Here is a 454,609-nt window from a genome sequence, read left to right as displayed (position 1 = left end):
GGAATCCGGACTGGATTTTCCCAACGCCAATACCCTCATCGTGGACCAAGCGCACATGTTCGGTCTGGGGCAGCTCTATCAGTTGCGCGGCCGGGTGGGGCGCAGCGAGCGCCAAGCCTACGCCTATTTCGTGGTGCCCAACGTTGAAGCGGTCAACGAGACCGCCCGCAGACGGCTGCGTGTCATCCTGGACATGGACTATCTCGGAGCGGGATTCAAGGTGGCCATGGAGGACCTGCGGCTCCGCGGCGCGGGCAACATCCTGGGCGAGGCGCAATCCGGACAAATCGCCAAGGTTGGCCTGGACCTTTTTCTGGAGATGCTTGACGAGGAAGTCCGCCGCCTGCGCGGCGAGGGCGGCCCCTCCGAAGCCCCGGAGCCGGAGATCAATTTCGTGTTCGAGGCCAGCCTGCCCGAGGACTACATTGACGACCCCAGGGAGCGTCTGCGCTATTACAAAGCCTTCTCCTCGGCCCGGGATGATCAGGAGGAAGCGGACTTGGCCATGGAGGTCAAGGATCGCTTCGGCAAGATGCCCGAAGCGGCGCGCAACTTCCTGGCCATGCTCCAGGTCAAGCGTGAACTCCGGAGGCTGCGCGCGGTCAAGGCGGACCTGTACGTCAACCGGGCGGTCATCCACTGGAGCGAAGACGTTGGCGGCCCAGATCCGGATGAGCTGGTATCCTGGTTGCAAAGCAGGCAAGGATGGGCCAAACTCCTGCCTCCCGGACGCCTGGAGGTGCGCATGGAGCACGATGAAGCGTCCGAAAACATGGCTTTTCTGCGAACCGAACTGGCCTCTCTGGCCGCTGGCCAAGGGAAGGAGGGCGAGTGAGCATCCGTTCCGCTGTTGTGTTGCCGCTGCTGCTGTTCCTCGCTTTGTCGGTCGGATGCGGCCCTGAAGAAGAGGAGCCGGGCGTGGTGGCCCGGGTTAACGGCGACCCAATCTATCTTTCCCGACTCGAGTTCAAGAACGACCTGCTCCATTTCTATCGCCAGAGCGAATACAACCCTTCTGTGGAACAACTCCGCTCGGAATACGGCCAAGCCCTGGCCGACCTCATCGTCCAGAAGCTCATTGAACAGGATTTGCAAAGCCGAGGTCTGGAGGTGACCGACCAAGAGTTGCGGGAAGCGGAGCAAGAAGTCCGGGACGACTACCCGGAAGGCGCTTTCGAAGAAGTGCTGGTCGAGGAGTACATCGATCTTGGGGCGTGGCGGCAGCAGCTTCGGGCCCGGCTGGCCATGGAAAAGCTGAACAACCTGGTGCTGCGGCCGCAGGTCAAGCTGGACTACGTGGAAGCGGAGCAATACTACCGCGAGAATATCCAGGACTTCTATCTCCCGCCACGAGTCGTCGTCGTGCTGGTCGAGGGCCCCAGCCGGGAGTTGGTGAAAAAGGCGGGAGACTACCACGACGAAGGAGAGTCCCCGGATTCCATCGAGGCCAAGCTCAAGCAGACCCGGCTACGGCGGATCAAACTCCGCGAGGACCGACTTTCCGCCGGCTGGGGCGACGCTTTGGAAGGGGTCGAGCCGGGAGGTAAAAGCTCCGTCTGGGAAGAGAACGACACCTTCAACCAACTCTTGCTGCTGGAACGCATTCCCGGCAAGGTTCTCGACCCGTCCCAGGCCTATCCTCTTGTCGAAAAGGTGCTTCTAGAGCGCAAGTTGTGGAAGGCTTTTGACGAATGGCTGGCCAACGCTCTCGGCCAGGCGGAGATAAAAGTCAGCAAGCGGCTCCTTGAAGAGCGGGCAACGCCGGATACGAACGAGAACGAACACGGCTCCAGCGAAGGCTGAAGCCGCATTGCAACCGGCTTGAAAAGCGACTACAACCAAAACCCAATCCAGGTACTCTTGATGGCATATTCCCGTACCGCACTCTCTCGCCCCGGCATGCGGGGCGCTCTCGTCCTGATCGTCCTGGCGCTTCTGCTTCCGGCCCGTCCCGCCAAGGCGGAGGTGTTGGACCGCATAGTGGCCGTGGTCAATGGAGAGATCATTACGCTGCACGAGCTTGACAAACGCTTCAAGCCGATCATGCTCCGCTTCAAGGGCCAGGAGCTTTCCCAGGAGGAACGGAAGCGCCTGCGCCGGATGAAGCGCGACCTGCTGGACCGCATGGTCAATGAAATGCTGCTTGTTCAGGAAGGTGAGCGTCTGGGTATCACCGTCTCGGACAGTGAAGTGGACTCGCACCTGGAGCGGCTCAAGCAGCAGAAGGACCTTGACCAGGAGGAGCTGAAAAAGCAACTGGCCGAAGAAGGCCTGACCTTGCCGAAGTTTCGCGAGAAGCTGCGTGAGGACATCATCACGAACCGCCTGGTTGGAAGCATGGTCCGCCGCAAGGTGGCCGTGACCACCCAGGAAATCGAAGCGTTTTACGAGGAGCACAAGGAGCGGTACACCAAGCAGCGTTCCGTCGGCCTGCGAATCATCCTTTTGCCGGATGACGAACAGGCCGAAACCCTGCGCGAGCGCATCGTCTCCGGCGACATGACCTTTGCGGAAGCCGCCGAGGCCCAATCCATCGGTCCTGCGGCCGAATCCGGGGGAGACATCGGGGTGCTGCAGTGGTCGGAACTCGCTCCGGAATGGAAGGACGCCCTGGCGGGCAAGAGCGAGGGAGACGTCAGCCGTCCCTTCGCCATTAGCGGCAAGGGCGCCCTGCTTAAGGTGACTTCCGACAGCGCCGGCCAAGTCCGGCCACTGGAGGAGGTCCGGGAGGAAATACGCGATGAGTTGGCCGAGCCGCGGTTCGACGAACTGTACCAGGAATATCTGCAGCGGCTTCGGAAGAAAGCCATTTTGGACATCAGACTCTAGCCCGGGAGAAAGGGCATGAGCTTGCGGGAATTGGGTGAACGGCTGCGCCACGAGCGCATGAACAAGGGCCTCAGTCTCGATGAGGTCGTTGAGCGGACCAAGATCAGCCGCCGCAACATTACGGCCATCGAGGAAGGCCGCGAGGACGATCTGCCCCACGCCGTTTACAGCCGTGGCTTTATACGCAATTACGCCGAGCTGCTTGGCGTTGACCTCGCTGAATACGATGAAGTGCTCAACGAGGCCCTGCCAATTGAGGACGATTTCAGCGAGGAGGCGGCCCGCGAACTGAAAAAGGACCTCAAGCTTCACTCCGGCTCGCGCGCCGGGGCCAAGGTGGTCCGGACAATCGTTTTGCTGGTTGTGCTGGCGGCGGCCGTGGGCGTGGGCGTCTGGATGCTGCCGAAGTCGGTCTCGCCTCCGGACGAATCAGGAACGACGCCCGCTGTGACGCCGGATCAGGCTCCCGTGGAGGAGCCTGTGGCGTCTCCCGAGCCTTCTCCAGTTACCCCGGCGGAACCCGAGTCGCCCAGAGTGGACGGTGCCATGGATGAGGAGCCCGCCGCGGATGAACTGGATGCCTTGGAGCGGCGGGAGCCCGATGGTCCGGAGGCCGCTGAGGAGTCGCCCCCTGCGGCCGACGATGCCGCCGAAGGGGGCGTGGAAAGCGGCCCGGCCGCTCCGGAATCCTCACCCGAGGCCCTTGAGGGGCCAACCGCGGAGGAAGTGCCCGCCCCCGCTCCGGAGGAGGGGGCCGAGACCGTCGGCGAGCAAGCCGAAACACGGACCATGTCGGCTGGCGAGGCCGTGGGCGGACGCGAGCACCTTGTGGTCGTTTCCGCCACCGAGGCCTGCTGGATGGAGACCAATACGGACGGCGGCTCGGTGCGGGAATATTACCTGCGCCCGGGGGAGAAACTGCGCCTTCCTTTCGACGAGTCCCTGCGCCTTCGGCTCGGCAACGCGGGTGGGGTTGACGTTGTCTACGACGGGCAGACGGTTCCCCTCGGCGCGGAATCCGGACAGGTCCGCACCCTGGATTTCCCTCCCCAGTAGGAGGGTACATGGAGTTCACCGACAAGGCCCTGGTGGCCGGGACTGGCCGCTTTCGCGAGGCTGATCTGTGGGTGCGCTTATTGACCCCCTCCCGTGGCCTGCTGACGGTGTTCGCCTTTGGCGGGGCCAAGAGTCGACGCCGCTTTCCCGGCTGCCTTGATTCATTCAACATCCTTCTAGCCAGCGTGTCTTCGGACCGCGCCGGGCGGTACCTGCACCTCACCGAGGCCGGACTCTCCCGATCTTTCCCAAGACTGCGTTCGGACCTGGACAGGCTGGGCATGGCCGCCAACTGCCTTAAGTTCGTGGAGGCCGTGCAGGACGGGGAGGAGAGCGCCGAATATCTTTTTCACACCATGGCGGATACGCTGCGTGTTCTGGATGAGGCCGACCAAGTTTCCCCTTCGTTGCCCATGTATTTCCGAGCCGGGGCGCTCTTCGCTCTCGGTTTCGGACCGCAGCTCGAATGCTGCCCGGAATGCGGCCTGAAGGTCGAGGGCATGGAGCACGCCTACTTCGCCGTTGACCGGGGGCGGCTTCTTTGCGAAAAGTGCGGGTCCCGTTCGGGGGGCGGCCTGCGCCTCAGTCGAGGCGCCGTGGCCACGCTGCGCTTTTTGGCCGACAGCACGCCCGGACAGTGGAGCCGGTTGGACATGCCCGCGGGGGTCCGCGAGGAATGCTTCAGCCTCGTGGACGGGTTTATCCAATATCATCTCGGCCTGGCCTGGCGGAAAGGTCGCTTTCGCCGGGCCTAGATCGTTTTTCGAGGAGCGCCATGACGTTTCAAGACGTGATTCTGACCCTGCAACAATACTGGGCCGAGCGGGGATGCCTGGTCGGCCAGCCCGTTGACGTGGAGGTCGGCGCGGGGACGTTCAATCCCCACACCTTTCTTCGGGTCATTGGGCCGGAACCGTGGAACGTCGCCTATGTAGAGCCCTCCCGCAGGCCCACGGACGGACGTTACGGGGAAAACCCCAACCGGTTGCAGCACTATTACCAATTCCAGGTCATCCTGAAGCCTTCGCCGGACGATGTGCAGGACCTCTACCTGCAAAGCTTGGCCGCCCTGGGCGTGAATCCGGCCCGTCACGACATCCGCTTCGTTGAGGACGACTGGGAGTCCCCGACCCTGGGCGCCTGGGGCCTGGGCTGGGAAGTCTGGCTAGACGGCATGGAGGTTACCCAGTTCACGTACTTTCAGCAGGTGGGCGGCATCGACCTTCACCCCGTCAGCGTGGAGCTGACCTACGGCCTGGAGCGCATCTGCATGTATCTTCAGGGCAAGGAATCCGTGTACGACCTGGACTGGAACGAGCACGTCACCTACGGGCAGGTTCACCACCAGAACGAGGTGGAACAGTCCCGCTACAATTTCGAACTGGCCGACACCTCCATGCTTTTCACCAATTTTGACATGTTCGAGGCCGAGTGCTCAGGTATGTGCGAACAGGGGCTTCCCTGGCCCGCCTACGACTACTGTCTCAAGTGCTCCCACACCTTCAACCTGTTGGACGCGCGTGGAGCCATCTCCATCACCGAGCGGACCGGGTACATCCACCGGGTGCGCGCACTGGCCTCCAAGGTGGCCAGGCTGTACGCCGCCCAGCGCAAGGAATTGGGCCATCCCATGCTGGCCCGGGAGGAGGGGTAGCACAATGGCCGAACTGCTGCTGGAAATCGGCGTCGAGGAGATGCCCGCCCGCTTCGTGCCCTCCCTGGCGGAGGAGTTGAAGCGATTGACGGCCGAGGAGCTTCTTGAACAGCGTCTGGACTGCGGCCGCCTTTTCGGCCATGCCACTCCAAGGCGGCTAGTGCTGCATGTCACCGGCTTGGCCACGGAGCAACGCCGGGAGGAGGAAGTCGTCACCGGTCCGCCCGCCCGCATCGCCTTTGATGAGTCCGGCGAGTTGACCAAGGCCGGGCTGGGCTTCGCCTCCAGCCAGGGGGTGGAACCGTCCGATTTGCGCACCATCAAGACGGACAAGGGCGAGTACCTGAGCGTGACCAAGGCCGTGGGCGGAGCCTCTGCCCTGGATATGCTGCCGGGAATCCTGGAGCGGGTAGTTCGTCGCCTTTCCTTCCCCAAGCGCATGCGATGGGGCTCGCGCGACCTGGCCTTCGGTCGCCCCATACGCTGGCTGCTGGCTCTTCTGGACAACGACGTGGTGGAATTCGCCCTGGAGGACATCCGGACTGGACGGACGACCTGGGGACACCGCGTGATGGGGCCCGGGCCGTTCGAAGTGGCCGATCCGGCCGAGTATTTTTTGACCATGCGCGAGCGGGGGGCCGTCGTTTTGGACCCCGAGGAACGCAAGCGGCTTATACGCGACAAGGGCGATCGCCTGGCCGAAGCCGAAGGACTGTCCATCGTCTGGGACGACGATCTCTTGGACGAGACGGCCAACCTGGTGGAATACCCCAGGCCCATGCTCGGCTCCTTCGACGAGCTTTATCTGGAACTTCCTCGCGAAGTGCTGCTGACCAGCATGCAGAAACACCAGAAGAGCCTGGGCGTGCAGGACGCCGAGGGCGGCTTGGCGAACAAGTTCCTTACTGTCCTCAATTTGGAGCCGGATGATCCCGGTCTGGTCTGTTCCGGCTGGGAACGTGTGCTCAAGGCCCGCTTGGAGGACGCCCGCTTTTTCTGGGAGGCGGACAAGTCGCAAAGCTTCGATGTCTGGTTCGGTAAATTGGACTCCGTGACCTTCCTCCAGCCCTTGGGCAGCATGGGGGAGAAGGCTAGGCGTCTTGAGCGGCTGGGAGGCAAGTTGGCCGAACAGGTCAAGCCGGAATTGCTGCTCGACATGGGTGAATCGGGCAGGTTGGCCAAGTGCGACTTGGTCTCCGAGATGGTCTGCGAATTCGATAATCTCCAGGGGATTATGGGCGGCATTTACGCCGGGCTTAAAGGGTACTCCGCCAACATCGCCCAGGCCCTTTCCGAACAGTACCTGCCCGCCGGACCGGACAGTTCCGTGCCTTCCAGCCTCCCCGGTGCGCTCTTGTCCATCGCGGACAAGGCGGACACTCTGGCCGGGTGCTTTGGACTGAATATGATTCCCACCGGCGGCGCGGATCAGTACGCCCTGCGCCGTCAGGCCCTGGGCATATGCCGCATTGTTTTGGAGCACCGCCTGAAACTGGACCTGCGCCATCTCATCAAAACCGCGTTCAACGGGTACTCCGACGTGGAATGGAAGCTGAGCCCGGACGAGGCCCAGGAGCGCCTTGTGGAGTTTTTCGGGCAGCGACTCAAGGCTCACTACACGGCCCGAGGGTTCGAGACCCTGGTTGTGGAGGCCTGTCTCGGGGCTGGATTCGACGATATCCACGCATTCGGCCGCCGACTGCGCGCCCTGGACGAGTTCAGCCGCTCTCCAGGTTTTCAGGAGGCGGTCTTGACCTTCAAGCGGGCGGCCAACATCATCCGCAAGCAGGGCGATGAAGCCGGAGTGGCGCTGATTGGCTCCTACGACCCGGCTTTGTTCGAGGAAGAAGCCGAACGCGAGTTGGCCGCCGCCCTCGAGGCCGTCACACCCCGTTTCGAGGAGCACTGGGAGAAGGGAGACTTCAGGAACCTGTTCGCCCTGCTGGGCGAATTACGACCCAAAGTTGACGCTTTCTTCGACAACGTCATGGTTATGTGCCCAGAGGACGACTTGCGCCGCAACCGCCTCGGCCTGCTGCAGTCCCTGGTTTCCTTGCTGGCCAGGCTGGCGGACTTCAACGCCCTGCAGGTGTGAGAAAAGAGGGTCGAGGCACTTGACAGAATGCCTGGAGAATGTGTAAAGACCCCATTTCCGAAACGAGAACGAGCTAGGAACGAATAAAACCCGTCATCGGGATACAGGAGCACGCCGTGGCCAACCACAAGTCCGCCATCAAGCGCCACAAGCAGAGCCTCAAGCGCCGCGCCCGCAACCGGGCCATGAAGACCCGTATTAAGAACGCCGTGAAGCAGGTGGAAACCGCCGTGCAGCAGGGCGACAAGGATCAGGCCTCCCAGGCTCTTGTGCAGGCCAGTTCCGTGCTGGACCGGGCCGGCCGCCGGAACATCATCCACTGGCGCACCGCGGGGCGCAAGGTGTCCCGTCTGACCCGCAAGGTCAACGCGATCTAGTTCTCTTTACACGGCTCGCATCCATTCTTCCCCGCCCACGGCTCAAGCGCTGTGGGCGGGTTTTCATTTTGGGCTGCTTGCCGTTTGCCTTGCCCCGGGATTTTGGCTAGACCTTCCGGGCACTGACATCGCCATCCGGCGAAAAGGGAGGGATGCGTGCGCATCATCATTGTCGGCGCCGGCGAGGTGGGCTTCCACATCGCGCAGAGGCTCTCCAGCGAGAACAAGGAAGTCCTGGTCATCGACCGCGACGCGTCAGCCCTCAAACGCGTTAGCGAACAGCTGGACGTACAGTTCATCCAGGGCTCCGGCTCCAGCCCCAAGGTCCTGGAGGAGGCCGGCATCAAGGGAGCGGACATCCTCCTGGCCGTGACCGACTCCGATGAAACCAATCTTATCGCCTGCTTCTTTGCCAATTCCCTGGCCCCCCACCTGACCAAGGTGGCCCGCATACGCAACGAGGAATACACCGACTACCAGAAGGCCCTGGCCAGGGATATTCTCAACATCAACATGGTTATCAACCCCGAGGTGGAGACAGTCAGGAGCGTCATGCACCTGATCAACACCCCCGGGGTGCGCGAAGTGAACGAATTCGCCGAGGGGCGCATTCAGCTTCTCGGGATTCAACTTGACGAGAAATCCCCCCTGGCGGGCACCGGTCTGACCGATCTCCGCGACTTCTTCGGCAAGGTCAACGTCATCATCGGGGCCATCGTCCGCGACGACCGGCTCATCATCCCCTCGGGCGCGGACACCCTCAAGGGCGGTGACCTGCTCTATTTCGTCTGTGACAAGAACCACCGCAACGAGGTGTTGCGGCGTTTCGGCTTTCCCGCAAAGCCCCTGCGCGCCATCCTTATCATCGGGGGGGGCAACATCGGACTGCGGCTGGCCCAGGCCCTGGACAGCAAGCAGTACAACGTCAAGCTCGTAGAGTCCGACCCCCTGCGCAGCCAGTACCTCTCCGCCAAGCTGGACCGGCCGGTGGTGCTCCTGGGCGACGGAACCGACCAGGAGCTGCTGGAAGAGGAAAACATCAAGTCCATGGATCTGGTCATAGCCCTTACCGGTGACGACGAGACCAACGTACTGTCCTGCCTGCTCTCCCGCTCCTTGGGGACCCGCAAGACCATCGCCCGGGTAAACAAATTCCCCTACATGCCCCTGGTGCAGGCCATAGGCGTGGAGCATATTGTTTCCACCCGGCTGTCGGCCATCAACTCCATCCTGCACTCCATTCGCCGGGGCAAGGTGCTCTCAACCGTGTCCATTAAGGGCGAAGAGGCAGAGGTCATGGAGGCTGTGGCCTTGGACAAGTCGAACATTGTGGACCGTCCCATCAAAGACATCGACTTCCCAAGCGGCGCGCTGATCCTGGCCGTACTTCGTGGCGAGGAAGTCATTATTCCCACGGGCGACTTCGTCATCCACCCCGAGGACCGCATCATCATCATCTCCACGCGCAAAAACGTCACCCACGTTGAGCGGCAGCTCATGGTCAAGCTGGAGTACATCTAGGTGCGCTGGAAATTCATCCTGCACCTCATCGGGGTGCTGGTTATCAGCATCGGCCTATGCATGGTCTTTCCGGTGCTGTTTTCCCTGTATTACGGGCAGGGAGACCTGGACCCCCTGCTACAGAGCATGGCGATCACCGTTGGGAGCGGGCTGCTGCTCTTCCTTGGCACCAGAGGGGCCAACAAACAGGCCGCCATGAGCCACCGCGAAGGAATGATCATCACCGGGCTGGGGTGGTTCGCCGCCGGGGCATTCGGCTCCTTGCCGTTTCTTTTTTCCGGCGAGTTCGCCAGTCTAACCGACGCGGTATTCGAATCATTCTCCGGTTTCACCACCACCGGAGCTTCCATCCTTACGGATATCGAGGCGTTGCCCAGGGGGCTGCTCTTTTGGCGCAGTTTCACCCATTGGCTGGGAGGCATGGGGATCATCGTGCTGTCCCTGGCCATTCTTCCTTTTCTCGGCGTGGGCGGCATGCAGCTTTACAGAGCCGAGGTTCCGGGGCCGGTCCCTGACAAGCTCAAACCGCGTATCAAGGACACGGCGCTGACCCTGTGGAAGGTCTATCTGTTTTTTTCCGCCCTGGAAGCCGCACTACTTCTGCTCGGCGGCATGAGCCTTTTCGACGCCCTTTGCCACACCTTCGGCACCATGGCCACGGGCGGCTTCTCCACCCGCAACGCATCCATCGCGGCGTTCGACAGCGCCTACATCCAGTACGTCATCACCCTGTTCATGCTGCTCGCGGGCATTAATTTCTCGTTGCATTACCGCTTGCTGCGGGGCAAACCGCTGGCTTTATGGCGCGACCCGGAATGTCGCACGTTCCTGGGCCTCTTCGCGGCCTGCCTGGTCATCATGGTGAGCTGCACCTACGGGGACACATATGATTCGTTCTGGGATTCCCTGCGCTTCGGCTCCTTCCAGGTGGCCTCCATCCTGACCACCACAGGATACGCCACGGCCGACTACGAGCTGTGGCTGCCGCTGTGTCAGATCATCCTGCTTTTCCTCATGTTTGTGGGCGGGTCGGCCGGCTCCACCGGTGGCGGCATGAAGGTCATGCGGCTCATGCTGCTGGTCAAGTCGTCCTACAAGGAACTCATGCGTCTCATACATCCCCGGGCCGTTCTGCACGTCAAGTTCGGGCGAAAGGTGGTCTCCGACGATGTGACGCGGGGCATCTGGGGATTCTTCATCCTCTGGCTGCTGCTCTTTGCCCTGGGGGCGTTGACGGTGGCCGCCACCGGAGTGGACGTCATGTCCTCCTTCGCGGCTTCTTTGGCCTGCATCGGCAACATCGGACCCGGCGTGGGCCTTGTGGGACCCACGGATAATTACGCATTCATGTCGGATTTCGCCAAATGGGTGCTGATTCTACTGATGGTGCTGGGAAGGCTGGAAATCTACACCATCATCATCCTCTTCATCCCCGAGTTCTGGCGCAAGTAAGTCCAGACCGGGCGCGGTCTCTCCGCGGCGTATCGAAATCGTGAGAGAGAGGTTGTCCTAAAATACCACGGTCTTGTTGCCGTGCCGGATGATGCGGTCTTCCAGGTGCCAGCGCACGGAGCGGGCGAGCACCTGTCGTTCCAGGTCCCTGCCCACGTCCTTGAGGTCCTCCACCGAGTGGCGATGCGTCACCTGGGCCGTATCCTGGTGGATGATTGGTCCGGCATCCAGCTCCTCGGTGACGTAGTGGGCGGTTGCGCCTATGATCTTCACCCCGCGCTCGAAAGCCTGCCTGTACGGATCGGCTCCCGCGAAGGCGGGTAGGAAGGAGTGGTGGATGTTGATGATGGGCGCGCCCAGCCGCTCTATGAAGCTCCGGCCGAGTATGCGCATGTAGCGGGCCAGCACCAGCATGTCGCAGCCCGCGGCATGCTCGAGCAGACGTTCTTCCGCCTCGGGCATACCGCCATCGCCCACCGGTACATAATGGTAAGGCACGCCGAAGCGCTCCACGGGCTCGCGCAGGGTGGGGTGGTTGGAGCAGACGCCGGTCACTTCGCATGGCAACTCGCCGCTGGCCCAGCGCCAAAGCAGTTCCAGCAGGCAGTGGTCATGGCCGGAGGCGAACAACATGACCCGACGGCGCCAGGCGGCCTGGTTTATTCGCCAGCGCATCTCGAAGCGCTCTCCGACTTCCCGCTGGAAAGCTTCACGCAGGCTGGCCAGTTCCATGTCCAGTTTCGGAGTTTGGAACTCCAGACGCATGAGGAACTCACCACCTTCCGGATCGGTGGAATGTTGGTCCAGCTGGGTGATGTTGGCCCCGTGGCTGAAAAGAAAACCTGTGACGGCGGCCACGATGCCTGGGCGGTCGGGGCAGGTGATGCAGAGTCTGGCGGTAGTATCCTGGCTCATTGGGATAAAAAAAGGGGAGGCCGGAGCCTCCCCTTGAGATTGCTTGGTTGGGGGAGTCCTAGTCCAACTGGGCGAGCAGCTGGTCCTTGATCTCGTCGATGGGCCTGTCGCCTTCCAACTCAATGTAGGTGCAGTTGCCCTGGGCGCAGATATCCTTGAAGAAGTAGGCGCCAGCCAGGGTACCGGTTTTGTCGTCGTAGTAGATGTCGTGGCGCTTGTCGATTGCGCACTCGTCCTGGTCGTCGGAGCGGGCGGTCAGTTCGCCGCCGCATACCCGGCACACGTCGCCGTCCGGCTTGATGGGCGGAATATAGACGTTGTTGGGGTGGTTGGGGTCGTTGGCGCAGAGGCGGCGGCCCATAATGCGGTTCTTGGCGGTCTGGCGGGGCAGGAGGATCTCGATGACGAAGTCAAGCTTCTCGCCCTTTTCCTGCAGGGCCTCCCAGAGCTTCTTGGCCTGCTCGATGGAGCGGGGGAAGCCGTCCAGGAGCCAGCCGTTGGGGCTGGCGTTCTGCAGCACGTCGAGCACCATGGGGATGGTGATCTCATCGGGCACCAGTTCACCCTTGTCGATGTACTCCTTGGCCTGCTTGCCGAGTTCGGTGCCGCCTCCGATGTGCTTGCGGAAGATGGCGCCGGACTCGATGTGGTCCAGATCGTATTTCTGCTTGACCAGGGAGCCCTGGGTGCCTTTGCCGCTGCCGTTGGGTCCGAAGATGAGTATGTTCATCGTCTCCTCCTGTGGAAATTTTCACAAGCCCGTTCTCTCTACCCCTCAGCCCGCAACCTGTCAACGAGCCCGGGGAGGTGTGAGGCGTTTCAGTCATTGTACGTAGCGGAATCCGGCGTTCGGCTGAAGCAGACGACATGCCGTTTGACTTCGGCGATCTTACCGCCGGGAAACTGGATGGTGGAGCCGGTGCGACGCTCCAGAAAAGCCTGGTCGAGATTGAGGAGGTTGCGCATCAGGGGCTGCCCGGGTCCCAGAGCCTCCAGCGCCGCCTTGAACCGCCGCAGCCGCAAGGCGCGCGGCGCGGCCGCCAACTCCTCTGCGGCAAGTAGGATTGAGCCGTCACGGTTGTTAGCGGGAACAGCCGACTCACCCATTTCCCGCCAGAAGTCCTCGTCCCATCTCGCCAAGCTCCACAGCCTGTGCACGGCTTCGGAAAGGTTGGGATTTTCCTTCTCAAGGAGTGGGACTACCTGATGGCGAAACCGGTTGCGACGATGTTCGAGACTAACGTTCGAGGTGTCCTCAAGCCAATTCGCATCGATTTGTTCAAGAAAGACTTGAAGGTCGCGCCTGGGGGAAGCCAGAAGAGGGCGAAGCAAGCGCCGCTTCTCGTCGCGGCCGGGCATGCCGCCTAACTCGGGCCATCCCGTGCCGCGCACCAGGCGCAGCAACACGTCCTCAACCAGGTCGTCGGCCTGGTGGGCGGTGAGAATCCAGGAGGCCCCGGTTTCTTCCCGGACTTTCTCGAGAAAGGTGTACCGCGCTGAACGAGCGCGTTCCTCGAGGCCCTTCGAGGTCGGATCGAGTTCCAGGCGGTGTCTGTACAGCGAAACGCTGTGCTTCTCGCAGAAAGCGGCGCAGGCTTCCGCTTGGGCCGCTGACTCCGACCGCAAGCCGTGGTCCAGATGGGCCGCCCGTAAATCAAGGTCTAGCCTGCCGGCCAGATAACGCATGGACAGGAGCAGGGCGGTTGAATCCAGGCCGCCGGAGAAGGCGACCAGGACGCGAGCCCCGGAGAGGTCGGCTCGCAATTCGTCCCTGATGAAGCGCTCCACGCCCAGGCAGTAATGCGCCGCCTTGGGCGGCAGGTCCTGGAGGGAGCGCGGGGGGGGCATCAGACCGAGATGTCCTGTTCCCTGATGAAGCGGTCCAGGTAATCCATGGCCCATTGCCGCTGCTCGGGGGAGGCGTAGCGGACACAGGAGCAGCGCATGCGTCCGCGACCGCGCACCATCAGCTCAAGGCGCAGTTCGCCTTCCTCCACTTCCAGCACCATGACATGCGGCCCGCAGCCCTGGTGCTCGGTCTGTTCCTCGTCCAGGAGTTCGGCAGGTGGATGCAGATAGTAGATGTCGGCGATAGCCCCTTGCATGTCGCGCTTGTCCATGGCCTTGCAGACCTTGGCGACGTCTTCCTGGGCCAACTCATCGATAACGTAATAGCGCATGGTTTACTCGCAATTGCCTGATTTTGTGTGGCCGGTGTCCTGTCCATGCCGCTTGCGGTCGGCGTGGGCGTCCTCGGGCGGTTCCTCGTCGTCGAGGTTGAACATCCGCCTGGCCAGGTCGATGAAGCGCTCGGCCGCGCCTTCCTCCATGGCCCGGCGTTTCAAAAACCGCACCGGCTCGTGGTAGAGCTTGCGGGCCACCGAGAGAACCAGGGTCTCCAGGGCCTCGCGTTCCTCCTCGCTCTTGGGCCCAAGGCGGCGCAGCGTTTTGCTCAACTCGCGCAGGGCCAGATCCTCGCCGGATTCCATGAGGTCGCGGATGGTGGGATGCAAATCCAGCGAGCGAAGCCAGTCCGCGAAGATCGTAGTCTCCTGCTCGATGATTTCGCGCGCCCGGTCCGCCTCCTCGCGCCGCGAGGCCATGTTCTCCTCGACCACCTCCTTGAGGTCGTCGATGTCGTAGAGATAGACGTTGTCTAGCATGTTCACGTCCGGATCCACGTCGCGGGGCACTGCAATGTCGATGAAAAACATGGGGCTGTTGCGCCGTTTCTTGAGTACCGGGCGCATTTCCTTGGCTGTGACTACGGCCGTTGGGCTGCCGGTGGATGTGACCACGATGTCCGCCTGGGGCAGCATGTCGTAGAGGTCCTCGATGGGCGCGGGCGCGCCCTGGAAGCGGGCGGCCAGTTCCTCGGCCCGGGCCAGGGTGCGGTTGACCACGGTGATGTGTTCCACACCGGAGCGCAGCATGTGCTGGGCGGCCAACTCGGCCATTTCACCCGCCCCGATGAGCATGGCCCGCTTGCCCTTCAGTTCGCCGAAGATTTTCTTGGCCAGTTCCACCGCGGCGTAGCTGATGGACACGGCCGAGGAGGCGACCTGGGTCTCGTTGCGGACCCGCTTGGCGGCGAAGAATGATTTGTGCAAAAGCCGGTTGATGACCACCCGCGCCGAGCCGGTTTCCACGGCGGCGCGGTAGGAATCTTTGAGTTGCCCCAGGATTTGGGGTTCGCCCACCACCATGGAGTCGAGGCTGGCAGCCACGGAAAATACGTGGGAAACGGCCTCGAGATCGCGGTGAATGTAAACATGGGACCGGAGATCATCGGGGGAGGCGTCACAGGTCTCGGCCCATGTCGCCAGAGCCTTTTCCTCGGCGTCGGGTTCACCGACAACCAGGATTTCCACCCGGTTGCATGTGGACAGCACCAAGGCTTCGCGCACGGGTCCGCCCACAAGCCGCCGTTCAATCTCTTGAACACCGCTCAGGGCGAAGCGCTCCCGTACCTCCACCTCCGCGGTCTTGTGGTTGAGGCCGATGAGAACGATATCCTGCTTCACGATTGAGTCTGTACGAGGCTGTGGTGGGTGGGCCACAACAGGTTGATGGCCAGCATGGAGGCCATGGTGAAAATGAAGAGCCAAATGGCCAGGCGAGCCGGGCGGCGGCCTTGCAGCCCTTGGGCCAGACGCTGATGGAAGAAAAAGGCGAAGAAGAGCCAGGAGAGCAGGGCTGCCACTTCGCGCGGATGTCCCGTGAAGACCATGCCGCGTGTCAGGCCGGACCAGACGAACCCGCTGAACAAGCCTAGCGTGTACAGGGGAAAGCCGATCATGGCCGTGGCTCTGTTCACGGCGTCGAACGTGCTCAAGGACGGCATTTCCTTGCGGATGCCGTTCATTTTTTGCTTCCGCTTGATGGAGGAATCCATGTAGATGAAGGCCAGCCCGGCGCCAAAGGCCATGGCCAGTAAACCCATGGAAATATACAGAGAACCGATGTGCAGGCCCCAGAACGCCGTGGCGTATTCCTTGGGTACTTCGACCTTGAGATTGGTGAAGGCGAAGGAGGCCGTGTAAATCAGAAGGGCCAGCGGAGTGGCCGCCATCCCCAGGAAGCCGATTCGCAGCTTCCTCCAAAGCAGGGCGAAAACCAGCAGCAGCGACCAGGAAAAGAGGCTAAAGAAGAAGGGGGCGTTGATGGCCTTCCCCACGACGACCAGCAATACCAAGTGCAGAGCATGCAGAACAAAGCCGCCGGCAGTCAGCCAGGCTCCGAGGCTCTTGATGCTGGATCGGCCGTGCAGGGTGCCCGCCAGGATGCAGACCGTGGCCGCGGCGTACAGCCCAAGGACGAGCCAGTGAATGAAGCTAGAAAAGTCCATGGGTCAACTCAGCGGTTTCCTCGGCCAGTTCCTCGGGGAGGTTTTCGGCCAGGATGACCCTGGCGCGCTCCTCGTCACGGGCGGCAACCGCTTCCATGAGGTCGGACGCGACGAGCCGCTTGAAAACTGCCGTGTTGTGCTCCGTGCCTTTGTCCAGCCCGATGACCAGTGGACGGAGCCGGGCCATGAGCATGAGGAAGGAGCCGTAGTGGGGGCCGATGTACTCCTCAAGCTCCCGTTTGAGTTTTTTGGCCAGCGCCGGGCTCGCTCCACCTGTGGACACGGCCAGTGTCAGGTCGCCCTGGCGGATGATGGCCGGAACGATGAAGCTGCACTTTTCCGGCTGGTCCACGATGTTGCAGAGGATGCCGCGCTCCCGGCAGATGTCGGAAATGCGCCAGTTCAGTTCCTCGTTGTCCGTGGAAGCGATGACCAGAAAGCGGCCCTCGAGGTCCTCGTCCCGGAAGGGGCGTTTTTCAAAGCGGACTTCCGGCCGCGAGAGCAGTTCGTCCATGTCCCCGCCGGGGCCGGCGGGATCGACCACCAGCACCTCGGTCGGCTCGCGGTCGACAAGACCGGCGATTTTGCGCCGTCCCACGCTGCCCGCGCCGACCACGAGGCATGTCCTGCCAGTCAAGTCCAAGAAAACAGGGTAGTATCCCATAAGGCGAAGCATCCTAGCAAAAGGCGTGGAAAGCGTAAATCACCGGAGTTCCTTGCCGCTTGTCCTCGATTCACGTAGTCTGGGGGAAAACGTCAACATCGAATCCCCCGTCCGTGCAGCGCGTTCTCATCATCCAGCTCGCCCGCTTCGGCGACCTCGTCCAGTGCAAGAGGCTGTACCTCACCCTGGCCGCCCGCGCGGAGGTCCACATTCTGGTGGACCGATCGCTGGCGGAACTGGCACGGCTCATCTATCCCAAAGCTTGTATCCAGGCAATACGCGCCCACGGCACGAACGCCGGAGGAGGCGGCCCGGGCTTCACAGCCATGGAAAATCTGCCCGTTTTGCGCGAGTTGTCCCAACTGGATTTCAGCGAGGTTTACAACCTCAATTATTCCGGGCTCAATTTCTCCCTGGCCAGGATGTTCCCCGAAAAGAGGGTGCGCGGGTACCGCAACCGTTCCGGACAGCGCGACAAGGACCGGCTGTTGGAATTGGCATTTCGCTGGACCCGCCGCCGGGGACCTTCGGCGGTCAATCTCATCGATCTCTGGGCGCATCTGGCCAAGGAGCCGGTCGCGCCCGAATCGGTCAACCCGCGCGCGGAACCCGGTGGCGGCGGCGTTGGGGTGGTGTTGGCCGGGCGCAACCAACGGCGCTCCCTCCCACCGGAAATTCTGGCCCGATCCTCGGCGGCGTTGTGGCAGGCCAGAGGCAGGGGGGAACTCTTCCTGTTGGGAACGGCCTCCGAAGCGCGCGCCGGGACTGAATTGCGATCCCTTTTGCCACCGAACGTCAGGGAAAAATGCCATAACATGGCCGGACGGACCGACTGGGCCGGGCTTTTTGACATCCTGAGCGGGCTGGACGCCTTGCTCACCCCGGACACAGGGACCATGCACCTGGCCGCGCATCTCGGCGTGCCTGTTGAGGCCGTTTTCCTGTCATCGGCCTGGGCATGGGAAACCGGTCCGTACGGAACTGGACACCGGGTCTGGCAGGCTGGGACCGAATGCGCTCCATGCCTTGAAAACGCCCCTTGTCACGAAGGGGTGCGTTGTCTTGAACCCTTCGCTTCCCATGACTTCCTCAAGGCGCTCAGCGGGCGTTCCCAGGAGGTGCGGGGGGTGTCGATTCTGGCCAGCAGCCTGGACCGGTTGGGCGCGGACTACGAGCCCATGGCCGGTGAAGCCCTTTGGGCCAAGGAACGTGCCGCTTTCCGGAGATTTCTTTCTTTTCACCTGGGAGTGGCCCCGACTCCGGCTCCGGAGGTGGCTCAGCGGTTCTACATGGAACGGGACTGGATGGCTCTGCCGCCCCAATTCAGCGAGGAGCGCCTGTGAGACGGTTGCGTATTTTACTTATCCTGCCCCTGTACGGCGGCTCCCTGCCTGTGGGCCGATTCTGCCGCGATGCCCTGTCGCGCATTGGGCATGTGGTGGAAACCTTCGAGGGGCCGGATTTCCACCCAACCTACGAGGCCCTGCGCAACCTCAAGGTGGGCGAACAGCGAGCGGAGCACTTGCAGAACTCCTACCTGCAACAGGTCGTTTCCCAGGCCGTGCTGGCCAAAGTGGAGTCCTTCGCTCCCGACCTGGTGCTGGCCATGGCCCAGGCCCCGCTTTCCCGCCAAGCCCTCAAGCGGCTGCGCCGCGACCGTGTGGCCACGGCCATGTGGTTCGTGGAGGATTTCCGCCTTTTCACCTACTGGCAGGCTTACGCCCCGTTTTACGACGTATTCGCGGTCATCCAGAAGGAACCGTTTTTCTCGGAGCTTCGCAAAGTCGGCCAGGAAAACGTGGTCTACCTGCCTCTGGCCGCCGATCCCGAATTCCATTGTCCCATGGAGTTGTCGCCGCCCGAGCGCCGTAAATGGGGCGGTGATGTGACGTTCATGGGAGCGGGATACCCTAATCGCAGAGCCGCCTTTCGCCGTCTTCTGGGGCACGATCTGCGCATTTTCGGAACCGAGTGGGATGGGGATCCGGTTCTGGAGAAGGCGGTGCAGCTCGGGGGCAGACGCGTATCCTCCGAAGAATGCGTGAAGATTTTCAACGCCTCGGCCATCAACCTCAATCTCCATTCATCCATCAAGGCGGACCGCTTGGTTTCCGGCGGGGATTTCGTCAATCCGCGCACATTTGAGCTGGCTTCCTGCGGGGCTTTTCAGCTTGTGGACCAGAGAAGCCTCCTGGATGAAGCCTTCGCTGCTGACGAAGTGGCGAGGTTCGGTGATTTCGACGAGCTTCGGAAAAAAATCGATTATTACCTGCGTCATGAGGACGAACGCCGGGCAATGGCCCAACGCGCCCGGGAACGGGTACTGACCGAACACTCCTACGAACACCGCATGGCCGACTTGCTGTCGTTCTGCGAGCGTGTTCTGCCCGGCTGGCCGGCTCTATCCACTGACCACGCCGCCCGGGACGAACTGCCGGATGAACTGGCCGGGGAGCTTGCCGGTCTGCTGGACAGCCTTGGCCTTTCCCGGAGTGTCTCCTTCGCCGACTTGGTCTGGGCCGTGCGTAATCGCCAGGGCGAATTATCCCCCCTGGACACGGCCATCCTCTTTTTGGACGAATGGCGGAAGCAGTACGGCCTGGATTGACTCGCGGAGATGGACCATGCGGCTGCTCACCCGTTCCGACTTCGACGGACTGGTCTGCGCGGTTTTGCTCAAGGAAGCGGGGATCATGGACGAGTGGCGTTTCGTCCATCCCAAGGACGTGCAGGACGGAAGCGTTGAGGTCACGGCCAACGATATCCTGGCCAACGTGCCCTACGCGCCGGGGTGCGGCATGTGGTTCGACCACCACTCCAGCGAACGGGAGCGATTGCGCCGCGATCTCCAATTCGTCGGAGCCAGCCGCGACGAGCCGAGCTGCGCCCGGGTCATCTGGGATTACTACGGCGGTCATGAGACGTTCCCCCACCGTTTCGAGGATATGATGTATTGGGTGGATCGCTGCGATTCGGGCGATCTCGCCCGGGAGCACATCGCATCGCCCACCGGCTGGGTGCTGCTCAACTTCATCACCGACCCGCGCACCGGACTGGGTCGTTTTCACGACTACCGCGTCTCCAACTACGATCTCATGATGTCCCTGGTGGACTGGTGCCGGTCTATGGATATCGGGGAAATCCTGGCCCAGCCCGACGTGGCAGAGAGGACGAAACGCTACTTCAGCCAGGAGAAGCGCCACCAGGCAATGCTGCTCGAGAACAGCCGCCGCGAAGGCAACCTCGTCATCACGGACCTGCGGGACGTGGAGACCATCTATTCCGGCAATCGCTTCGCTGTCTACGCCTTGTTCCCCGAGTGCACGGTGTCCATGCAGGCCATGTGGGGCAGGGGGAGGCAAAATGTCGTTTTCACCGCCGGGCACAGCATAATCGCTCCGGGGTGCGGAGCGGACATCGGGCGGATAATGCAGGGCTTCGGAGGGGGAGGACACCGGCAGGTGGGAACCTGCCAGGTGGCGGCGGAAGAGGCTGAACGGGTGAAAGGAGAGTTGATCAGAGAACTGAGCGGCTGCGCCTGATCCAGCGAATCAGGACTTGCGATCCTTGTCTTTTGCGGGACGTTCCCCACCACGACGTTCGCGTTTTTTGCGAATGGCGTTGTACCAGGCGTTGATTTTTGGCTCCAAGCCTTGTTCCTTGGGCTGGTAGAAAGTCCTGCCGGTCAGTTCCTGGGGCAAGTACTCCTGGTCCACCCATCCTTCGGGATAGGCGTGGGGATACTTGTAGCCCCGGCCGTATCCCCAGTCCTTCTGCAGCTTGGTGGACGCGTTGCGCAAATGCAGTGGGACCGGTCTGGGGCCTTCCGAGCGAATCTGCTGCTGCACCAGCCTGTAGGCGGCATACGTCGAATTGCTCTTGGGCGCTAGGGCGAGGTAGACCACTGTCTCGGCCAAGGGGATGAACCCTTCGGGCATGCCCACGAATTCCACGGCTTGCTGGCAGCTGACCGCCATGGGTAATGCGTTGGGGTCGGCCAGTCCCACGTCCTCCGAGGCGGAAAGAATAAGGCGGCGGGTGATGAAGCGGGGATCTTCGCCCGATTCCAGCATACAGCCCAGGTAGTAGAGGGCGGCGTCCGGATCGGAGCCGCGGATGGATTTGATCATGGCCGAGGCCAGTTCGTAATGGCTGTCGCCGCCACGATCCCCGCGTACCACCATCTCCGGCAGGGTGGTTTCCAGAGCCTTGGCTCCGCGCTTTTCCTCCGGCAACCGGGCCACGTACTCCACCAGGTTGAGAAGTGTCCGGGCGTCTCCGCCGGACATGGCCGCCAAGTAGGCGAGCGAGTCGCCGGGAAGCTCCATCCCCAACTCGTCCGCGCCCCGGGCGGCGACTTCCCGTAGTTCATCCTGATCCAGCGCGCGGAGTTTGAGCACGTGCAACCGGGACAGCAACTGCCGGGTCACGGAAAACGAAGGGTTTTCCGTGGTTGTGGCAATCAGCGTCAGTTCCCCGGTTTCAAGCAAGGGAAGGAAGAAGTCCTGCTGCGCTTTGGAATAACGGTGCAATTCGTCCAGGATGAGCACCCCGACGCCTTTGATCTCCTTGCGCAGGGCGGACAGTCCGGTCTCGGGCGCTGAAAGGCGCTTGAACGGCTTGCCGGTCTTGCGGGCCAGAAGTAGTGCCAGGGTGGACTTTCCAGACCCCGGCGGGCCGAAGAAGAGCAGGGATGGAAGGTCTTTGGCCGTGGAAAGGGCCTGGATGCGGTCGCGCAAATGACGCTGCCCGATGAACTCTTCGAGGCTGGCCGGGCGAATGCGTTCGGGAAGAGGCGCGTTGCGTTCCAGTTCGATTTTCATCCCTGGTCCTTTTGCAGCTCTCGGGTGTCCGCCGCAGGGGCGGCGGTCATGGTCGTTTCCAGCTTGGCGCAGGCCATGTGCCCCATTCCCAGAGCCAGGATCGCGGCAGTCTCGAAACGCAGGACGCTCGGTCCAAGGCTGACGGGCAGTAGCCCAGAGTCCATGAAGGTCTGCGCCTCCTCTTGATCCAGTCCGCCCTCGGGACCCACCACCAGAAGAAGGCTTCCGGGCTGGGGAAGGGGATCAAACAGGTCTTTTTGTTTGGCTTCTTCCCACAACACAAAGCTCTGATCGGCTTCGCCAGCCAATCCAGCGGCCTCGGCGGAGCCTCCGGAGAGTGTCTCGATTCGGGGGAGCCACGGATTGCCGCATTGTTTGGCCGCAGCCACGGCCTTGTCCAGCCACGTGGCCTTGGGACCGGGAGGAACTGGTCCCTGGCTGCGCCGTCCCTGCCAGAAAACCACCCGGTCCGCGCGTAATTCCACCGCCTTTTCCAGCAGCCATCCGCGGCGCGAGGATTTGGTCCAGCCGCAGGCCAGGGTGGTGCGCAGCGGCGGCCGGGGGACGGTCTCCACTCCGATGAGGTCGAGGGAAACCTCGTTTTTACTCACCTTGGAAACTGAAAAACGGCCTTGGCGGCCATGGCCGTCGAACAGTTCGACCACGTCGCCCGGCCCGAGGCGCAGCGCCTTGGTCAGGTGCCGCGCCTCGGAATCCGGCAGGACATATGGATCCCGCCAGTGCTCGGGCGGAAGATGGAAACGCGGCGGCATTACCCCGTCTTGGTTCTGGCCGTGCCCTCCTTGTAGAAGGGCAGTTCGGTGCGCTTGGCGTCAAGTTCTGTGCGGGCCGTGGCCACCGCGAAGGCGGCGTTGTCAGCCTGGGAGGCCTCCACGTAGGCCAGGGCGATGGCGTGGCCCAGGCTGGGGGAAAACGCGCCGGAAGTGACGTGCCCCACAGGCGCTCCGCTGGCTTTACGGACCTCATCACCGGTCCTGGCGCTGCGCCGCCCCTCGATAGTCAGAGGGACCAGTTTTTCCTTGACCGTATCCAACCCCTTCTTGCCAATGAAGTCGGCCTCCTTGTTCATGAGGAATCCGAACCCGGCCTCGATGGGTGTGTGCTCTTCGTCAATGTCCTGGCCGTACAGGGGATATCCCAACTCCAGGCGGAGTGTGTCCCGAGCTCCGAGCCCGGCCGGCTTAACAAAATCCACAGCGGCCAACCGCTCCCAAAGTGCCGGGGCCAGATTCCAGGGGAGGTACAACTCGTAGCCCAGTTCCCCTGTATAGCCGGTGCGGGAGACAAGCATGGAAGATCCCTCGAACTCCGCCTTGGTGAAGTTGAAATACTTCAGGAATCCCCAGGAACCACCCAGGCCGGCCTCAAGGGCTTCAAGTGCGCGGGGGCCCTGCAAGTCGATCTTGGCGGTTTCGCCGGAAACGTTCTTTAACTGCACCCCTTCGGGCAGGTGTCTGGAAATCCAGGTGTAATCGATGTCTTCCCGGGCCCCGTTGACCACCAGCATAAACTCCTGGTCCTCCAGGCGGTAGAGGATGAGGTCGTCGATGACGCCGCCTCGTTCGTTGAGCATGAAGCCGTATCGGCACTTGCCCACGCCCAGGGTGGAGAGATTCTGGGTGACGACGTTGTCCAGGGCGTCCAGGCTACCGGAACCGGAAACCAGGAACTCACCCATATGGCTGATGTCGAACAGGGAGGCCTGGGAGCGGGTATGGTTGTGCTCCTTGATTATGCCTTCATACTGCACGGGCATTTCCCAGCCCGCGAAATCGACCATCCTGGCACCGTTTTCAGTGTGCCAGGTGGCCAGCGGAGTGCGTTTCAAGGCGGCCATTCGTGCTCCTTTGGTTAACAGGCAAGTGGGAAGTATGGGCCAAATGCTGCCCGGGGGCAATGGAACTCAGAGGGGGGCTGAAATCGGCAACACGCCACTACGTTCCTGGCGCGTTTTGCGGATTGAGGAGAACTCGTCCAGAAGCGCCACCAGTCGGCCATATTGTCTACGGACCTTGCGGCCGTAATCGCTGAGATCGTCAACAGGGGGCTTGACGTAGCGGCGGATGACGTAGCTGTCCGCCAAAGCCTGTTCTCCGATGTCCAGGACATTCTTCACCAATTCATCGAAGTAGTTGACGATCTCGAATTTCAGGTCGCCCAGAATCTCGTTCATTAGGGAGAATTGGTCAAGGTACCCGATTTTCCGTCCTTTGTAGCGCCGCTCAAGGAGGTCCTCCAGAACCTTCACCTTGCGGGCCTGCTGGATGTAGCTGTAGCGCCGCCAGACATCCTGGTAGAGGTCGCGCAGGGTGTTGAAGGATTCGAAATTCTCCGGGGAGAGGAGATAGGAATCCAAAACCTTAATAACCTTGGCGTAGAACTCGTCCGAATACCCGATAATGCGGCGCTGGTGCTTGGAAAGCCACGTATAGAGGAACTTCAGCCTTTTTTCCGCGGTTTCCGTGTTGTGCACCACCTCCTGCCGCTTGAACGTCACCGAGCCGGAGTACTCCCCGCGCACAATGTCCGTAAGTCGCAGGATCATGTTGTAGGTGTCCTTGAGAATGTTGATGTCCTGACGCACCTCGCCCGTGACCGGATGAATGATCTCCTGCCGCAACACGGAGAGGGCGCGGTCCTGGCGTACGTTCTTGGGGTTGAATTTGTGCTGCCGGTAGACCGCCCGCAGAAGGACGGCCCGGTTTTTTTCGTCAACAAAGAAGCCGCCTTCGGAGAGCTGCTCAATGGCTTCTTTTTGGTCTTCTTCAACGCGCACCAGGGCGATCTTCTCCGCCCGGGGGTAGCTCTTGGCGTCCGGGTGGGAATAGAGCGTGGTGATGGTCCGATCCGACTGGCCCTGCACCCGCACGAGAAAACGTTCTCCCATGCGGAACAGGCGGCGGGAGAACAGGGCGGCCGCGGTGCGCCGTTCGGAAACGATGGAGAAGCCGTACAACTCCATGAGGAATTGGTAGACAAACAACCGGTTGCGCTCGTACCGGCAGTTGTCGCCCGGGGAAAATTTGCCCAAACGCAGGCCGAAGCGCTTGATTTCGGCGTCCAGGTCGGCTGGCAGCGACCCGTAGATGCCTGAGAGGTAGAATTCCCCGTTGGGATCGGTGGAAAGCACGTGGGCGCGGTCCATCTCCAGAAGAAAGTCCAGCATGGCTGGATAATTTTCCAAGTAGGAGATGTCGCGGCCGCTGAAGCGCTCCAGAAAGGGCTCCTGCAGTTTTTTGGGCAGGCGGGAACGTATGGTGGCCAGGTTGTGATCGGCCACGGTGTTTTCCAGCGGGCAACTGTCGCTGGCTCCGCCCTGGGTGTCGTCCATGATGTTGTGGAGACGGTCGAACTGGAAGATCTCCTCGAAGGAATTTATGGGGCGTTCGAAGGCCACCAGCAGGTAGCCCGGAAGCTCCTTGTACTCGAATAGCTCTGGCTCGAAGGAAGGCAGGAGCGACCTGGGATCGACCAGTGGGTAGTCTTCGGTCTCGAAATACGGCTTGAGCAGGCAGTGCCTGATGTGGATACGATCGAGAAATGTTTTTAGGCGGCCAATGGTGGTGATATTGCGGACGGTGGAGAGTTCTGTGGGCGACGTCCACTTGAGGCCGGGTATTTCCGTGAATGCGTTTTCCCAGGAAAAGGGCATGTCCACTCTGCGCAAATTAGGATAAAGTACATTTTTTTACATCGAACGGTGCGGAATGTCAAAGACGTTGGCCGCAAAACCCCCGTGAGAGCCGACTTTTCCGGGGATTCGTTGACACCTCCTTCGCCTTTTTTCTATCCATGTGATACGTTGCTTCGGCGCGACGGCGGCATAGCCGCGCGGACCGAGCGACACCATGGACGCGAACCCGCCGCCCCTGGGACGGCCTCAAGATATCATGCCTGTTCAGGATACCTGCCAGCACCTGCTTGGCATCATTTGCAATGTTTTCGACGCCCACTCGGCGGTCCTCTTTCTCCCGGAGGGAAAAGAGGAGTTCGGACTGCAGGCCTTCTTCAGCCTTTCCGACCGCGTGCGCTGCGGCGCCCGCATTGCCCCGGGGCAGGGATTGGCCGGCTGGATTATTCGCAATCGAAAACCGCTTCTCATCAACAACTTCGATCAGAAACGCGGCGTGCTCGGCTATTACGAGCCTGGCGAAGAAGCCAGCATCAGGGCCTTCATGGGTTGCCCGCTGGATAACGGGGAGGGCGCCTTGTGCCTGGACAGCAAGCGCACCTATTCCTTCAGCGACAAGGACCAGAAGATCCTCCACCAGTTCGCCCAGCTCATCTCCGGCTTCAACCGCGACATCTGCCGCATGCAATCGGATTTTGAGCAGCACAGGTACTACCGGGCCCTGGAAACCATTTTCGCCCTTCGCGAGAAGCATCTTCGCTGGTCCTCCTTCCTGGAGTCCCTGCTAGGTATTCTCGCGGAGACAACAGGCATGGGGTGCTGCTTTCTGGCGGTTCGAGACGATACGGGCAGCGGCTACTTCCTGGAGGGGGCCACCTGCGACCCGTTCCAGGGCAACGTGGAGCGCAACGCCTTTTCCATGAATTCTGGAACAATCGGCTGGGTATTCAAGCACAATTCCCCTGTATTCGCAGGCGGCAGGGAAAAAGCGTCCAAGACCGCGTTATTCGGTAAGGAGGTCGCCACCGCGCCGTTTAACAGTCTCACCTGCCTGCCTCTGCTGGTGCACAAAAAAACCCGCGGGGTGCTGGTGCTGGCGGACGAGCGGCCGCGCTGCGTTGACGACGGCCTGAGGACCTTTTTGGAAATGGCGGCTTCGAATGTTTCGCTTTTCCTTGAAAACCTGTATCTTAAAAATCGTTTGACCTCCGGTTGAGCTTGGGCATACTACCTAATCCCAATATGAGCGTTTTCCGTTCACCCTTTTCCCTCCACCCCTCCTGAGCAAGCGAGCGAATCTGCATGTTCAACCGTCTGTTCGGCTTTCTCGGCAAGAATCTGGCCATGGACCTCGGCACGGCCAACACCCTGCTGTTCACCGGCAAGGACGGTATCGTGCTCAACGAGCCCAGCGTAGTGGCCCTGGACAACCGCGAGGGCAAGATTATCGCCGTGGGCAAGGAAGCCAAGGAGTATATGGGCCGCACTCCCGAGCGCATCCGCGCCGTGCGTCCCCTCAAGGACGGCGTCATCGCCGACTTCGAGGTGACGAAGGCCATGATCTCCTTCTTCATTCGCAAGGTCATCCACGGGCTGAACATCATAAAGCCCAAGATCGTGATTTGCGTGCCCACTGGAATCACCCAGGTGGAGAAGCGGGCGGTCATCGAGTCCGCCCAACAGGCGGGCGCGCGCGAGGTGAAACTGGTGGAGGAGCCGATGGCCGCGGCCATCGGCGCGGGACTGCCCATCGAGGAGCCCATCGGCAACATGGTGGTGGACATAGGCGGCGGCACAACCGAGGTGGCGGTCATCTCGCTCTCGGCCATCGCCTATGCCGAGTCCGTCCGTGTAGCGGGCGACGAGCTCAACGAATCCATCCAGCGCTATCTCCAGGACCAGTTTCAACTTCTCATCGGCGAAAACATGGCCGAAAAAATCAAGATGGCCATAGGCTCCGCTTATCCCTTGGACGAGCAACTGACCATGGAGGTTCCGGGCAAGAACGTGGTCAACGGTACGCCCACATCAGTGACCATCAAAGACGGGCAGATCCGCGAGGCCATCCACGAGCCAGTGACCACCATCGTCCGGGCTACCCGGACCGCCTTGGAGAAAACCCCGGCCGAACTGGTGGGCGACATTGCCCGCAACGGCCTGTTGCTTGCTGGCGGCGGGGCGCTGCTCAAGGGACTGGACAAGCTCATCGCCAAAGAGACCCAGTTGCACGTGGTCATCGACGAGGACCCCTTGACCACCGTCGTGCGCGGAACGGGGCGCACCATGTCCAGCGAGGATAAGTTCAAGGGCGTCTTCATCAACTAGTTTCCTATGGTCGATTCCGCCGCCATTCTCCTTGGCATGATCGACCTGGCCGAAGGGGCCGGGGAGATCATACGCCACGACTGGGACCGGACCAAAGACGTGCGCCACAAGGGCCGCATCGATTTGGTTACGGAAACCGACGTGCGGGTGGAGGAGTATCTCAAGAAAGGGTTGGCCGGGCTGCTGCCAGAGGCTGACTTTCTTGCCGAGGAGACCGCCCCGGATGCCGACGCCTCGAAGCTGACCTGGGTTATCGACCCGGTGGATGGCACGACCAACTTCGCCCACGGCTTTCCGTTCGTGGCCACCTCCATCGCCCTGTGGCGAGAGGGGAGGGTGGAGCTCGGCGTTATCCACGCACCCATGCTTGGCGAGATATTCTCCGCGTCCCGAGGTGGTGGGGCGTTCCTCAACGGCCGCCCCATCGGCGTTACGGATAATCAGACTCTGCAGGAGAGCGTGGTGGCCACCGGTTTTCCTTATGCGATCGAAGAATACGTGGACCAAATCACGGCTCATCTCCGGCGGCTGCTCGTCATCGTCCAGGGAGTGCGTCGTCCCGGCTCCGCGGCCATAGACTTGGCCTATCTCGCGGCCGGAAGGTACGACGGCTTCTACGAATACGCCCTCAACCCATGGGATACGGCCGCTGGATGGCTGCTGGTGGAAGAGGCAGGCGGGCGCGTTTCAACTTTCCGGGAGGAGACACCGTACGCTTTCGGCAGTAAGGAAATCCTGGCCACCAACGGGCGAATACACAGGGAATTGAGCGAATTGCTCCTCCTGGACGCCTAAGCCTCGGCGGCCTTCCCGAAAATGAGCCCCTTTTCCCAGAAATGGACCAACCCAGGTGTGAGCAACTCCCTGAATTGCTCCACCAGGCAGCTTAATTCGCTGTCGTCGAAGAAGTAGCCGTCCAGGACTTCATCGGGATTTGGCGTAAGAACGGTGGAGACCACGCCGGCGGAGAACAGGGTCACGAATTCGTAACCCGTTTCCGGTCCGGCCTCGACCTCGCCCACTCGCCTGAGGGAGGAAACGCTGATGCCGAGTTCTTCGTACAATTCACGCACGGCGGCGTCGTGCAGCGACTCCTCGGAGCGCACATGTCCGGTGGCGGAAATGTCCCATCTGCCCGGGTAGCGATCCTTGCCCAGGGAACGTTTCTGCAGGAATACCTTGCCCCGTGAATTGTAGACAAGGACGAGCACCGAACGGTGGTAAAGCGTCTGCCGGTGCGCCTCGCGCAGGGACAGAACAGCCAGGGGGGCGTTGTTCTCGTCCACAACGTCGATGAATTCATCGTCAGGGGATAGTGGCCCGGAGGCGGCGTCTGGAGGTTCGTCTCGCATGCGAATGGACCTGACGAATGCAGTGAAGATATACCAGATTAGCCCATGAACACGGACAAGACAAGACGTCGGGACTATCGAATCGAGCGCATGCGGGAAGAAGACGCCCCGCGTCTGGCCGAACTCGAACGCGGCTGCTTCAGCCATCCCTGGACCGAGGAACAGCTCGCCCTGGGGTTGCGGGAGGGGGTGCTGCACGTCTACGGTCTGTTGGACCGCTTGGAAAATCTAGTGGGATATGCTTCGTTTTATGCCGTAGCGGGAGAAGGGGAGTTGATCAACATCGCCGTGCGCGAAGAGCACAGGGGCGGTGGCCTGGGCCGCCATCTGCTGGGTGGGATGTTGCAAACGGCGAAGGAAATGGGCATACAATCAATGTTGCTGGAGGTTCGGGAGAGCAACGCGCCAGCGGTGGGGCTGTACAGTTCCTTCGGATTCTCCCGGGTGGGGCGGAGAAAGGGATATTACCCCGACACGGGGGAAGACGCGTTGCTCATGCGGCTTACCATCAATTCTTAAACCGAGCGAGGCTCCCTTTCATGCTCTTCATCGACGAAATGGACATCGCGGGCAAGAAGCTGCTCATACGGGTGGATTACAACGTTCCCATCAAGGGCGGCGTCATTCAGGACGACAACCGGATTGTGCAAAGCCTTGACACCCTCCGACACGCCCTGAAGCAGGGTGCCGCCCTGATTCTTTGTTCCCATATGGGCAAGCCCAAGGGAAAGGCGGTGCCGGAGCTTTCCCTCAAACCAGTGGCCGGACATCTCGGCGACCTGTTGAACACGGAAGTGCTCATGGCCCCCGACTGCGTGGGGGACGAAGTGGCCGACATGGCGTCCAAACTGCAGCCCGGCCGTATCCTTTTGTTGGAGAATTTGCGTTTCCATGAGGGCGAAACGGCCAATGCCCCCGGATTTTCCAAAGCCCTCGCCTCCCTTGCCGAGGTTTATGTGGACGACGCGTTTGGAACGGCCCACAGGGCCCACGCCTCCAACGTGGGCGTGACCCAGTTCATGGACCGATGCTGCGGAGGGTTGCTGCTGAAGAAGGAGTGGCAATACCTGGGAGAAGCCCTGCAGAACCCCGAGCATCCGTATGTAGCCGTGTCCGGCGGAGCCAAGGTTTCCACTAAGCTGGAGGTGCTGCAAAACCTTCTGGACACGGTGGATGAACTGATCATCGGCGGAGCCATGTCCAATACTTTCTTCTTGGCTCAGGGATATGAAACCGGTTCCTCTCTGGTGGAGCGTGACTTGGTGGACGCGGCCAAAGGCATTCTGGAGCGGGCCGAGGCCAAGGGCGTGAAGGTCCATCTGCCCGTGGACGTTGTTCTGGGCGAATCGGTCGAGGACGAGAATCCCGGCGAAGCTGTGGATGCTTCTGCCATTCCGGACGGCAAAATGGCCCTGGACATAGGTCCGAAAACCATTGAAAAGTTCCAGTCCGTGCTCGGCAAAGCAAAGACTGTCATGTGGAACGGCCCCATGGGCGTTTTCGAAAACCCCGCCTTCGCCAAGGGCTCCCTGGCTCTGGCCGAGGCAATGGCCAAGCTGGAGGGCGCCACCACCGTGGTGGGCGGAGGCGATACCGACGTGGTGGTGCACAAGGCCGGATTGGCGGACAGGTTCAGCTTCATCTCCACAGGGGGAGGCTCCTTTCTTGAATTTCTCGAAGGCAAGGAACTGCCCGCCTTCAAAGCGCTACGGGAGTGTTCCCAATGAAAAAGCTGATGGCCGCCAACTGGAAGATGCACAAGACGGCCACCGAGGCCGAGGAAACGGCCAGGGAGGTTGTGCGGTTGCTGGACGGCAAGCTGGCCGGGGATCGTTCGGTGCTCATCTTCCCCCCCTTCACCGCGATCCAGGCCGTGGCGGCGGTCCTTTCCGGGCGGCCCGGCTACTATTGGGGGGGGCAGAATTTCCACCCCAAGGACGAAGGCGCATTTACCGGTGAAGTTTCCCCGGAAATGCTGCTGGATCTTGGTTGCTCCTACGCTCTGGCCGGACACTCCGAGCGCCGTTGGGTATTTGGCGAATCGGACGAGCTGGTGGGGGAAAAAGTCGCCTTTGGACTGCAAAAGGGCTTACGCATGGTGCTCTGCATCGGCGAAAAGCTGGAGGAACGCAAGGCCGACAAGGTCGAGGAAGTCATCTCCCGGCAGCTCGAGGCCGGACTCGCCGGAGTGAACGAAGACGTGGCTCCGGAAAGCCTTGCTGTGGCCTACGAACCCGTCTGGGCCATCGGCACGGGCGAAGTGGCCGGACCGGAGGAGATTTCCGAAGCCCACACGCAGACTCGCGTCAAGCTAAGGGAATTACTGGGCAATACCGCCGACCAGATACCTATTCTCTATGGTGGAAGCGTCAAGCCAGCCAATGCCGAACAGATAATGGAGCTTGACAATGTTGACGGAGTCTTGGTAGGAGGCGCCTCTTTGGCAGCGGACAGTTTCAGCGGCATTGTGCCGGCCTGATGACATCATCCGCAAAAGCGCACAGGATTTTTTCGTGAGCGGACTCGTTCTGACCATACACATCATCATCTGCCTCTTCCTCGTCGCCGTGGTGCTGCTGCAAACCGGCAAGGAAGGAATGGGCGTCATCTTCGGCGGCGGCAGTGAGTCCGCCTTCGGGGGTGGCGGCGCCGGAGGACTGCTGGTGAAGATCACCGCGTTTCTGGCGGTGGCCTTTCTCCTCACCTCCCTTGCTTACAACAAGCTCACCGGTGTGCAGGCCCTGTCCAACGACTCCATCATGATGCGCAGCATGCCCGCCTCCCAAGAGGAAGTGAAAGAAGACGAGGACCAGCCCAAGCCCGAGGTTCTCTTCGAGGACTCCGAAACCGATGGCGGTGAGCAGACTTCTCAGTAAGATGGACCGCGGAAGTGGTGGAACAGGTAGACACGCTATCTTGAGGGGGTAGTGGCCACAAGCCGTGGGGGTTCGAGTCCCCCCTTCCGCACCATATATTCCCTAAAAGGACCCGGATAACTCCGGGTCCTTTTTTTCTTTCGTGGTATTTTGTCGTTTCCCTGGAAAATCCCCGGCGCGCGTGTGTTCCAAGGCATTGCTCCCAATTCGCATGCCTTTTCGCGATGGCGATTCAGCCTAAAGATGCCGACCCCGTATCCCGATAGGTAATGACAAGGGATACAAGCATGGAAGACTGGCATCCTGGGCAAGACGCGCATGCCGCGATACCTCGTGGACTGGAAAGCGAGGAGGAGCGGGGCGAACGCATAGCCCGCCTCAAGAGCCAGGTTCAGGAGGGCAAGTACAAACCTCTGCTGAACATCGTGGCTGACGAACTCCTCTCCGAGGGGCTGCTCAACGTCGTGGACGAGCTGTCCGGAGAAGGGGAGGAGGATGACTAGCCCGCTTTGTCCTTGAGAGACTCATCCCCTGGAGAGGTGAAAGGCCCCGGTTCCAAGCTTGGAGCCGGGGCCTTGCGCGTACTCTTTCGAAGCCTCGTTACAAGTTGGTTTCGGGCGCAATGAGGTCCTGGTAGGTTTCTCGGCGGCGGATGAGGCGCGAGGAGTCACCATCCACCAGAACCTCGGCCGGCCTTGGCCGTGAGTTGTACTGCGAGGCCATGGTAAAGCCGTACGCCCCTGCGGAAAAGGCTGCCAGGTATTCGCCTTGTTCAGCCCAAGGAAGGTCGCGGTCACTGGCCAGGAAGTCTGTGGTTTCGCAGATGCCGCCGACCACGTCTACGGTCTCCATCGGTCTCCCTTTGGGTTCCACTTCGGCGATGCGATGGTAGGAGCCGTACAGGGAAGGACGGACAAGATCGTTCATTGCCGCGTCCACAATGAGGAACTTCTTGATCTCGGATTCCTTGGTGTAGATAACCTGGAATGCCAGAATACCGGCGTTACCCGCGATGACACGCCCGGGCTCGAGGATGATCTTCAACCCCACACCCTTGAGCCGTTCGCTCAACGCCTGGCCGAACTCTTTGGGATGCGGTGGCTCTTCCTCGTCGTAGGTGATCCCCAGGCCGCCGCCGAGGTCCATGTAGCTCAATTCAAGCCCCATCTCCTTGAGCCGCTCCACAAAGGCAAGCACCTTGTCCAGGGCTTCCAGGAAGGGGGCGATGGAGGTGAGCTGCGAGCCGATGTGACAATCAATGCCGATGGGGTTCAGCCCCTCGGCGTCCTTGGCCAGGCGGTACCCTTCAAGAGCGGTCTCCATGTCCAGGCCGAACTTGTTCTTTTTCATGCCTGTGGAGATGTAGGGGTGGGTCTGCGGATCCACGTCGGGATTGATCCGCAGGGCGACCGGAGCCACTTTACCCATGTCGCGGGCCACGGAATCGATGAGGCGCAGTTCGTCCAGGGATTCCGCGTTGAACATGAGAATGCCCGCACTCAGCGCCTGTCTAATCTCAAGGGCGGTCTTGGCCACGCCGGAGTAAACGATCTTTTCTGGCTTGATACCCGCGGCCATGGCCCGGTGCAATTCCCCGCCGGAGACGATGTCCGTGCCCGCGCCCATCTCACCGAGCATCTTCAGAATATGGACGTTGGAGTTAGCCTTGACCGAATAACAGGTCAGGTGGTCGAGCCCCTCGAAGGCCGAATCGAACGCCTTGAAATGGCGGCGGAATGTGGCAGAACTATAAATGTACAGGGGGGAACCATACTCCTCCAGAAGGGTGCGCACCGGCACCTCTTCCGCGTGCAGGACTCCGTCGCGGTATTGGAAATGATTCATCCGAAATTGCTCCTCAAGGTGTTTTTTCGTCAGCGGTGCCGGGCGCCATAACCTGGGAAATACCCGGAGTGACACCTCGCAGTTCATTCACTCCCTCAAGCTGGAAGCGGTATTCCCTGCCACCTTCCAGCCCGCAGTAACTCAGTTCGAGGCGACCATTCGCCAAGTTCAGGCGCGGGTCGTCCAGTTCGTACACGTATCGCTCGCGCGGCTGGAACGGGCAGGTGGGACAGCTCAGGGTCATGTCCTCAACTCGCAGGGCCACGGAATCCAGCCGTTCCACAGCCCCCTCCAGGCGGGCTGTCAGAAGGGCGCATGGCCCTTGGCGCACCGCTGTAGCTCCTTGAATCGTGAAGATGTCCTCACCGGTTGCCACACGTGGCGGCTTCTTGGCCCCGCAGCCCAGGAGGGCCACGACAAAAAGAAGGAGCAGGGCGAAGCGAAACATTCTCATTGGGTGTCCAGCCTGTCTTTCCATTGATAGATGAGTTGCAGCGCTGCCATGGGCGAGATACCGTCAACCGAGAGACCCCGTAATTCCGACAGGACGGGGTGTTCCTCGTCGCCGGTACCATCCCCGGACGGCTCCACAGGGGGCGCCAGACCGGGAAGAAGAGCTTGGCGGGCAAAAGCCGCGCGGGATGCGGTTGAATCCTCGCCACGCGACCGCTCGAGCTCCCCCAGAATGGTCTTGGCGCGCTGCACCACGTTGTGCGGCACTCCGGCGAGTTTGGCAACCTCCACCCCGTAGCTTTTGTCGGACGGGCCGGGGACCAGTCGGCGCAGGAAGATCATCTCGCCTTTGTATTCCTTGACCGCGATGTTGTAGTTGCGCACCCCTTCCACATGCCCTTCGAGCACTGTCAATTCATGGTAATGGGTGGCGAAAAGGGTTCGGATGGAGCCGCTTCCCCGCCTGGATAGCTCCTCAACAACGGACCAGGCGAGGGCCATGCCGTCGAACGTTCCGGTTCCCCGGCCAATCTCGTCCAGGATAACCAGGCTGCGTTTGGTGGCCTGCCGCAGGATGCGGGCCGTTTCGGTCATTTCCACCATGAAGGTGGACTGTCCTTGGGCCAGGTTGTCAGAGGCGCCCACACGGGAGAAAATGCGGTCCACCAGTCCCACGGTAGCTTCTGAGGCTGGCACATAGGAGCCTACCTGGGCGAGCAGGGCGATGAGGGCAGCCTGCCGTAATACAGTAGATTTGCCCGCCATGTTGGGCCCTGTGATGATAAGAAGGCGCGAGTCGGGCTCCATGGACAGGTCGTTGGGCACGAATCCGGCCCGGCCTTGCACCGCCTCCACCACGGGATGCCGGCCGGAGCGCACGCGGAGTTCCTGCTCCGGGGTGAGTGCTGGGCGGGTCCAGTCCTGGCAGTGCGCCACTTCGGCCAGTCCCTGCCAGAGATCCAGTTCTGCCACGGCCCGGGCCACGGCCAGAAATCGCGGTCGAACGCGGGCCAGCTTTTCCCGAAGCTCGATGAACAGGGAGTATTCCAGGTCGCGCCGCTGGTCCGAGGCGCTGAGCAGCTTTTCCTCAAGCTCCTTGAGTTCGTCGGTGATGAATCGTTCCGCGTTAACCAGCGTCTGCCGTCGGTTGAACCGCCCGGGCAGTTCGCCAGCCTGGCTGCGGGAAAGCTCGAAGTAGTAGCCGAATACCTTGTTGAAGCCGAGCTTCAGCTTGGGCTGGCCTGTATGTTCCCGCTCTCGCCTTAACAGTTCGGAGACAAGCCCCTCGCCTTCGTCGGTGAGGCGGATCAGCTCATCCAGCTCCTCGCTATGCCCCTTTCGAAAGAGCCCCCCCTCAGTAATGACCGGCGGGGGGGAGTCCACCAGTGCGGATTCCAGCAGCTCGCGGATGTCGGCCATGTCGTCCCAGTCCCGATCCATCTTGGCCATGGCCTCGGGCAGGGGAGATTCGTCCGCCTCGCGCCGGAGGGTTTCGGCCAGACCGGGAAGCAGGCTCAGGCTGTGGCGCAGGGCCGCCAAGTCCTTGGGGGTGGCCCGCCCCAGAAAAACGCGCGTGGAGAGTCGCTCAAGGTCGAAGACTTCACCAAGTCGTGAGCGAAGTTCCGCCCGCGGGTCCGGCCGATCCACCAAGCGCTGCACCGCGTCCAAACTCCGCCGTATAGGCGCGGGGTCCCGCCAGGGACGCTTCAGCCGCTCCTCCAGCAGTCTGCCGCCCATGGGCGTGAGGGTTTGGTCCACGGCGTGACGCAGGGTTCCCTTACCTATTCGTCCATCCAGGGTGCGGAAGATTTCCAGGTTGCGCTCGGTGATCTCGTCAATGATGCAGAACTTGCCCAGGTTCAGGGGCTGGAACGTGCCCAGGTGGTTGGGGTCCTGCATCTGCGTCTGCCGGAGATAGGTAAGCAGGCCGCCCAGAACACGCACCAGCTGGGGCTTGTCGGCCAGGTCCAGCACGGACAGATCCGTCACCCCCTGGGCCTCCATGAGTTTGCGCTCCGCCCCCTTGCGGTCGAAGAAGGCCCCGGGGGGCACGTGGGTTGCCCCGCGCACGGAAGCGGCGAACTGGGTTGGCGGCTCGGTGCCGGCCGCAAGCAAAACCTCGGAGGGGTCCATTTTCTGCAGCCACTGCCATAGGACGGGTTCGCTGCGGGACTCGAACCCGCTCCATTGGCCGGTGGAGAAGTCGATCCAGGCAACCGCTCCGGTGCCGGAGCCCGCGTCAAAAAGCAGGGCGGCCAAGTAGTTGTGGTCTTTGGCGTCGAGATTGGATTCCTCGGTCACTGTACCCGGGGTCATCACCCGGGTCACGGCCCGTTTGACCAGTCCCTTGGCTTCCTTGGGGTCCTCCACCTGGTCGCAGACCGCCACCTTGTATCCTTTGCCCAGGAGTTGGCTGATATAATTGTCAGCGGAGTGATGGGGCACCCCGCACATGGGCACCCTGGTCTCCTGATTGGGGTTGCGGGAAGTCAGGGCGATCTGCAGTTCCCTGGCAGCGGTTTCCGCATCCTCGAAAAAAAGTTCGTAGAAGTCGCCCATGCGGAAAAAGAGCAGAGAATCCGGGTGTTCCTCCTTCATGCGGAGGTACTGCTCGAACATGGGGGTGAGCTTGGTCTTTGACGTCATCACTCGCTCAAACGCATTCGAAAGCCGATGGAATGCCAGCTTTGGCAGCGGGGGCAGACATAGAACACACCGGGATTGCGCAGGCCGCAAACACGGCAAACGTATCTTTTGACAGCCCTTGCCGTGGACAAGAAGAAGTCCAACTGCTCACGCAATACGGGACCAACTCCCTGCTCAGGCAGGGTCAGGGAGAGCAGTTCCAATCTCGCGGGCCAGAAATCCGGTTGCAAAACCACGGCCCGCTCAAGCCTGTCCAGCCCTTCGTCGCGGATGCCGCAGCGCAGGGATATCAGCCCGGAATAGTACTCCATGAGGGCTGCTGGTTCCCGTTCGCGGAGCACGTCAAGAAGATGCTCCGCGGCCCGCTGATCCAGAGGCGCACCCACCCCGTCGTCCAGAAAGCGAAGCAGCATTTCCAGGAGGACAAAACGAAGGTCGACGGAAACTTCCCCAAGCGCCGCGCGGAGCCTCTCCGCGATGTCCTCGCCAGAGGCTGTCTGCAAGTCGAGCAGCAGCAACTCGGTCCAGGCTTCCACCGCGCCCGGGTAGACCTCCAGCGCCTTGTCTAACAACTCCCGTCCGCCTTGCTCGTCCTCGCGCGAGAAGCGTTCTCCTGCCAAGCGAACGAGGTAGTGAGCCTGTGCCAGGGAGTGCCCGAGTTCGCCGTACAAATCCGCGGCTCGCCGCATTTCTCCGGTTTCCGCATACAGCCGAGCCAGCTCGAAGCGGATGATCGGATCCGTGTCGGCCAGTTTCTCGGCCTTTCCCAACGCCTCAAGGGCGCGATCCATGAAGCCGGCGCGTTTGTAGTCGCGCCCGAGTTCATAAAAAGCCCGGGCCTTGAGATGGTTCTCAAGGCCCGGCTTGGATATGAGGTTGCCGCGGAGATGGACCGCCCGCTCAAGCTCTCCTTGGGAGCGGAACAGGTTTCCCAGGGCGAGATAGATTTCAAAGGCGTCCGGGTTGCTCTCCACCGCCCGGCTCAATTCACCTATGGCCGCCAGAGTGTCCCGGGAAGGATCGGGATATCCCTCGCTGGTGGGCAGGAGGCCAAGCCCCTCGTGCTCCGCCCCCTCCCCGAAGATGTCCCGAAAACAAGACCACGGCGCCATGCCGTCTCCGGTCCGTTAGGCCCCGGATTGTTCCTCGTCCTCACCAGAGGAATCCGAGGAACCGGCGGCGGGGGTGGCGGAAGAGCCGAAGCTCGGCCTGGAGGAAGAGAAGGAGGAAGCGGTCTCCTGCTTTTTCTTCAGTTCGGCCACTTCGCCTTCAAGCCGCTTGGCCTTGGACTGGGCGGCTTTCAACTCCGAGCCGGAGCGAATCTTGTCCACAAGGAAGTAGAGCGTGGACAGCACGGCGCCCACCAAAAAGGCGATGAGAACAAACAGGTAGATAGGCATGGGCACGGAAACCCACTTCCACTGCAGGACTTCCAGCTTGAGCTGAATATCCTGAGAGAGAACCGGCGTGTTCTGTATGAAGAAAATCATGGCCACGACGAAGAGCAGGGCGAGCAGCAGGACCTTGATGTAACGCATGGTTCTCTCCTTGGCTTGAAAGGCTTAAAAAAACGGCTTGAGCTTGTTGTACGTGGCGAGCAGATGTTCGGGGATGACGCGTGTTTCAGCGAATACAGCCATAAACGAGGCGTCGCCGTTCCACCTGGGGACTATCTGGAAATGCAGGTGGGCGGCGATGCCGGCTCCGGCGGCATCACCGAGGTTTAGCCCCGCGTTGACGCCTTCCGGGGAAAAGGCCCTGTTCAGGGCGTCGACGCTGCGTGTGACAAGTTCCATGACTTCGTTGGCTTCCTCGCGGCTGAGTTCCGTCAGACAACTCGCGTGCCTGAAGGGAGCGACCATGAGATGGCCGTTGTTGTATGGATACTTGTTCATGATGACGTAGGCAAGCTCGCCCCGGTGGAGCACAAGCCTTTCCTCGTCTTCTTCGGTGGTTTCCGGCAGGCAGAAGACGCATTCGTCCGGTTTGGGGCCGAGAATGTAGTCCATGCGCCAGGGCGCCCAAAGCACCTCCATTAATATTCCTCCGCGAAACACTTTTTGGCGAGGTCGACCGCCATGGCCGGATCGTCAGCGGGGAGAACCCCATCGATTGAACTCCAGCGGCCGATGGCGATGACCGTCTTGCCGATCTTCTTGGCCAGGGCCAGCTCGGAGAGCGTCCCCCAGCCTCCTTCGACCGCGATGACCAGATCGGCATTGGCCACCACAAGGAAATTGCGCATATGGCCGAGTCCCGTGACCACGGGGACCTCGATGAATTCGTTGGCGTCCTCGCGGTCCAGCCCGGGCAAAAGGCCAACGGTGTGCCCGCCCCGTTCACGGGCCCCCTCGCTGGCCGCGCTCATGACGCCCTTGAGGCCTCCGGAAACGAGGGTGAATCCCGCATCCGCCAGCATTTGGCCGAGCTTCTTGGCGGTTTGCTCAGCGTGAGGTGCGTGGCTGCCGTCGCCGATGACCGCTATGTATCTTTCCTGATTCATTTCTTCTCTCCGCATGGCGCGAAAAGGGATTCAATACACGCGCCAGCCCCGAAGGGCAAGGGCGGCGGGCTCAACCGGCCTCCACTCCCGAGACCAGACGCCTGGCCAGGGAAAGCTGTTCTTCGCGGCAATCCGCCCGGCCGTCCACCTTGGCCGCCTGCACGAGCCGCAGAATCTCACCCAGCCGGGGGCCGGGAGGGACGCCGAGCTGTTTGAGGTCCTCGCCGTCAATGTCCAGTCCCTCTTCCCGGAGTCTGGAAAGATACAGGGAAATACCCTTGCGTATTTCCTCCCGTGTGGAGCGGGCCATGAGGTAGAGAACCCCTTCCTCGGGAACTTTTTCAAGCAGGAAATACAATTCGGAGAGGGGGCCTTCCTTGCCGATCCAGCGGGATATGGCATGAAAGGCTTCATTGACCGCGGCGCGAAGGTCGGAAAACTCCTTGCGATCACGCTTGGAAAAGCTGAGACGCTCCACCAGGGCATCCACACCATCCGCGTCCAGGTCGCGCACTAGGCACAACAGCCATGCCTTCCAGGGTTCCGGCTCGGGCTCGGCAAGGTAAAGCAACCGACGCCAGTCAAGCACCTCTTCCAAGCTGTCGAGCATTTCCCGCATTTTCGGGGTGACGCGCAAATCAGGATGCAATTGCCCCCACAGCCCCAGTTCCTCCATGCGCAGGATGCTCGCCTTGGCTCGCCGCTCCTTGAAGATCAGCTTGAGTTCGTTGAAAATACGCGAACCAGAAAGCTTCTGGAAGAATTGCATATTGACGGCGCTTTTGATGAGGCGCTCCGTCTGCCCGCCCATGGTGAACCCGAAGCGCTGCTCGAAGCGGACGGCCCGGAGTATGCGCGTGGGGTCCTCCACAAAGGAGAGGGAGTGGAGCACCCGTATCACCTTGTCCTTGAGGTCGCGTTGCGCGCCAAAGAAGTCCACCAGCTTGCCGTAGGACTCCGGATTGATCCGTACAGCAAGGGCGTTGACGGTGAAGTCGCGGCGGTACAAATCCATTTTGATGGATGAAAGCTGCACAGTGGGCAGCGCGGCCGGGTATTCGTAGTATTCCAACCGGGCTGTTGCCACGTCCACGTGCCGGCCGTCGGGCAGGATGACCACGGCCGTTTTGAACTTTTGGTGCGCCTTGACCCGGCCGCCAAGTTCCGCGGCCAGGCGTCGGGCGAAAATAATGCCGTCTCCTTCGACCACCAGGTCCACGTCGAAGTTAGGCTTGCCCAGCAGCAGATCGCGCACAAAGCCTCCGACCACGTAGGTCTGGTAGCCCATTCCCTCGCCCATTTCACCGGCCAATCGAAGCAGTTGCTGCACCTCCTCTGGCAGTCTGTCGCGAAGCACCCCGTTGATGCTTCTCTCCCGCTTGCGCTCGGGAATAAGTTTTTCCGGAATGCGGGCGGGCTCCTCAACGAGGATGTTGATGAGGTCCGTGCGTGTAACCACACCGACGAGAGAGCCATCGTCCACAACCGGCACCAGCCGCTGGCGCTGGGCGAGAATGAGCTCCATGGCCCTGTATAGATCGGTTTCGGGTGGCAGCATGATCAGGTCACGGCCCATGTATTCCCGCACCTGGACTTCTCCCAAGTGGTGGGAAAGGGCTTTGTCCGCCACTTCGTGTTCGATGAGGCCGACAACCTCTCCGTCCTCCCTGTCCAGCACTGGAAGCGCCTTGAGGCCGTAACGCACCATGATTTCGGAAGCCTCGGCGATGGTTGAGGTGCGGAGTATGGTCACGGGGGGAGAGGACATGATGGCGGCCAGCCGCACTTCCGGATTGATCTCGGAGTAGAGGAGGGCGAACAGTTCTTCCCGCACCTCGTGCAGAGTCTTGTTTTTGATGGAGGCGGACGCGGCGTAGGGATGCCCTCCGCCGCCAAGGGACTCGCAAATCCTGCCCACGTCCACGTCCGCGGAGCGGGAACGGGCCACCACTGTGATCCGGTCTTTCATGCGGCCCATGGCGAAAAGTACGCGGATGTGCTCCATCTCCATCATTTTGTGGGCCAGCAGGGCGAAATCGCCTACGTATTCCGCGGAATCCGCCTCCGCAAGCACCACCTCCATGCCGTTGATGTCGTGGGTTTGGGCGTTGTCCAGAAGCATATTGAGCAAACGCACTTGCTCAGCGGTCAGGTCGCGGGACAACAGATCGGAGATGACGCCCAGATCCATGCCCTTGGAGCGAAGCCATGCCGCGGCCAGGAGGTCGTTTTCCGTGGTGGAGTTGAAGGTCAGGGTGCCGGTGTCCTCGTACAGTCCAAGGCCGATGACAGTGGCCTCCTCCGGAGTCAGGTCGCCGCCGGTTTCCTTGATGCGAAGAGTAATGATTGCCGCGGACGACCCCCAGCTCTCGACCACTTCAAGTGATCCTTTAAGGTCTTCGTCGGAGTCAGGGTGATGGTCGTACAAGTGGATGTCGAGGTCGGGTTTGTTCAGGACCTCCGAGATGTGTGGCAGGCGGGACCGCTGCCGCGTGTCAACCGCGACAAGGCGTTTCACGGAGTCCGGGTCAATGTCCTTGGCCGGAACGAAATTGAACATGTAGAAGGCGCTTTGCAGGTAGAAATTGCGCAGCGTCTTTTCCTGCGAGCCGGGAAACACCAGCACCGCGCCCGGGTAGAGCCGACCAGCGGCCACGATGCCGGCGAGGCAGTCGAAGTCCGCGTTGGTGTGTCCGGTAATGATGGTTTCGGCCTGGATGCGCCGGGAATGTCTGCGGCCGCGTTGTTTGCCCATCCTAGCGAGTCTACTTTCTTTTTTCTTATTTTCCTAGGAAGCCGGGTACCATCACCCTGAGCGTGGATGAAACCTGTGATGAATGGCCGCCAGCCTGACGGACTGCACATGGGTGTATATTTCCGTGGCAGCCACATCCGCGTGACCAAGCAGAACCTGCACCGTACGCAGGTCGGCGCCGCCGTCCAGCAGGTGGGTCGCGAAACTGTGACGCAGGGTATGGGGGGATATCTCTCGCTTTATGCCCGCCTGTGCGGCATACCGTTTGACCAGCTTCCAGACACCCTGGCGGCTGAGCTTGCGGCCGGAGCGGTTGAGGAAAATCTCTTGATCCTTGGGCCCGAAAAGACCCCGCCAAGACGCGAGATAGGTACCCAGCACGTCCTGTGCCTCCTGGTAGAGCGGTACCAGCCGCTCCTTGGCTCCTTTGCCGAATATCCGCAGCAAGCCGGCCTGGGCGTCAAAATCAATGGGCTTCAGGGATATGAGTTCGGATACCCGCAGCCCTGCGGCGTAGAGCAGTTCCAGCATCGCCCTGTCCCGAAGTCCCAGTTTTTGAGTCTGGTCGGGCTGGGCGAGCAGGGCGTCCATTTCCTCAACGGTGAGAAATTCCGGCAAGCTGTGAGGGAGCTTGGGATTTGAGAGCAGTTCCGCCGGGTCGCTGTGCAGCCACCCCTCATCAGCGGCAAACGAGAAAAAGCCGCGAAGGGAGGAAAGGTGGCGGGCGATGGAGCGACTGCCCAACTCCCTGGCGCGGAGTTCCCCCAGATAGAGAAGGAGCGTCTGGCCGTTGACCGACTCAAGAGAGCCGCCGCGCTTGGTGAGAAAGGAATACAGCGAGTAAATATCCCTGGTGTATGCCTGAAGGCTATGCTCCGCCAGACCCTTTTCCACCACGAGATATTCGAGATAGCGGTCGATCCAGGGGTGGTTTCCGACGGCGGAGGTTTCGGCTTCTGTCATGGACCCGGTCTACCTCCAAGGCGCAGGGGCGCGCAAGCGTGTTTGACAGGGGGATGGAGGGCAATTACACCTCTCGTTCCACAATCCCGATTCGCTCCAAGATGCAAGGAGAACAGAATGCCAGAATTTCCTTTTGCCGATAGGCTTACCAAGCTGCCACCCTATCTTTTCGCGGCCATCGACGAGGCCAAGGCGGAAGTGCAGGCCAGGGGAGTAGACATCATTTCCCTGGGGATCGGCGACCCGGACATGCCCACTCCGGATTTCATCATCGAGGCTTTGTACAAAGCCGCCAAAAAGCCCGCCAACCACCAGTATCCCTCCTACATCGGCCTGCCCGTTTTCCGGCAGGCCGTGGCGGAGTGGTACAAGGGACGATTTGACGTTGACCTGGACTGGGAAAGCGAGGTCGTGAGCCTGATCGGGTCCAAGGAAGGGATCGCCCACTTCCCGCTGGCGTTCCTCAATCCCGGCGACCTGGCTCTGGTCTGCACGCCCAACTACCCCGTATACCCCACCGCAGTCGATTTCGCCGGCGGGGAAGTGCAGTTCGTTCCCCTGCTTAAGGAAAACGACTACCTTCCCGATCTCGAAGCCATCGGCGACGACACTTGGCGCCGGGCCAAAATGATCTTCATCAACTATCCCAACAACCCCACCGCCGCCGTGGCCACCGAGGACTTCTACGCCCGGCTGGTGGAAAAGGCGCGGGAGTTCGAGACCATCATTGCTTCCGACGCGGCCTACACCGAGTTGTACTTCGATGAGAAGGACAAGCCGCTGTCCATTCTCCAGACGCCCGGCGCCAAGGAAGTGGCCATCGAGTTCCACTCCCTTTCCAAGACCTACAACATGACCGGGTGGCGAATCGGCATGGCCGTGGGCAACGCAAAGCTGGTTGAGGGACTGGGCAAGATTAAAACCAATGTGGACTCCGGCATCTTCCAGGCCGTGCAGGAAGCGGGGGTGGAGGCGCTGAAGAAGGGCGACCACTATGCCGAACAGTTCCGCAAGGTCTACAAGGACCGCCGCGACACCGTTGTCGCCGGCCTGCGCAAGGCGGGCATTGAGTGCGAGGAGCCCAAGGCCAGCTTTTACGTATGGGCCAAGGTTCCCGGTGGCGCCCCTTCCACCGAGTTCTGCAAGGAAATTCTGCAGCGCACTGGTGTTGTGGTCACGCCGGGCGTGGGATTCGGCCAGCCGGGCGAGGGGTACTTCCGCATCGCCTTGACAGTGGGCGGCCAGCGGCTCGACGAAGCCGTTTCCCGCCTGGTGGAAAACCTCTAGGCGCACCACTGTGGAGTCCGTAACCGCCTACCTCGGACTGGGCTCCAACATCGGCGATCCTGAAGCCAATCTGCACCGGGCGCGGGAGCTGCTTGCTTCCGCGCCCGGTGTTGTTTTGGTCAACGCCTCATCAATTTACCGCACCCAACCGCAGCTTGTCCGCGACCAACCCTGGTTCGCCAACCAGGTCTTGCGGGTCGAAACGAAACTCTCGTCGCTCGACCTCCTCACCCTGGCCAAATCCGTCGAGCGGGTCATGGGAAGAGAGGAAGGGAGGCGGTTCGGCCCTCGTCTCATCGACGTGGACCTGCTACTCTACAGGCAGGACGTCATAGCTACTCCCGAGCTAGAAGTTCCCCATCCCCGCTTGCATGAGCGGGCCTTTGTTCTCATTCCCCTGGTGGAAATAGCACCGGACATTCTTCTTCCTGACGGTGAAAGCGCTGCCGCATTGCTGGCCAGGCTTGACTTTCAACGGCAAGGACGGCGAATCTACCAAACCTGATCGTAAACCCGGTCCACAGGAGATCCCATGCTGAAGTTTCTCATATTTATCGCTGCCGCCTTCGTCCTGTACCGCCTCTTTACCGGCGACAAAAAGAAGAAGGAGGAGAAGAAGGAGAAGGAAACCCGCCAGATGGCCTCTTCCGGGGAAATGGTGAAAGACCCCGTTTGCGGCACCTATGTGCCCGTCGACTCTGACATCCGCGTCCGTCAGGGGGAGAAAGTGCATACATTTTGTAGTTTTGAATGTCGTGACCGTTTTCTCGAGCAGATTGAGGCCAGTTCCACCGGGAATAAGAAGGTCGGGGAATAATGCGCTTCTTCATTGATACGGCGAACCTGGAGGAGATCAGGCAGGCCAAGGAATATGGCCTTATCGATGGCGTGACCACGAACCCCACCCTTTTATCTCGGGAAGGCGGGGATTGGCGCGACCAGATGCGGGCCATCTGCGAGGAAGTTGACGGGCCGGTCAGCCTTGAGGTGGTCTCCAGCAACGCCGGGGGCATGGTTGAGGAAGCCAAGGAACTGGTCAAATACGGCTCCAACGTGGTCATCAAGATTCCAATGCTCATGGAGGGAATGAAGGCTGTCCGGCAGTTGAGCGAAATGGGCGTCAAAACCAATGTTACCGTGGCTTTTTCCCCGGCTCAGGCCCTTTTGGCCGCGAAGGCCGGAGCAACCTACATCAGTCTGTTCATCGGCCGCCTGGATGGGCTGTCGCAGCGTGGTATGGACGTGGTGGAGCAGATCGTGACCATCTACGACAACTACGGCTTCGAAACGGAAGTACTAGTGGCTTCCGTGCGCCATCCCATGCATATCATCGAGGCGGCTTTGGCCGGAGCGGACGTGGCCACCATCCCGTACAGGGTGTTGTTCCAATTAGCGGAGCACCCCATGACTGATCTCGGTATTAAACAGTTTGACGAAGATTGGGAGAAAGCTTTCGGCGAGAGAGGCTGACTGAGTGACCGGAAAAGAGCGAAAGCTTTCCAACGGAAGAACCGGGGCTTTTATTCCCCGGTTTTTTTGCACGGTGAATGTAATACAAATTAATGTCAAATCAAACTTCATATTGATCATCAAATCAATCAAGGTAGACATTTATTTTGTCAACACTCTGTTTTTAAATATTATTTAGGACTGGACAGCCCCGGTTGTCACATGGCTTTTCGTAAGTCTCATAATGTAAATTATGTAAACTTTAAGAGTGGAGAGCTTCCTTCATAAACGCCCTTGACTCCGGATGGCTGGCTGCCAGTGGCGTCCATCGCATTCGCTCTCCCGGCAACTTCCTTCCCTCAATTCCGTTGGCACCAACCTTCTTGCCTTGCTGAATACGAGACTGCTATTGAATTCTCTTGCCAAGAAAGGAGGAACATATCGTGCCCCGACTTCTCGCCGCGTGCGGCATCGTCCTGTTGCTGGCCCAGGTCACGGCGGCTCAGGACAAGGATTTCGCCGCTTGGCTCGAAACATACAAAGCCTACGACGTCATGGCCCGTGAACTCGGTCAACGGGAACAGACTCCGGAAGTCATCCTTCGCCGTGCTCGTGCTCAACTCAACTCGGGTCGGGCTGAAGAAGCCCACTCTCTGCTTCGTGGAAACGCGACATTTCGGGATGAGCAACTTGAGAAAACACGGCTTTGGCTCATCGGCCAAGCCGCCCGCAAGTCAGGCAGACTCGACAACGCCGTATTCGCCTTCTCCCGGGCTCTGGGCCCCATGCCTTCCGAAGACGACTTGAAGAAACTGCGCCAAGAGAACGTCCAAGACGTTTGGAAGGACGTCTGGCGTGTGTGGTTCTGGCGCATGAGTGTCTCTGGAGATCAGGACGTCGCCCGCTCTCAGCGTTCCCTTCTTGGTGTGACCATGGCCCAGGGACGGCGCATTTGGCCACAGTCCGATTTCTGGACCCCCGCGGAAGATGCTCTCAAGGCGTCCGGTTCCTCGGTGCCTATAGACGCTTCAACCGAATTCGTGTCCGAATCGGATCGGAGGACCCTCGTACGCTGTCTGGCTGCGGTCGCCTTGGGCAACTGGCAATCAGCCGACAGCCTTTTGACCAAGCTTTCAAACTCCCATGTTTCCCGCTTCTGGGAGGCGTTCATAACCCTGTTGCACACAGGGCAAACACCGGGTGACGGACTCGCCTTCCGCCAACAAGGCCTCCTCAAGCCCGCCTCGTTCTGGGAAGGTTATTTCAGCGAGCTTGGCCCCTATGATCCTGCCGACTGGGTGGTTGAGGCTCCGCAGTCCTCATCCTGGTCAGGCTTCATGTCCCGTATAGCCGACTTGGAACCCGACACTGCCAGGGAACTTGTGGGGAAGGAACTCGAATCCACTCTTCTTTCCGAAGTCATGGCTGAGAAGCTTCGCCACGTCGATCTTGCCCTGGCCTTCCAGCTTGGCAATGTCCGCCTGCCCGATCTTGACTCCTACGAATTGGAAAAGCTTCCCCGCTCCCTCAAAGTAGCCGCCGTGATTGGACTGGGCATGCATCCCGAGCGCTTCTTCACCGGCACGGAGGATGAACGGACGACAGGTGCCAGATTAACCGCCATACTGGCTGAATCCGCCGGCATGCGAGTATTTCCCAAAGCCAATGTCCCCTTTTGGAGCGTGCTTTCCAACGAGGATCTGCAATCCCGCTCCGCATCCCACCCTCTCGATCAGCTCCTGCTCATTGCGAGTCTCCGCGCGGCCTGGGCTGACAACAACTCCATCGAACTAGCCAAGCGAATCGGCTACCTCTTCCCCACTTCCCGTCTCGGCTCGGAAGCCCTCCTCCACCTGGCCGAAGAAGCTGGTAACGCGGGGGCCTTTCAGGTTTCCGGCTTTTATCTCTCCCGAGTGGATGAAGCCAAGCTCTCCGGTGAAGCCAGGACCGACTATTTGCAGGCCAAGGCCGCGCTCCAGGTCCAATTGGGCAGAAATAAGGAGGGGCTGGAAACCTACATGCGGCTTATGGAAATGGACTCCGGCCGTTTGGAACCGGTGAAGCGGCTCAAGCTGGCCCTGTTGGCCCAGCGTCAGGGACGTTACGAGTGGGCGCAGAGCGTCCTGGATGATTTGTGGGCCGAACGAGAAAGGCTGAATGATGCGGAACAGGCAGAAACCTTGTTCTGGATGGCAGAGGGCGCTGAAGCGCAGGGAAGGCGTCAATCCGCCCTGGAGCGGTACCTGCGTGTGGGCTGGAAGTATCCCGGACAGAACATCTGGGCCGTGACAGCCCTCTACCGGGCGGCTCTCATCATGGAGACGGAGGGGGAATACGAGACAGCCAAGCGATTGCTGGGCACGGTTATCAAAGCGGCGGACCGCGAATCACAGAAAGAGGCCGCGCAGCAACGGCTGGAGCAGGTCGAGGCGAGACGCAAATCGGAGGATGGCCAGGTCTGGGCCTACCCTTTCTGACCCTCTTCCGGAGGACGGGTTTTCCAGCGCCGGTGCATCCAGAACCACTGCCGCGGGTACTGGCGCACCAAGCTTTCCACCGCCCGGGTGTAGAAAGAGGCGGTCTGACTTATCCGCTCTTGTCGGTCTCCTTGGAGTTCCCGCGTGTCCAGCGGTTCCAGGAAGCGCTGGACGTAGCCATCCCCTTCCCGAACCAGGGCGCTGGGCATGACCAGCGCGTCACCGCGTACAGCCAGCAGGGCCGGACCGAAGTTGACCGCGGCCGACATGCCCAGAAACGGCAGGAACAAGGCCTCGTCGCGGGTGCAGTTGTGGTCAACCAACATGGCGCACATGCCGCCTTTGCGGAAGGAACGAAGCACAGGACGCACGGCGTTGCGGTGCGGCAACACCGAGAGGCCGGGACGGCTCCGAAGCCGGTGCATGGCCATGTTCATGGCTTGGTCCTTGGACCGCCGAACCACAACATTATGCTCTTTGCCCTGAAAATGGTTGAAGATGGAGCTTTGCAATTCCCACGCGCCAAGATGTCCGGTGGCGAACAACACCGGCCTGTCAGTGGTCTTGGCCAAACGTAGCAGCTCGGGCTCCGCCACCCGTACCCGTTCGCTCAAAAAACGCCAATCCGCCGTGCCAGCGGCCATGATCTCGCAAAAGGAGCGCGCGGCATGGCCGAAGCTGGCCCTGGCCACCTTTTCGGCTTCTTGCTTGGGCAGGCTCAAATGCAGGGTGGCGGATCGGGTTGCCAATTTCCGTCGCGTGGGGAGCCCAAACCACATGACTCGGCCCAGCACGTCGCCAAGGCTGTGCAGCCGCTCAAGGGACTGGCGGCGTCCGGCAAAGGCCAGAAGTTCGTACGCCAAATCCTTCACGCTCATCTCCCGGCCAATCCGCGCCACCAGGGTGTATCGACCTCGCGCTTGAACCACTGCAGACCCTTGCGGCGCTTCACTTCTCGCCGTGGCAATGAATGGGGGGCGTCACTTCGGCGGCAGGAACCGCGACGCAGAGTGAAACCAAGTTCGTAGCCGGATTTGGCAACCAGTTCCGCGCCTTCCTCAGGTTCCTCCCCCCACGGCCAGGCAAACGAGGAGACAGTGTGCCCGGAGACTTCAGACAATATTTCGCGGCTCTTCCGCAGGTTTTCTTCAACCCGCGCTTTAAATTCATTTTCCTGCTCCAGGCGACCCAAGGAGGCGAGGTGAACCGGTCCGGCCAACTCTGGTCGCAGATCCGGGGCGCGACCGAAAGCCCTAAAGGGGTGGTAACTCCAATGGCGCAAGTCCGTCACATCGTGTTCAGCTGATACAGGGGCCTTGGCATGGGAGAGGGAGTGGGAGCCGACCTCGATGAGGCCTTCGCCCGCCAATGCGCGCAGTTCCCTGGCGGAGAGCCAAGCCGAACGGTCGCCGTTTTCCATGAAAGCCTCGAAAGCCCGGTTGGAGTCGATTTCCCCGGCGGTTCCCTCCTCCCCTTCCGCGCGCAGAAGGTTCGGGGCGGCGAAAACCAGGGCCTTGAATCCGTACTTCCTAAGAATGGGGGCGACAATAGTCAGCAGGTCACGAAAACCGTCATCAAAGGTTAGCATTACTGCCGGAGAATTAATTTTCCTGCCCTTCCAAACGACCTGCTGCAAGTCCCGGCATCCCAGAGTACGTGTCCCGCGTTTGGCAAGCCAAGTCATCTGCGCTTGAAATAGTTCGATCGGCACGCCGTTGCCGCCGACGGTGTGGTAGCAAAGCACCGGCACCTGGGGCGATGCGTCAGGCCAGAGCGGCAAGGTTCTCCTCCAGTCGGCTGGTTTCCCGCTTGAGCGTCGAAGCGTCGAGCCTGTCCATCTCCACGGCGTAGGGAAGGCCGAAGCGGAAATCCACCCTGCTGCCGGGCCAAGGAAGCTGAAAACGATCCCATGCCTTGTGGAAGATGTATCTTCGGGAGAAACGTACCCGCAACGGGGTTATGCGCGCGCCGGCCCGGTGGGCTAGGTAGACCGCTCCTTCCTTGGCTTGGTGACGAGGCCCTTTGGGTCCATCCACCGTGATGGTGGCGTGGCGTCCCTGGTCCATGAGCCTGGCCGCTTCACGCAGGGCGGCCAAGCCGCCTCGGTGGCTCGACCCCCGAGCCGTTTCAACCCCCAGACGATGGAGCACCTGGCTCAGAAATTCACCGTCTTGACTCCGCGAGACAACAGCGACGCATGGCAGGTCAAGCTGTAATCCATAATAGGGGATGGGAAACAATTCATCGTGCCAGAAAGCGAATACCGTTTTACCGCCTGATTCAATGAACTCGCGAGTGGGTTGAAAGCCTTCCTCCCGAAAACGCAGGCTGGCGCACCAAGCTCGATAAGCCAAATGGAGTGGTCCGCCAATCAGGCGTGGGTCGAGACGCACCCCCTACTCTCCCGCTTTCTTGTCCTCTTCCGCCGCGAGTTCCCATTCGCCGGATTCGGAGAACTGCATGTGGTAGAGCTTGGCGTAGAGGGGGCAGGTGGAAAGCAGGTCGCCGTGCGTTCCTTCCGCCAAAACCCGTCCCCGCTGCATGACCACGATGCGGTCCGCGCCCAGCACCGTGGAAAGGCGGTGGGCGATGACGATGGAGGTGCGGTCTTGCATGAGGTTTTCCAGAGCCTTCTGCACGATGCGCTCCGATTCCGTGTCCAGGGCGCTGGTGGCCTCGTCCAGAATGAGGAGCGGCGGGTTCTTGAGCAAGGCCCGGGCTATTGTCAGCCGTTGTTTCTGGCCGCCGGAGAGTTTCACCCCCCGCTCACCGATAACCGTGTTGTATCCCTGCGGCAAGTTGGTGATAAACTCATGGGCGAAGGCCATGCGGGCGGCTTCCTCGATCTTGCCCTGATCCACCCCTTCCAGGCCGTAGCCGATGTTGTCGGCAATGGAGATATTAAAGAGGAAAGGATCCTGAGAAACCATCCCGATGTTCAGACGCAGGGATTTGAGGGTGTAGTCGTCCAGTTCGCGGCCATTGAGCAGGATGTGGCCGGAGTCGGGCAGGAAGAAACGCGGTATGAGGTTGACCAGCGTGGTTTTGCCGGAACCCGAGGGGCCGACGATGGCGATGCGCTCTCCGGACTTGACCCGCAGGTCCACTTGATCCAGGGCCGGAGCTTCGGAATCGGGGTAGGAAAAGGTGACGCTGTCGAAGGTGAGGTCTTCAAGCGGTCCTTGAAATTCAGCCTCTCCTTCCCGCTCTTCTTGGATTTCCTCGGCGTCCAGAATCTCGAACACCCGCTCCCCTCCAGCCAGGGCCTTCTGGATGTTCTTGTTGGCGTCGTTCATCTTCTTGATGGGATCGTAGAGCATGAGCAGGCCGGCACAGAAAGAGAAGAAGGTGCCGGGGGTGGACTCGCCCTCGATGACCTGGAAGCCGCCGTAGAAGATAACCAGGCCGATGCCCAACGCGCCGACCAGCTCCATGACCGGCGAGGAAAGCTCTGAGTACACGAGTTCGCGGGTGTAGATGTCCACGAGCCTGTTGTTCTCTTTGCCGAATCGCTTTTCCTCCTCGGACTCGTTGGCAAAAGCTTTGATGACGCGAACGCCGCTGAACGATTCCTGCAGGAAGGTGGAGATGTCGGCAAGCTTGACTTGGTTTCTGCGCCCCAGCTTGCGCAACTTTTTGCCGAAGAAGATGAAGGGGTACAGGGCGAGCGGCAGGACAAGCACCGCCCAGAAAGCCAGATAGGCGTTCTGGTAAAACACCACTCCAATGAGAAAAAGCATGGTCAGCAACTGGCGCACCAGCATGACGATGGAAGGCATGGAGTTGCGGATGGCCATCACGTCGTAGATGATCCGCGACATGAGCATGCCCACCTGGTTGTCGTCGAAAAAGCGGATGGGCAGCCGGACCATCTTTGAGAAGAGTTGGTTGCGCAACCTCTCCAGCACGACCAGGCCGCAGGACTGCATGAGGTAGTTCTGGAAGAACCGCCCCAGCCCTTTGAGGGCAATGACCAGCACGAACAGCGGAGGCAGAACGTAGAGGGCCTCGGTGTTCTTGTTGATGAAGATGTCGTCCAGGGCGGGTTTGACCAGATAGGCCGACGCGCCGGTGCTGGCCGCCACCACGCCCATGGCGATAAGGGCCAGGCCGATGCGCCACTTGTAGGGCTTGAAGTAGCCGAGGCAGCGCTTGAGTAGGTAGATGTTCTGGAGGTAGTTCTTGTCGCTCACGTTGTATCCTTATGGGCGGTGGGAGGAATAAACCTCCCGGCTCTCCTTGGCAAGTGGAGCCATCGGCCCGCGCGATGGATTATCCGGCAAAACCGTGAAAAAAGGCATTTGACCGGACTCGCGAGATGTGGTGCCTATCACTGCAAAGGAGAGCTAGAAAGTATGCCTGAAATCGTTCTGGACTGCCAGGGGCTATCCTGCCCCCAACCCGTTTTGCGCTGCAAGGAACGTCTGGATACCGACGCTCCCATGGAACTGCAGGTTGTTGTGGACAACGCCGCGGCCAGGGACAACGTGTCCCGGTTTCTCGCCTCCAGGGGATATGTTGCCGAGGTCACGGAAAACGCCGACGGCTCCTTCCACATTACCGCCCGCTCCGGGCAGGCCGCGGCGGAGTGCGAGGAATGCCGTGTGATGGGTGACGAGGAAATCACCCAGCTTGACAAGCGGGTCGCAGTTTTCATCACCGCTGAAACCATTGGTCGCGGCGACGACGCGCTCGGCGCCAGGCTGATGGCCAATTTTTTGGCCACGCTGCCGGAGATGGGCGGCGAACTGTGGCGCGTCATCCTGGTCAACGGTGCTGTTCGACTGGCCTGCTCGGGGCACGAATGCCTGGATAAGCTCAAAATTCTGGCTGATTCCGGCGTAAAGACCCTGGTATGCGGCACCTGCCTGGAGCATTTCGGACTGCTGGACTCCAAAGAAGTGGGCGAGACCACAAACATGCTGGACGTTGTCACCGGCCTGCAGAACGCGACCTCGGTCATCAAAGTATAAATGGCTGCAACCCGACTCAACAAAGCCATCGCCCAGTCCGGAGTATGCTCTCGCCGCAAGGCGGATGAACTGGTCTTCGCCGGACGCGTGTACGTGGACGGCGAAAAGGTTACAGAACCCGGACGCCGCGTCGATCCCGCCCGCAGCCGCATCGAGGTGGACGGCGCCCTCCTGCCCTCTCCGGCGGAGGAACATGCCTACCTCATGTTGCATAAGCCCGTGCGTACCGTGACCACGGCCAAGGACCCGCAAGGCAGGACCACGGTCCTGGACCTGCTGCCGGAAAAATGGAACGGCCGACGGCTTGTACCAGTGGGCCGCCTGGACTTCTTCTCCGAAGGGTTGCTGTTGCTCACGGATGACGGCGAGTTGACCAACCGCATGACCCACCCCCGGTACCACCTGCCCAAAGTCTACCAATTGCGGGTCCTAGGCAATGTGGACAAGCACGGAGTGCAGACCATCCGGCAGGGCATGCGCCTTTCCGATGGAACGGACCTGTCTCCTGTCGAGGCGGAAATCGTCAAACGCGACAGGGACGAAACGGAATTGCGCTTGGTGCTTCGCCAGGGCGTCAACCGGCAGATTCGCCGCATGTGCGATGATCTCGGCTGGGCCGTTTTGCGCCTGCGACGCGTTGCTCAGGGGCCCCTGGAACTCGGCAAGCTGCCGCCGGGCGAGATTCGTTCGCTTGATGGCGGCGAGGTGGCCGCGCTCAAGAAGTCGGTTGGCCTGGGCTGACGGTGTTGTCCTCGACTTCCACCCCTTCCGGCGGCGTGAAAGAAAACAGGTCGCTGGGCAATTTCGGATCCAAAACCAGGTTGTCCAGCCCCAGCTTGTTGGCGTTGCCGTAGAAATCAATGAGCAGGATGCTGCGCAGCAAATATGTTTCCGGGTCAACCCAGACAGTGGCCCGCACCAGGCTCGGTTCCGGATTCTTTGGCGTCAGCCCAAGCTTGATAAGGCCAGCTTCCCTGCCCTCGTCCTCAATCCAGAAATCCTCGTCAAGTCGCGCTTTGCCGGATAGGAAGCGCAGCATGGTCTTGGAACCGAGAACCTGTTCCACCGGGCTCTTGATGGCCAATTCATCCTTGGGGAAATAGTTCCAGACCGCCTCTTGGCCGACAACGAGAACCTCCGGTTCGGGGCGAACCGTTTCCCAGCGGATGAGCCCGGGTTTTTCATAGGCGATGGAGCCTTCGCGCTCCTCGATTTCACCGGAAGCTGCGTTCTTCAACTGCTGCTTGAAGTCCGCCCGGAAACTCTCCAGAGACTCGTACTTTTGCTGAATGGCCTTGGCCACTTCCGCCCCCGCCACTGGCGCGGCCCAGCTCACGGTAAACAGAACCAGGAGCGCTATGGGGACTATGCTTCGGAAGCGCATGGGGTCTCCTTTTCCTCTTTCGGATGACGCCCCGGAAAGGCATGGTGTCGCTCAACCGGGGAGTGAACGATATGGATGATATGCCGCAAATCGTCAGACGCAAGGTCCAGGCGGAGACATTCGCCAGAATGTTCGAGATTTTCCGGGCGGAGCACGGCCGTCAGGCCGCCTTGGACCTCATCGGTCGAATGACCAGGGAGGAAGCGGAAGAGGCGGGGCGCTCCTTTGCCGAAACCGCGCCTGATGGCCCGAATCTGCACCACTTTTCCGGCGTGGTGGACATTTGGCGGGCCGGAGATGCCTTGGATATTGCTCGAGTACAACTTGAAGAAAACCGCTTGGAGATAGAAGTGTCAGGATGCGGCTACGTTGAGGCCTACAAGGCCATGGGCTTGGCGGACGACCTCATCTTTCAGCTTTCCTGCGTCCGTGACGGGGCGTTCGCCCAAGGATACTCGAGCAGCCTGCGGCTGGAAAGACCGGAAACCATCAGTTGCGGCAACGTCAGATGCCTGTTCCGCTACACCTGGGATTGAAGCGCCCTACTCCCGCCCCTTGATGACCGGCCTGGGTTTGCTTCCCTCCTGGGGGCCGAGCATGCCGTCCATCTCCATTTGTTCGATGAACCGGGCGGCACGGTTGAAGCCGATGCGGAATCGCCGCTGGATGAGGGATATGGATGCCTTGCCCTGCTGGCTGACGAAGTCCACAGCCTCCTGGTAAAGGGGATCGCTGTCCAGCGCACCGGGTTCGCCTTCCGCCGCCTCGTCCGAATTCTCCTTGGCCCATTCCTCGAAATCCACAGCGAATTCCTGCGGCTGTCTGGCCTTCCAGAAGGAAACCACTTTCTCGATCTCGTCTTCATCCACAAAGGCCCCGTGGACGCGGCGCACCTTCCCTCCGCTGGGCTTGAACAGGGAGTCGCCGCGTCCCAGCAGCCGTTCGGCCCCGGGCATGTCCAGAATGGTGCGAGAATCGTGCTTGCTGGTCACCTGAAAGGAGAGGCGCGAGGGAAAGTTGGCCTTGATAAGGCCCGTGACCACATCCACGCTGGGGCGCTGGGTGGCCAGGATGAGGTGGATGCCCGCGGCTCTCGCCAACTGGGCCAGGCGGACGATGTGCATCTCCGCCTCCTTGCCCGCGGTCATCATGAGGTCGGCGAGTTCGTCGATGACGATGACCAGGAACGGCATGCGCTCCAGTCCGGCGGCCTCGGGCTTCTGCTCCAGGTCGACTTTTGGAAGTTTTTCGTTGTATCCTTCAATGTTGCGGACACCCAAGGTTGCCATGGCTTGATAGCGCCGGTCCATCTCGGCAACCGCCCATTCCAGGGCGCTTTTGGCCATGCCCATCTCCGTGACCACAGGATGCACCAGGTGCGGCAGGTCGGCGTATACGGCCAACTCAATGCGCTTGGGATCCACCAGCAAAAGCTTCACTTCTTCCGGCGAGGCCTTGTAGAGGAAGCTCATGAGTATGGTGTTGATGCATACGCTTTTGCCCGCGCCTGTCGCGCCCGCAACCAGCAGGTGTGGCATCTTGGCCAGGTCCGCGGTGAAGGGGGTGCCCTGGATGTCCTCACCCAGGGCCATGGTCAATTTGGACTTGGCCTTGCCGAATGAGTCGGCGGCGAACACGTCCTTGAGAAAAACGGTTTGCCGCTCTTCGTTGGGGATCTCCACCCCAACTGCGTCGGAGCCGGGAATGGCGTCAATGCGCACGGCCAGGGCCTTCATGGCCAGGGCAAGGTCGTCGGCCAGATTGGAGATGCGGCTGATCTTGGTGCCCGGAGCTGGTTTCACCTCGAACATGGTTACAACCGGCCCGGGCTTGATGTCCGTGACCTCGCCCTTGATGCCGAAATCAGCCAGGCAGGCGATAAGGTTGTCCGCCATGGTCTGCAGTTGATCACGGCTGACGCCGGACTGCTGGGAATCATGGGAGGTCAATAGGTTGAGCGGGGGAAGCCCTCCCGGGGCCGCCTTGATTTTCTTGGGATTGGCTGGAGCGGGTTTGTTCTTGGACTCTTCCCCCTCAAAGGAGAATTCCCCTTCATCCTGGCCGCTCGCCTGCTCCTTGAAGGCGGCCAGGTTCACGTCAAGATCAAAATCATCTTCCTCATGGCCTGGATTGGCTGCAGACTCCACGCCTTTCCGCGAGGACTTTTCGGCCTCCCGGTGCTCTCTGGCGGCCTCCTTCTCGGCGCTCTTGGCGGCTCTGGCTTCCTCTTTGCGCCGCTTCTTCTCAGCCTTTTTCTCGGCTTTTTGATCGCGCAGCTTGGTGTGCCGCTCAGTGCGCTCCCGGCCTTTGCGCCAGAAGTCCAGCCCTTTTCCGCGCAGCCGTTTGAGAAGCGAGGACCAGACAACGCCACCCGCGAGTTGCACGCCGACCAGAAAGAGGAAAATCCAGAACAGGGCCGCGCCCACGCCACGCAACAGCAGACGGGAAAGCTGGAAAAGCTGTCCTCCCAACAGACCGCCGCCGCCGATTTCACCGTAGGACAAAGCCGATCCGAGCGCTTCACTCTCCGCTCCGGTCATAAGGCACAGGCCGAGCAGGATCAGCCCCGCCCAGCGCCACCAGGCGATGGACAGGCGGGGCGCGAAGCACAGCACGGAGAGATAGAGAAAGAGGATCGGGGCCAGGGCTGCCCCGATCCCGAAAAGATCAACCAACAGCCCGGCGGTGTAGGAACCCACCGGGCCGGCCAGATTGTGCACCTCCGCACCAGGACTCACCGCCCTGTTCAGGCTGGGGTCCAAGGGCGAATAGGTGTGCAGGCTGACAGCCAGGAATACGGCCCAGAACAACAGGGCCAGTCCGACCATCTCGCGGAAGAGGATTCGACCCCGCAGGGTTCTGCCCTCCTATCGGGCCTTGCGGATGCGCACCATAGGCAGCAGCCGCGGAGGGCCCGTTTCGATTTGCTAGGCTCGGCCTATGTACTCGCCGGAGCGCGTATCAACCTTGATGATCTCGCCTGTTTCGATAAACAGCGGAACCTGCACCGTAACTCCGGTCACAAGGGTGGCGGGCTTTGTGGCGCCGGAGACGCGGTCGCCCTGGATGCCGGGCTCTGTTTCGGCAACCTCGAACTCCAGCGAAGCGGGAAGATTCACGTCGATGAGCTGGCCGTTGTAAAGCAGGGCCTGAACCTGCATGCCGTCGTTGAGAAAACCGGCCTTGTCGCCCAGCACTTTCTGGTCGACATGCATCTGCTCGTAATCGGTCATGTCCATGAAGACCAGGTCCTCGCCGTCGCGGTAGAGGAACTGCATGTCCTGGGTCTGCATGTCCGGCTTGCCCACCTTCTCGCCGGAGCGGAAGGTCTGCTGGATGACCTGGCCCGTGAGCACGTTCTTGAGCTTGGTGCGCATGACCGCGCCACCCTTGCCGGGCTTGTGGTGCTGAAATTCGACGATCTCGAAGGGCGTGCCGTCCAGTTCGATCTTCAAACCGCGGCGAAAATCCGAGGTGGGAATCATCCTTCCTCCGTAAAAATCATTGTTGTTCCATGTGTCGAAGCAGCGCGGCCACGGCCAGGGCGTAGGAATCCAGGCCGAATCCGGCCACGACTCCGAGGCAGTGCTTGCCCGTGAGGGTAATCTGCCGCAGGGGCTCCTCGGTACGCGCCAGCACGTTGGAGAGATGGACTTCCACACAGGGCAGGCCGATCCAGGCCAGGCAGTCGGCCAGGGCCAACGAAGTATGCGTGTACGCCCCGGCGTTGAGGACCAATCCATCGATGCCCTCTTCTCTGGCGCGTTCAAGCCGATCGATGATCTCCCCTTCCCCGTTGGCCTGGAAGATCTCAATCTTCACCGTTTCGGCCCGTTCGCCCAGCAGGCCTCGAAGGATGCCGGGCAGGTCGTCCATGGACCGGGTGCCGTAGATGTCGGGCTGGCGGACGCCCAAATGTCCCAGATTGGGTCCGTTGACCACGAGGAAACGATGCATAGCGGGAATCCCTTGACTGGTGCGCCCCGATCGGGAGAGATTGCCGGGGCCGCGCGCAAGCCGCCATGTAACAACCTCCACCCAGTAAAGCAAGCATGCGCCGACTCGAACTGCTGGAAACAGCCTATACGCTGCCCCAACTCAAGGAGAAGCTTCCCGCCGGACCGCAAGTCGCCCTGGCGGGCCGCTCCAACGTGGGCAAATCCTCGCTGATCAACCGGCTCGGCGGCTCCAAGAAGCTCGCCCGCATCAGCTCCTCACCAGGCAAGACCCGTAGCCTCAATTTCTACCGCGTGGACCCCGTCGGGTATTTCCTGGCCGATCTTCCCGGCTACGGCTACGCCAAGGCCTCCAAGACCGACCGCAACGCCTGGGCCAAGCTCATTGAAACCTACCTTGAGACCACCTCCAACCTGCGCGGCGTGGCTGTCCTGCTGGACTGTCGGCTGGATCCACAGAAGCTTGACATGGAAATGACTTCCTACGTCCTGAACCTGGGCCTGCCCCTGCTGCCGGTGCTGACCAAGGCGGACAAATGCAAGCAAAAGGAGCGCTCCAAGCGGCAATCCCAGTGGCGTGACATTCTCCAGGCCGAGGCTCCCCCTCTGCTCTTTTCCTCGGCCACAGGCATGGGGGTGGAAACGCTTTGGAACGTGCTGGACGAACTGGCGCAGGAAGAATTCGAGGCCTAATCACCCTCTCTTTCGGCAGTCCGTTGGCTGGATGCTTCAGTGCTTGGAGCCCACCCAAATGAGGCGGGACGTCGAAGCCAGCACCACAACCATGTTGCCCATCCAGGCCCCCACCTCTGGCGGCAGCAACCCTTTCTTGCCCATGGTCGAGCCGACTACGATGAGCCCGTAGAATACGAACGTCACCAACAGCGAGACGGTAATGTTCAAGTAAATGTTGAAGCGGAAGGTGGACACCGCCAAGGCCAAAAAGGCCATGGTCAGAATGGAAAAGGCGTAGGCCACCTTGGCGTGCAGCTCGGTGCGTAACGCCTCCACATTGGAGCCGGACATCTCCAGGGTCTCGATGGCTCGGGCCAATTCCCACGCCGGCGTCTGGGCCGGCCCCTCGCCTTTTTCCACCGCGGTGAAGGCTCGCAGGCTCTGGGAAAGACTGAGATTAAGGCTGGGAACGTGACGGGTGGTATACTTGTCGGGGTTGGTCACATCGGCGTCGAGCAGGGTCCAGCCGCCCCGCCCCGCCTCGAACCTCCTGGCGCGGACCATCCAAATAAGCGACTGGCTGTTTTCGGAGATCTGGTACACGGTGATGCCACGCCCGGTTCCCTCGCCCACGTTGGCTTCCTGGAAATGCACCACGAAACTGTCGTCGCGGAACCAGACATTGTTGACCTTCTCCGATTCAATTTGCCGCTCGCGAACATCCTCGGCCCAGATTCGCGACGTTTCCCGCAACCCTTGCACGCCGAAATACTCGGTGAAGCCGAACTGCACCACGGACCAGACCAGGGCGTAGCAGACGAAGAACATGGCCAGCTTGCCGTAGGATACCCCGCCGGTCCTCAGGGCCATCATCTCGCGATTTCGCTCCATGAGGGACAGCTGGACAACCAGCGCGATGAGGAACACCGCTGGCATGATCTGTGAAAGGATGAGTGGTATTTTGTTGCCGAAGTAGGCCAGCACCATACCCAGGCCCAACCCGGCCTCGAGGAAGTCGTCCAGGCGGTCGAACACGTCGGCGAGCAGATAGACCACAACCCCCACCCCAAGGCAGATGAGCATAAGAAAGAGGTTGGTTTTCAGGAGGTGGCGGTGCAGCGTCTTCACTGCTCCTCCTCCTTGCTTGTTTTCCTGATGGAAATATGTCGCAATCGGTCGAAAATTCGGGGAAACCGCTCCTTTTGAGCCATGCGAATGCCCCATATGGCCAGTAGCAGAAAGAGGCCGTTGGGAACCCACAAGCCAACACGTGGGTCGAGTGTGCCGGTTTCGCCCAGGCTCAACCCCACCGAGAGCATGGTGTAGTACACCATGAAGAACCCCAGGGAGAGAACCAGTCCCAGATACTGTCGCAAGCCTTTGAAGGAAAAGGCGAACGGCAACGCAAACAGGCCCAGTACGAAACAGGCCGTGGGCAGAGCCAGCCTCTTCTGGATTTCCACTTTTATCTTACGAAAATAATTGCCTTCGTCCACGTCGCGGACGTCCGGGTCGTCAACAAGTCTTTGCAACCTGTTCCAGGACATTTCCTTTGGCTTGTCGTCGTCGAAGCGGAATCCCCGGAACAGCTTTTCCAGGTCAAGCCGCACGGCGTAGGTTGAAAAGCCCAGCACGTCGAAGGTGTTGCCCTGGCGGCGATAGATGTGTCCGTCCTCCAGCAGGAAAACGATCTGTCCGCGTTCCTCGTCGGTCCCCACCGTGCCTTTGGGCGCCACGATTGTCGCGGCCGCGTTCCGGCGGGTTTCGTCCCTGACGAAAACGTCTTCCAGCCCCGCACCGGACGGGGTGACGTTGCGGGCGTACAGCGTCAACCCGGGGAACTCCTTGTTGAAAACACCCGGTTGAAGAATGAGTTGCGACTTGGTGCGGGCATGCTCCAGCACCGTGGACTTGAAGTTCTCCATCCCCCAGGAAACGCCCCAGAACGACACACCGAAGTCCATCGCCGTGATCAGCAGGCAGAACAGGAGCGGAGCCACGAGCATCTGGCCCAGGCTGACTCCGCCCGCCCGCAGGGCCAGCAGTTCGTTGTCCGTACTCATGCGCAAAAAGGTCAGGAAAACCGAGAGCATGGTGGATATGGGCAGGAGCAGGAGCAGAAAGAACGGCGCGAGATACAGGAAAAGCTCGCCCATCTGCAGAAGGGAGATGGACTGCGAGAGAAAGACGTCCTTGAGCTTCAGCATCCGGCCGATGAGGATGAGGGCCAGCAGAGCCCCCATGACTAGGCCGAACGTCGTGCTCAGCTCTTTGAAGATTTCGCGGTGAATTCGCTTCACGAGGGGAATCAATCGGCCGGCTTGGCACCCTCGCCGTTTTCCTTGTAGAACCGCTTCAGGAACTCGACGTCTTTTGGGCTGAGGTTGAAGCGCATGGCGGCTTCCTCAATGAGGGGAGGCAACTCCTTGCCTTCTTTAACCCCCTCGGATATCCAATGCATCGCCTTGCGGGCCATTTCGCCCGGGGGAACAATCGTCGCCATCCAGCGCCTCCTCCAGTTGAATTGGGCCTGAGGTACACCAGGAGGGGGCGCAATGCAACGCCGGGAACCACCGGACGTACTGGAACGCTCATGCCCACACCGCTCGACGCCGTCATCCTGGGAATCGTGGAGGGAACAACAGAATTCCTGCCCGTTTCCAGCACCGGCCACCTTATTCTTACCTCATCCGTGCTGGACCTGTCCGGCGACCGCATCGACGCCTTCAACGTCATCATCCAGTTGGGAGCCATCCTGGCTGTGGCCGTACTCTACCGCGAGCGCTTCCTTGGGCTGTTGCGGCGTGATTCCGAGCGCCGCTTTTCCGGCTCCAGGGGCATCTGGTTCCTGGTCTTGACCTCCCTGCCCGCTTCGGTGGTGGGCCTGCTCCTCTCGGACGTCATCGAGGACAAGCTGTTCCATCCCCAGCCAGTGGCCTGGTCGCTGGGAATCGGGGCCCTGCTCATTCTTCTGGTGGAACGGACACGCCCAAAACCGCGCTTCGCGGGACTGGATCAGATGACCTGGAGCCTGGCTCTCGGCATCGGCTTTTTCCAGTGCCTCGCCCTTTGGCCCGGCTTCTCGCGCTCCGCGGCCACCATCATGGGCGGCATGATCCTTGGCGCGGATAGAAGGCTGGCGGCGGAATACTCATTCATCGCCGCAGTGCCCATCATGGTGGCGGCCACCGGCTACAAGCTGCTCTCCACATGGCACCTGTACACCACCTCGGACGTGCTTTTCCTGGCTGTGGGTTTCGTCACATCGTTCGCTGCGGCCTGGGTGGCGGTGAAGGGATTTATCGCCCTGCTCACCCGGTGGACCCTGCGGCCTTTCGCCTGGTACAGATTGGTACTGGCCCCGATGGTGCTCCTGTTCTGGCCGAGCCGTTGAAAATTTTTCCCGCGCGGCCCTTGCCAAAGCCGGCGATTATGGATAGAGACTTTTCCCCGCGCGTGGCGAGGTAGCTCAGTCGGTCAGAGCATGCGGCTCATATCCGCAGTGTCGGGGGTTCAATTCCCTCCCTCGCTACCAATTTTTCCAGGGCGGATCGGATAATCCGGTCCGCCCTTCTCTTTTAAAATCTCCAACTCACCCCAACGAATCCACCGAAAGCGTCCCCCAGATCCTCGGAGGTCTCCAGCGATCCCGTGTCCTTGTATGTGGAGTAGCTGCGCAGGAAAGAGTATTCCGGGCCAAGGCTGACAGTGAGGTTCTCGGTGACTTTGTAGTCCATGTAAGCCCCGGCCGTGAGACTCCGGATGCCTGCGTAACCGCTGCCGAATACTGGGCTGTCCGAGGCGAGACGGTACGTACGGGATCTTGTGGAAAGCCCGGCACGGAAGCCGATGCGCGTTTCTTCGCCCTCCTCCCCTTTCAGCCCCAGTTCACGCAGGGCCAAATCCAGATGCTCTGGGGAAACGTGCAGGGCGAGGTCCGCGTCCAGCCTGCCGAAAAGGTCCTGGTTCAGGGGGCTGAGAACCACGGTGGAGAGCATCAAACCCAGTTTCCACCCCTTCCAAACGTCAAAGGCCAACTCACCGCTCGCGCCAACGCCCACCGCTCCGGGAAACTCGCGCTCGAAGGAGGATGTGGCTTCCGCGTTGATCCACCATGACCAGCGATTCCAATCTCCCCGCTCCAGCAGGGCGCTCAGGGAGATGTCGTGCAGCCCCTCCCAAGGAGCCTCACCCTCCGCGTCCAGCGGCAGGGCCTCCAGATCGTTCCACACGAAATCCGAGTACTCGTAGCGAAGGTGAAAGATGGAATAGGCGGCGGACAGGACCGTGCGATAGAGTTCCACCCCCCCGTCGGACGAGCCGAAGGAAGCCTCGCCCATGTAGCCCGCTCCCAGGGAGGTGGTCAGCCGCCGGGATTCGCTTGGTGTGGGATCGGAGAATACCACCGTGGCCCCGCTGGTTGTCTCGGGCAGTTCCTGGCCGTTGGCGGCGAGCGCTCCGCCCAACAGCATGACGCAAACCAGGCCCACAATGGTTTTTTTCATCCGGGCACAATGTATCGGGCCACCCTCCGGGTCAAGCCCCCTTGCCAAATGACGGCAAAGGCTTATATTGCCCTTTCAGGTTCATTGACAGCCGCGTCGCGGCGTCCGTTCATGGGGGCGCACTGGTTTCGACGTGGACGAGAGAAACCCGGGTTGCAGGCCGAGGCGCCGCTGGCCTCGTAAAAAGCGGCACAAAAAGTTAGTCGCCAACGATCACGACTACGCCCTGGCTGCTTAAGTGAAGCCACGTCCCGCGCGTGGATGCCTGATAAACGCGTGGGGCGACGATGCATCAGGCTGGCTCGGCCGGTCGGTCCGTCGCTCGCCGAGTGAGAACTTAGATGGACTTGGTCCTGGGGCAGCCCTGAACGGGGGCGATTCCCAGGTCGACAATACAAACCCGTTCTAAGCCTGTAGACGCCTGGGTGGACCGTTCGCGGACGGGGGTTCGATTCCCCCCGCCTCCACCATTTGAAAAAAGACAACCCGTCTCTCCGGAACCACTCTCGGAGGCGACGGGTTTTCTTTTTCCCCTTGTTTCTAAAGGGTTTGCGCCCGTTTCACATCTTTCCAAAGCACCTCTTAGCACCATCGATTCTCCCCATCTTCCAGCCTTTCTTTCTCTGTTTGGCCCCTGATTCTCTGTTTTCTCCGGACCAAGTCCGAAGCGCGTCCGGGAAGCTACATCCTTGATTGATATGGGTTTGCGGCTTGTTGCCGTTTTTGGCGGTTGTCTTAGGTCATCGTTCGATGCCGCAACCGGACGTTTTTTTCGAAATCGCCCGCCACGGCCATAAAAAGAAGCGCAGTCAACTCCGCTTTCCTACCCCCAATAGTAGAAAAGCCGACGCTGATGGTCGGCTCTCTGGGGTAGTCTCCGGTCCGGTCGTCAGTCGGTGGCGAAGCCGAACTGGCGGCGCTGCTCGGTCCAGTCCTCGGGAAAGGTCTGGGTCAGCTTGGCCAGCGAGAGCCCGTTGGGTTCCTCGCCATTGATCAGGGCTTCGATGATGTCGGGGGCCAGGGTCGTCAGCTTGAGGATGCGGGCCACATACGAGCCATCGACGTCAAGGGTACGGGCAAGCTCGCTGATGGACTTGATCTGGCCGGATTCGAGGATGTCGGCCCAGGAAAAGGCCCTTCCCAGTGCCTGGAGGATGGCGGACTGCACCGGTTCCTGTGCTCCGGTGATTTCTCCATCCAGGGCCTGGGGAGCGATGACCGTCTTGCGGCCACGCATGCGCCGGATCAGCATCGGGATGTGAATCTGCAGGTTGCCGTTGTCAGCTACGGTAATGGTCGGCTTCATTTTCATCGGCTTGCCCTCCGTTCAGTGACTTCGCATGCCAGACCAGCCAGCTCGGCGATGAGCGTTGTCAGCCCGTTGGTTCGCAGCTCCATGTCGATTCCGGTCTCACGGACCTCCACCTTATCCACCAGGAGGCGGATGAGCCGGTTTCGCTCCACCGGGAAAAGGTCATCCCAGAAGCCCTCGACATTCTGGAAGGCCTCCGACACATCCTGCTCCGTGATGCTGTTCCCCTGGTAAGCTTTGCAGCGCTCGCTCACATGGGTCAGTTGTTTCGAGAGCTCGACCGCCTGGCGATTGACGGCCGTCAGCATCTCGGTCTTGCCCGGCTGATCGCTGCCGGGTTTCATCAGTTCGAGTGCCTGCTCCCGTGCCTGCGACAGCTCCATCTCGAGTTGGGCTTTCTGCTTGAACAGCCGCTCCCGCTCCGCCTGCTCGATGTCCCGGGCCGCGAAGTAGGTTTTGGCCACCAGCGTCGGTGTCCGGAACACCGCGCTCAACTGCTCGATTACCGCCTGCTCGATGTCCCCGGCGGGAATCCGTTTGAGCGGGCACCGGCTCACGGTCCGCTTGCTGTCTTTCTGGCAGATGTAATAGGTGTAGTGGCGGCCGTTCTTGCGGGCGTAGGTCGGTCCCATCGCGCATCCGCAGTGGCCGCAACGGATGACGCCTTTCAACGGGGCGACCATTTTGGTTCTGGCCATGGAAACCTTGACCGGTTTGTTGTCCTCCAGGATGGCCTGCACCTTGTCCCAGGTCGCCCGGTCGATGATCCCTTCGTGCTCTCCGGGGTAGCTGCGGTCCTTGTGGGCGATCTCGCCGATATAGATCCGGTTATTGAGCAGCCGGTAGATGTGGGCGGTGTTCCATTCGGAGCCCTCGCGCACTTTGCCTTTCTTGGTGGTCCAGGCCTTGGTGCGGTAACCCTGTTCGTTCAATTCCTGGCCCAGCTTCTTGGCCGAGCCGATCTGGATGAACCGGCGGAAGATGTACTGCACCGTCATGGCTTCATCGGGGTTGACCAGCAGCTTCTTGTTGTCCCTGTCGACGTCGTATCCGAGGATGGGTACGCCGCCGCAGTATTTCCCCCGGCGCTTGGCTGCCGCCACCTTGTCCCGGATACGCTCGGCTATGACCTCCCGCTCGTACTGAGCGAAGGTGATCAGGATGCCGAGAAACATCCGGCCGGTGGGGTCGGTGGTGCTGAAGTGCTGGGTGACCGAGACGAAGCTGACACCCTTCTCGTTGAAGAGGTCGATCATCTTCATGAAGTCCAGCAGCGAGCGGGACAGCCGGTCGACCTTGTAGACGACGATCACATCGATCTTCCCGGCGTCGATGTCCGCCAGCAGTCGGCGCAGCCCCGGGCGCTCCATGTTCCCACCCGAGAATCCACCATCGTCGTAGCGATCCGGCAGAGCCGTCCAGCCACGCATCCTCTGGGCTTCGATATAGTGTTCCGCAGATTCCCGTTGTGCATCCAACGAGTTGAACTCCTGTTCGAGCCCTTCCTCGTGGCTCTTGCGGGTGTAGATGGCACAGCGCAGGGTCTTGTTCTTGCCCGGCGCGACATTGCTGTTATCAAGCATCCGAACCTCCCTCGGCTTTTCTGCCGTAAACCTTCTTCAACCCGAAAAAGACCTTGCCGTTCCACCTGGTCCCGGTGATCTCCCTGGCCACCGCGCTGAGCGACCGGAAGGTGCGGCCTTCAAACTCGTAGCCATCGGCAAGGACGATCACCTCATAACGCCGGTCGTTCCAGACCCGCACCAGTCTGGTTCCAGGCAGGATCGCCTCGTTCGATTTCCGCTCTTCTGGGATGCGTCGATTGACAGTGGCTACCGGGTCCTCCTTGGCGGCCTGCTGGAGATGGACCTTGGCCTGCTCGGACAGCCCGCCGTAGAAAAGCTCCTGGATGCGATAGGCCAGCCGTTTGATGAGGAATTGCTTCTTGTACTGGGGAGGCTCTTCGCCGTAGAGGTCGAGCCATTTTTCCCGGAGCTGCTCCAGGGACATGGATTGCAGCAGGGCCATCTGCCGAAGGACCGAGTTTCGGGTTCGGTCCTGATTCTTGCCGCCCGTGGCGGCGTTCTGTAACTCAATCATTTTCAACTCCTTATTTTGGTTTCCGGACGAGTTGTCATGAATGAATGCTCTGTTCCGGCAATGAATCAAGTCCTTCTCCGAGCACAGGGGAAGAATCTTCGAAAAACTCTAACTCACTGCCTACACATGCTTTTTTGGCCTTTCGGCGCAGGACCGCCGTAGCCAGAATGGAGGCGGCTGACTGGAGCCTCGCCTCACCCGACAGGCGGCTGGGATTGCCGTTTTCGCCGAGATCTTCCGTCCCCGGCACATCATTCATTTTCTGTACATCCAACATCGAACACCTCCGGTGGGACCGGGGGACTGGATGGTGTGGATGCCAGAAAACGGGGGCGGTCGGGATGCGCGTTCGATGGCACCCACAACCGCCTCAGCTCCGCCTCTGGTCGGTTATCTGGTTGTGCCCGGCTTGAACCGGACTTGCGTTCGTTACCTACCGGAGGGACGTGCAAGATGACGGAATCAGACGAGAAGTCCTGTCTTTTTGATTGACCTGATGTTCATCAGGTCGTATATTCATTGGTCATAAATTGGGCTTAATCCGCTCAGTGGCTACGACACGGAGCAATCGCCATGGGAAAGAAAAAGGTATCGGAAATAACCGACCCACAAGCCAACACGCTGAGGGTCATTTGCCAAATCATCGATGAAAAGGGGTTACCGCCAACGGTGAAAGAATTGTCGGAAGTCCTTGGTATCAGCCACGCGAGCGCCCACGAGCAGATCGCTCAACTGGTACGGAAAGGCTATCTGAAGAAAGAAGCTCGTAAGGCCCGGAGCATCGTCGTCATCAGGAGGCCCGAATAACGATGCCGGGTCGCGACAAATAAGGAGATCGACATGGGGCACGTCAGACTTGGAAGCCTTCCAAGGTCGAGGGCATGGAAAGAGGTGGTCGGCCTGATCACGGCCGGTGCCGACGTGTCCCAAATCGCAAATGCCACAATCCGGGCGGCCGACAAAGCCTTCACCTCCGTGCTCAACGATGAGGGGTTCACCGAGGCGGTCTGGTTGATGACCCAGCTCGCCATTGCCGCAAAAAAAGAGAACTTCGGCGAGCATCTCCAATCCCTCGGTGTCAACCTGCCGCAGGATACATCCCTTCCCGATCTTGCCGCCGCAATCTCCGAGGCCTTGGATAATAAATTGGAGTCCAACGGTGGCCGATCCGACCTCGGTGAAATGTCTCAGCGGGCATTGGTTGGAGCCCTGGTGGAGCACATCTCACCAAAGCTGCCGTCTCTGTTCGCCCCCGGACCAGATGATGTTCGGGCCGCACTGGCTGCGCTCGGAAAAAAGCGGGAGTTCGGAGAACTGTCGCGGACTTTCTTCGCCAAGCTGACCAACGAGAGCATGAACTATTTCCTGTCAAAAACGCTGGCCACCCATCTTGGCGAGGGCCAGCGCTTTGCCACCATGAATGAAATGGGACAATTCGAGAAGGCCCTGAACATGCACTGCAAAGAGGATTCCCTGATCGTCGAACAGTTTTCAGCAGACTGGTTTTCAAAGCACAGATACGAAGAAGGTGGTGACATCTCCAGGGAATCTTCCAATGGCTTCGCCTCCTATGCGCTGAAAAAGATGAAGGACGAGCTAAAAGAAGGAGCGCGAGCCGATGCAAGATAAGCGTTACATCATATGCGGAAACGCACCGACCGATGGGATTAAGGAAACCCCTGGCCGGGATCTGCGTCTGCGCCTTTGGGGCAAAGACGGGCCGGACAAGATCACCCTGCGCATCGAAGACATTCATACAAAAATTGTCAGAAATGTGCCGGATGTCTTCCAGGATCTGCTTGAGATCGCCACCTATGTTTACTGCGCCGACCAGGCCATTCCACGGGGAGCCGATGACGTCGATTCCTTCGGGCACGGCTGGCGCAGAGATCTGCACTTCATCATCCCGGTAAGGACCCCGGATTTCTGGAACGGGCAAGAGATTCTGCAGGCGCTGTGCTCGACGCTTGGCTTCCTGTCCGACGACAACTACCACTTCGAGTTCACCAAACTGAAAGAGGCACATGCTTTTCAAGGCTACCTGGACTTCAACGATGACGGACGTCTTCACGGTTATCCGGAACAGGTGGTGATGTTTTCGGGCGGCCTGGACTCGCTGGCGGGAACCATTGACGAGGTACTGAACGAGAAACGACGGGTGGTTCTGGTAACCCACAAGCCGACCCAGAAGCTCAACAAGCGCCACCGTCGGCTGGAAAAGATGATTGCCGACAAGGCTGGCGAAAACGATCCCCTCCACATCGGCGTTCGCGTCAACAAGAACAAGAAACTCAACAAAGAGTACACCCAACGGAGCCGCTCCTTTCTCTATGTATCTATCGGAGCGACCATTGCGCGGATGCTGAACCTGAAGAGCGTCCGGTTCTACGAAAACGGCGTCATCAGTCTAAATTTGCCGGTCTGCGCCCAGGTAGTCGGCGGACGGGCAACTCGCACCACCCATCCAAGGGTGATTCGAGGGTTTCAGGAAATCATCAGCTTGGTGGCTGGCGAGCCGTTCACGATTGAGAATCCCTACATCTGGAAAACCAAGGCCGATGTCATCCAGGTGATCACCAAGGCAGGATGCCAGGATATGATCGCGGCATCGACTACCTGCACACACACCTGGGAGATGACCAATCATCATACCCACTGCGGAACGTGTTCGCAGTGCATCGACAGGCGTTTTGCCATGCTTGCGGCAAAGGCCGATCAGTACGACCCGGTTGAAGCCTATAAGGCCGACATCTTCACCCAAAGCAGAAGCAAGGATGAAGACAAGATCATGACGGCCGCGTACCTGGAGCGTGCCAATCAGGTACGCGAGCAGGACGACATCACCCAGTTTATCGCCCGATTCAGCGAGGTCAGTCGGGTCTTCCGCTACCTTAATGGGAACTCCGGCAAAGTGGCACAAAAGGTTTATGACCTCTACAAGCAGCATGCCAAGGAAGTCTGCGATGCAATGGACACCATGGTTGGCCGCAACATCACCGCCATCCGCCAACGCACCTTGCCGGGAGACTGCCTACTCAGGACGGTCTATGAATCGGGATCGGTAATCTCCGTCCCCGCCATTCCGGTCGATCAGAAGCAGCCGGACAACTATTTCAGGAAGCGCGGGGGTGTCTGGGCCGCACGCTTTAACGGCAATGCCGAGGTGCTCGTGACGGGTGTCGACAAAGGAGCCGAGTACATCAACTTCCTCCTGGCAAGGCCCAACAAGGAAACCTCGGTCTACGAGATCGTCTGCGGGTTTGCCATCGATAGCTGCAACGCGGTCCTGAACTCCAATGAAACCGACGAAGGTTTTCAGGTCACCCAGGGGGTTCCGTTGGGTGATACCGGCTTCGTTGCCGACCGCAAGGCCGTCGAGCAATACCGGGAGACGGCTCACGAGCTTTTCCGAGAGATTGAAGAAGCCCGGGCAGAAAACAACGATGCCGAAATCCAGCGGCTTGAGGACGAAATGACTCAGATCACCGCCGCAATCAACGAGGCGGTTGGTCTGGGTGGCAAACTCCGGAAATCCAACGACAAACGCAAGAACATTCGTGACGCCTTCCGGAGTGCCGTGAACCGGGCCATTAAGTATCTGGAGAAGTACGATAAGCCGCTGGCTGCCCACTTGAAGGAGTCCATCAAGTGCGGCAACGCACCGGTCTACCGGACCGAAGAGGAGATCGTTTGGGAGGTCCGCCCGATAGTCAACGAATGACCCGGGACCACCCAGGAAGAAAAAACTAAAAAAAATTTCCGCTACGCCAAATGTAGCCATTGCGACGCCGGATGTAGCGCCTTCCCCAATGAAGGCGCGATCCGGCGTTTTTTATTGGTCAGCACAGGGTTGGCCACCGGGCGTGCCAGAACTTCCGAACAAGGAGACTGGCAGTGGCACAAATCAACAAAGCACACCTCACCCCACCGAAGCGGCGACTCATCGAGTTGATGCAGGACATCAACTTCGGCCGCATCACCAACATTCCGGTCCGCGACGGCGAGCCGGAACTCACCCCTGACACGGTCATCGAGCGTGAGATCAAGCTGGGCGGACAGAGCGGTCCCCGGCCCGAGCGCGACCAGGATGACTTCATCCTCAAGCAAGAGGTCGTGGCGCTGCTGGAGCACCTTGCGCAGATGGGCAGCGGAAAAGTCTGCCTGCTCGAAATCAAGCACGGTCTCCCGTTCCTGATGCGCATCGAGGAACGGGCAGCCTGAACACGTAACGACCTGAACCCATAGACACTGGACAACAAGCTGGACGCATGGCGGAGGCTGTTGTGGGTGTCGCCGAGCCGAATACGGCAATTGGCGGCGTACCTGCGACCCCTTCGCCCACGCGACAGCTTTGTCCTGTGATCTGGCCCGTGCCGACACCCACGCGGACCTCCTCCTCGCTCCGAGGAGGCCCCGATGGTTTCACAGAATTCTTACGATGGCATCGACAAGTATGCCGCCGACCTCATTCGGCACAAAGCACGTCAACTCGTAGGCAAAGCCGGATTCACCGAGGACGACAGACCCGACCTCGAACAGGAACTGATGATCGATCTGCTGCAGCGGATGCGGCATTTCAATCCCGCCAAGGCCAAGAAGACCACCTTCATGGCCCGGATCGTCGAACGTCACATCTCCACCATTCTGGAGGCCCGGTTCGCCCAATGCCGGGACTGGCGGCTCTGCCAAACATCACTCAACGAACCCCTCGACAACGGCGAAGGCGACACCACCGAGCGGATCGACTTCCTGGATAGCGAAGGCTCTCTGGGAAGCGGCACCCGCGAGACAAGGGAGCGCCTCGCCCATGAGATCCGCATGGACCTCGACCGGGCCATCGCCTCGTTGCCGGAAGAGCTCCGGGATCTGTGCGTGCGCCTGCACGACAGCACCATGGCCGAAATCGCCCGGGAGATGGGCATTCCCAGAACCACCCTCTACGACCGGCTGAGCAAGCTGCGGGAGGCTTTCAGCGAGGCTGGCCTGACCGACTACCTGTGATCTCCGACGCATCAGCCCCGGCTCCGGTAAGTAAGCACCGTGCCGCATGGTGCGGCTATCCGGGGCCTCGGAAATCAGAACCTGAACAAAAGAGGAGTTCAACCATGACTCACGACACCTACAAGTACCGTTTTGACGAGTCGGTCCCGGCCCAGGAACTGGAAGACACTTTCATGTTGGCGATGCTGGCCGTCGAAAGCCTGCATGGCCGTTCCCGTGTGCGGATGGAGAGCCGGTTCAATCTGGACAAGGCCCGACGCACTTGCGTGATCGACGCCTCCACCGATGTCGGCAGCGACCTCGCCCGCATTTTCACCGGCTTCGCCACCAAGGAATACGGCGAACGCTCGGTCCTGATCGAACGATCCCAGCCGTCGGGTTGCGCCTGTGCCTCCAAGCATCGCGCAGCGCCCGCCGCTGCTACAGCGGGGGTGGCGGTATGAGCGAGCTGATGACCACCACCTATTCCATGTGGCGGCTGTTCCGCAACTGCCGCATGGCCTGCAAGTGGCGCTACATCGACGAGCTGGTGCCGCTCGAGCGCGACCCCAATCTGGCCTTCGGCTCGGTCATTCACGACTGCCTGGAGTGCTGGCACGGCGAGCGAGATCTGGCCAAGGTCCTCGACCACATCGACCGGACCTATCCGAACCGGGCGCAGGACGATTATCAACAGGCCGACTGGCATCTCGCCCGAGCCATGATGAGCGCCTACGCGGAACACTACCCGGCCGAAGCGTTCGATGTCGTCGCGCTCGAAAAGACCTTCGAAGGTCCCATCGTCAACCCGGCGACCGGGGCGACCTCGCGCAGTTTTATTCTCGCCGGGAAGGTGGACGGCATCGTCCGTCAGGATGGCCAGTATTTCCTGCTGGAACACAAAACCGCCTCGCAGATCGACGCCAGCTACCTGGAGCGGCTGTGGACCGATTTCCAGATCATCCTCTACGCCTGGTACCTGGAGCAGACCCTCGGCATCACGGTCAGCGGCATCATCTATAACGTCCTGGTCAAGGCCAAGTTGCGCCAGGGCAAGGGTGAGACCGAAGCCGAATTCGAGGCCCGCCGGGCGGAGCTGATCGCCAAGTCGAAAACCGGCAAGAGCAGCGCCAAGCGCAAGCTGCCCGAGGACGACGAAACCTTTCAGCAGCGGCTTCAGGAGAAGTACCTCGAGCCGGGCATGTTCCACCGCGAGGTGCTCTACATCTCCCGCGACCAGTTCGAGGAACTGCGGGCCGAGCTGTGGGAACTCTCCAAGGCCATGCTCGACGCCCGTCGGCGCGACACCTTCTACCGCAACACCAGCTACTGCTTCCAGTACGGACGGCCCTGCGCCTACTTCCAGCTCTGCCGCTCGGGCGGCAACCCCAACGTCATCGAAAACCATTTCCAACGGATCGCCCCGCACGAAGAGCTGCGGGACGGAGCCGGTGAAGACGCCGCTCCGGTGTTTTGAAATCCCAACCATAAGGAGACGAAGCCATGCTTCCCAAGACCAAAAGCAAACCCAAACACACGCTCTCGGACCTCACCGCCCTGGTGTACGGCCCGAGCAAGATCGGCAAGAGCACCTGGTGCTCCAAGGCCGATGACGCACTGTTCCTGGCGACCGAGCCGGGCCTGAACGCCCTGGAGGTGTTCCAGACCCCGATCACCTGCTGGGACGATCTTCTGCAGGCCTGCGCAGAAATCGCCGAGGGCAAGCACGAGTTCAAGACCATCGTCGTCGACACGGTGGATAACGCCTACAAGATGTGCTCGGACTACGTCTGCAAGAAATTCAAGATCGAGCACGAATCCGACCTGGGCTACGGCAAGGGCTACGCGCTGATCAACAACGAGTTCCAGCGCGTCATCAACAAGCTCGCCTTTCTGCCCTATGGGCTGATCCTGATCTCTCACTCCCAGGAGCGGGACATCGAGACCCGGACCGGCAAACACACCCGCATCGTGCCGACCTTGCCGGAGAAGGCGCGGAAACTGGTCACCGGCCTGGTGGACCTGATCTTGTTCTGCGACCTGGACATGAAAACCGGCGAGGACGGCAAGCCGGTCTGGCAGCGCGTGATGCGCACCAAGCCCAGTCCCAACTACGACGCCGGTGACCGCACCGGCCGACTCCCCGAAGTCATCCCCCTCGATTTTCCGAGCTTCATGAAAGCGTTCAACAACACGGCAGCCGGAGCTGCGGCGAGTGCCGCCCGGACGAAGCCGGAGCCGACCGCGAGTGCGGCGGCGAAACCCCAACAGTAAGGAGATCCGACCATGGAACACTACGAAAACCAATCCAACAGCAACCTCGACCTGGCGCAGTTTGATGACGCCTTCGAAACCGCCGAAGTCGAGGAGCGTGAGTTCGAGGCCGTCCCCGACGGCAAATACCAGGTTAACGTCGACCGGGTCGAACTGACCCGCGCCCAGACCTCGGGCAATCCCATGCTCAAGTGGACCCTGCGCATCCTCGCGCCGACCCACAAGGGGCGTCTGCTCTGGCGCAACAACGTCATGGCCAGCAACGAGAACATCAAGTGGCTCAAGCAGGACCTCTACACCTGCGGGCTGCAGCTTCAGAAACTCTCCGACCTGCCGGGCCACCTCGAGCAGCTTCTCAACATCAAGCTGGAGGTGACCAAACGCACTCGCGGTGAAAACGAGAACATCTACTTCAACCGTCGCATTGTCATGGCCGACGATGCCGGGGCTCCCGGCGCGGCGATGGACGACATGATCCCGTTCTGATGATGGACCGGATCACCGTTGTCGTCGACACCCGCGAACAGGAGCCCTACAGCTTCGATAGCGACAAGGTTTCGGCAGTTCGCAAGGCGCTGCCCGCCGGTGATTACTCGCTGGTCGGCCTCGAGGAACGGGTGGCGGTGGAGCGCAAATCCCTGACGGATTTCGTCTCCACCGTCATCCGGGGGCGAAAACGGTTCCATCGCGAACTGGAAAAGCTCTCCGCCTACGATTCCGCCTGCGTGGTTGTCGAGTGCAACTTTCGCGATCTGGTCGATGGCCGCTACCGCAGCGATGCCCACCCGCACGCGCTGATTGGAACGGTCGCCTCCATCGTCGTCGACTTCGGTGTCCCCGTCTACTTCTGCTCGGACCGGCAGGCCGCCTGCCGTTTTGTCGAGGAGTACCTGACACGTTTTCACCGGAGGATCGCGAGATGCCAAAAAGAAATGAGAGTAACCCGGCGCGGCTCCGGGGAAGAATAGAGCGCGTTTACTATGCCGGACCCAAGTTCTCCGCAGGCCGACTGCTCACCCCGACCGGTGAGGAAGTCCAATTCGCGGGCAATTTGTTCGCCCGGGAAAATCAGCCTGTGGTCCTGCTCGGGTCGTGGTCCACCCATCCCAAATACGGCCGTCAGTTCAAGGTCGACGGGATGGAGCACGACCTCGAACTCGACCCGGAGGGGCTGATCCACTATCTGGCCAACCATCCGGAGATCAAGGGCATTGGTCCGGCCAAGGCCAGATTGATCGTCGAGAGTTTCGGCGACGCCTTTGAAGAAACCCTTCTGAATGACCCCGAACGCATCGCGCTCAAGGCTCGACTGCCTCTGGACGCGGCCCGGAGGCTGCGTGACGAATGGTTGAAGAACCGCAGCGTCAACACCGTCATGGCCTGGCTGTCGGCATTCGGTCTGACCCATCATCAGGTCACCACCCTGGTCGAAAGACTCGGCGGCAACTGCCTCGATATCCTGAAGGAAGACCCGTACATCCTCATTCGGGAGATCCGGGGATTCGGCTTCAAGAAGGTCGACAAAATCGCCCGCAAGCTGGGCACCCCCAAGGACCACACCCCTCGTATCCGGGCCGGGTTAAATTTCTGCGTCCGTGAAGCCCTGGACAATGGCCACTGCTGGATCGAATACGAGGATCTGGTGGATCAGGCCAATCTGCTGCTGGTCATGGATGCCCTGGACAGCCGGGTTCGTATCGAGAGCGCCCTCGACGCGCTCATCGAAGAACAGGCGCTTGCCTGCGATTCCCACGGCGGACGTTTCGTGGTCGCCTTGCCGGAGATCGTTCGCATGGAGCGGGAGCTGGCATCGCTGTTCGGCCAGGCCGAAACACCCAATCCTCATTTCCAGTCCGTCAAGAAACTCGACGCCCTGATTCGGCGCTGCGCGTCGACGCTGAACGAGAAGCAGCTCGACGCGGTGCGCTCGGCCCTCCAGCACAGCATCAGCCTGATTTCGGGTGGAGCCGGTTCGGGCAAGAGCTACACCATTTCGGTCATCAACACGATATGCGAGGAGAGCGATCTGGAGGTCGTGCTCGCCGCGCCTACCGGCAAGGCAGCAAAGCGCCTGGAAGAAGTCAGCGGTCGCAGCGGCACCACTATCCACCGTCTGCTCGGCTATGACGGCAAGGGTTTCTCGCGCAGCAAGGAGAATCCCATCGATGCCGACGTCCTGGTGGTCGACGAGTTTTCGATGGTGGACGTGCCGTTGGCCTGGCACCTGTTCGAGGCGGTTGACCTGTCGCGGACCACGGTGCTGCTGGTCGGTGACCACAACCAACTTCCGCCGGTGGGGCCAGGAAACATCTTGCGTGATCTGATCCAAACACGCGCCATCCCCACGGTCATCCTCGACAAGGTCGTGCGTCAGGCTGGCGTCCTCAAGGAGAACTGCACCGCCGTTCTCAAGGGCGAGGTGCGCAAGACCAGCGAGGCGTCGGTGGGCGGATGCCGGGATTGGTATCTGGTGGATCAGTTTACCGATCCGATGGCTGCACGCTCGTTCCTGCTGGAGCTGTTTCAGGAGCGGCTCGATGCCCTGGGTTTCGACATCATCAAGGACGTGCAGGTGCTGACGCCGACCCACAAGGGTCCGCTCGGCACCAAGGAACTGAACGAGGAACTGCAGCGGCTCATCCAGCGCAAGCTCTGGAACACCGAGGTGCCGCCGGTCGCCATGGGCCGCCGCGCTCCGTTTCTCAAGCACGACAAGGTGATCCAGACCCGGAACAACTACGACCTGAACGTGATGAACGGTGCCATCGGCTATGTGGTCGATGTCCTCGCGAACGGCACTCTGGTCATCGACTTCGACGGCATGCCGGTGGAGCTGGAGAAGGGTTCGCCCGACCTGCAGGATCTGCAGCTCGCCTACGCGCTCACCATTCACAAAACCCAGGGTTCCGAGTTCCCCTGTGCCGTGGTGGTGGTTCACAAGGCGCATTCCTTCATGCACCACCGCAATCTGCTCTACACCGGGGTGACCCGCGCCCGGCGCACCGCCATTGTCCTGGGCGACCATTGGGGCATCCAGAACTGCGCCAAGCGATGCCAGGTGGATGACCGCCGGACCTTCCTGCCCCTGTTTCTGGACGCCGCCCAGCACGCGGATGCCGATTTCGCCCGTGTCGCGGAGGCCGAATGAGCATGGGCGGAACGGATAACGTCAGGGAGTATTACCGGCTCGTCACCGAGATGGACATCGGTGAGGTGGCCCGGGAACTCCTGCCGGGACGGATCACCCAGGAGACGGGCCAGCGCTTGATGTGCGACTGCCCCAACCATCAGAGCCAGTCGCGCCTGTCGCTGCACGTGATGCTCGACAAACAAGGCTGGTACTGCTTCGGCTGCGGGATCGGCGGCGATGTGCTGCAGCTCGTTGAGTTCATTCAGACGGGCTCGGTCACCGCTGGGCAATTCGGTCCGATGCCGGACAGCCACCGCCAGGCCAGGGACTATCTCGCCAAGAAGGCGGGCTTGCCGCCGCTGTCGCGCTATGGCCTCAGCCAGGAGCGTCTGGCCCAGACAGAGGCCGACCGCGCCTTCGAACTGCGGGTCAAGGACGCGCTGACCGCGCTGGCCAGGCTTTACCACGCCAGACTCAAGGAGTCGCCGGAGGTCCTCGACTGGCTGAAATCCAAATACGCCCTGAGCGATGAAACCATCGACGATCTCCTGATCGGCTACGCGGACAACGCCTCCGGCGCGGTCGCCCAACTGACCGGGGGTGAAGACGGTTTCTCCAAGCGGGAGCTCGCCGCCACCGGCGCTTTCCGCCCCACCAGCCAGGACGGCCTGACGCCATTTTTCGAGCGCCGCATCGTCTTTCCCTACTGGAGCCGTGGCCGGGTGGTGTTCATGATCGGCCGCAAGACGCCGTGGACCCCGGACGTGGGCTGGGAGCAAGGGAAATACAAGAAGCTGCCCGTTCACGACGAGCACCAGCGGCCCTACGTCACCGACTTCATCAACAACGCGCTGCTGTTCAACGAGGACTGCCTGCTGGCCAGGCCCGGCAAGGTGATCATCACCGAGGGGGTGACCGATTGCCTGGCGCTGATGCAACTGGGCCTGCCCACCGTATCGCCGGTCACCGTCCGCATCCGGGCCGCAGATTGGGAGCGCCTGATCCCCAAGTTGCGCGGGGTCGAAACCGTATACATCTGCCAGGACAACGAACTCTCCCAGGCCGGTCTCAAAGGGGCGCTGCAAACCGCCCGCACCCTGGCCGAACACAAGATCGACACCCGTCTGGTAACGCTGCCCTTGTCGGAGACACAGATCTCGGCCCGGCAGGAGCTGACCGAACGGTTCAGCCTGACGGCGAGCGTGGGGCCGAAGGAGCTGGCCAAGCTGCTGACAGGACGGCCCGCCGAGGAAATTCAGGCGGCCGAGGCGCTTCTCGCCACCGCCAAGATCGACGTCAACGATTACATTGCCGCCGGGCATACCCGGGAGGATTTCGAACGTCTGCTCGCCGAAGCCAGCACGCCCATCGAGTTCGGCGTGCGCTCGCTGCCCGAGGGCGCTGAAGAGGAGGAACGCAACCGCCTGCTCGAACCGATTCTGGGGGAGATTTCCGAGCAGTCGCCGCTGGAACAGGCCCGCCTGCTGAAGCTGGTGCAGGAGAGCATCGGCGGTGGCGTCTCCATGGCCACCCTGAAAGAGCAGGTCCGCGCCATCCAGAAGGACCGCAAGGTCGAGTTCCGTAACGAAAAGAAGAAGGCCAAGCGGATGTCCGGCGCGATGCCCGGATCATGCCGCGCCCGGGTCGACGAGGTGCTGATCGACACGGAACTGGAGAACGGCGCTCCCGATTACACCCTGGCCGCCGAGGCCGCCTACGACTGGTTCACCGCCAACGGTGCCCAGTTCTTTCACACCCTGCAGGGCGAGCCGTTCATGTATTTCGACAACGCCATCTACTGGATGGATTCGCCGGATCGGGGTCGCAAGCGCCATTATGCGGCCATGCTCTACAAGCACACGGGCATGGTGCCGACCTCCAACGGCGGAAGGACATTTTTTGAGGTACTGCCCAGCCTGGCGATGATCCGTGGCCAGGTGCGCGACCATTTTTCCTGGCTGCACACCGATGTGGCTTCCTACACCGTCTATTTCAACCTGAACAATCCGGAGCACGAGATCGCCAAGATCACCCCGGACGAGATTCAGATCATGAAGAACGGCGGCAACGAGGACGGCATCATCCTGGACGGCTCGCGGAAGATGAAGCCGCTGAAATTCCTGCCCGACGCTGATCTCGAAGAGGCGGACAGGCTCCTGGTCGATCTGCTGGTGGGCAACATGACCTGTCCACAGGGGGATCGCTTTCTCATCCTTTCCTGGCTCTCCTGTTTCCTGTTGATCGACTTCGCCGGGACGCGGCCCATGACCCGTTTTGAGGGCTCGGCCGGATCGGGCAAGACCACCGCCAGCAAGATTACGTCGACGCTGCTTTTCGGCGAGCCCCAGCACAAGAAGGCCACCGACGCGGCGAACTACACCGATGGCTCGCAGAACCCACTCATCGTCCTCGACAACATCGAGGTCAAGCAGATGACCGAGGATCTGACCACCTTCATGCTGACCAGCATCACCGGCATCGCCAAGGAGAAACGCAAGAGCGGCACCGACAGCGAGACCATCACCGAGCGGACCAAATGCCTGCTGAACACCACCGGCATCGAGCCGCTGTGCGGGGAGCTTTCGGAGATCCTGTCGAGGTCCTTCGTCATCAACTTCGACCTCGCCAACCAGGCCAGCGACTGCTTTCTGGAATCGGAGGTCATCTCCGCCATCCAGCAGAATCGGGATCTGATCATTTCGGCCATCATGAAACGGACCAGCCATGTGCTGGCGATGATCCGGGACGGAGCCCAGAAACAGGTCATGCGCCTGCTGCACCGAACCATGCCGACTCATGGCAAGCGCCGCTGCAACGACTATCTGAGCCTGATGTATCTGATGATGCTGGCCGGGTCCGAGGAACACGAGGTGACCACCGGACTCGAGGATCTGAGCCCGCTGTTCATCGAGCAAATCCATTCCATCAACGACACCAGCCAGGAGATGGCGCGGGAGTCGAACCCCATCGCAACGGCGCTGGCGTCACTCTTTCACGCTTATCGGAACGCGGTGGATCTGGACGAGAAGGCCCGTTACGGCGAGGACGACCGGGCAAACCACGTCGTCGGGTTCATTGAACGCTACCAGGTGAGGTTCGAGAACGAGAACACCATGGAACCGGTATCGGCGGGACGGCTGCTCGCGGCGCTACGCAGGGTCGGCAGGGAATTCAACCTCGAGTTCGAATACAAGAAGCCCGCCCAACTCGGTCGGCGCATCAGCAACGACCTGGACGTCATACGGGACGCCGGGTTTGACATCGTCCGGCAGCGCAACGCCCACACCAAGAACTTCGAGTATTGGATTAGCGCGAACGGGGGGAAATGAAGGAGAACTGGAGAGTTATGCCTGTAATAGACGACGTTGCAGCAAGGTCTGCATATCGCGGCGGCCGTCGGCAATCACCATGACATAAACATTTTCGGCCATGACTCGATAGATGATACGGTAGGGTTTGAAAAAAATCTCACGGTACTCGCGAAGCCCGATGGCCAGCAGTTCTTTTGGATAGGCTCCTCGCTCCGGGATCTCGGAGAGGCTCGAAAAGGCCTTCTCTATTTGATCGAGAACGTAATCCGCTTTTCCCGGCGCGTCGTGGGATGCAATGTAGTCGTACAACTCCTCCAAATCCCGTGACGCATCGTCGGTCAGAAATATCTGGAAGGTCATCAGCGACTCTTGCTCCGGTCGCGAAGCCGCTGGATGACATCACCGGCGGGCTGGACTTTGCCTTCCTCGATCTGACGCGAGCCGAGCGCGAGGATCTTCAGAAGGGCCATGGTCTCCTGGGTTTGCTCATAGCTTTCGATGTCCTGCATCACGACCTTGGCTTCGCCATTCTGGGTGATAACCAGGGGTTCACCTTGCCCGGACATGTTGCGCACGATTTCTGCGGCATGGGCTTTCAGGTAACTGATCGGTTTGATTTGGCTCGATAGCTTCATATCCATCCTCCTTTGCATGACCAAATATAGTCCGAAAACGGGTCAACTGTCAATCTGAAACGCTCCGAGTCGCCATCGTGGTGGCTTGAAAAATCATCCAGGACGCTCTCGGGCGTCCTTTTCTTTTGCGGTGGTGCGGTGAACACCGCTGTCTCTTGCGGTCGATGACCACCGCACGCCAAACCCTTGCCAGACAAGGCGTTCATGGCCTTTGCGGTGGATGCGGTGGCAAATCCAGAGGTCTCACCCCCTATGGGCTGAAATATTTTTTCGACCCACCGATCCGGCATTCCTCGCCAGGGAAATTCCAGCCAAGCGTGAGAGACATTCCCCAAATACCACCGCAACCACCGCACTCTCTCTTCTCTTTCTTCATAACTATCGAAAAACAATAAACAAACAACGCACCACCCTCTGCGGTGGGACGAGAAAATCTTCCACCGCACGACCACCGCAGCCACCGCACATATCCACCGCAGAACCTGCCGGTTTCTCGAAAAACGTTTAGAGACCTCAAAAAACAGTTACAAAACGGCCTCTCGCTCAAAAAACGATTACAAGCGAAGGCAGCGGTCCGCCGTCATCTGGCTTTGGGCTCCGGTAAGTAACGGGAAAAGCGATTAACCCGTATTTCTGGAGCCCGAAGCCATGAGCCTTCTAAAAACCATGATCAAGCACACCACCGGAGGGCAGGAAGCCTCGGCAGGATGTGAAACCCCATCATTACCACCGCAACCACCGCAGCTTGCCATCTATGTCTCCACCGGGCTCGACGTCCACGAGATCGAGGACGCCCGCGACTGGCCTGAAGACCGGGAGATCGACGGCACGCTGTGTCGCCGTCTGTCGCCTGAATACTTTGCCTGGCTACGTTCCCTCATGCTCACGGCCCAAGCCGCGCACAAGGCCGGAAAGCTCCCCGAGGATGCCTGGAATACGCTGCGGCAGCGATTCAACGCCCTGCAGGAGCTGGTCATCCGGGAGTTCGGCAAGGAAAGCCTGCAGAAGGTCCTGCAGTCCTTTTCCTCAAAGAACTATCGGCCACCCGCGCTTCGTCCCGAGCCCCAGGAGAAACCCGTCGAAGCTCCCAGAAAGGACTGGATTTATCCCGGGAACCAAGCTTGGAAATGTAAGCAGCCGGTGACTTCCCAGGCTGTCGCCAAGGTCGACGCCATCCGTGAGGAGGCCATGGCCAAGGGCTGGTCCGAGGCACGCCTCTATCAAAACCAGGGCCGATTCCGGTTTCCCTGCGGCGAGGACTACGGCCTGGTCTGTTTCGTCGATGGCGATCAGGAGATTGGCGAGGTCACCGAGCGTTCTATCGAAATTATCCATGGGCCGAAGTCCGGGCGTCCCAGCACGCTGCGGTTCTACTACCCGGACGTGCCGCAGCCGTGGATGAAGAAAGTGGAGGATTGAACCGTGAAGAAAAAGAAACGCTACGCCAACGCCAAGGATGTCCTACCCGAGGAACTCTTCGAGCAGATCCAGAAGCACTACACCGGAATTCTCTGGGTTCCGGCACCGAGCCGGTTTTACCAAGAGCGCCGCGACCTGGTGCTTGCCCTTCATCTGCAGGGGATCAGCAGCCAGGAGATCTCCAACCTCGCCGGAGTGACCACCCGCCGGGTCAATCAGATCATCGCCGCTGAACGAAAACAGGATCGGGACCGACAGTTGGCCGTCGTTTCCGGTAAGTAACCCCTGAACCGGCGGGAGCGCGTTTGGAGGCTAAATCGGCCTCCCGCCCCGCATCCCGGCTTGGGAAAACAATATTCGGCAGGATTTCCACGTGGCACTGAACAAACCGGACAAAGAAACGCTGGACCGCTGGCACCGCAACGAGGGCAAGACCGAACCGCCCCGGCGCGGGCCTGGTGCGCCCGAGGGCAACCAGAACCGGCTGCGTCACGGCATCTTCGCCGACCGCTGCCTGACACCGGAAGAGAAGGCCATGTTCGACGCGATCATCGAGCGCCTCAACCAGGACTTCGAGTTCAACAAGTCCAGCGACTTCCTGCAGGTGGAGCTGGTGGGCGTCTACTCGGTGAAGCTGGTCCGCGCCCAGATCGAGGGGAACACCGACGCCGCCGAGAAGCTCGACCGGATGATCCGCTGCCACATGAAGGATCTCAAGACCACCAAGATCGCCCGCGAGGGTGAGGAGCCGAAAGGCCCGCAGACCTCTCCGGCGGAATGGGCGGCGGCGCTTCTCGAGAAGGTGGCCGAGGCCGCCAACGCCTCGGGCACGAAACCCTCCGGCCGCAAGAAACGCGGAAAGAATTGCGGATAACACCATGGAGGGCTTTTCCGATGACCCCGGCACACGGCGACTTGCTACAGACAGCTTCACCCGGAATTGCGGATAAGACGTGTTCCTTGCACTTTCGGAATGGGCATTCTCCGGCTGCCGATCATCATTTCCTCTCCTCGATTTCTTCCTGCAGCTCTCGATATCCGCTTGGCATGTGTGCGCATAAGCCGAGCCGCATAACCCAAGTAGATATTGGCATGTTCACGCCGGAGCCCTCTCACACAACCCAAGTAAATATGGGCATGTCGAGCCCCAGGCAGAACCGGCCAAGCCCGGCAAACAGCCATTCCTTCGCCAGCGGCCATCGCATAAGCCAAGCAGATATTGCCATGTGTGTTCCGCGCCCGGAGCGCATAAGCCAAGCAGTTATAGCCATGTGCGGCGGACAGACAGAGAAGGAGAAATTCCGGTCAATCGATATTTCCCGCTCCGCCCGGGAGGCTGAGACCTATCGTCATGATCATTCATCATCGGCGGATGTGTTCTTCTGCGGGCACTGTCATTCACTGTCTTCGACACTGTCTCGCCCAACGAAAACAGGAGCAGCCGAGGCCGCTCCCATCGTCGGGTCAGGAAGGATCAGAGGCGTTCGAGGGCTTCCTCGAGCTGGCCGTCCACGAGGTGGGTGTAGATCTGGGTGGTGGACACGTCACGGTGCCCCAAGGCCCGCTGCACCACGAGCAGGTCGTTGGTCGCGCCGTAGAGGTGGGTGGCGAAGGTGTGCCGCAGCCCATGCGGCGTCAGTTCCTTTTCGATCCCGGCCTTCCGCAGCCAGTGGGCGAGCCGGTTGGCAATCTGCCGCTGGCAGAGTCTGCCGTCCCGGTTCGACAGGAACAAGGCTTCCATTTCCGGGCGGCCATGTCGACGGCGCTCGGCCAGGTAACGGCGCAGCAATGTGCGGAGGTCGGTCTTGATGAACTTGACCTGCGGCACATTCCCCTTGGCCCGCACCCGCAAATGTTTGGCGTCGAGGTCGATGTCATCCATGTCGAGCGCGGCCAGCTCGCCAAGCCTGATCCCGGTGCCCAGCAGCACCTCGATCATGGCGCGGTCGCGCAGCGCGGAGAAGTCGGTCCGTCCCTTGAGTTCCTTGAGCAGACGTTTTTTTTCGGCAGCGGTCAGGAACACCGGCAGTTTTCTCGGCAGCCGATGCATGCGGATGGACCGGGCCGGATTGTCATCGACCACGCCTGCCTCGACGGCCCAGGCGAAAAAGGCCCGCACCGCCGCCTTCATCCGATGGAGCGAGGCCGCCGAGCGTGGGCCGCGCCCGCTCTCGGTGACCGCCCCGGCGGAAAACACCTGGTCGAGGAGCCCGGCCGTGACCGCCCGGCAGACGATACCCGGGGCCAGCTCCCCGGCCACGCGGGCCACCAGGGCGAGGTCCCGGCGGTATGCGGCTATGGTCGCCGGGGAGCGTCCTTCGGCCGACAGGCGGGCACAGAACGCCTCTATCGCGCCCGTCAGGTCGAGGTCAGCCGTTCGGTTGCTCATCGCTGGACTCCTTCACCCGGCTGTGGCCCATGGGTGTGCTCTTGGGCAGCGGCAGCTCCTCGATGCGCCCCGACTCCCTGGCCCAGACCATCATCATGCGGAACACCCGGACGGTCTTGGCGACGGTGCGTTCGGCTCGCTCCTTGCCATCGGGGAGTTTGAGCAGCAGGTCGGACTTGTAGAACTTGCCGACCTGGGGGAGCCGGATCTCGGCGAGCTGGCGATCCGCGCCGAAGAAGGACTCAACCACGTCGAGATCCTTCCGGTAGGTGTAGAGGGTCCGCTCTTTCTTTCCGGATTCCCGCAGGTAGCCGATGAAAGCCTCGGCGGCTTGATGCACGGTGCATTCGGTCATGTCGATGTCTCCTTTGTCGGTGGCCCGGTGTGTTCAGGACAGGAACTCGTCCAGCTCCCGCAGCAGTTCCTCGACGTGGCCGAGGGAGCCGACGCTCGCCCAGGTGATGTCCGGCTGCTTCGCGTCCGCTTCGAGCTTGCCGCGAATGCCCTCTATCAGCCGGGCGATGTTCTCCTGCTTTTCTCGGTACGCCTTGAGTGCCTGCTGGCGGTTTCTGTCGTAGGTCATGGCCTGCCTCCGGTTCCGGTTTTCGTGGATGCGGGACCATCCCGCGTCACATCCAATGACGCTTCTATTTCGTTGGAAATCAAGTGTTTGCAGAGATCTTTCTGCATGTTCCCCAAACCCATAACCCAAAGGAGATCAACATGTTGAAGAAGACCCTCGAATGGACCATCCCGCTGGTCCTGGCCGGGATCATGACCGGCTGCGCCACCTACCGGCCTCCGGCCCAGATCCAGTCGGCGGTGGCCACCGTCAACCGCCACACGCCCGAGTACGTGGCCGAGGCCAACAAGGCGCTGCGCGAGGTCGGCCACCCGGACGCCGAGCGCCTGACCGGAGTCGGTCTGCGTCTGCAGACCGCCGTGGACGCCCTTGACCAGTGGGCCAACGGCGCGAACCAGGAGGCAGGCCAATGAAAGAGATCCTTCAGGGAAACAGCGATGCCGTTCGCCAGGCCGGTGAGGCCCTGGTTGAAATCGGCACCGAGCTGGCGGCGGGACGGATCGAGAACGCCCTCGGTCGTCTGGAAGCGGCCCAGCAGCAGTACCGGGCCTGGGCGGAGTTGGACCAGGCCATCATCGACATTCAGGAGGCTGTCCACGACCGGAAGAACACCCTGGCCGTGCAGCAGATCCTGACGGAACTGGTGGGCACCATCCTCGGCAGCGCCTTGAGGGCGGGAATGCACTGATGGCGGTAACCGACAAGGAGCGCAAACTTGCGGCGACCCTGAGCGATCCCGTGTTGTGGGGACAAGCCTACCTCTACAACCGGGATGGCTCAGTCCGCGACTACTGGCCGCACCAGGAGGAGGACCTGCGCTGCCCGGCCAAGAACATCATCCACCTCGACGGCCGGGACGTGGGTAAGTCCATCGTGCTCTCGACCGACGCGCTCCATTACGCCTTCACCACCCGGGGCGGCCAGGGCCTCATCGCGGCTCCGCACCAGGGGCACCTCGACACCATCATCGAGGAGATCGAGTTCCAGCTCGACAGCAACCCGGATCTGATGAACAGCATCGCTCTGACCAAGTACGGCAAGCCCAAGATCCACCGCAAACCCTATTTCCGGCTGGAGTTCACCAACGGTTCGGTGCTCTATTTCCGCCCCGCCGGGGCCTATGGCGACGCCTTCCGGTCCCTGCATGTCGGCCGCGTCTGGGTCGATGAAGGAGCCTGGCTGACCGAACGGGCCTGGAAGGCGCTGCGCCAGTGCCTCAAGGCCGGGGGGATGCTACGCATCTACTCCACGCCCAACGGCCTGCGCGACACCACCTATTACCGGCTCACTTCATCGGAGCAGTTCCATGTGTTCCGCTGGCCGTCCTGGCTAAACCCTTTGTGGACCGAGGATCGCGAGGCCGAACTGCTGGAGTTCTACGGCGGCCGCGACAGTTCCGGTTGGCAGCACGAGGTGGCCGGTGAACACGGCAAGCCCTCCTATGGGGCCTTCAATGTCGAGCAGTTCAACCTCTGTCGGCAGGATCTGCTGGAGTACCAGAAGATCGTCATTACCGATTCCGAGCTGCGCGATTGCGACACCGAGGAAGCGGCCCATGACCGTCTTGAGATGCTGCTCAACCTCACGCCCCGCAGCGGTCAGTTCTGGGTCGGCGGCGACCTGGGCTACACCAACGACCCCACCGAGATTGTCGTATTCCAGGAGATGGAGATCGGCGAGCGGACGTTGCTGAAGATGATTCTGCGCGTGCATCTTGAACACGTTTCCTATCCGCACATCGCCCAGATCATCGCGCTGCTGGAGCGTTACTACACCCCGGCGGGCATCGGCGTGGACAACGGCGGCAACGGCCTGGCCGTGGTTCAGGAGCTGCTCACCCTGGACAAGTACAAGGGGCTGGAGCTGGAAGGCAGGCTCAAGGGATACGACTTCGGCGGCATGACCCGGCTGGCGGTCCGCGACGGCAAGGAAGTCAAGAAGCGGACCAAGGAGCTGATGACCAGCCTCATCAACGGGGCACTGCAGCGCAAGCAGCTCATTTTCCCCTCGGACGACTTGGAGGTGGAAGACCAGTTCACCACCCACACCTACACCCTGCGGGACGGCAAGATCATCTATTCCAAGGGCAACGACCACATCATCGACGCAGTGCGCTGCGCCATGCTGATCCGGGAGGAAGGCAACCTCGACCCGGTCGGCGAAGAGGTGGTCTCGCTTAAGCCCGTGCTCACCAATCCGGTCTTCATTTGAGCCAGACAAACCGTTACCAGTTTTTCGGAAGTGGCAACACTTTGTCTGGAGGCATCCTCCGACGCTTTCCACCCCGCTCCGGTAAGTAATCGGCATCGAGCCGGGTTCGGCCCACACGGGCCGGATGTGCGGCTGTCATGGCCGAAACTACCGAGAGGATCACGTGGAAAGCACCGCTCATCAGGACGAACAACCCGAAAGCCTGGACACCACCGGCTTTATCATCGCGCCGCTGGCCGCAGCGGCCGCGCTCGACTCGGCCGCCTTCGCCAAGGTGAACGCCGCCGAAGCGATTCCGGCCACCTGGGAAGAACGCGCCCGCAAGGCCTGGGAATACTACGTCGAGGAGCCGCTGGTGAAGAACTGCGTCAACTCCTGGCGCACCTTCGCCGTGGGCGACGAGATCAAGATCACCAGCGATGACGAGACCCTCAAGGAGCAGGCCCTGGAGGCCGCCTGGCGACTGAACGTCTCGCAATTCATCAAGGACATGGTTCTTCAGCTCCTGGTGAAAGGTGATGCCATCGGCTTCAAACGCTTCACCAAGTCCGGCCAGGACATCGAGGAACTGGTCTGCGTCAACCCGGTTTCGGTCAAGGTCAAATACGCCCAGGGCGAACTGATCGAGGCCCGGCAATTTCCCGAGGACACCCCCGGCGGCGGGGAATCCATCCCGCTGCCCGTCGAACAGGTGGTCCACCTCAAATGGGATGCTCCGGCCTTCTCGCCCCGGGGCAACTCCCTCGTGCTTCCCGCCTTTCAAGCCATCGAACTGCTGCGCGACTACCGCCGGGCCGAACAGGCCATCGCCAAGCGCTGGGCCACGCCGTTACGCCTGCTCAAGGTGGGCGGCGCGTTCGGCCAGAAGATGGTGATGCCGGACCAGCGAATGCTCGAACAGGTCCGCGACATGGTCAACAAGATGGACATGAAAAGCGGCCTGGTGGTCCCGTTCTACGTCAATGTCGAAACCCACGGCACCGATGGCCAGGTCCTCAACGTCGAGGACAAGGTCAAGGAGGTGAAGGAAGACATCGTGGTGGCCCTGGGTCTGTCACGCTCGCTGGTGACCGGCGACGGCCCGAATTTCGCCACCGCCTCGGTGAGCATGCAGAAGATGATGGTCATGATCCGCGAGATCAAACAGGCCGCACGCAAGCTCCTCGACTGGGTTTTCGACGACTGGATGGAGCTGAACGGCCATGACGACAAGAGCATCCAGTTCATCTTCAACGACCTCGACCCCAGCGACGCGGTCGATTTCAAGAAGCTCCTCATCGAACTCTACGACCGCAAGCTCATCAGCCGCTCCAGCCTTCAGCTCAAGATGGACCTGGACCCGGACATCGAGGCCGCCAACCGGGAGACCGAACGCAAGCAGATCGACCTGATGGACGAGAAGCAGGTGAAGCCGGTGGTGGATATGGTCGTCTCCGGCATCCTCAGCGTGCCTCGCGCCCGGAAGATGCTCGGGATTCCTGCCGAGGACGATGAACCAACGGCGGAGGCGGCATTGGTCTGGTCGGGCGACCTGGAGTCCACCGGCATTGCTGCCGTGTGCGACGAGTGCAGTCACTTCATTGCTGACACCAACCACTGCCGGGTCCACAACAGCGAGCGTACTTTCGACGCCCCGGCCTGTCGTTTCATCGACCGCCGGGAGTCCCGCTGATGCCGTCGGACCTCAAGCAGCGTATCCAGGCGGCTACCCTAAAGAGCCTTACGGCCCGCAACCGCTACAACGACCAGGTCACGGCCCAGCTTACCCAGGCGCTGAAACAGGCCGAAGACGAGGTCGCCCGCGCCATCCTCCAGTACCGCTCCCTCGGTTCCCTGCCGGACAACAAGCTCGCCGCCCTCAAGGGGCTGGAAAAGCTCCAGCTCGAACTCGACGACACCATGAAGCGGCTCAAGCGGGAGCAGACCCTGGTTTTTCGCAAGACGACCAAGGACTCCTTCAAACTCGGCATCCAGCAGGGAATCGGAGAGCTCGCCGACGCGGCGCTGCCGTTCTACGCCGACCTCAAGCCCGAAGGCATCGATAAGCTGGCCACCAAGGTGTTCACCATCGTCGACACCAATGCCCTCGACTTCATGGCGCAGTACAACCTTACCCTTGCCGGAGACGTCCACCGCGAGCTCGCAGACGGCATCAAGCGGGTCATCATGCAGGCCATCGTCGAGGGAAAAGGAACCGACGACATCGTCCGGGATCTTGGGAAGGTGGTGATATACAAGGATTCGTTCAAACAGGCAGGGGCAAAAGTGTTCAGTAAGGCCCAGTATCGCATGGAGATGATCGCCCGGACTGAGATACTCCGGGCGCACAACAGGGGTCGGCTAAAATTTCATCAGCACGTAGGGATCAAACAGCTTGAATGGATGACTATGGGCGACGAGCGAACCTGTCCGGTTTGTGGACCCCTTGATGGAATAACTTTTCCTGCGGGTAAATTTCCGCCGCAACCAGCGCACCCATTCTGTAGATGCACAAACCTTCCTGTTCTGAAAAACATAAACTTGAAAAAATATGAAGCGCCTTTCTGACACCCTTTAAGGTGACCAGGTAAATAATCGCTGAAATCTCCCAACCACCTGGGTGTGAGCGGGACAAAAAAACAATGGAGGTAAATCTATCAACGGTATACGGGAAACGCCTGCGTCAACTTTGCTACTCGCTCCCGCACTTGAGCGATACAATCGGAATCATTCGGATTATCCAATACATCCGCAATGCAGTGGCCGACAAGACGAGCCTCTTCTTCCCTGAATCCTCGTGTAGTTATCGCTGGTGTGCCGAGACGAATACCGGAGGTGATAAAGGGTCTTTCCGGGTCGTTGGGGATGGCATTTTTGTTCACAGTAATATGGGCCTCGCCAAGCACGCGTTCGGCGTCCTTACCAGTGATCCTCTTTCCGCGAAGGTCAACGAGCATGAGGTGGCTCTCTGTGCGGCCGGAGACAATGCGCAAGCCACGATCGCCCAATGTATCGGCCAGTACGGCGGCGTTTTTCATAACTTGCTGCTGATAGTCTCTGAATTCCGGAGCCAGAGCTTCTTTGAAGGCGACGGCCTTACCGGCAATAACGTGCATTAACGGACCGCCTTGAATACCGGGAAATATTGCGGAATTAATGCTCTTCTCGTGTTCGGAACGCATGAGAATGACTCCGCCGCGCGGACCGCGCAGACTCTTGTGCGTCGTTGTGGTCACAAAGTCAGCGTAAGGCACGGGGTTCGGATATACGCCTGCGGCGATCAGCCCCGCGTAATGGGCCATATCCACCATGAAATAGGCACCAACTGTCCTCGCCACGTGCGCAATGCGCTCGAAGTCGATACGCAACGAAAAGGCCGATGCCCCTGCAACAATCAGCTTGGGTTTGGTTTCGCGGGCCTTGACGTCCAAAGATTCATAGTCAATGTCCTCCTTGGCGTTCAGGCCGTAACTGACCGCATTGAACCACTTCCCACTCATGTTCAGCTTCATGCCATGGGTAAGATGGCCGCCTTCGGCGAGGCTCATGCCCATGATGGTGTCGCCTGGATTAAGCACGGCGAAGAAGACACCCTGGTTTGCTTGTGAGCCCGAATTGGGCTGCACATTTGCGGCTTCGGCTCCGAAGAGCTGCTTTACCCGGTCTATGGCTAACTGCTCCACAACATCGACGTTCCCGCATCCACCGTAATAACGCTTCCCGGGATAGCCTTCGGCGTACTTATTGGTGAGCTGCGAACCTTGGGCAGCCATCACAGCCGGAGATGCATAGTTTTCCGAAAGCGATCAGCTCAATATGCTCCTCCTGTCGCTGATTTTCCTGCTCCATCGCGGCGAACAATTCCGGATCGATCCGGTCGATACTGTATTTTATCCGTTCAAACATGGTCATTCCTCGATAAGTGCAGCTCGGCACGCAATCTCTTCGCGGCGGCAACCATATTGGTCAGGGCCGGAATCACCTCTTTCCACTGCCGGGTCTTCAGGCCGCAGTCGGGATTGACCCACAACCGTTCGACCGGGATACGTTCGGCGGCTTTTTTCATCAGTGCGACAATGTGCTCTTCGCTGGGAATGTTGGGCGAGTGTATATCGTACACCCCCGGACCGATCTCGTTCGGATACTTGAAGACGTCGAAAACATCGAGAAGCTCCATATCGGAACGCGAAGTTTCAATGGTGATGACGTCAGCATCCATATCAGCTATGGCCGAAATTATGTCATTGAACTCGGAGTAGCACATATGTGTATGGATCTGGGTTTCGTCGCTTACTCCGTTGGCGGTGATGCGGAAAGATTCCACGGCCCAGTCAAGGTACTCCTTCCACTGAGACTTGCGAAGGGGCAATCCTTCGCGAAGGGCGGCCTCGTCGATCTGGATCACGCGCACCCCAGCCTTCTCCAGATCCAGCACCTCCTCGCGGATGGCCAGCGCCAGCTGCTTGCAGGACACTGAGCGCGGCTGGTCGTCTCGGACGAAGGACCAGTTAAGGATGGTCACTGGACCGGTTAGCATGCCTTTCACAGGCTTGTCGGTCAGGGATTGAGCGTAGCTGATCCAGTCCACCGTCATGACTTTCGGACGTCGGATGTCTCCGAAGAGGATAGGCGGCTTGACGCAGCGCGAACCATAAGACTGCACCCACCCGAACTGGCTGAAGGCATAGCCTTCGAGCTGTTCGCCGAAATATTCAACCATGTCGTTACGCTCGGCCTCCCCATGCACGAACACATCCAGGTTCAGGGATTCCTGTTCACGCACACAGCGGGCGATCTCACCTTGAATGGCTTGCCTGTACTCGACCTGATCGATTTTCCCGGACTTGAACTGACTGCGTACCTGACGGATCTCCGCCGTCTGTGGGAAGGAGCCGATGGTGGTCGTCGGGAATTTTGGCAGATTCAAAAGCGGTGCTTGCTTGGCTGCACGCACATCATAGGGGTTTTTACGGCATCCCAATTCTGGAGTAATTCCGGTCAGAGCGGCCCTAACCGCCGGATTGGTGACACGCGGCGAATTGCGGCGGGTTTCAATTGCTCTGCGGTTAACGTCCAGCTCGACCTTAACCGCAGCGCGGCCCCGGTTTAGCGCGGTGGCGAGCACAACTATTTCGCCTAGTTTCTGTTTGGCGAAGGCCATCCAGGATTTGATCTCGTTATCGAGCCGCTGTTCGCTGTCAAGATCGACCGGCACATGAAGCAGCGAACACGACGGAGCAATCCACAGGCGATCTCCCAGGCGGGCGTGCAGCGGTTCCAGCCAGTCGAGCACGGCATTAAGGTCGGTCTTCCAGATGTTGCGGCCGTTGATCACCCCAAGCGACAGAATTTTGTGCGAGGGCAATATGTTCAGCAGCGGCAGTACACCGTCGCGGTCGTTGAGCGCGTCGAGGTGCAGGCCCGCGACCGGGAGATTGGCCGCGAGATAGGCGTTCTCCTGCAACTGGCCGAAGTAGGTCGCGACCAGCAGATTGACTTTAGTGCTCTTGAGCTGGTGGTAAGCGGTGTTGAAGGCATGCTGCCATTCGGCATCGAGCTCGGTGACGAGGACGGGTTCATCAATCTGCACCCATTCCACGCCCTGAGAAGCCAGGTTATCCAGCAGTTCGCCATAGACCGGCAGCAGGCGCTCCAAGAGAGCCAGCTTGTTCGAGTCGTCCTTGGCCTTGCCGATGGCGAGATAGGTGAGTGGACCGATAATCACCGGCTTGGCCTTCACGCCCTGAGACTTGGCTTCATCCAGTTGCGCCAACAGCTGCGTGGCATCGAGATTGAACGTGGTCTTCGCGTTGAATTCTGGGACAATGTAATGGTAGTTGGTATCGAACCACTTGGTCATCTCGCCAGCCGCAACCCCGTCGCAGCACTGCGCATGATTTTCAGTCGATTGTGCTGACCGACCTCGTGCGACACGAAAGTAATTGTCCAGCTGGTCACCTTGAAAGCCCTGGACGCGCTCAGGCAGGTTACCTAGAGCAAAGCTCATGTCCAGCACTTGATCATAAAAGGAGAAATCGCCGACGGGCACAAGATCAAGTCCGGCCTGATCCTCCCAGTGGCGTTTACGTAAAACGGCCCCCAACTCTTTTAGTTCGTCACGGGATGATTCTCTCTTCCAGTAGGCTTCGAGGGCGAATTTCAGCTCGCGTTTGGCTCCGATGCGCGGGAAACCAAGATTATGCGTTTTTGCCATTGCAGATCCTTTCTTTTGATTTTGAACAGATGCGCTAAATATACAGTTTGCATGTATGAAGTAAAATGATATATTTTCAGAGAACGATGAAATTTGCTCATAGTGAAAGGTGCCCCAATGGCCATTCTTGAACGTATCCACCTGGAAATTATCCGTGCCGTCGACCAAAATGGCTCACTCACGGCCGCCGCAGAAAAACTACACCTCACCCAGTCCGCACTCAGCCATAGCATTCGCAAGCTGGAGGATCAGTTGGGTGCTGCGATATGGCGTCGTGAGGGACGTAGTTTGTGCCCAACCCAGACAGGGGAATACCTGTTGGGTTTGGCCAATCGTCTAGTGCCACAATTTGTCCACGCTGAGGAACGCATTGAGCAGTTTGCGCGAGGTGAGCGCGGTACGTTGCGCATTGGCATGGAATGCCATCCTTGCTATCAGTGGCTGCTGAAGATCGCATCGCATTTTCTGGCTGCATGGCCCTCGGTCGATTTAGATGTTAAGCAAAAATTTCAATTCGGGGGCGTCGGTGCACTGTTTAGCTACGATATTGATTTGTTGGTAACACCTGATCCTTTTCACAAGAAAGGTCTACTTTTTGAGTCAGTTTTTGATTATGAACAGGTGTTGGTCGTCGGCCCGCAACATCCATTGCGTCAAGCAAGCCATGTGAGCCCGGAGCAATTATCCAAAGAAATCCTGATCACCTATCCGATCACCATTGACCGGCTCGACATTTATACACGGTTCCTCACGCCTGCGGGCATCAGCCCGAAACGACACAAACTGATCGAGACAACTGACATCATGCTGCAAATGATAGCCAGCGGCCGAGGCGTTGGAGCTTTGCCACGCTGGATCGTCGAAGAATACGCAGACCGGTTTGATGTCTTCCCGGTGCGGCTGGGAAAATCAGGTGTGGACAAGCAGTTATTCCTCGGTATTCGTGAGGCAGACGATAGCATCGACTATGTACGTGGATTTTTGGCTTTGGCGCGTGCTCAAAGGGATTCTACAGAAGCACCTCGTAGTGCATAGCGTGCTGCGGCAGGAGAAATAGACCCTTTCGATTGTCTAATGGAACTCTATTCCAAATTACGGAATAAGGTTACACATTCCAAATGAAGTAAATTAAATCAGCATCAGGTGCCCGAACCCGTCCTCATCGTCCTGTGCCACCTCGCTTCCGGCGGATTTTCTCGAATACCACCGGCTGTCCCGCTCACCTTATGACGGGGTCTTTTCCGAGATCACCGAGAGCGACGAATACCCCTCCCTCGACGCCTGCGGCAAGGCCGTTCTGGCGCGGCTGAACCCCGCCCGCTGAAATTCGCAGTCACCCTCCGACACATCGCCGACGCTTCCGGTAAGTAATCGCTGAACGCTCCCCGCAGGTCGCGGAGAGCACAGCAAACTGACCGGAGACGTTGATGGAACTGTTCGCCACAGACCTGGAAAGGCTGGCGTTTCTACTGGAGGCCGATGCGGCGCTGACTCTCGATCCCGACACGCTCGGGTCCGAGGCCGCCGAACAGTCCGCTCCTGAAGAGCTCCCTCCCGAGAAGCGCCCCAAGTACATCACCAACTACATCGGCAGTAAGCAGAAGCTCGTCGACTGGATCTGGAAGCATACCCCGGAAGGCACTGGCACGGTGCTGGATGCCTTTTCGGGGTCTGCGGTCGTGGCCTACATGTACAAGACCAAGGGCCTCCAGGTCATCGCCAACGACCGGCTCCGCTACTGCCACCATGCCGCCAGGGCGATCATCGAGAACAACTCGGTTCGCCTGAGCGAGGAAGAGATCGAGGCACTCCTGGCCGACAACGCCAAGGCGGGCTGCTTCGTTCAGGACAACTTCAAGGGCATCTTCTTCGCCAAGGGCGTCCATGCGCTGATCGACACCATCCGCGCCAACTGCGACAAGCTCTCCGGCTTCAAGAAAGACATCGCCCTGTTCGGCCTCGGCAAAACCTGCATGAGCGGCAAGGGTGGCTTCGGCCACTTCTCGTCGTCCACCGATTATGGCCGCCGCCAGGACACTCCCGACGAGTTCAAGGATCGCCTGCGCAAGAACCTGCAGCGCATCAACGCCCTGGTCTTCGACAACGACAAGGAGAACAAGGCATACCGTCAGGACATCAATGATCTGCTGCCGAAAGCCAAGGCGGATCTGGCCTACTTCGATCCGCCCTACGCCACCGAGTTTTCGACCACCAACTACGAGCGGGCCTACCACTTCGTGGAGGGGCTCATGACCTATTGGGAAGGGCTCGAAATCAAGGCCGACACCAAGGTCAAGTATTACGAGACTGACCACAAGACCGTCACCAAGGCCAACGCCAGCGAGTTCTTCCAGACTTTTCTCGGCAACGCCAAGCACATCCCGCACTGGCTGATCTCCTACCGCGATCACGCCTATCCCAACGAGCAGGAGATGAAGCGGATCATCGGCTCCTTCGGAAAGCAGAGCCGGATGAAATCCAAGGATCACCACTACGCCATCACCGCCAAGCACGGCGAGGCTTCCAACGCCAAGGAGCGTCTGTTCGTCTGCGCTCCCGGGGCCAAGGCCAGCGCCGAGCGGGAGGAGAAACCCGCTCCGATGGCCGCCGCCGCGAACTTCCACACCAGTATCCCCGTGGACATCCGGCTGGGCGATGGTGAACGCCTCGCGACCGAGGCCATGGATGTCGGCTCGGCGGGCGACCCCCAATTCAGCTTCGTGCTCTGTCGCACCGGCACCAACAAGAACGGCGATCACTTCACTGCCGAGGAGTTGTCCGGTCGGCACATGACGGCCGTGAACAAGAAGATCGATCTGCAGCATTCGCAGGAGTTCAACGACATCGTGGGTGGTGTTGTCGCCGCCGACTACCTGGAGGACGACAACGGCGGCCGCGTGGAATGTGTCGGCGAGCTGTACGTCCACGACACCCCGGCCGCCCGGCTGGCCTACAAGCTGATGAAGCGCGGGATCATCTCCCAGGTCTCCATGGAGTGCGACTACCAGGAGGGCGAATGCTCGGTCTGCCACAAGCGCTTCCAAAACAAGGCCGACTACTGCACCCACCTGCGCAAATTCAAGGGCCGTGATTTCAACGGCCAACCCGTTTTCGAAATTCTGCACGGCGTCACTTTCACCGGACTGGGACTGCTCGACCGCAAAGGCGCGGACGAGAACGCCAGGATTCTGCAGGTGGCGTCCCTTCAGAGCCAGCCCGACCAATCCCAACCCGAAGGAGATTCCACGATGGAAGACAAAACCAAACCCACCGATGACCCGGCCGCCAAGACTGAATCTGACGCGGCCAAGAAGAAACCGGCCCAGCAGGAAGGCGATCCCGCTCGCGTTACCGACCTGGAAAAGGAAAACCGGCAGCTCAAGGCCCAGATCGCCGAGCTGCAGAAACGCGTCCAGGAACTGGAAGCCGAACAAAAAGCGGCCGCCTGCCGCTCCCGCGCCAAGAAGCTGCTCACCCGGCTGGAAAAGCAGGGGCTCTCCTTTGCGTCCGAGGAGGACCGGGAAGCCGAGCTGAAACGCCTGGCCGAATTGTCCGACGAAGCCTTCGCCGCCACCGAGGCCGCTTACGAGCGCCTGCCCAAGTCGACCAAAGCGGACAAGGACAAGGAAGAGAAACCCGCCGACAGCGACCAGGGCGGCAAGCCCGCCGCCAAGGCATCGACGGAGACGCCGCTACGCAGCGACGCCGGTGTCCGGCCTCTCGATGTGGACGACCGCAAGGTGTCGCTCGAGGACCGTCTGCGCGACGGGTTCATGGCCGCTTACCGCAACCGTGTCGGCGAGGAATCTCCCGAACATTCGCAAATCAACGCATAAGGAGGAAACACCATGTCATTCATCAATCCGTGTCACCGGGGCCTCGCCTATGGCGACGGCCACATCCAGGGCGACGGCCAGCTCGGCCAGGTAGTCCGCGTGGTCGGCGATGACCTGTTCGCCGTCAACACCGATCCAGAACTTCGCTCGTTCGGCATTCTGATCAAGGACTACGCCGAAGGTGAAATGCCGGGCATTTACTGCGGCGGCGGGATCTACGAAACGGATGTTTTCGAGGGAACGATCAACCCCGGAGACAACCTCAAGGTCTCTGCCACCGGAAAGCTCGAAGGCGGCAACATCGCCAACAGGCAGCTTGTTATCGCCCAGGCAATTTCCGTACAGAGCGGCGTCCTCAAATTCCGCCTGCTTGTCTAACCCAAGGAGCCAACGCACATGAAAACCAATCAGTTGAAGATCCATTCCCAGGAGTACATGGAAACCATGGCGCGGCTCATGAGCGAGGCTCTCGAGTCGCCGGAAGGCATGCAGGCGCTTGCTGCCGCCATCGCCGCGCCCATTGAACAGGAGATCAAGCGCAAGGAGATCTCCTCGCTGCTGCTCACCAAGCACACGCTGCCCAAGGGCGAACGCCCGGTCTATCAGAAGAAGCCTACGGTCAAGGCCCACTGGATCAGCAAAGAAGGTGAGGCTCAGGAACAGGAGGTGGGCAAGGACGAGGTCGAGTTCCCCACCAACCGCATCCACTCCAACCCGATGGTGGACGTTTCCGTCCTCAAGAACGGCAATATCGGCACGCTGATGGACATCCAGACCAGCGCCGCCGACGCCATCCGCAAGGAGATGGACCGCCGCACCATTTCGGTGCTCTCCTCGGCCATCCCGGCGGCCAACACCATCGAGGTCACCGGCGACCTGCTCACCGAAGAGGCGCTGAACGAGGCCATCTCGATCATCGAGGACCTGGAGCTGTCGGTGAAGTACATCGTCATGCGTGGCCGCCGGTTCAACGACATGCGCGGCTGGAACCTCGATCCCCAGACCAAGCTCGAGCTGCGCCAGAAGGGTGTCATCAAGAACTACGGCACCGGCGGCATTCTGCTGACCGCCTCCATGCCGCTGGACGAGATCATCATCGTCCCGGATGAAGAGGTCGGAAAGATGCCGGTGCGCGAAAACCTGAAGACGGAGTCCATCGATCAAAAGACCCGCTTCAAGACCGGCTGGCTGGTGTGGTCCGAAATCGGTCAGGGCATTACCCGCCCCGACATCATGGCCAAGGTCAAACTGGTTCCGTAATCTTAGGAGGTGACGTGAGATGAATCGAACCAAGAACATCCGTCCCGGCGTTCTGGTGATCCCCGACGCCGGGCTGAAACTCAAGCCCGGCCAGGTGGTCGAGGTGGAACGCCTCACCAAGCAGATCCAGGCGGCGCTCAAGAATGGCCGCCTGGCCATGGCCGACAAGCCGAAGCAGGAACCGCTCGCCCCTCCAGAGCCCGACCATGACGCGGAACCGGTGGACCTGAGCAAACTCTCCGCCACCGACGCCATCTCCAGGGTCAACGAGGAAGCCAATCCGGAGACCCTCAAAGGCTACATGGACACCGAGAAACGCCGCACGGTGATCGACGCGCTCAAGAGCCGCCTGGAGGGCCTGCAAGGTGTTGCTGAGTGACCTGATCGCCGACCTGCGGCTCGACCTATCCGACCCGGGCGCATCTCTCTTCGAGGACCAGACTCTGGAGAGGTGCGTCCGGAAGGCCGTTTTCCGGGTTGGCCGCGATCTCGACCAATCGCTGACGGTCACGGCCGGAGAGATCACCCCCGATCCCACCGGCGAGGTCCGTGAGCTTCTGGTGATCATGGCGCAGATCCACGCCTGCCAGGTCATGCGTTCGGCCACCGCCAACGCCTTCTCCTTTTCCAGTGGCGACAAGCGGGTGGATAAAACCGGCCAGCCCGGCCATTGGGCCAAGCTCGAGGCCGATCTGCTCGCCGACTACCGGCAGCGTCTCACCGAGCTGCGTCCGGCCACCCAGCTCGATCAGGAAGCCTACATCCTGACCCCGAGCGGACTCACTCCGGTCATCTACGAACAAGGGATCGATCTCGATGTTGTTGAATGACCGGGAACGCGCCGAAGCCATGGCCGACGTCGCCCGGCTGATCCTCTCCTCGGGCCAGACCGCACGGGTTCTGCGCGTGGTTCCCGGCGAGCGGCTTTACGGCACCGACGATGCCGAATATTCAGAAGTTTCTGTCATCCCCCTCGAACTGAACGAAACCCCGCCGGAGGAGTTGAGCGGCAAGATTGACGCGCTCGCCTGCGTCCTTCCGGATGCCGACGTCCGGGGTGAAGACCGCCTGGACGCAGACCGGGAAACCTATCGCATACAGAGTGTGGAAGAAGAACACTTCTTCGGCACCGTCACTCACAAGAACCTGCAACTGGTGAAGCTCAATGGGCGTTAGGCGGACCGGTGACTGGGACAAGGCCCGCGCCAAGCTGACCACCGGCATGGGGCCGCGCCTGGCCACCGCCCTGCGTCAGGCCACGATCCGCAACGCCCTTTTTCTGGTGCGCGAGATCCAGCGGGGGATTCGCTCCCAGGCCCCGGGCGGACAGGCCTTTGTGAAACTCGCCGCAAGCACAATCGAGCGCAAAGGTTCCAGCAAGGCGCTCATCGACACCGGCTTTCTCGTCAACGCCATCACCCAGAAGATCATGGCTGACAAGGTGTTCGTCGGCCTGCTGCGCGGCACCGTAAACAAGGACGGGGAAGAAATGGTGAACATCGGTGCCGTCATGGAGTACGGAGCCACCATCAAACATCCGAACGGCGCGACCATCATCATCCCCGCCAGACCCTTTCTGCATCCGGTGATGGAGAAGTACCGCGAACAGATCCTCCAGAACTATCGCGAGGCGATCCGCTCCGCGCTTTGAGCCTCCGACACATCGCCAGCGCTTCCGGTAAGTAACCAGGCAGAAAACGGAGGCGTCCCTTGAGCACGATACAGACCGTCACAGAAACACTGATCCGCCTGGCCAAGCAGGCCATCCACCCGGACACCGTGCTGGTGTTCCCGGATGACCTGTTCGAGGTCCAGCGTACCCCCAGCGTCATCCTCCAGGGGCCGAAGCTGGCGGAAGACCGTTTCCGCCGCAGCCAGAGCCGCCTGTTCGAGAAGAATGTCGCGGAGCTGAGTTTCGAGGAGTGCCGGTTTCCCCGTCTCTATCACCTCGATTTCGACCTGGTGGTGACCGTGGACCGGGAGGCCGAACTGCTTAGGTTTAGCGAATCGATTTCGCGGTTCCTCCAGCTTTACCCGGAGATCGCCATCGCCGACCAGGGCAGCCTGAACCTTACCGAACTGGTTCCTCTGGGCGGCCTGGCCCGGGTGAACCTCTCCAACCTCCGGCAAAGCTCCGGACGCATCCGCATCGAATCCTGCCCGGTGTACGACGGCGACCTGCGCGACGGTCGGCTGATCCGGGACCGGACCTTCCAGTTTCACGGCGACGTGACAGAGCAACGAACCATTCAACCGTAAAGGAGAACAACCGTGATCGAGATCAGAAACCTGCAGTTCCAACCCCTGACGTTCAACCTCTCCGGCCAGGGAACCCTTCACCTCGGGCCGCGAGAACGCAAGAGCATCGCCCGCAAGGACCTCTCCGCCGAGATCAAGACCGCCGGAAAACGCGGCCTGGTGCGCATCACCGACCTTACCGGCGGCGCGGAACCGGAGCCGGAAAAGCCCACGGCAACCGATGACGCCGCAGCCGATGAGGCCAAGACCACCAGCAAGCGGAGGAAATAACCATGCCGACCTATCTATCGCCCGGGATTTACACCCGGGAAACGGACTTCAGTTTCTATGTGAAGCAGATCTCGACCTCGTCGGCCGCCATGGTCGGAGTGGCCGAGAAAGGCCCGATCAACAAGCCCGTGCTGGTGACGAGCTGGGAACAGTTCATCAACCGTTTCGGCTCCTATATCAACGAGAGCTATCTGGCCTACGCCGCACGGGCGTTTTTCGACAACGGCGGCTCGGTCCTCTACGTCACCCGCATCGCCCATCTCACCGACTCCACCGACCGGGACACCCTGACGGCGCTCAAATCTTCCATCGTGCTGCAGAACCGTGAGGCGACGCCCGCCGACGCCCTGCGGATCGAGGCCGTGAACGAAGGTGTCTGGGGGGACCGGCTCTCCGTCTCCATCGAGGACGGCTCCCTCGACCCGGCCAACCATTTCAACCTGGTGGTCCGGCATAAAGGCGATGTGGTCGAGGTGTTCAAGGATCTGAGCATGGACGAGACGCTGCCGAACCATGTGGAGCTGGCGATCAACGACCGTTCGGATTTCATCCTGGTCCAGGATCTGGCAGCCGCGTCGGGAACGCCCTGCGACCGTCCGACATTGGGCGTGTTCACGCTCGGCGGCGGCGACAACGGACTGACCGATCTGGCCGATGCCGATTTCATCGGCGATCCCTCGCAGCATACCGGCCTCTATGGCTTTGATGAGATCGACGCCCTGAACCTGCTGATGGTTCCCGGCGTCACCACGGTGCCGGTGATCAACGCCGGAATCGCCTATGCCGAGGGGCGCAAGGATCTGCTGTTCATCGCCGACACGCCCATACATCTGGAGCCGCTCGAAGCAGTCGACTTCCGCAAGGGACAAGGGATGTACAGCCACGCGGCCTTCAACTCCTCCTACGCGGCGCTCTACTACCCCTGGCTGGAGATCAGCGATCCGGTCAACTCGCGCAAGAAGCTGGTGCCGCCCTGCGGCGCGGTGGCGGGCTGCATCGCCCGCAGCGACCAGAAGACCAACGTCTGGAACGCGCCCGCCGGTATCGACCGGGGCCGCATCTTCAACACGCTCTCCCTGGCCTACAAAACCAGCCGTGGCGAGCGCGATGTGCTCTATCCGGAAGGGGTCAACGTCATCGCCGTGTTCCCCGACACCGGCATCAACATCTGGGGGCAGAAGACACTGCAGAGCCAGCCATCGGCCGTGGACCGCATCAACGTCCGCCGCCTGATGATGTACATGGAGGAAGCCATCTCGGAATCCTCCCGCTTCGTGGTGTTCGAACCGAACCATCCCCAGACCTGGCGTGCCCTCGGTCGCCTGATCAATCCCTTCCTGCAGGACATCAAGGACAAGGGCGGCCTCTACGACTTCGCCTTCCAGTGCGACGAGGAGACCAACACCCCGGCGGTCATCGACCGCAACGAAATGGTGGCCCGCGTGTTCGTCAAGCCGACCAAGACGGCTGAGTTCATCGAGCTGAACTTCATCCTGACCAGCACCGGCGCGGACTTCAAAGAAATCATCTAACGGGAGAATACGGCTATGAGAAGCGGAAACATGCCCAAAAGCCTTTATCAGAACTGGCAGTTCGCCATCGAGGTAATCGGCTTCGACGTGGCCCTGTTCCACAAGGGACAGGAGCCCAAAACCGAATTCGAGGAAGTGGCCTTTGCCCCGGCCGGTTCGATGTTCGACCAGAAGGTGGCGGGGCGGGTCAAGTTCGAGGACATCACCCTCGAGAAAGGCAACCTGCAGGACGGCTCCGACGAGGCTGCCCGCGAATGGATCAAGAAACAGGTGGACGTGAACGCCGTCACCGGCGGCCTTCCCGCCGACTACATGCGCGACATCGACGTTGTCCGCTACGACCGCACCGGCAACGAGACCCGCCGCTGGACCTTGCACGGGGCCTGGGTGAAAGCGCTCGAATACGACGAGCTCGAGGGTGGCAACACCGAGAACACCATCGAGAAGCTCACCATCTGCTTCCAATACTGGACCTAAACCGGAGGATCGACCATGTACAGCTTTGAACTGCCAAGCGGCACTGAACTCGAGCTCCGGGAAATGACCGGGGCCGAGGAAGAACTGCTCACCAACCAGCGCCTGATCCGCTCCGGAGAGGCGATCAACCAGGTGCTCCGCAACTGTTTCGTCCGGCTGGGCGAGAAGACCGATCCCGATCTTTCCGAGGTGATGAACCTGCTCTCGGGTGACCGGTTGTTCGCCCTGGTCCGCCTGCGCCAGATTTCCCTCGGGGACGAGGTGGAGCTGGAGCTGAGCTGCCCGAACAGCGCCTGCCGCATGACCAACTTCGTGACCGTCAATCTCGAGGATCTCAAGGTCACCCCCTACGGCGAAGAGCGGGAGTTCGCCTTCAAGCTGCCCGGCTCGAAGAAAACCGTGCGCTTCGGATATCTCGACGGCCATAAGGAAAAGCGCCTGGCCAGCCTGCGCGAGCCCAACATCTCCTCGGCCATGCTCATCCGCATTCTCGACATCGACGGCAAGGCACCTTCCAAGAAGAGCCTGGCGGAAATGTCGATGCGCGACCGCAACGCCCTGCGGCAGGAGATGTCGCGGGTCGACGCGGGAATCGACACCTCGGTCGAAACCGAATGCGATGGCTGCGGCACCAAGATCCGCACCCGTCTGGAGGCCGAACCGGCTTTTTTGTTCCCAGGAGTTCGCTTGTAAGCGACGTATTCTTTCTCGCTTACGGCGGACTGCACTGGGGCTGGTCGGAAACCCGCTCGCTGCCGCTCAGGGTCCGGCGTCAGTTCGTCGAGGCCCTCGAGCGGCAGCTTGATTTTGAACGTGAGCAAACGGAACGGCGATAGATGAACGGCGATCTCGGACTGGGCATAGTGGTATCGATGAAGGATGCGTTCTCGCAGAACGCGCAGCGCATCCGTGGCTCCATGATGGACCTCGATTCCACCGTCGCGGATGCCAGCGAGCGGATGACCCGCAACCTGGACCGTATCCAGCAAGGCACCATGATGCTGGGGGCGGGACTGGCCCTGATGGCAGTGCCCGCCGCCTTGGTCGCCTCCACCGCCGCGACCCAGAAGGCCCTGGGAGAGCTGGCGTCCTTGGGCGTGCAGGATCTCCGTGCCATCGAGGACGCCGCCGAATCCTTCACCAACCAGTGGTCCGGTGCCGACAAGGCCGCCTTCATCACCGCCACCTATGACGTGAAATCGGCCCTGTCCAACCTCAGCGACGAGGCGGTGGGCGTCTTTACCTCCATGGCCGCCATGACCGCCAAGGCGACCAAGGCCACCACCCAGGAGATGGTCGGCACCTTCACCACCGCCTACGGGATCTTCAAGCCCATCATGGCCGACATGAACGACATGGAATGGGCGACCGCTTTTTCCGGAGCCATGGCGCAGACCGTGGCCTCGTTCAAGACCAACGGCACCCAGATGGCCGACGCCATCAAGAACATCGGCGCGGTGGCTGCGGCTAGCAATATTCCCCTGAACGAGCAGCTCGCCGTGCTCGGCCAGCTTCAGACCACCATGCCCGGCTCAGAGGCGGGCACGCTGTACAAGGCGTTCATCATGAAGGCGGCCGAAGCCGGTGACGAGCTTGGCCTGTCCTTCACCGACACCAGCGGCCGTCTCAAGGGCGTGGTTCCCATCCTGCAGGAGATCAAGCGCCAGTTCCCCGACCTCTCCAACGCCGCCGCCCAAGTGAAGCTGAAGAAGGCTTTCGGCTCCGACGAGGCGGTCAAGTTCCTGCTGCAGATGTCGGCGGGCATGGAGAGCCTCGAAGGCAATATCCAATCGGTGGGCCGGGCCATGAAGACCGGCACGGCGGTCACCGAACAGATGGCCGACGCCATGAACCAGGACATCGGAGCCCGGTTTCTGCTCCTGCGCCAGCAGATGGCCAACCTCAGCGAAATCCTGGGCCGCACTCTGCTGCCGGTGGTCACGCCGGTGATCAACGGCGTCTCCCGCTTCATTCTGTTCCTGCAGCGCATGGCCAAATCGATGCCGGGCGTGACCCGGCTGGTCCTTGGATTATCCATGGCCCTCGGCACCATTCTGGTCGTGGCCGGAGCCGTCACCGCCGCCGTAGGCATGGTGGGACTCATGCTTCCCGCCATCAAGGCAGGGTTCGTGGCCATCAGCGCCGCGCTGGCCGGGGTGGGTTCGGCGGTCGCGACCTATTTTCTGCCCGTCACCGCGATCATCGCGGGCGTGATCCTCTCGGTGTATCTGCTCAAACGCGCATGGGAAACCAACTTCGGCGGCATTCAGGAGATCATCACCGGGGCCTGGAACAAGGTCTCGCTGGTGTTCCGGGGGTTCAGAGAGCTGGTGGGTTCGCTCAGCGGCGGCGTCGGGCAGATGTCGGCCGAACTGGCCCAGAAGCTCGAATCCGCCGGACTGCTGGGCTTCGTGGTCACCGTCTTCAAAGCCTATTACCGCGTTCGCGAGGCCCTGTCCGGATTGTGGGGCGCGTTCTCCCATGCCTTTGGCCGCATCCGCGCCATCCTCGAACCGACCGTCCGCACCCTGATGAGCGCTTACGCGGCATTGGCCAGCGCGGTCTTTTCAGTGGTGGAGATTTTCGGCGTGGCGGTCAGCGCCACCGACGGGTCGTCCTGGCGTACCTTCGGCACGGTTATCGGTACCGTCGCCGGTGTGCTTCTGCAGGGGTTGGCGTTCGCCCTGAAGATCGTGGCTTGGAACCTGTCGCTCATCGTCCGAGCCCTGGCGGTGGTGGTGCGCAGCGTGGTCTGGGTCGGCAAAATCATCGTCGGGTCCCTGATCGGAGCGACCAAGTTCATCTACAAGTTCCTGTTGCCCGTGCGCATGATCGGCGAGGCATTCGTGGCCGCCGGGAAGATCATCTATGCGGTCTGGCAGGTGCTGACCGGCGACATCTCCCTGCTGGACGGTCTCAAGGCCATTGGCGGCGCGGTCTACGGTTTTCTTGCCACCCCGTTCCGCTGGGCGCGGGATGTGGTGGTCGGGGTCTGGAATTTCATTTCCGGCATCTTCACCTCCATCGGACGCCTGGTGGCCGACGCCGCCGGACAGATCGGCCAGGCGATTCTGAATCTGCCGATCATCAGCACCCTGCGGGAGATGTTTGCCACCGTGCGTTCCTTCTTCGCCGGGGACACCACCTTCTTCGAGGCGGGCAAGAAGCTGCTCGTCACCTTGGGCGAAGGAATCTGGTCGGCGGTGACCTATCCCTTCACCATGCTCAAAAACGCTCTGGGCAAGCTGCGCAATCTACTGCCGTTCTCCGATGCCCGCGAGGGACCACTCGCCAGACTTACCGCTTCCGGCTCCGCGCTGCTCAAGACCCTCGCCGATGGCATGAGCCTTACCCAGTCGCTGCCCGCGAAAGTGTTCGGCTTCGCCGCTCGCGGGATTCTCTCGGCCGCTGCGGGAGCCTGGCAGCAGATCAAGTCGGCGGGCGGCAACCTCATGGACGCCGCCTCGGCTCCCTTCCGAATGGCTGGAAAACTCTGGGATGGGCTGACCACCGGGGCTCAATCCGTCGCGGCCAAGGCCGGTGCCATCTTCGGCGGTCTCAAACAATCCCTGTTTGGCGACACGCCTGAGCTGGCAATCACGCCGCCCAAGGTCAATGCCTGGGATGCGCTGGCCACGGGAGCCGTCAATGTCCGCGACCGGATCGTTGCCACGCTGTCTGCCGTCCCCGGGGCTGTGGGCCGAATCTTTGCCAGTGCCGGTACCGAGGGGCAATCCCTCTGGCAAAGGCTTTCCAGCGGCGCGAGCGCGGGCATTCAGGCAATCAAGGATCGCAGCGCCGGGATTGCCAACGGTTTGCTCTCCTCCGCTCGCGCCATGCTGGGAGTCCAAGGACCGGTCCCGCAGGTGGCCGAGCAGAAGCAACCATTCAAGACCGCGCAGCCCGCCGAATCGATTGGGCAACGCATCATCGAAAGCGTGCTCAGTCTCGTGCCGCGTCTGGACGAGCGCCTGGTGCCCAAGGCCCTGAGCGCCATGCTGATGCTCCAGCCGGTCATGGCCACGGCAACTCCGCCTCCGCATCCGATGAACGGCACCGTGCAGACCGTCGCGGCGGCCGTCGAGCCGGTAAGTAAGAACTATATCCAGCCGCTCACAGTGGAACTGGCACTGGAAAAGGGAGATGCCTCTCTGGCACCAGGTGGGATCGAGCGACCCATAACGTCCGCGCCGACTCCGATTGCAAAGCCCCTGCAATCGGGACTCGCCGAGACGGTGCCCTCCGAACGGTTGATTTCTCCGGCCCGCACCGCTCCAGCGACACCCCAGCGCGGAGAGGAAGCCGGTCCGGGAGCGCGCGAACTGCTGGAATCGCTGCTCTCGCGCCTCGATGGCCTGGCCGACCGACCGGTGGAACTGAGCGTGACCACCAACATCGATGGCCGGAAGGTGGCCGAGGCCGTCTACAAGGATCTTCGGGAGCGGAAGATCAGAAACTACGAAACACTTTGAGAGGACCGATGAAACGCATCTTTGTCTGCAGCCCGTTCGCGGGCGACATAGCCCGAAACGTCAGGGTCGCCGAGGCGCTTTGCCGTCAGGTTATGAGAAGCGGTCACGCTCCGTTCGCGCCGCACTTGTTGTATCCAACCTTTACCGATGACAGCGTTCCCGAGCAGCGGGAGACGGGGATCGCCTGCGGCTTGGCCTACATGGAATGTTGCGACGAGGTATGGGCGTTCACCGGCAACGGCATTTCCAGCGGCATGCGGCGGGAACTGGACCGGGCCGGACAACTGGGCAAGCCGATCATCGAGATCGCCGAGGTGTAAGCAATGGCCTGGGATCAACAGCCCATCAAGGGATATCTGGTGGACGCCGACACGGGGGAGCGGCTCGAATTCCAGTACAACCCCAACTCCATCAGCGACGAGAAGTCGACCGACTACGCGACGATCAAGATCCCCGGCATGAGCCACCCGCGCTACCAATACGTCGCCGGGGAACCGCGCCGGATCGCCTTCAAGGTCGAGCTGTTCAAGGGGCCGGTTAAACAGAAGGTCGACTGGCTCCGCTCGCTGCAATATCCGGAACACGCCGGAACCATGCTCAAGAACGCGCCGCACCGTGTGCTGCTGATTTTCGGAGATCTCTACCCGGGCGTGACCTGCATCGTCCGGCAGGTGAAGGCGCGGTTCTTCGGCCTGTTCGACCGGGACAACCTGCTGCCGCAACGGGCCGAGGTGGACATCGTCCTCGAGGAATACGTCGACCGTTCCATCAACTGGTCGGAGGTACGTTCATGATCGGCCGTGATTCCCGCTACGCCCGTTGCGTTCTCTACCGGGACAGCGACGGCACCTCCCTCGGCATGCGTCAGCGCATCGACATTACTCCGAGATATGACGATCGCCTGCACACCGTCGTCGAGGGCGACCGTCTGGATCTGCTCGCGCACCGCTATCTGGGTGACGCCAGGCTCTGGTGGATCATCTGTGATTACAACGACCTCTTTTTCCCGTTGGCGCTAGAGCCCGGCCTGGCCCTGCGCATTCCCTCTCGCGAACACGTCCAAATGCGCCTGCTCGACTGAAGCGTCCGACACCTCGCCATGCCTTCCGGTAAGTAAGCAGGGAACTGCGAACCGCCGGAGATACGCATGGATCTGGATACCTTCAAGCCGACATTTCTGATTCAGATCGAGGGGCAAGACCTCTCGAAGGACATTACCCAGGAGATCACCTCGTTCGTCTTCACCGACAACGAGGAGGAGCTGGATGTCCTCGAACTGTCGGTGACCGACCGCAACCTGCAGTTCGTCGACGATCCGCTGTTTCAGGAAGGCAACGAGATCGTGGCCCGCTTCGGCTACGTGGGGAATCTATCTCCGCGCAAGAAGGCGGTCATCAAGGACATCGATTATGACTTCCCGGAAAACGGCGATCCGACCATCCGCATCAAGGCCTACGACAAGGGCTTCAAGCTCGCGGGCAAGGAGAACCAAAAAGTCTGGCAGAAACCCGCTCCCGGCATCCTTTATTCGGAAATCGCAGAACAGATCGCCGCCGCCAACGGCCTCACCCCGGTGGTCACGGCCACCAAGGGGACCCATCTCCGCGTCACCCAAAGCAACATCTCGGACGCCCAGTTCCTCAAGGAGCTGGCGGAAAAGGCCCGCGACCGCGATGGCGACGGCGTGAGCGGCTATGTCTTCTACATCCAGGATGACGAACTCCATTTCCATCCCCGCGAGCTCGACCAGACGCCGCTTCTGACCCTCGAATATTTCACCGACACCAAGGGCCTGCTGCGCTCGTTCCGCCCCAGCACCCAATCCCAGGGAGCCAAGGGCGCGGGTGTCGAGACCAAGACGGTCGGTATCGACCCGCGCAAGAAGGACGTGGTCGAGCACAAGGCCAACAACGCCACCACCCCCGAGCGGACGGCCCTGGGCAAGCAGACCTATCTGGTCGACGGCAACACCGGCGAAGGCAGCTTCAAGGAACAGGAGACGGGGCAGATCGTGCCCAGCTTCGACCGTTCCGAAGGCTTTCACGAAGAGCCGCGCCAGGAGCCAGCCCAGGACAGCGCCGAGGGCAAGTTCCGCGAGGCCGAGCTGCGTCAGGTCGAGGCGGACGCCGCCACCATCGGCATTCCCCAGCTTCGCGCCAAGAAGAACGTCGAGATCAAGGGCGTGGGCCAGAAGTTTTCCGGCATCTATTACTGCCACTCGGTGTGCCACAGCATCAGCGGCGCAGGCTATCTCTGCGAACTCAAACTCAAGAAGAACGCCCTCGGCAAGGGCGCGGGCGACAAGTCCGCCGAGTCCCAGGGCAAACCCAACGACAAGGAGGCCCCGCCCACGCCGCAAAACGAGCCACCAGCCATGGTGACCATCGACGCGGATTCCGGCGCGGTCACACAAGGAGGCGGCAATGGGTGATCTCAGCAAGAATTTCAACCGTTCGGAATTCGCCTGCAAAGGCACGAACTGCTGCGGCCATTCGGCTGCAGTCCATCCCGACCTGGTCGACGCCCTGCAGACGCTGCGCGACCGCATAGGCAAACCGCTGTCCATCACCAGCGGCTTTCGCTGCAACCGGCACAACAAGGCGGTGGGCGGCGCGGAGCAGAGTTTTCACACGCTGGGCATGGCGGCCGACGTGAGCTGTCCGGCAGGCGTTCCGCCTGAAGAACTGGCGGTCATCGCCGAGGAGATCCCACTCTTCCGCGAGGGCGGCATCGGCGTCTATGCCTCCTGGGTCCATCTCGACGTGCGCCAGTCGGGCAAGGCGAGGTGGCGGTCATGAGCGCCCAAACCAAGACCCTGTTTTCCGGCACCGCGCTGGGTCTCTCCGGGCCGCTTCGGGTGGAGATCCTGCCCAATGGAATGACCGCGAGGCTGACTCAGCCGTTCCGTGTCCGCACCGGCGCTGGCCGCATCATCGAAGTGCCCGCCGGGTTCGAGACCGACTTCGCCTCGGTGCCGCGCCTGTTCTGGCGCGTGGTGCCGCCCTGGGGGCGATATTCCCCGGCGGCCGTCGTTCACGACTACCTCTACCACACCGGCAAGGTTTCGCGGCTTGCGGCCGACCGCCTCTTTCTCGAACTGATGGCGGCCCTGGGCGTGCCTCTGTGGAAAAGGCAGGTCATGTATTGGGCGCTTCGCCTCGGCGGCTGGCTGGCCTGGGACGCCAGTCGAAAACAGGAGGCGGAGCATGCTTGAAACCCGCGACCGTCAATCCGAGGAGCGCTACCGCAACCGCTGGTACGGCAAGTATCGGGCCTTCGTGCGCGACAACAACGACCCCGAACGCCTCGGCAGGGTCCGCCTGGAAATCCCCGCCGTGCTCGGCAGCGGGCGGGAGAACTGGTCCGAATGGGCCGCGCCCTGTTTCCCCTACGGCGGCAACGACGACACCGGCATGTTCCTGGTCCCCGAGGAAGGAGCTTCGGTCTGGGCAGAGTTCGAGGGAGGCGTCGTCCAGTATCCGATCTGGACCGGGGTCTGGCTGGCCAAGAGCAATCCCGGTGAGCAGCCCGAGGAATCGAAGCGCACCTGCGCGAATGCCTTCTGTCATGACTGCGAGGACAAGGTCGAGCATCAGGCCAACCGGCACGACGATCTCGAACACAAGAAGTACCACGGCCATCCGCCGTATTACTGCCCGCGTCTGAAGGTCCTGCTCAAGACCGAAACCGGCCACACCATCCTGGCCGATGACCGCGACGGCGACGAGCTGCTGCGGATCATCGACCGTGCCGGACAGATCCTCACCATGGAAGGGAAGGTGAAGCCCGAGATGCAGAGCGGCAACGCCCTGCGCCGAGGCACGAAGGACGCCGAGAAAGGCGACCAGCTCGACATCGCCTCGCAGATCGTCGGCTCCCGCGCCCGCATCCAGCTCACCGACCTCTGCCGCCAGCAGGTGATCCTCGAAGCCTGGCAGGACAAGGAGAAGGTCCACATCCTCTCGTGCGACAAGGGCCGCTCCCGCTGGCAGAAGATCCTCATCGATACCACCAAGGGCCGGGAAAAGGTTCACATCTGGGGCCTCAACGGCACCCAGGAAATCCTCGTCGATTCCACCGCCGCCGCCGAACAGATCCGTCTCACCGACAAGGCCGGTCAGGTGGTGCGCATGAACGCCGCGCCAGGCCAGGAAAGCATCAGCGCCACCGACAAGTCCGGCAGCCTCGTGTTCATGGATGGGGTGGCCGGAAACATCATCATTCGCTCGACGAACACCGTCTTGATCAACACCTGAAGGAGAAACCATGCAACCACTCGTGACTATCGTCACCACCTATTACAACCGGGCCGGGTTTCTGAAAGAGACTCTGCGAAGCCTGCAACTGCAGACCATGACCGACTGGGAGGCCATTCTCTGGAACGATGGCTCGACCGACAACTCGGTAGAAATCGCCCGGGAGATGGCGGAAATGGATTCCCGCTTCCGGATCTTCGGTGGCGAACGCATCGGCCACGCCCAGTCGCTGGTCCGATCCTGCGCCGAGGCACAGGGGCGCTACATCGGGGTTCTCGACAGCGACGATTTGCTCGAACCCTCGGCCCTGGAAGAAACGGCCGCCGTTCTGGAGAGCCGCCCCGAGATCGGCATGGTTTATACGGATCATGTGGTGATCGACGGCAACGGCCAGCGACGCGGACTCGGACGCCGTTGTCAGATTCCGTTTTCCAAGGACCGCATGTTGCTCGACTTCATGACCTTCCATTTCCGTCTGATCCGGATGGAGGCCTTCGCTCAGGTCAAAGGGTTCGACGAGACCTATCCGTTGGCGATGGACTACGACCTGTGTCTGCGGCTTGCGGAGGTGACGGAGATAGAACATCTGCGCACACCGTTGTACCGCTACCGGTTCCATCGGGCATCGCTCTCGTGTCAAAGGCGGCTGGAGCAAATCCAATGCTCTTATGATGCGGTCGTCGCCGCCATGAAGCGACGCGGGCTGGACCGTGAATACGAGTGCCAGCTCGAAGTGAGAAGCCGCCATATCATCAAAAAGGTGACTGACCATGCCGGATAAGCCGCAAGCAACCGGATTGTCCGCGAGTGAGGAGCTGCTGGCCCGAACCTTCGACCACTGGCGTGAGGAGTTTCGAAGCATCCTCGAAAGCCACCGCCGGGAAATCCAGGACCGTCTTGAGAAGATCGAGCGAGAAATCGAGAAAAAATCGGACAAGGAAAACGTCGAGGTGCTGGTCCGTTCGATCTATGCCGATCTGCACCGGCACGCCGAGGAGATCGACCGGCTACACGCTCGGGTCGGTTCCAAGATGGGGACCGAGACCATGTGGAAGATTGTCGGCCTGGTCATGACCATCGGCAGCACCATCGGTGGTCTGGTCGGCTTTCTGATTCACCTGATGCTGAAGGTAAAACCATGAGACCACAAGCGAGACTCGGCGACATCAGCAGTCATGGCGGCGTCATCGTCACCGGGGCGAGCCGGACTTTCGACAACGGCATGCAGGTGGCCCGCATGGGTGATTTGCATATCTGTCCCATCCCGGGGCATGGCGTGACGCCCATCGTGACCGGAAGCCTCGATACCATCACGGAAGGGCTTCCCAATGCCCGCGTCGGCGACATCACCGGCTGCGGAGCGGTGATCGTGACCGGCAGCCCGAACACGGAGGACAACTGACCATGTCCATCCGCAACAAGCTCAAGATTGACTACTGGGACGTGTCGCCCAGGACCCTTCGAGTGTCCCGATACGCATGGGGACCACCCATTCAACTGGCCATTCATGGCGATTACGCTGAAGAGCCGGAATTTGAAAGTTCCGATCCGGACGTGGTTTGGGTCGATTCGTCGGGATACATCTATCCCGGCGACAAAATCGGCTGTGCGGTGATCACGGTGTTCGATTCCTGGCGTCGCAGGAGCGCGAGGTTCGTGCAGGTTGAGGTGGTCGAGTCATGGTATTGGGGGGAGTAGAACGCATGATGATCGGTGATGGATATGGTTATGGGTACGGTTACGGGGATGGCTATGGAGAAGCCGAAGGGCCGCCCCTGTTCGACGACACCAGCCGGGCTGAAGCCCACCGGGAACTCATGGCCATTGCCCGCGTGCTGGCCGAGGGGTTGGGACTCATCGAGGATGGCGAGGACCGCACGCCGTTTCTTGATGAAATCCGCCAGGAGATGAAGAAAGTGCGCAAGGCCCTCGAGGATTCACACGCAGCCTCGGAGGCGATGCGCGAACAGGCCCAGGCCTATCTGGAGGCTCAGCAGACCAAGACCCAGGAATACTTGGACCAGGTGCAGATTGAGCCGGAGCCTGATTTCTATCCCTTTATCGAGCTGCCCGTGGGCACCGAACCCCGCGATCTGCCGGACGGCAACCGGCTCTTCACCTTGCCCGACGGTATGATCCTGCGGACGACGGACGACCAGCGAATCAGTGTCATCGACGCCGGGCAGCACCAGATCGTCACCCCCGGACCCGGAACGGCCGTCGAAGTCGCACCTGGACGGATTTACACCCTGGATCAAACCTATTTACGCACAACTCATGAAGACGCCGGGCTCAGTGGACTGCCTTTGGATGTGGAGCCGATTGCGTTGGGGTCGTGGCGGTTCTCGGTCAGCTTTGCCGAAGGCATCCGCCTGGATATCGACCATAGAAGGAGGTTCGTCACGCTTATCAATCCGACCGGACCCATCGATATTCTCGGTATAGGCAGAATCGAGGGAATTGGAGAAAGCATCACCGTTCACCTGATCTCCGGAGGTGCCAAGGGCTTCCATTGCGGGGAATCAGGCCATGCTGGACTGATCGAGGCCGATGGGACCATTCACCTGACCCTGAAGAGCGGCCTGGAGTTGGTGGCGCGTTTCTTCAGCGAGGCATCGGAAGGGGATGAGGCCTTCCCCGACTGTTCCAGTCAATGCCAACTGAATTGTGAGGAGCGTGACTGATGAATTTTGATTTTCTCGGCGCGGGGTTGCGCCATCCTTTTCGATTTCAGTCCGTTTCCGGCGGCACCCAGATTTCCGCCTCGACCTCGCGGGAGCACGAGCATATCCGCGAAAGCATCCTGCAGATCCTCGGCACCCGGATCGGTGAACGGTTCATGAATCCGGAGTTCGGCTCCAGGCTGAAGGATCTGGTGTTCGAACAGAACGACGAGGTGCTCAAGGGCCTGCTGCGCCATTACGTCATAGACGCCATCAAGCGCTGGGAAAAGCGGGTGATCATCACGGATGTTCGCTTCGACGACCTTCCGGCGAATACGGACAGGAACCTCCTGCCGGTGCATATCGCCTATCGCGTGATCCAGAGCCAGGTGGAAGGGAATCTGGTTTATCCCTTCTACCGGGAAGCGCCAGCCAGCCCCGCTCGCTGAACCATCCCGTCTCCGACACATCCATGTCCCTTCCGGTAAGTAACCGGCGTGGCGAGAGCATCAGGCGCTCTCGCATAACCGCCGAAAACCGGAGAGACCATGGGCCGCGCAAGCATCGGATACATCAACAAGGATTACGAATCGATCCGCCAGGAGCTGCTGGCGAAGATCCCGCAGCTCACCGACCGCTGGACCGATTTCAACCACTCCGATCTCGGCGTCGTCCTGCTCGATCTGTTCTGCGGCGTGGGCGACATGCTGGCCTACTACCTGGACGCCCAGGCGGCGGAGGCATTTCTGCCCACGGCACGTCAGCGCCAGAACGTCATCAACCTCTGCAAGCTCATCGGCTACCGGTTGGACTCGCCGGTGGCCTCAACCACCACGCTGCGCTTCCAGCTCTCCGCCCCGCTCGGCAAGGACCTGACCATTCCGGCGGGAACAGCCTGCCGTGCCTTGCTGCATGACGGCGAGGCGGATTTCGAGACGGTCGAGGACGGCCTGATCCCGCGAGGCGTGCTCTCGGTGGACATCCCGGCCCGTCAAGGCGTGCGCCGCACCGAGACCTTCACGTCGACGGGGCTGCCATTCCAGCGCTTCCGCCTGACCGGCGACGTCATCGCCCAGGGCACCATCACCGTTACGGTGGGGGACGACGCCTGGAGCGAGGTCGATCATTTTCAGGACAGTCTGGCCGACAGCCGTCATTTCATGGCCGACCTGGATGCCCTCGACATTTCCACCCTGATTTTCGGCGACGGGCAAAGCGGTGCTGTACCCGCCCAGGGAAGCGCCATCACCGTCAACTATCTGCAAACCATCGGAGACCAGGGCAATCTCGGTCCGAACCGGATCACCCAACTGCTGAGCCCGGTCTACCTCGACGGAGGCCAGGTCTCACTGACCGTCACCAACCCGGTGCCCGCCACCGGCGGCGCGGCGCGGGAAGCCCTCGAACACGCCCGCCGACAGGCACCAGCGGAGCTGCGCAGTCTCTGGAAGGCCGTCACCCTGGAGGATTACCAGGCGCTCGCCGAGGGCTACCCCGGTGTCGCCAAGGCCAAGGTGCTCGACACCAATGCCTGTCAGAACATCCGCTATTACAACGTCCACCTGGCCATCGCCCCCAATGGCGGCGGCATGCCATCGGCGCTGCTCAAGCGGGACCTCGCGGAGTTTCTCGAACGCCGCAAGGTCATCACGGTCGAGATCAACCTGTTCGATCCGATCTACCGGCCCGTTTCCATCGACGCCGAGGTCTACGTCTGGCCCGGTGAACCGCTGGAAAATGTGCGCAGCCGCATCGAAGCCGCGCTCTCCGATTTCTTTTCTTTCGACCAAGTCTCTTTCGGCCAGACCATTCACTTCTCCGACCTTGTGGCCCTGATCGACGGCGTGCGCGGGGTCAGCCATATGCACCTCTACGCGCCGCAGCAGGACATCGAGCTGCGTCACGGTGAAATCCCGGCTCTCGGCACCGTCAACCTCGATCTGCGGAGGGCCGGTTGATGTCGGATTGGTTCAAGGACAATCTGCTCGGCCTGCTGCCGCCGCTTCACGAGCACAACGACGAGGCCGGTGACCTGCGCACCTTTCTGAGCCTTCCCGCCGGAACGCTCGACGAACTCAAGCAGGCCATCGACGACTTCCCGACCATCTTCGATGTGGATCATTGCGACGAGCGCTTTCTCCCGCTGCTGGCGAGGCTCGTTGGTCTCGAAGTGGACGGCACCTGTTCGCCGGACTGCCAGCGTCGCCGCGTGCGGGAGGCGGTCGAGATCTATCGCCGCAAGGGCACCATTCCGGCCATCGAACGCGACTTCGACTCGCTCGGTTGGCAGGGGGAACTGCAGGAGACCTTCCGCTCGGCTCTGCGACTCAATGCCCGATCCCGACTCAGCAACGCAAAGCTGCCCGGGCTAGTGTTCAGCCTCGGCGTGTTTCGTGTGCTGTGTCTCAACCAGACCGAGGGGCTGCGCGACGCCCTGGTGTTTCACCACCCGGCGGGCACCCGCTGTTTCTGGCTCCAGCTCCTGCTCGAATGGATCGAAGGCGGCGCGATGCTCGACTTCGGGCACGCCAACGCCGTGCGCCGGATCGTGCTGGCGTTTCTCGACGAGACCTTCGTCCTCGGACGTTCCTCGCTCGGTTCCTGCCGCCACCTGACCAACAAGCAGAGAGTCTGGGAGCTGCTGCAGCTCACCAGCACCACGGAGATGCTCCCGGAAATCGACCGGGCGGCCGTGAAGGTCTCCCGTTTTCACGGCCGCCAGAATCGGATGCGCCTGAACCACAAGGCCCTCAACGACTGGCGGCTTCCGTACACCCGCGTCGGCGAGGACCGGGTTTCCTTCTGCACGCCCATTTACACCGGCCGCGATTTCGAGGGGGATGTGCTGGAAAGCGGCTTCGGGCTGGGCGAGAGCCATCTCAACCGCAAGCCGCTGACCCATGGCGAGACCGCGCTGCGCTACTGCTTCCGGCAGAAGGATTTCTTCTTCGATACGCAGGCGGAACCGGTCGAATGGGCGGAAACCAAGTACGACCTGCGCTTGCCCCTGGAATCCCGGCACCGCCTCTGTTTCCAGCTCGGCCGCGCCAGGCTCAACGAAGGTCTCGATCTCACCGCCAACCAGGGCGGCATCAGCAATCTGCTGCTCGCCTCCACCGCTGGCTGCGACGCGGACGTCACCCTGGCCGTCGACCGGATCGACCGATGGCGGCGGAGAGGGCCTGTGTTCCGGCTCAACGCGAACACCCTGAACACCCGGTATCTGAGCAATGCGAATCTGACCGGCGAACGGGCTTCGCTTGAAGTCTACGTGGACACGGGCTCTCTCCAGCGCCATCGGGTCGAGACCATGAAGCTGGGAGCAAGCCCGCTCAACACCACCGGCCTGCGCCTCTCCGTGGATCGGACCCGACCCCTGCGCGTCAGCCGCATGCGCCTCAACCAAGCCGGATTCCGCTGGTCGCGGCCTTCCTACCGCTGGCTGTTCCGTCAACAGGATCTGCACGCGCCGACGCAGGCCGGGTTCGAGGCTGCCACCAACAACTATCGCGCCACCCAGTGGCCCACCTGAAGGAGAACCCATGGCGATACATCTCTATCTTGACGAAACGCTGACTCAGCAGATTTCCGAGGGGGATTTCAGCCGTCCCGAGGCCGAGAGCTACAACGGCACCGACGGCGACATCAAGGATCGGCAGCTCTACGTCGCCAACGAGCAGACGAGCCTCACCTCGGCCATCGACGCGGCGCAGACCTCCATAACGCTGGCCGAACCGCGCTTTGCCGACGGCGAATTCATCATCATCGACGGCGAGCAGATGCTCATCGAAAGCGGCGGCGGCACCGCCAATCTCATCGTGCAGCGGGGCGTGGCCAACACAGCTCCGGCCGCGCACGACGCGGGGACGACCGTCTATTCCGGCTACAACTACACCGGGCTGGTGCTCGATCCCATCGACGAAACCGGCACAGACGAATCGGTCTGGTACCGCCTGGCCCTGACCCAGGCCGGACTCGACACCGCCACCCAGGGCGCACCGCTCAACCTCGGCGACAAGGCATTCCAGCAGACGCTCTCTTTCTGGCGGCGCTGCACCGTGCTCCCGGGCACGCCGGTGCAAAATAAACTCGACATCAAGCTGCGCCTGACCGGCACGGAAAACCCGATTCTTTGAGGCGCATAGATGGCTGACATCACGGTTGATATCGACATTTCCGCGAGGGTGAACCGGCCTTGGTCAAAGGACCTGGACGCAAACATCCGAGTCATTCACGTCATCATGCTCCGGGCGGAGACCCAACTCATTATCTACTGCGATTTCGAACGCTACCTGCCGACCAGGCAAGCCATTCATGAGCAGATTGGGTTCTCCGGCGATGTCGTGGCTGTGATCACTCACAGGGCCGACGGAAAGGCGGACACCCGAATGACTGTGTCCGGCGCACACATCAGCCGATCCGACACCGTTCAGCGCATCGCGATCCCGGCCGGATTACTGGCCGACACGCGCCAGATCCTGTTCGCGGTGCTCATCGATCAAGACCACGAAATTCAGACCTAAAGGAGAACAGCAATGGCACTGGGACTCATCGTCAAAACCGGCCGGATACTGACGGCCAAACTCCTCCTCGGCCAGGCCGTGGACGGCATCACCCACTGCGCCATCGGCGACGGGGATGCAAGCTTCACCGACCCGCAGAATCCGCCCGCGCCGGACATCGGCCAGACCGGGCTCAGAAACGAACGCGCCCGCAAGCGCTACTACAAGAGGACCTTCCTCAAGGAGGACGCCGAAGGGGCGCTCCTGGTCAACGGCGTGCGCTATCTCGAAACCGGCGAGGAGACCAACACCATCGGTGTCTTCTTCCGCTTCGACGAGGCCGAGGCCAACGGCATCACCATCCGCGAATACGGCTTCTTCGGCGGCGACGTGCAGTACGTGGAAAGCGTCACCGGGGATCTCGCCATGGGCGGCGTGTTCCATCAGGACACCAACCCGACCGGCGAGGTGCTGCGTCCGGGCTACCTGTACGAGGTGAAGAACATTCCCGATTTCAACAAAATTTCCGACACCCGCGTGGAGCTGGTCGGGATCATCAAGATCTAACTGGAGGATTCAAACATGAGCATCTCACGCGAGACATTCGACCCGAGCAAGAACTACAAGCGCATCCGCTATCATCAGGATCGCGACCTGCTGGATTCCGAACTCAACGAGCAGCAGGACATCATCAACCTGGAGCGGCGCAAGATCGCCGACATCCTGTTCAAGGAAGGCTCCATCATCATGGGCCTCGAGGTCAGCGCGGCCGCCAACGTCCTAACCCTAGCCCCGGGCGTGGTCTACATCGACGGCCACCTGGAACAGGTGAGCGGCGCGACCCTGACCTATGACCCGGCCACCACCAGCGGGGCCGATTACGTCTATGTGGAGCTGCTGAAATACAACTACGGCTATACCCAGGACCCGGCCCTGATCAATCCGGCCACGGGCGAGCCCACCGCAGAGCGGGAAAAATGGGCGCTCTCCCTCAAGGCGACGGACACCAGCGGCCAGACGCTGCCCAACAACGTGACCGAGCGCCGGGTGATCCCGATCTACAAGTTCGACCGCGAGAGCGGAGATGTCACGCCCACGGTGCAGGAGAAGTCCAACCTCTACCTGCGGGATCTGCTAGGCACGCTGCCGGGCAGCCGGATCACCGTCTCCTCGATCACGGAGGATCAGCTCTCCTTCGCCGCCGCCGAGGGTCTCAACTCACTGATTCAGAACCTGGCCGAGCGCACCTTCGACCAGGCCGGAAGCTATCTGGTGCGGGGCTTCGATACCTTCATCGGCGGCGTCGACGACGACAGCGTGGAGGCGATCACCAACGCCGGACGCGCCTATATCCAGGGCTTCCGGCATCAACGCGATCTGCCCACTTCGACCCTGGTGCCCAAATCCATCGCCACCAAGTCGGTGCGCGGCGAGCAGAAGACCTTCGACATCAACAAGCGCCGCTATCCGGTCAACTCCACACCACTCAAGGAGACGACCCAGGTGGAGGCCATCGTCGAGATCACCCGCAACGTCACTCGCGGCTCGGTGGGCGGCGGCGAAGACCTGCTCGATCCCAATCCGGTGGTGGACATCCTCGAGGTCAGCCAGGGGGCGACCATCTTCCAGGAGGGCGTGGACTGGCAGCAGTCGGGCAACCATGTCGACTGGCTCGGCTCCGGCAACGAACCGGCCATCGGCACCACCTACACGGTGCGCTGGACCTACACCAAGCAGATGATCAAGGGCACCGACTATGTGGATAGCGGCTGGTTCGGGCAGGCCAACCATCCGGCGGCCGGAAACTACTTCTATCTGGTGACCGCCTACAACGCCACCGGCGAGACGGCCTTCAACACCGCTGCGGTCATTGCCCGAGCCACCGCCGCCGGGGAGATGAACAAGCTCTCCTGGCTACCGGTCAGCGGCGCGACCGGCTATCGCGTCTACCGGGCAACAACCAACGGCGCACGCACCGACTACAAGCGCCTGATGGAGCTGGGCAGCGAGGCGCTCTCCTACGTCGACGACGGCGTCGAGGAGATCGGCACCGCTTCGCCTCCGGCCACCAACACGGCCGGACTCACCATGTCGCCGGTCCAGCTCGAGCTGGGCAACCTCAACGTGATCAACTTCGGGCGCGGCAGCCTCGGCGACCAGCCGGTGAGCGGCTCCAACTGCAGCCTGGACTACGACTATTACCTCGGCCGCCGCGACATCGTTTACGCCACCACCACCGAGATCAAACGGCTGGAAGGGGCTCCGGCGGATTTCCCGAAGCTGCCCATCGTGCCGGAAAACGCCCTGGGGCTGTGCAGCATCGACTGCCCGCCCAACTCCACCGACATGGAGATCCGCAACTTCGGCCTGACCCGCATCACCATGGACCAGATCCACGACATCATCCAGGACGTGGAGGACTTGAAGTACAACGACGCCCAGTACCAGATGAACAACGAGCTGCAGAACCGGGACGCCCAGACCAAGAAAGGCATCTACTCGGACGACTTCTCGAACACCGCCCAGTCGGACATCTACCACGCCGAATGGGACGCCCGGGTCAACGAGATCGCCCGTTTCGTCGCGCCGGACCGCATTCCGCACTCCACGGTACTCTCGGTCGATCAGGTGGGCAGCAACGCCAGCTTCTTCGGCAGTCTGGCGCTGCTGCCGGGCAACGAGACCGTGCTGGTGGAACAGAACGACTGGTCCGAAGAGCGCAACATCAACCCCTATGCCGTGTTCGACAAGCCCCCGGCCATGCTGCAGATCACACCCAACCTCGGGCGGCGCGGCCAGACCGGCATCGCCGTCACCGGCATCAACTTCACCCCGAGCAAGTCCGGCATCGTACTGCGCTGCGACGGCCAGGTGATGGCCAGCAACCTGATCAGCGACGAGGCCGGTCGGGTCAGCGCCTCCTTCACCATTCCGACCAACGCCCGCAACGGCAACCGCATCGTGGAGATGGCCGACGGCGTCTACTCGGCCCGGGCCAGCCTGCAGATCAACGATCCGCTGGTCATCACCCGTATCGAGCGCATCATCGAGAACCGCATCATCCGCGTGCCCGTGGTGCAGGTGGTCTGGCGCACCCAGACCATCTTCGTGCCCCGTGATCCGCTGGCCCAGACCTTCAGCTTTACCCAAAACCAGGTGATCTCCAGCATCGGCCTGCAGTTCACCGCCAGGGACCCGAGCATCCCGGTCACGGTGCAGATTCGCGGCGTCACCACCGGTCTGCCCAACGGCGTGGTGTTCGCCGAGAAGGTGCTGGCCCCGAACGAGATCAGCCTGAGCGGCGAAACCCGCATTCGCTTCGACGACCCGTTCTACGCCGAGGCCAACACCAGCTACGCCGTGGTGCTGCTGACCAACAGCACCAACTACAAGGTACGCACCGCCACCCTGGGCAAGATGGGCCGCTGGGGCATCATCACCCGGCAGACCTACATGGAAGGCGTGCTGCTGGAAAGCTCCAACGCCGAGACCTGGACGCCGCTCAACGGCTCCGACCTGGCGATGAAGATCTACGGCTACAACTTCCAGTCCGAGGGGATGATCCGCTTCCAGCCGATCACCGGCGTGCAGTTCTCCGACATCAACCTCGACGAATACTCGGCCATCCCCCAGGGCACCGGCCTCGACTGGGAATACTCCACCGACGGCGGCGTGACCTGGGACGCCATGGTTCCCGCTGAGGAGGAACGGCTGCCCAACCTCGCCACCCGGGTCCAGATCCGCGTGCGCCTGAGCAGCTCGCTTGCCAACGACACCCCGGCCATCAACTTCCGCGACGTCAACCTGGTGGGCTACCTCAACAAGACCACTGGGGCCTACCTGACCCGCGAGAACGAGCTGACCCAGGGGGTGGAATCGACCAAGGCCTATGTGCAGATGAAAATCCCCAGCGGCACCACCCTGCAATGGTTCGCCAGCAACGACGGCGGTCTGACCTGGGAGGCGATGACCATTCAGGATACCCGGCCCATCGACGAGAACTGGACCGAGTACACCCTGGTGCGCACCTTTACCGACAACACCGGGAACAAGGTCCGTTACAAGGCCGAGATGACCGGAACGCCGCTGATCTACCCGCGCATCCATTCGCTGGGCGCGACCCTGAGCTAAGGAGGCACGGCCATGATCGTTCGACGCAAAGGCGGACTGACCGAGTTCATCCCATCGCCACAAGAGAAGCGCGACAGCCTGATCCGCGACCACGCCCTGGGGCTGCTGGAGAATCTGCACCAGCGCCTGGCGCGGCTGGAACGGGCATCAAAGCTCCCGACCGCCGAAGCGGAGGCCTTCACGGCGCTGCTGGCGCGGATGCGGGACGACGAGTCGCGGAACCTCGAACTGCACGCCAGTCTGATTACCGGCGAAACCGCTTCCGGCTGACCGGCTCACTGCCACCGCCACCCCAGAAACCCCGGATACGGACTGCCCGTTCCGGGGTTTCTGCCGTTAGTGCGCCGCCCAATCCGGTCAAGCTCGCAAGTCATTGAAAATAAAGGTGTTAAATGTCTGCTTCGGCTGTTCTTCTACTTGATTTGTGTCCGGAAAGAAGCATTCATTCATGGTGTAAGCGGAGGCTAAAAAGCCTTGCCTTACAACGACTTAGAAGCGCCATGAACGACGGAGGCACGCATGAACCTGAAAGAGATCCACTACGGGATCGAGATCGAGACCGTAAAACGCACCCGGGAGCAGATCGCCTGGGCCATCCACTCGGTGGTGGGCGGCACGGTCCGCCATGTCGGCATCCCCAGCAGCTATGACCCCTGGGAGGTCGAGGACCTGCGCGACCGCGTCTGGAAGGTAGTGGGGGACGCCTCCCTGACCAGCGTCCCGGCCCATCTGCGGGCCGAGGTGGTCAGCCCGGTGCTCGGCTACGACGACATCCCGCAACTGCAGGAGGTGGTCCGGGCCATCCGCCGCGCCGGAGGCAAGATCAACAGCCAGTGCGGCATCCACATCCATATCGACGCCGCGCCCTTCGACGGCAGGCACCTGGGGAACCTGGCCAAGATTATCTACAAGCAGGAGCCGCTGATCCTCCACGCCCTCGGCATCAGCCGCGACCGCCTCAACCGTTACACCCGGCCGGTCAGCGACGAACTGATCCAGCGCATCGAGCAGCATCGCCCCCGCACCAAGGACCAGCTCAACCGCATCTGGTACGGCTATCACAACCGCCAGCCCCAGCACTACGACAACAGCCGCTATCACGGGGTCAACCTGCACAACGTCTGGTACCGGGGTACGGTGGAGTTCCGCTGGTTCGAGGCGACCCTCCACGCGGGACGGATCAAGGCCTACCTGCAGTTCTGCCTCGCCGTCGCCGCCAAGGCGCTCAATGGCCGGGCCGCTTCCAGTCGCAAGCGGGACTTCGATCCCCAAAGCGCCAAGTACGACTTCAGGGTCTTCCTGCTCCACCTCGGCCTGATCGGCGACGAGTTCAAGACCGCCCGCAAGCATCTGATGGCCAACATGCCCGGCGACGCCGCCTTCAAAAACGGACGGCCCAAACCGGAGGACGTCCTCCCGGACGAAACAACCACCACTCTCACCAACGAGGCCGGGCAAGTTCCCGGCCTCACTGTTTAAGGAGGTGCCCCATGAAGATTCTGATCCGCTCCACCACGCTGGACGGCGAACCAATCCCCGGTAGCGGGGAAACCCTGCAAGCTACCGACTGCCTTGAGGTGGTCGAGCTGATGCGCGGCCAGACGCCGTTCACCGCCAGCCGAGCGCCCCGGGACTACATGACCGAGGTGCTCTCCGGCATCGAAGGCGGGCCGACCCAGCCGTTGCCGGTGGAAGCCACCGCTGCGGCCGCCGAGTTTCTAACCCGTCTGGCCCGTCACGGCCTGATCGAATTCCTGCCCGACGACAAGGCCAGCGATCCCTGGCCGGAACGCTTCCTCGAAGCCCTGGAGAAGGTGCGGCTCTCCGGGCGCACCAACATGCTCGACCACCCGGAGGTGACCCGGCTGACCGCCGAGATGGGTTACCCGGAGGTGGCCGAGTGGCTGGCGGACCACAGGCGCGAATACGCGGCCTTCGTCCTCGAAGGGACAAGACCGCTCGGCAAGAACTTCGGCGGCAAGGAGGACCCGGCTCCATGTGCGGACAAGTAGGCATCATCTTCGGCCGCAAGCGCAGACGGCCCGACGAACGGGATTACCTGCGCGAGGTCTTCATCCGCATGCTGCTGCACAACGAGGAGCGCGGCCCGCACGCCTCCGGTCTAGCCTGGCTCAAGACCGACGGCAGCCACCGCATCTTCAAGCGGCCGATGCGGGCGCACGAGCTGGTCTACGAGAAGCCGTTCCAGGAGCTGCTCGGGCAGGTCGACAACGAGACCACCATCCTCATGGGCCACACCCGCTGGCGCACCCGGGGCAACGAGTTCAACAACCGCAACAACCATCCCATCCGGGCCGGGATAGTCATCGGCACCCACAACGGCACCATCTACAACGCCGATTATCTGTTCCGCCGTCTCGGGCTGCCGCGTTACGCCGAGGTGGACAGCGAGCTGATCTTCCGCCTGGCCGACCGTTTCGCGCCCGAAGGCCCCATCGACCAGGATGGCCTGAAAAAGGCGCTCGCCCTCTGTCGCGGCCAGATGAGCGCCGTGCTGGCATCAAAGTTCGATCCCGGCACCATCACCGTGCTCAAGGGCAACAAGCCACTCTGCCTGCGCATCCACCGGCAGCACCGGGTGGTGATCTACGCCTCGGACGATGCCTTCATCGACTTTGCCGTGGACTTTGATCCGGGCTGGCGCGAGCTGGAGGTGCCGCCCATGACCATGCTCACCATCCGCCACGAGGATGTGCGGGCCATCGAAAACAGCGAATTCCGCTTCATACCCCAGGAGCGCAAAGGGACACTGCCCGAAGGAGTGAATGCATGAACATTGGAGACACCGCGAACCTGAACACAAACCCGGAAGACACTCCCGAGACCATCCTCCGGCTCTTCGTTTACGGCACCCTGAAACGGGGCTACTGGAACCATCAACGTTTCTGCACCCAGGCCCGCAGCATCGAACCGGCCGTGGTCTGGGGCAGGCTCTACCATCTCAACGCCGGGTTCCCGGCGCTCGAGGTGCCGGAAGGGCTGATCCTGGCCCGGGGCACCGCCGACCCGCTGGCCGACGCCCGCAGGCAGCAGGAGATCGGCACACCGCGCTTCGGCCGCCCGACTGGCGACTGGGATCTGATCCATGGGGAACTGGTGACCTTTACCGATCCGCTGCGCAACCTGCCGCCCATCGACCGGCTGGAAGGCTTCCGGCCCGGTGGGCACAGCATGTACCAGCGGGTGATGGTGGTTGCAGCCAGGGGCTCAATCGCCTGTGCGGTATGGACTTACACCATGTATGCGCCTCAAAACGGTCACCGGGTCACCAACGACAATCAGGCCGTTTTTTGGAGAAGTCGGCACTAATCGGCACAAAACGCTTGATTTTGGCAATCCGCCAATGTAATTTGTGGGGTTAATTTGCGGCACTGTGTCCGGATTTCGGGTTTCCCGGAGACCTTCGGGCTTTTACCGAAAACATGATGAACGAAGGACGAAGGCTATGGATGAGAGATGGCTGACGGTCGATGACATTTGCAAATATCTAATGTAAGCAACGAGACGGTCTACAAGTGGATCGAACAACGGGCTATGCCCGGTCATCGCGTTGGCCGTCGCTGGATGTTCAAACAAGACGAAGTGGACGAATGGGTCCGCTCCGGCGGTGCGGCTGATAAATCCGATAAGCCGGACACCGAGCATTAAGGAGCGACCATGGCCGAACCGATTCACGACAAAATAAAACGCTCCCTCCAGGCAGCCGAAGGGCTGTATCACCGCCTGGTATTGCTGGTGGGTGAGACCGGTTCCGGCAAGACCGGCGTTCTTCGGGAAGTTGCCGAGGAGTTCGGCTCATCTGTCGTCAACGTCAATCTGGCGCTTTCAGGCGAGCTACTGGAACTGACGGCAAAGCAGCGGTCGCTTCGGTTGCCGGGCATCCTCGACCAGATCGCGGACCAGGCTCAGTCACCGGTGGTGCTGGATAATCTCGAGATCCTCTTCGACAAGGATCTCCAGCAGGACCCCTTGCGCCTGCTGCAGTCCATTTCAAGAAACCGGGCCGTGGTGGCTTCGTGGAACGGAATCATGAATTCCGGGAGGCTTTTGTACGCCGAAACCGGCCATCCCGAGTACCGCAGCTATGACTCGGTCGATGCGCTGATTGTGGGCATGGATGGCACGGCCACGGTCGATTCGGCAAAAAACAATAGAGAGGCAGGACAAGCATGAAATACGGAGACCTTATCCAATTCGACCCGATTGAGTCGGTCGTTCAGTTGCGTGACGCGGACAAATCGAGCGCCGCGCACACCCTCGTGAACACCTATGTCATTTCCGAGGAAATGGCCGAACGGCTCACCCAGCTTGTCATTCCTCAGATGCAGTTCGACCAGCCGGTCGACAACAAGGGCCTGCTGGTCGTCGGTAACTACGGCACCGGTAAGTCGCACTTGATGTCGGTGGTCTCCAGCCTTGCCGCAGACGCCTCCCTGCTGGAAGGGCTGAACCACGCCGGTGTCCGCGATGCGGCCTCTCAGATCGCCGGTCGGTTCAAGGTCATCCGTACCGAGATCGGAGCCACCACCATGTCCCTGCGCGACATCCTGGTGGCTGAACTGGAAGAGCATCTCGAAAAACTCGGCGTGGAGTATGTGTTCCCCGAGGCGGGCACCATCACCAGCCACAAACGAGCCTTCGAAGACATGATGGCCAAGTTCGGCGAGGTCTTCCCCGAACACGGCCTGCTACTGGTGGTCGACGAGCTGCTCGACTACCTGCGTACCCGCAAGGACCAGGAGCTGATCCTCGACCTCAACTTCCTGCGCGAGGTCGGCGAGGTCTGCAAGGATCTGCGCTTCCGCTTCATGGCCGGTGTCCAGGAAGCCATTTTCGACAGCCCGCGCTTCGCCTTTGTCGCCGACAGCATCCGCCGGGTGAAGGACCGCTTCGAGCAGATCCTCATTGCCCGCAGCGACGTCAAATTCGTTGTGGCCGAGCGTCTGCTCAAGAAGACCACCGAGCAGCAGGCCAAAATCCGCGACTATCTGATGCCCTTTGCCAAATACTATGGCGGCCTCAACGAGCGTATGGACGAGTTCGTCCGGCTCTTTCCGGTGCATCCCGATTACATCGACACCTTCGAGCGGGTCACCGTGGTAGAAAAGCGCGAGGTGCTCAAGACCCTCTCCATGGGCATGAAAGGTATTCTCGGCAAGGACGTGCCGTCGGACGAGCCCGGCCTGATCGCCTTCGACAGCTACTGGAACACGCTCAAGCAGAATGCCTCCTTCCGCGCCATTCCCGAGATCCGGGCGGTCATCGATTGTAGCCAGGTGCTGGAATCCCGCATCGAAAACGCCATCACCCGCAAGCAATACAAGCCGATGGCTCTGCGCCTGATCCATGCGCTGTCCGTCCACCGCCTCACCACCGGCGACATCTATGCCCCCATGGGCGCATCCGCCGAGGAACTGCGCGACCGTCTCTGCCTGTTCGATCCGCTGATCGCCGAGCTGGGCAGCGACGAACCCGACAAGGACCTGCAGACTCATGTGGAAACGGTCCTGCGCGAGATCCACAAAACGGTCAGCGGCCAGTTCATCTCCTTCAATGCCGACAACCGCCAGTTCTATCTCGACCTGAAGAAGACCGACGACTTCGACGCCCTGATCGACAAGCGGGCCGAAAGCCTGGGCCAGGCTCAACTCGACCGCTTCTATTACGAGGCGCTCAAGCGGGTCATGGAGTGCCAGGACGCCACCTACGTCACCGGCTACAAGATCTGGCAGCACGAGCTGGTCTGGCAGGAGCACAAGGCCGCCCGTACCGGCTACCTCTTTTTCGGCGCTCCCAACGAGCGCTCCACCGCCGTGCCGCAGCGGGACTTCTACCTCTACTTCATCCAGCCCAACGACCCGCCGCGCTTCAAGGACGACAAGGTCAACGACGAGGTCTTCTTCCGCCTGAAAGGCACCGACGAGGAATTCCAGACCGCGCTGAAGAGCTACGCGGCAGCCCTGGATCTTGCCGCCACCTCCTCGGGCCACGCCAAGGCCACCTATGAATCGAAGGCCAACGGTTTCCTGAAGAAGCTGGTCCAGTGGCTGCAGAAGCACATGAGCGACGCCTTCGAGGTCACCTATCAGGGCCGCGCCAAGTCCATGACCGAATGGGCCAAGGGCAAATCGATCCGCGACCTGTCCGGCTTGTCGCCCCACGAGACCATCAACTTCCGCGACCTGGTCAACACCATCGCCGGTGTCTGCCTGGCTCCGAACTTTGAGAACCAGGCCCCGGACTATCCGTTCTTCTCGGTCCTGATCACCGGCAATAACCGCGCCCAGGCCGCGCAGGACGCCCTGCGGGCCATCGCCGGGCAGAACCGCACCAAGCAGGCCACGGCCGTGCTGGACGCCCTTGAACTGCTCGACGGCGAGAAGATCGACCCCTACAAATCGAAGTACACCAAGTTCATCCTCGATGTCGTCAAAGCCAAGGGGCACGGCCAGGTGGTCAACCGCAGCGAGATCATCCAGGACGACCACGGACTGGAATACATGAACCCGGGCGGCTCGCGTCTGGAACCCGAATGGGTGAGCGTGCTGGTGGCTGCGTTGGTCTACTCCGGCGACATCGTGCTCGCCATCCCGGGCAAAAAGTTTGACGCCACCGGGCTGCAGCAGCTTGCCGCGACCGGCATGGACGAACTGGTCCGCTTCAAGCACCTGGAGCAGCCCAAGGAATGGAACCTGCCCGCGCTCAAGGCTCTGTTCGAACTGCTCGGCATGACGCCGGGCATGGCCCAGCTCGTCACCCAGGGCAAGGACGAACCTGTGCAGAACCTGCAGCAAGCGGTGGGCAAGATCGTTAAGCGCATCGTCATGACCCAGCAGACCCTGCGCGAAGGGCTCTCCTTCTGGGGCCTGGACCTGCTCGCAGGCACCGACCTGGCCAGCCAGGCCAGCGGGCTGGACGAGGCCAAGGGTTTCTTTGAATCGCTCCAGGCCTATTCCTCGCCGGGCAAGCTGAAAAACTTCCGTTACAGCGCTCCCGAGGTGCTGGCCCATGAAAAGGCCGTGAAGGCGCTCGATGAGCTGGACGCCCTGCGCGAGTTCATCATGGATCACAGCCCGACGGCGTCCTGGCTCTCCACCGCCGAGGCGGTGCTACCTGCCGAGCATGACTGGGTGGATCGCATGAAGACCACCCGGCAGGATGTGCTGGATGCCCTAAAACAGGCCGACCTGACCGAGCTGGCCAGCCAGTCCCAGAGCATCGGGGCCAAGCTGCAAAAGTTGAAGAAGGATTACACCGTTGCCTACATCGGCCTGCACACCAAGGCCCGGCTGGGCGTGAACGACGACAAGCGCAAGGCGGGCCTACTCAACGACCAGCGGCTGCAAACCCTGCTCAAGCTGGCCGGTATCGACCTGATGCCCCGGCAGCAGCTCACCGATTACCAGAACCGCCTGGCCGGGCTGAAAAGCTGCTTCGCCCTGACCGAGCAAAACCTCGACGCCTCGCCCATCTGCCCGCATTGCGGGTTCCGGCCTTCGGTGGAAACCGGTGCGGCGGCAGGCTCGCAGATGATCGACCAGATGGACGCCCAGCTCGACGCCATGGTGACGGCCTGGACCTCGACCATCCTCAGCAACCTGGAGGACCCGATCACCCAGGCCAATATGGACCTGCTGAAGATCGACGACCGCGAGCCGCTGGAGGCTTTCATCAAGTCGAAGGAACTGCCGGTGCCGCTGGACAGCAACTTTGTCCACGCCCTGAAGGAAGTGCTCTCCGGTCTGGTCAAGGTCACCGTCAAGGCGCAGGAGCTGCAACAGGCTCTGCAGGTTACCGACGGCCCGGCCACCCCGGCGGAGATGAAGAAACGCTTTGAGGAGTACATCGATCAACTCACCAAGGGCAAGGACCCGGCCAAGGTGCGGATCGTCATGGAATAAGAGTGACTAAGTGAGTGACCAACTCCGCCGAGCTTGGTCACTCGCAAAGTGACCAAGCTGAAACAAGACGCCAGCAAGGATTATGAAGATGAAAGAAACCAGTTTGTTCGACTCGCTGCTTGAAGAGCCGCAGAAGCCCTCCGGCCCGGTGACTTGTCTCGGCATAACCTTCGAGAATGACGAGGCCCGCCGCGCCCATTTCACCGAGGAGCTGCGCAAGAAGCTCCAGGACCCGGAGTTCCGCAAGATCGAAGGCTTTCCCATTGGCAGCGACGAGGACATCCTGAATCTGAGCGATCCGCCGTACTACACCGCCTGCCCGAACCCATGGATCGCCGACTTCATCGCCGAGTGGGAGGCGCAAAAGCCGGAACAGCCCGAAGGCTATCACTACCACCGGGAACCTTTTGCGGCCGATGTGAGCGAGGGGAAAAACGACCCGATCTACAACGCGCACTCCTACCATACCAAGGTGCCGCACAAGGCCATCATGCGTTACATCCTCCATTACACGCAGCCGGGGGATATCGTGTTCGACGGCTTTTGTGGAACCGGTATGACCGGTGTGGCTGGAGCCTTGTGTGGAGAACTTGGCAGCGCCCGAACCCCATCTGTAAAGGAAGCGTCGATTGGTGAACGAAAAGTTATCCTATCCGACCTCTCACCAATCGCGTCTTTTATTTCAAGCAACCTTTTGAGGCCTGTATCAAGATCTTCTTTTGCGAGAGAAGTGGCTCGTATTTGCGCCGAACTGAAAAATGAATACGGCCACCTCTATTCAACAAATCATAACGGATGGAAGGTTCGGGATAGAAAGATTCTTGAACATAAGCAGTACAACCACAGGGGCGTCCAGAAAGGAAACGTTGAATTTACAATTTACTCCGATGCTATTCGATGCCCAGAGTGCAGCCATGAGACGACCTATTACGAAGTTGCAGTAGATGAGGCAAACGATGCCTTATTCAGTGAGATTCGGTGCCCCTCTTGCGACTCTCTCGTCCCAGAGGGGAGATGGGAAACTGTTTTTACAAATAAGTACGACCCGGTTTTGCATGAGCCAATTAAAACGTCCAAGATTGTTCCCGTAATTATCAATTACACCGTGGGATCTACTAGGCATGAAAAATTGGTTGATCGCGACGACCTGGCTGCAATCGAAGAAGCAGAAAAACTATTAGAGTCAGTTAGCCTCCCAAAGATTCCAATGATGCCTGGTAAAGAAACCCAGCGTAATATTGGAATTGGGATTACGCATATCCATCATTTCTTTACGACTCGCGAGCACCTGTTCGTTGCTCTGCTAATCAATAAGATTCGAGCGGTTGAGGATTCGAACATAAGATTACTGCTTATGTTCGCACTAACATCGTCACTTCCTTATGCGTCTCGCATGCGCAGATTCCGTGCAGATAGAAAAGGTGGCGGGCCGCTTTCCGGGACGCTCTATGTAAGCTCGCTTGTAACTCCCCCACATGTACTGAGGACGTTTGAACGGAACGCTAAAACGATTGGGGATAGCCTATCTAATGCCGTGTCGCCAATGCGTGGTCAGATCGTTTCCACACAGAGCGCTGACTGTCTGAGCAATATGCCAGACAACACCATAGACTACATTTTTACAGATCCTCCTTTTGGCCATAATTTTGATTACTCTGAATTAAATTTCTTCTGGGAAGCTTTCCTTGGAGTTTTAACAAACCAAGCGCCAGAAGCAATTGTCAGCTCATCCCAGAAAAAGGGCGTAGAAGACTATCGACACCTGATGGAAGCTTGTTTCCGTGAATATTATAGGGTGTTGAAACCTGGCCATTGGATTACCGTTGAATTCTCTAACACTAAGGCGGCTGTATGGAATGCCATCCAGTCTGCCCTTGAGAGATGCGGGTTCGTTGTTGCTAACGTCGCAAGCCTGGACAAAAAGCAACATTCTTTTAAAGCGGTTATGACGCCAACCGCAGTCAAGCAAGACCTCATTATTACCGCCTACAAGCCAAACGGCGGCCTCGAAGAAAGATTCGAGCAGGAAGCGTCAACAGAAGCAGGCGTTTGGGACTTTGTCCGGACTCACCTCAATTATCTTCCCGTGATAAAGCAGCATGGCGGACTGTTGCAGATGATTCCGGAAAGAGATCCGCGTATTCTTTTCGATCAGATGGTCGCCTACTACGTCCGAAAGGGCTACCCTGTGCCGATCTCCAGCCAGGAATTCCAGATCGGTCTGGCGCAGCGTTTTATAGAGCGTGACGGCATGTATTTCCTGCCAGAACAGGTAGCGGAATATGACCGAAAAAAAATGACATCTCAGCAGCTTGTGCAGGCTTCTCTTTTTGTATCCGATGAAGCATCAGCTATTCAATGGTTACGGCAAGTAATCAAAGAAAAACCCCAGACATATCAGGATGTTTATCCGATATTCATCAAGGAAACCCAACGGGCTTGGAACAAAAACGAATCATCCCTAGAGCTTTCAACTCTGCTTGAGCAGAACTTTTTACGATACGACGGCAAAGGCCCCGTGCCCGAGCAGATCCACGCCTACCTCTCCACCAACTGGAAAGAGCTGCGCAACCTGCCCAAGGATGATCCGACCCTCGTCGCCAAGGCCCGCGACCGCTGGTACGTGCCCGATCCCAACAAGGCAGGCGACCTGGAGAAACTGCGCGAGAAGGCGCTGCTCAAGGAGTTCGAGGAGTACAAAGAGGTCAAGAAAAAGCTCAAGATCTTCCGCCTGGAGGCTGTTCGCGCCGGATTCAAGAAAGCCTGGCAGGAGCGTGATTACGCCGTCATCGTCGCCGTGGCCGACAAAATTCCCAACAACGTCCTGGAAGAAGATCCCAAGCTGCTCATGTGGTACGACCAGGCAGTAACAAGAATGGGAGGCGAATGAGTATGTCTGCTCCGGTGGATCTCAGCCATTATGCGGACAACATCCTTGCCGCAGAAGACCGCCCACTATTCGATGATGCGGTCGAGTCGGGAAAAGCCGGTGCGCTCCGAGCTGCCTACGTGATGATATGGCTGGCCTGTGCGGAATCGTTAAAACGGCGATTCCGTGAAGCACAAAAACGGGATGGTGCTGCGGGTAAGATCGTTGGTGAGATCGAAACCAAGGAAAAAGAGCATAAAGCCGTAGATAAATTCGTGTTGATGAAAGCTCACGAGTATGGCTTCGTTTCTGATTCTGGCCATACCGTTCTCAATCACATCTATGAAATGCGGTGTCTATATGGCCATCCTTACGAGGAAGCGCCATCTCAGGAGCAAGTCTCACACGCTGCGGCCGTGGTTGTTGAGCATGTCCTGTCTAAGCCAGTCAAGCTGCGACATGGCTTTGGCAAGCAACTACTCAAAAGCCTCCTGGAAGAACCAAATTTTCTCGATGATCAACAAACCGCTGTGGTGGCGTTCACCAAGGATATTCTTCCACGGCTTGACGAAACCATACATGGTTGGCTGCTCGATAATTACTGGGCGGAGCTGGAAAAATTTTCCGACGATTCATCCATGGCAATCTTTTTTCGCAGAGGGACTTGGTTCTCTCGCACCATGTTAACCGAAGTAGGCATCGATGTTTTCTCCCACGATGATTGGCATGACAGGTCCAGTAGATTTCCGAAGATACTGATGCGGGTATGCAGCATCGCTGACATATTCAAAGAGATAGGAAAGCGAGCTCAGGACTCGTTGGTTGGTTTGATTATCGCCGAATCAGCCACGCGTGCCAGTGTTCTTACACACCTTGAACGACTCAGCATCAATGGCGCGTTGACCACGCGACAGCAGGAACGGTTTGTTGAACACGTCTCGGAAATGCCATCGAGCGCGATTAGGTCCGCAGGACTTAGCACAAAGACTTGCTACGGAAAACTGATCGATGCGATGAAATCCCACAACTGGTATGTGCAGAATCCGGCTATCGACCTGATCGTTTCTAATGGACCAGACCAAGCTGCTGAACTCGATGAGAATCAGCAGGTGAATTTAGGTCGAAATTTGCTTCAGGCAGGTGAAGGTACGGCTGGGTCGGCCAATGAATTTCTCGAGAAGCTTTCCCAAGATGGCACATCCTGGCCGTTTCATGTTGTTCGCGGGATTGCTATGGAATCGTTCACCAACGAGGATAACCAAATCCGATTTAAGGATCGGCATTTGGGTCGAGTCCTGGCTGCTATCGATCATCTGCAACAGGAACTACAGGATCAACTCATAGCGGAGCTTTCTGCGTCCGTCGACGCAGGTGCCCCAAAAGATTGGGTGGACCGGGATGATTTTGAAAGCGCCGTCGAGTCTTTGAATGCTTACGCATGGGCCGCACCATTGGTGGCGAGTCTCGAAGCGAAATCCGCATCACTTTCGGCCGAGGAGGAAGACGCATGACTTCTCCAACCCAGAAGTTTGGCCGGAAATGGCTAAGGTCGGCGGTGTTGCATTCAAAAATTCAGCAGGCAACAGATCAAGGTAGAGGGTAATTAGCGGATGGAGTCGCTTTGGCAATACAGCACCGTTCATAACAGCGCTTGCAAGGTCATCGAAGAACAGACCTTGTGGGGGCAGACGGTGTGCCGTGTCTGGTTACCGAACCAGGACGCGGTGGTGCGCGTGCCCCGCTCCGCCTTGCGGCCGCTGAGTGCCGACCTGCAGCCGGAGATCGAGGCCGGACGCATTGCCTATGTGGCCGCCGCAGCCAAGGTGGCCGAGGTGCTCGAAGGTTCCACCAGCGCCACCGACGGCCATGTATTGCTGGCTCCCATGGAGTCCAACGTCATCCCGCTGCCGCACCAGATCCACGCCTTGTCCCGGGCCATCTCCGGCGACCGCGTGCGCTACCTGCTGGCTGACGAGGTGGGCCTCGGCAAGACCATCGAGGCCGGTCTGGTCATGCGCGAGCTCAAGCTGCGCGGGCTGGTTCGGCGAATCCTGGTCGTCTCTCCCAAAGGCATCGCTACCCAGTGGGTGGCGGAAATGCAGACCCACTTCAACGAACAGTTCCAGCTTGTGCTGGGCGACGACATCGGCACACTGCAACGCCTGGCACCTGGCGCGGACCACCGGAACTCAGCCTGGTCGATGTTCGATCAGGTCATCGTTTCCCTGGATTCGGTCAAGCCCATGGACAAGCGGCGCGGTTGGACCGCCGAGCGCGTTGCCGACTACAACCGCAGCCGGTTCGAGGATTTGATTACCGCCGGTTGGGATCTGGTGGTGGTGGACGAAGCGCACCGCCTGGGCGGCAGCACTGATCAGGTCGCCCGCTACAAGCTCGGCAAGGGGCTGGCGGAGGCCGCGCCCTATGTGCTGCTCCTTTCGGCTACGCCCCATCAGGGGAAGACAGATGCCTTCCATCGCCTGATGAACTTGCTGGATGACGACGCCTTTCCGGATATGGACAGCGTCTCCCGTGAGCGGGTGGCCCCGTATGTTATCCGTACCGAGAAGCGCAAGGCCATCGATGCCGACGGCAAGCCACTCTTCAAACCCCGGCGGACGCAGATGGCCCCGGTGGCCTGGGAGAGCCGTCATCACCTGCAGCAACTCCTCTACGAGGCAGTGACCGACTATGTGCGCGAGGGCTACAACCAGGCCCTGCGCGAGAAAAAGCGCCACATCGGCTTCCTGATGATCCTGATGCAGCGTCTGGTGGTCTCCAGCACCCGGGCGATCCGCACTACGCTGGAACGGCGACTTGCCGCACTCAAGGAAGGCGAACAGCAAGCCAACCTGCGCCTGGCGGAGCTGGAAAACGGAGCGGAGGGATCGGAGAACTTCGACGAGCTCTACGACATGGACGGCCAGGAGCTGCTTGACGAGCTGCTGAAATCTCATGTGTCGGCTCTGCAGAGCGAAGGTAGCCATGTGGAGACCCTGCTCGATGCGGCGGTTCGCTGCGAACAGGCTGGACCGGACGCCAAGGCCGAGGCGTTGATCGAGTGGATCTACGAGCTGCAAGCCGAGGAAAACGAGCCGGACCTGAAGGTGTTGATCTTCACAGAGTTCGTGCCGACCCAGCAGATGCTGAAGGAGTTTCTGGAAGCCCGGGGGATCTCGGTGGTCACCCTGAACGGTTCCATGGATATGGAGGAACGCAAGCAGGCCCAGGATGCCTTCCGAAAATCGCACCGCGTGCTGGTTTCCACCGATGCGGGCGGTGAGGGTCTGAACCTTCAGTTCGCCCATGTCATCATCAATTACGACATCCCCTGGAACCCGATGCGACTGGAACAGCGGATCGGCCGCGTGGACCGTATCGGCCAGCCCAAGAAGGTGCGGGCAATCAACTTCGTGTTTGAGGACTCGGTCGAGTTCCGCGTCCGCGAAGTACTGGCGCAGAAGCTCTCGGTGATCTTCGACGAGTTCGGCATCGACAAGACCGGCGACGTACTCGACTCCGCCCAGGCTGGTGAGCTGTTCGAGGATGTGTTCGCCTCGGCCATCCTCGATCCTGACGGTATCGAAACCTCCGTCGATCACACGGTGGCCCGGCTTCGCGATGAGATCCAGCAGGTGCGCGAGGCCTCCGCAATCTACGGCATTTCAGAAGAACCGGATGTGCAGGCGGCTGAACGTCTGCGTTCCCATCCTCTGCCCCATTGGGTGGAGCGGATGACGGTGGGCTATCTCAACTCTCACGGCGGCGCGGCCAGCCGCAAGCGCTCCTGGTGGGATCTGAATTGGCCGGACGGCCAGGAACATCGCAAGGCCGTATTCAACGCCCGGGAAGCGGATCGTCTGACAGACGCGACCTTGCTCAATCTTGAAAACAGCCGTGTCCGTGGGCTCGCCTTGAACCTGCCGCAGATCGCGGCGGGCCAGCCATTGCCTTGCGTAAGCGTGAGCGGTCTGCCAGCCAGCATCTCCGGTCTCTGGGGACTCTTTGAGATCCGCCTTCAGGCCGGAATGCACCAGAAGACACAGCTCCTGCGCATTCCCATGGTGCGGCGCGGCTATGTCAGTGTGTTCGTGAGCGAGGAAGGCAAACTGTTTCTGCCCACGGCCCGGCATATCTGGGATGCGTTGCAGACAGCGGAAGCCCAGGTGCAGACCACCCTCGGCCAGGATGAATCCATCATCGCCCATGAGCGGTTGCAGGAAGCAGCCGAGCAAGCCGGACAGGAACTGTTCGACGCATTACAGCAGGCGCATCTCGCCTCTGTGGCTCGCGAGGAGGAACGCGGCATCGTCTCCTTTGCTTCGCGCCGCAAGGCCATCGAGCGGGTTGGATTGCCGGAGGTACGGCAATTCAGGCTCTCCCGTTGCGATGCGGACGAATCCGAGTGGCGGCACGAACTGCAATCAGCAAGGCAGATCGTGCCGGAAATCCGGCCGCTGCTGATGCTGCGGATCATCAAGGGAGGCGCTCAATGAGTAGTTGGCGAGACGCCATCCTGAACGACTTTGTGCCGAACGTCAGCAAGCTGACCCTGGTCGCAGACCCGGATTGCCTGCTGACCGAGGAGAAGCTGGCATTAGAGCTTCGCGGGCGCGGCTTCGACCTGATCGAGTTCAGTGACCCGGTCGAATTCAGATACGCCTATGAGTCCAAGTACCGTTCGATTTGGGACCGGGGTGAGCACACCGATCTGGTGGTGGTCCTCCGCTTGCAGAATGCGGAGCTGGAATCCCTGCCATACGACCTGCTCCAAGCGGGCCGGAGGCTTTCATTCAATCTGGGGGATCTCTTTCCCCATCTGAGCTACCCGGTCATCGAGAAACTCGACCGGAGCCTGCTGGACGCGCTATTCGAGGCCCAGCGCAAGTCACCGCTGGATCGCATGGGCGACAACGCCACCAAGGATTTCATTCTCCGTCATGTGTTCGGCATTGCGGCGGAACTGATCGCCAACGAGGTGGAGCTGCTTCGCGCCTTGCTGCGCCTGCACTACGGCAAGCTCCAAATCCCGCTGATGCTGGCCGAGCGACTCATCCAGGTTCTCAAAGGCCATGATGGGTTCAAAGCCTGGCCGCTTTCCGAGATCGTTCAGGACGATGAGGCCTTCTTCGCCTTTTTGCAGGAACGCTGGCCGCTCTTTCTTTCCCGGCTCGGTGGCAAAAATCAGGTGCGGGAAGATTCACCGGAATACGGCCTCAAGTATCCCGGCCCTGATCGCCTGCCGTTCGACCATCAGGACATCAAGGTCTACATCGACAACCTGTTCCTGGAGGGGAAACTCACCCCAGTCGAGGCCACAGATGTTGAAGTGGATGCCGGGTCCTGGGTCCGCAGCGGCATTGCCACCTCCGGCACGGACAATGACGCACTTCGAATTTCCCGCCTGTTTGACCTTGTCGAAAAGGAACTGCCCACTGCGGAAGCGCGTTACTCGGACTGGACCGCCTTTGCATTGAAATGGGCCGAACTTTCTTCGCTGGTTCACTGCGGCAACAGCACCGAGTATCAGACCCGGCTCAGGGAAATCGGCGATGCAATGAACTCGACCTTCGCCGGTTGGCTGGCGGACCACTACTCCAGTCTGATCAACTTGCCTCCGACCAATCCAGCCATGCTGCACCATGTGCCGCGCCGCCTGGCAAGGGACATCGAGGACTCCGGTAGCAGCGGTGCCGCGCTGATCGTGGTCGATGGCCTGGCCCTGAACCAGTGGGTGACCATTCGCCAGCTTCTGCAAAAGCAGGATGCTAATCTTGTCATGCGCGAATCCGCGACCTTCGCCTGGATTCCGACGTTGACCTCGGTATCGCGACAGTCGATCTTCTCGGGCAAGCCGCCGCTCTATTTCCCGTCATCCATCAACTCGACCAACAGCGAAGAGAAACTCTGGCAGCAGTTCTGGGAAGGCCATGGCCTGTCCCGGCTCGATGTCGCTTACCAGCGCGGCCTTGGCGACGGTGATGCTGCGGGCGTCCTCGACTCCGCAATCCACCCCGGGAAAACCAAGGTGGTGGGGCTGGTCGTGGACAAGGTCGACAAGATCATGCACGGCATGCAGCTCGGCTCGGCCGGGATGCACAACCAGATTAAGCAGTGGTGCCAGGGCGGGTTCCTGGCTGCTCTGGTCGGCCAACTGTTGGAATACGGCTATGAGGTCTGGCTGACGGCCGATCACGGCAACATTCAATGCGACGGTAAAGGCCGACCCTCTGAAGGTGTGATTGCCGAAACTCGCGGCGAGCGGGTTCGTGTCTATCCCACGCCGGAACTCCGCGCTCAGGTGGCTGGGGCCTTCCCGTTTGCCCACGAGTGGCAGCCGGTCGGGTTGCCCGCAGATTATTTCCCTCTGGTGGCCGGTGGCCGCGACGCATTCGTGAACCCGGGAGATGCCATCGTAGGTCACGGCGGTGTAGCCATCGAAGAAGTCATCGTGCCCCTTGTGAAGTTTGAAAGGAGAACACGGTGATGGGCAAAAGACATGAAGCCATTGGCATTAAGCAGGCGATCCGTTTCGAGTGGATGCAGAAGGCAGCCAATCTGCTGCTGGCGGGACTCGACGCCAAAACCATCCGCCAGGAGCTGCATGAGTTCCTCGCTGATAGGAAAGGCAACGGCTCAGAGGGCGAGCGAAGCGATCAGACCCGGACCTTTGTCGTCAACAACCTGATGAAGATCTGGGTCTCTCCTGACCCCGAGCTGATTCCATTCCGGGATGCCTCGCTGGCGTTTCTGCGGGAAAATCCGTCCATGGCCCTGGCGGTCCACTGGGGGATGATCTCGGCGGTCTATCCGTTCTGGTTCAATGTGGCCCGGCAGACCGGCCGTCTGTTGGCCTTGCAGGATCAGGTGACCCAGACGCAGATCATCAACCGCCTGAAGGAACAGTACGGCGACCGGCAAACCGTGAGCCGATATGCGAGATTTGTCATCCGTTCCTTTGTCGCCTGGAGAGCCCTGAAGGATTCCGAGGCCAAAGGCTGCTATGAGAAAGCCGCCCCGGTGAGCATTGCCGAGCCAAACCTGGCCATCCTGATGTTCGAATCCGCACTCCTGGCCACCCCGGAGGCCAAGGGCGCATTGGGTCTGCTCCTGAACAACCCGGCATTCTTCCCATTCCAGCTCCCCGTGATGACCGGTGACTTTGTATCCCAACGCAGCGACCGAATCGACGTGGTTCGCTATGGACTGGACGATGAGCTATTGAAATTGAAGGGCAACTAAATCAGGGATGGGACGTGAATGCCTTGGACTTCGGAACACACTAAATGGCTGGTCGACACCGGCGAACGACTGAAGACCGCCAACGGCAAGGAGGTCGAGGTCTGGGAGTTCCGTCATGAGAACGACGAGGCAGTGCTTTCGGCCTGGGCGAAACACTTCCGGAATCATTACTGCCTGGATACCGAGATTGATTTCTTCCGGGGCAAACGTCCGCGACCGGATTATCTGACCAATATCAAGTTCCCTTGCAGAACGTCCAAACTCGGCCCTGGAATCAGAGCGGGAGATTTTGGGGAAATTCTGGTTTCCGATTACCTGCAATGGCTTCTCGGTTACTGGGTACCCAGGGTACGGTGGTCATCAAAGGTTGTTCGAGATGAATCGCCCAAGGGCAGCGATGTCATTGGATTCCGATTTCACAAAAAAGACGGTGAAGCCTCCACCAAGGACGTGTTGTTTGTCTTTGAGTCCAAGACAAAATTCTCCGTCTCTAAGATCAACCGCCTGCAGGATGCCATTAACGACTCTGCCAAAGATCATATTCGAATCGATGAATCGCTGAACTTCATCAAGCAAAAGCTCTTTGAAAAAAAGGAAATCGAACAGGCTCAAAGGATCGAGAGATTTCAAAGCCCTGTAGATATGCCCTACAAGGAAACCTACGGCGCTGCAGCCATCATTTCAGATGAATGTTTCGACGTCGAAGAATTGGCTTCGGCAGACTGCCGCAAAATTCCCAAGTCAGCAAAATCCAAGGAGGTCTTTCCTCATCCTAATGGCGACAGCCTTGTCCTCTTGGTTATCAAGGGACCCGACATGATGGACCTTGTCCACGAGCTCTACAGGAGGGCTGCGGATGAGGCCTGATAGAAAATCCAATCGTCTTTTGGGTGTTACTCGATCAAAAGCTAAGATGATCGAGTACCATGTACCTGAAGAATATCAAGAGATAGATTTATCACTGCATCCAAATAAGCTCTTCACCATCTCGATTGGCCTGCTGGGTGACCTCGCCGCCGCCATCAACCGGGAGGAGCCAGATCCCGATTCCCTCTCGGAGCTGAGAACCAATCTGCTGTTTTCCGCCCGCTTTTTTGACTCCTACCTCCAGTCAAAGTTGAACGAGACACTTGATCCATACCTCGTGCTTCTGGGCTCCGCCTCCTATTACCTGTGTGATCTTCCCGGAAGCGCGTCGGTATTAGCGAAGCGCATCGATGGCGACTGCCCGGATTTGGATGGCGATAGTTTGGAGGACCTGTTGCTCTGGTTGCTGCAGGCCGATCTGGAAACCTATTTTGATGGAGCTGAGGGGCCGTTCGGCGGATTCATCGACGGGATTTCAAAGTGGATTCTCCAGTTTTTTGAGGATGGGAACGGGGAAGAAAATCTCCTCGATTTGGCCACGAAGCTACGGGACGCCGTCTATGAATTCGGCACGCCCAGGCAACTTCTGTTTGGTGACGTGATCGCGGCCGTTCTGAGGAAAAAGCTGGAGAATTCCGCCTGGAAGGCTTTGCCGTCATACTCCGGGTTGCCCCGCGACAAATGGCTCCATGCGCTGCAAAAGGATTCGTTCATCAAGGAACTCTGGCCTGCGCAACACCTTTTGGGCAAGGCTGATGTTCTCAAAGGCGAGTCTGCCATCGTTCAAATGCCTACCAGCGCTGGCAAAACGAAGGCAACAGAGCTGATTCTTCGAAGCGCGTTTCTGGCCGAGCGCGTATCACTTGCCATCATCATCGCCCCGTTCCGGGCGCTGTGCCATGAGATCAAGAACAGCCTCGTCGAAGCGTTCCACAACGAAACCACCAAGGTGGATGAATTATCCGATGCCCTACAGACCGACTTCGAGATTGCCGAACTTCTGGGGCACCAACAGATCCTGGTCGTAACCCCCGAGAAGCTGCTCTATGTCCTTCGGCATGCTCCGGAGCTGGCTGTCCACGTTGGCCTGCTGGTTTTTGATGAGGGCCACCAGTTCGACAGCGGCACCCGAGGCATCACATACGAGCTGCTTCTGACGTCGCTGCGCTCCATGATTCCTGAAGGAACCCAGAATGTCCTGATCTCAGCGGTCATCAGCAACGCCGAGGCTGTTGGAGAATGGCTGAACGGGGAACCCAATGTCGTCGAAGGCACAACCCTGATTCCGACTTTCAGATCGGTCGGATTTGCGAGCTGGTTCGATCAGTTGGGAAAGATCGAGTACGTCGACAGTCGTGACGCCGAACAAGGTGAGTTTTTCGTTCCGAGGGTGATCGAAAGATTCAATCTCGGAAGGAAGAAGCGGGAAAGGACGGATCGCTTTTTCCCTGAAAAAACGGATGGGCAGGCTATCGCACTTTACCTCGGTCTGAAATTGGTCCCGAATGGCAGTATCGCTGTTTTCTGCGGGCGGAAGTCGACAGCGGCCAGCGTCTGTGAAAAGGCCGTCGATATTATCGAGCGAGGTGCACCGCTGGCCTTGCCGTCAGATTTTTCAGACGCCCAGGAAGTTGCGAGGCTAACACATTTGCATGTCGAGAACCTCGGCGCTGACGCCCCGGCGTCCCAGAGTGCGGCACACGGCATTTTCTCCCATCATGGCAATACGCCGCATGGTATCCGGCTGGCGGTGGAGCATGCCATGCGCGACGACCTTGTGCGATTCGTTGTTTGCACATCCACCTTGGCGCAGGGCGTAAACCTTCCGATTCGATACCTCATCGTGACCAGTGTCTACCAGGGCATGGAGCGCATCAAGGTTCGCGATTTCCACAACCTCATTGGCCGAGCGGGTCGAGCCGGGATGCATACCGAAGGCAGCATCCTGTTTGCAGACCCAGTGATCTATGACAAGCGAAAGGCTCGTAACGACAAATGGCGCTGGGACCAAGTGAAAGAACTTCTGGAGCCACGCAATTCTGAGCCATGCATCAGCAATCTTCTATCGATCTTCGATCCCATCAAGAGCGATGACGAGAAATACACCATCACCATGGAGGCACTGGATTTTGCCAAGGCCTATATCGACGATCCTGATGAAATTGCCAAGCTGGCTGCCGGGATAGCCGCACGACATGGAGACAAAAATTTCTCCCGAGACGGTGTCGAGCGGCAAATCGCCTGGAGAATCAGCCTAATCTGTGCCGTCGAGAGCTTCCTGCTATCTCATTGGGATGAATCTGGAAATGGTCTTTCGGAAGCTGATGTTATCCGCCTGGCCGAAGGGACGCTGGCTTTTTTCCTGGCTGATGATCAGAAAAAGGAGCATATCCGCGAGTTGTTTCAGCTTCTCGCTGGGAACATCTCTGCAAACATCACAGATCCGGCTCGCCGTAAAATCTATGGCCGGACGCTTTACGGTATTCAAGATGCCCAAGCCATCGAGGGATGGGTCCAAACCAACGCTGACAGTCTGCTTACGATTGTTGATGAAACAGACGCGCTCGATCTTGCCTGGCCATTGCTTACCCGGCATATCAACAGTGGCGTATTCACCAAGTTCGATAAGCCGGAGGTGCTAAAAGAAATCGCACATGGGTGGATCAGTGGAAAGCCCTTCAGCGATCTCCTGAAAATCATCCGTAAGCGAAAAGCCAAGATGATATGGGGCACCCGCCGGAGGGAGTTCAAAATCGATCATGTCGTCGATGTCTGCGAAGGGACGCTCGCTTATGACGGAGCGCTCGTTGTAGGCGCTGTGTGTGAATTCATCGAAACCCTCGACCAAGATGGCACTGGAGACCTGATCAATCGTCTGCAGCTTTTTCAAAAGCGTCTGAAATATGGTCTTCCGACCAAAACCACCATAGCCCTTTACGAGCTTGGCTTTTCGGACCGCGTCATCGCTCAGGACCTCGCCGCATCCTTGAACCTGGCAGCGACCCAGAAGAAGGATCTCGTGAAGGCGCTGAAAAAGGATCAGGCCGGAGCCAGGGCGGTGATGGAGAAATACCCAAGCTATTTCCAGGAGCGAATGAATGAACTCCTGCAATAGAAATCCAGATCATCGACCCAGGCTATCTCGCGCTCTACTGTTGGCCATATTGTTGGCGGACCGCAGAGCCCACGGCAGTTCTCTGGGAAAGCTCGCATTTCCCCAGGAGTGGGCATGAATCAGCAGACGCAGCCATCACCAAGAGAGCATCATTTCTACGTTGCGATAGCCAAGTTCCTTTTCCACCATCCGGAGCATGGCATGGTGTCGGTGGGGGACCCGATCAAGATCAAGGATGCAGAGCGGTACGGGCTCAGCCCGCTGATACTTTATGGACTCACCGTTGCCGGGTTGCCCATCCGGTGGATGACCTTCACCCAAGTCGATCAACCCAGGGCCTTCCGGGATGTTCTCCTGGAGGCGTGGCGTAACGCCGAAGGCTTGCGTGGCCAACCAGACATCCTGCGGATCAACCGCCACCTCGCGACGGCCAGCTCTGAGCTGGCAGGGGCAATGGCAAAAATGGGCGTCCGGGTCGAGGTCGCCGACGCCAAGGAGAAATCCCTTCCAGCCTCCCTGCGCTCAGCCCAGGACTCCAGTCGGTGGCTGCTGAGGAAGCACGACGGAAATGACCGGTCTCTTGCCGGGGCCATTCAGGCCCTTTGCCGATACGCTCAAATTGACCACGATTTCCGTGTCAGGGATGGCCACAGAGGCGTCAACAGCCGCGAGGTTGAAGACAGAATCCAGCAGTGGCTGACCTTACCGGCGCAAGTGCCGGTGCCAACAGTGGCAGGTGGACTCGACTGGGAGCCTGGCCCATGGCTGTCATCCTGGGAAACTTCGCTGCCGTCCGATCAGCCCCGATATTTCAACCACGATGGGTTTGATGGCTGTACCTGGCTACTGACAGGTGAGAAGGCACCGGAGGATATTGCCGAGGAGGATGATTTCTGGGCCGACAGTGACTATGACAACGCGGCCGTGATCGCCAAGAACCTCGTGGCGTGCTGGCCCAATCCACCTGCTGAGATTGCCAAGTGTGTAGGGATCACCTTGCGGGAACTTCAATGGTTCACCTCGGGGAAGGCGTCCCTTGACCGGCATGCGCGTTTTGACCTCGAAGTCTTGCTCGGCATCGAATTCGACGAAAGCATGGGCAGATATGTAGAGGCCGGACCTTATGTCCTGGTGGCCAACAAACCACTGGCCCTCAAGGAAGTCTATGAAGGCATTTCCGGCGGTGGAGATGCATATCCCTGTGAGATTGTCCCTCGCCAGGGAGCCGCCGATCCAAGCTGGCGATACGTGTTGATCAACACGTATGGAGAGCCCCCGAGCATAGTGATGGCACCTCGCGGAGCAAAAATAACGGAGCGCCTTCCTGAGTTGCTTATGAATTATGGCGACATCAGGGCTGTCGCTCCGGAGTTCTACCGGGATGTTGTTTCTACTTGCGCCCGGGCTTGCCGAGAACCTGCCGCCAACATCCGGGAGATGAAAAACTTTGTGAATCGCTACGAAGCGCACTGGGCAGATTGCGCCTGGCAGCCGGAGTGAACCTGTCTGGTTGAGTCAAAACGAGGAGATTGAGATCAGTGGAGACGGCAGAAACACCATTCGGGCAGAGAAAATTGGGCCGCAAGCATATCAAGAGCTTCGCCAGCGGCATCGCTCATATGTTTGCCTGCTCGGCTCAGCATTATGCCTGGCTGGCGTACCAGCACCGATTGCCGACAGTTGCAATTGACCTCCTGGATCTGCGAATCGAACCATCGGAATTCGACATTGAGAGGAACCGGATTCTTGCCGGGATGTGTCAGAGAACACTCCTCCGAAACGCCGGGCAACTGGCACCACCTGGCGCTGTGGTTACGGCGGTTCTCTCTGCCCACTTCGGGATCGATGACTATTCGGAGGACGGCCGTTCTACCTCGATTGGCAGGTCCATTTTCACCGTGATCCTGACCGATGATCGAGGCAAGGAGTGGCGTGTTGACCATGCTGAGGAGCGGATGCTGATCCAATCGTAGCGAAGAACGGTTGGTGTAACTCATATCAAAGGAAACCATGAAATAGGAGGCGACCATGCCAAAGAAACCAGGTTCACATCATGTCGTGCCCAACGCCGACGGCGGCTGGGATGTCAAAAAAGACGGCGCGACCCGTAGCAGCGGTCACTTCGACAGGAAGCAGGATGCCGTCGATGCCGGGCGCAAGATCAGCCAGAACCAAGGCACCGAGTTCTACATCCACGGCAAGGATGGGAAGATCCAGAACAAGGACAGCCACGGGAACGACCCATATCCGCCGAAGGGGTGATGCGCACCTCAATTCGATTCCCGTTTTGGGAACCGAACCGGCGTCCGAAAACCGGATTCGAAGTTGTTGCTGAGAAGCGCCAGGTATCCGGTTTTACTGCAAACCCGTCACCCTCGTCCGGTGCCGGGAAATCAGGGGAGAAATTCGTTTCTCTGGTCGGGTTGGTGGGAAGTGGTTGTGCGAGATGACTTCGGCGTTTATTATCAAGTAGTTACGAGGAGCGCGGGCTTTGAGACTATTTTGCGGTAGGTCGTCGTTCCCTCCACCATTTTTCTCTATGTCATGAAAAAGCCCGCCGATTGAACTCGGCGGGCTTTTTTCTATTCAAAGGAAGGCGGCAGGATTCAGCCTCCGCCACCCAGCATCCCGGCCACCAGGGCCAGAGCCACGGCCAGGACTGCTCCCAGCAGGACCTGAATGAGCACGACGAGGATGGCTTTTCGGTAGCCGAGGCTGACGCCCTCCGGCGACACCAGGTAGCGGCCGTAGATGACCACCTGCAGGACGAGGCCAGCCAGGGCCGTGATCGCGGTGTAGGCGGTGCCCTTGCCCATGCCGATCATGGTGGTGAGGGTGCCGAAAAGGATGCCAGCCAGCCAGGACAGCAGGTAGGCCACCAGCACCACCAGCAACACACGCGTGAACGGGGGGGTGAACTTGGCCACCCAGCGAGTGGCCAGCCGCACCAGAATCGCGGCGACCAGCGCCCCCAACAGTGCGGCCAAAAGATCCTGCAGCGCCGGAACCATCATTCGCCCCCTTTCGTTTCCTTCTTGGTCTTGGAGGAGTCCAAGAACTCCACTCCGGTTATCTTGCCGGATTCATTCACATAGAGGCTGACGAACTCGCCGCGCCACTCCCCCACGCCGGCGGGTCGGCTTCGCCACTGGTACACCCTCCGAACCACGTCTCCGGGCATCTCCTCGCGACGCACCGATTCCCAAACGTAGAACGACCCACTGTCGGGATCCCATGACGATTCATCAGGAACCTCCCAGGAGGCCACCTCGGCCATCCGCTCCCCCTGGAAGGAGAGAATCATTTCCCTGGGATCAATGTTTCGGGAGCGTGAGGCGCCGCATCCCGCGGTGAGCAGGGCGGCGGCCAGAAGGATGAACAGCAGCGGACGCGATGCGGGATGCACTAGAACTTGGGTTCCTCTTCACGCACGATCTGCACGGCGGCGTTGCTCTTGACCTTGCCGGGCACCACCCAGAACTTGCGGATGCCCTCCACCTCGGCCTCCAGCAGGTCGTCGTCGTCCGTGTCCAGAAGGATGATGTCGCCCTCTTCCAGATTGAGAAGCTGGCGGCCGGTGATGGTGGTCTTGCCCATGCGCACCACCATTTCCACAAAGATTTGCAGCATCTGCTCGCGGAAACGGTTGTGCCAGGCGTGGTCGACTTCCAGCCGCTCGGACTGGAAGGAGGCGTGCAGCTTAGAGCGAATGGGTTCCAGCATGGCGTAGGGCAGGCAGCAGATGAGGGAGCCGATGGCGTTTTCCAGCTCCACCTCGAAGGTGATGACCATGACCACGTCCGAGGGCGGCACGATGGCCGCGAACTGCGGGTTGACCTCGCTGCGGACCAGCTCGATGTGCACTTCGTGCACCGGATTCCAGGCCTCCTCCATATTGGAGAGGCAAATTTTGACCACCCGGTCGATGAGTCCCTGCTCGATGGCCGTGAAGTCGCGGCCTTCCACCTTGGGCTGGCCGCCCGCTCCGCCCAGGAAGTTTTCCACCAGGGAGAAGACCAGGCGGGAGTCCACGATGAGCAGGGCGTTGCCGCGCAGGGGGTCCATCTTGAAGATGTTGATGGAGGTGGGCACGGGCAGGGAGCGCATGAAATCCCCGAACTTGGACATGTCCAGGGATATGGGGTTCACGTCCACCCGTTTGCGCATGGCCGTTACCATGGAGTTGGTGAAGAGCCGCGCGAAGCGATCGTTGACGATCTCCATGACCGGCATGCGGCCACGGATGATGCGGTCCTGGTTGGAAAGGTCGAAGGAAACGACCCCGGAATCCTCTTCCGGGACCTCTGTTTCCGCCTCCACCTCGCCGCCGGTCAGGCCGCGAAGGAGCGCATCGACTTCGTCTTGCTGGAGAATCTTGCCCATATCTGCCCCGAGTCTCTGCTCGATCTGATTCCTGAACCGCTACCACAACGCGTTCCGCTGGGAAAGAGGAACCGCCCTGCCCATCCCTAACAAAAAACGTTCCAACCGAACCATACCATCAATTTTGCCTCACTCCACCAACACGAAGAGCACCTGCCCACCGCTTCCATCCGAGGGGAGCGCGCGAGGCCCCACGCGGGGCTTTCAAAGGCTCGTAGTCTTGACTTCCCCCGTGCCATCACTCATTGTATCTGTTTTCCGGGCCGACGGCCCGCCGGAGCCAGATTTTCCACAGGAGGCACTTCACGCCCATGAGCGATTACAAGAAGACCTTGTCCCTGCCCCTCACCTCCTTCCCCATGAAGGCCAACCTTACCCAGCGCGAGCCGCACACCCTGGCCAAGTGGGACGACGTGGACGCCTATGGCCGTATGGTGGCGGCCAACGAGGGCCGGGAGCGCTACGTCCTCCACGACGGCCCCCCATACGCCAACGGCCACATCCATATGGGCACGGCCATGAACAAGGTCCTCAAGGACATCATCGTCAAGTCCCGCAACATGCTGGGATTCAAGGCGGAGTACGTGCCCGGCTGGGACTGCCACGGCCTGCCCATCGAGCACAAGGTGGCCACACAGCTTCGCGAAAAGGGCAAGACCGACGTGCCTCCGCTGACGGTGCGCAAGATTTGCCGCGATTACGCCTCCAAATTTCTGGACATCCAGCGCAAGGAGTTCAAGCGTTTGGGCGGCCTGGGCGTTTGGGACGAACCCTACCGCACCATGGACCCCGCTTACGAGGCGGCCACGGCCCGGGAACTGGGGCGTTTCGCGGAAAAGGGCTCTGTCTACCGGGGCAAGAAGCCGGTGCATTGGTGTTTGGACTGCCAGACCGCCCTAGCCGAGGCGGAAGTGGAGTACGCAGACCACTCCTCCCCCTCCATCTACGTGGCCTTCCCCTGCCCCGACGCCAAGCTGTCCAAAGTACTGCCCGGGGGCGATCCCGAGCGCGCCGCCCTCGTCATCTGGACCACCACGCCCTGGACTCTGCCCGGCAACCAGGCCGTGGCCGTTCACCCGGAGCTGGAATACTCCCTTGTGGAGACGTCGTCCGGCCAGTACGTGCTGGCCTCGGATCTGTTGGAGAATCTGGCTCAGGTCTTTGGCTGGGAGTCGTACGAAATTCTGGCCAAATCCACCGGGGACAAGCTGGAAGGACTGGCCGCCCGCCATCCCTTCCATGACCGCGACTCCCAAGTTGTGCTGGCCGACTACGTCACCCTGGACGCGGGCACCGGCTTGGTGCACACCGCTCCGGGCCACGGCCGGGAGGACTTCGAGACCGGCCAGAAATACGGCCTGGAGGTCCTTTCCCCCCTGGACGACGCCGGCCGCTTCCTGCCTTCCGTGACGGAGTTCGCGGGAAAGACCGTGTACGAGGCCAACCCGGACGTCATCGCCCTGCTGCGGGAAAAGGGATTGTTGCTGGCGGAAAAAGCCATGTCCCACTCCTATCCGCACTGCTGGCGCTGCAAAAAGCCGGTCATTTTCCGGGCCACGACACAATGGTTCATCTCCATGGAGCGAGGCGGCCTGCGGGAAAAAGCCCTGGACGCCATCGACAACCAAGTCCGCTGGATTCCTTCCTGGGGACAGCAGCGCATCCACTCCATGATCGAGAACCGCCCCGACTGGTGCATCTCGCGGCAGCGCACCTGGGGCGTACCTATTGTGGCCCTGCTCTGCGGAGACTGCGACGAGGTCTACCAGGAGCCCGAGTGGGTATTCTCCGTGGTGGACCGCTTCGAGACCTTCGAACGAGGCTGCGACTACTGGTTCGAAGCGCCCCTGGAGGACGTGGTGCCCGAAGGGCTGACCTGCCCCTCCTGCGGCGCGGCCAACTGGAAGAAGGAGGACGACATCCTCGACGTCTGGTTCGACTCGGGAACCTCCTTCGCCGCGGTCGTGGAACAGCGGCCGGAATGCCGCTTCCCTGCGGACCTCTACCTGGAGGGCACTGACCAGCATCGCGGTTGGTTCCACTCCTCCCTGCTGGCCGCAGTGGGCACACGGGGGCAGGCCCCGTACAAGTCCGTCCTCACTCACGGCTACGTGGTCGACGGCGAGGGGCGGAAAATGTCCAAATCCGTGGGCAACGTCATCGCCCCGCAGGAGATCATCGACCGCTTCGGCGCGGAGATTCTGCGCATGTGGGTTGCCGCGGTGAACTACCAGGAGGACGTGCGCCTCTCCGACGAAATTCTCTCCCGCCAGGTGGATTCCTACCGCCGCATCCGCAACACCTGCCGCTTCATCCTGGGCAATCTCAACGACTTCACCCCTGATAAAGCGGTGGACTTCGCGGACATGGAGCCGCTGGACCGCTATACACTGGACTTGGTGCGCCGGGCCCACGAGACCATGACCTCGGCCTATGGCGAATTCCAGTTCCACAGGGTGCATCATACCCTGCTGGACCTGTGCACAACCGATCTCAGCGCCTTCTACCTGGACATCGTCAAGGACCGGCTCTACGTGGAGACTCCGGACGGCAAGCCCCGCCGCTCCGCCCAGACCGTTCTCTGGAAGACCCTGCTACTCCTGCTGGTGGACATGGCCCCGGTGCTCAGTTTCACTGCGGAAGAGGTCTTCGCCGCCCTGCCGGATGCCATTCGCCCCGATCTCGCCACTGTCTTCGAGTTGCGCTACAGCCTCGGCGACGAGGAACAACTGGGCGTGGATGAACGCAAAGCCTTCGAGCATATGGTGGACCTGCGCGACGAGGCCTATCGCCTCATAGAGCCCATGCGCCAGGCCGGAGAAATCGGCCACACTCTGGACACGTCCGTTACGGTCCACTTGTCCGACGCGGTGAGGGAGCGAATCGGCGCCATGAACCTGCGTGAATTTTTCATCTCCTCGGGCGCGGAACTCACTTCCGAACCGCTCGCCGACGGGGCGCGGGTCAAGGTTGAGCGCGCTCCGGGCGAGAAATGTCCCCGCTGCTGGGTGTACGCGGAGCTGGGCACCGACCCGGACCATCCGGAAGTTTGCCCACGCTGCGCCCGCGTCCTCGACGAGCGAACCTAACCGACATGAAGCAAAGGTTGACGGGCGTTTTCCTCCTTGCCGGCCTGGTCCTGACGCTGGACCAGGCCAGCAAGGCGTGGGTACGTTCCACCCTCCCCCTGGGCCGGGGCGAGGAGATCATTCCCGGCTTTTTCAACCTGGTTCACGTGGCCAATCGAGGCGCGGCCTTCGGTTTCCTCAACCGCTCAGACATCTCCTGGCAGAACACCCTTTTCATGGCCGTCTCCCTCTTCGCTGTGGGGCTCATCGCCTGGCTTGCCTCCAAGCCGGGCCAGGGGCGGACTATGTTCACGGCTTACGGTCTGGTGGCCGGCGGCGCGCTGGGCAATCTGGTGGACAGGCTGCGCCAGGGATATGTGACGGATTTTCTCGACTTCCACTACGGGGGGCTGCACTGGCCAGCCTTCAATCTGGCTGACGCCGGGATCACCGTGGGAGCTGTGACTCTAGTGCTGGCGACTTTTTTGCAGGGGCGAAAAGAGGTCGGGAGCTAATCTTGCCAGCAAGGAGCCGGGGCATTACCCCTGCGAAAAAACTTCGCGTATAACCCAAGGACCGATACATGTTTCAAGCAAACCTTCCACCTGAAACCTGGGCCCTTATACTCGGCGTGGTCGGCGTTTTCGCCGCCATCACCCTGTGGGCCATCAGAGATGCCTTTTCCCGCACTTTCCCCTCGACCAACGAAAAGATATTCTGGATCCAGGTGAGCACCATGGTGCCCTTCCTGGGCGGCATGGCCTACCTGTTCATGGGACGAAAACGGGGAACGAAGCAGAAATGAAACGCATCATCTTAATCACCCTCGCCCTCGCCGTGGCGGGCTGCACCGTCAGTTCCAAGGAGTTCCAGGCCCTGCAGTCCGAGGTCTACAGCCAACGGCGCCAGATCAATTCCATGAATGAGCGCCTGGACTCGCTGGATGCGGCCATGCAGTCCATGGAACGAGAAGTCTCCCAGGAGATAGACGAGGCCTCCAATCCAGTGCGCTCCAGGCAGGCGGACATGTGGGCCAGACTGGAACAGATGCAGGTCAAGCTCGGCAAGCTGGAAGGCGAACTGCAGTCCCTGCGCAAAGAGAACGAGGCCACGGGCGAACGCCGCGGCGCCACCAGCCGCCGACTGGACAACATCGCCAGTGAGGTGGCCGCCATCCGGGCCGCCCTGTCCAGCCAGCTGGCCCTGGAGATCGAGGACACGACTCCGGCCTCCCCGTCCAAGCCCTCGCCCTCTGCCAACGGCACCGCGGCCGAAACAACGCCCGAGGAACCAGCGGATGCGGACGAGGTCGCCGAACAGCCCGCGCAAGCGGACAAGGCCGAGGTGGAGGAATGGCCCGCCGAGGAAACCTCCAAGGCCATGTACGACCGGGCGCTAGGCCTTTTCAAGAAGCGGGAATACCAAAGCGCTCAGAAACTCTGGGCCCGTTTCGTGGAAAACAACCCTGAAAACGAGTTGGTCCCCAACGCTGTCTTTTGGCAGGGTGAATGTTTTTACCAGATGGGCAGCTATTCCGAGGCCATCCTCTCCTACCAGGACGTCATCAGCAAATACCCGGACAGCACCAAATACCCGGCGGCCTTGCTCAAGCAGGGCATCAGCTTCATCAAGCTGGGCAAGAAGAAGGCCGGGGAACTGGTTCTCAAGGACCTGATCGAGCAACGGCCCGATTCACCCGAAGCGGGCCGGGCCAAGTCCGTTTTGGAAAACGAATAAGCCGAAAGGGCGGGACCGCGAACGCGGCCCCTTTCCGGAGCGCGCCATGCACCATCTCATGAAGGGTTTTAAAAAGATCGTCACGCTGAATTTCCCCACCAGCGCCTCGGGCAGGCCGTGGATCTGCGACCTCGCCCGGCGCTTCGACCTGGAGTTCAACATTCTGCAGGCGCACATCACGCCGCGGCATGAAGGCGTCATGACCCTGGAGATCATGGGCTTGGAGGAAAATTACAAGCAGGGCGTGGCCTACCTGCGGGAACAGGGAATCGACGTATCCCCCGCCGCCCAGCGTGTATTTCGCGACGAGGACGCTTGCGTTCACTGCGGCATGTGCACCGCGCTCTGCTCCACCGGGGCGATGTGGGTTGATCCGGAAAGCCGCATGGTGGTCTTCGACAAGGAACGATGCTCCGCCTGCGGCCTGTGCGTGCGCATCTGCCCCGTGCGGGCCATGGACGTCGACGTGGAGGAAGGAGCCCTGACATGAGCGACCAGAACGACGAAAAGCGCACCTACTCCAGGGTGGACACCCACCTCCGCCTCTTCATCCGCCGCCTTCCTTCGCTGGACACCCAACCCGCCTTTCTGGACTGCGCGGGATGCGAATCCTCGGAGCAGGCGGACGATCTCAAAAAGGGCAATCTCCCCGAGGCCCTTGTCGACTTTTTGATGCAACTCAACAACAAGCTTGACATGCTCCTTTCGGCACAGTCCCGCTCCATGTTGCGGGAGGACTTTCCCGTAGAGGGCGTGGTTACGGAAATCAGCGGCGCCGGTCTGCGTTTTACCTGCCAGCAGTGCGACGACTTCACTCCGGGCGAAGCCCTTGAGGTCGTCGTGCAACTGTCCACCATCCCCTTCAGGCTGGCGGGAGCCGTCGGAAAAATTGTTCGCCGCGAGAGAAAAGACGACCAGCCGGGTTGGGTACTCGAGTTCTCCACCATGCGCGAGAGCGACCTGGAGGCGGTCATTCACTTCGTATTCAAGGAGCAACGGGCCCGCATCAGGCAGCAGAAATTCTCCTGAAGTTCCTCGGGACCACGAAATCATGGCGCCGGGAAGCCTTGCCGGGTATTCCCTTCCGCACACACGCGACAACTCCGGGAGATTGTATGGACGCCAATGAACAAATGGTCCAATCGTTGCTGGACAAGGTTTCCGACCGCGTGGTCGCCGACCTCCGCAGCGCCATCGCCACAACCGTGGAGCAGGAGGTGCAGCGCAACATCTCCAGGGCCCTGCTGGAAGGCGAGTTCTTCCGGCACATCAACTCCGAGATGCAGGATGGCCTGAAACGCATCTACCAGGAAATCAACACAGCCAAGAAAGAGGGGCAAGAGCAGTTCCAGGCCCCGGTCTCCAAGAGCGAAACGGACGAAATATTCAGCGAAACGTCCGACCAGTTGGACAGGATTCTGCAGACCACCGAGGAGGCCACGGTGCAGATCATGGACATCGTGGAAAAACACCTGGAACTGCAAGCCGAATCCGCCACCCTGCTCCACCAGCTCAAGGATGGGGAGCTGGACGGCGAAGGCCGTGCCAAAGAGGCCCTTGAATCCCTCATCCAGTCAAATCAAGAGCTGAACCAGGACATGATGCAGATCATGACCACCCTCAGCTTCCAGGACCTCACCGGTCAGCGCATCAAGCGCGTCATCTCCGCGCTGAAACAGGTGGAACAGATCACCTTCGAACTCTTCATGTCCACCGGACTGAAACTCCGCGCCAAGGAGGAGAACCCGGACGTGGACATGAATGCCCTGGAGAATGAGACCAGGCAGCGGGTTTCCAAGCTCAAGGGACCGCAGAACGGCGCCTCCCAGGACGGGGTGGACGACCTGCTTTCCCAACTGGGCCTCGAATAACAGAGAGAAGGCGCGAAAGAAAAAGGGGGCGGAGGCCAAGAGGCATCCGCCTCCTTTTCGTCGCGTCAACTCAGCAGGAACAATTGGGCGAGTCCGAGGAAGAAAAAGAAACCTAGGGAATCGGTGAGTGTGGTCAGGAAGATGGAGGAAGCCTGGGCCGGATCCCTGCCCAACTCCTTGAGGATGACGGGGATGCCCGCCCCGGCCAGCGAACCGACCAGCATGTCCAGGAAAAGCGCTATGGCCATAACCGCGGCCAGCTGCACCTTGGCCGTAATGAGAAAGACAGCCCCCAGCACGAACATGGAGACGAGCAGGCCGTTGACCAAGCCGATTTTCAACTCGCGGAACAGGGCGAAGTAGGCTTTCTTGCGGTCCAGGTTTTCCACAGCCATCTGGCGAATGACGACCGCCAGGGCCTGTTGCCCTGTATTCCCCGCCTGGTTGGCAACCATGGGCATGAGAACGGCCAGCACGGCCATCTGGGCGATGGAGCCCTCGAAAAAATGGACAACCCAGGCGGAAACTGCCGAGTTGAGCATGTTCACTAAAAGCCAGGGAAGCCGTTTGCCCAGAGAGTATGTCCAGGGACTGTCCACGGTCTCGTCAGAACCCGCGCCGACAAGCTTCTGCATGTCCTCGGTGGCTTCCTCGTGGATGATGTCCATGACGTCGTCGTGCGTGACCACACCCACTAGCCGGTCCTCGTAATCCACCACCGGAATGGCCAGGAAATTGTAGCGTCGGATGAGGTGGGCCACCTCCTCCCGGTCCACGTCGAAGGTGACAGCCACCAGCACCTGGCTCTTGATGAGGTCCATAAGCAGCGCGCCCGGCTGGCTCATGAGCAGGTCGCGCATGGACAGCACGCCTGTCAGGCGGTCGTTTTCGTCCACCAGGTAGGCGTAGTACGGTACCTCCTTGTCCTCGATCTCCTGACGGATAAGACGGATGGCCTGGTCGGCGTTGAGCTTCTCGTCAAGGATGACGATCTGGGTATTCATCACGCCGCCGGCGGTGTCCTGCTCGTACTTGAGCAGGCGGCGAAGCCTGGCGGCGGTTTCGCGGTCGAGGAGTCTCAGAATGCGCTTGGCCAAAGCATCATCCATGTCCAGGAGCGCGTCGGCGGCGTCGTCAGGAGACATTTCGGAGACGAGAGCGGCGGCCACCTCCGCGTTCAGTTGGCTGAGGAGGGCTTTTTGCTCGTGGCGCTCCATCTCGGCCACGGATTCGGCGGCCTCGCGCGACTGCATGGCCGCGATGAGCCGGGCCTGGTCCTCGAAGCCCAGGTTCTCCAGCCTGTCGGCGGTATCCGCCGGATGCTCCTCCTCCAGCCCGGAGTAGACGGCGGGTTCCTCCTCCTCGGAGGTGGGGCGCTTGTCGTCGTCCTTGTACTCCATGATGGCTAGCCTCTATCCCAATAGTTGACGAGGGTCAAAGCGCCTTGACTGCGTTGCGCCCATGCCTTACCTGCCGTACCTTTCCCCTTGAGTGAAAAAGGGATACTCTTACACGCGCCATGTCACAATCGCGATACGCGAACATCTTCCAAGACAAGGACCGGGACCTGACGGACAAAGCCATCGCGTTGGCCCTGGAGGAAGACGGGCGCGACCTCACCACAATCGGCCTGTTCGGGCCGGACGAAACCATGCGCGCCGAGATTGTGGCCAAAGAAAAGGCCGTTGTCTGCGGGCTACCCCTTCTGGATCGGGTCACAGAGATGGCCGCCGAGCCCGGCGCGACGCCCTGCTCCTGTCGCCTGCTGACTGGCGAAGGCAGCTTGGTGAATACCGGGATTACAGTGGCCGCCCTCTCTGGTCCGGCCCGCACCCTGCTCCGTGCGGAGCGCGTCATGCTCAACCTGCTCTGCCGCCTGAGCGGCGTGGCCAGCCTGACTCGAGAGTATTCCTTGGCCCTGGATGGAACCGGGGCCAAGCTGCTGGATACCCGAAAGACCACACCCTGCCTGCGGCGGCTGGAAAAGTACGCCGTACGCGTCGGCGGCGGGCACAACCACCGCATGAACCTCGAAGATATGCTCATGCTCAAGGACACTCACCTGGACCGGGCCGGGTCCATACGGGAGGCGGTCGCCATGTTGCGGCGGGTCCACTCCCCCTGCCCGCCCATCGAGGTGGAGTGCCGCACCCTGGATGACGTGCGCGAAGCCGTTTCCTCCGGAGCCGAGCGCGTCATGCTCGATAACATGGACACGGACGCCATACGCCGGGCCCTGGAGTTGATTCCGCCGGGTACTGAGAGCGAAATCAGCGGCGGTGTGAACCTGGAAACTGCCCGGACCCTGGCATCCCTGGGGGCCGACTACCTTTCAGTGGGGCGGCTGACCCACTCGGCCAGGGCAATCGACTTTTCAATGCGAACCATACCGGAATGACAGTCATGCAGACCACTTCATACGATCGCATCCGACAGGCCAAGGACCGTCTTGGAGATAGCCTTGCCATCTTCGCCCACCACTACCAGGCGGAGAATGTCGTTCGCCATGCCGACATCGTGGGAGATTCCCTAGAACTCGCCCGCAAGGTGCCCGGCCTGTGTGCCGAATACATCGTATTCTGCGGCGTTTACTTCATGGCCGAGACAGCTTCCATTCTGGCCAGGCCCGGCCAGCACGTACAGATTCCCGAGCGCGATGCCCGCTGCATCATGGCGGCCATGGCCCCGGTGGACCGCCTGCGAGCCGTCATGCGCCGGCTCGACTCCATGGGCCGGAAGGTGGTGCCGCTGACCTACGTCAACTCCACCGCCGGAGTGAAAGCCATGGTGGGCGAAGCCGGAGGCACGGTGTGCACCTCCGCCAACGCCCGCACCATGCTCCAGTGGGCACTGGACAGGGGCGACAGCTGCCTCTTCATTCCCGACAAGAACCTCGCCCTGAACACGGCGGATCAACTCGGCATCCCCGAAGCCGAACGCCACATCCTGGACATCCGCTCGGAAGGCGAGGCGCTGGACCTCGAGGCGGCCGCCCGGGCCAAGCTGCTTATTTGGCCCGGCTGTTGCGCCATCCACCACCGCTTTAAGCCTTCCATGATCGAGGCGGCGCGAGCCGAACACCCCGGCTGTCTTGTGGTTGTCCACCCGGAATGCCCCCCGGAGACAGTGGCCCTGGCTGACGAATCCGGCTCGACCTCCACCATCATTCGCTACTGCGAGGAGGCCCCGGAAGGGGCAACCATCATTGTGGGTACGGAAATCAACCTTGTTGAACGCCTGGCCCGCCGCCACGCCCCGGGAAAGACCGTTCTTCCCCTCTCCCACTCCGGCTGCCTGAACATGGGGAAGGTGACTGAGGACAAGCTCGCCGACACCCTGGAGAACATCGGCTACCTGAACACCGTGCAGGTGGCGGATGACGTCTCTGAGCCAGCCGCACTGGCCCTGCAACGCATGCTGGAGGCCAGCGCGTGACGCCGGTTTCGCGCCGCACTTGCCGGGTGCTGGTCATTGGGTCGGGCATCTCCGGGGCCACGTGCGCCCTGGGGTTGGCCGACATGGGCATTGAGGTGGTCCTGGTGACGGCCGCCAACGACCTCTCCACAAACAACACCGCCCTGGCTCAGGGCGGCATTGTCTACACCGCGGGTGAAAACGACGCCGACGCCCTTACCGAGGATATCCTGACCGCCGGCTGGCGGCACAATTACGAACGGGCGGTGCGCACCATGGCCGCCAAAGGGCCCGAGGCGGTTCGGAGCCTTTTACTGGACCGCCTTGAAGTGCCCTTCCGCAGGACCCCCCAGGGGGAGTTCTCCCTGACCCGCGAAGGCGGACACAGCCGCAATCGCATCCTCCACTGCGCCGATTTCACAGGCAAGGCCATCATGGACGCCCTGACGAATGCGGTGGAAACGTCCGAAACGATCACGACACTCACCGGGCGCACCGCGGTCGATCTCATCACCACCCACCACCATTGCCTTCATCTGGACTACCGCTACTCCCTGGGCAACGCCTGTGCCGGAGCCTACGTGCTCAACCAGTCCACCGGCGAGGTGGAAACCGTGCTGGCCGATTTTACCGTGCTGGCCACTGGCGGGCTGGGGCAAATTTATCTGCACACCACGAATACCACCGAGACCATCGGTTCAGGCGTGACCATGGCCCACCGGGCCGGCGCGCGAACCCTCAACTGCGAGTACGTCCAATTCCACCCCACCGCCCTGTACCAGAAGGCGCGGCAGCGTTTTCTCATTTCCGAGGCGGTACGGGGCGAGGGTGCCAAACTGGTCAACGCGGACGGCCAACCGTTCATGGCAAAGTATGACGATCGGGCCGACCTGGCTCCGCGTGACATCGTCACCCGGGCCATCATGGACGAACTGCTCCGCACCGGAGAACCCCACGTTTACCTGGACGCGGCCAACTACGTGGATATGGACCTGTCGGACCGTTTTCCCACCATCCACAAACGCTGTCTGGAAACCGGCGTGGACATGACTCGCCAGCCCATTCCTGTGGTTCCCGCTGCCCACTACTTCTGCGGAGGAGTACTCACTGACGACCACGGCCGCACCACCCTCGACCGGCTTTACGCCGTGGGCGAATGCGGTTGTACCGGTGTGCACGGAGCCAATAGGCTGGCGTCCACCTCTCTCTTGGAGGGATTGCTGTGGGGCCACTTGGCCGCGGTGGATATCGTGTCAGGCCTCCGCGGCGAAAGCCTGGTGCAGCGGAAGCTCCTGGACAGCATTCCGGACTGGCGGAGCCCGGGCAACCTGGACAACGAGGATCCCGCGCTTGTGCAGCAGGACTGGGCCACCATTCGCTCGACCATGTGGAACTACGTGGGCATCACCCGTTCAACAGCCCGGCTCAAACGGGCCACCGACGACCTGCGGAGCCTGAACCACCACTTGCAGCGATTCTATCGCGAAACCCCGATCTCCAAGACTCTGGTGGACCTCTTCCATGGCTGCCAAAGCGCCTATCTTGTGACCATAGCCGCCCTGCGGAATCCCAAAAGCCTGGGCTGCCATCACCGCGACGATTGATCCCTGTCACCCGGGAATGAGCAAAAAAAGGCCGGACGGAAATCCCGTCCGGCCTTTTTTATTTTTGGGTATTGGGAAGCTATGCGTTTTCTTCGGGCTGTTCTTCCTTGGGCTCGCGCTGCAGGGTGGCCGGATCGAAACCAAGCAGAATGGGCGCGGCTACAAAGACCGAAGAGTACGTTCCCACCAGAACGCCGATGAGCAGTGCGAAGGCGAAGTCATGAATGACGCCGCCGCCGAAGAGGTAGAGGCAAAGGACGACCAAAAGCGTGGTCCCGGAGGTCAGCAGAGTGCGGGACAGCGTCTGGTTGATAGAGCCGTTCAGCAGGGCGGCGAAGTCTCTCTTGGCCTGTTTCGCCTTGCCTCGGATGTTCTCCCGGATACGGTCGAATACGATGATGGTGTCGTTGAGGGAGTAGCCGATGATGGTCAGCAACGCGGCCACGATGGTCAGGTCGAATTCCTTGTTGAGCAGGGAAAAGACACCCACCGTGATGGTCACGTCGTGAATGAGCGCCGTCACCGCCCCCAGCGCGTAGTTGAGTTTCAGCTTCCAGCACAGTCCCACCGTGATGGCCAGCGCGGCCAGGATGAGACCGCCCAGGGGAACACCGATCAGCTTGAGCAGGTAGATGCCCAGCGCCAGCCCGCCGGCCATGACGGCCGAGGCGAACCAGCGCTGCTCGAAGCGGCCGGAGATGTAAATCGCAATCAGCAGAACCGCGTAGAAAAGGGCTTCCAGCGCCTTGGCGCGCAGGTCAGCGCCAACCTTGGGGCCGACCATCTCAAGGCGTTGGATGTGGTGGTTGGCCTGCGGCAGCGCGGCGCCGATGGCGGAGTTGATGGTGTCGCGCAGGGTGTCCGAGGGAATTTCGGAAGCGGAAATGCGCAACAGGTATTCGTTGTCCGCATCCTGCCCGAAGCGCTGCACGGTCAGCCCCGGCAAACCGGTCTCCTCCAGACCGTCCTTGAGCACGCTGAACTCTGGCTGGGAATCGAACTTGATCTGCACGATCTGGCCGCCGGAGAAATCGATGCCGTAGCTGGGGCCGCCCTTGATGAGGAGCGAACCGACGCCAAGGAACAAGATGACGGCGGACAGGACGAAGGCCACCTTCCGGTAGCCGATGAAGTTGATCCTGGTATCAGGTTTGATGATGGAAAGTCCCATGCGGCCCTCCTAGATGCTCAGCTTTTGCGGCGCGGGCGTGCGGTTTGCGTACAGGTCGAACAGGACCCTGGAGACGAAGATGGCCGTGAACATGGAGGCCAGAATGCCCAGGGAGAGGGTCACGGCGAAACCGCGAATGGGCCCGGTGCCGAACTCGTAGAGGATGAGGGCGGCGATGATGGTGGTCACGTTGGCGTCGAGGATGGTCAGCGTGGCTTTGCCGTAGCCCTCGTGGATGGCCGCGCGCGGCGACAGTCCCCGGCGTATTTCTTCTCGTATGCGCTCAAAGATGATGACGTTGGCATCCACCGCCATACCGATTGTCAGGATGATTCCCGCGATGCCCGGCAGGGTGAGCGTGGCCCCGAAAGCGGCCAGGCCGGCCATGATGAGCATGATGTTCAGCACCAGAACAATGTCGGCCACAAGACCGGCAAAGCCGTAGTAGATGATCATGAACACGAAAACCAGGGCGAAGCCCAGAAGCGCGGACTGGACCCCCTTCTCAATGGACTCTTGACCCAGGGAGGGCCCGACAGTTCGCTGTTCAAGCACGTTGACCGGTGCCGGAAGAGAGCCAGCCCGCAGGACAAGGGCCAAGTCGTGGGCTTCTTCCACGCTGAAGTTGCCGGTAATGGACGCCCTCCCCCCGGCGATGCGGTCCTGAATGGTGGGGGCGGAGTGGATGGTGCCGTCCAGCACGATGGCCATGCGCCGCCCCACGTTCTCGCCCGTGAGCCGCTCGAACATTCGCGCTCCCCGGGCGTTGAAGTTGAGGGTCACGTACGGCTGGTTCCATCTGTCGAAGGCGGTTCCGGCGTCGGTGATGTGCTCGCCGGTCATGGCCGCCTCCTTTTCCACAACCAGAGGGCGTTCCATGAATGTCCCGTCTGGATTCTTGATACGCATGTTCAGGAGCTCGTGCCCTGGCGGCAGTATTCCTTGGGCAGCCTTCTCCAGGTCGGCTTCGTCGTTGACCAGCCGGAATTCGAGGTGGGCTGTCTGGCCGATGATGTTGATGGCCCGCTCCGGTTCGGACAAGCCAGGAAGCTGGACCTGGATGCGCCCGTCGGCCTGCTTTCGGATGTCGGGCTCGGCAACGCCGAACTGGTCGATGCGGTTACGAATGGTTTTCAGGGCCTGATCCACTGTCATGGCCGTGAGTTCCTTTCGGTACTCCGGAGACATGGTCAGGACGTATTCCATCTTCCCGTCGTCCACGTCTTGGCGGTTTTCGACACGCATGCGGGAAAATTCGTCCGTCAGCAGGGCGTCCAATTCTTCGCGTTGCTCGTTCTTGAGCAGAGTGAAGGCCAGTCGCTGCCCTTCCAGCACGCGCGGCTTGAGCACGAGGACCTTTTCTTCCCGGGCCACTTGGCGAATGTCCCGGCCAATCTGGCCGAGCTGGTTCTGCAGGGCGGTGTCCGTGTCCACCCCCAGCGTCAAGTGGATGCCTCCCTTGAGGTCCAGGCCAAGATTGATTTGCTTGTCTGGCAGTACTGAATCCAGCGCCGAATCCCGAACCATGGGGATCGACGGCAGCATGAACCACAGCCCCAGCAGGGCCACGAGAAGGCTCAATCCGATGCGCAGGCCTAGCGTGCCTTTCATGTCCGCTCCTTTCTTCCTCAAGACGGGAGGCGCTGTATTCGCTCCCGTTCACCGGTGGGGCTTGGGGGCGTTCGCCGCGCCTCGCCGGCACACAGCGCAAGGGCCACGTCCAATGGCCCTACTGCGGGGAGGCGACACTGATTCCGCTCCCAACAGTGGCTCACGGTGGAGGCCGTTTATCAGGGGGGGAAAACAAAGGCAAGCCCGGCTCGGCCGGGCTTGCCTGAGAATGACGCGATTGAGGAGAAGGCGTTATTCGCCTTCCTTTTCCTCTCCCTTGTCCTCGACCTTTTCCTTTTTCTTCTTTCCACCACCACGGGCTTCGAAAGGATCGGCCGCGCCGGAGATAAAGTTGCGGTTAACGCGGATCTGCAGGTTGTCGGCCAGTTCAAGGGTGAGAACGTCGCCGTCCACGGCGGTGATGCGGCCGTACAGGCCTCCGCCGGTGAGAACGTAATCGCCGCGTTTGAGATTCGCAAGGAACTCCTTGTGCTGCTTGGCCTTCTTCTGCTGCGGACGAATCAGCAGGAAGTAGAAGATGGCGAACATCAGAATCAGGGGAATGAGGGGGGCGAAAGCCCCGCCACCACCCTGCCCGCCCTGTCCGGCGGCGCCCATGGCATAGGCTGCTGATTCAAAGAACATTATGGTCTCCTTTGCAATTGGTTAAGGTCTCAGCAGGGACAATACATATTGCCGTAAGGCCGATGCGAGAAGGGCGCCACCTTGTAGAACTCGGCATCCATGATGCGGGTGGGGTCCTCGTCAAACTCGCGGGCGAATTCGGCCACATTACAGCGTATGACGTCAAGATCTTCCGGACTGACGGGCTCGGTTTTCAATCCGGGACCAAGTTGCTCCTCGGGCACCTTGCCGCGGGTGTAAATGACTCCGCCGTGCATGCCAGTTCCCAGAGAGCTGCCGCTGATGGGCGCGTTTTGCCGCCAAGAGAAACTGCCGAGCAGAATGATGGCTCCACCGGCCATGTACTCGCCAAGAAAGTCTCCGGCCTTGCCGCCTATGACGATAACCGGGACCTTGTCCTTGAAGGATTTCATGTGGATGCCAACTCGGTAGCCAACGTCTCGGTGGACGAAGATGTGCCCGCCTCGCATGCCATAGCCCAGCACGTCCCCGGTCATGCCGTTCACGCTGATGCGGCCTCGGTCCATGGTGTTGCCAACACCATCCTGAGTGTTGCCCTCCACGCGCACGGTGGGGCCCTGCATGAAGGCCGCCAGGTCCTGCCCCGGTGTACCGTGAATGACGAACTTGAGGTGTTCACCCTTTAGTCCGGTGGCGATGTAGCGCTGCCCCTTAACGTTGGTCAAGGTGAACTCGCTCACGCCATCGGCCACAGCCTGGCGGATCCGCTCGTTGAGCTGGCGGTAATAAATACCTTCCGCGTCGATGTTCATGCTCTTGCCTGCCACCTTAGACCTCCGTCTCCACAATGACGGGCTCGCCCGCCTTGGGCGCCCAGACGTCCATGAGGGAGCAACACACCTCGCGGATGGCGCTTTCCTCACTGGACATGTAAACGCGGTCGCCCTCTTCCGCCACAACCAGCGGCCGCAGCTTGACCCGGTCGTTCAGACCGAACAAGCAGTCCTCGCTACCCACCAGGATGGCGAAGGGACCGTTGAGGCAGCCAGAGCCGTACACCATGCGCAAGGCTCGGAAAAGTTCCCTTTTCTTGGGCTCCATCCGCTCGATCTCGCTCCAGAACGGCGGAGCGAACACCCAGGAGGCCATACGCTTGGACAGACCGTGTTTGCGGATGAGCAGGTCCAGCATGTAGGCCACCACCTCCGTGTCAGTCATCAGGGTGCAGCGGTAGCCGTGTTCTTCCATGTAGCGCTTGTTGATGCCGTACGAGGAGATTTCCCCGTTGTGGACGATGGACCAGTCCAGCAGGGTGAAGGGATGCGCCCCTCCCCACCAGCCAGGAGTGTTGGTGGGAAAACGGTTGTGACCGGTCCAGATGTAACCCTGGTATTCGTCCAGACGGTAGAACTCGGCGATATCCTCGGGAAAACCGACTCCCTTGAAAGCGCCCATGTTTTTGCCGCTGGAAAAGACGAACGCCTTTTCCTCGGTGGGTTCCTGCATGCCCAGGGTGGAATTGATGAGCATGACCACCTGGACAACGTAATCCTTCTCCCCCAGCAGCTTCCACCGTGGGCGGTCCCCGGTCTTGGGCTCCAGGAAGTAGCGCCACACCTTGGGGGGCATGGCGACCTTCGCCTTGAGATTGGTGGGAATGGGTTCCGAGGCCTTGACATTGAAGAAGCTCTTGAGGATGTCCTCCACCTCTTCCAGGCGTTCGTCCTTGTAGCCCATGACGTGGAAGGCGTAGTAATCGGCCATTTCCGGGTAGATACCGTAGGCGGCGAAGCCGCCGCCAAGGCCGTTGCCCCGATCGTGCATGCTGGCCATGGCGTTGATGGCAACCCCGCCCTTGATGGGGTTGCGCTTGCGGTCGATGACGCCGAAAACGCCACAACCGGAGATGTCCTTCTGGAAGTCGAAACTGTGCCGTGGAGTATGAAGCAACCTGCTCTCCTTATCCTGCGCCCGGCCTGGGCTAGTCTTCCTCAAAGACCAGGGCCGCGTTGGGGCAGACCTCAACGCAGGCGGGCGAGCCGCGGTCCGCGCAGAGGTCGCACTTGACGATCCTGGATTCTGTGGGATGGCGGTGGATGGCGCCGAAGGGACAGACCATGACGCAGGAGAAGCAGCCCACGCACTTGTCCTGGTCGTAAACCGTTTGGCCCGTCCCGGCATCCTTGTAAAGCGCGCCGGAAATGCAGGCCCGAACGCACTCCGGATCCTGGCAGTGCTGGCAACTCAGGGCGACAGCGGCCGGGCCGCGGCGGTGCACGGTTTTGCAGGAGGTCAACCCCTGAGGAGCCTCCTGGCGGCAGGCGATGACCAGATCGCCCGAGCGGGAATGGGCCTGCAGACAGGCCAACTCGCACAGGCCGCAGCCGATGCAGTAGTCCGGGATTGGTTTGACTCGTTTCATATGACCTACCTTCCGGCGTGCTTGACGCCGAGGATGTCCAGCTCGACCTGGTTCAGGCCCACGGCCCGCAACTTGTCGCGGTTGCCGCGCAGGCTCTCGATGGAGTTAAGGCCCATGGCCCCAAGCATCTCTTGGATTTCATGGCCCCAGGCCCGCACCAGGTTCGACATCTTTCGGGTGGCCTCGTCCGGGTTCTGGCGGCGGGCCAGCTTTGAATCGTTGGTGGCGATGCCCCAGGGGCACTTGCCGGTGTAACAGCGTCCGCACAGCGTACACCCAACGGCCATGAGCGCCGCGGTGCCGATGTAGACGGCGTCGGCCCCCATGGCGATGGCCTTGACCACGTCCGCGGAGCAGCGGACGCCGCCGGATACCACCACCGAAGCCTGGTTGCGGATGCCCTCGTCGCGCAGCCGCTGGTCCACCGAAGCCATGGCCAGTTCAATGGGAATACCCACATAATCACGGAACATGGCGGGCGCCGCGCCGGTGCCTCCGCGCATGCCGTCGATGACCACGATGTCAGCTCCTGCGCGGACGATACCCGAGGCGATGGCCGCCGCGTTGTGCACTGCGGCTATCTTCACGGCCACCGGCTTGGTGTAGGCTGTGGCCTCCTTGAGGGCGTAAATGAGTTGCAGCAGGTCCTCGATGGAATAGATGTCGTGATGCGGCGCTGGAGAAATGGCATCGGACCCCTCGGGCACCATACGCGTCTCCGAGACTCGGGCGTCGATCTTTTCGCCCGGCAGATGGCCGCCGATTCCGGGCTTGGCGCCCTGGCCGATCTTAATCTCGATGGCCGTTCCCGCGTTGAGGTAGTCTGCATGCACCCCGAAGCGGCCCGAGGCCACCTGGACGATGGTGTTCTTGCCGTACTGATAGAGGTCCTTGTGCAGACCGCCCTCGCCCGTGTTCCAGGCCGTGCCGGTATCCGTGGCGGCGCGGGCCATGGCCACGTGAAGGTTGAAATTGATGGCGCCGAGAGACATGGCCGCGAACATGATGGGATACCGCAGCTCGATCTGCGGCCCCACCTTGGTCTTCAGAGACGGCCCCTCCTCGTCCTCCTCTATCTCGAGGGAAGTCGGCTTGCGGCCCAGGAAAGTCTGCAGTTCCATGGGCTCGCGGAGCGGGTCGATGGAAGGGTTTGTGACCTGGGAGGCGTCCAGGAGCAAATTATCGAAATAGACCGGGATGTCGGTCACACAGCCCATGCCGGCCAGAAGCACTCCGCCGGTCTCGGCCTGTTTGTAGATGTTTTTTATGAAGTGGGGCTTCCACAGGTTGTGCTCTCGGAACTCCTGCGGTTTGCGCTTGATGGTTAGGCATTGGGTGGGGCACAGGCTGGCGCATCGCTGGCAGCCAATGCACTTGCTGGAATCGTGGACCACCTGCTGGCGATTTTCGTCCCACTCGTGGGCGCCGTAGGAACACTGCCGGACGCAGACCTGGCAATCGATGCAATTGTCCCGGTCCCGTTCGATGGTGAAGTCATGGTAGGTCTTGTCTACTGGTGTAAAGGCCAAATCGGACTCCCTGGCAACGGGGGGTGGAACTCCACCCGGCGAACAAAGGCGCCGCGCGAAGCAGGAAAGGGTTAAGTAAGGTGCCACTCCGTCACGTCAAGAAAAGTCCGAAAGAACAAGCACACCATCTCATTTCTGTCAAGATTGGAGATATCCTCTCCCGGGATTGGGGTAAATTGGACGAATAAAACAGGCCAATTGACATTGATGTAAAAAGGCGCGCCTCCGTGGGGAGACGCGCCTCGAGTAATCCGAATCGGGCAGCCGTTTAGCTCTCGTAGTAGGACTTGAGCACCTGGCTGCGCACAGGATGGCGCAGCTTACGCAGCGCCTTGGCCTCGATCTGGCGAATACGCTCACGGGTGACATTGAACAGCTTGCCCACTTCTTCCAAGGTGTGGTCGCTCTTTTCGCCGATGCCGAAGCGTTTGCGCAACACCTGCTCCTCGCGGGGGGTGAGGTCGGAGAGGACGTGGGATATCTGCTCGCCGAGCTTGGTGTTGACCACCTCCTCGGCCGGTGCCACGGCCTTCTTGTCCTCGATGAAATCACCCAGGGAGGAGTCCTCCTCGTCGCCGATGGGCGTTTCCAGGGAAATGGGCTCCTTGGCGATCTTCAACACTTTCTTGACCTTCTCCAGGGGGTAGTCCATGCGCTCAGCGATTTCCTCGGGCGTGGGGTCGCGGCCCAACTCCTGGACAAGGTAACGGGAAGTGCGGATAAGCTTGTTGATGGTCTCTATCATGTGCACCGGAATTCGAATGGTGCGCGCCTGGTCGGCGATGGCCCGGGTTATGGCCTGCCGAATCCACCAGGTGGCGTAGGTGGAAAACTTGTAGCCGCGCTGGTACTCGAACTTGTCCACCGCCTTCATAAGGCCAATGTTGCCCTCCTGGATGAGGTCCAGGAACTGCAGACCACGGTTGGTGTACTTCTTGGCGATGGAGACCACCAGCCGCAGGTTGGCCCGGATGAGTTCCTGCTTGGCCTGCATGGCCGCGGTGTTGCCCCGGCGGATGCGCCACAGCACTTCCTCCAGGTCGGAGACGTTGTGGCAGCAGCGGTCCTGGAGGCGGTTGAGAATCTCCATCTTTCCGGCCAGCATCTCCTTGAAGGAGAAAAACTCCTCCACGGTCAGGCCCAGGGAGTCTGCGGCCTTGACCGGATTGACCTCCCGCTCGTCCACCTCGCGGAACAATTCCTTGATCTCCGCTTGGGTCTTGCCCGTGGACATGATGTAGGCGGCCAGATCGCGCTGGCAGTTGTGCATCTGCCGCACGTAGTCCTCGACCGTTTCGATGACCCGGTCGATGAGCGTCTTTTCCAGTTTGATGTCGCGGAGGCGGGAGACCACCTCCTCCTTGAAATTGAGGATCTCTTTCTGCTGGCCGTAAACACGGCGCTCAAGAGTGGCGCAGGAGTCGAGCTTCTGGAATATCTTGCGCTTTTTCTTGTAGAGGGTGCGGATTTCCTCAAGGAGATGGATGACCCGCTGACGCTGGTTCATCTCGTCCTCGGAGGGGTCGTCCTCCTCGATGGTCTTGACCACGTCCTTGAGCTTGATGCGGCCGTCGTCGAGGTCCTTGCCCACTTGGCAAAGCTCCTCCACGGCCACGGGCACTTCGATGAGAGCGTACAGGACGTCCATTTCGCCGGACTCAATCTTCTTGGCGATGACCACCTCGCCCTCGCGGTCCAGAAGCGGCACGGCGCCCATTTCGCGCAGATACATGCGCACGGGATCGGTACTGCGGGTGGCGTAGTCCTGTTGGTCCTCGGACTCGCTGGCTCCCACCACCGCTGCCGCACTGGAGGATTCCTCCTCCGAGCTGTCGGAGACGATGGCCACCTTCTTGCCCTCTTTCTCGGAATCGACGATGGCGATTTCCAGCTGATCGAAGATGGCGATGATCTCTTCGATCTGCTCGGGATTGCTGGCCTCCGAAGGCAGCGCGCTGTTCAATTCCTCAAAAGTGAGGAAGCCCTTCTTCTTGCCTTCAGCGATCAGTCCCTGAATCTGCTGGATTTCCTTCAGGTTGCTCATCAATCCTCCCACAAAGCTCGTTCATGACCAGAAAAAGCCGTTCCACTTCTTCCTGATCCCCGCGCTGGGCCGCCTCGCGCAGGGCCGTATTGATCTGTTGCATGTGCTGGTTGTGCAATCGCCGCTCAAGGCCGCTCCCGCAATCGTTCCAGCGCTCCTCCCGCTCTTCATCCCCGAGCGAGGGCAGTTCGTTCTTGACCACACCGACGAAGCGTTTTTCCGCCTCGTCGAGCAAATGAAAACATCCATCAACATCTTCGGCACCGGAGGAAACGACCTTCTCCCAGAAGCGTCTGGCCCACTCGGTGGTGAATACCGCGTCGTAATCCCGCTTGGCGAACTCCCGCCAGCGCTCCGGGTGCAGAAGGAGCTGGGCCAGTAAATGACGGTCGCCGGGAGCGCCTTCCTTCTCCAGTTTGCCTGCGGGCTTGGCCGGGCCCCCTTGCTTTTCCCTGCGCCCTTCCGCCGGGTGGACCACCTTCATGGTGGAGCGGCGCAATACGGCCTCGTCCAAGTCGAGTCCCTCGGCCAGGCGCGGCAGGTACCAGGCCAACCAGTCCTGCTCCTTCAAACCGCCCAGAAAGCGCTTGGCCCACTCCATGACTTCCTTGGCGGAACCGGTGGAGCGCATCTCGTCCATGCAGAACTCCAGGCCGTCCCAGGCGTTCCCCAAAAAGGCCTCGAAGCCCTCTGTTCCTTCGGCCTGGAGCACGTCATCCACGTCCTTGCCCTCGGGCAACAGCACCACCCGGCAAGTCAGGCCCTGGCAGAGAATCATCTCCGCGCTGCGCAGGGCGGCCGCCCGTCCCGCCCGGTCGCCGTCAAAGACCAGGTCGATGCGGCCACAGAAGCCTGCCAGCCGTTTGACCTGCTCCGTGGTCAGGGAAGTGCCCAGCACCCCCACCGCGTCGCCGTAGCCGAACTGGTGCAGAGAGAGGACGTCCATGTACCCTTCGGTCAGCAGGGCCCGGCGGGTCTTGGCCATGGTCGGCCGCGCCTGGTGCAGTCCGTAGAGATGCTCGCCCTTTTTGTAGATGGGCGAGTCCGAACTGTTGAGGTACTTGGGTTCCCCGTCGCCGAGCACCCTGCCCCCAAAGGCCAGAGGCTTGCCCGCCACGTCGGATATGGGAAAGATCAAACGCCCCCGGAACCGGTCGTACGTGCGGCCCGTCTCGCCCTTTTGCGAGAGCAACCCCGCCTCCACGCCCTGCTCCGGGGTGAACCCCTTGCTGCGCAGGAAATCCTGCAGGCCCTGCCAATCGTCGGTACTGCACCCCAGCCCGAAATTTTCGACAACCTCGGACGGTGTGCCCCGTCGCTCCAGGTAGTCCCTGGCGGCCTTACCGGCGCGCCCGCGCAACAGGGACCGAAAATATTCCTGAGCCAGCCTGTGCATTTCTAGGCAGGCCTTCTTTCTCTCACGCCGCTCCGCGGCCTTGGGGTCGACCGGACCGGAGCGCATCTCCAACCCCGCCTCGCGTGCCAACGCCTCCACGGCGTCACGGAATTCGAGGCCGTTGATACGGCTGTAAAAATCGATGACGTCGCCGGATGCCTGGCAGCCAAAGCAGTAGTAGAAGCCCTGCTCCGGGTTGACCGAGAACGACCCCTTGGTTTCCTGGTGGAAAGGACACGGTCCCATGAAACGACCGGCAGAGGCTGGTTTTAACTCCACATACCTCCGCACCACCTCGCCCAGGTCGAGCCGGGACTTCAGTTCCTGGATGGTGTGGGAATCGATGCCCATGGCGCTCCCGCGACGGCCGGATCACTCGGACCTGTCGCACCATCCGGCCGAGGAAATGAATAAGACCTCTGGCCGGGCTGACAACCCCTAGATTCTAAGCGAAATCCACAAGGGTCTTTCCATCGCCGCCCTGATCCTCCGGAGCCAGGGAGAAATAGGCGACCCTCGGGAAGGAGCGAAGCGCCTCGTGAATTTTGCGCTTGAGGGCGCCGCTCCCCTTGCCGTGGATGATTTCAGCCTGGCTCCGCCCCGCAAGGAGCGCTTGGTCCAGAAAGCGGTGCACCTCCCGCAACGCCTCGTCGGCCCGGTAGCCCCGCACGTCAAGAACCAGGGAACCGCCACCACCGCTCTCCACCCGCACGCTCTGCGTGGAGCTGGACGGCTTCGACTGAGCCTCCGTTCCGGAATGGGGGGCGCTGGGCTGTACTTCGGCGAGTTTGACCCACAAGGAAACACCGCCGAGGTTGACCTTAACCTGCCCTTTTTTGGGATTCTTCTCCACTACCTCGCCGACTTTATCCCATGGGAGATAGCGAATCTCATCTCCGATGGCAAGATCGGCCGGCGGCGGTGACTCCCGGGGATGGGCACCTTCGGCTTCGGCCAGCCGCTCCCGCTCCCTGGCCAGTTTTCGCTGGGCCTCCTTGCGGTCCAATCTTCCCTGCTTCCACTGCTTGACGATATCCCTGGCGGCACCACGCACTTCCTCAAGCAGCTTCTCCCGTTCGACGGCGAAACGTTCTTCCAGCCCGGCGTGCTTCTTTTCCAGCTTCTCCCGCTCGCGTTTGGCCGCGTCCAGTTCTTCCTCGCGCTTGGATGCCGCCTCATTGAGACGAGCGAGTAGGCGTCCCGTGTCACCTCCGCCGTCCAAGAGCAGGTTCTCTTCGGCTCGGCGCAGTATTTCCTCAGGCAGACCGTGCTCGCGGGCCACGTCCAGAGCAATGGAGGCCCCGACCTGGTCGTAGGCCAGCCGGAACAGGGGCTTGTGGGTGTCGGGGTCGAAGAGCACCGAAGCCGCGCGCACGCCCGGCGTGGACATGGCGAACGCCTTCAGCGCGGGAAAATGCGTGGCCGCGGAGACCAGCGCCCCGCGTTCCATGAGGGCCTCAACGGCTCCCTGGGCCAAAGCCGCGCCCTGGGCGGGATCCGTGCCCGCGCCGAACTCGTCCAGCACAACCAGGGTCCCGTCGTCCACCTGGTCCCAGGCTTGCGCCAGGGCGCGGATCTGAGCGGTGAATGTGGACAGGCTCTCCTCAAGGCTTTGCTCGTCGCCAAGGAACGCGAACACCCGCCGCAGAGCAGGCAGCGAACTGCCTGCAGCGACCGGCACGGGCAGACCGGCCAGCACCATGGCCGCCGTCAGCCCCAGTGTCTTGAGGCAGACCGTCTTGCCGCCCGCGTTGCCACCGCTGATGAGCAGAGCGCGGTCCCCTTCGCGGAAATCCAGCTCCATGGGTTTGGCTCCCTGGGGAGTGAGGGCCAAAAGCGGGTGGCGGGCCTCCAGAAGCCGTATCCTGGCTCCCTCTTCGGGAATAAGCACACGTGCGTCGAGATCCCTGGCCAAGCCAGCCTTCGCAAGGAGCAGGTCCAGTTCGGCCAGAAATTCCCGTGTGGCCTCCAACGCCTCCAGGCCGTCACGAGCGTACCCCGTAAGCAGGCGAAGGACCTTCAGTTCCTCTTCCCGCTCCTCCTGCCGAAGCTCCTGGAGCCGGTTGTTCATGTCAACCAGGAAGAACGGCTCGAAATAGCAGGTTTCGCCTGTCTGGGAGTAGTCGTGGATGATGCCCTTGAGCTTGCCCTTGTAGCTGGTCTTGATGGGCACCACGTAACGGTCCGAGGAGACGGTCATGTAGTCGTCCTGCAAATAGGCGGAAAGCCCCTCCTGTTGCAGGAACTCCTTGACCTTGGTCGTGCACTGCTTGTTCACCGAGCGGATTTCGGTGCGGACGGAATGCAACTCGGGCGAGGATTCGTCTTTCAGCCGTCCGTCCGCATCAAGGGTGCGCTTCAGTCCGGATGCCAGGGTCTCGGGAAAATCGAAGGACAAAGCCAAATCCGCCAGGAGCGGGTAGCGCCCCTCCTCGGCGGATACGGCGGAACGCGCTTCCCTGGCGGCGCCCAGCGTTTCCCGCAGGGCGCTCAGGGCGTCCAGGTCAAGCACCGCTTTGGGCGAGCGTAGAAAATGCAGGATGCCGGCGAGATCGGGCACCTCGCCAAGGCTGAAACGGGTTTCAGCGGCGAACTCCAGCCCCTCCGCGGTGAGGCGGCCGAGGCGTACTCCCTCTTCCGGGTCGGATGCGGGGGACAGGTTCAGGCAACGTTCGCGGCCAGCCTCGGATGCGGCATGGCCGGCCAGCGCCGACAGGACCTTGTGGAACTCGAGGTTCCGCAGGCTACGTTCTTCCATATGAAAGGATTAGGAAAGGCGGGAGCGGACCATGTTCTGGGCCTGCTTACCATCGACGCGGCCCTTGTATTTTTCCATGAGCGAGGACATGACCTTGCCCATCTCTTTCATGGAGGCGGCCCCGGTTTCGGCGATTGCCTCGTCCACCGCCGCGGCCAACTCCTGCTCGGAGAGCGCCGCGGGTAGATAGGACTCGAGAACGGCCAACTCCGCCTTCTCACGATCCACGAGATCGGGACGGGTGGCTTTTTCGTACTGCTCTATGGACTCGCGGCGTTGCTTGGCCTGCTTGCCCACCACATCGAGAATCTCGTCATTCTCAAGGGGACGTCCGAGCTCAACATGTTTGTTCTTGATGGCCGTCTTGAGCATCCTCAAGACGGCCACCCGAACCTCGTCCTTGGCCTTGTAGGCCTGGACGAAGTCTTTTTCGATGGATTGCTGGAGGCTCATCTAACCCTGCATTTTGCGCATTTTTTTAAGCAAGCGCTTCCGCGCGGCGGCTTTTTTCTTCTTCCGCTGCACGCTGGGCTTTTCATAATGCTGCCGCTTCTTCATTTCGGACAGCACACCAGCCTTCTCCACCTGCTTCTTGAAACGACGAAGCGCGATGTCGAAATTATCGTTGTCGTCGAGAACGATACCGGGCAAAGCAATCACCTCCCTTTGGAAAACTTTCCCCGGGAAACCCCGAATTGGGAAGAGCATTCAGTTACACCAGACTGGAGGCGTTGACAACCCCCGGCCGCCACGAAAAAAGCCGCGCCCGAAGGCGCGGCCTAGTATAAATATGCCAAGCGCGGGAGCGGTCTGGCTCGACCGCGCCGAAAGGATATCCGCCCGACGCTTAGTGGTGCCCGCTGTCCTTCCTGGTCTGCAACAGGCTACGAATGAATGCGGCGGCCATGCCGACGCCAATGATGCCCAACACGGCGTACAGAACACCGAAAAAGACGAAATGATCGGACATCCACCAGGGAAGATCCCACGGAAGCGGGCTGTGTACGGTTTCGCCGGGAATCATACGCGCTCCTTACTTCACGGCGTCCTTGAGCAGCTTGCCCGGACGGAACTTGACCACCTTGGCGGCGGGGATGGTGATGGATTGGCCGGTGCGGGGATTGCGGCCGGTGCGGGCCTTGCGCTCCTCCACCACAAAGGTGCCGAAGCCGGTGAGGGTCAGCTTGCCTTCCTTGACCAGAGTGGACTCCACGGAATCCAAAAACGCGTTCAGCGCGCGCTCGGCGTCAGCCTTGGTCATGGAAGCCTTTTCAGCGATTTTAGCAACCAGATCAGCCTTGGTCATGTCTCCTCTCCTTTTTTTGCCTGAAAACCTGGTCCCCTGGGACCAATCCGCCAAGCCGCCATTCTTTCGAAGCCAGCGGCCTTCCAGTCGTTCTCACGCCCCGCGCACTACTCCAAGAGGAGGCGCCCCCTTCCGGCTGCGAGGCACGTTAGCCCAATTGATGCCGCGTGTCCACCGGCAAACCCCGAGAAGCCAGAATGGACGCGGACTTTCGTGTCTCCGGCTGGTCTAAACACCATTTTCGATCACCCGTCAAGATGCCTGTATGGCGGAAAGGGCGTCGGCCAAAGCCCGAAAACGCTCGGGAGACAATGTTTCCGGCCTTGATCGTGTATCCAGGCCGAGTTCCATCGCGGCGTCCACGGCACCCTCCCCCAAGCCGCGCAGAATCACGCCCAACTGCTTCCTGCGCCGCTGGAAGCAGGTCTTGAGCAGGGCCGACAGGTTTTCCGAATTCCCCGGCAATTCCCCTTCCGGACGAGGCAGCATGGCCACCACTGCGGAGTCAATTTTCGGGCGGGGGCGGAACACGGTTGGCGGCACCTTGAAAAGAACGCGCGCGGAGACAAAGTTCTGCACCCAGGCGGACAACGCCCCGTACTCCTTGCCGCCCGGTGCGGCGGCCAAGCGCCTACCCACCTCCCACTGCACCATGAAAACCCCCCTGCTCCATCCGCGTGCCCTTGAGACGAACTCCCAAAGCAAAGGCGAAGCCACATTGTAGGGAAGGTTGCCTGCGAGATAGAGGCCGGGCAGGCGGTCAACACGCTCCCACGGAAAACGCAGGGCGTCGGCCACGGCGACTCCCAGAGCCGGGTGCTTCGCCTTGATCCGTGCCGCCAAGTCGCCGTCCTTCTCCAGTGCCAGCACGGAGGCGAATCGCTCCAGCAACAAGCCGGTCAAGGCTCCACGACCGGGGCCTATCTCCAGCACCGTGGCCTCCGGCGGTGCCTCCAGGGCATCGACGATGCGACGGACCGTGTTGGGGTCGCACAGGAAGTTCTGCCCCAGGCTGCGCTTGGCCGGGGCGGACGGGGGGCCGTTCTCCATGGGAGATCAGGTACTCGTGGACTCGGTTTGGAAGTCCACCGTGTCCTGCGGGAAGTCTTCCAACTGGCTGGAAAAGGCCGCCTGCAGGAACGAGTCGACCCACCAGTAAATGTTGTTGCGGCGGACGGACTCGCGGAGCTTGCTCATGCGGGTGTGCCGTTCCCGCTTGTCCATGTAGTAGGCCCGACGAATGGCCTTGGCCACTCCCTCGGTGTCGTAGGGGTTGACCAGAATGGCTCCGGCGTTCTGCAACTGGGCTGCCGCCCCGGCGAATTCGGAAAGGAAGAGCACGCCGTTTTCGTTGACGTTTGCGGCGCAATACTCCTTGGCGACCAGGTTCAGCCCGTCGCGCAGCGGGGTGATGAGGGCCATGTCCGCGGCGCGGTAATAGGAGACCAGCTCCGGCCGCGGCAGGTTGCGATACTGATAATGGATGGGAATCCAGCCGGGCCGGGTGAACTGTCCGTTGATCTCGCCCACAAGTTGCTCGATTTCCACCTTGAGGGAATGGTATTCAGGAATTTCCTCCCGCGAGGGCACGGCGATCTGTACAAACGTAACCTTCTCACGCAGGTCGGGGAACCGGATGAAAAGCTGGCGAATGGCCTCCAGCCGCTGGGGAATGCCCTTGGTGTAGTCCAGCCGGTCAACTCCCAGGATGATCTTGCGGTGCCTAAGCGCATCCTTGAATTCGTCGGCCATGCGCACCACGTCCTTGTCAGCGGACAGGGAGGCGAACTGGTTGAAGTCGATGCTGATGGGAAATCCGCCGGCGCGTATCTTCCTGTTCTGGTGCTCGATTGTGACCATGTTTCCCCGGCCGGTGCACTTGGCGTTGGGCACCAGCGCCTCCATACACTCCACGAAATTGCGGCGGTCGCGCAAAGTCTGAAAGCCCACCAGGTCGAATTCGAGGAGGGCGCGGAGGATTTTGTCCCGCCAGGGCAGCTTGAGATAAATGTCGGGCGGGGGAAACGGGATGTGCAGGAAGAATCCGCAGGAGCGCTGGATACCCATGTTGCGCAACATAAAGGCCAAGTGCATGAGGTGGTAGTCATGCACCCATATATAATCGGATTCCCTGGAGTATCTGGCCGTGACCTCGGCGAATTTGAGGTTCACGTCCAGGTAATCGCGCCAATAAGAGGGATCGAAATTGCAGCGTGACTGGAAGTCGTGGAAAAGCGGCCAGATGATCTCGTTGGCGAAACCGTAGTAGTAGCCACGGACCTCCTCTTCTGTGAGCTGAACGGGGTGGAGGTCATATCCCGCGTCCTTGGAAAAATCGCCGAGCAGTTTCGGCAGGTCCACATCTCCGTGTCCGCCGGACCAACCGATCCACAAGCCCCCCCGATTCTTGAGCACGGGCGCGATGGCCGTGACCAAGCCACCGGAGCCAGGTTGGACCGTCCATTCCCCTTCCACCTGCTTGAGTGAAGCCGGCAGACGGTTGGAAACGACGACCAGCCGTTTGGAGCTTTCCTGTGGCATGATTCCTCGCTTGTTTCTTTTGCCGATATTCACCCGCAACCATAGCGTTCTTCCGTTTTTTCAGCAAGGCGATGCGGCGGAAAAGCGCTTGGTCAGGGATATCCGCGCCGCTTAAGAATCCGCAGGGCCCTTCTTCGGCGGTAGCCGCGAATGAGGGGAAGCGTGACGAAATAGGCGATAGCGGAAAAGGGAACGGCCAGCACCAGGCTGCCGAGCAGCATCACCGCCAACCCCTGCCAGCCGAATTCAAGGTAGTCGGCCAGAGTCCAGTTGTGCGGCGTGAAGGGCTTGTCCAGGGGGATGAAAAAACTGCCGATCTTGTACTCGGCGATGTAGAAAAAGACCCAATTGAAGGGATTGGAGAGCCACGTGGCCAGAACGGCGGGAACCTTGGCCGCGCGCAGCATCAAAGCCAGTCCGAGAGCGATGCAGGTCTGCAGCGGAATGGGCGGCAGGGCCGGAAAGCAGCTGCCGAAAGCACCGCACGCGATGCCCATGGCCACCGCATGCGATGTGGCTTTGGTCCGCATGACCTTGAGGTAGTAATACCGGCTCGCCCGCTTGAGGCGGTCCCAGATCCCCCGCTTGTACGGCATGGATCAGTCCAGCACGTCGAAGCGGGCGAACTGCATCATCAGCCCCGCCCTGCCCTGGGTGGCCGAACGGAGTTCCGTGGAAAAGCCGAACAACGCGGAGAGCGGACAATAGGCCTGAACCACCTTGCGGCCGCCGGAATCGAACATGTTTTCGATCTTGGCTCCCTTGGCCCCGAACAGCCCCGCGACATCGCCGACGTACTCCTCCGGAGCGACCACTTCCACCTTCATAATCGGCTCCAACCGCCTTGTCCCGGCTTCCTCCAATGCGCGACGCAACGCCTGGGAGGCGGCCATGCGGAATCCCACCTCGCTGGACTTGCCATGCTCGTCACGGCGCATCCCGCGAACACGCACCCTTAGGTCGGTCAGGGGATATCCGGTCTGCGGCCCCGACAACAGTCCGTCCTCAAGGCCTCCCCGCACACCGTCCACCAGGGCTTGTGGCCACCCCTCCAGAGCCATGTCGAAAAAGACATCCGCCCCCTTGCCCCGCTCCCTGGGTTCCACTGTGATGGAAACGTCGCCGTGATGCGGCGTCTCGCCCAACAAGCGGTCGAACTCGGCTTGCCCCCCGCCCTTGCCCCGGACGGTCTCTTGGTAGACGACCTGCGGACGACCCGCCCTGGGGTCCACCTTGTATTCCCTCCGCAAGCGCTCCAGGACGACTTCCAGATGCAGTTCCCCCATGCCTGAGAGAATCATCTGGCCGGTATCTTCGTCGGTACGGAAGACCAGGGTGGGGTCCTCCTGAAGAAAATGCCCCAGGGCCTCCTCCAGCTTCTCCGCTTCCTCGCTGTTGCGGGGCTCCAAAGCCAGGGAGATGACCGGTTCGTAAGCTGAAATTCGCTCCAGCAACACAGGGGATTCGTGTATGGCCACGGTATCGCCGGTACGGGCGTGTTTCATGCCGGCCACAGCCACGATGTCGCCGGCCAGAGCCTCCTCCAGCTTTTCCTTGCGACCGGCGTGCATGACGAATATCCGGGCCGCACGCTCATCAAGGTCCCTTGTTACGTTGTAGACCTCCTGCCCCGGTTTGAGGCGGCCGGAATACAACCGCAGAAAAACCAGTTTGCGCCCGGTTTCGAAACTGACCTTGAAGACGAGACCGCACAGTGGGCCCTTGGGGTCAAGTTCCACGCTCCGGCGCTCACCAGTGACCGGATGCGCACCTTGCACCTCGGGGGCCTGGAGTGGACTTGGAAGCAGGTCCCGCACCGCGTCCAAGAGAGGTTGCACGCCGGAGTTCTTGAGGGCCGACCCGGCCAAAACCGGCGTCAGGCGGCGGGAAAGACAAGCGCGGCGGATGGCCTGTTTGATGCGCTCCAGGGGCATTTCCTCGCCGGAGAGGTACGCTTCCAGAAACTCTTCATCCTCTTCGGCCACTGTCTCCAGCAACGTATCGCGCAAGGGCTCCAGCCTAGCCGCTTCCTCCTCGCTCCAGGGAAAGCGGTCCACCGTGGCTCCGAGGTCTTCAACTTCGAAAATCAGCCGCTCGCGGGCCAGAAGATCGTGCACTCCTGCGAAATCAGTGCCCTGCTCTTCCGGCGTAGTCAATACAAGGGGTTTGACGCCCAGCTTTTCTCGGAGCGAGTCAACCACTCCGTCAAAGTCCGCGCCGGGCCTGTCGAGCTTGTTCACGAAAGCCAGCTTGGGCACGCCGTAATGCTCGGACTGCCGCCAAACAGTTTCACTCTGTGGCTCGACACCGGAAACGCCGCAAAATACTCCGACCGCGCCGTCCAGAACCCGCAGGGCACGCTCCACCTCAATGGTAAAGTCCACATGTCCAGGCGTGTCGATGATGTTGATCCGGGTGTCGCCCCACAGGCAGGAGGTGCAGGCCGAGGTGATGGTTATGCCCCGTTCCTGCTCCTCGGGCATGAAGTCCATCGTGGCTGTGCCGTCATGGACTTCCCCCATGCGGTGGATCTTGCCCGTGTAATAGAGGATGCGCTCGGTAAGGGTCGTCTTACCGGCATCAATATGCGCGACGATGCCAATATTGCGCAGCCTGTCGATCTGGGCCCTGGCCCCTTTGGCCATTTCCTAATCCCCGCAGTCCAGGCCAAACTGAAGTTTTTCGTAAAACCTACGGCCGAGTCCGGGAATGCGCCAGTGAGCCTCCCCTCCCCCGCAAAGGGTTAGAGGGAAAGCGGCGAGCGCCTGTTCTCGGTGCGCGCGGGGCGGAAAGGCGGCCTGGTAGTCCTGGGCGAGGAAATCCTCGATCCCGCCCCTGCGGGGCCGGCTCCCTTTGGGAGGAGAATCCACGTTCCAGATCTCCAGACGTCCAGGACCGTGCAGGATGGACAGGAGATCGAGGTCCGGGGACTCTCCAGTGCCGGGAAAGACGCCGATAGCATGGTTTGCCGCGTCATGCCAGAGGTTGAGACCAGGTGCCCCCGAGAGGAAGGAAGGGTCCACGCCAAGCCCGACAACCGCCCCGCCGCCCAGCGCGGACAAGCGGCTCAAGACGCTTTCGGCCGAGCCGGGCTGCAGGGGGGCGAGCCATTCCTGACCGGCCAGTTCCAGTGCGGTCAGCAACACGGGTTCGGGAAAACCTTCGCCGACATACAGGCAGACCACAGCTGGAACCCGCGCGGTAAGAGCCGGAAGCAAGCCTGCCAGGACCAGCGGCGCGGGACATTTCTCGCCCAGCAGCAATACGGTCCAGGGACGCGGTGCGGTCAGGCGGTGTTCAATCTCGCCACCGGACCGTCGCCAGACCACGGTTTCGGAGTGTGTGCGCCGGGGGGGGTACAGGGAATACAGTGAAGCAATGGCCGCTTTGAGGCGGGCTCGCAGCGTGGGGGGAACAGCCTCGTAGGCGGAGGCGAACGGGCCGTCGTCCAGGGCGTTAAGCCCCAGTTCGGCAAGCAGCTCCTCGGGCCCTGCGGCCGGGGAAGGATCGGCTAGAGCCAGTCGAACCACTCCTTCCAACTGCCGTGCTGTTTGACCCGCTTGGTTTCGCTCTTGTTCTTTTGATATTCGAAGTAGGCGATTTCCGCCATGCGGTCGGCGTAGGCGGACATTTCAGGCAGGTCCTGAAAATTTTCGACTACATAACTATATCGCTTCCAGGCCGGGCCGTATTGTTTGTCCTGCCAGTAGAAATCGGCCACATAAAGCTCATGCTCCGCCAAGTATCTGCGGCATTTCTTGATATACGTTGGGGCGTTCTTGGCATACTCGGTGCCCGGATACTCCTGCCGCAACCGGTAGAAGTAGTCCAAGGCCTCGATGATGTTGTCCTGCGGCCTGTCGATGGAATTGAAACGTTTGGTGCTGGCCACTCCGATTTGATAGAGCACGTAGGGCATGTGCTCGCTTCTGGGGTGCAGCGACTCGAATTCCTTGTACGCCGTCACGGCTTCGTCGTAGTCGCGATCCAGGAAATAGGCGTCGCCAAGGGCCAGTTCGGCCTGTAGGGCGTAGGGACTGAAGGGATAGCGGTCCTTGAGCTTGGTGAAGAACTCGGCCGCGTCGCCGTAGTTGCGTTCCTGCATGGCGAATTGCCCGGCCTCGTAGAGCTCCTGCGCGGTATCCTGCGCGGTGGGCAGATAGAATTCGTCGATCAGGCCGCAACCGGGAAGAATGGCGAGAATCGCGAGGCTCGCGAGAAGCCTGAAAAGCGTTTTACGATACATGCTGTTCCAGATAGGCGATGGCCGCGCTGGCCGCCGCCGCGCCGTCACCAACAGCCGTGGCTACTTGGCGGGTCATTTTCGAGCGGATGTCACCGGCGGCGAACACCCCGGGAATGTTGGTCCGCATTTCCTGGTCCGTCTTCAGAAAGCCCCGTTCGTCGCGATCCATTTCCTCCGGTATGAAAGTGCCCAGAGGCTGGAATCCGACGAATATGAATACTCCGTCAACATCGATGTCTCGCGCCTCGCCCGATTCCACGTTGCGTGTGGAAATTGACGTGACCCCGCCCTGATCGCCGTTGATCGCTTCCACCACGGTGCTGCGCATGACGCTCATCTTGGGGTGCACGAAACACTTGTCCTGGTAGCACTTGGCTCCGCGGAAATCCTGGCGGCGGTGAATGAGATATAATTTATCAACCAGCCTGGCAAGGTACAGGGCCTCTTCCAGCGCGGAATTGCCGCCACCGATTACGGCCACAACCTTGTCCCGAAAAAAGTTGCCGTCGCACAGGGCGCAATAGGAGACACCATTCCCCGTGAACTCGGCTTCACCCGGAAGCCCCAGCTTGCGGTACTCGGCACCGGAACAGATGATGACCACCCTTCCGGTGATCCATTCGTCTCCAACCTTAATCCGATGAAGCTCCTTACCGGTTTCTATGGCCGAGACTTCGTCGGTTATGCGGCGGAAGTTGTCCTCGCTCTCCCACTCCTTGACCTGCTCGGCCATGCTGTCGGCCAACTCGTAGCCCAGCGCTCCGCCGGGGAAACCGGGGTAGTTGTCAATGCGCTCGGTAAGCAGAAGCTGTCCGCCGCCGGAAAGCTTCTCGATCTGAGCCACTCGCAGATGCGATCGGAGGAGGTACAGCGCGGAGGTCATACCGGCCGGACCTCCCCCGATCACGATGGCGTCGTAGACGTCCTGCATGCGGAGTTAGAGGGCTTTGTTGCTGATCATGTCCTTGATGGAAGACTTGGACACCGCGCCGGTGACCTGGTCCAGGACCTCGCCGCCCTTGAAGAGAATCAGAGTGGGAATGGCGCGAATTCCGTATTTGCTTGGCGTGTTGGGATTCTCATCCACATTCATTTTCACGATGTGGACCTGGCCGGTGTACTCATTGGCCAGCTCCTCGACGACAGGGCCGAGAGCGCGGCAGGGTCCGCACCACGGCGCCCAGAAGTCAACCAGTACGGGAAGATCGCACTGCAGGACTTCCGCCTCGAAATTGCTGTCAGTCACCTGATTCGCCATTGTCCACAACTCCTTTCGTTGATGTCCGCGGGACGTTGTCTTCTACTCGTAGTGCGCAAAAAACGCAGGGATAGCAATACCGCAAAGTAAAGGTCCGCCTACCCGATGTCAACCCGCTCCCCACCCGCAAAGCCAAGTCCGGAGACCGCGTCATCCGGTACTTTCCGGCCTCTGGGCACGGCGTCGAGCGAATTATCATGCCCCAGGTTCCGTTCCAGGAGAACCCCTCCGGCCAAAGCGACCATGGCGGCGTTGTCCGTGCACAACGCGAAGCTCGGCAAAATCACCGGCAGGTCCCTCTCCCTAGCCAGCGAGACCATGGAGTCACGCAAAAAAGAATTGGCCGCCACGCCACCGGCCAGGACGAGTCCCGCCACCGGCATTCTCCGTTGCGCCTCGCGGTCAAGCGCGCGGGCCAGCTTGATCCGGCAGGCTTCGGAAACGGAATGGGAAAAGGAAGCCAACACACCCGGCACTTCCGGATGAACCGCTTCCTTGGTGCTGTTCACGCTCCCCTCGCCGGGAAGACTCCGCAACCGAAGATGCGGGTTGGAGGCGGCATGGTTGGCGAAGGCCGTTTTCAACCCGCTGAAACTGAAATCGAGGTTATCGTTGTCAACGTAGGGAATCGGAAACAACTCCGGGATAGGCTCGGCCTCCCGAGCCAGACTATCGATGATGGCGCCGCCTGGGTAGGGAAGATTGAGCACTTTGGCTGCTTTGTCGAATGCCTCGCCCGCAGCGTCGTCCAGGGTCCGTCCCAACAGCTCGAACTCCACAGGAGAATCCATGCGGTAGATGTGGGAATGTCCGCCGGAAACGAGGAGCCCAAGGGCCGGGTACGGGATGTCTCCCTCCAGTCCGGGAGCCAGGAGATGGGCGTGAAGATGGTTGACCCCGGCCAGTGGAACGCCAAGGGAAAACGCCAGCCCCTTGGCGTAATTCAAGCCGACCAGCAACGCTCCGAGGAGGCCGGGCCCGCGCGCCACAGCCACGCCGTCCACCCCGCCGCCGCAGCGATGCAGCAACTCGTCGCAGAGCCGGGGCAACACAGTCAGGTGACGTCGCGAGGCCAACTCCGGAACCACTCCACCGAAAAGGGAATGCAACTCGGCCTGGGAGGCCAGCTCTTGGGCGAGGATCATGCCGTCCTGCACAAGAGCCACTCCCGTTTCGTCGCAGGAGGTCTCGATACCGAGGACTCTGGGCATCAATACCCGTGCTTTTTGTAAATGTTCCGAACGATCTCGACTTCGTGCGGCGACCCGATGACCAGAGGGACCCGCTGGTGTAACTCGGATGGTTCGACTTCAAGAATGCGGTCGGCGCCATCTGTGGCCAGCCCCCAGGACTGCTCCACCACCATGGCCAGGGGATTCGCCTCGGACAGCAAGCGCAATTTGCCCTTGGGCTTTTTGGGATCGCGCCGATCCGAAGGGTAGAGGAAAATGCCGCCATAGAGCAACGTACGATGGAAATCCGCCACCAGGGAACCGATGTACCGGGAACTGTACGGCTTGCCGAGATCGTTCGCCGAGGGATCCTTGAACCAGTTGACCACTTCCTTGGTGGCGTCGTCCCAATAGCTCGTATACCCCTCGTTGATGGAGTAAATCTTGCCGCGCTCGGGAATCTTAAGGTCCGGATGGGAGAGCAAAAACTCTCCAACGGATGGATCGAGGGTGAAGCCGTGGACACCGGAGCCAGTGGTCATGACCAACATGGTGGACGACCCGTAAATGCAGTATCCCGCAGCGACCTGCTCTACTCCCTGCTGCAGCAGGTCGCTCATTTCGCAGTCCCCGTCCGCTGAACTCTTGCGTCGAAGAATGGAAAAGATAGTGCCGATGTTAATGTTGGCTTCGATGTTGGACGACCCATCCAGAGGGTCGAAAATAAGGACGTAGTCGCCGGTGGGGAATCCCTTTGGAATCTCGATTATGGATTCGTTCTCCTCCGAGGCCATGGCGCAGAGCACACCAGCGCGGGACATGCGATGAATGAGCACGTCGTTGGAGAATTCGTCCAGCTTTTTGACTTCTTCACCCTGGACGTTGATCTCTCCGGTGAAACCGAGAACATCCACGAGACCGGCCTTGCTCACTTCCCGGGAAATGATCTTGAAGGAGAGAATGAGCTGATTCAGCAGATGCGTCAGCCGCCCCCTGGCCATGGGGGTCCTTTTCTGGTTCAGCAGCAAGTGTTCGGTGACGTTGATCTCCGGCATCGCTCCCTCCTTGTCCCGGCTTACTCGTCCACAACATCGGGTGTGGCGTAGATGATCGGCTGTTCTCCAAGATACCGAACAAGCCAGGTAAAGGACCGGTCAAATTCCTCAAGCCTGGCGCCACCCTGCACAGTATCACTTAATATGTCATCCCAGGGTAACTTGCGCAACAGGGCGGCGTTTCTTTCGTTGCCCCGGTCCCAGAGAGTCACGTCGGGAGTGAACACGATGAGCTCTTGCGGGGCCGGACATTTGGACATGATGGAGCGGAAGTCGAAATGGCTGACGGTCAGCCCGATCCAGACTCGGTCCCGGGTGAAGGCGTTGGCCACGTAGACTTCCGGCCCCAAGTCGGTCGCCTCGATGTGGGTCCTCACACGGCCGTCGTTCCAGTTCTCCCCGATCTCAAGCAAAGGTTCCAGGTTGAGCGGCTTCATGGAAGCCTCGGGGCGGCGGGTCAGAATCTCGCCTGTGGATTCCACAGTGACGACTCCGGAAAGCCAGGGGAACTTATTGAAAACGATTTCGTACCAGTCCTCGTCAGGGTAATCCTCCTGCGAGGCCATGGTGCGCTCCAGGGCCAGCAACTGCTCGTCTATTTCCGTGAACAGGTTGGCCAGCTTGGCCTTGGAAGCGTCGTCAATGCGCTCCGCTTCCAGGGTGATGGTGGGGTTGGGATCGACCTTGCCGAGAACCCAGGTGTAGGTCCTTTCCACCTTGGAACACCCAGCCAAAACGAGACAGGCGGCCAAGGCCGCCCAAACAAAAGTGCGATTCATATGCGTCCTGCGCGCTGGCCGCGCGGGGTTTGCGTCCAGTGGAACACGGGACGTGTTTTGTGGGTTCGGACTCCACCGGAAAAGAGCCTTAGACCCCAGCCCGGGCTTCCAGCCTGTCCGCCAAGGTGGAAAGAGAATTGACGAGCTTCTCCTTGGCACGGCGCATGGGCCCCGCGCTCAGAAAATCGGTCTCGTCTCCCTCTTGAGCCGGAGATGCCGCAGGGGCTTGTCCGCGCATGGAATCAACCTCGGCCATGCGGCGCTCCAGGCTTCGCCGCTCGTCCACGGAGGCCTCTCTGTCGCGCAGGGTTCGAAGAATTTCAAGGGCGCCGTCATAGTCCCCCTGGGCGACACGGAGTTCAGCCATGGTGCGGGTGGCCAGACTATCTTCCGACTTGGATGCGGCCGCGGCGGCCCGCTCCACCTCGCCCTCCTCGAAGATGAACTCGCCGGTTTCGGGCTGGGAAGCCGCTGACTCGGAGCCGGGAGCGGCGACCACCTCTCCCTCCTCGACCTCCTCCTGGTCCATCAGGTCGAGGCCCTCGTCGAACGTCCCCTGGGCGGCCTTCTTCTTGGCCAGTGCTTCGAACCCCTGCTGCAGAATGTCCACCCAGGAGAACCCCTGCCCAGCCAAATACGCGTTCAGGAAGTTGAGCGCCACGGCCATGTCCGGGTCCTCGTCCCCTTCCCGCTCGGCCCAGAGTCCCCAGAAGGATGGGTATCGGGCCAGGGTCTGGGACATGGTCCTGACCTCCTCCAAGGCCTCTTCGCGGTGCTCGGTCTGGCTGAGGATGTCGATGAGAAGGAGACGTGCCTCCATGTGGTCGGGATGGCGGGACAGGCCCTGCCGCAGGGTGTCCGCCGCCTGGAGCAGCATGCCGCTTTCAGCGTAGAGACGGGCCAGGGGATAAAAAACCTTGGACGTGGGGTCAGAGGCGACCAGTTCCTGGAACAACTCTATCTTATTCTTCATGGGCCGCGTCTCCGGTCGTTTCGGCCGTTCGCCCGGAAGCGCCGGGCAGGAGGTAGAGAACTTCCCGCGGGGCCAGAAAATGGGTCTGCTGGCGGATGGTTCGCTCGAGAAAGGCCTGGTCTGTCTTCAGCAGGCGGATTTCCCGACTAATTTCCAGACTCCGGTTTTCCACACGCTCCAGCCTCGCGGCCATCTCGTCCCGGCGATGCTTGGTATCGAGATACGTAAAGACCCCTTGTTGGCCAAACACCAGGAGGTAGGCCAACAGGACATTGCCGAGAACGGCCAGAACGAGGAAAAGACGCATGCCTGCCATGGTTGTTCCGGCGGCTATTGCAGAAAGCGTTGCCGCTCTCCCTCCTCGTCTTCGTCCAGGTAGGACAACGGAGCACGCAATTCTTCCAAGAAGTTCGCCGTGGCATCTTCGATGCGAACCACGTCATCCTCTCGCAGTTCAAGGCTTTCCACCTTCTGCAGAAAAGACTTGAGATGCACGAATTCGTCGAGCAATTCATCTCCAAGTTCAATCTGCTCGAGCCGTTCCTCCAGATCGAGAATAGTCTGCAAGCAACTCCGGATTCTGGCTAGAAGATGTCTCGATTCCTTGTCCATCGCCTCTTTCGCTTCCCCCCTCTCGCTCATGTTCCCCTCGCTTATCCGTGTCAGATTTCCTCGCCTTTGCGTCGCAGTCCGGCGAAGAAGCCGCGCATGTAGTTGGCGCCCGATACAACCGTCAACACAAGGGCAGCATACAGAAGCGCCATTCCAGCGGGCTTTGGATCAAATTGCCCTATATCATAATGGAAAATCAAGGGACACAACGCGGCTATCTGCAATATGGTCTTGGCCTTGCCGAACTTATCCGCGGCCATGACTATGCCTTGCTCCACCGCCACGGCTCGCAGGCCGGTTACGGCCAGCTCTCGGCCTACAATGAGGACCACGACCCACGCCGGAGCCCATTTCAGGTGCACCAACATGATAAGCACCGACGCGATAAGCAGTTTATCCGCCAGCGGATCGAGAAACTTGCCCAGGTTGGTGACAAGATTCTTCCGGCGGGCCCACAAGCCGTCCACCAGATCAGTCAGGGCGGCCAGCAGGAAAAGCACAAGCGCCAGCAGGCATGTAATTCTATTGGGAAAATACAGCAGCAGCACGATGAGCGGGACCGCCAGTATGCGGAGCAGGCTGAGGCGGTTGGGCCAGTTGAGCCAGGAATTCATCAGGATCCCTCGGGTGTGGCCGCCCGTTCCAGGCTGCGGGCGGCTTCGTCATTCACGGTTGCGGCCAGTTCGCGAAGAGTCCGTTTGACCGGAGTGTCTTCGTCCAAAAGCACCACGGGCCGGCCCAAGTCGCCGGCCACGACGGTCGCCGGGTCCAGCGGTATGGCGCCGAGGAACGACAGGCCGTACCGTTCAGCCAGCTCTTTCCCTCCGCCCTTTTTGAACAACTCAATCTCCTCGCGGCAGTGGGGACAGATGAGGCCGCTCATGTTCTCCACCACACCCAGCACGTTGGCCTTGGCGTACTGCAGGAAGTTGACCGCCTTGCGCACGTCGGCCAGCGAAACCTCCTGCGGCGTGGTGACGATGAGGCAGAGCGCGTCGGGAATTGTCTTGAGCACGGTCATGTGCTCGTCGCCTGTTCCCGGAGGGGAATCGATGACCAGATAGTCGAGTTCGCCCCAATCCACATCGGCGATGAACTGCCGGATAGCCGAAGTCTTCATGGGTCCGCGCCAGAGAACGGCCTGGTCCGGGTCTTCCAGAAGCGAAGCCATTGAGACAACGGAAAGGTTGTCATTGTAGCGCTTGGGCTTGATCACGCTGCCCCGGTCGACCTCCAGCAACCCTTTGATCCCCAACAACCCGGGAACGCTGGGGCCATGAATGTCCACGTCCATCAGGCCGACCTTGTTGCCTCGCTCGGCCAGGGCGGCGGCGAGATTCACCGCGACGGAACTCTTGCCCACACCGCCCTTGCCGCTCATGACGAACAGCTTGTAGCGGATTTTGGAAAGCGTTCCGCGTATAAGCTCGTCCTGCATGGCCAGGGAAGCGCCGTCCCCCTCTCCTCCGCCGCAGGATGAACAGGACTGGGATGCCATAAAAAATCACACCTCGCTGATGTCGATATTTCCCGGGATATCCTCTCGCGTCATGGAGAGCAAGCCCGTTCGCCTTTTGAGCCGCATCGCTCCACGGCCAGCACCGCCATGAACCCCAAAGCCATAAGACCAACCGCGACCCAGAACTCAGCACCAAAGGACCCGGGCAAAACGTTAGCCCATTCCAAGGGGACTGATTTGTCGCCGACCCGGCGTACCGTGATGACTTCCTTCCAGGGCCAAATCTTCCGCATGGCCCCGATCATCAAGCCGGTGAGCAATGCCACTGTAACATGATGCCACTTGGTCAATAGCCAATGCAACAGCCTGGAAAAACCGGCCAATCCAACCAGGCAGCCCAGACCGAACACGGCCAGTACCAGGAAATGCCCAGCCTCCAAGGGTTGCTTGAGCGCTCCGGTAATGAATTCGTACTTTCCCAGGATTAGCAGGATGAAGGCACCGCTGATTCCCGGCAGGATCATGGCGCAGATGGCTACCGAACCACACAGAAAGACAAACCACAGGGATTGCGGAGTGGCCATGGGAATGATCCCCACCAGGACGTAGCCCGCGGCCGCCCCCGCGGCGGCGGCCAGAACGCGCGCCGGATTCCAGGCCACGCATCGGCCAATGGCCAGGGCCGAGGCCGCGATCAGGCCGAAAAAAAGCGACCATACCGGCACCGGGTGGGTGGTAAGAAGATGATGCATGAGCCCGGCCATGCTCAGCAAGGCGACCAGAATCCCCGCCGCCAGGGGGATGAGAAATCGCAGATGAACCCCTGAAACGGCTCCGCTCAGATCGAAGCGGAGGATGCTTCTGGCGAAGTCCAGATCAAAGGAGCGGATGGCCGAGACCAGGTCGTCGTAGATGCCGGTGATGAAGGCCATGGTCCCGCCGGATACACCTGGGATGATGTCCGCAGCGCCCATGAGAAAACCCTTGGCTGCCAACAGGAGCGCCTCACCTCGGGAGCTGGGGCCCGGAGTGGCCCAGAGGGCTTCCCGCAGGCGGCTCACCAGCCGTGCTCCCCCACCAGGTCCACAAAGGCAACTGCACCCCGGTTCTCCTTGCGGACCTTGCCGTCCTCCTTGCGCACCTTGACCAAGGTCTGACTTCGCCTGGAAGACCCCACGGGGATGAGCATGATTCCAGGGTCGGCCAGCTGCTCCAGCAGTGGTTCTGGAACCTCCGGCCCACCCGCCGTCACCAGGATGCGGTCGAACGGACCTTCAGAAGGCCAGCCCATGGTCCCGTCGTCCAGCTTGAGCCGCACCCGGAAATACCGCAAATCCTGCAAACGCTTGCGTGCGTCCATGTAGAGTTGCCTGAGCCGCTCCACAGTGCAGACTTCCGCGCCCATCTCGGCCAGCACGGCCGCCTGATATCCCGAGCCAGTGCCGATCTCCAGTACCCGCATGCCTTCTTCCACTTCCAGTTCGGAAGTCATCAGAGCCACCACATGAGGCTGCGAGATGGTCTGTCCCAGCCCGATGGGCTGCGGACGGTCCTCGTAAGCGTGGTCGGCGAGAGCCTCCTGCACGAAACGATGCCGGGGCACGGCGCGCATGGCGGCCAGTACACGGGGGTCGGTGATACCCCGGGCCTCAATCTGTTCGCGCACCATGCGCTCGCGCTTGCGTTTTGGATCGACGATCACTTGCGGCTACGGGGTGAAAGCTGTAGGAAATCGCGGCTTCCAGCCGCCAGGGGAGGAAAAGCACACTTCTCACGACGCGTCAACGGACAATCCGCAGGCTGTCGATTGACGGAACCCCCGGGCTGGGCGAGAATACAAATCCGAAGGATATGGAGCAGGAGGAACCCGCATGTTCACCGTAGCCGAGTTGATGACACCGGCCCCGATTTTTCTCGATGAAAACGATTCGCTGCGTGAGGCGAGGCGCATCATGGAAACCAAGCGGGTGCGCCACTTGCCGGTGGCCACCAGGGACGGACGGTTCGTCGGGCTACTCACCCAGCGCGACCTGCTGTCCCTGACCGTATCCCGGCTGGCCGGGGTGGACCCGGCGACCCAGGAAGAACTGGACACCGGGATTCCGGTGCGTGAGGCCATGCGAACCAGGGTGGCTGTTGCCACTCCGGAAACACCGGTGCGCGAGGCGGCCCTGGCCATGCTCAAGAACAAGTTCGGCTGCCTGCCCGTGCTGGACGGAGACCGGCTGGTGGGCATCCTCACAGAAGCCGATTTCGTCAAGCTGACAATCAGCCTGACGGATGAAATCGCCGCGGGTTAACCAAGCACCCCTCCATCGCTGACGAGAGGACAATGGCTGCCACACACAATCCGAAGCCTCCGAGTGGAGGGCGTCCAGACGACAATACGCCGCGCGGGACCGCGCGTTAGAACTTGTCCGCCAGGTGCTCCTGGCCTTCCATGGCTCGCGCCATGTCGCGGAGAATGCGCAGGCTCTCCTCCGCCTCCTCCGGGTCCAGCACACGCAAGGCGAAACCAGCGTGCACGATGACGTAGTCGCCAACCTGCGGATCGCTTTCGGTGAGCATGAGGGATACCTGAATGCGGGTTTCGCCCTCCCCTACTCTGCAGGTGGCCACATCGTTCTCAATGGACTCGATCTTAGCCGGTATTGCCAGGCACATACGTCCTATCCTCCATCCCGTCGCGTTCGGCCTCGCTCCACGATCCGCCAGCGGCGGCGATCTCGTCCAGCACGGCCCGTAAGATCCCCTCCAGGCTTGCCTTGATGGGCTCGGAAAGCTCGACCGACATGGTTTGGAAATCAAAAGGCTCGACCCCGACGACCACGGCCTCGGGCCGGTGGCCGGCGATGTCGCAGTAGATCAGGGTATCTATGAGGTCGGTCTGGTGCATGGAGTTCTTGAAGGCCAAGCTCTTCCGCAAGTCATCCCCTGTCAGCCGGTACGTACTGCCGGGGTCGCCGTCGCCCAGCACGGCGTCAACCACAATGAGGAAGTCGGACTCCATGATGGGCTCCATGAGCCGCATGCCCAGAGTGCCGCCATCGTACAAGGTTACGTTCCCGGAAAAAGTATACTTGGCGTTGAGGTGCTCGACCACCCTCACGCCAAGTCCTTCGTCCGTGTAGAGGACGTTGCCTACGCCCATGACCAGGATGCGTTTGTCTTGGCTCATAGTACTCGCGTTCCCCATGTGCTCGTAATGAGCAAAAAGGGGCCCGGCCTTTCCCAGGCCGGACCCCCGATGTACTTATCCGTAACCGTGTTGTCCAGCCGCTAGACGATGCGGAACTTGTGGACTTCGTTGGTCTTGGAGTCGATGACGTGCACGCCGCAGGCGATGCAGGGATCGTAGGAGTGCACCGTGCGCAGGATCTCCACCGGACGCTTGGGATCGGCGATTGGGGTGCCGATGAGGGCCTCTTCCACAGGGCTGAGGCCGCCCTGGGCGTCGCGGGGACAGAGGTTCCAGGTGGAGGGGACCACCAACTGGAAGTTCTCGATCTTCTTGTTCTTGATGTGGATCCAGTGGGACAGAGCGCCACGGGGCACGTCGGCCCAGCCCACGCCGTAGGCTTCGTCGGGCATCTCCCACTCGGTGTAGAGCTCGTCGCGGCCGGCGGCCACGTTGGCCTGGAGCTGGTCGATCCACTCGCCCATCTTCTCGGCGATGATGGCGGTCTCGATGCCGCGGGCGGCGGTACGTCCCAGGGTGGAGAACAGGGCCTCGGGACCAACGTTCAGATGGTTCAGCACCATGTCCACGGTCTTGGTGAACTCGGGCACGCCCTTGGCGTAGGCCACCAAGCAGTGGGCCAGGGGGCCGACCTCGGTGGCGCGGCCGTCGTAGCGGGGAGCCTTGAACCAGGAGTACTTGCCGTCGAGGTCGTCGAGGCTGGTGTACTGCGGCTCGGTGACGCCCTTCCACGGATGGCGCGCCTCGTCGCCCTTGTACCAGGAACGGGCAACGTGCTCCTCGATCTTCATCTGGTCGAACGCCTCGGGCTTGCCGATGTTGCGATCGAAGATCACTCCCGGGGGCATGTAGCGGGAGGCCAAGTCGTACTCGTCGGTGGGGAACTCGCCGCAGGCCATGAAGTTGGTGGTACCGCCGATGGCGGCCCAGTCCTTGTAGTAGGAGGCCACGGCCAGCAGGTCGGGGATGTAGACCTCTTTCACGAACTGTGTGGTTTCCTTCCACAGCTGGCGGAATTCCTCGATGCGCTCGGGGCGCAGGGAGTCGTAACAGGTCACGCCGCCGGTCACCATGAACTGGGTGTGGGGGTTCTTGGCGCCGAAGACGGCGGTGGCGCGGGCGGCCTTAACCTGCAGCTTGAGGGCCTCAAGGTAGTGCGCTGTGGCGATGAGGTTGACCTCGGGCGGCAGGTAGTAGGCTTCGTGCCCACCCAGGAAGTAGGCATTGGTGAAGATACCGAGCTGGCCGGAATCGACGAATGCCTTGAGCTTGGTCTGAACGGCCTTGAGGTCGGCCGCGGTGGTCTTGCGGTTGGGGCTGATGTCGTTGGCGATCTTGGCGGCCTTGGCCGGATCGGCGGTCAGCGCCGAGGTGACGTCAACCCAGTCCAGGGCGTGCAGGTGGTAGAAATGCACGATGTGGTCGTGCAGGTACTGGGCGGCCTGCACCAGATTGCGGATAAGGGTGGCGTTCTCGGGAATGGTCACCTTGACCGCGTTGTCCACGCAGCGGATGGAGGCCAGGGCGTGCACGTTGGTGCAGACGCCGCAGGAACGCTGGGTGAACATGGAGGCGTCGCGGGGATCGCGCCCCTTGAGGATGAGCTCGAGGCCGCGGAAGAGCTGGGCCGAAGTCCAGGCGTTCTTGACGTACCCGTTCTCCAGCTCCACTTCCACGCGGTAGTGGCCCTCGATCCGGGTGACCGGGTCGACCACGACCTTGCCGTTATACCCCGCGGCATACGGGGTGGCCATTACACTGGGACCGCTCTGCGTTTTGCATCCGGACATGATGTATCTCCTCCCTGGTTCAACTCGTGGTTAGCCCGCCTCGAAGAAGGGGGTCATCTCGTCCCAGAAACCCGGCTCGGAGCACCCGATGCAGGGGTGGCCGGCCTGGACGGGCCAGTTGGTCTGGTTGAACTTGACCGAGGGGCAGTTGTTGTACGTATAGGGACCCTTGCAGCCGAGTTCATACAGGCAGTACCCCTTGCGGGCCTCCTCGGAATCGAAGGAGGTGGCGAACTTGCCCTCGTTGAAGTACTTCAGGCGCTCGCACTGATCGTGCACGGTCTTGCCGTAGAAGGCCAGCGGACGGTTGTTCTCGTCCAGCTCGATCTTCTTGCCCTGCAGGTACATGACCACTGCGCCCACGAAGTTGAAGGGGTTGGGCGGGCAGCCGGCGATGTTGATGGCGTTGACGCCCATGTCCTTGAGCGTATCGTTGACGCCCTTGGTCTTGGTGGGATTGGGGGCGGCAGCCTGGATACCACCAAAGGTGGCGCAGTTACCGATGGCGATGGTGGCCTTGGCCTGGGGCACAACTTCGGTGCAGATCTCCAGCATGGTCTTGCCGCCGACCTTGCCATGGACGCCGCCGTCGGCGGTGGGAATGCCGCCCTCGACCACGCAGATGAAGCCGTGCTCGCTGTGCACGGCTTGGTGCAGAGCTTCTTCGGCGGCGTGGCCGGCCGCGGCCATGATGGTTTCCTGGTAGTCCAGGGAAATCGTGTCGAGGATCAGGGGGCCGATATACGGGTTGACGGTACGCAGCACGGATTCCGTGCACCCGGTGCACTCGGCGTTGTGCAGCCAGACCACCGACGGCCTGCGCTTCTGCGTCAGCGCTTCTGCCACCTGGGGAGCGCCGGCGACGCCCAGTCCCATGGCGGCGGAAACCGCGGCGCAGAACTTCATGAAATCACGACGAGAGATGCCGTTCTGCTCCAGCCTCTCTTCTGTTCCTTCTTTTCCGAGCCCTACGTAGAACTTCATCCGAACACCTCCAAGGTCTAAAGGAACACCTTGCACCCAAAACGCAACGACGCAAGACGAAGGGAGCTTCCGGCAACGGCGTGACAACGCATCACGTGCCCTTCGAGCGCTCTTGCCGGTCGCGCGCTCCGCGCGCTGGCCGGCTTTGTCAACATCCACCGGGACAATAGTCCCTCCCGGCACCCCATTTGAGTTTTGTGACAGTACGGAATTCCTACGCCAAGTCCAAGAGCCTCGTCAACAAAATTTAACAATTGTTCCATGCACCTTCGTGTCATATAAAGGAATTCCATCCGCAATGGTATAGTGTTACATTTGACGGGTTCGTACTACACATATGGAACCCCGCAACCCGCTTCCACGGAAGGCTTTTTCTTTGCAATCCCCATTTCTTTCAACTATCCTTCAACCGGCTGGTTGATCGGCCAATCCAGACTTGCGAGGAAGATCATGAGTTTCGCCAAATCCCGTTTCCTTCCCGGGCTTCTCACTATTTTGCTTGTGGGTGGCTTGGCCTACCTTGCTTTTCTTTATTTCAAGGACACCACTCCTCCCGCAGCCTCCATTTCTCCTGACAAACCAGCTGTAGGAGCGGAAACCGAGTTCACCGCGACAGCATCCGATCCGTCAGGCCTGCGCGGCCTGAGCGTCATCGCGGAGCAAGGCGGCAAACGCGTAGTTCTGGCGCAACTCGGCAACGGCGGGACAAGCCCTCTGGAAACCACATTCACCCTCGCGGATTCCGGACTCGAAGACGGCCAAGTGAAAATCAGTCTGCGGGCTGTGGACGCTTCCCTGCACAATTTCGGTGACGGGAACGTCGCGGAACTCACCCGAACCTACAGCTACGATACACGCAACCCCCGTATCAGCCTGCTGACAGGCACGCACAACCTCAACCGCGGCGGCTCCAGCCTCGCTCTATACAACCTCGACGAAAAGGCGGCCAGCGGAATCCAGGTCGGCGACCGGTTCTTCCCCGGCCACCAACTGCCCAGTGGTGTGCACGCTGTACTGTTCGCTTTTCCGTACGACATGGAACTGGCTGATTTCAATCCACTTCTGGTGGCCAGGGACTCAGCCGGCAACATGCGCAAACGCTCCATCCCCTTCCACGCCAACGACCGCTCCTATCCGCACGACGTCATCAACGTCCCGGACAGCTTTCTTGAACGCAAGATGGTTCAATACGAAGAAGAGTATCCGGACTACTCGCCCCTTGAAACGTACCTCAAGGTCAACCGGGAGATGCGCAAGCGAAACCGGGCGAAGCTGGTGGACATCTCCCGCGAAACCGCTTCGAGGGTCCTGTGGGAAGGCCACTTTAACAGGTTGAGCAATTCCAAGACAATGGCTGGATTCGGCGACCGACGGACGTACCGCTACAACGGAGAAGTCATCGACCACCAAACCCACCTTGGCGTGGACCTGGCCAGCGTGCGCAACGCACAGGTAGACGCCGCGGCAACAGGCCGCATTGTTCACGCGGGCTTCTTTGGCATCTATGGGCAGTCGGTCATCATTGACCACGGCATCGGCTTGATGACCCTGTATTCACACCTTTCACAGATCGACGTTGAGCCCGGCCAGGAAGTAGACTCCGGGGACATCGTTGGACGCACCGGTGCTACGGGCCTCGCCGGTGGCGACCACCTTCACTTCGGCGTGCTGGTGGCCGGCCTGCCGGTGAATCCTTTGGAATGGTGGGACCCAAATTGGCTGGAAAACAACTTCTTCGGCAAACTGCGGCAAGCGACCGCGACCCAGTAAACGTACCCAGAAACTCGCCCATCTTGCGCGGGCAGGCAATTTCATAACCAAGCCCGGTCGCGTTGCGGCCGGGCTATTTTGTTCGTTCCCACTGCGCTGTTCGTAAACAAAAAAGCGGCCCCGAAGTTTCGGGGCCGCTTTTGATTCGCTTGATGCGGAATGTTCTGAACTACCAGTCGCTCCGCTTGCGCTGTTGCTCCAACGCCTCGGCCTGCTCCTCGAAGGTGGCGAAACCGGCGTGGTGCATGGCGTCCTCCACGGTGCGGTCCCAATCCCAGGAGGCGTAGAGTACCGGCTTGTGGAAGGTCTTGCGGAAGTTATCCATCTCAGAGCGGTAGAAGGATTCCTTGGAGGTATCCAAGTTCTCCCGAAGTTGCTCGGAGAGGCGGACCAACTCGCCGTCGTACCACTCTTTAAGATCCTCGGGCGTTGTGAACTTCTTGAGGAAGTGCCCGTAGTTGTGTTCGTGCATCAGGGTGTGCAGGCGGTCCAGATGCTTCTGCTTGAGCCAGCCGCCCAGCTTGTCCACTCCGATATTCTCCTTCTCCACCTCAGCGACCTCGAACTTGGTTTGCTGGTAGGTGTCGGGCACCACAGAGGCGGAAACGATGCCCGCAATGCAGACCAGTCCACGCAGGATCTCGGAGTTGGACACGCCCTGGCCGCAGAAACCGACCTTTTTGCCATATTTCTGTCCGGTAAAGATCGTCACCAGAATCGCCCAGATGACCGCGGGATCCTCCTCGTCGTAAATATGCGCCAGACGGGAGTTGTCGCGATCGGTGGCCAGAACCATCTGGGTCATGTCGTTGGACCCGATGGAGAAGCCGTCGAACTCCTCCAGGAACTGCTTGGCCAGGATGGCGTTGGATGGGATCTCGGACATCTGGATGATTTTCAATCCATCCTCGCCGCTGCGCAGCTTATGCACCTGTTCCAGGTAACGCTTCATGGAACGGGCTTCCTCCAGAGTGCGGACGAAGGGCAGCATGATCTGGAGGTTCTTGCCGCCGAAGATGCCCCGAGCCAGCTTGAAGGCTTCCAGCTCCCAGTCGTGGATGTTCCGGGAGACGCCCCGGTAGCCCATCATGGGGTTGTCCTCGAAGTGCTCGAAGAGACCGCCGCCCATGAGGTTTCGGTACTCATTGGATTTGAAGTCGGTGGTGCGGTAGACGATAGGCTTACCGTAGAAAGCCATGGCGAACAGCGCCAGCGTCTGAGAGAGGTTTTGGATGTAGTATTCACGACCTGTGCGGAAACCCTTGGAATTAATGAGCTTTCTAATGCGCTCTTCAAGGGTCTGCACCTCCTCCATCTCCGAGGCCAAACCGATCTTCACTGCCACGTCCTTGCGCAGTTCGCGAATGCGGTCCAGCGTCTCCTTGATGGTGGGCTCGTCCTTGACCCGCTCCACGATCTCGGCCACCCGGGCTTTGAGTTCGGAGCGGCGGGCCATGCCCTCGGCGTCGGCAGGCTCGGGCGCGAGCAACTCCTCCCAGCCCATGATAACGGCAACGTGCGCCTCCAGATCAACGGAGGTCTTGAGCACGTCCAAGTGGTTGGTGGCCATGGCCACATGGTCGTCCAGCTTGCGGTCCAGTTCGCGCAGGCGTCGGTGGATGGCCAGAATCTCGTCCGTACCTCGGGCTCCCTCTGACTCGGCCAGGGCTTCCATCTCGTCGGTGAGGCCGGTAATAATGCCGACGTAGTTGCGCAGCTTGAGCGAGAAGGAGATGATTCCCGCATGCAGCTGCTCGCGCAGCACCTTGGTCAGGGTGCCGTCCAGTTCATGGAGCTTGCGGCGGACGACGTGTTGCAGGGTGCCGTTGTCGAAGGCCTCCAGGGCCATGGGATGAATGGCGATGTTGCCCAGCATGAACTCAGCGCGCAGCAGGCCGACCTCGAAATCGGACACTTGGCGCAAGCGCGAGAGGAACATGGCCTGGCCCACGTCGGCCAGAATGAGGCCTATCTTGGTCTTGGTCTCGGGCAGCTTGGAAACATCCAATTCGCCGCCGACCTCCACCAGGGGCAGCTTACCCCGGTAGACTTGGCCCCGGGAACCGTCCACGGTGATTTCGCTGCCGTCGAGGTTGCGCAGCATCTCCAGCCGCTGGATGCCGATGATGGCTGGAATGCCAAGCTCGCGGGAGGTGATGGCGGCGTGGGAGGTATCCCCGCCCACGTCGGCCAGAATGGCCGAGGCGATACGCATGCCCGGCACCATGTCCGGGTCGGTGCGCTCTGCGGCCAGCACGTCGCCCTTGTTGATCTTGTTCAATTCCAGCGCGCTGCGCAGGAATTTGACCGTGCCCGCGCCCGCGCCCCTGGAGGCGCCGTTGCCTTCCAGAATGACGTCGGCCCGGGGGAGGTACTTATCGTCCACCTCCAGACGACGCATATAGATGGTGTCGGGGTGCCTTTCGAACTCCTCGTTCCAGCGCGTCTCCGGCCTGGCCTGCACGAACCACAGCCGGGATGAGGCGTCCAGGCAGAACTCCGTGTCCATGATCATATGTTCGTAGGCCTCGGAAATGGCCCGCACGCCCTTGGCGACATCTTCCGCCTGAGCCAGGGACAGCGACCAGCGATAGGCTTCCTCGTCACCGACCTTGACCAGTTCGGTGCCGCCCTTTTCGCTGTAGATGATCTTCTTGTCCTTGTAGCCCATGAAGCGGATGACCACTTCGGCGCCGTCGTCGCGCTGGTAGACGTAGAACTTGTCCGGCGTAACCATGCCGCCAACCACGGCCTCGCCCAGGCCATAGCTGGCGTCGATGGAGACCAGTTCCCTGCGGTCGGTGCCGCGGCAGCCGGTGGCGGTGTCCGCGGAAAAGGCTGTGCCGGAGATCACGGGATCGATCATGCGCATGATGCAGACCGACAGCGACGTGTTCTCGATGGCCCATTCCTTCTTGGCCTGCTCGGCGATGGAATCGTCGCCCGATTCCTCGGCCCGGGCCACGGCGTCCAGGATGGCCTCGCGGCGGTAGGTCATGGAGCGCAGGTTGTAGGCCGAGGCGCAGTCCCAGTGGTAGGCCTCCACGCACTGCTTCTCCCCCACGATATTCAGGTAGGTATCCTGCAGTCCGGCAAAGGCCTTCTTGCGGGAGTCCTCCCCTGCGGCCGAGGAACGCACGGCCACCGAGACATCCTCCAGCCCCGCCTCCTTGCAAATAGAGGTGTAGGCCTCGGCGACTTCCTTGCTCACGTCCTCGGGAAGATCGACTGACAGAATCGCCACCTGCACCAGTACCGAACGCTTGCGAAGCTGGTCGATTCCCTCGGGCGAGGTGGCGAAGCCCTCCACCACGTTGTTGATGAAGGTTCGGAGCTTGATGTTGGAGCCCTTCTGGGCCTCGGGAGTCTCCCGAACCTTGCGGGCAATGGAACGGACGAAGTCGCGAAGAAACTCGGGATTCTTATTGATTTCCGCGCCGGACCAGTCCAGGGAGTTGTACTCCTGATCCACCAGCGAGCGGATGGCCGAAGCGTTGACCTTGGTCTCGTCGAGAAGCTTGTGAAACGCCTTGGAGGAAATGGCCCGGAATTGGGGAGCGCGGATGCCCTTGACTTGGCTAATGATGGCTGTGTTGTAGTTCTTTCCGCCCACGAGCAGTTCCGCTTCCTCGCCAATGGCGGCGATGTCGGCGCCCGTAAGGACGATCTGCTGCTTCAGTTCGTCCAAATTGGGCTCCGATTTCTTGCCCGCGGTTTTGCCCTTGGATTTCGTATCCGTGCTCTTGGCTTTGGCCATGCTCCTCTCCTTGGGGATGTGTTCCTACAGCAACGCGGCTCGCCGGTGGCAAGGCGCGGCGAGGCATGTGCATGCGAAAGTCCGGCAATAGAAAGCCATGATAACTTAGCGTGCGCTTCGCACAACCGTCAACATGCGCCGGGTCATTCCTGTTCTTCCACCCTGCTGCCGCAATGGGGGCAGAAATGAAAATCCTCGTCCGCCAGGGGCCTGGTACACTCGGGGCAGGACAGGGACGGCGGAGCCATCTCCACCAGCAGTTCCCCTTCCTTAACCGGTACCATGCGCTTGTCTTCCTGGTAATTGGCGTCTTTGAGCACCCGCTTGACGATACCGTCCACCGGGGCGAACACCGATTTCTCCTGTTTCATGATGGAGATATTGAAGAGTTCCTCGCCCTTCTTGACGAAATCGCCGGGCTGCACGTGCATGACCCAGAGATCGCCGCTGGAGGGGGAAGCCACTTGGTAGACGTCGTCGGGGTCGGCCCGCTCCATGGTGGAGGCCGCTTCGGCGGTGGCCTCGGCAACCTTGATCTCGCAGCTGAGGCTCTCGGAATCCAAAACGTAGCGCACAACGCGGATGCCGCGTTCGTCCACCGGCCCCATGTCGATGATGGTCATGACGTGCGGCTTTCCGTTGGAGTCGGGGAAAGTCAGTTCCCGTCCCGGCTCCAGCCCCTCGAACCAGATATCGAGAGGGACGTTGTTGGCGTCGCCGTACTGGGTTTTAAACTCGATGGTCTTGAGGGCGTCACCGGGATGGTTGAGGTACATGACCACCTCTTCCTCGGTGGGCTTGCGGTCGAGGCGGGCGGCCAGAGCCTTCTCCTCGGCCTCCATGTCCATGTCGCCCAGGCTGTCCAGCGGGGATTCCGTGGTGCGCTCCTGCATGGCCTCGCGGTAGTCGGGCCCGAAAGCGCTTTCGTAGACCCACTCGGCGGGCCAGCCCAGAGGCAGGCGGCCGTATTTGCCCAGCAGCAACTGGCGGAAGGCGTCGTTGGAGTCCTGGTAGAGCAACAGCCGGTCTTCCTTCTCGGCCGGGGTCAACTCGCTCTCCGGCTTCTCCGTGACAGCCTTGAGGATGTCCAGCATGTGCTTGACTTCGCGCTCCCCTCCCCGCTTGTAGGCGCCGGTGACCGCCAGGAAGGCCGTATTCCAAGTGATCTGGGAGCCCGGTGTGACGTCGTGGTAGCGGACAACCTTACGGGTGCCCGCCAGGAACTTGAGCATGTAGGGCAGCAGGTGGATGTAGCCCTGCTTCATGGCCCCCTCCTGTGAAGAGGAGGTGGCACCGCCGGGCATACCGTGCTCGACCACATCGTAGTCGATGCCCCGGAAGTACGGGGCCGTGTAGCGGTCGTAATAGGGCATGACCTGCTTGAGCACGAAGTTGCAGTCGCGCAGGGCTTCCTCGTTAAGCAGATGGTTCAGCCCGAACTCCTGCCCCGCATAGGCGGCCGTGGAAAGAACCTCGCCCTGGCCGTACCAGCGTACGGCCGCGCCCATGGCCACGTCCACGATGTGCGCCCCGGCCTCCGCCGCCGCGCCGACAGCGGGCACGAAGAGGCCGTCGGTGTAGTGGCGATGATAATGCAGCACAAGCTCGGGCCACTTCTTGCGCAGCGCGCCCACGAGTTCACGCATGAAGTGCGGCGGACAGACACCGGCCATGTCCTTCAGCCCCAGGGTCATCATGCGGACCACCTTGGACTGGGAGACACCGGCCGCCTTGGCGCTCATACGCACGATCTCTTCGGCCAACTTCACGTAGTGCGCAACGGTGAACCCTTCGGCCCAAGAAAGCGAAATCGCCGGCTCCCAGATGTTGCCCTTGTTTTCGCCGGAGAGGGCCACCTCGGCGAAGGGGTACATATTGTCCACATGGTTGAGGAAATCGAAGCAACGAATGACGTCGTATTCCTCGCAGATCATCTCGCCGGTTCGCAGCATCAGGTTGCGCGGCTGCGGTTTGTAGCCCAGCACGTTGGTGGAGCGGATGAGAATCTGCTTCAGCGTGCGCGGCGCGAAAATATTCCACTCATGCGCCTCGGTGAAGGGGTAGGTCATGTTGGCCAGCATGGCCACGTGGAAATGGGCTCCGCCGCCATTTTCCAGGGAGAAGAAATTGCACTTGTCCAGATACGGCCCCACCAGCCTGTCCTCCGCCAGACGGAAGCGGTTGCCGCTGTTGGACTGGGTGATGTCCCGGGTGGTGGTGTCGCAGTAGTGCAGCGTGCCCTGGGCGCGGGTTTCCCGGACCATGTCCAGGATAGCCCGGCGGTCCCCCCGGGGATACGGCATGTCCGTGGCATCCAGATCGAAGGCCGGCTTGACCGGCTCGAAGCGCCCCAGGCGCAGGCAATGGGGATTGCGGTATTCACCGAGCTGGACGTGGGGATTGTACCCCTTGGCTGAAATCTCGGCCACCAGCCTGGATAGGCGAAGTTCCTCCGGCTCTTCGTCGGTGTAGTCGTACAGCGCCGGATGGCGGTGCAGGAAAGTGGTGTCGTACTCCGCCTTGACGAATTCGGGGTGTTTAATGATCTGCAGGTGGAAGGGGATGGTCGTCTTGACCCCGCCGATGATGTACTCGCGCAGCCCGCGCTCCAGAGTTGCCAGCACCTTTCCCCAGCTGCGGCCGTGGGCTATGAGCAGGGAGGCGGCCGAGTCGTATTGCGAGGGGAACTCGTAACCCATGGAAATGCAGGAATCCAGGCGAATGCCCTGCCCGCCCGGAGAAACGTAACGGGTGATGAGCCCGGTATTGGGCTCGAAGTTCTTGCGCGGGTCCTCACAGTTGATGCGGCACTGGATGGCATGGGCGCGGGGCTTGGTGTTGTTCTTATTGAACCGCAGCTTGGCCCCGAAGGCCACAGCCACCTGTTCCTCCACAAGGTCCACGCCGTAGCGGCATTCGGTGATGCCGTGCTCCACCTGAAGCCGGGTGTTGACCTCGATGAGGTACGGGGTGCCGTCCTGATCGACCAGGAACTCCACAGTGCACAGCGAGTGGTAGTCCACGGCGCGCACCAGGCGTTCGGAGTAATCCTTGAGCCGCTCCCGGAGCTCCTTGGTCATACCCGCCCACGGAGAGGGAGTGATCTCGATGAGTTTCTGGTGATTGCGCTGCACTGTGCAGTCGCGCTCGTCGAAACAGAAAACGTTGCCGTGACGGTCGGCGATGACCTGAATCTCGATGTGGCGCACCGACTGCAGGAGCTTTTCCACGTACAGCCGGGGATTGCCGAAGGATGCCTGGGCAAGGGCCGAGGCCTTGGAGAAGGCACTCTCCAACTGATCCTCGTTGTAGACCTCGTAGATGCCCCGTCCGCCACCGCCGCCTTCGGCCTTGAGCATGATGGGGAAACCTATTTCGTGCGCCAGCTTGCGCGCCTCGGATACAGTGACCGCGCCTTCGGACCCCGGCACCACCGGCACGTCGTTTTCCACGGCCAGTTTGCGTACCTGGACCTTGTTGCCCAGAAGCCGCATGGCCCTGGCCGTGGGACCAATGAAGATGATGCCCGCCTCGGCGCATTTCTGCGGAAAAGAATCGTCCTCGGAGGCGAATCCCCAGCCCGGATGAATGGCGATGATGCCCCGCTGGTTGGCCTTGCGGATGATCAAGTCGATATCAAGATATGCACGCGGATCCTCGCCCAATAGCATCAGTTCGCGCGCGGCGGCCGTGGTGGGCGAGGCTTTATCCACGTCCGTGGCGGTCATGATGGAGACGCCCTGGGCCATCTCACGGATGGTGCGGACGATGCGGCGGGCGGGAATGCCCCGGTTGGCCACGAGGATGGACTTGCCTCGAATTTCCTCGACGACTTGCTCAAATGTTTTGGGGGCCATAAGCTCGTATCTCTCGCATTGTCATGAAATGGCTTCGGGGTAAGAATCCCGCAGCGTGGAACCAAGTCTCATAGCGGAAAAAGTGAGCCCGAGTAAAGCGCCGAAGTCCCCCCATCTTCGGCCAGGAGGAGCCCTCCCCGCTCATCAAGACCAAGCAGGCGGCCGGTGCGCACACGTTCTCCGTCACGCACGCCAACACGTCCGCCGAGCCAGGCCAGAGCCCCTTCTACCCGGCGGGCCAAGTCCTTAGGACTGCCCTCCTGGGATTTCATCCAGACTTCGCGGAAAATGGGGAGTGCATCGAGCCAGACCCGAAGCGGGCCTTTCCCAGGGATATGCAGTTTCGCGGCCGGAACGGCTCGATCCGCTCTCATGGCCTCATCCGGGGGGCAGGCCACAAGGTTCAAGCCGACGCCGGTCACAAGACGCCCTTTCCTCTCTTCCACCAGCGCGCCGCCTACCTTCCGGTCATTGATCAAAAGATCGTTGGGCCACTTGAGCTTCAAGCAAACGCCTTGGCGCCCAAGCGCACAGGCCAGACACCATCCAACCAGCAGGGAGGTCATGTTGCGAAATGGTTGCGGCGGTTCAGGCAACGCCAAGCTGACATGCAGGTTTCCGGCCGGAGATGTCCAGGGGCGCCGCAGCCTCCCCCTGCCGCCGCTCTGGCGCGCCGCCAGCAGGCTGTCCCATGCGTTCAGCCCCCCTTCCTCAATGCGTTGCCACGCCTCGTCCATGGTGGAACCGCAGTCCGCCAGGACCAGAGCGAGCGGAAAATCGGCAATACGATCGGAGGTGAATCCTTCCGCGGCTGCACGCCATGGAGCGAGAGCGTCGATGTCCCCGCGCCAGGCCGGATGGAGATCGCCCAGCAACTCGGGAGGTGTGTCTGGAGAGAGAACGGTGGGCATACCGGCGGGTCAGCTCGCCGCCTCCTCCCCTTTCGCCATCTCTATGCCTTGCTTATCCGCCAGCAGTGAACGGATGCGCCTGGCCAGAGTGGTGATGTCGGGTTTGGAAATCTGGTCGTCCGCCCCCACGGTCTCTCCCTTGTGGCGCAGGCGGTCGGTGATGAGGGAGGAAAAAAGGATGACCGGAAGCTGCCCGAGCACGGGGTCGTCCTTGATGCGCTTGCAGAGGTTGTGGCCGTCCATGACCGGCATCTCGATGTCGGACACGATGATGTTCAGAAGGTCGGTGATGGGGCGGTTTTCGTCCTCGGCCCGTTTCTTGATGTCCAGCAGCCGGTCCCAGGCTTCCTTGCCATTGGTCGTTCTCTCGACCACAAAGCCCATTTTTTCCAGTCCGCGTCCGATGGTGCGACGGATCATGGTGGAGTCGTCCGCGATAAGTACGTTGATTTCCCGGTCATCCTGGTCGTCCTCGTCCACCTTGTCCTCCAAAGATAAGGCCAAGTTGGGGTTGAGGTCGGCAATAATACGTTCCATGTCCAGGATTAGAATGATGCGGTCCTCGAACTTGACCACGCCGGTAATGGAGGAGGCCGTGTAGTCGGAAAGATGCCGCGAGGGCGGCTCCACCTGCTCCCAGGAGATGCGGTGGATGCGGTTGACTCCGGATACGAGGAATGCGTTGATGACGTTGTTGAATTCGGTGACGATGACCTTCTGGGCGTCGTTTTCCTTTGTCCGTTTACCCAACCAGGAAGCGAGATCCACCAAGGGGATGATTCGGGAGCGGAGGTTGAAAGCGCCCATGACGCAGGGATGGCTTGCCTCGGGCATTTCAGTGACCTGCGGCATGCGGATGATTTCCAGCACTTTGGCCACATTGACGCCGTAGTGGCCGCTGTACACCTTGCCGTCGTCCCCCAGCTCGTCGATGGTGAACTCAACAATCTCCAGTTCGTTGGTGCCGGATTCCAGAAGAATATTTGTCTGACTCATGCGTTCTCCCCCAATCGAAACTCTTGGCTGGCCACGGCATGGCGGGTTCTAGTTTTGTGCGGCGCACAAATCAAGTTTAGCCCGAAACACGATTTCGTACTCCCCCACGCGCCCGCTGACAATGATTACTCCGGGAGCGGTGGGAAGCACGAGGCGAACGGGACCCCTGCGGCTCCCCGTGACACATTACCCCAACACCGGACGGGGGCAGCGGGACTTGCCGGGAAGGAAGAAATCCAGACGCGCCCTGGGCGCCAAGCGCAATCCCAGTCGTTCGGCCAAGTGTTCGCGAACCGAGCGGTCGAGCACCGGCGAGGTGTCCCGCAGGCAGAACAGTTCACCCCAGGATGTGGCGTAGACCACGTGCATTTCACGCAGGGAGTCTGCCTCTCTGGAAACCGTCAGATTGAGAAGCAATAGAGCGCGCTCCACCGCCTCCTCCTCCAGGCAGGAGGCGAGATCCACCTCGAATACCTTTTTGGCGGGGAAAAAGTCCGCGAACAAGTCCACCAATTTGCTGGTGTCCTCCGCGGAGAGGGGGCCGCCGTCCTGTCGCCGCGCACCATTTGGCCGGCTGCATACACCCCGTTGGCCACCGCCCACAGCAGGAGTCGAGCCGGATCAGCCTCCTTTCGCAACAGCTTGGACGCCCCCCCCCGCTTACCGCTGAGGTGCCAGACGGTACGTTTGCCCGGAGCCTTATCCGCGGCCAGGACCAACTCGCTGAATTCCCTACCCGAGAGGGCGGCGAAGGGCAGGCGCTCAATCTTTCCTTTTTTTCTGGAATATAGAGCTGTTATGCGCCGCCCCAGCTTGGTCAGGTCCTCGGGCGATATTTTGGCGGCGAGCAGGGCCTCCCCCTCGCCAAGTCGCTCCCGGATGCGGTTGTAGGTGGCCAGGACGTAGGTATTTACCAGACGGCCCATCTCGACGGTTTTGGTGAATCCCCAGGTGGCGGTGTCGCGCCGCAGGCTGGAAAAGCCGCCCATACCCTTTTCGTCCGTCAGCCAGCCAACCAGCACGTCTTCGTCGGCGTGGCGGGGCTGGCCCAGTTCCATCCGCACCTGGTCGAGCCCGGCCTTGAGCAGGTAGGCCTCGCGCATGAGCCTCAGCGCCTCCTCATCCTCGCGCCTGAGATACAATTCACGCACTTCCTGAAACAACGCGGCGTAGGGATCCAGGGAAAACACCGGGGCCGTTCCCAACTGGATGCGCCCCTTGATACGGTCGCAGAGAAGGAGCCGCCCTTTGCCCGCCTCCTCCGCGTACCGCTCCAGCAGGCCGAACTTCATTACGGACTTGAAGGGACTCTTGATGGCCTTGACGATCTGCCACATGCACGCCCCGAAGAACTCCTGGGGTGGAATGGGCTCCAGGGCCCCCAAGTCGCACACTCTCGGCGGTTCCAAAAGGGGATAGAGCAGAGCGTCCCGGCAACGCTCGCGATACTCTTCGCGCCCAAGCCCCGGAGGAAGCAGCCACCAGGCCGGCATATCCCCGGCCAGCTTCAAGGCCGTGCGGTAGAACTCGTCTTTGAGCAAGAGAGCCTGGGCGGTTCCCGAACTATCCTGGTCGCTGATGCCGAACCGGTTGGCGCGCACGTCCTCCAAGCGCATGAGAAAAAAATGCGTCTCCAGGCCGAAGCGCTCCCAGGCCCATTTCTCCAGCCCGGCAAGCTTGCCACGCAGCCGCTCCACTTTCTCTTCGTCCGTTCCCTCCTCGAGACAAACCCAGCAGTCCAGGTCCGATTCCCTGGTCTGGGCCAGTGTCCCCATGCTGCCCATGGCGTAGAGCCCGGCAATGCCAACGCCTCCCCGGGCGCGGAACCCGGCTTCCGGAAAATACTTTTTCACCAGGCGAACGGCCTCCAAAGACGGGTGGTAGCCATGGATTTCACACGGCGGTCCGGCCGCGGATGCGTAAGCCGTATCCAATCCCTCTCCGCCGAGGAGAAGCGGCAGCATTGTCGCGAACTCGGCCTGGTCCGGGGACATGCGCCGGCGCATGAGATCCAGGCGGCGGTGGTTCTCGGACTGCATGGCCTCCTCGTCCACAGCCATGGCGCGGTGGCGTTGCCAAACACGCAGACAGCGCTCCGCGAACCATTCCCCGTCCTCACTGTCCAGGATGTCGCCGCTCCACTCCGCACTGTCGCCAGTCATTTCCAGCACACGCTCGGCAAGTAGCTCCTGGAGGAAAGCAAGCCATCCCGGCTCATCAGCCTGAGTCCCACGCTCCAGTGTTCCGGTAAAATCACAATTCACCGCCGGACTGGAATAAAAGCGGCAGTCAGCCAGGGTCATCCCTGACAGTCCGCACCGCTCGAAGGCGACACCCCGAGTGGTGAGCTCCAGCCAACCGCTTCCATTGAATCGACAACGTGCGAACCGCCCGGATTCAAAGCGGCATCGAACCGCTTGCAAACCGTGCAGCAGGCAGCACACCGCCTCGAATTCACTTGCCCGCACGTTAAGCAGGCTGGCTCCCGCACCATGCGACTCACGAAGCACGCAGGATCCAAACGCACTGTTTTCCAGCCACGCCCCGGCGAAATCGCAGCGTAAAAACGTACACGCCGTAAAGCGGCATTCCAGAAAAACGCTCTCGATGAAGGAGCACTCCGTAAAGGTGCAGTTCACGAACTCGGCAGAACGCAGCGTGGCGCTGGATAAATCGGAGTCGACGAAGGCGCAGTTTTCGAACAGGCTGGATTGAACGAACACACCCCGCAGTTTCAGCCGACGAATGGCGCGGTCCTTGAGCGCGGCTCCCTCCAGGCCGGTTCCCTCCAAGTCTAGATCGGAAATATCCATCGACCGCTTGGCCTCTTCCTGGAGTCCGGCCTTGTCCCTGCCCAGGAGCTTGGCGAAAAAGCCACTTCGCAAGGTCGGACCTTGCAGGGTGCGCGGTCTCGTGGGGACAGACACCCGGCACCCCTCACCGGCGGCCCGCTCCAGCTTCCCAAAAACCTCTCGCAGGCCTTGGGCCACATCCTCCCTCACCTCCCTGGCTCCAAGAAGTTCTCTGCGCCGTAGCACAGCCAAGCAGAATTCCGGCTGCAACTCGGCGATAAGTTCGAAAAGCCGGTGGGAAATCTCCCGGCGCTCCCCCTCGCTAACAAGGTTGAGAAACTGAGCGAACCCTTCTTCGCCCAGCAGCAGCAAGGCGGGGAGCAGGTGCCGCCTGTATCCCGGCATACGGGAGTGGATGGCGGCCAGAACTCGAGGCGTGCGCGGCCAGCGCATGCATATAAGGGCGAGAACCGTGGCCTTGCGCGAGGATACGTCACCCTTTGCGAACGCGGCGGATACCAGCCGGGCGGTCTCCTCGGCATGGACTCCACGGGGCGCGCACTCGGCGGCCAGGCGCAGGGCGGCCGGAGGAAGCCGTTTGGCTTCGTCAGCCAGGGATGCGACGACCGTGGGCACCAGTTCACGCTCCCGCAACGCCGATACGGCCCGACAGACCCGATGCGCGGAATCCCTCGAAAGCTCCCCGGCTCCTCCGTCGCTCAGCCACCTGCCGAAAATACCCTGCCGCAACGCGCGGGCGACCATGTGGTCGATTCCGCCTGGTCCAGACGCGGCCTCGTCGACAAAACCAGCGGCCTGGGCCGGTTCAAGCTGCCGGGCGTCTTCCAGGGCCTGTTCCAGGAGAGGGTTCAGGAATGATGGAAAGGTGGAGTTGCTAAGCGCCTCGTTGCACAACAAAAGACGCTCGCGAGGTTCCATTTTCGAGTTCAACGCGACGAGATGGCTTTCCCCAATGGCCCCGGAGGCGCACAAGTCCACCGCCAACCCGACTCCGAAAGACCCGAGCCTGCTCAAGGCCCGGATGGAAAATATCCGCACGGATATGGAATTAGAAGCCGTGGCGGCCTGGTACAGCCGCAGGGCAACCACGTCCGCGGCACGCCAGGCATCGTCGTTCGCGCCTGTTCGCGCCAGAATGTTCACCGCCTGACCAAAATGCTTGCGCCATTCCTCCCAGTCACCCAGAAGGCGACTCGTGGAGACTTGCCTGCACTGTTCGGCCAGGCCCTGTATCCGGGTCGGCATGCTGCTTAAATTCGTCCCGGGTTGCGGCGATTATTGCGGTTTTCGGGCAAGACGAAAGAAGGGTCAGAGTTCCGGGAAGAGGTAGCCGAATTCCTTGGCCAGATCATGGCTGCGGACGGCCAGGGACTCGGCCGTGGCTTCGGCTTCGCCGCCTGTGACGCCGGGCCGCATTCCAAGATAGTGCCCCAGCACGTCACTGCTTTCGCGGTATATCCAGACAACCGCGTACACACTGGCCAATCCGGGGCGCCCGGAAAACTCCTCCCGGGAGGAAATACGGATGATGAGCTTGGGCTCGTCATCGCGGCTGAGATGGAACAGGGGCGAGTCGGCCAGACGCTCCTCAAGGGCCAGGGCCAGGACGGAGCCCCGCCCGTCCTCCCCTTCGTGTTCGACCGTCACGGGAGTGACCAGTCCCGCCTCGGCGGCATCCGTTTTTTCCGGGGCCTCCACGGTGGCGTTGGCCATGGAGGGAGTCTCCGCCGTGGCGTTGCCGTCCTGCTGGGCCCACACAGCCGGCGGGAGCAAAAGAACCAGAATCACGACAAGATTACGCATCCGAATCATCCTCGAACACCTCCCTCAGACGACACAGGGCATCCCGCACCTCTTCCTTGCGCTCTTTGGCCACATCCCGCAGCAAAGGCTCAAGCCTCTCCTCCGCTTCGCTCCATGCCGGAAGGGCCGGAAGACGGGGCAATTCCAAATCCTCGAACGACAGAGGCTCCACAGCCATCTCCTCGTTCGCGCGCTGGTCCATACCCACCAGATCTGCTCCGGCCACATCACGCTTTTCCCGTTCCTGCACGTTGAACTCGCGAGCGAAGCGCAGGGCTCCGCCAGGCTGGTGGTCTCGGTTGACGCGCTCCACAAGTTCGTTTGTTTTGGCGATCAGCTCGTCCAACTGCTTCAGATTTGGCGTGAGCAGTTTTTTGCCCGTATCCGGCTCATCCACGTACCTGCCATGAATGTATTCGTCCACTCGCTCCCGCAACCGGTCGTACAGGCGCCTGACTGTCTTAACGTATTTGCCTGTGGTACCCAGAGCGAAAGCCGGAGGGCAGCCGACACCTTCCATCCGATCGGCGTCCGCCCTGGAAGCCAGCCACGCGAAGGCCTCCGGATCGACGCCCGCCGAACTGAAGAATCTCGTTGCTGTTGGGTCATCAAGAAGGACCTTGCGAAGAAGGGACGCGTCAACGGCTAGCAGATCGAGACGACGCCGCAGCCGCTCGGCCTTCATTTCCACGAATTCCTTGTACCGCTCCACTTCGCGCCGAGAACCGAAGAAGCCTTCCGCCGCCTCGGTCATGATCTCGTCCTGAAGGGATTCGGCCATGTCCTCGTAACGTGACGCCATGACGGACTCCAACCTGGAATTGCTTACTGCAACGGACTCTACTCCGGGGCAGGGCGCCCCGCAAGGCCGTTCAGAATTGAGACATGCCAATGAGACCGCTCATGGCCACGACAAGCACGCCGGCCACCACAAGACCGTAGGCCCGCTTCCAGCGCAGAGAGAGCAGGCCTCCCACCGAACCGCCCAGCCAAAGGTTGAGCCAGGTAATCTCCGAAGCCGAGGCCGTGGATGACCACATGGGCAGCACCAGGGGAAAGAGGACGAAAAAGGCGGTCAGTATCCCCAGGAAAGCGGCCGTAGCCACCAGAACATTGACCAACACCCCCCTGCGAACGGTGCGTTCCGGAGAATAATCCCCCGCGTCCTCGCGGGAGGCGCGAACCAACTGATTGTACTGGTGGTTCTGCCAGCTTCGCAGTTCCTGCTCCAGCCTGTTGCCGAGCAGCCCCGCTCCTAATCCCGCCAGAATGGCCGGCACCGCCATGGACGGCTGATGCAGGCCAAAGGCTGTTGCCAGGGCCAGAGCGGTTACGGCGGCCGCGGGCCGGTGTGGCGGTATGTAGGTTCCGGCGGGAAAAAGATCGAGCCAGATGAGTTCAAAAAAAACGCAAATGCCGAGGGCAGTCTTGAAATCCCCGCTTACCAGGGCCCAGGCAAGCCCAACGACGAGCGGCCGGTCCAGCATGGCCAACACGACACCGAACCGAAATACACCGAAAAAGGCAAAAAAAAAGCGCCGAGTGTGATCCAGAGGGCGGCGTCCTGGGCCATGATCAGCGCCTCCCCTTTATCTGCACGGGGTCGTTGGGCACGCAGCGGTAATCCAGTTGTACCTCCCGCTGGGAGAAGAATTCAAGACAGCTTTCGTCCTCACCGCTGAGGGACACGTGGGGGCAAACCTGTTTCTTTCCCGGCCCGTAGTGGAGGTTGCCCACGTTCAACTCATCGAAGCGCAACCCCTCTTCGAACGCCCGTTTGGCATCGGGACATGTGGCCAAAAGGACGAGAACGTTTTCGGCGTGGCCTCCCACGCTGAGGTCCGCCACCACATCGGAGGCCCTGTCGATACTGGCGAAACGCAGGGTCACGTCCTGCGGGATCGCCATGGCCATGATTTCCTGGCGCAGGTCGTCCTGGGCCAACTCGTCGTTGACCACCACCAGCACGTCAGCCCCAGTATAAGGGAGCCAAGCCTCGATGATCTGACCGTGCACCAGGCGATTGTCGATGCGAACCCAGAACATCAGTTGTCCGCCACCTTCTGGCTGAGGACCTCCCCCGCCACCACGATGCCCTGCAGGCCGGCCTTTTTGGCTGCGGCCGCCAGTTCGCGCAGGGGAAGGGTCCGGTTGCCGAGAACCTTGAGGAGCATGGGCATGTTGACCCCGGTGATGACCTCCACCTTGCCCGAGGACAGGAGGGACAGGCTCAGATTGGTGGGGGTGCCGCCGAACATATCCGTGAGGATAAGGACACCGTTACCGCTGTCCAGTTCTTTCAGACGCCTGCGGATTTCCGCCACCGTCTCTTCAACATCCTGGGACGCATCCACGCCGATGGCGGCGCATCCTTCCTGCGAGCCCATGATGAAGCCCGCCGCCTCCAGGAGCGCGTGGCCGTAGTTGGTGTGGGTGACGAGGATGATACCGGCTGGTTTCTTGTCTGGCATGTTGGCACTCAGCGGTCGACGTGGCGGTGTTCCAGCGTCACGGCATATCCCGCGCGCTTGAGTTCCTTGGAGACCATCTCCGCGGTGGCTACGGAACGGTGTCTGCCGCCTGTGCAGCCGAGGGCGATGGTCAGCCTGTACCGGCCCTCCTGGGCGTACAGCGGCACCAGATATTGCAGAAAGTCGAGAAGCTTGACCGAGAAGGACTGGCCCTGCGGGCTCTGCAGAACATAGTCGGCCACGTCCCTGTCCCGCCCCGTGAGAGGCTTAAGGCGCTCATCAAAGAACGGATTGGGAAGGAAGCGGAGGTCGAACATCAGGTCCGCCTCTTTGGGAGAAGCGTACTTGAAACCGAATGAAATGACATGGACACGCATCCCCTGGCCGTTTTCCGCCAGGTTGGCCCATTTCTCCTGCAGAGCACGCCGCAGATCGTGGATGGAATAGGTGGTGGTGTCTATGACCAGGCTGGCCTGGGAGCGCAGGGGGGACAGGATGCGGCGCTCCTCGGCCAGGGCCTGCTCCAGCCCCATGTCCTCCTGCTCCAACGGATGCGGCCTGCGCGTCTCGTGGTAACGCCGCAACAGTTCCCCGGTCTCGGCCTCAAGAAAGACGATCTGGGTCCGCAGCCCTTGGGAGGTGATCTCATCGGCCGCGGCGTTCCAGTCGTCGAGAAAGTCGTGCTGGCGGATGTCCATGCCGAGGGCGAGACCACGCGTGTTGCGGTGGTCCTGGCCCTTGTACAGAGAAGCCAGCTTGGGAACCATGCCCACGGGCAGGCCGTCCACGCAGAAGAAGCCCATGTCCTCGAACACGCGCAGGGCCGTGGACTTTCCCGCTCCGGAAAGCCCCGTGAGGATGACGATGGGGAAGGCCGGTCCGTGCTCCATTGCCGTCTCGCTACCGCCGCTCAGGCGTTGTGCAGAAGCTCCCACAAATCCCCGGCGTCTTCCGCTGAAAGGAAGGAACGCCGGAAGTCCTCGTCCTTGAGCAGCCGTGATATGTGGGCCAGAATGCGCAGGTGTTGCCCGGCTGCGTTTTCCGGCGCAAGCACCATGAAAAAGATATGGCAGGGCTGCTGGTCCAGGGCGTCGAACTCAACCCCCCGGGAGCTGCGCCCAGCCACAAGAATGATATCCTCGAGTTCGTCGATCTTCCCGTGGGGTATGGCCACGCCGCCGCCAATGCCGGTGGTCCCCAGCTTCTCACGCTCCATGAGTACGCGCCGGGCCTTGTCCGCGTCCACCTCGGGCTGCTCCTGGGCCAGAGGCTGAATCAACTCGCTCAGCACCTCCGCCTTGCTGCCCGCCTGCAGGTTAGGGAGCACGTAATCGCGTCGCAGATAGTCGCCGAGTTTCATTCGCTCCTCACTCTACGTCGAGGCAGGATCAATCAGTCCGAAGTCCCCGTCGTGACGCCGGTAGATGACATTTATCCTCGAAGTCTCCGCGTTTCTGAATACCAGAAAATCGTAATCCAGCGACTCGAGCTGCATGGCCGCCTCTTCCTCGTCCATCGGCTTGGGCTGGAAGGAATCGGCACGCACGATCCGCCGCTCCGCTTCCTCGGGCTCGGGAGCGACGTCCACTGGTCCCGCTTCGGTCTTGGCCGGGCGGCGCACCATCTTTTGCTTGTCCCGGAGCTTCTTGATCTGGGTGAGCACCTTGTCCAGCACCAGATCAATGGTGGAGTACATATCAGCGGTCTGCTCCGAAGCCGAAATGTAGAGGTTGTCGTCGCTGACGACGACCTCCGCAGTCTGGTTGACCCTCTTCTGCACGGAAAGATTGACCTGCACGTCGGCGCCGTCACTGTTGGTGAGCAGCTTCTCCAGCTTGCCGAAGCGCTTGTGGGCATACTCCTTGAGGTGGTCGGACGGCTCGAAGTCCATGAAATTAAAGGCGATGTTCATTTCATCTCCCACTCAGAATATCTGCTTTCGCTTGCTTGACGAGGATATCCCAAGGGCGGTGCGGTACTTGGCCACGGTGCGACGGGCGATGTTCACATGCAGCCTGTCCTTGAGCATGTCCGCGATCTTCTCGTCGGACAACGGCTTCTTGGGGTCTTCCTTGTCGATGAGTTGCTTGATGAGCGCCTTGACCGATTCGGAACCCACCTGGGAGCCATCCTCCATCTCCAGCGCCGAATTGAAGAAGAACTTCAGCTCGAACGTGCCGTGGGGGGTAGCCACGTACTTGTTGGTGGTAATCCGGCTGACTGTGGATTCATGCATGTTGATGTCGTCGGCCACGTCCTTGAGAATAAGCGGCTTGAGATGCGTCACGCCTTCCTCGAAGAAATCACGCTGGAAACGGACGATGGACTCGATGACCTTGTAAAGGGTGCGCTGGCGCTGATAAAGGCTCTTGATCAGCCAGACCGCCGAGCGCATGCGCTCCTGAAAATAATCCTTGCTCTTGCCGCGCTCGGCGGCCATGCCGTCCATGTAAAGGGAGTTGAGGGTCAACTTTGGCAACCCTTCCTCGTTGAGGACGATAACGAACTCGTCGTCGTATTTATAGACGTAGGCATCCGGGCTGACGTACTGCGGCTCACCCGTTCCGAAACTGGCCCCGGGCATGGGGTCGAGTGACTGGATGACGTCGAGGTATTCCTTGAGCTCGTCCAGGCTGAGCTTGAACTTGCGGGCCAGCGGCTTGTAGCGCTTTTTCTCCAGATCCTCCAAATGGTCGGAAACCAGAGAGCGGAGCACCGGGTCGTCCATGCCCAGCACGTCCATCTGCACCAGCAGGCACTCGCGGGGGTCTCTTGAAGCCACGCCTACAGGATCGAACCGCTGCATGGCCAGGATAACCGACTCCACCTTTTCGGGAGAAGAGCCGGATTCACCGGCGATGTCTTCCACGCTGGACATGAGGTAGCCGGAAGGATTGAGGTTGCCGATGACGTGCTCTCCCACGTTCATGGCTTCCTCGTCGAAATCCGAGAGCCGCATCTGCCAAGCCAGGTGTCCCTCCAGGGAAGGCTTGGCCGTGAGTCTGGCCTCGAAGCTGAGCCCCTCTTCGGGAGACTCCGCCTCGCGGGCCCCGGACTGCCGGGCCGACGAGGAAAACTCCCCGAGGTAGTTCTCCCAGTCGGCGTCGCGCATGAGCGCCTCACTTTCGCCGTCTGTCCTCGAATCCTGCGGCTGTTCGGCATCGCCCTGGTCTTCTGATCCTTCCTCCAGGAACGGGTTTTCCATGAGCTCTTGCTGCACCTGCTCCATCAGTTCGACCCGCGAGAGTTGCAGCAGTTTAATGGCCTGCTGCAGTTGCGGCGTCATGACAAGCTGTTGGCTCAGCTTGAGCTGTTGTCGCAGTTCAAGGCCCATGAATCATTCATTCCCTTGACGGGAGGCGTCCGCCCGATAGGCGGGAAGCGGAAGGCTCCACTGTTGGTAGAATCGAAAAAATCGCTTCGTCCGGCACTCGGGCTGTATGCCACAGAGCGGGGCGGGATGCAACGACAGCAAGTCTTTATTGACGCGATATTTTACCCGGTTGGCACGATTTTTCACAGACAGAACTCGCTCCCAAGATACACCTTTCTGGCCTTGGGATTGGCGGCGATTTCCTCCGGCGATCCATTCAGAATGATGGTGCCTTCAAAGACGATGGAGGCGCGGTCGCAGATGGAGAGGGTCTCGCGCACATTGTGGTCCGAAATGAGGATGCCGATGCCCTTGTCCCGCAGGGCACGGATGATGAGCTTGATATCATCAACCGCCAAGGGATCGATGCCGGCGAACGGTTCGTCCAGCAGGATGAACTTGGGTCTGCGAATCAGCGCCCTTGCGATTTCCAGCCTGCGGCGCTCTCCTCCGGACAGATGATACGCTTTGGAATCCTCCAGCCTGGAAATGCCTAGCTCCTGGAGCAGGGAATGCTTCCGCTTCTCCCGCTCCCTCCTGGATAGGTCGGTGTGTTCCAGGATGACGTCCATGTTCTCCCCCACGGTCAGCTTGCGGAAGACCGAGCTTTCCTGGGGGAGGTAGCTGATGCCGGCCCGGGCGCGTTCGTGCAGGGGCCAGGAGGTGATTTCCTCATCGTCCAGGTAGACATGGCCGCCGCTGGGCTTGATGACACCGAGCAGCATGTAGAAAGTGGTGGTCTTTCCCGCGCCGTTGGGACCGAGAATGCCTGCGATTTCCCCCTGCTCCAGGGAGACGTCCACTCCGCGGACCACTTCCTTGGCGCCGTAGCGCTTGCGCAGATCGAGGCCCGCCAGGAGGCTCATTTGCCCTGCTCCCCGCCAAGCTTTTTGTCGTCGGTGAAGAAGAGCGCTTCAACCCGTTTGCTGCCACCGATAACCTCGCTGCGGTTCTCCTCGGCGTAGAATTTGATGACCTCGCCCTGCAGCTTGTTCTGGCCGTCGATGACCACGGGGTCGTCGTGCATGCTCAAGACACCCCGCTCGACATCGTACACGGCCTTGCCGCAATAACCTTCGCGGCCCTCGTGCTCCATGCGCACGTTGCCCAGCGCGACGATCCGGGTGATGTTCGCGTCCGAGGCCAGCTCCGCGTTGCCTTTCCCCGCGGTGCCCTGGCCGCCCTTCTTGTCCAGGTAGGTGGTCAGCTTGTCCGCCCAAAGCCGCATTTCACCACGGACCACGTGTACGTCACCGGTGAAGGTGACGCTGTCGTGGTCCTGGCTATACTGTAAATTGTCCGCGGTGATACGGGTAGGAACTTTCTCGGCCGCCCGGACGGTTCCCGGCAGCGCCAGAAATACGAGCAGCAAAAGAAGCGGTATGAGCCTGTTCATTTCGGATTCTCTCCGTCCTTGGCGGCTCCCCGCATGGTCGTCTCCACTTCGACTCCGTCCATGGCGCGCATGTCCCTGGTCGTGAGGTCGATGACCAGCCTGGGTGCCTGAATGAGCACGTCGCCGCGATCCACCGTGGCGTTGCCTGTAATGGTGATCTCGCGCGTTTTTCCCTGGTAAACGAGGCGTTCCCCGCGCACAATAACCTCGCCGTAAAAGGCGGTTACGTCGGGGTACATGGTCATCGTATCGGTCTCGCGATCCACTGTACCACGGGGAGCGACGATCCGCGCGCTTTCCTCACCCGAATCGCCGAAATACACGATCTCGGGATTCTCGAGTTCGGCCGAGCCGTCTTCGGTATCGTAGGTGGCGGAGGAAGCCTGGAGCGTCCACAACTCCTTGCCGTCCTTTCCCTGAGAGAGGGTAATGCCCTCCACTGAGACGTCAACGTCAAGGTCGGCCGGAAGCCTGGCCTGGATATCCGCCAAGTCCTCGACCTGGGGCTTGAACAGGCTCCAACCCCACATGCCGATAGCCACAAGAGCGGCCAGCGCTAGGACGGCGATGGAGAGCTTCTTGCTCACGGGCCGGTCCATTCCTCCCAGGCGTGTTGCAAAAGTCCTTGGGAGCGCAGGATGTAGTCGATGGCTTCACGCACGGCTCCGTGCCCACCCTTGCGCGAGGACACCCAGGCGGCAAGTTCCAGAATTTCCGGCCGGGCGTCGGCCACCGCCATTGGCAAGCCAACGGACCGCATGGGGCCGGCGTCCACCCAGTCGTCGCCCAGGTAGGCTACCTCGGTTAATGTGATGCCCCGGCGTTCGGCCATTTCATGCAGATGCGGCAGCTTCTTCACGTGGCCGCAGACGTATTCGGTGATCCCCAACTCGGCCACACGCGCGGTCACGCCGCCATGTTCCAGGCCGGTCATCACGGCGATTTCCAGCCCGGCGCGCTGGGCCACCTTGATGCCAAGGCCGTCCTGAACGTGGAAACGCTTGCTGATATCACCTTCCGGGCCGTAATGGAGGCCGCCGTCGGTGAGTACGCCGTCCACGTCAAGCACCAGAATGCGGATGTTGGTGGCCGCCTCGTCAGCCCGCATTGCCTGCCTCCCGGCTTAAGGCATGAATGTCCCTGGCCACGCGCAACAGATCCTCGAAATCGTCAAGAGGCAGGGAATTGGGGCCGTCGCACAGCGCCCGCTCCGGCTCGGGATGAACCTCCAGGAACAGTCCATCCGCTCCGGCCGCAGCCGCGGCCTTGACCAGGTTGGGCACGAACCTGCGCTGCCCCCCGGAGGAGCCGCCCTGCCCTCCCGGCAGTTGCACCGAGTGGGTGGCGTCGAATACCACGGGCAGGCCGTGTTCCGCCATGATCGGCAGGGAACGGAAATCGACTACCAGATTATTGTAGCCGAAAGACGCGCCGCGCTCCGTGAGCCAGGCCCGGCGGCAGCCGCTCTCGCGAAGCTTGCCCACGGCGTTGGCCATGTCCCACGGCGCCAGGAACTGCCCCTTTTTGACATTGACCAGTCGTCCGGTTCGGGCCGCCGCCACAAGCAGGTCGGTTTGGCGGCAGAGAAAGGCGGGGATCTGCAGCACGTCGGCCACCTCGGCCACCGGCGCCGCTTGTTCCGGCAAGTGGATGTCGGTCAGCACCGGCAGACCGGTACGCTTTCTGACCCGGTCCAACCACGCCAAGCCCCGCTCCATCCCCGGACCCCGATAAGAGGTAATGGACGTGCGGTTGGCCTTGTCGAACGAACTCTTGAACACCAGTGGCAGGTTCAGCCGCACGGCGATCTCGGCCAGTCGCTCGGCCACGCGCAGGGCCAGATCCTCCGACTCCAGGACGCACGGCCCGGCGATGGCGAAGAAGCCTTCGCGGCTCGACTCGAACAGGTCCGCCATGTTCAGGCCGCCCGCCTACTTCTTGCCCTTGGCCCGCTGCTTGGCGGCCTTGATGAACTCCCGAAAGAGTGGATGCGGCCGCATGGGGCGGGATTTGAACTCCGGATGGAACTGGCAGCCCAGGAACCAGGGATGGTCCTTGAGCTCCACGATCTCCACCAATTCCCCGTTTGGAGAAGTGCCGGAGAATACGTAGCCCTGCTCCTCCATGGCGGCCATATACTTCTGGTTGTACTCGTAGCGGTGACGATGGCGCTCGGAGATGTTCTCTTCGCCGTAGGCATCCCAGGCCTTGGTGTCGTGCTTGACCACGCAGGGATATCCGCCCAGGCGCATGGTGCCGCCCAGATCGGAATCCTTGTTGCGGCGCTCCATGCACTGGCTGCGGAAATCGAACCACTCGGTCATGAGATAGATGATGGCCTCCTCGGTATCCGGATGGAATTCCTCGGAGTCCGCACCCTCGATTCCCAGGACATTCCGGGCCGCCTCGATACAGGCGCACTGCATGCCCAGGCAGATGCCAAAGAAAGGAATCTTGTTTTCACGGGCGAAACGGATGGACTCGACCTTGCCGGGCACGCCGCGGGAGCCGAAGCCGCCAGGAACCAGAACACCATCCAGCCCCTTGAGTTGCTTGGCCACGTTGTCCCGGGTCAGATCCTCGGAGTTGACATAGACAAGGTTGACCTGCACGTCGTTGGCCACGCCGCCGTGGATGAGGGCCTCGTGCAAGCTCTTGTACGCCTCCTTGAGGTCCACGTACTTGCCCACGATACCGATGGAGACCTCGCCGGAGGGGTGCTCCAGCTTCTCGATGAGATCCTCCCAAGGAGCCAGCTCCGCGTTTTTGGCCGGGAGCTTCAGGAGAATGGCGATCTTCTGGTCCACCCCTTCGTGGTAGAATTTAAGGGGTACCTTGTAGATGTTGTCCACGTCCACTGCGGAAAAAACGGCGTCCGCGTCCACGTTGCAGAACAGGGCGATCTTGGATTTGATGTCCTTTTCCAGCTCCCGGGCGCAGCGGCAGAGGATGATGTCCGGCTGGATGCCGATGGAACGCAATTCCTTGACCGAGTGCTGGGTGGGCTTGGTTTTCAGTTCCCCTGCCGTGCCCATGAAGGGCACCAGGGTCAGGTGGATGTAAAGGACGTTCTCCTTGCCCAGGTCGCTGCGCAACTGACGGATTGCCTCAAGGAAGGGCTGCCCCTCGATGTCGCCGACAGTTCCGCCGATCTCCACCAGAACCACGTCCTCGTCGCCGGCCAGCGAGGTGATGGCGTTCTTGATTTCGTCGGTAATGTGCGGAATGACCTGCACGGTGCCGCCGAGGTAGTCGCCCCGCCGCTCCTTCTGGATGACGCGGTGGTAGATGGAGCCGGAAGTGAAATTGTTCTTCTGGCTGGTGAACACGTCGATGTAGCGCTCGTAGTGCCCCAGGTCGAGGTCGGTTTCCGCGCCGTCCTCGGTGACGTAGACCTCGCCGTGCTGGAATGGGTTCATGGTCCCCGGGTCCACGTTGATGTAGGGGTCGAGCTTCTGGATGGTGCACTTCAGGCCACGGGCCTTGAGCAGGGCGGCGATGGACGCCGCGGCCAAACCCTTGCCAAGTGAGGAAAGCACACCGCCGGTAATGAAAATGAACTTGGTCTTCATGCGTCTCTCTGCGGGAGCGTTGAGCGGTTTATTCGCGCATGTGGGGGATGCCCCGTCCGGCCGAATCCGGGGATAATAGACACCTCGTCCCGGCTTGAAAAGGGCTTTTTGGCTTTACGGGCACACCCGGCACAAGCCCCGGTTGACGGGACTCTGCGGCCCCTTTATGATTCCCGCGCGCTTGTATAGGAAGGTGGGGAGAACTCCCCCGCCGCTTTTCGCCACCCCCATTCCGGAGGCTTTCCGCTTGGCCCGCGTTTCTTCCCTGGTCATCACCGGCTACGGCACCAATTGCGATCGCGAAACCGCCCACGCCGCCCGCCTGGCCGGCTGCAACGAAACCGAAGTGGTATTCTTCTCCGACCTGCTGGCGGAACGGGTGGCCCTGCCCGAAGCGGACCTGCTTCTCTTCCCCGGCGGCTTTCTGGACGGCGACGACCTGGGCGCGGCCCAGGCCGCGGCCCTGCGCTGGCGGCACGCCGTGACGCGCTCTGGAAGCCCCTTGCTCGAGCAGTTGCGAGCCTTTCTGGAACGGGGTGGCCTCATCCTTGGCATCTGCAACGGCTTCCAATTGCTGTGCAAGCTGGGACTGCTCCCCGCGGTGGACGGGGATTGGTTCAAACGCACCGCCTCCCTCTCCGCCAACGATTCCGCCCGCTTTGAGGATCGCTGGGTAAGCCTGCGCACCGAGCCGGACACCCGTTGCGTGTTCCTCAAAGGTACCGACAGGCTGGAGATGCCCGTGCGGCACGGCGAGGGCAAAATGGTTTTCGAGGACGAATCGCTGCTGTCCAAGGCCGAGGCGGCCGGGCACGTGGCCCTGCGCTACGTCCACCCCGAATCCGGCGAGCCCTCCATGGAGTACCCATACAATCCCAACGGCTCCCCGGGTGGCATCGCCGGACTCACCGACCACACCGGACGCATCCTGGGCCTCATGCCCCACCCCGAAGCGTTCAACCACCCCACAAATCATCCCGGCTGGACACGCGGGGAAACCTCCCCCCTTGGAATCGTGCTGCTGGAAAACGCAGTCCACCACTTGCGGGAACGCGCCGCGTGACGGACCCCGCTCCTCCGAATGGCTGGCGCGACTGGGAAGAAGTCATGCGCCTCGCCCTGGACGAGGCCAAGCGGGCCGGGGATGTTAATGAAGTGCCGGTGGGCGCGGTGATTCTGGATCCTGACGGCGAGGTACTGGCGAAGGCAAGCAACTCCCCCATCTCCCGAAACGACCCAACGTCCCACGCTGAAATACTGGCCCTTCGCCAAGCCTGCAAAAAGCTGAATAACTACCGCCTGCCCGGCTGCATACTGGTCGTCACCCTTGAGCCCTGCCTCATGTGCCTGGGCGCGCTGGTGCACGCTCGCGTGGAAACGGTTGTTTACGGCGCGGCCGACCCCAAGACCGGAGCCGTCACCTCTCGGCTTGAGGGCTTCGCCCTGCCCTTCCTCAACCATCGTCCCGCGGTTATCCACGGTGTTTTGGAGGAGGAATGCGGAGCCCTGCTACGGGATTTTTTCCGTTCGCGCCGCTGATAAGCTGATCGGCCGTTCCCTTCACCTCCTTGACGAACCGCCACCGAGCGTTTACCAGATTCCTCCCACGCGGAGAGGTAGCGAAGTCCGGTCGTAACGCGCTCGACTCGAAATCGAGTTACGGGTTAGTAGCCCGTACGTGGGTTCGAATCCCACCCTCTCCGCCATCGACTATTTAAGCCCTCGGAATCACTGAAAGTGACCGGGGGCTTTACCTTTTCTGCTTCCCAACTGCTACACCAAGGTGCTACACCGAGAAGCATGAAAGACTTGTCCAGACCAACTCGTTTACATCGTCGGAAAGGGAGCCGGAACTACTATTTTCGCGCAAAGGCTCCGGTTGATCTCCAGGACATCTACGGCAAGCGAGAGATATATTTCAGTCTCAAAACCAGTGACCGTCAGGAAGCCCTCCAGCGCGTTCATATAGAATCCGTGAAGCTCGACCAGGAGTTTGCCGAGAAACGCCGCCAGAGGGACGCTGAAGCGGTTGATAAGCTGTCCGAGATCGAAGTTGAACGTATCACGGCTATATGGAGGCATGAGGCACTTCAAGTCGATGAAGAATCACGCATTAACGGTCTTTCCCCTACAGAATTTCAGGCATGGGATGACGCAATCACCTTTGCATACATCGAGGCAAGGGAAAGTCTCGCTACGGGAAAACTCAACAGAATTTCTGTAGAACTCGATGACCTTCTGGAAGAGATCGGGATGAAAGTTGCCAAGTACAGCGAGGCATACCGTCAACTGGCCTATGCCCTTCTGAAAGCAAAGGTGGAAACCCTGGAAGCTCTCAAGGCTCGGCATGAAGCCAAAGTGGTCAAAACGCCCATAAAGCCTGTGTCACCTGTTCATGCTACACCTACGGAATCCGACAGAGACGACCCGACCATTATCCAGGTTCATTCAATGTGGGCAGAGGAACATATACAGGCGGGAGGACCGGAGAAAACAGTCAAGGATTTCGGCACATACGTCCGTCGGTTCGTAGAACTTCATGGCGATCTTCCAGTCTCTCAGATTACGAAAAGGCATGTACGGGACTACAAAGATGCCATGCTCAAATATCCATCTCGGAGAGTGGGCAAGCTCAAGGACATGACGGTTCCGCAACTCCTGAAGTACGTCCGGGTATCCTGCCCCCGGTTTGAAACAGCCTTGATCTAAGTGGAAGTCCGTGGCTTCTCAACAGGCAGGAGGTTTGCCATGAAGCGACGGAAGTGGACCCCGGAGCAGAAGACTCGGGTCGTCCTCGAAGGCCTTCGAGGACGACCCGTGGGCGAAGTGTGCGCCGAGTACGCCATCTCGCAGAACCAGTACTACAAGTGGCGCGATCAATTCCTCGCCCAGGCGCACAAAGCGTTTGAGCCCGAGCACGGCGCACAGCGTACGGCCAAGCTTGAACGCGAGAACATGAAGCTCAAAAGCCTGATCGGCGAGCTGACCATTGAGCTAAAAAAAAGCGGGCCGTTCGGATGAAGCGTGGACCATATGCAAAGGTCGCCGAGCGCAACGCCGACCTCCTGGCCCGCATTCGCGGCATCAAGGCCGACCATCCGTTCTGGGGATACCGTCGGGTCTGGGCGTTTCTGCGCTTCGTGGACGGCGTAGTCGTCGGCAAAAATCGCGTCTACCGGCTCATGAGCGAGCATGACCTCACGGTGAAGCCCAACCTGCGACTCAAGGCCAAACGCAGGCCGACCGGCGTCAAGCCCCGGCCCACGCGACCCAACGAGTGGTGGAGTATCGACATGACCAAAATCAAGATTGACGGCTACGGCTGGCTGTACGTGGTCATTGTGCTTGATTGGCGCACCAAGAAGGTCGTCGGCCACTACGCCGGCGACCAGGCCAAGGCGTGGCATTGGCTATCGGCGCTCAACGCGGCTGTCGGCAGGCAGTTCCCCGAAGGCGTGCGCGGCGGCGGTCTTCATCTCATGGCCGACAACGGCTGCCAACCGACCTCGACGAGCTTTATGAAGGCTTGCCGCGTCATGGACATCAAACTCGCCTTCACCAGCTACAACAACCCCAAAGGCAACGCCGACACAGAGCGCTTCATGCGCACCATGAAGGAAGAGCTGGTCTGGATCAATGAATGGCGAAGCCCCACGGCCTTTTACCAGGCCTTGGGCTCCTGGATCGAAGAATACAACCAAGGCTACCTGCACTCGGCGCTGGGGTATAAAACCCCGGTGACAACCGAGCAGGAACTGATCAACTCGCGGACTCTCTTAAAAAAGGCTTGCTAAACCGGGGGCAGTACGCGATTTCGCTTTCAACGAACTTCTCGAGTGCTACTCGAGGGATACGTTTGGTACCACCAAGGTTGACACACGGCAAATCACCACGTTTGATCATCCTCGAAACAGAAGAAATGTGGACATCGAAAATCTCGGCCACGTCGCTCATTTTGAGGAAGCTACCTTTTTCTAGTTGCAACATAAAACCTCCAAAAATATTACCACTGGAGGCGGGAAAATCATTTTTAAAAAAACTTGGCAAAAACAAAATTCCATGGCAGTCGACAACAAGTTAGTCGGCCCTGAAAAACATCCATGCCACTGAAAAGAATTAACAAAGTGTAGCATTCAATGTATCATTCTCGACCAGGAACTGTAGTGATTCTGCAAGAAACCGGTCGCGCCGTCACCGGTTCGGGAGTGATGATGAAGGCCAAGCCAGCCAAAAGCGATCAGGGCAATTTCCTCTACGAGGACCTCATCGATCAGCTCAATCCCAAGGACCCGCTGCTCAAGCTTGCAGCGAACATCCCCTGGGAAAAGTTCGAGCAGGAGTTTTCTAGCCTCTATAGTGAGTATGGTCGTCCAGCAAAGCCCATCAGACTCATGGTCGGGCTCATGATCCTCAAGCAGCTTGAAAATCTGAGCGACGAGCGTGTCATTGAGGCTTGGGTCCGGAACCCCTACTATCAGGCCTTCTGCGGTGAGACGCATTTCCGGTGGAGGCTTCCTTGTGACCCCACGGACTTGGTTTATTTCCGCAAACGCATCGGCGAGGGTGGGGCGCGTTTGATCTTCGAGGTCTCGGTGGGTCTGCACGGCGACGACGCCATGGAGCGGGAGATCGCCGTGGACACCACGGTCCAGGAGAAGAACATCACCTTCCCCACTGACGTGAAGCTTCTGACCAAGGTCATCAAGCGATGCAGGGCCATCGCCGAGTTCGAAGGAATCAGCTTGCGCCGCAGTTTCCGCCGTGAATTGCCAGGCCTCCTGCGCCAGCGATTCAAGAGTCGCAAGATCATCAAACGCATTCGGACCATGGCTGGCGTCCTGATCCGCGAACTTGAGCGCAAACTGCCCAGGGATTCGTTGGCCAGGCACAGGGAAGCTATGCAGCTCTTCCGCCGGGTCCATGACCAGAAACGTACCGACAAGAACAAGATCTACAGCCTGCACGAACCGGACGTGCTTTGCATCGGCAAGGGCAAAGAGCACAAAAAGTACGAGTTCGGACGCAAGGCCTCCATCGCCTGGACCAAGACCACCGGTGTGATGTAGGAGCCATGTCCTTCAAGGAGAACGTTTTCGACGGTCACACCCTGCCGGATGTTCTGGAGCAAGTTTCGCAAATCACGGAATCCTGCCCCGAGGCGGCCATCTGTGACCGGGGTTACAGGGGGCGCAAAAAAGTCGGTGACACGAGCATTCTGATTCCGGGCCGGCCGAAGAAAAGCGACACGCCCTACCAGAGACGAAAGGCCAGGCAACGTTTTCGCAGACGCGCTGGCATCGAGCCGGTGATCGGACATCTCAAACACGACTTCCGCATGGCCAAAAACTTCCTGAAAGGGGCCCTCGGTGATGCGATCAACCTGCTGATGGCCGCAGCCGCGTTCAACTTCAAGAAGTGGATGCGGGGACTGAAGCACTTTTTGTCTCTTTTCGCCCCTTGGCTCTGCTTCGGAACCTGGAGTCGGGGCAGACTAAAGTACGCCTGATTCAATCTGAAAGGCCTTTTTCAGGACCGACTAATTAGGCTTATATTGTAGTGTCACCGTTTAAATACTGGGGCAAGTCTCCAAACAATACAGGACACTATCATCCACTACCTTGTCATTGCCTAGACGTTGCCGCCGTGGGCGCAGTCCTTCTGGGACGCGACACAAGGTTGACCCGGCGCCTAACCCGGCTCTCGCCCTTTCCGGAGGTGACCCCCTCTCTCATCCCCCTGCTCCTGTCTCTGCACGACGTAGGCAAGTTCAGCCCACGCTTCCAGGCCTTTCGCCCGGATTTGCTGGCAACCTTGCAGGACGGGCGGAAGTGGCGTCATGGCTGCGCTCGGGGGGAGTTCCATCACACCAATTTGGGGTTGTGGCTCTGGCAACATCGCAAATTCGATCTCCGCGCCAAACTCCAGACGCTTCTTCCGAACGATGCAGGAAGCGAATTGAAATATCTTTTGGGGCATTTGGGGCACCCTGTCGCGGGGCACCACGGACACCCTGCATCGGTTCATAAATCAAGCCCCGGGCAATTGTTCGAAGAGCGTGACCTCACGGCTGTTGCAACTTTCCTTCAGGCGTGTGCCTCCCTGTTTCCCATCGCTTCCCTCCCGCCCCTTTCGGAAGATGGAGACGAGCGAGCCAAACTTTTTTCCTGGGATTTAGCTGGACTTACTGTACTTTGTGACTGGATAGGCTCCAACGCTGAGTGGTTTCCCCCCTGTCCCGAAACCACGGACGAGGCGGAATATTTCCACCAACACGCCATGCCTCGGGCCCGAAGGGCAGTGTATGAGGCTGGAGTCGTCCCTCCGACTCCCACGCGGAAAACCACCTGGGCCGACCTCTTTCCCGACCTGACTGACGCCTCCCCCACCCCCCTTCAGGAACACGCCCGCTCTGTGGACATTCCCGATTCGCCACAACTACATATCCTGGAAGACCTCACCGGCAGCGGCAAAACGGAGGCGGCGGTCATTCTGGCCGCTCGCCTCATGGCCCGCGATCTGGGGGACGGATTCTTTTTCGCCCTGCCCACCATGGCCACGGCCAACTCCATGTATTCACGGCTGGCCCCCCAGTATCACCAGCTCTTCGAGGTAGACGCGGATCGTCCGAGTTTCATGCTGGCCCACGGCGCACGTGGCCTGAACGAGCTTTTTCTGCAAAGCACAGGGCTTGACGACATTTCACAACAAGGCCGCAACCCTTCCGGGAACGATGCGGCGGAACCCGTCTGCGCCCGCTGGTTGGCGGATAACCGCAAGAAGGCGCTGCTCGCCCCGACGGGCGCGGCCACGCTGGACCAGGCTCTCCTGGGCGTCCTGCCTGTCTCCCACCAGTGCCTGCGTTTGCTGGGCCTGGGCCGCAACGTGCTCATCGCCGACGAAATCCACAGCTTCGACCCGTACGTTACCGGCTTGCTGGCCCATCTTCTCGAAATACACGCCGCGCGTGGCGGCAGCGCCGTTCTCCTCTCGGCAACTCTGTCGGCCAAGACCCGGGGCCGACTCACGGACACTTTCCGGCGGGGATTGGAAACACATGCCGCGTTGAACGGAATCGCCGCCATCCCCCATTCCTCCCGCGCTGCGCCCTCCGCGCCCGAGCCCTATCCGTCCGCCAGCCTGGCCAGCCTGCGCGGCTGCCCGCCGCCCACCCCCGTGGACCCCGCGCCCTGGGCCCAACGCGAACTGCACGTGGAACACGTTAAATCCCGCGAGGATGTCTTGAACAGCCTTGCCGGGGCCGCCCGGAACGGAGCCTGCGCCGCCTACGTCTGCAACACCGTGGATGACGCCCTGGAGGTTTGGCGCGCTTTGCGCGGCCGCTCCGATGTGGACCCGGGCAAAGTGGTTCTGCTGCACGCCCGCTTCGCCCTGGGTGACCGGCTGGACATTGAGGCGGACATCACCAGCCGGTTCGGCAAGCCCCGGAAGGATGCGGCGGAACACGCGGTTCAGGCCGAAGGCCGCGCCGGGTGGATCGTGGTCGGCACGCAAGTGCTGGAAATGTCTCTCGACCTTGATTTCGACATCATGGCCAGCGACCTGGCTCCGGTGGATGCCCTGCTGCAGCGGGCGGGACGCCTGCAACGCCACGCTTTCGAGCGACCGGAAGGATACGAGGCCAAACGGCTTCTCCTGCATGCCCCGCCCTGGGACGACTCTCCTGGCTCGGACTGGTACGCCGCGCACTTCAAGCGCGCCCAGTGGATCTACCGCGTCCACGGCGAACTGTGGCTCACCCTGCGTGAACTGCGCCGCCGGGGCACGCTCCATCTGCCCTGGGACGTGCGCGTCCTTATCGAGACGGTGTACGATCCCGAGGGAGGCGTACCCGGCGAGCTCGCTGGCCGCGATGACAAGGCCGTGGCGGAGGGCATCCCCGAAACGCTGTTGTCGCGCGACGCCAAGGAACACGGCGAGCGCATCGCGGCGGGGAACACTGCCGCCTTCCGGGCACTCGACTTCGAGGAAGGGTACAGCATCCTTGCGGGAGAGTGGACGGACAGCCAGGAGCTTTCCACCCGTCTGGGCGGAGAAACCGTGACCTTCCGCCTGGCCAAGGAGCGGGACGGGCACGTCGTTTCCTGGCGCGACCCGCAGGACGACTCCGCGGCAGCCCTGCGCCGCGCCTGGGCCCTCTCGGAAATTCGCCTGCGCCCCTCCATGGCCACCGAACCGCTCCCCCCAGATGTCCCCGCCCTGGCCACCCAGCTCCGCCGCCTGGAAGAAGACCACCCCGGGCCGCCCGTCGCCCTGCTCCAAGAGCGGGAGAGGGGCTGGCTGCTGCGGGCCCGGAAGAACGGCGAGGTGGTGGAATTGGCCTACAATGCGGACAAGGGGCTAACCTATGAATTGACTTCCTCTGATTGTGGAGGGTATTATTAGGTGTTCCTTCTTCAGGAAGGATGGACCAGCAAATTGGTGCGCCAAATTTTAACTGAGAGATTGTTCCCCGCTTTGCGGGGATTGATTTTATGCAAGGCAAATTGGTATGTTAATTTTTATAAAATTTTGTTGATAACCAAATCGTCCCTCCCTACCCTACAGCTCATACAATAAATCGGCCCCCCGAAACCCAGATCGGGAGGCCGACAAGGAAGACAGGCCTTCCTGAATGTGAGAATTCAACTATACGGCCTGTCCTCCTAACAGTCAACCAGCCTTGGGAAGGAGAAAGGGCCGTGATCTCTGCGCATACCCTGTACAACAGATATGGACGAGTCCGTGGCGTTAGGATCAAGGCCGGCGCACTGGTCGTCGACATCTGGATAGCCTTAGCCCCATGCTAGCCGCGGGACATCCATCCTGCGGCTAGCATGGGGTCTCTTTCCATTTCGTCCACTCTATCCTATACCGGCAACCTGGAATCAACAGGAGGAGTCCATGGCATACAACCTGCTTTCCGAACCATGGCTACCGGTCACGCGCCTGCGCTCCGGCCTGGCGCATATCGCTCCCCATCAACTCACCGAAAACCTGGACGGCGATCCCGTCGTCTCCCTGGCCTTTCCTCGGCCCGACCTCAACGCCGCCGTGCTGGAATGGCTCATCGGCCTCGTGCAGACCGTCTATTGGGATGAACTGAAAAACAACACCGCGTGGGTGACCCTATGGGAAAGCCCACCGCCCCCCGAAGACCTGCATCGGCGGATGGAGCCATTCTCTTACGCCTTCGAGCTTCTTGCCGAGGGCGACCCGGCCTTTATGCAGGACCGCAACCCGGAGCAGCTGGACAAGTCCTATGACGTGGACATGCTCTTCTTCGAGGTTGCCGGCCAAAAAGCGGCTTGGTTCGTCAAGCCCAATGAGTCGCCCGTCCTCTGCCCCGCATGCGCCGCAGCCGCCCTGCACATGCTGCAAGCCTACGCGTACAGCGGCGGGGCGGGTGTGCGTACCGGCCTGCGCGGCGGGGGCCCCCTGTCCACCATCATCATGCGCGACAATTTGTGGGAAACCACCTGGGCCAACGTGTTGCCGGCCGGCAAGTTCGGCAAAGCCTGCGATCCAAACGCACCGGAGGCCTTCGGCGTCTTCCCCTGGCTGGCGCCCACCCGCGTCAGTTCCGAAGGGACCAAGCCAGTGACAACCGACGAAGTCCATCCTCTGCACCTCTATTGGGCCATGCCCCGGCGCATGCGCTTGCGGTACGAGGAAGGCGACCAGCCGTGCGCCATGTGCGCCTCCACGCAAGGTCCCCGCATCACCGGTTACGCCTATCGCCATCACGGGAACAATTACGAAGGCGAATGGGACCACCCTCTGACTCCGCTGCGGCACGAGCCCAAAGATGGAACCCGCATCACGATCAAAGGGAAATCCTTCTCCGGCTACCGCGACTGGCTTGGTCTGGTCTTCACGGAGCGGGTCAAGATCAAGCCGAAGAAGAAAGGCGGGGAGCCGGTGAAAGTCACTGTACGGACGCCAGCACCCGTGGTCGAGCAGGCCCTTCATTCGCAACGACGCGGTGACATGCTGGGGACCGAGCTCCGGCTTCGTGCCAGCGGCTTCAGTATGGACCAAATGAAGCCCCTAGCCTTTACCGACGAGGTCATGCCCGTGGTGCTGCCCAAGGACGCCGACCTGCTCGAAGAGCAGCATGTACTGGCCACCCGCCTCATCAACGCCGCCGAATTCACCCGCCAGGCCCTCTACTCCGCGGCCAGGACCGCCCTGCTGGACGAAAGAAAGGACGCCAAGGGAACAAACTCCATGCTCACCGAGGTGGACGCCCTGTTCTGGAGCAAGACCCAGCCCGTGTTCGACGACGCCATGCGCCACGGTCTGGACGCCCTGGAGCAAGGGTACGACACGGAGAAGGCCCGCCGGGTGTACCTGCGCAGGCTCCAGGCCGTGACCGAAGCGTTGTTCCGCGACATGGTGCAGTCCGCCGCCCTGGACGACACCCAGATGGAACGCCACGCCCGCGCCTGGCGCGACCTGCAAGCCCGCATTCGCTGGCCCAAGGCCCAGGTGTGGAACAAACTTGATATCGACCCCAAGGCCCAAGAGGAAGAAGCCCAACCCGCAACCGGAGAAGCGTGACATGAGCGAGCCCCTGTACGCGCGCGACGACTTCCAGAAATGCCTCGCCTCCTGGTGGTCCGGCCTCGCCGGCCGCACCACGGACGGGGAAGAAGGCGATCGCGCCCCCAACCGCAAGCACCGCGCCGAACTGCGCCGGGCGAAACGGACCATGGACGTCTGCCTCAGCGAAGCCTTCGCCCACGGCTTCCTCTCCGCCCTCAAGGACTGCGGCATCGTGCCGCGCGATGACGAAATCGAGGGCCTGGCCCGGCTGGCCGGGCTGGCCGCCCACGTGCAGACCCTGGCCGAGCGCCCCATGGGCGGCATCATGGCCCAGCCACGCGCCTCCGGCGCTGCCGTGGCCGTCTCGCCCCAGCGGTTCCGCAAGCTGCTCACCATCGAAGATCCGGACGATTTCTTCGTGGCCATGGTCCGCATGCTGCGCCTCACGGACGGCCGGGCCAACTTGGCAAGCCTGTCCCGCGCCTGCCAGAACTGGACCGACACCACCCGCCGCTGGTGGGCCATGGAGTATTACAACGTCCTCCCCTCCAAGGAATCCGAACACGCCACGTCCAAACGATAAGGAGACACGCCGTGAGCACCTTTCTGCAACTCCACCTGCTGACCGCCTATCCCCCCGCCAACCTCAACCGCGACGACCTGGGTCGTCCCAAGACCGCCATCGTGGGCGGCAGGATGCGGCTGCGCGTCTCCTCCCAGTCGCTCAAGCGCGCCTGGCGCGTCAGCGATGTCTTCCAGCAGGCCCTGGGCGGGGAGAACCTGGGGATGCGCACCAAGGAGATCGGCCTGCGCGCCTACCAGGCCATGACCAAAGACATGCCTTTCCGCGAGGCCCTGGACTCCACCCTTGGCCTGGACCGGTTGGCCGAACCCAAGGGCCAGGAGAAAAAGGCCTTCGAACTGGCCAACAAGATCGCCGACCACTTCGGCAAGGCCAAAGGCAAGGACAAGAACAACCAGTACGCCCAGCTCGAGACCGAGCAGATGGTCCACATCAGCGACGCCGAGATCCAGGCCGTGCAAAAGTTACTGGACGCCTGGAAGGCAGGTGAAAAGATCGACGACAAGCTGAACCTGCTGCGCCGCAAGCACGCCGCCTGCGACATCGCCATGTTCGGTCGCATGATCGCCGCCCAGCCCGTATACAACACGGACGCCGCCGTGCAGGTGGCCCACGCCTTTTCCGTGGACCAAGCTGCGGTGGAGGACGACTTCTTCACTGCGGTGGACGACCTCAACCGTCGCGAGGAGGACGCGGGCGCGGGCCACATGGGCATTCAGGAATTCGGCTCCGGGCTGTACTACCTCTACGTCTGCGTCAACCGCGACCTGCTGGTGGACAATCTGGACGGCGACGAGGACCTGGCCCGCGAGTCCCTGCGCGCCCTGGCCCGGGCCGCCTGCACCGTGGCCCCCACCGGCAAGCAGAACAGCTTCGCCTCCCGCGCCAACGCCGCCTACGTGCTGGCGGAACGCGGTGCGGAGCAGCCCCGCAGCCTGTCCCTGGCCTTCCTTGATCCGATCAAGGACAACGGCGAAGGAATGCTGGACACGGCCGTGAACTCGCTGCGCGCCACCAAGCGGAGCATGGACGAGGCCTACGGCCCCAAGCTGGACACCACGGAGTGCTACGCGGCCAAGGGCGAGGGCTCCATGGCCGAAGTCTTCGACTTCCTGGCGGAGTAGCCATGCGCTGTGTGCTCTTCACCATCTACGGCCCCTTGTGCTCCTGGGGCTCTTTGGCCGTGGCCGGGGTGCGGCGCTCCTGGGGGCATCCCTCCAAGAGCGCCATCCTGGGCCTTGTGGCCGGGGCTCTGGGGTATAAGCGAAGCGCCGAGGACGACCACGCCTCCCTGGAGCGGGACTGGGCCCTGGCCGTGCGCGTGGACTCGCCCGGCACAGCCCTGCTGGACTACCACACCGTGCAGTACCCGCCCGCCAAGGGCAAACGGACCTTCCACACCCGCCGCGACGAACTGGGCCAGAAGCTGGCCGACGGCGAACAGCCGGAAACCAAGGTGCTCTCCCAGCGGGAATACCTTCAGGACGCGGCCTTCACCGTTTGCCTGCTGCCCCGGGCGGACCAGCCGAAGGATTCGGCCGAGGCCATCCGTGACGCCCTCAACGCGCCGCGCTTCACCCCGTACCTGGGCCGCCGCTCCTGCCCCCGGCCCTGCCCTTCCTGGCCCAAGTGGTTGACGCGGAAACAGCCGAGGAAGCCCTGCGGCAACGGGGACTGCACAGCCGCTTGGCGCGGACCCTGCCCCTCCAGCAGCAATGCGACCTGTACGTGGAGGCTGGGATGCCAGGCGAGGCGGACGGCGATCACCTCGTGGAGCGCCGCGACGCCATCCTTTCGCGCCGGGCGCGGCAGTTCGCCCCCAGGCTGGAACGGCGCGGCTCCGTGCCCGCGCCGCCCCCCACACGCCGGGCCAAGCACCGGAGGGAACATGATGTACCTCAGCCGAGCCTGGATTACCGACGCGGCCGAGGCCTGCCGCCTGGCCCGCGCCGGTTTCTACGAGAACCACCGGGCGGTCTGGCGGCTCTTCGCCGACCACCCGAACCGCGACCGCGACTTCCTCTACCGCCGCCAGGACGAGCGGACTTCCGGGCACCGCCGCCGCCATCCGGACGGCGGCGCGGCCGAGTTCCTCATCGTCTCCGCCCGGCCGCCTCGCCAAGCCCCCGGCTGGCGGGTGGAGACCAAGGACTACGATCCCGATCTGACCGAGGGGGACCGTCTGCACTTCTCCCTGCGGGCCAACCCCACCCGGGTGGTTACCCAGCCAGGCGGCAAAAAGAAGCGTGTGGACGTGGTCATGCACGCCAAGCATCAACTCAAGGAACAGGGCACCGCCCCCGAGGACCTGCCGCCCCAGGCCGTACTGGCCCACAACGCGGGCTGCGCCTGGCTGCGCGACCGCGCCCCCGCCCTGGGGCTTGAGTTGGACGAATCCAGCCTGCGGGCGGACGGCTACCAACTGCACCAGCGCGCCCCCTCCGGCGGCAAAAAGCCCATCCGCTTCGCCAGCCTGGACTTCTCCGGCCTGGCCCGGGTGGCGGACGCCGAGGCCCTTCGCGCCGCCCTGTTCAGCGGGGTGGGCAAGTCCAAGGGATTCGGCTGCGGCCTCCTGCTGGTGCGGAGGGCCTGATGCTGCCCAAGCTCTCGCCCCTGCCGCTGAAAGAGCGCTTTTCCCTGCTCTTTCTGGAAAAGGGGCGGCTGGATGTGAAAGACGGGGCCTTCGTCCTCATCGACAAGGAGGGCGTGCGCACCCACATCCCCGTGGGCGGGGTGGCCTGCCTCATGCTGGAACCGGGCAGCCGCGTCTCCCACGCCGCGGCCGTGCTGGCCGCCCGGGCGGGCACCCTCCTGGTCTGGACCGGGGAGGCCGGGGTGCGGCTGTACTCCGCCGGACAGCCCGGCGGGGCGCGGTCGGACAAGCTGCTCTACCAGGCCTCCCTGGCCCTGGATCCGGAGGCGCGGCTCAAGGTGGTGCGGGCCATGTTCGCCATGCGCTTCGGCGAGCCCCCGCCCGCCCGGCGCAGCGTAGAGCAATTGCGTGGGCTGGAAGGCGCGCGCGTACGCGCCCTGTATGAAAACCTGGCCAAGCAGTTCGGGGTCAAGTGGACCCGGCGCAACTACGACCCCACCGCCTGGAACAGCGGGGACGTGGTCAACCGCTGCCTGTCCTCGGCCACCTCCTGCCTGTACGGATTGAGCGAAGCGGCCGTGCTGGCCGCGGGGTACGCCCCGGCCATCGGTTTTCTGCACACCGGCAAGCCGCGCTCCTTCGTTTTCGACATAGCGGACCTCTTCAAGTTCGAGACCGTGGTGCCGGAGGCCTTCCGAATCGCCGCCCGCAAACCGCACGATCCGGAAGGACAGACCCGCCGCGCCTGCCGCGACTCCTTCCGCAAGAAAAAGCTCCTCAAGCGCATCATTCCAGCCATTGAGGATATTCTGGCGGCTGGCGGCAAGAAGCCTCCGCCGGAATACGAGGACGCGGTCAAACCCGCCTACCAGGACCCTGAGGGGCTCGGCGATGCTGGTCATCGTGGTTGAGAACGCGCCGCCCAGGCTGCGGGGCCGCTTGGCGGTCTGGCTGCTGGAGGTGCGCGCCGGGGTGTACGTGGGCAGGTATTCGGTCAAAACGCGAGAGATGATCTGGAAACAGGTGGAGGAGGGCATTGGCGAGGGCAACGCCGTGCTCTGCGCCCCCGCGCCCAACGACCAAGGCTTCGAGTTCGCCACCTGCGGGGCAAACCGCCGCCTGCCGCGCGACATGGACGGCGTCAGGCTGGTATCCTTTCTCCCTCAGGGCGAACTTGGCGAAGGCGAACTGTAGGCTCTGTGACAACCGCATAGGCGCTGCGGGCATAAAGCCCGCCAGGAGCCACCGATTGCAGGATACTGAAATTATTGGTAATACCTTACTTCAGCAACACACTGAAATCATGGTGTAAAAAATCGGTGGATTTGTCCCGTCAATCTAAGCTACTGTCGTCCCTCTACTCTTTTCGAAGAGTGTTCCCCGCACACGCGGGGATGAACCGGTACGTTTTCGGCAGTTTACTGCGCTCACGGGGTGTTCCCCGCACACGCGGGGATGAACCGCTCAACATTGATGTGTATCAGTGGCAGTGGTGGTGTTCCCCGCACACGCGGGGATGAACCGGCGGCCATCTACCGCCCACCCCCCAGGGCGTCGTGTTCCCCGCACACGCGGGGATGAACCACCGCCTCCAGCGAGGTGCCGGTGCCGTCCCAGGTGTTCCCCGCACACGCGGGGATGAACCGACGACCCTGACCTGCGCGCACATCTCGCGCGAGTGTTCCCCGCACACGCGGGGATGAACCATGCCGATATTTCTCCCGAGGTGCCAAAGAACCGTGTTCCCCGCACACGCGGGGATGAACCGGTACGTTGCGAAGGATCCAGGGACATCGGGTCGTGTTCCCCGCACACGCGGGGATGAACCGGGGTTTCTTGCCTGCCATGTGGTCGGCAAGCAGTGTTCCCCGCACACGCGGGGATGAACCGCCTAAACCGTACACCTCGCAGTCCCAGTAGTGGTGTTCCCCGCACACGCGGGGATGAACCGGTGGTCAAGTGGAACCAGGACGCCCTGCGCGAGTGTTCCCCGCACACGCGGGGATGAACCGTTCTGGTAGAGGATGTGCCTCTCCGCATCCATGGTGTTCCCCGCACACGCGGGGATGAACCGTATGTCAGATCTTGCTTGGGCGGTTTGGGTACGTGTTCCCCGCACACGCGGGGATGAACCCCGAGGTGTCGCTGGACGTAGCGCAGGGCCAGCGTGTTCCCCGCACACGCGGGGATGAACCGGGTTTGGCACAACGTGTTCCTCCCCCCCAGGTGTGTTCCCCGCACACGCGGGGATGAACCGCGCGTGCTGGACCTCCTGGTGGCCGACATCGCGTGTTCCCCGCACACGCGGGGATGAACCAACGAGGGAATTAGGCATCCTCGTCCTCCTTGTGTGTTCCCCGCACACGCGGGGATGAACCGCAGTCGCTGGAGCTGCGGGTGGCCGAGGTGGTGTGTTCCCCGCACACGCGGGGATGAACCGTCGTGATTGCGGGGCGGCTGGCTGCCGGGGCGGTGTTCCCCGCACACGCGGGGATGAACCGTCTCCGAAGATGGAATCAAAGTATTCCCTATCGTGTTCCCCGCACACGCGGGGATGAACCGGTGATCGGCGATGGCTTGGCAGCGTCCGGCGAGTGTTCCCCGCACACGCGGGGATGAACCAGGAGATGATCCAGGGGCTGCAGGAATCCGGCGGTGTTCCCCGCACACGCGGGGATGAACCGTTGACCCCCAGGTTGACCGTATGCCCCTTGCCGTGTTCCCCGCACACGCGGGGATGAACCGGTTCTGGATGCATACAGGGCGCTGGGGATCAAACTTATCCGTAAATAACTAGACTAAACTGAACAGTTCGAGCATTCTCCTCAAAAGAGGAGGACGCATGGGAAAGCGAGTTCAATCTTGGGAAGTTTCTGATGAATTCTGGGCTATTGTCGAGCCGCACATTCCTGTACCTCAACGTGATACCACGAGGAAATACAAGCGAAAACCAGGGGGCGGTAGAAAGCCTCTCCCGCCTCGGAGAGTTTTTTAGGCCATCGTATATGTTTTGCGCACTGGGATTCAATGGAAGGCCTTACCCAAAGAAGTGTTTGGGAGCCCAAGCTCTATCCATGCCTATTTCAGAAAGTGGGAAAAGCAAGGCTTTTTTCTGTCGCTTTGGCAAGCAGGTCTCGCTGAATATGATGAAATGATGGGGATTGCTTGGGAATGGCAAGCCGTTGACGGGGGTGCGCTTAAAGCACCTTTGGCCTGTGAGGCGGGTGGCAGGAATCCGACAGACCGGGGAAAAAAAAGGTTCCAAACGCCACATTCTTGTGGACGAGCGTGGCGTCCCGTTGTCGATCGTCGTAACAGGCGCAAATCGACATGATGTATCCCAGTTGGAGAATGTGTTGAAAGGCAAAGTCGCGGGCAGGCCTTTCGAGCCAGAGGTGGCAGATAACCTCTGTGCCGATGCAGGCTACACCGGCAACAACGCACGGCAAGTAATTGAGAACGCAGGGTATCTCCCCCATGTTCGACCGCGTGGTGAAGAGATCGCAGAGAAGGAACGCAACCCTGAATTCAAGCCACGAAGGTGGGTTGTAGAAGTGAGCCTGTCTTGGCTTAATCGCTTCAGGAAGCTTCTGGTCAGGTTTGAAAAGCTGCATTCAACTCATTTGGCATTAACCCATCTGGCGGCCGCCATCATCGCTCTGAGAAAGACAGGAATTATTTACGGATAAATTCTAAGAACATAGATTGCAAGTCAGAAGTCCACCCTGCCCCTGATTCGTCAGGGGCTTTTTTTGCGCAATCCACATTGAGTCACCGTCGGCTGAATCCGCTTCCGGAATGCCTGATGCCAAAATTGTCGACTTCGCTTGTCGATTCTTTTTACAATGCATAGCCTCTACGACTCGGCGCAAGGTTCTACCCAGGCAAATAATCGATATGAATTGGATGACATGGACGGCTGCGCTTCTCCTATATGGCGACAGCATGAATATTGCTTTCATGTAGCAAACGTCCCTGCGGTTTTCCGCATCCTGGAGAACAGTATGAACAGATTCAATCCACTCTTGGTTTCGGCACTCTGCGCGCTTTTTCTCGTGGCCTTCCAGGCTGATGCCCGGGCTTTCACCATCGGCTTCGATCACGAATATTCCGGCGGCGAGGAACCGCAGGGGTCGACACCCTGGCTTACAGCGGAGTTCGCCACCCAGTCCGTAGGTTCTGTGCTTCTGACCCTCGCCTCGGACAATCTCGTGGACGAGGAATTCGTCACAAAGTGGTATTTCGGCTTCAATCCGGCCAAGAACGTCAACAATCTCAATTTCGCCTGGCAAGCGGGCTCCGACCTGCAAGCCAACAGCATCTCGACAGGCCAGGACAGCTTCATCGCGGGCGGTGGCTACCGTTACGACCTGCTTTTCACGTACGATACAAGCAATGGTCCCAGTTCCAACCGCTTTGAAACCGGCCTCATTTCCTCGTACCTCATCACCGCTCCCGGCCTCGTGGAAGAAGACTTCAACTTCTTTGGCATCAAGCCAATCGACGGTTCCCTGCTCGCATCCGCGCACATCCAGGGCATAGGCCCCGACGCGGAAGGCAGCGGCTGGGTCACAGGAGACACCAATCCCAGTGCCGTCCCGGAACCCTCCACCCTCCTGCTCCTGGGGCTTGGCGGACTCGGACTCTTGGCTCGTGACCGCCTGCGCCGCCGGGGATGATTAGGACGAGCGGCGCGGGATACCCGCCGCCTGTTCATAACAAAAGGGCTTCAGCCGATGCTGAAGCCCTTTCGCATAATGTCCATTGGGTACTGGCCACCCAGTGGACATGTTCAGTATTCACAACTGGCTAGTGAAAAACCTTGTCCGACAGGTCCACGTCCCACAGTTCCTCCTGAAGGACAAAAACCAGATGGTTCTTCTGTTCTTCCTGGTCAGGGCTCGGCACAGTCAGGTACAATTCCTTGGTATTCGGGTCGTACTTGGCTTTGGCTTTATCCACGCAGTCGCTGGGTTCGCAGCCGTGCCGCTGCAACATCTTCATCCAGGAATCAACCGCGTTTTGGTCAAGAACCACGTCGGTCAGGTCGATTTCCTGGGCACCCTTGAGGCGGCTCAGTAGTTCCTGTTCCATGCTTTTCTCCTCGTCGTGTTTCCTTGCACTGCATACCTAGTCGGTCCTGAAAAAGGCCTTTCAGATTGAATCAGGCGTACTTTAGTCTGCCCCGACTCCAGGTTCCGAAGCAGAGCCAAGGGGCGAAAAGAGACAAAAAGTGCTTCAGTCCCCGCATCCACTTCTTGAAGTTGAACGCGGCTGCGGCCATCAGCAGGTTGATCGCATCACCGAGGGCCCCTTTCAGGAAGTTTTTGGCCATGCGGAAGTCGTGTTTGAGATGTCCGATCACCGGCTCGATGCCAGCGCGTCTGCGAAAACGTTGCCTGGCCTTTCGTCTCTGGTAGGGCGTGTCGCTTTTCTTCGGCCGGCCCGGAATCAGAATGCTCGTGTCACCGACTTTTTTGCGCCCCCTGTAACCCCGGTCACAGATGGCCGCCTCGGGGCAGGATTCCGTGATTTGCGAAACTTGCTCCAGAACATCCGGCAGGGTGTGACCGTCGAAAACGTTCTCCTTGAAGGACATGGCTCCTACGATCACACCGGTGGTCTTGGTCCAGGCGATGGAGGCCTTGCGTCCGAACTCGTACTTTTTGTGCTCTTTGCCCTTGCCGATGCAAAGCACGTCCGGTTCGTGCAGGCTGTAGATCTTGTTCTTGTCGGTACGTTTCTGGTCATGGACCCGGCGGAAGAGCTGCATAGCTTCCCTGTGCCTGGCCAACGAATCCCTGGGCAGTTTGCGCTCAAGTTCGCGGATCAGGACGCCAGCCATGGTCCGAATGCGTTTGATGATCTTGCGACTCTTGAATCGCTGGCGCAGGAGGCCTGGCAATTCACGGCGGAAACTGCGGCGCAAGCTGATTCCTTCGAACTCGGCGATGGCCCTGCATCGCTTGATGACCTTGGTCAGAAGCTTCACGTCAGTGGGGAAGGTGATGTTCTTCTCCTGGACCGTGGTGTCCACGGCGATCTCCCGCTCCATGGCGTCGTCGCCGTGCAGACCCACCGAGACCTCGAAGATCAAACGCGCCCCACCCTCGCCGATGCGTTTGCGGAAATAAACCAAGTCCGTGGGGTCACAAGGAAGCCTCCACCGGAAATGCGTCTCACCGCAGAAGGCCTGATAGTAGGGGTTCCGGACCCAAGCCTCAATGACACGCTCGTCGCTCAGATTTTCAAGCTGCTTGAGGATCATGAGCCCGACCATGAGTCTGATGGGCTTTGCTGGACGACCATACTCACTATAGAGGCTAGAAAACTCCTGCTCGAACCTTTCCCAGGGGATGTTCGCTGCAAGCTTGAGCAGCGGGTCCTTGGGATTGAGCTGATCGATGAGGTCCTCGTAGAGGAAATTGCCCTGATCGCTTTTGGCTGGCTTGGCCTTCATCATCACTCCCGAACCGGTGACGGCGCGACCGGTTTCTTGCAGAATCACTACAGTTCCTGGTCGAGAATGATACATTGAATGCTACACTTTGTTAATTCTTTTCAGTGTCATAGATGTTTTTCAGGGCCGACTACCTAAGACATCCTGTCTTTCTGTCCACCCGCACTTGGCGAATCCACGTATACAACCGCTCCCGATGGAGTTAGTCTGAGCACGCCGAGGGTGGCGGCGTGGAATCGAATCATGTCCTTGCTAATGACGGACGGGGCGGACGGCTTGTTTCCGTCGGATGCTAATCCAGGCTTCAACAAATCCTAAGAGCCTAGCGGAGTGATGGCATGCGCATCATGCTGGCCTACCCTCCTTTTCTGCACCAACGCGACTTCGAAGAGAACGTAGCGGCCCTGCCCATGGGCCTGCTGTACTTGGCCGCGGTGTGCATGGAGGCGGGACACGAAGTTCGGGTGGCGGATTGGCACACCGCTGACGAGGAGGCCATGTGCCGAGAAATGCAGGCATTTCAACCAGATATCCTTGGTGTTTCCGTTTTCCACAACAATCGCTGGGGCGGCCTGGATGCGGCGGCTTTGGCCAAATCCCTGCCCCATGCCCCGCATGTCGTCTTCGGCGGCGTGGGAGCCACTTTCTTGCCGGACTTGCTTCTGCGCCACTTTTCCCAGGTGGACTGGGTGGTGCGGGGGGAGGCCGAGACTTCGTTTCCCGCTCTACTTGATATTCTTCAGGACGGAGGCGATCCCATGAACGTACCCGGCCTCACCTTCCGGCGCCAGGGAGAAATCGTCAGCATTCCTGAAGCTCCCTTAATACAGGACCTGGACAGCCTCCCCGACCCGGCCGAGCATTTCACATTTCAGCACGTAGCCTTGTCACGCGGCTGTCCCGGCAACTGCCGCTTCTGCGCGTCTCCCGCCTTCTGGGGGCGCAAGGTTCGTTTCCATTCGCCAGCCTACTTCGTGCGGCAACTCAAACGCTTATGGGAACGTGGCGTCCGCTTCTTCTACATTTCGGACGACACGTTCACCCTGCGCCGTAACTTGGTTATGGAAGTGTGCGACCGACTCCTGGCGGAACTTCCGGAGGCGACCTGGGCTGCCATCTCCCGCGTGGACAGAGTTGACTCCGAAATGCTCACGGCCATGCGCAAAGCAGGCTGCATCCAACTCAGCTTCGGCCTGGAATCCGGGTCCCCCGAGGTTCGGGAACGCCTCAACAAGGGAACCACCAACCAAGACATCGTCAGGGCGATCACCTTAACTCGCGAACACGGCATCCTGCCCCGGGCCTATCTCATTTACGGCAACCCTGGCGAGAAGGCAGAGACGATTAAACAAAGTATCGACCTGCTGGACGAGGCCAAGCCGCTGGCAGCCCTGTTCCATGTCCTGACGGTGTTTCCGGGGTCCGGACTTTATCAAGAGGCCAAGGAGCGCTACCCCGACCTGGATGACGCTTGGCTGGACCGAATCGAGGATTTGCTTTGGTTGGACCTGGATCCTGAGTTGCGCGAGGAAGAGGTAAGAAAGCAGGGCCAACGCCTCAAATCGGCCTACTTCTCCAAATTGTCTGAATTTGCCCGTTCGCTTCAACCGGCCAATGTTCCAAACCTCGCTCCGCACTGGGCGGATTTCGCATCCAGGTTGGCGGCAACGTTCGACCAGGGGGACTACAGCCGGCGGCCGGACATCCCGCACTCCCAGGAAACGGCCGAAGCACTCTACCGCAAGGCCCTCGATGTCCACGACGAGCCGCATGCCTTCCACGGACTCGGCACATTGCTCTTTCGGAACGGAAAACTGGACGAGGCCGTCGCCATACTGGCCAGGGGGAGGGAGCGTTTCCCTGGAAACCCGGACCTTGCCCTGTGCCTGGCGGTGGCCCGCATGAACCAAGGGCGCTTTCAAGAAGCTATGGAGTCCCTTCGTCCTTGGAGCCACCTCCCCGAAGCGGCCTCGGCCATCGCCCAGTGCCGGGCCGCTCTGAAAAACTGAAAAACCCATTTTCGTCAGAAAAGGTGATTGATGCCCGAGACGTTCCGCACTAGTTTTCCCCAATTGTCGGGGAAATACGAAAGCAATCCCAGGATTTTCCACAGGCGATTCCGTCACCCGCTCAAATTTCGAACATTTTACACATATTGCCATGGCGGAGTTTGTGCTCTATATCCCGCGCTAGGCATTTTCCCATTTTTGCGCTTTGGAGCCAGGCCATGCTGCCGCTCATCAACTCCTCCTACTTTCAAAACCTTGTCGAAGGGTTCACCAACGGCGTCCTCATCATCAACGCCTTGGGCGAGGTATACGTGGCCAACACGGCCGCTTCCCACATCCTCGGCTGCAGCGTCGGGGATTGCACCGGGAAGAGCTGGGCAGATTTGCTGGACGGCGTGGCCTACAAAAACGAGTTCGACGTTTTCATGCAGGAAGCCTCGGCCGCCGATCGCTGCAACCTGCCCTTCTTCACCCCCTTCACCCGCAAGGACGGCCAGGACCTCTACCTCAGCCTGACCACATCTCCACTGGTTGAGGCCGGCAAGCTCTTCGGCATCATGATCCTCATCACCGACGTCACCTCCATCTACCGCATGCACGAGCGGGAAACATCCATCCTCACGGAAAACAACAAGCTCCAGCGGGAGCGATACGAGAGCCTGCACAACATCTCCCAGGCCATTGCCCACCAGATCCGCAACCCCATGATGACCATCGGCGGCTTCGCCAACCTCCTGCTCAAGGGATTGTCCAACGGCGGCTGCAAAAAAGAGCACATCAAGTCCATTCTGGAAGCTTCCATGCGGCTTGAGGACATCGTCAGCGCTGTCAGCGACTACACTTCGCTCTCTCTCAAAGAGCGACGCCGGACATCCATCCGCGAGCTTGTGGAAAACACGGCGAACGAGTTCAGCCACCATTCGAAGACCGGGGACTCGCCGTTCACCTGGCGGTGCAGCCTGGAGCAGAGCAGCATGATGGTTGACCCCGAGCTGCTGGCCAAGGCACTGGTGGAACTGTTCGACAACGCCGTTGATGCGGACGGGGACCACGCCATCACCATCACCGGCCACAGCGACGGGGCCAACTACCGGATTACCGTTCAAGACCAGGGAGCAGGCATAGCCCCGGACAACCTTCCCTACGTCCGCGATCCCTTCTTCACCACCAAGGCGGTTGGCGTTGGCATGGGGCTGTGCAACGTGGAGCGCATCGTCAAGGAACACAAGGGCGATCTGCACATCGACTCCGAGCCCGGTACGGGAACAGCCGTCTCCATCTATCTTCCCCTGGATTTTCAAGCTTGACTACCGGGCCGCCCTCCACCGCATCACCACCACCAAATCGCTTGCTTTTTCGCCTACCTATACAGCAACAACCTGGCAAGTTTAGACAAAAAAAGCCGGGCGGAAGAACCACCCGGCTTGCTGTGAACGTTGATTCTCGTCCGGCTACTTTTTCAGCCAGGACATCATCTCGCGCAGTTTGCCGCCCACCTGCTCCACCGGATGTTCGGCGTTGAGGCGGCGCATCGCCTTGAAGTGGGGCTGCCCGGCCTGGTTCTCCAGGATAAACTCGCGGGCGAACTCGCCCTGCTGGATCTCCTTGAGAATCTTGCGCATCTCAGCCCTGGTCTCGTCGGTAACGACCCGGGGACCGCGGGTGTAGTCCCCGTACTCGGCGGTGTCGGAGATGGACCAGCGCATATGGGACAGTCCGCCCTCGTAAAGCAGGTCAACAATGAGTTTGAGCTCGTGCAGGCACTCGAAATAGGCGATCTCCGGCTGGTAGCCAGCCTCCACCAGGGTTTCGAACCCGGCCTTGATGAGCTCGGCCGCGCCGCCGCAAAGCACGGCCTGCTCGCCGAAAAGGTCTGTCTCTGTTTCTTCCCGGAAGGTGGTCTGGATGACGCCGGAGCGGGTGGCTCCGATACCCTTGGCGTAGGCCAGGGCCACGTCCATGGCCTTGCCGGAGGCGTCCTGCTCAATGGCCACCAGAGCGGGGACGGCGCCGCCCTCGGCGAAAGTGCGGCGCACCAGATGCCCCGGTCCCTTGGGCGCGATCATCATCACGTCCACGTCCGCGGGCGGGACGACCTGATTGAAATGAATGTTGAAGCCGTGACCGAAAGCCAGGGCGTCGCCAGCCTTGAGATTGGGCTTGATATCGTTTTCAAAGACGGTCCGCTGAACTTGGTCCGGCAGGAGAATCATGATCAGGTCCGCCTTCTGCGCGGCTTCCGCGGCGCTGACCGGCGAAAAGCCGTGTTCAACGGCCAGATCGTAGTTGGGGCCGCCGGGCCGCTGGCCCACAACCACGTTCACACCCGAGTCGCGGAGGTTCTGGGCGTGGGCGTGCCCCTGGGAGCCGTAGCCGATGATGGCCACGGTCTTGCCTTCCAACAGGGTGAGGTCAGCGTCCTGCTCGTAAAAAACCTTCATATTATCGCTCCTCTTACGTTGTTCGGGGGGGGTGAAATAGGAAAGCGGGGCCGGTTCCGACACCGGGAACCGGCCCCGAACGTTTCGCCGTGCGGGGTGCGGATCAGTCCTGCATGCTTCGTTTCATGGCCACGGTTCCCGTGCGGGCGATGTCCTTGATGCCGAAACGTTGCAGCATGTTGATGATGGCCTTGATCTTCCCCTGATCGCCTGTGACCTCGATGGTCAGCTCCTCCTGGCTGACGTCCACCACCTTGCAGCGGAAGATGTCCACGATGCGGAGAATCTCCGCGCGCCGGGAGTCTTCGGCGTTGACCTTGATGAGGACCATCTCGCGTTCCACGGACTTGACCTCGGTAAGGTCCTTGACCTTGATGGTCATGACCAACTTGCGCAGCTGTTTGACGATCTGCTCGATGATGAAATCGTCGCCCGTGGTGGTGATGGTCATTTGCGAGACCCCCTTCTCCAGGGTGGGCCCCACATTGAGGGATTCGATGTTGAATCCGCGGCCGCTGAAAAGTCCGGCCACGCGGGAGAGAACTCCGGGTTCGTTCTCCACGGTGACGGACAGGACGTGTCGTCTGGCTTCCATCCCTCTCCTCCTAGACCAAGAGCATTTCCGTGAGGGACTTGCCTGCCGGAACCATCGGGTAGACGTTCTCCTCCTTGGAGACACGCACGTCCACGATGGCCGGCTTGTCCACGGCGAAGGCCTCCTTGAGCACGACCTCCACGTCCTCTTCCCTCTCCACACGGTACCCGGCGGCGCCGTAGCTCTCCGCCAGCCGCACGAAGTCCGGCTGGGCGTCCATGCAGGTGGCGCAGTAGTTCCGCTCGTAGAACAGCTCCTGCCACTGCCGCACCATGCCCAGATACCCGTTGTTGAGGATGACGATCTTGACCGGGAGGTTGTGGCACACCGCCGTGGCCAACTCCTGGATGTTCATCTGAATGGAGCCGTCGCCGGCCACGTCTATGACCAGTTTGTCCGGGAAGGCCATCTGCGCCCCGATGGCCGCAGGGAAGCCGTAGCCCATGGTGCCCAGTCCGCCGGAGGTAATGAAGGTGCGGGGCTTGGTAAAGCCGTAGAACTGGGCGGCCCACATCTGGTTCTGCCCAACCTCGGTGGTGATGATGGCCTCGCCCTTGGTCAACTCGTAGATCTTTTCCACCACAAACTGCGGCTTGATGGGTTCTCCGGCTTTGGCGGGAGCGTAGCGCAGCGGATGCTCCAACTCCCAGTCCACAGTCTGCTTGGCCCATCCTATCCGCGCTTCGTCGTTGTTGAGGGATTCCCCCTCCTTTTCGACCAACTCCCGCAGTCCCTTCAACGCCTGGCCGCATTCGGCCACGATGGGCACGTCCACGGTGACGTTCTTCTGGATTGAGGTGGGATCAATGTCCACATGGACCAATTTGGCCTTGGGCGCGAATTCGGCGATCTTGCCCGTGACACGGTCGTCGAAGCGCGCTCCCACAGCCATTATGAGATCGGAATCCTGGATGGCCCGGTTGGCCGCGTAGGTCCCGTGCATGCCCAGCATGCCGAGCCAGAGGGGATCGTCCGCGGGGAAACAGCCAAGACCCATGAGAGTGGCCGTGACCGGTATGTTCAGCCGCTTTGCCAGCCAGGTCAGGTCCTCGCTCGCCTCGGCCGATATGACGCCGCCGCCGGCGTAGATGACCGGCTTCTCCGCCTGACGAACCAGATCGACAACCTTCTTCAACTGCCGCTTGTTGGGCTTGACGGTGGGATTGTAGCTGCGCATGCGGATCTGTTCGTCGTTCGGGTAGACGAACTCGGTGACGGCCTGCTGCACATCCTTTGGCAGGTCCACCAAAACCGGGCCAGGACGTCCGGAACGGGCCAGGTAGAAGGCCCGACGGATCGTCATGGCCAAGTCGCGCACGTCCTTGACCAGGTAGTTGTGTTTGGTGCAGGGCCTGGTTATCCCGACGATATCCACTTCCTGAAAGGCGTCGTTGCCGATGAGTGGCGTGGGCACCTGACCAGTGAAGATCACCACCGGAATGGAGTCCATGTAGGCGGTGGCGATGCCGGTGACGGTGTTGGTGGCCCCGGGCCCCGAGGTGACGAGGCAGACCCCCGCCTTCCCCGTGGCCCGGGCGTACCCGTCAGCCGCATGGATTGCGCCCTGTTCGTGACGGACCAGGACGTGTTTGAGCGGATGATTGGGGAGTTCGTCGTAGATGTCGATCACGGCTCCGCCAGGGAAGCCGAATAAGACATCAACTCCTTCTCGTTTCAGACACTCCAGCAGTATTTGAGCTCCCGTGAGCTCCATGTCGCCCTCTCTTCTATTTATATTTGTCGAGAATAGCTTGCAGCTTTGTCTTACCCGCGAGTTTTTTCTTTTTTAGCTCGCGTACGTCTACTTCTTCGGAGGGCGTTAGGTAGGGTTTTCTGGAAAGCTTTTCGAGTCGCTCTTCATAGTCGCGATGCAGATCCCACAGGGCCTTTAGTTCGGCGTCCTGTCCCACATTGCGCTCAATGATGGCGATGTCGTTCGACTCCATAAGCTCCCCCTTTACGGGTTGGGTTGAGTGTAAACCCCGCCGGGCTCGGGCCAGGCGGGGGGATTCTCGGTTCGCACGGCCAGGGTTTTCTTGCGCCCGGTATGGCCGGTCTGCACTGACACCTGGCTTTTTTTCACGTCGAGCAGCTCCGCCAAGTAGCCTGTCAGCGCCTTGTTGGCCTTGTTGTCCGAGGCCGGAGCGGCCACACGCACCTTCAAACGACCTTGATACTCTCCGGCCAAGTCGTTGCGCTTGGCGCCGGGCTGCACCCAGACGTCCAGCAAATAACGCCCGCCGGAGTCTTTGCGGGCGTAGAACGGCAACTTTTCCCGGGTCACGGTCCTACTTGGCCTTCTTGAAGAACTTCAGCTTGGACTCCAGGGCCTCGATCTCCTCCTGCTCCTGGTTCTCCATCTCCAGAAGCTGGCGATGCGAGTCGAGCAGGCTTTTGAGCTTGACCTCGAACTGGGTCCGCTGCCGCTTGAGCTCGATGATGTCGTCGTGAATCTGGGCCATGCGCAAATGCGCCTGGTTGAGCACGTCCTCGGCCTTGTTCTGGGCCTCCTCGATGATCAACTGGCTTTCCTTGCGCGCGTTGGCCTTGAGCTGATCGATCATCTTCTGGGTGGTCATGAGCGTGTCGCGGAGGGTCTGCTCCTTCTGCTTGTGCTCGTCCACCAGCCCTTCCAACTCCGCCACGCGCTCCTTGAGCGCCTTGCGCTCCTCCGCTCCGGTGGCCAGCGCTTCGGCCACCTCCACCAAAAAGGCGTCAACCTCCGAGGTGCTGTAACCGCGGAAGGAGCGGGTGAAGGTCTTGTTGTCGATGTCGATCTTGGAAAGCGACATGGCTTACCTCACATGGCCATGGCCAGTTGAGAGAGTGACCTGACCACGAACATCTGCAGGAACTGGATGAGCAGGAGCACCACGATGGGCGAAAGGTCGATACCTCCCACCACCACGAAGGGTAGCCAACTCCTGATCTTGTAAAAGACGGGTTCGGTCAGGTTGCGCAATGTGCGCACGATGGGATTGTAGGGGTCCGGATTGACCCAGGTAAGGACCGCGGAAATGATGACGATCCAGAAATACAGCTCGAGGATGATGTTGAGAATCCTCGCGATGGCGAGGACAAGGTTCACGCCCAGAACTTCCATTCATCCTCCGTGGCGTGCGGAAGAGGCAATTCCGCGTTTGCAGTCAAAAGAAAGCACAGGGTTCCTCCTAAATCAAGTTCTTTGTTCCCCACGCCGAAACCGCCCGAAGGCCAGGTCTCGGCGAATGCAGGCCAACAGGGCCAGAAAACTCTCGATGTGCGTTTCGGCCTTGAGCGCGGGGTTGCGGTAGGCCCAGAAGGGCACGCCCGCGCGAAAAGCCGTGTCCATGTCCACCGAGGAGTCGCCGATAAAGGCAACCTCGGAGGCGGGAAGGCCCCAGATGCCCAGAACCTTGTGCAGGCTCTCCGGGTGCGGTTTGGGCCAAGCCACCTTTCCGGCGGTGACGACCAACTCGAAGAATCCCCGCAGGCCGAAGTGGTCCAGCACCAACTCCATGGTGGTGGTGCGGTTGGTGTTGACAGCCAAGCGCACGCCCATGGATTTAAGCAGTCCCAGCAGTTCCACCAGGCCGGGCTCCAGGTACAGAGCGGGCAACACTTGACGATAGTCCATCTCCGCCCTGGCCTCGTCGATGCGTCCGTGCAAATCGGTCGGCAGAATGTGGCGCAGGGACTCCTGCACAGGGTGGGCGTGGACGTACTCTTCCTCCGCCTCGCTCATGGCCGGCAAGCCGAAGCGCTCGCGGAAGGCGTTGTAAAAGGCCACGTTGGCCCCTCTGGAATCGAGCATCACCCCGTCGCAATCGAAAATAAGGCCGCGGACTGGGCGTATCCCGCACAGGGAAGGTTGTACGCCCGGTATGGGCGGGAGGGAGTGGTTCGGGGAGTCCTCGGAATTCGTCATGCGGTCTGCTTTGGGGTCCTTCAGCCAGCCTGTGGCTCAAGATAGTAGATTGTCCGCTCGGCCTCAAGAAGCGCGTCGTCCTGTGGCCTGGTTTTGCCGAGCAAGGCTCGGCCGGGTAGCTTGGCACCGCTCAGTCGGCCGGAACGCAGCCCCAGCCTGGCCGCGTCTTCAGCGGAAATACGATTGAACTCGACCCCCTGTTCCTTGAGGTCGTCGGCGATCTGGCTCAGGCAGGTCACCAGCGCGGCCTCTCCGGGCAAAAGCAGGTGCAAGGCTCCGGCCACGGCGCGCCAGGAGCCGCCCGTCTCCAGTCCTGGCGCTTCATTCGCGCCTTCCGCCGGAGCGGTTATTCCGCCCAATTCGGACTCGTCATCCTCATCCTCCACGCCGAGGGTGCGGCGCAATCCGGCCATGGACTCCTCCAGGGCCGAATCCAGGGCGCTGACGTCAATGAGCCGTTCCTCCATGGTCCAGGCCAGCAACAGCACGGCCTGGGCACGCATGCGATGAGCCTGTTCCCGATTGTCTCCCTCCCCGCGTTCCAGCCTGCCCAACTCACTGCGCAGAGTAATGAAACTCTCTGCAGCCTCTTCGTCCCGGCCCAGAAGGTAGGCGGCCATATCTCCGGGATTACGGAAATTTTCACCGAATGACAGCGCCTCATCCACATACGCGCGCGCCTGTGGTTCGCTCAGTGGCAGGTCCAGGCGCAACCTCGTCTCGTCCTCCAACCCCAGGCCGGGATCGGGAAGCCGGACAAGCTGTCTCGCGGATTCGGGCAGCAACGCTTCGTGAAGATGGGGAAAGTAGACCAGCATCATGGCTCCTCGCTCGGTTTGTCCGCCGGTTTGAAAAAACGGCAGACCCCATGGCAGACCGGAAGCTCCTTTAGGCACAGTTCGTCCAAAAGGTGCAGACAGGGAGGCATTCCCGCGCTTGCCTCCGGTTCGAACCGAGGGCAGGCGATAGCTTGTTTGAGGACTTTTTGAAAGTGTTTTTCCAGCATGGGCTTCGCGGCGGCGTCTTCCAGGCCGAAGGCTTCGGCTCGATGGACGAAGTCGTCATACTCCTTCTCCCATTGCTTGAGCACCCGGCAGCGCCAAGACACGTGATACCCGGGGTTCAACCGCTCCCCGTAAAGGCATCGCCCGCCAGCGTAATGACCGCACGCTCTTCCCGGCATGGGCCGCACCTGATCAGCCATTCGGGCAAAATAGCCCCGCCCGGCCTCGCGGGCAAGCCGCCAATCGCGCTCATGGCGTGTTGACCTGCCATGGTCCCGGGTGTAGATGCAGGCGGTACAACAAATGGAGGTACTCGCTACATGATCGGCGGATTCGGTATGTGGGAGTTGTTGATTGTTCTCCTGATCGTCCTCGTCATCTTCGGCGCCAACAAACTCCCCGAGATCGGGAGCGGCATGGGCCGGGCCATCCGGAACTTCAAGAAGGCCACCGGTGAACCCGAGGAGATCGACGTTACCCCGGAAAACGAGAAAAAGAAGGAAGAGGGCGAGAAGAAGGAATAGCCCGCCGTCTCCGAGCCATGAATGAAGGGCCCTTCCCTGCGCGGGACAAAGGGCCCTTTTCTCTTCTGAGCTACCTTCGGCGCGCTCCGGCCGTTCCCCTGAGCGCGCCTGAGGAATTGTCCACGCCCAGCCGGTACGTCAATTCCCGGCATTCCGCATACTCATCCAACTGCTGGCGGAGCAACTCCGCGTCCTGGGCTTCAACCCGCCAGACAGCCCTGATGCCTCCAGGCGCGATGTCGGTCCGCAACAGCACCGCTCCGTCCACAGCCTGATTCCACCCCTCCAGCACGCGACCGAACTCCTCCACGCCTGCAGCCGCATACCAGCCGGAGACCTCTAGCAACTCTCCGCCCCGGGAACCGTCTCGTTCGCGTCCGCCGAAGTAGCGCGACCAGAGCCGAAGCCACAGCCCAGGCAAGTCGGAAGCCTGGGCGGTATGCGATTTTTCACCTGTTCGCAGTTCGCCCCGCCAGTTCTCCGGGTCGGAGGCGTCCAACTCGAGCTCCAGGTCGGCGTCCCGCTGGAAAACAACCCCGGAAAGTGTCTGCAGCCTACCGATCTCCTTCCAGTGCTCCATGGCCGGGCCGCGAACGCTCAAGGTATAGGGCACCGGGCTGTCCAGAGTCGCTAGCACGCCCACGTCGCGCAACAGATTCTTCAGAGCGGAACGATTGACACGGACATCCATGGAAGCGGCCAGTCCATCGGAGCGATTCATGGTCCGCACGCCGGAATAGCTCTGCACCAACTCCTGCGCCCGGGGCGCCAGGAACGTTTCCAGCGCGGCCACCCTGGGCTTTGGCAAATCGCCGGGAATGACGTCCAGAGCCTCTTTGAGAACGGCTCGCTCGAACCCATTTGACAGAGCCTCTTGCCGCGGGTCCCCCGTGGCGTTGTCGGAAACGAACACCTCGACCCGGGCGGCGTACAGGGGCGCTGCCAGGGAAAGACACAGCAAAACGGTTGGAATCAAACGCAGCAAATCAAAACTCCGATATTACCGGTTGCAAATCCTCGGCCAGCAAAGCGCTCAAGCATTCTCCGGCATCATTCCGGACGAACTATCCGAAGGTCCTTCCGGGATTTCAGTGGGTGGCTCCGGTTTTGCAGGCCGGATAGAGGTCCAATCCACCACAGAAGAAGTAGATCGCCGTCTTGAAGTGCTCTTTGTTCCTGTAGCCGCAAGCTCGGCGTTTGATTGCCATGATCTTGCTGTTCAGTCCCTCGGCCACGGCGTTGGTGATTCGATGCCGGCAAAAGGTCACCACGTTGTCCATGTGAGCTCTCAAGGTCTGGGCCACCTTCTTCATCGGCGTGATCCGGGATCGCGTGGCCCAACCGCACCATTTCTCCAGGAACCTCTTTGCCCAGCCAGGGCTCATGTAGCCCCACAGATCCTGCAGGCTTTCCTTCATGGCCCAGGCTTTGGCCGTCTTCAGGTTGGCCTGCTTGAGGTCATCGAACCGAGGTCTGTGCTTATCCGGCAGACGGCTTTCGCCGTAAAGCCACAGGTATCTGGTGCCCTTGAGGATTGACTCCCCTTCGGCCATCAGGGCCTTGTGTTCCTGACGCCGGACAGTGTCCACCGCTTTCCCCACGTGTTGCATGACGTGGAAACGGTCAAAGACGATTTTCCGGCTTGCCTCAGGGATCCACTTCATAGTGGCCGAAAAATACGGCTGCCACATGTCCATGCTCACGGCCCGCACTGCTTCCAGCTGCTCGCTACTCAGGCTTTGATAATACGCCTCGAGGCTCGCCGTTCGGCGATCTTCAGCAACATGCTCAACTGTGCCCCTCATCAGATCGCAGACGACGGTCATGTACTTGTGTCCCTTGCGGAAAGCCTTCTCGTCCACCCCGAGGTAGTGGATATTGCGCTGTTCCTTGCGGCTCAAGCCTCTTTTGACGGCTCGTTCCATGATCCCCCAGGTCTCGTCCCAGGAAATACGCAACAGCCTGCGTGCACCTTCGATGGTCGAACAGGCCGTAATCACGTCAATGGCCATGCGCTCCATGAGCAGGGTGAAACGAGAATGGGGAGCGGCCCAGGGGACCTGTGCTTGGCGTACGCCGTGATCAGGACAGTTAACTCGTGGAATACGTGCATGAAGAAATGTCTTGAACTGGCAGGTATCTAGATGTCTCCATGTCCGTTCTTCGGCATGATCCCGGCAAGCCAACTCTCGCCCGCACTCTGGGCAAGACCAAAGAGCGCCAGGCTCATGATCGATCCACACATCCACTCGCCCAGCCCCAGTCTGGAGCTTCACGTCATCCACATGCCAGGGGTGGTCAATGCCAAGAATCTGAGCATAGAAATCGATGTCCCTCATGAGCAATGTCTCCTCTAGAACAGAGGACTACCTCAGGCTGCTACCCACGACAATTCCGGAAGAACCTATCCGAAATCCAGCTTCCTTGGGTCGGGCAGCCAGGGAAGTTACCCTTCGGGCTCGCGGAAGTCGAGCCTCTGAGAAAATCCGCGGTCCGACGCGTCCCGAGAACTGCCTTAGTCGAGCACCACAAGCACCCTGCACTCTTGTAAAAAGCCGTTGGTTTCGGCCACGGCGCGCACCCGGTCCGCGTCCTCTTTGGAGAGAATCAAATCGGTCCGGTTGCGGCCAGTGGCATCCACAGCGCGCACCACAAGGGGGCGAGAGGCGACTCGAGGATTCTGGGCCGCCAGATCGGGGCTCTCCGCATATCCAGCCATCCCATGCGCCACGGCGTACGCACGGCTGACGGAGGACGGGCCGTAGACAGCCTCCCCCTCGGTGTCGAGGATACGGGGGCTGAGGGCCGGACGAACGCCAAGGCCCCGCGCATCCACCACCAGCCCGGAGTACGTACCGGCATTCCCCGGACCTTCCCGCCCGGCAGCCACGGCTGATTCCGGCCTGAAGGGCATGGTGCGGGGCAGCAGCACATCGGCCAAGTCCTTGCGCAGCCACATCTCCACCGTGACCTCCACTTTGTCGTCAGGCAAGCTGGTCGCGCTCTCCACGCAAGAGTTGTGCAGCATTCCCCGGACCCGGGAGCGCACGGCGTCGTCCGAGGCCAAATATTCCGCAACGGTGTTGGTGGAATCGATGTTGATTCGTTTCAAGACGGCCAGCAAGTTCCGCCGGGCCATGATAACGGCCCCGCGCTTGGTCAGCTTTTCGGCCTGGGGCTGGCGCAGGTTCGCCGGAGCCACACCCACGCCGGAGGCTTCGATTCGGCCGTTGCGCCAATTAACGGAGCCATTCTCGTACTCCTGGAGATACTCGGCCCGGGCGGACCCTGCCAGAAGCGGCAGCAGCAAAGCTGCGCACACCAGGTGAATCGGTTTGATCATTTGTCCTCCCCGCCTTGTGGGGCGTTCTTTCTGTCACTGAGATGGTATCTCGCCGAGTTGTCTTCCGGGTCGGCTTCCAAGGCCTTGTTCCATAACCGCCTCGCCTTTTCCAGTTCCCCAGCGGCGGCGGCCTGGGCGGCTTCGCGATCAAGAACCCGGGCCAAGTCCGCCCCGGCGCGAGCGTCCAGGCGCATAGCCTGGCTCCAGGCGTCTTTCGCCAGGGCTGTTTCGCCCTGGTCGTAGAGCACCCACCCGAGGATACGCAACGATTTTGCGGATTCCGGCTCCGCCCGCAGGCTCATTTCAAGGCATTTTCGGGCGCGCTTCAACGCCCCCATGGAGCGGTACGTCTTTCCCGCCAGCCGCAAAACCCAGGGATCTGACGTCGAACCGGTGGACAAGCGCAGCAATTCGGCGGCTTGCCTCCGCTCTCCCTTGGAGAGGGCAAGGTGGGCCAAATACATCGCGGCTTCAGCATGGGTCGGCGTCAGTTCCAGCACCCGCCGCAGGTCCTTTTCCGCCGCGGCCGCTTGGCCCTTTTCAAGAAATAGCAGACCGCGCAGCGTCAGGGCGGACAAATTCTCCGGAGATGCGTCCAACACTATGTCCAGTTGCTCCATGGCCGATTGGAAACGCTTGCCCAACGCCAGCACCAGGGCCAGCCGCACCCGGGCCAGTTCCTCTCCCGGATCAACTCGAATTACCTCGCGATAGTCCTTCTCGGCCTCGTCCAACATACCGTCGTTTTCCGCGTCCAGTCCGTGCATGAGGACGTCTTCAACTGAAAAAGCCAAGCATGGTGTTGTAGCGGACAAAAGGAGCAAAAAAGCACAGAGGCAGGCGGCCACACGGGTCATGATCCGCCCCCAAGCGTCGCCAACAACCCCGAGGCGAGAGATTCCGCAGAGGTGCTGCTTCCAGCCGGAACTTCCACCAGGAGCGCTGGCGCGTTTACCCGGCGGAGCACCAGGAAATCAGCAGAACCGCCCACGACAGCCCCCCGCCCCATTGCTTCCATCAAGCCGGAAACCAGCCGCTCGGTAGCGCGGTGATGCCCGCGCCGGGTGAACCTCTCGAGCAGTTCTTCCCTGTTCAAGGCCGTCTGCCCGCCGGCGGGGGGAGCCAGGCGGCGGGAGGCGTTCTCCCGCTTGGCCGCCAGGGCCGCCCGCTCCCCCCGTGGCCGCTGACTCCATGAATAAATGCCGGTGGCTTCTTCGCCGCCAGTGACGTGCAGACTCACGAAAACTCCAGGAGCCAGACGGTTGGCCTCGGCCACCCGCTCCGCGAGCGAAAGGAAGTAGTCGCCGTCACGCGTCAACCAGACCTCGTATCCGGCATCCCGCAAATGCCGGGCAATGTCACGAACCAACTCCAACGCCGCATCCTTTTCCGGTCCGGACGCCAGATCATCGCCTTCCTCCGCGCCGCCGTGCCCGGCGTCCAGCACGATGCGTCCCACCCGGCGCTCTGGCAGCGGTTCCGCAACGGGCGCTTCACGCAGCGACTCGGCCGACTCCGCGAACTGCTTCAGGCGAAGAAGGGACATGCGGGAATAGGTGTCCTCCGGGTTGAGCCGCACTGCCACGGTGAAGGCCCTCCTGGCTTCACGAAGTCGTCCCAGTTCGCGCTCCGCCCGACCGAGGAGCGACCAAGCCCACTCGTTGCGCGGGTCGCCCCGGACGCTGCGGCGAAGCTTTTCAGCCGCCTCCGCCCACTCCCCGGAGGACAGGGCGGACTGCCCCGCCAAAGCCAACTCGTGCGGTGACAGATCGCTCTCCACCTCACTCCGGCCACGTGAATCGTCTCCCTTGGCGGCAAAGGCGGCAGCCGGGCAGGTCAACAGAAGCACGGCGGCGAGAAGCGGTATTGCCAAGCGAAGCATCATGTTCCTCGACGACATGGTACATACCAAATCGGATGCGTTTCAGTATGGGGCAGCATCTCACGTCCAGCCAAGTCACGAAAGGGCGGAAAACATCCGGGTCAACAACCATTCGAGAATACACCTTTCTTATACGGAAAGAGGCGCGCTTCCCCCTCACCCTCCCCAGACTTCCCGTTGGCCGACGGGTAGGCCTTCCGCCAAGGGAAATCAAGCCCGATTGAAATCCGCATCAACAAACGCTTGTTTGACGCCCTCCGCCCCGAATCACAATACCATTCCGATATTTGTTCATTCCGGAAATGCAGGCCTGTCCGTGGTCCCGGTCCATGCTTCCGCAACTTCTGAGCACCAGCGGGAAGGAGGCCGGACATACACATCGGCTAGTTCAGAAGCAAATTGATCGACCAAACAACCAACCCACCGCACTTCTTGTGAAAATACTCTCGTGTCTTGACATCTTTGTTTGATTGGAGGATGAGCGGGAACATCTCGCTGGCTGGCAAAGACCCGGGGTCAGGGATGGGAACCCCGTGTCTCCCCCCTGGCCATCCCTCTAAACCGCGAGGCCAAACATGCTGGAAAGCCTGCTCTTTCTGCTCATCGTCTTGCCCTTCCTGGCGGGACTCGCCATCCGCCTGGCCCCCGGAGGGGCGCTGCGATCGGGCCTGGTCGCGGCCACCGTGGTCCTGACCGCGGCCTGTTCCTTGAGCCTGCTGGGACACGGCGAATTCGCCGCCCACCCCGGAGACCTCCTCGGCTTCATCCCCGTACGCGGGCTGATCGCCCTGGCGGACTTCGCTCTCCTTTTCCTCATTCTGTATTACGCATTTAAGCTGGATAGCCTGCTCATCAAACTGCTGACCGCGTTCCAGGTCATCATGCTTGCGGTCCTGGAGTTTGGGATGGTGGATCATGGAGCGAAGTTCCCCACCTTCTTCGCGGACAACCTGTCCCTGATCATGGTGCTCGTCATCTCCCTGGTGGGCGGCCTTATCTGCATCTACGCCCTGCCCTACATGCGCGAGCACGAGAAGCACCTGGGTCTCAAACAAACCCGGCAGCCCCGCTTTTTCATGTTCCTCATCCTTTTCCTGGGAGCCATGAACGGGCTGGTGCTGGCCAACGACCTGACCTTCTTCTACTTCTTCTTCGAGGTCACCACGCTGTGCTCCTTCCTGCTCATCGCCCATGACGACACGGACGAGGCCTGGGCAAGCGCCAAGCGGGCCCTGCTGCTCAACGGCGTGGGCGGAGCCGCCTTCGTCCTGGCCATGGTCTGGAGCTACGCCGCGGCCGGCACTCTGTCCATCCAGGCTCTGGTGACGTCCGGCAGCATGGCTGGAGCCATGCTCGTGCCGATGGCATTCTTCTGCCTGGCCGGCTTCACCAAGGCGGCCCAGATGCCCTTCCAGAGCTGGCTACTGGGAGCCATGGTGGCCCCCACGCCAACTTCGGCTCTGCTCCACTCCTCCACCATGGTCAAGGCGGGCGTCTACCTGGTGCTCCGCTTCGCCCCGGCCTTCGCGGGCACCTTCCTGTCCGACTCGGTGGCAGTCATCGGCGCGTTCACATTCGTGGCAGCGGCCGCGCTGGCAGTGGGGCAGTCCAACGCCAAGAAGATCCTGGCCTACTCAACCATCTCCAACCTCGGCCTGATCATCGCATGCGCGGGCATCAACACGCCGCAGGCCATCACCGCCGGGGTGCTGCTGCTCATTTTCCACGCCGCTTCCAAGGGCCTGCTCTTCTGCTGCGTGGGCCACATCGAGCAGCACATCCACTCCCGCGACATCGAGGACATGCGCGGCCTGTCAGCGGCCATGCCCCGCGCCGCGATGATCACCATTATTGGCATCCTGACCATGATGCTGCCGCCCTTCGGCGTGCTGCTCTCCAAGTGGATGGCCATCGAGGCCGCCGCCGGCAACCTGGTGGTGATCGTACTGCTGGCCCTGGGCAGCGCCCTGACTGTCTTCATCTACGCCCGCTGGGCCGGAAACCTTATGAGTGCGCCCTACAAGGCCAAGCCCATGCCCAGCACCCTGGGATTCGCCAACGGCCTCTCCCTTGTGCTGCTAGCGGGCGGCGCGGTTGTGCTCAGCCTGCTGGCACCGGTTCTCTACACCAACCTGGTTTTGCCGGATCTCACCGCCACACCCTACCAGGTCGTCGGTGGAACCCTGGACAGCCCCGTGGGCGCCTTCGCGGTCTACCCGCTCTTCCTGGCCCTTGGCATCGCCTTCCTCATCGGCTTGCGCGCTGTGCTCAAGGCCCGGTCCAGGGAACTCAGCCCGCCATACATGTCCGGCGTGCAGCTCGACGATTCCTCCGGGTTCAAGGGCCCAATGGGCCTGCCGGTGAAAATGAGCGCGGGCAACTACTACCTGGCGTCCGTGTTCGGTGAAGACCGGCTCACCTTCTGGATCAACATCGGCGCAGCCATGCTGCTGGCGCTCATGATAGGAGGCGCGCTGTAATGGTTGACTTCCTGCTCATTCTGGCCGGACTTGTGCTGGCTCCGCTGGCCGGGGGACTCATCGCGGGCGTGGACCGCAAGATCACCGCCCGCCTGCAGTCCCGTTACGGCCCGCCCATTCTCCAGCCCTTCTACGACGTGGCCAAGCTGTTCGGCAAAAGCCCCAGCATCGTCAATGTCTGGCAGGTGTTCTGCGCTTACCTGTACGCGGCGGCCGCGGCCATCTCCGTGGTGCTGATCTTCGTCGGCGCCGACCTGCTGCTTATCTTCTTCGTCCAGGCAGTAGGCGCGGTATTCCTGGTCATGGGCGGCCTCTCCGCCCCGTCCCCATACTCCCAAGTGGGCGCGCACCGCGAACTCATCCAGGTACTGACCTACGAGCCGCTCATCATTCTGGTCTTCATCGGCATATTCCTGACCACGGGCTCCTTCAAGGTCACAGCGATCTTCGAGCAGTCGCAGCCCATGCTGCTGCAACTCCCCCTGCTGTATCTGGTCTTGACCTACGCCCTGACCATCAAACTCCGAAAATCCCCCTTCGACTTCTCCACCTCCCACCACGGGCACCAGGAGATCGTGAAGGGAGTCCTGACCGAGTACTCCGGCCCGCACCTGGCTCTGGTGGAGATCGCCCACTGGTACGAAACCGTACTCATCCTGGGCCTGTGCGCCCTGTTCTGGCACACCTCCATCATCGGCATGGCCATCCTGCTCGCGCTGACCTACTTCGCCGAGCTTCTGGTGGACAACGTTACCGCCCGCATGACCTGGCGCTGGATGCTGGGCTACGTGTGGGGTGTGGGCCTGGCCATGTGCGTCGTCAACCTTGTCTGGATCTACGTGGGGTAGCCCGATGAACGCCATTACTGAATTCATCAAGAAGTCCCGTCTCAAGTCGCCCTGGGCCATGCATTTCGACTGCGGCTCCTGCAACGGCTGCGACATCGAGACCCTGGCCGTGCTCACCCCGGTCTACGACGTGGAGCGCTTCGGCATCATCAACGTGGGCAACCCCAAGCACGCCGACGTGCTGCTGGTGACCGGAACGGTGAACTACCGCAACCAGCACGTGCTGCGGAACCTCTACGAGCAGATGCCCGACCCCAAGCTGGTCGTGGCCATCGGTGCCTGCGGCCTGTCCGGCGGCGTATTCCGCGAGGCTCCAAACGTTGTCGGCGGGGTGGACAAGATTATCCCGGTGGACGTGTACGTCCCCGGATGCCCGCCCAAGCCCGAAGCCATCATCGACGGCGTTGTCGAAGGACTGGCCAAGCTGGCCGAACTGCAACAGCAAGCCGTGTAGCGGAGAATCATATGAAGGGAGAGATCATCGAAGTCACCAAGGACAACCTGGTTTCCGAGGCCCTGCGCCTCAAGGAGGCCGGACACCGCATGGTGACAATGACCTGCCTGGAACTGGACGAGGAGACCTTCGAACTCATCTACCACTTCGACAAGGATCTGGAGATGACCCACCTCAGGCTCCGGACTCCCAAAACGGAGCCCGTGCCCAGCCTGACCCCGGTCCTCTTCATGGCCGTGCTGGTGGAAAACGAGGCCAAGGACCATTTCGGCGTCTGCTTCGAGGACCTGCCGCTGGACTTCAACGGCGCCCTCTACCTGGAGGAAGAGGTCAAGGCCACGCCGTTCTGCCGCTACTCCGTGAGCAAACAATAGCCCTGCGAGGGAATCCGATATGTCCCGAACCGTCATCCCCTTCGGACCGCAGCACCCGGTGCTGCCCGAACCGCTCCACCTCAAGCTGGTGGTGGAGGACGAAATCGTCCAGGAGGCCTTGCCGCAGCTCGGCTTCGTCCACCGCGGACTGGAGAAGCTCTGCGACATCCGCGACTACCACCAGATGATCCAGATCTGCGAGCGGGTCTGCGGCATCTGTTCCAAGATCCACGCCATGTGTTACTGCCAGGGCATCGAGGAAATGATGGACGTGGAAGTGCCGCCCCGCGCCAAGTACCTCCGCACCATCTGGTCGGAGTTGCACCGTATCCACTCCCACCTGCTCTGGCTCGGCCTCTTCGCCGACGCCTTCGGTTTCGAGTCGGTCTTCATGCAATTCTGGCGCATCCGCGAGCGGGTCATGGACATCAACGAGGCCACCACAGGCAACCGGGTCATCGTCTCGGTCAATGTGGTGGGCGGCACCCGAGCCGACCTCACGCCCGAACAGTGCAACTGGATTCTGAGCGAATTGGACACGGTGGAGAGCGAGGTCAAGCAACTGCAAAAGACCATGCTCAACGACTACACCGTGTGCAAGCGCACCAAGGAAGTTGGCGTAATGACACGTGATCAGGCTTACGAACTGGGGGCCGCCGGCCCCACCCTGCGCGGCAGCGGAGTGGCCCAGGACATGCGCCAGCTTGGCTACGAGGCTTTCTCCGACCTTGACTTCGAGCCTGTCGTAGAGACCTCCGGCGACTCGTACGCCCGCGGCAGAGTGCGCTTCCGAGAGACACTGCAGTCCATCGACCTCGTGCGCCAAGCCATATCCCGCATGCCCGACGGCGAAACCCGCACCAAGGTCAAGGGCAACCCGGAAGGCGAAAGCACAATCCGCGTGGAGCAGCCGCGCGGCGAATTGCTCTACTACTTCAAGGCCAACGGCAAGAAACACCTGGAGCGGCTCCGCATCCGCACGCCCACCTTCGCCAACGTCCCCCCGCTTCTGGCCATGCTCCCCGGAGTGGAGCTGGCCGACGTGCCGGTGGTCGTCCTTTCCATCGACCCGTGCATCAGTTGCACCGAACGCTAGGGAGGAACCCATGGCTTTCATGACCTCCAACGTGCTCCGCAACCTCTTTCGCAAAAGCTCCACCCGCATGTACCCAGTGGTCCGGCGGGCGGACTTCGAAGGGTCCCGGGGCGAGCTCTACAACGACATCGAGCACTGCATCTTCTGCAAGAGTTGCCAGATAAAGTGCCCCTCCCAGTGCATCACCGTGGACAAGCAGGCGGGCACCTGGGTCTGCGATCCCTTCGCTTGCGTTTTCTGCGGCATCTGCGTGGAAACATGCCCCACAAACTGCTTGCACATGAAGACCGCCTGGCGGCCCGTGTCTCGGCGGCGTGAGATGATCACCATGCAGGGTACACCGCCCAAACCCAAAAAGAAGGCCGCCGCCAAGGACGACACAGACTCCAAGGCCGAAGCCAAGGACAAGGACGCCACTGGAAAGGAAAGCGGCAAAGCTTCGGAAACGAAGGCTTCCGGAAAAACGGCCTCGAAGAAAACTCACTCCAAGGAGAGTACCGAGCCCAATAAAGCGGCCGCAAAAAAGTCCACCGCAAAAAAAACGACCACAGCCAAGGGCTCCAAGGCCAAGTCCGGCGAGTCCAAATCCTGATCCGCCGCCTTGCCAGCCCGTTATCCGCGAGCCCGCCTCATCCCTTTTGATGAGGCGGGCTCGTTGATTTCCATGGTTGCTCCACACGAGTCTTTCCGATAGATGGAACGCATTTCATATCAAAGGAGTATGGTTCATGAGTGAAAGTAACCCGGTCAGCCGGAATACCCTCTACGTCACCGCCTTCCTCTGCCTTGTTGTCGGTTTTGTCGTGGGCGTGGTCGGGGCGAGCGTGTACAAGAAGCCACAACCGCACAGCGGACAACAGACGGCTCAACACCAGCAGCAGCGGCAACAACCGCGCCAGACAGGGCAGCAGGGGTTGAGCGAAGGCGAACGCCAACGCTTCCTTGAACTCGAAATGGACGCGGCAAAGAACCCCAAGGACCATCAGGCGTGGAACACGTTGGGGCACTTCGCCTTTGACCACGGCCAATACAAACGCGCCGTGGACGCCTACGAGACGTCCCTGAACATCCTGCACGAGCAGCCCGACGTCTGGACTGACCTGGGGGTCATGTACCGCCGGACGCACCAGCACAAGAAAGCCATCGACGCCTTCAACACGGCCATCGAACTCAACCCTGACCACCGCATCGCCCGACTGAACAAGGGTGTGGTGCTCATCCACGACCTCAACCGTAAGGAAGAAGGCCTGGACTCCTGGCGTGAGTTGGTTCGAATGGATCCCGACGCCAGAGCACCCAATGGCACGCCGGTGCGGGACCTCATCAAGCAGCTGGAGTGATTTTCCGATTTGACTTCCCTCCTCCCCCCGAGCATGATGCGAAAGTGGGATAACCCGCTAATCCACATCTAGGGGAGGATACCATGGAAGCCCAAAACACCGAGGACCGGGCCACGCCGTACCTGGACCTGAGCTTCGCGCGCTCAGCCAAGGACATGGCTGTGGCCGCTCTTCTTCTTTCCTTCGTGGCCCTGGCCGCGGCCGGGGCCGTATTCTTTACCGCCCGCAGTGACACATCCGGGCTGGAAGAACAGACAGCAACCTTGCAGCAGCGGCTGACCGGCTTCGAGCAACAGATGGCCACATTCGACGCAAGGCTGGATCAGGTCGCCAACCTGCCGGAAGAAGTCCGCACCCGCATCATGATGCAGCAGATCGAGCAGATGAAAGCGGGAATGGCGGCCATGGCCGGCCAGATGGAAGGGGATTTCCAGGCCAAAGTGGAACAGGCCATGGACCTGTTGGACGAGGCGGCCTCCGGCCTCAGCGGTTCAGCCACTCCCTGACCAGGGCCACCGCCTGCTCCGGCCGCGCCGGGTCCACCCAGCGCATGTCTTGCTCCTTGCGGAACCAGGTCATCTGCCGTTTGGCGTAGGCTCTGGTACGCTTGAGCCACATTGCCTTGGCCTGATCCAGGTCCATACGCCCGCGAAGGTACTCCAGGCACTCGTGAACGCCGATGCCTGTGAACCCCGGAGCGTTCACGTCCGGGCACTCCTTGAAGGCACGGTCAACCTCGTCCAGCGCGCCGTCGCGGACCATGGACTCGATGCGCTCCTCCAACTTCGGTGTGAGCGCGTCGAGGTCCGCTTCCAGACCGATCTTCAGGACATCGAAACGGGGCTGGCTCTCATCGCGGGTGTGGAAGGAGGAAAAGACACGGCCGGTTGATTCGTAGACTTCCAGAGCGCGGGTGACGCGGTGCCGGTCGTTGGGGTGTATCTTGGCCGCGTAATCGGGGTCGATTTGCTCCAAAAAAGAATACATTGTCTCCGGCCCAAGGGCGTCATAACCCGCTTGAATCTGATGACGCACCAGATCCGGGGTGTCCGGCACGGGGTCCAAACCATAGACCAGCGCGTCCAGGTATAGGCCGGTTCCACCGGTCAACAGTGGGAGCAACCCGTTTTCCGCGCATTCCAGCATGGCCTGCTCCGCCATGGTGGTGAAAGCTCCCGCGTTGACACCTTGGCACGGATCAAGAAAGCCGAAGAGGTGATGCGGGCAACTGGCCTGCTCCTCGGAGCTGGGCTGGGCGGTGACCGTTTCCAATCCACGGTAGACCTGCCGGGAGTCGATGTTGATCACAGCTCCACCGAACTCTTCCGCCAGGGCCAGGGAAACACTGGTCTTGCCCGCGCCGGTGGGACCCAGCAGGCAGACGGATGGAGGCAAGCTCACGAGCCCTCCCCCTCTTGCCGGTTCATGTCGGCGTACCGCGCGTAAATTCGAGGCAGGACCTCGTCCGGCACCAGCCCCTTGATGTTGGCGTCCAGCCTGGCGGTCTGCTTGATTATGGTGGAACTGAGATACATCCACTTGAAGTCGGTCATCAGAAAGACTGTCTGGACCTCGCGGTTGAGCTTGCGGTTCATGAGCGCCATCTGAAATTCGTATTCGAAGTCCGACACCGCCCGCATGCCACGCAGTATGACGTTGGCTCCCCGCTTGGAGACATAGTCCACCAACAGTCCGTGGAACGGCTCCACCTCCACCCCCTCGTCGCGGGCGAACACCTCCCTGGCCATCTCAACCCGTTCGTCCAGGTTAAAGAGAGGGTTTTTGCTCGATTCCTTGGCCACAGCCACGACAACCTTTTTGAAAATGGTGAGCCCACGCCGAACAAGGGAAACGTGTCCGTTGGTCAGGGGGTCGAAGGTGCCGGGGTAGACGGCTACGCAGCTTGGTCCGTTCGCCATAGCAGAATCCTGGTCTGTCCGTACCGTTTGTCTGTTTCGGGCGGGCCCAGTTCCTCGGGCAGGTCGCCCAAATCCTCATCCGCGCTTATTTCGCAAACCAGCCAAGCCCCGCCACGCAGCCACCCCTTGCCCACAATCTGGGCCAAGGCTGAGGCAAGCAAATTTTGGCCGTAGGGCGGATCGACAAAGGCAACATCATACGGCAAGTCCGGCCCCTTCGCCAGAACACGCGCGGCCTCGTCCTGGCTCATGAGCCAGTCACCGGGTTGCAGCCCCAGTTCCTTGCAGCTCTTGCGGATCAACCCAGCCGCCCGCTTGTCCCGCTCCACAAATCGGATGAATGGCGCACCCCGGCTGGCCGCCTCCAGGCCAAGGGAACCGCTGCCGGCGAACACGTCCAACACCCTGCAGCTCGACCAGTCCACCCCGCGGGCGGAAAGCATTGAAAACAAGGCCTCGCGCACCTTGGCCGTTGCCGGGCGGTAGCCCTCCCCTTCCCCAGTATGAATGCGCCGCCCGCGAAAGCGGCCACCTGTGATGCGCACTCAGGTCTCCGATATGAGTTCCAGCAGGGAGCGATTGGTCTCCAGCAGGCGGTCCCGCAGGTCGGTCTGGTCAACCCAGGGCTTTTCCCGCACGTCCTCCATCCGGGTTTTGAATTCCGCCAGCAGACGCTCGGTATCGCTGAGCAGATATTCCCAATCGATGCCCGGCCTGGCCTGCTCCGGGTGAACCCGCACTTCCGGCTCCACTCCCGGAGCCAGGGTGACTTCCTCCAGATAATCCGGCACGTGCACGGTGAAACCCAACCTATCCCGAATGAGTTCTGCCAGGGTGTCCTGTGCCGAGGCTTCGCCATGCACCAGGAATATTTCCATGGCCTCGTTGGTGAAGTTGCCCAGCCACTCCAGAATCTGACTTTGACCGGCGTGGGCGGAAAAACCGCCAATGGTGTACACCTTGGCGTGCACCGCCACGTCCTCTCCGAAGATGCGGATGGACTCCGCCCCGTCCACGATGCGCCGCCCCGGCGTCCCCATGGCCTGAAACCCCACAAAGACCACCGAGGCCCCGTGCCGCCAAAGGTTGTGCTTGAGATGGTGTTTGACGCGCCCAGCGTTGCACATGCCGCTGGCGGAAATGATCACCGCAGGTTCGCGGGTTTCGTTAATGGCCATGGACTCTTTGGCCGTGGTCGTGAACTTGAGGTTGGGCAACTCCAGGGGATGCTCCCCGTTCTCGATGAGGTTGCGCGTCTCCTCGTCCAGAAACTCCGGGTGGCGCTTGAATATCTTTGTGGCCCGGATGGCCAGGGGGCTATCCAGGTAAACAGGCATGTCCTCCGGCAGTTTCCCCTCCTTGCGGAGCTGGTGCAACACATAGATTATTTCCTGGCTGCGCTCCACGGCGAAGGCCGGAATGATGCATTTTTCATTGTTGCGGTAGGCCCGCTTGATGGCCTGAGCCAACTCCTCGCGACTGTTTTCCTCGTCCTTGTGGTCACGGTCGCCGTAGGTGGACTCCACGAAAAGGTAGTCGGCGTTCTTGGTGATCTCCGGGTCAGATACGAGCAGTTGGTTCGGACGGCCGAGATCGCCTGAAAAGACGAGCCTGTAGGAGTCGTCGTCCTCCCGGACTTCCACACGGATGAAGGCGGAGCCGAGAATGTGCCCGGCGTCGCAATACCTGATGCGCACGCCTTTGATGGGCTCAAGGGCCTCATCGTACTCCACGGTCTTGAAGAGCGGCATGACCGCCTCGGCGTCCTCCTGGGTATAGAGGGCATCAATGGGCTGCTTGCCGTGGCGGCGGCGCTTCTTGTTTTCCCACTCCGCCTCCATCTCCTGGATGTGGGCCGAATCCAGGAGCATGATCTCAAGCAGGTCGCGAGTGGGCGCGGTGCAGTAGATGTCGCCCTTAAACCCCTCCTTGACCAACTTCGGTAAAAGGCCTGAATGGTCGATGTGGGCGTGGGTAACGCAGACGAACTCCAACTCTTCCGGCTTGTATGGCGTCATGTCCAGGTTGCGCTTGTCGATTTCGCGGTTGCCCTGGTGCATGCCGCAATCAATGGCGAATTTGCGGCCATCAGCCTCACACAGAAAACAGGACCCGGTCACGGTCCGGGCCGCGCCGAGAAAGGATATCTTCACGAAGCACTCCTGTTGTTTACACTCGGCCCTGGTGGGGGTACACGCGTGGGACCCCAAAACTGGAGCAATCACATGGCCGACTCGAGGCAATACCTCATCGACGAACTGTCCATCAAGGAATCCTGGCGGCTTTTCCGCATCATGGCGGAGATCGTGGACGGCTTCGAGGAGCTCAGCGACGTGGGGCCGGCAGTGTCCCTGTTCGGCTCCGCGCGGGCCAAGCCGGACGACGAGAACTACAAGCTGACCCGCGAACTAGCCAGGCAGCTGGGTGAAAAAGGCTTCGACATCATCACCGGCGGCGGGCCTGGACTCATGGAGGCGGCCAACAAGGGGGCCCAGGACTCCGGGGCGAAATCCATAGGACTGCACATCGAACTCCCACTGGAGCAGCAGTGCAACGAGTTCCTGGATTTGCAGGTCTCTTTCCGGTATTTTTTCATCCGCAAGGTCATGTTCGTCAAATACGCCACCGCCTACGTCGCCCTGCCCGGCGGTTTCGGCACCCTGGACGAGCTGGCCGAGGCGCTGGTGCTCATCCAGACCAAGCGCATCAAGCCCTTCCCCGTGGTGCTTCTGGGCAGCCAGTTCTGGTCCGGCCTCATCGACTGGTTCAAAGACAATTTGGTGGCCAACGGCTACGTCTCGCCCGAGGACCTTGAGTTGTTCAGGGTGGTGGACACCCCGGAGGAGGCCGCCATCTTCATCCGCCGGCACGTCGTGGTCTAGTGAAAAACCAGCGCCGCGCCATGGCCTGGGGACTGGTCACGGTCCTGCTCTGGTCCACCGTGGCCACGGCCTTTAAGCTCAGCCTGCGCCATCTTGAGCCGGTGCAGTTGCTGCTCATCGCGTCGCTGGTCTCATTGCTGGTCATGGGAGCGGTGCTGGCGGTCAGGGGCAGGCTGCACCTCGTTTTCCAGGCTACTCCCCGGCAGGTGGGCACTTCGCTGGCCCTGGGCGTGCTCAACCCATTCCTCTACTACCTCGTCCTCTTCAAGGCCTACGACCTCCTACCCGCGCAGGAAGCCCAACCGCTGAACTACACCTGGGCCATCACCCTGACCCTGCTTTCCATTCCCATCCTCGGGCAGCGCCCCACATGGCGCGACGGCTTGGCCACCCTGATCAGCTATGCCGGGGTGGTGGTCATCGCCACCCGGGGCGATATCCTCTCCCTGCGCTTCGCCTCGCCCCTTGGCGTCGGCCTGGCCTTGGGCAGCACAATCATTTGGGCGCTGTACTGGCTTTTCTCCGCCCGCGCCGCCCGGGACGGTCGCGACCCCGTGGCCGCCCTCTTCCTGAATTTCCTCTTCGCCCTACCCTTCATCCTGATGGCCTGCCTGTTCACCGCCGGACTGCCAACCAATCTGAATGGCCTGCTGGCCGCGGCTTACGTCGGAGTATTCGAGATGGGCGTGACCTTCATCACCTGGTTTACCGCCCTGCGGCTGGCCGAGAGCGCATCCCGCGTGGGCAATCTCATCTTCATTTCGCCCTTCCTTTCGCTGGTCTTCATTCACTACCTGGTGGGCGAGGCAATTCTGGCCTCCACAGTGTGGGGGCTGGTCTGCATCATCGGCGGGCTGGCCTTGCAGCAATTGAGTCGAGAGAAAACGGGCTAGGTTTTCAGCCCAGCACCTTTCGGCTACCCTGGCCGCCCGCATGGAAACAAAGGAGCTACAATGCGCGTCGCCATATCAACATCATCATTCGCCCAGTACGGGCGCGAGCCGCTGGACCTGCTGGAGCGGGCCGGGGCGGATTTCATTCTCAACCCCCACGGCCGCAAACTGACCCCGGACGAGGTGGTGGAGCTGGCCGCCGGCTGCGACGGTCTGGTGGCCGGAACCGAACCCCTGGACCGCTCGGTGCTCTCACGATTGCCCAACCTCAAAGTCCTCTCCCGCTGCGGCGTGGGCATGGACAACGTGGACCTGGAGGCGGCCGAGGAACTGGGCGTGCTGGTGCGCAACACCCCGCTTGGTCCCACCCGCGCCGTGGCCGAACTCATCGTCGGCCTGGCCATGGACCTGCTGCGCCAAGTCACCCGCATGGACCGGGAACTGCGGGCCGGCGTCTGGAAAAAGCGCATGGGCAACCTTCTGCAGGGAAAGCGTGTGGGCATTATCGGCATGGGCCGCATTGGCGTGGCGGTTGCCGAGCTGCTCACGCCCTTCGACGTGGAGATAGGTTACGCCGACCCTGTTTCCACCGTCCCGGGATACACCAAGATGGGGATGGAGGAACTGCTCCCCTGGGCTGACATCGTCAGTCTGCACTGCTCCCGCACCGGCATGGACTGCGCTCTGCTGGACCGCCAGCGGCTGGTTTCCATGAAGCCGGGCTCCTGGCTCATCAACGCCGGACGCGGCGGGCTGGTGGACGAGGAGGCCCTGTACGACCTGCTCTCCGCCGGACACCTGGCCGGAGCGGCTGTGGACTGCTTCTGCGAGGAGCCCTACCAGGGACGGCTGCGGGAGTTGGACTCAGTCATCCTGACCCCGCACATCGGCTCCTACGCCCGCGAGGGGCGTGTGCGAATGGAGGCCGACGCGGTGAGCAACCTGCTTGAAGCCTTGGAGAAAACGAAATGATCCGGGTGCTGGTCTTTGATTTCGACGGGGTGATCATGGAAACGGTGGCGGTCAAGACCCGCGCCTTCGCCCGCAGCGTGGAGGATTTCGGTCCAGAGGCGGTTGACTGGCTGACCGAGTTGCACCTGCGCCACGGCGGGGTTTCACGGTATGAGAAGTTCCGCCGCTTTTACGAGGAATACCTGGGCCGGGACATCACCCAGCCCGACATCGACATGCTGGTGGGGCGCTTTCTGCAAGCCGCGGAGGAGGAGCTGCTTGAAGCCCCCTTCGTCACCGGCGCGCGGGAGGCCATCGAGGAAGCGCACCGGACGTATCCGATCTACGTGGCCTCGGGCGCTCCCCAGGAGGAGTTGCGGGCCATCTGCCAGGTGAAGGGGCTGACGCGTTATTTCCAGGGCATCTACGGCTCTCCGCCGGAGAAAGCGGAGTTGCTGCGCCGCATCCTCATGGAGTCCGGCGCGCAGCCAAACGAAACCCTCATGATCGGCGACTCCTCAACCGACCTGGAGGCTGCCGAGGCCGTTGGGACGCGCTTCTATGGCCGTGGAAAGTTCCCCGCGCCGCACGAGTGGGCGGAGGACCTCACCGGCCTCACGGAATGGCTGAGAATGCAGGGGTGAGTTAAGCGTACTTCCCCATGAGGGGATCGCCGCGCATCATCTCCCGCACCCGCTCCAGATCAGCCTGGGTGTCCACGCTCAGGCTCTTGGCGTCGGTATGCACCATGCGCACCCGGCCGCCGTTCTCCAGGATGCGCATCATGTCCACGGACTCGATGCGCTCCAGCGGGGTCTCGTCCATCTCGTTGAAACGCAGCAGGAAATCCCGGCGGAAGGGGATGATGCAGACCTGCTTGCGCATGGGCACCTCGCCCGCGCCCTTCTTGCGGGAGGGAACGGGCTCGCGGGAGAAGTAGAGGGCATCCCCGGTCAGGTCCACCACCACTTTTACCTCGTTGGGATCTTCGAACTCCTCCACCGTGGCCATGTCCGCCATGAGGTTGACCACCTGCAGATCCTGGTCCTCGCGCAAAGGCAGCAAGGACTGGGTGATCATCTCCGGTGTGACCATGGGCTCGTCGCCCTGCACCATGACCACGGTCTCCACTTGCTCGCCTATTTCCGCCTCGTAGGCCAGCATGGCCTCGGACGTACGGTCGGTGCAGCGCTCGTGGGTGTCCGCGGTCATGATGGGTTTGAGTCCCACCGAAAGGCAGTAGTCGTATATCTCCTGGTCGCAGGTGGCCACCAGGGTCTCGTCCAGCAACTCGCACATGCGGGTGCGAAAGGCCACGTGCCCCACCATGGGCACGCCGTGGATGTCCGCCAGGGGCTTGCCCGGAAAGCGGGATGACCCCATGCGGGCCGGAATAATGGCTATCGTCTTGCCCATCAGTTCGTCTCCGAAAAGGCCGCCACCCCGCCGCGCGAGGCCGCGTCCAGCATTCTTATGTCCAGGGAATAGGCCACGAAACGGTAGCCTTGCTCCATCCGTGAGGAAAGCTCTTCAGGCCGGGGTTCGATGATGTGGATGCCCGGAGCCTTGTCCGAGGCCATGCCCACCTCCTCGATGCGGCGAAGGGCGGCCAGGACGTCGGGGTGTTCAAACTCGCCCGGATGCCCCAGAGAAGCGGACAGGTCGTAGGGGCCGACGATGAAGCCGTCCACGTCGTCGACAGCCAGGATGGCTTCCAGATTGCGCACCGCCTCGATATGCTCCACCTGCACGATGAGGACGCCCCGCTCGGCCAGGGCCTGCTTGTACTCGGGAAAAGAAACGCCGTATGCCTGCGCGCGGTACAACCCAACGCCACGCGTGCCGCGCGGGGGATAGTGCATGGCCGAGGCCGCCGCCCGGGCCTCGTCCGGCGTGTTGACCATGGGCACGATCAGGCCGTGGGCCCCGGCGTCCATGACCCGCTTGATCTGCACCGGGTCGTTGCTGGACAGCCGCACCATGGGGGAAGCGCCGCACAGGTCGATGGTGCGTATGAGCCGCTCCGCCTCGCCCAGGGTTATGGAACTGTGTTCCAGGTCCACGGCCAGCCAGGAAAACCCGGACCGGGCCATGATCTCGGCCACGGCCGGGTGCGCCAGGGTGATCCAGGAGCCCAGGGCCGCGCCGCCCGAGCGCAGGGTCTGCTTGAGGTCGTTCACCTAGCCCTCCTTCATCCAGTCCAGAAAACGTTCAGCGGCCGGGCGCAGGTCGAACCGCTCCACCACGTCGCGCCGCGCCGCCCGGGCCATTTTGTGCCGCAAATCGGGCGATTCCGCCAGGGTCTGCACGTGCTCCCGCCACTCCTCCGGGCGACGCACGAGAAAACCGGTTTCGCCATGACGGATCACTTCGCGGTTGAAGCCGACGTCCGAGGCCACGGGCACCACGCCGCAAGCCATGTACTGCAACAGCTTGAAACCGCACTTGCCACGGGTGTACTCGTCATCGGTCAGCGGCATAAGCCCCACGTCCATCTGCCGCAGCAGATCGACCTCGCGCTCGCCGCTCCACGGCTCGAACCGCACGCCCTCCTCTCCCGGGCCGGTATAGGGGGCGTCCGAAACCACCAGCCTGTCCAGCCCCATGCCACGCAGAAGCGGCATGATTTCCGGCAGAAAGAAGAGATTGCAGGAGGTTCCCATCCACCCAACCGTTACCGCCTCGTCCCGCTCCAGGCCTGGGGTGTAGGCGGAGGTGTCCAGCGGCGTGGGCAGAACCTCCACCCGCTTGGCGAACGGGCCGGCCTTTTGGGCCAGGAAACGGTTGCCCGCCACCACCAGATCCACGGCCCGGCATACGGCCCGGAATCGCGCGGTCTGCGCGAGCTCCTTGCGCGTGCGCCGGGACCCGGCCGGAGTGTTGGGGTGGCAGGTCCAAACCGCGTCGTCGAAATCGTAGACCAACCTGCCCGCCCCGCGCCGCAAAAGGGCCAGATCAAGCGGGTTGAGCAGCTTCTTCTGCAAAACCACCGTAGCCCCTTGGGGCAAAGAAAGAAGAAACGGCAGACGCTTGGCGAGCGAGCCGGGAATCGATCGACGCTCGGCCTCCACACCGGCATCCCTGGCGGCTTCCAGCAGGGGCAGCACCCGAAAGCGCACGGAAGGCAGAGTGTCGCCGGACTGGGTGAGAAAGACGACCCGGTGCATCAGAGGAAGTCGGGATCGATCCCCGCCTTGCCGCTCGCGGTCATTGTTTTGATGTAGCGCACGCTCTTGTCGTCCACAGGGACGATGGGAAACCGGGTGGAGCAGGCGTCGCACCTGGCCATGGAGGGCTGGGTGGGGGCGATGAGAGGGACCTCCCGGCCGCAGTTGGGACAGGCATAGAGATAGACGAGTTCCAGCCCGCTGGGGTGGACCGGTGTGAGGGGCTTTTCGTTTTCAGCCATTGGGCTCTCGGGTGATGAGGTTTTTTCCGCTCATATCTTCGGGCTGCTCCACGCCGAGAAGATGCAGGATGGTGGGCGCGATGTCGCACAGGCGGCCCTTGGGGGCCAGCGCAACCTCCTCCGCGTCGGCGGCGATGTAGACCAGGGGAACCGGATTGGTGGAATGGGCCGTCTGGGTGGAGCCGCCCGGATCGAGCATTTCCTCGGAGTTGCCGTGGTCCGCCGTCAGCAGAATGCGGCCGCCGCCGTCCAGGAACTCCTTGACGATGCGGCCCACGCACTCGTCCACCGCCTGGCAGGCCTGGATGACCGCGTCCATGAATCCGGTGTGGCCAACCATATCGAGGTTGGCCAGATTGCAGACCATGAGGTCGAACGCGCGCCAATTCTCCAGAAGCTGGTCGGTGACTTCAGCGGCACTCATCTCCGGCTTTTGGTCGTAGGTGCTGACCTCCCTGGGCGACGGCACCAGAATTCGTTCCTCGCCCGGGAAGGAGTCCTCCCGCCCGCAATTGAGGAAGAACGTGACGTGGGCGTACTTTTCGGTCTCGGCGATGCGGAGTTGCTTCAGCCCGGCCTCGGAAACGGTCTGCCCAAGGGTATGCTCAATGGACTGCGGCGGAAACGCCACAGGCATGGGAAAGCTTTTGTCGTAGCGGGTCATGGTCACGAAGCTGGAGAGGGCGGGCCGCCCCTCCCGTTCGAACTCGTCGAATCCGTCGTCAAAGATGGCCCGGCTGATCTGCCGGGCGCGGTCGGCGCGGAAGTTGAAGAATACCAAGCTATCGCCGTCTTTAAGGCGGGCCACCGGGCGGCCGTTCTCAACCACCACCCGAGGCTTGACGAATTCATCGTTCTCGCCTTCCTCATAGGCCTGCCAAACCGCCGCCACGGGATCCCCGATCTCATGCCCGCGGCCCATAACCAGCGCGTCATACGCCTGCTTGGTGCGGTCGAAACGGGTATCTCGATCCATGGCGTAGTAGCGGCCGCTGACCGTGGCTATACGCCCCGCGCCCAGCCGCCTCATTTCGGCGAGCGTATCCTCAAGAAAGCCGGCACCGCTGGTGGGAGCGGTGTCGCGGCCGTCCAGAAAGGCGTGCAGGACAACCTCCACTCCGCGCTCCTTGGCCATTGCCAGCAGGGCGAAGAGGTGACGCAGATGGCTGTGTACGCCGCCGTCGGAAACGAGTCCCATGAGGTGGAGCCTGCCGCCGGATTCCCTGGCGGCGTTCATGGCTCCGGCCAGGACCTCGTTCTCCTTGATGGAGCCGTCCTCGATGGCCAGGTCGATGCGGGTCATGTCCTGGTAGACCACGCGGCCTGCGCCGATATTCATGTGCCCCACCTCGGAGTTGCCCATGAATCCTTCCGGCAGGCCCACGGCCCGACCGGAACAGGCCAGGGTGGTTCCGGGGTAGCTTTGCTGCAGGGAGTCCAGTGTCGGAGTGGCCGCCCGGAGAACGGCGTTGCCCTCGCCTTCCGGGGCCACGCCCCAGCCGTCCAGGATCAGCAGCAGAAGGGGGTCATTCCGCGGCATCGGTCTCCAGCTCCAACCGCTTTCCCTCGGACCACAGCCCTTCCAGGTCGTAGAGCTGCCGCTGGTCTGGCAGGAAGATGTGCACCAGCACGTCGTTAAGGTCCACCAGAATCCACTGGGCTTCCCGCTGCCCTTCCACGCCCAGCAGGTTCATATCGCTCTCCCCCGCCTTGTCGATGACATGGGAGGCAATGCCCTTGGCGTGTCTGGGTCCTTGCGCGGTGCACAACACCAGGAACTCGGTGATGGGGCAGCTGCCTCGGACATCCACGGCCATTACGTCGGAGGCCTTCTTTTCATTCAGCCAAGACGAGACTTCCCGCGCCTTGTCCTCGGGGTCCCAGTGGTCTCGAATCTCTTTGCGTTTGCTCATTGGCACCTTGTCTGCAATGGATTGGCGGTTCAAAACCCGCCGCAACGAGAAACCATAATGCAAAGCGTGGCCGGTCGCAATGCGCCGGTGACTTTCGGCCGCTTTTCCCTCCGGAAGAGGCGGCGTTTACTGCCGGGCCAAAGTATGAAACAACTACCTCCGTTTCCCTTCACCCCCGCATCGCCATGAATGAACTGATTCTCATCCAGATTTCCGGAGAGGACAGGCCGGGCCTGACCGCCCGCTTGACCGAGGCCATGGCCCCCCACGGGGCCGACATCCTGGACATGGGACAGGCGGTCATCCACGACATGCTTTCCCTGGGCATCCTGGTAAGGCTGCACCCGGAAGCTGACGCCGCGGCCCTCATCAAGGACATGCTCTTTCTCGCCCATGAGCTTGGCATCAAGCTCAAATGCATTCCGATCAGCGCCGGGGATTATCAGAAATGGGCCGCCCTGGAGGACCGCATGCGCCACATCGTCACCCTGCTTGGACGGCGGGTTGACTCTGCCCAGGTGGCCGCCGTGTCGCGGGCGATGGAACAGAGCGGACTGAACATCGAGGTCATTACCCGGCTTTCCTCCCGCCAGCCCCTGGACCCGTCGGAAAACGGCCGACCCGCCTGCATCGAGTTCTTCGCCCAGGGCGAACCCAGGAATCTGGAAGAGCTGCGCACGGAGTTTTTGCGCATCTCCCACGAAATGGGCGTGGACATCGCCCTGCAGGAGGACAACGTATTCCGTCGCAACCGCCGACTGGTTGCCTTCGACATGGACTCCACCCTCATCCAGGCAGAAGTCATCGACGAACTGGCCGCCGAGGCTGGAGTGGGTGATCAGGTGGCCGCCATCACCGAGTCGGCCATGCGCGGGGAACTTGACTTCCAGGAAAGCCTGCGCAGCCGCCTGCGGCTTCTGCGCGGCCTGAATGAAGAGGCGTTGGAGCGGGTGGCGGAGCGCATTCCCCTGACCGAGGGAGCCGAGCGGCTCATCACCAATCTCAAGCGGTTCGGCTACAAGATCGCCATCATCTCCGGCGGCTTCACCTACTTCGGCCGCAGGCTGCAGGAGCGGCTGGGCATCGACTATCTGCACGCCAACGAGTTGGAAGTGGCTGACGGCAAAGTCACTGGCGAGGTCAACGGCCCCATCGTGGACGCCGAGCGCAAGGCGGAGCTTCTGCGGGGCATCGCCGAGAGCGAGGACATCAGCCTGCAACAGGTCATCGCCGTGGGCGACGGTGCCAACGACCTGCCCATGCTCAACCTGGCGGGCCTGGGCATCGCCTTCCACGCCAAACCCAAGGTGAAAGAGGGAGCCAGGCAGGCCATTTCCACCCTGGGCCTGGACTCCATCCTCTACCTCATCGGCATGCGGGAGCGGGAAACCCTCTCCTGACGAACGCTTTTTCTAGTCGGCCCGCACCAGCCACTCCACGGTGGCGGACGGGGCCACCCTGGCGGCGGGCACGCTCCGGTCCAGCTCGCCGCGCATGACGGCGTCCACCATCTTCTCCTTGCCCTTGCGCCGAACCAGCACCACAACCTTCCGGGCGGCCAGAATGAAGGGCATGCTCATGGAAACCCGGGGCACACGGGGATCACGGCCGGGCTCCTCCTCGGCCACGTAGAGCGAACCGTCCGCCTCAAGCGCCTGACTGCCGGGGAACAGCGAGGCCACGTGGCCGTCAGGCCCCATCCCCAGAACCACCAAGTCCAAAGCGGGCATCCCGTCTCCTCCGAAAAAAGCCCTGGTGTCGGCTTCAGCCTCTCTGACCGCCTCGCCCGCCCCCTTCTCGCCGGGGATGCGGTGGACGTTGTATTCAGACACGCCCACCCGCGAAAGGCAAAGAGAATCCGCGTTGAAATAATTGCTTCGGCTGTCGGCCGGGTCCACGCAGCGCTCATCCGTAAAGAACACGTGCGTTCTCTCCCAGTCCATCTCCCCCGGACTCTGGGCCAACGCCTCGAAAAGCGGCTTCGGGGTAGTGCCTCCTGGCACGGCCACAGTGAATATCCCTCGCTGCCCGACAGCCCCGGCACATGCCGTATGCATGGCCTGCACCGCGGCGAATACGAAGTCCTCCCGATTGTCGTACGTCTTCAGATTGGCGGTCATCGCAACTCCATGTCTTCCGGTATGACGCGTGAGGCTTCCTGGGGCCCCCAGGATCCCGCGCGGTAAAGATACAGCATGTTCCTCTCGCCGCAGGCATCGAGTATCGGCGTGAGGAAACTCCAGCAGAGGTTGACCCCGTCCTGCCGCCAAAAAAGCGTGTGGTCGCCCATCATCACGTCCAGCAGAACCTTCTCGTAGGCGTCCAGCACCGGGCCCTGATGCCCCTGGTAATAGTCGAAGTGCATAAGCACGCTGCGCAGGCACACCTTGGGTCCCGGCGCCTTGGTTTGGAAGGTCAGGCTGATTTCCTCGCGCGGTTGGATGCCAAGGGTAAGGCGGTTGGTCGTGATATGTTCGCCGAGAATGTGGCGGAACATGGAACAGGGCACTTCCTTGAACTGCACCGCGATCTCTGTGCGCTTCTCAGCCAGCCTCTTACCGGAAATGAGATAGAACGGAACTCCTTGCCAGCGCCAGTTGTCCAAGTGGACCTTCATGGCGGCGTAGGTCGGGGTGCGGGAGTCCTCGGCCACGCCTGGTTCGTCGATGTAGGAAGCGACCTTCTCGCCTTCCACCACTCCGGAAGAATACTGCCCCAACACGAGCCGATTCTCAAGCCGGTCCAGATTCATGGGCTGCAACGCGCCGTACACCTTGGTCTTTTCGTCGCGAACCCGCTCTCCCTCGAAAATGGACGGCGGCTCCATGGCGCACAGGGACAGCAACTGCATCATGTGGTTCTGGAACATGTCCCGCAGCACGCCGGCATGGTCGTAGTAGCCAGCCCGGTGCCCCACGCCCAGGCTTTCGGCAGCCGTGATGCGCACCGACTGAATGTAACGGCGGTTCCATATGGGCTCGAAGATGGAGTTGGCGAATCGCAGCAGGGCCACATTCTGCACCGTCTCCTTGGCCAGATAGTGGTCGATGCGGTAAATCTGATGTTCCTCGAAACTCTCGTGGAGTGCGGCGTCCAAGGCCATGGCCGAGTCCAGGTCATGACCGAAGGGCTTCTCCACCACCAACCGGGAGTACCCCTCATCGGGCGAACGCTCCCGGGTCATGCCGGCTCCGCCCAACCGGCTGGAAATCACCTTGTACGCCGTGGGAGGCACGGCCAAATAGAACACCCGGTTGCCGGCAAGCCCCATTTCCTCGTCAAGTTCGCCGAGAAACACCGCCAGCCGATCAAAAGATTCAGGCTTGGAGTAATCGATTGATTGGTAGAACACGTGCCTGGCCATGGCTTCCCAGTGGCCGGGCTGGCCACCGCCATTGGCCGCGGCTTCCCGCATCTTCTCGCGGAAGGCGTCGTGGTCCAACTCGCTGCGGGAGGCGCCAACCACGGCGAACCGCTCAGGCAGCCCGCCGCTGACGAAGAGATGGTGCAGGGCCGGAAAGAGCTTGCGCGAGGTCAGGTCGCCCGTGGCGCCGAAGATGACGATGCAGCAGGGCTCGGTAACGCGCTCCAGCAGACATTGGCCGGTCTCCACGCCGCCCTGGGCCTCGCCCTCGATGAAGGCGGAAGGCTTGTCGGGTATCCCCGTATCCTTTTTGGGCATGGTTCACCTACCTTTTCACGGCGTGCCCGCCGAAGGCGTGGCGCAAGGCGGCCAGCACCCGATCGGCAAAGGCGTTTTCCCGGCGGGAACGGAAACGCTCCATGAGCGAAAGGGTAATGACCGGAGCCGGGGTGCCGCTCTCCACGGCCTGCTGCACTGTCCACCGGCCTTCGCCTGAGTCCTCGACCCACCCCTTGATGGAATCCAGCCCCGGGTCCTCGCGAAAGGCATCCCTGGCCAGTTCCAGAAGCCAGGAACGAATGACGCTGCCGTGGTTCCAGGTTTCCGAAAGGGTTGAGTAGTCGATGCCCGCTGCGTATTCCGAGTCCTCCATGATGGCGAATCCTTCCGCGTAGGCCTGCATCATGCCGTACTCGATGCCGTTGTGGACCATCTTCACGAAATGTCCCGCTCCCGGGCCGCCGCAATGGATGTAGCCGCGCTCTGGGGCCAGGACCCGCAGTGCCGGTTCCAGCAGTCTGAAATCGTCCCGTGTCCCACCGGCCATAAGGCAGTACCCTTCTGTCAGCCCCCAGACGCCACCGCTGGTGCCCACGTCCATGAAGCCGACCCCCCGTTCACCCGCCTGGGCGGCTCTGAGCGGGGCGTCCTTGTACCAGGAGTTGCCCCCGTCCACGAGCAGGTCGCCTTTGGACAGCATGGGGAGCAGCGCGTCCACGTTCTCGTCCACCACTTCGCCAGCAGGGAGCATCATCCAGATGACTCGGGGCGTATCGAGTTCCGCCACCGTATCTTCAAGCGTTTCGACCGGCGTGACGCCCTTCTCCGCATCGGCCAGTTCCCTGGCCTTTTCGAAAGTCCGGTTGTACGCCACCACCTCGTGTCCTCCCCTGGCCAGCCGCGCGGCCATGTTGTAGCCCATGCGGCCAAGTCCGATCATTGCCAGCTTCATTTAGTGCCTCCCTTGCGGGCATCGTTGAGTGACCAGTCGTAGTCGATGTACTTCAACTCCAGATCATTCCCCACGGCCCCGATGCGGGAAGCCAACCCCTTGTCCGCGAAGCGTTTCACAAAGAGCGCTACCTCATCCTCGCCGCCCCAGTCCTCCTGGAACCAGTCGAATATTTCGCTGACATACAGCGTGCCTCCTTCCAGTCGTACATAGTCGGGATCGTTGATGGTGGCCCAGGTGCGTCGATCAAGTTGTTCATCAAGCCTGCCCGCGGAAAACGGTTCGTCCATGAGCTTGGGACAGCCCATGGAGGCGCAGTTGACCGCGAAGTGGATGCGCGGGTCATTGAATTCGGGACGCAGGATGTCGTGCTCGATGTGATCCAGGGAGACTTGATTCTCGTCCAAGGGGATGAATTCGATATCCCAAGGGCTTCCGAACCAGCCGCCGATGTCCTTGATGGAGTCCACCGGCCAGTGGTCGAGGATGAGCTTGAGGGTCCAGGCGTTATATGTGTTGATGAAAAACGCTTTACGTTCCAACCTGGGCAAGACGTCCGGTTCGGTCCTCGCGAGAACATCCAAATAGTTCGCGAGCTTCGCCTGATCCGCCCGCAATCCCTGGTAGTCCACCAAGCCGTCGGCCGTGACGTGCTCGGCCAGGAGGTCCGCGTACAACGAATTATCCACGCCGCCTTCCGCGGACAGCGGAAGACAGAGCAGGCAACACGTCAGAACAAGGATACTGAATGCCCGCGTTTGCTCCGCCATGTCGTCTCCCCTTCGTCCGAGGAGACGGCCGGGGCAGCCGCGTTACTCGGACGAAGCCGCGTTGGCCAGACTGGCGTTGGCGGCTTGGCTGGTATCCTTCCCCGGTTCATCCGGGGACTTCATACCTGATTCTATGCCTTCCCCATTGGCCGAAGGCAAGGGAGCGGCGGAAAACTCGATGAAATCGACGCAGGATACGGCCTCTTCCTCCGTGTCGTCGGAATCGGCGCTGACCATGAGGCGGGCGGTATGGGAAGGTTCCATGCCGAAGGCTTGGCGGTAATCCTCCAGAAGGTTGGCGCGTTCAACCATCCATTTGCCAACGTTCCCGCTGCCCTGTTGCTGCAGAACCAGGTTGATGAGATTGGACTCCCAATCCTCGATGATGCGGCCGTCGCGCTCTTGACTGCCCCACATGTAAATCAGGGAACTGCGCGGAGCGGCGTCGCCATAAAACGTCTTGAAAACATTGTACTTCATGCGGGCGAAAAAGCTCTCGAAATCCGGACCGGTGTCAAACAGGAGAAAGATCCGCAACGGGCTGTCGTCCGTATCCTTCTCCGTGATGTCGCCCTTTTCGTAGACGTTGCTCACTTTCCAGCGCCAAGTCATGTAGGGTGTCTCGTAAATGTCGATCGTCTTGTCGTAGAGCATGCCGGACATGGTGGCGTTGGCCGCCATCCGAAGCACCGAACCGTCGTCCTTCTCCACGATCTCGAAAACCGTGGGCTCGTTATTGGGAAACTCGATATGCTCGAACCCGTCGAGGTTGTCGAAGTCAATACGGATGGACGAGGCATCCCCGGACGCGGAAACCGGCGAAACTAGGCAAAGAAAAACAAGAAAAAAGAAGGTCTTGCGCATGGTTCTGATATCTTGAGGAAAGGGTTTGGCGTTGCGGGAGCCTCCCCTATCCCACGGCAAAGGGACGTTGGCAAGAAGAACCGGGAGGCATTCTTGACGTAGACCGGCGACTTCGGGCACTTAAATGAATTCGGGCATGCAGCTTGCCCTTTTTCATCCCGCCAAGGAGCCGCTATGTTGTTCGACGTCAAGAAGGAGACGATGCCCAGGGAGGAACTCGAGGCGCTGCAACTTTCCCGCCTCAAGAACCAGCTCGCCCGCGTCTACGCCAACGTTCCCTTTTACCGGAAACAGTTCGACGAGGCCGGGGTCAAGCCCGACGATGTGAGCAGCCTTTCCCAGCTCAACCTGCTTCCGTTCACCGAGAAGCAGGATCTTCGCAACCATTACCCCTTTGGCATGTTCGCCGTGCCAAGGGAAAACGTGGTTCGCGTACACGCCTCTTCCGGCACCACGGGCAAGGCCACCGTGGTCGGCTATACCCAGCGCGACATCGACACCTGGGCCGAACTCATGGCCCGTTGCCTGGCCATGGCCGGGGCCACCCCCAAGGACGTCATCCACAACGGTTACGGCTACGGCCTCTTCACCGGCGGCCTGGGCGCGCACTACGGCTGCGAACGGCTGGGCGCCACCACCGTACCGGTTTCCGGCGGAGGCACCAAGCGCCAAGCCATGTTGCTGCGGGATTTCGGAGCCGACTTCATCTGCTGCACCCCATCCTACGTGCTGCATCTGTACGAAACCGCTCTGGATATCGGAATAAACCTGGCCGAGTTGCCCCTCCGGGCGGGAATCTTCGGCGCCGAGCCCTGGACCGAGGAAATGCGCCATGACATCGAGCGCAAGCTGGACATCAAAGCCCTGGACATCTACGGGCTCTCCGAAGTCATGGGGCCGGGCGTGGGCATGGAATGCGCCGAGGCCCAGGCTGGCCTGCACATGCAGGAGGACCACTTCCTGCTGGAGATAATCGATCCAGTCTCCGGCGAACAACTGCCCATGGGGGAAACCGGCGAGCTGGTCATCACCACCCTGACCAAGGAAGCCATCCCCCTCGTTCGCTACCGTACCCGCGATCTGACATCCCTGATTCCCGAGCCCTGCCGCTGTGGCCGAACCTTCACGCGCATGAAGCGCATCATGGGCCGCAGCGACGACATGCTCATCATCCGTGGCGTCAACGTGTTCCCCTCCCAGATCGAGTCCCTGCTCCTTGAAACCCATGGCCTGACGCCCCACTATCAGCTCATCGTGGACCGCGCGGGCAGCATGGACACTCTGACCATCGAGGTGGAAGTGGACGAGGAACTCTTCTCCGACGAGATCAAGAACCTCCAGCGGCGCGAAGGGGAAATCCAGCGCAACATCAAGGATTTCCTCGGCGTCTCCGCCAAGGTGAAGCTGGTCGAGCCCCGCAGCATCGAACGCAGCCAGGGCAAGGCCAAGCGCATCCTGGACCGTCGCATCAACACGGCCTAACAAGCGAGGACGACAATGAAGGTCGATCAACTCTCCGTCTTTCTGGAAAACCGCGCCGGCCGCCTGGCCGAAGTCACCAAGGTCCTGAGCGACGCGAAGATCAACATCCGCGCCCTCTCCCTGGCCGATACCTCGGATTTCGGCATCCTGCGCCTCATAGTCTCCGATTTCGAGAAGGCCAAGAACGCCCTCAAGGACAAGGGCTTCACCGTGGGACGGACCTCCGTGGTGGCCGTGGAAGTGCCGGACACTCCGGGCGGCCTGCACAAACTCCTGGAAATGCTGGATAACGAGGACGTCAACGTGGAATACATGTACGCCTTCGTGCAGCAGAGCGGCCAGCACGCCGTCATCATCTTCCGCTTCGACCGCACCGACCAGGCCCTGCAGACCCTGGAGAAAAACGGTGTCCGCATCATACCGGGGGAAACCCTCTACGGCATGTAGGAGAACCTGGCCATGTCCGCCCTGGCGCGACTCGAGCGGCTGAACGACTTCGCCTGGCTCTTGCCGCGCACAGGGGGCATGCGCGTCGAAGGGGTGGTGCACATGGCCCCTGAGTTAGTGCGCCACCTCGACGACATCACCCTCGACCAACTGGCTGCCGCGGCTTCCCTCCCCGGCGTGGTTGGCCGCGTCCACGCAATGCCCGACGCCCACCAGGGCTTCGGCTTCCCCATCGGCGGCGTGGCCGCCTTTCATCCCAAGACTGGCCTCGTTTCCGCCGGAGCCGTGGGCTTCGACATCGCTTGCGGGGTCCGCACATTCCTGCTGGATTGTCCGGCCAGTGCGGTGCGCCCAAAGCTGGACAGCGTGGCCGACGCTCTCTTTCGCAACATCCCCTCTGGCACCGGCTCCTCCTCCAGGGGGCTCGACCTGAATGAGGACGAGACCCTGGACATGCTCCTGGGAGGCGCGGTCTGGGCGGTGAACGCGGGATACGGCGAGCCTGCGGACCTGGAGCGCATCGAACACGGCGGACGCCTGCCCGGGGCCGATCCCACCACCGTTTCCACTTCCGCCCTGCGGCGGCTCCAGGGACAACTGGGTTCACTTGGTTCCGGCAACCACTACCTGGAAGTCCAGGAGGTCGAATCGCCGGGTGATTCCGAAACCGCCTCGGGCTTCGATTTGCGCCGGGGAATGACGGCCGTCTCCATCCACTGCGGCTCGCGCGGTTTCGGCCACCAGATAGCCTCGGACTCCATGGCCCGCATGGAGGCCGAGGCGTCACGCCACGGGCTTGCCTCGTACGGCAAAAACCTCGCCGCGGCCCCGCTCGGCTCCCCCGCAGCCAACGACTACCTGGCCGCCATGGCCTCGGCGGCCAACTTCGCCTTGGCCAACCGGCAGGTCATATGCGCCCGGGCGCGGAATATCCTGGCCGACTTGCTGCCCGTAAGCCGCATGCCCCTGCTTTTCGACGTCAGCCACAACCTCTGCCTGTGGGAAAACCACGAACTCGGCGGCTCTCCGCGCTCCCTCCTGGTGCACCGCAAGGGGGCCACCCGCGCGCTGCCCCCAGGGCACCCCGACCTGCCCTCTTCCCTTCGCACCTGGGGCCAACCCGTACCGGTTGGAGGCAGCATGGGAACTGGGTCCTACATTCTGGCCGGAATGTTGGGCAATCCCGCTTTCCATTCCGCCTGTCACGGAGCCGGTCGCTCGCTTTCCCGCAGCCAGGCCAAAAAGCGGTACAAGGGGAAAAAGCTGCTGGGTGAACTCAAATCTCTGGGCGTGGTCGTTCGCAGCGGATCCATGTCCGGGCTGGCCGAGGAAGCCCCTGAGGCCTACAAGGACGTGGATGCCGTGGCCCGCTCCTCGGAAGGGGGCGGGCTGGCCCGAGTGGTGGCGCGCCTCCGGCCACTGGCCTGTATCAAGGGCTGATCGTCGTTGCCAAATTCCTTTCCCGAGGGTAGAACCCTGCCTATTCCTTGGAAATGCCCATGCCGGACAAGACGATCATGCTCATCGAGGACTCCCCGAAAGCGGCGGAAGCCGTCATGCGGGGACTGGCCGGGATCCCGGACATCCAGTTGCGCCATTTCGACAGTCTCGAGGGGACGCTTGCCGACAAGGCCCCCCAGTACGACCTCATCCTGCTGGGACTGCCCGAGGACGAAGAAGCCGCCAGCCGCATGATGCGCCGTGTGTTGTCCAATCCCACCGGCATCGGTGTGGTCCCCCTGCTCTTCGAGGAAAACGTGCGGCTTCGGGAACTCGCGGCCGAGCACGGCAGTGGCCATGCGCTCCTCAAGCGCGACGAATACGGCCCGGAACTGCTGGAAGCCGTGCGCTCCACCCTCGACTCCGTCGATACCCGGCAGCGCTCCCGCCCCACCCTGCCACCCGCCGGCAATCACTGGGTGGAAAAGATCATCGCCAACAACGCCGACGGCATCCTCATCATGGATGCTTCCGGACGGATTCTATTCGTCAACCCCGCCGCTATGGCGATTTTCGACATGCCGGCGGACGAACTGGTGGGGCAGCACTTCGGTTTTCCCGTGGTGGCGGGAGAATCAACCGAGATCGACGTATTCACCCGTCAGGGCCCCAAAGTCGTGGAAATGCGTGTGGTGGAGATCGAGTGGGACGGAGACACGGCCACCCTTTCCTCCCTTCGCGACATCACCGAGCGCAAGCGCATGGAGATGGAACTGGCCCGGGCCAAGGAGGAGGCGGAGGCGGCCAACCGCGCCAAAAGCGAGTTTCTGGCCAAGATGAGCCACGAGGTTCGCACTCCCATGACCGGCGTAATCGGCATGACCGAACTGGTGTTGGCCACCGATCTCTCCCCACAGCAACGCGATTACCTGGAGATGGTCCACCAGTCGGCCAACTCCCTCCTCTCCATACTCAACGACATCCTGGACTTCTCCCGCATCGAGGCGGGAAGGCTGGAACTGGACGAACGCCCCTTCGACCTGTTCAAGACCCTGGAAAGCTCCATCCAGATTTTCCGCAACCTGTCCCACAAGAAAGGGCTTGCCATGAAAAGCCTGGTGGAGGGATGGGTGCCCCGCAAGCTTGAAGGCGACCCGGTCCGTCTGCGCCAAGTAATAAACAATCTCCTCTCCAACGCAGTCAAATTCACCGACCAGGGGGAGATCATTCTGACCGTCTCGTTGGCGGAAGTCGTTGACCAGACACCGGAATCACCTGGGGATCCTGTCTGTCTGCGCTTTTCCGTGCGCGACACCGGCATCGGCATGTCCGAGCAGGAGCGCGAGCAAATTTTCGAAAACTTCACCCAGGTCGGCTCCGGTGAACGTCGCTCCCTCGGCTCCGGCCTTGGATTGTCCATTTCAAGACAGCTCGTGCGACTCATGGGTGGAGACATCTCCGTCCGCTCCGAGGAAGGCAAGGGGAGCGAGTTCCGTTTTACCGCCAACTTCCGCATTTCAGGCGAACGGACTGGGGGCAAAGCCGCGGCGACCGGAGGGGAGGCGGAACACGGCAGCATGCGCAAGCAGCGCATCCTGCTGGTGGAGGACAATCCGGTGAACCAGATGTACGCCGGGGAAATCCTCAGCCAGGAAGGACACCGCGTGGTGCCGGTCAACAACGGCCGCACCGCACTCAGCCATCTGGCCCGGGCCGACTACGACCTGGTCCTCATGGACATCCAGCTCCCGGACATCGACGGCATGGAAGTCACCCGGCGCATTCGTGGCGGTGAACAGGGCGTCCGCAATCCACACATTCCCATCATCGCCATGACCGCGCACGCCTTGCGAGGCGACAGGCAGCGTTTTCTGGAATCCGGAATGGACGATTACGTCTCCAAGCCCATGAACCTTGGCGAGGTCCTGGCGACCATGTCCAGGGTCTTGCGTGGCAGGGGCGAGGACGCTCCGAGTCGGGAGGAGGTCGACTCCGGGGATCATGGGACTGAAGAGGTCATGGACCGGGAATGGCTGGAACGGATGCGGCGCTCCCGCGCGGGATTCCTGCGGCGCATGTTCGACGTCTTCCAGCGGGAGGAACCTGCCCGGCTTGAGGAAATCCGGGAAGCCGCCGAACGGGAGGACTTCAACCGCCTCAGCTACCTCGCCCACTCCCTCAAGGGCGCGGCCACCACACTGGGAGCCATGTCCGTTGGAGAAAGCGCCAAACGGCTGGATCTCGCGGCGAGGGAACATGACCGGCGGGCCGTGACCGACAACCTCGCCACGCTGGAGCGGGATATGGACAACCTGCTCAACTTCATGCGGGAGTACTTGGCGGAAGAAAAATCCTAATGCCCTTTTCTCCAATAAAAAAAACCCGCCAAGCCGAGACTTGACGGTTTTTTTCACATTGGCCCTCTTTCGAACCGCCTGTTCGCGTCTACGGCTCCTGGCGGAGGCGTTCGACAGCCTGGCTCAACCTGCCGCTCAGCTCCGAGAGCCTTCCCGCGACTTCTTCGGCCCGGGCCATGCTCTGGGCCGTTTCACCGGATATGCGATCCACCTCCTCGGTGGCCTGATTGATCTCCTCGCTGGCGGCGGACTGTTCCTCGCTGGCCGTGGCGATGGAGCTGACTTGGGAGGCGGTCTCCTCCGCGTAAGCCACTATCTCCCGCAAGGCATCGCCGGAATTCCTGGCCTGTTCCGTGCTACGCTCAACTGACCGCCCCGCCTGCTCCGTAACGTCGAGGCTGGTTCGGGTCACTTCCTGAATCCCCTGGATTGCCTCGGAGACCTCCTTGGTGGCGCCCATTGTCTTCTCCGCCAATTTGCGCACCTCGTCGGCCACCACTGCGAAGCCGCGCCCCGCATCGCCCGCGCGAGCGGCCTCGATGGCCGCGTTGAGCGCCAGCAGGTTGGTCTGGTCCGCGATGTCCTCAATAACGGTGATAATTCGACCGATGCCCTCGGCGCGCTCACCCAGGCGCTCCATGTGCCCGGCAAGCTCCCGGGTCTGGTTCTGCACAGTGGATATGGCTTCCATGGCCTCCTCCACGACATCCCGCCCCTCGTCGGCTTTGACTCGCGTCTTCTCGGAGTTTTCCGCGGCCTGTGAGGCGTTCCGGGCCACTTCCAGCACGGTGGCGTTCATCTCCTCCATGGCTGTGGCCGTTTCCTTGCTGCGGTCGCTTTGCCTGGAAGCTCCCCGCGCCGCTTCGGCAGCCAAACGGGACAGGTCGGACGTTTCCCGTGAGAGCTGATCCACAGCCTCTTCCATGAGGTCGGCGGCCTTCGCCATGCCATCCTTGCGAGCTTGTTCGGCCTCGCTTCTGGCCGCTTCGGCGTCATTCATGCAGCTTACGGCCCGTTCCGCTTCGGCATCCGCCTTGTGCTTCTCCTCCTCGGCCTCGTGCAGGCTTTCCCGCAGCTTGCCCACCATGGAGCGGATGGACTCCATGAGCACCAGCATTTCATCCTTGAAGGCCCCCCGAGGTTCGGCTTCAAGATCACCCTTGGAAACACGGCCCGCGTATTCCACCAGCCTGCTAAGCGGACTGGTCAGCATGCGCCGCAAGGCCAGGAATATGGCCGCCAGCACAACCAGGCCGATGAGGCCGGCCTCCATGGCTGTCTGATGCGACAGCTCGGAAAGCTTGTCCCGGAAGGCGGTCCGCTTGCTGGCCACAACGCCTTCAAGCTCGTCCACATAGGCCCCCATGCCCACTACCCATCCCCATGGCTGGAATCGTTTAACGTGGGAAAGCTTGGAGAAATTCTTTTCCTGGTCCGGCTTGGGCCACATGTATTCCACGAACCCGCTGCCGCCGTCGCGCACTGCCTCGACCATCTCCACAAAGAGCTTCTTGCCCTCGGGGTCCTCGAACCCGCTGAGGTCCTGGCCGTCGAGCGAGGGTTTTATGGGATGCATGATCATGCGGGGGTGCATGTCGTTGACCCAGAGGTAGTTGCCATCCTCCAGCCGCATGGCGGCAATCATGTCCAGAGCGGCTTGTTTGGCCTGATCTTCGGACATCTCTCCAGCTTGGGCCCGCCGGTGGAACTCCTCCACAAGAGAATAGGCCAACTGCACCTGATCGCTCAATTTTTCCCTGGCTCGGGAGAAGATAAAGTCCGCGTCCTCTTGAACCTGGCTCTCCGCGAAACGATTCAGGTTGGCGGTCAACGTGAAGATGACCACTCCGGCGAGCACCGCCAGGGATGCGGCCACAAGCAGCAGAACCTTGAAACTGAGTCGGCTTTTCATGCGCTTTCCCCCTCTTTCAATGCCTTCCAGCGCTACCTTGCTCATAACACCAGACCAAGGAGGTCGGAAAGCCGCTCGGCGAGAAAAAAGCCGCGCCCACCGATTGGCGGGCGCGGCTTGAGAGCAGCCATCAATATCGAACTGGCTAGAACATGTCGGGCATGCTGTAAAGTTGGCCTGGCTGTTTGCCGCTGAGCCACTTTGCGGCCCGCAGGGCGCCCTGGGCGAAGGTCTCACGGGAATGGGCCCGGTGGGTGATCTCGATGCGTTCGCCTGGGCCGAGGAAATACACGGTGTGGTCCCCCACCACGTCGCCGCCGCGCACGGTCATGACGCCCAACTCTTTCTTGGGGCGCGGTCCGATGATGCCCTGGCGGCAGAAGGCGCCCTGCTCGCTCACGGTCCACCCCCTTGCCCGGGCCAGGCAGTCGGCCAGTTTGATGGCCGTGCCGGAGGGAGCGTCCGCCTTCTTGTTGTGATGGATTTCGGTGATCTCCAGGTCATAGTCCTCGCCCAGCTTTCGCACGAGGTCGGGCAGGACCTGCAAGAGCACATTGACGCCCACGCTCATGTTCGGGGCCCAGAAAATAGGCACGTCGCGAGCGATGGTCCGCAGTCGGGCCGACTGCTCATCGCTCAGCCCGGTGGTGCCCACAACCGCAGCGAGACCGGTCCCGGCCAGGGATTCAGCCAAGTGCATGGTTGCTTCGGGGGCGGAGAAGTCCACTACCACCGCGCCCGAAGGCGGCGAAAGCTCCCCCACCTCCCCGGCGACAGGACAATCGAGGGCGGTGAGCTTCTCCGAATCCGTGTGCCGGTCAACGACCCCGGCCAATGCAAGGCCCGGATCGTGAAGCGCCAGATTGACCAGGGTCTGCCCCATGCGGCCTGCCGCGCCGTGAATGATGACGGGGATGCTCATTTCTCCTCCTAGGTGTCTTCGGGGGCTTTCTCGGACGAACGCCCGGACCCTTCATGGCAGAGGCTTTGGAAGGTGGCAAGGTCTATGACCTCCACGCCGAGCGATCGCGCCTTGTCCAGCTTGGAGCCGGGCTTTTCGCCAGCTACCAGGTAGTCCAGGCTCTTGGAGACGCTTGAGGCCACCTGGGCCCCGGCCTCTCTGGCCGTGGCCTCGGCCTGAGAGCGGGTGAGTCCGCTCAGGGAGCCGGTGAACAACACCTTTTTGCCGAGCAACGGCCCGGGCTCGCCGGGAGATGCCCCCTCCTCCGCACTGGGCCACAGGCCAATCTCCCGAAACCGCTCCAGGAGCCGCTGGTTACGCTCGTTGGCGAAAAACTCGGTGACGGACAGGGCGATTTCCTGTCCCACACCCTGAATGGACTCGATATCCTTTTCGGATGCCTTGGCCAACGTGTCCAGGTCCTTGAATTTTTCCGCCAGTAGCCGAGCCACCTCCGCGCCCACGTGGCGGATACCCAGGGCCCGTAGCAGTCCGGACAACGTGGCCTCGCGGCGGGCCTGCTCGATGCCGGTGACGAAGTTCTCGGCCAGCTTCGGCCCCATGCGGTCCAGTTCCAGCAAATCGGACTCGCGAAGATGGAACAGGTCAGCCGGACTTTCGATCATGCCCCGCTCAACGAGCGTCTCGATCCATTTGCGGCCCACCCCCTCGATGTCCAAACCAGCCTTGGAGACAAAGTGAATGATCCGTTGAAGCCGCATGGCCGGGCAAGCGATATTCACACAGCGGACGATTTTGACCTCGCCCTCCTTGTCCGCCTCTTCCACAACTTCCTGCCCGCAGGAGGGGCATTCGGAGGGAAATTCATATTCCCGCTCTTCCCCGGTGCGCTTGTCTGTCAACGCCCGCAACACCTCCGGAATGACGTCCCCTGCGCGCTGAATGAGGACGTGATCGTCCAGGCGCAGGTCCTTCTCCCGGATGTAGGGCCTGTTGTGCAGGGTGGCCGAGGAAACTGTCACGCCGCCCACCTCCACCGGGTCCAGCTTGGCCACGGGCGTCAAAACGCCGGTTCGGCCCACCTGCACCTCGATGTCGCGCAGCACGGTTTCCGCCTGATGGGCGGGAAACTTCAAGGCAAGGGCCCAGCGAGGAGCGCGGGAGGTGAAGCCCACCACCGCCTGCAGATCCCGGGCGTTGAGCTTGGCCACCAAGCCGTCGATTTCGTACGGCATCTCCTCACGCTCGCGGCCCAATGCCTCAAACCGCCCGGCCACTTCGCCGGGTTTCTCGCACAATCCAGCCTGGGGCGGCACCGCGAAGCCAAGCGCCTCAATGCCCTTCATAACCTCAGCCTGTGTCGTCCAGCGTTGGCCGCCATCCGGCCACTCCACCCTGCCAACGCCATACCCCATAAATCGCAACGGACGGCGGGCGGTGACTTTGGAATCCAACTGGCGGACGGACCCCGCCGCCGCGTTGCGCGGATTGGCGAAAATTTTCTCCCCGCGTTCCTCCTGCCTGGCGTTGAGATCAAGGAAGTCCGCCTTGGACATGATGACCTCGCCGCGCACTTCCAGCAGCGGCGGGACATCCTCGCCGCGCAGGTTCAGCGGCAAGTTGGACACGGTGCGCATGTTCACCGTGACATCCTCGCCCGTCACTCCATCGCCGCGCGTCGCGGCCCGCTCCAAGCCGCCGTCGCGGTAAATGACCTCCACGGCCAGGCCGTCCAGCTTTGGGTCGATCCAGAACTCGCCCAGCACGTCCGGCATGCGCTCCAGGGTCTCGTCGCGCAGGGCGCCCAGCACGGCGCCGCCGGCCTCTCCGCCAAGCAGCCCCCCCCCTCCTCCGGCCTCCCGCAAGGCCAAGCGGAAGCCCTCAGCGAAAACGCGCCTCGCCTCCGCCGCCGAAGCCGCATCCAGACAGCGTTCAACCGCCTCGCGAAGACCCCGCCGCAGCTTCTCTCGCCGTTTATCCTCCAAACGGTCCGCTCCGGCTTCCTCTATGGCTCGCCGGGTTAGCTCTTCCTTGAGAAAGCGTGGGACCCTGGCCGCGAAATCCTCCCATTCCCCGATGGTCATGGCGTTGTCCAGGGAGTACATGCGCAGGGCGTGGCGATAGTGCTCCAGGGAATCCAGAGGAGCCGCGCCCACACGCCTGGTAGGCGAATTGGGATCGTCCAGCTCCGGGAAACGTCGTTCCAGGTCCTGCAATTCGCGAAAGAGCGCGTCGTACTCCGCGTCCGTTATCTCCGGCTCGTCCAGGACGTAATAGAGATGGTTGTGGCGTTCCAACTCGCGCCGTAGCCACTCCGCGCGTTGGTGCTGGTCTTGGGTCGTTTTGGGGGCCATGGTTCCTTCTAACTGATTTCACCGGTGCAGAGCTTGCGCAGCTCGACCATGTGCTCGTTGCTGCCCACGGTGATGAGGGTGTCGTCCTGGTTAATGACTGTTTCCGGTCCGGGATTGAACAACATCTGGCCGTCCGGCTTCTTGATACCAATGATGATTGCGTTGAAGCGCGGGCGGATATTGGATTGGATCAGGTTCTTCCCCGCCAGTTCGGAAGATGGCGCCACCCTGTGCTCCTCCATGACCAACTCCATGTTGCCGCCCATGGACTGCTCAAGCAGGTTGGTCACGGAGGGGCGGAGCACGGTCTGGGCCATGCGCAGCCCGCCTATGACGTGGGGCATGACCACACGGTTGGCTCCGGCCCGCTCCAGTCTGGGAATGTGGGTGGCATTGTCCGCCCGGGCGATGATGTTGAGGTTCGGGGCCAGTTGACGCGCGGTGAGGGTGACGTAAACGTTAGCCGCCTCCTGGGTAAGCGCCGTGATGAGCGACCTGGCCCGGTACAGTCCGGCTTGCTCCAGCACTTCGTCCGAGGTGGCGTCGCCCTTGATGTGCAGGATGCCCTCCCCACGAAGCCGCTCGACGATGGCCTCGTCCCGCTCGATGACCACCACCGGATGCCCCTCGCGCCTGATCTGCTCGACCACTACGCTGCCAATGCGGCCGTAGCCGCAAACGATGAAATGGTTCCGCTGGCCTTCGATCATGTGCAGCAGTCTCCGCTTGGCCAGAAGGCTCTGCAGTCGGCCTTCCACCAGGATTTGAGTAAACGTGCTGAGGATGTAGGCGAAGCTGCCCACCCCGCCCAGGATGAGAAAGGAGGTCAGCAATCTGCCTTGCGGAGACAGGGGGTTGACCTCCATGTAGCCAACCGTGGAGAGGGTGACGACCACCATGTAAAAGGAATCGAGGAGATTCCACCCCTCGACCCACATATACATGGCCACTCCGGCGGAAAAAACCATCGCCAGCCCCAGAAAACCCATTATCAAAGGCCACAGTGGACCGTACCGGGTCCTGAAGGCGACTACGCGCGCGGAGAGGGATTTCCCCATGTCACTCCACTTCCAGCAGGATGTCCTTGAGGCGGGCTATTTCGTCCCGCAGACCCGCGGCGCGCTCGAACTCAAGATCCTTGGCCGCTTGCCGCATGTCGCGTTCCAACTTCCGCACCCGCTTGGCGATGGCCTTGGGGTCCCCCCCGTATTCCGAGGCTTCCTCCGCGACCTTGGCCAGCCGCTCTTCTTCTCCGCCGGGGTACAGGTTTTCCAGGACGTTTTCCAGGTTCTTGCGGATGGTCTGGGGAGTAATGCCGTTTTCTTCGTTGTATTCCAGCTGTTTGGCTCGGCGTCGCTCCGTTTCCAGAACAGCGGTCCGCATGGATTCGGTAATCTTGTCGGCGTATAGCAGGACATGGCCGCCCACGTTGCGGGCGGCCCGGCCGAAGGTCTGGATGAGGGAACGGGTGGAACGCAGAAAGCCCTCCTTGTCCGCATCCAGAATGGCAACCAGGCTGACTTCGGGGATGTCCAGCCCCTCGCGCAGGAGGTTGATGCCCACCAGCACGTCGAATTCCCCTCGCCGCAGAGCGGAAATGATGGACATGCGTTCCAGAGTGTCGATGTCCGAGTGCAGGTAGCGCGCCTTGACCCCCATGGAAGTCAGGTACTCGGTCAGATCCTCGGCCATGCGCTTGGTCAGGGTGGTGACGAGCACACGTTCGTCCCGCTTGACCCGCTCCTTGCACTCGGCCATGAGGTCGTCCATCTGTCCCTTGGTGGGCCGCACGTCGACCTCGGGGTCCACCAGTCCGGTGGGCCGGATGATCTGTTCCACAACCCGTTCCCCGGATTTCTCCCGCTCGTAAGGGCCGGGCGTGGCAGAGACGTATACCACCTGGTTGGTGCGGTGGGTGAATTCGTCGAAGCTGAGGGGGCGGTTGTCCAAGGCCGAGGGCAGCCTGAAACCGAAGTCCACCAGCGTCCGCTTGCGGGAGATGTCGCCGTTGTACATGCCCCCCACCTGGGAGACGGTGATGTGCGATTCATCCAGGAACAGCAGGAAATCCTCGGGGAAGTAGTCCAGCAGGGTGGAGGGCGGCGAGCCTGGCGGACGCCCGTCCAGGTGGCGGGAATAGTTCTCGATGCCGTTGCAGTAGCCCAGCTCCTCGATCATCTCCAGGTCGAGATTGGTGCGCTGCTCGATACGCTGGGCCTCGATAAGCTTGTTCTCCTTGTGGAAATACCGGATGCGCTCGCCCAGTTCATCGCGGATGTCGTCCATGGCCCGGTTGAGGTTGCCCCGGTCCGAGACATAGTGCGAGGCGGGGAAGATGACCGTCTTGCCCAGACGAGAGACCACCTCCCCGGTCAGGGGATCGGTCTCGAAAACCTCGTCCACCTCGTCGCCGAAGAATTCCACACGCAGGGAGCGCTCCCTGGTGTAGGCGGGAATGATTTCCAGCACGTCGCCGCGCACCCGGAAGGTGCCGCGTGTGAAGTCGTAGTCGTTGCGCTCGTAGTGGATTTCAAGCAGCCTGTGGATGAGCCGGTCGCGGGAGAGCTGCTGCCCGGCCTCGATGGGCACCACCATCCGCGAGTAGTACTCCGGCGAGCCAAGGCCGTAGATGCAGGACACCGAGGCCACTATGAGCACGTCCCGCCTGGTGAGCAGGGCGTGCGTGGCGGCGTGGCGCAGCTTGTCAATGTCGTCGTTGATCTGGGAATCCTTCTCGATGAAGGTGTCAGAGTGCGGCAGGTAGGCTTCGGGCTGGTAGTAGTCGTAGTAACTGACGAAGTACTCCACCGCGTTCTCCGGGAACAGCGCCCGGAACTCGTTGTAGAGCTGCGCGGCCAGGGTCTTGTTGGGAGCCATGACCAGGGTTGGCCGGTTGGTCTGGGCCACGACATTGGCCATGGTGAAGGTCTTGCCGGAGCCTGTCACGCCCAGCAGAACCTGGTCCGTGGCTCCGGATTCCACTCCGCCCACCAGGCTCTGGATGGCCTCCGGCTGGTCGCCCGTTGGTGTGTAGTCGCTGACGAGTTTGAATCGCTGGCTCATGGTTCGTCCAAAGGTTGCTCTTTTCAGTCGCGCCGGATTATGCAAAGGAATCCGCCACACGACCGCATTGAGCCGAAAAGGAGGGTAGCATGGAGATCGACGTCATTGAACATGATTTTCCCCCGGAAATCGACCGGGGTTTCACTGTTTCCATGGTCATCAAAAGCTTCAAGGGGCGCAAGGACGTTGAGGTCCATCTCTTCCGCCCGGAATGGGACGCCACCGAGGAAAAGGAAGCCATGTGGGAACGCCTGCTGGGCGCACCCATCGAACAGGGCCGCACCGAGCCGTCCGGCTCCCGCAAGGTGTACATGGAGAGCTTCACCCCGTTCGAGCGGGACCGCGTGGTTGCATACCTCGCCGAGGTATACGCCGACAAGCTGAAAAGCATCACCGCGCAACCCCTGACCTTCCCCATTCCCTTGGGCCTGACCGCCCTGAGCGACGTGCCCGAGGGCAAGGACATCGGCCTCATCCGCTTCGAGAAGATCCCCAGCTACACGCTGGACGTGCCCCTGCACGGGCTTTACGATCTTTCGCAGCACGAGCCCATCGCCGAAGCCCAGGAGTAGCCGTGCCTCCGAGGCCGCCACGCCTTCCAGATAAACCGCGCATCCTGGTCTGCCAATTGCGGCAGATCGGGGATGTGCTGTTGTCCACTCCGGCCGTGCGCATGCTCAAGAAACGCTGGCCGGAGGGGACAATCCATTTCCTCACCGAAAAGAAATGCTCCCCGGTCCTTGAAAACAACCCGGACATCGACGCCATCTGGGAACTGGACAAGAAGGCGCTCTCCCACTTCGGCAAGGAATTGGCCTTCTCCTGGAAAGTGGCCCGGCAGAACTACGACCTGGTGGTGGACTTCCAGCAACTGCCCCGCATTCGCTGGGTGGTGGCCTTTTCCGCAGCCAAGGTGCGTTTAAGCTACTCCCCGCCGTGGTACACCAAGAGCCTCTACACCCACTCCGCCTGCATGGACCCGGGCTACGCGGCCATGGCCAAGGCCAGCGTGCTCAAGCCCCTGGGTCTCGTATGGGAAGGGGAGAGGCCCAGGATTCACCTGCTTCCGCTGGAGCGGGCCTGGGCCGGTCACTTCCACCAGCAGCACGGGCTCACGGAAGAACACGCCGTCATCACCCTCGACCCCACCCACCGCAGGGAAACCCGCCGATGGCCCGCCGAACACTTCGCCAGCATGGTGGACATGGTCGCGGAGAAACGGCCCGACGTCCGTTTCGTGTTGCTACACGGCCCGGGTGAGGAGGAAGCGGTGCGGCCCATTACCGAAGGCGTGGCCCACCCGGAAAATCTCATCGTGCCGGGCCGCGTGCTGAACCTGCGGGAGATGGCCGCGGTCATCCAAAGCGCGCGGCTGCACGTGGGCACCTGTTCCGCCCCACGCCACATGGCCGTGGCCGTGAACACGCCGTCCCTGGTGGTGCACGGCTCCACGTCCGACGCCTGGTCTTTCCCCTCGGAGGAACACCAGACCATCGCCTCACCCCTGCCCTGCCGCCCCTGCAACGAGAACGTCTGCCCGGAGGGGCACATCGCCTGCCTGCGCGATTTGGACCCGGAGATCGTGGCCGACGCGCTCCTGGGCCGTATCTAGCGGGTTGCTCATCCGCCGGGCGGGAAAGCCCGGCATGGAAATCAGCAGTACAGGCTGGCCTGGCGACTCCAGGAGCCGCGCCGCGTTGGGCCCTCCAGGGCCGCGCCCAGCTTTTCCATGAACTCCTCCCTCGGCACTTCCGTCGCGCCGAAAGCGGTCATATGCGGCGTGGTCTGCTGGCAGTCGATGAAATCGAAATCCCAGGCGGCCAGCAAGCGGCAGAGCCGAACGAAGCAGGCCTTGGAAGCGTTGGGTTCCAGATGGAACATGGATTCGCCGAAGAAGGCGCGCCCCAGGGAGACGCCGTACAGGCCGCCCACCAACTCCCCGCCGCACCAAGCCTCCACGCTGTGGGCCAGACCCAGGTCGTGTAGGTGGCAATAGGCCTCGATCATGTCGCTGACAAGCCAAGTACCCTCCCCTTGCGGGCGGGGCGTCTTGGCGCAGCCCGCCAGAACCCGCTCGAAGGCGTGGTCGAAAGTGACCGTGAATGGCTCGCGGTTCAGGCAGCGCCGCAGGGAGCGCGAGACGTGCACTCCCTGCGGCGTGAGAAGTGGCCTGGGGTCGGGGGACCACCAGAGGATGGGCGTATCCTCGCCGTACCAGGGGAAAATCCCCCGGCAATAGGCGGATACGAGTCTCTCCAAAGAAAGGTCCCCGCCCACGGCCAGCAGCCCGTCGGGCTCGGCCAGGGCGGGGTCCGGGAAGAAGGGTTCGTCGCCCAGCAGAAAGACGGTCATGGTCTCCGTCAGGAGGCGGCGGCCGCCTTCTTCTTGCCCTTGGCCCCGGTCGGTTGGCTGACCTTCAAGCGCAGGGGATTCTCACCTTTATTGGCCTGGGAGGAATACTCCACCTTGACTTGGCCGCCGTTCTTCAAGCGGCCGAAGAGCACCTCATCGGCCAGGGGGTCCTTGACCTTCTCCTGGATCACGCGGCCCAGGGGGCGCGCGCCATAGGCGGGATCGTGTCCCTCCTTGGCCAAGTATTCCCGGGCGGACTGGGAAAGCGTGACCTTGACGCGCTTGTCCTTCACCTGCTTGTTCAGATCGGCGATGAACTTGTCCACGATCATCTCCATGATCTCCTGGGAAAGCGGGCCGAACTGGACAACGGAGTCCAGGCGATTGCGGAACTCAGGGCTGAAGAGACGTTCCAACTCCTTGAGTCCCTTCTCCACGTCAGTCTCCATGGATTTGCCGAAGCCGATGCCGCCCTTGGACATTTCCCGCGCTCCAGCGTTGGTGGTCATGAGCACGATCACGTGGCGGAAGTCGGCCTTGCGGCCGTTGTTGTCCGTGAGCGTGGCGTAGTCCATGACCTGCAGGAGTATGTTGAAGATGTCCGGATGCGCCTTCTCGATCTCGTCCAGCAGCAGCACGCTGTAGGGATTCTTGCGCACGTCGTCCACCAGCAGGCCACCCTGCTCGAAGCCCACGTACCCCGGAGGGGAGCCGATGAGCCGGGCCACGGCGTGCTTCTCCATGTACTCGGACATGTCGTAGCGCAGGAAGCTGACGCCCATGACGTTGGCCAGCTGGCGGGCCAGTTCGGTCTTGCCCACGCCGGTGGGCCCCATGAGAAGGAAGCTGCCCAGCGGCTTGTCCTCGTTACCCAGGCCCGCCCGGGCGCGCTTGATGGAACTGGAGATGCTCTCCACGGCCTTGTCCTGGCCGTAGACGTACTTCTTCAGGTCGGACTCCAGATCGGACAGGCGGCCCCGGTCCGAGGTGTTCACCCGCCGCACGGGAATGCGGGCCATGCGGGCGATGACCTTCTCGATGTCATTCACGGAAACCTTGTTGCTCTTGCAGTGCTTGCGGGTGAGCATGCACACCGCGCCGGTCTCGTCGATGACGTCGATGGCCTTGTCCGGCAGGAAGCGGTCGTTGATATAGCGGGCGGAGAGTTCGGCCGCTGCCTTGATGGCGTTGACCGTGTAGCTCACCCCGTGGTGCTCCTCGTAGTAGGGCTTCAGCCCCTTGAGGATGTCCACGGTCTCCTCCACGCTCGGCTCGGCGATCTCGATTTTCTGGAAGCGTCGGGACAGGGCCCGGTCCTTCTCGAAGACGTTCTTGTATTCCTCGTATGTCGTGGAGCCGATGCAGCGGATTTCACCGGAAGCCAGCAGCGGCTTGAGAATGTTGGAGGCATCCAGTGTGCCGCCGCTGGTGGCCCCCGCGCCGATGATGGTGTGAATCTCGTCCACAAAGAGGATGGCGTTGTCTCGGTTCTTGATGGCGTTGATCACGCCCTTGAGGCGCTGCTCGAAATCACCACGGTACTTGGTCCCAGCCAGCAACGCGCCCATGTCCAGGGCATAGATTTCGGTCTCCAGAAAGGATTCCGGCACCTGCCGCTGGACGATCTTCAGGGCCAGCCCTTCGGCCATGGCGGTCTTGCCCACACCGGCGTCGCCCACGTAGATGGGATTGTTCTTGCGGCGGCGGGCCAGCACCTGAATGGTGCGGCGCATCTCGTTTTCCCGACCGATCAGCGGGTCTACCTCGCCCCGCTTGGCCTTGGCCACCAAGTCCACAGCGTACTGTTCAAGGAACTTTGCCTCCTTGGAGGATTCCTTGGGGTCGCGGCCGCTCTTCTTTTCCACCGGCTCGGGGTCTTCTTCCAACTCCTCGGCCGTGCCGTGGGAGATGAACTCCAGCACGTCCAACCGGCTGACGCCCTGGGACTTGAGGAAGTAGACCGCGTAGGAGTCTTCTTCATCGAACAGGGCGGCCAGCACGTCGCCCACTTCGACCTTCTCCTTGCCCGCGGACTGCATATGCATGATGGAGCGCTGCAGGACCCGCTGCACGCCCAAAGTCTGCACCACTTCCGTGGGGCTGGACTCGGGCAGCACTTCCATGTGGTCCATGAAAAAGCGCTCCAACTGGTTTTTCAGGCGCGCGACGTCGGCTCCGCAGCCCTCCAGGATGTCGCCCCCGGAGTCGTCCTGCGCCATGGCGTAGAGCAGGTGCTCCAGCGTCAGGAACTCGTGGTTGCGACGCTTGACCTCCTTCACCGCCTCGGTCAACACGCCTTCGAGTCGCTTACTCAACATGATTTATACCTCTTCCATGCTGCTTTTCAGGGGGTATCCGGCCTGCCTTGCCAGATTGTGCACCAGAGTCACCTTCGTTTCGGCGACCTCGTGAGTGAAAACACCGCACACTCCCTTTCCGTTGTTATGCACATGGAGCATGATGCGCATGGCCTCGTCTTCGGTCTTGCTGAACACTTCACGCAGTATCTTCACCACGAATTCCATTGTGGTGTAGTCATCGTTGTGGAGCAGTACCTTGTATCGGCGAGGCTCACGAACCTCATCTTCCACAAAGGTTTCCGTGTCGCGCCTTTCAAGCGGCAACTTCTCCTCTGACATTATCTAGCCCTCTCGCATTTGCAACAGCCTGACCATAAGGCTTGAGTCCTGGTTGTGAAGAGGACCTTGATGATTCCTCCACGTAAAACGCAATATAGCAATCTTCGGCTCCGGAGGCAAAGGCGGAAAGCTCACTTTTCAGCCCAGCCGTCGAAGACGAAGCCGTCCCCGGGCGGCAGCCCGCGCTTTTCCCGCTCGGACAGATTGAGCTGATGATAGTTGGCGACGATCCCCTCCGCCGGTTCCAGTCCCAATGCTGTAGCGCACCGGATCAACTCGCCCTCACCGGCCGCCTCAAGCTCCAGGTAAGACCCGAAAGGCAGTTCGTCCAGGCAGGCCAAGCAGTCGCCCAGTCGATACTCCCGCCGGTATTTTTCGTAGGCGAAGGCGACGCGGTAGCCCAACCCCTCCAAAATAGCCCGTGTGGCATCGAAGTCGGCCACTTCCGTCTCGCGTTCGTCCATGACCTTGGCGTGCCCGGGGTGCGTATTTTGCGGTTTACGCTTCAGGGTCAGGCTTGCCCGGTCTCCGGCGAGGCGGAGGCGCAGCAGGGTGCCTTGCCCGCGCAGACTTTCCTGGTTGTCATCGAAAACAAGATTCCGCTCGAAGTGGCGCGGCCATACCTCGGCGGCACCCAGACGGCGCAACAGCGCGGCCAGTTCTTCGAGATCATCTGTCTGGAATTTCAGCTCGGTTTCCATGCGTTTAGTCCATATTGTCGTCCGGCGCGCCTGGATTTCCAGGGGCCTTTGGGTGTAGGGCAATGGGGAAACGGTACGCCGAGGAGTGACGATTTGCAAAACTTGGCCCTCATCGCTCTGGCGGGCGCTCTCGGCACAGCAAGCCGCTACGGGGTCTCCATGGCCGCGCAACGGCTGGCCGGCCCCAACTTTCCCCTGGGCACAATGGTGGTCAACCTCTTCGGCGCCCTGGCCTTCGGCCTCGTCTTCGGATTGACCGAAGAGCGGCTGGGGTTGCCCGCTCAGACCAAGCTGGTGGTCCTGACCGGCTTCTTCGGGGCCTTCACCACCTTTTCCACCTACATGTTCGAAAGCCTCGCCCTGCTGCGGAACGGCCAGTGGTGGCTGGCGGGGATGAATATCGGCGGACAGACCGTCCTCGGCCTGGCCGCGGTCCTGGCGGGGCTGCGGCTGGCCAGGCTCTTGTAAGCCCAAGGAGCGACCATGCATCTTCCCAGCAAAGCCAAGCGGCTGCGCGTCTACACCGGGGAATGGGACAAAATAGGCTCTCAGCCCCTTCACGAGGCCATCGTCGAGGAAGCGGCCAGGCGAGGTCTGGCCGGGGCCACCGTCCTGCGCGGGGTCTCCGGCTTCGGGGCCAATTCCCGCGTCAGGACATCGAAGATTCTCGTCCTCTCCCAGGACCTCCCCCTCATCGTGGAGATCGTGGACGCCGGGGAAAAAATCAACCAGTTCCTCACCTGGCTGGATGGCGTGGTTCAGGAAGGGCTCGTCACCGTGGAGGACGTGGATGTGGGCTTTTACCGCCACAAACTGGGGGAGAAGGCCTAGCGGACGCCCGCCGGGTGGCGCGCAGACAGCGCCGCCGGCTCAACGGGCGGCACGCACCACCTCCAGGGGAATTCGCTCCAAAGGCAGAATCTTTTCCACTCCGCCAAGTTTCACCGCCTCCCCGGGCATGCCGTAAACCACGCAAGTGGCTTCGTCCTGGGCGATGGTGAATGCCCCGGCCTGTCGCATCTCCAGCATTCCCTGGGCCCCGTCGTCGCCCATTCCGGTCATGATGACGCCCACGGCGTTCTTGCCCAGGTAGCGCGCGGCGGAGCGGAACAGAACGTCCACCGACGGGCGGTGCCTGCGAACCAGCGGACCTTCCTTAACTTCCACGTAGGACCGTGCGCCGGAGCGTTTGACCAGCATGTGCTTGTTGCCCGGAGCGATGAGCGCCTGCCCACGGAGAATGGTGTCGTTGTTCACCGCCTCCCGGACGGTGATGCGGCAGATGGTGTTCAGACGCTGGGAAAAGGCGGCGGTGAACATTTCCGGCATGTGCTGCACGATGACGATGCCCGGAGCGTTTTCAGGCATGGCCTCCAGGAAAACACGCAAGGCCTCGGTGCCGCCAGTGGACGCCCCCACAGCGACCACGGTCTCGGTGGTCTTGATCTCGCGCAGCCGCCCCTTGGGAAGCACGGCGTCGGCGGAAAGGTTCGGCTCCACCGCAACCGCCTTGCGCGGCTTGAGCCTGTTCAGCTTGGCGCTGGCCGCCGCCTTGACCGCATCGCAGATGCGGATGCGCGACTCCTCGAAGAACTTGCGCGTGCCGACCTTTGGCTTGGTGATGACGTCCACCGCTCCGTATTCCATGGCCTTGACCCACCCTTCGCTACCCTCGCCCGCCAGAGTGGAACAGATGATTACCGGAATGGGGTTCTGGCTCATGATCTTGCGCAGGAAGGTCAGGCCGTCCATGCGGGGCATTTCGATGTCCAGGGTCAAGACATCGGGCAGCGCACTCTCCATCTTCTTGACCGCGGCGTACGGATCTGAGGCCGCGGCCATGACCTCGATGTCCGGGTCGCTGGAGAAAATATCGGAGAGGGTCTGGCGGACCAGGGCCGAGTCATCCACCACCATGACGCGAATGGGCTTGGACATGAGGCGGACCTTACACCCGGCGATAGACGGTCGGCGCAACCTGCTCCAGGGGAAGATCGAGGCCGGTCAGGCTCTCGGAGTGGCCGATGAACAGGTGGCCGCCCTGGATGAGGTTGTCGCAGAGTTTGCCCAGCAGCTTTTCCTGGGTGGGGCGTTCGAAATAAATCATGACGTTGCGGCAGAAAATGGCGTCACGCGGCTTCTTGAGCTTAAAATCGCCCATGAAGTTGAGACGGCGGAAGATGACGCGCCGCCGCACCTCCGGGACCATTCGAACCAGCTGCTTCGTCCGGTCCTTGGAGCGCAGCAGGTAGCGGGACTTGAGGCGTTGCGGCACCTTGGACACCTTGTCCACGGTGTAGACGGCCTTGGCCGCGTGTTGCAGCACCCGGGTGGAAATATCCGTGGCCAAAACCTTGAAGTCGAATCCCTCTGACGACTCGGCGTAGTCGCTGAGCACCATGGCCAGGGTGTAGGGCTCTTCACCGGTGGAGCAGCCCGCGCTCCAGACCCGGTATTCGCGCCGGTTGCCAGTGGCGGCCGACCACTGGGGCAGCAGGACGTTTGCCAGCGTTTCGAAGTGCTTGGGCTCCCGGAAAAAGTCCGTGGTGTTGGTGGTCACGACGTCGAGCAGGTGGTGCAGCTCCGTCTCCATTCCTTCCGGACTGAAAACGAACTCGCAGTACTCTGCGTAATCCGCCAGGCCCAGAACACGCAGACGTTTCTGCAGCCGCGCCTCGAGCATGGTCCGCTTGGTGGGCGGCATTTTGATGCCGCACTCGTCGTGAATGAAGGCCGCGAATCGCTTGAAGTCCTTCTCGCGCAGACCGAGGCGGCAGCTACCGCCACGCCGTTCCACGTCCCGTCCCTTGGACGCCTCGTTCACCGCTGGGCCTCCTGGGCCGCCGACCGCACCAACCGGGGCACGTCCAGAATGAGGGCCAAACTCCCGTCGCCCCGGATGGTCGCCCCGGAAAGGCCCTCCACATCACGGTAGACACGGCCCAACGACTTGATGACGGTCTGGTGCTCTCCGATGACCGAATCCACCACCAACCCGACTCTTCCCCACTCCGTGGATGTAACCACGACCTGCTCGATGGGCGGTGGATTTCCAGGCACCTCGAACCACTCACGTACCATGACGTAGGGTACGATTTCCCCGCGCAGGTCGATGATGCGCTTGTTCGCCCCCCCGGACACCTGTTGGGCTTGCAACTCCACGCATTCCTCAACCAGGGCCAGGGGGATGACGTAATGCTCGCCACCCACACGGACCTGCAACCCGTCGATGATGGCCAGAGTGAGGGGCAGTCGGATGGATATGGCGGTTCCACGCCCCGGGACGCTGTCCACTTCCACCACTGCCCGCAGTTCGTCCATGGCACGCTTGACCACGTCCATGCCCACGCCGCGCCCGGAAACGCTGGTCACGCTCTCGGCGGTGGAAAAGCCGGGCTCGAAGATGAGGTTGAAGCACTCCTTGTCCGTCAAATCAGCCTCGGGAGACAACACCCCCCGGTTAACCGCCTTGGCTTTGAGCGCCTTGGGGTCCATGCCCTTGCCGTCGTCCTCGATGGTGACAACCACCTCACCGCCTGAATGGGCCGCGCTGAGGTTGATGGTTCCCGTTTCCGGCTTGCCTTTTTCCCGGCGCGCCTCCGGCGGCTCGATGCCGTGGTCGATGGAATTGCGAATGAGGTGTACGAGCGGGTCGCCCATTCGTTCGAGGACCGTCTTGTCCAGTTCCGTCTCTGCCCCGGAGGTCTCCAGCTCGATCTCCTTGCCGAGCTCCACGGACAGGTCGCGCACCAGGCGGCGGAACCGACTGAAGGTGGTGCCTATGGGGAGCATGCGGATGCCGAGGGTGGAATCGCGCAGTTCGTCTGACAGCCGTTCCAGTTCCTCGGCTAGGGCTGTCAGAGCGGGATCTTTTTTGGCGGCCACCTTCTGGCTTATCTGCGCCTGGACAGTGACCAGTTCACCCACCAAATTGACCAGATCGTCAAGCTTGTTGGCGGCAACCCGGATGGACGAAGCGGCCTCGGATTCCTTGCGCCGCCCCCGAATCTCCTGCACCGCCTCCTGCTCAGCCAGAGCGGACCGAACCCTTTCAGCCGAAGCCAGTCCGCTCTCCTGGAGCACCTCCCCAAGCCGCTTCTGCTCGGAGAGCGCCCGCTTGAGGCCATCGGCGCTTATGTCGCCGCGTTCGACCAATATCTCGCCGAGTTTTTTGTACTGGTCCCCCTCCAGTTCCTCCGGCTCGGCGATGGGGCTGACGGCGAGCTCGCTCTCGTCCTCCACGAACATGAACACGTCGTGGATTTCCCGCTCCGGGGCGGTGGTGCAGAGGATGACGTCCCACCAAGCATAGCACGTTTCGGCCCGGCACTCTCCGAGCCAAGGGACTTCCTCGAGGTTGGCCAGGATGCGGCAAGGGCCCAGTTCGCCCAGGTCGTCCAGAAGGTGGACCGGATTGCCGCCAGTGTGGAACATATCCTCGGGCGGCTTGAAGCGGATACGGTAGAAGCGGGATTCCTCGTCCCCGGACTCCGCCGGGGATTCGGCCTCCGGCGTGGGAGCGGCCTCCGCTTCACCGAGGTAGCGGCGCAGCCCATCGAGAATCGCCTTGGACCGCTCCGGGTCCCTGTCCTCGCCCTCAGTCTCGAACAGCATATCCTGGATGCGGTCGCGCGCGGCCAAGGTCAGGTCGAGCAGTTCGCGCCCCACGGCCACTTCGCCATTGCGGACGCGGTCGAAAACGGTTTCCACGTCGTGGGTGAAGGAGGCGATGTCGTCGAAACCAAACATCGCACCGGAGCCCTTGATGGTGTGCATGGCCCGGAAAACGCGGTCGATGAGATCCGCGTCTCCAGGTGACTCCTCAAGCTCCAAAAGGGCGTTCTCCAATTCGCCCAGCAGATCCTGGGCCTCCTCCTTGAACGCTTGGCGGTTCAGTTCTTCCTGCGACACGCTACCGCCTCTTTGTTAGCGAAGGACCTTCTGCACAACACCAAGAAGCTGATCGGGCTTGAAGGGCTTGACGATCCAGCCAGTGGCTCCGGCTGCCTTGCCCTCCTGCTTCCGGCCGGCCTGGGATTCGGTGGTCAGCATGACGATGGGGATGAACTTGTACTTGGGATTGGCCCGGACCTGGCGGATCAACTCGATACCATCCATGTTGGGCATGTTTAGGTCGGTCACGATCATATCCACGGGACCGCCCAGTTTTCCCAGGGCCTGCTTGCCGTCACCCGCTTCAATAACGTCGTACCCGGCGTTTTTGAGAGTCATGGAAACCATCTGCCGCACGCTGGCGGAATCGTCCACGGTCATGATCGTCTTGGCCATGTCAGCCTCCAAGCATCTTGCTTATTTGACAGCCGCCACCCGCTATGCCGTGCCTCTTGGCCTCGTCCAGCACGTCGCCGGATGGGCTCTCCAGGGAATAGGCCTTGCCCATGTTCCCGGCGGTCTTGGCGGCCGATTCGAGCAGTTGAAAAAAAGTCAGATCCACGCGGCCGACGCCGGACAAATCCACGGCCAAGCCGTCTCCACCGACGAGGGCATCATGCAGAACGGAGCGCAGCTCATCCGAGTCCTGCACGCCGAAATCCCCGTCCAGAAGCAGCCTGGTGGCGCCCTCGCCGCTTTCCAGGGTGTATCCGCCCATCAGAACAGCTCCACGTTGTCGCCGAACTCGCCTTCCTCCTCGAACACCTCGGGATGGCTCTCCGGTTCGTCTTCCATTTCGAAGGTCTTGCGGTAGATGTCCCGCTCCGCCTCCATGGTGTAGGTGGAGAGCATTTCCCGCAGTCGCTGGGGCCGGGATTCGTCGTCGTTGGCCGGCACCAGGTCCCGGGCCTCATCCTCCATTTCGCGCAGGGCCGTTTCCAGAGTGCGCAGGTCGTGGCAGACATCCTCATGAAAGTCGACGGACTCCGCCACCTCCTCGACGTCACCGGCCAGCCGCTCACCCGTGGACCGCAAATCGTCGAAGGCCCCCCTGACCCCGGAGTTCATCCCCCGAATCCTGTCGATGAGGCTGTTGAGTTTCTCCAGCATTTCCTCAACACCGGAAGTATCCATGTAGCTTTCCGCGTTTTCCTGCAGCGTGCGGGAAGCTTCGGACACCTGACGCAGAACGGTGCTGGCGGAATCCGTCTCCCTTCGCGCCTCCACGGAAAGAGTCTGGATGGAGGTCGCCAGAACGCCGAGGGCAGCGCCCTCCTCGCCCGTGTGTGCCGCCTTGACGCTGGCGTTGAGGGCGATGAGTTCGATCTCGGAGCCAACGTCCTCGATGTCGGTGACGAAGCCGGACATGGCGGACACCGTGCCGGCCACGTCCCGCATCAAATCGGCCATGTCCCTCCCTTGGTCGGCGAAGGCCCTGATGCCGGACATAACCTCGAAGATGCCTTCTTCGATGCGCTCCAACACCGAGGTCTTGCCGTCATCACTTCCAGCCTCCAATACGGAGGCCGCCTCGTCCACGATGCGGCGAACCCCCAGGGCCACACCGCGCAGGTTGTCGCGAATTGTCTCCACCGCGGTTCCGAACCGTTCATGCGCGTTCTGTACCTGGGAAATCTGCAAACGGGCCACGTCCGCGGCGAAGCCCAGGGCGTTGCGGCTGGACTCGTCCACCTCGCGCACCTCGTTTTCGCGTCGGAGCAGTTCCCGGCCCATGTCATCCAAGGCGTGCTGCACATGCTCGATTTGTTGCCGCACAATGTCGTGGAATTGCATGGACTGCACCACGTGTCCCACGTTGTCTGCCATTTCCCGAGACCGATGGGGCAGCTTTGCGGCCGCCTCCGTTGAGCGGCGGTCCACTTCGCGCAGGTGTCCGAGATTCTCGGTGACGTGTTCGATAATTTCCTCGGAGCAGCCGCGTTGGGTGGCCATGATCTCGGAGGTCTTTTCCCGGGCCGACCAAACCAAGTCGCGCAGCTTCCCGGACTGTTCGGTAATGTTCGCGGAGTGTTCCTCGATGGTGTGGGACAGCTTTTCCACGTCGTCGGCCAGGGTGGAGAAGCCGCTTCCCAGGTTGCCCAGGCGGGCCGATTCAATGCGGGTGGAGATGCCCAGCATCTGCAGCTTGCGGACGATACGCCTGAACTCGCCGATGAACCGGTCGAGCCCCTGCACGATGTCCAGAATACGGCCGAGCTGCTCCAGACTGTCCTCGCTGGTGTCCAGGCGGCAGACGCCGGTCAACTCTTCAAGTTTGGCCTCCAGGTCGCCGATGGCCCCGGCCATGCCCTCGCCGCTGGTCGCCTCGGACAATCGGCCGGCCCGCTCGGCCAGTCCGGATGCCCTGGACCAGGCGTCCTGCAACGTGGAACCCAGCTCCAGGAAGTTGTCCTCCCTGCGGGCCAGAAGCCCCTCTGCCCGCTGGGCCAGTTCAATCGCCCTTCCGCCCAGGTCATGCAGCGAAATGAGGACGCGCGGCGAACCCGTCTGCTCCATTTCTTTTCCCAACGATTCCCTAACCCCGTGTCGTACCGGCGATCACACGCCGGACTAATTGAAACGTATCTCCGCCCTGGCCGTGGTGTCGTCCAGCGGCTTGACCTTGATTTCCGGCTTCTGGCCGAAGAAATCCGCCGCACTGCGCAAAATACCCTCGAAGTAGTCGAACAGGCCCCGCGAGGAGGAATAATTCATATACAGGGTGTTCCCCTTGTCCTCGTAGCTGAACTTGGGCGGTTTGAGGCTGGGATCGTCCTTGGTAAGCTGGCGGTGGATGCTGTCGATTGACAGGTAGAATTCCTTGAGGTCGCCGAGGTTCTTGAAGTAGCGGCGGTACATATCGTGGAAGCGGGGAACGGTGTGCTTGCCCAGGTTGAAGAGCACGTCACGCTTCTTCACACCGGCCTTGTCAGCCACCGCCTCGGCCATCTGGTGTAGAACCGAGTCGGGATAGCTTCCGGTGGCCAGAAAGACCGGATCGCCGAGTTCGGACTGCACTTTCTTGTAGACGTCCTCGCCGTATTCCTTGCGCACGTATTCCTGCATAAGCTTGGGCAGCACACCCTTCATCTGCCCTTCGGACGAGCGCAGCCTGGAGCCGGTGTCCTTGCCGGAAAAGTCCAGGGAGAGCGTCAGCAGTTCCTGTGACAGCTGGGCCAGGTCGCGGGTGGCTCCGGCGGCCTGCCCGGCGGCGTCATCCGCTTCCCGGGCGATGCCCGCGATCTCCTCGATATTGCTGTTGATCTCCTCGGCGGCTGAGCTTTGCTCCTCGGCCGCGGTGGCGATCTGGGAAACGCGTTCCACCATGTCGTTGACGCTGTCGAGGATGCGGGAGATGGAATCGCCCGCTTTGCGGGACAGGTCGGTGCTTCGCGCCACCTGCTCCGCGGTACGGTCCATGGAATCCACCGCAGTGCGAGAGCTTTCCTGAATGGTGCGGATGGCGTTCTCCACTTCCTTGGTGGCGTCCATGGTTTTTTCAGCCAGCTTGCGTACCTCGTCGGCCACCACCGCGAAGCCTTTGCCCGCTTCGCCCGCCCGGGCCGCTTCGATGGCCGCATTGAGCGCCAACAGATTGGTCTGGTCGGCGATGTCGTTGATGACCCCGATGATGCGGCCGATCTCATCTGCCTGCCCGTCAAGCTGGGAAAGTACCGAGGAAAGCTCCTTGGAGGAGTCGGAGACCTGTTCGATTCCGTCCACCGCCTGGTTGACCAGGTCGGAACCCTCGCGGGCGGCCTCCCGGGCCTGATCCGCCGCGTCAGATGTGCCGGAGGCGTTCTGGGCAACCTCGAGCACGGTGGCGGTCATCTGCTCCATGGACGTTGCCACCGTGTCGGTCTGGGCCTTTTGGCTCTGCGCCCCCCTGGCTTGCTCATCGGCCGAGGCGGAAAGCTCCTCAGCGGCGGAAGCGACACGCTGGGCCAGGTTGCTGATGTCGCTGCCCACACGCATCATCCGTTCCTGCTGTTCCCGCAGGTCGGCCTGGGCCTTCTTCTGCTCGCCAATATCCACGAAGGAGGCTACCGCCCCCTTCACCTCGCCCCGGACGTTTGTGATGCAGTTGACGTACAGATGCGCCAGCACGACGCGGCCGTCATACAGTTCGAGTTCCACTTCCTTGTCCAGTTCACCGCCCTCGGCCATAACGCCTTCGGTCATGGATTCTCCATCCTTGCCATAGAAGGCCTGGCTCACGGTTTGGCCCACAACGCGATCCCCGGGCTTGCGCAAAACATCCAGGAGGGATCGGCTTGCATGAACAATCTTGCCGGACCGGTCGCACATGAGCATGGGGTTGCCCACGCTTTGCATTGCGCTGACGTAATACCCACACTCGCGTGTTTTGGCGGCCAGCTGCAGTAGAGCCCTGTCCACCGGAGACGAGCCGTCCTCAACCGTCACGTCCTCGCCTTTGGCGGCGCTTTTCACCGCTTCCAGCAGTTCCTCCCGGCAGCCGGAGCCTCTGGTGGTCCACCAGACGCCAGCCAACCCTGCAGCCGCCCCGACCACCCAGAGCCAATCCAGGCGAAGCCAGTGCGCCACCGCGAGCGCGGCCAAAGTGGCGACGATGACGACCCAAACGCGCGGAATCCCACTATGCATTGCATTCTCCCTGGCTAAAACGTACCGCGCAAAAGTAGTGGAAGGAGCCCTCCATTGCAATGAGCCGGGCCGAGGATACCCGTTTCACGCCGCTGAGCAAGGCGTTGGCGGTAAATAATAACACCCCTGGACAGCGCCCCCGGCTTGCTTCATGTATATCTCCATGGACACAAGCCGAATCATCGCCTTGCGCGACAAACTCACCGCGCTCGGCCCGCAACGCGTCTGGAGGGAAGTGCGTTCCCCGGACGGCGGACTCCTTCATCCCGGCCACGGCTGGGACGAGGACGCCCTGCCCGAGGATGTGGCCGTGGACTTCACCGGCAAGCGGGTGGCCGACCTGGGCTGCAACCTCGGCCACCATAGCTTTCTGGCGGTCAGGCGCGGGGCTTCGGAGGTTACCGGATTCGACATGGACAAGGACGTGGTGGAGGCGGCCAACGAGCTGGCGGACCTCTACGGTCTGTCCGAATGGGTGCGCTTCCGCGCCGCCGACCTGCTGATCGATCCGCCTCGTGAATCATTCGACCTGGTTTTGTTCGTGGATATAATCGGCCGCGGCTCCATAACCAAGGGCAAGGCGGAGAACCTGCTACGGGCCGTAGCGGAAATGTCCTCCGGCGAGATGCTGCACACCATGCGGCCGGTTTACACCCTGGATGAACTGCGGACCTCGAAGGAAGAACTAGCCCGCCACTACCCGGACCGTTTCATTCGGGACGGCCGCTTCCACCTGCTGGACTACGCCAAGCACATATACGGACCGGAATGGACGGCCAACGTGCTAAGCCATTGCGATGACCTGGACCAGCGCTTCAAGTATCCCGTGTTCTTCACCCGGACCGGCTAGCCTTCTTTTCGAACAGCCCTATCCAGCCGGTACGGCGTCCAACCACCCCGAAACTCGCTCGGAAAAGAAGCGCCAGACCGGCGTCAATCATCCGGTCCGGCGCGTCCCCCCGCTTGAGAAGCCGCGCCCGGGTGGTCTTGCGACGGAAAGGAGAACGGCGGAAATACACGTCCCGAAGCTTGAGCACGTGGCGGGAGACGGCCTGGGTCTGGTCGTCCCCCTCGCCGAAGAGAACCTTGATCGTCTGCGGAAAATACGGCTGCACGTGGTCGAAGTCCTCGTGGAACAGCGGGTGCGGCAGAGGCGCGAGGATGAGGCAGCGACCGCCGGGGGCGAGACGCTCCAGGTACGGGTCGGTGAAATCCAGCAGGTCCCGCCAGTCGAAATGCTCGATGACGTGAGCCATGACCAACAGGCCGTACTCCCGCCCCTCCCTCGCCAGTTCGTCCGGCGACAGGACGCGGAACCCCTTGGCGCGCACCGCCTCCCTGGCCCTGGGATTGATCTCCACCCCGGTCAGATCGGTGAACCCCAGGGAACGCAGCAGCTCCAGCTTGGCCCCGTACCCGCAACCAGCCTCAAGCACGGGCAGGGAGCGATCCAGGCCTTCCAGTACGCGCTCCACCTTGGGACGCTCGTCGCGCGACCACCGTTTTCTCCAAGCGTCCAGACGGACCTTGTTGATCACGTCGCCTCCAGTTCAGCGGCCAGCAGATCGGCCACGCGGACGGCGCCGTCCAAGTCCACCGGGCTGGCCACGGATTCGCCCCGGGTGTCCAGGACGCGTCGGAGAGCACCTGGCAGATCGGATTCGAGCCGTTCCTCGGGCAGAAGCTCCAGCCCCTCCCGCGCCCCGGCCAGCATGGAAGCGTGTCGTTCCTGCTCGCCGTCGCGCATGCCGCGGGTCAACACCACCGCGGGCAGTCCGGCGGCCAGCACGTCGCCCAAACTGTTCGCTCCTCCGAACACAAGGGCTGCGCGCGCTCCGAGCAGGGCCTCGGCGTAACCGCGACCGGCTTGTTCGATCCGGACGAACTCCAGCCCGGCAAAGACATCGCGTCCCGACCGTAGTTCGGCGCGGTCCACGAAAATCCGCCACGGCCCATAGACGGCCCCGATTTCCCTCGCAGCCCGGGCCAGGGCGGACAGCACCCCGGAGGTGGCCGGGCCGCTCCATGGCAGCGAGGCTGTCAGACCCAACACCTCCCCGCCGGAGACCCCGAGCCTGCGAAGTTCAGCCAATCGGTTCACCATCCCGATCCGCCTCGGCTCAATGCCGAAGTGTTTCGCCAGGGCATCCCTCTCACTCCGGCCGTGCAGCGCCTCGTCGCCGTACCAGAGCAGGCCGGAGTAATGGGCTTGGAACGTCTTCCTGGACAAGTCGGAGAATATCTTGTCCACGCCGCCCACCACCCCGCGCACGCCGAGCCACCAGCGCACGCCGAGCTCCCCTGATTCACGCAGGGCGGGCAGCAGTTCGCGGTGCTTGCCCTGGGGGCTGTGGTCCGCCAGCACAAGGCGCGGCCGCAAGCGGCGGACCGCATCCAGAATGAGCCCCGCCCTGGCCTCGCCCAATTCCGTGTCGGACAATCCGCTGGGGCCGTCGACGCCGCGCGAGACGCCGTTCTCCACGACAGTCGCGTAGGAAGGAAGTTTGAGCCAGTCCGCCGAGCCGGGGGCGGCCAGGTCGGCCACGTGCTGACTTCCGGTGAGAACAAGGGCCGAAAGCCCCGGGTTGAGGCGGCGAAGAGCCAGGCACAGAGCTGTCGCCCGGGAGGCGTGGCCCAGCCCGCGCCCGTCGTGGGCGTAGAGCATGACGTCAAGACGGCGCATGACGGGAGGAAAGCACATTTCCCCAAGGGAAACAATCAGGTCATTGCCTCAAGGCCCGATTATGCGTAAGAGACACGTGTCCCGTGCCGAGGGAGTCTCAGGGACGCGGTAGAAAACGCATGTCGAGCCCCACCACCTTCAACATCCTGATGTATTCCCATGATACCTATGGACTCGGCCATATTCGCCGAACCATGGCTATCGCCTCGCAGCTCAAGCGGGAAAACATCAACATCCTCATCCTTACCGGTTCTCCCATTGTAGGGCGCTACGACTTCCCCGAGCAGATCGACTTCGTCCGCATCCCGGGGATGATCAAAAAGAGCAACGACCTCTACGTCCCCCACTCCATCAAGATCCATCCCTCGCACGCCCTGGACATCCGCCAGAGCATCATCAAAGCCACGGCCAAGGCCTTTCAGCCGCACATGTTCATCGTGGACAAGGCCCCGCGCGGCCTCAACGACGAAATCATGCCCACGCTGAAAATGCTCAAGCGCAGCCGCCACACATGCAACACCGTGCTGGGATTGCGCGACGTCATGGACGACGCCGAATCGACCATCAACGACTGGCGTAAAAAAAACATCTACACGGTGCTGGAAAAATTCTATTCGGAAATCTGGGTCTACGGGAAACAGCAACTGTACGACCCCATTAAGGAATACAGGATACCGGAGAACATCAGCGAAAAGATGATCTTCACCGGATACATCCCCAGGCCCTTCAACTCCAATTCCGAGCCGAAGCAAACAAATCCGGCCTGCAAGCGTAAACTGGTGGTCGTCACCACCGGTGGAGGCGGCGATGGTTATCCCCTGCTGGACAACTACCTGCGCATGCTTGAGGAGAACCCGCCAACTTCGGACATAGCCACCATCCTGGTCTCCGGACCCTTTATGCCCAAGGCGGAGCGGGCAGACATCGCTTCCCGGGCCAAGCAGCTGGGTGTCAAATTCCACCATTTTTCCCGGCGCATGGAGAAGTTCATCTCCAACGCCGACCTGGTGGTCAGCATGGGCGGCTACAACACCATCTGCGAAATCCTCTCCCAGAAGAAGGTCTCCCTCATCGTGCCGAGGGAGACGCCCAGGCTGGAACAGCGCATCCGGGCCGAGGTCATGAAGGAACACTCCCTGCTCGACTTCCTCCCATGGTCCTCCATGTCCCCGGCCAGCTTGGCCGGCAAGCTGGATGAACTCCTGACCAACATCCAACCGCGCCGATCGGCGGTGAACGGCTTCGCCCTCACCGGCCTGGAAGTCATCCGGTCGCGGCTGGAGAAATTCCAGAACGAACTGCCATGAAAAGCGACAGCCCCGTGTTGGGCATGGTCCTCAAGGGATTCCCGCGCATCTCGGAGACCTTCATCTCCAACGAGATAGCCCTGCTGGAACGCTCGGGGTATCGCGTACGCATCATCTCCATGCGCCATCCGCGCGAGAGTTTCAGCCATGAATCGGTCAAGGCCATCAAGGCGCGGGTGGACTATCTGCCCTCCACGCTGCGCGGCAACATCTGCAAGCTGCTGGCCGCCAACATCCGGGCCATCCGCCTGCATCGCAAGGGATGGACACGCGCGGCGGGGCTGGCCGGCCGCCGCCTGCTCCGCTCCCGCAAAATCGCCACCCTCAAGCATCTCCTGCAAGCCGGGTGGATCGCCGCGCGGGTGCTGCCCGGGTCGGGCATATGCCACCTGCACGCCCACTTCGCGCACTCCCCCACTTCGGTGACGCTTTTCACCTCTATCATCACCGGCCTGCCCTTCAGCTTCACCGCCCACGCCAAGGACGTCTGGACGCAGAAGCCGGCCCAACTGAAGGAAAAGATCGAGCAGGCCGAATTCGTTGTCACCTGTACCGAACACAACCGGGAATACCTGGCCGGACTGACCCAGGAGGGCTCCACCCCGGTCCACCGCGTCTACCATGGTATCGACGTCCGCCTCTTCTCCCCCAACGGCGGCCCGCCCACAAGCAGGCCCTTCCGCATCCTGACCGTGGCTCGCCTAACCACCAAAAAGGGCTTGCCCACCGTATTCCGAGCCCTTCGCAGGCTGGCTGACCAGGGAGTTGACTTCTCCTACTGCCTGGTGGGCGACGGCGACGAACGGGAGCGGATTCTCGAAATGTTGACGGAGTTGGACCTGGCGGGCCGGACCCAGTGGCTCGGCGTGCAGCCTCACGACGAGGTCATGCGGCAGCTCGCCTCGGCCCACGCCTTCGTGCTGGGGTGCGAGATCGCGCCGGACGGCGATCGCGACGGCATCCCCAACGTGCTGGCCGAGGCCATGGCCATGCAGGTGCCGGTTGTGGCCACCTCTGTCTCCGGCATACCGGAGTTGGTGGAATCGGGCAAAAACGGCCTGCTGGTGGAGCCGGGCGACTCCGACGGCATGGCCGACGCGCTGCGCCGCCTCCTGACCGACAAGAACCTCCGCGCGGCCATTCTTCCGAAAGCCCGCCAAAAGGTGCTGCGCGACTTCGACAACGCCCGTTGCGCCGAGGAACTCATCGAGGTCTACCGCTCCCACGGACTGCATCCGCCCGCGTCCTGATACCATGCGCATCGCCTTCTACATGCCCTTCAAGCCCCTGGGGCATGGCCGTCCCTCAGGCGATCTGCATATCGGGCGCACTCTCCGCCGGTGGCTGCTGGAGCGGGGGCACGAGATCATCGACGCCTCCGCCCTGCGAACCCGCTGGATTACCCACCGTCCCTGGCTCTGGCCCGCGGCCGCCCTGGAGTTGGCACGGTTGCCGCGTCTGCTGCGACGCACCCCGCCCGACCTCTGGCTGACCTACCACGCCTACTACAAGGCCCCGGACGTACTTGGCCCGCATGTCAGCCGAAAACTCGGCATTCCCTACGCCATCTACCAAGCGGCCTACTCCACCAAGCGGCGCAAGCGGGCCGGGACCTGGGCAGGATTCCACCTCAACCGGCGCGCTCTGCTGGCCGCCGATCTGGTGGCGGCCAACAAGCGGCGGGATTTCGAGCAACTCGGCCGCATCGTGCCCGCCGAGCGTCTGGCCCTGGTGCGCCAGGGCATCCACCCCGGAGACTTCACCCGCGACCCCGAGGCGGGAAAAACCCTGCGGGCGGAATGGGCGGCGCCCGACACTGCCTCTGTCATCCTGGCCGTGGCCATGTTCCGTTCGGACGTGAAGACGCGCGGTCTGGAGTTTCTGATTCGAGCCTGCGGACAGCTTGCAGGGACCGGACGCGACTTCCGCCTCGTGCTCGCCGGCGACGGGCCGGGGCGCGAGCGATTGCGCCAGTTGGCCGAGCGCGAGATTCCAGGGCGGGCGCGTTTCCTCGGCAAGGTGGAGGGGCAGCACCTTCGCCGCGTGTACAGCGCGGCGGACCTCTACGCCTTCCCCGGCATCAACGAGGCCCTGGGCCTGGCCTATCTGGAGGCCCAAGCGGCCGGATTGCCAGTGGTGGCCTTCGACGGCTGGGGGGTGCCCGAGGCGGTAGCCTCCGGCGAAACCGGCCTGCTCACGGAGCCCTTCGACCTGGACGCGTTCGCCGCGACCCTTGCCCGTCTGCTGGACGAGCCGGAAACGCGTCTGGCCATGGGCATTCGGGGCTCGGAGCGCGTTAGTAGGGAGTTCGACCTGCAAGCCAACCTAGCCCGATTCGAGGAACTGCTGTACGATCTCGCGGGCTGACATGCAGAGCACAGAGTTCACCCTCATGCGCCACGCGCGCACCCATTGGAACCTGGAACACCGCATCCAGGGACAAACCGACACCATACTCGCCCCGGAAGGCCAGAAGCAAGCCGAGGCCTGGGCGAACGCCCTGCGGCCCGGGCGCTATGATCGTATCCTGGCCAGCGACCTCCGCCGGGCCGTGGCCACGGCGGAAGCCATCCGGCGGCGCGTCGGCGGCGCCCTCGACTTCGACTCACGCCTGCGGGAACAGGATTGGGGCGAGTGGGTTGGGCTGACCCTCTGCCGCATCGTCAACGACCATCGCAAGGAGTTCCAGAGCCAGTCGCGCAGGGGATGGGACTTCACCCCGCCCGGCGGAGAGAGTCGCTCGCGGGTACTTCAGCGAGCGTCCGAGGCTTTGCGGGATGCGGCAGAACGTTTTTCCGGCCAACGCATCCTGGTGGTCACGCATCAGGGGGTTATCAAGTGCCTGCTCTACCACCTGGTCGGGCACGACATGCTGCCCGGCGGGAAAAAGCCGTTGGAAAGGGACAGGCTGCACCGCCTTCGGCTGGACGAAGACGGCTTTTCCCTCGTATCCTTGAATAAGGAGTTCGTCCCGTGAAGGTTCTGCACTACTGCCAACACGTTCTCGGCGTGGGCCACTTCTTCCGCAGCCTGGCCCTGGACCAAGCCCTTGCCCCGGACGACGTGCTGTTGGTCAGCGGCGGCCCGGAAGCGCCGGCCCCGCTCCCCAAGCATGTGCGCCACGCCCCCCTTTCCCCCTTGGTCATGGACGAATCCTTCAAGGGCTTCTATTCCCCGCAGGAACGCGACGTGGAGGCGGTCAAAACGGAACGTTCGAGAGAGCTGCTCCGCCTCCTGGAAGCCGAGATGCCGGACCTGCTGCTGATCGAGCTCTACCCCTTCGGGCGCAAGAAGTTCCGCTTCGAGCTCGACCCCCTGCTGCGCGCCGCGGCCTCTACCCGGACGAAGGTCGTCTGCAGCCTGCGCGACATCCTGGTGGAACGCGACGATCAGACCAAGTTCGAGAGCAGAGTGATGGAAGCGCTGACCGGCTTCGACATGGTGCTGGTCCACTCAGACCCCCGCGTGGCCAGGCTGGAGGAAACTTTTCCCCTCGCGTCCAACCTGCCCTGCCCACTGGAATACACGGGTTTCGTGTCCCGCCCCGGGACCGCGGGCGCCAGGCGGGCCGTGCGCGAGGAACTTGGACTCGGCGAGTCCGACCGCCTCATTACGGCCAGCATCGGCGGAGGCCGTGTGGGCGGCTACCTTCTGCGCTCGGTTCTGGAGGCCTTCTCCCTGCTGGGTGACAGACCCGACTATGTCCTGCGGTTGTACTGCGGCCCCTTCATGGAGGAGGATGAGTACCAGCGCCTCCGGGTGCGGGCGCACGGGCTGCCCCGCGTCACGGCCGGCCGTTTTTCCCAGCGTTTTCCGGACATTCTGGCCGCCTCCGACCTGTCAATCTCCATGGCCGGCTACAACACCTGCATGGACGTGCTGGCCGCGGGCATTCCCGCCCTGGTCCTGCCATTCGACGCCAACTCCGAACAGGCGGAACGGGCGGAAAAGCTGGCCGAACTCGGCGCCCTGTCCGTTCTCGGCTCCTACGACCTCTTCCCCGAGGGGCTGGCAGCCCGCATCTGCGAGGCCGTCACCAAACAACGTCCCTCCCACGATGTCGACCTCGGCGGTGCCGACCGTTCGGCGAGGATTCTGCGAACGCTGGCCGGGGGGGAGTGATGGCCCTGAGCCACACGCCCTGCGCCCTTTATCGCGATCCGCCCGCTGATCTGGAGGCGCGGCTCGAACACGTTCTGGACAGGGCCATGGAGGAGCGCGGCGGCCCGGTCTCCGTCTTCGTGCGGGCCGACGACATCGGCATGCCCGGTCGTGGCTTTCCGGAACTGCTGGATGTCTTCCGGCGCCGTTCCGTGCCCCTGGCCCTGGCGGTGGTGCCCACTTGGCTGCCCATGCGCCACAGGGATTTTTTCCGTACTCTGGACCCGGCCGAAGAGATCTTCTGCCTGCACCAGCACGGCTTCCGCCACGCCAACACGCAGCAGCGCGGCAAGAAATCCGAATTCGGGCACGACGTGCCCCTGGAGGAGAAAGGCCGGCGCATCGAGCGGGGGCGCGACATCCTCACCCGCTACCTGGGCCAATATTTCCACCCGCTGTTCACTCCGCCCTGGAACCGCACCGACGCCGAAACCCTGGACATGCTGGCCAGGGCCGGTTTCCGAGCCGTTTCCCGCTGGTGCGGGGAAGGACCGCCGCTTCCTCCTGGCATGCGGGGGATACCCGTCAACGTGGACCTGCACACCCGCAAGGAAGAGTCTCCCGAAGACTGCCTGGCGGGATTGCTATCGCAGCTGTCCCGGGCGGTATCCCGCGGCGAATGCGGGCTTATGCTGCACCACCAACGCATGAACGGGGCGGCCTTCTCCTTTCTGGAGCGTTTGCTGGACTCGCTGGCTGAATACGACCGGGTACGCTTCGTCAACGCCCGTGAAATGATTTAACCATTCTTCACAAGTTCGTCGTTTGCAAAGAACTCTTTTTTGGGTAGGGTTTTCACGATGGTCCCACTGGCAACCCAACCCGGCATGGACGAATGAACAGCGCGAACCAGGGCGGCGGGTTCGAGCAGGATGTGCGCAAGGAAGTCGTTCTTCCTTTTCGCAAATCCCTCGACATCAGCATCAAAAGCCTCAAGGTGCGGTTCTTTCGCAACTGCATCACGGTCATGACCCTGGTTCTGGCCGTGGCCTTCCTGTCCTTTATTCTGGTTTCCGCGGACATCGCCTCAGGTTTGCTCGACTCCGGCCTGCCAAACATACGCCTCCAACTTGAAGACGCCGGGTTCGACGTCCCAACCGGGGCGGAGGACGTCGGCAGCGGGGCCAAGTCACGCTGGATTGTGGTCCTTTCCCTGCTGGTCTGCGCCGTGGGCATCGTCAACGCGCAACTCATGGCCGTGACCGAGCGCTTTCGGGAGATCGGGACCATGAAATGCCTGGGCGCCCTGGACAGCTTTGTGTTGCGCCTCTTCCTCCTGGAGGCGGGCATGCAGGGCGTTGCCGGAGCGCTCATCGGAGCTGTGCTGGGCGGTCTGATTGGCCTTCTCGTGGGCCTGCTTCGGTTCGGCTGGTCGGCCATGGTCCATATGCCCGGCCTTGATTTCGTTCTGTCCCTGTTGGCTTCCGTGGGCATCGGCCTGGGGCTGAGCCTGATCGGCGTTTTCTATCCCGCACTGGTCGCGGCCCGCATGCGCCCCGTGGAGGCCATGCGGGCGGAGGAGTGATTCCATGGCCGAAGGCCACGTCATCGTTCGCGTCAGCCACGTGAAGAAGAATTTCACCATGGGCAAGCACGTGGTGGAGGCCCTCAAGGGCGTCTCCCTGGAAGTGCGTACTGGGGAATACCTCTCCATCATGGGTCCCTCCGGCTCGGGCAAGTCCACACTATTCAACATGATCGGCGGACTGGACAAACCAACCGAGGGCAAGGTCTTCATCGACGAAGTGGACATCGCCCAGCTGGACGCCTTTGAGCTGGCCTGGCTGCGCAACCGCAAGATCGGCTACATCTTCCAGACCTTCAATCTCATCCAGGTCATGACCGCCCTGGAGAACGTCACCCTTCCCATGACCTTCGGTGGCATGAACGAGGACGACGCCCAGGACAAGGGCGTGGAGCTGCTCAACCTGGTGGGGCTGGAGGGACGCTACAACCATAAGCCGCAGGAACTCTCCGGCGGCCAGCAACAGCGCGTTGCCGTGGCCCGCGCGCTGGCCAATTCCCCCAATATCATTCTGGCGGACGAACCCACCGGCAACCTGGACCTGACCACGGGCGCGGAGATCATCGAGTTGCTCAAGAACCTCAGCCAGGAACGCGGCGTGACCATCATCACCGCCACACACGACTACAAAATGCTCAACGTCTCCGACCGGGTGGTCTGGATCGTGGACGGCAAGATAGACAAGATCGAGAATCGCGAGGACCTGGACATCCAGGTGGGCGAGGTGTCCGCCAGGGCATGAGACGAGTAGCCAGTCTGCTTCTTCTGGCTTGCCTGGCACTGGGCCTGGCGGCCACGGACGCCGGGGCCGACACGCGCGACACGGTGGAGTTGTTCAGCCAGTGGGGCGACCGCTCCTTCGACAGCCCGGGGGCGGCCAAGGCCGCCGACCACGTGGAATCCGTGTTCACGAAACTGGGCTATTCAACTGACCGCCAGATTTTCCACTACCCCAAGCGTGTCCATCGTGGCTCCAGCCTGGAGCTTCCGGCGCGCGGGGAGCAAATCGATCTCAACCCCCTGCTCTACAACTCCGTCACTCCGCAGACCATCCCTCCGGAGGGATACTCCGGCCCCCTCATCTGGGTAGAGGGGGGCAGCCTGGCCGAAATGAACGGCCGCCGGATCGAAGACGCCATCGTGGTTATGAACCAGGTTTCGGGCAAACACTGGAAAAACGCTGCCATGCTGGGGGCCAGGGCCTGCATCCTGGTGGATTTCAATGACAACCCCAAAGGATATTATGAGGACAAGAAGGAACTGACACCGGTCCAGTTCCCCATCTTCGTCATGCAGGGCGAGCGCTTCCGCTCCCTCTTTCCCGACTTCCGCCAAGCCCCTGCCGGAGAGTTGGCCTCGGAGGCCACGGTGCGCTCCCGCATCAATTGGGAGCGGGTACGCGGGGAAAACGTCTACGCGGTCATCGAGGGCACCGACCCGCAGCTCAAGGAACAGATGCTGGGCGTGCAGGCCTTCTACGACTCCTCCAACTACCTGCCCGGCGAATCCCCCGGCGCGGACGAGGCCTGCTCCATCGCCGCCCTGCTGGAAGTGGCCAAATACTTCAAGGAAAACCCGCCCGCCCGCAGCGTTGTCCTAGTGGCTTCGGCCGGGCAGGGACATGCCCAGGCGGGCTGGCGCGACTTCGTCTGGTCGGTCAAGGTCAAGTCCCTGCGTCTCAAGGAGATCGTCCGCAAGCAACAGCGGCGTGCGCAACGCGCCAAGGCCAGCCTGGAGGTCCTTCGGTCCGGTGTCCCCTTACGGGAACTGACCGGCAGGGACGCCGAACTGGCGGGCGAGGCTCTGGACTACAGGGTACGCAATGCCATCGACGCCATCTCCACCCGCTTGCAGCGTTTGCGGCTGCAAGGCAACAAGGACAAGGACCAAGAAATCAACAGGCTGGTCAACCGCCGCATGCTGTTGCGGGACATCGCCTCCACCGGCTCTTTCGCTCAACTCACCGGAAAGGCCCTGGAGATCGTGCAGGGATTCCGGCCAGATGCCATAAAAGACCAACGGGCGGCTTTCGAGGACGCACAGACCCAGCTCGAAGCGGCCAAATCGGGGCGCAGGGCGCGGGCTGTATTCGCCCGGCACGAAACCCCGGTCATGGTCTCTCTGCACCTTTCCAGCCACGGACATGGCGTGGGAGCCTTCGACTACGGCTTCATGTACGACATACGCCCCGACCGCAACCGCCACCCCGATTACAACATCATCGCCCGTATTCTGAAGGACGGCGCGGAGAAGGTACAGGCGGAGCAGGGCCTGGACCTCTACCAGGAGACCTTGCGGCCCTCGCGGCTGCGCCCCTGGCGAACCTATTTCCTGGACAAGCCCTTCATGGGCGGCGAAGTCTCGGCCCTGGCCGGCTACCTGGGCCTGACCCTGGCCACCACCGAGGACGCTCGGCCCACTTGGGGCACTCCCCACGACACCCCGGACAGAGTGAACTTCGAATCCCTGCGCAAGCAGACAACCCTGGTCAAGGGACTGCTGGGCCACCTGGCCACGGTCGAGGACAATCTCTACTGGGAGCTGCCGCGCTATGGGCTGGCCGAACTCATCGGCCGGGCCAACCTGCAGCGGCAGGGGGAATTGTTCGCGGAACAGCCCGCCCCCGGCACCGTGGTGCAGGCCTACCAGGGACCGGCCATCTTCTACGCCATGGCCGACACAGCCGGTCAGTTCCGCTACACGGGCATCGCGGACAAGAAGAACACCTACCACAAGATGGTTCTGGAGGGGTACCGCTTCGACGAGCGCACCGGAGAGGTCGTCTGGGCCATCGACAAGCCGCTCACCGGCAAGGATTCCTACCGGGTGAAGATGTACCGGCGGCAGATGGAAACCGACGTGGTCATGTTCAACGCCGACCAGATCACCTTGTTCGGCCTGCTTGAACCGCGCACCTTCAACTGGATGACCAAGCTGGAACTGTACGACGGGCGGCGGGAGTCCGAACCCATCCGCTACTGGTATTCGCGCATCGATACCCGCGACTCCACCATGGCCTCCATCTACCTGCCCACGGGCATCCCAATGAAGATGACCCTCTCGGACACGGTGCTCAAACGCAAGCTCATCCTCACCGGGGCCAAGGGCGAGGGCCCCAGGGGAACCGGCTACCTGCCCAAGGAATGGCCGCGCATCAAGGCCACGGAGTACCGCGTGGCCATGGACATGTGGTCCCTTCTCGATCCGCGCATCGAAAACCTCGAGACCCACGGCATCGTCAACCAGCGCATCAGGGAATTGCAGCAACGGGGCAAACGCGACCTGGCCGAAGCCACCCGCGCCCTGGAGGAAAAGCGTTACAGCGCCTTCCTGGAAAACTCCAGGACATCATGGGCCCTGGCCGAGCGCGTCTACAACGACGTGGAGGCCACACAGAAGGACGTACTCTTCGGGGTGCTCTTCTACGTGGCCCTGTTCGTGCCCTTTGCTTACTGCGCAGAGCGCATCGTCTTCGCCTCGGCGGACATCCACCGCCGCATCATCGGCTTTCTTGTCATCCTCGCAGCGGTCATCGCGGTCATCTACTCGGTCCACCCCGCCTTCCAACTGACCTACTCGCCGCTGGTGGTCGTGCTGGCCTTTTTCATCGTGGGGCTATCCGCCTTCGTCTCGCTCATCATCTTCCGCCGTTTCGAGCAGGAGATGGAGAAGATCCAGAAGCGTTCCGGGCACATCACCTCCTCGGAGGTCAGCCGTCTGCGGGCCTTCTCCGCGGCCTTCGTCATCGGCGTGACCAACCTACGCCGCCGCAAGATCCGCACGTCCCTGACCATCGTCACCCTGGTCATCCTGACTTTCACAATCATGAGCTTTACCGCGGTCAAGTCCGTGCGCCGCGAGAGCGCCATGCTCTTCTCGGACACCGCCGCCTACCAGGGCATCATGATGAAGGGCCTCGGCTGGGCCGATCTTCCGCGCGAGGCGGATTCCATCGTCCGCAACAAGTTCCATGACGGCGCCGTGGTTGCGGACCGGGTCTGGCTGGAGAACGAGGACCGCACAACGGCCGCCTTCATTCCAGTGGAGCCGGGCGAAGGACGCTCCGGGGACCTGGAGACGGCCAGGGGCCTGGTTGGCATGTCCTGGCGGGAGCCCGAGGTCACAGGCCTGGACAGCATTCTGGTGGGAGGCTCCTGGTTCGGCAAGGGCGATGTGGAGTCCGCACTGCTTCCGGCGGACCTGGCCGAGAGGCTGGGCATTGACCCTGCCGCTCCGCAAGGCGCCACGGTCGAACTGTGGGGCATTCCCTACAAGGTCAGTGGGTGTTTCGACGGGGACAAGCTGGACGCCTTCACCGACCTGGACGGCGAACCGCCCACGCCCGTGGTCTATCCCTCGGAAACCATGGTCCAGCGCACCGAGGCGGAGATGGAAGAGATCGAATCAGGCGAGGATATCTCCGCCTTCCAGAGCCGCTACCAGCACGTGCGTGGCTCCCAGACCATCATCGTCCCCTCCCAGGCGGCCCTGGCTTTGGGCGGCAAGGTCAAAGGCTTCGCGGTCAAGCCCGGCAAGGACCAGAGCGTGGCCGAACTGGCAGGACACCTCACGGACCGTTTCGGACTGACCCTGTTCGCGGGCCGTCCGGACGGCACCTACACCTACCACGCGGCCGACGCCATCAATTACTCCGGCGTGCCCAACATCGTCATTCCCCTTATCATCGCCGTGCTCATCGTGCTCAACACCATGATCTCCAGCGTGTACGAGCGCAAACGGGAGATCGGGGTTTACACTTCAATAGGCATGGCCCCCACTCACGTTTCCTACCTGTTCATCGCCGAAGCGGTGGCCTTCGCCGTAATCTCGGCCGTGCTAGGCTATCTGCTGGCTCAGACCGCGGCCGCCTTCCTGGCTGGCACAGCCCTGTGGTCCGGCATGACGGCCAACTACTCCTCCCTGGCCGGAGTGGCGGCCATGCTGCTGGTCATCACCGTGACGCTTATCTCGGTCATCTATCCTTCCAAGGTGGCCGCGGACATCGCCATACCGGACGTGAACCGCTCCTGGACCATGCCGGAGGGCGAAGGCAGCGAAGTATTCATGACCCTGCCCTTCCTGCTCAAGTACCCGGAGCAGGAATGCATCGGCGGATTTTTGCTGGACTACTACATGGCCCACCAGGACGTGACCCACGGCCTCTTCTGCGCCGACGACATCGGCTGCTCATTCGCCTGCCCCGCCCTGCCCAAGGACCCCTCCCTGAGCCGCAAGGCCATGGAGGAACGGGACGGCGACCCCTGCCTCAACCTGCGCGCCCGCATCTGGCTGGCTCCCTTCGACTTCGGAGTCAAACAGACCACGGAACTGATCTTCTGCCCCTCGGCCGAGCAGGAAGGCTTCCTGGAGATCCAGATCCGCATCACCCGCGAGTCGGGCGAGGCCAGCGTCTGGCGTCGCATCAACAAGAACTTCCTCAACGACATCCGCAAACAGCTTCTGGTCTGGCGCTCGCTGGAACCCCAGGCCCAAAAGAGCTACGAGGACGTGCTGCACAGATTCATGGAAGAACATCCCAGGGGGACCGGCTAGACCATGGCTGCGCAAAACTCCATACGCCTGCGGGCCGTGCTGCTCGGAGTGCTGGGCGGCCTGCTCATCGCCTGGGCCACCCCGTACAACAACATGCTCATGCGGGCCACGCTGCTGGGTGGCGGGCACTTCCCCCTGGCTCCCTTCTTCATCATGATCTGGCTCACGGTGCTGACCGCGGGACTGTCCTGGCTCACCAGACGGCCGCCGGTCTTTCGCGGGCTGGAACTGCTGGTATCCTGGATACTCATGGTGCTGGTCTCCGGCATCCCCTATACGGGACTTGTCCGCACCTTCCTGCTCAATCTCACCGTCCCCCTGCACTTCGCCACGCCGGGCAACCGCTTCAGGGAAGTACTCGGCCCCCTGCTGCCGGACAAGCTCTACCCGGCGGACAACAAGGCGGTGGAGCAATTGTACGACGGCATCGAGGGCGGCATCACCATGGGCCCCCTGGAGGTGCTGTCCAACGCTCCGCTGTCGGCCTGGGTGGCCCCCTTCCTGTGGTGGGGCGTGTTCATCTTCCTGGCCTACTTCGTGATGATCTGCCTGACCAACTTGGTGGCTAGGCAGTGGGTGGAGAACGAGCGGGTCAACTTTCCTCTGCTGCGCCTGCCGCAGCTGATGACCGAATACTTCGACCAGAACGCCCTCAAGGACTTCTTCACCAACCGCTATTTCCTCATCGGGCTGGGGCTGACCTGCTTTCTGCACCTCATCAACGGGCTCAACCATTTCTACCCGCAGATTCCTCAGATCCCCACCTTCATCTTCGCGGGCAAATACTTCTCCAAGTACGGGCTCTTTTCCGGCTTCTACAAGCTGCGCATCTACATCTACCCGGCGTTCATCGGCTTCGCCTTCCTGACCACGAGGCAGATTTCCTTCTCCATGTGGTTCTTCTACCTGCTGGGCGGGCTCATGTTCGGCGTGTTCGATGTCATGGGCCTGGGACTGCCCTCCTCCGCCCTGGGCGTGACCTTCGGCCCAACCCTGGCCATGGTGGAAGAAACCCAGATGATCGGCGCCTACGGCATCTTCTTCCTTTTCCTCCTTTGGCTGGGACGCGGACACATCGCCTTCATTCTGCGCAGCGCCTTCAGCCGAGGCAAAGTGGAGCGCAGCGAATCCGAATGGATGGAGGTGCGAACCGCCTTCTGGGGCTTTGTGATCGGCTTCGGCCTGCTGGCCGGATGGTGCATCTATTTCGGCATGAACCTGCTTCCGGCCGTTGTCACTGTGGGCATGTTCCTGGTCATAACCCTGGTGGCCAGCCGGGTCATCACCCAGGGCGGCCTAGCCTACTTCACCCTTACGGCCGCGCCCATTGACGGACTGCTGGCCATCTTCGGCTCCAAGTTCTTCTCCAGCGCGGGGCTGCTGCTGGCGGGGGTGGCCCAAAAGGTTCTTTTCCTGGATCTGCGCGAATCCCTCATGCCCTCGCTCATCCACAGCGCCAAGATCTCCGAGCGTGTGCGCAACCGCCGCCTGCTGCTCATCGGCGTCATGGCCGTCATCTTCCTCGGCGTACTGGTCTCTTTCGCAGCCATGCTGGCCCTTTGCTACAAGTACGGCCTGCGGGAACTGGAACTCATCTGGGCCCAGCGCACCACCATGAGCGTGTACGAGAACGTCAAGCGGCTGGTGGACGCCCCCCTCGGCCCGCAGGAATGGGTCATCACCTTCGCCGTCATCGGCGGCCTAGTCATGACCACCCTCATCCTCTGCTACCGCCGCTTCTACTGGTGGCCGCTGCACCCCATCGGCTACCTGGTCATCTATTCAACGGCCATGCGCTACCTGTGGTTCAACTTTCTGGTGGGCTGGGCCGCCAATCAGCTCTGCCTGCGCTACGGCGGCATCAACCTCTACCGCAAGGTGCGCTTCCTGTTCTTCGGCCTCATACTGGGCGACTTTCTCATGGGCGGCATATGGGCGCTGGTCAGCATGGAGACCGGCCTGACCTACCAGGTCCTGCCTGACTGATTCGGGACGAGCGAATGCACGACGACAAGGAACTTCAAGAATATCGGGACCTGCTGAAGCCGCCCGAGAAATTCGAAGAGGGCTTCGATTGGAAGACCCTGATCGGAGCCGTATTCATCGGCTTCTTGATGATGCCGGGCTCGATGTACCTGCAACTGGTCATCGGCCAGGGAATCGGCCCGGCCGCCCGCTGGGTGACCATCATCCTCTTCGCCGAGATCGCCAAGCGCTCCTACACCTCCCTCAAACAGCAGGAAATCTTCCTCCTTTACTACATGGCGGGAGCGGCCCTGGCCTCACCGTTCCAGGGACTGCTTTGGCAGCAATACCTAGTGCAGTCGGACGCCGCCCGGATGCTGGGGCTGACGGAGTTCATACCGGAATGGATCGCCCCGCAGGCGGGCAGCGAATCGCTTCTGGAACGGACCTTCCTCCACCGCGACTGGCTCATGCCCATCCTGCTGCTGTTCGGTGCGCAGCTCATCCAGCGCATTGACCAGTTCGGCCTGGGCTACGCCATGTACCGAATCACCTCGGACGTGGAGAAGCTCCCCTTCCCCATGGCTCCGGTGGCCGCGCTTGGCACCATGGCCCTTGCCGAATCCACAGAGGACAAGGAAACAAGCTGGAAATGGCGGGTCTTTTCCATTGGAGGTGTGGTCGGCCTTGCCTTCGGGGCCATCTATGTGCTTTTACCGGCGGTGTCCGGCCTAGTCTTCATGGAGCCCATCCGCCTCATCCCCATACCCTGGATTGAGCTGACCCAATACACCGAGGACGTCCTGCCGGCCGTGGCCACAGGCATCCAACTCGACCTGGGGCTGATCTTCATCGGCATGGTGCTGCCCTTCTGGGCCGTCCTCGGCGGTTTTCTCGGGGTCATCCTGACCTTCATCGCCAACCCCATTCTCTACGAAAACGGCCTGCTCACCAGATGGAATCCCGGCATGCGCACGGTGGAAACCATCTTCGCCAACAATTTCGACTTCTACATGAGCTTCTCCATCGGCCTCGGCCTGGCCATCGCGGCCGTGGGCGTTTGGTACGTGGTCAGGTCCTTCCGGGGGACGGGAGGCCAGCCCAAGGCATCCTGGAAAGACCTCGTCAGGGGGAGGCCGGAGCGGGGCGACATCAATTTCTGGCTCTCCATCGGCATCTATTTCTTCTCGACCATCTCCTACACCCTCATTTGCGTGTTCATCGTTCCCGGTTTTCCATGGATATTCTTCATCCTCTACGGCTTCGTCTACACGCCGGTGATCTCCTACATTACGGCGCGCATGGAGGGCATCGCAGGCCAGGCGGTCAACCTGCCCATGGTGCGGGAGGCGAGTTTCATCGCCGGAGCCAAGTACTTCGGATATTCCGGCATTGAGATATGGTACGCCCCTATCCCGTACCACAACTACGGCGAGGCCACGGTGCAGTTCCGGCAGATCGAGCTTACCGGGACCTCGCTGCGCGGGGTCATCAAGGCCGAGGTCATCGCCTGGCCCATCGTCTTCGTCGCTTCCCTGCTTTTCTCCCAGTTCCTCTGGCAACTGGCGCCCATCCCCTCGGCCCAGTTCCCCTACGCCCAGGAGGTCTGGCACCTCCAGGCCCTCAACCAGCTGCTCATGCAGACCTCCACCATCGAGGGCAACTCCGCCTTCTTCCAGGCGCTCAGTCCGGAGGTCGTGGGCGCGGGCTTGGGGCTGGGGGTGGTCCTCTATCTCATTCTCAACCTGCTCGGGCTGCCGGTGCTGCTGGTATATGGTCTGGTGCGTGGCCTAGGGCAGACCACACCGCACGGGCACCTGTTGGAGATGCTGGGCGCCATCCTGGGGCGTTTCTATTTCCTGAAGAAATACGGCAAAAAATGGCGTCAGTACGCTCCTGTTCTACTGGCTGGATTCTCCTGCGGCATGGGCTTGATGGGCATGCTGGCAATGGGCTTCACCCTCATCCTCAAGTCCCTGGGCAAGATGGCCTACTGATGCGCGTGGCCTGGAATGGCGTGGACCTGTCCACGCCAGACTCCTGGGAGCCCGTGGCCATGGGCAAGCGAACGCTGACCCTCGGCCCCTCCGGTCATCCCGCCCTGGACCTCAAGTGGAATCCCATCCGAGGCCGATTCGCCGCGGACAAGCACCTCAAGCGCATGGCTCGGGGATTCCCCGCCAAACAGGGCGGTTCCCTGAAAAAGGCCAACCCGCCCGGAGGCTTTCCCTCACGCTGGAACAGCCGAATATTTTTCACCTGGGAGCTGGCTGGCGAGCGCGGCGGGGGCTGCCTGCTTTACGACGCCAAGGCTGGCGCGGCCCTGGCCGCGCAGTGGCGGACCGCCTACCGCGACGAGGCGGTAAAGGCCCTGTCCGGATTGCACATGTCGGGAAATGGCAGCGACATCCCCTTCGCGCTGTACGACATCCGGGCGGTCATGCCCGCAGGATACGAACTTGGGACGTACGCTTTCCAGCCCGGACTCTTCCGGCTGACATTCCAAACCAAGAAGTCGGAGATCGAGCTGTCCCGCTTCGGTCCCGCCGAGGTTCTGCTGAAGCAGGGCATGCATGGCTTTCTGGAAAAGCAGTACGGAGAGTTTCTCAAGAACACCGAAGCCTCGGAGACTCCGGAAGGCCTGCTCATGCAGCCCCGGCGCGCCCCCTCCTATCCACTCCGGCTGGCCGGACGCCTGGGCCGCCGCAAGCCGTACAAGCGGCTCGAAGCCTGGCGTCCGGAAGGAAGCAACCGCATCCTCTGCCTTCGGGCGGCCTCGGCCTCGCCACTTGATGCCGAGTTGCTGCGCGAGGTACGGATGAATTATGTCCTTGTTCCGCAAGAAAAAGCCGGTTCAGCCGACCATTCCGCGTGAGGAGGCGCTGGCCTCGGTGCCGGTGCGCAACCGTGATGTGGAGGAGGAATCCGGCGACGACGGCCTGGTGCTCTCCTACCCAACCACACTCAACCCCTGGTTCGCCCGCATGGCCCGCAAGGTGGGCATCTGGGACGGTTCACCCATTCAGAAAAAACTGCAATTGGATGAGATGGGGGAACTGGTCTGGTCCTGGATCGACGGCCAGTCCTCCGTGGCCGAACTCAGCCAAAAGCTTGCCGAACGCTACGACCTGCACTCCAGGGAGGCGGAGGTTTCCATGTCCACCTTCCTTCGGGAACTCGGCAGACGGGGCATCGTGGCCTTCCGTTGAAGCGGACTAGGGCTGGGGGCGGACGTACTCGTCCATGGAAACCTCCCCGGCCTCCGGGCTCGACCAATAGGCGGCCGCCCAGACCATGAGCGTCGCGGCCTGCACATCTGACAGCCGGTCGATCTTGCGCTCCAGGGTGGGCCACCCGGCTCCATGGATGGTGTTCTTCAATTCCTCCCCGCACGCCTCCCGCATACGCAGTTGCAAATATGGCAGTCGGCAATGCTCGGGAAGAATGCGCTGGTCGCGGTAGGCCTCGAGAAAGGTTTTCAGTTCCGGCGAGGAAAATTCCGTTTTGAGTTGGGCCAACGTCCGGTCGAACGTATCGATCACCCAGGGCAGGAGAAACTCGGCTCCGGCCCCTTTGGTCTTGAAATACCCCTTGATGCGGTCCTCGAGATTCTGGCTGATGCGGGCTGCGACTTGCGGCACGGTTCCCCCTCCGTGGCGTTTGTGGTGAGCACGCAGGCTAGCCCCCGCCGCCCCACAAAGACAAGAGGAAATCTAGAAAAAAGATAAGCGGTGGCTGGGAAAAATGAAATCATCCCCGCAGACGGTCGATTATGGAACTGGTGCTCTTGCCGTCCACCAGGGAGATAAGCTCCACCCGTCCGCCCCAGCTTTCCACTTCCTGGTGGCCGACAACGGTTTCCCGCACATAGTCCCCGCCCTTGACCAGTATGTCTGGCTTGAGGGCGTTGAGCAGTTCCAGTGGCGTGTCCTCGTCGAAAATGACCACCATGTCCACGTCCTGCAGGGCGGCCAGCAGGGAGGCTCGTTCGGCTTCCGGCAGAATGGGACGCGTCTCCCCCTTGAGGCGCCGTACGGAAGCGTCGGAGTTGAGGCCGACCACCAGCCGGTCGCCAAGCTCCGCAGCCTTGTGCAACAGAGTGATGTGGCCCACGTGAAGCAGGTCGAAGCAGCCGTTGGTGAATACGACGTTCTCTCCCTGGCGTTTCCATCCCTGCACCGCCTCCATGGCCGCTTCGCGGGTGCGGATCTTGTACGCGCAGCCGCCCTCGTCCAGGGCCAGTGCTTCCTCCAGTTCCGCCCGGGTTACGGGTTGGGTGCCCACCTTGCCCACGACAACACCTGCCGCGGCATTGGCCAGCCTGGCGGAATCCTCCATGGAGAGCCCCGCCGCCACTCCCGCGGCCAGGGTGGCGATGACAGTGTCGCCCGCGCCGGAGACGTCGAATACCTCGCGGGCCTGGGTTGGCACATGCAGCGCCTCGCCCCCCCGGCCGAACAGGGACATCCCCCGCTCGCCGCGTGTTACCAGCAGCCAGGACAGGCTGAAGGCGTGGATGGCGGTTGAGGCGCGCTCGCCGAGGTCGGAGTCGTCGCGGGGGTCGAATTGGGCGACCCGCTGGAACTCGCCCGTGTTGGGGGTAATACAGAAAGCTCCCTGGTAGCGCGTCCAATCGGCTCCCTTGGGATCGACCAGCACAGGAACCCCGACCTCGGCCCCCACGTTTATGATCCGCTGGGCGAGGTTGCCGGCGAAAACGCCCTTGGCGTAATCGGAAACAATGACCGCCCCGCACTCCGGCAGACTCCGTTCAACCTGCCGCAACAGGGCGTCCTGGACCTCCGCGGAGAGCGGCCCGGCATCCTCCTCGTCCAAACGGATGAGTTGCTGTCCACGGCCCATGACACGCGTCTTGGCGGTGGTGGGCCGCATGGGTTCGTAAACCAGATGCGCCTTGGCGCCGATCTCGTCAAACTTTTCCGCCAGCAAGCGGCCGTCCTCGTCCTTGCCGCGCACGCCCAGACACTGCACGTCCAGTCCCAGAGCGGCGAGGTTTGCGGCCACGTTGCCCGCACCGCCCAGAGTGTAGCTCTTGCGGTCCACCCGGACCACCTGCACCGGGGCCTCCGGGGAAATGCGCGAAACATCGCCCCAAACATATCTGTCGAGCATGACATCGCCGACCACCAGCACACGGCGGCCGGAAAACAACGGAACTCTCGTTGCGGACAAGGCGTCGGACATGGCGGCCTGATACTCCCTTTTTCATGGGCGTTCAAGACCGCCCTTCCCGGAATGACAACTTGAGGCGGGATGCCACGCGTTCAGCGGTTCCACCGGGCTTCCATGCGTCAATTGTTTTCTGTAGAGTGCCGCAACGACCGCGAGGCGAAATCCCCTTCGGAGGCAAGGATACCCCCCATGAGCCAACCGCAAGACAAGGAAGAAGGGCAAATCTCCCTGGATGAACGCATTGAGCGTTACCTGAAGAAGCTGGCAGGCCTCAAGGAGCGGGCTTCGCTGCGGGATGTCCAGGAGCGGGAAATGCTTCTGGAATTCATCACAGCCAACCACGACCGCATCAACGAGTATCCGCTTCTGGAGACGCAGCGAAACGGCCTTATCAATATCCTTTGCTACCGTTCCCAGGGACATCCTGCCAACGAATTCCTGAAGCGGTACATTTCCAACTTTCTTCACATCCTTACCCGCTACAGCAAGGCGGACTCCCAGCGCGACTCCGAGGGTGTCAAGCAGCTGCGCACACAGATCGCCAACACCGAGGTCATCCTCATCAAGTGTGTGCAGGGCGCAGTCTACGCCTCGTCTCTCATCCACGACAACATGGAGGAAATCCTCATCACCTATTTCGGCGAGAAGGCCATCGCCGAAGTGGAGTCCTTTACGGAAAAGCTGGAGCCAGGAGAGCGCTACTGGCGGGAGATGCTCTCCCATTTCGTCACGCGACCGGTGGAAATGGCGTTTGAACAGATTCTCTCCGAAGAACGATACTCCCTGTTCAAGGAGCAGAACTATCTCTTCATCCAGTTTCCCTTTGATGCGGTTCTCTCCGGACTCAAGCAAACCAGCAAGAACATCCAGAAAACACGGGTGCAAAACGCCTACGAGGAAGAGACGGCTGGCGAGGAGTCGCTTTCCGGGTTCCGTCTGGCCCAGGAGGTTCTTAGGCGGGAAACCGAGGTGCTTGGCCGTGCTCTGGAGCGGCACGACATGCTGCACATCTCCCGCATCGTGTGCATGGACGCGGTTTGCGAGCAATACAGGGAAAAGCTGGAGCGGTTCCAGAACGAATCCCCGGATGAACAGCGCCAGGCGGAATTGGATTTCATCCGCGAGCAACTGGTCTCCATGGCGGTCGGTATCCTGCTGGTTCTGGACACCATGCGCGAAGAATTCCTGCTCTCCCTCTCCAGGATCGACCACCAGGATTCCGCCAGCGTCACCCACTTGCTGGGGGTTTTCGACGCGCCCTCCCTGAACAAGACCTTCTTCACCATGCTGCTGGGCTCTTTTACTGGGCTCTTGCAGGAAAAAAAGCGGGACGAGGGCAACAAGGTCATCGTCAAGACCAACACCGTGCGGCGTCTGCCGGTAGAGAAACTGAGGGAATTGCAGCAGAACGGGTTGACCAAGATAGGCCGGAGCAAGCTGTTCGAGCAGGACTCCGCCAGCACTGAACACTGTCTTTTCCGCCCGAAAAACGGCCGTGATCTGGAATCGCTGCTCCAGATGCTGCAGCTTTCCGACGAACTCAGGGAGTCAATAGACTCCCTCTGGGAAAACAGTGGATGGAAGGTGGACGTGCTGGTGGCCATCAACCTCAACCAACTCGCCCGGACCACGACCAACCTAAAGGCGCGGCTGGCCGAAATACTGGGCAAGTTCGGCGTCTCACCCGGCGGCTGATTCCGGCTGTCACCGCCGTCCCGCCTTGCATCGGAAGTGGCAGATCGATTTTCCGTGCTAGCGGCGTCCTTCTCGCCACAAAGCGGGCAAGGTGGTTTTCCGCCCTCAAGACAGCCGGGATGACGCTCGACGAATTCGTATCAGGCGCCAGCCCTTCCGGGCCACTTCCCGGCATCCCGTCCTTCGGAATCCACCCGAGGCGCGGCCTGCCTGAACAGCCAACGCCTCAAGCATGCCCAGCCAGGCGAAATGCCCCATGAGCGGACGTAGAGCTATTGAGCGGCGGATAAAAAAAAAGCCCCTGCCCCGGACCGTCCGGGGCAGGGTTGGGATGGGGATGGGATGGGATGGAAACGCTCGAAGGCGTGTGGGTATTGCCGGGGGATGGCCGGCAAATGTGTTCGCCTAGCTTCGCAGCCAGACCACGAGACGCTCGATCTCGGGGGAGCCGTGCTTACGGAAACGGTTGATCAGATGGACGGCCGTTCCGATAAAACCTGCAGCCAAGGCGTAAAAGATGACTTCGCTCATGATGCCCTCGCTTCCCCTGCCGGGGGTTACTTGGCTATGCTCCTGCGGACGTAGTGGAGCACTTCCTCGTAGTAGTTGTCCGGACAATACGGCGACAGCAGCCGCGTGCGCACCGACCCGACCACGGTGGCGAAAATGCAGTTGGCCGTCTTGACGGAGGGGCAGTCCACCACGCTGCCGTCCTCCATTCCCCTGGCGAGCATCTCGGAGATGTCAAGAATCAACCGTTCGAACATCTTGCTGACATCGTCTTTGTTGATGTCGCTCTTGATGTCGGAATAGGGCGAGCAGCGCACCAGAAGAAGAAAATCCTTGCCCGGCGTCACGGAGTAGTTCAGGTAGGCCTCAACGAAAGCCAGAACTTCTTCCAAGCCGTTGGAGGCGCTGGAAGCCGCTTCCTGCAATTCGCCGTACAGTTCGTCCAGAACACTCAGACTGGAACTGACAAAGAGCTTTTCCTTGCTGCCGAAATAGTGGGTGATAAGCCCCAGGGCCATTCCCGACTTTTCGGCGATACGCTTGAAGGTCGTATCGGCGTAGCCATACTCCCCGAACAGGTTGCGGGCCGCGAGAAGGATTTTCTCCTTGCTCGTTGGCTCCTCGGCTTGCATGTTCATGGCGCGCTCCTCGACAGCAAGTTGTTTAGCCAATCAACCTGTGGGTCACACATCTACCCATCTGGGGTTGATTAGTCAACCAACAAGCGCCAATTTTTCGTTCACACAAAAAGAGACAATCAACCACCTGAAATATATATGCATTTAATCACTAACTTCTAACAAAGCGCATGTAGACTTCCCCGGTATCCGTCCTGAATATCAGCTTCCGCCCTCGCGAACCGCCAACGCTTGAAGCCGCAACCCGGACCCCGAGGGATTCCAGTGTGACGAACGCCTGAGTAACGTTCCGCCTGCCCACGTCGTAGCCCTTGCCCATGGAACAGGCGCCCCCGAATACCTTGGCCTGGATGGCTCCACGCCCGGCCCCGCGCATGGCGAACAGATCGTGCAGCCGGTGAATGGCCGTGTCCACATACCTGTACGGACTCTCCCCATCAATCGTCTCCCCCCACTGCGAGGCCAGCGGAAGCAGGGCATGGAACGCCCCGCCAAGGCCAAGCCGCGCGCAAACAAGCACTACGCAGACGCAGGAGCCCAGCACCGTCCTGACCGCTGTGGGCTCACCCCAGACGCCACCCTCGTTCACAGACAGGTAGAGCGAAGGCAAACCTTCAAGACTTTGGGGGGACTCGGTCATTTTCCATAAACGGCCCGACAGTCAGGCCGAGGTTGGCCAGCGCCTCCAAAAGGGTGGCGCGCTCGACCGGTTTGGTCAAATACAGGTCGGCCCCGCATTCGTACTGGGCCTCCATCATGTGCCTGGCGTCGGAAAGACTGGAAAGCATGACGATTCCGGCCCGCCTTTCCGGCGGAACTTCGGCGGCCGATTCCATGCGCCGGATTTTCTTGACCGCGGTCAGGCCATCCACCTCCGGCATCATGATGTCCATGAAAACCGCATCGAACGTCCGCCCCAACTCCATGGCCGCGGCGAAACACCGCACGGCCTCCAGCCCGTTGACCGCTTCCGCCACTTCCGCCACCCCGCCCAGCGCCTCCTCCAGGAAGCGCAGTGCGGAAGAGCTGTCGTCCGCCACCAGCACGCGCAGTGAATCCCGGACCATGCACACTCCTCTTGCGGGATCTATAGCCCCGACCCCATTCCCCTTGCAAGAGGAGGATACTTGCTGCCCCCCTCTCCACGCCTTATTATCCCACTCTGAGAAAAGGATTGGAAATCATGCGACTCGCGAGCTTGTTGGCGGCAATCCTGCTGCACGGCATGTTCGCCATTCTCGTGGCGAACGTGGAGCGGTGGGACTTTGCCCCCCGGGCCCAGGAGATCATCACCGTCGACCTTGTGGAACTCGAGCCGCTCCCCGCCCCCCCTTCACCGCCGGAACAACCACCACCCACGGAGCCGCCAGCGGAGAAGGAAAGGGCCCGGCCCGAACCTCCGCCGGCCAAACCGATTACAGGACCGGAAAAGCGTAAGGCTCACGCCGCACCGCCCCAGCGGCCTCCAGAGCCATCCCCAGGCGACATTTCCGCCCGTAAGCGCCGATCCCCGCGCAAGACAACAGTTTTCGACCCCACCAAGACCAAGGCCCCGGCCGATTTGGACGACTTGGCCGTCGAGACGCGCCACGCCTCCCAGGCCTCAACCGCCAAACACGGTCTCAATTGGCGCTCCCTCATCGCCCCGGAATACGGGCGGCACGACTTCGCCGGGCTGTACCGGGCCGGCCCGGACCGCGTTCTCAGCGTGGTATACTCCCAGGACAGCGACGCCCTGCTCTTCCACGACTCGAAAACCGGGCTATTGCGGCGCCTGACCAGAAAGGAAGGGCTGCACTTCGTGTACGGCCCCGGATCGAACGAAAGCGAGTCCGTGGAGGGTGTGGTCATCTTCATGCCGGTCAAGCCGGAGGACGATCAGAACAAGGGCATCCCCTGGACAAGCAGGCTGATGTGGATGCCCGAGAATCCGCCGGCGGTCATGGGGGATCGCGTGGATTTCGAGGAACGGGAGGTGATCTACTTCCACGGCGACGTGCCCCTTTCCGCCACACTGGTGCGACCGAAAGACGAAACGGAACACCCTGTGGTGGTGCGTGTGCCCGGCGAGACCTGCCGGGAACGGGAGCGCGACATGATTCTTGCCCGTCTGCTGGCCTTGCGTGGCCTGTCCACTCTCTTGATGCACCCCCGTGGCTGCGGCAACTCCGGCGGAAACGCCCGGGCCGCCACGGTGGAGCAACTGGCCGGCGACGCGGCCGCTGCCCTGGACTTCATACGACGTACATCCGGCGACAAAAACGCTGGGCTGTGGAGCGAGCCGGAGCAATGCCCGCAATCCCGGCTGGCCGCGGCCGAATCATCACCACCGCCCGCCTTTCTGGTCTGCTCCGGCGGAAACGCTCTGGAACAGGTCGCCGGGCTTCCCTGCCCCGGCCTTCTTCTCACCTGCCCGAACCACGGCATCCCCCCCGGCCCCGGTTACGACGTACGCTCCCTCAGCGGCGAATCGCCCTTAGGCAGACTGGCCCAGGCCGCCTCCGAAGCCGCCCCCTGGATTAGAAGCCATACGGAGAAACCATGAAACACACCATCCTCTTTCTGCTGGCCCTGGCCATCCTGGCATCATGGGGCTGTGCCGAGAAGCGGCCCCCGGCGCACAAGCCCTCCCCCCTTGTGGAGCACAAACAGGACGAAGCGGGCATGCCGTCCTCCCTGGCCCTGCAAGTCCCGCTCATCCTTTCGCGCGACAACTATTCCTCGGCCACCACCTCCCTGGCCATGGCGCTCTCCTACCGGCTGGGCAAGAAGCTGGACAAAGAGGACGTATGGAAGGCCAGCGGCACCACGTTCCTCCAGGTGATCAAGGCGGGCTGCCAGGACGCCGCCGGATTGCGCAGGGCGGCAGGGCAGTGGAATTACGGGGACCGGTCATCCTTCCGCACCGGCCTGACGACGGCCGGACTCAAGGGCTACCTCAACCAGGCCGTTCCGCCCGTTGTATTGTTGCGCGATCCGGATTCCGTCGAAGAACGTTACAAGGGCGTGATTGTCTCCGGATACGACGAGACCGGCTTCACCATTTTGGATCCCGAACGCGGCGAATACCATTTGGACTACCAGCGATTTACTTCTCTATGGCGGTCCAGGCTCTGCCTGGGCGGGGAGGTGGTCGAACGGCCAGCCTTTCTCGTCTTTGCGAAAGATTCCAACGGATAAGCCCTAACCGTAACGATTGGATTTGCCAATCTCTCCGGCAGGATTTATTGTGCCTTTTCCGCGTCGCTTCGCGGTGGGACACACATGGCAGAATACAGCATTCCTGAATACCGCGTCTCCGTGGACCAACTCGAACCCGGTGTATTCATCCGCTTGGAGCGGATGGGCTGGTTCGACCACCCCTTCCTGTTCAACAGCTTCAAGATAAAGAACCAGGAACAGATAGACATTCTGCGCAGCCTCGGGCTGAACGAAGTCATCTGCGTACCGGAAAAGAGCGACCGGCTTCCGGGCCGCAAGCCCGCCGGTACCGAGGTGCGGAACAAACAAGCCTCCGCGCCCACCCCTGAATCCGCCGAAGTGCTGGACGCCCTCTGGCGTGAAAAGAAGGCCCGAAGGGAAAAGCTCCAGGACAAGCGCGACCGCCTCGGCAAATGCGAGGAGCAGTACGTCGGCTCGCTGGCCAAAGTCGGGGACATGATGCAGGGCATCGCCGCTGGCAGACCGGAATCGGTGGAGCAGGCCGCAGCGTTTGTGGCCGAATTGACCGAGTTCTTCCTGCGCGACGAGGAGACCACCCTTCACCTGATCAATGTCATGGAACAGACGGAGCGGCTCTACTACCACTCCATGAACACGGCCGTGCTTGGCCTGATGCTCGGCCGCAAGGCGGGGCTGGACGCCAAGGCCATGAACACCCTCGGCATGAGCGCCCTATTCCACGACATCGGCAAGAACCGCATCGAAAAGAAAATCCTGCGCAAGCGCGGTCCGCTGACCAACGCCGAACGGGCCGTGGTGGAGCGCCACCCGTCCATGGGTGTGGACATGCTCAAGCGCATCGGGACCTTTCCGCCGGAAGCCCTTGAAGCCGTCTACCAGCACCACGAGTATATGGACGGCTCCGGCTACCCCGAGGGCTTGTCCGGCGAGACCATCTCCAGAAACTCACGCATCCTGGCCATCGTCAACCTGTACGACAACCATTGCAACCATCCCGACCCGCTCTCCTCCTACACGCCGTACCAGGCACTCTCCCATATGTTCACCCAGCAGGCGGGGCTGTTCGACAAGGAGATGCTGGCGCTCTTCATCCGCTGTCTGGGTGTCTATCCCCCCGGCACGGTAGTGCAGCTTTCCAACGGGACCATCGGCATCGTGGTCTCGGTCAACGCCGAGGACCAGCTCAACCCGCAGGTCCTGCTCTACGACCCGGACATTCCCAAACGGGAAGCCCTGTTCATCGATCTGGCCGAGGAAGGGGATCTGAAAATCGAGAAGTCAATCCGCCTGAACAACCTGCCGGCGGAGATACTGGACTACCTGAGCCTGCGTTCGCGCATCACCTATTACGTGGACCAGGACGGCAGGATGCCCGGCTCCTGATCCCCCTAATTCAAAACCTGCGACAGCCCCTCGGCCAACTTGGCCGAAAGCAGCGGCTTCATCAGGCAGTCGGTCACGCCCACTTGGCGCATGGCCTCCTCTGAGATGGTCTCGCTGAAGCCCGTGCACAGCAGCACGGGGAGGTCCGGGCGCAGCCGCCTGCTCTCCTCGGCCAACTGCAATCCGGTCATGCCCGGCATGTTCTGGTCGGTCAGCAACACGTCCACCCGCTCACCGGAACGCAGCCGTTCAAGGGCCTCGCCCCCTGTCTGGCAGCCCACGCCCTCGAGCCCCAGCGAAGCCAGCATTTCCAGCCCCACATCCACCAGGGCCGCCTCGTCATCCACAAGCATCACCCTTGCGGGCGGCAGAATTATGCCCGGGGACTCCGCGTCCGCGGGGGCGGCCACGCCCTCGGCTTTGGGCAAAAAAACGTGAAAGGCCGTGCCGCCACCCAGGGCGCTTTCAACCTCCACCCCTCCCTGGTGCGAGGCCACAACGCCATGCACCACTGAAAGCCCCATGCCCGTGCCCTCGCCGGGCTTCTTGGTGGTGAAGAAGGGGTCGAAGATGCGTTCAAGCACCTCCGGCTCCATGCCATGCCCGGTGTCCCGAACCGTCAGCCGTAAATAACGGCCGGCGGGCAGGTCGGTCCGTTCGCTTTCGCCAAGCTCCTCGTCCGCCAGTTCAACTTCCAGCCGTCCGCCCTCCTCGCTCATGGCGTGAGCAGCGTTGGCGCAAAGATTCAACAGAATCTGGTGCAGTTGCGTGGGGTCCGCCTCCACCAGGTCGTCATTGGTGCGGAAGCTGGTCCGCATGTCGATGGAGGCTGAAAGGCCCGAACGCAACAGTTTGAGGGCTTCCTTGACCAGGGGGGTTACGTGCAGGGGGTTGCGCTCCTGCCCCGCCTGCCTGGAAAAATTGAGGATCTGGTTGACCAGGTCGCGCGCTCGGTGCCCGGCTGTGACGATTTCCCCCACGCGGCGGGCCAGTCCGGAGCCCTTCTCGGCTCCCTCCAGCACGATCTCGGCGTAGCCCAGGATAACACCGAGGATGTTGTTGAAATCGTGTGCGATGCCCCCGGCCAGAGTGCCCAGGGCCTCCATCTTCTGCGCCAGGCGAAGCTGTTCCTCCAGTTCGCGGCGTTCGGTGATGTCGTAAAAATAACCGCGTATTTCCACCAACTCCCCGGCCCCATTGAACACGCCGTTGAAGGAGGCGATGAGGTCCACCCGCCCCGAGTCGCGGCGGAGGGAGGTTTCCAGCCCGCGCAACGAGCCCTGTTCGCGCAGAACCCCGGGCAGCGACCGGCCCTCAAGCCCCTCCAGGGGCACATCCAGAACGGAGAAGCCTTTAGCCTCCTCGGCCGAAGGAAAGTCGAAGGCGCGGGCGAAGGCCTCGTTGCACTCCAGGACCCGCCCGTCCGGCGAGGCGGTGAAATTCCCGGTGATGTCCTCTTCGAAAAGCAGCCGGTAGCGCTCCTCGCTTCGGGCCAGTTGCTCCAGCATCCGCTGCCGTTCCGCGATATCCCGGCGCAGTTGCTCGTTGGCCCCGTTCAGTTCCGCGGTGCGGTCCTCCACCGTTTCCCAGAGAATGGAATTGAGGTCACGGTACTGCAGTTCGGCCTGCCACTTGGTGCACAGGGAAAGTGCCAGCTGGCGAAGCTCCTGGGGACGGAAGGGCTTCTGGAGGTAGAGAAGCCGCTCCGGCGGCTGGATACGACGATTGAGTTCTGAGAGGGAGATGTCGTTATAGGCTGTGACCACCACAATCTCCAGCAGCTCGTCCATCTCCCGGAGACGTTGCGCCGTTTCCACTCCGTCCATGCCGGAGCCGAGCCGCACGTCCACCAGGGCCACGACGAACGCTTCCCCCTGATCCACGGCCTCCCGCATGCGCTCCACCGCCTCCTCTCCGCTGCGGCAGAGGGTCAAATCGAAGCGTTGCCTTGCAGGCGCCGGACCGGCCTCATCCGAGGACTCCTGCAGGGCGGACAGCAGAGTGGTTTCCTCTTCTTCCAGGCAGAGGATGTCACGGTACAGCGCGAGGAATCCCTCCTCGTCGTCGACCGCCAGAATACGGTAGGTGGTTGGCTCTTCGTTGGTAAAGGGCGGCATAAGGTGCGTGCTCCGCCCCTGTTCTACGACCAGGTCGGCCAAATGAAAAGGCCGCCGCGGTTCAACCCGCGGCAGCCCCTTGCGCACTCGATGATACATGGAAATCAGAGCGAACGACCCGCCATGGAAGCCTTCAGCCTGCTCTTCCGCTCAACCCGCATGAGGATGGCCGACTCCATGCCCGGCAGGTCAAGATTTCCCCTGGCGGCTTCCGCGCGTTCCCGGCTGGCATAGGAACCGGCCATGACCCGGTGCCAAACGCCCTTTTCACCAAGATCGGAGCTTCGCACCCAGACTTCCCCGCCTCGTTCGGCGAGTTTTTCACGGACCTTCATGGCCTTGCCAATGGTTTGCCAGGAACTGAGCAGATAGGCATAGACCTCCTTGGTCTGTTCGGAGCGCCGCGCCTCTTTCGCCTCCACGCGCGCAACCTCCACACGCCGCCCCTCGGGCTCCGCCTTGCCCTGCGGCAGCGGAGTCGGGCGGACAACCGAGGCGTTGCTCACTTCAGCTGCGGCCTCCCGCTCTACAGCGGCGGCCTTCTTCACCCTTGACCGGCTCACCGCCGCAGCGGGCGCCGAGGAGGGCATCACTTCCGCGGGGACCCCGGCCACGCCGGTCTCCCTGGAAGCCCTGGCCAGCCGAACCTTCTTCAGGTTTTCAGCGGCGGTCGGGTAATACACCGGAGATACATCCACCGCACGATTCAAGTGCCGTTCGGCCGCGGCGTACTCGCCCTGCAGGTAGAGCACGTAACCTAGATTGTTGTGCGCCTCGGCTTCGCCCCCGGACGCCTTGAAGGCCTCCAGGGCTTCCTCCAGCCGCCCCTGTCTGGCCAGAGCCAAACCGAGATTGTTGTAGGTGGAGGGGTTTCCCTCGCCGTGGCGCAGGGCCCGGGAGAGCACCTTGGCCGCCTCGGCCGGCCGATCCTGCATGAGCAGGCAGACACCGAGATTGTTCAGCGTTTCCGACTGGTTGGAACGCAGAGCCAGCGCCTGACGGAAGGCCGATTCAGCCCTCCCGTGGTCCTGCAGTCCGCTGGCGGCCACACCCAGGTAGAGCCAGGAGCGCCAGTGCCCTCCCAACTCCGCCGCCTTGGCCAGATGGGAGGCCGCCTGCTCATGCATCTCCAAGGCCAGGGCGGAACGTCCCAACCCCAGGTGGGCCCGGTCGCTGCGGGGGTTATTGTCCAGCAAATCCCGATACAATCCCGCGGCCTCCTCATGCCTGCCCAGCCGACGCAGGGACTCGGCCTTGAGATACAAGGCCTCGGAGTCCTCTGGTCTGGCGTCCAGGGCCTCCTCGGCGTGGAAAAGGGCCTCGTCCGGCGCGCCGTCCCCGAGCCACCCCCGGGCCAATTCAAGGTGCTCCGACGGCTCGCGGGTCTCGCCGCCGTTTTCCAGACGGTCCATCCACTGCCGCATGGATTCCTTTTCGCCGCCGTTCTTTGCGGCGCAACCGGCAAGACCGGCCACCAGGACAAGCAACAAAACCAGCAAGATATTCTTACGGAAGATCATGTTCTCCTCCTTCAGTTGATGCGGGTGAATACATCCATGAGCTGCAGCGCCGCTGGACCGATGATGACCACGAACAGGGCTGGCAGAATGAACAGGACCAGCGGGAAAAGCAGCTTGACCGGCAGCTTGGCGGCGGTTTCCTCCGCCTTCTGGAAGCGCTTGGTGCGCATGGTGTCGGAGTAGACGCGCAGGGTGCTGGCCACCGAGGTGCCGAAGGCATCGGCCTGGATGATGAGCGTCACCAGGGAATCCACGTCGTCCAGGCCGACGCGGGAGGCCATGTTTCGAAGGGCGTCATGCCGCTTCTTGCCCGCGCGAAGCTCAAGGTTCAACAAGCGGAACTCGCGGCTGATGTTGGGCGAGGCGAAAGCCATCTCCCTGGCCACGCGGCTGATGGCCTGATCCATGCCCATGCCCGACTCCACGCAAACCACCAAAAGGTCCAACGCGTCCGGCAACTCGTTGGCGATGGCCAGGCGGCGCTTGGTCACGACGTGGCGCAGCCAGATGTCCGGCAGGTAGTAGCCGGCCGCCGCCGCCAGGGCCACCGTCATCACGAAGAGCCGGTTGAAATCCGGGGAATCCGCGATGACACGAAGGAAGAACATGGACGTCACGAAAATCGAGACCAACGCCAGCCTCGCCCCCCAGAAAACCGTGGGCGCGTCGGGTGAGCGGAACCCCGCCTGCATGAGCTTGACGCGCAGATCGGAGAGGGCTTCGCGGTCCTTGGGGGCCACCCTGCGCCCCATGCGCTCCACCTGTCCATGCAGCCAGGCTCCGAAGCGCCAACCGGTCTGCTTCTTCTCCGCTTCCTCCTCACCGGGCCAGCCCCAGGCGCGGTCCATGCGGGCGCGCAGCTTTTTGGCCTCGCCGCCGCCGATGAACCCCATGATCCCCCAGGAAAGGGAAAGCACGGCCAAAAAGGCCATTCCGGCGGCCAAGAGAATGGTGGGGTCCGCATTCATGGCTTTACACCCTGATGCTCACCAGGCGGCGAATCCAAATCATGCCCATGAACATGCTCACGCCCGCGCCCGCCAGCATGAGCTTCCCCAGTTGCGTTTGCCACAACAGGCTGATGTAGCCGCTGTTGAGGACATAAATGATGCCGCCGATGGCGAAGGGCAGGCAGACCAGAATGATGGCCGAAAGCTTGCCTTCCGCCGAGAGGGTCTTGACCTTGCCGAACAGCTTGTAGCGCTCGCGGATGAGGCGGGCGATGGAGGTGACGATCTCGGTGAGGTTGCCGCCGGTCTCCCTCTGGATGTTCACCGAAACCACGAAGAATTTCAGGTCCGGGCAGTCCACTCGCTGCAGCAAATTGGCCAGGGCCTGCTCGGTGGAGGCGCCAAAGTTGATCTCCTCCAGAACCTTGCCGAATTCCGGCCCGATGGGAGGATCGCATTCCTCGGCGATCATGCGCAGGCTGCCGGAGAAGGCGTGCCCGGCCAATAACGCGCGGGCCATGAGGTCCAGGGCGTCGGGAAGCTGCTTCTGGAAGCGGGCCATGCGGCGTGCCGCCTTGCGGCGCAGTAGCACCACCGGCGCCATGCCGAAGAGTACGGCCACCAGGGGGGCCAGCATGGACACCGGAGTAAAGCTGGCGGCGAACCAGCCGACCACCGCCAGGCCGAGGCACTTGGCCACGATGACCTGTGCCGAGGACTCGGTCTTGGCCCGCTTGCGCAGTTCCTCCAGGCGACGCATGAAGGCCAGCGAATCGCCAAGCCTCGCCAATCCGCCCTTTTGGGGACGGAACAGCAGGGAGGTGGCCGCCGGAGTGTCGTCGGCCAGCTTTTCCACCCGCTCACGCAGGCGGTCGTTGCGGCCACTGAGGATCGACCTGACCGAGGCCAGAAAGAACAGGACCGACCCCGCGGCGACCAAGGCGAGGATGACGGGAAGCGTTTCCATGGCGCCCTCACACGTCCAGTTTGCCCGGGTTGAAGATGTTTTCCGGGAGCTTCGCGCCCATGGAGGCCAGCTTGTCCGCAAACATGGGCCGCACGCCCACGGTGCGGAAGTGGCCCTGCACCTTGCCTTCGGCGTCCACCCCGGTTTGCTCGAAAGAGAATATCTCCTGCATGGTGATCATTTCCCCTTCCATCCCGGTCACTTCCTGGAAGCTGATAACCTTGCGGGTGCCGTCGGCCAGGCGTGTGGCCTGGATGATGACGTCCACGGCCGAGCTGATGAAGCGGCGCATGGCCAGGGTGGGCAGATTCATGCCGGCCATGGAGACCATGGTCTCCAGGCGCATCAGGGCATCGCGCGGGGAGTTGGCGTGCACCGTGGTCAGGGAGCCGTCGTGCCCGGTGTTCATAGCCTGAAGCATGTCCAGCGCTTCGGAGGAGCGGACCTCGCCGACGATGATGCGGTCTGGCCGCATGCGCAGACAGTTCTTGACCAGATCGCGCTGGGTGACCTCGCCCCTCCCCTCGATGTTGGCCGGACGGGTCTCCAGGCGGACCACGTGGACCTGCTTGAGCTGCAACTCGGCCGCGTCCTCGATGGTCACGATGCGCTCCTCCCTGGGGATGAAGCGGGAGAGCACGTTGAGCAGGGTGGTCTTGCCGCTGCCCGTACCACCGGAGATGACCACGTTCAGCCGCGAGCGGACGATGGCCTTGAGCACCTCGCCCATTTGCGGCGGAATGGCCTTGAACGAGATCAGGTCGTCCAGCTCCAGGGGGTCTTTGGAGAACTTGCGTATGGACAGCGAGGGACCGTCCAGGGCCAGCGGCGGGATGATGGCGTTGACACGGCTGCCGTCAAGGAGACGGGCATCCACCATGGGCGAGGATTCGTCCACCCTGCGCCCCACCTGGGAAACGATGCGGTCGATGATCTTGCGCAGATGGCCGTCGTCCTTGAAGCGGGCCTGGGCCAGTTCCAGCCGTCCGCCCCGCTCCACGAAGATCTGCCGGTAGGTGTTGACCAGGATGTCGTTGACCGTCTCGTCCTTGAGGAAAGGCTCCAGCGGCCCCAGCCCCAGCACCTCGTCCTGCACCTCGCTGATGAGGTTCAGCCGCTCCTGGGCGGACAGCGGAGCGCGGCCGAAATCCTCGCGAAGAATGCGCTCCACGGCCCGGGCGATTTCCCCACGCACCTCGTCCGTGGGCAGGTCATCGAGAATGGACAAGTCGAGTAGGTCGATGAGCCGGTCGTGAATCTTGGTCTTGAGGTCGAAGAACCGCTCGGCCGCCTCCCTCTCGTCATCCCGCCCTTTCCTGGACGCCGGACGCATGGGCGCACGGTTCTCCCCGCCCGCCTGCTCCCGCAGGTCGCCGGACGACCTGCGCGCCTTGCTCTTGCTCAGTCTCGTGGCCAAATCCATGCGTCATTCCCCCTTACGCGGGCACCGGGTTTCGCGAGCCGCCCAGCCAGCGCGGCAGCCCGGGCGAACCCCCTCTGGAACGGCTGACCGCCTTGAGGCCGAACTCCTTGGCCATGGACTTGTACGCCTTGGACAAGGGGCAACCGGGCGAGGAAAGAAGCAAGGGACGCCCCTGGTTGAGCGATGCCAGGCAGCGTTCGTGGTCCGCCGGGAGGCGATGGTGAATGGATTTGCCCAGCAGCTCCTGAGCGTCCGCTTTGGAAATGGCCGACTTGGAGCAGCGTGTGGCCACCAGCTTCACCCCCTCCTCGAAAGAGGCTTCGGCCGTGCGCAGCGCGTCCACAACCTCCTTTGCCGCTGCCAGGGAGGCCAAACCGCCATCGAGCATGAGATAGGCGTTGTCAGCCCGTTCCAACAGGGCGATGGACGCTTCGTCCAGATCGCTGCCGAGGTCGGCAATCACCAGATCGGCGGTTTCGGTCAGACGCTGGGCGAGCAGGGAAGCCTGCTCCGCGCCGAGGTCCTGCTTGTCCACATCCTTGGGACAGGCCAGCAGGGCCACCCCGGACTCGTGCTCCGCCAGCAACCCGTCCACAAAGGATGTGTCCAGCCGGTCGGAATCGCCCACCGCCTCGGACCAGTCGTACTGGTGCTCCAGGTCGAGGTGCAGGGAAATCTCCGGCCTGGGCCGGGCAAAATCCGCCAAAACCACCCTGGCTCCCCGGGCGGCCTTGGCCGCGGCCAGGGCCAGATTGACCGCCGTGGTGGTGGCTCCGCAGCCCGGCTTGGCCGAGGCCACGACCGCCAGGCGGCCTCCGCCGCCGGGAGAAGCGTGGGGCAGGGAATCCTGCCCGGTGCGGGATGCGTACCGCCGCAGGGCGCTGGCGACCTCCTCCTCGCCAAACGGCGGCAGGAGAATCTCGCGGACTCCCGCCCGGGCCGCCTCCACCAGCAGGTCGGCGTCTCGCGAGGGGGCCAGGAAAAAGGCGTCGCGCACCACGCCGCGGCCGATGACCCGGGCCAGTCGGTCCAGGTCCTGGAGCGGCTCCTCGCCGGGCTGGAAAACCAGCAGGCTCCCCTCCACGGGAGATCCCGCGTTCTGCAGGACAAAGGATTCGTCCCGCTTCACGGCCTCAGCCATGCGGCCGCGCAGTTCCTCATCCTTGACCGCCAGGGATACTTGGATGGTCCGCATGTTCGTCTCCTTGCCTATTTTCCGCCCAGCATGTCCTGGAACACGGACTGGAACTCATCGCCGGCCCCGCCGTCGGACTTCTTGCCGCCCTCGCGGTAGGTCTTCATGGTCTCGGCGGCCCGGGCGCCGTCAAAGGTCTGCACAGGCTCCGATGAGGTGGGATCCGTCTTGATTACCCGCTGGGATGCGATGACCCCGCTGGTTGTCTCCCGAAATGCCGGCATGTCGGGGCTGTTTCCCGATCCCGCCCCGAATCCGGAACAGGCGGTCAGGCCGAAAAGAAGCAGCGTCACGATGATTCGTCTCATTGTTCCTCCCCGGGCAGAATCTGTCCGAAGTCTCCGTCGAAACCGGTGCGCTTGCCGCCGGAGGGGGGGGCGGGGGCGCGCCCGGCATCGGGCGACTTCTCTGCCCCTTCCAGCATGCCCAGCATGTAGAATTCCAGGTCATTAGGCTCATTGAGGCCGTCGGTGGGCAGCTTTTCGGCCCGTTTGTCCAGGGGCTTGGCCAGGTGGGGAGTGACCAGGATAACCAGTTCGGTCTGGTCCTTCTGGAACTCCGAGCTGCGGAAGAGAGACCCCAGCACCGGGACATCACCCAGCACGGGAAAACGTGCCGCCGCCTCTCGGAGATTGTCGCGGATAAGACCGGCGATGGCGAAGGTCTGCCCGCTCTTGAGTTCCACGCGGGTGGAGGCCCGGCGGGTGCTGATGGCCGGGACGGTCACGCCGCTCATGTCGATGGCGTTGGTGAAGTCGAGTTCCGACACCTCCGGCTCCACCTGGATGGAGAGCCTTTCCTGCGAAAGCACGGTGGGCTTGAAGGAGAGGCTCACGCCGAAGGATTTGTACTCGATACCCACGGTGCCGAGCCCCTGGGGCACAGGCACGGGAATCTCTCCGCCGGCCAGGAAATCAGCTTCCTCGCCGCTGAGACAGACCAGGTTGGGCTCGGCCAGAATCTTGACCAGGCCGTTTTCCTTGAGCGCGTCGATAAACGCGCTGTAGTAGACATCGCCTTGCTTGAGGGTCAGTGCGCTGTTGACGTTGTCGGCCAGGATGAAGCGCCCTTCCTTGTCGAATCCGGTGAGCTTCTTGAGGAATGTGTACCCAAGCTGTCCCTGCAGAAGTTGCCCCTCGAATACGTAGGAGAGGTTGACGCCAAGCCTCCGGGCAAGGGAGCGGGACATCTCCGCCACCCGCACCTCCAGCATGACCTGGTGCACTCCCCCGACATGCATCAGATTGATGACCTTGTCCGGGGCGTAGGCCTCGGCCAGGGACATGGCCGCGGCGAGGTTGGTGGAGCTGGAGACCGGTCCGGAGAGAGTCACCGAATCGTTGGCCGTGAGGACCTTGATCCGCGGCTCCTCGGGTAGGACGCGGTGCAGCATTTCCTTGAGGGGAGCCACGTCAGGCGTGATGACCAGATCGAAAACGCCGCTCAGCCTTTCGTTGTCGTTCCACAGGGTGAGGTTGGTGGACCCGGCCTGCTTGGCACGGATGTAGACCTGGGTCGGCGACAGCAGGATGATGTCGGCGTGCTCGGGAGATGCCAGGGAAATCCGGGAGACCTTGGCCTCGGTCCGCACGATGCGCGACTTGCCCACGGACATCTCCAGCCGCACGGGATCTATTTCCGGCGAGGGCGCGGCCTGGGCCTCCTGCGGCAAAAGCAGCAGGAACAGGCTAAGCAGGATGGCGCGCAGCATTTGAATCCCCCCCTAGAACTTCTTGGCGGTGCGCTCGGCACCGGTGATTATTTCAACACGGTGTGGCGGATGCCGCCTGGGTCTGGGAGGCGGCTTGGGTTTGTAAGCGGCCAGGGCTCGGTCCACGTCAACCCCATGGGTAAGTATGGTGGCGTTGTCGCTCATGCCACGCAGGGCGAAATGCAGGGTTCCCTTGGTGGCCGCCAGAGCGAGCCGTTCGCTCTCCTCCGGTGCAACCTCCAGGGTGTAGACGTCCACCGGAGCCTGGGTTCCGTCTTCCAGGGCCTCCAGCTTTTCGCCGGTGGCCAGCACGGGAACGTTTTCCAATACAACCTTGGTCCTGGACTTGCGACGGCCGTCCTCCAATGTGACCAACACGTCGACCTTGTTGCCCGGCCGCACGAAACCCGCCAGCCCCATAACCTTGTTCCCCTTGACCGCCATGGCCCGTTTGCCGTCGCCGATGAGGGCGCTGACCCCGCCCACAGCGGAATCCTTGTCCACCAACTTGCCGCGGGTCACGGGTTCGCCCTTGCCCATCGGGGTGAGAACAACCCTGCCCTCGAGTTCGGCCAAGTCGGTGAAGCAGCCGTCGGGCATACTCTCCTCGAGATACGGGACCATGCGCACGGACTCGGCGTCGATCTTTTCCCCGGCCTTGAGTATCGTCGAGGCCACGGCGACATCCGTTGTTTCAATTCGCGGAGGAGGCTGCTCGGCCTCTTTCGGCTTGGAGGCGGACATGCTCAGCACAAGAAATCCGGCTCCCCCCGCCAGCAGCAGGGCCAGGAAAAGTTGGATCAGAGCGCGTGACTTACGCATGGCTCCCCCCTAGGCCAGTCCGGGTTGCAGCAGGCAGGCCGCCACAGAGCCGACAGCGATGGCCAGGCCGTAGCAGAGCCGGGGCATTTCCGCCCGCGGCTGGTACTGCATGCCCCCGGTGGCGGGCATGAGGGAGACGGCCTGCAGCAGGCCAATGAGGACACGCCCGGCCACCCGCCAGTGGATGGCCAGCATCACCAGGGCGTAGACGCCCCCGGCCAGGCTGGTCAGCACAAACGCCGACAAGGCCCCGGCCGGACCCATGACGGCGCCGACCACGGCCATGAGCTTGACATCGCCCGCACCCATGACACCCATGAAGTGCGGGAGAAGCATCAGCCCCAATCCCGCGCCCCATCCGGCCAGACCAAAAAGAAGCCCGTCCCACCCGCCGTGCATGGCGTGGAAGGTCAGGGCCATGGCCATGGCCGGGTAGGTCAGCAGGTTGGGTATCCGTTGATCGCGCAGGTCGGTTACGCAGGCGATGCCCAGCACGATGAAGAGAAATATGATGTGGGCCTGCATTCGCTCTCCCCCTTGACGCCCGGGACGGAAAGGGGGTGATGGCGATGTTCGCCACCACCCCCTGTTCCGGCCGGTGCTTACGTGGTGTTTAGCCGCCGCTGGTGGCGCCGCCCACGCTGGTGGCGATGTTGTCGAAAGTGTTGCTGACGTTGGTGCCCAGAGTGGTGACGGCGGTGACGATGGCCGCGGCGATCAGGGCGGCGATCAGGCCATACTCCAGAGCGGTGGCGCCTTCTTCCTGCTTCACGAAATTCTTGATGGCGTTGAACATGGTGCTCTCCTTTGTCGTTGATTTGTTGATGGCTTACTCGGGGTGCCTGCCTTTTTTCGGTCTTGGCTTTTCCTTGAGCAACGCATGTGCCAAACCATTAAAATACGATTTTAAATCAACATAATCAACACGTTAAAAACAATAGCCTGTAGACAGAGCTATTCACTCGAGTGCAGATTCTCCATGATTCATGGAAAAGACTTGGAAGAAAACAGAGGGAAGAGAGATGGAACCGCGCGGAACGCGGTCTGAGTTGAGCGCTCTCCCAGAATGAGAGAGCGCTCCACGATTTGGGGATCAGGCTGGGAGTTCGTTCGGATCGATTGCGTGTTTCTGGATCTTGTTCCAGAGGTTTTTCGGCGAGATGCCCAGCAAACGGGCGGCCTCGGTCTGGATACCGTCCGACTGCCGAAGCGCGGTCAGGATGAGTGTCTTTTCGTACTCGTTGACCGCCTGGCGCAGGGGAACCTGCGGCAAACCTCCGCCCGCGGGCGCGGGACCGGGGGAATGGGGTTGCGGGGTTCCGGAAACTCCGAAGTCAATGTCCTCCGGCTCGATCACCTCACCGCGGCAGAAGATGACGGCCCTCTCCAGCACATTGGCCAACTGGCGCACGTTGCCTGGCCAGTCGAAAGCGTGCATGGCTTTGAGGGCGGCCGGACTGACCCCTTTGATGCGTGTGCCGAGCTTGGTGTTCAGACGCTCGACAAAGGCTTCGGACAAAATCGGCAAGTCGTCTTTGCGTTCCCGAAGTGGGGGGAGCGAAATCAGGGCCACATTCAACCTGTAATAGAGGTCCTCGCGGAAGGCCTTCTCCCGCACACGCTGTGCCAGGTCTATGTTGGTGGCCGCGATAATGCGCACGTCGCAGGAGATGGACTTGTCGCCGCCGACCCGCTCCACCTGCTTCTGCTCCACGGTGCGCAGCAGCTTGGGCTGCAGGTGCAGGGGCATGTCGCCTATCTCGTCCAGCAGGATGGACCCGCCCGAGGCCAACTCGAACTTGCCGCGCTTCATGGAGGTGGCCCCGGTGAAAGCGCCCTTCTCGTGGCCGAACAGTTCGGATTCCAGCAGATTTTCCGGAATGGCCGCGCAGTTGAGCTTGATGAGCGGCTTGTCCGCCCGACTGCTGAGGGCATGGATGGTGTCCGTGACCAACTCCTTGCCGGTGCCGGTCTCGCCGATAATGAGCACGCCGGTCTCCAGGGGAGCCACCCGCTCGATGAGCTCCTTGACCCGCAGCATGGGTTCGCTGCGGCCGATGAGCCTGGCCATCGGCCCTGAATCACCCATTGTCCGACGCAGGGAACGCACCTGTCGCTGCAGGCGTTGTTTCTCCATCGCCCGGCGCAAAACAATCTCCATCTCGGAAAGGGAGAACGGCTTGGTGAAATAATCGTAGGCCCCTCGCCGAATGGCCTCCAGTGCGGGGTCCTTTTCCGCGTAGGCGGTCATGACGATAATCTCGGACTCCGGTGATATCTCACGGAAGCCGGGAATGGCCTCGATGCCGCTCATACCGGGCAGGCGGACGTCCAGCAGGACAACATCGTACGAGCCTTCCCCGGCCCGCTCAATGCCCTCCTCGGCCGAGCCGGCGCAATCCGTCTCGAAGCCCTTCTCCTCGATGGCCTCGCGAAGCATTCCCTGAAATGCGATGTCGTCGTCCACGATGAGTATGCGTGCAGCCATGTCTTGTTTTTGCTCCATTGTTTGTGGACAGCCTGACCACTTTCCCGGGATTGGTCAAGCCTGCTTCCCGCATTCGTGGATCAGCCATAGCCCGCCTAAGCCGCATGGCTCCTGATCCGCATGGGTATCCAGGCATTTTGGCACGGTTAATGCGTATAGTTCGGCATGAAGAAACCACGCTCCACCACACAAGGCCGAGATCCGGAGTCCGGCATCATGGCCGCCGAGTTCGCGCTGCTCCTGCCGGTGCTGGCCATGCTGGTGGCCCTGGCGGTCGAGGGCGGCAACGCCCTGCGGACGTACTCCATTATCCAGGAGGCCAGCCGTGAAGGAGCGCGCATGGTGCTGCGCCAAGGCGACACGGCGAACACAGGCCAACTGGTGTCGGCCATGGCCAAGGACCTGCCCGGCGGTCCTCCGGCCACATCCGTGCAGATGCAGGACAAGAAAGTAACCGTCGAGGTGACGCATGCCTATCAATCCATTTTCAGTGGGCCCATTCTGCAAAAGCTGGCTGAAGGGCCGCTTGAGCTTTCGGCCCGCACCAGCATGCCACTGCCATAAGCGTAACGGGCAAGAGGGTTCCTCGCCCATTCTGATGGCCTTGCTCCTGCCGGTCCTGCTGGGCATGGCCGGATTCGCTGTGGATCTAGGCAACCTCTACCTTTCCCACAACAAGCTCCAGTCCGCGGTGGACGCGGGCGCCCTGGCCGGCAGCCTGGAGCTGCCCGCCGATCCCGACCTGGACAAGGGCATCGTGGAGCAGGCGGTGCAGGATATGGTGGCCGAGAATTATCCCGGGGCTGTGGTGGAAAACGTTGATCCCGGTTCAGAGGTGCGCAGCGTGGTGGTCAGGGCCTCGGCTGAAGTCCCCATGCTGCTCATGGGCGCGCTTGGGGCCAACGCCAAAACCGTGCGGGCGGAGGCCGAAGCGGGTTTCAACAACATCGAGGTGGTGCTGGTGCTGGACAACACCGGTTCCATGAAGGGAACTCCCATCGCCATGACCAAAGACGCGGCCGAAAACCTCATAGACCTCATCCTGCCGGACGGGGCGCACCCGGACTGCAAGGTTGGGCTGGTGGGCTTCCGCGGCAAGGTGAAAGTCGGCGACGGCGTGGACGGCCTGCCGGGAGGCTGCCGCAACGCGGATGGCTCGGTCAACGAGGTGGGACTGCACCCGGATCACATGGACGATTACTACGACCTGCCCTGGTACTACCGGCAGCGGGTGGACATGGACACCTGCTCCGACCTGCCCGAGACACTGCCCCTGACCGACGACAAGTATACCATCAACCAAGCCCTGTCCCAGCACACCGCCGAGGGCGCTGCGTCGGGCACGGTCATTTCAGAGGGAGTGAAATGGGGCCGCCACGTGCTGACCCCCGAAGCACCCTACGAAGAGGGGTCCGACGACGACCGCACCCGCAAGATCATGATTCTTTTGACCGACGGCGACACCGAGGACGGTTTCTGCGGCGGACGGTACGCCGTTGGCTACACTCCCAACAACTACTGGACCAACGCCTACTTCCGCATGGGCGACGACGAATCCCATTGCGAGGACGGGGGAGCGCTGAACCAGGCCCTGCTGGACGAAGCCCAGGCCGCCAAGGACGCCGGGGTGGAGATCTTCACCATCCGCTACGGCAACTCCGACACCACCGACGTGTGGCTGATGAAACAGGTGGCATCCTCTCGAGAGGGGACGGATGACCACTACTTCAATGCGCCCACCTCATACGACATCGACGATGTCTTCAAAAAGATCGGCCGCCAGCTCGGCTGGCGCCTGCTGCGGTAGAAGGAGACCCCATGCGCCTTGGCAAAGAACGCGGATCCAGCATCATCGAATTCGCCCTGATCTTTCCACTGTTCCTCATGCTGGCGCTGGGGGTGGTGGAAACGGGCAACATGTTCCGCGCCTGGCTCACCCTGACCAAGTCGGCCCAGGCCGCGGCCAGATTCGCTGCCACAGGCCAGGGGGTGGAGGAAGGAGACCGGCTGCAACGCATCCGGCTCAAGGCCAGGGAGTGGGAGAGCGCCCTGCCCGGCTCCTCGCCGTCCATGGATGTGGCCATCTGCAGTTGGCCGGGCTGGCAGACGGACGGCGACTGCATCGAGGACAACGCGGGCGAGCCCTGCCAGGCTGTTGAGATCCGCACGGGCATGTCCTACAGTCCCGTCACTCCGCTGGTGGGCGATCTTTTGCCCGCTCAAATCCAGCTTGAAGCCTCCGACAGAAAGGTCAACGAGCCCTGGCGGCGCTGCGACTGACAACCGCCGAACCTGGCAACGCGAAAGGCGGGCCGTGGATTCCACGGCCCGCCTTTCGCGTTTTCCGGCGTAAACACACCCCGGACGCGTATGAACGGCGAACGGGCAGAGTTGGCCCGATACAAATAAAGAGGCTACCCTTTTGGCGAAGGCAGCTCCCGCGAAAAATATGGCGACCCCGGCACGATTCGAACGTGCGGCCTACTGCTTAGGAGGCAGTTGCTCTATCCTGCTGAGCTACGGGGCCATTGACGGGAGCAACAGGTACTGCCGCCGCGTGCAGCTGTCAAGGCGACCCGGTCTTGGCTGTTTTCCTCTCCATTGTTCCGCCAGGGCGCTATTTACATTTCGCAAGGAGAACGTATACTTCCCGGGACTATCGGCTTGTTCCCGAAAGTATCCGGAAACAAGCCGGGAAGAAAGGAGTTTCGCATGTCGTACAGACGTTTTTTCACTTCCCTGGCTAGCATCTGGCTGGTTTTCGCGCTCGCCCACGGCGCCTCGGCCGCCCAACTCCCGAATTTCGTCGATCTGGCAGACGAGGCCGGCAAAGCCGTGGTCAACATCTCCACGGTCAAAACCGTGGAGGGCCAACAGCGACTGCGCGATTTCTTCCGTTTTCATCCCGGTCCCGAGGGCGGGCCAATGGAAGACTTTTTTGAACAGTTCGAGCGTTTCTTCCGGCAGAACCCCAACGGCCGCAATCCGGAGCAGGCTCCCAAACACCAGCAGACCTCCCTGGGCACCGGGTTCATCATCTCTGAGGACGGCTACATCGTGACCAACAACCACGTTATCGCCGGAGCGGACGAGGTATCCGTCAATCTCTTCGACTCTGAGGAAAGCATTCCAGCGGAAATCGTGGGGCGCGACCAGGAAACCGACCTGGCCCTCCTTAAAATCGAGACCGACCGCGAGCTGACAACGCTTGAGTTCGGCGACTCCGCCCAGGCCAGGGTGGGCGAATGGGTCATGGCCATCGGCAACCCCTTCGGACTGGGCCACACCGTCACCGCCGGCATCATCAGCGCCAAGGGCCGCGTCATCGGCGCCGGTCCCTTCGACAACTTCATCCAGACCGACGCCTCCATCAACCCCGGCAACTCCGGCGGTCCGCTCATCGACATGGACGGCAGGGTCATCGGCGTGAACACGGCCATCATCGCCGCCGGGCAGGGCATCGGCTTCGCCGTCCCGTCCTCCATGGTCAGGGACATCATCACCCAACTCAAGACCAAGGGCGAGGTAGAGCGCGGCTGGCTCGGTGTGACCATCCAGGACGTTGACGAAGATGTGGCCAAGGCCCTGGACCTGCCCGAACCCCGCGGCGCGCTCATCGCCGGGGTCATCGAGGGCGACCCCGCCGCCGAGGCCGGCATCAAGACGCAGGATGTCATCCAGGCCGTCAACGGCGAGTCTGTGGCGGATTCCTCCGAGCTGCTCAAGGCCATCGCCGGACTGAAGCCGGGTGACAAGGTCCGCCTCAAGGTCTGGCGCAAGGGCAGGACCCTCAACCTGACCGCCACTCTGGGACAGCGCGACACCGAGAAGCTGGCCCAATCCCGCCGTGGCCCCAGCCCCGAATCTCCCAGCGGCGACGTGGCGGGGCTGAACGTGCGTCCCGTGACCGAGCAGGAAGCGCGCGCCCTGGGCCTGCAGCGCCCGCAGGGCCTGCTGGTGCAGGACGTGGCCCCTGGATCCGCCGGAGCCGAGGCCGAGATAAGGCCCGGCGACGTGATTCTGGAGGTCAACCAGGAACCCGTGGACTCGGTCAGCGCCTTCAAGCGCATCTACGAGAACGAGGGGAAGGAGAAAGGGGTGCTGCTGGTGCTGCTCAAGCGCCAGGGGCAGAACCTCATCCGGACCATCACGGTGGACCAGGGCAACTAGACACCCATAAGCAGGACGACTCCGGGGAGGGCGGCTGACCGTCCTCCCCTTTTTTCAGCCATGCCCCGCACCTTCCGCGTTTCCTGTAAGGCCAACCTCTTCCTGCGCGTCACGGGCAGGCTGGAAAACGGCTACCACACCCTCCACAGCCTCTTCGTTCGCCTGGACGAACCCCATGACGAGATGCGCGTTTCCCCGGGCGCACCCGGTGGCGGCTTGCAACTGCACTGCCCCGGCTTGCCGGAACTCCCTTTGGACAAGAACATCGTTTCAAAAGCCTACGTCGCGCACAGCCGGGCCACCGGCCTGTCTGCGGACCTGGAAATCCACCTGGACAAAGGAATCCCCGACGGCGCGGGCCTGGGCGGAGGCAGTGCCGATGCGGCGGCCATGCTCCGCATTCTGCAGGAAGAGGCCGGACAGCGAGCTCTGACAGAAGACGGCCTGCGGAAGTTGGCCGTTGACTTGGGCGCGGACGTCCCCTTTTTTCTGCTTGGCTCGGCCGCCGAGGCCACAGGCGTTGGAGACCGGCTCACAGAGGTGGAACCCGGTCTGGACGACTGCCTTGCCCTGGTGGTCTGCCCGGATGTCCATGTACCAACGGCTTGGGCCTATGCCGCCCTGGACGATGATGCGGAGAAGGGCTACCAATGGTTGACAGCCCAATCCGAAGTCGATAATGGACCCTTTTGCCTTGGACGGCCCCGGCTGGAAAACGATTTCGAGAAAGTTGTCCTTTCCGCGTTTCCCGAGCTGCGGCGGTTGAAGGAGTGGCTCTTTCAGCTCGGCGCGTCGGGCGCGGTCATGAGCGGCAGCGGAGCCGCCATGGTCGCCCTCTTCCGCCGTGAACGCCGCCTTGAGGCGGCCGCCTCGGCCCTGGCGGCCGAGGGTATCCGCGCATACGCGACTGGCATTTTTTAATGCAGGGGTGTAGCCAAGCTGGCAAGGCAACGGGTTTTGGTCCCGTCATTCGCGGGTTCGAATCCTGCCACCCCTGCCATTTTTCATTCGCAAAAGGATCCAAGGACATGGCGCTGCACGGCGACCTGCGCATTTTGAGCGGCACGGCCAATCCGCAACTGGCCGAGGCCATCTGCGATCACCTCGGGTGCAAGCTCACCCCCATTCTGGCCGAAACCTTCTCCGACGGCGAGATCCGCATCGAGATCGGGGCCAACGTCCGTGGCGCGGACGTCTTCGTGGTTCAGCCCACCTGCTCCCCGGTCAACTTCAACATCATGCAGCTCGGCCTGATCCTGGACGCCCTCAAGCGCGCCTCCGCCTCACGCGTGACAGCGGTGGTGCCCTACTACGGCTATGCCAGGCAGGACCGGAAGGTGGTGCCTCGCGCGCCCATCTCCGCCAAGCTCATGTCCGACTTCCTGTCCGCGGCCGGTATGCACCGCCTGCTGACCGTGGACCTGCACGCCGGGCAGATCCAGGGCTTTTTCGACCTGCCCGTGGACAACCTCTACGCCGCCCCCGTCCTGCTTGACTACCTCAAGGAGACGCAGAAGGACGAGGAACTGGTTGTGGTCTCCCCAGACGCCGGCGGCGTGGAACGCGCCAGGGCCTACGGCAAGCGCCTGGGAGCCTCCCTGGCCATCATCGACAAGCGCCGCGACGAGCCCAACAAGGCCCGGGCCATGAATCTCATCGGCAACGTCGAGGGCAAGGTGGCCATCGTGCTGGACGACATGATCGATACAGCGGGCACCATCTGCACCGCTGCCGACGTACTCATCGAGCACGGAGCCAAGAAGTGCCTGGCCTGCGCCACCCACCCAGTGCTTTCCGGCCCGGCCATCGAGCGGCTGGAGAACTCGGCCTACGACGGCGTCATAGTCACCGACACCATCCCCCTGGGACCCAAGGGGAAGGAATGCTCCAAGATCGCGGTCAAATCCGTGGCCGGCCTGTTGGCCAAGGCCATTCATAACATCCATTCCGAATCCTCGGTCAGCGTGCTTTTCGTCTAGACCGGGATTCCGAGCGCATTTCACTCCAAAGGAGAACAGACATGGCCGAACAGCTTGAACTCACCGCCCTCCCCCGTGAAGAGGCGGGCAAGGGCGCTTGCCGCGAATTGCGCCGCCAGGGCTTGATCCCGGGCATCTACTACGACGGGTCCGGTCAGAACGTGCCGGTCAAGGTGGACGGCGTGGCCCTGGAAAAGGTCTACGGCGAGGTGGGCCACTCCTACGTCTTCACCCTCAAAGTGGAAGGCGGCCTGGAAAAGCCGACCCTCATCCGCGAACTCAAGCGCCATCCCTTCAAAAACCAGTTCGTTCACGTCGACTTCTTCGGCGTGGACCTGACCAAGAAGGCTCTCGTGGACGTTCCCGTCGAGGTCCTCGGCGAAGCTCCGGGCGTCAACGAGGGCGGCGTGCTGACCCTCTTCCACGACTATCTCACCGTGGAGTGCCTGCCGCTTAAGACTCCTCACTCCATTCAGATCGACGTCAGCGAACTGAACATCAACGACTCGGTCAACATCGAAGACGTCAAGCTGCCCGCGGACGTCGAGATCCACTACGACGAGAACTTCGCCGTGCTGGGCGTGCAGCCGCCGCAAATGGAGCCCACCGAGGAAGAACTCGAGGCCGAGGAAGCCGAGGAGGCCGGTGAAGAGGCCGCCGAGGGCGAGGAATCCGCCGAAGGCGAAGAAGAGTCAGGCGAGTAACCCCGTTACACGAGTCGCTTTACCCAGGGCTCCAAGGCGACTTGGAGCCCTTTTTTTATCGCCATGGAATTCGCAGGAATGATCGTCGGCCTGGGCAACCCGGGCGAACAGTACCGCATGACCCGCCACAACGCGGGCTTCATGGTTGTCGATGCTGTGCTGGCCGAGGCGAGGGAGAAACACTACCGCACCGCTGAAGAACTGCCTGGGCCGGACGACTCCGAAACCTTCGCCGTGAGCCTGCCGAAGGTTCCCAAGAACCGTGGGCTCTTCCTGCTGGCCAAGCCCATGACCTACATGAACCGCTCTGGGGTGGCTGTGGCGCGACTGTGCAAGGAACACGGCGTTTCACCCCAGAATGTGCTGGTGGTTCACGACGAAATGGACCTCCCCCTGGGCCGGCTCAAAATCAAGAAAGGCGGCGGCGTGGCCGGACACAACGGCTTGCGCTCCCTGGTGGACGAGCTGGGCACCGACGCGTTCACGCGTCTGCGGGTGGGCATCGGACGGCCGGAACAGTCGTGGCAGGTCAAGGACTATGTGCTCACGCCCTTCTCCCCGGTTGAACTGGAGCTTTTGCCGCCAGTGCTGGCTCGCGCCCGCGATGCCCTGCCACTCTTTTTCGGCCGCGGACTCTCCGCTGCGCAGCAATTCCTTCACCCCTTCGACGCGGCCGCGGAGACGGCCGATTAGCGAGGACCATGTTGGACTTGCCCACTGCTTTTGTGTAACATGGCCGTTCTACGTCTGGAATGGAGGACTTTGTTGTTTAACGTAAACGAACTCGTGGTGTATCCGGCGCAGGGTGTCGGCAAGGTGGAGCGGGTCGAGTCTCAGGAGATTGGCGGCGCCACCGCCGACTTCTACATCGTCCGCATACTGGCCAACAACGTCACCCTCATGGTTCCGGTGGCCAACGCGGCCAACGTCGGCCTGCGCGCCCTTTCCAGCCAGGACGAGGGACAGCGCATCCTCTCCATCCTGCAGGACCGTTCGGACTTCACAGGCTACACCGGGCAGAACTGGAACCGGCGTTACAGGGAATATTCCGAAAAGCTCAAGAGCGGCGACCTGGCCGACGTCGCCTACGTCCTCAAGGAACTGCTGCTCATCGGCCGGGACAAGGAGCTTTCCTTCGGCGAGAGGCGGCTTCTGGAGCAGGCCATGGGGTTGGTGACCACCGAACTGTCCTTCGCCCTCGACAAGGACCAGGAAGGGGTCAAGGAAGAAATCCGCGACATGTTCAGCGACGTGCTGGGAGAAGAAAACGAACTCTGATCCCGCCGCAAGGGTTGCATCAGTTGGCTCTTTGCGGTAATTGCCCTTCGGTCGACGTCCGGCATTCCCCGCCAACCGGTATCTTCGACTCCTAAGCGTTCGCCGCTCCGGCGGCCCCGGAAAAACCGACGACACAATTTTCGCTGATCGTTTCCGTCTTGCCAACCAGTATGCAGACAAGAGCCTGCACGCGTGCCGCAAACTCCTTGGTGGCGCGCGCGTGCGGACGAGGAAAACGGCAAACCCATCCGCAGCATAGAGGGTGCGAATGAACCTCTCCGACCTCAAGCGCAAGAGCATGCCCGAGCTCATGGAGCTCGCCAACGAACTGAAGATCGAAAACCCCTCCAACATGCGCAAGCAGGAGCTCATCTTCGCGCTCCTGCAGAACCGCGCCTCGCAGAACGGCTCCATTTACGGCGAGGGCGTGTTGGAAATACTGCCGGACGGGTTCGGTTTTCTGCGCTCGCCCATGTACTCCTACATGCCCGGGCCGGACGACATCTACGTCTCACCCTCCCAGATCAGACGCTTCGGCCTGCGCACCGGCGACACGGTCAACGGCAGTATCCGTCCTCCCAAGGAGGGCGAGCGCTATTTCGCCCTGCTGCGCGTTTCCCATATCGATTTCGAGCCGCCCGAGGCCACCAAGAAGGTCATCCTCTTTGACAACCTGACCCCCATCTACCCTGACAAGCGATTCGTCATGGAGAACGGGGACAAGAACTACTCTTCCCGGGTCATCGACCTTCTGGCCCCAATCGGCACCGGCCAGCGCGGCCTCATCGTGGCCCCGCCGCGAACCGGCAAAACCATGCTCCTGCAGACCATCGCCAAGTCCATCCGGGCCAACACCCCCGACGCCTATCTTATCGTGTTGCTCATCGACGAGCGTCCCGAGGAGGTCACGGATATGGAGCGCTCCGTGGACGCCGAGGTCGTCTCCTCCACTTTCGACGAGCCGCCCCAGCGCCACGTGCAGGTCTGCGAAATGGTAATGGAAAAGGCCAAGCGGCTGGTCGAGCGCAAGAAGGACGTGGTCATCCTGCTGGATTCCATCACCCGTCTTGGACGCGCCTACAACGCAGTCACCCCCTCCTCCGGCCGTGTGCTTTCCGGCGGCTTGGACGCCAACGCCCTGCAGCGCCCCAAGCGCTTCTTCGGCGCGGCGCGCAACATCGAGGACGGCGGCTCCCTAACCATCATCGCCACCGCCCTCATCGACACCGGCTCCCGCATGGACGAGGTCATCTTCGAGGAGTTCAAGGGCACCGGCAACATGGAGATCTACCTGGACCGCCACCTGGCGGAGAAACGCCTCTACCCGGCCATCGATATGAACCGTTCCGGGACGCGCAAAGAGGAGCTTTTGCTCCCCGAAGACGTGCTCAACCGCGTCTGGATACTCCGCAAGGTCCTCTCCCCCATGAACTCCCTGGACGCCATGGAGTTTTTGCTCGACAAGATGCGTGGCACCAAGAGCAACAAGGAATTCCTGGACATGATGAACAAATAGGCCTGATGTGGTTTTGTGAAGCGAAAAAGGGGCCCACTGGGCCCCTTTTTCGTTTGCCGGCCCCGTTGCCTAACGGCTGCTTGGGCTTTATCCTCACTCAATGACCCAACGCCGCACCCTGGCCGCCGTCACCGTGGCCTGCCTCCTCATCGCCACCTTGCTCTGGGCCCCGCCCGTCCGTCGGGCCGAGGCGCTGTTCGGCGGTCTGGACATCAGTCAGGAGGCGGAGCTGGGCAAGGAGTTCGCGCGGGCGGTCGAAGCCCAGGTGCCGCTCATCAAGGACCCGGTGGTGCTAGGCTACGTGCGGGATCTGACCAGTCGCATCAAGTCCTCCATGCCGCCCATCCCCTTCGACATCACCACCAAGGTCATCCGGGGAAAGATGCTCAACGCCTTCGCAGGGCCAGCCGGACACGTTTACATCTTCTCCGGCCTTCTGCTGCATTTCGAGCACGAAGCTGACTTGGCCGGCGTGCTGGCCCACGAATTCGCACACGTCTCCCAGCGCCACCTGGCCGAACGCATACGCCAGCAGCAGATTCTGGGAGCGGCTTCGCTGGTGGGAGCGCTGGCCGGAGCGCTTATGGGCAGCGACGCGGGCGCTGCCGTTGCCCAGGGCAGTCAGGCAGCCTCCCTGTCCGCCATGCTTTCCTACTCGCGCGACCACGAGCGCGAGGCGGACCAGGTAGGCATGAACTACCTGTTGGAATCAGGCTTTTCCCCCTGGGGGCTGGTGCGCGGTTTCGAGGTCATGCGCACAAAGCAAAACCTCTCCGGGCGCGAGATCCCCACCTACATGTCCACCCACCCCGGGCTTTCGGAGCGCATCGGCTACCTCACCGACCGCATCGAGAGGCTGCCTGAGGAGATCAGGGAGCGTGATGACAGCGACCAGCGTTTCGAACGCGCCAAGGCCCTCATCCGTTGCCGCTACACAGAGACCTCACTGGCCGAAGGGTACTATCGGGGCGACCAATCCTCATTCACGTGTCTGGAGCACATGGGGCTGGCCGTGGTGCGCAGCCGCCAAAACCGTCCGGCCCAGGCACGCGAATCATTCCGGAAGGCCCTGGCCTGCGATGATGCGGACCCGCTCATCCACCGCGAGGTGGGCATCTTCCATTTTGAACAAGGGAAATTCGGACAGGCCGGACGCCATTTACAGAAGGCATATCTCCGTGCCCCCTCCGATCTCATGGCCCTTTTCTATCTTGCCCGGCTGCTGGGCGAACAGAAGGAATACCCCAAGGCGATCGAATATATGGAGCGGGTCAAGGAGGAGTTCCCAGAGGACAGCGAGGTCCGCTACCACCTGGGGCGAATATACGGCGCCTCAGGCGATGTGTTCCAGGGCCACTTGCAATTGGCCTATGCCGCGCTCTATTCCGGCGACCTGGAGCGTGCCGGATTCCAACGCTCGCAAGCCGCCAAGCATGCCCAGGACGAGTCGGCCGAAGAATCCCTGGAGAAGTTCGACAAAACAAAACAAAACATTTCCAAGTACCTCTAACCTCTTTAGGAGCGATTCATGGAACCTTTTCTCGTCCGCCTCCCCAAGGAAGCCGACATGCTGGAAGCGATCGCCGACGTGTGCCGCGAACGCGGCGTGAACAAAGCCTTCATGTCCTGCATCGGCGCCGTGGAAAAGGCGGTGCTGGGCTATTATCACCAGGACGAGCGGCGCTATGAGAGCCAGACCTTCGACCAGCACATGGAAATCCTGTCCGGAATCGGCAACATCAGCCTCAAGGACGGCCAGCCCATGGCCCACATGCACCTCACTTTGAGCTGCGCCGACTTCTCCGTAATCGGCGGGCACACCATGCCGGGCTGCAAGATTTTCGCCTGCGAGCTCTTTGTGCAGCCTGTGCCCGGCGAAGAACTGGTGCGCGGCTTCGACGAGCCCACCGGCCTGCCCCTGTGGACCTGATGGCCGAACCAATCCTGCACAGACTGGACAACGGCCTGCGCATCGTGGCCGAGCCCATGAACCATGTCCGCTCCCTGTCCCTCGGGGTGTGGGTCATGGCGGGCTCGCGCCACGAGCCGCGGGGCCTGGAAGGCGCGGCACACCTGTGGGAACACATGGCCTTCAAGGGCACCTCCACCCGCAGCGCCCTGGACATCGCCATGTCCCTGGACCGCCTAGGCGGCCTGTCCAACGCCTTCACCGGGCGCGAGGAGACCTGCTTCCACGCCCGGGTTGTGGACCACGGCCAGACCGAGGCCTTTGACGTGCTGGCCGACTTGGTCCGCAATCCCAGGCTGGACCCTGCGGAGCTGGACCTGGAAAAAGGAGTGGTGCTGCAGGAGCTGGCCATGGTGGAGGAAAGTCCGGAGGAAGCCGCCTTCGAGGCCTTCTGGGCCGACATGTGGAGCGGCTCCCCCCTCTCCCACTCAATCCTGGGAACCGAGGAAAGCGTGTCCGGCATCAGCCGCGAAGATCTGCTTCGCTGGGGAAAACGGAAGTACGCTCCTGACCGCATCATCGTGTCTGCGGCCGGTTCGGTGGACACGGAAGGGCTGGTCCGGGCTGCTGAACACTTCTTCGGCGATCTCCCCCGCGGGGAGGAGCCTCCCACCCCACAGGTTCCCGAGTACACACCCACCTTCTCCAGCCGGGAGCGCGACACCGAGCAAAGCCACGTGCTCATTGCCACACCCGGCGTCTCCATGCGCGACGACAGGCGCTACGCCTTCGCTTGCCTCTCGGCGCTGCTGGGCGGGCAGATGTCCTCCCGCCTTTTCCAGGAAATCCGCGAACGGCGAGGCCTGGCCTACTCAGTGTATTCCAGTTCCTCCACCCTCTCGGACTGCGGCGCACTGCAGATTTACGCCGCGGGCAAACCGAAGCGCACCGGCGAACTCATCGAAGTGCTGCGGGACGAACTGGCTGCGGTGGCGAACGGCGCTGTAACCAGGGAGGAATTGGCCCGTGCCAGGGAGCACCTGCAGGGCCTGCTTCTCCTGGGTGCCGAATCCACCGAGGAGCGCATGCTGCGCCTGGCCAAGAACGTATTCTTCCACGGCCGCCACGTGGACTTCGAGGAATCCGCCCGGCGCATCGGGGAAGTGAGTCTGAACGAAGTGCGCCAGGCAGCGGCCGAATCCCTCCGACAGGGACGGATGAGCCTGTCCCTGACCGCGCCGCGTATCGACCCGGACTGGCTGGAACCCTTCCGCCCTTCCGAAGCAGCCAAGGAGGCGAGCCATGCCTGAGGCAACCTGGACCGTCGATTCCGGCACGCTTGTCGTCCGCCAGGGCGACATCACCCAAAGCGAACGACAGGCCGTGGTCAACGCGGCCAACTCGTCCCTGCTGGGGGGGGCGGAGTGGACGGCGCCATCCACCGGGCGGCCGGCCCCAAGCTGCTTGAGGCATGCAAGGAAATCGCCAGGGCGCATGGCCCCCTTCCTCCGGGTGAGGCGGTCATCACGCCCGGCTTCGACATGCGGGCGGATTTCGTCATCCACACCGTGGGGCCGGTCTACTCGGGGGGCGAGCAAGGGGAAGCCGAAACCCTGCGTTCGGCTTACGCCCAATCCTTGCGGCTGTGCGGTGAAAACGGTATCGACAGCGTCTCCTTCCCGGCCATCAGCACCGGCGCCTACGGCTATCCGGTGGATCTGGCCGCCCCCCTCGCCCTGGAGGAACTGCGACAGGGCCTTCTGCGTGGCGACGCCTCCCTGGCGGAGATGGTTCTGCACTCCGAGGCGGACTGGCGGCGGTGGAAGGAAACGGCCGAGCATACACTGGGCCAACCCGAGACGGAAAAGGACGACTAAATATGGAATCCGCCTTCGAGGCCACCACAATCGTGGCCGTTTTGGACGAGACCGGCGTGGCCGTGGCCGGCGACGGACAAGTGACCATGGGCCAGAACGTGGTCATGAAGCACTCCGCCCGCAAGGTACGGCGCATCCATCACGACAAGGTCGTGGTGGGCTTCGCCGGGGCCACGGCCGACGCCTTCACCCTTTTCGAACGATTCGAGTCCAAGCTGGACGAATTCAAGGGCAACCTGCTGCGCGCCTCGGTGGAACTGGCCAAGGACTGGCGCACCGACAAATTCCTGCGCCGCCTGGAGGCGCTCATGCTGGCCAGCGACGGCGAGCACCTATTCGTGCTCTCCGGCACCGGCGACGTCATTGAGCCGGATGACGGTTTGGCGGCCATCGGCTCCGGCGGCCCCTTCGCCTTGTCCGCCGCCCGCGCCCTGACCCGCCACGCCGGCATGGACAAGCGTTCCGTGGCCGAGGAGTCCATGCGCGTGGCCGCGGAACTGTGCGTGTACACCAACGACCAACTGACCATCGAGACCATAGACAGATGAGCAACGACGCCAACGACCCCAACCAACCCCAGGAGCAGGGCCCGGGCCTGCCCTCCTTCGTTCTGCGCGGCGCCAGCGACGGCGAAACCTCGCTGACCCCGCGCGAAATCCATTCGGAGCTGGACCGCTACATCGTGGGACAGGCCGAAGCCAAGCGCATGGTGGCCATCGCCATGCGCAATCGCTGGCGGCGGCGCAAGATCGACCCGGACCTGCGCGACGAGATAGCGCCCAAGAACATCATCATGATGGGCCCCACCGGCGTGGGCAAGACCGAGATCGCCCGTCGGCTGGCCAAGCTTTCCCGCTCCCCCTTCTTCAAGGTGGAGGCCACCAAGTTCACCGAGGTGGGCTATGTGGGCCGCGACGTGGAATCCATGGTGCGAGACCTCATGGAGATCGGCGTCAACCTGGTCAAGAAGGAGGAGTCCACCCGAGTGCGGGCGCAGGCGGAGCAGGCCGCGGAGGAGCAATTGCTCGACCGCCTCCTGCCCGACTCCAGAAACGCCACCGAAACCCGCGAGAAGTTCCGCCGCATGCTGCGCGAGGGCAAACTGGACGACCGCGAGGTGGAAATCGAGGTCTCGGCCGAGGGGCCGAAGCTGGAAATGCTCTCCATGCCCGGCATGGAGGACATGGGCAACCAGATGAAGGACATGCTCCAGGGCGTTTTTCCCAAACGGGAGAAGCGGCGCAAGGTCAGCGTCAAGGAGGCGCGCGAACTGCTCATCGAGCAGGAGAGCGACCGCCTCATCGACATGGACAAGGTCGCCGAAGCAGCCAAGGTGCGCGTGGAGCAGTCCGGCATCCTCTTCATCGACGAGCTGGACAAGGTCGCGGGCAGCGAGCGCAGCCAGGGGCAGGACGTCTCCCGCCAGGGCGTGCAGCGCGACCTGCTGCCCGTGGTCGAGGGCTGCTCGGTGAACACCAAGTACGGCATGATCAAGACCGACCACATCCTGTTCATCGCCGCGGGAGCCTTCCACTACGCCAAGCCGTCGGATCTGGTGCCGGAGCTCCAGGGCCGCTTCCCCCTGCGGGTGGAGTTGTCAGATCTGGGCACCGAGGAATTCTACCGCATCCTCACCGAGCCCACCAACGCCCTGACGGTGCAGTACAAGGCGCTGCTGGCCACGGAAGGCATCGAGCTGGAATACACCGATGACGCCCTGCGGGAGATCGCCTCGGTGGCGGAGAAAATCAACAACGACACCGAGAACATCGGCGCCAGGCGGCTCTACACCATCATGGAGCGCATCCTGGCCGAACTCTCCTACTCCGCCCCGGACATGGGCGGCGGCAAGGTGGTGGTGGACAGGCAATACGTGCTGGACCACCTGGGCGACGTGGTGGAGGACCGCGACCTGTCGCGCTACATCCTCTAAACACCGAGGCACGCGGAGGGGCCGCCCCGTCCGCTGAAGGAGACACACCGTGTCCGTAATCCGCAAGGCGGAGCGCCAGGCGCGCATCATCCTCGAGGCCCTGCCCTTCATCCGGCGCTTTCACGGGCAGACCATCGTCATCAAGTATGGCGGGCACGCCATGGTGGACGAGGAGCTGAAGAAGCAGTTCGCCCTGAACATCGTGCTGCTCAAGTACATCGGCATCCACCCTGTCATCGTCCACGGCGGCGGCCCCCAGATCAAGGACATGCTCTCCCGCCTGGGTATCGTCTCCGAGTACAAACAGGGGCTGCGCGTCACGGACGAGGCCACCATGGACGTGGTGGAGATGGTACTGGTGGGCAAGGTCAACAAGCAGATCGTCAACCAGCTGAACCTGGAGGGCGCCAAGGCGGTGGGGCTGTCCGGCAAGGACGGCCAGCTCATCAGCGCTCGCAAGCTGGAGATGGTGCTGGAGAAGAGGGACGCCCCGCCGGAGATCATCGATCTGGGCAAGGTGGGCGAAGTGACGTCCATCAACAACGCCCTCATCCACTCCCTGCAGGCGGAGAACTTCGTGCCGGTCATCGCCCCGGTGGGCGTGGACGACGAAGGCCGCACCTACAACATCAACGCCGATTCCGTGGCTGGGGCGGTGGCCTCCTCCCTCCAGGCGCGGCGCATGATTCTGCTCACCGACGTGCCCGGCATCCTCGACCACGAGAAAGAGCGAATCTCATCCATGACCCGCGCCCAGGCCGTACAGGCCATTGACAACGGCGTTATCCAGGGCGGCATGATCCCCAAGCTGCAATGCTGCCTGGAAGCCGTGGAGAGCGGCGTGGAGAAGGCCCACATCATAGACGGCAGGGTGGAGAACTCCATCATCCTGGAGTTGTTCACCGACCAGGGTATCGGCTCGGAAATCGTGAAGTAGCCTTATCGGGACGGAACCCGGCCGGCGCGCACTCAGGGCGCGAACTGGCCGGGTTCCTTCTGTTTGACGCCCCTACGCCCCGCCAGCAACGAGCCGCCAAGGATCAGTCCCGCCCCCAGGAAGAAAGGCGCGCCGACCACCTCGGCGAAGAACAGCACGCCCCATACTCCCGCGAAGACAACCTGCGTGTACCCGGCCACCGAAACGCGGCCCGCCGGTTCCAGGGCCAGGGCCCTGGTCATGGTGTACTGCGACACGGTGGCCAGTGCGCCAATGCCCAGCAGCAGGGCCACGCCCCATACGTCCGGCCAGACCCAGACCGGAATGGAAGCCGCCCCTGCCAGCGCGGCGCTCATGAGGCTGACATAGAAGGTTGGGCCCAGGGGATGCTCGGTCCGGCCTAGCTCATGCAGAATAACCTTCACCGTTCCGGCGAAGAAGGAGGAGGCCAGCGCGGCCAGCAAGGGCCACAGGGGCAGGGCCGCCTCCGCTCCGAAGAGGAAGGCGGGGCGGGCGATGACCACCACGCCCGCCAAACCCAGCAGAAGCGACAGCCCGGTGCGCTTGGAAAACGCCTCCCGCCCCATGCACATGGACAACAGGGCCGCGAAAACCGGGTGGAGGTAGAACAGCGTCACCGCGTCCGCCAGCGGCAGATGGAGAATGGCGTAGAAGGAGAGGCTCATGGCCCCGAATCCCAGTCCGCCGCGCAATAGCAACAGCCGCCTGTTGATCCCCATGGGATGCACGCCGGCCCGCCGCATGAGCGGAATGCAAATAAGAGCGCTTATCAGCCCCCTGGCCATGACAATCTGCATGAGGGCGACCTGTTCACCCACCGCCTTGACGCAGGCTGTGCCCAGACTGAACCAGAAGGCGGAAACGACCATCAGGCGCACGCCCGGGCCGATGGCCGAGAAAGGACGCGGCATGGTCAACCTGTCGAAGAGGGGATGAAGTACGCGGCCGGGTGGCCGCCCATCAGAGCGATGAAGGGTCAAAGCGCATGAAGAGCCGAATTTGCGAACAGGAAATCGAATTCGTCGGGAGGCTCCATCAGGCGCGCACCACCTTGATGGAATCCTCGCCGTCGCGCTCCCGCACTAAAACATTGACCCGGTCGTCCAGGCCGGTTTCCACGGTTGTCCCCACGAAATCCGGCTGAATGGGCAGTTCGCGGTGCCCCCGGTCCACAAGGGCAAGGAGTTCCACCTTCTTGGGTCGGCCGTAATCGAGCACCGCCTCCAGGGCGGCCCGGATGGTGCGGCCGGTGAAGAGCACGTCGTCAACCAAAATGATGCGGTAGCTGGGCAGGTCGAAGGGAATCTCGGTGCACTGGATGAAGGGCTGTACCGACAGGGAAGTCCAGTCGTCGCGGTAGAGGTTGATATCCAGCTTGCCCAGGGGCACCCGGACGTTCCCCCTGCCGTCCAGCATGGTTTTCAGCCTGTCGGCCAGGTCGGCCCCCCTGCGCTGGATGCCCACCAGAGCCAGTTCGGTGAGGTCCCCGTGGCCGGAGGCGATCTCCTCGGCCAGCCGCTGGATCATGCCTTCCATTTCCTCGCCCGAGGCGATGACGCGATCTGCTTCCATGGGTTCCTCCTCGAAAAAGGCCCTTATAGAGCAGGCAGGGGCTTCGCGCAATGGATTGTACGTACGGGGCGGCACGAAAATCCGCCTGGAAAGATCGTGAAAATTCGCACAGACCTTGCAATTTGCCTTTTCCTCGTTGACAAAGGCCGCTCGCCGTTTAGTCTTCATAGGACAAAGAGCAATCTGCAAGGAGAACTTGATGATCGAAGTCACCGACTCCGCCAAGGAGCAACTGGACAAGTACTTCGCGGACAAGGAGGTCTCTCCCATCCGCGTGTATCTCGCCACCGGCGGTTGAGCAGGCCCGAGGCTTTCGCTGGCTCTGGATGAGCCGCGTGATACCGACGAAAAGGTGGAGAACAACGGCTACACCTTCGTCATGGACAAGGAACTCTACGACAAAGCCCAACCCGTGACCATCGACATGTCCTACCTCGGCTTCCAGGTGAATTCCAACCTGGAGCTGGGCGGCGGCGGTTGCGCCTCGAGCTGCGGCTCGGGCGGCTCCTGCGCCTGCTAGACAGTCGCCACGGTGAAAGCGCGAAGGGTGCCCCGGATAATCCGGGGCACCCTTCTCTTTTTCGGCAATTGAAAGAAGACGGGATTCAATCAAACTCGCGTTCGTCGCGCAACCTGGGACCCTCTTCAAGCCCCTCGACCCGCTCCACCAGCGGCCGCAGCTTGCAGGCCTCCTGAAAGCCCCGCACCAAAGCCTTCTCGTCCAGCCCTTCCCGGGCATCCACAAGCAGCCGGAGCCGATCCCTTCCGCCGGGGTTGTCCACCACCAGCCTCCAGGCCGTCACCGCCGGGAATCGCTCCAACACCTCGGCCGCCTGAGAAGGATAAATGAACTGCCCCTTGACCTTGGCGGTGTCGTCCACCCTGCCCTGGATCCCGCCCAGCTTTGGGGAGGTGCGACCGCACGGACACTCGGAATCCACCACGAAGGACAAGTCGCCGGTGGCGAAGCGGATGAGCGGATATTCCTCGCTAAAGGGGGTGAATACCACCTCGCCGATCTCCCCCGCACTCATTGGTTCGCGGCTCACAGGGTCCAATATCTCCACCAGCCCCCGTGAGGTCAGGTGCATGCCGCCCAGTTCCAGGCATTCGTAGGCAATGCAGCCCACGTCCGCCGTGCCGTAGCCCTGGCGGATGAGCATGCCGAAATCCGACTCAAGCTCCGAACGCATCGACTCGGAAAGCCGCTCCGCAGCCACAAAGGCGCATTCCAGCGAAAAGTCCTTCCACAGGTCCAGCCCCTTTTCCGCCGCCTTGTCCGCGATGACCCGCAGGTACGAGGCCATGCCCACGAAGCCTGTGACCGGCAGATCGGTCATGAGTTCGATCTGCTTTTCCGTGTTGCCGGGCCCGGCGGGAATGACGGCGCAGCCAATGGCCCGCAGCGGTTCCTCCAGCATGAGTCCCGCCGGAGTGAGGTGGTAGGAGAAGGTGTTCTGAACCACATCCCCCTGGCGGAATCCGGCGGCGAAGAAAGCCTCGGCCCAGCCCCAGTAGTCCGGCCCGCGTCCTTCCGGGTCGTAGATGGGGCCGGGCGACTGGTAGATACGGCCCAGCCGCCCGGGCTCCGTGGTCAGCATGCCGCCCAGGCCGGGTCCCGAACACTGCCGCGCGAGCAGGTCCTTCTTGGGCAGAACCGGCAGACGGCGGAAGTCCTCAATGGAACGGATGTCCCCGGGCTTGGCGCCGATTCCGGCCAGCCGAGACTTGAACTCCGCCGACCCCTCGTACGCCCTGCGGATGAGCTTTTCCAGCAGCACCCACTGCCGTTCGGCCCGCATTACCGGGGATTCGCGCTCCCGGTCGCCATAAAAACCCTTCCTGCGCTCCAGATCGGCCATGCGTCCTCCTATCCCAGCCAACGTTTGCGCCTGCGGTAATGCTTCACGTCGCGATAGCTGCGTTTCTCCCCGCCGTGTCCCATGCCCAGGTAGAATTCCTGCACGTCCGGGTTGTCCAGCAGGGAGGCGGCCGGACCGTCCATGACGATCCGGCCCGACTCCATGATGTAGCCGTGTTCGGCGATATGCAGGGCGGCGCGGGCGTTCTGCTCCACCAGGAGGATGGTCACGCCCTCTTCCTGGTTGATCTGGCGGATGATGCCGAAGATTTCCTCCACCAGCATGGGGGCCAGCCCCAGGGATGGTTCATCCAGCAAGAGCAGGCCCGGCCGGGCCATGAGCGCCCGCCCGATGGCCAGCATCTGCTGCTCCCCGCCGGACATGTACCCGGCCAGCTGCCCCTTTCGCTCGGCCAGACGGGGGAAGTACTCATACACCCGCTCGGCGGACCGGGCGAACTCCCCTCTGGGGCGGGAGTAGGCCCCGCAGAGCAGGTTTTCCTCCACGCTCAGATCCTCGAAGATGCGGCGGCCCTCCATGACCTGGAAGACGCCGCGCCGCACGATGCTTTCCGGCGGCTTGCCGTGGATGGGCTGGCCGTCCAACAGCACCCTGCCGTCCGTTACCTTGCCGTCCTCGCTGTGCAAGAGCCCGGAGACCGCCTTGAGGGTGGTGGACTTGCCCGCTCCGTTGGCGCCCAGCAAGGCGGTGATGCGTCCCTTGGCCGCGCGCAGGGACAAGCCCTTCAGCACCAGCACAACGTCGTTGTAGACGACTTCCAGGTTCTCGATGGCCAGCAGGTCCACCGCGCCTTCATCCCGAGGTCCTTCTAGTGTCCGAGCCATTCGTCCTTGCGCTCCAGGCTCGGCTCGCCGCGCAGAACCAGTTGGCCGTTCTCGACCTGATAGATGAAAACGGACATGTTGGGCCGGTGGTCGTCCGGGTAGAAGCTGATGGGCGGGGTCAGCCCCATTGGGTCGAAGTCCCGCAGGGTCTCCAGGGCGTTCTTGACGCCCGGGCCGTTGATCTCGCCCTCCTCCGCCGCCCGACGAATGCCCTCGGCCATGACGTACATGGAGGCGAACCCCCGGATGTAGTGGGTCATCTTCGGCTCGCCGCCGGTGGCTTCCTTGATGGGTTCCATGCCGGGCACTTCCGCGCCGTAAGCCACGGCGGATTGCAGGGAATAGCAGCCCTCGGCCGCGTCACCCGCCAGCTTGGGCAGGTTCTCGTCCGCGCCCCAGATGTTGGTGAAGAACACCGGGTCCATGCCCAGCTTGGCGGCGTCCTTGAGGATGACCGCCGTGGAGGAGGTTGTGCCGCCGATCCAGACAAAATCCGGTTCGTCCTCCCGCAGCGCGAGAAGCTGGGTGGTGGCTTCCAGCGCGCCCAAAGCCACGTTCTCCTCGCCCACGATCTCGTAGCCGATCTCCTTGGCGTACTTCCTGCCCGCTTCAATCGGCGAGAGGCCGTAGGGATGATCGGGGTACATCAGGGCCAAGCGCGGGGCGCGGTCCTTGTCCCACCGTTCGCGGAAGTACTTCAGCGCGGCCCGCAGTTGAGTGGAATAGTCGGCCGCGATGAAGAAATTATACGGCGCCTTGGCGGGGTCGGTCAGGTGGGCCGAATAGGAGGCCGACACGGTGGGAATCTTGTCCTTGGCCACGAAGCGGGTCAGAGCCTCGGTGTCGGCGGTGCCCCAGCCCTGCAGGGCCACAATGTTGTCCTTGGCGGTGAACCGCTTGTAGGCGGCGATGGCCTGCTGGGCGTTGTAGGCGTAGTCAACGGTCAAAAGCTCCAGGGTGTGCCCAGGAATGAAGTCCGTCTGGTTGAGCCAGTCGGCGCAGTCGTTGACGCCTTCGGAATAGGGAACGCCCACGTCGGAGGTGGGGCCGGAAAGAGTGGAGAGGACGCCGATCTTGATGGTCTTGGCGGAAACCGGGGCCGCGGCCAGGCACAGGGCCAGGCACAGGGCGAACAGGCGGAGAGCGGTCATGGTCTACCTCACAGGGTTGGCGGTGGGGAATGCTGCCAGCTTCGACGGATGTGGGCGGCGTGATGGCTATGCGGGGGGAAGCCCCCTAGCTGGCGGAATACAAACATGGCGCACCTCCTAGTAAGCGAAGGGGTAGAGTTTCCAGTAGGCCTTGAAGAGCTGCCAACGGCGGTTCAGCCCTTCCGGTTCAAAAATCAGGAACAGCACCAGCACCAGGCCGAAAATGCCCTCTTTCATGGCCATCAGCGAATCGGCCACCCCTGGCAGCAGCCCGGACAGTTCGCCCGATCCCCAGTTGAGGAACTCCGGCAACAGGGTGATGAAGATGGCCCCGAATACCGCGCCCTGCACGCTGCCCAGCCCGCCGATGATGATCATGGCCAGGTAAGAGATGGACAGGCCGATGCCGAACATTTCCGGGGTAATGTACATCACGTAATGGCCCCACAATCCACCGGCCACACCGGCCAGAAAGGAGCTTGCGCCGAAGGCGACGAGCTTGGTGCGGAACAGGTTCACGCCCACGATCTCGGCCGAGAGGTAGTGGTCCCGCACGGCCACGAAGGCCCTTCCGGTGCGGGTGCGCAGGATGTTGGCCACGGTCAGAATGGCCAGCACGGCCACCGCCAGAGTCAGGAAGAAGGTCTTGGCGTCGGTGTCGAAGGCGTAGCCCAGGATGGAGGGAGTGGCCACCATCATGCCGTGCGCCCCGCCGGTGACCGCGTCCCAGTGCAGAAAGACGTAGGTCAGGATGATCTGCGCCGCCAGGGTGGCGATGGCCAGATATATGCCCTTCAGCCGCAGGGACGGGATGCCGAAGAGCAGCCCCACCAATGCGGAGGCCGTCCCGCCCAGCAACAACGCCGGCACGAAAGGCACGCCATTGGCCGTGCAGTAGGCCGCGCCGTAGGCCCCCACGCCCAAAAACGCGCCGTGCCCCAGGGAAATCTGCCCGCAGGAGCCCGTCAGCAAGTTGAGGGAAACCGCTCCGATGACCGCGATATGGACCATGATGAGCACGGACAGATCGTAGGCGTCCAGTGCCAGGGGGGAGAGCAGGTAGACCAGCAGGAACAGGCCGAAGCGCCACTTCTGGGAAGGGGTGGTGAGAAGCGCCCGCTCCTGGCCGTAGGAGGTGTAGAAAAGGCCGCATTTTCCCCGCATGTCACACCCGCTCGATTTCCTTTTCCCCGAACAGGCCGTAGGGCCGGATCATGAGAATGATGACCAGAACGATGAAGGCCGCCACCTCGCGGAAGCCGGACAGCCCCAGGAACTCCTTGGCCGCGCCGCCCAGCACGTTCTCCAGCACGCCGATGGCCAGGCCGCCCACGGCCGCTCCCAGCAGGGAGTCCAGCCCGCCAAGGATGACCGCGGGAAAGACCTTCAGCCCCAGCACGCCGAGTTGGTTGTTGATGCCGTTGATGTTGCCCAGGATGACCCCGCCGATGGAGGAAACAACGGCGGCGATGCACCAGGACAGGGCGAAGATGCGCTTGATGGAAACCCCCATGGACTGGGCGGCCTGCTGATCGAAGGCCGTGGCCCGCATGGCGATGCCGGTGCGCGAGTACTTGAAGAAGAAAGTGAAGGCCGCGAAGAGCAGCCCGGCCAGCAGGAATGCGGCCACGTACACCGGGGCCACCGGCACCCCGGCCAGGAAGATGGGTTCCTCCGGAAGCACCTGGGGGTAGACGCGGATGTCCGTGCCCCAGAAGAGCTGCACCAGCGCCTTGAGCACGCTGGACAGGCCAATGGTGACCATGATCACCGAGATGATGGGCTCGCCGATCATGGGGCGCAGCACCACACGCTCGATGCACAGGCCCAGCAGCACGGAGAAGCCCAGGGTCAGCAGGAAGGAGGCGATGAAGGGCAGCCCGGCCTGCACGGTCAGAGCGAAACAGACGTAGGCCCCGGCCATGAGCATCTCGCCCTGGGCGAAATTGACCACCTTGGTGGCCTTGTAGATGATGACGAACCCCAGGGCCACCAGGGAGTAGATGGAGCCGATGACCAGCCCGTTGATGAAGAGCTGCAGGTAGTATTCCACTAAACGTTCTCCAACCGGATGGTCCCGTCCATGCGCCTGGCCGAGCCGTCCTGGTAGCGGATTTCCGTGCGCAGGCGCAGCGAGTCCTCTTGGGTGTAGAGCGCCTCCACCAGTTTCCCATACCGCTCTGAAACCACGCCGCGCCGCACCTTGCGGGTCCGGGTCAGTTCGCCGTCGTCGGCGTCCAGTTCCTTGTACAGCAGGGCCAAACGGCGGATGCGCTGCGCCTCGGGCAGTTCCTCGTTGATCCCCATGATGGCCTCGCGCACCAGATCGTAGACCTCGGGCTTGGCCGCCAGGTCCTGGTAGGTGGTGTAGGTGATGGCCCGCGACTCGGCCCAGCGACCGACGATTTCCGGATCGATGCAGACGATGGCGGCCACGTGCTCGCGTCCCGCTCCCAGCACCACGGCCTCGCGCACATAGGGGGAAAACTTGAGCTTGTTCTCCAGGAATTGCGGGGAGAATTTCTCGCCGGAAGCCAATTCCATGACGTCCTTGAGGCGGTCAATGACCACCAGCCTGCCCCGCTCGTCGAAGTACCCGGCGTCGCCCGAGCGCAGCCAGCCGTCCTCCAGGGTCTCGGCCGTGGCCTCCTCGTTCTTGTAGTAGCCGAGAAAGACCGCCGGGCTGCGAGAGAGGATCTCCCCTTCGTCGCTCAAGGCGATCTCGGTCTCGGGGATGGGCTGGCCCACGCTGGTGAAGTCCACGTCTCCGTCACGGTGGATGCAGGAGATGCCCGCGATCTCGGTCTGGCCGTAAATCTGTTTGAGATTGACCCCGATGGCGTGGAAAAAGCGGAACGTGTCGGGCCCCAAAGCCGCGCCGCCTGTGGAGGCGGAGCGGATGCGGGAGAAGCCCAGGCGGTCGCGCAGGGGGCGAAAGAGCAGCCACTCCGCCGTCCGGTTGGCCAGCCGCAGGGCCGCGCCGGGTTTGTCGCCCCGGAAGCGCGTGTCCGCCATGCGGGTGCCCACGGCCATGAACCGGTTGTAGAGGAACCGCTTCAGCGGCGTGGTCTCCATGATGCGCACCCGCACCCTGGCGGCCATGTTCTCCCACACACGGGGCGGGGAAAAGATGACGTGGGGGCCTATCTCGCGGATGTTCTCCTGCACCGTGTCCACTTCCTCCGGGAAGTTGACACAGAAACCGAACAGCAGGCTGGAGGCCGCAGCCATCATCTGCTCGCCTATCCAGGCCAAAGGCAGGAAGGAAACAAACTCGTCGCTGGGCCTCTTGGGGTCCACCGCGCCCAGGTTGGCGGCCATGGAAAGCATGTTGCGGTGGGACAGCACGGCAAGCTTGGAACGGCCCGTGGTGCCGGAGGTGGTCACCACCAGGCAGGGATCGTCCGGCGCCCCCTCCTCCGCCCACTCCCCGAAGCGGTGCGCTTCCGCCCGGCCCATTTCCCGCACCGTGTCGAAGGACAGCAGGCCGGGTGCGTCGCAGGATGCCAAGCCCTTGGGGTCGTGGTAGACGATGTGGCGCAGGTCGTAGGACAGGCTCTCCCGCAGCTCCAGCATCTTGTCCACCTGCTCCTGGTCCTCGGCCACCACCAGCGGCGCCTCGGCCAATTCGAAGATGTAGGCGATCTCCTCGGCCGGGGCGTCCTGGTAAAGCCCCAGGGCCATGCCCCCCAAAGCCTGAATGGCCAACTCGGCCCACAACCATTCCGGGCGGTTGTCGCCGATGAGGATGACGATGTCCCCCGTGCCAAGGCCAAGTTCTTTCAGCCCGGCGGCGAGCTCCGAGGTAACGCGCAGATGTTCGGCCCAGGTCACGGGTTGCCAGATGCCGAACTCTTTCTCCCGCAGGGCTGTCGCGGAGCCCCGTTCACGGGCCTGCTTGAGCAGCAGCCTCGGCAGGGTCGTTTCGTAGGCTTCCGGCATGCCCATCCCTCATCGCCCCAGGAAGGCGGCGTCCTCGCTGCCCAGGTAGGCGGCCACAACGGCCTCGTCGCGCTGGACCTCGGCGGGCGTGCCCTCGGCCAGCTTTTGGCCGAAGTCCAGCACCACCACCTTGTCCGATATGTCCATGACCACGCCCATGTCGTGCTCCACCAGAAAGACCGTCACCCCCCACTCCTCGTTGATGTCGAGGATGTAGCGGGCCATCTCCTCGGTCTCCTCCAGGTTCATGCCCGCCATGGGCTCGTCCAGCAGAATCAGCTCCGGATCGGCGGCCAGGGCGCGGCCCAACTCCACCCGCTTCTGCACACCATAGGGCAGCCTGCCCGCGGGCTGGTGGCGGTGGGCGGACAAGCCCAGAAAATCAATGACCCGCTCCACCCGCTCGCGGTGTGCGTCCTCCAGGCGCCTGGCTCGCCCCGCGTAGAGAATACCGGCCAGCAGACCGTACTCCATGCGGGCGTGGCGGCCCACCATCAGGTTGTCCAGCACGCTCAGCCCCCTGAACAGGGCGATGTTTTGAAAGGTGCGCGAAAGCCCCAGGCGTGTGCGCTTGTGCGCCGGCACAGCCAGCAGGTCTCGCCCTTTGAGGCTGATGGAGCCGGAGTCCGGCGTGTAGCGCCCGGACACGCAGTTCAACAAGGAAGTCTTGCCCGCTCCGTTGGGGCCGATGAGCGAGGCGATGGAGCCCTCATCCACGGAGAATCCCACGTCAAGCAGGGCGGCGATGCCCTTGAACGTCAGGGTCAGCTTGTCCGCTTCCAGGAGGGCTTTCCCCATCTCAGAGCCACTCCGAAACGAAGTCCTCGGCCGTAACCAACCGGTAGCCCTTGTCCTGCAGGGCCGCGGCCACGGGCGAGGCGTCGTCCGTGGCCACCCGGATGACCACCATGCGCCGGTCGTTGTGGAAGAAGGTGCCGGTGGAGATGATGCTCATCCCCATGTCCGCGATGATGCCCGAAACCTCGCGAATGACCCCGGGGCGGTCCGGCGTGTCGAAGGCGATGCGCTGCCCGCCCTGGCGCAGGCCCATCTCCTCCACCAAAACGTCGAGCATAACCGTGCGGTTGATGTACCCCAGCAGCTTGCCGTCATGGTTCACCACGGCCAGTCCGGCCAGGTTCTTCTCGAACATGACCTCGGCGGCGGTCTCAATTTCCGCCGTGGGAGGGATGGAAGTGATGTCGCGGCGGATGATCTTTTCCACCGTGAGCTTGCTGAGCAGATAATTGAGCTCGTGCTTCTCGAGTGTTGTCATGATGGAAGGCAGCGCGGCGCGGATGTCCTCCTTGCGCAGATAGCCCACCAGCTTCTCTCCATCCATGACCAAAAGCATCCACAGCTTCTCCTCCTCCATGAGCTTGTCAGCGTCCTTGACCAGCGTTTTGGGAGTCACTGTGGCGAACTTCTTCAGCATCTTCAGACCAACGTACATGCGGGCTCCTTGTTGCGTTTTCGTACATTCGCCCCCGCCCCGGGGCGAGCCGTCATCCGTGAACGGTCGAAATCATTCCGGCAACGGCGAGAGGTTCCGAACGGAAGGGCCATGTTGCCGAACGAAACGCCAAGGCGGCGGGAAAGTCAAGACCACAGGGGCTTTCCCAACGAACGCCCCTGGACGCGCCGGAGTGGATTCATTATAGCTTTCGTCCATGCATGAAATGTCCATCGTCCAAAACCTGCTGGACCTGATTCGCCAGGAAATGGCCACCCACAACGTCTCCACCCTCCACTCGGTCAAGATCAAACACGGCAAGCTGACCCACGTGGTGCCCGAGGCCCTGGACTTCGCCTGGGAGGCCCTGACACGCGACACAGAATTCGAGGGCGCGGGGCTTGAGACCGAAGAGGTTCCCCTGGTGCTCAAGTGCGGCGGATGCGGACGGGAATTCACACCGGAAGGGCTGGCCGCCATGATCTCCCCATGCCCCTACTGCGAGGAGCAGATCGGGCACGAACTGGTCAGCGGCCGAGAACTCCACATCGAGCACATCGAAGCGGAATGACCCGCGAGAAAGGAACGAGCATGCAGATTCCCGTTGTTCGCAACATCCTCGAGGCCAACGACCGCATGTCCGCGGAGTTGAAAAAGCTCTTCGACGACCGTGGCATCCTGGTTCTCAACCTCATGAGCTCCCCCGGCGCGGGCAAGACCGCCCTGCTGGAAAAGACCCTGGCCGAGCTGGCCGGGGAGTACAAGATGGCCGTCATCGAGGGCGACCTGCAGACGGACAATGACGCCCGGCGGGTGGCCGCCACAGGAGCCCAGGCCGTGCAGATCAACACCGACGGCGGCTGCCACCTGGACGGCTCCATGGTCCTCTCCGCCCTGGAGTCCCTGGACCTGGACGGCCTTGACATCCTCTTCATCGAGAACGTGGGCAACCTGGTCTGCCCGGCGGAGTTTAACCTGGGCGAGGACGCCTGCGTGGCGCTCCTGTCCGTGACCGAGGGCGACGACAAACCGGAAAAGTATCCCCTGCTCTTCCACAAGTCCGAAGCCATGGTCCTGAACAAGGTCGATCTGTTGCCTTACGTGGACTTCGACCTGGACAAAGCCGCCGGACAGGGCAAGCGCATCAACGAGGACATCCAGGTATTCCCCCTGTCCTGCCGCTCCGGCGAGGGGCTCGCCCCCTGGTACGAGTGGCTGCGGACCAAGGTGACGGACAAGAAGGGGTAGCTCGTGTTCGAGCAGGTTCCAGCGGCCTGCGAGGCCATTCTCGACAGCCTGGCCGACGGCGTTTTCACCGTCGACCGCGACTGGAACATCACCTTCTTCAACAAGGCGGCCTCCCGCATCACCAAGGTCGACCCGGCCGAGGCGGTGGGCCGCAAGTGCTTCGACGTGCTGCACTCCTCGCTGTGTGACGGGAACTGCGCCCTGGGAGAGTGCATCGCCCAGGGCCAGACCCTGTCCAACCGTTCCATCTTCATCCTCGACGCCACCGGGGAGAAGATTCCCGTCTCCATTTCCGCCGCCCCCCTGTACGACGAGTCCGGGCGGGTCATCGGCGGAGTGGAGACCTTTCGCGACCTGACCGACCTGCACCTCATGCGCAAGGAGATGCAGGCCGCCTACACCTTCGACGACATCGTGGGGAAAAGCGCCTCCCTGGCCAAGATCTTCAACATCCTTCCCCAGGTGGCCGCCTCGGAATCCACCGTCCTCCTGCTGGGGCCTTCCGGCACGGGCAAGGAACTTTTCGCCCGGGCCATCCACAACCGCTCCAACCGGGCCCGAGGGCCGTTTGTGGCGGTCAACTGCGGCGCCCTGCCGGACAACCTGCTGGAATCCGAACTTTTCGGCTACAAGGCCGGGGCCTTCACCGACGCCCGCCGCGACAAGCCCGGCCGCTTCGCCCTGGCTCGAGGAGGCACACTCTTCCTGGACGAAATCGGCGATATGCCGCAGGCCTTGCAGGTAAAGCTGCTCCGCGTGCTACAGGAAAAACGGGTGGAACCGCTGGGAGCGGTGGAAAGCGAACCGGTGGATGTGCGGGTCATCGCGGCCACCAACCAGGACCTCGACGCCAGGGTGGCCGACGGCTCCTTCCGTCAGGACCTCTTCTACCGGCTCAACGTGGTCAGCCTGCGCCTCCCTCCCCTTTCCGAGCGGAGGGAGGACATCCCTCTGCTGGTGGACCACATCGTGACCAGGCTCAACGCCTCCACCGGCAAATCCATAGACGGCGTGAGCGAAGACGTCATGTCCGTACTCATGCGGCACGACTTCCCCGGCAACGTGCGCGAATTGGAGAACATCCTGGAATTCGCCTTCATCCTCTGCCACGGCGGCTTCATTCAGGCCGAGCATCTTCCCGAACACCTGCGCCCTTCCCACGGCGACCCCCCCGTCCACGGCCCGATGAGCTTGGAGGAGATCAAGTGCCGCGCCGTGCGGGAAGCCCTGGCCCGCAACCAGGGCCGCAAGATGCGGACCTGCCGCGAGTTGGACATCTCCAAGGACACCCTGCGCCGCATGCTGGCCCGTTGCGGCGAAGGCGAATAACGCGCCCACACCCTTCACCGACTGGGCGCGCGACGCGCCCATACCTCCTCTCTTTCGCCTGAAAGCGCCCGGATATACTTATTTTTTTAGTTGGCATCGTTCCTGCTGTCCATTGCCGTAAACCGCGATCGGGGCCAGGAAACGATGCTCATCTGTCTCGCCTGCCATGAAAACCGACTCGCCTCGGTCTTTGAAAACGCCACCGAACTCCGCCTCTTCGACTTGGCGGAGGATGGTCATATTCGCCCCGCAGGCCGCCTCCCCCTTCCCTCAAAGGACCCAACGGACAGGATATCCGCCACATTGGCCTGCGGGGCGCGTTTTTTGATCTGCGGCGCGCTGTGCCGCCGCGTGGAGGAACGCCTGGCGCAATCCGGCCTGTCCCTGCGCTCCTGGACCTGCGGCCAAGTGGACGAGGTGCTGCGGGCTTTGCGGGAGGACAAACTGGACGCTTTGGCCATGCCGGGCCGTTGCCGCCGCAACAAAGCACCATGCGACGGCCAGGGTAGAGGCCGCCGCGGGGCGTTATCCGCGCACAACACCAAGGAGGAAAAATGAAAATCGCCGTGAGTTGCCGCGAGCAATCCCTTGAATCACCAATCGACCCCCGCTTCGGCCGAACCGAAGGCTTCGTGATCTACGACACCGATTCCGGCGACTGGAATTGGCGGGCCAACGGCCAGAACCTGCAATTGGCCCAAGGGGCGGGCCTGCAAACCGCCCAGAACGTGGCGGACGCAGGAGCGAAGGCCGTCATCACCGGCCATGTGGGCCCAAAGGCTTTCACCGCTCTGCGCAAGGGAGGCATTGATATCTACTTGGTCGAGGGAGACACCGTGGCCGGCGCCATCGAGAATCTCAAGGCCGGCCGCCTCCAGCCGGCCGAAGGGCCGGACCGCCAAGGTCACTGGTAGGGCTTGCCATTTCCGTCGCGAATGACTACCCGCAGGATCGGACGGAGGGGCGTGTCCCTTCCCTGGAAACGCTTCATCCGATCGTGACATTCAGGAGGAACCGCACATGAGCGAAGCGTGCAAAAGCTGCTCGCACGGGTCGAGCTGCTCTGATGAAATGAAGGAAAACTGCGAGGGCAAGTCCCCGGAGCAGATCGCCCTGGAAGAAAATCTGGGCCGCGTCAAGAACAAGCTGGTCGTCCTCTCCGGCAAGGGCGGCGTGGGCAAGTCCACCGTGGCGGCCAACATCGCCATGTCCCTGGCCCAGGAGGGCAAGAAGGTCGGGCTGCTGGACGTTGACGTCCACGGCCCCTCCATCCCCCGCCTTTTGGGTTTGCAGGGAAAGCAGCCCCAGGTGGTCGGCGAGAGCCGCATGGAGCCGGTGCAGTGGGAGCGCAACCTGTGGGTCATGTCCCTGGGCTTCCTCATGCCCAATGACTCCGAAGCGGTCATCTGGCGCGGGCCCATGAAGATCGGCGTCATCCGCCAGTTCCTCGCCCAGACCGACTGGGGCGAGCTGGATTACCTGGTCATCGACTGCCCCCCGGGCACCGGCGACGAACCCCTGACCGTGATGCAGCTCCTTGGCCCCGAGGCACAGGCCGTGGTGGTCACCACTCCGCATATGCTTTCGGTGGACGACGTGCGCCGCTCCATCACCTTCGTTGGCCACGTCGGCGGCCGCATGCTGGGCGTGGTGGAGAACATGAGCGGATTCGTCTGCCCGGACTGCGGCAAACAGCACGAAATCTTCTCCTCCAAGGGCGGGGAGAAGCTGGCCGCGGAGATGGGCGTGCCCTTCCTGGGCCGCATCCCCATGGACCCGGAATTGGCCCGCGCAGGTGACGAAGGCTTCAATTACGGCAAGGTTTTTCCGGACACCGAAACGGCCAAGGCCATGCGCGCCGTGATCGAACCCATCCTGCAGTTTACAGGCGAAAAAGCCGCCTGAGCGGCCCGATCATTCCGAGGCAGCGCAACGCGGGCCGGTTCCCCCACGGGAGCCGGCCCGTTTTCATACGCCCGCGTCCGTGTACTCCCGCCTGTTGAGGCCCAGCACACAGAATACCTCATAGGAGTTGGTCCCCCACCAGCCCGCCAATTCGTTGGCCGGGACAAATCCTTCCCCTTCTCCGCCCAACAGCCAAGCCCGCTCGCCGGGAACCACCTCTCCGATACGCGTGGCGTCCACAACGGTAAGCTGCATGCAGACCCGTCCAAGAACCCGGGCGCGGCTGCCCTTGAGGCATACCTCGGCCCCCCTGCCGGAAAGCACCCGGGAATAGGCGTCGGCGTAGCCCGCGGCCACGATGGCCACCCGCATGGATGTGGGGGCGGTGAAGGTCCGGCCGTAGCTGACGCTTTCCCCTTTTGCCAGGTCGTGCACCTGCAGCACCGGGGCGCTGACGTGCATGGCCTGACGCAGGCCGCTCCCCAATTCCTCAAGGGAGGTGCCATGGAACGGATTGCCGCCGTAGAGGGCGATGCCCGGCCGCTGGATGTCCAGCCGCGTGTCGGAGCGGGCCAGCAGCCCGGCGGAATTGCCCAGGGAGGCCTCGAAGACGAAGCCCGCCCGGCGAAGCTCGGCGCATGCGTCTGCGAACCGGGTCATCTGCTGTTCCAGGAATGCCTGATCCGGGTCGTCGGCCGTGGCCAAGTGGGAGACCGCCATGGCCAGGTCCAAGCGCGAGCGGTTGTCGGCCAGCACGCCCGCCAGTTTGATCAGGTCCTTTTGCCCGAAGCCCAGCCGTCCCATGCCGGTGTCGAATTTCAGGGCCACGGGCAGCGGTTTGGAACCAGCTCGTTCAGCCAGGGCCGCAAGCTGGTCGAACCGGTGGATCATGGCCACGGCCGAAGCCTCGGCCAAACAGCCGTAGTCCTCGGCGTCAAGGGGGCCGAGCAAAGCCACGATGCGCCCTTCCCAACCGGATTCCCGCAGGGCCAGGGCCTCGGCGGGCGAGCCCACGCAGGCGGCTTTCGCCCCGGATTCGGCCAACGTCGCAGCCACCCGCTCCAAGCCGTGCCCGTAGGCGTCGGCCTTGATGACCGGATAGGGATTGCCCCCATGCTGTCTAAGGAAAAGGTAGTTGTGCCGGATGCTATCGAGATCGATGCGGGCCCGCACCTTGTTGTGGGGGATGCTCATGGGGTCTCCAGGTTCCCTGTTCCTGCGGACAAGGTGTTTGCATACATCTTCAGGACACCAATGAGAAGTCCCAAAAACCGCGTGGATGAAGGGTCTCGGCGGATTGGCCCGCTTGTGCTTGACGGGGAAAGGTGCTAGTCAACTCGCCAATCCGGGCCAGTCTTTTCGCGGAAAAGCAAGTGCACTGCATGAGCCATCGTCACACCCCACCGCAGCGGAGAGCGCCGCGCCGCACCATTCCGCCTCGTCTTTTGGCCGGATTGCTGGCGTTGTCGCTGCTGTGGCCCGTCTTCGCCGGTAGCGCGGAACTCGCCGACCGCTGGAACCTTGAAGCCGACCGGCTGGCCACCAACCACGCCGCGGGCATCATCGAGGCCTGGGGCAACGCCACCCTGCGCAGCGCGGCGGGCAACATGCTGCGGGCGGAGTATGCCCAATACCACCGGGGGACCCGCTGGATATATCTCAAAGGCGACGTCCACGCAGTCTGGCAGGGTTACGAAATTTTTGCCGAAAAGGCCGAGTTCGATCTGGAAGAGACCATCGGCCGCATCGACAACGGCCTGGTCTTCGTCCCGGACCAGGACATCAAGATCAAGGGCGACGTTTTCCAGAAAACCGGGGCCAAGACGTACACATTTCAACGCGCCACCCTGACCGCCTGCGAGGGCGAAAATCCCGACTGGTCCATCGAGGCGGATTCCGGCTCACTGACCGAACAGGAGCACGCCGAAGTGGAGGGAGCGATCTTCCGTGTGCGGGGCGCGCCCGTGCTCTACGCCCCCTATCTCCGCGCCCCCATGATCGGGCAGCGGCAGAGCGGCTTCCTGGCTCCCGAATTCGGCGGATCGGACCGCCTCGGCACCTACTACAGCCAGCCCTACTACTGGGCCATCAGCGAAGAGCGCGACCTGACCGTGTACGGCGACTACTACGGCAAACGCGGGCTCATGGGCGGGCTGGAGTACCGCCACACGCCAGACGTTGACACGCGCGGACTGTGGCGGGCCGACTTCATAAACGACCGCCACACAGCCTCCATCGAGGCGGACGAGGACGACCAGTTCGACAACGACGGCCTAGTGCGGAAAAACCACAACCGCTACTGGGTGCGAAGCAAATTCGACGGCTACCTGTTCGACCCGGAAAACAAGCTCAAGCTGGACGTGGATTACGTCTCCGACCAGAACTACCTGCGCACCTTCCGGCTGGGCCACACCTCCTACGAACAAAGCCGGGACGACTTCGAGGACCAGTTCGGTCGCGGCCTGGACGTCATCGACTCCACCAACCGAACCTCCAGCATCCTCGCCTCCCGCGACTTCTTCGCCCGTTTCGCCGTAAACGCCAAGGCCGAATACATTGAGAACCTGCGCTACCGCAACGGCAACCTCTCCGGCGAACGCGACCCCACGCCGCAGCGGTTGCCCGAGCTCTCCGCCTACGCCTACAAGCAGGCCATCCCCGGCACCCCCCTGGAGTTCCAATCCGAGCTGGAGGGCACCTATTTCACCCGCCGCTACGGCAACTCCGGCGGCCGGGTGGACTTCAAGCCCGAGCTTTCGATGCCCCTGTCCAGCCAGTACGGCACGGTCATTCCCCGCGCTTCCTGGCGCGGCACCGGCTACGCCATCAGCGATTTCGAGGACAACCCCGCCGGCCGATCCGGCTCAAGCTCCCAGTCGCGCAGCCTGCCCAGCGCCGGAGTGACCGCCTTCAGCGAAATTTCCGGCGTTTACGACGTGCACGACGACCCCGAGTTGTTGCTCTCTGGCGCGGGCAACGGCACCTGGGTCAAGCTGCGCCATGCCATACAGCCCCGCGTGGAATACGACTGGACCCCCAACAAGGACCAGGACGAACTGCCCAGCTTTGACGGCAAGGACCGCATTCGCCCCAAAAACGAACTGCGCTACTCCCTGACCAACCTGCTCTCCCGCAAACGCGCCGAGGTGGCCTTGCGTGAGGACGGTCAGGGCGGGGTGGAGCCGCAACTGCGGTATTCCCGCCGCGAGTTCCTGCGGCTGCGCCTGGAGCAATCCTACGACCTGCGGGAGGCGGACCGGGACGACCGGCTCGGCCGCTACGAGCGCCGCCCCTTCTCCGACGTGCTGGCCGAGTTGACCATTTCCCCGTACGAGTGGGGTTCCCTCTTCTCACGCACCTTCACCTCGGTCTACGGCGACGGTGTCACCCAGCAGGAACTCGGGCTGAACATGGAAAAAGAAAAATGGGGCAGCTTCAGCGCGCGCTGGACCTACTACAGAGACATTGAGGACCACTCCCGGGACCAGAGCGGCCTGAACATGCTGCGTACGGATTTCACTGCCAAGCTGCCCGCCTCCCTTGAGCTCACCGGGCGCTACCAGCGAGATATAGAGAACAACAACGACGTGCTCCGTCAGATTGGCCTGACCTACCACGCCCAGTGCTGGGATCTGACAGGCGAATTCCAGCAAACCGAATACGACACCAGCTTCACCGTCTGGTTCACCATCCTCGGTTTCGACACGCCGCACGTGGGCATGGGCTTCTGATCGGGCTCACGGACTTCATGCCGCAGAACGACCGCCGCTCCATCCGGGAGCTCTCCCCCGAACTGGCCAACCAGATCGCCGCCGGCGAGGTGGTGGAACGCCCCGCCAGCGTGCTCAAGGAACTGGTGGAAAACGCCCTGGACGCGGGCGCGGACCGCATCGAGGTGGCCATCGAGCGCGGGGGGCAGGGGCGCATCAGCGTTACGGACAACGGCTGGGGCATCCCGCCGGAAGAACTGCCTCTGGTCGTCACCCGCCACGCCACCAGCAAGATCGCCGACCTCACCGATCTGGCCTCCATAGGCAGCTTCGGCTTTAGGGGCGAGGCCATGGCCTCCATCGGCTCGGTTGCGCGGCTTACCGTGACGTCCACGCCGCGCGGCGCTGAAGAGGGCACCAGCATCGCCGTGGAGCACGGCGAGCAGGGAGAGCCCATGCCTGCGGCCGCGACCGAAGGCACCCGTGTGGAAGTGCGCGACCTCTTCGCCAACGTCCCGGCACGGCTGAAATTCCTCAAGACGGAGACCACTGAAGCCAAGCGCTGCCAGGAATCGCTGCAGCGGCTGGCCCTGGCCAACCTGCATTGCGGATTTTCCTTCACCTCCGGCGGGCGGAACGTGTTCCGCTTTCCTCCGGAGCAGACGTTGCGGCAGCGCCTGGACGCCCTGTGGCCCCCGGCTGCCTGCCGCAACCTGGCCGATGCCTCTGGCGAGGACGGTCCCTTCAAGTTATCCGGGCTGGTCGGCGACCCCAGCCAGGCCCAGGGGCGGCCCGACCGCATCCTCTTTTTCGTCAACGGCCGCCCCGTGCAGGACAAGCTGTTGCAAGGCGCGCTGCGCGAGGCCTACAAGGGACGGCTGCTTGCCCGGGAACACCCCCAGGCCGCTCTTTTCCTGGAGCTTCCGCTGCACGAAGTGGACGTCAACGTCCACCCGGCCAAGCTTGAAGTGCGCTTCCGCGACGAGAAACGGGTATTCGGCCTAGTGCGGCGTGTGGTGCTTCGCGCCCTGGAGGGCATGGGGACGGTGAGCTGGCCGGAAGCCAAGCCAGATGCAACAGGTCCGTCCACGGCCAACGAACCTTCGGCCGAGCCCTCCCCTCGCTCCACGCCCAGCCAATCCAGGCTGGACCTGCGCTCTTCTCGCACCTGGTCCTCCGGCGGTCGTCCCAGCGGTCGGCCATATACGCCGGCGGCGCCCCCCGCGCCTGAATACGCCGCCCCATTGCCCAGGGATGATGAAGACGAAAACACGCCTTCCGGGCGGGCCCAAATCCCTGATATACCGGAAGCCAAGCCAGCCGGAGCCCTGCCCAGCTACCTGGGCCAAGTGGAGAATACTTACCTGCTGCTCTCCCTGCCGGACGGCTCCCTGGGCATCCTGGACCAGCACGCGGCCCACGAGCGCGTGCTGTACGAAGCTTTCCTGCGACGCGGCCGCTCGGGCAACTCCCGCCCCCTGGCCATCCCCATGGACATGGCCCTGCACCCCAGCGAGGCCGACCGGCTGGAGGAACTGTGGCCGGACCTGCGGGCCGCGGGCTTCGAACTGGCGACACAGGGCCGCGAGGGATTACGTGTCACCGGTCTGCCGCCCGACCTCACCCCGGGCAGGGCCGTGGACCTGTTGCGTGCCGCCCTCTCCGGCCAGGCCAAGAGCCTGGAAGACATCTGGGTTCTGCTGGCCTGCCGTTCAGCGGTCAAGGCGGGCGAATCCCTGGCCCGGGATGAAGCCCTGGCCCTGTTGGAGACCTGGGCCGCCACCAGCAACCGCGACAACTGCCCCCACGGCCGTCCGGCCCTTGTGCGCCTTTCCGCTCACGACCTTGAACGGCTCTTCAAGCGCCGCTGACCAGCCCTGCCCGCTTCGAGGGACATCTCTTCGATTCCCCGGGGGATCGTCCCCGAATTCCCGAAATCACGGTAAAGTTTTCTCCCCGAGCGCCGAAACAGTTGGCAAGGCCCCAGGACGGGGCGGAAGAACGGGCCGGCCACCCGGCCGCCAACGCTTAGGGAGGAGACGAGCATGGGAAGGGTCATCTCCCTTCAGGAATACGTTCAGGCCAAGACCGAGAAAGAGTCGTCCGCGCACAACGGCGTACCGGGACGCCCCGAGGTCAGCAAGGCCGACATTTGGCGGCGCGATTTCTCGACCTTCGAGAACGTGCTCTATGGCCTGCTCACAGTGCGCAGGCTGCTGGACCACCACCTGCACTTCCACGAGGACTGGAAGCACTACATCCTCATGTTGCTGGACATGGCCTACCTGGGCTCGCCCGCGAGCGGCGGGCCGTCGGCCATCAGCGAGATCATCTCCATGTTCAAGGCCTATCTTTTTGAGGAAACCACGGCCGAGAACAAGGAGGACATGGCGCTGGTCATGCTCATCCTGGAGCTCATCGAGAAATCCTACGATCTCAAAAGCTCCAGCCGCAGTTGACCGGAGGGGGAGACCCCCGCCTTACGCCAACGCGTCGAGGTGGGGGTCGTCTTTTTCCAGATACTCCCGCACGTATTCCCCCGCCCCCCGCTCCAACGGGTTGAAATCCTTGTCGTATCCCGCCCGGCGCAGCTTTTCCACCGGCGCTTCGGTGAAGTACTGGTATTTCTCGCGGATGGCCTCGGGGATGTCGATGTACTCCACGTCCACTTCGCGCCCCATGGCCTGGAAAACGGACCTGGCCAGATCGTTCCAGGTGCGGGCCGTGCCCGTGCCCACGTTGTAGACCCCGTTGACCGCGGGGTTCTCCAGCAGCCACCACATCACGTCCAGGCAGTCCTTGACGTAGATGAAGTCGCGCATCTGCTCGCCGTGGCCGTACTCGGCCCGGTGGGATTTGAAGAGCTTCAGCTTGCCGGTCTCGCGTATCTGCTTGTGGGCCTTGCAGATGACGCTCATCATGTCGCCCTTGTGATACTCGTTGGGACCGTACACGTTGAAGAACTTCAGGCTGGCCAGACGGCGCAGGCGGCCAGTGCGGTGCGCCCAGAGGTCGAAAAGCTGCTTGGAGTAGCCGTACATATTCAGCGGCTTCAGCGAGAGCATGGTCTGCTCGTCGTCGGAGAAGCCCAGCGAGCCGTCCCCGTAGGTGGCCCCGCTGGATGCGTTGATGAACCGGGCGCGGAAGGCCTCGCAATACAGGGCCAGGGTCTGGGTGTAGCGGAAGTTGTTTTCCATCAGGAAGTCCGCGTCCGTTTCCGTGGTGGCGGAGCAGGCCCCCATGTGGATGACCGCCCGCGCGCCGAAGGGATCGCGGCCGCCCTCCATCCCTGCCCGCAGGCGGCGCATGAACTCGTCGCGATGCATGTAGTCGGCGTAGCGCAGCCGGGCCAGGTTGCGCCACTTCTCGCTGCGGGACAGGTTGTCCACCACCAGGATGTCGTCGATGCCCATCCTGTTCAACTTCCAGACGAAAGCGCTGCCTATGAATCCGGCGCCGCCGGTCACAATATACATGAGATCTCCTTGCTTGTTCGCTTCAGGCGAGGGAACATAGCCTCTTCGCCACCGCTTTCCAAGACCCTTCCTCCCGCCTCGGATGGTCCGCCCGAACGGGTCCGGGCGGTTGGTGCGCGGTTTGCCTTCGCCCGGGCTTTCTGCCATAAGAACCCTCTTCCAAACCATTACCGGAGTCCTTCATGTACCGTGTATTCATAGTCTGCATCGCCCTGCTGCTGCCCATCACCGCCCGGGCCGACGACAGCGGCCTTCGCCAGGAGCTGCGGAAGCTGCTGAAGGAGAATCCCGAAATCGTTCTGGACGTGCTGCGTGACCACAGCATCGAGGTGCTGGAGATCGTGGAGCAGGGGGTGGACGACAGAAAGGCCGCCAAAAAGCGCGAGCGGATGGAAAACGAGCTGGAGAATCCCCTCGAACCCACGATCAACACCGAGCGGCCCATCCGTGGCCCGGAGGACGCGGAAACCACCCTGGTGGCCTACTCCGACTTCCTCTGCCCCTACTGCTCAGAAGCCGCCGCGACCGTGGACGAGTTCCTGGCCGAGCATCCCGATTCCGTCCGCTTCCAGTTCAAGCACATGCCGCGCAGTTCCTTCTCCCTGGAGCTGGCCAAGCATTTCGAGGCAATCGCCCTGCAGGACGAGGAAGAGGCTTGGCGCTTTCACGACCTGATCTTCGCCAACCAGGACGAGCTTGAGAACAAGAAGGACGTCGCCCTGGCGACCATCCTGGCCGAGTTGGACATCGACAACGAGCGGCTGGCCAAGGATTTGAAGAAGCCCAAACTCATTGAATTCATCCGCTCCGACGCCACCGAGGGCAATTCCTTCGGCTTCCGGGGTACACCCAGCTTCGTCCTGGGCGGGGTGTCCATCCAGGGCGCGCAATCCCTGGAGCATTTCGAGAAGGTGCACGGCCTTCTCCACGGCGAGGAAGGTGCCTCCATCGGCCAGGTGGAAGGCGAGGAATGCATCGACTGCCTGGAGGAGTAGCATGCTGGCCATCCTGGACTACAAGGCGGGCAACCAGACTTCTGTCAGCCGCGCCCTCAACCACCTCGGCATAGACAACGTCATCACCGCGGACCGCGACACCCTGAGCGCGGCCCACGGGGTCATCTTCCCAGGAGTGGGCGCGGCCGGGCAGGCCATGGACGAGCTCAAGCGCACCGGCCTGGACGACGTGCTCAAATCCCTCATCTGGGAGGAAAAGCCGCTGCTGGGCATTTGCGTGGGCTGCCAGGTCCTGCTGGACTATTCGCCGGAAAACGACACCCAAACCCTGGGCGTGGTCCCCGGCCGCTGCGACCTTTTCAACCGCGCCCTGACCGACGCCAAGGGCGACCCCATCCGGGTGCCTCACATGGGCTGGAACAGCCTGGAGATAAAGCGTCCAACCCGGCTGCTGGAAGGCATCGAGCCGGAGGCCAACTTCTATTTCGTGCACTCCTACTATCCCGTGCCGGACGAGGAGTACGTGCTGGCCGTCACCGACTACGGGGTCGAGTTCTGCTCGGTGCACGGCCGCGACGGGCTGTGGGCCACCCAGTTCCACCCGGAGAAGAGCGGCCGCCCCGGTCTGCGCATCCTGAACAATTTCCACGACTACTGCCTGGAGGCGGGCCATGTTGAGTAAGCGGGTCATCCCCTGCCTGGACGTGCGCGACGGCAGGCTGACCAAGGGCGTCAAATTCAAGGGCAACGTGGACATCGGCGATCCGGTGGAAACCGCGGCCGGGTACTACGAGTCCGGCGCGGACGAGATCGTCTTCTACGACATCACCGCCTCCCACGAGGGACGGGGCATCTTCCTGGACGTGGTGGAGCGTGTGGCCGAACGCATCTTCATCCCCTTCTCCGTGGGCGGCGGCATCAACACCGTGCAGGACATGCGCGACGTGCTGCAGGCCGGGGCGGAGAAGGTCTCTGTCAACTCCGGGGCGGTGAAGAACCCGGACATCATCGGGCAGGGCGCGGCGCAGTTCGGCTCCCAGTCCATCGTGGTGGGCATGGACGTGCTGCGTGTGGAGCCCAGCGAGGACATTCCCTCCGGCTACGAGATCGTCATCCACGGCGGCCGCAAGCACATGGGCATGGACGCCATCGAGTGGGCCAAGACCTGCGAGTCCCTGGGCGCTGGCGAACTGTGCGTCAACTCCATCGACGCCGACGGCACCAAGGACGGCTACGAACTGAACCTCACCCGGACCATCGTGGATGCGGTCAACATCCCTGTCATCGCCTCGGGCGGGGCCGGCAGTCCCCAGCACATGGTGGACGCCGTGACAGAGGGCAAGGCCCAGGCCGCCCTCATCGCCTCCATCGTTCACTACGGCCAGTTCACCGTGCCCGAAATCAAGGACTACATGCACGCCCAGGGCGTGACCATGCGCATGGTCTGGTAGCGCGATTGACGCCACTAAATGACAAAGCCCCGGTCTTGCTGGCCGGGGCTTTTTTCGTTGCGGTGTCGCCTCGGCTCTACCGCAGCACCTCGTCGAAAAAGACCAGCATGTGGTCCCAGGAGCGCATGGCCGCCTTGCGGTGGTAGCGGGCGCTTTCCGAGTCAGCTTTTGGGTTGGTGAAGCTGTGCACAGCGCCGCCGTACTGGATGAGGGTCCAGTCCGCGCCGGATTGGCGCATTTCCTTTATGAAGGCTGCCACTTCGTCATGGTCCACGTGGGGATCGTCCGCGCCGTGCAAGGCCAGGACGGGAACGTCCAGGGATTCGGCGGGGTTCGGCGTGGACAGCCCGCCGTGGAAACTGACCACACCTGCGAGGGGCTGTACGCCCCGGGCCATCTCCAACACCACCGTGCCGCCGAAGCAAAAGCCGATGGCCGCCACTTTGCCTGGAGCAACTTGCGGCTGGTCCAGCAGCACGTCCAGCCCGGCCCGGGCGGTGCGGCGCATCATCTCACGGTCCTCGTAGAACGGCGCGGAGAGCTTCTTGTTCTCCTCCGGGCTGGAACCAAGCACCCCTTTGCCGTACATGTCCAGGGCGAAGGCGACGTAGCCCAGGGAAGCCAACCGCCAAGCCACGTCTCGGGGATGCTCGCCCAGTCCGTTCCACTCGTGCACCACCAGCACGCCGGGTGCGGGACGGCCCAAAGCGTCGTCGTAAGCCAGCAGGCCCTGGTGGACCTCACCGTCCACGTTGTAATCGATGGGCTTTTCCAAGACTTCGGCGCGGACCGCCGAAGCCAAAAGAAGGGTCAGACAGAGTACGGCGAAAAGCAAGCGGGGCATGCGGCCTCCCGGGTGGCGGTGGACTGGAAATGGTTCCAGCATACCACCCGGGAAGAACCGCGCAAGCCCGAATCACTCGGCGGTGAATTCGCCGCTCTTGCCGCCGCTTTTGGAGACCAGCCGGACGCGCTCGATGACCACGTCCTTCTGCACCGCCTTGAGCATGTCATATAGGGCCAGGGCGGCCACGGAGGCGGCGGTCATGGCCTCCATCTCCACCCCGGTGCGGCCGCGCAGGCGCGCCTCGGCCTCGATGGCCACGGTGGCGGCCTCCTCGTCCGGGGCGAAGCGTACGTCCACGTAGCTCAGGGACAGGGGGTGGCAGAGGGGAATGAGGTCGGCGGTTTTCTTGGCCGCCTGGATGCCCGCAAGCCGAGCGGTGTTGAAGGCGTCGCCCTTGGGCAGGGCTTGCCGGGAGAGCAGGCCGAAGGTCTCCGGGTCCATGCGGACCACGGCCCGGGCCACGGCCCTGCGCTCGGTTTCGTCCTTGGCCCCCACGTCCACCATTCGGGCCCGGCCTTCGCTGTCCAGGTGAGTGAACCCGGAGCTCATGGGCTATTCCTCCTCGCTCCCGGCGGCCTTTTTCGGGCTCTTGCCGAAGAACTTCTTGACCCGGCTCATGGGCTTTTCCTCCTCAAGCTGATCGAACTCGCGCAGCAGCTCTTCCTGCTTCTTGTTGATCTTTTTGGGGATTCTCACGTCCACCTCCACCAGGAGGTCGCCGTCGCCGCCGCCGCTGGGATGGGGCAGCCCCAGGCCGCGCAGTTGGAAGATCTCTCCGGGCTGGGTGCCGCGGGGAATCTCCATGGGCACTGTTCCGTCCAGGGTCTCCACGTCGATCTTGTCGCCCAGGATGGCCTGGACCACGTCGATCTCCTTGGTCAGCACCAGGTCCTGACCCTGGCGGCGGAAGAGTTTGTCCTCCTCCACGTACATGACCACGTAGAGGTCGCCCGGAGGACCTCCGTTCTCGCCGGGTTCGCCCTCGCCCCGCAGCCGCAGCCGCGAGCCGGTGTCCACGCCCGGCGGGATGGTGACCTGCAGTTCGCGAGTTTCCTGCACCACGCGCCTGCCCATGCACTTGGGACAAGGGTCGCGCACGATGGAGCCCTCGCCCTGGCAATTGGGGCAGGTCACGGCGATGCGGAAGAACCCCTGGGCCTGCTGCACCGCCCCGGCGCCGCCGCACTGCTGGCAAGTCTGGCGCTCCGCGCCGTCGCGAGCGCCGGTGCCTTCGCACTCGGGGCATTCCACTTTCTTGGGTATCTTGAGCGTTACCTCGGTACCCTTGGCCGCTTCGCGGAAAGAAAGGCGGAGGTTGTAGCGCAAATCGGCCCCGGCGGTGGGCCGGCGTCCGCCGCCCCGGCCGGAAAAGCCGAAGAACTCGCTGAAGATGTCCGAGAAGGTGCTGAAAATGTCCTCGGAGGAGTGGAAACCGCCGCCCATGCCGCCGACGCCCTCGTGGCCGAAGCGGTCATAGGTCTGTCGCTTCTGCGGGTCGCGCAGCACCTCGTAGGCCTCGGCCGCCTCCTTGAACTTGACCTCCGCCTCGGGATCGTCCGGATTGCGGTCCGGATGATACTCGAAGGCCATCTTACGGTAGGCCCGCTTGATCTCATCGTCCCCCGCGTCGCGGGAAACGCCCAGAACCTCGTAGTAGTCGCGCTTGGAAGCCATGCTTGATTATTGCGCTTCTTCGTTTTCCTTTTTGGGGGCGCTGCTGTAGATGCCCGCCTCCGGGATATCGCTGGCCGGAAAGACCTTCCGCGAGGCGATCTCGCGCAGGGCGGCCACGACTTCCTTGTTCTTGGTTTCGACAAGCGGGGTGTACCCCTCGCGGTACTGCTGGACCCGCTTGATGGCCATCTGCGTGATGAGGAAGCGGTTGTCCACCTGCTCCAGGCAATCTTCAACCGTGATGCGCGCCATGATGCAACTCCTTTGGCAAGATAATCCGCCCTCTCGTCCTGACAAGGGCGGACGGAATCATTCCCCGGTTCCGGGCGAGGGAAGCCTCTCGGTGAGGTCCTTGAGCAACCCGCCGCAAACCGGATAGAATTCTCCTGTGTTGTCGTTCTTGAGCCAGTATTGGCCCTCCTCCAGGCCGTTGTCCCGGAAAAAGGCCAACTTCAAAAGCCGTTCACCCTCTTCGTCCATCAATTCCCAGGTCAAGGCCCGCTCCGCACCTTCCGGCAGTTCAACCACCGGCTCGCGCTGGTAGCGAACATCCGTCAGCCGCCACAAGAGCACGTCCAGGCCCACGATCTCCGCCCCCTGGTTGTCGCGCCAGACCGAGTCCCCCTTGTGGGCCAGCAGGTCCGCCCTGGCGCCATCCAGACGCATGCGCTGCACCCTGGACAAATCCAGGGTGATTACCCTGCGGTCGCGCAAGGAAAAGGCGCTGCGGTTGAGCTGCTCGAAGCGTTGCTCGTCCAGGCCGGCCGGCACGGGCTGGCTGGTGGAGACCCCAAGCCAGGGAGGCCCATTCCCGCCATCGGGATACGCCGTCAGCCGCTGCACGGCCTCCTCGCCGTCGGCGGCCAGCTCCACTTCCACCACCAGCGAGGGGTCGCCTGCGGGTTCCCCGCGGCCGACCAGAAGTTCGGCTGCCTTGATGGTTCCCAGGGTATGCAGAAAATAGTCCACCTCCGTTTGGGAGACGGGCCACCCCTTGGCCTTTTCAGGCGCGGAAAAAACCCAGCCATCGCCCTCCCCGCCGCGACGCAGCTCCCAGGCCCCGCTGTCAGGACCGCGCCCGCGCAGGGCGCGCACCTTCTCCCTGTCAAAAGCGAAGAGGTTTTTGTCGAAATAATGGTCCGCCCCGCGTCCCAAAACGATGGCGAACTCCGTGTCCAACAGCAGGAGGCTGTCAGGCTCCCTGCTGGAGCGGGCGTACACGCCATCGCTGGTGGGGTTGCGCTCACCCACGCGCAGTTCCCAGGAAAGGGGCGAGTGCGCCGTGAACGTGGCCCTGGGCTCCAGCAGACCGTACTCGTCAAGCTCGGATTCCCCCAGCGTGCCCACCATGCGCAGCGGCTTGTTCTCGGTCAAAAAGTCCAGCAACGCCTTAACCTTCTCGGACTTGGCCCGTGGCTTGACTCCCGCTCCGGGAACACGGATGGCCCATCCTCCCTCCTGTCGGACGCATTCGAAACGCCCCCGGGCGTTTTCCACCACGAAACCGGACAGGTCGGCCTCGCTCAGATCGGGCCAGACGAAACCGTCATCCGCGCGCTCCCCCTGCCGGGGGGGCCACACGGATAATCCGATCCAGACAAGGGTCGCCAAAAGAAATAAGAGGGCCAGCCGTTTCACTCGCAGTCAACTCCGTCTCGTGGGCGATTACCCTTTCTTGCGCCGCCAGGCAACGAGGACGCCCACGATGAGCGTCATCAGGGGCAGGGCCGCTCCGGGCAGCCATGTCAGGATGTCTCCGGCTCCCGGAGAAAGCATGGCCAATTCGCCAGCCGCGCCGCCGGTCTCGATGCGCACCAGGTTCTCGCTGGAGGTGAGCCAGGTCAGGGAGGCAAGGGCAAGGTCCATGTTGCCGCCCAGGCCAATGAAGCGGTCGGTCAGGAAGTCCTGGTCGCCAACCACGACCGCCCGCGTTTCGCCGCCCTCTTCCCGCTCCTTGACCACAGTGGCCGCCAGCCAGAGTGGTCCGGGCGCGTCTGCACCCTCGTCGAAGGCGGCTTCCGCCCGGGAGAGGGCGTCCATGTCCCGTTCGGCCCAGGCTTCGGGTCCTGTTTGGGCCAAGCGGGCAAGCCCCTTGCCGCCAGCCCGCCAACTCAGGGGCCGGGCGGTGGGCAGCAGGGTCATGAAGGTGAACTCTTCGGCCACCTTGAAATCCGGATACTCCTGGGCAACGGCCATGAGGGCGTCACCCACGAGAAGTTCTCCCACCGGGTCGACCACCATGCCGTCCACGGCCCGAACACCCAGTGTGTTCTCCAGCCAGTCCGAGAAATTGGTCGCCCCCTCGGCGCTCAGTGCGGCCAGCAGGGAGCCGCCCTCCTTCACGTAGCCGTCAAGGATGGCGAGTTCCCTGTCCAGAAAATCCCTGCGCGGTCCGAGCACCAGTACCGCCGTGGCGTCGTCGGGCACCTTCCCGGCTTCGCCCAGCAAAAGGGGCTCCACCAGGACCTCCTTGTCCGACAACTCTTGGACGAGCCGCCCCATGCCGTCCTCCCCCGGCGTATCCGGCACCACCTCGCCGTGCCCGGCGACAGCGTAGACCACTACCGACCCGGCTTGGGAAACACGGATGACGGCGTTGGTCAGCCTCTCCTCGTCCGGAGTGGCCATTTTCTCCCGTTTGCCGCCGGAGGAAACCACAAGCGTACCGGTCTGGGTAACGCCCATTTCGCGGGCCGTCACCAGTCTCCGGTCCGGGTCCAGAAATTCGAAGGTGAAGCGGTCCGAGGCCCCGGCGTACAGTTCCAGCAGGTCTTGGGCGGCCTGTTTGCCGGGTTCACTGGGGCGGTAGAAGGCAGTCACGTGCACCGGGCGGGGCATCTCGCGGAGGACCCGCCCGGTTTGCTCCGTGAGGGAATGGCGCTTGCCCCGGGTCGAGTCCCAGCGCAGGTCGAGCCGCTCCCCGGCAACGTACAGCCCTGCCAAAAGGGCCAAGCCCACCAGGGCGGTTATCAAGCTCAGGGCAAGGCGGCCACCCTTCATGTCGCCCTCCGCCACCGCTGGTTCTCCAGGGAAAGCACTGTCAGCCAGAAAAAGGCCGCGGCCAAGAGCAGGAAGTAGAGGGCGTCGTGCAGGGTCAGCACGCCTTGGCTGAAGGGGCTGAAGTGGTCCATGGGCGAGATGGCCTCAACCACCGGACGAACCGACTGGGGCACCAGTTCGCGCACCCAGGAAAGAAGCCACAGGACCAACAGGATCATGAAAGTCGTCACCCCGGCCACCACCTGCCCCGAGGTGAGAGAGGAGATGAACAGCCCGAGGGAAGCGAAGGCCGTGGCCAACAGGGCCAGCCCCAGATAGCCGACCAGCATGGGCAACGGCTCCGGAGTGGCGTAGACCATGAGCAGCAGCGGGCCGAATGCGGAGAGGGCGATGGCCGTCCACAGAAAGACGCACAGGGCCAGCAGCTTGCCCATGGCGATGCGCCCCTCGCCGAGAGGGTAGCTGAGCAGCAGTTCGAAGGTGCCGTTGCGTTTTTCCTCGGCGTAGCCGCGCATGGTGAGCAGCGGCAGCAGAAAGAGGAAAACCACGGCCGCGTTTTGCAGGTAGGGTGCCACCACCAGGTCCTGCATGGTCACGTCCGCCGCCCTCGGGGACTGCATGAGCTGCACGCTGACCAGTTGATAGAGGTTGATGGTGGAGGCGAAGATATACCCGGCGATGAGCAGGAAGCAGGTCAGCACCGCGTAGGCAAGGGGCGATCGGAAAAAGACGGCCAGGTCCTTTCTGGCCACGAGAAGAATCTGGCGCATCACGCCGCAAACTCCTCACGGCGGACGATGGAGACGAAGGCGTCCTCCAGGGAGGCGTGCGCGGGCCGGAACTCGAGTACGGACCACCCACGTCCGAAGGCCAGGGAAGTCAACTCCGCCCGACGATCCCGGCCGGACTCCGTCTCCAAACGCACGAGCACACCTCCAAGCCCGTCATCCAGCCGGCTTGTCGAGGTGACGCCCGGCGCTTCGGCCAGGGCGGCCTCCACCTCGGCCGCGGTCTCCACCCCGGGGTCCACCCGCAGCAGAAAGACTCCACGGCCGCCGAAGCGGTCTGTCAGCCCGGCGGGAGTGTCCTCGGCCAAAATGCGGCCCTGGTCCAGGATGAGAACGCGGTCGCAAGTGCGTTCCACCTCGGGCAGGATGTGGGTGGAAAGCAGGATGGTGCGGGAGCGGCCAAGATCCTTGATAAGCTGCCGGATGGCCACGATCTGGGCCGGGTCCATGGCGGCCGTGGGCTCGTCCAGCACCAGCAGGCGGGAATCGCCCAGAATGGCCTGAGCCAGCCCCACCCGCTGCCGAAACCCCCGGGAAAGATGTCCCACCAGCTTGCCCATGACCGGCTCCAGGCCGCACCGCTCGGCGACCTCGGCCACCTGTCCCGCAGGGTCGGCGGCCTGCTTCACCCTCGCGGCCCAACTCAGGAATTCCCGGACCTTGAGTTCCGGATACAGGGGCACATTCTCGGGCAGGTAGCCGAGCTGGCGGCGCAGAGCCATGGGTTCGCGCCTTACGTCGTGGCCGTTGAAGCGCACCTCTCCCGAGGTGGGTGTGAGAAAGCCGGTGACGATGCGCATGGTGGTGGACTTGCCCGCGCCGTTTGGGCCGAGGAATCCAAGGATCTCCCCCTCCCTCAGGGTGAAGGAGAGGTCGAAGAGCACCTGCGTCTCGCCGAAGGAATGGCTGAGATGGCGTACTTCAAGCATGGTTGCCACGCGTGGAGAAAACGAGAGACGCCGCCGGTCCCACGGGAGCTACCCGCAGCCGACGGCGAGGAACACAATTTCATATACCTGATGACAAGAAGCGTCAAGGACGCTTGCAAGCCAGGGCCGGTCCGGGTACAAGCCCGGCGTGAGTTTCCGCAAGCGATTCAATTTCGTCCAGAAGAGCGTCCTCTCCACCATGGGCAAGCTCATGCAGCGCACCGGCCAGCTTCGTCCGGGGGCGCGCATCGGCGTGGCCGCCTCGGGAGGAGCGGACTCCTTCACACTCCTGCAGGGGCTTCTGCTGCGCAAGCGAGTGGTGCCCTTCCCCTTCGAAGTCATGGCCCTGCACGTCAACCCCGGCTTCGAAGCGGACAACCACCGCCCCTTGTCCAGCTGGTGCGCGGACAACGGCGTGGCCCTGCACGTGGAGATGATGGGCATCGGCCCCAAGGCGCACTCCGAGGAAAACCGCAAGAATTCCCCCTGTTTCTACTGCGCCTGGTTCCGCCGCAAAAAGCTCTTCGAACTGTGCTCGCACTACGGCCTGACCCACCTGGCCCTGGGCCATACCGCGGACGACCTGGTATCCACCTTCTTTCTGAACATGACCCAGACCGGCAAGGTCGAGGGGCTCACCGCCAAGGCGGACTACTTCGGCGGCGAACTGACCCTCGTCCGCCCCCTGCTGCTGCTGGAGAAAAAACGGGTGGAACGGGCCGCACGAGCCTGGAATCTCCCTGTTTTCGCCAATCCCTGCCCCTCCGCCGGACAGACCAAACGCACCGAGATGGAGGAAATGATGCGGGACGGATTCCTGGGCGACCCTGTGCGCAAGAAGCGGATTTTCCGGGCCCTGACCGGCTGGCAGCTTGACTTGGATGCGGCGATGCCCTACTCAAGCACCGAGTAAGACCGGTTCAGCAAGGTCGCACGTTCAGCCCACAATTGGGTGGCTATGCTTTTCAAAAAATACAATGTCGTCGTCTTCAAGGACGAGGTCGGTCAGTGCCGCAAGTTCCGCTGCAGAGCCTGGATGGTCGCGGCGTTGTTCTTTCTCGTCGTCGCGCTGGCGGCCGGGAACGTCTATCTGTGGCAGTACTATCAGGATTACGACGGCCTCCAAAAACAGTTGGCCGACGCCGAAAAAACCGTTCACGAACAAAAGACGCAACTGCTTTCCCTGGCCGGCAAGATACAGCACATGGAAAAGGACATCTCCCGCATCCGGGCGTTCGACTCCAAACTGCGGGTGATGATCAACCTGGAGCAGAACCAGAACAGCAGCCCCATTGGTGGTCCCGAGGGCAACACCTTTTCCAAGAACTACCTGACCCTCTACCGCCAGGAATTGCTGGCCCGCAACATGCACAATTTCCTGCGGCAGCTGGCCACCGAGGCCAGGCTGGAGGAGGTCCGCCAGCAGGAGCTCATCCAGTCCATCCGCTCCAAGCGCGACATCCTGGCCGCCACGCCGTCCATTTGGCCCACCGAGGGCTGGGTCACTTCGGAGTTCGGCTACCGCACCTCCCCATTCACCGGAAAACGCGAGTTCCACAAGGGCCTGGACATCTCCAGCCCCATGGGAACGCCAATCTACGCCCCGGCCAAGGGGAAAATCATCTTCACCGGTCGCGACGGCTCGTACGGCAACTCCATCGCAGTTGATCACGGCACCGGGGTGGTCACCAAGTACGCACACCTGCACCGCTCCGCTGTCAAGCGCGGCCAGGAAGTGGCCCGGGGCGAGCTGATCGGCTACGTGGGCAACACGGGCCGCTCCACCGGACCACACCTGCACTACGAAGTCCGTCTCAACGGGGTGCCCGTGAACCCCATGCGCTACATCCTCAATTGACGGACCAGCCCCGGCCCGAACCGAAGAACTCTCCAAATCGCTCCGCGAGGAGGACGCCGTGTGCGGCCTAGCCGGATTCTGGCTCCGACGGGAACCCGGCTTCGACCCCGACGCCGTCCTGCGGGAGATGCGGGGAAGTATCCGCAGGCGCGGTCCGGACGCGCAGGACCATGACTACCTCCCCGAGCACCGTCTCGGCTTGGCTCACTCCCGTCTTGCCATCCTCGACCTTTCCCCCGCCGGGGCCCAGCCCATGGCTTCCCCGGACGGCCGCCTTCGCCTTGTCTACAACGGCGAGGTCTACAACTATCTCGACATCCGCCGCGAACTCGACGAGGCCGGGGCAACGCCCGACGGCGGCTGGCGCGGCCACAGCGACACGGAGGTGCTGCTGGCGGCGTTCGGGACATGGGGTGTGGAAGCCACCCTGCGCCGCTGTGTGGGCATGTTCGCCCTGGCGCTGTGGGACGCGCGCGACCAGAGCCTGACCCTGGCCCGCGACCGCCTGGGCATCAAGCCCCTCTATTACGGCCGGACCAAAGAAGGCTTCACCTTCGGCTCTCAACTCGCCCCATTGCTGGCTCTGCCCGGCTTCGAACGGAACGTCGACCCCGATTCGCTGGCCCTGCTCCTGCGGCACCTCTGCATTCCAGCGCCGCGCTCCATTTTCCGCTCCGCCGCCAAGCTGCCCCCGGGCTGCCTGTTGCGGCTGGACCACGACGACCTGGCGCGCCACGACCTTCCCCAGCCCCGTGCCTGGTGGCGGGCAGAGGAAATGGCGGCCCGCGGTCTGGCCGAGCCGCTGCCGGAAGGCGAGGCCGCCGCGCGGGTTGAGGACGAACTGCGGCGGGCGGTCCGGCTGCGCCTGATTTCCGACGTCCCCCTTGGCGCCTTTCTCTCCGGGGGAGTGGACTCCTCCCTGGTGGCCGCGGTCATGGCGGGCGAGGCTTCCGGACCCATCCGCACCTTCACCATCGGTTTCGACGAAGCCGGTTTCGACGAGGCGGCCCATGCCCGCCAGGTGGCCGACGCCCTGGGCGCGGAGCACACAGAACTCCGCCTTTCTCCTCAAGACGCCCTGGACGTGGTGCCGGACCTGCCCGACTTCTACGACGAGCCCTTCGCCGACTCCTCGCAGATCCCCACCTATCTGGTCTCGCGACTGGCCAGGGAGCACGTCACCGTCTGCCTTTCCGGAGACGGCGGGGACGAGCTCTTTGGCGGCTACGTGCGCCACCTGCGCGCCCCTGGCCTCTGGCGCAGGCTGGCCCCCTGGCCAGCCCCCCTGCGGCGGCAGGCCGCCCGCCTGCTGCGAGGCGGCGGGGAGCGGGTCCTGGCCGGGCTGCTCGGCGGCGTCTTGCGGGAGACCGACGTGCGGCTGAAGCTGCAAAAGGCGGTCGAGGCCCTGGCCGCTCCGGACCGAGAGGCTCTGTATCGCTCCCTGACATCATCTTGGCAGGACCCGTTGCTGGCTGTACCCGGCGCCATGGACCAGCCTCCCGTTTACCGCCCCCTGGACCGAGCTGGGTTCGACGCCTGGATGATGCTCCAGGATCTGTGCGGCTATCTGCCCGACGACGTGCTAACCAAGGTGGACCGCGCCTCCATGGCCGTGGGCCTGGAAGCGAGGGTGCCGCTGTTGGATCACCGCGTGGCCGAGACGGCCTGGCGGCTGCCGCCCCCCTCAGGGCCGCCCGGCCGGGGGGCAAACGGGTGCTGCGCGACCTGCTGGGCGGCCTGTTGCCTGGGGTGGATTTCGACCGGCCCAAGCAAGGCTTCGCCATTCCCCTGGCGCAATGGCTGCGGGGCCCTTTGCGCTCCTGGTGCGAGGATCTGCTGGCCGAATCCGCCCTCCAGCGGCGCGGCCTTTTCAATGCCGCCGCCGTGCGTCGGGTCTGGAGCGAACACCTTTCCGGACACCGCGACAACGGCTACCGCCTCTGGCCCGTGCTCATGTTCCAGGCTTGGGCGAACCGCCACTTGGACTGACAACGGCCTAGCAGGCGGTCGACTGGTCCGCCCCTTGCAAATGGGGCGGCCATGGACATCTTCCACTTCGATCCCCAGGTGATGTTCAGCTTTATGCTGACGCTGATGCGCATCAGCCTGGTTCTCTTCCTGCTCCCGTTCTTCGGTGGAAAGTCCGTTCCCTCGCCTGTCAAAGCAGCGCTGCTGCTCGTTTTCACCCTGGCGGTATTCCCCCAGTTGGGCTTTGCAGGCCGCCAGATGCCCGCCGACATCTGGGCCATTTTTCTCGTCCTGCTTGGAGAAGTCGCCCTGGGGCTCATCATGGGCCTATTGGTTCGCTTCCTGTTCGCCTCGGCCCAGTTCGCCGGCGGCATCATGGGCTTCCAGATGGGCTTCACCATGGTCAACGCCGTGGACCCTCTGACAGGGCAGCAGGAGCCTGTGACCTCTCACTTCCTCTACATGGTCACACTGCTGACGTTTCTCTCCATGAACGGCCACCTCTACCTCCTCAGCGGGCTGGCCAAGAGCTTCGAGCTCGTTCCCCCCGGCGGCGTCGTCCTGGAATCGGGCATCGCCAACCAAGTCATCGAACTGTCCTCTGAGATGTTCATCCTGGCGGTCAAAATCTCGGCCCCTGTCACGGTGGCCGTCATCATGGTGGATGTGGCCCTGGCCATCATCTCCCGAGTGGCGCCGCAAATGCATCTGCTCGTATTCGGCTTTCCCCTGAAAATCATGGTCGGGTTCTTCTTCCTCGCCTTGATGTTCAAGTATCTGTCCCGTTTCGTTGGCGAATTTTTGGCCGGCCTGGATACCTCCTTCCAGGTCCTGCTCAAGCTGGCCGGGGGATAGGCCATGCCACAATCTGACCCGTCACGAACAGAAGACCCGACTAAAAAACAACTGGACAAAGCCAGGGACGAGGGCAACGTCCCCAAGAGCCAGGAGTTGCCCAAAGCGGTCATCACACTGGTGGGCCTTGTGACTATCTATTACCTCGTCGGGTACATCTCCGGCCACATCAAATGGATATTCTCCTGGGTATTTGAGGAGGGCATCACCTTCCGGGCAAGCCCGGTCAACGTCATGGAGTTGTTCCTGATGCTGGTGAAGCGCTTGGCCTGGATACTGCTTCCGGTGATGTTCTTCCTGGCCCTGGCCGCCTTTCTGGTGCAGCGGCTGCAGGTGGGCCCTCTGTGGACCACCAAGGCGCTGCAGCCCAAGTTCAATTTTCTCAACCTCGCCGGCGGCCTGCAGAAAATATTCATCTCCCCGAAAGTATTCATAAACCTGGGCAAGAACGTGCTCATGGCTTTTGCCGTGGGCATCGCTCCCTACATCGTGCTCAAACAGGAAGCGGCCAACATCCTGCCCCTCTTTTACGCCAGCCCCGAGGGCATCGCCATTTTCATCCTCAAACTGGCCTACAAGATGGTCATCTACGCTCTGATCCCCATGATCATCATCGGCTTGGCGGACTTGGTCTACGCGCGCTGGGACTACAACGAGCAGTTGAAGATGACCAAGGACGAGGTCAAAGACGAGCGCAAACAGATGGAGGGCGACCCACAGGTCAAGTCGCAACAGCGCCAGAAAATGATGGAATCCATGGCCCAGCGCATGATGGAGGACGTCCCCAAGGCGGACGTGGTTATCACCAACCCCACCCACTACGCCGTGGCCCTGCAGTACGACGCCTTCAAAGCCCCCGCCCCCATCGTCGTCGCCAAGGGAGTGGACGCGCTGGCCCTGCGCATCAAGGAGGTCGCTCAGGAAAACAATGTGCCCATCCGCGAAAACAAGCCGCTGGCACAGGCCTTGTATAAGCAGGTTGAGATCGGGGAAATGATCCCGGAAGAGATGTACCAAGCGGTGGCCGCCATCCTGGCCAAGATCAGGAATACCAGGCGGCACGGCTAACCGGAACGAGCAAGCTGAAAGGGTGTCAAAAAGATGGCCGGGGATTCCGCCAAGTTCGCACCGCTGAAGATCAATTACGAGAAGTTCGCTTCCCAGGGCGACCTCATGCTGGCCGGCGGCGTGGTGGTCATTCTGTTCGTCATGCTCATTCCGGTGCCGACGATCATCCTGGACTTCATGCTGACCATCAACATCTCCCTGGCCATGGTGGTGCTCGTCACCTCCATGTTCATGAACTCCCCCATGGAGTTCTCCATTTTCCCCTCCCTGCTGCTGGTTACAACCATGCTCCGCCTGGCCATCAACGTGGCCACCACACGCGCCATCCTGCTGCACGGCGACACGGGAACCGACGCGGCCGGATCCGTCATCGAGTCATTCGGCGAATTCGTCGTAGGCGGCAGTTTCCTTGTGGGTATCATCATTTTCCTCATCCTGTTCGTCCTCAACAAGATGGTCATTACCACGGGCACCACCCGCATCGCCGAGGTGGCCGCCCGCTTTACCCTGGACGCCATGCCGGGCAAGCAGATGGCCATCGAGGCGGACCTCAACGCCGGGCTCATCGACGAGAAGGAAGCCACCGAAAGGCGCGAGAAGACCCGCAAGGAGGCGGACTTCTACGGCGCCATGGACGGCGCGGGAAAGTTCGTCCAGGGGGACGTCAAGGCGGGCATGGTCATCACCGCGGTGAACATCGTGGGCGGCTTCCTGCTGGGCGTGTTCATGAAGGACATGGACTGGATGGAGGCAGCCGAGACCTACACCCTGCTGACCATCGGCGACGGTCTGGTCTCCACCATCCCTTCCATCATCATCTCCACATCCGCCGGCATCATCGTTTCCCGCGCCGCGGCCGAGGCCAAGATGGGCGAGGAATTCCTCGGCCAGCTCACCCTGCACCCCCGCGCACTGCGGCTGGTCACGGGCATCCTGGTGATCTTCGGCATCGTGCCGGGCATGCCCACCATCCCCTTCCTGGGCCTGGCCATCGTCACCTACTTCATCTCCCGATTCGCCGCGGAGCACCGCGCCGAAGCCGAGGCCCTGAGCCAGCCCGAGGAAACCCAGGCTCCGGCCCTGGATTCACCGGAGGAGGTGCAGGCCCTGCTGCCCTTGGACACCCTGGAGCTGGAAGTGGGCTACGGCCTCATCCCCTTGGTGGACGAGGAGCAGGACGGCAACCTCCTCTCGCGCATCCGCTCCATTCGCCGCCAGTTCGCCCTGGACATGGGCGTGGTCATCCCCTCGCTGCACCTGCGGGACAACCTGCAACTCAACCCCGGGCAGTACACCGTACTCATCAAGGGCAACGAGGTGGCTTCCGCCGAGATTCTGGTGGATCACCTGCTGGCCATGGACCCCGGCGACGTGAAGCACCGCATCAAAGGCGTGGAAACGCGCGAACCCGCCTTCAACCTCCCCGCCCTGTGGATTCCCGAATCGCAGAAGGAGGAGGCCATGCTGGCGGGCTACACCGTGGTGGACCCCTCCACGGTCATCGCCACCCACCTCACCGAGGTATTCAAGCGCAACCTCCACGAGTTCCTGGGGCGGCAGGAAACCCAGCAGTTGCTGGATCAGCTCTCCCAGCGCGCCCCAAAAGCGGTGGAGGACCTGGTGCCCGGCATCATGCAGCTGGGCAACGTGCAGAAGGTCCTGCAGAACCTCGTCAAGGAAGGGGTCTCCATCCGCGACCTGCTCACCGTGGTGGAGGCGCTGGCGGACTACGGCCAGGCGGTCAAGGACCCGGACCAGCTCACCGAGTACGTCCGGTCCCGCATGGGACGGACCATTATCAAGCCACACCTGGCCCAGGACGGCACGCTGCCCATCATCACACTCGATCCCTCCATCGAGGGAATGCTGCAGGACAACCTGCGCCAAACCGACCAGGGCGCCTACCTTGCCCTGGAACCGGCCAAGGCGCAGCAGATTATCCAGTCCATCAACCGCGTGACGGAGACTGCCATGGCCACCGACGGCCAGCCCATCCTGCTGACCTCTCCCATGGTCCGGCCGCACCTGGCACAGATCGTCATCCGGTTCATCCCAACCCTGCCGGTGGTTTCCCAGGCCGAGATTCCGGCCGACGTGCGTCTGCAAACCCTAGCCGTGGTGGATCTGAAGAATGCGGGTTAAAACCTACCGAGGCAAAAGCACTTCCCAGGTCCTGGAGCAGGTCAAGCGCGAGCTTGGCCCGGACGCGGTCATCCTCAGCAACCAGACCCTGCGCGAAGACGGCGTCTGCTTCTGCGAGATAATGGCCGCGGTTGAAAAGAACGACGAGGAGCCGGAAGCGCCCGAGACGGAATCCCGCGCCAACGCCACGTCCCCACGCGGCGCTCAGGACGAAGCCACGGGCTGGCGGCGGGAATGGAACCACATCAAACAGGCCCTCCTGGGGCTGGCCGGGGAGCGGCTGGATCTCTCATCCCTGGAGCCAAGGCAGCAGCAGGCCCTGCGCTGTCTCGAAGAGGGGGGGGTGGACAAACAGGTGGTCATCCGTCTCTACGCTGCCCTGACCAATTCCGGCGGCTCCCTGCTTGGCAAGCTGGGCGAAATGACCCCCCTGGCCGCCCCCGGGGACTTCCCCCAGCGCTTTCAGGCCGTCTCCGGCCCGGCGGGGTGCGGCAAGACCACCCAGCTCATCCGCCTGGCCTCGACCCTGCGGCGCGGCGGCAAGGCCAAGATCTGCCTGGCCAACGGCGACACCACCCGAAGCAAGGGACGGCTGGTGCTGAAGCACTTCGCCCAGCTCCTTGGCTGCACCTACCGCGAACTGCACTCCCCCGAGGATTTCCAGAACCTCCTGGCCGAGGGACGAAAATTTGACAGAGTGCTCATCGACCTGCCCGCCGTGGGCCGCGACGCCGAACTGGCCGGCCTGCTGAAGTCCCTGGGCATGACCGAAGCCCCCGATCTGGCCGTGCACCTGGTCCTCTCCCCGCACTTCGGCAAGGCACAGGTGGCGGCCTTTCTGCAGTCCTACCTCACGGATAAAACAAGATCCGTCATCTGGACGAAGCTGGATGAAGCCTGTACGTTCGGGGCGATACTCAACGTCTGTGAGGCCACAGGCTTGCCCGTGAGCGTTCTTTCACAGGGTCCGGGACTGCGGGACGCGGCCGCTCCCCAAGCGCACCAGGTCCTGTGGAAGCTGCTCTTCAAGCACGAACTGCCCGCTCCCCGGCGCGAGCGGCAAGCGGTGGCCTAGGAGGAAACGTGTCCCGCGCCTACCCACTCGTTCTCTCGGTCACTTCGGGCAAGGGAGGAGTCGGCAAGACCAACGTCTCCGTGAACCTCTCCGCCCGGCTGGCCGCCATGGGACGGCGCGTGGTCCTGCTTGACGCGGACCTCGGGCTGGCCAACGTGGACGTGCTTCTGGGCCTGGCTCCCATGTACAACCTCTTCCACCTTTTCCACGAAGGGGTGGACATCCAGAGCATCCTCCTGGAGACGGAATACGGCTTCCGCATCCTGCCGGCCGCCTCCGGCGTGGCCGACATGCTCTCCCTGTCCACCGGCCAAAAGCTGGAGCTTTTGGAGGCCATGGACAGCCTGGAGAACGAGGTGGACTTTCTGGTGGTGGACACCGGGGCGGGCATCAATGACAACGTGCTCTATTTCAACCTGGCCGTGCAGGAGCGGCTTCTGGTGGTTACGCCGGAGCCCACGTCGCTGACCGACGCCTACGCCCTCATCAAGGTGCTCAAGAACAACCACGGTGTTGACCGCTTCCGCGTCCTGGTGAACATGGTCCCGGACGAAAAGACCGGGCGCAACGTATTCGCCACGCTCTACAAGGCGTGCGACCACTTCCTTGACGGAGTCTCACTGGACCTGGCCGGAACGCTCCCGGCCGATCCCGCACTCCGTCAGGCCGTGGTGAACCAGATTCCCTTTTCCGCCGCCGCGCCCGAAGCGCCCGCCTCCAAGGCGATTGACGCAGTGGCTCGCCGCATCAACGACTGGCAACCCAGCACGCAGCTCGATGGAAACATCAAATTCTTCTGGAAACGAATCCTCTTCCAGGAACAGTCCGTGGCGTAAGCTGGAGTCGGGCGAATTCGCCTTCGACGAGCTGGACCGCCGGGACAAGGAGGAAGTGGTTCGCCACTACGCCCCGAAGATCAAGATCATCGGGTTGCGCCTCAAGGCCAAGCTGCCGCGCAGCGTGGAGCTCTCCGAGCTCATCAGCGCGGGAGGACTCGGCCTGGTGGAGGCCCTGCGCAAATTCGACGCGTCCCTGGGCATCAAGTTCGAGACGTACGCCGAAAACCGCATCAAGGGCGCCATGCTGGACGACCTGCGGCGTATGGACTGGTTTTCTCGCAACCTGCGCCAGAAGTTGCGCCAGATCGAGGAGGCCGTCCACAAGCTGGAGAATGAAACCGGCGGCAAGCCCACGGCGGAGCAGATCAGCGAGGAGACCGGGTTGACCTTCAAGGAGGTCGATACTGGCCTGGAAATGCTGCAGAATCAAATGTGCGTCAGCCTGGACGCGGTGGGCGAAAACTTGGCTTCCATGAAACAGGACAACCAGGAAAGCGACCCCTTTCAGATGGCCTCGTTTCAGGAAATCGTTGACAAGATAGCCGGGCTTATTGATGAATTGACGCCGAGGGAAAAACTCGTATTGTCACTCTACTACGGCGAGGAACTGAACATGCGCGAAACCGCCGAGGTCATGGAGATCACCGAGGGGAGGGTCTCCCAGCTCCATTCCCAGGCCCTCGGCAAATTGCGCGGCATGTTCCACTCCCAATACGGAGCCGACCTGGCCTGACCGACAGGGGGGAACCAATGAGCTACGACAAGAACATGCGCGTCCTGGTGGTTGACGACTTCTCGACCATGCGGCGCATTGTTCGCAACATATTGCGGCAACTGGGCTTCACCAACATCGTCGAGGCGGATGACGGCACTTCCGCTTGGGACGTGCTGAACAAGGACAACATCGATTTCATCGTGTCGGACTGGAACATGCCCCAGATGTCGGGCATCGAGTTGCTGCGGAAGGTCCGCGCCAGCGAGGAGTTCGCCGACACGCCGTTTTTGATGGTCACGGCCGAGGCCCAGCAGGAAAACATCATCGAGGCCGTCCAGGCCAAGGTCTCCAACTACATCGTCAAGCCGTTCACAGCGGAGACGCTCAGCCAGAAGATCGACAAGATCTTCGAAAAGTAGCCTCCCTTGCTCGGCGCGGCTTGAAGGACGCGCACAATGGTTCTCTGGGTTCCTGACGAGGACGATCCCCTCGCAGGTGACGAGGTCGCCGAGGAGCAAGGCGAAAAAGCCACCCTGGACGAGAGCGACATCAAGGACGGCACCGGGGAAGATGTTCCCCGGGCGCTGCAGAAGGTGGAGCTCGACCTCGACGACGCCCCATTCCTGGAGGAAGAGGAAAAAGAAGAGGAACCGGAGGAGGCCGAAGCCCCCGCCGAGGAGGGGGTGGAGGAAGAGAAGAAGCGGCGCTTGCCAGCCCTTCTGGCCAACAAGAAGGTCCTCATCCTTCTGGCCGTCATTCTGCTGGCCGTCATCGGCCTCCTGCTCTACTTCCTGCTGCGTCCCGCGGAGCCGCCGCCCCCGCCGCCCGAAAAAACGCCCGTCCAGGAGGAGCCTGCCGAAAAGGCTCCTGAAGAACCCGAGCCGGTCACGGTCCGCATGGAGCCCTTCTGGGTGGAAAAGACCGACCTGAATGGAAAGGTCCGCTTCTTGCATATCCAATTCGCATTGGAGGTGCAAGGCGGCGAGGCGGAACGCGAGATTCGCGACAAGAAGCTGGTCCTCCGCGATGCCGTCTACTACTATCTGGTGAACAAGGAATTCGCTTTCCTGGCGGATACGGAAAATCTGGAGCTGCTCAAGCGGGACGTGCTCTCGGTGGTCAACAAGTTCCTTGGAAACCAGCCCGAGAACTTGCTCATAGAGCAGTACTTGGTGCAATGACATGCCCTACTCCGTGGATCTGACGACCCTCATCCAGGTGCTGCCGCACCTGTCCAAGGTGGCCACCGGGACGGCCACCCACCCCGAGGCTTCCCGCGAGGCCAATTTCGAGCGGTCCATGGAGCAGCAGGAAGCGAACAGGGAGAAGATCCAGGAAGTGGAGAAGCGTGCCGACACCAAGCAGGTGGACGACGAGACCCCGGGTGGCGGTGGCGGCCATCCGGGCACGGGCCACCGCAGGCGCAAGGAGGAGAAGCCGGAGACCCAGACCTCCGCCTCCAACGCCTCCCCCTTCTCTGGCAACATCCTCAACGTCGAGATCTGATCGGTCATGGTGCTCCCCCAGTGGCTCCTGGCGCTCTTGAGCGCCACCGAAATCCTTCTCCTTGTGCTGGTGGTCTTTTTCTTCTTCCGCCTGCGCAAGAGCGAGGAAGTGCTCTCCCGCCTGCGCGACAAGCAGGAGGAACTGCTCAACAAACTCCGCTTCAACGCGCAGATGGAGCGCGAGCTTGTCACCAGCTTCGAGCAGCGGCAGGCCGAACTGGCCGAGCTGGACCAAGCACTGGAGGGGCGCTCCAAGGAATTGAAGAAGCTCCTCAAGCAGGCCGAGGAACTGACCCGCTCCCCCCAATTCCTGCGCGAAGTGGTGCTCACCGGACACCGCAAGGGCCGCAGCGTGCAGGAGATGGCCCGCTCCACGGGCATGTCCGTGGAAGAGGTGGAGCTTATCATCGACCAGGCCAGCTGACGGCCCATGCGTATCGGCGGACGCGGCTCGGGCGGCTCCCCACCCCCCGGGGGGGACAACCGCAAGCGGGCTTTCAAGGCCAAACACCGGGTGGGACAAACCGTGCGCGGCCGGGTTGCCTCCCGCGACAGTTCCGGCCTGTTCTGGATCAACGTGGACGGCGACGAGCTGCTTGCCCCCCTGCCGCCGGACACCCCCCTCGGCGGCCATTCCCTGTTTCTCATTCTGGAACTTGAACCGGAAATCCTGCTGCGGATGGTCCCGCCGGAGTTGGCCCACGGCGCGGCCATCCCCGGTCTGGCCAGCAGCTACCTCTCCCTGCGGCGCGCCTTTGAGCAGACCGCGGCGAAACTTCTGGATTCCCTGCCTGAGCAAGCCACCAGGGATGATCTCCTCCAAGCCGGTGTCGATGCTGAACAGGCGGCCGAGGCCCTGGACCTGACCATGGAGGCGGTGGAAGCTCTTGACCAAGCCCTTTCCGGCTCGGATTTCCGGTACCTGCCCCTGGCCTTGCCGCGGGCACGGGGCGTGGAGGCCTTGCTGGCCCCGGCGGCGGGCCACGGCCTCATCGACCTGCACCACCCAAAGGCCGGAGAGTGTCAGATTGAACTGGTGCTGACCGGGGAACGCACCGCCTACCGACTGCTGTGCGACCATCCGGAACACGCCCCGGACGCGTCCGGCTTGGTGCAAGCCGCCCTGGACGGCAAGCGGGCCGAATTGCTGCGCGTGGAACGCCTCGGCCAAGGCCGCCCCACAATCCTGGGCCTTTTGCTGGCTCCGGCCCCGGGCTCCCAGGGCGGCCTCATCTCCCGCTCGGTTTGACTTTTTCCGCAGGCTGGCTATCACCCCCTTGCCATGAATCCGCCCCTTCCCCCCATCGGTCCGGAGCACCCTTGGCTTGCCCCGCTGGCCGGATTCTCCGACCTGTCTTTCCGCCTGCTCTGCCGCGAATTCGGCGCGGCCTGCTCCGTCACAGAGATGGTCAGCGCCAAGGGGCTGCTCTTCGGCTCCCCCGGCACGGCTCCGCTGCTGCGCACCATGCCGGAGGACTCCCCGCTGGTGGTGCAGCTCTTCGGGGCCGACCCTGAGTACCTTGGCAGGGCGGCCGACCGGCTGTTGGAACAAGGATTCCGCTATTTCGACCTCAACGCGGGCTGCCCGGTGAAAAAAGTCGTCACGGCCGGGGCTGGAGCCGCCCTGGTGCGTGAGCCGGAGCGGCTTGCCAAGCTGGCCTCGGTTCTGGTGGAACGGGTTGGAGCGGGACGCGTCGGGGTCAAGTTCCGCCACGCTTTCGGCGGAGAGGCCCCGGTGCATTTGGAGATCGGCCGCCGTCTGGCCGATGCGGGCGCGGCTTGGCTCACCCTGCATCCCCGTACCGCCAGGCAGGGCTACGCCGGACGGGCGCACTGGGAGAAGATCGAGGAATTGGCCTCGGCCGTGGACGTTCCGATCCTGGCCTCGGGCGATCTGTTCTCCGCCCGCGACGCGCTGGACTGCCTGAAGAGCACGGGCTGCTCCGGAGTCATGTATGCCCGTGGCGCGCTGCGCAACCCGGCCGTGTTCGCCGACCACGCCGCCCTGTTGCGCGGTGGGGAGGAAACGCGACGCGACGGCCGCTTCCTGGCCAGTCTCATCCGCCGCCACGCGGAACTGCTGCGGGAACACGGCGAGGGGGATCGACGAGACGTGCTGAAAATGCGCACCATACTGCCGCGCTATCTGCGCTTTCTGCAAGGGGCCAAGGACTTGCGGCGACGCGCCGTGGATTGCCAGGACTGGGACGGCGTGGAACGCATCGCAGGGCTGGTGGCCCGCTTGCCCGCATCAAGCGAAGAGGAGACCGCATGAAAGTGAAACGCGCCGATACGGCCGGATTCTGCATGGGCGTTGATCTGGCCCTGCGCAAGCTGGACAAGCTCAGCGAGGTCCAGCCCGGTTCCCTGCTGACCCTGGGCCCCATCATTCACAACCCGCAGGTTCTGCAGGAGTACGAGGCCAAGGGGGTCGGCCGGGCCGACGCGCTGGACGACGTCCCCCACGGCTCCACCGTGGTCATCCGCGCCCACGGCGTGCCGCGCAACGTGGAGACGCGGCTGGAGGAGATGGGGTGCCACATCGAGGACGCCACCTGCCCCAAGGTGAAGAAGGCCCAGGTGCTCATCCACCGCATGGCCCGCCACGGCCGCACCGTGCTCCTCTACGGCGAGGAGGACCACCCCGAGGTGCGCGGGCTGGTCAGCTACGCCGGCCCCGACCCGCTGGTCTTCGACGACCCCGAGATTTTGCGTGACTACCCGTTCGAGCGGGACAAGGGGTACTGCCTGGCCGCCCAAACCACCCAGGACCGCGAGGCTTTCGAGCAAATGGCCGCGGAACTGGAGGCGCGGGAGGACGTGGATATCGCCGTGCTTCGCACCATCTGCGACGCCACCCGCAACCGCCAGCGCGAGGCCCTGACCATCGCCAAGGAGGTTGACTGCATGGTGGTCGTCGGCGGCCGCCAGTCAGGCAACACGCGCCGCTTGGCCCAGGTCGTCTCCCAGGCGGACATCCCCTGCTTCCTGGTGGAAACGGCCGAGGAACTGGAGCCGGAGAAGCTACTCCAATGCAACGTGGTCGGTCTGACGGCCGGGGCCTCCACGCCCAAAAAACTCATTGACGAAGTACAGGCCGTCCTAGAGGATTTTTCCGGGGAGGGGTAATTCCGTCCCGCCCCGTTCAGGAGCGAACATGAGCCAAACGAACATATTGCTGGAATCCGGCACCAACGAGCTCGAGATCGTCGAGTTCTTCATCGACGAGCCAGGCCGGAACAAGGAGGCCGAAGGGGAGTACTACGAGGGCTACTACGGGGTGAACGTTGCCAAAGTACTGGAAATCATCCGTATGCCCAAAATCACCAAGCTTCCCCACGTGCACCATCCCTCCATCCTGGGCACTTTCAACCTTCGCTCGCATGTGGTCCCCTTGGTGGACCTGTCCATGTGGTTGGGCAAGGACCGCAAGGAGCGCGAGCCACCCAAGGTCATCGTCACCGAGTTCAACCAGGTCACGACCGCCTTCATGGTCTCCGGGGTCAACCGCATCCACCGCGTCTCCTGGGAGGACGTGGAGCCGCCCAACGCCTATGTTTCCCGCTTCTCCTCCGACTCCATTACCGGAGTTGTGCGCATTGAGGACCGCATCGTCTTTCTGCTGGACCTGGAAAAGATCGTCACCGAACTCAACCCCAACCTGGGCCTGCGCCTGGACGCCGGGGTGGACGCCGACTGGGGAGCACGCTACCGTGCCCTCATCGCCGACGACTCGGTGCTTATCCGCGAAATGCTGCGCGACCTGCTGGAAAAGGCCAACTTCGACGTGGAGGCCACCACCAACGGCCAGGACTGCTGGGATCGCCTGGAGGCCATCAAGCAACGGGCCCAGGAAGAGGAGCGCGACATCTCGGACTATCTGCAAGTGGTCATCGCAGACATCGAGATGCCCTCCATGGACGGCCACCACCTGACCAAGCGCATCAAGGACGACCCGGTGCTTTCCAAGCTGCCGGTCATCCTCTTCTCCTCCCTCATCACCGACAAGCTCCGCCACAAGGGCGAGGCCGTGGGGGCGGACGACCAGATATCAAAGCCGGAGGTCGGCCAGCTGGCCCACCGCGCCAAGGGACTCATCGAGGAGAACCTCGGACTCAAGCGCGAGGACCTGCGCACCAGCCCCTTGCAAGAGCGCTGAAGCCCCGCGCCACACGGCCGCAAAAAACCCGCCCCGGAATCCGGAGCGGGTATTTTTCATTGGATTGCGCCGCGTGGCGTCAACAGATGCGGGGCAACTGCTCACCCTCCAGCATGCCCAGAAGCCTTTTGCCGCCCATGGGCGTGCGCATGACCACCTTGCCCGGGTGCTCCTCCGTCACGCTGCCGATGCGCCTGGCTTCCGCCCCCAGGGGATCGGCGCGCATGATTTCCAGCGCCTTGTCGGCGTGCTCTTCCGGCAGAATGCAGATGAACTTGCCCTCGTTGGCCAAATACAGCGGATCCAGCCCAAGAAAGGAGCAGCCCGAGCGCACGGCCTCGCGCACCGGCATGTCCGCTTCCTCAACCAGAATGCCCATGGAGGAGGAGATGGCTATCTCTCCCAGGGTGGTGGCGAGCCCGCCCCGGGTGGGGTCGCGCAGCACGTGCACCTGGGGAATCTCCTCGATGAGACGAAGAATGAGATGATTGAGGGCGGCGGAATCGCTCTCGACCTGGGCCTGGAAATCAAGCCCCTCCCGCTGGGCAAGGATGGTCAGCCCGTGATCGCCCATGGTGCCAGTGACAAGTACGGCGTCGCCGGACGCGGCCAGGTCGGCCGAGGGCGCTGGCTGGGCCACGATCTCACCGATGCCGGTGGTATTGATGAACAGTTTGTCCGCCGCCCCGCGCGGGACAACTTTGGTGTCGCCCGTGACCACGGCCACCCCGGCCTGTTTGGCGGCGGCGGCCATGGAGGCCACAACCCGCTCCAGGTCGGCCATGGGCAGCCCTTCCTCGATGATGAAGCCGCAGGTCAAGTATTTGGGCACCGCCCCCAGCATGGCCACGTCGTTGACCGTGCCGTGCACGGCCAGGGAGCCGATGTCGCCGCCGGGAAAAAAGATGGGGTCCACGGTGAAGCTGTCCGTGCTCACGGCCACCGGACCGGAGATGTCCAGTACGGCCGCGTCGTTGAGCCGGGAGAGCTCGGGGTTGTCGAAGGCCGCCAGGAACAGTTCGCTGACCAGCCGCTGGGAGGCCAGGCCTCCGCTTCCATAGTCCAGCAGGACCCGCTCCGGCCTGGTCATGCAGCCTCCATGTCGTATTTGAAGTAGGCCGCGCAGGATCCCTCGTTGGAGACCATGCAGGGTCCAACCGGCGAGGCCGGGGTGCACTTGGTCTTGAACAGCGGGCACTGCGCGGGGGTGATGAGGCCCTTGAGCACTTCGCCGCAGCGGCAGCCGGGCAGGGGCTTGGCCTCGGGCAACTCCAGCCCCAGGGCGGCCAGGGCATCGAACTCCGCCCATGTGTCGGCGAAGCGCAGGCCGCTGCCTGGAATTTCCCCGATGCCGCGCCACAAGGCATCGGACGAGTCGAACACCTCGTCCATGAGGGCCAGGGCCTTGGCGTTGCCCGTTTCGGTCACCACCCGGGTATACTGGTTGGCCACTTCCGCCCTGCCCGCCTTGCGCATCCCGGCCAGCATGATCAGCCCCTGCAGTATGTCTGCGGGCTCGAATCCGGCCGCCACGGAGGGGACACCGAACTCGTCGGCCAGAAAACGGTAGGGCTCCACCCCGATGACAGCGGAGACGTGTCCCGGCAGGATGAAGGCGTCGATATCCACCTCGCCTCCGGCCAGCAGGGCTCGAAGGGCGGGCGGCACCAGCTTGTGGAAGCTCAGCACCTTGAAATTTTCCACCCCCTGGGCGCGAGCCATCTTCACGGTGGCGGCCATGCCCGGCGCGGTTGTCTCGAAGCCCACGCCGATGAATACCACCGTGTCGTCCGGATTATCCGAGGCCAGCTTCAGGGCGTCGGTGGGCGAATAGACAACTTTTACCCTCGCCCCTTCCGCCTGGGCGGACTTGAGGGAGGCCCCGCCCGGGCCGGGAACCTTCATCAAATCGCCGAAGGTAGCCAGGATGACGCCGTCCATCCCCGCAGCCTGGAGATAGGCGGCCACCTCTGACTCATGGGTCACGCAGACCGGGCAGCCCGGACCGGTGAGGTGCACCACTCCATCGGGCAGGAGGGAATGCAAGCCGCTTTGGAATATGGAGACGGTATGGGTGCCGCAGACCTCCATGAAGCGCAGGCCGTCGGCGCACGCCTCGCGCGCCTGCTCCAGTAGCGAGCGGCAGAGTTCAGGATCGCGGAAATCGGAGAACAGATCCACTGGCAACGCTCCATGTGTGGAGGTTTTGGTCGGAAAGCCCCTGCTTTGCTAGACCCCCGCCCCCCTCGTGTCAACACGTAGCCAATCGGCTTCAAAGGAGGTAGCCTTAGATTGGAGTTAAGAAATGAGCGAAACGCGCAAACCCCTGGAACAAACCGGCCCCGGCCGCGACACCTGCGCCCAGTCCGGGCGTCCGCGCGGGGAGAGCCCCTTGCCGCTACGCCCGGCCCTGACCACGGGCCCCATGTCCCGGCCTCCCCGCTCGCCCAGCGTGACGGAATGCGAGTCCCTGTGGGACCGGTTCATGATGCCCGGCCACATCCGCCGCCACAGCCGGGTGGTGGCTGCCGTGGCCTCCCAGGTTGCCGACATGGCGCGCGTCGCGGGCGTGGAGGACGCTGACATCCCCGCTGCCCTCGCCTCGGCCCTGCTGCACGACATCGCCAAGCACTATACCATCCTGTACGGCGGCTCCCACTCACAGATCGGCGGGGCCTGGGTGATGGAACTGACAGGCAACCCGGTGCTGGCGCAGGGTATCGTACACCACGTCTACTGGCCATACGAGCTTGACTTCAAGCGCTACCTGGTTCCGCTATGCGTGCTCTACGCGGACAAGCGGGCCAAGCACGACCGGCTGGTATCCATTGACACGCGCTTCGACGACCTTCTGGAGCGTTACGGGCAAACACCTGAAATTCAGAAAAAAATACGCTGGACCACCCTCCAGGCCCACGAGGTCGAACGCGGCCTGAGCGAGTTGGTCGGCCGGGATTTGCATGCGTATCCTTTTGATTGCGGGCGGCTGGTCGAATGAGCGGGCCGTGTCCCTGTCCGGGGCGGAGCGAATTGAGTCCGCCCTCACGGACCTGGGCCACGAGGTGCGCCGCCTGGACCCCAGCAGCGAGTTCGACGAGCTAATCTTCCAGGCCGGGCAGCACGACTTCGCCTTTCTCAACCTGCACGGCGCGCCGGGCGAGGACGGACTCATCCAGGCCATGCTGGACGCTTCGGGCACGCCCTACCAGGGTTCCGGCCCGGCGGCCTCCTTTCTGGCCCTGCACAAGGCCGCGGCCAAACAACTCTACCGCAAGGCCGGTCTGCCCACCCCGGACTGGCGGCTGGTGGCCGAGGACCCTGGCACTGCCCCGGACCCCGGACTGGGTTTCCCGGTCTTTCTCAAGCCCAACAACGGCGGATCGTCCCTGGGCATGTCCCGCGCGGACTGCCCGGAAGCCCTGGCCGCCGCCACACGCTCCCTGCTTACCCAGGGCGTTGAAGTGCTATGGGAGGCCGAAGCCAAGGGTGACGAGCTGACCTGCGCGGTGGTGGGCGACGAGGCATTGCCCTGCATCCTCATCCGGCCGCTGCGTTCAGGGGAATTCTTCGACTACCAGAGCAAATACGAGGCGGGCGGAGCCGAAGAGCTTTGCCCCGCGCCCATTGACGGGCAACTCGAAAGCAGATTGCGTGAGCTGGCCCTGGCCGCCCACCGCGCCCTCGGCTGCTCGGGCTACTCACGATCGGACTTCATCGTCACCGATGAAGGCCCCTTGCTGCTGGAGACCAACACCCTGCCCGGCATGACCGGCACCTCCCTGGTGCCGCAATCCGCAGCGGAGGCGGGCATGGACTTCGAGTCCCTGGTGGAGCGGCTCATTGAGCTGGGCCTGGAGGAACGGGGACGGTGAATACCTCCACGGCGCTGGGAATCTACCAGCTCGTACAACGGAGGCTGGCCATTCCAGTCCTGCGGCGAAGCAGCCCCCGCCTGCGGGACGGACTTTCCCAGCGGCTGCTACAACCCCCCCTGCCCGCCGCCCGGATCTGGCTCCAAGCCGCCTCCGCCGGAGAGGCCTACCTGGCCCTGGAACTGGCCCGCGCTCTCTTCGAAGGCGGCGTCGGCCCCCTGCTCTGCACCACCAACACCCGTCAGGGATACGACATCCTGGCCGATTTGGGGGCGGAGTACGGCCTCACTCCGGCCTACTGCCCCTTCGACAGCCCGGATCTCATGGCCCGGGCCTTGAAGATGATCGACCCGGGGGCGGTGGTCCTGCTGGAGACCGAATTGTGGCCGGGACTTCTGGCCTCGGCCAAGACGCGGGGAACGCCTGTGCTCTCGGTCAACGCCCGCATGTCGCCGCGCAGCCTCTCCCACTACTCCCTGGCCAAAGGTTTGCTGGCGGACATCGGCCCGGACGCGGTGCTGGCCATCTCCGAGGCGGACGCCGCCCGCTACCGCGCCCTTTTTCCAGACGCGGACGTGGAGACCATGCCCAACATCAAGTTCGATCGGCTGGACACCTCCTCCCCGCCTTCCCCCAACAAGGCGGCCGACGCCGTCCCCGCTGACACCCCTCTGGCGGTCATCGGTTCCGCGCGTTCGGCGGAAGCGCCCCAGTTGCGCCGCGCCCTGGAGATACTGCTGGCCGAACATCCGCTCGCGGTGGCCGGAGTGTTCCCCCGCCACGTGCACGGCCGCCACCCGCAAAGCTGGCTGCGGGTCCTGGCCGGGATGCCGGTGCGCCTGCGCTCGGAAATGCATGGTCCTGCCGGTCCCGGCGAGATCATCCTCTGGGACGTCTTCGGCCAACTGGGCCACGCCTACCATCTGTCCAGCACCGCTTTCGTGGGCGGCAGCCTGATTCCTAAGGGGGGGCAGAACTTCCTGGAGCCCCTGGCCGCCGGGGTTGTTCCCCACATCGGCCCTCACTGGAGCAACTTCGCCTGGGTGGGCGAGGAGCTTTTCCGCGATGGGCTGGCGCGCCGGGTGTCCGACGGCGAAGAGTTGGGCAGGGAGATGGCCGCCGCCCTCCACTCCCCTCCCCCCAAGGAAGAAATCCGCCGGGACTTCGCCGAATACGTGGACGCACGCAGGGGCGGGGCGCGACAAGCCGCCGCCCGGATCATGTCCCGTCTGGATACGGTTGCGCGCAAGCGGGATATGACGTAAAGGCGACCTCCAGCCATGAAGCCTTCCGTTCCCTGCGTGGCCGTGGTGCCCGCCCGTTTCGCGTCGTCCCGGTTCCCAGGCAAGCCACTGGCGGACATCCTGGGACGCCCCATGTTCTGGCACGTGGCCGATCGCGCCGCGCGGGCGCCGGAACTGTCCAGGGTAGTGGTGGCCACGGACGACGAGCGCATCATGGCCGCAGCGTCCGAACACGGCGTGGAGGCCGTCATGACTTCCCCGGACCACGCCTCGGGCACCGACCGCATCCAGGAGGCGGCCGGTCTGCTGGGGCTTCCCGAGGAAACCGTGGTGGTCAACGTGCAGGGAGACGAACCGGCTCTGAACCCGGCCATGATCTCCGAACTGGTAGCTCCGTTCGCGGATCCGAAGGTGCGGGTCACCACCCTGGCCCACCGGGTCGACCCGGAGCGCGCCAAGTGCCCGGATCAGGTCAAGGTCGTCTGGACAGCCTCGGGGGACGCGATGTATTTTTCCCGCCAGCCCATCCCCCACCACCGCGACGGGGGTGAGGAAATCTACTGGGGGCATGTGGGCATGTACGCCTACCGCCTCCCGGCCCTGGCGCGCTTCACCGCCCTGCCGCCCAGCTATCTGGAGAGGAAGGAGCGGCTGGAGCAGCTTCGTTTTCTGGAGAACGGCATTCCCATCCGCGTGGTGCCCACGCGACACACAAGCCGAGGCGTGGACCGGCCCGAAGACCTGGACGTGGTCCGCCGCCTCATCTCGGAGTCGATCTGATGGAAGCGATCCTGGCCCTTGAGGACGGAACCTGGTTCCGCGGCCGCTCTTTCACCGGCGAGGGGGAGACCTCCGGCGAGGCCATCTTCAACACCGGCATGTCCGGCTACCAGGAAGTGCTCACCGATCCCTCCTACGTGGGGCAAATGGTCTGCATGACCTACCCCCACCAGGGGAACTACGGCGTCAACCTCGACGACGTGGAGTCCGGCCGCATCCGGGTGGAGGCCTTCCTGGTCAAGGAATGCTGCCGCGAGCCCTCCAACTGGCGGGCCACCAGCACCCTTCCCGACTACCTGCGCGACGCGGGGGTCATGGGCGTTGAAGGCATAGACACCCGCGCCCTGACCCGTCACCTGCGCCTCAACGGCGCCATGCGCGGTATCCTTTCCACCCGAGAGCCCGACCCGGCGATCCTCTCCGCCCGGGCCAGGGAAATTCCCTCCATGGAAGGCCTCAACCTGGCCGAAAAGGTTACGCCGCAAACCCCCTACGCCTGGCGTGACGGCCGCCCCGTGGAAGTGGAGCTGAACGCCAACGGCTCCTACGACTGGCCCGGCCCCGGTCCAAGGCTGGTTATCTTCGACTTCGGGGTGAAGTGGAACATCCTCCGCCTCATGGCCGCCCAGGGCTTCGACATGCTCATGGTCCCCTCCTCCTACGACAAGGACAAGGTGGACGCCCTGGCCCCGGACGCGGTATTCCTCTCCCCCGGACCCGGCGACCCGGCCGCGCTGCCGCAAGTCATCGAGAACATCCTTCCCCTGACCGAGGCCTACCCCACCGGCGGCATCTGCCTGGGGCATCAGCTTTTGGGCAGCGCCTTCGGCGGCACCACGTCCAAGCTGAAGTTCGGCCACCACGGCTGCAATCACCCTGTCAAGGACCTGGAAACGGGGCGCATCGAAATCTCCTCCCAAAACCACGGGTTCGTGGTGAACATCGACGGGCTGGACTTTCTGGAAACCACCCACCGCAACCTCAACGACGGCACATTGGAAGGATTCCGCCACAAGAAACTGCCCGTCATCACCCTGCAGTATCATCCGGAAGCGGGCCCAGGTCCGCACGACAGCCGGTTCTTCTTCGGCCGCTTCCGCAGGCTGGTCCGCGAGGCTACTGGAAAATAGCCGACCGAACATGTAGAGTCCGGCCAACCAAGGGGGTTGCATGTCCGCAGAGCTGACCAAGGCCCGCAGCCACATCTCGCGAATCCATTCGCACCTCAAGCAGCAGAAGACCCTGCCCGCGGCCCAGGCGCTGTATGAGGCCCTGCGCATCATCCTCACCTCCCAGCTCATGAAGTCGGAGCGGTCGGAGTTCTCCGATCTCATCGAGCAGGCCATCTACCAGCTCACCCAGGACCCCAATTTCAAGCAGGCCTATCCCCTCAAGCTGGAGTACGAGCCGGGCAAGGAAAAGCAGCTCTACCGCCAGATGGGCGAGGTCATGAAAGAGTTGCAGGCCTCCACCACCGAGGAGGCCCAAGGCCTTCTGGCCATGATGGAGCAGCGCAAGAAGGAAGGTGTGGAAAAGGTCCAGGCCAACCTGGACGCGGGCAAGCACGACGAGGCCAAAAAGCTGGCCGACGATCTCGTCCGCGATTTCAAGGACGACACCGACCTCAAGGCGGACATCGCCGACCGCTTCCTCCAGGCCGGGCTCTACCAAGAGGCCTTCGACTACCTGGACGAAGCCCTGCGCAACGACCCCGAGGCGGTGCATCTGTACAACCGCATCGGCATCGTCCTGCGCAAGATGAAGGATTTCGACACGGCCGAGCGCTACTACCGCAAGGCGCTCGAATGCTGCAAGCACGACGAGTATCTCTACTTCAACATCGGCCGCCTCTACTACGACTGGCAGAAATGGCACGAAATGGCCGACATGGCCAAGCGGGCGTTGAAACTCAACCCTGAGTTCACCCAGGCCAAAAAGATGTTGCAGTTCGCCCACAAGAAGCTGGGCAACTAGCCTCTCGGTCCCGCATCCAGGCCAAGCGAAGAAGCCCCGGCGCATGCTGCATGCGCCGGGGCTTCTTCGCTGCGGGCTTCGCTCGGCGCGGCCCGAAACAATCAGCTGAGCCGTGTGTTCCGGTCACACATGCGCAAGGCGGCATCCACCGCCGCTCGCAGGCCGCCGGTATCGGCATTGCCCGTGCCCACCAGGTCGAACCCCGTGCCGTGGTCGGGAGAGGTACGCACGAAAGGCAGGCCAAGGGTGGCATTGACCGCTTCGCCGAAGTGAACCAGCTTCAGCGGTCCCAGCCCTTGGTCGTGGTACATGGCCAAAACTGCTGCGAACTCGCCGTCCAACGCGCGTCGGAAAATGGTATCCGCCGGGAACGGCCCCTGGGCGTCGATACCCTCGGCCACGGCGCTTTCAACCGCCGGGGCAACCACTTCCAGATCCTCCCGGCCGATGGCTCCGCCCTCCCCAGCGTGGGGATTGAGGCCGCAGACGGCTATGGGCCCTTCCGCGCCAAGGCCGCGCACCGCCTCGGCCAGCAGGCGCAGGCAACGCAGCACCCGTTCGCGCGTGACCAGGGAGGGCACATCCCGCAGGGGGGGATGGGTGGTCACCAATCCCACCCGCAGTCTCGGCCCGGCCAGCATCATGCACACGTCCTCAGGTTCCAGTCCGGCTGCCCGGGCCAGAAACTCGGTGTGGCCGGGAAAGGGAAACCCGGCCGCCTGGAGCATGGCCTTGTGCAGTGGGCACGTGACCAGGGCGCGGCCGCGTCCGGCCAACATTAAACGGGCGGCCTCCTCCAGGGCCAAGCCGGCGGCCAAACCGCCTTCACGCGTGGCCCGACCCGGCGTCGGGTCGAGGTCGGCGCACCCCTGGGGCACTAGCAACCCGACGCCTTCGTCGATCTCCTCCGGGCTGTCCACCTCCCGCCAAAAGGAAGGAATGCCCAGTTCCTCAGCCATCCGCCGCAATGACTTGGGCGGCCCGATGAGGCAAACAGGGGCATCCACCCCCGGGACCACACGGCAAATAAGTTCAGGCCCCAGGCCCGCCGGGTCGCCCTGGGTAATCAAGAGCGGCCGGGTCATCTATTCTCCGGCTTTCCAGGTATCCGGCTTGAAGCACATGGCCGCAAGCGGCGGCAGGGTCAGATCCAGGTAGTGGGACCAGCCTTCCGGGTCGGGATTCTCTTTGGCCGTGGCTCCCAAGTAGTTGCCCACGTTGGAGCCGCCATAGATGGAGGCGTCGGAGTTGAATATCTCCCGCCAATGTCCCGGGCCGGGGCAGCCCACGCGGTAGGTGTCGCGCACCACGGGGGTGAAGTTGAATACCCACAGCAAAGGATTGCCGCGCGTGTCCTTGCGCAGAAAACTGATGACCGAGGCTTGGTAGTCGCTGATGTCCACCCAGGAGAAGCCCTGCCACTCGAAGTCTATCTCGTGCATGGGCGGCTCCTCGCGCAGAAGGCGGTTAAGGTCGCGCAGCACATCGGCAAGCCCCTGATGAGCGGGAAAATCGTAGAGGATCCAGTCAAGCTGGCTTTCGCTGTCCCACTCGTTCCACTGGCCGAACTCCTGGCCCATGAAAATCAGCTTCTTGCCGGGGTGGGCCCACATGTAGCTGAAGAAGAGCCGCTGGTTGGCGAATTGCTGCCAAGTGTCGCCCGGCATCTTGGATAGCAGCGCGCCCTTGCCGTGAACCACCTCGTCGTGGCTGATGGGCAGAACGAAGTTCTCCGTGAAGGCGTAGAGCATGGAGAAAGTGATCATGTCCTGGTGGTAGGCTCGGTACAGAGACTCCTTCTGGAAATAGGACAGCATGTCGTGCATCCAGCCCATGTTCCATTTGAAGGTGAAGCCCAGCCCCCCCGTGTAGGTGGGGCGGGAGACGCCCGGCCAAGCGGTCGATTCCTCCGCGATCATGCTTACGCCGGGAAACTGGTCGTGCACCACGGTATTTAGCTGGCGCAAAAACTCCACAGCCTCGATATTCTCGTTGCCGCCGTGGACGTTGGGCTCCCACTCGCCCTCCTCGCGGGAGTAGTCCAAGTAGAGCATGGAGGCCACGGCGTCGATGCGCAGGCCGTCGAAATGGAACTCCTTGAGCCAGTACAGGGCGTTGGACAGAAGGAAGTTGCGCACCTCGTGGCGGCCGTAATTGAAGATGTAGGTCCCCCAGTCCGGGTGCTCGCCCTTGCGAGGATCCTGGTGCTCGTACAGGGCGGTGCCGTCGAAGCGGCCCAGGCACCACTCGTCCTTGGGGAAATGTCCTGGAACCCAGTCCAGGATGCAGCCGATGCCCTCCTGGTGGCAGCGATCCACAAGATACTTGAGGTCCTCCGGGCGTCCGTAGCGCGAGGTGGGGGCGTAGAGGTGGGACGTCTGGTAGCCCCAGGACTGATCCAGGGGGTGCTCCGCCAAAGGCATGAACTGCAAATGGGTGAAGCCCAGGTCCTTGAGATAGGGAATGAGGCGGTCGGCCAGTTCGCGGTAGTTGAGGAAAGAGCCGTATTCGTCCCCAGCCCACTGCCAGGAGGCGGGATGGATCTCGTAGATGGAGATGGGCTTGTCAAAGGGCAGCCCGGTTTCCCGGCGGGCATCCATCCACTCCTGGTCCCCCCACTGGTGGTTTTCCAGCGGCCACAGCTTGGCGGCGTTTCCGGGCCGGAGTTCGGTGTGGAAAGCGCAAGGGTCGGTCTTGAGCACCGTGTTGCCCCAGTGCCCGTGCACGGCGTACTTGTAATTCTCGCCCTGCCCGAGCCCGGCGATGAAACCGGCCCAGATGCCGGATACGCCGACAGGATGGAGCTTGTGCTCCCCCGCGTTCCAGCCGTTGAAATCCCCCAACACGGAGACGCCCTGGGCGTTGGGCGCCCAGACAGCGAAACGCCAGCCGCTCTCACCATCCTGCTCCGCGGGATGCGCGCCGAGAATGCGGTAGACGTCCCAATGCTCGCCACGCCCGAAGAGGTAGAGGTCGAAAGGGGGGATGTCCACGGGAAGGGTCCCGTTCATGGCGTCCTACCTGAATGTTGCATTGAAAAGGCAGAGGGAGGCCGCGCGGGCACCGCCGCGAAGCCCCTTCGCGCGAACCACCCAACCACCGGTCAGATGCTGACTACCGAGTTCTCGCAGTTGCCGAAGGGGCTGAACTCGTAGCGGTCGGCGGCCCAGTCGTTCTCCCAGTCGCGTCCGTCGACCAGGTAGCGGAAATGGTAGTCCTTGCCGGCTTCCAGGTCCAGGGAGCGGGTGAAGGAGCCGTCCTTGAGCTTGCGCATGGGGGTGGCGTCCAGTTTCCAGTCATTGAATTCGCCGACCAGAAAAACCTTCTTGGCTCCCTGGGCGGCCTCCGGGGGCAGAGTGAAGGTGACCTTGCAGACGGGCTTGCTCTTGAGAAACTTCTTTTTCAAAGCCACGAAGATTTCCTCCTCGCTGGTGAAAAACCGCAGGAAACTGACAATTCCACGGTATCTGCATATCCGATGAGCGGAAGCGGCGCAAGGGGGATGTGGCGATTGGCGGGACAATCCTCAGGACAGCGCGCCCATGTCCCTGTATAGTTCCAGATATCCCTCGGCAGAACGGTCCCAGGAAAAATCCTGCGTCATGGCCCGGTGCACGATCTCCGCCCATGCCTCGCGGTTTTCCCAGACTTCGACCGCCTCGCGGACGGCCTGAAGAAAGAGGTTCGGTTCGGGTTCTGCAAATGTGAAACCCGTGGCGTAGTCGCTGGGATAGGGCGCAATGGTGTCGCGCAGGCCTCCGACCGCCGTGGCCACTGGCGGGGTTCCGTAACGCAGGGCATACATCTGGGTCAGGCCGCAGGGCTCGTAGCGAGACGGCATGAGAAAAATGTCGCAGCCCGCCTGGATGCGGTGGGCCAACTCCTCTGTGTAGCCGATTATGGCCGCCAGCTGGCCCTGATAGTCCTCCATCAGCTCCAAAAGCCGGGCCTCGGTCTCCAGATTTCCCTCGCCCAGGACGACCACGCCCACGTTGAGGTTCATCAATTGCGGCAGGATATCCAACAGCAGGTCGATGCCCTTCTGCTGCCGCAGGCGCCCGATGAACCCCAGAACGGGGCGGTCTTCGAGCATGTCTGAAAGGTAGTACTCGCGCAGCAGCTTCTTCTTGCACCACATCTTGCCTGTCATGCGCTCGGTGGAATAGCAGGACGGCAGATAGGTGTCCTTGCGCGGGTCCCAAATCTGGTAGTCCGACCCGTTGAGGATGCCGCGCAAGCTATCCGCGCGTTTGCTCAAGATGCCTTCCAGGCCGCAGCCGAAGCGTGGAGTGAGGATCTCCTCCGCGTAGGAGGGGCTGACCGTGGTGATGTAGTCCGCCGAGGTAATGCCGGCCTTGAGCATGTTGAAGTCGCCGTAGAACTCGCAACCGTCCACGCTCCAGAACTCGGAGGGCAGCCCTGACTCCCAGAACAGCCGCTCGGAAAACCGGCCCTGGAAGGCCAGGTTGTGTATGGACATGACCGTTTTGGTGTCGGCGAAGAAGGGGTCTGTGCGGCGCAGGTAGTTGAGGTAGACGCAGACCAGGGCGGACTGCCAGTCGTTGGCGTTGACCACGCGCGGCGAGTGCCCCATTTGCTTGAGCCAGGAAACGCATGCCCGGCAGAAGAAGTTGAAGCGCTCGCAGTTGTCGAAATAATCGCCCTTGTAAGTGTTGTAGTAGCTGCGGCGGTCGAAATACTCGTCGCGTCCGATGAAGTAGACGTCCACTCCCCGGTATTCGGTGTAGTAGACCTCGGCGGTGATGGGCGGCCAGGGGTAGCCCACGTGGCAGTCGGAGGAAACGAGCCTGGGCGCGAACTCGTCCGCCTTCATGCGCCCGTACATGGGTGTCATCACGGCCACCCGCAGCCCTCGCGCGGCCAGAGTGGTGGGCAACGCGCCCAGCACGTCGGCCAGACCGCCCGTCTTGGAGAAGGGAAACATCTCCGACGTAATAAAGACGACGTCCGGCCTGTCGTCCCGCGTGGCAGCCATCTCCCCTCCTCGTCAACGCCCTAGGGGTTGTAACGGCCCAGTCCGGCCGCGAAATCGGATACGATGCGTCCGTGGTCGAAGGCCAGTTCCGGCAGCCCGTCCAATGGGAAAAACCCCGCCGATCTGGCGTCGTCCCCGCCGCTGACCTCTTCCGGATTGGCCGCCACACCGGTGAATACCACGCTCATGGTGTGCATGCGGGGGTCGCGGTCAGGGGCGGAATACACGCCCAGCAGACCGGTCAGCGTTACGCGCAGTCCGGTTTCCTCCAGAACCTCGCGCACCGCCGCGCGCTCCACGTTTTCGCCGTAGTCCACGAATCCGCCTGGCAAAGCCCAGCCCAACGGCTCGTTGCGCCGTTCCACCAGGACCACGCCACGCACGGGATCAAATATGACCACGTCAACGGTGGGGTAGGGGTTACGCGGCATACCGCAAGCGGGACAGGTTTGGTGGCTCATGCGGTTCTCGTCTTTCTCCTGAAGGGCCGCCCCGGAGAACCGAGTGCGGCCAGCCTTTCAAGGCTAGACCAATCGGTGTTTGGTGACAAGACCGGGCGAATGTTCACGATCGCGCGGCGAAACGGAACCGGTTCAAATCTTTTGCCAGGCATCGGCCACAGCGGAGACGAAGCGCGGGCGGGGTACCGAGGGCGGGGACACCGCGGCGGCCGGGGAAGTTCAAAAAGAAACCGCTCGTCTGGATTCACCAGGCGAGCGGTTTCCGGCAAAAAAAGGAAGGAAGGTATCTTGTTTAATGCAACCCTTGGGCCATCATGGCCGCTCGAGCCGAAGAAGAATATAAGAGCATGAAATAAATGATAATCCACATGGAACCAGTGTCGTTTCGCCTCACAGACCGGCCGCCAAAGGGTAAAAAAAGTTATACCAACCAATCCACAAGGGCGGGATGACGGGCAAGGCGGGTACAAAAGTTTTTACGACATGTGCAGGGTAAACCCGGCGTCCCGCAGTTTGGCCAGGGACACCGCCCCCTCGCGGATGACGGCGAGTTCGTCCGTGCCCAGGCACTTGACCACGGTGGATGGCAGGCCGCCGCCGGGCCAGGGTTTCTCCCGCAGGGTAGCGGCAACGCTTTCGTTGAGCATCGGGTCGATTTCCGAGGGACGGGCCGCAGCCGGGCCGCCGGAAATGTTGGCGCTGGTGGAAATCAGGGGACCACCGGTCTGGATGCACAGCTTGGCGGCCAGGGGGTGGGCGGTGAGCCGCAGGGAGGTGAAGCCGCTGGGATCGCGCACCTCGCTCGGCAGACGTCTTCCCGTGGGCACCAGAATGGACAGGGGGCCGGGCCAGAACTCCCTGGTGAGCTTGGCGAAGGCCTTGGAAAACCAGCCCGTGACCATGGAAAGCTGGTCCATGTGCCCGATGATGATGGGCAGGGGCTTGGTGGCTGGACGGGCCTTGAGTTCGATGACACGCCGCGCCCCTTCGGCGTTGAAGGCGCTACACCCCAGGGCGTAGAGCGTCTCCGTGGGGTAGATGACGAGTTTGCCGTCCCGTATGGCTTGCACGGCTTTCTGCATTCCCCTTCCCTATCACAGCCCCTGGCGGCCGGAAATCCTTACTTTCCGCTCCACTCGGCAAACCGCCTCTCCAGCTCCTCTGCGGAAAGGCGCGGCTGGTCGTAGAGCCCGGCCCGGCTGCGCTGCCTCCACGCCTCGTACAAGACGAGAGCGGCGGCCACTGACACGTTTAAACTCTGCACCATGCCCACCATGGGCACGTAAAGCACGCCATCGGCCAACTTGAGAATATCCTCCTTGACCCCGTCGTGCTCGTTGCCCAGCACGACGGCGGTGGGCCGGACCAGATCCCAGTCCGGCAAAGGTCTGGACTCCGGGGTAAAACCGGTGGCCAGCACATTGAATCCCCGCCCGTGTAGTTCCTCCACCATGGCGGAGGAGTCGGAGTGGCGCCGGCGGCGGACCCACTTCTTGGCCGAGGCCGAGGATTTGGCCCCAATGTCGGGAAAAGCGGAGGTGGTGTAGTGCAATTGCACCTCGTCCACTCCGAAGGCGTCGCAGGAACGCAGTACGGCCGAAACGTTGTGCGGGTCCCAAATGTTGTCCATGACCAGGGTCAGGTCGGGCTGCCGCCTGGCCAGAACCTCGCGGATGCGCTGCGCGCGGCGTTCGGTGATGGGGCGTGGCATGGGCGGTTGCTCTACCCCAAACCCGCCCGGCAGGCAAGGCGGCGACTTGACAGCGGCCCTTCCCGCCAGTACCGACTCCGGCACCATCATGCCCCACACCGCCATTCTCCTCGCCCCCCACGGAACCGCCGTGGCCGACGCCAGGCTCGGTTTCGAGCGGCTGGCCCGCGACGCGCGCGCCGCCCATCCCGAAGCGCGCGTCCTGCTCACTCCCACCTCCCGGAAAGTGCGCGTCAAGATGCTCGCACGGGGCGAGGACGCCCCTTCCCCGGTGGACGTATTGCGCGGCTTGGCGAAAGACGGTGTGCAGCGGCTGGTCATCCAGTCGCTGCACACGCTGGCCGCCTCGGAATACGAATCCATCCTGGCCGCCAGGGACGAGCTGCTGCGGGAATTTCCGGGCCTGCGGGCGGCCGTGGGGCGTCCGCTGCTGGCCACGGCCGACGACGTGCGGGCGGCGGCCGAGGCCTCCCTCTCCTACGCTCCCGCTGACCGAACCCCGGACGAGGCCGTGGTCTTCGTGGCCCACGGGGCGAGCCACGCGGCCGACGGCCTGCTGGACGAGCTGTTCGCGGAATTGGCCCGGCGCGACCCGCTGCTCCTCGGCGGCCGGCTGGAGGGCTCCCCCTCGGCCGGGAATATCGCCCGGACCCTGCGCCAAAAAGGCGTGCGCAGGGCGCACCTGTTGCCTTTCATGTGCGTGGGCGGCTACCACGTCCAGGTGGACGTGGCCTCGGACTCCCCGCAGTCCTGGTCCAGCATCTTCCGCCGGGAGGGGCTGACTCCGCTGCCGCGCATCACCGGCACATCGGAACACCCCCCCTTCCGCACCCTGTGGCTGGACCATCTCAAGGAGGCCATGGCCTCCCTTGACACCCGGCAGTCCGCCGACTAAACATCCCATCATCCCAGACGCGCCCACGCGCTGCCAAAGGGAATCCGGTGCGAATCCGGAGCGGTCCTCGCCGCTGTGATCCCGGCCCCGCCGCTTGCGGGGAAAAGGCCCTTCCACATCGCCACTGCCTCCGGGCGGGAAGGCGGAAGCCAGCCCCGGGTAAGCCAGAAGACCTGTCTGGGAACCAATCGCAGTCCGTCAGCCGGCAACGGGGCAATTGCCGGCCGCGACGCATCAATTTCCCATCTTGCCCCGGAAACACATGGAGGCTCCATGCTGTTCCGGACCCGTTCCTTCCTTTTTATCCTAGCGGCCCTGCTTTGCCTTGCCGCCCACCCGGCCCAAGCGGGCCACGGCCATGATCGGCCCGACAAGACCGGCATCCTGCTGGTGGCCTTCGGCACATCCATCCCCGAAGCCCAGACCGTCTTCGACACCATCGACCAGCGGGTGAGGAACGCGCACCCCGGGACACCGGTGCGCTGGGCCTTCACCTCCTCCATCATCCGCGACAAGATTGAACGCACCCAGGGCGAGAATCTGGATTCCGTGCAGCAAGCCCTGGCGGACATGGCGGACCAGGGATTCACCCGCGTGGCGGTGCAGTCCCTGCACACCATCCCCGGGCAGGAGTTCCACGACCTGCGCGCCACCATCGGGGCCTTCGACGGCCTGCCCGGCGGCCTGGAGGATGTGAGCCTGGGCATGCCCCTGCTGTCCTCCGACAGCGACCTGCGCCGTGTAGCCGACGCCCTGCTGGCCAACCTGCCCGGTGAACGCTCCGGTTCGGAGGCGGCGGTATTCATGGGGCACGGCACCCACCACCCCGCCAACGTCTACTACCCCGGCCTGCAATACTACTTGTGGGAGAGGGATCCCCTGGCCTTCGTGGGCGTGGTCGAGGGCGCCCCTCCGCTTAACGAAGTCGAGACCAAACTGGCCGAACGCGGCGTTGAACGCGTCTGGCTGCTTCCCTTCATGTCCGTGGCCGGCGACCACGCCCGCAACGACATGGCCGGTGACGAGCCCGGCTCCTGGAAGAGCGTGCTACGCGACAAGGGCTATGAAGTGGAGGTCGTGCTTACAGGCACCGCCGCCTACGACCAAGTGGTAAACGTCTGGCTCGACCACCTGCACACCGCGCTGGAGCGGCTGCCCAGGTAAAGCCATGGACTCGGCCTCCAGCCAGCTGCTTGAACGCGTCCGCCGCCACGAGCGCGACAGAATCGGCCGGCTGGCCGTCTCCCTGGGAATTCTGGGAGCGGCCAGCCTGGCCTCCATTCCCGCGGCCTGCCTCATAGGCCCAATGGACATCCCCGCCTGGAAGGTGGCCGACGTGGTGGCCTCCCTGCTGCCCTGGCGCGAAGCCGAGGCCGATCCGGTGCTGCGCACCGTGGTGCTTGAGTTGCGCCTTGCGCGGGTCCTGCTGGCCTTTGTCGTCGGAGCCTCCCTGGCGGCGGCGGGCACGGTCTTTCAGGGCGTGCTGCGCAATCCCCTGGCCGACCCCTTCACTCTGGGCGTCTCCTCAGGCGCGGCCTTCGGGGCTTCGCTGGCCATCGCCATGGGTCTGGCCGGACATGCCTTGCTGTCCCTGGGCGGGCTGAGCCTGGGGGTCATTCCCCTGGCCGCCTTGCTTGGCGCGGGCGGCGCGCTGACCTGCGTGTTGCTGCTGGCACGGGCTGCCGGGGGGCTGCGTCGGGAAACCGTTGTCCTGGCGGGCATTGTGGTGGCCACCTTCCTGGCCGCCCTGGTCTCCCTGCTCAAATCCCTGGACGAAGAGGCCGTGGCCAGCATCGTCTTCTGGATCATGGGCAGCTTCCAGGGCCGGGGACTGCCGGAGTTGGCCCTGGCCGCGCCCTACGCCGCCCTTGGCCTGGCGGTCATCTGGCTCATGGCCCGCGACCTGGACGCCCTTTCCCTGGGTGCCAAGCAGGCCGAGTGGCTTGGTGTCAATGCCCGCGCCTCCAGGCTTGGACTGCTCTGCGCCGCCTCCCTGCTGGCCGCCGCCTCCACGGCCGTGGCCGGGGTCATCGGATTCGTGGGGCTGGTGGCCCCGCATCTCTGCCGCCTCTACGCCGGCTCTGAACACCGGCCGCTCCTGCTCTTGTCCTCCCTCACCGGCGGGCTTGGCCTGCTGTGGGCCGATGTGGCCGCCCGCTCCATCCTGCCCAGCGGGGAGGAGCTGCCTGTGGGGGTCATCACCGCCCTGGCCGGGGGGCCGTTTTTCTGCCTGCTGCTCCTCAAACGTGCACGGGAGGCGGCGTGATCGAGGCCCGCAACCTCTCGGCCGCCCACGGCCGCACCGAGGTGCTGCGCGGGGTGGACCTGCGCTTCGAGGACGGCCGGATGGTCGGCCTGCTCGGCCCCAACGGCGCGGGCAAGACATCCTTGCTGCTGGCCCTTTCCGGCCTGCTGCGGCCAAGCCGGGGCGAAGCCCTGCTGGACGGCCGCCCCGTGCGCGAAACCGCTCCTCGCGCCCGCGCCCAAACCGTTGCCGTGGTGCCGCAGCAGGCGGAAACGGGTTCCGGCCTACGCTGTCTCTCGGTGGTGCTCATGGGGCGCCGTCCCCACCTCTCCTTCTGGGGCGGCTACACCCGCGCGGACCTGGACCTTGCAGTGGCCGCCATGCGCGAGACCGGAGTGGAGGAGTTGGCCGAACGCCGCCTGGATCAGGTCTCCGGCGGCGAATTCAAGCGGGTGCTCATCGCCCGCGCCCTGGCCCAGGACACGCCCGCCCTGCTGCTTGACGAAGCCGCAGCCGGGCTGGACGCGGCCGCCAAGATGGCCGTCTGCGAAATGATGGCCGCCAAGGCCGCCAAGGGCTCGCTGGTCCTGGCGGTCATGCACGACCTCAACCTGGCCGCCCTCTTCTGCCACCGGCTCGTCTTTCTCAAACGCGGCCGGGTTGTGCTGGACGGCCCCACCGCCGATGTCTTCACCCGACAAACCCTTTCGGAGATATATGAAACCCCTGTCTGCGTGGCGCCGCATCCCGTCACGGGCGCTCCCCAGGCTCTTTTTGTGCCTGCTTCCGCTACTGACGCTGTGTGAGCCAGTCCACGCCCTGTCCATACAGGACGACTCCGGACACGAGGTCCGGCTGGAACGCCCGGCCGAGCGGGTGGTCAGCCTGTACGGCGCCTTCACCGAATGGCTCGCGGCCATGGACCGGCTGGATCTGCTGGTCTCCCGTACCGCCAACGAGCACGAGCCCAAGCGGGTCGCGGCCCTGCCGGCCATCGGCACCCATCTCCGCCCCAATCTGGAGCGCATCCTGGCCCTGCGCCCCGACCTGGTCCTGCAGATGTCCGGCCGCGACGCGGCCATGGAGCCTGTGCGTTTTCTGCGCGAGCACGGCATCCCCACGGCCGTGTTCTCGGTGCACGACTTTCCGGGCCTCTTCTCAGCGCTAAAGCGCGTGGGAACATTGTGCGACGCCGAGCTGGAAGCCGGGAACCTCGTCGGGAGCATGAAGGAAAGACTGGCGGAGGTCGCCAGCCGAATACGCGAGCGGCGCAGGCCCTCGGTGTTTTTCGAGGTACGCTGGCCTAATCTGCTGGGTGCTGGAAAACATTCCATGGTGGACGCGGTCATCCGGGCCGCGGGGGGACGAAACGCTCTGGAGCAGGGCAAGAAGCTGGTGCGGCTGGGCCAGGAAGCCCTGCTGGACCTGAACCCGGACGTCTATGTGGTACAGAAGGGCCCTATGAATCCCGACCCCGTTCCCCCGGCTGAGCGGCCGCAATTCACAGTGCTGGGCGCCGTGCGGTCCGGCAAGGTTCTCACCGTTGATGAGCGACGCTTCTCCCGTCCCGGCCCGCGCGGCGTTGGCGCGGTGGAAAAGTTGGCGTCCTTCCTGCATCCGGACGCGTTCGCCGGGGAGAATGCGCCATGAGCGGAGGAAAACTGACCGCCATCGGCGTGGGCCCAGGCGATCCGGAACTGCTCACCCTCAAGGCGGCGCGGGTGCTGGCCTCCACACGTTTGGTATTCACCGCGGCCTCGCCGCGCAACGACTACTCGCAGGCCCTGAACATCGCCCGGGAACACCTGCCCGCCGAGGCCGAAGTGGTTCGTCTGGATTTCCCCATGACCCGTGACCGGACCATCCTGGACGCGGCCTGGGCCACGGCCGCTGAAACCGTGGCGGACAGGCTCTCCGGCGGCGGGGAGGGGGTCTTTCTGACCCTGGGAGACCCCCTGACCTACAGCACCTTCGGCTACCTGCGGCGCACCCTGGCCATGCTCGCTCCGGACGTCGAGACGGCCTCGGTACCGGGCGTTACGTCCTACCACGCCGCTGCATCCGGCATCGGCCGGGTGCTGGTGGAGGGGAGCGAAAACCTAGTGGTGCTGTCCGGGGTGGACGGGGAGGAAAAGCTGCGGCGCGACCTGGCCGGAGCGGACAACGCGGTCATCCTCAAGGCCTACCGCAATCTGCCGGTGCTGCGGCGGGTGGTGCGCGAACTGGGGTTGGAGGAGGAGGCCATGCTGGTCTCCAGGCTGGGCATGCCGGATGGACCGGAAATCCGCCCCCTGGCCGAAGCGCCGGAGGAAAAACCCTCCTACTTCACCCTGCTGGTAATCGCCAGAAAACGCTGATCATCTCCGCGTTGGAATCAGTCAAGCTTGATGGTCCTGGCGGCGGCCGACTCGCCGGCCTTCTTCTTCCGCTCGGCCTGCTTTTTCTGCTCCTCGAGGGTGACGGCGTGAAGGAAGTTGTCCTGCTGCGGGGTGAGTTCGACAAACCGCGCTCCGACATACCCCGTATCCACGCGCACGACCTCGATCTTGAGACTACTCAGCAGCAGGATTGCGCCTTTAAAGAGATTAATGGAAACGGTATTGCCCTGCTTGAACTCCTTGGCCGCAGTGACCAGGGAGATGCCGGTGGCGGAGATGTCGCGCACCCCCACGGAAATGGGCTTGCCTGACAGTTTCGCTCGCAGGCTCGGTATCTCGACCCGGTACGCCTGGCGGCGTTCCTGGCTTCCCCCCTTGCTGGAGGCCACGTGCAGCAGTTTCTTGAGGAACGACACCGGTTCACCCCCCTCTTTGCTTGCTCCCCTCCCCAGGATACGCCGCCCATATACTCCGAATCGGACCCCGAGCGCAAATCACCCCGGAATTACTCCTCAGCCCAGCGGATGAGCCCCAGGGCGTGGGGATCATGCAGCAGGGGGTGGTTGGGCAGCACACGCAGGCTCAGGCCGAAACGGCCGGATTCCGAGGGCCGAACCTCTCCCGCGAAGCGCACCCAGCCCTCGTCCGCCCCCTTGCCCGAGGGGGACATGAGAGTGGTCCACCTGGTCCGGAATTCGCCGTCCTCATTGAGGGTGCCCGCATAGATCTCCACCCGCACATCCTCGGGCCGCAAGCCGTTGAGGTGCACCTCCGCCTCCACAGGCAGGGGCTCGTCCACATGGATCCGCTCCCCCTTTCCGGCCTCTATCTCGCGGATGCGCACCTCGCTCCACTTGGTCATCATATCCATCCGCCAAGCGGCCAGTTCCTTGGCCGGGGCGTAGTTCTTGGCGGACAACCTGCGGGTGTTGGCCGCGGCCTGTTTGTAGGCCTCCTGCACGTAGTCCACCACCATGCGGTTGGAACTGAAGCGGGGCCCCAGCCGCTCCAGGGCGTTGCGCATGCGGCCGATCCACCCACGGGGCATGTTGTCGTGGCCGCGCTCATAGAAATCCGGGGCAACATGGTTCTCCAGCACATTGTAGAGTGTACGGCCCTCCACGAAGTCCTGGTACTCCCAGTCCTCGTAGATTTCGCCCCGGCCGATGGCGTAGCCCACCTGGTTGCCCGGCTCGTAGGCTTCGGCCCACCAGCCGTCCACGGTGGAGACATTGAGCACGCCGTTGACCATGGCCTTCATGCCCGAAGTGCCGCAGGCCTCCAGCGGAACGCGCGGGGTGTTCAGCCAGACATCGCCGCCCTGCACCATGAAGCGGGCGATCTCCATGTCGTAGTCCTCGAGAAAGACCATGCGCTTGCGGAAATCCGGGTCGCGGGCCAGCTGCACCAGTTGCTGGATGAGCTTCTTGCCCTCCTGGTCCTGGGGATGCGCCTTGCCCGCGAAAATGAACTGCATGGGTCGCTCCGGGTGCGTCACCAGCCGGCGCATGCGCTCCACGTCCCGCAGCAGCAGGTTGGCCCGCTTGTACGTGGCGAAGCGGCGGGCGAAGCAGACCGTGAGCACCTGCGGGTCGAGCACCTCGCGGGCCTCCTCGACCTCCCTGGAGCGGACGCCCCTGCGGGCAAGGGTTTCGGCCAGCCTGGAACGCACGAACTCAACCAGCCGCTCGCGCAGCCGTTCATGGGTGCGCCACAACTCGGCGTCCGGGATGTTGGCGGCCTGTTTCCAGACCCTGGCGCAGTCCGGATCCTCGCGCCAGTTGCCGCCCAGGTAGCGGTCGTACAGGGCGGCCATGTCCTCGGCCACAAAGGTGGGCTGGTGCACGCCGTTGGTGATGGCGTGGATGGGCACGTCCTCCACCGGATAGCTGGGCCAGACCTGTTTCCACATTTCCCGTGAAACCTTGCCGTGCAGGCGGCTGACACCATTGTTGTTCCGGGAGAGCCGCAAGGCCAGCACGGTCATGCAGAACGTCTCCTCGTCGTCGCGCTGGTTTTCCCGCCCCAGTGCCAGAAAGACCTTGAAGGCCAAGCCGAGATTCCTGGCGTAGCCCTCGAAGTAGCGCTGCATCAGGTCCGGATCGAAACGGTCGTTGCCCGCCGGGACCGGGGTGTGCGTTGTGAACACCGAGGATGAGGCCACCAGCTCCATGGCCGCTTCGAAGGAAAGCTCCTCCTCCCGCATGAGCAGCCGGATGCGTTCCACTCCGGCGAAGGCGGAGTGGCCCTCGTTCATGTGGATGACCTCCGGAGCCAGTCCCAAAGCGCGCAAAGCCCGCACTCCGCCAATGCCCAGCAGGATTTCCTGCCGCAGACGCATCTCCCAGTCGCCCCCGTAGAGTTGAGCCGTGGTCTCGCGCAGATCCTGCGGGTTCTCCGGGATGTTGGTGTCCAGCAGGTACAGGGGCACCCGGCCAACGTCCACACGCCAGATGCGGGCGTGGCACTCGCGGCCCTCCATGTCCACGGAAACACGCACCTCCCTCCCGTCCTCGCCGCGCACAAGCGAGACCGGCAGTTGTTCGAAATCGACCGTGGGGTAGCGCTCCTGCTGCCAGCCGTCCGGGGTGAGGTACTGGCGAAAGTAACCCTTCTTGTAGGCCAAGCCCACAGCCACCAGAGGGATGTTGAGGTCCGAGGCTGACTTGAGATGGTCGCCCGCCAGGATGCCCAGCCCTCCGGAATAGATGGGCAGGCTGCCGTCAATGCCGTATTCCGCGCTGAAGTAGGCAACCACTGGCTGGCCCGGCCGGCTCGGTTCAAGGTCCAGCGGCGACATGGTCTTGCCGAGGTAGTTCTTCAGCGCCTTGTGGGCCTCGCGCAGCCGCTCCAGGAAAAACTCGTCCCCCGCCAGCCGCAACAATTCTTCCTGGGGGAACATGTTCAGAAAGGCTACCGGATTCCCCTTGGCCCGACGCCACAGGTCCGGGTCCATCTGGCTGAACAGGTCCGCGATCTGGTCATTCCAGGAAAACCAGTAGTTGGCCGCCAGGTCGCGCAAGGGCGCCAGCGGATCGGGAATGTTGGGGACAACGGAATAACTGCGGATTGGACGCATCGAGTCTCCTTACCGGGTTCACCGGCGTATTTCCAGCAATCGGGCGTGTCGGGCCAAACCCGTCCCCGCTTTCGCGGACCGGGCGGCCCCTCCCGACATATTGCCATTTGGCCCCTCCGCGTCTACCGTGTCGGCGCTGGAGAGGAAGCAGCATGACACAACCGAACCGCATTCAAGTCAACGTAAAATTCCTCCACCCCATGTGGGAGGAATTCGAGCTCGAACCCGCCACGGACCAGAGCGCCGGAACCGATCTGCGCGCCTGCCTGGACGACGCGGAATGGACCGTGCCGCCTGGGGGGCGAATCCTGGTGCCCACGGGGCTGGCCATCGACATCGCCCAGCCCGGCGTGGCCGGATTCGTTTTTTCCCGCAGCGGCCTCGGGGTGAAGCACGGCCTGACCGTGGCCCAGGGCGTGGGGGTCATCGACCCCGACTACCGGGGAGAGATCAAGGTCGGCCTGCTGAACACCTCCGGCGAGGAGCGGACCATATCGCGCGGCCAGCGCATAGCCCAGCTTCTCTTCCTGCCCTATTTCCCGGCCGAACTCGTGCCCTGCGACGATCTCTCGGAGACCGTACGCGGAGCCGGAGGCTTCGGCCACACCGGATCACGCTAGAAAGGACCATCGCAATGAGCACCCCGCTGGAACGCCTCAAGGCCCGTGAGGAGGCCGCCCTCTTCCACACCTATGGACGCTATCCCCTGGCCGTGGCCCGAGCCTCCGGCTCTCGCCTGTGGGACCAGGAGGGCGGCGAATACATCGACCTGCTCTCCGGCCTGGCCGTGACCTCCCTGGGACACTGCCACCCCGAGGTGGCCGAGGCTGTGGCCGAACAGGCCCGCACCCTGGTCCACGTCTCCAACCTCTTCTACCAGAAGGAGCAAGTGGATCTGGCCGAGCGGATTCTGGAAACCTGCCACTGCGGCAAGGTCTTTTTCTGCAATTCCGGGGCGGAGGCCAACGAGGCCGCGGTGAAGCTGGCCCGGCGCTACAACCGGGTGGTGCGGGAGACCGACGCCCACCAAGTCATCACCCTGGAGGGATCCTTCCACGGCCGCACCCTGGCCACGGCCGCGGCCACCGGCCAGGAAAAGATCAAGCAGGGCTTCGACCCCCTGCCCGAGGGCTTCCTCCACGTGCCCACCGGGGACCTGGAGGCCATGGAACAGGCCATCGGCCCGCAGACCGCAGCTGTTCTGGTGGAGGTCATCCAGGGCGAGGGCGGGGTCAACCCCCTAGATGGGGAATACCTGCGCTCCGTGCAGGAACTCTGCCGCGAAAACGGTGTCCTCTTCATGGTGGACGAAATCCAGACCGGCCTGTGCCGTACCGGCTCCTTCTGGGCATTCCAGGAATACGGTCTGGAACCGGACGTATTCACCTCGGCCAAAGCCATGGCCAACGGGCTGCCCATGGGCGCCTGCCTGGCCACGGATGAAGTGGCCCGGGGCTTTGAGCCAGGCAGCCACGCCACCACCTTCGGCGGCGGTCCCCTGCTCTCCCGCGCCGCCCTGACCGTGCTGGACGTCATGCGGCGAGACAGGCTGGACAAACGCGCCAGCGACATGGGCTACCGTCTCAAGGAGAACCTGCGCCACGTCTCCGAGAACAACCCCGGTGCCATCGAGGAGGTGCGCGGCCGGGGCATGATGCTAGGCATCGTGCTGGCCGAAAACGGCCAGTCCGTCTGGCGCAGGCTGCTGGACGAGGGCTTTGTCTGCAACCTGACCCAGGACCGCGTGCTGCGCCTGCTGCCAGCGCTGACCATCGACCCGGCCGACCTGGACGCCTTCGCCGAGGCCCTGGACACCATCCTGTAAACGCTTTCCCCGGGAGAGGCGGTGCGCACCGCCCCTCCCGCGAAATCAACCACAAGAAAAGGACGGAGCATGATCCGTTTGGATATGCGTCTTGACTCCCAGCGGGCGGACGAAGCCTCTGCCGTTCTCGCCGAGCGCGCGCCGCAGGGCTGGCAGGAGGCCGAGGAACAGGACGGCACCACCGTCTTCACCATCCATCTCGACGCCCACCCCCTGGCCGATGAACTGGCCTCGGAGCTGAGCCGGGTCCTGCCCGGCGCGGAGATCGTGCGGCAGGAGGTGGAGGAAGAGGACTGGTCCATGGCCTGGCGGGACTTTTTCACGCCCATCGCGGCCGGAGACGTTTTCGAGATTCTTCCGCCCTGGTTGCAGGACGAGCGCGATCCGGGCCGGGAAACCATCGTCATCGAGCCCAAGATGGCCTTCGGCACGGGGCACCACCCCACCACGGCGCTTTGCTTACAGGCCATCGGCGACCTGTTGCTTGCGGGAAGGCTGCGCGACGCCGGGGGATTCCTGGATCTGGGCTGCGGCTCGGGCATCCTGGCCATCGGCTTGGCCAAGGCGGGACTTTCCGGCACCGGAGTGGACATCGACCCACAAGCCGTGGCCTGCGCCCGGGAGAACCTGGAGCGCAACCGGGTGGCGGACAGGGTGGAACTGGCCTGCGGCTCCATAGACGCCCTCTCTCCGGACGCCTCCTTCGACGTCATCGCGGCCAATATTCTCTCCGAGCCGCTCATCGCCATGGCCTCGCCCATCACCCAGCGGCTCTCGCCGGGCGGCGTGCTGCTGCTCTCCGGCCTGCTCATCGAGCAGGCCGAGCAGGTGGAGAGCGCCTACACGGCCCTTGGGCTGCCGCCAGCCGACCGTCTGGAGCAGGGGGAGTGGGCCGCCCTGGTCATTGACCGGGCGAACGCTTGACCCGGTAGACCCTCGTGTGGGGCGGCGTCTCGGCCACCAACTCGAAATTGTCACTGAAGCGGGCGGGGCTCTTGAAGAGCATCCGCATCATGTTCATGCGGTAAGCCCGGCTGTCCATGATGAAGGCCTCGCTGGTGGCCTCGTTGACCACCAGATGCACCCCGCCGAGGCGCGGCCAGTCCTTGGACCGATTGCCCTCCGCACTCAGGATGTCCACACTGGAAAGTGGGATGCTGCCGAGCTGGCTCTCCAGCACCCCCCGGGGATTGATGCGGAATCGACCGGGCACGAAGGTCACGTTGGGTTTTCCGGTGGAGCCGTCGGCAACGTCCCATTTGCCGAACCTGCCTATCCACTCGGCGATGCGGATGTTGTCCCAGGAGAACACCAGGTACTGACCGGGGACGTTGCCGCCCGCGGAAACCGGCTCGTCCTCCAGTCCCGCGAGAAACTCCTTGGCCGCCGGGCCGCCCATCTCGCGCAGGGACTTCATGGGATTGACCCGCATGTAGGCCAGGTCAGGGTTTACCTCGGGCGCTTCCTGCCCCTTGGCCTGGGCGACCATGTCCGAGGCGACGAACCGCATGAGGTTGGCCGCCTGGGCGGGTGAATCGGAGGCATGCACCTTGGCCAGAGGATACAGCCATTTCTCGGTGTGCCGCGCGCCGTCGGCAACTGTGTAGCGCTCGGCGTAGTGCTGGGCGGCGTAGCCGTAGTCCCACCACAGCCACAGCCAGCCCCGTTCGTCCGCCTTGCTCCGCAGGTCGAGCAGCGTCTCGGCGTAGGGCCTCGAAAGCACCGGTGACGCGGGACGGGCGTCCACGAAACGCGCCAGCGGCACAAGCGCCAGGGCCGTCATCGCGACCACCGCTCCCGGTTTGAGCCACCGCCCCGGAGCGGGTAGCCGATCCGCCAGCATCCCCAGCCCCACCACGCCGAGCCCCATGGCGGGACCGGCGAACATGGTGAAACGGATGCCCAGGGTCTTACCCGCCAGGCCGAGCAGCAGGAGCGGCAGAAAAACCAACGCCATTGGCCGGGCGATCACCAGGCGGACATACCCAGCCAGCAGGAAGGGAAAGACCACCGCCCCGCCGGCCACGGTGGTCAGCAACCTTGTCCAGGACAAGGTCTGGGCCTCGCGGATGGACTGCAGCACGGACGGCAGATTAAGGCCCGGCACTCCCCCACCGCCGCCCGCGGTTTCCGAAACCGGCTTCAGCCAGTAGAGGACCTTGTTGATGATCTCCCAGCCCACATCGGATCCGAACAACAAAAGAACGGCTCCGGCCACGAGCAGGATAGCGTCCGGCACGGGTTTGCGAAACAGGGACGGCCGGAAGCGGAGCGCGGCCAGTCCCGCCAGCGGCAGAATCAGGGTCCACCAGCCCGCCACCATGGGCAGGGCCGCCAAGACCACCGCCGCCCCGTTGCTCAGGCGCGTGCCGGGACGGCCCAGCAGCACCCCCAGCCCGGCGGCCGCTCCGAACAGGGGCAGGCAGAGCAGCGGGGAGTTGCCGTACAGAATACCGCCGAAAGCCGACCAGATTCCCAGGGCGAAGGCCCAGGCGTACTGCCGTCCGCGCTCGACGTCGGTGAGAGGACGCGGTTCCGCCCCCCGCTCCAGCCTCCAGCCCCGGTTGCAGGTGGGCTCAACCAGCAAAATCGCACCGGCCGCCGTCACCGTCACCGTCAGCAGGGAAAAGAGGTCCGTGTCCAGTTCCCCGAGGGAGGAGCGGATGTAGAAGCCGGGGATGGTGGCCGCCAGAATGCCCGCGGCCGGCCCGAACTCCAGCTTGTTCCAGCGCCCGGCCAGCCAGCAGACCGGCAGGGCCACCAGCGGGGCCATGATTGCCGGAAGCCAGTAGCCGAGCCAGCCCAGCCCGAAGCCACCGGCCTGGTGCAACCAGCGCACGAATACCGACAGGGGTTCGTTGAAATACGTATTCTCGAACTTGGCCCCGGCCAGCCAGCCGTAGGCGTCGTGCGTGTACATAATGGGCTCGCCGCCAGCCATGAGGGACGGCATGTCCAACCACATGGGGGCCTGGTACACGCGCAACAATGCCGCGCCCAGGAATGCCAGGCCAAGCGCCAGGGCCCAGCGCCACCAGGCGCGGGCCGCGTCGTTTTCGAGTCGCATGTCGCTCCCGTTCGCCCTTGCAAGGGGGCGGATTCCGCCGTACCTTCGCGCCAGCATAACCGAACGCCTGACGCGAAAAACCCGGCCTGTATACTGCACACGCCCATGAAGCTCAATCCATTGCTGGAAATGCACCGCACCCTGCTGAACGCGCTGGGCCCCAGCCGCTGGTGGCCCGCGGACAGCCCCTTCGAGGTAGCCGTGGGCGCGATTCTGGGGCAAAACACGGCCTGGCGGAACGCCTCCAGGGCGGTGGAAGCCCTCAAGGAAGACGGTCCCCTGGTGCCCCGCCGCTTGCTGGACCTGCACGCCGAAGATCTGGCCGAACGCATCCGCCCTGCTGGATACTACCGACTCAAGGCCACCCGCCTGGGCAACCTGCTGGCAAAATTCGAAGAGTTGGCGGACCAGCCTGAACACCTGGAGCGCGACGACCTGGCTTTTCTGGAGGCCATGGAGACCCCCGACCTCCGCGAGGCGCTGCTCTCGGTCAAGGGCGTGGGGCCGGAAACGGCCGACTCCATCCTGCTCTATGCCCTGCACCGGCCGGTTTTCGTGGTGGACGCCTACACCCACCGCATCCTGAGCAGGCACGGGCTGGCCCCGGAGGAGTCCGACTACCACCAGCTTCAGGAACAGTTTCACGACTCCCTGCCCGAGGACGTTCCTCTCTACAACGAATTCCACGCCCTGATCGTGCGGCTTGGGGCGGACCGCTGCCGCCGCACCAATCCACGCTGCCAGGGCTGCCCCCTGGAGGACATGGCCGCGTGAAGCCCTGTCCCGCCGCCATAGCCAGCCTGCTGCTTCTTCCGCTCCTTCTTCTCGCGGCGTGGCCTTCTCCGGCCGCGGCGGAATCCACCGCGGTCAAACGGCTGCAGGAATCCATCCGCGAACAAAAGAAGGAGGCGCAAAGCGCCAAACAAGCCATCGACCGGCTCAGCGACAAGGAACGCGAGTTGTTCACCAACTTGGCCGAGTTGGAGGACAAGGTCATCCGGCTGGAGGACGAGGTCTGGGAGGCAGAGGCCAAGCTGGAGGAAGTACAAGGCACCCAGCGGGAGATCCTGGCCCGTTCCGACAAGCTGGAAACGCGGAGCAGGGCCGTGGCGCGGGACCTCGGCGGCCTGCTGGCCTCCTTGTGGCCCATCCATCTGGACAACCGCGTCAGCAAGCTGCGCGGCCTCTCCACCTGGGAGAAGGCCGACCGCCGCTTCACCTGGCTGTCCGCTCTCTACCGCGAGGGGGGAAGGGCTTTGGCTGAACTGGCCAGGGTGAGTTCCGAATTGGCCGCCAGCCTGGCCGAGCAGGACCGGCTGGAAAACGAAATCAGCCGCCAAATGGAACAGTTGCGGGAGAAAAAAGACCAGGCCCTGGAAGCCAAGCTGCGGCTGGTTCACTCCATCCAGAAAATCCGTGCCGAAAAGATCAGCCGGGAGGAGGAGCTGGACCGTGTTCTGGCCACGGTGGAGTCGCTGCGATACAAACTCAAGACGTTGACCACCAAAAAAATATCCAAGCTCAAGGGCAGCCTGCCCTGGCCAGCGGACGGCCCGGTAGTGGCGAAGTTCGCACCCGGCGCCGAGCCCCCCGTGCGGGGCCTTGGGCTTTCCCTGTCATCCGGTGACAGGGTGCGGGCCGTTTCCTGGGGCAAGGTGGTCCACAACGACGTCTTGCGCGGGTTCGGTCAGGTGGTTATCGTCTACCACGGCGAGAAATACTACACGCTCTACGCCTTCCTTTCCCAAAGCTTCGTCAGAATGGGCCAGGAAGTGGAGAAGGACGAACCCCTTGGAGCGGCCGGCTACTATCCGGCCGCGGAAGGGCCCGGCCTTTACTTTGAGTTGCGATTCCGACAAAACGCCCTCAATCCCGTCAGCTGGTTGCGACCCAACCGCTGACCGGCCACCAGGAGGTTATATGCGCATCACCCGGCTCGTGGTCATCCTGTCCACTATCTTCATCTTCACCGCCGTGGGCGGGACGCTGTGCGCCCAGGAACAGGGCAAGACCAACGACTACGACGCGCTGAAGCGGTTCAGCCAGGTCATCAACCTGGTGGAGGACTACTACGTTCGCGACATTTCCCGCACCGAGCTCATCGACGACTCCATCAAGGGCATGCTGCAGCAGCTCGACCCCCACTCCACCTTCATGGACCGCGAGGAATACAAGGACATGCAGGTCTCCACCTCCGGGGAGTTCTCGGGCATCGGCATCGAGATCACCATGGAGGATGGGCGGCTGACCGTGGTCTCGCCCATCGAGGACACTCCGGCCTTCGAGGCGGGGCTGCGCTCCGGCGACGTCATCCTGGAAATCGAGGGCGAGTCGACCCAGGACATCACCCTCATGGAGGCGGTCAAGAAAATCCGGGGCAAGAAGGGCAGCGAGATCCAGTTGACCATCCTGCACGAGGATTCCCGCACGCCCCAGAAAGTGACCATTGTCCGCGACACCATCCCCATCATCAGCGTCAAGAGCGAGATCCTCGATCCCGGTGTGGCCTACTTGCGCCTGACCCGTTTCAACGAAAACACCACCGAGGAACTCAAGAAGGCCATCGACGACGTCAGCGGCCGGGAAAGCGGCCTGGAAGGCATCGTCCTGGACCTGCGCAACAACCCCGGCGGTTTGCTCAGCCAGTCCGTCAACGTCTCCGACCTCTTCCTGCAGGAAGGGCTCGTGACCTACATCCAGGGCAAGGATCCCAAGAACCGCAAGGAATACTCCGCCACCAAGGACTCCGGCGATATTAAAGCGCCGGTGGTCGTCCTCATCAACGCGGGCTCCGCCTCCGCCTCGGAGATCGTGGCCGGAGCGCTGCAGGACCACAAGCGGGCCCTCATCCTGGGCGAGCGCAGCTTCGGCAAGGGCTCCGTGCAGACGGTCATCCCCCTGCCAGACGGTTCCGGCATCAAGCTGACCACCGCGCTGTACTACACCCCCTCCGGCCGCTCCATTCAGGCCGAGGGCATCGAGCCGGACATCGTCGTGCCCTTTGAAAAGCGCGACGAGGACCAGGAGTCCAAGGACAACGGCTTCGTGGTTCGCGAGGAGGGCCTCAGCCGCCACCTGGAAAACGGCGAGGCGGAGAAGGACGAGTCCTTCGAGCGGTCCGAGCGCGCCATGGAACTCCTGGCCAAGGACAACCAGCTCCGCCTGGCCCTGCAGATGGTCAAGAAATTGCCCACCATCAAGCAGATCCACTAGCCGGAGCGGCGGGAGACCATGGACGAACGCCAGCCCCCGGAAGGGCCGGGGCACTTCCCCCTGAGCAGGCGCACCGGGCTGCTCCTGCTCGGGGCGGTGATCCTCTTTGCCCTGATTGGCTATGCGGCCATGGCCCTGCTGCCTTCCGGCGAGGGCCCCGAACCGCCCGCCACCCCGCAGCCGGAACAAGCCTACGAGGAGCCCCCCCCGGAGGATGGCCCGGGATTGGACGAACTGGTCAAGAGGGTCGATTTCGCCCTGCTCTCGGCTTTCGCCGACATGGGGTTGAATAGCCGCGACTACGCCCTGGAAACCGTGGAAGGTGGCGGTCGTGGCGAGCCCATGACCCAGCGCATCGCCGTGCACGCTCCCGGGTCGCCCGAAGAATTGGCCGACAGGGTGGCCAAGCACCTCGACCTGTGGGCCCCGAAGGCCGTCCTGAACACCACTCCGGACGGACTGCGCGTCAGCCTCAAGGGCCTCGACACGCATATCATCCGGCTGGGCCCGCCCCTGCCGCCGCCGGTGGAGCCTCCGCCCGACGGCGCCCTCCTGGCCGTGGTCATCGACGACCTGGGCGAAGACCTTTCCTTCGCCGAGTCATTGGCCGAACTGCCCTTCCCGGTAAGCATCGCTGTCTGGCCCCAGGCCACCCACACGCGAGGCATCGCGGCGACAGCCCGCGAAAAGGGGCTCGATCTGCTCCTGCATCAGCCAATGGAGCCAAGGGGCTGGCCCAAGGTGCGCCCAGGGCCCGGCGCGCTCATGCTGTCCATGAATGCCACCGAGGCCAGGCGCGTACTGAAGGAGAATCTTGACGGCCTGCCCGGCGTGGTTGGGTTGAATAACCACATGGGGTCCCGATACACCTCCGACCGCGCCGCCATGGACCTGGTGGCCACGACTTGCGCCGAACGCGGCCTCATCTTTCTGGACTCCCGCACCGTGGGCGGCAGCAAGGGCAAGGAAGCGGCCGTGGCGGCGGGGCTCGCCCCTCTGGAGCGCGACGTTTTTCTGGACAACGTTCCCCAGGCCCCGGCCATACTGCACCAACTCCGCAAGGCGGAACGCCTGGCTCGTAAACGTGGGCAGGCCGTGGCCATAGGCCACCCCCACCCCGAGACCCTGGAGGCACTGCGGCAATGGTGGGATCTGCGCGATCCGGCGGTAACTCCGGTGGGTATCGCCTCCATGGCAGAACGCCTGCGCCGGACGACCGCGAAAAAAACGACTTCCCACGGTTCGGACGGGGAAGGCTGAACGCCCGGGGGGCTTGAGATTTGCCCCGATCCGGTCTATTGATTTCTTTTACCCGCTCGGCCTCCAAACGCGATGGACACTTTTCGGGAGGAACCCACCATGAAACGGATTCTCACCGCCTGCCTGACTCTGGCGGCGCTCATTTCCCCCGCAGCGGCCGTCCAAGCCGCCGACTACCTGATTTCCTCCACTCAGGTCGTGGAGCACCCCGCCCTGGACGCCGTGCGCAACGGTTTCCAGGACTACCTGAAAGAGAACGGCGTCGAGGCCGAGTACAAGGTCTACACCGCCCAGGGCAGCATGGACATGGCCATCCAGATCGCCAGCCAGATCCGCGACGACGACCCCGACCTGATCCTGGCCATCGCCACGCCCACCGCCCAGG

The 454,609-nt window shown here is 62.1% G+C and carries 440 protein-coding genes, 5 tRNA genes, 1 other RNA gene, 6 pseudogenes, 1 CRISPR repeat array and 1 riboswitch (2 of these 454 cut by a window edge); of the genes and pseudogenes, 245 read left to right on the top strand and 207 right to left on the bottom strand.

The window, feature by feature from the left end:
• The 10 genes from mfd to N911_RS0105700 all read left to right on the top strand — a co-directional run.
• Positions 1-835, top strand: the 3' portion of a protein-coding gene (gene mfd, locus N911_RS0105745) for a transcription-repair coupling factor (RefSeq protein WP_035105056.1). Its footprint begins 2,618 nt before the window's first position; 835 of the gene's 3,453 nt are visible here — the last part of the coding sequence; its start codon lies off the left edge, out of view; its stop codon occupies positions 833-835.
• The gene (locus N911_RS0105740) at positions 832-1,803 is read left to right on the top strand and encodes a SurA N-terminal domain-containing protein (protein ID WP_051693945.1); all 972 of its coding nucleotides are present in this window, start codon (positions 832-834) and stop codon (positions 1,801-1,803) included. Before mfd ends, N911_RS0105740 begins: the two co-directional genes overlap by 4 nt.
• A 60-nt stretch (positions 1,804-1,863) precedes the next feature.
• On the top strand, positions 1,864-2,829 hold the full coding sequence (locus N911_RS0105735) for a SurA N-terminal domain-containing protein (RefSeq protein WP_081859058.1): 966 nt from the start codon (positions 1,864-1,866) through the stop codon (positions 2,827-2,829).
• A gap of 15 nt (positions 2,830-2,844) precedes the next feature.
• Positions 2,845-3,885, top strand: a complete 1,041-nt coding sequence (locus tag N911_RS0105730) for a helix-turn-helix domain-containing protein (RefSeq protein ID WP_029895221.1) — start codon at positions 2,845-2,847, stop codon at positions 3,883-3,885.
• An 8-nt stretch (positions 3,886-3,893) separates the two neighbouring features.
• Positions 3,894-4,640: a DNA repair protein RecO gene (recO, locus tag N911_RS0105725; RefSeq protein WP_029895219.1), complete on the top strand. Its 747-nt coding sequence runs from the start codon at positions 3,894-3,896 to the stop codon at positions 4,638-4,640.
• 20 nt (positions 4,641-4,660) lie between these two features.
• Positions 4,661-5,539, top strand: coding sequence for a glycine--tRNA ligase subunit alpha (gene glyQ, locus N911_RS0105720; protein WP_029895216.1), 879 nt, complete (start codon positions 4,661-4,663; stop codon positions 5,537-5,539).
• Positions 5,540-5,543: 4 nt separating this feature from the next.
• Positions 5,544-7,634 (top strand): glycine--tRNA ligase subunit beta, encoded by a 2,091-nt coding sequence (glyS, locus tag N911_RS0105715; protein WP_029895214.1) that lies wholly within the window; start codon positions 5,544-5,546, stop codon positions 7,632-7,634.
• A 116-nt stretch (positions 7,635-7,750) separates the two neighbouring features.
• On the top strand, positions 7,751-8,011 hold the full coding sequence (gene rpsT, locus N911_RS0105710) for a 30S ribosomal protein S20 (RefSeq protein ID WP_029895212.1): 261 nt from the start codon (positions 7,751-7,753) through the stop codon (positions 8,009-8,011).
• Between the two features lie 156 nt (positions 8,012-8,167).
• Positions 8,168-9,532, top strand: a complete 1,365-nt coding sequence (trkA, locus tag N911_RS0105705) for a Trk system potassium transporter TrkA (RefSeq protein ID WP_029895210.1) — start codon at positions 8,168-8,170, stop codon at positions 9,530-9,532.
• Positions 9,533-10,984 (top strand): TrkH family potassium uptake protein, encoded by a 1,452-nt coding sequence (locus N911_RS0105700; protein ID WP_029895208.1) that lies wholly within the window; start codon positions 9,533-9,535, stop codon positions 10,982-10,984.
• Positions 10,985-11,041: 57 nt separating this feature from the next.
• Here the strand turns inward: N911_RS0105700 and purU are convergent, their stop codons facing one another.
• The 7 genes from purU to N911_RS0105665 form a co-directional block, all read right to left on the bottom strand.
• Positions 11,042-11,899, bottom strand: a complete 858-nt coding sequence (purU, locus tag N911_RS0105695) for a formyltetrahydrofolate deformylase (RefSeq protein WP_029895206.1) — start codon at positions 11,897-11,899, stop codon at positions 11,042-11,044.
• Positions 11,900-11,957: 58 nt separating this feature from the next.
• Positions 11,958-12,629 (bottom strand): adenylate kinase, encoded by a 672-nt coding sequence (locus N911_RS0105690; RefSeq protein ID WP_029895203.1) that lies wholly within the window; start codon positions 12,627-12,629, stop codon positions 11,958-11,960.
• An 89-nt stretch (positions 12,630-12,718) separates the two neighbouring features.
• A complete protein-coding gene (gene tilS, locus N911_RS0105685) occupies positions 12,719-13,747 on the bottom strand; it encodes a tRNA lysidine(34) synthetase TilS (RefSeq protein WP_035104394.1) in 1,029 nt (342 codons plus the stop codon).
• Positions 13,747-14,079 (bottom strand): hypothetical protein, encoded by a 333-nt coding sequence (locus N911_RS0105680; protein ID WP_029895199.1) that lies wholly within the window; start codon positions 14,077-14,079, stop codon positions 13,747-13,749. Before N911_RS0105680 ends, tilS begins: the two co-directional genes overlap by 1 nt.
• 3 nt (positions 14,080-14,082) lie before the next feature.
• Positions 14,083-15,423: a glutamyl-tRNA reductase gene (gene hemA, locus N911_RS0105675; protein WP_029895197.1), complete on the bottom strand. Its 1,341-nt coding sequence runs from the start codon at positions 15,421-15,423 to the stop codon at positions 14,083-14,085.
• Positions 15,420-16,247, bottom strand: coding sequence for a cytochrome c biogenesis protein CcsA (gene ccsA, locus N911_RS0105670; protein ID WP_029895195.1), 828 nt, complete (start codon positions 16,245-16,247; stop codon positions 15,420-15,422). The genes hemA and ccsA overlap by 4 nt, the downstream gene beginning before the upstream one ends.
• Positions 16,234-16,911 carry a precorrin-2 dehydrogenase/sirohydrochlorin ferrochelatase family protein gene (locus N911_RS0105665; RefSeq protein ID WP_029895193.1) on the bottom strand — a complete coding sequence of 226 codons (678 nt, stop codon included), beginning with the start codon at positions 16,909-16,911 and terminating at the stop codon, positions 16,234-16,236. The genes ccsA and N911_RS0105665 overlap by 14 nt, the downstream gene beginning before the upstream one ends.
• 113 nt (positions 16,912-17,024) lie before the next feature.
• Here N911_RS0105665 and N911_RS0105660 point away from each other — a divergent pair, with 113 nt between their 5' ends.
• Genes N911_RS0105660 through N911_RS0105650 form a run of 3 tightly spaced genes read left to right on the top strand, consistent with a single transcriptional unit; the run spans position 17,025 to position 20,453 of the window.
• Positions 17,025-18,254, top strand: coding sequence for a glycosyltransferase family 9 protein (locus N911_RS0105660; protein WP_029895192.1), 1,230 nt, complete (start codon positions 17,025-17,027; stop codon positions 18,252-18,254).
• Positions 18,251-19,519 (top strand): CgeB family protein, encoded by a 1,269-nt coding sequence (locus N911_RS0105655; RefSeq protein WP_029895191.1) that lies wholly within the window; start codon positions 18,251-18,253, stop codon positions 19,517-19,519. The genes N911_RS0105660 and N911_RS0105655 overlap by 4 nt, the downstream gene beginning before the upstream one ends.
• 16 nt (positions 19,520-19,535) lie before the next feature.
• Positions 19,536-20,453 (top strand): exopolyphosphatase, encoded by a 918-nt coding sequence (locus tag N911_RS0105650; RefSeq protein ID WP_029895189.1) that lies wholly within the window; start codon positions 19,536-19,538, stop codon positions 20,451-20,453.
• A 9-nt stretch (positions 20,454-20,462) separates the two neighbouring features.
• Here the strand turns inward: N911_RS0105650 and N911_RS0105645 are convergent, their stop codons facing one another.
• The 4 genes from N911_RS0105645 to N911_RS0105630 form a co-directional block, all read right to left on the bottom strand.
• A complete protein-coding gene (locus N911_RS0105645) occupies positions 20,463-21,734 on the bottom strand; it encodes a replication-associated recombination protein A (RefSeq protein ID WP_035104388.1) in 1,272 nt (423 codons plus the stop codon).
• Positions 21,731-22,507: an RsmE family RNA methyltransferase gene (locus N911_RS0105640; protein ID WP_051693943.1), complete on the bottom strand. Its 777-nt coding sequence runs from the start codon at positions 22,505-22,507 to the stop codon at positions 21,731-21,733. The genes N911_RS0105645 and N911_RS0105640 overlap by 4 nt, the downstream gene beginning before the upstream one ends.
• Positions 22,507-23,592 carry a glycine cleavage system aminomethyltransferase GcvT gene (gene gcvT, locus N911_RS0105635; RefSeq protein WP_029895183.1) on the bottom strand — a complete coding sequence of 362 codons (1,086 nt, stop codon included), beginning with the start codon at positions 23,590-23,592 and terminating at the stop codon, positions 22,507-22,509. Before gcvT ends, N911_RS0105640 begins: the two co-directional genes overlap by 1 nt.
• A 66-nt stretch (positions 23,593-23,658) precedes the next feature.
• On the bottom strand, positions 23,659-25,407 hold the full coding sequence (locus tag N911_RS0105630) for a hypothetical protein (RefSeq protein WP_029895182.1): 1,749 nt from the start codon (positions 25,405-25,407) through the stop codon (positions 23,659-23,661).
• A 238-nt stretch (positions 25,408-25,645) separates the two neighbouring features.
• On the opposite strand from N911_RS0105630, the gene N911_RS0105625 reads away from it, so the two are divergent.
• The 3 genes from N911_RS0105625 (at position 25,646) to N911_RS0105615 (ending at position 28,506) form a co-directional block, all read left to right on the top strand.
• Positions 25,646-26,602: a GAF domain-containing protein gene (locus tag N911_RS0105625; protein WP_029895181.1), complete on the top strand. Its 957-nt coding sequence runs from the start codon at positions 25,646-25,648 to the stop codon at positions 26,600-26,602.
• Between the two features lie 86 nt (positions 26,603-26,688).
• Positions 26,689-27,711 carry a rod shape-determining protein gene (gene mreB / locus N911_RS0105620; protein WP_029895178.1) on the top strand — a complete coding sequence of 341 codons (1,023 nt, stop codon included), beginning with the start codon at positions 26,689-26,691 and terminating at the stop codon, positions 27,709-27,711.
• Between the two features lie 6 nt (positions 27,712-27,717).
• Positions 27,718-28,506 (top strand): inositol monophosphatase family protein, encoded by a 789-nt coding sequence (locus N911_RS0105615; RefSeq protein ID WP_029895176.1) that lies wholly within the window; start codon positions 27,718-27,720, stop codon positions 28,504-28,506.
• Here N911_RS0105615 and N911_RS0105610 read toward each other — a convergent pair.
• Entirely contained in the window at positions 28,503-29,063 is a 561-nt protein-coding gene (locus N911_RS0105610) for an NUDIX hydrolase (RefSeq protein WP_029895174.1), read from the bottom strand. The genes N911_RS0105615 and N911_RS0105610 overlap by 4 nt on opposite strands.
• A gap of 45 nt (positions 29,064-29,108) precedes the next feature.
• Between N911_RS0105610 and rimI the strand changes: the two genes are divergently transcribed.
• The 6 genes from rimI (at position 29,109) to N911_RS0105580 (ending at position 32,442) form a co-directional block, all read left to right on the top strand.
• Entirely contained in the window at positions 29,109-29,582 is a 474-nt protein-coding gene (rimI, locus tag N911_RS0105605) for a ribosomal protein S18-alanine N-acetyltransferase (protein ID WP_029895172.1), read from the top strand.
• Positions 29,583-29,602: 20 nt separating this feature from the next.
• Positions 29,603-30,790 (top strand): phosphoglycerate kinase, encoded by a 1,188-nt coding sequence (locus N911_RS0105600; protein WP_029895170.1) that lies wholly within the window; start codon positions 29,603-29,605, stop codon positions 30,788-30,790.
• Positions 30,787-31,542 (top strand): triose-phosphate isomerase, encoded by a 756-nt coding sequence (gene tpiA / locus N911_RS0105595; protein ID WP_029895168.1) that lies wholly within the window; start codon positions 30,787-30,789, stop codon positions 31,540-31,542. The genes N911_RS0105600 and tpiA overlap by 4 nt, the downstream gene beginning before the upstream one ends.
• A 34-nt stretch (positions 31,543-31,576) precedes the next feature.
• The gene (gene secG, locus N911_RS0105590; RefSeq protein ID WP_029895166.1) at positions 31,577-31,939 is read left to right on the top strand and encodes a preprotein translocase subunit SecG; all 363 of its coding nucleotides are present in this window, start codon (positions 31,577-31,579) and stop codon (positions 31,937-31,939) included.
• Positions 31,940-31,947: 8 nt separating this feature from the next.
• Positions 31,948-32,033: transfer RNA gene (locus N911_RS0105585), tRNA-Leu, on the top strand.
• A gap of 193 nt (positions 32,034-32,226) precedes the next feature.
• Positions 32,227-32,442: a flagellar biosynthesis anti-sigma factor FlgM gene (locus tag N911_RS0105580; RefSeq protein ID WP_029895164.1), complete on the top strand. Its 216-nt coding sequence runs from the start codon at positions 32,227-32,229 to the stop codon at positions 32,440-32,442.
• A gap of 97 nt (positions 32,443-32,539) precedes the next feature.
• On the opposite strand, the gene lysA is transcribed toward N911_RS0105580, so the two are convergent.
• The 9 genes from lysA to xerD form a co-directional block, all read right to left on the bottom strand.
• Positions 32,540-33,784, bottom strand: coding sequence for a diaminopimelate decarboxylase (gene lysA, locus N911_RS0105575; protein WP_029895162.1), 1,245 nt, complete (start codon positions 33,782-33,784; stop codon positions 32,540-32,542).
• A gap of 13 nt (positions 33,785-33,797) precedes the next feature.
• A complete protein-coding gene (locus tag N911_RS17375; RefSeq protein ID WP_138774343.1) occupies positions 33,798-34,238 on the bottom strand; it encodes a hypothetical protein in 441 nt (146 codons plus the stop codon).
• Positions 34,235-36,883, bottom strand: coding sequence for a DNA mismatch repair protein MutS (gene mutS / locus N911_RS0105565; RefSeq protein ID WP_029895159.1), 2,649 nt, complete (start codon positions 36,881-36,883; stop codon positions 34,235-34,237). Before mutS ends, N911_RS17375 begins: the two co-directional genes overlap by 4 nt.
• Positions 36,883-37,995 carry a tetratricopeptide repeat protein gene (locus tag N911_RS0105560; RefSeq protein WP_029895157.1) on the bottom strand — a complete coding sequence of 371 codons (1,113 nt, stop codon included), beginning with the start codon at positions 37,993-37,995 and terminating at the stop codon, positions 36,883-36,885. The genes mutS and N911_RS0105560 overlap by 1 nt, the downstream gene beginning before the upstream one ends.
• A 15-nt stretch (positions 37,996-38,010) precedes the next feature.
• A complete protein-coding gene (locus N911_RS0105555; protein ID WP_029895155.1) occupies positions 38,011-38,421 on the bottom strand; it encodes a lipopolysaccharide assembly protein LapA domain-containing protein in 411 nt (136 codons plus the stop codon).
• Between the two features lie 24 nt (positions 38,422-38,445).
• Positions 38,446-38,919 carry an HIT family protein gene (locus tag N911_RS0105550; protein ID WP_029895153.1) on the bottom strand — a complete coding sequence of 158 codons (474 nt, stop codon included), beginning with the start codon at positions 38,917-38,919 and terminating at the stop codon, positions 38,446-38,448.
• A complete protein-coding gene (locus N911_RS0105545; RefSeq protein WP_029895151.1) occupies positions 38,919-39,386 on the bottom strand; it encodes a TIGR00725 family protein in 468 nt (155 codons plus the stop codon). The genes N911_RS0105550 and N911_RS0105545 overlap by 1 nt, the downstream gene beginning before the upstream one ends.
• Positions 39,387-39,456: 70 nt before the next feature.
• On the bottom strand, positions 39,457-42,141 hold the full coding sequence (locus N911_RS0105540; RefSeq protein ID WP_029895148.1) for a CBS domain-containing protein: 2,685 nt from the start codon (positions 42,139-42,141) through the stop codon (positions 39,457-39,459).
• 51 nt (positions 42,142-42,192) lie between these two features.
• Positions 42,193-43,104: a site-specific tyrosine recombinase XerD gene (gene xerD, locus N911_RS0105535; RefSeq protein ID WP_029895146.1), complete on the bottom strand. Its 912-nt coding sequence runs from the start codon at positions 43,102-43,104 to the stop codon at positions 42,193-42,195.
• 117 nt (positions 43,105-43,221) lie between these two features.
• Here xerD and N911_RS0105525 point away from each other — a divergent pair, with 117 nt between their 5' ends.
• The 5 genes from N911_RS0105525 to N911_RS0105505 all read left to right on the top strand — a co-directional run bounded on the left by N911_RS0105525 (position 43,222) and on the right by N911_RS0105505 (position 48,317).
• Positions 43,222-44,391, top strand: a complete 1,170-nt coding sequence (locus tag N911_RS0105525; protein WP_029895144.1) for an LL-diaminopimelate aminotransferase — start codon at positions 43,222-43,224, stop codon at positions 44,389-44,391.
• A gap of 10 nt (positions 44,392-44,401) precedes the next feature.
• The gene (gene folK, locus N911_RS0105520; protein ID WP_029895142.1) at positions 44,402-44,896 is read left to right on the top strand and encodes a 2-amino-4-hydroxy-6-hydroxymethyldihydropteridine diphosphokinase; all 495 of its coding nucleotides are present in this window, start codon (positions 44,402-44,404) and stop codon (positions 44,894-44,896) included.
• A gap of 27 nt (positions 44,897-44,923) precedes the next feature.
• Positions 44,924-45,208, top strand: a complete 285-nt coding sequence (locus tag N911_RS0105515; RefSeq protein WP_029895140.1) for a transcriptional regulator — start codon at positions 44,924-44,926, stop codon at positions 45,206-45,208.
• Complete coding sequence (gene fsa / locus N911_RS0105510; RefSeq protein ID WP_029895139.1) at positions 45,208-45,861, top strand: fructose-6-phosphate aldolase; 654 nt, start codon at positions 45,208-45,210, stop codon at positions 45,859-45,861. Before N911_RS0105515 ends, fsa begins: the two co-directional genes overlap by 1 nt.
• 422 nt (positions 45,862-46,283) lie before the next feature.
• The gene (locus N911_RS0105505; protein ID WP_029895137.1) at positions 46,284-48,317 is read left to right on the top strand and encodes a tetratricopeptide repeat protein; all 2,034 of its coding nucleotides are present in this window, start codon (positions 46,284-46,286) and stop codon (positions 48,315-48,317) included.
• Here N911_RS0105505 and N911_RS0105500 read toward each other — a convergent pair.
• The 4 genes from N911_RS0105500 to N911_RS0105485 form a co-directional block, all read right to left on the bottom strand.
• On the bottom strand, positions 48,305-49,189 hold the full coding sequence (locus tag N911_RS0105500; RefSeq protein WP_081859056.1) for a lysophospholipid acyltransferase family protein: 885 nt from the start codon (positions 49,187-49,189) through the stop codon (positions 48,305-48,307). The genes N911_RS0105505 and N911_RS0105500 overlap by 13 nt on opposite strands.
• 2 nt (positions 49,190-49,191) lie before the next feature.
• Positions 49,192-49,953 carry a polysaccharide deacetylase family protein gene (locus N911_RS0105495; protein ID WP_161781596.1) on the bottom strand — a complete coding sequence of 254 codons (762 nt, stop codon included), beginning with the start codon at positions 49,951-49,953 and terminating at the stop codon, positions 49,192-49,194.
• Between the two features lie 127 nt (positions 49,954-50,080).
• Complete coding sequence (locus N911_RS18985; RefSeq protein WP_029895133.1) at positions 50,081-50,710, bottom strand: lysophospholipid acyltransferase family protein; 630 nt, start codon at positions 50,708-50,710, stop codon at positions 50,081-50,083.
• Positions 50,711-50,713: 3 nt separating this feature from the next.
• A complete protein-coding gene (locus N911_RS0105485; RefSeq protein ID WP_035104381.1) occupies positions 50,714-52,510 on the bottom strand; it encodes an ABC transporter ATP-binding protein in 1,797 nt (598 codons plus the stop codon).
• 162 nt (positions 52,511-52,672) lie between these two features.
• Between N911_RS0105485 and yedF the strand changes: the two genes are divergently transcribed.
• Both yedF and N911_RS0105475 read left to right on the top strand, forming a co-directional pair.
• Positions 52,673-53,290, top strand: coding sequence for a sulfurtransferase-like selenium metabolism protein YedF (yedF, locus tag N911_RS0105480; RefSeq protein WP_029895129.1), 618 nt, complete (start codon positions 52,673-52,675; stop codon positions 53,288-53,290).
• Positions 53,291-54,031, top strand: a complete 741-nt coding sequence (locus N911_RS0105475; RefSeq protein ID WP_029895127.1) for a pseudouridine synthase — start codon at positions 53,291-53,293, stop codon at positions 54,029-54,031. It begins immediately after the preceding gene.
• On the opposite strand, the gene lolA is transcribed toward N911_RS0105475, so the two are convergent.
• The gene (gene lolA, locus N911_RS0105470) at positions 54,006-54,674 is read right to left on the bottom strand and encodes an outer membrane lipoprotein periplasmic chaperone LolA (protein ID WP_029895124.1); all 669 of its coding nucleotides are present in this window, start codon (positions 54,672-54,674) and stop codon (positions 54,006-54,008) included. The genes N911_RS0105475 and lolA overlap by 26 nt on opposite strands.
• Before the next feature lie 41 nt (positions 54,675-54,715).
• Here lolA and N911_RS0105465 point away from each other — a divergent pair, with 41 nt between their 5' ends.
• Positions 54,716-55,210, top strand: coding sequence for an L-2-amino-thiazoline-4-carboxylic acid hydrolase (locus N911_RS0105465; protein ID WP_161781595.1), 495 nt, complete (start codon positions 54,716-54,718; stop codon positions 55,208-55,210).
• Positions 55,211-55,216: 6 nt separating this feature from the next.
• On the opposite strand, the gene N911_RS0105460 is transcribed toward N911_RS0105465, so the two are convergent.
• The 3 genes from N911_RS0105460 to N911_RS0105450 all read right to left on the bottom strand — a co-directional run bounded on the left by N911_RS0105460 (position 55,217) and on the right by N911_RS0105450 (position 58,631).
• On the bottom strand, positions 55,217-57,502 hold the full coding sequence (locus N911_RS0105460; RefSeq protein ID WP_029895121.1) for a DNA translocase FtsK: 2,286 nt from the start codon (positions 57,500-57,502) through the stop codon (positions 55,217-55,219).
• A gap of 99 nt (positions 57,503-57,601) precedes the next feature.
• Positions 57,602-58,159: an elongation factor P gene (gene efp, locus N911_RS0105455; protein ID WP_029895119.1), complete on the bottom strand. Its 558-nt coding sequence runs from the start codon at positions 58,157-58,159 to the stop codon at positions 57,602-57,604.
• A 16-nt stretch (positions 58,160-58,175) separates the two neighbouring features.
• A complete protein-coding gene (locus tag N911_RS0105450; protein ID WP_029895117.1) occupies positions 58,176-58,631 on the bottom strand; it encodes a type II 3-dehydroquinate dehydratase in 456 nt (151 codons plus the stop codon).
• Positions 58,632-58,726: 95 nt separating this feature from the next.
• Between N911_RS0105450 and yihA the strand changes: the two genes are divergently transcribed.
• Complete coding sequence (gene yihA / locus N911_RS0105445; protein WP_029895114.1) at positions 58,727-59,323, top strand: ribosome biogenesis GTP-binding protein YihA/YsxC; 597 nt, start codon at positions 58,727-58,729, stop codon at positions 59,321-59,323.
• A gap of 36 nt (positions 59,324-59,359) precedes the next feature.
• On the opposite strand, the gene N911_RS0105440 is transcribed toward yihA, so the two are convergent.
• The 3 genes from N911_RS0105440 to N911_RS0105430 are packed head-to-tail and all read right to left on the bottom strand — an operon-like array spanning position 59,360 to position 61,808.
• A complete protein-coding gene (locus N911_RS0105440; protein WP_029895112.1) occupies positions 59,360-60,433 on the bottom strand; it encodes an LptF/LptG family permease in 1,074 nt (357 codons plus the stop codon).
• Entirely contained in the window at positions 60,430-61,605 is a 1,176-nt protein-coding gene (gene lptF / locus N911_RS0105435) for an LPS export ABC transporter permease LptF (RefSeq protein WP_029895110.1), read from the bottom strand. Before lptF ends, N911_RS0105440 begins: the two co-directional genes overlap by 4 nt.
• An 8-nt stretch (positions 61,606-61,613) precedes the next feature.
• Positions 61,614-61,808: a hypothetical protein gene (locus N911_RS0105430; protein WP_029895109.1), complete on the bottom strand. Its 195-nt coding sequence runs from the start codon at positions 61,806-61,808 to the stop codon at positions 61,614-61,616.
• Positions 61,809-61,898: 90 nt separating this feature from the next.
• On the opposite strand from N911_RS0105430, the gene N911_RS0105425 reads away from it, so the two are divergent.
• Positions 61,899-62,699 (top strand): undecaprenyl-diphosphate phosphatase, encoded by an 801-nt coding sequence (locus tag N911_RS0105425; protein WP_029895107.1) that lies wholly within the window; start codon positions 61,899-61,901, stop codon positions 62,697-62,699.
• A gap of 64 nt (positions 62,700-62,763) precedes the next feature.
• Positions 62,764-62,840: transfer RNA gene (locus tag N911_RS0105420), tRNA-Met, on the top strand.
• Between the two features lie 43 nt (positions 62,841-62,883).
• Here the strand turns inward: N911_RS0105420 and N911_RS0105415 are convergent.
• Entirely contained in the window at positions 62,884-63,810 is a 927-nt protein-coding gene (locus N911_RS0105415; RefSeq protein ID WP_029895105.1) for a hypothetical protein, read from the bottom strand.
• A 113-nt stretch (positions 63,811-63,923) separates the two neighbouring features.
• Between N911_RS0105415 and ssrA the strand changes: the two genes are divergently transcribed.
• Positions 63,924-64,280: a transfer-messenger RNA gene (gene ssrA, locus N911_RS17910) on the top strand.
• Between the two features lie 419 nt (positions 64,281-64,699).
• On the opposite strand, the gene N911_RS0105410 is transcribed toward ssrA, so the two are convergent.
• The 4 genes from N911_RS0105410 to N911_RS17905 are packed head-to-tail and all read right to left on the bottom strand — an operon-like array spanning position 64,700 to position 67,499.
• Positions 64,700-65,122, bottom strand: a complete 423-nt coding sequence (locus N911_RS0105410) for a hypothetical protein (RefSeq protein ID WP_029895104.1) — start codon at positions 65,120-65,122, stop codon at positions 64,700-64,702.
• Positions 65,119-66,705 (bottom strand): recombinase family protein, encoded by a 1,587-nt coding sequence (locus N911_RS0105405; RefSeq protein WP_029895101.1) that lies wholly within the window; start codon positions 66,703-66,705, stop codon positions 65,119-65,121. The genes N911_RS0105410 and N911_RS0105405 overlap by 4 nt, the downstream gene beginning before the upstream one ends.
• Positions 66,698-67,222, bottom strand: coding sequence for a DUF2924 domain-containing protein (locus N911_RS0105400; RefSeq protein WP_029895099.1), 525 nt, complete (start codon positions 67,220-67,222; stop codon positions 66,698-66,700). The genes N911_RS0105405 and N911_RS0105400 overlap by 8 nt, the downstream gene beginning before the upstream one ends.
• Before the next feature lie 34 nt (positions 67,223-67,256).
• Positions 67,257-67,499, bottom strand: coding sequence for a hypothetical protein (locus tag N911_RS17905; protein WP_081859053.1), 243 nt, complete (start codon positions 67,497-67,499; stop codon positions 67,257-67,259).
• 296 nt (positions 67,500-67,795) lie between these two features.
• Between N911_RS17905 and N911_RS0105395 the strand changes: the two genes are divergently transcribed.
• The 12 genes from N911_RS0105395 (at position 67,796) to N911_RS0105340 (ending at position 80,935) form a co-directional block, all read left to right on the top strand.
• Entirely contained in the window at positions 67,796-68,029 is a 234-nt protein-coding gene (locus N911_RS0105395) for a LexA family protein (protein WP_009379056.1), read from the top strand.
• Between the two features lie 84 nt (positions 68,030-68,113).
• A complete protein-coding gene (locus N911_RS0105390) occupies positions 68,114-68,851 on the top strand; it encodes a hypothetical protein (protein WP_237559898.1) in 738 nt (245 codons plus the stop codon).
• Entirely contained in the window at positions 68,841-70,943 is a 2,103-nt protein-coding gene (locus N911_RS0105385) for a 7-cyano-7-deazaguanine synthase (protein ID WP_029895094.1), read from the top strand. Before N911_RS0105390 ends, N911_RS0105385 begins: the two co-directional genes overlap by 11 nt.
• A 173-nt stretch (positions 70,944-71,116) precedes the next feature.
• Complete coding sequence (locus N911_RS0105380; protein WP_029895093.1) at positions 71,117-71,443, top strand: hypothetical protein; 327 nt, start codon at positions 71,117-71,119, stop codon at positions 71,441-71,443.
• 195 nt (positions 71,444-71,638) lie between these two features.
• Positions 71,639-72,223, top strand: a complete 585-nt coding sequence (locus N911_RS0105375) for a sigma-70 family RNA polymerase sigma factor (protein WP_029895091.1) — start codon at positions 71,639-71,641, stop codon at positions 72,221-72,223.
• A gap of 104 nt (positions 72,224-72,327) precedes the next feature.
• The gene (locus N911_RS0105370; RefSeq protein WP_029895089.1) at positions 72,328-72,666 is read left to right on the top strand and encodes a hypothetical protein; all 339 of its coding nucleotides are present in this window, start codon (positions 72,328-72,330) and stop codon (positions 72,664-72,666) included.
• Positions 72,663-73,679: a PD-(D/E)XK nuclease family protein gene (locus tag N911_RS0105365; RefSeq protein WP_029895087.1), complete on the top strand. Its 1,017-nt coding sequence runs from the start codon at positions 72,663-72,665 to the stop codon at positions 73,677-73,679. The genes N911_RS0105370 and N911_RS0105365 overlap by 4 nt, the downstream gene beginning before the upstream one ends.
• Before the next feature lie 26 nt (positions 73,680-73,705).
• Complete coding sequence (locus N911_RS0105360; protein WP_029895086.1) at positions 73,706-74,476, top strand: ATP-binding protein; 771 nt, start codon at positions 73,706-73,708, stop codon at positions 74,474-74,476.
• Between the two features lie 12 nt (positions 74,477-74,488).
• Positions 74,489-74,962 carry a DUF669 domain-containing protein gene (locus tag N911_RS0105355; protein ID WP_011367844.1) on the top strand — a complete coding sequence of 158 codons (474 nt, stop codon included), beginning with the start codon at positions 74,489-74,491 and terminating at the stop codon, positions 74,960-74,962.
• Between the two features lie 2 nt (positions 74,963-74,964).
• On the top strand, positions 74,965-75,444 hold the full coding sequence (locus N911_RS0105350) for an ERCC4 domain-containing protein (protein WP_237559897.1): 480 nt from the start codon (positions 74,965-74,967) through the stop codon (positions 75,442-75,444).
• Positions 75,396-77,624, top strand: a complete 2,229-nt coding sequence (recD2, locus tag N911_RS0105345) for an SF1B family DNA helicase RecD2 (protein ID WP_029895081.1) — start codon at positions 75,396-75,398, stop codon at positions 77,622-77,624. The genes N911_RS0105350 and recD2 overlap by 49 nt, the downstream gene beginning before the upstream one ends.
• On the top strand, positions 77,621-80,935 hold the full coding sequence (locus tag N911_RS0105340) for a CHC2 zinc finger domain-containing protein (RefSeq protein WP_029895079.1): 3,315 nt from the start codon (positions 77,621-77,623) through the stop codon (positions 80,933-80,935). Before recD2 ends, N911_RS0105340 begins: the two co-directional genes overlap by 4 nt.
• Before the next feature lie 15 nt (positions 80,936-80,950).
• Here the strand turns inward: N911_RS0105340 and N911_RS0105335 are convergent, their stop codons facing one another.
• Both N911_RS0105335 and N911_RS0105330 read right to left on the bottom strand, forming a co-directional pair.
• Positions 80,951-81,277, bottom strand: a complete 327-nt coding sequence (locus N911_RS0105335; protein WP_029895077.1) for a type II toxin-antitoxin system RelE/ParE family toxin — start codon at positions 81,275-81,277, stop codon at positions 80,951-80,953.
• Positions 81,277-81,552 carry a type II toxin-antitoxin system Phd/YefM family antitoxin gene (locus N911_RS0105330; protein WP_020886703.1) on the bottom strand — a complete coding sequence of 92 codons (276 nt, stop codon included), beginning with the start codon at positions 81,550-81,552 and terminating at the stop codon, positions 81,277-81,279. The genes N911_RS0105335 and N911_RS0105330 overlap by 1 nt, the downstream gene beginning before the upstream one ends.
• Positions 81,553-82,218: 666 nt before the next feature.
• Between N911_RS0105330 and N911_RS0105325 the strand changes: the two genes are divergently transcribed.
• From N911_RS0105325 to N911_RS0105315, 3 genes are all read left to right on the top strand, one after another.
• Positions 82,219-82,971, top strand: a complete 753-nt coding sequence (locus N911_RS0105325) for a hypothetical protein (RefSeq protein ID WP_237559896.1) — start codon at positions 82,219-82,221, stop codon at positions 82,969-82,971.
• A 3-nt stretch (positions 82,972-82,974) separates the two neighbouring features.
• Positions 82,975-83,253 carry a hypothetical protein gene (locus N911_RS0105320; RefSeq protein WP_029895072.1) on the top strand — a complete coding sequence of 93 codons (279 nt, stop codon included), beginning with the start codon at positions 82,975-82,977 and terminating at the stop codon, positions 83,251-83,253.
• 91 nt (positions 83,254-83,344) lie between these two features.
• On the top strand, positions 83,345-83,845 hold the full coding sequence (locus N911_RS0105315) for a hypothetical protein (protein ID WP_029895071.1): 501 nt from the start codon (positions 83,345-83,347) through the stop codon (positions 83,843-83,845).
• 600 nt (positions 83,846-84,445) lie between these two features.
• Here the strand turns inward: N911_RS0105315 and N911_RS0105310 are convergent.
• From N911_RS0105310 to N911_RS0105300, 3 genes are read right to left on the bottom strand one after another with little or no spacing between them, the layout of a single operon-like run.
• Positions 84,446-85,360 carry a tyrosine-type recombinase/integrase gene (locus N911_RS0105310; protein WP_029895069.1) on the bottom strand — a complete coding sequence of 305 codons (915 nt, stop codon included), beginning with the start codon at positions 85,358-85,360 and terminating at the stop codon, positions 84,446-84,448.
• Positions 85,341-85,715, bottom strand: coding sequence for a hypothetical protein (locus tag N911_RS0105305; RefSeq protein ID WP_011700588.1), 375 nt, complete (start codon positions 85,713-85,715; stop codon positions 85,341-85,343). The genes N911_RS0105310 and N911_RS0105305 overlap by 20 nt, the downstream gene beginning before the upstream one ends.
• Before the next feature lie 33 nt (positions 85,716-85,748).
• Positions 85,749-85,943, bottom strand: coding sequence for a hypothetical protein (locus tag N911_RS0105300; RefSeq protein ID WP_011366959.1), 195 nt, complete (start codon positions 85,941-85,943; stop codon positions 85,749-85,751).
• Between the two features lie 140 nt (positions 85,944-86,083).
• Between N911_RS0105300 and N911_RS0105295 the strand changes: the two genes are divergently transcribed.
• The 5 genes from N911_RS0105295 to N911_RS0105275 all read left to right on the top strand — a co-directional run bounded on the left by N911_RS0105295 (position 86,084) and on the right by N911_RS0105275 (position 90,701).
• Positions 86,084-86,356 (top strand): hypothetical protein, encoded by a 273-nt coding sequence (locus N911_RS0105295; RefSeq protein WP_029895067.1) that lies wholly within the window; start codon positions 86,084-86,086, stop codon positions 86,354-86,356.
• Positions 86,353-86,631, top strand: a complete 279-nt coding sequence (locus tag N911_RS0105290; RefSeq protein ID WP_029895065.1) for a hypothetical protein — start codon at positions 86,353-86,355, stop codon at positions 86,629-86,631. Before N911_RS0105295 ends, N911_RS0105290 begins: the two co-directional genes overlap by 4 nt.
• Complete coding sequence (locus N911_RS0105285; protein WP_029895063.1) at positions 86,631-88,154, top strand: terminase large subunit domain-containing protein; 1,524 nt, start codon at positions 86,631-86,633, stop codon at positions 88,152-88,154. The genes N911_RS0105290 and N911_RS0105285 overlap by 1 nt, the downstream gene beginning before the upstream one ends.
• A 163-nt stretch (positions 88,155-88,317) precedes the next feature.
• The gene (locus N911_RS0105280; protein WP_029895061.1) at positions 88,318-89,826 is read left to right on the top strand and encodes a phage portal protein family protein; all 1,509 of its coding nucleotides are present in this window, start codon (positions 88,318-88,320) and stop codon (positions 89,824-89,826) included.
• Positions 89,826-90,701, top strand: a complete 876-nt coding sequence (locus tag N911_RS0105275; protein ID WP_029895059.1) for a phage head morphogenesis protein — start codon at positions 89,826-89,828, stop codon at positions 90,699-90,701. Before N911_RS0105280 ends, N911_RS0105275 begins: the two co-directional genes overlap by 1 nt.
• Before the next feature lie 89 nt (positions 90,702-90,790).
• Here N911_RS0105275 and glyA read toward each other — a convergent pair.
• Positions 90,791-92,039: pseudogene (gene glyA, locus N911_RS16645) on the bottom strand (serine hydroxymethyltransferase).
• On the bottom strand, positions 92,032-94,347 hold the full coding sequence (gene metE / locus N911_RS0105265) for a 5-methyltetrahydropteroyltriglutamate--homocysteine S-methyltransferase (RefSeq protein WP_029895057.1): 2,316 nt from the start codon (positions 94,345-94,347) through the stop codon (positions 92,032-92,034). The pseudogene glyA and the gene metE overlap by 8 nt, the downstream one beginning before the upstream one ends.
• A gap of 117 nt (positions 94,348-94,464) precedes the next feature.
• Between metE and N911_RS0105260 the strand changes: the two genes are divergently transcribed.
• From N911_RS0105260 to N911_RS0105015, 51 genes and pseudogenes are all read left to right on the top strand, one after another.
• Positions 94,465-95,382 carry a LysR family transcriptional regulator gene (locus N911_RS0105260; protein WP_029895055.1) on the top strand — a complete coding sequence of 306 codons (918 nt, stop codon included), beginning with the start codon at positions 94,465-94,467 and terminating at the stop codon, positions 95,380-95,382.
• 392 nt (positions 95,383-95,774) lie between these two features.
• On the top strand, positions 95,775-98,183 hold the full coding sequence (locus N911_RS0105255; protein WP_029895054.1) for a DNA adenine methylase: 2,409 nt from the start codon (positions 95,775-95,777) through the stop codon (positions 98,181-98,183).
• Positions 98,184-98,195: 12 nt separating this feature from the next.
• Positions 98,196-98,561 carry a hypothetical protein gene (locus tag N911_RS0105250; RefSeq protein WP_029895051.1) on the top strand — a complete coding sequence of 122 codons (366 nt, stop codon included), beginning with the start codon at positions 98,196-98,198 and terminating at the stop codon, positions 98,559-98,561.
• Between the two features lie 18 nt (positions 98,562-98,579).
• The gene (locus N911_RS0105245; protein ID WP_029895050.1) at positions 98,580-99,443 is read left to right on the top strand and encodes an HK97-fold major capsid protein; all 864 of its coding nucleotides are present in this window, start codon (positions 98,580-98,582) and stop codon (positions 99,441-99,443) included.
• Between the two features lie 19 nt (positions 99,444-99,462).
• Entirely contained in the window at positions 99,463-99,822 is a 360-nt protein-coding gene (locus N911_RS0105240; protein ID WP_029895048.1) for a hypothetical protein, read from the top strand.
• Positions 99,809-100,273 carry a hypothetical protein gene (locus tag N911_RS0105235; protein WP_022992998.1) on the top strand — a complete coding sequence of 155 codons (465 nt, stop codon included), beginning with the start codon at positions 99,809-99,811 and terminating at the stop codon, positions 100,271-100,273. Before N911_RS0105240 ends, N911_RS0105235 begins: the two co-directional genes overlap by 14 nt.
• A gap of 19 nt (positions 100,274-100,292) precedes the next feature.
• A complete protein-coding gene (locus N911_RS0105230) occupies positions 100,293-100,619 on the top strand; it encodes a hypothetical protein (protein ID WP_237559895.1) in 327 nt (108 codons plus the stop codon).
• Entirely contained in the window at positions 100,609-101,094 is a 486-nt protein-coding gene (locus N911_RS0105225) for a phage virion morphogenesis protein (RefSeq protein WP_029895043.1), read from the top strand. Before N911_RS0105230 ends, N911_RS0105225 begins: the two co-directional genes overlap by 11 nt.
• Positions 101,095-101,153: 59 nt before the next feature.
• Positions 101,154-101,702 carry a hypothetical protein gene (locus N911_RS0105220; protein WP_029895041.1) on the top strand — a complete coding sequence of 183 codons (549 nt, stop codon included), beginning with the start codon at positions 101,154-101,156 and terminating at the stop codon, positions 101,700-101,702.
• A 12-nt stretch (positions 101,703-101,714) separates the two neighbouring features.
• Entirely contained in the window at positions 101,715-101,972 is a 258-nt protein-coding gene (locus tag N911_RS0105215; RefSeq protein ID WP_028577512.1) for a hypothetical protein, read from the top strand.
• 2 nt (positions 101,973-101,974) lie between these two features.
• Positions 101,975-103,504, top strand: a complete 1,530-nt coding sequence (locus N911_RS0105210) for a phage tail sheath C-terminal domain-containing protein (protein WP_029895038.1) — start codon at positions 101,975-101,977, stop codon at positions 103,502-103,504.
• A 30-nt stretch (positions 103,505-103,534) separates the two neighbouring features.
• Entirely contained in the window at positions 103,535-103,981 is a 447-nt protein-coding gene (locus N911_RS0105205; RefSeq protein WP_237559894.1) for a phage tail protein, read from the top strand.
• Positions 103,982-103,996: 15 nt separating this feature from the next.
• On the top strand, positions 103,997-104,674 hold the full coding sequence (locus N911_RS0105200) for a T4 family baseplate hub assembly chaperone (RefSeq protein WP_029895034.1): 678 nt from the start codon (positions 103,997-103,999) through the stop codon (positions 104,672-104,674).
• Positions 104,675-104,817: 143 nt separating this feature from the next.
• Positions 104,818-106,020, top strand: a pseudogene (locus N911_RS19155) (phage tail tape measure protein); the annotation flags it as partial.
• A gap of 2,441 nt (positions 106,021-108,461) precedes the next feature.
• Positions 108,462-108,773 (top strand): DUF7768 domain-containing protein, encoded by a 312-nt coding sequence (locus tag N911_RS19220; protein ID WP_029895029.1) that lies wholly within the window; start codon positions 108,462-108,464, stop codon positions 108,771-108,773.
• Between the two features lie 3 nt (positions 108,774-108,776).
• On the top strand, positions 108,777-109,247 hold the full coding sequence (locus tag N911_RS0105185) for a CIS tube protein (protein WP_011366981.1): 471 nt from the start codon (positions 108,777-108,779) through the stop codon (positions 109,245-109,247).
• Positions 109,244-109,534 carry a LysM peptidoglycan-binding domain-containing protein gene (locus tag N911_RS0105180; RefSeq protein ID WP_029895028.1) on the top strand — a complete coding sequence of 97 codons (291 nt, stop codon included), beginning with the start codon at positions 109,244-109,246 and terminating at the stop codon, positions 109,532-109,534. Before N911_RS0105185 ends, N911_RS0105180 begins: the two co-directional genes overlap by 4 nt.
• A gap of 66 nt (positions 109,535-109,600) precedes the next feature.
• A complete protein-coding gene (locus N911_RS0105175) occupies positions 109,601-110,884 on the top strand; it encodes a phage late control D family protein (protein ID WP_029895027.1) in 1,284 nt (427 codons plus the stop codon).
• On the top strand, positions 110,877-111,251 hold the full coding sequence (locus tag N911_RS0105170; RefSeq protein ID WP_029895026.1) for a YcbK family protein: 375 nt from the start codon (positions 110,877-110,879) through the stop codon (positions 111,249-111,251). The genes N911_RS0105175 and N911_RS0105170 overlap by 8 nt, the downstream gene beginning before the upstream one ends.
• The gene (locus tag N911_RS0105165; protein ID WP_029895024.1) at positions 111,248-111,667 is read left to right on the top strand and encodes a DUF1353 domain-containing protein; all 420 of its coding nucleotides are present in this window, start codon (positions 111,248-111,250) and stop codon (positions 111,665-111,667) included. Before N911_RS0105170 ends, N911_RS0105165 begins: the two co-directional genes overlap by 4 nt.
• Positions 111,660-112,709: a phage baseplate assembly protein V gene (locus N911_RS0105160; protein ID WP_011700611.1), complete on the top strand. Its 1,050-nt coding sequence runs from the start codon at positions 111,660-111,662 to the stop codon at positions 112,707-112,709. Before N911_RS0105165 ends, N911_RS0105160 begins: the two co-directional genes overlap by 8 nt.
• A 10-nt stretch (positions 112,710-112,719) precedes the next feature.
• Positions 112,720-113,490 (top strand): glycosyltransferase, encoded by a 771-nt coding sequence (locus N911_RS0105155; protein ID WP_029895021.1) that lies wholly within the window; start codon positions 112,720-112,722, stop codon positions 113,488-113,490.
• Positions 113,480-113,851 (top strand): hypothetical protein, encoded by a 372-nt coding sequence (locus tag N911_RS0105150; RefSeq protein ID WP_029895019.1) that lies wholly within the window; start codon positions 113,480-113,482, stop codon positions 113,849-113,851. The genes N911_RS0105155 and N911_RS0105150 overlap by 11 nt, the downstream gene beginning before the upstream one ends.
• On the top strand, positions 113,848-114,111 hold the full coding sequence (locus N911_RS0105145) for a PAAR domain-containing protein (protein ID WP_029895017.1): 264 nt from the start codon (positions 113,848-113,850) through the stop codon (positions 114,109-114,111). Before N911_RS0105150 ends, N911_RS0105145 begins: the two co-directional genes overlap by 4 nt.
• 2 nt (positions 114,112-114,113) lie before the next feature.
• Positions 114,114-114,407: a hypothetical protein gene (locus N911_RS0105140; protein ID WP_029895014.1), complete on the top strand. Its 294-nt coding sequence runs from the start codon at positions 114,114-114,116 to the stop codon at positions 114,405-114,407.
• Positions 114,408-114,412: 5 nt separating this feature from the next.
• Positions 114,413-115,393 (top strand): hypothetical protein, encoded by a 981-nt coding sequence (locus tag N911_RS0105135; protein WP_237559892.1) that lies wholly within the window; start codon positions 114,413-114,415, stop codon positions 115,391-115,393.
• Positions 115,393-115,821, top strand: coding sequence for a GPW/gp25 family protein (locus N911_RS0105130; protein ID WP_029895010.1), 429 nt, complete (start codon positions 115,393-115,395; stop codon positions 115,819-115,821). Before N911_RS0105135 ends, N911_RS0105130 begins: the two co-directional genes overlap by 1 nt.
• Before the next feature lie 99 nt (positions 115,822-115,920).
• Positions 115,921-117,330 (top strand): baseplate J/gp47 family protein, encoded by a 1,410-nt coding sequence (locus N911_RS0105125; RefSeq protein ID WP_029895009.1) that lies wholly within the window; start codon positions 115,921-115,923, stop codon positions 117,328-117,330.
• A complete protein-coding gene (locus N911_RS0105120; protein ID WP_029895007.1) occupies positions 117,330-118,904 on the top strand; it encodes a phage tail protein in 1,575 nt (524 codons plus the stop codon). The genes N911_RS0105125 and N911_RS0105120 overlap by 1 nt, the downstream gene beginning before the upstream one ends.
• Before the next feature lie 10 nt (positions 118,905-118,914).
• Positions 118,915-119,508 carry a hypothetical protein gene (locus N911_RS0105115; RefSeq protein WP_029895005.1) on the top strand — a complete coding sequence of 198 codons (594 nt, stop codon included), beginning with the start codon at positions 118,915-118,917 and terminating at the stop codon, positions 119,506-119,508.
• A 9-nt stretch (positions 119,509-119,517) separates the two neighbouring features.
• A complete protein-coding gene (locus tag N911_RS0105110; RefSeq protein WP_051693940.1) occupies positions 119,518-119,895 on the top strand; it encodes a hypothetical protein in 378 nt (125 codons plus the stop codon).
• Between the two features lie 12 nt (positions 119,896-119,907).
• On the top strand, positions 119,908-120,441 hold the full coding sequence (locus N911_RS0105105) for a hypothetical protein (RefSeq protein WP_022993018.1): 534 nt from the start codon (positions 119,908-119,910) through the stop codon (positions 120,439-120,441).
• 15 nt (positions 120,442-120,456) lie between these two features.
• Entirely contained in the window at positions 120,457-124,005 is a 3,549-nt protein-coding gene (locus N911_RS0105100) for a DUF4815 domain-containing protein (protein WP_029895000.1), read from the top strand.
• Positions 124,006-124,017: 12 nt separating this feature from the next.
• Positions 124,018-124,275, top strand: coding sequence for a hypothetical protein (locus N911_RS0105095; RefSeq protein ID WP_029894998.1), 258 nt, complete (start codon positions 124,018-124,020; stop codon positions 124,273-124,275).
• Positions 124,276-124,524: 249 nt separating this feature from the next.
• Positions 124,525-125,484 carry an amidoligase family protein gene (locus N911_RS0105090; protein ID WP_029894996.1) on the top strand — a complete coding sequence of 320 codons (960 nt, stop codon included), beginning with the start codon at positions 124,525-124,527 and terminating at the stop codon, positions 125,482-125,484.
• An 11-nt stretch (positions 125,485-125,495) separates the two neighbouring features.
• Positions 125,496-126,017, top strand: a complete 522-nt coding sequence (locus tag N911_RS0105085; RefSeq protein ID WP_029894994.1) for a DUF5049 domain-containing protein — start codon at positions 125,496-125,498, stop codon at positions 126,015-126,017.
• A complete protein-coding gene (locus N911_RS0105080; RefSeq protein WP_029894992.1) occupies positions 126,002-126,799 on the top strand; it encodes a glucosamine 6-phosphate synthetase in 798 nt (265 codons plus the stop codon). Before N911_RS0105085 ends, N911_RS0105080 begins: the two co-directional genes overlap by 16 nt.
• Positions 126,796-127,335 carry a gamma-glutamylcyclotransferase family protein gene (locus tag N911_RS0105075; RefSeq protein ID WP_029894990.1) on the top strand — a complete coding sequence of 180 codons (540 nt, stop codon included), beginning with the start codon at positions 126,796-126,798 and terminating at the stop codon, positions 127,333-127,335. The genes N911_RS0105080 and N911_RS0105075 overlap by 4 nt, the downstream gene beginning before the upstream one ends.
• Before the next feature lie 225 nt (positions 127,336-127,560).
• Positions 127,561-127,674, top strand: coding sequence for a hypothetical protein (locus N911_RS19145; protein WP_425266013.1), 114 nt, complete (start codon positions 127,561-127,563; stop codon positions 127,672-127,674).
• Positions 127,675-127,683: 9 nt separating this feature from the next.
• Positions 127,684-128,199, top strand: coding sequence for a BREX-3 system P-loop-containing protein BrxF (gene brxF / locus N911_RS0105070; RefSeq protein WP_029894988.1), 516 nt, complete (start codon positions 127,684-127,686; stop codon positions 128,197-128,199).
• Positions 128,196-131,927 (top strand): DUF6079 family protein, encoded by a 3,732-nt coding sequence (locus N911_RS0105065; RefSeq protein WP_029894986.1) that lies wholly within the window; start codon positions 128,196-128,198, stop codon positions 131,925-131,927. Before brxF ends, N911_RS0105065 begins: the two co-directional genes overlap by 4 nt.
• An 88-nt stretch (positions 131,928-132,015) precedes the next feature.
• Entirely contained in the window at positions 132,016-134,817 is a 2,802-nt protein-coding gene (locus N911_RS0105060) for a DNA methyltransferase (protein WP_029894984.1), read from the top strand.
• Between the two features lie 2 nt (positions 134,818-134,819).
• Positions 134,820-136,307 (top strand): hypothetical protein, encoded by a 1,488-nt coding sequence (locus tag N911_RS0105055; RefSeq protein ID WP_029894982.1) that lies wholly within the window; start codon positions 134,820-134,822, stop codon positions 136,305-136,307.
• 216 nt (positions 136,308-136,523) lie between these two features.
• Positions 136,524-139,292, top strand: coding sequence for a DEAD/DEAH box helicase (locus N911_RS0105050; protein WP_237559891.1), 2,769 nt, complete (start codon positions 136,524-136,526; stop codon positions 139,290-139,292).
• The gene (gene pglZ / locus N911_RS0105045; RefSeq protein WP_029894978.1) at positions 139,289-141,283 is read left to right on the top strand and encodes a BREX-3 system phosphatase PglZ; all 1,995 of its coding nucleotides are present in this window, start codon (positions 139,289-139,291) and stop codon (positions 141,281-141,283) included. The genes N911_RS0105050 and pglZ overlap by 4 nt, the downstream gene beginning before the upstream one ends.
• Positions 141,283-142,038 carry a hypothetical protein gene (locus N911_RS0105040; RefSeq protein ID WP_029894976.1) on the top strand — a complete coding sequence of 252 codons (756 nt, stop codon included), beginning with the start codon at positions 141,283-141,285 and terminating at the stop codon, positions 142,036-142,038. Before pglZ ends, N911_RS0105040 begins: the two co-directional genes overlap by 1 nt.
• Positions 142,039-142,056: 18 nt before the next feature.
• Positions 142,057-142,905, top strand: a complete 849-nt coding sequence (locus tag N911_RS0105035; RefSeq protein ID WP_029894975.1) for a Hachiman antiphage defense system protein HamA — start codon at positions 142,057-142,059, stop codon at positions 142,903-142,905.
• Positions 142,895-146,020: a DEAD/DEAH box helicase gene (locus N911_RS0105030; protein ID WP_029894973.1), complete on the top strand. Its 3,126-nt coding sequence runs from the start codon at positions 142,895-142,897 to the stop codon at positions 146,018-146,020. Before N911_RS0105035 ends, N911_RS0105030 begins: the two co-directional genes overlap by 11 nt.
• Positions 146,021-146,134: 114 nt before the next feature.
• Positions 146,135-147,520: a hypothetical protein gene (locus N911_RS0105025; protein ID WP_029894970.1), complete on the top strand. Its 1,386-nt coding sequence runs from the start codon at positions 146,135-146,137 to the stop codon at positions 147,518-147,520.
• A gap of 38 nt (positions 147,521-147,558) precedes the next feature.
• Positions 147,559-147,993 carry a hypothetical protein gene (locus tag N911_RS0105020; protein WP_029894968.1) on the top strand — a complete coding sequence of 145 codons (435 nt, stop codon included), beginning with the start codon at positions 147,559-147,561 and terminating at the stop codon, positions 147,991-147,993.
• Between the two features lie 55 nt (positions 147,994-148,048).
• On the top strand, positions 148,049-148,282 hold the full coding sequence (locus N911_RS0105015; RefSeq protein ID WP_029894966.1) for a DUF2188 domain-containing protein: 234 nt from the start codon (positions 148,049-148,051) through the stop codon (positions 148,280-148,282).
• Positions 148,283-148,626: 344 nt separating this feature from the next.
• Here the strand turns inward: N911_RS0105015 and N911_RS0105010 are convergent, their stop codons facing one another.
• Genes N911_RS0105010 through fliM form a run of 3 tightly spaced genes read right to left on the bottom strand, consistent with a single transcriptional unit; the run spans position 148,627 to position 150,403 of the window.
• Positions 148,627-149,031: a hypothetical protein gene (locus N911_RS0105010; RefSeq protein ID WP_138774342.1), complete on the bottom strand. Its 405-nt coding sequence runs from the start codon at positions 149,029-149,031 to the stop codon at positions 148,627-148,629.
• A complete protein-coding gene (locus tag N911_RS0105005) occupies positions 149,031-149,426 on the bottom strand; it encodes a hypothetical protein (RefSeq protein WP_029894963.1) in 396 nt (131 codons plus the stop codon). Before N911_RS0105005 ends, N911_RS0105010 begins: the two co-directional genes overlap by 1 nt.
• The gene (gene fliM, locus N911_RS0105000) at positions 149,426-150,403 is read right to left on the bottom strand and encodes a flagellar motor switch protein FliM (RefSeq protein ID WP_029894961.1); all 978 of its coding nucleotides are present in this window, start codon (positions 150,401-150,403) and stop codon (positions 149,426-149,428) included. The genes N911_RS0105005 and fliM overlap by 1 nt, the downstream gene beginning before the upstream one ends.
• A 311-nt stretch (positions 150,404-150,714) precedes the next feature.
• On the opposite strand from fliM, the gene ileS reads away from it, so the two are divergent.
• The 7 genes from ileS to N911_RS0104965 all read left to right on the top strand — a co-directional run bounded on the left by ileS (position 150,715) and on the right by N911_RS0104965 (position 157,079).
• Positions 150,715-153,492 carry an isoleucine--tRNA ligase gene (gene ileS / locus N911_RS0104995; protein WP_029894959.1) on the top strand — a complete coding sequence of 926 codons (2,778 nt, stop codon included), beginning with the start codon at positions 150,715-150,717 and terminating at the stop codon, positions 153,490-153,492.
• A gap of 5 nt (positions 153,493-153,497) precedes the next feature.
• Entirely contained in the window at positions 153,498-153,986 is a 489-nt protein-coding gene (gene lspA / locus N911_RS0104990) for a signal peptidase II (protein ID WP_029894957.1), read from the top strand.
• Between the two features lie 68 nt (positions 153,987-154,054).
• The gene (locus tag N911_RS0104985) at positions 154,055-154,276 is read left to right on the top strand and encodes a PLD nuclease N-terminal domain-containing protein (protein WP_029894955.1); all 222 of its coding nucleotides are present in this window, start codon (positions 154,055-154,057) and stop codon (positions 154,274-154,276) included.
• A complete protein-coding gene (gene ybgF, locus N911_RS0104980) occupies positions 154,273-155,208 on the top strand; it encodes a tol-pal system protein YbgF (protein ID WP_029894953.1) in 936 nt (311 codons plus the stop codon). Before N911_RS0104985 ends, ybgF begins: the two co-directional genes overlap by 4 nt.
• 46 nt (positions 155,209-155,254) lie before the next feature.
• The gene (locus N911_RS0104975; protein WP_029894951.1) at positions 155,255-155,698 is read left to right on the top strand and encodes an NIL domain-containing protein; all 444 of its coding nucleotides are present in this window, start codon (positions 155,255-155,257) and stop codon (positions 155,696-155,698) included.
• On the top strand, positions 155,695-156,237 hold the full coding sequence (locus tag N911_RS0104970) for a PilZ domain-containing protein (RefSeq protein ID WP_029894949.1): 543 nt from the start codon (positions 155,695-155,697) through the stop codon (positions 156,235-156,237). The genes N911_RS0104975 and N911_RS0104970 overlap by 4 nt, the downstream gene beginning before the upstream one ends.
• Before the next feature lie 86 nt (positions 156,238-156,323).
• Entirely contained in the window at positions 156,324-157,079 is a 756-nt protein-coding gene (locus tag N911_RS0104965; protein WP_029894947.1) for a protein phosphatase CheZ, read from the top strand.
• A 65-nt stretch (positions 157,080-157,144) separates the two neighbouring features.
• Here the strand turns inward: N911_RS0104965 and mgtE are convergent, their stop codons facing one another.
• Positions 157,145-158,479 (bottom strand): magnesium transporter, encoded by a 1,335-nt coding sequence (gene mgtE / locus N911_RS0104960; RefSeq protein ID WP_029894945.1) that lies wholly within the window; start codon positions 158,477-158,479, stop codon positions 157,145-157,147.
• 119 nt (positions 158,480-158,598) lie between these two features.
• Between mgtE and nadC the strand changes: the two genes are divergently transcribed.
• From nadC to nadB, 3 genes are read left to right on the top strand one after another with little or no spacing between them, the layout of a single operon-like run.
• On the top strand, positions 158,599-159,477 hold the full coding sequence (gene nadC / locus N911_RS0104955; protein ID WP_029894943.1) for a carboxylating nicotinate-nucleotide diphosphorylase: 879 nt from the start codon (positions 158,599-158,601) through the stop codon (positions 159,475-159,477).
• A gap of 5 nt (positions 159,478-159,482) precedes the next feature.
• Positions 159,483-160,514 (top strand): quinolinate synthase NadA, encoded by a 1,032-nt coding sequence (gene nadA, locus N911_RS0104950; RefSeq protein WP_051693938.1) that lies wholly within the window; start codon positions 159,483-159,485, stop codon positions 160,512-160,514.
• Positions 160,511-162,097, top strand: coding sequence for an L-aspartate oxidase (nadB, locus tag N911_RS0104945; protein ID WP_029894939.1), 1,587 nt, complete (start codon positions 160,511-160,513; stop codon positions 162,095-162,097). The genes nadA and nadB overlap by 4 nt, the downstream gene beginning before the upstream one ends.
• A 79-nt stretch (positions 162,098-162,176) precedes the next feature.
• On the opposite strand, the gene secF is transcribed toward nadB, so the two are convergent.
• From secF to N911_RS0104785, 32 genes are all read right to left on the bottom strand, one after another.
• On the bottom strand, positions 162,177-163,268 hold the full coding sequence (gene secF / locus N911_RS0104940) for a protein translocase subunit SecF (protein ID WP_029894937.1): 1,092 nt from the start codon (positions 163,266-163,268) through the stop codon (positions 162,177-162,179).
• Positions 163,269-163,277: 9 nt separating this feature from the next.
• On the bottom strand, positions 163,278-164,879 hold the full coding sequence (gene secD, locus N911_RS0104935) for a protein translocase subunit SecD (protein WP_029894935.1): 1,602 nt from the start codon (positions 164,877-164,879) through the stop codon (positions 163,278-163,280).
• Between the two features lie 252 nt (positions 164,880-165,131).
• Entirely contained in the window at positions 165,132-165,524 is a 393-nt protein-coding gene (gene yajC / locus N911_RS0104930) for a preprotein translocase subunit YajC (protein ID WP_029894933.1), read from the bottom strand.
• Positions 165,525-165,553: 29 nt separating this feature from the next.
• Positions 165,554-166,312, bottom strand: a complete 759-nt coding sequence (locus tag N911_RS0104925; RefSeq protein ID WP_029894931.1) for a GltB/FmdC/FwdC-like GXGXG domain-containing protein — start codon at positions 166,310-166,312, stop codon at positions 165,554-165,556.
• Position 166,313: 1 nt separating this feature from the next.
• Positions 166,314-167,435: a class II glutamine amidotransferase gene (locus tag N911_RS0104920; protein WP_029894929.1), complete on the bottom strand. Its 1,122-nt coding sequence runs from the start codon at positions 167,433-167,435 to the stop codon at positions 166,314-166,316.
• Between the two features lie 31 nt (positions 167,436-167,466).
• Positions 167,467-167,907, bottom strand: coding sequence for a 4Fe-4S dicluster domain-containing protein (locus N911_RS0104915; RefSeq protein ID WP_029894927.1), 441 nt, complete (start codon positions 167,905-167,907; stop codon positions 167,467-167,469).
• 5 nt (positions 167,908-167,912) lie between these two features.
• Positions 167,913-169,436: a glutamate synthase-related protein gene (locus tag N911_RS0104910; protein WP_029894925.1), complete on the bottom strand. Its 1,524-nt coding sequence runs from the start codon at positions 169,434-169,436 to the stop codon at positions 167,913-167,915.
• Positions 169,437-169,704: 268 nt separating this feature from the next.
• Complete coding sequence (gene rpoD, locus N911_RS0104905) at positions 169,705-171,480, bottom strand: RNA polymerase sigma factor RpoD (RefSeq protein ID WP_029894923.1); 1,776 nt, start codon at positions 171,478-171,480, stop codon at positions 169,705-169,707.
• Positions 171,434-173,227, bottom strand: a complete 1,794-nt coding sequence (dnaG, locus tag N911_RS0104900) for a DNA primase (RefSeq protein ID WP_051693936.1) — start codon at positions 173,225-173,227, stop codon at positions 171,434-171,436. Before dnaG ends, rpoD begins: the two co-directional genes overlap by 47 nt.
• 94 nt (positions 173,228-173,321) lie before the next feature.
• Complete coding sequence (locus N911_RS0104895) at positions 173,322-175,634, bottom strand: endonuclease MutS2 (RefSeq protein ID WP_029894921.1); 2,313 nt, start codon at positions 175,632-175,634, stop codon at positions 173,322-173,324.
• Positions 175,635-175,643: 9 nt separating this feature from the next.
• Positions 175,644-176,087 (bottom strand): GatB/YqeY domain-containing protein, encoded by a 444-nt coding sequence (locus N911_RS0104890; protein WP_029894920.1) that lies wholly within the window; start codon positions 176,085-176,087, stop codon positions 175,644-175,646.
• Complete coding sequence (gene rpsU, locus N911_RS0104885; protein ID WP_029894918.1) at positions 176,088-176,285, bottom strand: 30S ribosomal protein S21; 198 nt, start codon at positions 176,283-176,285, stop codon at positions 176,088-176,090. It abuts the gene before it with no gap.
• A 196-nt stretch (positions 176,286-176,481) separates the two neighbouring features.
• Positions 176,482-176,658, bottom strand: a complete 177-nt coding sequence (locus tag N911_RS18590) for a hypothetical protein (protein ID WP_202593856.1) — start codon at positions 176,656-176,658, stop codon at positions 176,482-176,484.
• Positions 176,659-176,667: 9 nt separating this feature from the next.
• Complete coding sequence (locus tag N911_RS0104875; RefSeq protein ID WP_029894916.1) at positions 176,668-176,940, bottom strand: HU family DNA-binding protein; 273 nt, start codon at positions 176,938-176,940, stop codon at positions 176,668-176,670.
• A gap of 252 nt (positions 176,941-177,192) precedes the next feature.
• Complete coding sequence (gene rsmA / locus N911_RS0104870; RefSeq protein WP_029894914.1) at positions 177,193-177,990, bottom strand: 16S rRNA (adenine(1518)-N(6)/adenine(1519)-N(6))-dimethyltransferase RsmA; 798 nt, start codon at positions 177,988-177,990, stop codon at positions 177,193-177,195.
• A gap of 6 nt (positions 177,991-177,996) precedes the next feature.
• Positions 177,997-179,481 (bottom strand): alpha,alpha-trehalose-phosphate synthase (UDP-forming), encoded by a 1,485-nt coding sequence (locus tag N911_RS0104865; RefSeq protein WP_029894912.1) that lies wholly within the window; start codon positions 179,479-179,481, stop codon positions 177,997-177,999.
• Between the two features lie 92 nt (positions 179,482-179,573).
• Positions 179,574-180,077 (bottom strand): DUF2062 domain-containing protein, encoded by a 504-nt coding sequence (locus N911_RS0104860; protein WP_029894910.1) that lies wholly within the window; start codon positions 180,075-180,077, stop codon positions 179,574-179,576.
• A 3-nt stretch (positions 180,078-180,080) separates the two neighbouring features.
• Positions 180,081-182,126, bottom strand: coding sequence for an elongation factor G (fusA, locus tag N911_RS0104855; RefSeq protein WP_029894908.1), 2,046 nt, complete (start codon positions 182,124-182,126; stop codon positions 180,081-180,083).
• A 3-nt stretch (positions 182,127-182,129) separates the two neighbouring features.
• Positions 182,130-182,744, bottom strand: a complete 615-nt coding sequence (locus N911_RS17370) for a hypothetical protein (RefSeq protein ID WP_138774341.1) — start codon at positions 182,742-182,744, stop codon at positions 182,130-182,132.
• Positions 182,745-182,992: 248 nt separating this feature from the next.
• Entirely contained in the window at positions 182,993-183,727 is a 735-nt protein-coding gene (locus N911_RS0104845) for an outer membrane protein assembly factor BamD (RefSeq protein ID WP_029894904.1), read from the bottom strand.
• Positions 183,717-184,658, bottom strand: a complete 942-nt coding sequence (locus tag N911_RS0104840; protein WP_029894902.1) for an NAD(P)/FAD-dependent oxidoreductase — start codon at positions 184,656-184,658, stop codon at positions 183,717-183,719. Before N911_RS0104840 ends, N911_RS0104845 begins: the two co-directional genes overlap by 11 nt.
• 6 nt (positions 184,659-184,664) lie before the next feature.
• Positions 184,665-184,985, bottom strand: coding sequence for a thioredoxin (gene trxA, locus N911_RS0104835; protein WP_029894900.1), 321 nt, complete (start codon positions 184,983-184,985; stop codon positions 184,665-184,667).
• Positions 184,986-185,083: 98 nt separating this feature from the next.
• On the bottom strand, positions 185,084-186,196 hold the full coding sequence (tsaD, locus tag N911_RS0104830; RefSeq protein ID WP_029894898.1) for a tRNA (adenosine(37)-N6)-threonylcarbamoyltransferase complex transferase subunit TsaD: 1,113 nt from the start codon (positions 186,194-186,196) through the stop codon (positions 185,084-185,086).
• Positions 186,196-187,212, bottom strand: coding sequence for a class 1 fructose-bisphosphatase (gene fbp, locus N911_RS0104825; protein ID WP_029894896.1), 1,017 nt, complete (start codon positions 187,210-187,212; stop codon positions 186,196-186,198). The genes tsaD and fbp overlap by 1 nt, the downstream gene beginning before the upstream one ends.
• A gap of 20 nt (positions 187,213-187,232) precedes the next feature.
• Positions 187,233-187,928, bottom strand: coding sequence for a hypothetical protein (locus tag N911_RS0104820; RefSeq protein WP_237559890.1), 696 nt, complete (start codon positions 187,926-187,928; stop codon positions 187,233-187,235).
• 151 nt (positions 187,929-188,079) lie between these two features.
• On the bottom strand, positions 188,080-188,964 hold the full coding sequence (locus tag N911_RS0104815) for a tetratricopeptide repeat protein (protein ID WP_029894892.1): 885 nt from the start codon (positions 188,962-188,964) through the stop codon (positions 188,080-188,082).
• Positions 188,954-189,271 (bottom strand): FtsB family cell division protein, encoded by a 318-nt coding sequence (locus N911_RS0104810; protein ID WP_161781594.1) that lies wholly within the window; start codon positions 189,269-189,271, stop codon positions 188,954-188,956. Before N911_RS0104810 ends, N911_RS0104815 begins: the two co-directional genes overlap by 11 nt.
• Positions 189,272-189,294: 23 nt before the next feature.
• The gene (locus N911_RS0104805) at positions 189,295-189,606 is read right to left on the bottom strand and encodes a hypothetical protein (protein ID WP_237559889.1); all 312 of its coding nucleotides are present in this window, start codon (positions 189,604-189,606) and stop codon (positions 189,295-189,297) included.
• Between the two features lie 20 nt (positions 189,607-189,626).
• Positions 189,627-190,190 (bottom strand): CDP-diacylglycerol--glycerol-3-phosphate 3-phosphatidyltransferase, encoded by a 564-nt coding sequence (gene pgsA / locus N911_RS0104800; protein ID WP_029894885.1) that lies wholly within the window; start codon positions 190,188-190,190, stop codon positions 189,627-189,629.
• On the bottom strand, positions 190,190-191,074 hold the full coding sequence (locus N911_RS0104795) for an Mrp/NBP35 family ATP-binding protein (RefSeq protein WP_029894884.1): 885 nt from the start codon (positions 191,072-191,074) through the stop codon (positions 190,190-190,192). The genes pgsA and N911_RS0104795 overlap by 1 nt, the downstream gene beginning before the upstream one ends.
• 50 nt (positions 191,075-191,124) lie before the next feature.
• Positions 191,125-192,096, bottom strand: a complete 972-nt coding sequence (locus N911_RS0104790) for an undecaprenyl phosphate translocase family protein (protein ID WP_035104351.1) — start codon at positions 192,094-192,096, stop codon at positions 191,125-191,127.
• Entirely contained in the window at positions 192,093-192,734 is a 642-nt protein-coding gene (locus tag N911_RS0104785; protein ID WP_029894880.1) for a protein-L-isoaspartate(D-aspartate) O-methyltransferase, read from the bottom strand. The genes N911_RS0104790 and N911_RS0104785 overlap by 4 nt, the downstream gene beginning before the upstream one ends.
• Positions 192,735-192,906: 172 nt before the next feature.
• On the opposite strand from N911_RS0104785, the gene N911_RS0104780 reads away from it, so the two are divergent.
• Complete coding sequence (locus N911_RS0104780; RefSeq protein WP_029894878.1) at positions 192,907-193,335, top strand: CBS domain-containing protein; 429 nt, start codon at positions 192,907-192,909, stop codon at positions 193,333-193,335.
• Between the two features lie 106 nt (positions 193,336-193,441).
• Here N911_RS0104780 and N911_RS0104775 read toward each other — a convergent pair whose 3' ends face one another.
• The 4 genes from N911_RS0104775 to N911_RS0104760 form a co-directional block, all read right to left on the bottom strand.
• Entirely contained in the window at positions 193,442-193,699 is a 258-nt protein-coding gene (locus N911_RS0104775) for a HypC/HybG/HupF family hydrogenase formation chaperone (protein ID WP_029894876.1), read from the bottom strand.
• Positions 193,677-194,213, bottom strand: coding sequence for a HyaD/HybD family hydrogenase maturation endopeptidase (locus N911_RS0104770; protein ID WP_051693930.1), 537 nt, complete (start codon positions 194,211-194,213; stop codon positions 193,677-193,679). The genes N911_RS0104775 and N911_RS0104770 overlap by 23 nt, the downstream gene beginning before the upstream one ends.
• Positions 194,214-194,314: 101 nt before the next feature.
• Positions 194,315-196,024: a nickel-dependent hydrogenase large subunit gene (locus N911_RS0104765; protein WP_029894872.1), complete on the bottom strand. Its 1,710-nt coding sequence runs from the start codon at positions 196,022-196,024 to the stop codon at positions 194,315-194,317.
• Positions 196,025-196,054: 30 nt separating this feature from the next.
• Positions 196,055-197,008, bottom strand: a complete 954-nt coding sequence (locus N911_RS0104760; RefSeq protein ID WP_029894870.1) for a hydrogenase small subunit — start codon at positions 197,006-197,008, stop codon at positions 196,055-196,057.
• Positions 197,009-197,458: 450 nt separating this feature from the next.
• Between N911_RS0104760 and N911_RS0104755 the strand changes: the two genes are divergently transcribed.
• Positions 197,459-198,778 (top strand): M23 family metallopeptidase, encoded by a 1,320-nt coding sequence (locus tag N911_RS0104755; RefSeq protein WP_029894868.1) that lies wholly within the window; start codon positions 197,459-197,461, stop codon positions 198,776-198,778.
• A 169-nt stretch (positions 198,779-198,947) separates the two neighbouring features.
• Here N911_RS0104755 and N911_RS0104750 read toward each other — a convergent pair whose 3' ends face one another.
• The 21 genes from N911_RS0104750 to N911_RS0104640 form a co-directional block, all read right to left on the bottom strand.
• On the bottom strand, positions 198,948-202,535 hold the full coding sequence (locus tag N911_RS0104750; RefSeq protein WP_029894866.1) for a PEP/pyruvate-binding domain-containing protein: 3,588 nt from the start codon (positions 202,533-202,535) through the stop codon (positions 198,948-198,950).
• 143 nt (positions 202,536-202,678) lie between these two features.
• On the bottom strand, positions 202,679-206,392 hold the full coding sequence (locus N911_RS0104745; RefSeq protein WP_029894864.1) for a pyruvate carboxylase: 3,714 nt from the start codon (positions 206,390-206,392) through the stop codon (positions 202,679-202,681).
• Between the two features lie 68 nt (positions 206,393-206,460).
• Entirely contained in the window at positions 206,461-207,303 is an 843-nt protein-coding gene (locus N911_RS0104740; RefSeq protein ID WP_051693928.1) for a biotin--[acetyl-CoA-carboxylase] ligase, read from the bottom strand.
• Positions 207,304-207,312: 9 nt separating this feature from the next.
• A complete protein-coding gene (locus N911_RS0104735; RefSeq protein WP_029894860.1) occupies positions 207,313-208,299 on the bottom strand; it encodes a chemotaxis protein in 987 nt (328 codons plus the stop codon).
• 186 nt (positions 208,300-208,485) lie between these two features.
• On the bottom strand, positions 208,486-208,716 hold the full coding sequence (locus N911_RS0104730) for a hypothetical protein (protein ID WP_138774340.1): 231 nt from the start codon (positions 208,714-208,716) through the stop codon (positions 208,486-208,488).
• Positions 208,701-212,357, bottom strand: coding sequence for a class I adenylate cyclase (locus N911_RS0104725; protein ID WP_051693926.1), 3,657 nt, complete (start codon positions 212,355-212,357; stop codon positions 208,701-208,703). Before N911_RS0104725 ends, N911_RS0104730 begins: the two co-directional genes overlap by 16 nt.
• Before the next feature lie 63 nt (positions 212,358-212,420).
• Positions 212,421-212,915: a hypothetical protein gene (locus tag N911_RS0104710; RefSeq protein ID WP_138774339.1), complete on the bottom strand. Its 495-nt coding sequence runs from the start codon at positions 212,913-212,915 to the stop codon at positions 212,421-212,423.
• On the bottom strand, positions 212,908-213,717 hold the full coding sequence (locus N911_RS0104705; protein WP_029894850.1) for a hypothetical protein: 810 nt from the start codon (positions 213,715-213,717) through the stop codon (positions 212,908-212,910). The genes N911_RS0104710 and N911_RS0104705 overlap by 8 nt, the downstream gene beginning before the upstream one ends.
• Before the next feature lie 70 nt (positions 213,718-213,787).
• The gene (locus tag N911_RS18980) at positions 213,788-214,468 is read right to left on the bottom strand and encodes a PTS sugar transporter subunit IIC (RefSeq protein ID WP_272913355.1); all 681 of its coding nucleotides are present in this window, start codon (positions 214,466-214,468) and stop codon (positions 213,788-213,790) included.
• A gap of 22 nt (positions 214,469-214,490) precedes the next feature.
• Complete coding sequence (locus tag N911_RS0104695) at positions 214,491-214,961, bottom strand: PTS sugar transporter subunit IIB (RefSeq protein ID WP_029894846.1); 471 nt, start codon at positions 214,959-214,961, stop codon at positions 214,491-214,493.
• A complete protein-coding gene (locus tag N911_RS0104690; protein ID WP_029894844.1) occupies positions 214,961-215,386 on the bottom strand; it encodes a PTS sugar transporter subunit IIA in 426 nt (141 codons plus the stop codon). The genes N911_RS0104695 and N911_RS0104690 overlap by 1 nt, the downstream gene beginning before the upstream one ends.
• An 8-nt stretch (positions 215,387-215,394) precedes the next feature.
• Positions 215,395-216,276 (bottom strand): RNase adapter RapZ, encoded by an 882-nt coding sequence (gene rapZ / locus N911_RS0104685; RefSeq protein ID WP_029894841.1) that lies wholly within the window; start codon positions 216,274-216,276, stop codon positions 215,395-215,397.
• A gap of 20 nt (positions 216,277-216,296) precedes the next feature.
• Positions 216,297-216,746, bottom strand: coding sequence for a PTS sugar transporter subunit IIA (locus tag N911_RS0104680; RefSeq protein WP_029894840.1), 450 nt, complete (start codon positions 216,744-216,746; stop codon positions 216,297-216,299).
• 12 nt (positions 216,747-216,758) lie between these two features.
• Positions 216,759-217,298 carry a ribosome hibernation-promoting factor, HPF/YfiA family gene (gene hpf, locus N911_RS0104675; protein ID WP_029894838.1) on the bottom strand — a complete coding sequence of 180 codons (540 nt, stop codon included), beginning with the start codon at positions 217,296-217,298 and terminating at the stop codon, positions 216,759-216,761.
• Between the two features lie 12 nt (positions 217,299-217,310).
• Positions 217,311-218,720: an RNA polymerase factor sigma-54 gene (rpoN, locus tag N911_RS0104670; protein WP_029894836.1), complete on the bottom strand. Its 1,410-nt coding sequence runs from the start codon at positions 218,718-218,720 to the stop codon at positions 217,311-217,313.
• Between the two features lie 182 nt (positions 218,721-218,902).
• A complete protein-coding gene (gene lptB, locus N911_RS0104665; protein ID WP_029894834.1) occupies positions 218,903-219,625 on the bottom strand; it encodes an LPS export ABC transporter ATP-binding protein in 723 nt (240 codons plus the stop codon).
• Positions 219,622-220,155: an LptA/OstA family protein gene (locus tag N911_RS0104660; protein ID WP_035104342.1), complete on the bottom strand. Its 534-nt coding sequence runs from the start codon at positions 220,153-220,155 to the stop codon at positions 219,622-219,624. The genes lptB and N911_RS0104660 overlap by 4 nt, the downstream gene beginning before the upstream one ends.
• Positions 220,152-220,742, bottom strand: a complete 591-nt coding sequence (gene lptC / locus N911_RS0104655; protein ID WP_035105027.1) for an LPS export ABC transporter periplasmic protein LptC — start codon at positions 220,740-220,742, stop codon at positions 220,152-220,154. The genes N911_RS0104660 and lptC overlap by 4 nt, the downstream gene beginning before the upstream one ends.
• On the bottom strand, positions 220,739-221,263 hold the full coding sequence (locus N911_RS0104650; protein ID WP_029894828.1) for a KdsC family phosphatase: 525 nt from the start codon (positions 221,261-221,263) through the stop codon (positions 220,739-220,741). Before N911_RS0104650 ends, lptC begins: the two co-directional genes overlap by 4 nt.
• Positions 221,253-222,071 (bottom strand): 3-deoxy-8-phosphooctulonate synthase, encoded by an 819-nt coding sequence (gene kdsA / locus N911_RS0104645; protein ID WP_051693923.1) that lies wholly within the window; start codon positions 222,069-222,071, stop codon positions 221,253-221,255. The genes N911_RS0104650 and kdsA overlap by 11 nt, the downstream gene beginning before the upstream one ends.
• A 15-nt stretch (positions 222,072-222,086) precedes the next feature.
• Positions 222,087-223,727: a CTP synthase gene (locus N911_RS0104640; RefSeq protein ID WP_029894826.1), complete on the bottom strand. Its 1,641-nt coding sequence runs from the start codon at positions 223,725-223,727 to the stop codon at positions 222,087-222,089.
• A gap of 247 nt (positions 223,728-223,974) precedes the next feature.
• Between N911_RS0104640 and N911_RS0104635 the strand changes: the two genes are divergently transcribed.
• The 6 genes from N911_RS0104635 to N911_RS0104605 all read left to right on the top strand — a co-directional run bounded on the left by N911_RS0104635 (position 223,975) and on the right by N911_RS0104605 (position 227,521).
• Positions 223,975-224,790: a phosphoribosylformylglycinamidine synthase subunit PurQ gene (locus tag N911_RS0104635; protein WP_029894825.1), complete on the top strand. Its 816-nt coding sequence runs from the start codon at positions 223,975-223,977 to the stop codon at positions 224,788-224,790.
• Positions 224,787-225,266, top strand: coding sequence for a tRNA adenosine(34) deaminase TadA (gene tadA, locus N911_RS0104630; protein WP_272913347.1), 480 nt, complete (start codon positions 224,787-224,789; stop codon positions 225,264-225,266). The genes N911_RS0104635 and tadA overlap by 4 nt, the downstream gene beginning before the upstream one ends.
• A gap of 71 nt (positions 225,267-225,337) precedes the next feature.
• Positions 225,338-225,433: transfer RNA gene (locus N911_RS0104625), tRNA-Ser, on the top strand.
• A 94-nt stretch (positions 225,434-225,527) separates the two neighbouring features.
• The gene (locus tag N911_RS0104615) at positions 225,528-226,436 is read left to right on the top strand and encodes a DUF6538 domain-containing protein (RefSeq protein ID WP_138774337.1); all 909 of its coding nucleotides are present in this window, start codon (positions 225,528-225,530) and stop codon (positions 226,434-226,436) included.
• A 39-nt stretch (positions 226,437-226,475) separates the two neighbouring features.
• Positions 226,476-226,748 (top strand): transposase, encoded by a 273-nt coding sequence (locus tag N911_RS0104610; RefSeq protein WP_029894821.1) that lies wholly within the window; start codon positions 226,476-226,478, stop codon positions 226,746-226,748.
• On the top strand, positions 226,745-227,521 hold the full coding sequence (locus N911_RS0104605; protein ID WP_051693921.1) for an IS3 family transposase: 777 nt from the start codon (positions 226,745-226,747) through the stop codon (positions 227,519-227,521). Before N911_RS0104610 ends, N911_RS0104605 begins: the two co-directional genes overlap by 4 nt.
• Here the strand turns inward: N911_RS0104605 and N911_RS19140 are convergent.
• The gene (locus N911_RS19140; protein ID WP_425266025.1) at positions 227,487-227,681 is read right to left on the bottom strand and encodes a helix-turn-helix domain-containing protein; all 195 of its coding nucleotides are present in this window, start codon (positions 227,679-227,681) and stop codon (positions 227,487-227,489) included. The two genes, N911_RS0104605 and N911_RS19140, sit on opposite strands and share 35 nt — an antisense overlap.
• Before the next feature lie 257 nt (positions 227,682-227,938).
• On the opposite strand from N911_RS19140, the pseudogene N911_RS16635 reads away from it, so the two are divergent.
• The 11 genes and pseudogenes from N911_RS16635 (at position 227,939) to N911_RS0104545 (ending at position 242,127) form a co-directional block, all read left to right on the top strand.
• Positions 227,939-229,233 (top strand): annotated as a pseudogene (locus tag N911_RS16635) (IS5 family transposase).
• 50 nt (positions 229,234-229,283) lie between these two features.
• Positions 229,284-229,940, top strand: a pseudogene (locus tag N911_RS19135) (CRISPR-associated endonuclease Cas3''); the annotation flags it as partial.
• 84 nt (positions 229,941-230,024) lie between these two features.
• Positions 230,025-232,130, top strand: a complete 2,106-nt coding sequence (cas3, locus tag N911_RS0104590) for a CRISPR-associated helicase Cas3' (RefSeq protein WP_237559886.1) — start codon at positions 230,025-230,027, stop codon at positions 232,128-232,130.
• A gap of 498 nt (positions 232,131-232,628) precedes the next feature.
• Positions 232,629-234,287 (top strand): type I-E CRISPR-associated protein Cse1/CasA, encoded by a 1,659-nt coding sequence (casA, locus tag N911_RS0104585; RefSeq protein ID WP_029894813.1) that lies wholly within the window; start codon positions 232,629-232,631, stop codon positions 234,285-234,287.
• A 1-nt stretch (position 234,288) separates the two neighbouring features.
• Positions 234,289-234,855, top strand: a complete 567-nt coding sequence (gene casB / locus N911_RS17360; protein ID WP_029894812.1) for a type I-E CRISPR-associated protein Cse2/CasB — start codon at positions 234,289-234,291, stop codon at positions 234,853-234,855.
• 11 nt (positions 234,856-234,866) lie between these two features.
• Complete coding sequence (gene cas7e, locus N911_RS0104575) at positions 234,867-235,979, top strand: type I-E CRISPR-associated protein Cas7/Cse4/CasC (RefSeq protein ID WP_029894809.1); 1,113 nt, start codon at positions 234,867-234,869, stop codon at positions 235,977-235,979.
• A gap of 2 nt (positions 235,980-235,981) precedes the next feature.
• Entirely contained in the window at positions 235,982-237,448 is a 1,467-nt protein-coding gene (cas5e, locus tag N911_RS17355; RefSeq protein ID WP_051693916.1) for a type I-E CRISPR-associated protein Cas5/CasD, read from the top strand.
• Positions 237,448-238,359: a type I-E CRISPR-associated endonuclease Cas1e gene (gene cas1e, locus N911_RS0104560; RefSeq protein WP_029894807.1), complete on the top strand. Its 912-nt coding sequence runs from the start codon at positions 237,448-237,450 to the stop codon at positions 238,357-238,359. The genes cas5e and cas1e overlap by 1 nt, the downstream gene beginning before the upstream one ends.
• The gene (gene cas2e, locus N911_RS0104555; protein WP_029894804.1) at positions 238,340-238,642 is read left to right on the top strand and encodes a type I-E CRISPR-associated endoribonuclease Cas2e; all 303 of its coding nucleotides are present in this window, start codon (positions 238,340-238,342) and stop codon (positions 238,640-238,642) included. The genes cas1e and cas2e overlap by 20 nt, the downstream gene beginning before the upstream one ends.
• Before the next feature lie 179 nt (positions 238,643-238,821).
• A CRISPR array of direct repeats spans positions 238,822-240,192; the repeat unit is 28 nt; unit sequence GTGTTCCCCGCACACGCGGGGATGAACC.
• A gap of 98 nt (positions 240,193-240,290) precedes the next feature.
• Positions 240,291-241,137 (top strand): annotated as a pseudogene (locus N911_RS17890) (IS5 family transposase).
• 156 nt (positions 241,138-241,293) lie between these two features.
• Positions 241,294-242,127 carry a PEP-CTERM sorting domain-containing protein gene (locus tag N911_RS0104545; RefSeq protein WP_138774335.1) on the top strand — a complete coding sequence of 278 codons (834 nt, stop codon included), beginning with the start codon at positions 241,294-241,296 and terminating at the stop codon, positions 242,125-242,127.
• Between the two features lie 130 nt (positions 242,128-242,257).
• Here N911_RS0104545 and N911_RS0104540 read toward each other — a convergent pair whose 3' ends face one another.
• Complete coding sequence (locus N911_RS0104540; RefSeq protein WP_029894798.1) at positions 242,258-242,542, bottom strand: hypothetical protein; 285 nt, start codon at positions 242,540-242,542, stop codon at positions 242,258-242,260.
• A gap of 70 nt (positions 242,543-242,612) precedes the next feature.
• A complete protein-coding gene (locus tag N911_RS0104535) occupies positions 242,613-243,908 on the bottom strand; it encodes an IS5 family transposase (RefSeq protein ID WP_237559856.1) in 1,296 nt (431 codons plus the stop codon).
• Between the two features lie 338 nt (positions 243,909-244,246).
• On the opposite strand from N911_RS0104535, the gene N911_RS0104530 reads away from it, so the two are divergent.
• Complete coding sequence (locus N911_RS0104530; protein ID WP_029894794.1) at positions 244,247-245,917, top strand: B12-binding domain-containing radical SAM protein; 1,671 nt, start codon at positions 244,247-244,249, stop codon at positions 245,915-245,917.
• A 218-nt stretch (positions 245,918-246,135) separates the two neighbouring features.
• Positions 246,136-247,224, top strand: a complete 1,089-nt coding sequence (locus tag N911_RS0104525) for a two-component system sensor histidine kinase NtrB (protein ID WP_029894792.1) — start codon at positions 246,136-246,138, stop codon at positions 247,222-247,224.
• Positions 247,225-247,368: 144 nt separating this feature from the next.
• Here N911_RS0104525 and ilvC read toward each other — a convergent pair whose 3' ends face one another.
• The 10 genes from ilvC to N911_RS0104475 form a co-directional block, all read right to left on the bottom strand.
• The gene (gene ilvC, locus N911_RS0104520; RefSeq protein ID WP_029894789.1) at positions 247,369-248,358 is read right to left on the bottom strand and encodes a ketol-acid reductoisomerase; all 990 of its coding nucleotides are present in this window, start codon (positions 248,356-248,358) and stop codon (positions 247,369-247,371) included.
• Between the two features lie 103 nt (positions 248,359-248,461).
• Positions 248,462-248,953: an acetolactate synthase small subunit gene (ilvN, locus tag N911_RS0104515; RefSeq protein ID WP_029894787.1), complete on the bottom strand. Its 492-nt coding sequence runs from the start codon at positions 248,951-248,953 to the stop codon at positions 248,462-248,464.
• A gap of 10 nt (positions 248,954-248,963) precedes the next feature.
• Entirely contained in the window at positions 248,964-250,667 is a 1,704-nt protein-coding gene (gene ilvB, locus N911_RS0104510; RefSeq protein WP_029894785.1) for a biosynthetic-type acetolactate synthase large subunit, read from the bottom strand.
• 13 nt (positions 250,668-250,680) lie between these two features.
• On the bottom strand, positions 250,681-250,899 hold the full coding sequence (locus N911_RS0104505) for a DUF465 domain-containing protein (RefSeq protein WP_029894783.1): 219 nt from the start codon (positions 250,897-250,899) through the stop codon (positions 250,681-250,683).
• Between the two features lie 11 nt (positions 250,900-250,910).
• The gene (locus N911_RS0104500; protein ID WP_138774334.1) at positions 250,911-251,237 is read right to left on the bottom strand and encodes a DUF167 domain-containing protein; all 327 of its coding nucleotides are present in this window, start codon (positions 251,235-251,237) and stop codon (positions 250,911-250,913) included.
• Between the two features lie 4 nt (positions 251,238-251,241).
• Positions 251,242-251,745, bottom strand: a complete 504-nt coding sequence (locus tag N911_RS0104495) for a DivIVA domain-containing protein (RefSeq protein ID WP_029894780.1) — start codon at positions 251,743-251,745, stop codon at positions 251,242-251,244.
• An 8-nt stretch (positions 251,746-251,753) separates the two neighbouring features.
• Positions 251,754-252,056: a YggT family protein gene (locus N911_RS0104490; RefSeq protein ID WP_029894778.1), complete on the bottom strand. Its 303-nt coding sequence runs from the start codon at positions 252,054-252,056 to the stop codon at positions 251,754-251,756.
• A gap of 72 nt (positions 252,057-252,128) precedes the next feature.
• Positions 252,129-252,860 (bottom strand): HAD family hydrolase, encoded by a 732-nt coding sequence (locus tag N911_RS0104485; protein ID WP_138774333.1) that lies wholly within the window; start codon positions 252,858-252,860, stop codon positions 252,129-252,131.
• 20 nt (positions 252,861-252,880) lie between these two features.
• Entirely contained in the window at positions 252,881-253,681 is an 801-nt protein-coding gene (locus N911_RS0104480) for a hypothetical protein (RefSeq protein WP_138774332.1), read from the bottom strand.
• Positions 253,678-254,064 carry a hypothetical protein gene (locus N911_RS0104475; RefSeq protein ID WP_029894771.1) on the bottom strand — a complete coding sequence of 129 codons (387 nt, stop codon included), beginning with the start codon at positions 254,062-254,064 and terminating at the stop codon, positions 253,678-253,680. Before N911_RS0104475 ends, N911_RS0104480 begins: the two co-directional genes overlap by 4 nt.
• A 120-nt stretch (positions 254,065-254,184) precedes the next feature.
• Here N911_RS0104475 and N911_RS0104470 point away from each other — a divergent pair, with 120 nt between their 5' ends.
• Positions 254,185-254,388, top strand: a complete 204-nt coding sequence (locus tag N911_RS0104470; protein WP_029894769.1) for a twin-arginine translocase TatA/TatE family subunit — start codon at positions 254,185-254,187, stop codon at positions 254,386-254,388.
• Positions 254,389-254,458: 70 nt separating this feature from the next.
• On the opposite strand, the gene N911_RS0104465 is transcribed toward N911_RS0104470, so the two are convergent.
• The 5 genes from N911_RS0104465 to N911_RS17350 form a co-directional block, all read right to left on the bottom strand.
• A complete protein-coding gene (locus N911_RS0104465; RefSeq protein ID WP_029894768.1) occupies positions 254,459-255,373 on the bottom strand; it encodes a hypothetical protein in 915 nt (304 codons plus the stop codon).
• Positions 255,374-255,476: 103 nt separating this feature from the next.
• On the bottom strand, positions 255,477-256,727 hold the full coding sequence (locus tag N911_RS0104460) for an ISL3 family transposase (protein WP_029893407.1): 1,251 nt from the start codon (positions 256,725-256,727) through the stop codon (positions 255,477-255,479).
• Between the two features lie 176 nt (positions 256,728-256,903).
• Positions 256,904-257,731: a hypothetical protein gene (locus N911_RS0104455; protein WP_051693914.1), complete on the bottom strand. Its 828-nt coding sequence runs from the start codon at positions 257,729-257,731 to the stop codon at positions 256,904-256,906.
• A complete protein-coding gene (locus N911_RS0104450; RefSeq protein ID WP_029894762.1) occupies positions 257,728-258,498 on the bottom strand; it encodes a tetratricopeptide repeat protein in 771 nt (256 codons plus the stop codon). Before N911_RS0104450 ends, N911_RS0104455 begins: the two co-directional genes overlap by 4 nt.
• An 86-nt stretch (positions 258,499-258,584) precedes the next feature.
• Entirely contained in the window at positions 258,585-259,580 is a 996-nt protein-coding gene (locus N911_RS17350) for an N-acetylmuramoyl-L-alanine amidase family protein (RefSeq protein ID WP_161781593.1), read from the bottom strand.
• A gap of 608 nt (positions 259,581-260,188) precedes the next feature.
• Here N911_RS17350 and N911_RS0104435 point away from each other — a divergent pair.
• The 8 genes from N911_RS0104435 (at position 260,189) to N911_RS0104395 (ending at position 266,711) form a co-directional block, all read left to right on the top strand.
• On the top strand, positions 260,189-262,093 hold the full coding sequence (locus N911_RS0104435) for an NADH-quinone oxidoreductase subunit 5 family protein (RefSeq protein ID WP_029894758.1): 1,905 nt from the start codon (positions 260,189-260,191) through the stop codon (positions 262,091-262,093).
• Entirely contained in the window at positions 262,093-262,941 is an 849-nt protein-coding gene (locus tag N911_RS0104430; protein WP_029894755.1) for a respiratory chain complex I subunit 1 family protein, read from the top strand. Before N911_RS0104435 ends, N911_RS0104430 begins: the two co-directional genes overlap by 1 nt.
• A 4-nt stretch (positions 262,942-262,945) precedes the next feature.
• Positions 262,946-263,395 (top strand): NADH-quinone oxidoreductase subunit B family protein, encoded by a 450-nt coding sequence (locus N911_RS0104425; protein ID WP_029894753.1) that lies wholly within the window; start codon positions 262,946-262,948, stop codon positions 263,393-263,395.
• A gap of 11 nt (positions 263,396-263,406) precedes the next feature.
• Complete coding sequence (locus N911_RS0104420; protein ID WP_029894751.1) at positions 263,407-263,769, top strand: NADH-quinone oxidoreductase subunit C; 363 nt, start codon at positions 263,407-263,409, stop codon at positions 263,767-263,769.
• A gap of 19 nt (positions 263,770-263,788) precedes the next feature.
• Positions 263,789-264,865 (top strand): hydrogenase large subunit, encoded by a 1,077-nt coding sequence (locus tag N911_RS0104415; RefSeq protein WP_029894750.1) that lies wholly within the window; start codon positions 263,789-263,791, stop codon positions 264,863-264,865.
• Between the two features lie 10 nt (positions 264,866-264,875).
• Positions 264,876-265,457 carry a 4Fe-4S binding protein gene (locus N911_RS19065; protein ID WP_138774331.1) on the top strand — a complete coding sequence of 194 codons (582 nt, stop codon included), beginning with the start codon at positions 264,876-264,878 and terminating at the stop codon, positions 265,455-265,457.
• A gap of 136 nt (positions 265,458-265,593) precedes the next feature.
• The gene (locus N911_RS0104400) at positions 265,594-266,205 is read left to right on the top strand and encodes a tetratricopeptide repeat protein (protein ID WP_029894746.1); all 612 of its coding nucleotides are present in this window, start codon (positions 265,594-265,596) and stop codon (positions 266,203-266,205) included.
• A gap of 83 nt (positions 266,206-266,288) precedes the next feature.
• Positions 266,289-266,711, top strand: coding sequence for a hypothetical protein (locus N911_RS0104395; RefSeq protein ID WP_029894744.1), 423 nt, complete (start codon positions 266,289-266,291; stop codon positions 266,709-266,711).
• Here the strand turns inward: N911_RS0104395 and miaA are convergent.
• The 4 genes from miaA to N911_RS0104375 are packed head-to-tail and all read right to left on the bottom strand — an operon-like array spanning position 266,689 to position 270,277.
• Complete coding sequence (gene miaA / locus N911_RS0104390; RefSeq protein WP_029894742.1) at positions 266,689-267,606, bottom strand: tRNA (adenosine(37)-N6)-dimethylallyltransferase MiaA; 918 nt, start codon at positions 267,604-267,606, stop codon at positions 266,689-266,691. The two genes, N911_RS0104395 and miaA, sit on opposite strands and share 23 nt — an antisense overlap.
• Positions 267,603-268,124, bottom strand: coding sequence for a pantetheine-phosphate adenylyltransferase (gene coaD, locus N911_RS0104385; RefSeq protein ID WP_029894740.1), 522 nt, complete (start codon positions 268,122-268,124; stop codon positions 267,603-267,605). The genes miaA and coaD overlap by 4 nt, the downstream gene beginning before the upstream one ends.
• Positions 268,100-268,669 (bottom strand): 16S rRNA (guanine(966)-N(2))-methyltransferase RsmD, encoded by a 570-nt coding sequence (gene rsmD / locus N911_RS0104380; protein ID WP_029894738.1) that lies wholly within the window; start codon positions 268,667-268,669, stop codon positions 268,100-268,102. The genes coaD and rsmD overlap by 25 nt, the downstream gene beginning before the upstream one ends.
• Positions 268,670-270,277 (bottom strand): MBL fold metallo-hydrolase RNA specificity domain-containing protein, encoded by a 1,608-nt coding sequence (locus N911_RS0104375; protein WP_029894736.1) that lies wholly within the window; start codon positions 270,275-270,277, stop codon positions 268,670-268,672. It abuts the gene before it with no gap.
• Between the two features lie 72 nt (positions 270,278-270,349).
• Between N911_RS0104375 and N911_RS0104370 the strand changes: the two genes are divergently transcribed.
• The 4 genes from N911_RS0104370 to N911_RS0104355 are packed head-to-tail and all read left to right on the top strand — an operon-like array spanning position 270,350 to position 273,494.
• Positions 270,350-271,006, top strand: coding sequence for an LOG family protein (locus tag N911_RS0104370; RefSeq protein ID WP_029894734.1), 657 nt, complete (start codon positions 270,350-270,352; stop codon positions 271,004-271,006).
• The gene (locus N911_RS0104365; protein ID WP_029894732.1) at positions 271,006-271,899 is read left to right on the top strand and encodes a DMT family transporter; all 894 of its coding nucleotides are present in this window, start codon (positions 271,006-271,008) and stop codon (positions 271,897-271,899) included. The genes N911_RS0104370 and N911_RS0104365 overlap by 1 nt, the downstream gene beginning before the upstream one ends.
• A 60-nt stretch (positions 271,900-271,959) precedes the next feature.
• Positions 271,960-272,871, top strand: a complete 912-nt coding sequence (locus N911_RS0104360) for a phosphoglycerate dehydrogenase (RefSeq protein WP_029894730.1) — start codon at positions 271,960-271,962, stop codon at positions 272,869-272,871.
• Positions 272,868-273,494 carry an HAD family hydrolase gene (locus N911_RS0104355; protein ID WP_029894728.1) on the top strand — a complete coding sequence of 209 codons (627 nt, stop codon included), beginning with the start codon at positions 272,868-272,870 and terminating at the stop codon, positions 273,492-273,494. Before N911_RS0104360 ends, N911_RS0104355 begins: the two co-directional genes overlap by 4 nt.
• 1 nt (position 273,495) lies before the next feature.
• Here N911_RS0104355 and N911_RS0104350 read toward each other — a convergent pair whose 3' ends face one another.
• Genes N911_RS0104350 through rsfS form a run of 6 tightly spaced genes read right to left on the bottom strand, consistent with a single transcriptional unit; the run spans position 273,496 to position 278,172 of the window.
• Positions 273,496-274,266 (bottom strand): 3-deoxy-manno-octulosonate cytidylyltransferase, encoded by a 771-nt coding sequence (locus N911_RS0104350; protein WP_029894725.1) that lies wholly within the window; start codon positions 274,264-274,266, stop codon positions 273,496-273,498.
• Positions 274,266-275,030 (bottom strand): HpcH/HpaI aldolase family protein, encoded by a 765-nt coding sequence (locus N911_RS0104345; RefSeq protein ID WP_051693911.1) that lies wholly within the window; start codon positions 275,028-275,030, stop codon positions 274,266-274,268. Before N911_RS0104345 ends, N911_RS0104350 begins: the two co-directional genes overlap by 1 nt.
• Positions 275,031-276,017, bottom strand: a complete 987-nt coding sequence (locus tag N911_RS16620; RefSeq protein WP_035104333.1) for a glycosyltransferase family 4 protein — start codon at positions 276,015-276,017, stop codon at positions 275,031-275,033.
• On the bottom strand, positions 276,017-276,259 hold the full coding sequence (locus tag N911_RS0104335; protein WP_029894719.1) for a hypothetical protein: 243 nt from the start codon (positions 276,257-276,259) through the stop codon (positions 276,017-276,019). The genes N911_RS16620 and N911_RS0104335 overlap by 1 nt, the downstream gene beginning before the upstream one ends.
• Positions 276,252-277,799 (bottom strand): 2,3-bisphosphoglycerate-independent phosphoglycerate mutase, encoded by a 1,548-nt coding sequence (gene gpmI, locus N911_RS0104330; RefSeq protein WP_029894717.1) that lies wholly within the window; start codon positions 277,797-277,799, stop codon positions 276,252-276,254. Before gpmI ends, N911_RS0104335 begins: the two co-directional genes overlap by 8 nt.
• Positions 277,786-278,172: a ribosome silencing factor gene (gene rsfS, locus N911_RS0104325; protein ID WP_029894715.1), complete on the bottom strand. Its 387-nt coding sequence runs from the start codon at positions 278,170-278,172 to the stop codon at positions 277,786-277,788. The genes gpmI and rsfS overlap by 14 nt, the downstream gene beginning before the upstream one ends.
• A gap of 185 nt (positions 278,173-278,357) precedes the next feature.
• Here rsfS and serB point away from each other — a divergent pair, with 185 nt between their 5' ends.
• The gene (serB, locus tag N911_RS0104320; protein WP_029894713.1) at positions 278,358-279,572 is read left to right on the top strand and encodes a phosphoserine phosphatase SerB; all 1,215 of its coding nucleotides are present in this window, start codon (positions 278,358-278,360) and stop codon (positions 279,570-279,572) included.
• 12 nt (positions 279,573-279,584) lie between these two features.
• On the opposite strand, the gene pgl is transcribed toward serB, so the two are convergent.
• From pgl to N911_RS0104295, 5 genes are read right to left on the bottom strand one after another with little or no spacing between them, the layout of a single operon-like run.
• Positions 279,585-280,292 carry a 6-phosphogluconolactonase gene (gene pgl, locus N911_RS0104315; protein ID WP_035104330.1) on the bottom strand — a complete coding sequence of 236 codons (708 nt, stop codon included), beginning with the start codon at positions 280,290-280,292 and terminating at the stop codon, positions 279,585-279,587.
• Positions 280,289-281,854, bottom strand: a complete 1,566-nt coding sequence (gene zwf / locus N911_RS0104310) for a glucose-6-phosphate dehydrogenase (RefSeq protein WP_081859045.1) — start codon at positions 281,852-281,854, stop codon at positions 280,289-280,291. Before zwf ends, pgl begins: the two co-directional genes overlap by 4 nt.
• 7 nt (positions 281,855-281,861) lie before the next feature.
• Complete coding sequence (gene gnd, locus N911_RS0104305; RefSeq protein WP_029894685.1) at positions 281,862-282,767, bottom strand: phosphogluconate dehydrogenase (NAD(+)-dependent, decarboxylating); 906 nt, start codon at positions 282,765-282,767, stop codon at positions 281,862-281,864.
• The gene (locus N911_RS0104300; RefSeq protein WP_029894683.1) at positions 282,764-283,537 is read right to left on the bottom strand and encodes a DUF547 domain-containing protein; all 774 of its coding nucleotides are present in this window, start codon (positions 283,535-283,537) and stop codon (positions 282,764-282,766) included. Before N911_RS0104300 ends, gnd begins: the two co-directional genes overlap by 4 nt.
• A gap of 42 nt (positions 283,538-283,579) precedes the next feature.
• Positions 283,580-284,521, bottom strand: a complete 942-nt coding sequence (locus N911_RS0104295; protein ID WP_138774330.1) for a DUF3047 domain-containing protein — start codon at positions 284,519-284,521, stop codon at positions 283,580-283,582.
• 54 nt (positions 284,522-284,575) lie between these two features.
• Between N911_RS0104295 and N911_RS0104290 the strand changes: the two genes are divergently transcribed.
• The 4 genes from N911_RS0104290 to N911_RS0104275 are packed head-to-tail and all read left to right on the top strand — an operon-like array spanning position 284,576 to position 290,127.
• Entirely contained in the window at positions 284,576-285,883 is a 1,308-nt protein-coding gene (locus N911_RS0104290; protein WP_029894679.1) for a phenylacetate--CoA ligase family protein, read from the top strand.
• A gap of 15 nt (positions 285,884-285,898) precedes the next feature.
• Complete coding sequence (locus N911_RS0104285) at positions 285,899-286,330, top strand: ACT domain-containing protein (protein ID WP_029894677.1); 432 nt, start codon at positions 285,899-285,901, stop codon at positions 286,328-286,330.
• Positions 286,331-286,342: 12 nt separating this feature from the next.
• The gene (locus tag N911_RS0104280) at positions 286,343-287,770 is read left to right on the top strand and encodes an RtcB family protein (RefSeq protein ID WP_029894675.1); all 1,428 of its coding nucleotides are present in this window, start codon (positions 286,343-286,345) and stop codon (positions 287,768-287,770) included.
• A gap of 59 nt (positions 287,771-287,829) precedes the next feature.
• Positions 287,830-290,127, top strand: a complete 2,298-nt coding sequence (locus tag N911_RS0104275; RefSeq protein WP_081859044.1) for a hybrid sensor histidine kinase/response regulator — start codon at positions 287,830-287,832, stop codon at positions 290,125-290,127.
• 88 nt (positions 290,128-290,215) lie between these two features.
• Here the strand turns inward: N911_RS0104275 and N911_RS0104270 are convergent, their stop codons facing one another.
• From N911_RS0104270 to uvrB, 5 genes are all read right to left on the bottom strand, one after another.
• A complete protein-coding gene (locus N911_RS0104270; RefSeq protein WP_051693907.1) occupies positions 290,216-292,039 on the bottom strand; it encodes a methyl-accepting chemotaxis protein in 1,824 nt (607 codons plus the stop codon).
• A 145-nt stretch (positions 292,040-292,184) separates the two neighbouring features.
• The gene (dapB, locus tag N911_RS0104265; RefSeq protein ID WP_029894670.1) at positions 292,185-292,961 is read right to left on the bottom strand and encodes a 4-hydroxy-tetrahydrodipicolinate reductase; all 777 of its coding nucleotides are present in this window, start codon (positions 292,959-292,961) and stop codon (positions 292,185-292,187) included.
• 8 nt (positions 292,962-292,969) lie between these two features.
• Entirely contained in the window at positions 292,970-295,315 is a 2,346-nt protein-coding gene (gene ligA / locus N911_RS0104260) for an NAD-dependent DNA ligase LigA (protein WP_081859043.1), read from the bottom strand.
• 8 nt (positions 295,316-295,323) lie between these two features.
• Complete coding sequence (locus tag N911_RS0104255; RefSeq protein WP_341860307.1) at positions 295,324-296,283, bottom strand: potassium channel family protein; 960 nt, start codon at positions 296,281-296,283, stop codon at positions 295,324-295,326.
• 91 nt (positions 296,284-296,374) lie between these two features.
• The gene (gene uvrB, locus N911_RS0104250) at positions 296,375-298,378 is read right to left on the bottom strand and encodes an excinuclease ABC subunit UvrB (protein ID WP_029894664.1); all 2,004 of its coding nucleotides are present in this window, start codon (positions 298,376-298,378) and stop codon (positions 296,375-296,377) included.
• A gap of 89 nt (positions 298,379-298,467) precedes the next feature.
• Here uvrB and N911_RS0104245 point away from each other — a divergent pair, with 89 nt between their 5' ends.
• Together N911_RS0104245 and N911_RS0104240 are read left to right on the top strand one after the other, a co-directional pair.
• Positions 298,468-298,950, top strand: coding sequence for a hypothetical protein (locus N911_RS0104245; protein ID WP_029894662.1), 483 nt, complete (start codon positions 298,468-298,470; stop codon positions 298,948-298,950).
• 2 nt (positions 298,951-298,952) lie between these two features.
• Positions 298,953-299,990, top strand: coding sequence for a glycosyltransferase family 9 protein (locus N911_RS0104240; protein ID WP_051693904.1), 1,038 nt, complete (start codon positions 298,953-298,955; stop codon positions 299,988-299,990).
• Positions 299,991-300,031: 41 nt separating this feature from the next.
• Here N911_RS0104240 and aat read toward each other — a convergent pair whose 3' ends face one another.
• The 4 genes from aat to N911_RS0104220 all read right to left on the bottom strand — a co-directional run bounded on the left by aat (position 300,032) and on the right by N911_RS0104220 (position 304,070).
• Positions 300,032-300,730, bottom strand: a complete 699-nt coding sequence (gene aat, locus N911_RS0104235) for a leucyl/phenylalanyl-tRNA--protein transferase (protein ID WP_029894659.1) — start codon at positions 300,728-300,730, stop codon at positions 300,032-300,034.
• 8 nt (positions 300,731-300,738) lie between these two features.
• Complete coding sequence (gene clpA / locus N911_RS0104230; RefSeq protein WP_029894657.1) at positions 300,739-303,048, bottom strand: ATP-dependent Clp protease ATP-binding subunit ClpA; 2,310 nt, start codon at positions 303,046-303,048, stop codon at positions 300,739-300,741.
• 3 nt (positions 303,049-303,051) lie between these two features.
• Positions 303,052-303,354, bottom strand: a complete 303-nt coding sequence (clpS, locus tag N911_RS0104225; protein ID WP_029894655.1) for an ATP-dependent Clp protease adapter ClpS — start codon at positions 303,352-303,354, stop codon at positions 303,052-303,054.
• A 146-nt stretch (positions 303,355-303,500) separates the two neighbouring features.
• Positions 303,501-304,070, bottom strand: coding sequence for a class IV adenylate cyclase (locus N911_RS0104220; protein ID WP_029894654.1), 570 nt, complete (start codon positions 304,068-304,070; stop codon positions 303,501-303,503).
• A 93-nt stretch (positions 304,071-304,163) separates the two neighbouring features.
• Here N911_RS0104220 and N911_RS0104215 point away from each other — a divergent pair, with 93 nt between their 5' ends.
• Together N911_RS0104215 and N911_RS0104210 are read left to right on the top strand one after the other, a co-directional pair.
• A complete protein-coding gene (locus N911_RS0104215) occupies positions 304,164-304,538 on the top strand; it encodes a fluoride efflux transporter FluC (protein WP_029894652.1) in 375 nt (124 codons plus the stop codon).
• Between the two features lie 15 nt (positions 304,539-304,553).
• Positions 304,554-304,901, top strand: coding sequence for a DUF190 domain-containing protein (locus N911_RS0104210; RefSeq protein ID WP_029894651.1), 348 nt, complete (start codon positions 304,554-304,556; stop codon positions 304,899-304,901).
• 39 nt (positions 304,902-304,940) lie between these two features.
• On the opposite strand, the gene N911_RS0104205 is transcribed toward N911_RS0104210, so the two are convergent.
• From N911_RS0104205 to N911_RS0104175, 7 genes are read right to left on the bottom strand one after another with little or no spacing between them, the layout of a single operon-like run.
• Entirely contained in the window at positions 304,941-306,008 is a 1,068-nt protein-coding gene (locus N911_RS0104205) for a protein-glutamate methylesterase/protein-glutamine glutaminase (RefSeq protein WP_029894650.1), read from the bottom strand.
• A 10-nt stretch (positions 306,009-306,018) separates the two neighbouring features.
• Positions 306,019-306,894: a CheR family methyltransferase gene (locus N911_RS0104200; protein WP_081859042.1), complete on the bottom strand. Its 876-nt coding sequence runs from the start codon at positions 306,892-306,894 to the stop codon at positions 306,019-306,021.
• Entirely contained in the window at positions 306,891-308,981 is a 2,091-nt protein-coding gene (locus N911_RS0104195; RefSeq protein ID WP_029894648.1) for a chemotaxis protein CheA, read from the bottom strand. The genes N911_RS0104200 and N911_RS0104195 overlap by 4 nt, the downstream gene beginning before the upstream one ends.
• Positions 308,982-308,996: 15 nt before the next feature.
• Positions 308,997-309,359, bottom strand: coding sequence for a response regulator (locus tag N911_RS0104190; RefSeq protein WP_029894647.1), 363 nt, complete (start codon positions 309,357-309,359; stop codon positions 308,997-308,999).
• 1 nt (position 309,360) lies between these two features.
• The gene (locus N911_RS0104185) at positions 309,361-309,681 is read right to left on the bottom strand and encodes an STAS domain-containing protein (protein WP_029894646.1); all 321 of its coding nucleotides are present in this window, start codon (positions 309,679-309,681) and stop codon (positions 309,361-309,363) included.
• Positions 309,681-311,480 (bottom strand): methyl-accepting chemotaxis protein, encoded by a 1,800-nt coding sequence (locus N911_RS0104180; protein ID WP_029894645.1) that lies wholly within the window; start codon positions 311,478-311,480, stop codon positions 309,681-309,683. Before N911_RS0104180 ends, N911_RS0104185 begins: the two co-directional genes overlap by 1 nt.
• Positions 311,481-311,534: 54 nt before the next feature.
• On the bottom strand, positions 311,535-313,589 hold the full coding sequence (locus N911_RS0104175; protein WP_029894644.1) for a methyl-accepting chemotaxis protein: 2,055 nt from the start codon (positions 313,587-313,589) through the stop codon (positions 311,535-311,537).
• 163 nt (positions 313,590-313,752) lie between these two features.
• On the opposite strand from N911_RS0104175, the gene N911_RS0104170 reads away from it, so the two are divergent.
• Positions 313,753-314,439, top strand: coding sequence for a class I SAM-dependent methyltransferase (locus N911_RS0104170; protein WP_035104996.1), 687 nt, complete (start codon positions 313,753-313,755; stop codon positions 314,437-314,439).
• Here the strand turns inward: N911_RS0104170 and N911_RS0104165 are convergent.
• Together N911_RS0104165 and N911_RS0104160 are read right to left on the bottom strand one after the other, a co-directional pair.
• Positions 314,423-315,127 (bottom strand): class I SAM-dependent methyltransferase, encoded by a 705-nt coding sequence (locus N911_RS0104165; protein WP_051693901.1) that lies wholly within the window; start codon positions 315,125-315,127, stop codon positions 314,423-314,425. The two genes, N911_RS0104170 and N911_RS0104165, sit on opposite strands and share 17 nt — an antisense overlap.
• Positions 315,124-316,272, bottom strand: a complete 1,149-nt coding sequence (locus tag N911_RS0104160; protein WP_035104993.1) for a hypothetical protein — start codon at positions 316,270-316,272, stop codon at positions 315,124-315,126. Before N911_RS0104160 ends, N911_RS0104165 begins: the two co-directional genes overlap by 4 nt.
• A gap of 119 nt (positions 316,273-316,391) precedes the next feature.
• Here N911_RS0104160 and N911_RS0104155 point away from each other — a divergent pair, with 119 nt between their 5' ends.
• The 13 genes from N911_RS0104155 to N911_RS0104095 all read left to right on the top strand — a co-directional run bounded on the left by N911_RS0104155 (position 316,392) and on the right by N911_RS0104095 (position 333,992).
• Positions 316,392-317,579 carry a glycosyltransferase family protein gene (locus tag N911_RS0104155; RefSeq protein ID WP_029894638.1) on the top strand — a complete coding sequence of 396 codons (1,188 nt, stop codon included), beginning with the start codon at positions 316,392-316,394 and terminating at the stop codon, positions 317,577-317,579.
• Positions 317,576-318,829: a glycosyltransferase family 4 protein gene (locus tag N911_RS0104150; protein ID WP_029894636.1), complete on the top strand. Its 1,254-nt coding sequence runs from the start codon at positions 317,576-317,578 to the stop codon at positions 318,827-318,829. Before N911_RS0104155 ends, N911_RS0104150 begins: the two co-directional genes overlap by 4 nt.
• A 4-nt stretch (positions 318,830-318,833) precedes the next feature.
• Positions 318,834-319,946, top strand: coding sequence for a glycosyltransferase family 4 protein (locus N911_RS0104145; RefSeq protein ID WP_029894634.1), 1,113 nt, complete (start codon positions 318,834-318,836; stop codon positions 319,944-319,946).
• 1 nt (position 319,947) lies between these two features.
• Positions 319,948-320,556, top strand: coding sequence for a histidine phosphatase family protein (locus N911_RS0104140; RefSeq protein ID WP_035104324.1), 609 nt, complete (start codon positions 319,948-319,950; stop codon positions 320,554-320,556).
• The gene (locus N911_RS0104135; RefSeq protein WP_029894630.1) at positions 320,553-321,701 is read left to right on the top strand and encodes a glycosyltransferase family protein; all 1,149 of its coding nucleotides are present in this window, start codon (positions 320,553-320,555) and stop codon (positions 321,699-321,701) included. Before N911_RS0104140 ends, N911_RS0104135 begins: the two co-directional genes overlap by 4 nt.
• Positions 321,701-322,483 (top strand): polysaccharide deacetylase family protein, encoded by a 783-nt coding sequence (locus N911_RS0104130; RefSeq protein WP_029894628.1) that lies wholly within the window; start codon positions 321,701-321,703, stop codon positions 322,481-322,483. Before N911_RS0104135 ends, N911_RS0104130 begins: the two co-directional genes overlap by 1 nt.
• A 92-nt stretch (positions 322,484-322,575) precedes the next feature.
• Entirely contained in the window at positions 322,576-323,265 is a 690-nt protein-coding gene (locus tag N911_RS0104125; RefSeq protein WP_029894626.1) for an ABC transporter permease, read from the top strand.
• A gap of 4 nt (positions 323,266-323,269) precedes the next feature.
• Positions 323,270-324,007 carry an ABC transporter ATP-binding protein gene (locus N911_RS0104120; protein WP_029894624.1) on the top strand — a complete coding sequence of 246 codons (738 nt, stop codon included), beginning with the start codon at positions 323,270-323,272 and terminating at the stop codon, positions 324,005-324,007.
• Positions 324,004-328,818 (top strand): FtsX-like permease family protein, encoded by a 4,815-nt coding sequence (locus N911_RS0104115; RefSeq protein ID WP_035104322.1) that lies wholly within the window; start codon positions 324,004-324,006, stop codon positions 328,816-328,818. The genes N911_RS0104120 and N911_RS0104115 overlap by 4 nt, the downstream gene beginning before the upstream one ends.
• Before the next feature lie 3 nt (positions 328,819-328,821).
• Positions 328,822-330,804: a DUF6785 family protein gene (locus tag N911_RS0104110; RefSeq protein ID WP_029894620.1), complete on the top strand. Its 1,983-nt coding sequence runs from the start codon at positions 328,822-328,824 to the stop codon at positions 330,802-330,804.
• A gap of 14 nt (positions 330,805-330,818) precedes the next feature.
• Positions 330,819-332,780, top strand: coding sequence for an OPT family oligopeptide transporter (locus N911_RS0104105; RefSeq protein ID WP_029894618.1), 1,962 nt, complete (start codon positions 330,819-330,821; stop codon positions 332,778-332,780).
• Positions 332,780-333,658, top strand: a complete 879-nt coding sequence (locus N911_RS0104100) for a hypothetical protein (protein ID WP_029894616.1) — start codon at positions 332,780-332,782, stop codon at positions 333,656-333,658. Before N911_RS0104105 ends, N911_RS0104100 begins: the two co-directional genes overlap by 1 nt.
• Positions 333,609-333,992: a PqqD family protein gene (locus tag N911_RS0104095; RefSeq protein WP_029894614.1), complete on the top strand. Its 384-nt coding sequence runs from the start codon at positions 333,609-333,611 to the stop codon at positions 333,990-333,992. Before N911_RS0104100 ends, N911_RS0104095 begins: the two co-directional genes overlap by 50 nt.
• 6 nt (positions 333,993-333,998) lie before the next feature.
• Here the strand turns inward: N911_RS0104095 and N911_RS0104090 are convergent, their stop codons facing one another.
• Complete coding sequence (locus N911_RS0104090; protein ID WP_029894612.1) at positions 333,999-334,424, bottom strand: hypothetical protein; 426 nt, start codon at positions 334,422-334,424, stop codon at positions 333,999-334,001.
• Positions 334,425-334,533: 109 nt separating this feature from the next.
• Positions 334,534-335,988: a bifunctional D-glycero-beta-D-manno-heptose-7-phosphate kinase/D-glycero-beta-D-manno-heptose 1-phosphate adenylyltransferase HldE gene (gene hldE / locus N911_RS0104085; RefSeq protein ID WP_051693899.1), complete on the bottom strand. Its 1,455-nt coding sequence runs from the start codon at positions 335,986-335,988 to the stop codon at positions 334,534-334,536.
• A 177-nt stretch (positions 335,989-336,165) separates the two neighbouring features.
• Between hldE and N911_RS0104080 the strand changes: the two genes are divergently transcribed.
• Positions 336,166-337,671, top strand: a complete 1,506-nt coding sequence (locus N911_RS0104080) for a hypothetical protein (RefSeq protein ID WP_029894608.1) — start codon at positions 336,166-336,168, stop codon at positions 337,669-337,671.
• A 405-nt stretch (positions 337,672-338,076) separates the two neighbouring features.
• Here N911_RS0104080 and N911_RS18975 read toward each other — a convergent pair whose 3' ends face one another.
• The 4 genes from N911_RS18975 to N911_RS0104060 all read right to left on the bottom strand — a co-directional run bounded on the left by N911_RS18975 (position 338,077) and on the right by N911_RS0104060 (position 339,886).
• Positions 338,077-338,202: a hypothetical protein gene (locus N911_RS18975; RefSeq protein WP_272913346.1), complete on the bottom strand. Its 126-nt coding sequence runs from the start codon at positions 338,200-338,202 to the stop codon at positions 338,077-338,079.
• Positions 338,203-338,228: 26 nt separating this feature from the next.
• Positions 338,229-338,819 (bottom strand): TetR/AcrR family transcriptional regulator, encoded by a 591-nt coding sequence (locus N911_RS0104070; RefSeq protein ID WP_029894605.1) that lies wholly within the window; start codon positions 338,817-338,819, stop codon positions 338,229-338,231.
• 151 nt (positions 338,820-338,970) lie between these two features.
• The gene (locus N911_RS0104065; protein ID WP_051694304.1) at positions 338,971-339,408 is read right to left on the bottom strand and encodes a chemotaxis protein CheD; all 438 of its coding nucleotides are present in this window, start codon (positions 339,406-339,408) and stop codon (positions 338,971-338,973) included.
• Between the two features lie 25 nt (positions 339,409-339,433).
• Entirely contained in the window at positions 339,434-339,886 is a 453-nt protein-coding gene (locus N911_RS0104060; RefSeq protein ID WP_051693897.1) for a response regulator, read from the bottom strand.
• A gap of 116 nt (positions 339,887-340,002) precedes the next feature.
• Here N911_RS0104060 and N911_RS18970 point away from each other — a divergent pair, with 116 nt between their 5' ends.
• The 3 genes from N911_RS18970 (at position 340,003) to N911_RS0104045 (ending at position 343,385) form a co-directional block, all read left to right on the top strand.
• Positions 340,003-341,364 (top strand): hypothetical protein, encoded by a 1,362-nt coding sequence (locus tag N911_RS18970; protein ID WP_138774329.1) that lies wholly within the window; start codon positions 340,003-340,005, stop codon positions 341,362-341,364.
• Entirely contained in the window at positions 341,361-341,999 is a 639-nt protein-coding gene (locus N911_RS0104050) for a C39 family peptidase (protein ID WP_029894595.1), read from the top strand. The genes N911_RS18970 and N911_RS0104050 overlap by 4 nt, the downstream gene beginning before the upstream one ends.
• 84 nt (positions 342,000-342,083) lie before the next feature.
• On the top strand, positions 342,084-343,385 hold the full coding sequence (locus N911_RS0104045; RefSeq protein ID WP_029894593.1) for a cyclic di-GMP phosphodiesterase: 1,302 nt from the start codon (positions 342,084-342,086) through the stop codon (positions 343,383-343,385).
• Between the two features lie 5 nt (positions 343,386-343,390).
• Here N911_RS0104045 and N911_RS0104040 read toward each other — a convergent pair whose 3' ends face one another.
• From N911_RS0104040 to N911_RS0103985, 12 genes are all read right to left on the bottom strand, one after another.
• A complete protein-coding gene (locus N911_RS0104040; RefSeq protein ID WP_029894590.1) occupies positions 343,391-345,502 on the bottom strand; it encodes an ATP-binding response regulator in 2,112 nt (703 codons plus the stop codon).
• A 104-nt stretch (positions 345,503-345,606) separates the two neighbouring features.
• On the bottom strand, positions 345,607-347,022 hold the full coding sequence (locus tag N911_RS0104035; protein ID WP_029894588.1) for an SPOR domain-containing protein: 1,416 nt from the start codon (positions 347,020-347,022) through the stop codon (positions 345,607-345,609).
• 11 nt (positions 347,023-347,033) lie between these two features.
• Positions 347,034-347,990: a type II secretion system F family protein gene (locus N911_RS0104030; RefSeq protein ID WP_029894586.1), complete on the bottom strand. Its 957-nt coding sequence runs from the start codon at positions 347,988-347,990 to the stop codon at positions 347,034-347,036.
• A 4-nt stretch (positions 347,991-347,994) separates the two neighbouring features.
• Positions 347,995-348,939 carry a type II secretion system F family protein gene (locus N911_RS0104025; RefSeq protein ID WP_029894583.1) on the bottom strand — a complete coding sequence of 315 codons (945 nt, stop codon included), beginning with the start codon at positions 348,937-348,939 and terminating at the stop codon, positions 347,995-347,997.
• Between the two features lie 7 nt (positions 348,940-348,946).
• Positions 348,947-350,362, bottom strand: a complete 1,416-nt coding sequence (locus tag N911_RS0104020) for a TadA family conjugal transfer-associated ATPase (RefSeq protein ID WP_029894581.1) — start codon at positions 350,360-350,362, stop codon at positions 348,947-348,949.
• Between the two features lie 13 nt (positions 350,363-350,375).
• Positions 350,376-351,557 carry a CpaE/TadZ family protein gene (locus N911_RS0104015; protein ID WP_029894579.1) on the bottom strand — a complete coding sequence of 394 codons (1,182 nt, stop codon included), beginning with the start codon at positions 351,555-351,557 and terminating at the stop codon, positions 350,376-350,378.
• Positions 351,558-351,571: 14 nt separating this feature from the next.
• The gene (locus N911_RS0104010) at positions 351,572-351,865 is read right to left on the bottom strand and encodes a hypothetical protein (protein ID WP_029894576.1); all 294 of its coding nucleotides are present in this window, start codon (positions 351,863-351,865) and stop codon (positions 351,572-351,574) included.
• Positions 351,862-353,268 (bottom strand): type II and III secretion system protein family protein, encoded by a 1,407-nt coding sequence (locus tag N911_RS0104005; protein WP_029894574.1) that lies wholly within the window; start codon positions 353,266-353,268, stop codon positions 351,862-351,864. The genes N911_RS0104010 and N911_RS0104005 overlap by 4 nt, the downstream gene beginning before the upstream one ends.
• Positions 353,269-353,280: 12 nt before the next feature.
• Entirely contained in the window at positions 353,281-354,090 is an 810-nt protein-coding gene (gene cpaB, locus N911_RS0104000; RefSeq protein ID WP_029894572.1) for a Flp pilus assembly protein CpaB, read from the bottom strand.
• A 9-nt stretch (positions 354,091-354,099) separates the two neighbouring features.
• Positions 354,100-354,615 carry an A24 family peptidase gene (locus N911_RS0103995; RefSeq protein ID WP_035104320.1) on the bottom strand — a complete coding sequence of 172 codons (516 nt, stop codon included), beginning with the start codon at positions 354,613-354,615 and terminating at the stop codon, positions 354,100-354,102.
• An 88-nt stretch (positions 354,616-354,703) separates the two neighbouring features.
• A complete protein-coding gene (locus tag N911_RS0103990; RefSeq protein WP_029894568.1) occupies positions 354,704-354,886 on the bottom strand; it encodes a Flp family type IVb pilin in 183 nt (60 codons plus the stop codon).
• Positions 354,887-355,183: 297 nt separating this feature from the next.
• A complete protein-coding gene (locus tag N911_RS0103985; protein WP_029894566.1) occupies positions 355,184-356,578 on the bottom strand; it encodes a sigma-54-dependent transcriptional regulator in 1,395 nt (464 codons plus the stop codon).
• A 165-nt stretch (positions 356,579-356,743) separates the two neighbouring features.
• On the opposite strand from N911_RS0103985, the gene N911_RS0103980 reads away from it, so the two are divergent.
• From N911_RS0103980 to N911_RS0103970, 3 genes are read left to right on the top strand one after another with little or no spacing between them, the layout of a single operon-like run.
• On the top strand, positions 356,744-357,142 hold the full coding sequence (locus tag N911_RS0103980; protein WP_029894564.1) for a TadE/TadG family type IV pilus assembly protein: 399 nt from the start codon (positions 356,744-356,746) through the stop codon (positions 357,140-357,142).
• Positions 357,048-358,385, top strand: a complete 1,338-nt coding sequence (locus N911_RS0103975; RefSeq protein ID WP_425266011.1) for a pilus assembly protein TadG-related protein — start codon at positions 357,048-357,050, stop codon at positions 358,383-358,385. Before N911_RS0103980 ends, N911_RS0103975 begins: the two co-directional genes overlap by 95 nt.
• Positions 358,386-358,396: 11 nt before the next feature.
• Positions 358,397-358,858 carry a TadE family protein gene (locus N911_RS0103970; RefSeq protein ID WP_029894560.1) on the top strand — a complete coding sequence of 154 codons (462 nt, stop codon included), beginning with the start codon at positions 358,397-358,399 and terminating at the stop codon, positions 358,856-358,858.
• A 170-nt stretch (positions 358,859-359,028) separates the two neighbouring features.
• On the opposite strand, the gene N911_RS0103965 is transcribed toward N911_RS0103970, so the two are convergent.
• Positions 359,029-359,105, bottom strand: a tRNA-Arg gene (locus tag N911_RS0103965).
• 185 nt (positions 359,106-359,290) lie between these two features.
• On the opposite strand from N911_RS0103965, the gene N911_RS0103960 reads away from it, so the two are divergent.
• From N911_RS0103960 to argB, 15 genes are all read left to right on the top strand, one after another.
• Positions 359,291-360,748: a Do family serine endopeptidase gene (locus tag N911_RS0103960; protein ID WP_029894558.1), complete on the top strand. Its 1,458-nt coding sequence runs from the start codon at positions 359,291-359,293 to the stop codon at positions 360,746-360,748.
• A gap of 60 nt (positions 360,749-360,808) precedes the next feature.
• Positions 360,809-361,669: a 4-(cytidine 5'-diphospho)-2-C-methyl-D-erythritol kinase gene (gene ispE / locus N911_RS0103955; RefSeq protein WP_029894556.1), complete on the top strand. Its 861-nt coding sequence runs from the start codon at positions 360,809-360,811 to the stop codon at positions 361,667-361,669.
• 3 nt (positions 361,670-361,672) lie between these two features.
• Positions 361,673-361,748 (top strand) — tRNA-Gln (locus N911_RS0103950).
• Between the two features lie 28 nt (positions 361,749-361,776).
• Positions 361,777-362,727: a ribose-phosphate diphosphokinase gene (locus tag N911_RS0103945; protein WP_035104317.1), complete on the top strand. Its 951-nt coding sequence runs from the start codon at positions 361,777-361,779 to the stop codon at positions 362,725-362,727.
• A gap of 41 nt (positions 362,728-362,768) precedes the next feature.
• A complete protein-coding gene (locus tag N911_RS0103940; RefSeq protein WP_029894552.1) occupies positions 362,769-363,431 on the top strand; it encodes a 50S ribosomal protein L25 in 663 nt (220 codons plus the stop codon).
• 63 nt (positions 363,432-363,494) lie between these two features.
• Positions 363,495-364,124 (top strand): aminoacyl-tRNA hydrolase, encoded by a 630-nt coding sequence (gene pth, locus N911_RS0103935; protein WP_029894550.1) that lies wholly within the window; start codon positions 363,495-363,497, stop codon positions 364,122-364,124.
• Between the two features lie 72 nt (positions 364,125-364,196).
• Positions 364,197-364,709 carry a CarD family transcriptional regulator gene (locus N911_RS0103930; RefSeq protein ID WP_029894548.1) on the top strand — a complete coding sequence of 171 codons (513 nt, stop codon included), beginning with the start codon at positions 364,197-364,199 and terminating at the stop codon, positions 364,707-364,709.
• Between the two features lie 268 nt (positions 364,710-364,977).
• Positions 364,978-366,225 carry a transcription termination factor Rho gene (gene rho / locus N911_RS0103925; protein ID WP_029894546.1) on the top strand — a complete coding sequence of 416 codons (1,248 nt, stop codon included), beginning with the start codon at positions 364,978-364,980 and terminating at the stop codon, positions 366,223-366,225.
• Positions 366,226-366,325: 100 nt separating this feature from the next.
• On the top strand, positions 366,326-367,735 hold the full coding sequence (locus N911_RS0103920) for a beta-barrel assembly-enhancing protease (RefSeq protein WP_051693894.1): 1,410 nt from the start codon (positions 366,326-366,328) through the stop codon (positions 367,733-367,735).
• Positions 367,736-367,753: 18 nt separating this feature from the next.
• On the top strand, positions 367,754-368,155 hold the full coding sequence (locus tag N911_RS0103915) for a PPC domain-containing DNA-binding protein (RefSeq protein WP_029894542.1): 402 nt from the start codon (positions 367,754-367,756) through the stop codon (positions 368,153-368,155).
• A complete protein-coding gene (locus tag N911_RS0103910) occupies positions 368,155-369,444 on the top strand; it encodes a M16 family metallopeptidase (RefSeq protein WP_051694303.1) in 1,290 nt (429 codons plus the stop codon). The genes N911_RS0103915 and N911_RS0103910 overlap by 1 nt, the downstream gene beginning before the upstream one ends.
• Positions 369,445-369,558: 114 nt before the next feature.
• Entirely contained in the window at positions 369,559-370,011 is a 453-nt protein-coding gene (locus tag N911_RS16615; RefSeq protein WP_341860291.1) for a macro domain-containing protein, read from the top strand.
• Between the two features lie 2 nt (positions 370,012-370,013).
• A complete protein-coding gene (hslV, locus tag N911_RS0103900) occupies positions 370,014-370,559 on the top strand; it encodes an ATP-dependent protease subunit HslV (RefSeq protein ID WP_029894538.1) in 546 nt (181 codons plus the stop codon).
• The gene (gene hslU, locus N911_RS0103895) at positions 370,556-371,944 is read left to right on the top strand and encodes an ATP-dependent protease ATPase subunit HslU (RefSeq protein ID WP_081859040.1); all 1,389 of its coding nucleotides are present in this window, start codon (positions 370,556-370,558) and stop codon (positions 371,942-371,944) included. The genes hslV and hslU overlap by 4 nt, the downstream gene beginning before the upstream one ends.
• 49 nt (positions 371,945-371,993) lie before the next feature.
• On the top strand, positions 371,994-372,881 hold the full coding sequence (gene argB / locus N911_RS0103890) for an acetylglutamate kinase (RefSeq protein WP_029894534.1): 888 nt from the start codon (positions 371,994-371,996) through the stop codon (positions 372,879-372,881).
• Positions 372,882-372,913: 32 nt separating this feature from the next.
• Here argB and N911_RS0103885 read toward each other — a convergent pair whose 3' ends face one another.
• Positions 372,914-373,813 (bottom strand): DMT family transporter, encoded by a 900-nt coding sequence (locus tag N911_RS0103885; protein ID WP_029894532.1) that lies wholly within the window; start codon positions 373,811-373,813, stop codon positions 372,914-372,916.
• A gap of 124 nt (positions 373,814-373,937) precedes the next feature.
• Positions 373,938-374,474 carry a bifunctional pyr operon transcriptional regulator/uracil phosphoribosyltransferase PyrR gene (gene pyrR, locus N911_RS0103880; protein WP_029894529.1) on the bottom strand — a complete coding sequence of 179 codons (537 nt, stop codon included), beginning with the start codon at positions 374,472-374,474 and terminating at the stop codon, positions 373,938-373,940.
• Between the two features lie 199 nt (positions 374,475-374,673).
• On the opposite strand from pyrR, the gene N911_RS18725 reads away from it, so the two are divergent.
• The gene (locus N911_RS18725) at positions 374,674-374,994 is read left to right on the top strand and encodes an IscA/HesB family protein (protein WP_237559884.1); all 321 of its coding nucleotides are present in this window, start codon (positions 374,674-374,676) and stop codon (positions 374,992-374,994) included.
• 85 nt (positions 374,995-375,079) lie between these two features.
• Here the strand turns inward: N911_RS18725 and N911_RS0103870 are convergent, their stop codons facing one another.
• From N911_RS0103870 to N911_RS0103835, 8 genes are all read right to left on the bottom strand, one after another.
• On the bottom strand, positions 375,080-376,336 hold the full coding sequence (locus tag N911_RS0103870) for a phenylacetate--CoA ligase family protein (RefSeq protein WP_029894526.1): 1,257 nt from the start codon (positions 376,334-376,336) through the stop codon (positions 375,080-375,082).
• Positions 376,337-376,344: 8 nt separating this feature from the next.
• A complete protein-coding gene (locus tag N911_RS0103865) occupies positions 376,345-377,181 on the bottom strand; it encodes an ABC transporter ATP-binding protein (RefSeq protein ID WP_051693893.1) in 837 nt (278 codons plus the stop codon).
• On the bottom strand, positions 377,166-378,332 hold the full coding sequence (locus N911_RS0103860; protein ID WP_029894522.1) for an ABC transporter substrate-binding protein: 1,167 nt from the start codon (positions 378,330-378,332) through the stop codon (positions 377,166-377,168). Before N911_RS0103860 ends, N911_RS0103865 begins: the two co-directional genes overlap by 16 nt.
• Before the next feature lie 117 nt (positions 378,333-378,449).
• On the bottom strand, positions 378,450-379,496 hold the full coding sequence (locus N911_RS0103855; protein WP_029894520.1) for a branched-chain amino acid ABC transporter permease: 1,047 nt from the start codon (positions 379,494-379,496) through the stop codon (positions 378,450-378,452).
• A 1-nt stretch (position 379,497) separates the two neighbouring features.
• Positions 379,498-380,385 carry a branched-chain amino acid ABC transporter permease gene (locus N911_RS0103850; protein ID WP_029894518.1) on the bottom strand — a complete coding sequence of 296 codons (888 nt, stop codon included), beginning with the start codon at positions 380,383-380,385 and terminating at the stop codon, positions 379,498-379,500.
• On the bottom strand, positions 380,385-382,274 hold the full coding sequence (locus N911_RS0103845) for an AMP-binding protein (protein WP_029894516.1): 1,890 nt from the start codon (positions 382,272-382,274) through the stop codon (positions 380,385-380,387). Before N911_RS0103845 ends, N911_RS0103850 begins: the two co-directional genes overlap by 1 nt.
• Before the next feature lie 9 nt (positions 382,275-382,283).
• The gene (locus N911_RS0103840; protein WP_029894515.1) at positions 382,284-383,072 is read right to left on the bottom strand and encodes an ABC transporter ATP-binding protein; all 789 of its coding nucleotides are present in this window, start codon (positions 383,070-383,072) and stop codon (positions 382,284-382,286) included.
• Position 383,073: 1 nt separating this feature from the next.
• The gene (locus tag N911_RS0103835) at positions 383,074-383,727 is read right to left on the bottom strand and encodes a CBS domain-containing protein (protein WP_029894514.1); all 654 of its coding nucleotides are present in this window, start codon (positions 383,725-383,727) and stop codon (positions 383,074-383,076) included.
• Positions 383,728-383,953: 226 nt separating this feature from the next.
• On the opposite strand from N911_RS0103835, the gene N911_RS0103830 reads away from it, so the two are divergent.
• The 6 genes from N911_RS0103830 (at position 383,954) to N911_RS0103805 (ending at position 388,209) form a co-directional block, all read left to right on the top strand.
• A complete protein-coding gene (locus N911_RS0103830; RefSeq protein WP_341860290.1) occupies positions 383,954-384,298 on the top strand; it encodes a hydrogenase maturation nickel metallochaperone HypA/HybF in 345 nt (114 codons plus the stop codon).
• A 20-nt stretch (positions 384,299-384,318) separates the two neighbouring features.
• Entirely contained in the window at positions 384,319-384,975 is a 657-nt protein-coding gene (gene hypB, locus N911_RS0103825; protein WP_029894512.1) for a hydrogenase nickel incorporation protein HypB, read from the top strand.
• 3 nt (positions 384,976-384,978) lie between these two features.
• On the top strand, positions 384,979-386,304 hold the full coding sequence (locus N911_RS0103820) for a sigma-54 interaction domain-containing protein (RefSeq protein WP_029894510.1): 1,326 nt from the start codon (positions 384,979-384,981) through the stop codon (positions 386,302-386,304).
• 144 nt (positions 386,305-386,448) lie between these two features.
• Positions 386,449-386,862, top strand: a complete 414-nt coding sequence (locus tag N911_RS0103815) for a NifB/NifX family molybdenum-iron cluster-binding protein (RefSeq protein ID WP_051693891.1) — start codon at positions 386,449-386,451, stop codon at positions 386,860-386,862.
• Positions 386,859-387,218: a NifB/NifX family molybdenum-iron cluster-binding protein gene (locus N911_RS0103810; RefSeq protein ID WP_029894506.1), complete on the top strand. Its 360-nt coding sequence runs from the start codon at positions 386,859-386,861 to the stop codon at positions 387,216-387,218. Before N911_RS0103815 ends, N911_RS0103810 begins: the two co-directional genes overlap by 4 nt.
• A gap of 106 nt (positions 387,219-387,324) precedes the next feature.
• Positions 387,325-388,209 carry an Mrp/NBP35 family ATP-binding protein gene (locus N911_RS0103805; RefSeq protein ID WP_029894504.1) on the top strand — a complete coding sequence of 295 codons (885 nt, stop codon included), beginning with the start codon at positions 387,325-387,327 and terminating at the stop codon, positions 388,207-388,209.
• A 63-nt stretch (positions 388,210-388,272) separates the two neighbouring features.
• Here the strand turns inward: N911_RS0103805 and alr are convergent, their stop codons facing one another.
• A complete protein-coding gene (alr, locus tag N911_RS0103800; RefSeq protein ID WP_029894502.1) occupies positions 388,273-389,403 on the bottom strand; it encodes an alanine racemase in 1,131 nt (376 codons plus the stop codon).
• A gap of 188 nt (positions 389,404-389,591) precedes the next feature.
• On the opposite strand from alr, the gene N911_RS0103795 reads away from it, so the two are divergent.
• From N911_RS0103795 to N911_RS0103785, 3 genes are all read left to right on the top strand, one after another.
• Positions 389,592-391,940 carry an LPS-assembly protein LptD gene (locus N911_RS0103795; RefSeq protein ID WP_081859039.1) on the top strand — a complete coding sequence of 783 codons (2,349 nt, stop codon included), beginning with the start codon at positions 389,592-389,594 and terminating at the stop codon, positions 391,938-391,940.
• Between the two features lie 17 nt (positions 391,941-391,957).
• A complete protein-coding gene (gene mutL, locus N911_RS0103790) occupies positions 391,958-393,790 on the top strand; it encodes a DNA mismatch repair endonuclease MutL (protein WP_029894497.1) in 1,833 nt (610 codons plus the stop codon).
• Between the two features lie 174 nt (positions 393,791-393,964).
• Positions 393,965-394,378, top strand: coding sequence for a hypothetical protein (locus N911_RS0103785; protein WP_029894496.1), 414 nt, complete (start codon positions 393,965-393,967; stop codon positions 394,376-394,378).
• A gap of 21 nt (positions 394,379-394,399) precedes the next feature.
• Here the strand turns inward: N911_RS0103785 and rfaD are convergent, their stop codons facing one another.
• Positions 394,400-395,395 carry an ADP-glyceromanno-heptose 6-epimerase gene (rfaD, locus tag N911_RS0103780; RefSeq protein ID WP_029894493.1) on the bottom strand — a complete coding sequence of 332 codons (996 nt, stop codon included), beginning with the start codon at positions 395,393-395,395 and terminating at the stop codon, positions 394,400-394,402.
• Between the two features lie 182 nt (positions 395,396-395,577).
• Here rfaD and N911_RS0103775 point away from each other — a divergent pair, with 182 nt between their 5' ends.
• The 3 genes from N911_RS0103775 to hisF are packed head-to-tail and all read left to right on the top strand — an operon-like array spanning position 395,578 to position 397,802.
• Positions 395,578-396,390: a DsbA family protein gene (locus tag N911_RS0103775; protein ID WP_081859038.1), complete on the top strand. Its 813-nt coding sequence runs from the start codon at positions 395,578-395,580 to the stop codon at positions 396,388-396,390.
• Between the two features lies 1 nt (position 396,391).
• Complete coding sequence (gene hisH / locus N911_RS0103770; protein WP_029894489.1) at positions 396,392-397,033, top strand: imidazole glycerol phosphate synthase subunit HisH; 642 nt, start codon at positions 396,392-396,394, stop codon at positions 397,031-397,033.
• Entirely contained in the window at positions 397,023-397,802 is a 780-nt protein-coding gene (gene hisF / locus N911_RS0103765; RefSeq protein ID WP_029894487.1) for an imidazole glycerol phosphate synthase subunit HisF, read from the top strand. The genes hisH and hisF overlap by 11 nt, the downstream gene beginning before the upstream one ends.
• 76 nt (positions 397,803-397,878) lie before the next feature.
• Here the strand turns inward: hisF and N911_RS0103760 are convergent, their stop codons facing one another.
• The 8 genes from N911_RS0103760 to N911_RS0103725 form a co-directional block, all read right to left on the bottom strand.
• Positions 397,879-398,646, bottom strand: a complete 768-nt coding sequence (locus tag N911_RS0103760; RefSeq protein ID WP_029894485.1) for a dienelactone hydrolase family protein — start codon at positions 398,644-398,646, stop codon at positions 397,879-397,881.
• Positions 398,647-398,718: 72 nt separating this feature from the next.
• On the bottom strand, positions 398,719-399,198 hold the full coding sequence (gene moaC, locus N911_RS0103755) for a cyclic pyranopterin monophosphate synthase MoaC (RefSeq protein WP_029894482.1): 480 nt from the start codon (positions 399,196-399,198) through the stop codon (positions 398,719-398,721).
• A 3-nt stretch (positions 399,199-399,201) separates the two neighbouring features.
• Positions 399,202-400,323: a molecular chaperone DnaJ gene (dnaJ, locus tag N911_RS0103750; RefSeq protein WP_029894480.1), complete on the bottom strand. Its 1,122-nt coding sequence runs from the start codon at positions 400,321-400,323 to the stop codon at positions 399,202-399,204.
• Between the two features lie 6 nt (positions 400,324-400,329).
• Complete coding sequence (gene rpoZ, locus N911_RS0103745) at positions 400,330-400,575, bottom strand: DNA-directed RNA polymerase subunit omega (RefSeq protein WP_029894478.1); 246 nt, start codon at positions 400,573-400,575, stop codon at positions 400,330-400,332.
• A 57-nt stretch (positions 400,576-400,632) separates the two neighbouring features.
• Entirely contained in the window at positions 400,633-401,904 is a 1,272-nt protein-coding gene (locus N911_RS0103740) for a DUF4340 domain-containing protein (RefSeq protein WP_161781591.1), read from the bottom strand.
• A gap of 84 nt (positions 401,905-401,988) precedes the next feature.
• Positions 401,989-403,323: a GldG family protein gene (locus N911_RS0103735; RefSeq protein WP_138774326.1), complete on the bottom strand. Its 1,335-nt coding sequence runs from the start codon at positions 403,321-403,323 to the stop codon at positions 401,989-401,991.
• Positions 403,320-404,093, bottom strand: a complete 774-nt coding sequence (locus tag N911_RS0103730; protein ID WP_029894472.1) for an ABC transporter permease — start codon at positions 404,091-404,093, stop codon at positions 403,320-403,322. The genes N911_RS0103735 and N911_RS0103730 overlap by 4 nt, the downstream gene beginning before the upstream one ends.
• Positions 404,093-405,040 (bottom strand): ABC transporter ATP-binding protein, encoded by a 948-nt coding sequence (locus N911_RS0103725; RefSeq protein ID WP_035104307.1) that lies wholly within the window; start codon positions 405,038-405,040, stop codon positions 404,093-404,095. Before N911_RS0103725 ends, N911_RS0103730 begins: the two co-directional genes overlap by 1 nt.
• A 148-nt stretch (positions 405,041-405,188) precedes the next feature.
• Here N911_RS0103725 and N911_RS0103720 point away from each other — a divergent pair, with 148 nt between their 5' ends.
• From N911_RS0103720 to N911_RS0103640, 18 genes and pseudogenes are all read left to right on the top strand, one after another.
• Positions 405,189-405,953, top strand: a complete 765-nt coding sequence (locus N911_RS0103720; RefSeq protein WP_029894468.1) for a PP-loop family protein — start codon at positions 405,189-405,191, stop codon at positions 405,951-405,953.
• Between the two features lie 45 nt (positions 405,954-405,998).
• Complete coding sequence (locus N911_RS0103715; RefSeq protein WP_029894466.1) at positions 405,999-406,898, top strand: M23 family metallopeptidase; 900 nt, start codon at positions 405,999-406,001, stop codon at positions 406,896-406,898.
• 58 nt (positions 406,899-406,956) lie between these two features.
• Positions 406,957-408,519, top strand: a pseudogene (gene asnB / locus N911_RS16600) (asparagine synthase (glutamine-hydrolyzing)); the annotation flags it as partial.
• On the top strand, positions 408,456-408,887 hold the full coding sequence (locus N911_RS19130; protein ID WP_425266024.1) for an asparagine synthase-related protein: 432 nt from the start codon (positions 408,456-408,458) through the stop codon (positions 408,885-408,887). The pseudogene asnB and the gene N911_RS19130, both read left to right, overlap by 64 nt.
• A gap of 51 nt (positions 408,888-408,938) precedes the next feature.
• Complete coding sequence (gene fliR, locus N911_RS0103705; RefSeq protein ID WP_029894464.1) at positions 408,939-409,721, top strand: flagellar biosynthetic protein FliR; 783 nt, start codon at positions 408,939-408,941, stop codon at positions 409,719-409,721.
• A 3-nt stretch (positions 409,722-409,724) separates the two neighbouring features.
• Complete coding sequence (gene flhB, locus N911_RS0103700; protein ID WP_029894462.1) at positions 409,725-410,789, top strand: flagellar biosynthesis protein FlhB; 1,065 nt, start codon at positions 409,725-409,727, stop codon at positions 410,787-410,789.
• Positions 410,790-410,822: 33 nt separating this feature from the next.
• Positions 410,823-412,931 (top strand): flagellar biosynthesis protein FlhA, encoded by a 2,109-nt coding sequence (flhA, locus tag N911_RS0103695; protein ID WP_029894461.1) that lies wholly within the window; start codon positions 410,823-410,825, stop codon positions 412,929-412,931.
• Entirely contained in the window at positions 412,921-414,006 is a 1,086-nt protein-coding gene (locus tag N911_RS0103690) for a flagellar biosynthesis protein FlhF (protein ID WP_029894459.1), read from the top strand. Before flhA ends, N911_RS0103690 begins: the two co-directional genes overlap by 11 nt.
• Positions 414,007-414,014: 8 nt before the next feature.
• Positions 414,015-414,842, top strand: coding sequence for a MinD/ParA family protein (locus N911_RS0103685; RefSeq protein ID WP_029894457.1), 828 nt, complete (start codon positions 414,015-414,017; stop codon positions 414,840-414,842).
• Complete coding sequence (locus tag N911_RS0103680; protein ID WP_029894455.1) at positions 414,784-415,578, top strand: FliA/WhiG family RNA polymerase sigma factor; 795 nt, start codon at positions 414,784-414,786, stop codon at positions 415,576-415,578. Before N911_RS0103685 ends, N911_RS0103680 begins: the two co-directional genes overlap by 59 nt.
• Before the next feature lie 17 nt (positions 415,579-415,595).
• Positions 415,596-415,979: a chemotaxis response regulator CheY gene (locus tag N911_RS0103675; RefSeq protein WP_029894453.1), complete on the top strand. Its 384-nt coding sequence runs from the start codon at positions 415,596-415,598 to the stop codon at positions 415,977-415,979.
• 36 nt (positions 415,980-416,015) lie between these two features.
• Entirely contained in the window at positions 416,016-416,741 is a 726-nt protein-coding gene (locus N911_RS0103670; protein WP_029894451.1) for a flagellar basal body-associated FliL family protein, read from the top strand.
• A 1-nt stretch (position 416,742) separates the two neighbouring features.
• Positions 416,743-417,066, top strand: coding sequence for a hypothetical protein (locus tag N911_RS16595; protein WP_035104303.1), 324 nt, complete (start codon positions 416,743-416,745; stop codon positions 417,064-417,066).
• 6 nt (positions 417,067-417,072) lie between these two features.
• Entirely contained in the window at positions 417,073-417,489 is a 417-nt protein-coding gene (locus tag N911_RS0103660) for a hypothetical protein (RefSeq protein WP_029894449.1), read from the top strand.
• 6 nt (positions 417,490-417,495) lie between these two features.
• The gene (locus N911_RS0103655; protein WP_029894447.1) at positions 417,496-418,314 is read left to right on the top strand and encodes a hypothetical protein; all 819 of its coding nucleotides are present in this window, start codon (positions 417,496-417,498) and stop codon (positions 418,312-418,314) included.
• A 33-nt stretch (positions 418,315-418,347) separates the two neighbouring features.
• Positions 418,348-419,340 (top strand): tRNA dihydrouridine synthase, encoded by a 993-nt coding sequence (locus N911_RS0103650; RefSeq protein ID WP_029894446.1) that lies wholly within the window; start codon positions 418,348-418,350, stop codon positions 419,338-419,340.
• Positions 419,337-420,194, top strand: a complete 858-nt coding sequence (ispH, locus tag N911_RS0103645; protein WP_029894444.1) for a 4-hydroxy-3-methylbut-2-enyl diphosphate reductase — start codon at positions 419,337-419,339, stop codon at positions 420,192-420,194. Before N911_RS0103650 ends, ispH begins: the two co-directional genes overlap by 4 nt.
• A gap of 28 nt (positions 420,195-420,222) precedes the next feature.
• A complete protein-coding gene (locus N911_RS0103640; protein WP_035104299.1) occupies positions 420,223-421,224 on the top strand; it encodes a chemotaxis protein in 1,002 nt (333 codons plus the stop codon).
• A 79-nt stretch (positions 421,225-421,303) separates the two neighbouring features.
• On the opposite strand, the gene hypE is transcribed toward N911_RS0103640, so the two are convergent.
• Together hypE and hypD are read right to left on the bottom strand one after the other, a co-directional pair.
• On the bottom strand, positions 421,304-422,314 hold the full coding sequence (hypE, locus tag N911_RS0103635; protein WP_029894440.1) for a hydrogenase expression/formation protein HypE: 1,011 nt from the start codon (positions 422,312-422,314) through the stop codon (positions 421,304-421,306).
• Positions 422,311-423,405, bottom strand: coding sequence for a hydrogenase formation protein HypD (gene hypD, locus N911_RS0103630; RefSeq protein ID WP_029894438.1), 1,095 nt, complete (start codon positions 423,403-423,405; stop codon positions 422,311-422,313). The genes hypE and hypD overlap by 4 nt, the downstream gene beginning before the upstream one ends.
• 124 nt (positions 423,406-423,529) lie before the next feature.
• Here hypD and N911_RS0103625 point away from each other — a divergent pair, with 124 nt between their 5' ends.
• From N911_RS0103625 to N911_RS0103600, 6 genes are read left to right on the top strand one after another with little or no spacing between them, the layout of a single operon-like run.
• Entirely contained in the window at positions 423,530-424,222 is a 693-nt protein-coding gene (locus N911_RS0103625) for a phosphohydrolase (RefSeq protein WP_237559883.1), read from the top strand.
• Positions 424,185-425,096, top strand: coding sequence for a D-alanine--D-alanine ligase (locus N911_RS0103620; protein ID WP_029894434.1), 912 nt, complete (start codon positions 424,185-424,187; stop codon positions 425,094-425,096). The genes N911_RS0103625 and N911_RS0103620 overlap by 38 nt, the downstream gene beginning before the upstream one ends.
• Positions 425,093-426,361 carry a 3-deoxy-D-manno-octulosonic acid transferase gene (locus tag N911_RS0103615; RefSeq protein WP_051693889.1) on the top strand — a complete coding sequence of 423 codons (1,269 nt, stop codon included), beginning with the start codon at positions 425,093-425,095 and terminating at the stop codon, positions 426,359-426,361. Before N911_RS0103620 ends, N911_RS0103615 begins: the two co-directional genes overlap by 4 nt.
• Before the next feature lie 15 nt (positions 426,362-426,376).
• Positions 426,377-427,120 (top strand): 3-deoxy-manno-octulosonate cytidylyltransferase, encoded by a 744-nt coding sequence (kdsB, locus tag N911_RS0103610; RefSeq protein WP_029894430.1) that lies wholly within the window; start codon positions 426,377-426,379, stop codon positions 427,118-427,120.
• Positions 427,120-428,250: a glutamine-hydrolyzing carbamoyl-phosphate synthase small subunit gene (carA, locus tag N911_RS0103605; protein ID WP_029894428.1), complete on the top strand. Its 1,131-nt coding sequence runs from the start codon at positions 427,120-427,122 to the stop codon at positions 428,248-428,250. The genes kdsB and carA overlap by 1 nt, the downstream gene beginning before the upstream one ends.
• A 40-nt stretch (positions 428,251-428,290) precedes the next feature.
• Positions 428,291-429,094 (top strand): tetratricopeptide repeat protein, encoded by an 804-nt coding sequence (locus tag N911_RS0103600; RefSeq protein WP_029894426.1) that lies wholly within the window; start codon positions 428,291-428,293, stop codon positions 429,092-429,094.
• A 101-nt stretch (positions 429,095-429,195) separates the two neighbouring features.
• Here N911_RS0103600 and pdxA read toward each other — a convergent pair whose 3' ends face one another.
• The 7 genes from pdxA to N911_RS0103565 form a co-directional block, all read right to left on the bottom strand.
• Positions 429,196-430,179, bottom strand: coding sequence for a 4-hydroxythreonine-4-phosphate dehydrogenase PdxA (gene pdxA, locus N911_RS0103595; RefSeq protein WP_029894424.1), 984 nt, complete (start codon positions 430,177-430,179; stop codon positions 429,196-429,198).
• On the bottom strand, positions 430,180-432,105 hold the full coding sequence (gene glgB / locus N911_RS0103590) for a 1,4-alpha-glucan branching protein GlgB (RefSeq protein ID WP_029894421.1): 1,926 nt from the start codon (positions 432,103-432,105) through the stop codon (positions 430,180-430,182).
• 92 nt (positions 432,106-432,197) lie between these two features.
• The gene (locus N911_RS0103585) at positions 432,198-432,506 is read right to left on the bottom strand and encodes an isoamylase early set domain-containing protein (protein ID WP_029894419.1); all 309 of its coding nucleotides are present in this window, start codon (positions 432,504-432,506) and stop codon (positions 432,198-432,200) included.
• A 114-nt stretch (positions 432,507-432,620) separates the two neighbouring features.
• Positions 432,621-434,090 carry a glycogen synthase GlgA gene (glgA, locus tag N911_RS0103580; RefSeq protein WP_029894417.1) on the bottom strand — a complete coding sequence of 490 codons (1,470 nt, stop codon included), beginning with the start codon at positions 434,088-434,090 and terminating at the stop codon, positions 432,621-432,623.
• A gap of 20 nt (positions 434,091-434,110) precedes the next feature.
• The gene (locus N911_RS0103575; protein ID WP_237559882.1) at positions 434,111-434,521 is read right to left on the bottom strand and encodes an NUDIX domain-containing protein; all 411 of its coding nucleotides are present in this window, start codon (positions 434,519-434,521) and stop codon (positions 434,111-434,113) included.
• 506 nt (positions 434,522-435,027) lie between these two features.
• Complete coding sequence (locus N911_RS0103570; protein ID WP_029894413.1) at positions 435,028-435,633, bottom strand: L-threonylcarbamoyladenylate synthase; 606 nt, start codon at positions 435,631-435,633, stop codon at positions 435,028-435,030.
• 38 nt (positions 435,634-435,671) lie between these two features.
• Positions 435,672-436,262 carry a TrmH family RNA methyltransferase gene (locus tag N911_RS0103565; RefSeq protein WP_029894411.1) on the bottom strand — a complete coding sequence of 197 codons (591 nt, stop codon included), beginning with the start codon at positions 436,260-436,262 and terminating at the stop codon, positions 435,672-435,674.
• Positions 436,263-436,308: 46 nt separating this feature from the next.
• On the opposite strand from N911_RS0103565, the gene N911_RS0103560 reads away from it, so the two are divergent.
• From N911_RS0103560 to cobI, 6 genes are all read left to right on the top strand, one after another.
• Complete coding sequence (locus N911_RS0103560; RefSeq protein WP_029894409.1) at positions 436,309-437,157, top strand: sirohydrochlorin cobaltochelatase; 849 nt, start codon at positions 436,309-436,311, stop codon at positions 437,155-437,157.
• Positions 437,156-437,352: riboswitch (cobalamin riboswitch) on the top strand. Its footprint overlaps the gene before it by 2 nt.
• A gap of 78 nt (positions 437,353-437,430) precedes the next feature.
• Positions 437,431-438,321 (top strand): sirohydrochlorin cobaltochelatase, encoded by an 891-nt coding sequence (locus N911_RS0103555; protein WP_029894408.1) that lies wholly within the window; start codon positions 437,431-437,433, stop codon positions 438,319-438,321.
• Positions 438,322-438,325: 4 nt separating this feature from the next.
• On the top strand, positions 438,326-439,423 hold the full coding sequence (locus tag N911_RS0103550; RefSeq protein ID WP_138774324.1) for a FecCD family ABC transporter permease: 1,098 nt from the start codon (positions 438,326-438,328) through the stop codon (positions 439,421-439,423).
• A complete protein-coding gene (locus tag N911_RS0103545; RefSeq protein ID WP_029894404.1) occupies positions 439,420-440,208 on the top strand; it encodes an ABC transporter ATP-binding protein in 789 nt (262 codons plus the stop codon). The genes N911_RS0103550 and N911_RS0103545 overlap by 4 nt, the downstream gene beginning before the upstream one ends.
• Positions 440,120-441,052, top strand: coding sequence for an ABC transporter substrate-binding protein (locus N911_RS0103540; protein ID WP_081859036.1), 933 nt, complete (start codon positions 440,120-440,122; stop codon positions 441,050-441,052). The genes N911_RS0103545 and N911_RS0103540 overlap by 89 nt, the downstream gene beginning before the upstream one ends.
• Positions 441,049-441,759, top strand: a complete 711-nt coding sequence (gene cobI, locus N911_RS0103535) for a precorrin-2 C(20)-methyltransferase (RefSeq protein ID WP_029894400.1) — start codon at positions 441,049-441,051, stop codon at positions 441,757-441,759. Before N911_RS0103540 ends, cobI begins: the two co-directional genes overlap by 4 nt.
• Positions 441,760-441,776: 17 nt before the next feature.
• Here the strand turns inward: cobI and N911_RS0103530 are convergent, their stop codons facing one another.
• Positions 441,777-442,196 carry a PilZ domain-containing protein gene (locus tag N911_RS0103530; RefSeq protein ID WP_029894399.1) on the bottom strand — a complete coding sequence of 140 codons (420 nt, stop codon included), beginning with the start codon at positions 442,194-442,196 and terminating at the stop codon, positions 441,777-441,779.
• Between the two features lie 89 nt (positions 442,197-442,285).
• Positions 442,286-444,859 (bottom strand): alpha-glucan family phosphorylase, encoded by a 2,574-nt coding sequence (gene glgP, locus N911_RS0103525; RefSeq protein ID WP_029894397.1) that lies wholly within the window; start codon positions 444,857-444,859, stop codon positions 442,286-442,288.
• 152 nt (positions 444,860-445,011) lie between these two features.
• On the opposite strand from glgP, the gene dut reads away from it, so the two are divergent.
• The 3 genes from dut to N911_RS0103510 all read left to right on the top strand — a co-directional run bounded on the left by dut (position 445,012) and on the right by N911_RS0103510 (position 447,608).
• Positions 445,012-445,479: a dUTP diphosphatase gene (gene dut, locus N911_RS0103520; RefSeq protein ID WP_029894396.1), complete on the top strand. Its 468-nt coding sequence runs from the start codon at positions 445,012-445,014 to the stop codon at positions 445,477-445,479.
• A 14-nt stretch (positions 445,480-445,493) separates the two neighbouring features.
• On the top strand, positions 445,494-446,684 hold the full coding sequence (locus N911_RS0103515) for an aspartate aminotransferase family protein (RefSeq protein WP_029894394.1): 1,191 nt from the start codon (positions 445,494-445,496) through the stop codon (positions 446,682-446,684).
• A 69-nt stretch (positions 446,685-446,753) separates the two neighbouring features.
• Positions 446,754-447,608 (top strand): 50S ribosomal protein L11 methyltransferase, encoded by an 855-nt coding sequence (locus N911_RS0103510; RefSeq protein ID WP_029894391.1) that lies wholly within the window; start codon positions 446,754-446,756, stop codon positions 447,606-447,608.
• Here N911_RS0103510 and N911_RS0103505 read toward each other — a convergent pair.
• The gene (locus N911_RS0103505; RefSeq protein ID WP_029894389.1) at positions 447,586-449,751 is read right to left on the bottom strand and encodes an STT3 domain-containing protein; all 2,166 of its coding nucleotides are present in this window, start codon (positions 449,749-449,751) and stop codon (positions 447,586-447,588) included. The two genes, N911_RS0103510 and N911_RS0103505, sit on opposite strands and share 23 nt — an antisense overlap.
• A 105-nt stretch (positions 449,752-449,856) precedes the next feature.
• On the opposite strand from N911_RS0103505, the gene N911_RS0103500 reads away from it, so the two are divergent.
• The 5 genes from N911_RS0103500 to N911_RS0103480 all read left to right on the top strand — a co-directional run.
• Positions 449,857-450,525: an endonuclease III domain-containing protein gene (locus tag N911_RS0103500; RefSeq protein WP_029894387.1), complete on the top strand. Its 669-nt coding sequence runs from the start codon at positions 449,857-449,859 to the stop codon at positions 450,523-450,525.
• Positions 450,522-451,652, top strand: a complete 1,131-nt coding sequence (locus N911_RS0103495) for a murein hydrolase activator EnvC family protein (protein WP_029894385.1) — start codon at positions 450,522-450,524, stop codon at positions 451,650-451,652. The genes N911_RS0103500 and N911_RS0103495 overlap by 4 nt, the downstream gene beginning before the upstream one ends.
• Before the next feature lie 19 nt (positions 451,653-451,671).
• Positions 451,672-452,964, top strand: a complete 1,293-nt coding sequence (locus N911_RS0103490) for a S41 family peptidase (protein ID WP_029894383.1) — start codon at positions 451,672-451,674, stop codon at positions 452,962-452,964.
• Positions 452,965-452,982: 18 nt separating this feature from the next.
• Positions 452,983-454,224, top strand: coding sequence for a divergent polysaccharide deacetylase family protein (locus N911_RS0103485; RefSeq protein WP_051693887.1), 1,242 nt, complete (start codon positions 452,983-452,985; stop codon positions 454,222-454,224).
• Between the two features lie 99 nt (positions 454,225-454,323).
• Positions 454,324-454,609 carry the start of an ABC transporter substrate-binding protein gene (locus N911_RS0103480; RefSeq protein ID WP_029894379.1) on the top strand. 668 nt of this gene lie beyond the right edge of the window, so 286 of the gene's 954 nt are visible here — the first part of the coding sequence; it begins with the start codon at positions 454,324-454,326; the stop codon falls past the right edge of the window.

Source organism: Desulfohalovibrio reitneri (assembly GCF_000711295.1).
Lineage (GTDB): Bacteria > Desulfobacterota > Desulfovibrionia > Desulfovibrionales > Desulfovibrionaceae > Desulfohalovibrio > Desulfohalovibrio reitneri.
Note: the sequence above shows the minus strand (reverse complement) of the source record. Positions and strands in the feature narration are given on the sequence as shown.

Coding starts and splice junctions, on each gene's coding strand:
- N911_RS0104760 (WP_029894870.1), bottom strand. CDS start 197,008: ATGAAGTTCTACGTAGGGCTCGGAAAAGAAGGAACAGAAGAGAGGCTG.
- N911_RS0104010 (WP_029894576.1), bottom strand. CDS start 351,865: ATGAGACGAATCATCGTGACGCTGCTTCTTTTCGGCCTGACCGCCTGT.
- N911_RS0104220 (WP_029894654.1), bottom strand. CDS start 304,070: ATGGAAACCGAGCTGAAATTCCAGACAGATGATCTCGAAGAACTGGCC.
- N911_RS0103505 (WP_029894389.1), bottom strand. CDS start 449,751: ATGCGACTCGAAAACGACGCGGCCCGCGCCTGGTGGCGCTGGGCCCTG.
- N911_RS0104425 (WP_029894753.1), top strand. CDS start 262,946: ATGAACGCCATTACTGAATTCATCAAGAAGTCCCGTCTCAAGTCGCCC.
- N911_RS0105210 (WP_029895038.1), top strand. CDS start 101,975: ATGCCGACCTATCTATCGCCCGGGATTTACACCCGGGAAACGGACTTC.
- N911_RS0105350 (WP_237559897.1), top strand. CDS start 74,965: ATGGACCGGATCACCGTTGTCGTCGACACCCGCGAACAGGAGCCCTAC.
- N911_RS0103600 (WP_029894426.1), top strand. CDS start 428,291: ATGTCCGCAGAGCTGACCAAGGCCCGCAGCCACATCTCGCGAATCCAT.
- N911_RS0105400 (WP_029895099.1), bottom strand. CDS start 67,222: ATGATTGAGTTACAGAACGCCGCCACGGGCGGCAAGAATCAGGACCGA.
- N911_RS0103775 (WP_081859038.1), top strand. CDS start 395,578: ATGTACCGTGTATTCATAGTCTGCATCGCCCTGCTGCTGCCCATCACC.
- N911_RS0103855 (WP_029894520.1), bottom strand. CDS start 379,496: ATGCGGGGAAAATGCGGCCTTTTCTACACCTCCTACGGCCAGGAGCGG.
- N911_RS0103810 (WP_029894506.1), top strand. CDS start 386,859: ATGAAAATCGCCGTGAGTTGCCGCGAGCAATCCCTTGAATCACCAATC.
- N911_RS0104915 (WP_029894927.1), bottom strand. CDS start 167,907: ATGAAACGAGTCAAACCAATCCCGGACTACTGCATCGGCTGCGGCCTG.
- N911_RS0104860 (WP_029894910.1), bottom strand. CDS start 180,077: ATGCCGTACAAGCGGGGGATCTGGGACCGCCTCAAGCGGGCGAGCCGG.
- cobI (WP_029894400.1), top strand. CDS start 441,049: ATGAGCGGAGGAAAACTGACCGCCATCGGCGTGGGCCCAGGCGATCCG.
- metE (WP_029895057.1), bottom strand. CDS start 94,347: ATGGCAAAAACGCATAATCTTGGTTTCCCGCGCATCGGAGCCAAACGC.
- N911_RS0104475 (WP_029894771.1), bottom strand. CDS start 254,064: ATGGCTGATCAGGTGCGGCCCATGCCGGGAAGAGCGTGCGGTCATTAC.
- N911_RS0105085 (WP_029894994.1), top strand. CDS start 125,496: ATGAAGATTCTGATCCGCTCCACCACGCTGGACGGCGAACCAATCCCC.
- N911_RS0104420 (WP_029894751.1), top strand. CDS start 263,407: ATGAAGGGAGAGATCATCGAAGTCACCAAGGACAACCTGGTTTCCGAG.
- N911_RS0104455 (WP_051693914.1), bottom strand. CDS start 257,731: ATGATCAAACCGATTCACCTGGTGTGCGCAGCTTTGCTGCTGCCGCTT.
- N911_RS0105145 (WP_029895017.1), top strand. CDS start 113,848: ATGAGACCACAAGCGAGACTCGGCGACATCAGCAGTCATGGCGGCGTC.
- N911_RS0105630 (WP_029895182.1), bottom strand. CDS start 25,407: ATGCCCTTTTCCTGGGAAAACGCATTCACGGAAATACCCGGCCTCAAG.
- N911_RS0105405 (WP_029895101.1), bottom strand. CDS start 66,705: ATGCTTGATAACAGCAATGTCGCGCCGGGCAAGAACAAGACCCTGCGC.
- recO (WP_029895219.1), top strand. CDS start 3,894: ATGGAGTTCACCGACAAGGCCCTGGTGGCCGGGACTGGCCGCTTTCGC.
- N911_RS0104840 (WP_029894902.1), bottom strand. CDS start 184,658: ATGCAGGACGTCTACGACGCCATCGTGATCGGGGGAGGTCCGGCCGGT.
- mutS (WP_029895159.1), bottom strand. CDS start 36,883: ATGACGTCAAAGACCAAGCTCACCCCCATGTTCGAGCAGTACCTCCGC.
- N911_RS0103845 (WP_029894516.1), bottom strand. CDS start 382,274: ATGCCGGAAGCCTACGAAACGACCCTGCCGAGGCTGCTGCTCAAGCAG.
- rimI (WP_029895172.1), top strand. CDS start 29,109: ATGAACACGGACAAGACAAGACGTCGGGACTATCGAATCGAGCGCATG.
- N911_RS0104275 (WP_081859044.1), top strand. CDS start 287,830: ATGCCGGACAAGACGATCATGCTCATCGAGGACTCCCCGAAAGCGGCG.
- N911_RS0103620 (WP_029894434.1), top strand. CDS start 424,185: ATGCGTATCCTTTTGATTGCGGGCGGCTGGTCGAATGAGCGGGCCGTG.
- mreB (WP_029895178.1), top strand. CDS start 26,689: ATGTTCAACCGTCTGTTCGGCTTTCTCGGCAAGAATCTGGCCATGGAC.
- N911_RS0104895 (WP_029894921.1), bottom strand. CDS start 175,634: ATGGAAGAACGTAGCCTGCGGAACCTCGAGTTCCACAAGGTCCTGTCG.
- N911_RS19140 (WP_425266025.1), bottom strand. CDS start 227,681: ATGAGCGACGTGGCCGAGATTTTCGATGTCCACATTTCTTCTGTTTCG.
- mutL (WP_029894497.1), top strand. CDS start 391,958: ATGCCGCAGAACGACCGCCGCTCCATCCGGGAGCTCTCCCCCGAACTG.
- N911_RS0104105 (WP_029894618.1), top strand. CDS start 330,819: ATGCACGACGACAAGGAACTTCAAGAATATCGGGACCTGCTGAAGCCG.
- fbp (WP_029894896.1), bottom strand. CDS start 187,212: ATGCCGGAGATCAACGTCACCGAACACTTGCTGCTGAACCAGAAAAGG.
- clpA (WP_029894657.1), bottom strand. CDS start 303,048: ATGTTGAGTAAGCGACTCGAAGGCGTGTTGACCGAGGCGGTGAAGGAG.
- N911_RS0105260 (WP_029895055.1), top strand. CDS start 94,465: ATGGCCATTCTTGAACGTATCCACCTGGAAATTATCCGTGCCGTCGAC.
- N911_RS0104245 (WP_029894662.1), top strand. CDS start 298,468: ATGGAGATCGACGTCATTGAACATGATTTTCCCCCGGAAATCGACCGG.
- rpoN (WP_029894836.1), bottom strand. CDS start 218,720: ATGGGCCTTGAACTGCGACAACAGCTCAAGCTGAGCCAACAGCTTGTC.
- N911_RS0105150 (WP_029895019.1), top strand. CDS start 113,480: ATGCCGGATAAGCCGCAAGCAACCGGATTGTCCGCGAGTGAGGAGCTG.
- purU (WP_029895206.1), bottom strand. CDS start 11,899: ATGAGCCAGGATACTACCGCCAGACTCTGCATCACCTGCCCCGACCGC.
- N911_RS0105275 (WP_029895059.1), top strand. CDS start 89,826: ATGCCGTCGGACCTCAAGCAGCGTATCCAGGCGGCTACCCTAAAGAGC.
- N911_RS0105475 (WP_029895127.1), top strand. CDS start 53,291: ATGGCTGCAACCCGACTCAACAAAGCCATCGCCCAGTCCGGAGTATGC.
- N911_RS0105610 (WP_029895174.1), bottom strand. CDS start 29,063: ATGCGAGACGAACCTCCAGACGCCGCCTCCGGGCCACTATCCCCTGAC.
- N911_RS0105425 (WP_029895107.1), top strand. CDS start 61,899: ATGCCCACACCGCTCGACGCCGTCATCCTGGGAATCGTGGAGGGAACA.
- N911_RS0105240 (WP_029895048.1), top strand. CDS start 99,463: ATGAATCGAACCAAGAACATCCGTCCCGGCGTTCTGGTGATCCCCGAC.
- ilvB (WP_029894785.1), bottom strand. CDS start 250,667: ATGGAGCTCACGGGAGCTCAAATACTGCTGGAGTGTCTGAAACGAGAA.
- coaD (WP_029894740.1), bottom strand. CDS start 268,124: ATGGCGAACGGACCAAGCTGCGTAGCCGTCTACCCCGGCACCTTCGAC.
- ilvN (WP_029894787.1), bottom strand. CDS start 248,953: ATGGAAGCCAGACGACACGTCCTGTCCGTCACCGTGGAGAACGAACCC.
- N911_RS0105640 (WP_051693943.1), bottom strand. CDS start 22,507: ATGCCGCCGCGTTTCCATCTTCCGCCCGAGCACTGGCGGGATCCATAT.
- N911_RS0104190 (WP_029894647.1), bottom strand. CDS start 309,359: ATGGCCAAGACGATCATGACCGTGGACGATTCCGCCAGCGTGCGGCAG.
- N911_RS0103640 (WP_035104299.1), top strand. CDS start 420,223: ATGAGCCAAACGAACATATTGCTGGAATCCGGCACCAACGAGCTCGAG.
- N911_RS0105340 (WP_029895079.1), top strand. CDS start 77,621: ATGAGCATGGGCGGAACGGATAACGTCAGGGAGTATTACCGGCTCGTC.
- N911_RS0104155 (WP_029894638.1), top strand. CDS start 316,392: ATGTCGAGCCCCACCACCTTCAACATCCTGATGTATTCCCATGATACC.
- N911_RS0104025 (WP_029894583.1), bottom strand. CDS start 348,939: ATGGAAACGCTTCCCGTCATCCTCGCCTTGGTCGCCGCGGGGTCGGTC.
- N911_RS0103985 (WP_029894566.1), bottom strand. CDS start 356,578: ATGGCTGCACGCATACTCATCGTGGACGACGACATCGCATTTCAGGGA.
- serB (WP_029894713.1), top strand. CDS start 278,358: ATGAATGAACTGATTCTCATCCAGATTTCCGGAGAGGACAGGCCGGGC.
- N911_RS0104605 (WP_051693921.1), top strand. CDS start 226,745: ATGAAGCGTGGACCATATGCAAAGGTCGCCGAGCGCAACGCCGACCTC.
- N911_RS0104660 (WP_035104342.1), bottom strand. CDS start 220,155: ATGAACAGGCTCATACCGCTTCTTTTGCTGCTCGTATTTCTGGCGCTG.
- N911_RS0105200 (WP_029895034.1), top strand. CDS start 103,997: ATGTACAGCTTTGAACTGCCAAGCGGCACTGAACTCGAGCTCCGGGAA.
- N911_RS0104805 (WP_237559889.1), bottom strand. CDS start 189,606: ATGAGCGAGAGGGGGGAAGCGAAAGAGGCGATGGACAAGGAATCGAGA.
- N911_RS0104175 (WP_029894644.1), bottom strand. CDS start 313,589: ATGCATAGTGGGATTCCGCGCGTTTGGGTCGTCATCGTCGCCACTTTG.
- N911_RS0105170 (WP_029895026.1), top strand. CDS start 110,877: ATGGGTGATCTCAGCAAGAATTTCAACCGTTCGGAATTCGCCTGCAAA.
- N911_RS0105355 (WP_011367844.1), top strand. CDS start 74,489: ATGGAACACTACGAAAACCAATCCAACAGCAACCTCGACCTGGCGCAG.
- hslV (WP_029894538.1), top strand. CDS start 370,014: ATGGAATCCGCCTTCGAGGCCACCACAATCGTGGCCGTTTTGGACGAG.
- N911_RS0103920 (WP_051693894.1), top strand. CDS start 366,326: ATGACCCAACGCCGCACCCTGGCCGCCGTCACCGTGGCCTGCCTCCTC.
- N911_RS0104535 (WP_237559856.1), bottom strand. CDS start 243,908: ATGAAGGCCAAGCCAGCCAAAAGCGATCAGGGCAATTTCCTCTACGAG.
- N911_RS0103555 (WP_029894408.1), top strand. CDS start 437,431: ATGCTGTTCCGGACCCGTTCCTTCCTTTTTATCCTAGCGGCCCTGCTT.
- N911_RS0104120 (WP_029894624.1), top strand. CDS start 323,270: ATGGCCGAAGGCCACGTCATCGTTCGCGTCAGCCACGTGAAGAAGAAT.
- pdxA (WP_029894424.1), bottom strand. CDS start 430,179: ATGACCCGGCCGCTCTTGATTACCCAGGGCGACCCGGCGGGCCTGGGG.
- gpmI (WP_029894717.1), bottom strand. CDS start 277,799: ATGCCGCGGAATGACCCCCTTCTGCTGCTGATCCTGGACGGCTGGGGC.
- N911_RS0103975 (WP_425266011.1), top strand. CDS start 357,048: ATGCCTATCAATCCATTTTCAGTGGGCCCATTCTGCAAAAGCTGGCTG.
- N911_RS0104470 (WP_029894769.1), top strand. CDS start 254,185: ATGATCGGCGGATTCGGTATGTGGGAGTTGTTGATTGTTCTCCTGATC.
- N911_RS0105600 (WP_029895170.1), top strand. CDS start 29,603: ATGCTCTTCATCGACGAAATGGACATCGCGGGCAAGAAGCTGCTCATA.
- N911_RS0104480 (WP_138774332.1), bottom strand. CDS start 253,681: ATGATGCTGGTCTACTTTCCCCATCTTCACGAAGCGTTGCTGCCCGAA.
- N911_RS0104140 (WP_035104324.1), top strand. CDS start 319,948: ATGCAGAGCACAGAGTTCACCCTCATGCGCCACGCGCGCACCCATTGG.
- N911_RS0105625 (WP_029895181.1), top strand. CDS start 25,646: ATGCCTGTTCAGGATACCTGCCAGCACCTGCTTGGCATCATTTGCAAT.
- N911_RS0105015 (WP_029894966.1), top strand. CDS start 148,049: ATGCCAAAGAAACCAGGTTCACATCATGTCGTGCCCAACGCCGACGGC.
- N911_RS0104710 (WP_138774339.1), bottom strand. CDS start 212,915: ATGCGTAATCTTGTCGTGATTCTGGTTCTTTTGCTCCCGCCGGCTGTG.
- N911_RS0105580 (WP_029895164.1), top strand. CDS start 32,227: ATGGAAGACTGGCATCCTGGGCAAGACGCGCATGCCGCGATACCTCGT.
- N911_RS0103870 (WP_029894526.1), bottom strand. CDS start 376,336: ATGGCCGATCTGGAGCGCAGGAAGGGTTTTTATGGCGACCGGGAGCGC.
- N911_RS0104690 (WP_029894844.1), bottom strand. CDS start 215,386: ATGCCAGACAAGAAACCAGCCGGTATCATCCTCGTCACCCACACCAAC.
- N911_RS0104020 (WP_029894581.1), bottom strand. CDS start 350,362: ATGGATTTGGCCACGAGACTGAGCAAGAGCAAGGCGCGCAGGTCGTCC.
- N911_RS0104360 (WP_029894730.1), top strand. CDS start 271,960: ATGCGCGTCGCCATATCAACATCATCATTCGCCCAGTACGGGCGCGAG.
- N911_RS0104775 (WP_029894876.1), bottom strand. CDS start 193,699: ATGTGCCTGGCAATACCGGCTAAGATCGAGTCCATTGAGAACGATGTG.
- N911_RS0104185 (WP_029894646.1), bottom strand. CDS start 309,681: ATGGGCGGATACACCCTGGAAAGCGGCGAGGGCGCCACCAGGCTGCTT.
- N911_RS0103550 (WP_138774324.1), top strand. CDS start 438,326: ATGGACTCGGCCTCCAGCCAGCTGCTTGAACGCGTCCGCCGCCACGAG.
- N911_RS0105120 (WP_029895007.1), top strand. CDS start 117,330: ATGTCGGATTGGTTCAAGGACAATCTGCTCGGCCTGCTGCCGCCGCTT.
- pgsA (WP_029894885.1), bottom strand. CDS start 190,190: ATGAATTCCTGGCTCAACTGGCCCAACCGCCTCAGCCTGCTCCGCATA.
- secF (WP_029894937.1), bottom strand. CDS start 163,268: ATGGGACTTTCCATCATCAAACCTGATACCAGGATCAACTTCATCGGC.
- N911_RS18975 (WP_272913346.1), bottom strand. CDS start 338,202: ATGAGCGAAGTCATCTTTTACGCCTTGGCTGCAGGTTTTATCGGAACG.
- N911_RS18970 (WP_138774329.1), top strand. CDS start 340,003: ATGCGACTCGCGAGCTTGTTGGCGGCAATCCTGCTGCACGGCATGTTC.
- N911_RS0103995 (WP_035104320.1), bottom strand. CDS start 354,615: ATGCAGGCCCACATCATATTTCTCTTCATCGTGCTGGGCATCGCCTGC.
- N911_RS0104705 (WP_029894850.1), bottom strand. CDS start 213,717: ATGGCGTCACGTTACGAGGACATGGCCGAATCCCTTCAGGACGAGATC.
- N911_RS17375 (WP_138774343.1), bottom strand. CDS start 34,238: ATGAGAATGTTTCGCTTCGCCCTGCTCCTTCTTTTTGTCGTGGCCCTC.
- N911_RS0104415 (WP_029894750.1), top strand. CDS start 263,789: ATGTCCCGAACCGTCATCCCCTTCGGACCGCAGCACCCGGTGCTGCCC.
- flhA (WP_029894461.1), top strand. CDS start 410,823: ATGGCCGGGGATTCCGCCAAGTTCGCACCGCTGAAGATCAATTACGAG.
- kdsA (WP_051693923.1), bottom strand. CDS start 222,071: ATGGCGGACCTGTTCGAGTCGAGCCGCGAAGGCTTCTTCGCCATCGCC.
- N911_RS0103625 (WP_237559883.1), top strand. CDS start 423,530: ATGAGCGAAACGCGCAAACCCCTGGAACAAACCGGCCCCGGCCGCGAC.
- hldE (WP_051693899.1), bottom strand. CDS start 335,988: ATGTCCGACGCCTTGTCCGCAACGAGAGTTCCGTTGTTTTCCGGCCGC.
- fliM (WP_029894961.1), bottom strand. CDS start 150,403: ATGGGCAAGATTCTCCAGCAAGACGAAGTCGATGCGCTCCTTCGCGGC.
- N911_RS0104100 (WP_029894616.1), top strand. CDS start 332,780: ATGCGCGTGGCCTGGAATGGCGTGGACCTGTCCACGCCAGACTCCTGG.
- N911_RS0104485 (WP_138774333.1), bottom strand. CDS start 252,860: ATGACGAATTCCGAGGACTCCCCGAACCACTCCCTCCCGCCCATACCG.
- N911_RS0105245 (WP_029895050.1), top strand. CDS start 98,580: ATGAAAACCAATCAGTTGAAGATCCATTCCCAGGAGTACATGGAAACC.
- pgl (WP_035104330.1), bottom strand. CDS start 280,292: ATGACCGCCAATCTGAAGACGTACGACAATCGGGAGGACTTCGTATTC.
- N911_RS19145 (WP_425266013.1), top strand. CDS start 127,561: ATGCCCGGTCATCGCGTTGGCCGTCGCTGGATGTTCAAACAAGACGAA.
- N911_RS0104070 (WP_029894605.1), bottom strand. CDS start 338,819: ATGAACATGCAAGCCGAGGAGCCAACGAGCAAGGAGAAAATCCTTCTC.
- N911_RS0103840 (WP_029894515.1), bottom strand. CDS start 383,072: ATGGGGAAAGCCCTCCTGGAAGCGGACAAGCTGACCCTGACGTTCAAG.
- N911_RS0104525 (WP_029894792.1), top strand. CDS start 246,136: ATGCTGCCGCTCATCAACTCCTCCTACTTTCAAAACCTTGTCGAAGGG.
- N911_RS0104300 (WP_029894683.1), bottom strand. CDS start 283,537: ATGGCGGAGCAAACGCGGGCATTCAGTATCCTTGTTCTGACGTGTTGC.
- N911_RS0104545 (WP_138774335.1), top strand. CDS start 241,294: ATGCATAGCCTCTACGACTCGGCGCAAGGTTCTACCCAGGCAAATAAT.
- hpf (WP_029894838.1), bottom strand. CDS start 217,298: ATGAACATCGCCTTTAATTTCATGGACTTCGAGCCGTCCGACCACCTC.
- N911_RS0103830 (WP_341860290.1), top strand. CDS start 383,954: ATGTCCATCGTCCAAAACCTGCTGGACCTGATTCGCCAGGAAATGGCC.
- N911_RS0105090 (WP_029894996.1), top strand. CDS start 124,525: ATGAACCTGAAAGAGATCCACTACGGGATCGAGATCGAGACCGTAAAA.
- N911_RS0105460 (WP_029895121.1), bottom strand. CDS start 57,502: ATGGTCGGACTGGCCCTGTTGTTCTGGGCCGTATTCCTGGCTGTCAGC.
- N911_RS0103960 (WP_029894558.1), top strand. CDS start 359,291: ATGTCGTACAGACGTTTTTTCACTTCCCTGGCTAGCATCTGGCTGGTT.
- N911_RS0105730 (WP_029895221.1), top strand. CDS start 2,845: ATGAGCTTGCGGGAATTGGGTGAACGGCTGCGCCACGAGCGCATGAAC.
- N911_RS0103835 (WP_029894514.1), bottom strand. CDS start 383,727: ATGTACGTTGGTCTGAAGATGCTGAAGAAGTTCGCCACAGTGACTCCC.
- N911_RS0105205 (WP_237559894.1), top strand. CDS start 103,535: ATGCCCAAAAGCCTTTATCAGAACTGGCAGTTCGCCATCGAGGTAATC.
- N911_RS0104350 (WP_029894725.1), bottom strand. CDS start 274,266: ATGGGCAAGACGATAGCCATTATTCCGGCCCGCATGGGGTCATCCCGC.
- N911_RS0105295 (WP_029895067.1), top strand. CDS start 86,084: ATGTTGAAGAAGACCCTCGAATGGACCATCCCGCTGGTCCTGGCCGGG.
- N911_RS0103940 (WP_029894552.1), top strand. CDS start 362,769: ATGGCCGAACAGCTTGAACTCACCGCCCTCCCCCGTGAAGAGGCGGGC.
- cas1e (WP_029894807.1), top strand. CDS start 237,448: ATGCTGCCCAAGCTCTCGCCCCTGCCGCTGAAAGAGCGCTTTTCCCTG.
- N911_RS0103510 (WP_029894391.1), top strand. CDS start 446,754: ATGATCCGTTTGGATATGCGTCTTGACTCCCAGCGGGCGGACGAAGCC.
- fusA (WP_029894908.1), bottom strand. CDS start 182,126: ATGGCCAAAGGGGCCAGGGCCCAGATCGACAGGCTGCGCAATATTGGC.
- rfaD (WP_029894493.1), bottom strand. CDS start 395,395: ATGTATATTGTGACCGGCGGCGCCGGATTCATAGGCAGCGCTTTCGTC.
- N911_RS0105030 (WP_029894973.1), top strand. CDS start 142,895: ATGAGGCCTGATAGAAAATCCAATCGTCTTTTGGGTGTTACTCGATCA.
- N911_RS0104750 (WP_029894866.1), bottom strand. CDS start 202,535: ATGGCCAAAGCCAAGAGCACGGATACGAAATCCAAGGGCAAAACCGCG.
- N911_RS0104290 (WP_029894679.1), top strand. CDS start 284,576: ATGTTGTTCGACGTCAAGAAGGAGACGATGCCCAGGGAGGAACTCGAG.
- N911_RS0105115 (WP_029895005.1), top strand. CDS start 118,915: ATGGCGATACATCTCTATCTTGACGAAACGCTGACTCAGCAGATTTCC.
- N911_RS0103540 (WP_081859036.1), top strand. CDS start 440,120: ATGAAACCCCTGTCTGCGTGGCGCCGCATCCCGTCACGGGCGCTCCCC.
- N911_RS0104845 (WP_029894904.1), bottom strand. CDS start 183,727: ATGTATCGTAAAACGCTTTTCAGGCTTCTCGCGAGCCTCGCGATTCTC.
- N911_RS0105735 (WP_081859058.1), top strand. CDS start 1,864: ATGGCATATTCCCGTACCGCACTCTCTCGCCCCGGCATGCGGGGCGCT.
- pth (WP_029894550.1), top strand. CDS start 363,495: ATGGAATTCGCAGGAATGATCGTCGGCCTGGGCAACCCGGGCGAACAG.
- nadA (WP_051693938.1), top strand. CDS start 159,483: ATGCAGACCACTTCATACGATCGCATCCGACAGGCCAAGGACCGTCTT.
- N911_RS0105060 (WP_029894984.1), top strand. CDS start 132,016: ATGAAAGAAACCAGTTTGTTCGACTCGCTGCTTGAAGAGCCGCAGAAG.
- N911_RS0105180 (WP_029895028.1), top strand. CDS start 109,244: ATGATCGGCCGTGATTCCCGCTACGCCCGTTGCGTTCTCTACCGGGAC.
- N911_RS0105075 (WP_029894990.1), top strand. CDS start 126,796: ATGAACATTGGAGACACCGCGAACCTGAACACAAACCCGGAAGACACT.
- N911_RS0104080 (WP_029894608.1), top strand. CDS start 336,166: ATGAGCCAACCGCAAGACAAGGAAGAAGGGCAAATCTCCCTGGATGAA.
- N911_RS0105255 (WP_029895054.1), top strand. CDS start 95,775: ATGGAACTGTTCGCCACAGACCTGGAAAGGCTGGCGTTTCTACTGGAG.
- ispE (WP_029894556.1), top strand. CDS start 360,809: ATGCCCCGCACCTTCCGCGTTTCCTGTAAGGCCAACCTCTTCCTGCGC.
- ilvC (WP_029894789.1), bottom strand. CDS start 248,358: ATGAAGGTTTTTTACGAGCAGGACGCTGACCTCACCCTGTTGGAAGGC.
- N911_RS0103500 (WP_029894387.1), top strand. CDS start 449,857: ATGAAGCTCAATCCATTGCTGGAAATGCACCGCACCCTGCTGAACGCG.
- glgB (WP_029894421.1), bottom strand. CDS start 432,105: ATGAACGGGACCCTTCCCGTGGACATCCCCCCTTTCGACCTCTACCTC.
- dut (WP_029894396.1), top strand. CDS start 445,012: ATGACACAACCGAACCGCATTCAAGTCAACGTAAAATTCCTCCACCCC.
- ileS (WP_029894959.1), top strand. CDS start 150,715: ATGAGCGATTACAAGAAGACCTTGTCCCTGCCCCTCACCTCCTTCCCC.
- N911_RS0103660 (WP_029894449.1), top strand. CDS start 417,073: ATGGTGCTCCCCCAGTGGCTCCTGGCGCTCTTGAGCGCCACCGAAATC.
- N911_RS0105140 (WP_029895014.1), top strand. CDS start 114,114: ATGTCCATCCGCAACAAGCTCAAGATTGACTACTGGGACGTGTCGCCC.
- tpiA (WP_029895168.1), top strand. CDS start 30,787: ATGAAAAAGCTGATGGCCGCCAACTGGAAGATGCACAAGACGGCCACC.
- N911_RS0105560 (WP_029895157.1), bottom strand. CDS start 37,995: ATGGCGCCGTGGTCTTGTTTTCGGGACATCTTCGGGGAGGGGGCGGAG.
- N911_RS0104875 (WP_029894916.1), bottom strand. CDS start 176,940: ATGACCAAGGCTGATCTGGTTGCTAAAATCGCTGAAAAGGCTTCCATG.
- N911_RS0103945 (WP_035104317.1), top strand. CDS start 361,777: ATGGCGCTGCACGGCGACCTGCGCATTTTGAGCGGCACGGCCAATCCG.
- N911_RS0104180 (WP_029894645.1), bottom strand. CDS start 311,480: ATGGAGCAGACGGGTTCGCCGCGCGTCCTCATTTCGCTGCATGACCTG.
- N911_RS0103915 (WP_029894542.1), top strand. CDS start 367,754: ATGGAACCTTTTCTCGTCCGCCTCCCCAAGGAAGCCGACATGCTGGAA.
- tilS (WP_035104394.1), bottom strand. CDS start 13,747: ATGCCCCCCCCGCGCTCCCTCCAGGACCTGCCGCCCAAGGCGGCGCAT.
- N911_RS0103990 (WP_029894568.1), bottom strand. CDS start 354,886: ATGTTCAACGCCATCAAGAATTTCGTGAAGCAGGAAGAAGGCGCCACC.
- N911_RS0105010 (WP_138774342.1), bottom strand. CDS start 149,031: ATGGTTCCGGCGCTGCAGGATCTTTTGGCCGCACTGTTGGGGGCGCTG.
- N911_RS0105225 (WP_029895043.1), top strand. CDS start 100,609: ATGGGCGTTAGGCGGACCGGTGACTGGGACAAGGCCCGCGCCAAGCTG.
- N911_RS0104770 (WP_051693930.1), bottom strand. CDS start 194,213: ATGAGCCAAGACAAACGCATCCTGGTCATGGGCGTAGGCAACGTCCTC.
- N911_RS0105555 (WP_029895155.1), bottom strand. CDS start 38,421: ATGCGTTACATCAAGGTCCTGCTGCTCGCCCTGCTCTTCGTCGTGGCC.
- N911_RS0105650 (WP_029895189.1), top strand. CDS start 19,536: ATGCGGCTGCTCACCCGTTCCGACTTCGACGGACTGGTCTGCGCGGTT.
- N911_RS0104450 (WP_029894762.1), bottom strand. CDS start 258,498: ATGCACGGACTGGACGCGGAAAACGACGGTATGTTGGACGAGGCCGAG.
- fliR (WP_029894464.1), top strand. CDS start 408,939: ATGGACATCTTCCACTTCGATCCCCAGGTGATGTTCAGCTTTATGCTG.
- N911_RS0104505 (WP_029894783.1), bottom strand. CDS start 250,899: ATGGAGTCGAACGACATCGCCATCATTGAGCGCAATGTGGGACAGGAC.
- N911_RS0104045 (WP_029894593.1), top strand. CDS start 342,084: ATGGCAGAATACAGCATTCCTGAATACCGCGTCTCCGTGGACCAACTC.
- N911_RS0104285 (WP_029894677.1), top strand. CDS start 285,899: ATGAAGGTCGATCAACTCTCCGTCTTTCTGGAAAACCGCGCCGGCCGC.
- N911_RS0105130 (WP_029895010.1), top strand. CDS start 115,393: ATGAATTTTGATTTTCTCGGCGCGGGGTTGCGCCATCCTTTTCGATTT.
- N911_RS0104015 (WP_029894579.1), bottom strand. CDS start 351,557: ATGCGGACCATCCAAGTATCCCTGGCGGTCAAGGATGAGGAACTGCGC.
- ligA (WP_081859043.1), bottom strand. CDS start 295,315: ATGGCCCCCAAAACGACCCAAGACCAGCACCAACGCGCGGAGTGGCTA.
- N911_RS0104145 (WP_029894634.1), top strand. CDS start 318,834: ATGCGCATCGCCTTCTACATGCCCTTCAAGCCCCTGGGGCATGGCCGT.
- N911_RS0105080 (WP_029894992.1), top strand. CDS start 126,002: ATGTGCGGACAAGTAGGCATCATCTTCGGCCGCAAGCGCAGACGGCCC.
- pyrR (WP_029894529.1), bottom strand. CDS start 374,474: ATGGAAGCAGATCGCGTCATCGCCTCGGGCGAGGAAATGGAAGGCATG.
- N911_RS0105330 (WP_020886703.1), bottom strand. CDS start 81,552: ATGAAGCTATCGAGCCAAATCAAACCGATCAGTTACCTGAAAGCCCAT.
- N911_RS0103565 (WP_029894411.1), bottom strand. CDS start 436,262: ATGCCACGCCCCATCACCGAACGCCGCGCGCAGCGCATCCGCGAGGTT.
- N911_RS0104060 (WP_051693897.1), bottom strand. CDS start 339,886: ATGGTCCGGGATTCACTGCGCGTGCTGGTGGCGGACGACAGCTCTTCC.
- N911_RS0103650 (WP_029894446.1), top strand. CDS start 418,348: ATGAATCCGCCCCTTCCCCCCATCGGTCCGGAGCACCCTTGGCTTGCC.
- N911_RS0105300 (WP_011366959.1), bottom strand. CDS start 85,943: ATGACCTACGACAGAAACCGCCAGCAGGCACTCAAGGCGTACCGAGAA.
- N911_RS0105525 (WP_029895144.1), top strand. CDS start 43,222: ATGCCAGAATTTCCTTTTGCCGATAGGCTTACCAAGCTGCCACCCTAT.
- N911_RS0103865 (WP_051693893.1), bottom strand. CDS start 377,181: ATGGCTCGGACACTAGAAGGACCTCGGGATGAAGGCGCGGTGGACCTG.
- N911_RS0105430 (WP_029895109.1), bottom strand. CDS start 61,808: ATGGCGACGATTGTTCCCCCGGGCGAAATGGCCCGCAAGGCGATGCAT.
- N911_RS0104355 (WP_029894728.1), top strand. CDS start 272,868: ATGATCCGGGTGCTGGTCTTTGATTTCGACGGGGTGATCATGGAAACG.
- casA (WP_029894813.1), top strand. CDS start 232,629: ATGGCATACAACCTGCTTTCCGAACCATGGCTACCGGTCACGCGCCTG.
- N911_RS0105550 (WP_029895153.1), bottom strand. CDS start 38,919: ATGGAGGTGCTTTGGGCGCCCTGGCGCATGGACTACATTCTCGGCCCC.
- N911_RS0104695 (WP_029894846.1), bottom strand. CDS start 214,961: ATGTTCTGGGTTCGCATCGACAATCGCCTGGTGCACGGTCAGATCATC.
- N911_RS0105335 (WP_029895077.1), bottom strand. CDS start 81,277: ATGACCTTCCAGATATTTCTGACCGACGATGCGTCACGGGATTTGGAG.
- lolA (WP_029895124.1), bottom strand. CDS start 54,674: ATGCGCTTCCGAAGCATAGTCCCCATAGCGCTCCTGGTTCTGTTTACC.
- N911_RS0105035 (WP_029894975.1), top strand. CDS start 142,057: ATGCCTTGGACTTCGGAACACACTAAATGGCTGGTCGACACCGGCGAA.
- yedF (WP_029895129.1), top strand. CDS start 52,673: ATGCCTGAAATCGTTCTGGACTGCCAGGGGCTATCCTGCCCCCAACCC.
- N911_RS0104725 (WP_051693926.1), bottom strand. CDS start 212,357: ATGCCGACCCGGATACAGGGCCTGGCCGAACAGTGCAGGCAAGTCTCC.
- N911_RS0104680 (WP_029894840.1), bottom strand. CDS start 216,746: ATGAAACTCGGCGACTATCTGCGACGCGATTACGTGCTCCCTAACCTG.
- rapZ (WP_029894841.1), bottom strand. CDS start 216,276: ATGGAGCACGGACCGGCCTTCCCCATCGTCATCCTCACGGGGCTTTCC.
- N911_RS0104170 (WP_035104996.1), top strand. CDS start 313,753: ATGGACACAAGCCGAATCATCGCCTTGCGCGACAAACTCACCGCGCTC.
- N911_RS0105055 (WP_029894982.1), top strand. CDS start 134,820: ATGTCTGCTCCGGTGGATCTCAGCCATTATGCGGACAACATCCTTGCC.
- cpaB (WP_029894572.1), bottom strand. CDS start 354,090: ATGCGTAAGTCACGCGCTCTGATCCAACTTTTCCTGGCCCTGCTGCTG.
- ybgF (WP_029894953.1), top strand. CDS start 154,273: ATGAAACGCATCATCTTAATCACCCTCGCCCTCGCCGTGGCGGGCTGC.
- lptB (WP_029894834.1), bottom strand. CDS start 219,625: ATGAGCCTCCTGGCGGGCCTCGATCTGCGCAAGCGCTACGGCGCCAAG.
- pglZ (WP_029894978.1), top strand. CDS start 139,289: ATGAGTAGTTGGCGAGACGCCATCCTGAACGACTTTGTGCCGAACGTC.
- yihA (WP_029895114.1), top strand. CDS start 58,727: ATGCGCCGACTCGAACTGCTGGAAACAGCCTATACGCTGCCCCAACTC.
- lysA (WP_029895162.1), bottom strand. CDS start 33,784: ATGAATCATTTCCAATACCGCGACGGAGTCCTGCACGCGGAAGAGGTG.
- N911_RS0104095 (WP_029894614.1), top strand. CDS start 333,609: ATGTCCTTGTTCCGCAAGAAAAAGCCGGTTCAGCCGACCATTCCGCGT.
- N911_RS0103885 (WP_029894532.1), bottom strand. CDS start 373,813: ATGCCGCGTCCTTTCTCGGCCATCGGCCCGGGCGTGCGCCTGATGGTC.
- N911_RS0105230 (WP_237559895.1), top strand. CDS start 100,293: ATGGCCGACGTCGCCCGGCTGATCCTCTCCTCGGGCCAGACCGCACGG.
- rpoD (WP_029894923.1), bottom strand. CDS start 171,480: ATGAGCAACCTGAAGGAAATCCAGCAGATTCAGGGACTGATCGCTGAA.
- rsmA (WP_029894914.1), bottom strand. CDS start 177,990: ATGGAGAACGGCCCCCCGTCCGCCCCGGCCAAGCGCAGCCTGGGGCAG.
- casB (WP_029894812.1), top strand. CDS start 234,289: ATGAGCGAGCCCCTGTACGCGCGCGACGACTTCCAGAAATGCCTCGCC.
- hypB (WP_029894512.1), top strand. CDS start 384,319: ATGCAGATTCCCGTTGTTCGCAACATCCTCGAGGCCAACGACCGCATG.
- N911_RS0103860 (WP_029894522.1), bottom strand. CDS start 378,332: ATGACCGCTCTCCGCCTGTTCGCCCTGTGCCTGGCCCTGTGCCTGGCC.
- dnaJ (WP_029894480.1), bottom strand. CDS start 400,323: ATGGCTTCCAAGCGCGACTACTACGAGGTTCTGGGCGTTTCCCGCGAC.
- N911_RS0104755 (WP_029894868.1), top strand. CDS start 197,459: ATGAGTTTCGCCAAATCCCGTTTCCTTCCCGGGCTTCTCACTATTTTG.
- N911_RS0104150 (WP_029894636.1), top strand. CDS start 317,576: ATGAAAAGCGACAGCCCCGTGTTGGGCATGGTCCTCAAGGGATTCCCG.
- N911_RS0105375 (WP_029895091.1), top strand. CDS start 71,639: ATGGTTTCACAGAATTCTTACGATGGCATCGACAAGTATGCCGCCGAC.
- N911_RS18590 (WP_202593856.1), bottom strand. CDS start 176,658: ATGATTCCCGGCGAAACCGTACACAGCCCGCTTCCGTGGGATCTTCCC.
- N911_RS0105155 (WP_029895021.1), top strand. CDS start 112,720: ATGCAACCACTCGTGACTATCGTCACCACCTATTACAACCGGGCCGGG.
- N911_RS0104490 (WP_029894778.1), bottom strand. CDS start 252,056: ATGGAAGTTCTGGGCGTGAACCTTGTCCTCGCCATCGCGAGGATTCTC.
- N911_RS0103730 (WP_029894472.1), bottom strand. CDS start 404,093: ATGCGCCAGATTCTTCTCGTGGCCAGAAAGGACCTGGCCGTCTTTTTC.
- N911_RS0103485 (WP_051693887.1), top strand. CDS start 452,983: ATGGACGAACGCCAGCCCCCGGAAGGGCCGGGGCACTTCCCCCTGAGC.
- N911_RS0104970 (WP_029894949.1), top strand. CDS start 155,695: ATGAGCGACCAGAACGACGAAAAGCGCACCTACTCCAGGGTGGACACC.
- N911_RS0104985 (WP_029894955.1), top strand. CDS start 154,055: ATGTTTCAAGCAAACCTTCCACCTGAAACCTGGGCCCTTATACTCGGC.
- N911_RS0104740 (WP_051693928.1), bottom strand. CDS start 207,303: ATGCCCACCGTTCTCTCTCCAGACACACCTCCCGAGTTGCTGGGCGAT.
- N911_RS0104495 (WP_029894780.1), bottom strand. CDS start 251,745: ATGTCGCTTTCCAAGATCGACATCGACAACAAGACCTTCACCCGCTCC.
- mgtE (WP_029894945.1), bottom strand. CDS start 158,479: ATGGAGTACAAGGACGACGACAAGCGCCCCACCTCCGAGGAGGAGGAA.
- N911_RS0104615 (WP_138774337.1), top strand. CDS start 225,528: ATGAAAGACTTGTCCAGACCAACTCGTTTACATCGTCGGAAAGGGAGC.
- xerD (WP_029895146.1), bottom strand. CDS start 43,104: ATGACAGAAGCCGAAACCTCCGCCGTCGGAAACCACCCCTGGATCGAC.
- rpoZ (WP_029894478.1), bottom strand. CDS start 400,575: ATGGCGCGCATCACGGTTGAAGATTGCCTGGAGCAGGTGGACAACCGC.
- N911_RS16620 (WP_035104333.1), bottom strand. CDS start 276,017: ATGCACCGGGTCGTCTTTCTCACCCAGTCCGGCGACACTCTGCCTTCC.
- N911_RS0104270 (WP_051693907.1), bottom strand. CDS start 292,039: ATGAAAAGCCGACTCAGTTTCAAGGTTCTGCTGCTTGTGGCCGCATCC.
- carA (WP_029894428.1), top strand. CDS start 427,120: ATGGAAGCGATCCTGGCCCTTGAGGACGGAACCTGGTTCCGCGGCCGC.
- glgA (WP_029894417.1), bottom strand. CDS start 434,090: ATGGCTGCCACGCGGGACGACAGGCCGGACGTCGTCTTTATTACGTCG.
- N911_RS0104965 (WP_029894947.1), top strand. CDS start 156,324: ATGGACGCCAATGAACAAATGGTCCAATCGTTGCTGGACAAGGTTTCC.
- N911_RS0105385 (WP_029895094.1), top strand. CDS start 68,841: ATGCAAGATAAGCGTTACATCATATGCGGAAACGCACCGACCGATGGG.
- N911_RS0103815 (WP_051693891.1), top strand. CDS start 386,449: ATGCTCATCTGTCTCGCCTGCCATGAAAACCGACTCGCCTCGGTCTTT.
- N911_RS0105305 (WP_011700588.1), bottom strand. CDS start 85,715: ATGACCGAATGCACCGTGCATCAAGCCGCCGAGGCTTTCATCGGCTAC.
- gnd (WP_029894685.1), bottom strand. CDS start 282,767: ATGAAGCTGGCAATGATCGGACTTGGCCGCATGGGCTACAACATGGCC.
- N911_RS0104255 (WP_341860307.1), bottom strand. CDS start 296,283: ATGGTTTTTTCCGCCGGAGTGGCCATGTATATGTGGGTCGAGGGGTGG.
- N911_RS0105125 (WP_029895009.1), top strand. CDS start 115,921: ATGGGCCGCGCAAGCATCGGATACATCAACAAGGATTACGAATCGATC.
- N911_RS0105545 (WP_029895151.1), bottom strand. CDS start 39,386: ATGAATCAGGAAAGATACATAGCGGTCATCGGCGACGGCAGCCACGCA.
- N911_RS0104400 (WP_029894746.1), top strand. CDS start 265,594: ATGAGTGAAAGTAACCCGGTCAGCCGGAATACCCTCTACGTCACCGCC.
- alr (WP_029894502.1), bottom strand. CDS start 389,403: ATGAGCATCCCCCACAACAAGGTGCGGGCCCGCATCGATCTCGATAGC.
- glgP (WP_029894397.1), bottom strand. CDS start 444,859: ATGCGTCCAATCCGCAGTTATTCCGTTGTCCCCAACATTCCCGATCCG.
- N911_RS0105395 (WP_009379056.1), top strand. CDS start 67,796: ATGGGAAAGAAAAAGGTATCGGAAATAACCGACCCACAAGCCAACACG.
- N911_RS0105665 (WP_029895193.1), bottom strand. CDS start 16,911: ATGGGATACTACCCTGTTTTCTTGGACTTGACTGGCAGGACATGCCTC.
- N911_RS0105465 (WP_161781595.1), top strand. CDS start 54,716: ATGGTGTCGCTCAACCGGGGAGTGAACGATATGGATGATATGCCGCAA.
- hslU (WP_081859040.1), top strand. CDS start 370,556: ATGAGCAACGACGCCAACGACCCCAACCAACCCCAGGAGCAGGGCCCG.
- N911_RS0105100 (WP_029895000.1), top strand. CDS start 120,457: ATGAGCATCTCACGCGAGACATTCGACCCGAGCAAGAACTACAAGCGC.
- N911_RS0105135 (WP_237559892.1), top strand. CDS start 114,413: ATGATGATCGGTGATGGATATGGTTATGGGTACGGTTACGGGGATGGC.
- recD2 (WP_029895081.1), top strand. CDS start 75,396: ATGCCAAAAAGAAATGAGAGTAACCCGGCGCGGCTCCGGGGAAGAATA.
- N911_RS0104030 (WP_029894586.1), bottom strand. CDS start 347,990: ATGAATGCGGACCCCACCATTCTCTTGGCCGCCGGAATGGCCTTTTTG.
- kdsB (WP_029894430.1), top strand. CDS start 426,377: ATGAAGCCTTCCGTTCCCTGCGTGGCCGTGGTGCCCGCCCGTTTCGCG.
- N911_RS0105645 (WP_035104388.1), bottom strand. CDS start 21,734: ATGAAAATCGAACTGGAACGCAACGCGCCTCTTCCCGAACGCATTCGC.
- N911_RS0105370 (WP_029895089.1), top strand. CDS start 72,328: ATGACTCACGACACCTACAAGTACCGTTTTGACGAGTCGGTCCCGGCC.
- moaC (WP_029894482.1), bottom strand. CDS start 399,198: ATGAGCTCCGGGTTCACTCACCTGGACAGCGAAGGCCGGGCCCGAATG.
- N911_RS0104640 (WP_029894826.1), bottom strand. CDS start 223,727: ATGAAGACCAAGTTCATTTTCATTACCGGCGGTGTGCTTTCCTCACTT.
- N911_RS0104810 (WP_161781594.1), bottom strand. CDS start 189,271: ATGCGTCTTTTCCTCGTTCTGGCCGTTCTCGGCAATGTCCTGTTGGCC.
- N911_RS0104395 (WP_029894744.1), top strand. CDS start 266,289: ATGGAAGCCCAAAACACCGAGGACCGGGCCACGCCGTACCTGGACCTG.
- dapB (WP_029894670.1), bottom strand. CDS start 292,961: ATGAGCATCCCCGTCATCATTCACGGCGCGGCAGGCCGCATGGGGCAG.
- N911_RS0105365 (WP_029895087.1), top strand. CDS start 72,663: ATGAGCGAGCTGATGACCACCACCTATTCCATGTGGCGGCTGTTCCGC.
- gcvT (WP_029895183.1), bottom strand. CDS start 23,592: ATGGCCGCCTTGAAACGCACTCCGCTGGCCACCTGGCACACTGAAAAC.
- N911_RS0103570 (WP_029894413.1), bottom strand. CDS start 435,633: ATGCAGAAAGCCGTGCAAGCCATACGGGACGGCAAACTCGTCATCTAC.
- uvrB (WP_029894664.1), bottom strand. CDS start 298,378: ATGAGCCAGCGATTCAAACTCGTCAGCGACTACACACCAACGGGCGAC.
- N911_RS0104435 (WP_029894758.1), top strand. CDS start 260,189: ATGCTGGAAAGCCTGCTCTTTCTGCTCATCGTCTTGCCCTTCCTGGCG.
- trxA (WP_029894900.1), bottom strand. CDS start 184,985: ATGGCGAATCAGGTGACTGACAGCAATTTCGAGGCGGAAGTCCTGCAG.
- N911_RS0104890 (WP_029894920.1), bottom strand. CDS start 176,087: ATGAGCCTCCAGCAATCCATCGAAAAAGACTTCGTCCAGGCCTACAAG.
- N911_RS0103655 (WP_029894447.1), top strand. CDS start 417,496: ATGCGTATCGGCGGACGCGGCTCGGGCGGCTCCCCACCCCCCGGGGGG.
- zwf (WP_081859045.1), bottom strand. CDS start 281,854: ATGCCCAAAAAGGATACGGGGATACCCGACAAGCCTTCCGCCTTCATC.
- N911_RS0103910 (WP_051694303.1), top strand. CDS start 368,155: ATGGCCGAACCAATCCTGCACAGACTGGACAACGGCCTGCGCATCGTG.
- N911_RS0105515 (WP_029895140.1), top strand. CDS start 44,924: ATGCTGAAGTTTCTCATATTTATCGCTGCCGCCTTCGTCCTGTACCGC.
- yajC (WP_029894933.1), bottom strand. CDS start 165,524: ATGTTCTTTGAATCAGCAGCCTATGCCATGGGCGCCGCCGGACAGGGC.
- dnaG (WP_051693936.1), bottom strand. CDS start 173,227: ATGGGCATCGATTCCCACACCATCCAGGAACTGAAGTCCCGGCTCGAC.
- N911_RS17905 (WP_081859053.1), bottom strand. CDS start 67,499: ATGTTGGATGTACAGAAAATGAATGATGTGCCGGGGACGGAAGATCTC.
- N911_RS0104815 (WP_029894892.1), bottom strand. CDS start 188,964: ATGAAGAATAAGATAGAGTTGTTCCAGGAACTGGTCGCCTCTGACCCC.
- tsaD (WP_029894898.1), bottom strand. CDS start 186,196: ATGCCCAGAGTCCTCGGTATCGAGACCTCCTGCGACGAAACGGGAGTG.
- N911_RS0103980 (WP_029894564.1), top strand. CDS start 356,744: ATGAAGAAACCACGCTCCACCACACAAGGCCGAGATCCGGAGTCCGGC.
- N911_RS0103725 (WP_035104307.1), bottom strand. CDS start 405,040: ATGCTTGAAGTACGCCATCTCAGCCATTCCTTCGGCGAGACGCAGGTG.
- N911_RS0103735 (WP_138774326.1), bottom strand. CDS start 403,323: ATGAAGGGTGGCCGCCTTGCCCTGAGCTTGATAACCGCCCTGGTGGGC.
- N911_RS0104780 (WP_029894878.1), top strand. CDS start 192,907: ATGTTCACCGTAGCCGAGTTGATGACACCGGCCCCGATTTTTCTCGAT.
- N911_RS0104370 (WP_029894734.1), top strand. CDS start 270,350: ATGGCCGACTCGAGGCAATACCTCATCGACGAACTGTCCATCAAGGAA.
- N911_RS0104110 (WP_029894620.1), top strand. CDS start 328,822: ATGGCTGCGCAAAACTCCATACGCCTGCGGGCCGTGCTGCTCGGAGTG.
- N911_RS0105450 (WP_029895117.1), bottom strand. CDS start 58,631: ATGCATCGTTTCCTCGTGGTCAACGGACCCAATCTGGGACATTTGGGC.
- N911_RS0105615 (WP_029895176.1), top strand. CDS start 27,718: ATGGTCGATTCCGCCGCCATTCTCCTTGGCATGATCGACCTGGCCGAA.
- efp (WP_029895119.1), bottom strand. CDS start 58,159: ATGATTCCCACCTCGGATTTTCGCCGCGGTTTGAAGATCGAACTGGAC.
- N911_RS0104335 (WP_029894719.1), bottom strand. CDS start 276,259: ATGGCTGAAAACGAAAAGCCCCTCACACCGGTCCACCCCAGCGGGCTG.
- N911_RS0105540 (WP_029895148.1), bottom strand. CDS start 42,141: ATGGGCAAACAACGCGGCCGCAGACATTCCCGGCGCATCCAGGCCGAA.
- N911_RS0104160 (WP_035104993.1), bottom strand. CDS start 316,272: ATGCGCCGTCTTGACGTCATGCTCTACGCCCACGACGGGCGCGGGCTG.
- N911_RS0103680 (WP_029894455.1), top strand. CDS start 414,784: ATGGAAACATCAAATTCTTCTGGAAACGAATCCTCTTCCAGGAACAGT.
- N911_RS0105690 (WP_029895203.1), bottom strand. CDS start 12,629: ATGAACATACTCATCTTCGGACCCAACGGCAGCGGCAAAGGCACCCAG.
- glyS (WP_029895214.1), top strand. CDS start 5,544: ATGGCCGAACTGCTGCTGGAAATCGGCGTCGAGGAGATGCCCGCCCGC.
- N911_RS0104050 (WP_029894595.1), top strand. CDS start 341,361: ATGAAACACACCATCCTCTTTCTGCTGGCCCTGGCCATCCTGGCATCA.
- ispH (WP_029894444.1), top strand. CDS start 419,337: ATGAAAGTGAAACGCGCCGATACGGCCGGATTCTGCATGGGCGTTGAT.
- N911_RS0103785 (WP_029894496.1), top strand. CDS start 393,965: ATGGGAAGGGTCATCTCCCTTCAGGAATACGTTCAGGCCAAGACCGAG.
- N911_RS0104035 (WP_029894588.1), bottom strand. CDS start 347,022: ATGATCTTCCGTAAGAATATCTTGCTGGTTTTGTTGCTTGTCCTGGTG.
- N911_RS0104430 (WP_029894755.1), top strand. CDS start 262,093: ATGGTTGACTTCCTGCTCATTCTGGCCGGACTTGTGCTGGCTCCGCTG.
- N911_RS0105290 (WP_029895065.1), top strand. CDS start 86,353: ATGAAAGAGATCCTTCAGGGAAACAGCGATGCCGTTCGCCAGGCCGGT.
- N911_RS0105285 (WP_029895063.1), top strand. CDS start 86,631: ATGGCGGTAACCGACAAGGAGCGCAAACTTGCGGCGACCCTGAGCGAT.
- N911_RS0104765 (WP_029894872.1), bottom strand. CDS start 196,024: ATGTCCGGATGCAAAACGCAGAGCGGTCCCAGTGTAATGGCCACCCCG.
- rho (WP_029894546.1), top strand. CDS start 364,978: ATGAACCTCTCCGACCTCAAGCGCAAGAGCATGCCCGAGCTCATGGAG.
- fsa (WP_029895139.1), top strand. CDS start 45,208: ATGCGCTTCTTCATTGATACGGCGAACCTGGAGGAGATCAGGCAGGCC.
- N911_RS0105065 (WP_029894986.1), top strand. CDS start 128,196: ATGAAATACGGAGACCTTATCCAATTCGACCCGATTGAGTCGGTCGTT.
- N911_RS0104540 (WP_029894798.1), bottom strand. CDS start 242,542: ATGGAACAGGAACTACTGAGCCGCCTCAAGGGTGCCCAGGAAATCGAC.
- cas2e (WP_029894804.1), top strand. CDS start 238,340: ATGCTGGTCATCGTGGTTGAGAACGCGCCGCCCAGGCTGCGGGGCCGC.
- flhB (WP_029894462.1), top strand. CDS start 409,725: ATGCCACAATCTGACCCGTCACGAACAGAAGACCCGACTAAAAAACAA.
- cas5e (WP_051693916.1), top strand. CDS start 235,982: ATGCGCTGTGTGCTCTTCACCATCTACGGCCCCTTGTGCTCCTGGGGC.
- N911_RS0104795 (WP_029894884.1), bottom strand. CDS start 191,074: ATGGCATCCCAGTCCTGTTCATCCTGCGGCGGAGGAGAGGGGGACGGC.
- N911_RS0104040 (WP_029894590.1), bottom strand. CDS start 345,502: ATGCCGCCCTTTACCAACGAAGAGCCAACCACCTACCGTATTCTGGCG.
- N911_RS0103675 (WP_029894453.1), top strand. CDS start 415,596: ATGAGCTACGACAAGAACATGCGCGTCCTGGTGGTTGACGACTTCTCG.
- N911_RS19220 (WP_029895029.1), top strand. CDS start 108,462: ATGAAACGCATCTTTGTCTGCAGCCCGTTCGCGGGCGACATAGCCCGA.
- N911_RS0104210 (WP_029894651.1), top strand. CDS start 304,554: ATGCATCTTCCCAGCAAAGCCAAGCGGCTGCGCGTCTACACCGGGGAA.
- glyQ (WP_029895216.1), top strand. CDS start 4,661: ATGACGTTTCAAGACGTGATTCTGACCCTGCAACAATACTGGGCCGAG.
- N911_RS0105095 (WP_029894998.1), top strand. CDS start 124,018: ATGATCGTTCGACGCAAAGGCGGACTGACCGAGTTCATCCCATCGCCA.
- N911_RS0103970 (WP_029894560.1), top strand. CDS start 358,397: ATGCGCCTTGGCAAAGAACGCGGATCCAGCATCATCGAATTCGCCCTG.
- N911_RS0105680 (WP_029895199.1), bottom strand. CDS start 14,079: ATGCGCTATTACGTTATCGATGAGTTGGCCCAGGAAGACGTCGCCAAG.
- N911_RS19065 (WP_138774331.1), top strand. CDS start 264,876: ATGGCTTTCATGACCTCCAACGTGCTCCGCAACCTCTTTCGCAAAAGC.
- N911_RS0104975 (WP_029894951.1), top strand. CDS start 155,255: ATGCACCATCTCATGAAGGGTTTTAAAAAGATCGTCACGCTGAATTTC.
- N911_RS0104650 (WP_029894828.1), bottom strand. CDS start 221,263: ATGCGGGCTGACGAGGCGGCCACCAACATCCGCATTCTGGTGCTTGAC.
- N911_RS0105160 (WP_011700611.1), top strand. CDS start 111,660: ATGCTTGAAACCCGCGACCGTCAATCCGAGGAGCGCTACCGCAACCGC.
- N911_RS0103805 (WP_029894504.1), top strand. CDS start 387,325: ATGAGCGAAGCGTGCAAAAGCTGCTCGCACGGGTCGAGCTGCTCTGAT.
- N911_RS0103490 (WP_029894383.1), top strand. CDS start 451,672: ATGCGCATCACCCGGCTCGTGGTCATCCTGTCCACTATCTTCATCTTC.
- N911_RS0105025 (WP_029894970.1), top strand. CDS start 146,135: ATGAATCAGCAGACGCAGCCATCACCAAGAGAGCATCATTTCTACGTT.
- N911_RS0105185 (WP_011366981.1), top strand. CDS start 108,777: ATGGCCTGGGATCAACAGCCCATCAAGGGATATCTGGTGGACGCCGAC.
- rsfS (WP_029894715.1), bottom strand. CDS start 278,172: ATGAGCAAACGCAAAGAGATTCGAGACCACTGGGACCCCGAGGACAAG.
- N911_RS0103670 (WP_029894451.1), top strand. CDS start 416,016: ATGGTTCTCTGGGTTCCTGACGAGGACGATCCCCTCGCAGGTGACGAG.
- N911_RS0104005 (WP_029894574.1), bottom strand. CDS start 353,268: ATGCTGCGCGCCATCCTGCTTAGCCTGTTCCTGCTGCTTTTGCCGCAG.
- N911_RS0105415 (WP_029895105.1), bottom strand. CDS start 63,810: ATGAAAAAAACCATTGTGGGCCTGGTTTGCGTCATGCTGTTGGGCGGA.
- aat (WP_029894659.1), bottom strand. CDS start 300,730: ATGACCGTCTTTCTGCTGGGCGACGAACCCTTCTTCCCGGACCCCGCC.
- secD (WP_029894935.1), bottom strand. CDS start 164,879: ATGAAAGGCACGCTAGGCCTGCGCATCGGATTGAGCCTTCTCGTGGCC.
- hypE (WP_029894440.1), bottom strand. CDS start 422,314: ATGACCAGGCCGGAGCGGGTCCTGCTGGACTATGGAAGCGGAGGCCTG.
- N911_RS0103690 (WP_029894459.1), top strand. CDS start 412,921: ATGCGGGTTAAAACCTACCGAGGCAAAAGCACTTCCCAGGTCCTGGAG.
- N911_RS0104735 (WP_029894860.1), bottom strand. CDS start 208,299: ATGAGTCAGACAAATATTCTTCTGGAATCCGGCACCAACGAACTGGAG.
- lspA (WP_029894957.1), top strand. CDS start 153,498: ATGAAGCAAAGGTTGACGGGCGTTTTCCTCCTTGCCGGCCTGGTCCTG.
- N911_RS0103760 (WP_029894485.1), bottom strand. CDS start 398,646: ATGCCCCGCTTGCTTTTCGCCGTACTCTGTCTGACCCTTCTTTTGGCT.
- N911_RS0104610 (WP_029894821.1), top strand. CDS start 226,476: ATGAAGCGACGGAAGTGGACCCCGGAGCAGAAGACTCGGGTCGTCCTC.
- N911_RS0104865 (WP_029894912.1), bottom strand. CDS start 179,481: ATGCCACAGGAAAGCTCCAAACGGCTGGTCGTCGTTTCCAACCGTCTG.
- N911_RS0105410 (WP_029895104.1), bottom strand. CDS start 65,122: ATGAAAATGAAGCCGACCATTACCGTAGCTGACAACGGCAACCTGCAG.
- brxF (WP_029894988.1), top strand. CDS start 127,684: ATGGCCGAACCGATTCACGACAAAATAAAACGCTCCCTCCAGGCAGCC.
- N911_RS0104280 (WP_029894675.1), top strand. CDS start 286,343: ATGTCCGCCCTGGCGCGACTCGAGCGGCTGAACGACTTCGCCTGGCTC.
- N911_RS16595 (WP_035104303.1), top strand. CDS start 416,743: ATGCCCTACTCCGTGGATCTGACGACCCTCATCCAGGTGCTGCCGCAC.
- N911_RS0105310 (WP_029895069.1), bottom strand. CDS start 85,360: ATGAGCAACCGAACGGCTGACCTCGACCTGACGGGCGCGATAGAGGCG.
- hisF (WP_029894487.1), top strand. CDS start 397,023: ATGTTGAGTAAGCGGGTCATCCCCTGCCTGGACGTGCGCGACGGCAGG.
- N911_RS0104205 (WP_029894650.1), bottom strand. CDS start 306,008: ATGTCCAAGCCCATTCGCGTCATGGTGGTGGATGACTCGGCCCTGGTC.
- N911_RS0104460 (WP_029893407.1), bottom strand. CDS start 256,727: ATGAGGGACATCGATTTCTATGCTCAGATTCTTGGCATTGACCACCCC.
- N911_RS0105040 (WP_029894976.1), top strand. CDS start 141,283: ATGGGCAAAAGACATGAAGCCATTGGCATTAAGCAGGCGATCCGTTTC.
- N911_RS0105360 (WP_029895086.1), top strand. CDS start 73,706: ATGCTTCCCAAGACCAAAAGCAAACCCAAACACACGCTCTCGGACCTC.
- N911_RS0105165 (WP_029895024.1), top strand. CDS start 111,248: ATGAGCGCCCAAACCAAGACCCTGTTTTCCGGCACCGCGCTGGGTCTC.
- N911_RS0103515 (WP_029894394.1), top strand. CDS start 445,494: ATGAGCACCCCGCTGGAACGCCTCAAGGCCCGTGAGGAGGCCGCCCTC.
- N911_RS0105110 (WP_051693940.1), top strand. CDS start 119,518: ATGGCTGACATCACGGTTGATATCGACATTTCCGCGAGGGTGAACCGG.
- N911_RS0104745 (WP_029894864.1), bottom strand. CDS start 206,392: ATGGCCCCCAAAACATTTGAGCAAGTCGTCGAGGAAATTCGAGGCAAG.
- N911_RS0104530 (WP_029894794.1), top strand. CDS start 244,247: ATGCGCATCATGCTGGCCTACCCTCCTTTTCTGCACCAACGCGACTTC.
- N911_RS0103795 (WP_081859039.1), top strand. CDS start 389,592: ATGAGCCATCGTCACACCCCACCGCAGCGGAGAGCGCCGCGCCGCACC.
- N911_RS0104125 (WP_029894626.1), top strand. CDS start 322,576: ATGAACAGCGCGAACCAGGGCGGCGGGTTCGAGCAGGATGTGCGCAAG.
- N911_RS0103715 (WP_029894466.1), top strand. CDS start 405,999: ATGCTTTTCAAAAAATACAATGTCGTCGTCTTCAAGGACGAGGTCGGT.
- N911_RS0105175 (WP_029895027.1), top strand. CDS start 109,601: ATGGATCTGGATACCTTCAAGCCGACATTTCTGATTCAGATCGAGGGG.
- N911_RS0105105 (WP_022993018.1), top strand. CDS start 119,908: ATGGCACTGGGACTCATCGTCAAAACCGGCCGGATACTGACGGCCAAA.
- nadC (WP_029894943.1), top strand. CDS start 158,599: ATGTCACAATCGCGATACGCGAACATCTTCCAAGACAAGGACCGGGAC.
- hisH (WP_029894489.1), top strand. CDS start 396,392: ATGCTGGCCATCCTGGACTACAAGGCGGGCAACCAGACTTCTGTCAGC.
- N911_RS0104130 (WP_029894628.1), top strand. CDS start 321,701: ATGGCCCTGAGCCACACGCCCTGCGCCCTTTATCGCGATCCGCCCGCT.
- ccsA (WP_029895195.1), bottom strand. CDS start 16,247: ATGGACTTTTCTAGCTTCATTCACTGGCTCGTCCTTGGGCTGTACGCC.
- N911_RS0103575 (WP_237559882.1), bottom strand. CDS start 434,521: ATGCCGCGTAACCCCTACCCCACCGTTGACGTGGTCATATTTGATCCC.
- N911_RS0105325 (WP_237559896.1), top strand. CDS start 82,219: ATGATCAAGCACACCACCGGAGGGCAGGAAGCCTCGGCAGGATGTGAA.
- N911_RS0104115 (WP_035104322.1), top strand. CDS start 324,004: ATGAGACGAGTAGCCAGTCTGCTTCTTCTGGCTTGCCTGGCACTGGGC.
- N911_RS0105250 (WP_029895051.1), top strand. CDS start 98,196: ATGTCATTCATCAATCCGTGTCACCGGGGCCTCGCCTATGGCGACGGC.